Source organism: Rhodanobacter koreensis, assembly GCF_054782855.1.
In genome coordinates, this window is record NZ_BAAGRR010000002.1 from 562353 (window position 1) to 1023725 (window position 461373).

At 63.4% G+C, this 461373-nt stretch carries 391 protein-coding genes, 9 tRNA genes, 2 other RNA genes and 2 riboswitches (2 of these 404 running past the window's edge); of the genes, 178 read left to right on the forward strand and 224 right to left on the reverse strand.

Features of this window, described 5'->3' with window-relative positions:
* The 5 genes from ACYVKM_RS08410 to ACYVKM_RS08430 form a co-directional block, all read left to right on the forward strand.
* A protein-coding gene (locus tag ACYVKM_RS08410) for a class I SAM-dependent methyltransferase (RefSeq protein ID WP_460877146.1) crosses the window boundary here: on the forward strand, nucleotides 1-533 show its 3' portion. 172 nt of this gene lie to the left of the window's left edge; only the last 533 of its 705 coding nucleotides appear in the window; the start codon falls outside the window, past its left edge; the stop codon is at nucleotides 531-533.
* Nucleotides 534-557: 24 nt separating this feature from the next.
* Nucleotides 558-2084 (forward strand): B12-binding domain-containing radical SAM protein, encoded by a 1527-nt coding sequence (locus tag ACYVKM_RS08415; protein WP_460877147.1) that lies wholly within the window; start codon nucleotides 558-560, stop codon nucleotides 2082-2084.
* A gap of 2 nt (nucleotides 2085-2086) precedes the next feature.
* Nucleotides 2087-3223, forward strand: coding sequence for a glycosyltransferase family 4 protein (locus tag ACYVKM_RS08420; protein WP_460877148.1), 1137 nt, complete (start codon nucleotides 2087-2089; stop codon nucleotides 3221-3223).
* Nucleotides 3220-4305, forward strand: a complete 1086-nt coding sequence (locus ACYVKM_RS08425; RefSeq protein WP_460877149.1) for a glycosyltransferase family 4 protein — start codon at nucleotides 3220-3222, stop codon at nucleotides 4303-4305. Before ACYVKM_RS08420 ends, ACYVKM_RS08425 begins: the two co-directional genes overlap by 4 nt.
* A 207-nt stretch (nucleotides 4306-4512) precedes the next feature.
* Nucleotides 4513-5661, forward strand: coding sequence for an acyltransferase family protein (locus ACYVKM_RS08430; RefSeq protein ID WP_460877150.1), 1149 nt, complete (start codon nucleotides 4513-4515; stop codon nucleotides 5659-5661).
* A 143-nt stretch (nucleotides 5662-5804) separates the two neighbouring features.
* Here the strand turns inward: ACYVKM_RS08430 and ACYVKM_RS08435 are convergent, their stop codons facing one another.
* The 5 genes from ACYVKM_RS08435 to ACYVKM_RS08455 all read right to left on the reverse strand — a co-directional run bounded on the left by ACYVKM_RS08435 (nucleotide 5805) and on the right by ACYVKM_RS08455 (nucleotide 11235).
* Complete coding sequence (locus ACYVKM_RS08435; protein WP_460877151.1) at nucleotides 5805-6728, reverse strand: flavin reductase; 924 nt, start codon at nucleotides 6726-6728, stop codon at nucleotides 5805-5807.
* Between the two features lies 1 nt (nucleotide 6729).
* Nucleotides 6730-7383 (reverse strand): methyltransferase domain-containing protein, encoded by a 654-nt coding sequence (locus ACYVKM_RS08440; protein ID WP_460877152.1) that lies wholly within the window; start codon nucleotides 7381-7383, stop codon nucleotides 6730-6732.
* A gap of 19 nt (nucleotides 7384-7402) precedes the next feature.
* A complete protein-coding gene (locus tag ACYVKM_RS08445; RefSeq protein ID WP_460877153.1) occupies nucleotides 7403-8353 on the reverse strand; it encodes a methyltransferase domain-containing protein in 951 nt (316 codons plus the stop codon).
* 178 nt (nucleotides 8354-8531) lie between these two features.
* Nucleotides 8532-9749, reverse strand: coding sequence for a nucleotidyltransferase family protein (locus tag ACYVKM_RS08450; protein ID WP_460877154.1), 1218 nt, complete (start codon nucleotides 9747-9749; stop codon nucleotides 8532-8534).
* Nucleotides 9724-11235 carry a B12-binding domain-containing radical SAM protein gene (locus ACYVKM_RS08455; RefSeq protein ID WP_460877155.1) on the reverse strand — a complete coding sequence of 504 codons (1512 nt, stop codon included), beginning with the start codon at nucleotides 11233-11235 and terminating at the stop codon, nucleotides 9724-9726. Before ACYVKM_RS08455 ends, ACYVKM_RS08450 begins: the two co-directional genes overlap by 26 nt.
* A gap of 258 nt (nucleotides 11236-11493) precedes the next feature.
* Between ACYVKM_RS08455 and ACYVKM_RS08460 the strand changes: the two genes are divergently transcribed.
* The 5 genes from ACYVKM_RS08460 to ACYVKM_RS08480 all read left to right on the forward strand — a co-directional run bounded on the left by ACYVKM_RS08460 (nucleotide 11494) and on the right by ACYVKM_RS08480 (nucleotide 18786).
* Nucleotides 11494-12531, forward strand: a complete 1038-nt coding sequence (locus ACYVKM_RS08460; protein WP_460877156.1) for a serine kinase — start codon at nucleotides 11494-11496, stop codon at nucleotides 12529-12531.
* A 319-nt stretch (nucleotides 12532-12850) separates the two neighbouring features.
* A complete protein-coding gene (locus tag ACYVKM_RS08465) occupies nucleotides 12851-13438 on the forward strand; it encodes a peroxiredoxin (protein ID WP_460877157.1) in 588 nt (195 codons plus the stop codon).
* A 235-nt stretch (nucleotides 13439-13673) separates the two neighbouring features.
* On the forward strand, nucleotides 13674-15428 hold the full coding sequence (locus tag ACYVKM_RS08470; protein ID WP_460877158.1) for an ATP-binding cassette domain-containing protein: 1755 nt from the start codon (nucleotides 13674-13676) through the stop codon (nucleotides 15426-15428).
* Between the two features lie 293 nt (nucleotides 15429-15721).
* Nucleotides 15722-16873 (forward strand): helix-turn-helix domain-containing protein, encoded by a 1152-nt coding sequence (locus ACYVKM_RS08475; RefSeq protein ID WP_460877159.1) that lies wholly within the window; start codon nucleotides 15722-15724, stop codon nucleotides 16871-16873.
* A 128-nt stretch (nucleotides 16874-17001) separates the two neighbouring features.
* Nucleotides 17002-18786 carry a CocE/NonD family hydrolase gene (locus ACYVKM_RS08480; RefSeq protein WP_460877160.1) on the forward strand — a complete coding sequence of 595 codons (1785 nt, stop codon included), beginning with the start codon at nucleotides 17002-17004 and terminating at the stop codon, nucleotides 18784-18786.
* A 144-nt stretch (nucleotides 18787-18930) separates the two neighbouring features.
* On the opposite strand, the gene ACYVKM_RS08485 is transcribed toward ACYVKM_RS08480, so the two are convergent.
* Nucleotides 18931-19491, reverse strand: coding sequence for a lipocalin-like domain-containing protein (locus ACYVKM_RS08485; RefSeq protein ID WP_460877161.1), 561 nt, complete (start codon nucleotides 19489-19491; stop codon nucleotides 18931-18933).
* A gap of 139 nt (nucleotides 19492-19630) precedes the next feature.
* Between ACYVKM_RS08485 and ACYVKM_RS08490 the strand changes: the two genes are divergently transcribed.
* Both ACYVKM_RS08490 and ACYVKM_RS08495 read left to right on the forward strand, forming a co-directional pair.
* Entirely contained in the window at nucleotides 19631-20554 is a 924-nt protein-coding gene (locus ACYVKM_RS08490) for a LysR family transcriptional regulator (RefSeq protein WP_460877162.1), read from the forward strand.
* A 183-nt stretch (nucleotides 20555-20737) separates the two neighbouring features.
* Entirely contained in the window at nucleotides 20738-22003 is a 1266-nt protein-coding gene (locus tag ACYVKM_RS08495; protein WP_460877163.1) for a patatin-like phospholipase family protein, read from the forward strand.
* 24 nt (nucleotides 22004-22027) lie between these two features.
* On the opposite strand, the gene ACYVKM_RS08500 is transcribed toward ACYVKM_RS08495, so the two are convergent.
* A complete protein-coding gene (locus ACYVKM_RS08500) occupies nucleotides 22028-22963 on the reverse strand; it encodes a LysR family transcriptional regulator (RefSeq protein WP_460877164.1) in 936 nt (311 codons plus the stop codon).
* Between the two features lie 187 nt (nucleotides 22964-23150).
* Between ACYVKM_RS08500 and ACYVKM_RS08505 the strand changes: the two genes are divergently transcribed.
* From ACYVKM_RS08505 to ACYVKM_RS08520, 4 genes are all read left to right on the forward strand, one after another.
* Nucleotides 23151-23543: a DoxX family protein gene (locus ACYVKM_RS08505; protein ID WP_460877165.1), complete on the forward strand. Its 393-nt coding sequence runs from the start codon at nucleotides 23151-23153 to the stop codon at nucleotides 23541-23543.
* Nucleotides 23503-24186, forward strand: a complete 684-nt coding sequence (locus tag ACYVKM_RS08510; RefSeq protein WP_460877166.1) for an NADPH-dependent F420 reductase — start codon at nucleotides 23503-23505, stop codon at nucleotides 24184-24186. The genes ACYVKM_RS08505 and ACYVKM_RS08510 overlap by 41 nt, the downstream gene beginning before the upstream one ends.
* Nucleotides 24187-24189: 3 nt before the next feature.
* Nucleotides 24190-24933 carry an SDR family NAD(P)-dependent oxidoreductase gene (locus tag ACYVKM_RS08515; RefSeq protein WP_460877167.1) on the forward strand — a complete coding sequence of 248 codons (744 nt, stop codon included), beginning with the start codon at nucleotides 24190-24192 and terminating at the stop codon, nucleotides 24931-24933.
* A gap of 240 nt (nucleotides 24934-25173) precedes the next feature.
* Nucleotides 25174-26925: an aspartyl protease family protein gene (locus ACYVKM_RS08520; protein WP_460877168.1), complete on the forward strand. Its 1752-nt coding sequence runs from the start codon at nucleotides 25174-25176 to the stop codon at nucleotides 26923-26925.
* 107 nt (nucleotides 26926-27032) lie between these two features.
* Here ACYVKM_RS08520 and ACYVKM_RS08525 read toward each other — a convergent pair whose 3' ends face one another.
* The 5 genes from ACYVKM_RS08525 to ACYVKM_RS08545 all read right to left on the reverse strand — a co-directional run bounded on the left by ACYVKM_RS08525 (nucleotide 27033) and on the right by ACYVKM_RS08545 (nucleotide 33007).
* The gene (locus ACYVKM_RS08525) at nucleotides 27033-28238 is read right to left on the reverse strand and encodes a DUF2252 family protein (RefSeq protein ID WP_460877169.1); all 1206 of its coding nucleotides are present in this window, start codon (nucleotides 28236-28238) and stop codon (nucleotides 27033-27035) included.
* A gap of 182 nt (nucleotides 28239-28420) precedes the next feature.
* On the reverse strand, nucleotides 28421-28807 hold the full coding sequence (locus tag ACYVKM_RS08530; protein WP_460877170.1) for a response regulator: 387 nt from the start codon (nucleotides 28805-28807) through the stop codon (nucleotides 28421-28423).
* An 82-nt stretch (nucleotides 28808-28889) separates the two neighbouring features.
* Entirely contained in the window at nucleotides 28890-30176 is a 1287-nt protein-coding gene (locus tag ACYVKM_RS08535; RefSeq protein WP_460877171.1) for an NRAMP family divalent metal transporter, read from the reverse strand.
* A gap of 147 nt (nucleotides 30177-30323) precedes the next feature.
* Entirely contained in the window at nucleotides 30324-31523 is a 1200-nt protein-coding gene (locus ACYVKM_RS08540) for a cation:proton antiporter (RefSeq protein WP_460877172.1), read from the reverse strand.
* An 83-nt stretch (nucleotides 31524-31606) separates the two neighbouring features.
* The gene (locus ACYVKM_RS08545; RefSeq protein WP_460877173.1) at nucleotides 31607-33007 is read right to left on the reverse strand and encodes an MFS transporter; all 1401 of its coding nucleotides are present in this window, start codon (nucleotides 33005-33007) and stop codon (nucleotides 31607-31609) included.
* Between the two features lie 260 nt (nucleotides 33008-33267).
* On the opposite strand from ACYVKM_RS08545, the gene rnk reads away from it, so the two are divergent.
* A complete protein-coding gene (gene rnk, locus ACYVKM_RS08550; RefSeq protein ID WP_460877174.1) occupies nucleotides 33268-33678 on the forward strand; it encodes a nucleoside diphosphate kinase regulator in 411 nt (136 codons plus the stop codon).
* Between the two features lie 18 nt (nucleotides 33679-33696).
* On the opposite strand, the gene ACYVKM_RS08555 is transcribed toward rnk, so the two are convergent.
* Nucleotides 33697-34323 (reverse strand): phosphatase PAP2 family protein, encoded by a 627-nt coding sequence (locus ACYVKM_RS08555; RefSeq protein WP_460877175.1) that lies wholly within the window; start codon nucleotides 34321-34323, stop codon nucleotides 33697-33699.
* Between the two features lie 144 nt (nucleotides 34324-34467).
* Between ACYVKM_RS08555 and ligA the strand changes: the two genes are divergently transcribed.
* Both ligA and epmA read left to right on the forward strand, forming a co-directional pair.
* Nucleotides 34468-36882, forward strand: coding sequence for an NAD-dependent DNA ligase LigA (ligA, locus tag ACYVKM_RS08560; RefSeq protein WP_460877176.1), 2415 nt, complete (start codon nucleotides 34468-34470; stop codon nucleotides 36880-36882).
* 8 nt (nucleotides 36883-36890) lie between these two features.
* Nucleotides 36891-37841, forward strand: coding sequence for an EF-P lysine aminoacylase EpmA (gene epmA / locus ACYVKM_RS08565; protein WP_460877807.1), 951 nt, complete (start codon nucleotides 36891-36893; stop codon nucleotides 37839-37841).
* Between the two features lie 117 nt (nucleotides 37842-37958).
* On the opposite strand, the gene aqpZ is transcribed toward epmA, so the two are convergent.
* The gene (gene aqpZ, locus ACYVKM_RS08570; protein WP_460877177.1) at nucleotides 37959-38690 is read right to left on the reverse strand and encodes an aquaporin Z; all 732 of its coding nucleotides are present in this window, start codon (nucleotides 38688-38690) and stop codon (nucleotides 37959-37961) included.
* Nucleotides 38691-38972: 282 nt separating this feature from the next.
* Here aqpZ and ACYVKM_RS08575 point away from each other — a divergent pair, with 282 nt between their 5' ends.
* A complete protein-coding gene (locus tag ACYVKM_RS08575; protein WP_460877178.1) occupies nucleotides 38973-40307 on the forward strand; it encodes an MFS transporter in 1335 nt (444 codons plus the stop codon).
* Here the strand turns inward: ACYVKM_RS08575 and ACYVKM_RS08580 are convergent.
* Together ACYVKM_RS08580 and sbcB are read right to left on the reverse strand one after the other, a co-directional pair.
* Nucleotides 40304-40990, reverse strand: coding sequence for a DUF2461 domain-containing protein (locus ACYVKM_RS08580; RefSeq protein WP_460877179.1), 687 nt, complete (start codon nucleotides 40988-40990; stop codon nucleotides 40304-40306). The genes ACYVKM_RS08575 and ACYVKM_RS08580 overlap by 4 nt on opposite strands.
* A gap of 42 nt (nucleotides 40991-41032) precedes the next feature.
* Entirely contained in the window at nucleotides 41033-42478 is a 1446-nt protein-coding gene (sbcB, locus tag ACYVKM_RS08585; RefSeq protein WP_460877180.1) for an exodeoxyribonuclease I, read from the reverse strand.
* 82 nt (nucleotides 42479-42560) lie between these two features.
* Between sbcB and orn the strand changes: the two genes are divergently transcribed.
* The 5 genes from orn (at nucleotide 42561) to ACYVKM_RS08610 (ending at nucleotide 47851) form a co-directional block, all read left to right on the forward strand.
* Nucleotides 42561-43127, forward strand: coding sequence for an oligoribonuclease (gene orn / locus ACYVKM_RS08590; RefSeq protein WP_460877181.1), 567 nt, complete (start codon nucleotides 42561-42563; stop codon nucleotides 43125-43127).
* Nucleotides 43128-43168: 41 nt separating this feature from the next.
* The gene (folP, locus tag ACYVKM_RS08595; protein WP_460877182.1) at nucleotides 43169-44083 is read left to right on the forward strand and encodes a dihydropteroate synthase; all 915 of its coding nucleotides are present in this window, start codon (nucleotides 43169-43171) and stop codon (nucleotides 44081-44083) included.
* Between the two features lie 88 nt (nucleotides 44084-44171).
* Complete coding sequence (gene glmM / locus ACYVKM_RS08600; RefSeq protein WP_460877183.1) at nucleotides 44172-45524, forward strand: phosphoglucosamine mutase; 1353 nt, start codon at nucleotides 44172-44174, stop codon at nucleotides 45522-45524.
* Nucleotides 45525-45623: 99 nt separating this feature from the next.
* Nucleotides 45624-46556: an isopenicillin N synthase family dioxygenase gene (locus tag ACYVKM_RS08605; protein WP_460877184.1), complete on the forward strand. Its 933-nt coding sequence runs from the start codon at nucleotides 45624-45626 to the stop codon at nucleotides 46554-46556.
* 143 nt (nucleotides 46557-46699) lie between these two features.
* A complete protein-coding gene (locus tag ACYVKM_RS08610; RefSeq protein ID WP_460877185.1) occupies nucleotides 46700-47851 on the forward strand; it encodes a hypothetical protein in 1152 nt (383 codons plus the stop codon).
* A gap of 72 nt (nucleotides 47852-47923) precedes the next feature.
* On the opposite strand, the gene ACYVKM_RS08615 is transcribed toward ACYVKM_RS08610, so the two are convergent.
* Nucleotides 47924-48736 (reverse strand): SDR family NAD(P)-dependent oxidoreductase, encoded by an 813-nt coding sequence (locus tag ACYVKM_RS08615; RefSeq protein WP_460877186.1) that lies wholly within the window; start codon nucleotides 48734-48736, stop codon nucleotides 47924-47926.
* A gap of 113 nt (nucleotides 48737-48849) precedes the next feature.
* On the opposite strand from ACYVKM_RS08615, the gene tpiA reads away from it, so the two are divergent.
* The 5 genes from tpiA (at nucleotide 48850) to ACYVKM_RS08640 (ending at nucleotide 51536) form a co-directional block, all read left to right on the forward strand.
* Nucleotides 48850-49617: a triose-phosphate isomerase gene (gene tpiA, locus ACYVKM_RS08620; protein ID WP_460877187.1), complete on the forward strand. Its 768-nt coding sequence runs from the start codon at nucleotides 48850-48852 to the stop codon at nucleotides 49615-49617.
* A gap of 6 nt (nucleotides 49618-49623) precedes the next feature.
* Nucleotides 49624-50076 carry a preprotein translocase subunit SecG gene (secG, locus tag ACYVKM_RS08625; RefSeq protein WP_460877188.1) on the forward strand — a complete coding sequence of 151 codons (453 nt, stop codon included), beginning with the start codon at nucleotides 49624-49626 and terminating at the stop codon, nucleotides 50074-50076.
* Nucleotides 50077-50087: 11 nt separating this feature from the next.
* A tRNA-Leu gene (locus ACYVKM_RS08630) sits at nucleotides 50088-50172 on the forward strand.
* 311 nt (nucleotides 50173-50483) lie between these two features.
* Nucleotides 50484-50729, forward strand: coding sequence for a hypothetical protein (locus ACYVKM_RS08635; protein ID WP_460877189.1), 246 nt, complete (start codon nucleotides 50484-50486; stop codon nucleotides 50727-50729).
* Nucleotides 50730-50882: 153 nt separating this feature from the next.
* Complete coding sequence (locus ACYVKM_RS08640; RefSeq protein WP_460877190.1) at nucleotides 50883-51536, forward strand: response regulator; 654 nt, start codon at nucleotides 50883-50885, stop codon at nucleotides 51534-51536.
* A gap of 104 nt (nucleotides 51537-51640) precedes the next feature.
* On the opposite strand, the gene ACYVKM_RS08645 is transcribed toward ACYVKM_RS08640, so the two are convergent.
* Nucleotides 51641-54661, reverse strand: coding sequence for an Rne/Rng family ribonuclease (locus ACYVKM_RS08645; RefSeq protein ID WP_460877191.1), 3021 nt, complete (start codon nucleotides 54659-54661; stop codon nucleotides 51641-51643).
* Nucleotides 54662-54993: 332 nt separating this feature from the next.
* On the opposite strand from ACYVKM_RS08645, the gene ACYVKM_RS08650 reads away from it, so the two are divergent.
* Complete coding sequence (locus tag ACYVKM_RS08650; RefSeq protein WP_460877192.1) at nucleotides 54994-55992, forward strand: RluA family pseudouridine synthase; 999 nt, start codon at nucleotides 54994-54996, stop codon at nucleotides 55990-55992.
* Here the strand turns inward: ACYVKM_RS08650 and ACYVKM_RS08655 are convergent, their stop codons facing one another.
* Nucleotides 55993-56334 (reverse strand): 4a-hydroxytetrahydrobiopterin dehydratase, encoded by a 342-nt coding sequence (locus ACYVKM_RS08655; RefSeq protein WP_460877193.1) that lies wholly within the window; start codon nucleotides 56332-56334, stop codon nucleotides 55993-55995.
* 154 nt (nucleotides 56335-56488) lie between these two features.
* Here ACYVKM_RS08655 and ACYVKM_RS08660 point away from each other — a divergent pair, with 154 nt between their 5' ends.
* Complete coding sequence (locus tag ACYVKM_RS08660; protein ID WP_460877194.1) at nucleotides 56489-57097, forward strand: NfuA family Fe-S biogenesis protein; 609 nt, start codon at nucleotides 56489-56491, stop codon at nucleotides 57095-57097.
* Nucleotides 57098-57170: 73 nt separating this feature from the next.
* Here ACYVKM_RS08660 and ACYVKM_RS08665 read toward each other — a convergent pair whose 3' ends face one another.
* From ACYVKM_RS08665 to smpB, 4 genes are all read right to left on the reverse strand, one after another.
* Entirely contained in the window at nucleotides 57171-57524 is a 354-nt protein-coding gene (locus ACYVKM_RS08665) for a c-type cytochrome (protein WP_460877195.1), read from the reverse strand.
* A 17-nt stretch (nucleotides 57525-57541) separates the two neighbouring features.
* The gene (locus tag ACYVKM_RS08670; RefSeq protein WP_460877196.1) at nucleotides 57542-57865 is read right to left on the reverse strand and encodes a c-type cytochrome; all 324 of its coding nucleotides are present in this window, start codon (nucleotides 57863-57865) and stop codon (nucleotides 57542-57544) included.
* A gap of 175 nt (nucleotides 57866-58040) precedes the next feature.
* Nucleotides 58041-58395: a transfer-messenger RNA gene (gene ssrA, locus ACYVKM_RS08675) on the reverse strand.
* Nucleotides 58396-58468: 73 nt separating this feature from the next.
* Nucleotides 58469-58960, reverse strand: coding sequence for an SsrA-binding protein SmpB (smpB, locus tag ACYVKM_RS08680; protein ID WP_460877197.1), 492 nt, complete (start codon nucleotides 58958-58960; stop codon nucleotides 58469-58471).
* Between the two features lie 144 nt (nucleotides 58961-59104).
* Between smpB and ACYVKM_RS08685 the strand changes: the two genes are divergently transcribed.
* Entirely contained in the window at nucleotides 59105-59536 is a 432-nt protein-coding gene (locus ACYVKM_RS08685; RefSeq protein WP_460877198.1) for a type II toxin-antitoxin system RatA family toxin, read from the forward strand.
* Entirely contained in the window at nucleotides 59529-59807 is a 279-nt protein-coding gene (locus ACYVKM_RS08690; RefSeq protein WP_460877199.1) for an RnfH family protein, read from the forward strand. Before ACYVKM_RS08685 ends, ACYVKM_RS08690 begins: the two co-directional genes overlap by 8 nt.
* Nucleotides 59808-59846: 39 nt before the next feature.
* On the opposite strand, the gene ACYVKM_RS08695 is transcribed toward ACYVKM_RS08690, so the two are convergent.
* Nucleotides 59847-60329 (reverse strand): outer membrane protein assembly factor BamE, encoded by a 483-nt coding sequence (locus ACYVKM_RS08695; RefSeq protein ID WP_460877200.1) that lies wholly within the window; start codon nucleotides 60327-60329, stop codon nucleotides 59847-59849.
* A 74-nt stretch (nucleotides 60330-60403) separates the two neighbouring features.
* Between ACYVKM_RS08695 and fur the strand changes: the two genes are divergently transcribed.
* Nucleotides 60404-60826, forward strand: coding sequence for a ferric iron uptake transcriptional regulator (gene fur, locus ACYVKM_RS08700; protein WP_460877201.1), 423 nt, complete (start codon nucleotides 60404-60406; stop codon nucleotides 60824-60826).
* 313 nt (nucleotides 60827-61139) lie between these two features.
* Here fur and ACYVKM_RS08705 read toward each other — a convergent pair whose 3' ends face one another.
* The gene (locus ACYVKM_RS08705) at nucleotides 61140-62738 is read right to left on the reverse strand and encodes an MASE1 domain-containing sensor histidine kinase (RefSeq protein ID WP_460877202.1); all 1599 of its coding nucleotides are present in this window, start codon (nucleotides 62736-62738) and stop codon (nucleotides 61140-61142) included.
* A 79-nt stretch (nucleotides 62739-62817) separates the two neighbouring features.
* Here ACYVKM_RS08705 and ACYVKM_RS08710 point away from each other — a divergent pair, with 79 nt between their 5' ends.
* Complete coding sequence (locus tag ACYVKM_RS08710) at nucleotides 62818-63453, forward strand: response regulator (protein WP_460877203.1); 636 nt, start codon at nucleotides 62818-62820, stop codon at nucleotides 63451-63453.
* Between the two features lie 25 nt (nucleotides 63454-63478).
* On the opposite strand, the gene recN is transcribed toward ACYVKM_RS08710, so the two are convergent.
* A complete protein-coding gene (gene recN, locus ACYVKM_RS08715) occupies nucleotides 63479-65152 on the reverse strand; it encodes a DNA repair protein RecN (protein WP_460877204.1) in 1674 nt (557 codons plus the stop codon).
* A gap of 137 nt (nucleotides 65153-65289) precedes the next feature.
* On the opposite strand from recN, the gene hrcA reads away from it, so the two are divergent.
* The 6 genes from hrcA (at nucleotide 65290) to ACYVKM_RS08745 (ending at nucleotide 72433) form a co-directional block, all read left to right on the forward strand.
* A complete protein-coding gene (gene hrcA / locus ACYVKM_RS08720) occupies nucleotides 65290-66351 on the forward strand; it encodes a heat-inducible transcriptional repressor HrcA (protein WP_460877205.1) in 1062 nt (353 codons plus the stop codon).
* 82 nt (nucleotides 66352-66433) lie between these two features.
* On the forward strand, nucleotides 66434-66955 hold the full coding sequence (gene grpE, locus ACYVKM_RS08725) for a nucleotide exchange factor GrpE (RefSeq protein ID WP_460877206.1): 522 nt from the start codon (nucleotides 66434-66436) through the stop codon (nucleotides 66953-66955).
* A gap of 157 nt (nucleotides 66956-67112) precedes the next feature.
* Nucleotides 67113-69029 (forward strand): molecular chaperone DnaK, encoded by a 1917-nt coding sequence (gene dnaK, locus ACYVKM_RS08730; RefSeq protein WP_460877207.1) that lies wholly within the window; start codon nucleotides 67113-67115, stop codon nucleotides 69027-69029.
* 136 nt (nucleotides 69030-69165) lie between these two features.
* Nucleotides 69166-70290, forward strand: coding sequence for a molecular chaperone DnaJ (gene dnaJ / locus ACYVKM_RS08735; RefSeq protein ID WP_460877208.1), 1125 nt, complete (start codon nucleotides 69166-69168; stop codon nucleotides 70288-70290).
* A gap of 52 nt (nucleotides 70291-70342) precedes the next feature.
* A complete protein-coding gene (dapB, locus tag ACYVKM_RS08740) occupies nucleotides 70343-71143 on the forward strand; it encodes a 4-hydroxy-tetrahydrodipicolinate reductase (protein ID WP_460877209.1) in 801 nt (266 codons plus the stop codon).
* 59 nt (nucleotides 71144-71202) lie between these two features.
* Nucleotides 71203-71332: riboswitch (yybP-ykoY riboswitch) on the forward strand.
* 93 nt (nucleotides 71333-71425) lie between these two features.
* Nucleotides 71426-72433, forward strand: coding sequence for a sodium:calcium antiporter (locus ACYVKM_RS08745; protein ID WP_460877210.1), 1008 nt, complete (start codon nucleotides 71426-71428; stop codon nucleotides 72431-72433).
* A 12-nt stretch (nucleotides 72434-72445) separates the two neighbouring features.
* Here the strand turns inward: ACYVKM_RS08745 and ACYVKM_RS08750 are convergent, their stop codons facing one another.
* Nucleotides 72446-73141: a 2OG-Fe(II) oxygenase gene (locus ACYVKM_RS08750; RefSeq protein WP_460877211.1), complete on the reverse strand. Its 696-nt coding sequence runs from the start codon at nucleotides 73139-73141 to the stop codon at nucleotides 72446-72448.
* A gap of 212 nt (nucleotides 73142-73353) precedes the next feature.
* Here ACYVKM_RS08750 and carA point away from each other — a divergent pair, with 212 nt between their 5' ends.
* From carA to ACYVKM_RS08775, 5 genes are all read left to right on the forward strand, one after another.
* On the forward strand, nucleotides 73354-74481 hold the full coding sequence (gene carA / locus ACYVKM_RS08755; RefSeq protein ID WP_460877212.1) for a glutamine-hydrolyzing carbamoyl-phosphate synthase small subunit: 1128 nt from the start codon (nucleotides 73354-73356) through the stop codon (nucleotides 74479-74481).
* Between the two features lies 1 nt (nucleotide 74482).
* Entirely contained in the window at nucleotides 74483-77710 is a 3228-nt protein-coding gene (gene carB, locus ACYVKM_RS08760) for a carbamoyl-phosphate synthase large subunit (RefSeq protein WP_460877213.1), read from the forward strand.
* Nucleotides 77707-78183, forward strand: coding sequence for a transcription elongation factor GreA (gene greA, locus ACYVKM_RS08765; RefSeq protein ID WP_460877214.1), 477 nt, complete (start codon nucleotides 77707-77709; stop codon nucleotides 78181-78183). The genes carB and greA overlap by 4 nt, the downstream gene beginning before the upstream one ends.
* A 113-nt stretch (nucleotides 78184-78296) precedes the next feature.
* Entirely contained in the window at nucleotides 78297-79460 is a 1164-nt protein-coding gene (locus ACYVKM_RS08770; RefSeq protein ID WP_460877215.1) for an MGDG synthase family glycosyltransferase, read from the forward strand.
* Between the two features lie 53 nt (nucleotides 79461-79513).
* A complete protein-coding gene (locus tag ACYVKM_RS08775) occupies nucleotides 79514-79990 on the forward strand; it encodes a hypothetical protein (protein ID WP_460877216.1) in 477 nt (158 codons plus the stop codon).
* Nucleotides 79991-80068: 78 nt separating this feature from the next.
* Here ACYVKM_RS08775 and ykgO read toward each other — a convergent pair whose 3' ends face one another.
* From ykgO to ACYVKM_RS08795, 4 genes are all read right to left on the reverse strand, one after another.
* The gene (ykgO, locus tag ACYVKM_RS08780) at nucleotides 80069-80194 is read right to left on the reverse strand and encodes a type B 50S ribosomal protein L36 (protein ID WP_007080705.1); all 126 of its coding nucleotides are present in this window, start codon (nucleotides 80192-80194) and stop codon (nucleotides 80069-80071) included.
* A gap of 61 nt (nucleotides 80195-80255) precedes the next feature.
* On the reverse strand, nucleotides 80256-81167 hold the full coding sequence (locus ACYVKM_RS08785; protein ID WP_460877217.1) for a LysR substrate-binding domain-containing protein: 912 nt from the start codon (nucleotides 81165-81167) through the stop codon (nucleotides 80256-80258).
* A gap of 267 nt (nucleotides 81168-81434) precedes the next feature.
* The gene (locus tag ACYVKM_RS08790) at nucleotides 81435-83453 is read right to left on the reverse strand and encodes an oxidoreductase (RefSeq protein ID WP_460877218.1); all 2019 of its coding nucleotides are present in this window, start codon (nucleotides 83451-83453) and stop codon (nucleotides 81435-81437) included.
* Nucleotides 83454-83553: 100 nt separating this feature from the next.
* On the reverse strand, nucleotides 83554-83811 hold the full coding sequence (locus ACYVKM_RS08795; RefSeq protein ID WP_460877219.1) for an acyl-CoA-binding protein: 258 nt from the start codon (nucleotides 83809-83811) through the stop codon (nucleotides 83554-83556).
* Between the two features lie 115 nt (nucleotides 83812-83926).
* On the opposite strand from ACYVKM_RS08795, the gene cmk reads away from it, so the two are divergent.
* The 11 genes from cmk (at nucleotide 83927) to ACYVKM_RS08850 (ending at nucleotide 94425) form a co-directional block, all read left to right on the forward strand.
* Nucleotides 83927-84607: a (d)CMP kinase gene (gene cmk / locus ACYVKM_RS08800; RefSeq protein ID WP_460877220.1), complete on the forward strand. Its 681-nt coding sequence runs from the start codon at nucleotides 83927-83929 to the stop codon at nucleotides 84605-84607.
* Between the two features lie 177 nt (nucleotides 84608-84784).
* Entirely contained in the window at nucleotides 84785-86458 is a 1674-nt protein-coding gene (rpsA, locus tag ACYVKM_RS08805) for a 30S ribosomal protein S1 (protein ID WP_460877221.1), read from the forward strand.
* A 71-nt stretch (nucleotides 86459-86529) separates the two neighbouring features.
* Nucleotides 86530-86829 carry an integration host factor subunit beta gene (locus ACYVKM_RS08810; RefSeq protein ID WP_460877222.1) on the forward strand — a complete coding sequence of 100 codons (300 nt, stop codon included), beginning with the start codon at nucleotides 86530-86532 and terminating at the stop codon, nucleotides 86827-86829.
* A gap of 171 nt (nucleotides 86830-87000) precedes the next feature.
* Nucleotides 87001-87258: a LapA family protein gene (locus ACYVKM_RS08815; RefSeq protein WP_460877223.1), complete on the forward strand. Its 258-nt coding sequence runs from the start codon at nucleotides 87001-87003 to the stop codon at nucleotides 87256-87258.
* The gene (gene lapB / locus ACYVKM_RS08820) at nucleotides 87255-88427 is read left to right on the forward strand and encodes a lipopolysaccharide assembly protein LapB (RefSeq protein WP_460877224.1); all 1173 of its coding nucleotides are present in this window, start codon (nucleotides 87255-87257) and stop codon (nucleotides 88425-88427) included. Before ACYVKM_RS08815 ends, lapB begins: the two co-directional genes overlap by 4 nt.
* Before the next feature lie 13 nt (nucleotides 88428-88440).
* Nucleotides 88441-89457, forward strand: a complete 1017-nt coding sequence (locus ACYVKM_RS08825) for an MraY family glycosyltransferase (RefSeq protein ID WP_460877225.1) — start codon at nucleotides 88441-88443, stop codon at nucleotides 89455-89457.
* Nucleotides 89444-91339 (forward strand): polysaccharide biosynthesis protein, encoded by a 1896-nt coding sequence (locus ACYVKM_RS08830; protein WP_460877226.1) that lies wholly within the window; start codon nucleotides 89444-89446, stop codon nucleotides 91337-91339. The genes ACYVKM_RS08825 and ACYVKM_RS08830 overlap by 14 nt, the downstream gene beginning before the upstream one ends.
* Nucleotides 91340-92215: a UTP--glucose-1-phosphate uridylyltransferase GalU gene (galU, locus tag ACYVKM_RS08835; RefSeq protein ID WP_460877227.1), complete on the forward strand. Its 876-nt coding sequence runs from the start codon at nucleotides 91340-91342 to the stop codon at nucleotides 92213-92215.
* Between the two features lie 125 nt (nucleotides 92216-92340).
* On the forward strand, nucleotides 92341-93630 hold the full coding sequence (locus tag ACYVKM_RS08840; RefSeq protein ID WP_460877228.1) for an NAD(P)/FAD-dependent oxidoreductase: 1290 nt from the start codon (nucleotides 92341-92343) through the stop codon (nucleotides 93628-93630).
* Complete coding sequence (locus tag ACYVKM_RS08845; RefSeq protein WP_460877229.1) at nucleotides 93627-93971, forward strand: tRNA-binding protein; 345 nt, start codon at nucleotides 93627-93629, stop codon at nucleotides 93969-93971. Before ACYVKM_RS08840 ends, ACYVKM_RS08845 begins: the two co-directional genes overlap by 4 nt.
* 1 nt (nucleotide 93972) lies before the next feature.
* Nucleotides 93973-94425: a GNAT family N-acetyltransferase gene (locus tag ACYVKM_RS08850; RefSeq protein ID WP_460877230.1), complete on the forward strand. Its 453-nt coding sequence runs from the start codon at nucleotides 93973-93975 to the stop codon at nucleotides 94423-94425.
* Nucleotides 94426-94452: 27 nt separating this feature from the next.
* Here the strand turns inward: ACYVKM_RS08850 and ACYVKM_RS08855 are convergent, their stop codons facing one another.
* The 9 genes from ACYVKM_RS08855 to ACYVKM_RS08895 form a co-directional block, all read right to left on the reverse strand.
* Nucleotides 94453-96063: a tryptophan halogenase family protein gene (locus ACYVKM_RS08855; protein ID WP_460877231.1), complete on the reverse strand. Its 1611-nt coding sequence runs from the start codon at nucleotides 96061-96063 to the stop codon at nucleotides 94453-94455.
* Between the two features lie 135 nt (nucleotides 96064-96198).
* Nucleotides 96199-97128, reverse strand: coding sequence for an MBL fold metallo-hydrolase (locus ACYVKM_RS08860; RefSeq protein ID WP_460877232.1), 930 nt, complete (start codon nucleotides 97126-97128; stop codon nucleotides 96199-96201).
* 91 nt (nucleotides 97129-97219) lie between these two features.
* Nucleotides 97220-97876 carry a DNA oxidative demethylase AlkB gene (alkB, locus tag ACYVKM_RS08865; RefSeq protein ID WP_460877233.1) on the reverse strand — a complete coding sequence of 219 codons (657 nt, stop codon included), beginning with the start codon at nucleotides 97874-97876 and terminating at the stop codon, nucleotides 97220-97222.
* Nucleotides 97873-98619 (reverse strand): 2OG-Fe(II) oxygenase, encoded by a 747-nt coding sequence (locus ACYVKM_RS08870; RefSeq protein ID WP_460877234.1) that lies wholly within the window; start codon nucleotides 98617-98619, stop codon nucleotides 97873-97875. Before ACYVKM_RS08870 ends, alkB begins: the two co-directional genes overlap by 4 nt.
* Entirely contained in the window at nucleotides 98616-99695 is a 1080-nt protein-coding gene (ada, locus tag ACYVKM_RS08875) for a bifunctional DNA-binding transcriptional regulator/O6-methylguanine-DNA methyltransferase Ada (RefSeq protein WP_460877235.1), read from the reverse strand. The genes ACYVKM_RS08870 and ada overlap by 4 nt, the downstream gene beginning before the upstream one ends.
* A 114-nt stretch (nucleotides 99696-99809) precedes the next feature.
* The gene (locus ACYVKM_RS08880; RefSeq protein WP_460877808.1) at nucleotides 99810-100811 is read right to left on the reverse strand and encodes an NAD(P)H-quinone oxidoreductase; all 1002 of its coding nucleotides are present in this window, start codon (nucleotides 100809-100811) and stop codon (nucleotides 99810-99812) included.
* Between the two features lie 130 nt (nucleotides 100812-100941).
* Nucleotides 100942-102438, reverse strand: coding sequence for a DHA2 family efflux MFS transporter permease subunit (locus ACYVKM_RS08885; protein ID WP_460877236.1), 1497 nt, complete (start codon nucleotides 102436-102438; stop codon nucleotides 100942-100944).
* Nucleotides 102435-103244, reverse strand: coding sequence for a DUF899 domain-containing protein (locus ACYVKM_RS08890; RefSeq protein ID WP_460877237.1), 810 nt, complete (start codon nucleotides 103242-103244; stop codon nucleotides 102435-102437). The genes ACYVKM_RS08885 and ACYVKM_RS08890 overlap by 4 nt, the downstream gene beginning before the upstream one ends.
* A 114-nt stretch (nucleotides 103245-103358) precedes the next feature.
* Nucleotides 103359-104060 (reverse strand): pirin family protein, encoded by a 702-nt coding sequence (locus tag ACYVKM_RS08895; protein ID WP_460877238.1) that lies wholly within the window; start codon nucleotides 104058-104060, stop codon nucleotides 103359-103361.
* Nucleotides 104061-104380: 320 nt separating this feature from the next.
* On the opposite strand from ACYVKM_RS08895, the gene ACYVKM_RS08900 reads away from it, so the two are divergent.
* Both ACYVKM_RS08900 and ACYVKM_RS08905 read left to right on the forward strand, forming a co-directional pair.
* Nucleotides 104381-105451: a hypothetical protein gene (locus tag ACYVKM_RS08900; RefSeq protein WP_460877239.1), complete on the forward strand. Its 1071-nt coding sequence runs from the start codon at nucleotides 104381-104383 to the stop codon at nucleotides 105449-105451.
* Nucleotides 105452-105614: 163 nt separating this feature from the next.
* Complete coding sequence (locus ACYVKM_RS08905) at nucleotides 105615-107273, forward strand: M20/M25/M40 family metallo-hydrolase (RefSeq protein ID WP_460877240.1); 1659 nt, start codon at nucleotides 105615-105617, stop codon at nucleotides 107271-107273.
* Between the two features lie 34 nt (nucleotides 107274-107307).
* Here ACYVKM_RS08905 and ACYVKM_RS08910 read toward each other — a convergent pair whose 3' ends face one another.
* Together ACYVKM_RS08910 and ACYVKM_RS08915 are read right to left on the reverse strand one after the other, a co-directional pair.
* Nucleotides 107308-108894: an SDR family NAD(P)-dependent oxidoreductase gene (locus ACYVKM_RS08910; protein ID WP_460877241.1), complete on the reverse strand. Its 1587-nt coding sequence runs from the start codon at nucleotides 108892-108894 to the stop codon at nucleotides 107308-107310.
* Between the two features lie 169 nt (nucleotides 108895-109063).
* Nucleotides 109064-110491 carry an MDR family MFS transporter gene (locus ACYVKM_RS08915; RefSeq protein ID WP_460877809.1) on the reverse strand — a complete coding sequence of 476 codons (1428 nt, stop codon included), beginning with the start codon at nucleotides 110489-110491 and terminating at the stop codon, nucleotides 109064-109066.
* 274 nt (nucleotides 110492-110765) lie between these two features.
* Between ACYVKM_RS08915 and ACYVKM_RS08920 the strand changes: the two genes are divergently transcribed.
* Nucleotides 110766-111584 (forward strand): ABC transporter ATP-binding protein, encoded by an 819-nt coding sequence (locus ACYVKM_RS08920; RefSeq protein ID WP_460877242.1) that lies wholly within the window; start codon nucleotides 110766-110768, stop codon nucleotides 111582-111584.
* A 109-nt stretch (nucleotides 111585-111693) separates the two neighbouring features.
* Nucleotides 111694-112962, forward strand: a complete 1269-nt coding sequence (locus ACYVKM_RS08925; protein ID WP_460877243.1) for an NAD(P)/FAD-dependent oxidoreductase — start codon at nucleotides 111694-111696, stop codon at nucleotides 112960-112962.
* 63 nt (nucleotides 112963-113025) lie between these two features.
* Here the strand turns inward: ACYVKM_RS08925 and ACYVKM_RS08930 are convergent, their stop codons facing one another.
* Complete coding sequence (locus tag ACYVKM_RS08930; protein WP_460877244.1) at nucleotides 113026-113721, reverse strand: alpha/beta hydrolase; 696 nt, start codon at nucleotides 113719-113721, stop codon at nucleotides 113026-113028.
* A 256-nt stretch (nucleotides 113722-113977) separates the two neighbouring features.
* On the opposite strand from ACYVKM_RS08930, the gene ACYVKM_RS08935 reads away from it, so the two are divergent.
* Complete coding sequence (locus ACYVKM_RS08935) at nucleotides 113978-114592, forward strand: hypothetical protein (protein WP_460877245.1); 615 nt, start codon at nucleotides 113978-113980, stop codon at nucleotides 114590-114592.
* A gap of 54 nt (nucleotides 114593-114646) precedes the next feature.
* Nucleotides 114647-116215, forward strand: coding sequence for a DUF6119 family protein (locus ACYVKM_RS08940; RefSeq protein ID WP_460877246.1), 1569 nt, complete (start codon nucleotides 114647-114649; stop codon nucleotides 116213-116215).
* Between the two features lie 136 nt (nucleotides 116216-116351).
* On the opposite strand, the gene ACYVKM_RS08945 is transcribed toward ACYVKM_RS08940, so the two are convergent.
* From ACYVKM_RS08945 to ACYVKM_RS08955, 3 genes are all read right to left on the reverse strand, one after another.
* Complete coding sequence (locus ACYVKM_RS08945; RefSeq protein ID WP_460877247.1) at nucleotides 116352-117557, reverse strand: acetyl-CoA C-acyltransferase; 1206 nt, start codon at nucleotides 117555-117557, stop codon at nucleotides 116352-116354.
* A 138-nt stretch (nucleotides 117558-117695) separates the two neighbouring features.
* On the reverse strand, nucleotides 117696-120083 hold the full coding sequence (locus tag ACYVKM_RS08950; protein WP_460877248.1) for a 3-hydroxyacyl-CoA dehydrogenase/enoyl-CoA hydratase family protein: 2388 nt from the start codon (nucleotides 120081-120083) through the stop codon (nucleotides 117696-117698).
* A 76-nt stretch (nucleotides 120084-120159) separates the two neighbouring features.
* The gene (locus ACYVKM_RS08955) at nucleotides 120160-120786 is read right to left on the reverse strand and encodes a TetR/AcrR family transcriptional regulator (protein ID WP_460877249.1); all 627 of its coding nucleotides are present in this window, start codon (nucleotides 120784-120786) and stop codon (nucleotides 120160-120162) included.
* Nucleotides 120787-121009: 223 nt separating this feature from the next.
* Between ACYVKM_RS08955 and ndk the strand changes: the two genes are divergently transcribed.
* The 8 genes from ndk to moeB all read left to right on the forward strand — a co-directional run bounded on the left by ndk (nucleotide 121010) and on the right by moeB (nucleotide 129053).
* Nucleotides 121010-121435: a nucleoside-diphosphate kinase gene (ndk, locus tag ACYVKM_RS08960; RefSeq protein ID WP_460877250.1), complete on the forward strand. Its 426-nt coding sequence runs from the start codon at nucleotides 121010-121012 to the stop codon at nucleotides 121433-121435.
* Between the two features lie 27 nt (nucleotides 121436-121462).
* Entirely contained in the window at nucleotides 121463-122596 is a 1134-nt protein-coding gene (rlmN, locus tag ACYVKM_RS08965; RefSeq protein WP_460877251.1) for a dual-specificity RNA methyltransferase RlmN, read from the forward strand.
* The gene (gene pilW / locus ACYVKM_RS08970; RefSeq protein WP_460877252.1) at nucleotides 122586-123377 is read left to right on the forward strand and encodes a type IV pilus biogenesis/stability protein PilW; all 792 of its coding nucleotides are present in this window, start codon (nucleotides 122586-122588) and stop codon (nucleotides 123375-123377) included. The genes rlmN and pilW overlap by 11 nt, the downstream gene beginning before the upstream one ends.
* Nucleotides 123374-124390, forward strand: a complete 1017-nt coding sequence (locus ACYVKM_RS08975) for a helix-turn-helix domain-containing protein (protein ID WP_460877253.1) — start codon at nucleotides 123374-123376, stop codon at nucleotides 124388-124390. Before pilW ends, ACYVKM_RS08975 begins: the two co-directional genes overlap by 4 nt.
* 149 nt (nucleotides 124391-124539) lie before the next feature.
* Entirely contained in the window at nucleotides 124540-125190 is a 651-nt protein-coding gene (locus ACYVKM_RS08980; RefSeq protein ID WP_460877254.1) for a YfgM family protein, read from the forward strand.
* Nucleotides 125187-126398, forward strand: coding sequence for an outer membrane protein assembly factor BamB (bamB, locus tag ACYVKM_RS08985; protein ID WP_460877255.1), 1212 nt, complete (start codon nucleotides 125187-125189; stop codon nucleotides 126396-126398). Before ACYVKM_RS08980 ends, bamB begins: the two co-directional genes overlap by 4 nt.
* Before the next feature lie 34 nt (nucleotides 126399-126432).
* On the forward strand, nucleotides 126433-127836 hold the full coding sequence (der, locus tag ACYVKM_RS08990) for a ribosome biogenesis GTPase Der (RefSeq protein WP_460877256.1): 1404 nt from the start codon (nucleotides 126433-126435) through the stop codon (nucleotides 127834-127836).
* A 47-nt stretch (nucleotides 127837-127883) separates the two neighbouring features.
* Nucleotides 127884-129053: a molybdopterin-synthase adenylyltransferase MoeB gene (gene moeB, locus ACYVKM_RS08995; protein WP_460877257.1), complete on the forward strand. Its 1170-nt coding sequence runs from the start codon at nucleotides 127884-127886 to the stop codon at nucleotides 129051-129053.
* Here moeB and ACYVKM_RS09000 read toward each other — a convergent pair.
* On the reverse strand, nucleotides 129014-129619 hold the full coding sequence (locus tag ACYVKM_RS09000; RefSeq protein WP_460877258.1) for a GNAT family N-acetyltransferase: 606 nt from the start codon (nucleotides 129617-129619) through the stop codon (nucleotides 129014-129016). The two genes, moeB and ACYVKM_RS09000, sit on opposite strands and share 40 nt — an antisense overlap.
* A gap of 70 nt (nucleotides 129620-129689) precedes the next feature.
* On the opposite strand from ACYVKM_RS09000, the gene folD reads away from it, so the two are divergent.
* The 4 genes from folD to tadA all read left to right on the forward strand — a co-directional run bounded on the left by folD (nucleotide 129690) and on the right by tadA (nucleotide 134388).
* On the forward strand, nucleotides 129690-130559 hold the full coding sequence (gene folD, locus ACYVKM_RS09005) for a bifunctional methylenetetrahydrofolate dehydrogenase/methenyltetrahydrofolate cyclohydrolase FolD (protein WP_460877259.1): 870 nt from the start codon (nucleotides 129690-129692) through the stop codon (nucleotides 130557-130559).
* An 82-nt stretch (nucleotides 130560-130641) separates the two neighbouring features.
* Complete coding sequence (gene guaB, locus ACYVKM_RS09010; RefSeq protein ID WP_077441528.1) at nucleotides 130642-132099, forward strand: IMP dehydrogenase; 1458 nt, start codon at nucleotides 130642-130644, stop codon at nucleotides 132097-132099.
* A 144-nt stretch (nucleotides 132100-132243) separates the two neighbouring features.
* Complete coding sequence (gene guaA, locus ACYVKM_RS09015) at nucleotides 132244-133821, forward strand: glutamine-hydrolyzing GMP synthase (RefSeq protein WP_460877260.1); 1578 nt, start codon at nucleotides 132244-132246, stop codon at nucleotides 133819-133821.
* Nucleotides 133822-133899: 78 nt separating this feature from the next.
* Nucleotides 133900-134388, forward strand: a complete 489-nt coding sequence (gene tadA / locus ACYVKM_RS09020) for a tRNA adenosine(34) deaminase TadA (protein WP_460877261.1) — start codon at nucleotides 133900-133902, stop codon at nucleotides 134386-134388.
* 9 nt (nucleotides 134389-134397) lie between these two features.
* Here tadA and ACYVKM_RS09025 read toward each other — a convergent pair whose 3' ends face one another.
* Together ACYVKM_RS09025 and ACYVKM_RS09030 are read right to left on the reverse strand one after the other, a co-directional pair.
* On the reverse strand, nucleotides 134398-135237 hold the full coding sequence (locus tag ACYVKM_RS09025) for an NAD-dependent protein deacetylase (RefSeq protein WP_460877262.1): 840 nt from the start codon (nucleotides 135235-135237) through the stop codon (nucleotides 134398-134400).
* Nucleotides 135238-135280: 43 nt separating this feature from the next.
* Entirely contained in the window at nucleotides 135281-135820 is a 540-nt protein-coding gene (locus ACYVKM_RS09030) for a VOC family protein (RefSeq protein WP_460877263.1), read from the reverse strand.
* 289 nt (nucleotides 135821-136109) lie between these two features.
* Here ACYVKM_RS09030 and ACYVKM_RS09035 point away from each other — a divergent pair, with 289 nt between their 5' ends.
* The gene (locus ACYVKM_RS09035; protein ID WP_460877264.1) at nucleotides 136110-136295 is read left to right on the forward strand and encodes a hypothetical protein; all 186 of its coding nucleotides are present in this window, start codon (nucleotides 136110-136112) and stop codon (nucleotides 136293-136295) included.
* 26 nt (nucleotides 136296-136321) lie between these two features.
* Here ACYVKM_RS09035 and ACYVKM_RS09040 read toward each other — a convergent pair whose 3' ends face one another.
* The 13 genes from ACYVKM_RS09040 to ACYVKM_RS09100 form a co-directional block, all read right to left on the reverse strand.
* Nucleotides 136322-136870, reverse strand: coding sequence for a lipocalin family protein (locus ACYVKM_RS09040; RefSeq protein WP_460877265.1), 549 nt, complete (start codon nucleotides 136868-136870; stop codon nucleotides 136322-136324).
* Between the two features lie 46 nt (nucleotides 136871-136916).
* Nucleotides 136917-137999 carry an SAM-dependent methyltransferase gene (locus ACYVKM_RS09045; RefSeq protein WP_460877266.1) on the reverse strand — a complete coding sequence of 361 codons (1083 nt, stop codon included), beginning with the start codon at nucleotides 137997-137999 and terminating at the stop codon, nucleotides 136917-136919.
* Complete coding sequence (locus ACYVKM_RS09050) at nucleotides 137996-138778, reverse strand: DUF1295 domain-containing protein (protein WP_460877267.1); 783 nt, start codon at nucleotides 138776-138778, stop codon at nucleotides 137996-137998. The genes ACYVKM_RS09045 and ACYVKM_RS09050 overlap by 4 nt, the downstream gene beginning before the upstream one ends.
* Nucleotides 138775-139329 carry a DUF2878 domain-containing protein gene (locus ACYVKM_RS09055; RefSeq protein WP_460877268.1) on the reverse strand — a complete coding sequence of 185 codons (555 nt, stop codon included), beginning with the start codon at nucleotides 139327-139329 and terminating at the stop codon, nucleotides 138775-138777. The genes ACYVKM_RS09050 and ACYVKM_RS09055 overlap by 4 nt, the downstream gene beginning before the upstream one ends.
* Nucleotides 139326-140618: a class I SAM-dependent methyltransferase gene (locus ACYVKM_RS09060; protein WP_460877269.1), complete on the reverse strand. Its 1293-nt coding sequence runs from the start codon at nucleotides 140616-140618 to the stop codon at nucleotides 139326-139328. The genes ACYVKM_RS09055 and ACYVKM_RS09060 overlap by 4 nt, the downstream gene beginning before the upstream one ends.
* Nucleotides 140619-140625: 7 nt before the next feature.
* Nucleotides 140626-141411, reverse strand: coding sequence for a DUF1365 domain-containing protein (locus ACYVKM_RS09065; protein ID WP_460877270.1), 786 nt, complete (start codon nucleotides 141409-141411; stop codon nucleotides 140626-140628).
* Entirely contained in the window at nucleotides 141408-142706 is a 1299-nt protein-coding gene (locus ACYVKM_RS09070) for an NAD(P)/FAD-dependent oxidoreductase (protein WP_460877271.1), read from the reverse strand. Before ACYVKM_RS09070 ends, ACYVKM_RS09065 begins: the two co-directional genes overlap by 4 nt.
* Before the next feature lie 3 nt (nucleotides 142707-142709).
* A complete protein-coding gene (locus ACYVKM_RS09075) occupies nucleotides 142710-143714 on the reverse strand; it encodes an acyl-CoA desaturase (RefSeq protein WP_460877272.1) in 1005 nt (334 codons plus the stop codon).
* 212 nt (nucleotides 143715-143926) lie between these two features.
* Complete coding sequence (locus ACYVKM_RS09080) at nucleotides 143927-144709, reverse strand: anti-sigma factor (protein WP_460877273.1); 783 nt, start codon at nucleotides 144707-144709, stop codon at nucleotides 143927-143929.
* A complete protein-coding gene (locus tag ACYVKM_RS09085; protein ID WP_460877274.1) occupies nucleotides 144706-145266 on the reverse strand; it encodes a sigma-70 family RNA polymerase sigma factor in 561 nt (186 codons plus the stop codon). The genes ACYVKM_RS09080 and ACYVKM_RS09085 overlap by 4 nt, the downstream gene beginning before the upstream one ends.
* 343 nt (nucleotides 145267-145609) lie before the next feature.
* Entirely contained in the window at nucleotides 145610-146965 is a 1356-nt protein-coding gene (locus ACYVKM_RS09090; protein WP_460877275.1) for a c-type cytochrome, read from the reverse strand.
* Nucleotides 146962-148731, reverse strand: a complete 1770-nt coding sequence (locus tag ACYVKM_RS09095) for a GMC family oxidoreductase (RefSeq protein ID WP_460877276.1) — start codon at nucleotides 148729-148731, stop codon at nucleotides 146962-146964. Before ACYVKM_RS09095 ends, ACYVKM_RS09090 begins: the two co-directional genes overlap by 4 nt.
* Before the next feature lie 2 nt (nucleotides 148732-148733).
* Nucleotides 148734-149504, reverse strand: a complete 771-nt coding sequence (locus tag ACYVKM_RS09100; protein WP_460877277.1) for a gluconate 2-dehydrogenase subunit 3 family protein — start codon at nucleotides 149502-149504, stop codon at nucleotides 148734-148736.
* A 772-nt stretch (nucleotides 149505-150276) separates the two neighbouring features.
* On the opposite strand from ACYVKM_RS09100, the gene ACYVKM_RS09105 reads away from it, so the two are divergent.
* Nucleotides 150277-151875 (forward strand): MASE1 domain-containing protein, encoded by a 1599-nt coding sequence (locus ACYVKM_RS09105; protein WP_460877278.1) that lies wholly within the window; start codon nucleotides 150277-150279, stop codon nucleotides 151873-151875.
* A gap of 24 nt (nucleotides 151876-151899) precedes the next feature.
* Here the strand turns inward: ACYVKM_RS09105 and ACYVKM_RS09110 are convergent, their stop codons facing one another.
* The 7 genes from ACYVKM_RS09110 to ACYVKM_RS09140 all read right to left on the reverse strand — a co-directional run bounded on the left by ACYVKM_RS09110 (nucleotide 151900) and on the right by ACYVKM_RS09140 (nucleotide 160192).
* The gene (locus tag ACYVKM_RS09110) at nucleotides 151900-152355 is read right to left on the reverse strand and encodes a hypothetical protein (RefSeq protein WP_460877279.1); all 456 of its coding nucleotides are present in this window, start codon (nucleotides 152353-152355) and stop codon (nucleotides 151900-151902) included.
* 759 nt (nucleotides 152356-153114) lie between these two features.
* On the reverse strand, nucleotides 153115-154014 hold the full coding sequence (locus tag ACYVKM_RS09115) for a polyprenyl synthetase family protein (protein WP_460877280.1): 900 nt from the start codon (nucleotides 154012-154014) through the stop codon (nucleotides 153115-153117).
* Between the two features lie 114 nt (nucleotides 154015-154128).
* Nucleotides 154129-155784, reverse strand: a complete 1656-nt coding sequence (locus tag ACYVKM_RS09120) for a copper resistance D family protein (protein WP_460877281.1) — start codon at nucleotides 155782-155784, stop codon at nucleotides 154129-154131.
* A gap of 92 nt (nucleotides 155785-155876) precedes the next feature.
* Complete coding sequence (locus ACYVKM_RS09125; protein WP_460877282.1) at nucleotides 155877-156215, reverse strand: copper resistance CopC family protein; 339 nt, start codon at nucleotides 156213-156215, stop codon at nucleotides 155877-155879.
* Nucleotides 156216-156363: 148 nt separating this feature from the next.
* Nucleotides 156364-157101, reverse strand: a complete 738-nt coding sequence (locus ACYVKM_RS09130; RefSeq protein WP_460877283.1) for a phosphorylase family protein — start codon at nucleotides 157099-157101, stop codon at nucleotides 156364-156366.
* Nucleotides 157098-159074, reverse strand: a complete 1977-nt coding sequence (gene shc / locus ACYVKM_RS09135; RefSeq protein ID WP_460877284.1) for a squalene--hopene cyclase — start codon at nucleotides 159072-159074, stop codon at nucleotides 157098-157100. The genes ACYVKM_RS09130 and shc overlap by 4 nt, the downstream gene beginning before the upstream one ends.
* Nucleotides 159071-160192: a phytoene/squalene synthase family protein gene (locus ACYVKM_RS09140; RefSeq protein WP_460877285.1), complete on the reverse strand. Its 1122-nt coding sequence runs from the start codon at nucleotides 160190-160192 to the stop codon at nucleotides 159071-159073. Before ACYVKM_RS09140 ends, shc begins: the two co-directional genes overlap by 4 nt.
* A gap of 353 nt (nucleotides 160193-160545) precedes the next feature.
* On the opposite strand from ACYVKM_RS09140, the gene hpnA reads away from it, so the two are divergent.
* Nucleotides 160546-161529 carry a hopanoid-associated sugar epimerase gene (hpnA, locus tag ACYVKM_RS09145; RefSeq protein ID WP_460877286.1) on the forward strand — a complete coding sequence of 328 codons (984 nt, stop codon included), beginning with the start codon at nucleotides 160546-160548 and terminating at the stop codon, nucleotides 161527-161529.
* Here hpnA and ACYVKM_RS09150 read toward each other — a convergent pair whose 3' ends face one another.
* The 5 genes from ACYVKM_RS09150 to hpnI form a co-directional block, all read right to left on the reverse strand.
* Complete coding sequence (locus tag ACYVKM_RS09150; RefSeq protein WP_460877287.1) at nucleotides 161530-162426, reverse strand: ferritin-like domain-containing protein; 897 nt, start codon at nucleotides 162424-162426, stop codon at nucleotides 161530-161532.
* A gap of 39 nt (nucleotides 162427-162465) precedes the next feature.
* Complete coding sequence (locus ACYVKM_RS09155) at nucleotides 162466-163497, reverse strand: flippase-like domain-containing protein (protein ID WP_460877288.1); 1032 nt, start codon at nucleotides 163495-163497, stop codon at nucleotides 162466-162468.
* A complete protein-coding gene (hpnK, locus tag ACYVKM_RS09160; RefSeq protein ID WP_460877289.1) occupies nucleotides 163494-164333 on the reverse strand; it encodes a hopanoid biosynthesis-associated protein HpnK in 840 nt (279 codons plus the stop codon). Before hpnK ends, ACYVKM_RS09155 begins: the two co-directional genes overlap by 4 nt.
* A 77-nt stretch (nucleotides 164334-164410) precedes the next feature.
* Nucleotides 164411-165838 (reverse strand): hopanoid biosynthesis associated radical SAM protein HpnJ, encoded by a 1428-nt coding sequence (hpnJ, locus tag ACYVKM_RS09165; RefSeq protein WP_460877290.1) that lies wholly within the window; start codon nucleotides 165836-165838, stop codon nucleotides 164411-164413.
* Between the two features lie 55 nt (nucleotides 165839-165893).
* The gene (gene hpnI, locus ACYVKM_RS09170) at nucleotides 165894-167057 is read right to left on the reverse strand and encodes a bacteriohopanetetrol glucosamine biosynthesis glycosyltransferase HpnI (protein WP_460877291.1); all 1164 of its coding nucleotides are present in this window, start codon (nucleotides 167055-167057) and stop codon (nucleotides 165894-165896) included.
* 187 nt (nucleotides 167058-167244) lie between these two features.
* On the opposite strand from hpnI, the gene mvaD reads away from it, so the two are divergent.
* The 6 genes from mvaD to ACYVKM_RS09200 all read left to right on the forward strand — a co-directional run bounded on the left by mvaD (nucleotide 167245) and on the right by ACYVKM_RS09200 (nucleotide 174746).
* On the forward strand, nucleotides 167245-168273 hold the full coding sequence (gene mvaD, locus ACYVKM_RS09175) for a diphosphomevalonate decarboxylase (RefSeq protein ID WP_460877292.1): 1029 nt from the start codon (nucleotides 167245-167247) through the stop codon (nucleotides 168271-168273).
* Complete coding sequence (locus ACYVKM_RS09180; protein WP_460877293.1) at nucleotides 168270-169346, forward strand: mevalonate kinase family protein; 1077 nt, start codon at nucleotides 168270-168272, stop codon at nucleotides 169344-169346. Before mvaD ends, ACYVKM_RS09180 begins: the two co-directional genes overlap by 4 nt.
* 123 nt (nucleotides 169347-169469) lie before the next feature.
* A complete protein-coding gene (locus ACYVKM_RS09185) occupies nucleotides 169470-171758 on the forward strand; it encodes a hydroxymethylglutaryl-CoA reductase, degradative (RefSeq protein WP_460877294.1) in 2289 nt (762 codons plus the stop codon).
* The gene (idi, locus tag ACYVKM_RS09190) at nucleotides 171721-172353 is read left to right on the forward strand and encodes an isopentenyl-diphosphate Delta-isomerase (RefSeq protein WP_460877295.1); all 633 of its coding nucleotides are present in this window, start codon (nucleotides 171721-171723) and stop codon (nucleotides 172351-172353) included. The genes ACYVKM_RS09185 and idi overlap by 38 nt, the downstream gene beginning before the upstream one ends.
* A 120-nt stretch (nucleotides 172354-172473) precedes the next feature.
* Nucleotides 172474-173616: an adenosyl-hopene transferase HpnH gene (gene hpnH / locus ACYVKM_RS09195; RefSeq protein ID WP_460877296.1), complete on the forward strand. Its 1143-nt coding sequence runs from the start codon at nucleotides 172474-172476 to the stop codon at nucleotides 173614-173616.
* Nucleotides 173617-173633: 17 nt separating this feature from the next.
* Nucleotides 173634-174746, forward strand: coding sequence for a glycosyltransferase (locus tag ACYVKM_RS09200; protein ID WP_460877297.1), 1113 nt, complete (start codon nucleotides 173634-173636; stop codon nucleotides 174744-174746).
* 204 nt (nucleotides 174747-174950) lie between these two features.
* Here the strand turns inward: ACYVKM_RS09200 and ACYVKM_RS09205 are convergent, their stop codons facing one another.
* Entirely contained in the window at nucleotides 174951-175508 is a 558-nt protein-coding gene (locus ACYVKM_RS09205) for a carboxymuconolactone decarboxylase family protein (RefSeq protein WP_460877298.1), read from the reverse strand.
* A gap of 534 nt (nucleotides 175509-176042) precedes the next feature.
* Between ACYVKM_RS09205 and ACYVKM_RS09210 the strand changes: the two genes are divergently transcribed.
* The 7 genes from ACYVKM_RS09210 (at nucleotide 176043) to ACYVKM_RS09240 (ending at nucleotide 186235) form a co-directional block, all read left to right on the forward strand.
* Nucleotides 176043-177050 carry a sensor histidine kinase gene (locus ACYVKM_RS09210; RefSeq protein ID WP_460877299.1) on the forward strand — a complete coding sequence of 336 codons (1008 nt, stop codon included), beginning with the start codon at nucleotides 176043-176045 and terminating at the stop codon, nucleotides 177048-177050.
* The gene (locus tag ACYVKM_RS09215) at nucleotides 177047-177835 is read left to right on the forward strand and encodes a LytR/AlgR family response regulator transcription factor (RefSeq protein WP_460877300.1); all 789 of its coding nucleotides are present in this window, start codon (nucleotides 177047-177049) and stop codon (nucleotides 177833-177835) included. The genes ACYVKM_RS09210 and ACYVKM_RS09215 overlap by 4 nt, the downstream gene beginning before the upstream one ends.
* Before the next feature lie 118 nt (nucleotides 177836-177953).
* Complete coding sequence (locus tag ACYVKM_RS09220; RefSeq protein WP_460877301.1) at nucleotides 177954-178466, forward strand: Cif family virulence factor; 513 nt, start codon at nucleotides 177954-177956, stop codon at nucleotides 178464-178466.
* Nucleotides 178467-178537: 71 nt separating this feature from the next.
* Nucleotides 178538-178720 carry a hypothetical protein gene (locus tag ACYVKM_RS09225; RefSeq protein ID WP_460877302.1) on the forward strand — a complete coding sequence of 61 codons (183 nt, stop codon included), beginning with the start codon at nucleotides 178538-178540 and terminating at the stop codon, nucleotides 178718-178720.
* Between the two features lie 287 nt (nucleotides 178721-179007).
* Nucleotides 179008-179820, forward strand: a complete 813-nt coding sequence (locus tag ACYVKM_RS09230) for a sulfotransferase family protein (RefSeq protein WP_460877303.1) — start codon at nucleotides 179008-179010, stop codon at nucleotides 179818-179820.
* A 133-nt stretch (nucleotides 179821-179953) separates the two neighbouring features.
* Nucleotides 179954-185986, forward strand: coding sequence for an ESPR-type extended signal peptide-containing protein (locus ACYVKM_RS09235; RefSeq protein WP_460877304.1), 6033 nt, complete (start codon nucleotides 179954-179956; stop codon nucleotides 185984-185986).
* Nucleotides 185987-186019: 33 nt separating this feature from the next.
* A complete protein-coding gene (locus ACYVKM_RS09240; RefSeq protein ID WP_460877305.1) occupies nucleotides 186020-186235 on the forward strand; it encodes a hypothetical protein in 216 nt (71 codons plus the stop codon).
* A gap of 63 nt (nucleotides 186236-186298) precedes the next feature.
* Here the strand turns inward: ACYVKM_RS09240 and ACYVKM_RS09245 are convergent, their stop codons facing one another.
* The 4 genes from ACYVKM_RS09245 to ACYVKM_RS09260 form a co-directional block, all read right to left on the reverse strand.
* Nucleotides 186299-187702 (reverse strand): nitrilase-related carbon-nitrogen hydrolase, encoded by a 1404-nt coding sequence (locus tag ACYVKM_RS09245; protein WP_460877306.1) that lies wholly within the window; start codon nucleotides 187700-187702, stop codon nucleotides 186299-186301.
* Nucleotides 187699-188277 carry a TetR/AcrR family transcriptional regulator gene (locus tag ACYVKM_RS09250; protein WP_460877307.1) on the reverse strand — a complete coding sequence of 193 codons (579 nt, stop codon included), beginning with the start codon at nucleotides 188275-188277 and terminating at the stop codon, nucleotides 187699-187701. The genes ACYVKM_RS09245 and ACYVKM_RS09250 overlap by 4 nt, the downstream gene beginning before the upstream one ends.
* Nucleotides 188278-188371: 94 nt before the next feature.
* The gene (locus ACYVKM_RS09255; RefSeq protein WP_460877308.1) at nucleotides 188372-188842 is read right to left on the reverse strand and encodes a hypothetical protein; all 471 of its coding nucleotides are present in this window, start codon (nucleotides 188840-188842) and stop codon (nucleotides 188372-188374) included.
* A gap of 798 nt (nucleotides 188843-189640) precedes the next feature.
* A complete protein-coding gene (locus tag ACYVKM_RS09260; protein ID WP_460877309.1) occupies nucleotides 189641-190630 on the reverse strand; it encodes a helix-turn-helix domain-containing protein in 990 nt (329 codons plus the stop codon).
* 653 nt (nucleotides 190631-191283) lie between these two features.
* Here ACYVKM_RS09260 and ACYVKM_RS09265 point away from each other — a divergent pair.
* Together ACYVKM_RS09265 and ACYVKM_RS09270 are read left to right on the forward strand one after the other, a co-directional pair.
* Nucleotides 191284-194472, forward strand: coding sequence for an efflux RND transporter permease subunit (locus tag ACYVKM_RS09265; RefSeq protein WP_460877310.1), 3189 nt, complete (start codon nucleotides 191284-191286; stop codon nucleotides 194470-194472).
* 11 nt (nucleotides 194473-194483) lie between these two features.
* Nucleotides 194484-195650 (forward strand): efflux RND transporter periplasmic adaptor subunit, encoded by a 1167-nt coding sequence (locus ACYVKM_RS09270; RefSeq protein WP_460877311.1) that lies wholly within the window; start codon nucleotides 194484-194486, stop codon nucleotides 195648-195650.
* 128 nt (nucleotides 195651-195778) lie between these two features.
* Here the strand turns inward: ACYVKM_RS09270 and ACYVKM_RS09275 are convergent, their stop codons facing one another.
* The 14 genes from ACYVKM_RS09275 to ACYVKM_RS09340 form a co-directional block, all read right to left on the reverse strand.
* A complete protein-coding gene (locus tag ACYVKM_RS09275) occupies nucleotides 195779-196132 on the reverse strand; it encodes a hypothetical protein (protein WP_460877312.1) in 354 nt (117 codons plus the stop codon).
* 194 nt (nucleotides 196133-196326) lie between these two features.
* Entirely contained in the window at nucleotides 196327-197343 is a 1017-nt protein-coding gene (gene zipA, locus ACYVKM_RS09280; protein WP_460877313.1) for a cell division protein ZipA, read from the reverse strand.
* Between the two features lie 10 nt (nucleotides 197344-197353).
* Complete coding sequence (smc, locus tag ACYVKM_RS09285) at nucleotides 197354-200863, reverse strand: chromosome segregation protein SMC (RefSeq protein WP_460877314.1); 3510 nt, start codon at nucleotides 200861-200863, stop codon at nucleotides 197354-197356.
* 108 nt (nucleotides 200864-200971) lie between these two features.
* Entirely contained in the window at nucleotides 200972-202411 is a 1440-nt protein-coding gene (locus tag ACYVKM_RS09290) for a hypothetical protein (protein ID WP_460877315.1), read from the reverse strand.
* Between the two features lie 92 nt (nucleotides 202412-202503).
* Nucleotides 202504-202764 (reverse strand): BolA family protein, encoded by a 261-nt coding sequence (locus ACYVKM_RS09295; protein ID WP_460877316.1) that lies wholly within the window; start codon nucleotides 202762-202764, stop codon nucleotides 202504-202506.
* A 13-nt stretch (nucleotides 202765-202777) separates the two neighbouring features.
* Entirely contained in the window at nucleotides 202778-203077 is a 300-nt protein-coding gene (locus tag ACYVKM_RS09300) for a YciI family protein (RefSeq protein ID WP_460877317.1), read from the reverse strand.
* A 3-nt stretch (nucleotides 203078-203080) separates the two neighbouring features.
* Nucleotides 203081-204613 (reverse strand): lysine--tRNA ligase, encoded by a 1533-nt coding sequence (gene lysS / locus ACYVKM_RS09305; RefSeq protein ID WP_460877318.1) that lies wholly within the window; start codon nucleotides 204611-204613, stop codon nucleotides 203081-203083.
* Nucleotides 204614-204716: 103 nt separating this feature from the next.
* Nucleotides 204717-205034, reverse strand: coding sequence for a hypothetical protein (locus ACYVKM_RS09310; RefSeq protein ID WP_460877319.1), 318 nt, complete (start codon nucleotides 205032-205034; stop codon nucleotides 204717-204719).
* A 46-nt stretch (nucleotides 205035-205080) separates the two neighbouring features.
* Nucleotides 205081-206206 (reverse strand): peptide chain release factor 2 gene (gene prfB, locus ACYVKM_RS09315; RefSeq protein WP_460877320.1). Its coding sequence is split into 2 segments (ribosomal slippage): nucleotides 205081-206130 and nucleotides 206132-206206, totalling 1125 coding nucleotides; the frame shifts between segments, so codons are not numbered across the junction.
* Between the two features lie 68 nt (nucleotides 206207-206274).
* Nucleotides 206275-207957: an asparagine synthase B gene (asnB, locus tag ACYVKM_RS09320; RefSeq protein ID WP_460877321.1), complete on the reverse strand. Its 1683-nt coding sequence runs from the start codon at nucleotides 207955-207957 to the stop codon at nucleotides 206275-206277.
* Between the two features lie 329 nt (nucleotides 207958-208286).
* The gene (locus ACYVKM_RS09325; protein WP_460877322.1) at nucleotides 208287-208658 is read right to left on the reverse strand and encodes a SpoIIAA family protein; all 372 of its coding nucleotides are present in this window, start codon (nucleotides 208656-208658) and stop codon (nucleotides 208287-208289) included.
* Nucleotides 208659-208725: 67 nt separating this feature from the next.
* The gene (gene recJ, locus ACYVKM_RS09330; RefSeq protein WP_460877323.1) at nucleotides 208726-210477 is read right to left on the reverse strand and encodes a single-stranded-DNA-specific exonuclease RecJ; all 1752 of its coding nucleotides are present in this window, start codon (nucleotides 210475-210477) and stop codon (nucleotides 208726-208728) included.
* On the reverse strand, nucleotides 210438-211361 hold the full coding sequence (locus tag ACYVKM_RS09335; protein ID WP_460877324.1) for a phosphoglycerate mutase: 924 nt from the start codon (nucleotides 211359-211361) through the stop codon (nucleotides 210438-210440). Before ACYVKM_RS09335 ends, recJ begins: the two co-directional genes overlap by 40 nt.
* 2 nt (nucleotides 211362-211363) lie before the next feature.
* A complete protein-coding gene (locus ACYVKM_RS09340; protein ID WP_460877325.1) occupies nucleotides 211364-213286 on the reverse strand; it encodes an ABC-F family ATP-binding cassette domain-containing protein in 1923 nt (640 codons plus the stop codon).
* Nucleotides 213287-213521: 235 nt separating this feature from the next.
* On the opposite strand from ACYVKM_RS09340, the gene ACYVKM_RS09345 reads away from it, so the two are divergent.
* Together ACYVKM_RS09345 and ACYVKM_RS09350 are read left to right on the forward strand one after the other, a co-directional pair.
* Entirely contained in the window at nucleotides 213522-213878 is a 357-nt protein-coding gene (locus tag ACYVKM_RS09345) for a hypothetical protein (protein ID WP_460877326.1), read from the forward strand.
* 129 nt (nucleotides 213879-214007) lie between these two features.
* Entirely contained in the window at nucleotides 214008-215042 is a 1035-nt protein-coding gene (locus tag ACYVKM_RS09350; protein ID WP_460877327.1) for an agmatine deiminase family protein, read from the forward strand.
* A 9-nt stretch (nucleotides 215043-215051) separates the two neighbouring features.
* Here ACYVKM_RS09350 and ACYVKM_RS09355 read toward each other — a convergent pair whose 3' ends face one another.
* Complete coding sequence (locus ACYVKM_RS09355; protein WP_460877328.1) at nucleotides 215052-216875, reverse strand: chloride channel protein; 1824 nt, start codon at nucleotides 216873-216875, stop codon at nucleotides 215052-215054.
* Nucleotides 216876-217101: 226 nt separating this feature from the next.
* On the opposite strand from ACYVKM_RS09355, the gene ACYVKM_RS09360 reads away from it, so the two are divergent.
* From ACYVKM_RS09360 to ACYVKM_RS09370, 3 genes are all read left to right on the forward strand, one after another.
* Complete coding sequence (locus ACYVKM_RS09360) at nucleotides 217102-217992, forward strand: carbon-nitrogen hydrolase (protein ID WP_460877329.1); 891 nt, start codon at nucleotides 217102-217104, stop codon at nucleotides 217990-217992.
* A 172-nt stretch (nucleotides 217993-218164) separates the two neighbouring features.
* Nucleotides 218165-219397, forward strand: coding sequence for a TraB/GumN family protein (locus tag ACYVKM_RS09365; protein WP_460877330.1), 1233 nt, complete (start codon nucleotides 218165-218167; stop codon nucleotides 219395-219397).
* An 85-nt stretch (nucleotides 219398-219482) separates the two neighbouring features.
* A tRNA-Leu gene (locus ACYVKM_RS09370) sits at nucleotides 219483-219569 on the forward strand.
* Nucleotides 219570-219641: 72 nt separating this feature from the next.
* On the opposite strand, the gene ACYVKM_RS09375 is transcribed toward ACYVKM_RS09370, so the two are convergent.
* Nucleotides 219642-220271 (reverse strand): TMEM175 family protein, encoded by a 630-nt coding sequence (locus tag ACYVKM_RS09375; RefSeq protein WP_460877331.1) that lies wholly within the window; start codon nucleotides 220269-220271, stop codon nucleotides 219642-219644.
* Between the two features lie 264 nt (nucleotides 220272-220535).
* On the opposite strand from ACYVKM_RS09375, the gene ACYVKM_RS09380 reads away from it, so the two are divergent.
* Nucleotides 220536-220751, forward strand: coding sequence for a hypothetical protein (locus ACYVKM_RS09380; protein ID WP_460877332.1), 216 nt, complete (start codon nucleotides 220536-220538; stop codon nucleotides 220749-220751).
* A 57-nt stretch (nucleotides 220752-220808) separates the two neighbouring features.
* Here ACYVKM_RS09380 and ACYVKM_RS09385 read toward each other — a convergent pair whose 3' ends face one another.
* Nucleotides 220809-222734, reverse strand: a complete 1926-nt coding sequence (locus ACYVKM_RS09385) for an AI-2E family transporter (RefSeq protein ID WP_460877333.1) — start codon at nucleotides 222732-222734, stop codon at nucleotides 220809-220811.
* Nucleotides 222735-222928: 194 nt separating this feature from the next.
* A complete protein-coding gene (locus ACYVKM_RS09390; RefSeq protein ID WP_460877334.1) occupies nucleotides 222929-223948 on the reverse strand; it encodes an Lnb N-terminal periplasmic domain-containing protein in 1020 nt (339 codons plus the stop codon).
* A gap of 180 nt (nucleotides 223949-224128) precedes the next feature.
* Here ACYVKM_RS09390 and ACYVKM_RS09395 point away from each other — a divergent pair, with 180 nt between their 5' ends.
* Nucleotides 224129-226024, forward strand: a complete 1896-nt coding sequence (locus ACYVKM_RS09395; protein WP_460877335.1) for an esterase/lipase family protein — start codon at nucleotides 224129-224131, stop codon at nucleotides 226022-226024.
* Nucleotides 226025-226311: 287 nt separating this feature from the next.
* Here the strand turns inward: ACYVKM_RS09395 and ACYVKM_RS09400 are convergent.
* The 10 genes from ACYVKM_RS09400 to ACYVKM_RS09445 form a co-directional block, all read right to left on the reverse strand.
* Nucleotides 226312-226385, reverse strand: a tRNA-Cys gene (locus tag ACYVKM_RS09400).
* Nucleotides 226386-226469: 84 nt separating this feature from the next.
* Nucleotides 226470-226545 (reverse strand) — tRNA-Gly (locus tag ACYVKM_RS09405).
* A gap of 150 nt (nucleotides 226546-226695) precedes the next feature.
* Nucleotides 226696-226771 (reverse strand) — tRNA-Gly (locus tag ACYVKM_RS09410).
* Nucleotides 226772-226825: 54 nt separating this feature from the next.
* A complete protein-coding gene (gene pgsA / locus ACYVKM_RS09415; RefSeq protein WP_460877336.1) occupies nucleotides 226826-227422 on the reverse strand; it encodes a CDP-diacylglycerol--glycerol-3-phosphate 3-phosphatidyltransferase in 597 nt (198 codons plus the stop codon).
* A gap of 71 nt (nucleotides 227423-227493) precedes the next feature.
* A complete protein-coding gene (gene uvrC / locus ACYVKM_RS09420) occupies nucleotides 227494-229335 on the reverse strand; it encodes an excinuclease ABC subunit UvrC (protein WP_460877337.1) in 1842 nt (613 codons plus the stop codon).
* A gap of 62 nt (nucleotides 229336-229397) precedes the next feature.
* Nucleotides 229398-230177 carry a 3-deoxy-manno-octulosonate cytidylyltransferase gene (gene kdsB, locus ACYVKM_RS09425; protein ID WP_460877338.1) on the reverse strand — a complete coding sequence of 260 codons (780 nt, stop codon included), beginning with the start codon at nucleotides 230175-230177 and terminating at the stop codon, nucleotides 229398-229400.
* Nucleotides 230178-230237: 60 nt separating this feature from the next.
* The gene (gene aroA, locus ACYVKM_RS09430; RefSeq protein ID WP_460877339.1) at nucleotides 230238-231545 is read right to left on the reverse strand and encodes a 3-phosphoshikimate 1-carboxyvinyltransferase; all 1308 of its coding nucleotides are present in this window, start codon (nucleotides 231543-231545) and stop codon (nucleotides 230238-230240) included.
* Between the two features lie 30 nt (nucleotides 231546-231575).
* A complete protein-coding gene (gene pheA, locus ACYVKM_RS09435) occupies nucleotides 231576-232664 on the reverse strand; it encodes a prephenate dehydratase (protein WP_460877340.1) in 1089 nt (362 codons plus the stop codon).
* A gap of 88 nt (nucleotides 232665-232752) precedes the next feature.
* Complete coding sequence (serC, locus tag ACYVKM_RS09440) at nucleotides 232753-233838, reverse strand: 3-phosphoserine/phosphohydroxythreonine transaminase (protein ID WP_460877341.1); 1086 nt, start codon at nucleotides 233836-233838, stop codon at nucleotides 232753-232755.
* 79 nt (nucleotides 233839-233917) lie between these two features.
* A complete protein-coding gene (locus tag ACYVKM_RS09445) occupies nucleotides 233918-234685 on the reverse strand; it encodes an FHA domain-containing protein (RefSeq protein WP_460877342.1) in 768 nt (255 codons plus the stop codon).
* A 371-nt stretch (nucleotides 234686-235056) separates the two neighbouring features.
* On the opposite strand from ACYVKM_RS09445, the gene ACYVKM_RS09450 reads away from it, so the two are divergent.
* Together ACYVKM_RS09450 and infA are read left to right on the forward strand one after the other, a co-directional pair.
* Nucleotides 235057-235332, forward strand: coding sequence for a polyhydroxyalkanoic acid system family protein (locus tag ACYVKM_RS09450; protein WP_460877343.1), 276 nt, complete (start codon nucleotides 235057-235059; stop codon nucleotides 235330-235332).
* Nucleotides 235333-235440: 108 nt separating this feature from the next.
* Nucleotides 235441-235659, forward strand: a complete 219-nt coding sequence (infA, locus tag ACYVKM_RS09455; protein WP_007508585.1) for a translation initiation factor IF-1 — start codon at nucleotides 235441-235443, stop codon at nucleotides 235657-235659.
* Between the two features lie 113 nt (nucleotides 235660-235772).
* Here infA and clpA read toward each other — a convergent pair whose 3' ends face one another.
* Both clpA and clpS read right to left on the reverse strand, forming a co-directional pair.
* Complete coding sequence (gene clpA, locus ACYVKM_RS09460; RefSeq protein ID WP_460877344.1) at nucleotides 235773-238052, reverse strand: ATP-dependent Clp protease ATP-binding subunit ClpA; 2280 nt, start codon at nucleotides 238050-238052, stop codon at nucleotides 235773-235775.
* 134 nt (nucleotides 238053-238186) lie between these two features.
* A complete protein-coding gene (gene clpS, locus ACYVKM_RS09465; protein ID WP_007808959.1) occupies nucleotides 238187-238513 on the reverse strand; it encodes an ATP-dependent Clp protease adapter ClpS in 327 nt (108 codons plus the stop codon).
* A gap of 119 nt (nucleotides 238514-238632) precedes the next feature.
* On the opposite strand from clpS, the gene ACYVKM_RS09470 reads away from it, so the two are divergent.
* The 8 genes from ACYVKM_RS09470 to ACYVKM_RS09505 all read left to right on the forward strand — a co-directional run bounded on the left by ACYVKM_RS09470 (nucleotide 238633) and on the right by ACYVKM_RS09505 (nucleotide 249286).
* Nucleotides 238633-239118, forward strand: a complete 486-nt coding sequence (locus ACYVKM_RS09470; protein ID WP_460877345.1) for an NUDIX hydrolase — start codon at nucleotides 238633-238635, stop codon at nucleotides 239116-239118.
* Complete coding sequence (gene mnmA / locus ACYVKM_RS09475; protein WP_460877810.1) at nucleotides 239115-240263, forward strand: tRNA 2-thiouridine(34) synthase MnmA; 1149 nt, start codon at nucleotides 239115-239117, stop codon at nucleotides 240261-240263. The genes ACYVKM_RS09470 and mnmA overlap by 4 nt, the downstream gene beginning before the upstream one ends.
* 10 nt (nucleotides 240264-240273) lie before the next feature.
* Nucleotides 240274-240897, forward strand: a complete 624-nt coding sequence (gene hflD / locus ACYVKM_RS09480) for a high frequency lysogenization protein HflD (RefSeq protein WP_460877346.1) — start codon at nucleotides 240274-240276, stop codon at nucleotides 240895-240897.
* A gap of 81 nt (nucleotides 240898-240978) precedes the next feature.
* The gene (locus ACYVKM_RS09485) at nucleotides 240979-241644 is read left to right on the forward strand and encodes a response regulator (RefSeq protein ID WP_460877347.1); all 666 of its coding nucleotides are present in this window, start codon (nucleotides 240979-240981) and stop codon (nucleotides 241642-241644) included.
* Nucleotides 241645-241668: 24 nt separating this feature from the next.
* A complete protein-coding gene (locus tag ACYVKM_RS09490) occupies nucleotides 241669-243060 on the forward strand; it encodes a sensor histidine kinase (protein ID WP_460877348.1) in 1392 nt (463 codons plus the stop codon).
* Between the two features lie 287 nt (nucleotides 243061-243347).
* Nucleotides 243348-246584, forward strand: coding sequence for an efflux RND transporter permease subunit (locus tag ACYVKM_RS09495; RefSeq protein ID WP_460877349.1), 3237 nt, complete (start codon nucleotides 243348-243350; stop codon nucleotides 246582-246584).
* Entirely contained in the window at nucleotides 246574-247782 is a 1209-nt protein-coding gene (locus ACYVKM_RS09500; protein WP_460877350.1) for an efflux RND transporter periplasmic adaptor subunit, read from the forward strand. Before ACYVKM_RS09495 ends, ACYVKM_RS09500 begins: the two co-directional genes overlap by 11 nt.
* A gap of 4 nt (nucleotides 247783-247786) precedes the next feature.
* Nucleotides 247787-249286, forward strand: coding sequence for an efflux transporter outer membrane subunit (locus tag ACYVKM_RS09505; RefSeq protein ID WP_460877351.1), 1500 nt, complete (start codon nucleotides 247787-247789; stop codon nucleotides 249284-249286).
* A 183-nt stretch (nucleotides 249287-249469) separates the two neighbouring features.
* Here ACYVKM_RS09505 and ACYVKM_RS09510 read toward each other — a convergent pair whose 3' ends face one another.
* On the reverse strand, nucleotides 249470-250816 hold the full coding sequence (locus ACYVKM_RS09510; RefSeq protein ID WP_460877352.1) for a hypothetical protein: 1347 nt from the start codon (nucleotides 250814-250816) through the stop codon (nucleotides 249470-249472).
* Between the two features lie 369 nt (nucleotides 250817-251185).
* Between ACYVKM_RS09510 and rnt the strand changes: the two genes are divergently transcribed.
* From rnt to phoU, 6 genes are all read left to right on the forward strand, one after another.
* The gene (gene rnt, locus ACYVKM_RS09515) at nucleotides 251186-251845 is read left to right on the forward strand and encodes a ribonuclease T (RefSeq protein WP_460877353.1); all 660 of its coding nucleotides are present in this window, start codon (nucleotides 251186-251188) and stop codon (nucleotides 251843-251845) included.
* A 168-nt stretch (nucleotides 251846-252013) separates the two neighbouring features.
* Nucleotides 252014-253048, forward strand: a complete 1035-nt coding sequence (gene pstS, locus ACYVKM_RS09520; protein WP_460877354.1) for a phosphate ABC transporter substrate-binding protein PstS — start codon at nucleotides 252014-252016, stop codon at nucleotides 253046-253048.
* Between the two features lie 87 nt (nucleotides 253049-253135).
* Nucleotides 253136-254155: a phosphate ABC transporter permease subunit PstC gene (pstC, locus tag ACYVKM_RS09525; RefSeq protein WP_460877355.1), complete on the forward strand. Its 1020-nt coding sequence runs from the start codon at nucleotides 253136-253138 to the stop codon at nucleotides 254153-254155.
* Nucleotides 254155-255021, forward strand: coding sequence for a phosphate ABC transporter permease PstA (pstA, locus tag ACYVKM_RS09530; protein WP_460877356.1), 867 nt, complete (start codon nucleotides 254155-254157; stop codon nucleotides 255019-255021). The genes pstC and pstA overlap by 1 nt, the downstream gene beginning before the upstream one ends.
* On the forward strand, nucleotides 255014-255823 hold the full coding sequence (gene pstB, locus ACYVKM_RS09535; RefSeq protein ID WP_460877357.1) for a phosphate ABC transporter ATP-binding protein PstB: 810 nt from the start codon (nucleotides 255014-255016) through the stop codon (nucleotides 255821-255823). The genes pstA and pstB overlap by 8 nt, the downstream gene beginning before the upstream one ends.
* A gap of 17 nt (nucleotides 255824-255840) precedes the next feature.
* On the forward strand, nucleotides 255841-256566 hold the full coding sequence (gene phoU, locus ACYVKM_RS09540; protein ID WP_460877358.1) for a phosphate signaling complex protein PhoU: 726 nt from the start codon (nucleotides 255841-255843) through the stop codon (nucleotides 256564-256566).
* Nucleotides 256567-256583: 17 nt separating this feature from the next.
* On the opposite strand, the gene ACYVKM_RS09545 is transcribed toward phoU, so the two are convergent.
* Genes ACYVKM_RS09545 through rnr form a run of 3 tightly spaced genes read right to left on the reverse strand, consistent with a single transcriptional unit; the run spans nucleotide 256584 to nucleotide 260163 of the window.
* Complete coding sequence (locus ACYVKM_RS09545; RefSeq protein WP_460877359.1) at nucleotides 256584-256856, reverse strand: CBU_0592 family membrane protein; 273 nt, start codon at nucleotides 256854-256856, stop codon at nucleotides 256584-256586.
* Nucleotides 256853-257599, reverse strand: a complete 747-nt coding sequence (gene rlmB / locus ACYVKM_RS09550; RefSeq protein ID WP_460877360.1) for a 23S rRNA (guanosine(2251)-2'-O)-methyltransferase RlmB — start codon at nucleotides 257597-257599, stop codon at nucleotides 256853-256855. Before rlmB ends, ACYVKM_RS09545 begins: the two co-directional genes overlap by 4 nt.
* Nucleotides 257596-260163 carry a ribonuclease R gene (gene rnr / locus ACYVKM_RS09555; RefSeq protein ID WP_460877811.1) on the reverse strand — a complete coding sequence of 856 codons (2568 nt, stop codon included), beginning with the start codon at nucleotides 260161-260163 and terminating at the stop codon, nucleotides 257596-257598. The genes rlmB and rnr overlap by 4 nt, the downstream gene beginning before the upstream one ends.
* Nucleotides 260164-260448: 285 nt before the next feature.
* On the opposite strand from rnr, the gene ACYVKM_RS09560 reads away from it, so the two are divergent.
* A tRNA-Leu gene (locus ACYVKM_RS09560) sits at nucleotides 260449-260535 on the forward strand.
* Nucleotides 260536-260638: 103 nt separating this feature from the next.
* Here the strand turns inward: ACYVKM_RS09560 and ACYVKM_RS09565 are convergent.
* A complete protein-coding gene (locus ACYVKM_RS09565) occupies nucleotides 260639-261400 on the reverse strand; it encodes a DUF6597 domain-containing transcriptional factor (protein ID WP_460877361.1) in 762 nt (253 codons plus the stop codon).
* Between the two features lie 221 nt (nucleotides 261401-261621).
* Here ACYVKM_RS09565 and ACYVKM_RS09570 point away from each other — a divergent pair, with 221 nt between their 5' ends.
* Nucleotides 261622-262065 (forward strand): nuclear transport factor 2 family protein, encoded by a 444-nt coding sequence (locus tag ACYVKM_RS09570; RefSeq protein ID WP_460877362.1) that lies wholly within the window; start codon nucleotides 261622-261624, stop codon nucleotides 262063-262065.
* Between the two features lie 91 nt (nucleotides 262066-262156).
* Here ACYVKM_RS09570 and ACYVKM_RS09575 read toward each other — a convergent pair whose 3' ends face one another.
* Nucleotides 262157-262564 (reverse strand): VOC family protein, encoded by a 408-nt coding sequence (locus ACYVKM_RS09575; protein WP_460877363.1) that lies wholly within the window; start codon nucleotides 262562-262564, stop codon nucleotides 262157-262159.
* A 243-nt stretch (nucleotides 262565-262807) separates the two neighbouring features.
* Nucleotides 262808-262905, forward strand: a riboswitch (glycine riboswitch).
* A gap of 68 nt (nucleotides 262906-262973) precedes the next feature.
* Here ACYVKM_RS09575 and gcvP point away from each other — a divergent pair.
* Entirely contained in the window at nucleotides 262974-265895 is a 2922-nt protein-coding gene (gene gcvP / locus ACYVKM_RS09580) for an aminomethyl-transferring glycine dehydrogenase (protein ID WP_460877812.1), read from the forward strand.
* Nucleotides 265896-265987: 92 nt separating this feature from the next.
* Here gcvP and ACYVKM_RS09585 read toward each other — a convergent pair whose 3' ends face one another.
* Both ACYVKM_RS09585 and ACYVKM_RS09590 read right to left on the reverse strand, forming a co-directional pair.
* Complete coding sequence (locus ACYVKM_RS09585; RefSeq protein ID WP_460877364.1) at nucleotides 265988-266281, reverse strand: hypothetical protein; 294 nt, start codon at nucleotides 266279-266281, stop codon at nucleotides 265988-265990.
* A gap of 134 nt (nucleotides 266282-266415) precedes the next feature.
* Entirely contained in the window at nucleotides 266416-268248 is a 1833-nt protein-coding gene (locus ACYVKM_RS09590) for an aspartyl protease family protein (RefSeq protein ID WP_460877365.1), read from the reverse strand.
* A gap of 106 nt (nucleotides 268249-268354) precedes the next feature.
* Between ACYVKM_RS09590 and ACYVKM_RS09595 the strand changes: the two genes are divergently transcribed.
* Entirely contained in the window at nucleotides 268355-269074 is a 720-nt protein-coding gene (locus ACYVKM_RS09595; protein WP_460877366.1) for a helix-turn-helix domain-containing protein, read from the forward strand.
* 19 nt (nucleotides 269075-269093) lie between these two features.
* On the opposite strand, the gene ACYVKM_RS09600 is transcribed toward ACYVKM_RS09595, so the two are convergent.
* Both ACYVKM_RS09600 and ACYVKM_RS09605 read right to left on the reverse strand, forming a co-directional pair.
* Nucleotides 269094-270014, reverse strand: coding sequence for a GGDEF domain-containing protein (locus tag ACYVKM_RS09600; protein WP_460877367.1), 921 nt, complete (start codon nucleotides 270012-270014; stop codon nucleotides 269094-269096).
* Nucleotides 270015-270227: 213 nt separating this feature from the next.
* Complete coding sequence (locus tag ACYVKM_RS09605; RefSeq protein WP_460877368.1) at nucleotides 270228-270965, reverse strand: hypothetical protein; 738 nt, start codon at nucleotides 270963-270965, stop codon at nucleotides 270228-270230.
* Nucleotides 270966-271159: 194 nt separating this feature from the next.
* On the opposite strand from ACYVKM_RS09605, the gene ACYVKM_RS09610 reads away from it, so the two are divergent.
* The gene (locus ACYVKM_RS09610; protein WP_460877369.1) at nucleotides 271160-272200 is read left to right on the forward strand and encodes an alpha/beta hydrolase family protein; all 1041 of its coding nucleotides are present in this window, start codon (nucleotides 271160-271162) and stop codon (nucleotides 272198-272200) included.
* A 100-nt stretch (nucleotides 272201-272300) separates the two neighbouring features.
* Here the strand turns inward: ACYVKM_RS09610 and ACYVKM_RS09615 are convergent, their stop codons facing one another.
* Together ACYVKM_RS09615 and ACYVKM_RS09620 are read right to left on the reverse strand one after the other, a co-directional pair.
* On the reverse strand, nucleotides 272301-273158 hold the full coding sequence (locus tag ACYVKM_RS09615) for a helix-turn-helix domain-containing protein (protein ID WP_460877370.1): 858 nt from the start codon (nucleotides 273156-273158) through the stop codon (nucleotides 272301-272303).
* A 170-nt stretch (nucleotides 273159-273328) separates the two neighbouring features.
* Nucleotides 273329-273808, reverse strand: a complete 480-nt coding sequence (locus tag ACYVKM_RS09620; protein ID WP_460877371.1) for an Lrp/AsnC family transcriptional regulator — start codon at nucleotides 273806-273808, stop codon at nucleotides 273329-273331.
* A 121-nt stretch (nucleotides 273809-273929) separates the two neighbouring features.
* On the opposite strand from ACYVKM_RS09620, the gene ACYVKM_RS09625 reads away from it, so the two are divergent.
* From ACYVKM_RS09625 to ACYVKM_RS09635, 3 genes are read left to right on the forward strand one after another with little or no spacing between them, the layout of a single operon-like run.
* Nucleotides 273930-274883: a threonine ammonia-lyase gene (locus ACYVKM_RS09625; RefSeq protein WP_460877372.1), complete on the forward strand. Its 954-nt coding sequence runs from the start codon at nucleotides 273930-273932 to the stop codon at nucleotides 274881-274883.
* On the forward strand, nucleotides 274880-275554 hold the full coding sequence (locus ACYVKM_RS09630) for a glutathione S-transferase family protein (RefSeq protein WP_460877373.1): 675 nt from the start codon (nucleotides 274880-274882) through the stop codon (nucleotides 275552-275554). Before ACYVKM_RS09625 ends, ACYVKM_RS09630 begins: the two co-directional genes overlap by 4 nt.
* 41 nt (nucleotides 275555-275595) lie before the next feature.
* Entirely contained in the window at nucleotides 275596-275787 is a 192-nt protein-coding gene (locus ACYVKM_RS09635; protein WP_460877374.1) for a hypothetical protein, read from the forward strand.
* 139 nt (nucleotides 275788-275926) lie between these two features.
* Here the strand turns inward: ACYVKM_RS09635 and ACYVKM_RS09640 are convergent, their stop codons facing one another.
* From ACYVKM_RS09640 to miaA, 8 genes are all read right to left on the reverse strand, one after another.
* A complete protein-coding gene (locus ACYVKM_RS09640) occupies nucleotides 275927-276193 on the reverse strand; it encodes a hypothetical protein (RefSeq protein WP_460877375.1) in 267 nt (88 codons plus the stop codon).
* 180 nt (nucleotides 276194-276373) lie between these two features.
* Nucleotides 276374-277666 (reverse strand): adenylosuccinate synthase, encoded by a 1293-nt coding sequence (locus ACYVKM_RS09645; RefSeq protein ID WP_460877376.1) that lies wholly within the window; start codon nucleotides 277664-277666, stop codon nucleotides 276374-276376.
* A gap of 81 nt (nucleotides 277667-277747) precedes the next feature.
* Nucleotides 277748-277930 carry a DUF2065 domain-containing protein gene (locus ACYVKM_RS09650; protein WP_460877377.1) on the reverse strand — a complete coding sequence of 61 codons (183 nt, stop codon included), beginning with the start codon at nucleotides 277928-277930 and terminating at the stop codon, nucleotides 277748-277750.
* Between the two features lie 11 nt (nucleotides 277931-277941).
* The gene (gene hflC / locus ACYVKM_RS09655; protein WP_460877378.1) at nucleotides 277942-278814 is read right to left on the reverse strand and encodes a protease modulator HflC; all 873 of its coding nucleotides are present in this window, start codon (nucleotides 278812-278814) and stop codon (nucleotides 277942-277944) included.
* Nucleotides 278811-279884, reverse strand: a complete 1074-nt coding sequence (hflK, locus tag ACYVKM_RS09660; RefSeq protein WP_460877379.1) for an FtsH protease activity modulator HflK — start codon at nucleotides 279882-279884, stop codon at nucleotides 278811-278813. Before hflK ends, hflC begins: the two co-directional genes overlap by 4 nt.
* 192 nt (nucleotides 279885-280076) lie before the next feature.
* Nucleotides 280077-281378, reverse strand: a complete 1302-nt coding sequence (hflX, locus tag ACYVKM_RS09665; RefSeq protein ID WP_460877380.1) for a ribosome rescue GTPase HflX — start codon at nucleotides 281376-281378, stop codon at nucleotides 280077-280079.
* 57 nt (nucleotides 281379-281435) lie between these two features.
* Nucleotides 281436-281723 (reverse strand): RNA chaperone Hfq, encoded by a 288-nt coding sequence (gene hfq, locus ACYVKM_RS09670; RefSeq protein ID WP_460877381.1) that lies wholly within the window; start codon nucleotides 281721-281723, stop codon nucleotides 281436-281438.
* Nucleotides 281724-281855: 132 nt separating this feature from the next.
* Entirely contained in the window at nucleotides 281856-282836 is a 981-nt protein-coding gene (gene miaA, locus ACYVKM_RS09675) for a tRNA (adenosine(37)-N6)-dimethylallyltransferase MiaA (protein WP_460877382.1), read from the reverse strand.
* Nucleotides 282837-282983: 147 nt separating this feature from the next.
* Between miaA and ACYVKM_RS09680 the strand changes: the two genes are divergently transcribed.
* The 4 genes from ACYVKM_RS09680 (at nucleotide 282984) to kbl (ending at nucleotide 290088) form a co-directional block, all read left to right on the forward strand.
* Complete coding sequence (locus tag ACYVKM_RS09680) at nucleotides 282984-283709, forward strand: hypothetical protein (RefSeq protein ID WP_460877383.1); 726 nt, start codon at nucleotides 282984-282986, stop codon at nucleotides 283707-283709.
* 176 nt (nucleotides 283710-283885) lie between these two features.
* Nucleotides 283886-284908, forward strand: coding sequence for an L-threonine 3-dehydrogenase (gene tdh / locus ACYVKM_RS09685; protein ID WP_460877813.1), 1023 nt, complete (start codon nucleotides 283886-283888; stop codon nucleotides 284906-284908).
* 179 nt (nucleotides 284909-285087) lie between these two features.
* On the forward strand, nucleotides 285088-288735 hold the full coding sequence (locus ACYVKM_RS09690) for a DUF748 domain-containing protein (RefSeq protein WP_460877384.1): 3648 nt from the start codon (nucleotides 285088-285090) through the stop codon (nucleotides 288733-288735).
* Between the two features lie 153 nt (nucleotides 288736-288888).
* Entirely contained in the window at nucleotides 288889-290088 is a 1200-nt protein-coding gene (kbl, locus tag ACYVKM_RS09695) for a glycine C-acetyltransferase (protein ID WP_460877385.1), read from the forward strand.
* A 34-nt stretch (nucleotides 290089-290122) separates the two neighbouring features.
* Here the strand turns inward: kbl and ACYVKM_RS09700 are convergent, their stop codons facing one another.
* From ACYVKM_RS09700 to ACYVKM_RS09710, 3 genes are all read right to left on the reverse strand, one after another.
* Entirely contained in the window at nucleotides 290123-290902 is a 780-nt protein-coding gene (locus ACYVKM_RS09700; protein WP_460877386.1) for a pseudouridine synthase, read from the reverse strand.
* Between the two features lie 154 nt (nucleotides 290903-291056).
* Complete coding sequence (locus ACYVKM_RS09705) at nucleotides 291057-292208, reverse strand: OmpA family protein (RefSeq protein ID WP_460877387.1); 1152 nt, start codon at nucleotides 292206-292208, stop codon at nucleotides 291057-291059.
* 379 nt (nucleotides 292209-292587) lie between these two features.
* Nucleotides 292588-294039, reverse strand: coding sequence for a bifunctional 2-methylcitrate dehydratase/aconitate hydratase (locus ACYVKM_RS09710; RefSeq protein ID WP_460877388.1), 1452 nt, complete (start codon nucleotides 294037-294039; stop codon nucleotides 292588-292590).
* Between the two features lie 285 nt (nucleotides 294040-294324).
* Here ACYVKM_RS09710 and ACYVKM_RS09715 point away from each other — a divergent pair, with 285 nt between their 5' ends.
* Nucleotides 294325-295011 (forward strand): TerC family protein, encoded by a 687-nt coding sequence (locus tag ACYVKM_RS09715; protein ID WP_460877389.1) that lies wholly within the window; start codon nucleotides 294325-294327, stop codon nucleotides 295009-295011.
* 177 nt (nucleotides 295012-295188) lie between these two features.
* Here ACYVKM_RS09715 and ACYVKM_RS09720 read toward each other — a convergent pair whose 3' ends face one another.
* The 7 genes from ACYVKM_RS09720 to prpB all read right to left on the reverse strand — a co-directional run bounded on the left by ACYVKM_RS09720 (nucleotide 295189) and on the right by prpB (nucleotide 302144).
* Entirely contained in the window at nucleotides 295189-296583 is a 1395-nt protein-coding gene (locus tag ACYVKM_RS09720) for an acetate kinase (protein ID WP_460877390.1), read from the reverse strand.
* An 84-nt stretch (nucleotides 296584-296667) separates the two neighbouring features.
* The gene (locus ACYVKM_RS09725; protein WP_460877391.1) at nucleotides 296668-297096 is read right to left on the reverse strand and encodes a hypothetical protein; all 429 of its coding nucleotides are present in this window, start codon (nucleotides 297094-297096) and stop codon (nucleotides 296668-296670) included.
* A gap of 154 nt (nucleotides 297097-297250) precedes the next feature.
* Complete coding sequence (locus tag ACYVKM_RS09730) at nucleotides 297251-297937, reverse strand: C39 family peptidase (RefSeq protein WP_460877392.1); 687 nt, start codon at nucleotides 297935-297937, stop codon at nucleotides 297251-297253.
* A gap of 8 nt (nucleotides 297938-297945) precedes the next feature.
* On the reverse strand, nucleotides 297946-298275 hold the full coding sequence (locus ACYVKM_RS09735) for a hypothetical protein (protein ID WP_460877393.1): 330 nt from the start codon (nucleotides 298273-298275) through the stop codon (nucleotides 297946-297948).
* 219 nt (nucleotides 298276-298494) lie between these two features.
* On the reverse strand, nucleotides 298495-299451 hold the full coding sequence (locus ACYVKM_RS09740; protein WP_460877394.1) for a hypothetical protein: 957 nt from the start codon (nucleotides 299449-299451) through the stop codon (nucleotides 298495-298497).
* A gap of 429 nt (nucleotides 299452-299880) precedes the next feature.
* A complete protein-coding gene (prpC, locus tag ACYVKM_RS09745) occupies nucleotides 299881-301026 on the reverse strand; it encodes a bifunctional 2-methylcitrate synthase/citrate synthase (RefSeq protein WP_460877395.1) in 1146 nt (381 codons plus the stop codon).
* 230 nt (nucleotides 301027-301256) lie between these two features.
* On the reverse strand, nucleotides 301257-302144 hold the full coding sequence (gene prpB / locus ACYVKM_RS09750) for a methylisocitrate lyase (RefSeq protein WP_460877396.1): 888 nt from the start codon (nucleotides 302142-302144) through the stop codon (nucleotides 301257-301259).
* A gap of 226 nt (nucleotides 302145-302370) precedes the next feature.
* On the opposite strand from prpB, the gene ahpC reads away from it, so the two are divergent.
* Complete coding sequence (ahpC, locus tag ACYVKM_RS09755) at nucleotides 302371-302934, forward strand: alkyl hydroperoxide reductase subunit C (RefSeq protein ID WP_460877397.1); 564 nt, start codon at nucleotides 302371-302373, stop codon at nucleotides 302932-302934.
* 142 nt (nucleotides 302935-303076) lie between these two features.
* On the forward strand, nucleotides 303077-304669 hold the full coding sequence (gene ahpF / locus ACYVKM_RS09760) for an alkyl hydroperoxide reductase subunit F (protein ID WP_460877398.1): 1593 nt from the start codon (nucleotides 303077-303079) through the stop codon (nucleotides 304667-304669).
* An 81-nt stretch (nucleotides 304670-304750) separates the two neighbouring features.
* Here ahpF and ACYVKM_RS09765 read toward each other — a convergent pair whose 3' ends face one another.
* Entirely contained in the window at nucleotides 304751-305737 is a 987-nt protein-coding gene (locus ACYVKM_RS09765) for a malate dehydrogenase (RefSeq protein WP_460877399.1), read from the reverse strand.
* An 81-nt stretch (nucleotides 305738-305818) separates the two neighbouring features.
* On the reverse strand, nucleotides 305819-307018 hold the full coding sequence (locus tag ACYVKM_RS09770) for an aminotransferase class I/II-fold pyridoxal phosphate-dependent enzyme (protein ID WP_460877400.1): 1200 nt from the start codon (nucleotides 307016-307018) through the stop codon (nucleotides 305819-305821).
* A 212-nt stretch (nucleotides 307019-307230) separates the two neighbouring features.
* Between ACYVKM_RS09770 and ACYVKM_RS09775 the strand changes: the two genes are divergently transcribed.
* Nucleotides 307231-307497 carry a GlsB/YeaQ/YmgE family stress response membrane protein gene (locus tag ACYVKM_RS09775; protein WP_460877401.1) on the forward strand — a complete coding sequence of 89 codons (267 nt, stop codon included), beginning with the start codon at nucleotides 307231-307233 and terminating at the stop codon, nucleotides 307495-307497.
* 106 nt (nucleotides 307498-307603) lie between these two features.
* On the opposite strand, the gene ACYVKM_RS09780 is transcribed toward ACYVKM_RS09775, so the two are convergent.
* From ACYVKM_RS09780 to ACYVKM_RS09790, 3 genes are all read right to left on the reverse strand, one after another.
* Nucleotides 307604-308032, reverse strand: a complete 429-nt coding sequence (locus tag ACYVKM_RS09780; protein ID WP_460877402.1) for a YidB family protein — start codon at nucleotides 308030-308032, stop codon at nucleotides 307604-307606.
* A 145-nt stretch (nucleotides 308033-308177) separates the two neighbouring features.
* Nucleotides 308178-308687 (reverse strand): peptidylprolyl isomerase, encoded by a 510-nt coding sequence (locus ACYVKM_RS09785; protein ID WP_460877403.1) that lies wholly within the window; start codon nucleotides 308685-308687, stop codon nucleotides 308178-308180.
* A gap of 105 nt (nucleotides 308688-308792) precedes the next feature.
* Nucleotides 308793-310541: a 3-hydroxybutyrate oligomer hydrolase family protein gene (locus tag ACYVKM_RS09790; protein ID WP_460877404.1), complete on the reverse strand. Its 1749-nt coding sequence runs from the start codon at nucleotides 310539-310541 to the stop codon at nucleotides 308793-308795.
* A gap of 197 nt (nucleotides 310542-310738) precedes the next feature.
* Here ACYVKM_RS09790 and ACYVKM_RS09795 point away from each other — a divergent pair, with 197 nt between their 5' ends.
* Nucleotides 310739-311398: a response regulator transcription factor gene (locus ACYVKM_RS09795; protein ID WP_460877405.1), complete on the forward strand. Its 660-nt coding sequence runs from the start codon at nucleotides 310739-310741 to the stop codon at nucleotides 311396-311398.
* A gap of 101 nt (nucleotides 311399-311499) precedes the next feature.
* Nucleotides 311500-312060: a hypothetical protein gene (locus tag ACYVKM_RS09800; protein ID WP_460877406.1), complete on the forward strand. Its 561-nt coding sequence runs from the start codon at nucleotides 311500-311502 to the stop codon at nucleotides 312058-312060.
* A gap of 136 nt (nucleotides 312061-312196) precedes the next feature.
* On the opposite strand, the gene ACYVKM_RS09805 is transcribed toward ACYVKM_RS09800, so the two are convergent.
* The 3 genes from ACYVKM_RS09805 to ACYVKM_RS09815 all read right to left on the reverse strand — a co-directional run bounded on the left by ACYVKM_RS09805 (nucleotide 312197) and on the right by ACYVKM_RS09815 (nucleotide 319000).
* Nucleotides 312197-315505, reverse strand: coding sequence for a PAS-domain containing protein (locus ACYVKM_RS09805; protein WP_460877407.1), 3309 nt, complete (start codon nucleotides 315503-315505; stop codon nucleotides 312197-312199).
* Between the two features lie 136 nt (nucleotides 315506-315641).
* Nucleotides 315642-316679: an extracellular catalytic domain type 2 short-chain-length polyhydroxyalkanoate depolymerase gene (locus ACYVKM_RS09810; protein ID WP_460877408.1), complete on the reverse strand. Its 1038-nt coding sequence runs from the start codon at nucleotides 316677-316679 to the stop codon at nucleotides 315642-315644.
* A gap of 89 nt (nucleotides 316680-316768) precedes the next feature.
* Nucleotides 316769-319000, reverse strand: coding sequence for a TonB-dependent receptor (locus tag ACYVKM_RS09815; RefSeq protein ID WP_460877409.1), 2232 nt, complete (start codon nucleotides 318998-319000; stop codon nucleotides 316769-316771).
* 202 nt (nucleotides 319001-319202) lie between these two features.
* On the opposite strand from ACYVKM_RS09815, the gene ACYVKM_RS09820 reads away from it, so the two are divergent.
* Both ACYVKM_RS09820 and typA read left to right on the forward strand, forming a co-directional pair.
* The gene (locus ACYVKM_RS09820; RefSeq protein ID WP_460877410.1) at nucleotides 319203-320600 is read left to right on the forward strand and encodes a GntP family permease; all 1398 of its coding nucleotides are present in this window, start codon (nucleotides 319203-319205) and stop codon (nucleotides 320598-320600) included.
* 174 nt (nucleotides 320601-320774) lie between these two features.
* The gene (typA, locus tag ACYVKM_RS09825) at nucleotides 320775-322601 is read left to right on the forward strand and encodes a translational GTPase TypA (protein WP_460877411.1); all 1827 of its coding nucleotides are present in this window, start codon (nucleotides 320775-320777) and stop codon (nucleotides 322599-322601) included.
* Between the two features lie 52 nt (nucleotides 322602-322653).
* On the opposite strand, the gene ACYVKM_RS09830 is transcribed toward typA, so the two are convergent.
* Complete coding sequence (locus ACYVKM_RS09830; RefSeq protein WP_460877412.1) at nucleotides 322654-323604, reverse strand: LysR family transcriptional regulator; 951 nt, start codon at nucleotides 323602-323604, stop codon at nucleotides 322654-322656.
* Between the two features lie 242 nt (nucleotides 323605-323846).
* On the opposite strand from ACYVKM_RS09830, the gene acnA reads away from it, so the two are divergent.
* Nucleotides 323847-326597 (forward strand): aconitate hydratase AcnA, encoded by a 2751-nt coding sequence (acnA, locus tag ACYVKM_RS09835; protein WP_460877413.1) that lies wholly within the window; start codon nucleotides 323847-323849, stop codon nucleotides 326595-326597.
* Between the two features lie 70 nt (nucleotides 326598-326667).
* Here acnA and ACYVKM_RS09840 read toward each other — a convergent pair whose 3' ends face one another.
* Nucleotides 326668-327114, reverse strand: coding sequence for a hypothetical protein (locus ACYVKM_RS09840; protein ID WP_460877414.1), 447 nt, complete (start codon nucleotides 327112-327114; stop codon nucleotides 326668-326670).
* Between the two features lie 143 nt (nucleotides 327115-327257).
* On the opposite strand from ACYVKM_RS09840, the gene ACYVKM_RS09845 reads away from it, so the two are divergent.
* On the forward strand, nucleotides 327258-328937 hold the full coding sequence (locus ACYVKM_RS09845) for an AMP-binding protein (RefSeq protein WP_460877415.1): 1680 nt from the start codon (nucleotides 327258-327260) through the stop codon (nucleotides 328935-328937).
* A gap of 69 nt (nucleotides 328938-329006) precedes the next feature.
* On the opposite strand, the gene ACYVKM_RS09850 is transcribed toward ACYVKM_RS09845, so the two are convergent.
* Nucleotides 329007-329375: a PilZ domain-containing protein gene (locus tag ACYVKM_RS09850; RefSeq protein WP_460877416.1), complete on the reverse strand. Its 369-nt coding sequence runs from the start codon at nucleotides 329373-329375 to the stop codon at nucleotides 329007-329009.
* 937 nt (nucleotides 329376-330312) lie between these two features.
* On the opposite strand from ACYVKM_RS09850, the gene ACYVKM_RS09855 reads away from it, so the two are divergent.
* Genes ACYVKM_RS09855 through arsC form a run of 4 tightly spaced genes read left to right on the forward strand, consistent with a single transcriptional unit; the run spans nucleotide 330313 to nucleotide 334058 of the window.
* On the forward strand, nucleotides 330313-331245 hold the full coding sequence (locus ACYVKM_RS09855; protein ID WP_460877417.1) for a segregation and condensation protein A: 933 nt from the start codon (nucleotides 330313-330315) through the stop codon (nucleotides 331243-331245).
* A 35-nt stretch (nucleotides 331246-331280) separates the two neighbouring features.
* Nucleotides 331281-332138 carry an SMC-Scp complex subunit ScpB gene (gene scpB / locus ACYVKM_RS09860; protein ID WP_460877418.1) on the forward strand — a complete coding sequence of 286 codons (858 nt, stop codon included), beginning with the start codon at nucleotides 331281-331283 and terminating at the stop codon, nucleotides 332136-332138.
* A complete protein-coding gene (locus tag ACYVKM_RS09865) occupies nucleotides 332135-333676 on the forward strand; it encodes a pseudouridine synthase (RefSeq protein WP_460877419.1) in 1542 nt (513 codons plus the stop codon). The genes scpB and ACYVKM_RS09865 overlap by 4 nt, the downstream gene beginning before the upstream one ends.
* Nucleotides 333677-333713: 37 nt before the next feature.
* A complete protein-coding gene (arsC, locus tag ACYVKM_RS09870) occupies nucleotides 333714-334058 on the forward strand; it encodes an arsenate reductase (glutaredoxin) (protein WP_460877420.1) in 345 nt (114 codons plus the stop codon).
* A 175-nt stretch (nucleotides 334059-334233) separates the two neighbouring features.
* Here arsC and ACYVKM_RS09875 read toward each other — a convergent pair whose 3' ends face one another.
* Nucleotides 334234-335409 carry a peptidoglycan-binding protein gene (locus tag ACYVKM_RS09875; protein WP_460877421.1) on the reverse strand — a complete coding sequence of 392 codons (1176 nt, stop codon included), beginning with the start codon at nucleotides 335407-335409 and terminating at the stop codon, nucleotides 334234-334236.
* 248 nt (nucleotides 335410-335657) lie between these two features.
* Between ACYVKM_RS09875 and ACYVKM_RS09880 the strand changes: the two genes are divergently transcribed.
* Both ACYVKM_RS09880 and ACYVKM_RS09885 read left to right on the forward strand, forming a co-directional pair.
* Nucleotides 335658-335858, forward strand: a complete 201-nt coding sequence (locus ACYVKM_RS09880) for a hypothetical protein (RefSeq protein ID WP_460877422.1) — start codon at nucleotides 335658-335660, stop codon at nucleotides 335856-335858.
* A complete protein-coding gene (locus ACYVKM_RS09885) occupies nucleotides 335859-336137 on the forward strand; it encodes an ArsC/Spx/MgsR family protein (protein WP_460877814.1) in 279 nt (92 codons plus the stop codon).
* Here ACYVKM_RS09885 and ACYVKM_RS09890 read toward each other — a convergent pair.
* The 3 genes from ACYVKM_RS09890 to ACYVKM_RS09900 form a co-directional block, all read right to left on the reverse strand.
* Complete coding sequence (locus ACYVKM_RS09890; protein WP_460877815.1) at nucleotides 336049-336849, reverse strand: amidohydrolase; 801 nt, start codon at nucleotides 336847-336849, stop codon at nucleotides 336049-336051. The genes ACYVKM_RS09885 and ACYVKM_RS09890 overlap by 89 nt on opposite strands.
* Nucleotides 336850-336866: 17 nt before the next feature.
* The gene (locus ACYVKM_RS09895; RefSeq protein ID WP_460877816.1) at nucleotides 336867-338009 is read right to left on the reverse strand and encodes a pyridoxal phosphate-dependent aminotransferase; all 1143 of its coding nucleotides are present in this window, start codon (nucleotides 338007-338009) and stop codon (nucleotides 336867-336869) included.
* A gap of 81 nt (nucleotides 338010-338090) precedes the next feature.
* Complete coding sequence (locus tag ACYVKM_RS09900) at nucleotides 338091-339065, reverse strand: LysR substrate-binding domain-containing protein (RefSeq protein ID WP_460877423.1); 975 nt, start codon at nucleotides 339063-339065, stop codon at nucleotides 338091-338093.
* Between the two features lie 112 nt (nucleotides 339066-339177).
* Here ACYVKM_RS09900 and ACYVKM_RS09905 point away from each other — a divergent pair, with 112 nt between their 5' ends.
* The 6 genes from ACYVKM_RS09905 to ACYVKM_RS09930 all read left to right on the forward strand — a co-directional run bounded on the left by ACYVKM_RS09905 (nucleotide 339178) and on the right by ACYVKM_RS09930 (nucleotide 343423).
* Complete coding sequence (locus ACYVKM_RS09905; RefSeq protein WP_460877424.1) at nucleotides 339178-339768, forward strand: FMN-dependent NADH-azoreductase; 591 nt, start codon at nucleotides 339178-339180, stop codon at nucleotides 339766-339768.
* Between the two features lie 346 nt (nucleotides 339769-340114).
* Nucleotides 340115-340456, forward strand: a complete 342-nt coding sequence (locus ACYVKM_RS09910) for a hypothetical protein (RefSeq protein WP_460877425.1) — start codon at nucleotides 340115-340117, stop codon at nucleotides 340454-340456.
* A gap of 3 nt (nucleotides 340457-340459) precedes the next feature.
* Nucleotides 340460-340855, forward strand: a complete 396-nt coding sequence (locus ACYVKM_RS09915; protein WP_460877426.1) for a GntR family transcriptional regulator — start codon at nucleotides 340460-340462, stop codon at nucleotides 340853-340855.
* Nucleotides 340852-341709, forward strand: coding sequence for an ABC transporter ATP-binding protein (locus tag ACYVKM_RS09920; protein WP_460877427.1), 858 nt, complete (start codon nucleotides 340852-340854; stop codon nucleotides 341707-341709). The genes ACYVKM_RS09915 and ACYVKM_RS09920 overlap by 4 nt, the downstream gene beginning before the upstream one ends.
* Entirely contained in the window at nucleotides 341706-342689 is a 984-nt protein-coding gene (locus ACYVKM_RS09925) for a hypothetical protein (RefSeq protein ID WP_460877428.1), read from the forward strand. Before ACYVKM_RS09920 ends, ACYVKM_RS09925 begins: the two co-directional genes overlap by 4 nt.
* A 32-nt stretch (nucleotides 342690-342721) precedes the next feature.
* Nucleotides 342722-343423 (forward strand): hypothetical protein, encoded by a 702-nt coding sequence (locus ACYVKM_RS09930; RefSeq protein WP_460877429.1) that lies wholly within the window; start codon nucleotides 342722-342724, stop codon nucleotides 343421-343423.
* 51 nt (nucleotides 343424-343474) lie between these two features.
* Here ACYVKM_RS09930 and ACYVKM_RS09935 read toward each other — a convergent pair whose 3' ends face one another.
* A complete protein-coding gene (locus ACYVKM_RS09935; protein WP_460877430.1) occupies nucleotides 343475-344869 on the reverse strand; it encodes a class II fumarate hydratase in 1395 nt (464 codons plus the stop codon).
* 100 nt (nucleotides 344870-344969) lie between these two features.
* On the opposite strand from ACYVKM_RS09935, the gene purB reads away from it, so the two are divergent.
* Nucleotides 344970-346337, forward strand: a complete 1368-nt coding sequence (gene purB, locus ACYVKM_RS09940; RefSeq protein ID WP_460877431.1) for an adenylosuccinate lyase — start codon at nucleotides 344970-344972, stop codon at nucleotides 346335-346337.
* A 40-nt stretch (nucleotides 346338-346377) separates the two neighbouring features.
* Here purB and cysK read toward each other — a convergent pair whose 3' ends face one another.
* Together cysK and cysG are read right to left on the reverse strand one after the other, a co-directional pair.
* Nucleotides 346378-347319, reverse strand: coding sequence for a cysteine synthase A (cysK, locus tag ACYVKM_RS09945; protein WP_460877432.1), 942 nt, complete (start codon nucleotides 347317-347319; stop codon nucleotides 346378-346380).
* 68 nt (nucleotides 347320-347387) lie between these two features.
* On the reverse strand, nucleotides 347388-348875 hold the full coding sequence (gene cysG / locus ACYVKM_RS09950) for a siroheme synthase CysG (protein WP_460877433.1): 1488 nt from the start codon (nucleotides 348873-348875) through the stop codon (nucleotides 347388-347390).
* Between the two features lie 317 nt (nucleotides 348876-349192).
* Here cysG and ACYVKM_RS09955 point away from each other — a divergent pair, with 317 nt between their 5' ends.
* On the forward strand, nucleotides 349193-350185 hold the full coding sequence (locus ACYVKM_RS09955; RefSeq protein ID WP_460877434.1) for a LysR substrate-binding domain-containing protein: 993 nt from the start codon (nucleotides 349193-349195) through the stop codon (nucleotides 350183-350185).
* Between the two features lie 75 nt (nucleotides 350186-350260).
* Here the strand turns inward: ACYVKM_RS09955 and ACYVKM_RS09960 are convergent, their stop codons facing one another.
* Nucleotides 350261-351595 (reverse strand): MFS transporter, encoded by a 1335-nt coding sequence (locus tag ACYVKM_RS09960; protein WP_460877435.1) that lies wholly within the window; start codon nucleotides 351593-351595, stop codon nucleotides 350261-350263.
* Nucleotides 351596-351738: 143 nt separating this feature from the next.
* Here ACYVKM_RS09960 and cyoA point away from each other — a divergent pair, with 143 nt between their 5' ends.
* The 5 genes from cyoA to ACYVKM_RS09985 all read left to right on the forward strand — a co-directional run bounded on the left by cyoA (nucleotide 351739) and on the right by ACYVKM_RS09985 (nucleotide 356653).
* Entirely contained in the window at nucleotides 351739-352737 is a 999-nt protein-coding gene (gene cyoA, locus ACYVKM_RS09965) for a ubiquinol oxidase subunit II (RefSeq protein ID WP_460877436.1), read from the forward strand.
* A 78-nt stretch (nucleotides 352738-352815) separates the two neighbouring features.
* Complete coding sequence (cyoB, locus tag ACYVKM_RS09970; RefSeq protein WP_460877817.1) at nucleotides 352816-354789, forward strand: cytochrome o ubiquinol oxidase subunit I; 1974 nt, start codon at nucleotides 352816-352818, stop codon at nucleotides 354787-354789.
* Nucleotides 354782-355414 (forward strand): cytochrome o ubiquinol oxidase subunit III, encoded by a 633-nt coding sequence (gene cyoC, locus ACYVKM_RS09975; RefSeq protein WP_460877437.1) that lies wholly within the window; start codon nucleotides 354782-354784, stop codon nucleotides 355412-355414. Before cyoB ends, cyoC begins: the two co-directional genes overlap by 8 nt.
* Complete coding sequence (gene cyoD / locus ACYVKM_RS09980; RefSeq protein WP_460877438.1) at nucleotides 355411-355791, forward strand: cytochrome o ubiquinol oxidase subunit IV; 381 nt, start codon at nucleotides 355411-355413, stop codon at nucleotides 355789-355791. Before cyoC ends, cyoD begins: the two co-directional genes overlap by 4 nt.
* A 34-nt stretch (nucleotides 355792-355825) precedes the next feature.
* Complete coding sequence (locus ACYVKM_RS09985) at nucleotides 355826-356653, forward strand: SURF1 family protein (protein ID WP_460877439.1); 828 nt, start codon at nucleotides 355826-355828, stop codon at nucleotides 356651-356653.
* Between the two features lie 61 nt (nucleotides 356654-356714).
* Here the strand turns inward: ACYVKM_RS09985 and ACYVKM_RS09990 are convergent, their stop codons facing one another.
* From ACYVKM_RS09990 to ACYVKM_RS10000, 3 genes are all read right to left on the reverse strand, one after another.
* Nucleotides 356715-357428 (reverse strand): phosphoadenylyl-sulfate reductase, encoded by a 714-nt coding sequence (locus ACYVKM_RS09990; protein ID WP_460877440.1) that lies wholly within the window; start codon nucleotides 357426-357428, stop codon nucleotides 356715-356717.
* 17 nt (nucleotides 357429-357445) lie between these two features.
* The gene (cysI, locus tag ACYVKM_RS09995; protein ID WP_460877441.1) at nucleotides 357446-359155 is read right to left on the reverse strand and encodes an assimilatory sulfite reductase (NADPH) hemoprotein subunit; all 1710 of its coding nucleotides are present in this window, start codon (nucleotides 359153-359155) and stop codon (nucleotides 357446-357448) included.
* Between the two features lie 80 nt (nucleotides 359156-359235).
* Nucleotides 359236-361017 (reverse strand): assimilatory sulfite reductase (NADPH) flavoprotein subunit, encoded by a 1782-nt coding sequence (locus ACYVKM_RS10000; RefSeq protein ID WP_460877818.1) that lies wholly within the window; start codon nucleotides 361015-361017, stop codon nucleotides 359236-359238.
* Between the two features lie 193 nt (nucleotides 361018-361210).
* Between ACYVKM_RS10000 and ACYVKM_RS10005 the strand changes: the two genes are divergently transcribed.
* The 9 genes from ACYVKM_RS10005 to ACYVKM_RS10045 all read left to right on the forward strand — a co-directional run bounded on the left by ACYVKM_RS10005 (nucleotide 361211) and on the right by ACYVKM_RS10045 (nucleotide 372355).
* The gene (locus ACYVKM_RS10005) at nucleotides 361211-361960 is read left to right on the forward strand and encodes a sulfite exporter TauE/SafE family protein (RefSeq protein WP_460877442.1); all 750 of its coding nucleotides are present in this window, start codon (nucleotides 361211-361213) and stop codon (nucleotides 361958-361960) included.
* A 99-nt stretch (nucleotides 361961-362059) separates the two neighbouring features.
* The gene (locus tag ACYVKM_RS10010) at nucleotides 362060-363193 is read left to right on the forward strand and encodes a JmjC domain-containing protein (protein WP_460877443.1); all 1134 of its coding nucleotides are present in this window, start codon (nucleotides 362060-362062) and stop codon (nucleotides 363191-363193) included.
* Nucleotides 363190-364140 (forward strand): GNAT family N-acetyltransferase, encoded by a 951-nt coding sequence (locus ACYVKM_RS10015; RefSeq protein ID WP_460877444.1) that lies wholly within the window; start codon nucleotides 363190-363192, stop codon nucleotides 364138-364140. The genes ACYVKM_RS10010 and ACYVKM_RS10015 overlap by 4 nt, the downstream gene beginning before the upstream one ends.
* Before the next feature lie 311 nt (nucleotides 364141-364451).
* Nucleotides 364452-367292 (forward strand): 2-oxoglutarate dehydrogenase E1 component, encoded by a 2841-nt coding sequence (locus tag ACYVKM_RS10020; protein ID WP_460877445.1) that lies wholly within the window; start codon nucleotides 364452-364454, stop codon nucleotides 367290-367292.
* A 17-nt stretch (nucleotides 367293-367309) separates the two neighbouring features.
* Nucleotides 367310-368506: a 2-oxoglutarate dehydrogenase complex dihydrolipoyllysine-residue succinyltransferase gene (odhB, locus tag ACYVKM_RS10025; RefSeq protein ID WP_460877446.1), complete on the forward strand. Its 1197-nt coding sequence runs from the start codon at nucleotides 367310-367312 to the stop codon at nucleotides 368504-368506.
* Between the two features lie 144 nt (nucleotides 368507-368650).
* The gene (lpdA, locus tag ACYVKM_RS10030) at nucleotides 368651-370075 is read left to right on the forward strand and encodes a dihydrolipoyl dehydrogenase (protein ID WP_460877447.1); all 1425 of its coding nucleotides are present in this window, start codon (nucleotides 368651-368653) and stop codon (nucleotides 370073-370075) included.
* A 234-nt stretch (nucleotides 370076-370309) separates the two neighbouring features.
* Nucleotides 370310-370906, forward strand: a complete 597-nt coding sequence (locus ACYVKM_RS10035; RefSeq protein ID WP_460877448.1) for an LOG family protein — start codon at nucleotides 370310-370312, stop codon at nucleotides 370904-370906.
* A 15-nt stretch (nucleotides 370907-370921) separates the two neighbouring features.
* On the forward strand, nucleotides 370922-371920 hold the full coding sequence (locus ACYVKM_RS10040; protein WP_460877449.1) for a YhdH/YhfP family quinone oxidoreductase: 999 nt from the start codon (nucleotides 370922-370924) through the stop codon (nucleotides 371918-371920).
* Between the two features lie 69 nt (nucleotides 371921-371989).
* Nucleotides 371990-372355, forward strand: coding sequence for a response regulator (locus tag ACYVKM_RS10045; protein WP_077441820.1), 366 nt, complete (start codon nucleotides 371990-371992; stop codon nucleotides 372353-372355).
* Between the two features lie 79 nt (nucleotides 372356-372434).
* Here ACYVKM_RS10045 and ACYVKM_RS10050 read toward each other — a convergent pair whose 3' ends face one another.
* Nucleotides 372435-373337 (reverse strand): DnaJ C-terminal domain-containing protein, encoded by a 903-nt coding sequence (locus ACYVKM_RS10050; RefSeq protein WP_460877450.1) that lies wholly within the window; start codon nucleotides 373335-373337, stop codon nucleotides 372435-372437.
* 169 nt (nucleotides 373338-373506) lie between these two features.
* Between ACYVKM_RS10050 and ACYVKM_RS10055 the strand changes: the two genes are divergently transcribed.
* Nucleotides 373507-373992 carry a redoxin family protein gene (locus tag ACYVKM_RS10055; RefSeq protein ID WP_460877451.1) on the forward strand — a complete coding sequence of 162 codons (486 nt, stop codon included), beginning with the start codon at nucleotides 373507-373509 and terminating at the stop codon, nucleotides 373990-373992.
* Between the two features lie 212 nt (nucleotides 373993-374204).
* A complete protein-coding gene (locus tag ACYVKM_RS10060) occupies nucleotides 374205-376991 on the forward strand; it encodes a glycoside hydrolase family 31 protein (protein ID WP_460877452.1) in 2787 nt (928 codons plus the stop codon).
* 124 nt (nucleotides 376992-377115) lie between these two features.
* On the opposite strand, the gene gyrA is transcribed toward ACYVKM_RS10060, so the two are convergent.
* The 46 genes from gyrA to ACYVKM_RS10290 all read right to left on the reverse strand — a co-directional run bounded on the left by gyrA (nucleotide 377116) and on the right by ACYVKM_RS10290 (nucleotide 428377).
* The gene (gyrA, locus tag ACYVKM_RS10065; protein ID WP_460877453.1) at nucleotides 377116-379728 is read right to left on the reverse strand and encodes a DNA gyrase subunit A; all 2613 of its coding nucleotides are present in this window, start codon (nucleotides 379726-379728) and stop codon (nucleotides 377116-377118) included.
* Nucleotides 379729-379865: 137 nt separating this feature from the next.
* Nucleotides 379866-380276 (reverse strand): GtrA family protein, encoded by a 411-nt coding sequence (locus tag ACYVKM_RS10070; protein WP_460877454.1) that lies wholly within the window; start codon nucleotides 380274-380276, stop codon nucleotides 379866-379868.
* Entirely contained in the window at nucleotides 380276-381286 is a 1011-nt protein-coding gene (gene mtnA / locus ACYVKM_RS10075; protein WP_460877455.1) for an S-methyl-5-thioribose-1-phosphate isomerase, read from the reverse strand. Before mtnA ends, ACYVKM_RS10070 begins: the two co-directional genes overlap by 1 nt.
* A 60-nt stretch (nucleotides 381287-381346) precedes the next feature.
* Complete coding sequence (locus tag ACYVKM_RS10080) at nucleotides 381347-381532, reverse strand: PspC domain-containing protein (protein WP_460877456.1); 186 nt, start codon at nucleotides 381530-381532, stop codon at nucleotides 381347-381349.
* Nucleotides 381533-381556: 24 nt separating this feature from the next.
* Entirely contained in the window at nucleotides 381557-382624 is a 1068-nt protein-coding gene (gene phaC, locus ACYVKM_RS10085) for a class III poly(R)-hydroxyalkanoic acid synthase subunit PhaC (RefSeq protein ID WP_460877457.1), read from the reverse strand.
* Between the two features lie 12 nt (nucleotides 382625-382636).
* Nucleotides 382637-383731, reverse strand: a complete 1095-nt coding sequence (locus tag ACYVKM_RS10090; RefSeq protein WP_460877458.1) for a poly(R)-hydroxyalkanoic acid synthase subunit PhaE — start codon at nucleotides 383729-383731, stop codon at nucleotides 382637-382639.
* 99 nt (nucleotides 383732-383830) lie between these two features.
* Complete coding sequence (locus ACYVKM_RS10095; RefSeq protein WP_460877459.1) at nucleotides 383831-384886, reverse strand: 2-oxoacid:ferredoxin oxidoreductase subunit beta; 1056 nt, start codon at nucleotides 384884-384886, stop codon at nucleotides 383831-383833.
* A 1-nt stretch (nucleotide 384887) separates the two neighbouring features.
* Complete coding sequence (locus ACYVKM_RS10100) at nucleotides 384888-386726, reverse strand: 2-oxoacid:acceptor oxidoreductase subunit alpha (protein ID WP_460877460.1); 1839 nt, start codon at nucleotides 386724-386726, stop codon at nucleotides 384888-384890.
* A gap of 9 nt (nucleotides 386727-386735) precedes the next feature.
* A complete protein-coding gene (locus ACYVKM_RS10105) occupies nucleotides 386736-388565 on the reverse strand; it encodes an FAD-dependent oxidoreductase (RefSeq protein ID WP_460877461.1) in 1830 nt (609 codons plus the stop codon).
* Nucleotides 388566-388807: 242 nt separating this feature from the next.
* A complete protein-coding gene (pnp, locus tag ACYVKM_RS10110; protein WP_460877462.1) occupies nucleotides 388808-390925 on the reverse strand; it encodes a polyribonucleotide nucleotidyltransferase in 2118 nt (705 codons plus the stop codon).
* 98 nt (nucleotides 390926-391023) lie between these two features.
* Nucleotides 391024-391293: a 30S ribosomal protein S15 gene (gene rpsO, locus ACYVKM_RS10115; RefSeq protein ID WP_007513234.1), complete on the reverse strand. Its 270-nt coding sequence runs from the start codon at nucleotides 391291-391293 to the stop codon at nucleotides 391024-391026.
* 167 nt (nucleotides 391294-391460) lie between these two features.
* Nucleotides 391461-392387: a tRNA pseudouridine(55) synthase TruB gene (gene truB / locus ACYVKM_RS10120; protein WP_460877463.1), complete on the reverse strand. Its 927-nt coding sequence runs from the start codon at nucleotides 392385-392387 to the stop codon at nucleotides 391461-391463.
* 27 nt (nucleotides 392388-392414) lie between these two features.
* Nucleotides 392415-392798, reverse strand: a complete 384-nt coding sequence (rbfA, locus tag ACYVKM_RS10125) for a 30S ribosome-binding factor RbfA (RefSeq protein ID WP_460877464.1) — start codon at nucleotides 392796-392798, stop codon at nucleotides 392415-392417.
* 89 nt (nucleotides 392799-392887) lie between these two features.
* On the reverse strand, nucleotides 392888-395704 hold the full coding sequence (gene infB / locus ACYVKM_RS10130) for a translation initiation factor IF-2 (protein ID WP_460877465.1): 2817 nt from the start codon (nucleotides 395702-395704) through the stop codon (nucleotides 392888-392890).
* Nucleotides 395705-395833: 129 nt separating this feature from the next.
* Entirely contained in the window at nucleotides 395834-397339 is a 1506-nt protein-coding gene (gene nusA, locus ACYVKM_RS10135) for a transcription termination factor NusA (protein ID WP_460877466.1), read from the reverse strand.
* Between the two features lie 107 nt (nucleotides 397340-397446).
* Complete coding sequence (locus tag ACYVKM_RS10140; protein WP_460877467.1) at nucleotides 397447-397995, reverse strand: ribosome maturation factor RimP; 549 nt, start codon at nucleotides 397993-397995, stop codon at nucleotides 397447-397449.
* Nucleotides 397996-398194: 199 nt separating this feature from the next.
* Nucleotides 398195-398271, reverse strand: a tRNA-Met gene (locus tag ACYVKM_RS10145).
* 116 nt (nucleotides 398272-398387) lie between these two features.
* The gene (gene nuoN / locus ACYVKM_RS10150) at nucleotides 398388-399842 is read right to left on the reverse strand and encodes an NADH-quinone oxidoreductase subunit NuoN (RefSeq protein ID WP_460877468.1); all 1455 of its coding nucleotides are present in this window, start codon (nucleotides 399840-399842) and stop codon (nucleotides 398388-398390) included.
* Between the two features lie 12 nt (nucleotides 399843-399854).
* Nucleotides 399855-401363 carry an NADH-quinone oxidoreductase subunit M gene (locus ACYVKM_RS10155; protein ID WP_460877469.1) on the reverse strand — a complete coding sequence of 503 codons (1509 nt, stop codon included), beginning with the start codon at nucleotides 401361-401363 and terminating at the stop codon, nucleotides 399855-399857.
* 15 nt (nucleotides 401364-401378) lie between these two features.
* On the reverse strand, nucleotides 401379-403451 hold the full coding sequence (nuoL, locus tag ACYVKM_RS10160; RefSeq protein WP_460877470.1) for an NADH-quinone oxidoreductase subunit L: 2073 nt from the start codon (nucleotides 403449-403451) through the stop codon (nucleotides 401379-401381).
* A 4-nt stretch (nucleotides 403452-403455) separates the two neighbouring features.
* Complete coding sequence (nuoK, locus tag ACYVKM_RS10165; RefSeq protein ID WP_460877471.1) at nucleotides 403456-403761, reverse strand: NADH-quinone oxidoreductase subunit NuoK; 306 nt, start codon at nucleotides 403759-403761, stop codon at nucleotides 403456-403458.
* Nucleotides 403758-404408 (reverse strand): NADH-quinone oxidoreductase subunit J, encoded by a 651-nt coding sequence (locus ACYVKM_RS10170; RefSeq protein WP_460877472.1) that lies wholly within the window; start codon nucleotides 404406-404408, stop codon nucleotides 403758-403760. The genes nuoK and ACYVKM_RS10170 overlap by 4 nt, the downstream gene beginning before the upstream one ends.
* A gap of 8 nt (nucleotides 404409-404416) precedes the next feature.
* Nucleotides 404417-404908, reverse strand: coding sequence for an NADH-quinone oxidoreductase subunit NuoI (nuoI, locus tag ACYVKM_RS10175; protein WP_460877473.1), 492 nt, complete (start codon nucleotides 404906-404908; stop codon nucleotides 404417-404419).
* 8 nt (nucleotides 404909-404916) lie between these two features.
* Entirely contained in the window at nucleotides 404917-405945 is a 1029-nt protein-coding gene (gene nuoH / locus ACYVKM_RS10180; RefSeq protein ID WP_460877474.1) for an NADH-quinone oxidoreductase subunit NuoH, read from the reverse strand.
* 5 nt (nucleotides 405946-405950) lie between these two features.
* Nucleotides 405951-408278 (reverse strand): NADH-quinone oxidoreductase subunit NuoG, encoded by a 2328-nt coding sequence (gene nuoG / locus ACYVKM_RS10185; protein ID WP_460877475.1) that lies wholly within the window; start codon nucleotides 408276-408278, stop codon nucleotides 405951-405953.
* Nucleotides 408275-409612 carry an NADH-quinone oxidoreductase subunit NuoF gene (nuoF, locus tag ACYVKM_RS10190; RefSeq protein WP_460877476.1) on the reverse strand — a complete coding sequence of 446 codons (1338 nt, stop codon included), beginning with the start codon at nucleotides 409610-409612 and terminating at the stop codon, nucleotides 408275-408277. The genes nuoG and nuoF overlap by 4 nt, the downstream gene beginning before the upstream one ends.
* Nucleotides 409612-410139 carry an NADH-quinone oxidoreductase subunit NuoE gene (gene nuoE / locus ACYVKM_RS10195; protein ID WP_460877477.1) on the reverse strand — a complete coding sequence of 176 codons (528 nt, stop codon included), beginning with the start codon at nucleotides 410137-410139 and terminating at the stop codon, nucleotides 409612-409614. Before nuoE ends, nuoF begins: the two co-directional genes overlap by 1 nt.
* 21 nt (nucleotides 410140-410160) lie before the next feature.
* Nucleotides 410161-411414 carry an NADH-quinone oxidoreductase subunit D gene (locus tag ACYVKM_RS10200; RefSeq protein ID WP_460877478.1) on the reverse strand — a complete coding sequence of 418 codons (1254 nt, stop codon included), beginning with the start codon at nucleotides 411412-411414 and terminating at the stop codon, nucleotides 410161-410163.
* 2 nt (nucleotides 411415-411416) lie between these two features.
* A complete protein-coding gene (locus ACYVKM_RS10205; protein WP_460877479.1) occupies nucleotides 411417-412145 on the reverse strand; it encodes an NADH-quinone oxidoreductase subunit C in 729 nt (242 codons plus the stop codon).
* A 9-nt stretch (nucleotides 412146-412154) separates the two neighbouring features.
* On the reverse strand, nucleotides 412155-412712 hold the full coding sequence (locus ACYVKM_RS10210; RefSeq protein WP_077555618.1) for a NuoB/complex I 20 kDa subunit family protein: 558 nt from the start codon (nucleotides 412710-412712) through the stop codon (nucleotides 412155-412157).
* Nucleotides 412703-413059, reverse strand: coding sequence for an NADH-quinone oxidoreductase subunit A (gene ndhC / locus ACYVKM_RS10215; protein WP_460877480.1), 357 nt, complete (start codon nucleotides 413057-413059; stop codon nucleotides 412703-412705). The genes ACYVKM_RS10210 and ndhC overlap by 10 nt, the downstream gene beginning before the upstream one ends.
* A gap of 275 nt (nucleotides 413060-413334) precedes the next feature.
* Entirely contained in the window at nucleotides 413335-413688 is a 354-nt protein-coding gene (locus ACYVKM_RS10220; protein WP_460877481.1) for a PilZ domain-containing protein, read from the reverse strand.
* Nucleotides 413689-413804: 116 nt separating this feature from the next.
* Nucleotides 413805-416684 (reverse strand): sensor domain-containing phosphodiesterase, encoded by a 2880-nt coding sequence (locus ACYVKM_RS10225; protein ID WP_460877482.1) that lies wholly within the window; start codon nucleotides 416682-416684, stop codon nucleotides 413805-413807.
* 208 nt (nucleotides 416685-416892) lie between these two features.
* The gene (locus ACYVKM_RS10230) at nucleotides 416893-417804 is read right to left on the reverse strand and encodes a PIG-L deacetylase family protein (protein ID WP_460877483.1); all 912 of its coding nucleotides are present in this window, start codon (nucleotides 417802-417804) and stop codon (nucleotides 416893-416895) included.
* Between the two features lie 59 nt (nucleotides 417805-417863).
* Nucleotides 417864-418799: a DNA polymerase III subunit delta' gene (gene holB, locus ACYVKM_RS10235; protein ID WP_460877484.1), complete on the reverse strand. Its 936-nt coding sequence runs from the start codon at nucleotides 418797-418799 to the stop codon at nucleotides 417864-417866.
* Nucleotides 418796-419449 (reverse strand): dTMP kinase, encoded by a 654-nt coding sequence (tmk, locus tag ACYVKM_RS10240; protein ID WP_460877485.1) that lies wholly within the window; start codon nucleotides 419447-419449, stop codon nucleotides 418796-418798. The genes holB and tmk overlap by 4 nt, the downstream gene beginning before the upstream one ends.
* On the reverse strand, nucleotides 419446-420483 hold the full coding sequence (gene mltG / locus ACYVKM_RS10245) for an endolytic transglycosylase MltG (RefSeq protein WP_460877486.1): 1038 nt from the start codon (nucleotides 420481-420483) through the stop codon (nucleotides 419446-419448). The genes tmk and mltG overlap by 4 nt, the downstream gene beginning before the upstream one ends.
* A complete protein-coding gene (gene pabC, locus ACYVKM_RS10250; RefSeq protein ID WP_460877487.1) occupies nucleotides 420480-421307 on the reverse strand; it encodes an aminodeoxychorismate lyase in 828 nt (275 codons plus the stop codon). The genes mltG and pabC overlap by 4 nt, the downstream gene beginning before the upstream one ends.
* Nucleotides 421307-422653, reverse strand: a complete 1347-nt coding sequence (locus ACYVKM_RS10255) for an aminodeoxychorismate synthase component I (RefSeq protein WP_460877488.1) — start codon at nucleotides 422651-422653, stop codon at nucleotides 421307-421309. Before ACYVKM_RS10255 ends, pabC begins: the two co-directional genes overlap by 1 nt.
* Before the next feature lie 2 nt (nucleotides 422654-422655).
* Nucleotides 422656-423894, reverse strand: a complete 1239-nt coding sequence (gene fabF, locus ACYVKM_RS10260; protein ID WP_460877489.1) for a beta-ketoacyl-ACP synthase II — start codon at nucleotides 423892-423894, stop codon at nucleotides 422656-422658.
* Between the two features lie 238 nt (nucleotides 423895-424132).
* Entirely contained in the window at nucleotides 424133-424372 is a 240-nt protein-coding gene (gene acpP, locus ACYVKM_RS10265; protein ID WP_007805185.1) for an acyl carrier protein, read from the reverse strand.
* Nucleotides 424373-424570: 198 nt separating this feature from the next.
* Entirely contained in the window at nucleotides 424571-425314 is a 744-nt protein-coding gene (gene fabG / locus ACYVKM_RS10270) for a 3-oxoacyl-ACP reductase FabG (protein WP_460877490.1), read from the reverse strand.
* Between the two features lie 70 nt (nucleotides 425315-425384).
* Nucleotides 425385-426332 (reverse strand): ACP S-malonyltransferase, encoded by a 948-nt coding sequence (gene fabD / locus ACYVKM_RS10275; RefSeq protein WP_460877491.1) that lies wholly within the window; start codon nucleotides 426330-426332, stop codon nucleotides 425385-425387.
* A 143-nt stretch (nucleotides 426333-426475) separates the two neighbouring features.
* The gene (locus tag ACYVKM_RS10280) at nucleotides 426476-427450 is read right to left on the reverse strand and encodes a beta-ketoacyl-ACP synthase III (protein WP_460877492.1); all 975 of its coding nucleotides are present in this window, start codon (nucleotides 427448-427450) and stop codon (nucleotides 426476-426478) included.
* 155 nt (nucleotides 427451-427605) lie between these two features.
* Nucleotides 427606-427800, reverse strand: a complete 195-nt coding sequence (rpmF, locus tag ACYVKM_RS10285; RefSeq protein ID WP_077441856.1) for a 50S ribosomal protein L32 — start codon at nucleotides 427798-427800, stop codon at nucleotides 427606-427608.
* Nucleotides 427801-427897: 97 nt separating this feature from the next.
* Nucleotides 427898-428377, reverse strand: coding sequence for a YceD family protein (locus ACYVKM_RS10290; protein WP_460877819.1), 480 nt, complete (start codon nucleotides 428375-428377; stop codon nucleotides 427898-427900).
* Nucleotides 428378-428560: 183 nt separating this feature from the next.
* On the opposite strand from ACYVKM_RS10290, the gene ACYVKM_RS10295 reads away from it, so the two are divergent.
* From ACYVKM_RS10295 to ACYVKM_RS10320, 6 genes are all read left to right on the forward strand, one after another.
* On the forward strand, nucleotides 428561-429016 hold the full coding sequence (locus tag ACYVKM_RS10295) for a hypothetical protein (RefSeq protein WP_460877493.1): 456 nt from the start codon (nucleotides 428561-428563) through the stop codon (nucleotides 429014-429016).
* Entirely contained in the window at nucleotides 429013-429612 is a 600-nt protein-coding gene (locus ACYVKM_RS10300) for a Maf family protein (protein ID WP_460877494.1), read from the forward strand. Before ACYVKM_RS10295 ends, ACYVKM_RS10300 begins: the two co-directional genes overlap by 4 nt.
* Nucleotides 429613-429678: 66 nt before the next feature.
* Nucleotides 429679-430620 carry an AAA family ATPase gene (locus ACYVKM_RS10305; protein WP_460877495.1) on the forward strand — a complete coding sequence of 314 codons (942 nt, stop codon included), beginning with the start codon at nucleotides 429679-429681 and terminating at the stop codon, nucleotides 430618-430620.
* Nucleotides 430620-431573, forward strand: a complete 954-nt coding sequence (locus ACYVKM_RS10310) for a DUF58 domain-containing protein (protein ID WP_460877496.1) — start codon at nucleotides 430620-430622, stop codon at nucleotides 431571-431573. Before ACYVKM_RS10305 ends, ACYVKM_RS10310 begins: the two co-directional genes overlap by 1 nt.
* Nucleotides 431570-433543, forward strand: a complete 1974-nt coding sequence (locus tag ACYVKM_RS10315; protein WP_460877497.1) for a transglutaminase TgpA family protein — start codon at nucleotides 431570-431572, stop codon at nucleotides 433541-433543. The genes ACYVKM_RS10310 and ACYVKM_RS10315 overlap by 4 nt, the downstream gene beginning before the upstream one ends.
* 46 nt (nucleotides 433544-433589) lie before the next feature.
* On the forward strand, nucleotides 433590-434183 hold the full coding sequence (locus ACYVKM_RS10320) for a Slp family lipoprotein (RefSeq protein WP_460877498.1): 594 nt from the start codon (nucleotides 433590-433592) through the stop codon (nucleotides 434181-434183).
* A gap of 70 nt (nucleotides 434184-434253) precedes the next feature.
* Here ACYVKM_RS10320 and ACYVKM_RS10325 read toward each other — a convergent pair whose 3' ends face one another.
* The 8 genes from ACYVKM_RS10325 to ACYVKM_RS10360 form a co-directional block, all read right to left on the reverse strand.
* Nucleotides 434254-434598: a histidine triad nucleotide-binding protein gene (locus ACYVKM_RS10325; protein WP_460877499.1), complete on the reverse strand. Its 345-nt coding sequence runs from the start codon at nucleotides 434596-434598 to the stop codon at nucleotides 434254-434256.
* 19 nt (nucleotides 434599-434617) lie between these two features.
* Nucleotides 434618-435220, reverse strand: coding sequence for a recombination mediator RecR (gene recR / locus ACYVKM_RS10330; protein ID WP_460877500.1), 603 nt, complete (start codon nucleotides 435218-435220; stop codon nucleotides 434618-434620).
* A gap of 6 nt (nucleotides 435221-435226) precedes the next feature.
* Nucleotides 435227-435550, reverse strand: coding sequence for a YbaB/EbfC family nucleoid-associated protein (locus ACYVKM_RS10335; RefSeq protein WP_027485554.1), 324 nt, complete (start codon nucleotides 435548-435550; stop codon nucleotides 435227-435229).
* Between the two features lie 29 nt (nucleotides 435551-435579).
* Nucleotides 435580-437274: a DNA polymerase III subunit gamma/tau gene (dnaX, locus tag ACYVKM_RS10340; RefSeq protein ID WP_460877501.1), complete on the reverse strand. Its 1695-nt coding sequence runs from the start codon at nucleotides 437272-437274 to the stop codon at nucleotides 435580-435582.
* Nucleotides 437275-437370: 96 nt separating this feature from the next.
* Nucleotides 437371-437467, reverse strand: an RNA gene (gene ffs / locus ACYVKM_RS10345) — signal recognition particle sRNA small type.
* A gap of 105 nt (nucleotides 437468-437572) precedes the next feature.
* A tRNA-Ser gene (locus ACYVKM_RS10350) sits at nucleotides 437573-437662 on the reverse strand.
* Nucleotides 437663-437759: 97 nt separating this feature from the next.
* Nucleotides 437760-438521, reverse strand: coding sequence for an MBL fold metallo-hydrolase (locus ACYVKM_RS10355; RefSeq protein ID WP_460877502.1), 762 nt, complete (start codon nucleotides 438519-438521; stop codon nucleotides 437760-437762).
* Entirely contained in the window at nucleotides 438518-439249 is a 732-nt protein-coding gene (locus tag ACYVKM_RS10360) for a 3-deoxy-D-manno-octulosonic acid kinase (RefSeq protein WP_460877820.1), read from the reverse strand. The genes ACYVKM_RS10355 and ACYVKM_RS10360 overlap by 4 nt, the downstream gene beginning before the upstream one ends.
* A gap of 68 nt (nucleotides 439250-439317) precedes the next feature.
* On the opposite strand from ACYVKM_RS10360, the gene ACYVKM_RS10365 reads away from it, so the two are divergent.
* Nucleotides 439318-440361 (forward strand): glycosyltransferase family 9 protein, encoded by a 1044-nt coding sequence (locus ACYVKM_RS10365; RefSeq protein WP_460877503.1) that lies wholly within the window; start codon nucleotides 439318-439320, stop codon nucleotides 440359-440361.
* Between the two features lie 10 nt (nucleotides 440362-440371).
* Here ACYVKM_RS10365 and ACYVKM_RS10370 read toward each other — a convergent pair whose 3' ends face one another.
* From ACYVKM_RS10370 to hisS, 3 genes are read right to left on the reverse strand one after another with little or no spacing between them, the layout of a single operon-like run.
* Nucleotides 440372-440770, reverse strand: a complete 399-nt coding sequence (locus ACYVKM_RS10370) for a DUF6165 family protein (RefSeq protein ID WP_460877504.1) — start codon at nucleotides 440768-440770, stop codon at nucleotides 440372-440374.
* Between the two features lie 27 nt (nucleotides 440771-440797).
* Complete coding sequence (locus tag ACYVKM_RS10375) at nucleotides 440798-442699, reverse strand: HAL/PAL/TAL family ammonia-lyase (RefSeq protein WP_460877505.1); 1902 nt, start codon at nucleotides 442697-442699, stop codon at nucleotides 440798-440800.
* 57 nt (nucleotides 442700-442756) lie between these two features.
* Nucleotides 442757-444142 (reverse strand): histidine--tRNA ligase, encoded by a 1386-nt coding sequence (hisS, locus tag ACYVKM_RS10380; protein ID WP_460877506.1) that lies wholly within the window; start codon nucleotides 444140-444142, stop codon nucleotides 442757-442759.
* Between the two features lie 167 nt (nucleotides 444143-444309).
* Between hisS and ACYVKM_RS10385 the strand changes: the two genes are divergently transcribed.
* Together ACYVKM_RS10385 and tssA are read left to right on the forward strand one after the other, a co-directional pair.
* A tRNA-Pro gene (locus ACYVKM_RS10385) sits at nucleotides 444310-444386 on the forward strand.
* Between the two features lie 149 nt (nucleotides 444387-444535).
* The gene (tssA, locus tag ACYVKM_RS10390) at nucleotides 444536-445582 is read left to right on the forward strand and encodes a type VI secretion system protein TssA (RefSeq protein WP_460877507.1); all 1047 of its coding nucleotides are present in this window, start codon (nucleotides 444536-444538) and stop codon (nucleotides 445580-445582) included.
* A 22-nt stretch (nucleotides 445583-445604) separates the two neighbouring features.
* Here tssA and ACYVKM_RS10395 read toward each other — a convergent pair whose 3' ends face one another.
* The 5 genes from ACYVKM_RS10395 to ACYVKM_RS10415 form a co-directional block, all read right to left on the reverse strand.
* Nucleotides 445605-446723, reverse strand: a complete 1119-nt coding sequence (locus ACYVKM_RS10395; protein WP_460877508.1) for a hypothetical protein — start codon at nucleotides 446721-446723, stop codon at nucleotides 445605-445607.
* 79 nt (nucleotides 446724-446802) lie between these two features.
* The gene (locus ACYVKM_RS10400) at nucleotides 446803-455349 is read right to left on the reverse strand and encodes a two-partner secretion domain-containing protein (RefSeq protein ID WP_460877509.1); all 8547 of its coding nucleotides are present in this window, start codon (nucleotides 455347-455349) and stop codon (nucleotides 446803-446805) included.
* Between the two features lie 12 nt (nucleotides 455350-455361).
* A complete protein-coding gene (locus ACYVKM_RS10405) occupies nucleotides 455362-457416 on the reverse strand; it encodes a ShlB/FhaC/HecB family hemolysin secretion/activation protein (RefSeq protein ID WP_460877821.1) in 2055 nt (684 codons plus the stop codon).
* Between the two features lie 264 nt (nucleotides 457417-457680).
* Nucleotides 457681-458022 (reverse strand): hypothetical protein, encoded by a 342-nt coding sequence (locus tag ACYVKM_RS10410; protein ID WP_460877510.1) that lies wholly within the window; start codon nucleotides 458020-458022, stop codon nucleotides 457681-457683.
* Nucleotides 458019-461373: the 3' portion of a bifunctional serine/threonine-protein kinase/formylglycine-generating enzyme family protein gene (locus ACYVKM_RS10415; RefSeq protein WP_460877511.1), read on the reverse strand. It continues 341 nt past the right edge of the window; the window shows 3355 of its 3696 coding nt (coding positions 342-3696); its start codon lies beyond the right edge, outside the window; it ends in the stop codon at nucleotides 458019-458021. The genes ACYVKM_RS10410 and ACYVKM_RS10415 overlap by 4 nt, the downstream gene beginning before the upstream one ends.

Consider the following 461373-nt stretch of genomic DNA (forward strand, 5'->3'; position numbering starts at 1 on the left):
GCTACATGCTGCACGCATTGCAGCGTGGCGCGGCTCGCGTGACCGGCGTGGATCTCTCGCCCGAGATGCTGCAACGTGCCGCCGCGGAGCTGGACACGTTGCAACCCGGCGCCGGTGCCGAGATCGAGCTGGTGCAGGGAAGCCTGGCGACTTTACCGGTGCAGGATGCGCTGGCGGATCTGACCGTCTGCGGCCTGGTCGTCGGGCATCTCGAGAACCTGCAACAGACGCTGGCCGAACTGCGTCGCGTGACCCGCCCCGGCGGCATGCTGTTGTGCAGCGACGTGCATCCGATCGGGCATGCGCTCGGCTGGCTACGCGATTTCAAATCCGGCAACCAGCGTTACGCCGTGCGGCATACGCAGCACCTGTACAGCGACTGGCATGCCGCCTGCGCGACGCTTGGGCTGCGGATCGAACAGGTGCTGGAACCGATGCTCGATCCGGCCGACATTCCCGCCGGCGCGCGCTTCGACCGCATGGCGCTGGAAGTGCCGGTGGCGCTGGTGTTCCAGCTGCGGCGCGTGGCCTGATCAACGAATACCTGAAGACGCCCCATGACTTATCGCCCCATGCCTCATCGTCCCTGCACGCTGCTGGTCAACCCGACCGTCACCACGAACCCGCGCTTTCCGCTGGCGCTGCTGAACCTGGCGGCGGCACTGGATCGCTTCGGCGACAGCCATATCGTGGATGGCAACATCGATCGGGATCTGGTGAGCGCGACCCTGGCCGCCGCCGAGAAGCAGCACTTCGACAGCCTCGGTATCGGCATCATGGGCGGGCCGCAGGTAGCGCCGGCGATTGCCGTGTCCAAGGCGATGCGCGAGCGTTATCCGTCGATGCCGATCATCTGGGGCGGCTACTTTCCCACGCTGTATACCGACACCACGCTGGCTGCGCCCTATGTGGACTACGCAGTGCGCGGGCAGGGTGACGAAAGCCTGGTCGAGCTGGTTTCGGCGCTGGCCCGCGGTGGCGGTCATGATGCATTGGCCAGGATCGGTGGTTTGTCCTGGCGCCGCGATGGCGAGATCGTGCACAACCCCAATCGCAGCTTCCATCGCGGCGATTCCGCGCTGGTGCTGCCTTATGAAAAAGTGGGCGACCCGGACAAGTATCTTGGCAGCACCTTTCTCGGGCGCCGTACGGCTGTGCACCAGGCGTCGATCGGTTGTCGCTTCCGCTGCACGTTCTGCGGCGTGGCGGCCATGTTTGGCGGGGCCACGTCGCTGCCGCCGACCGAACGCCTGGAGCGCGAGCTGAGCTATCTGAAGTACGAGCTCGGTGCCGATTCCATTCTTTTCTACGATCACAACTTCTTTGACCGCGAGCAGGACATGATCCCGATGCTCGAGGTCATGGCCAGGCTCGAAATGCCCTGGTGGTGCTTTGCGCGTGCGGACGCCCTGCTCAAGCTTTCCGAAAGCACCTGGAAACTGGTGCGCAAGAGCAAGCTGCGCATGGCGTACATCGGCGCCGAGTCACCGAGTGGCGCGATGCTCAAGGAAATCCGCAAGGGCACGCGCCCGGATCAGACCCTGGCCGTGGCCGAGCTGTGTCAGCGCCATGGGGTCATCCCCGAGTTCTCCTTCATGCTGGCGCCACCGGTCAATACCGAACAGGAAACCGAGCTGACGTTCGAGTTCATCCGCGAATTGAAACGCATCAATCCCGCCTCGGAAATCATCACCTACATCTACACGCCCTTGCCGGAGGGCAGCAAGCACGAAAAGGATCGAGGCAAGCGTGAATCGATGCCGTTGCTCGACGTGAATGGTGAGCCGGTGGTGTTTCCCTCGACACCGGACGAATGGACGGAGCGTCGTTGGGTGGACTATGCCTGCCACGCCGATGCTCCCTGGCTCACCGACAAACTGCGTCGGCGCATCTACGATTTCGTTACCGTGCTGCGCTGCCGCTTTCCCACCGTGCAAGACCAGCGCGCGCCGCATTGGGCCAAGCGCGGCATGAGTGCCATGGCATCGTGGCGCTATCGCCATCGGCGCTACAACCATCCATGGGAACTCAATATCGCCAATCGTTTCGTGCAGCTGCGCAAGCCGCAAATCACGGGCGCGTAGCGATGGCGGCCTTGCACGTGGCGCAGATCAACTTCCTGCCTGCGCCCGCAGGCCTCGCGCATGACGAGGTTCTCGAGCGATGGCCTTCGCTGGTGGATATCGCCGAAGTGGCTGCCAGTGGCGGAACCCGGGTTACGGTGGTCCAGGCGGCGGCACGCGACGGTAGGTTGACCCGCAATGGCATCGACTACCACTTCGTCGACACCACAGGGCTGCCCGGGGTGACAGGCCGCGGCCGTCGTTTCGCCCGTCTGCTCGCCGACATCAAGGCCGATGTCATGCATGCAAACGGCCTGGGCTTTGCCGGGGATGCATTTGCCGTGTCGGAATGTCTGCCGCTGCTGCCGATCCTTGTTCAGGACCACGCCGATCGGCTGCCGCGCTGGTGGCGGCGGCCGCAGTGGCGGCGCTGGTATGCGGCCGTTTCGGGTGTTGTCTTCACGGCGCTCGAACAGGCGCAGCGGTTCAGTGCCGCCGATTTGTTCGGACCGCAGGTACGGCTGTTCGCCATCCCGGAATCCAGTAGCCGTTTCACTCCTGGCAGCCGCGTCGATGCCCGCGCCGAGACCCGACTTCATGGCGATCCCTGCGTGCTGTGGGTAGGGCACCTGAGCCCCGGCAAGGACCCGCTGACCGTGCTCGATGGCGTGGCCCGGGCCGCGTCTCGGCTGCCCGGCCTGCAGCTTTGGTGCGCCTTCGGCAGCGCGCCGCTGCTCGACGTGGTGCAACATCGCATTCAACACGATCCGCAGCTCGGCGGGCGTGTGCACCTGCTGGGCAAGGTGACGCACGCGCAGGTTGAAGTGTTGATGCGAGCCGCGGATCTGTTCGTTTCGGGCAGTCACTCCGAGGGTTCCGGCTATGCGCTGATGGAGGCTTTGGCCTGCGGTGCGGTGCCGGTAGTCACGGACATTCCCTCGTTTCGCGCGCTGACCGGCAACGGCCGTGTCGGCAAGCTATGGCCCTGCGGCGATGTGGCACGACTGGCCGAGGCACTGGTCAGCATCGCGGCAAATCGACCATCGCCGGAGCAGGTGCGCGCCCACTTCGACGCCACGCTGTCGTTCACGGCCGTGGGCCGCCAATGGGCGGACGCTTATGCGCAAGTGCTCGACGACCGGCGACGGAGGGCAGGGTGAAGCTCGCCCTGGTGGTTCCAGGTGGTGTGGATCGCACCGGCGAGTTCCGTGTGATCCCGGTGCTGCTAGCTTTGATCGAGCGGTTGGCGCAAACGCACGAAGTACATGTCTTCGCGCTGCGGCAGGAAGCGAAAGCGGGTCGCTGGGAGCTCGCAGGCGCCACCATCCACAACATCGGCGACGGCTGGACCCGGCTGCGCGCGATTGCAGCGATCCGCACCGAACATCGCCGCGCACCGTTCGATCTGGTCCATGCGATCTTCTCCGGTTCCTGCAGCCTGGTCGCCGTCGCCGCGGCAAAGCTGCTGCGGCTGCCGAGCCTGGTGCATGTCGCGGGTGGCGAACTCGTCGCCTTGCATGAGATCGACTACGGCGGGCGACGGAAATGGAAAGGGCGGCTGCGCGAAGCGTGGGTGCTGCGCGGCGCCGACGTCATCACGGCGGCCAGTGTGCCGATCATCGAATCGCTGCAGGCGCTTGGCCTCGAGGCGCAGCGCGTGCCGCTCGGTGTCGACCTACGGGCATGGCCGCCGCTCGCGCCGCATGAGCGCCAAGCGAAGCAGGCGCAACTGATCCACGTCGCCAGCCTCAATCGCGTCAAGGATCAGCCGACCCTGCTGCGGGCGCTGGCAGCCTTGGCCGAGAAAGGGCTGGAATTCGAGATCGATATCGTTGGCGTGGACACGTTGCAGGGCGAGATGCAGCAGCTGGCTCGCCAGCTTGGACTGGAACACCGTGTGCGGTTTCATGGATTCAAGACGCAGCGCGAATTGCGCCCGATGATGGAGTCCGCCGATCTGCTGGTGATGTCTTCGTTGCATGAGGCAGGCCCGCTGGTCCTGCTGGAAGCCGCGGTGGCAGGCGTGCCGGCGGTCGGTACAGCGGTCGGGCATTTCGTCGAGTGGTCACCTTCGGCGGCTTTGGCGGTGCCCGTCGGAGACGCGCCGGCACTCGCCAATGCCATCCATCGAATGCTTGCCGACGAGGAATTGCGGCTCCGAATGGCCAGGGAAGCACAGCACCGCGCGATGCTGGAAGACGCCGATTACACCGTTCGAATGTTCCAGACTTTGTATCCGTAGAAACCTTGAATAACCTCGAACGTCGTCATTCGTCGTCAATCCAGCGAAAGCTGGAATCCAGTGCCCGACTGTTCATGTGCTTGGAGTCGCTGGATGACCAGCTTCGCTGTTGAAAAGCACCTCCAGCTTTCGCTGGGATGACGGGCAAAAGCCAGGTCATCCGAGGTTCTCCGCAGCATTCCTCTTTCGTGGCACGGTGAAGCAAGCATGTCGAACTCGACGGGCAGGCGCATTCCGTCACTGGACGGATTCCGGGCGATCTCGATCCTGATGGTGATCTACGGACACCTCTGTGGCACACGGCACTTTCCCGTCTCGATCCAGGAATACGGTCGCTGGTGCGGCGATGTCGCCCATCTCGGCGTGCTGGTGTTCTTCGTGATCTCCGGCTTCCTCATCACCTCGCTGCTGATGAGCGAGCGCGAGATGACAGGGGCCATCTCGCTGAAGCGGTTCTACCTGCGCCGGATAGTGCGGATCTTCCCCGCGTTCTATGCGTTCATTCTGGTGATGGCCATCGCGACACTGCTGGGTGCGGTACAACTGACGGGTCGGGATTTTGCCTACGCCCTCACTTACACGGTGAATTTCGAGCCAAACCGCTCTTTGCCGATCGGGCATCTCTGGTCGTTGTCGGTCGAGGAGCAGTTTTATCTGCTGTGGCCGCTGACGCTGCTGGTTTTGCATGAGCGTCGCGCCTTGTTCGCCGCCGTCGTGGCGATCTTCACCGGTCCGTTGGTGCGCGTGGCCATCCTCGAATGGATGTTCCATGTCGATTCCCATTCGCTCAATGGCATGTTGACGAGCTTCCCCGCCATGTTTGATTACCTGGCCGCGGGTTGTGCCCTGGCCCTGCTGCGGCCATGGCTGCTGACCCGGACGTGGTACCTGCGCCTCACCGCCAGTCCCTGGCTGGCGCTGGCGGTGCCTCTGGTGCTTCTGATCAATCGCATGGGCAGCGATCCCGTGGCAGTCCTGCTTGGGTCACCGGTGATGAACGTGTGCATCGCGTTGCTGATCGAGTCGGGCACGCGTCATGCGGGTTCGTTGGCCGGACGTTTCCTGAACTGGAAACCCGTCGTCTTTCTCGGCGTGCTGAGCTATTCGCTGTATCTGTGGCAATCGCCTTTCTTTGATCACCGGTCCGACGCATGGATGAATGCATTTCCGCAGAACCTGATGTTCGTTTTTCTCGCGGCGCTGGCATCCTATTTTCTTATCGAGCATCCATTCGTTCGCTTGCGCAGAAGGTTGCGGCGCGACACTGGATTGCCTACACGCGTGCAAGGCATGGCAAGAAGGGAGTGGACGGTACAGGAAGAGGCGGTGCCGGCGGCGAGCCGCAGGCACAGGTGAATGGTGGGCAGATCATCCGTGCGTCGGGATCACGTACTTCGCGCCGGACTGGAGCAGGTCGAGGACTGCGCACACGGCGCGCACTCGACGATGGTGTCGCCGGTCAGGTGAAAATCCCTATTGCTCCTGCCGCTCCAGGCAGGTCAGACCTCCGAAAACGGCCTGCCCTTTCGGTGACGATAAGCTTGATGAAAGCCTGCCGTGTGATGCAGCTGAGTGCCTTCCGCGAGATCCTCGTGTGAAACGATACGGCCAAGGAACAACGTGTGCGAGCCGACCTCCTGGCGATGCACGATGGACAGCTCCTGAATACGCAGGGCCGCAGCAACGACGGGAATGCCGAATTCCCGCGACAGTCGAGCAGGAAACGGCAGCGCATTCCAGTCTTGGAACGGGTGCTTGTGATACTCGGCGAGCTTGTAAACGGCTGCCTTCATCGTCGCGGGAATGCCGGACAGGGCAACCTGGCGCACGTCGCGCATGACGGGTACGGAAACATTGGTGCTGCGCAGCGCGAGCGAAAAAAGCCCGCTCCGCTCCAACGGGCCGATCAGATCCATCGGGAAGATATTCCGGTGCCCGGGCGTATCGACCGAAACAAGGATGACTGGCCGCGGACACAGATAGGCGATCATCAGCTGCTGTACCGCGGCAGGTTCCGGAGAGAAGTGCTGCGGCGAGCGATTCTTCAGCATGAGGCGGTTCTGAAGCCGCGTGTTCCACGAGCGCAGCGGCCAGCCGAGACAGCAGTGTTCGCCAGCTGTGACGTAGTAGAGGCTGAGCGATGTCTCTGCCGCAGCGATTGAGGCCGAGCGCGTCAGGTGCAAAACGCCAAGAAGCTTTCCCGTGGCGCGATCACGGTACTCGAGTTCAGGACGCTGGCCGGCATCGAGACTGGTCGCGATCATCAGTGGCACGAGCGAAGCCACGGTGTGGTCCGCCGTGACATCTGCCGACTGACCGTCCCAGTGCAAGGTGGCGGTGACCATCTGCTGCGGAGGGGTGACGGCAACCGTCGACCATTGCGGCAATGGACGCACATACGGCCTTATCCAGTCCTTCCACATCTCAGACTCTCCGAAACAGCAAGAACACGTAGGGATCGGTGGCCAGTCCGAAGCCACGTGGGTTGAGCTGTTCCATTCGGAAATACGGTGCCGCTGCCCGCGCCACGACACGCGGTGCAAAACGATGGATGCGGCTTTCGCTGGTGATGGCGTAATGGCCATGCCGCACAAGATTCATGACGTTCGACCGCCACCAGCCGTAACGCGCATCACCGAGGTAATAGGGATTGAGCATGCTGGCCAGGACAAAGCCGCCTTGCTGGACCACGTGCGACAACTCTTCGAAAAGCAAGGCGTGGTCCGCGAAATGGTTGAGCACCGCAAAGTTCGCCATGACTGCCTGCACCTTGCAGGCGAGCGGCGACGCAACCGCGATAATGGTTTTGCCGGCGATTTCCTCGCGGCAGAACTGCGCCAGGTACTCGCGCATCGCTGCCGACGGCTCATGCACGAAAGTCGGGTGTCCTTCAGCGGCATACACCTTGGCATCAAGGCCGGTGCCAGCACCGAAATCAAGCACGGCGGCTCCCGCGGGCAGCAGATCCAGCGCCAGCTTCTGAAACCTGTCGCGCACCCGTCGGTCGCGCTGCGAGGCCAGCATGAATGTGTGGTATTGCTCTCCGGTATGCACGTCGTCGACTACCCTGCTGACCAACTCGTTGTCTTCGTCACGATCAAGCGCCTTTGCGGGCTACGTAAAGGCGAAATTTCGAAGGTTCCCTCCTGCCACGAAGTCTCGCCACGAGAGGGCGCATGGCCCAACGCAGGCCATACCACGGACGATGCACGTCCCAGTGGATCGACAGCGCGGTTTCCATCCTGCGCAGGCGCTCGTCGGTAAGGTAGGCAAGGGCGGCGATGGAATCGGCAGCTATGCCATGACTCTGCAGAAAGGCCGCGCGACGCTCGGCGAGCATCTGCCTGCCGCTTTCCTCCCGGGTGTACCACGGCGTATCGCTGATGATCACCATGCCACCCGTTCTCACGCAGCGCATCGTCTCGCGCAGGCTGGCCTCGTAATCTTCGGCGTAGTGAAACGAGGCGTTGAACACGGCAGCGTCGAACTGTTCGTCCGCAAACGGAAGACGACGTATATCGGCCTGGAAACGTGAAAAGAGTTTCGGCAGGCGCGTCCGGTAATGCCGGGCGGCTCCCAGTCCGTCGTGTTCGTTGGTGAGCAGGTCCACCGCGCAAGGTCGATACCCTGCGAGTGCCAGGCGATAGCTCATCCAGCAGTTGCCCGCACCGAGGTCCAGAATCCTGCCGCCACATTCGATGCCATCGAGCAGATACCGGACGAGGTAATCGTAGCTGCGAGCCCTCATCTGCCACTGTCCGCGGTTCCTGCCCGACGTATCCCGGTAGGGAAGGGCGAGGTAGAAGTCTGCGCTTTCGCTGCCGCGACCTTCCGACTCCCGTATCCGCTCGTAATCCCCCATGAAGCGGGCATGGTGCGCGATCGACTCCGGTGGCAGCGCATGCGCGAGGCCGTCGTCGATCACGATGGCAAACCCGCACGCAGGGCATTCCAATGCATCGATACCGGTTCCGCACCGGGGGCATCGCAAGCGGATGCCTGACAGCGATGGATCCTCGGTGGCTGGGCAAGCGTGCTGCGTGCTCATCGCCCCTCTCTCTCCCGATTGCGTCCGGATTGTTTGCGGACAGGTCTATGGAAGCCTCGACATCCGTCATTCCAGCGAAAGCTGGAATCCAGTGCCTTGGCTGTTCAAGGACTTGAAGTCGCTGGATTCCAGCTTTCGCTGGAATGACGAGCAAAAACCGAGTTATTCGAGGTTCCCCCTAAGTCACGGAAGCCGGAATTTCCAATGCCGCGCGCACCACGTACAGCGTGTCCATTCGCGGTACCTGTCGGGTGAGCAGGGTCAGGATGCGCCGCCCCTGTTTCTGCCTGACCCAGCTTTGTCCCTGCAGCCACAACTGTGTCCGTACCATGTCGGCACGCTCCTTGACGGCTTCCTGCGGAGGCCTGACACGATTCCTGACGTAGTGCCCCACTTCGTGGAGGGAGCGGGCCCATTCGATGCCGGCGAGCGCGTGCAGCCAAAGTTCCGAACACGAAACCTGGGTCAACGTCTGATGACGCGAGATGGTCCGCAGCAGAGGGTGGCAGTCGCGCTCAAGCTGGGCGAACACGGCGTCGGGAATCGCACTCGGGTAGTAGCGCGCGAGCAGGCGCAACGGCGGCAACGCCCACCAGGGAGCATCGGCGGCATGCTCATCCCACAGGACGTTCCAGTCGCCTGCGGTCATGCGCGTGGCCAGCAGCGCGATGTCGTTCAAATGCAACAGGCGCAGGCTGCGGCCACAGATGTTGCCTGCCGCATGCAGCAGCAGATGGTTCATCAAGGCGCCGTTCGACGGATATGGATTCAGGCCGGGCAAAGGCTCACGAGGATAGATCCGCTCGGTGATGTCGATCGCCGATACCGGCAGACGTTCCTGGATGCGCGTGTGCAACTCGATATTGACCGGGGTGTCGCGGTGTTCGCCCAGCCCCATGGGAGGCCTGCCAGTCGCAGGCTTGAACACCCTATGCTTCCACGCGACGAACGACTCCACGTAGCCCAGGTCCTTCAGCAACCGGATCACCGGCCCGGCATCTTCCTCGCGGACCAGCAGGTCGATGTCGGCCATCGGGCGCTCGCCCGGCACGTAGATTCCCATCGCGTGCAACGCGGAACCCTTCAGGGCAACGATGGCCAGCCCGGTGGCGCTTGCGCAGGTGTCGATGCGCTCCAGCAATGACGCGATGCGTCGATGGCGAAGCTCGACATGTTCGCGCTGGCTCTCCAGAAACTGCCGCCATTCCGGGTTTTGCCAGAGGGAAGACTTGCACAGCAGTGGTGACACGCCGTGGGCGGCGGCGGCAGCCGCGGCCAGCCGCCACTCGAGAGCGCTCCACTCTGGCGTTGCGCTGCCCGGCTGCACCAGCTCGATGGCAAGTGCTTCAGTGGCGCGGCGCAAGCCGTCCCTAACGGTTTTGAGCGGTGGCAGCATGGCGCAGCGCCTGGGGATTGTCTTGTTCCGTGCCGAGCGGTGCCGTGGCGTCTTCGTTACGATGCGCCTGCTCACAGGCGATCAGCGCATGCCATCGCGCATCGAGCGCAGCACATTCGTGGCGATGGCGCTCCGGTTCCGTGGTGGCCTTCGATTGCTGCAGGGTGACTTGCTCATGCAGCAGGTCGCGCACACGGCGATAGAAATCCGAGTCGTAGGCGCCACGAAACATCATGGCCAGGTCACCGCTGTCCTGCCAGTTCGTCTTTGCGCCAAGTTGGGCCTTGACCCGCTCGTAGAATTTCGTGCCGGGCAGCGGATAGGAAACACTGACGCCGATGTCGTCCGGCGCAGCCTGTGTGACCAGTTCGCGGGTGGCCAGCAGATCGGCCAGATGCTCGCCCAGATAGCCGAGCTGGATGAAGAAGCCCACGCGGATGCCGTGCTCGCCCAGTCGCATGCGGGCAGCGATCAGATCGGCGACCTTGGTGCCCTTGGTCATTGCATCCAGTACGCGCTGGCTGCCGCTCTCCGCACCGATCCAGGCCTCCGCGCACCCGGCTTGCTCGAGCGCGCTGGCCATGCGCTCGCTGATCAGGTCGGCGCGGGTCTGGATGGTGAATGGCACCGAACCGTCGGCAGCGCGCAGGTGCCCGGCAAACTCCGTGACCCAGTCGACGTGGAAGCCGAAGATGTCGTCGGCCAGCCAGATGTGATCGGGCCGGAACGTCTGTTTCAGATAGGTCATCTCCGCCGCGATGTCCTGCGGGCCGCGCTGCTTGTAGTGGTTGCCCCAGATCGGCTTGGCGCACCAGTTGCAGCGAAAAGGGCAGCCGCGCGACGCCGCCATGTTGAGGCTGAAGTAGCCATGCCGTTCCAGCCACATCGCCCGATAGCGTTCGATGTCGACCAGGTCCCAGGCGGGTCGGCCGGTCAGTCGCGGATCCGGCGGCTGTGCGCCCAGGCGCATCAGCTGTATCCGTCCATCCACCAGCGTCGCGATGCCGGCGATGCCGGAGGTCCAGTCCCGGGTATCGATTTCCGGGTCACGGTCCAGCCGTTCGATCAATTCGACCAGGGCTGCAATGCCTTCGCCGATCAGCACGACATCGGCGCCCACCGCGAGAAAGGCATCCGGATGGTCGGACGCATCGGAGCCCGCAACGATCACCCGGGCGCCGTGGGTACGTGCCTCGGCGATCATCTGGCAGGCCGCGTCGCGCATGCGGCCGAGGCACATCTTGGTCAGGTAGTTGAAGTTGTCCTCGTAGAGGACGACCACATCCGGCCGTGCGGTGTGCAGGGACGCCTGATAGTCCTCGACGCCGTCGGCCAGCATCGCGTCGAACAGGCTGGTGGCGTGTCCCATTTCCCTCAGCAGGGCGGCAATCTGGATCGTGGCGAGCGGTGGATAGGGCTTGCCGCGTTCCCACTGCTTCCGGTCGTAACTAAGGAAGTAGGAGTGGCCAACCTGGATATTCAGCATCGCGAAGGGTCTCGTAAGCCGTAGGGCAAGCTTCGACAGCGCATCGGCGCCGGGCCGGCGCGCCGGCTCCAACGATCAACGTTGACTGGACGTGAGTGCCCCGGTGGCCGGCTTCGGTTGCCTCGTGCGAAAAATAGTCGGATGCCGTGCGCCGCAAACGGCCATCGACGCAACCTTTTCCTGCCGATGCGGCACCTACGGGCCAATCCCCTTCGTATCCGCGCAGTACGGTACCCGGCAATCAGACGGCTGAAACTTTTGATCGACGACGATGGCCTTGGCTTCCGCGCCGGCGTTGCAGACGCCGGTGCGGATCCTTTTTGCGAGTGGCCGGCCGGCCGCCGCTATTCGGTGTGCCGGCAGATCCTGGGCGGATGTTTCCGCTTCGAAAGCACCAGCGAAGCGCTGCTGGATCTGGTCGAGGACGCCTATGCAGGCCTGCCGTCGCACCATCTGCCGATGGACGCACCGGAGTTCCGTATCGAGCTGCGTCTGCTGCCGTGGCAGGTTTTGCCGAATACCGTCGAGCCGCCACCGGTGCGGGTGCAATCCGGTGCGGGCCTGCTCTGCGGCGTGATGGATGCGTCGAACTATGTGGTCCTGGCGCCCGAACAGCGCCGCGCCCTGGTGGTGGCCTCGGAGGACACGCTCAGCCATCCTTACCATCTGCGCTACGAACTCATCGAATTTGCCGTCTTCACCCTGGCGACGCGCGGACTGGGCCTGGTCCCCCTGCATGGCGCCTGCGTCGGCCGGCAGGGGCGCGGCATCCTGTTGCTGGGGGCCAGCGGCTCGGGCAAATCGACCCTGGTCTTGCACAGCTTGTTGCAGGGCCTGGATTTTCTCGCCGAAGACGCGGTCTTCGTGCAGCCGGAGAGCCTGCTCGCCACCGGCGTCGCCAATTACCTGCACGTGCAGGCCGATGCGTTGCGCTTCATCGACGACGACAAGGCCACGCGCTGGATCAGCCAGGCGCCCGTCATCCGCCGCCGCAGCGGAGTCGAGAAGTTCGAGGCCGACTTGCGGCTAGGCCATGGCCAGCTTGCGGCGGCTCCGCTGGAGCTGGTCGGCGCGGTGTTCGTTTCCAGCCAATCGGCCGACGATCCGGATGTCTTGTTGAGTCCTGTTCCTCGTGATGAAGTCGCCGCACGGCTACGCGCCGATCAGTCGTATGCTTCCGGACAGCCAGGCTGGCATCGCTTCGAACAGCGACTGCTGGAAGTGGGTGTCCACCAGCTGCGCCGCGGGCGTCACCCACGGGATTCCGTCGACGCGCTGCACCGGCTTCTCGACTGATGTCGCTGCTCGCCGCGTCCTGTGCCACATTGGAGAAAGAGGCCGTCTGCAATGAGGCATTGTTGGCCGCAAACGATTCAGGCAGTTGCACCGCATCCGGCAGGTAACGATGGGCATGCCAGCGGCGAAGAACTTCGGAGTATCGGAGCAGGTGGCATAGTCGCCGTGGGCGTCTCACACTCTCGCGTGTCGGGACCTCGGAAGAATCCGGGGTAGTTCAACGTCAAACGGGCAGCGGACCGAGGCACGGAGGTGTTCCATGCCGGGTCGATGCTCCTCCATGAGGGTCACAGCAATGAAAAAGCGTTTTGCAGGATCGATGGCACTGGGTGCGCTGGTGGCGCTGGCTTCGGCACTGCCGGCTTTTGCCGCACTCGAGCCGGGTGTCATGGCACCGACATTCACGGCCCAGGCCAGCCAGGCGGGCAAGGTTTTCACTTTCTCCCTTGCCGACGCCCTCAAGAAGGGACCGGTAGTGGTGTACTTCTATCCGTCGGCCTATACGGGAGGCTGCGATCTCGAAGCGCATACCTTTGCGGCCAACCGGGACAAGTTCGACGCGGCCGGTGCGACCATCATCGGCGTGTCGGCCGACAACATCGAGCGCCTCAACGCCTTCTCGGCGGACCCGAAGTACTGCGCCGGCAAGTTTCCGGTCGCCTCCGATGCTGACGTCAAGGTCGCGCTTTCCTATGACCTGAAGGCTGTCGCGGCGCAGCCGGGCATGAACGATGTGCGCGGCGTGGCGATCGATCATGCGTTCATCCCCCGCACGACCTTCGTCATCGCCCGCGACGGCAAGATCGTCGCCACGCTTTCCTCGGAGACGGATCATCTCCGGCCGGACGAGCATGTGAAACGGTCGCTGGCCATCGTGCAGCACCTGCAGGCAGGCAAGACGCCGTAAGCAGGTTCGATCCCGGAGGAGCGACGGTCGACGGTGAGACGCCGGATGGAAGCGCCACGTCACTGCTCGACCGTTGCCACCGATCGCCAGGGACGGCGGCGCGCAACCTTTTCTTCTGCCGGCCGCACTTACCGACATGGGAAATCCGGCCCGGGAGCAACGCCGTTCTGAATCGCCATGAAGTGCCATCGAAGCCGCGGCCGATGCTGCCGGCCAGCGGCGCGAGTTCGTAAAGATGCCGGGCGAGCCGTCGCCAGCACCTGACCGAGCCCACGATCTGCTGCGTTCGCTGGCGCGCACGCTTACGGGCGTCGAGCTGGCGGAAACGGCGGCGTATGTCGTGCTGTCGTTGGGTGCGGCGTTTGTCGGCAGCCTTGCGGCGGTATTGCTGGTACCGCTGGTCCAGCCGGGGCACACGCTGCCGTTCGGCAGCGTGCTGTTCGACGCAGGTCGCAGCGTCGACATGCAGGCGGCCATCTTCGCCGCCGCGATGGTGGCCTTCGCCTTGTTGCGTTGGCAGGCAGCGCGCCTGGGAGCGCGCCTGGTAGGTCGTTACGGCATGAGCCTGCGCCGCCGTGTTCATGCGCGCCTGATCGAGGCTCCCTTGACGTCGCTGGCGGATTCGACGTCCGCGGAAATCGCCAACGTCCTCACCCACAACGTCGAGCTCATCGTCCAGGGTTTCAGCGCCCTGCAGCAATTGCTGATCGCCGGCCTCACCGCTGCTGTCAGTCTCGGGTTCGCGTTCTGGGTATCGCCGCCACTGATGCTGGCGGCACCGCTGCTCGCGGGTTTGGGGCTGATCGCGTCGCGTGCCTATGGCCGCGAGCAATCGCTGGTCGGCCGTCAGTACGTCGTGGACATGACACGACTGTTCTGGCACAGCGAGGATTTTCCACGACGCCTGCGCCACGTCCGCTCGTTCGAGAAGGAAGATGCGGAGAAAGCCAGTTACGGCGCCATTTCCGCCCGGCTGTGTCACGGTTACCGACGTCAGCTGGAGCTGGTGGCCTCCGGGCGGCTGGTGCTCGAGCTGCTGGCGGCGATCGGGATCGCGGCACTCTTCGTGCTCGCCCATCGCTGGCACGGGATCGATCAGTCCTCGCTTATCGCGGTGTGCCTGCTGCTCGGGCGCTTGCTACCTTATCTGGTGTCAACCCGGCAGAGTTTTCAGCAGCTGCGCTCGGCCGCTCCGGCATTCGAACTGTGGCGGCGGTACATGACTCTGGCGTCGGCTCAGCCATCCGTGGCGTCCTCACGCACGGCGACCTCCGGCGGTGCGCTGCATATCGAACGGATGCGGCTGATACCGCCAGCCAACGGACTCGATGTCGGCGACCTGGTTCTGGCGCCCGGCGACCTGACCTTGATTTCCGGTGACTCCGGCATCGGCAAAAGCAGTCTGATCGACGTCCTGGCGGGCATGATGACGCCTGAGACTTTTGCGGCACGCGTGGGTGAACGACCTATCGGTTTTGACGAGTACCGCCAGCTTGTGCGGCATGGCGCCTATGTCAGCCAGAATGTCCGACCCTGGCAGCATTCTGTACGTGAGTGCCTGTTGTGGGCGGCGCCTGAAGCCACGGACGAGATGTTGCGGAGTGCGCTGATCGACGTCGGCCTCGACAGTCGGCTGGCGAAGTCGCAGCACGGACTCGACACCGCCTTGCACAGCTCGTCGAGCCGGCTTTCCGGAGGCGAGTTGCAGCGGCTGCTGCTGGCCCAGGTCATCCTGCGACAGCCTTTCCTCGCCTTGCTCGACGAGGCCACGAGCGCGCTCGACACCACCTCCGAGATCGAAGTTCTTTCAGCGCTGAAACGCCGCCTGCCGCACACGATCCTGATCGTCGTGTCGCACAGGCCGGGCGTGGCAGCGATTGCGGACCAATGCCTGAACATCGGAAATAACCTGGCCACGACGGTTGCCTGGAAAGCCGACCCGCGGCGCGTGGCGCCTTTGCTCAGTTCGTCGGATCGCTTCAAGTCTTAGGCCGATTCAAATGAGGTAGTCGCCCAGCGGCTGTTTCTCCGTGCGGCGCTCTTCGTAGTGAACGGTGTGATAGTGAAAAGGTGTCAGGGACAATTTTTAGTTATTCCGTTGAAACTGTCCGTGGCACCATTCTTCATGGTCAACGCGATGGCGATGATGGGCAGCAGGTCATGATCAGCTTGACCGGCGAAGCTTGACAGTTGCTGTAGCGAAGGTGGCAGGCGCTTGCAGACATGGCATAGCCATGCTGAATCGTGGACACTGGACGCCGAACTTGGCCAGGTAGTGCGCCCGTGACTTCGCCGGACTTGCTGGATTTTGCGTGTTCTGCCGTGACGCTGGGACTGACTGCGCTGGCAGTGGCACTCGCCTTCGGCTCCACGCATATGAGAGTGTCGCTGCATCTCGCTGCCTACTTCGCTTGCCTGGCGGTCGACAGCGTGATTGGCATGGCTCTTGGCGGCTGGCGTGACGTCCTGTCTGTCGAAACCGTCAGGTGGCTGCATGCGGTCAATGTGCCGCTTGGCTACCTGCTCGGTCCGCTGCTCTATGGCTACGCGGTTGCGCTGACCTCTCTCCCGTCCAGCCGTCACGGGAGGGGACTTTGGCATCTGGTGCCCTTTGCCTTGGTGCTTCTCGTTTCGGCAGGCAACGCGGTGGTCGCTTTCGATCGATGGCCGACGGGCCTGCTGCTGGTCCGGTTCGTCTATAGCGCCTGGGTGTTGCAGGGGATGATCTATCTCGGTCTTGCCGTGCATCGCACCTATCAGGCGCGTCCGTTGCTCGAGCAGGCTAATGCCGATGAGGTGGCCCTGCGCCTGACCTGGTTGCGCCGCCTGCTTGCCCTGGTCGGCATCATCTGGGCTCTGGTTGCCATCGACCGGATTCCCACTGTTACCGGCATGGAAGAAAACGCATGGTTTGGCCCCATGCTCGGTTGCGCGACGACGGTGACGCTGTGTGTGCTTGCATGGTTCGGGCTGCGCCAGCGTGTCCTGCTATCGCCCGGCTTGACGGAGCTGACGGTCGCCGACCCGGAGAGCCCTGCCACGGCATATGCCCGTTCCGGGGTAGACCCCGTCCAGTGCGCGCAGATTGCCGGGGAGTTGCAGCAACTGATGCGTTGCGAGCATCTGTATGCGGACAACCACTTTGACTTGCAGGCATTGAGCGAACGCAGTGGATGGTCCCCGAACTATATTTCCCAGGCCCTCAATCAGGGTCTGGGCCAGAACTTCTTCGAGTTCGTCAACGGGTTCCGCGTTGCAGCGGCAGAATGCTGCCTTGCCGACCCCACCGACAAACGGACGATTCTGGAGGTGGCACTGGCCTGCGGTTTCGGCAGCAAGTCCACCTTCAATACCGTTTTCAAGCGGATGACGGATCGCACGCCCAGCCAGTATCGCCGCAGCCATCTCGTCTTTTCGAACGAATCGCCTGCCTAGACGTCCGATCCGGCACGTTCGGACGAAAACCGGTCCGGACCTTGTTGAAGTATGTGCAGCTTTCGGGGGCGTTCGTGGGGACGTCGCCCGTTCCCTCCATTTCTTCTTACCCAACAAGGAGTGCAGACATGTCTGTACGCAGCGTTGTCCTGTTGTCGGTGTTGCTGCTTTCATCTCCGGTGCATGCCGCCGTATCGGCCAGTACCCACGGCGATCCGATCGACTTTCACTGGGGCGAGAAAATTCCCCTTCGCGATGGCATCAAGCTCAATGCGACGCTCTATCAGCCTCACGACCAACGCACCCCGCTGCCCTGCGTCTTCACTCTCACACCGTATGTTTCGCAGCTGTATCACGAGCGCGGTGCCTATTTTGCAGCACATGGCTACGTCTTCCTGACCATCGATGTGCGAGGACGCGGCAACTCCGAAGGCGCGTTCACACCGCTCCTGCAAGAGGCCAAGGACGGCTTTGATATTGTCGAGTGGCTGGCCAGACAACCCTATTGCAATGGAAAAGTTGCCATGTGGGGCGGTTCGTATGCCGGCTACGATCAATGGGCCACGGCCAAGGAATTCCCACCGCATCTGGCCTCGCTCGTGCCGGTGGCGTCTCCTCGCCCGAGCATCGATTTCCCATTCCTGCAGAACATCTACTACTCGTACGACATGCAGTGGATAACGCTGACCAGCGGGCGTACCGCGCAAGACGCCATCTTCGACGACAGCGCTTTCTGGTCGTCCATGTTTGGCGAGATGCACGCGAACATGCGTCCTTTCCGCGAACTCGACGCCATCGTCGGCAACCCCTCGCCGACATTCCAGACCTGGCTCAGGCATCCGGAACCCGATGCCTACTGGGACAGCTACAGTCCCACGCCGCGACAGTTTGCAAAAATCGATCTGCCGATCCTGACCATCACCGGCCAGTACGACGACGACCAGCCAGGAGCGTTGTCGTTTTACCGCGACCACTTCCGTTACGGCTCAGTATCGGCCAAGGACAAGCATTACCTGATCATCGGCCCATGGGATCACGCGGGCACGCGCACCCCTACAGCAGAATATGCCGGCGTCAAGTTTGGCCCGGCAAGCCTCGTCGATCTGAACCGGTTGCATCTGGGCTGGTATGACTGGACGCTCAAGGGCGGCGCCAAGCCGGCCTTCCTCAAGGACAAGGTCGCCTACTACATGCTGGGCGACGACAGCGGAGAATGGCGCTACGCGGACTCGCTGGATGCCATCACATCCACGTTCCACCCGATGTACCTGACGTCGCGGGGCAACGGCAGCAACGGTGTATTCGCCTCGGGAGAGCTGATGGACACGGCGCCCGGTGCTGTGGCGAAACCCGACCAGTATGTCGATGACCCGCGGGATACGACTTTTGCAGCCTGGGACAGGTCTGAAACCAGCGATCCCGACATGACCGATCAGAGCGGCTTGATTGCCGCCTCCGGAAAAGTCTTGGTCTATCACACACCGCCCTTTGCCAAGGCTGAGGGATTCGCAGGTTTTCCGAAACTGAGCCTGTGGCTGGCACTGGATCAACCCGATACCGACATTGCCGCCTACCTTTACGAAATTCGGCCCGATGGCAGCAGCATCGAACTGGATTCGGAAATACTCCGAGCGCGCTACCGCGAAGATCTCCGCAAGCCCATGCCAGTCAAGCCGGGAGTGGTCGAACGCTACGACTTCGATCGTTTCCACTTCATTGCACGACGTATCGGCAAGGGCAGCAGGCTGCGACTTGCCATCGGCCCGGTGAATTCGAAGTTCTTCGAGAAGAACTACAACAGTGGCGGCGTCGTAGCTGAAGAGTCGGGTAAGGATGCACGTACCGCAACCATCACGCTGTACCACGACGCCAAGCATCCAAGTGCGTTGTACATGCCCGTGGGCGCTCGCTGAGAGGGGAGGTGCAGTACGCCCGATGGGACAGCCACCGCGATCCTCTTGGGAACCTCTGATTTTGCTCGTCATCCCAGCGAAAGCTGGGATGACGGGTTATTCAGACCATCCCTGGTGTCCCGTCATCATCCTTTGGCTCAGCCACTACGACCGAACGCGCCGCCACACCACCTCACCATGCGCCCCCTCGGCCGCACCGCTCGACGGCTTGGCCACGCGATAGGTCAGTTCATCGTTGACGATGGTGTAATTCGTGTCACCGCTCTTGCCGTCCCAGTTCGGGAACGAGGCGTGCAGGATCTGGCTGTGCATGACCTTGGCGTCGGCACTGACGTGGCCGAAGTGGGCATTGCTGTCCATCGAGGCGGCACGGTACTCGTCCGGGGTTCCCCTGGATTTGTCGTTCGCTGCGAATGGCATCCGCTTCGCCCGCACGATCTGCAGCATGTAGTCGCCCTGTGCATCGATAAGCCACATGCCCTCCGGGTGGGGACCGTACAGCTCGACGCGGTGACCATCCGGGTAGACATTGTCGCAGCGGACGAGGGTCCAGGCGCCGATCAGTGCCTTGGGCACCATCGCGTGATCGCCGGCACTTTCACTGTGTTTCATCGCCGTGTCCTGGGTGGCCGCGGCGGCCGGGATCGGCGATGCGATCAGAGGGGTGAGGAGGGTGGCGAGCAGCAGGAGTTTTATGCGTGACATGGCGATACCTCGGGTGTGGGGGTGAGTGGCATCGTCTCCCTTGCTTCCCATTTTGATAATAGGCTTCGATTTTTATTGATCTTCAAATTTTATTTGAAGATGATCGCGCCTGTACCTCCTGCGCCTGGGATCTGACCCCATGAACCGCCTCAACGATATGCAGCTCCTCGTCGATGCGGCCGATCTCAGCAGCCTGTCGGCTGCCGGGCGCCGGGCAGGGCTCTCGCCTGCCGCCGCCAGTGCCTGTCTGCAACGGGTCGAGGCCATGCTCGGCGCGCGGCTCTTCGAACGCACGAGTCGTCAATTGCGCCTGACCGACGAGGGGCGCATCTACATCGCGTCCTGTCGGGTCGCCATCGAAACCATGAGGGAGGCCGAGCGCGCGGTTCACAGCGGTACCGATGGCGTAAGCGGGACGCTGCGCGTGTCGGCGCCTTCCGATCTGGGGCGCAACCTGCTGGTCGACATCCTCGACAGTTTCATGGGTCTCTACCCGGAGGTGCGCATGGTCCTGACGCTATCGGATTCGCTCTCGCGTTTCGTGCCGGATGATATCGACGTAGCCATCCGCGTCGGTCCACTGGAGGACAGCGATCTCGTCGCGCGTCATCTTGCGGATAGCTGGCGCGTGGTCTGTGCTTCGCCAACATGTATCGCAACGTATGGAATGCCGAAGCACCCCGAGGACCTCGTCGAATTGCCGACGCTGGTACTGACCACGAATGCCGGGCCACGCAATGAGTGGCGTCTTGGGGAAGCCGTCGTGAGGGTTCGGCGATATCACGAGTGCACCGACAGCGAAGTCATACGCAAGTGGGCCGTTCTCGGTCGCGGGTTCGCCTACCGGCAGCTTTGGGCGGTGGCGGTGGATGTACGCGAAGGTCGGTTGATGCTCGTCAACGCACCCGCATGGTCTACCCCCGCACCCATCCACGCGATGTACCACCCGAACGTCTTTCAGCCGCCACGTGTACGCCGCTTCGTCGACTTTCTGCACGCTGAGTTGGCGAGGCGGCTTCCGTCAAGTGCCGACGATGCAACGGCGTTTTCATCGGCAAGATGATCGCGCCGGTAGCTGCGAAGTCGGCTTCCTTAAGAATTTCAAACTATCCGCATCAGAGTTGCCTGACTGACGCGATTCTTTGGGATGAAAAGGCGGCGACGGTGCACTAGGCTGTTCGCTGTGAAATGGATGTACTAACAAGGCGTGCTCGCAAGGCAGCGTTGCAAGTTCGAGGAACATCCCATGCATATCGCCAAGTCGCTTCTTTCCCTGGTATGCCTGATTTCCCTGGTCGGTTGTGTCACTCAAAGCCGCAAACCGCCGCCCCCTACACTCATCTCGAACGCCGCGCCTATCGGCTTCGATGCCGGCATACGTATCGTCACGACGGATCGGCACCGCTTCGCCACCATTTCGCCGCGCATTATTCAGGGATTGCGTCAGGCTGCGCACGGCGGCCCGGTAAATATTCTCGCGCTGTCGGGAGGCGGATCCGGAGGTGCGTTTGGTGCTGGTGCCCTTGCCGGCATGACGCGAGGGCACCAGCGGCCGGATTTCCAGCTGGTTACCGGAGTGAGTGCCGGAGCGCTGATCGCTCCGTTTGCGTTTCTGGGTTCCTCGTGGGACCCCGCATTGCAGGATGCCTTCGGAGGTGAACGGAGCTACTTGATACATTCACCGAAGTCGAGCTTTCTGGCGCGACTTCTTTTTCCCTCCGGCATTAAAAAGAACGGGCGGCTTTATGAGCTCGTGGATCACTTCGTTACACCGCAGATGATCACTGCCGTGGCAGCCGAAACCTCGAAGGGACGAAAGTTGATCGTCGCCACGACCGATCTCGACAAGCAGGAAACAGTGCTCTGGGATATGGGCGCCATTGCGGCGCATGGCGGCCTTGCGGCCAGGCAGCTATTTCGCGATGTGCTCATCGCATCCGCGAGCGTGCCAGGCATGTTTCCGCCAGTGATCATCCACGTCAGCGATGGGGTTCACCTTTACGACGAACTGCATGTGGATGGAAGCGTGACTACGCCCTTTTTCATCACTCCGCTGGTCGCTGATGTCGTATCGACGAGTCTCGATCAACTGAACGGATCGAACGTTTATGTGATCGTCAACAGCCAACTGGCAAGCCCACCTCATGAATCGTCGCTCGAGACCTTCGAACTTCTCGGCAGGAGCTTTTCTGCGCAACTGATGTACAAGACGAAGGAAACGATTGCCCTTGTCGACAGCGTGACCAGAGAGCATCACATGCAGCTCCGGGTTGCCGTGATACCCGCAGACTATCCGGGCCACAGTTTCGCCGATTTCCGTCCGCAGAGCTTGCAGCGGCTTTTCGATTATGGCGCCGACTGCGCCGCTCGCGGATTGTTGTGGGCAGCGGTAGAACAAGGTATCCGGAGAGACCAGGCTGCCATTACCGGTAGCCTGCATGCTGTCGCGTCTTGTCCGGGCTCGACTGCTACGTCATCCGGGCCTGATGACGCTACGCAGCTGGCAAGGTAATCCTTCTTTCCAGCGTTCAAGCCTTTATGACGAGGACTTCGGCCGTCGCTTAACCCCGTGATGCCGGGCAGTCATCCAACGGTCCCACGGCGGATCACCGGCGAACTCCTGTTGCAGGAATTCCGTGAACGTGTGGACCTTCGCGGACACGAATCGGCGAGTCGGATAGATGATCAGGGCGTCGGTATGCGGCGGTCGCCATTTCGGTAGCAGCGGCACCAGGTCGCCACGCGCGAGATCTTCGCCGACGATGAAGGTGGGCAGCATGATGATCCCTTGGGCTGCAAGTGCGGCACTGCGAAGCAGGTCGCCGCTGTCGGCACGAAAGTCCCCGCGAACGCGAACGGTAACGACGCCGTCCGCGCCTTCGAGCGGCCAGCGGCCCTCGAACCCTCCGCTCGGCAGCGTCAGGCAGTTGTGTTCTGCCAGGTCCTGCGGCGTGCGTGGCGTACCGTGGCGCTTGAGATAGTCAGGAGCTGCGCAAACCACCAGCCGCACCACGGTCAGCGGACGTGCCACATAGGTGGGAGGAATCTCCAGCGACAGGCGCAGGGCAAGATCGAAGCCTTCCTCGATCAGGTCGACGCGCCGATCCGTGGCATGCACTTCGAGTTCCACCTCGGGGTACTTCATGCGGTAGCGGGGAAACAGATCGGCCAGGTGGCGAACGCCAAACGAGAGCGGCACGCTGATGCGCAGCCGCCCTCGCGGTGTCGTCGTTGCCGAACCGACTTCGGCCTCCGCTTCCTGCAGATCGGTCAGCAATTGCGTCGCGCGTTCGATGAAGCGGTGGCCCGCGTCCGTCAGATGAAGCCGGCGCGTCGTTCGCTGCAGCAGACGTGTGCCGAGATGCTCTTCGAGCTCGGCGATCAGCCGTGACACCGAGGTGGTCGACATGCCGAGCTTCTCGGCGCCGCGCACGAAGCTGCCGGCCTCGACCACTTTCGAGAACGCCTGCATCGAGAGAAATCGGTCCATAAGATTATCCCGTTTTGTAGGATAAATAATGCCATGAAAGGCTATTTATCCACCAATTCGGGATTCTTAGTATGTCTCCACCGTTTCACCCAACCCACTGGAGATTGCCATGAACGCTTCGACTGTTGCTTCCACGAAAACCGGTTCCACGAAAATCAGCGCGGACACCATGTCTTCCAGCACCATGCTTCGCGATGCTGCGGAACTCGGCGGCCGCGTCCTTCTGTCATCGTTGTTCGTGCTCTCTGGCCTGAGCAAGATCGGTGCCTATGCCGCCACCATGGCCTACATGTCCGCCATGGGCGTTCCCGCCGTCTTGCTACCGGCGGTGATTGCCACCGAACTTCTCGGCGGCCTGGCCGTCGCCTTCGGCTGGAAGACGCGCGTAGCGGCGTTCCTGCTCGCGGGTTTTACCTTGTTGACGGCACTCACGTTCCATACCCACCTGGCCGATCAGACCCAGATGATCATGTTCATGAAGAACGTGTCGATCACCGGCGCCTTCCTGCTGCTGACGGTCAATGGCGCAGGCCGGTTCAGCCTCGACGGCAAGTCGCGTTGATCCCTCGCATCCATCCTATCCCTGGTCCATCAGGAGACCTCTCATGAGCTACGCCATCATCGGGTCGGGCGCCATTGGGGGCGCCCTCGCCAAACAATTTGCCCGCAGCAAGATCAAGGCCGTCATGGCCAATCGGCGCGGACCAGCCTCGCTGGAGGATGCACTGCAAGCCTTCGCTCCTGCCGTAAGCGCCGCTGAAACCACCGACGCACTGGATGCGGACGTGATCATCCTCGCCGTCCCGTTCGGGGCGGCGGGAGAAATCGCCAAGTTGCGCAGTGACTGGGCCGGCAAGATCGTGGTGGATGCCACCAACGCGATCGAGTTTCCCGCCTTCAAGCCGCTGGATCTGGGCGGCCGTCCCTCCAGTCAGGTCGTGGCGGCGCAGTTCACGGACGCCAAGGTCGTCAAGGCGTTCAACACGCTACCGGCAGCGGTGCTCGCGGATGAGCCGCGTCGGAGCGAGGGCCATCGCACGATCTTCGTCTCGGGCGACCACGCCGATGCCAACGAGAAGGTCGCCTCGCTCGCCACCTTGCTGGGCTTCAGTCCGATCATCCTTGGTCGTCTTGCAGAAGGCGGTTTGCTGCAACAGTTCGGCGGTCCGCTGACGATGCACAGCCTGATCCATCAGCAGGCCTGAGTCATGAACAGCTCGACACAAACCCACGAAGGACGAACCGCACTGGTGACCGGTGCGGGGCAGGGCATCGGTCAGGCGATCGCCGTGGCTTTGGCAAAACGAGGGGCGCGGGTGATCGCGACCGATCTCACGCCCCCCAACGAAACCGTCAGCAAGATCGGTTCGAACGCATTCGCGCTGCAACTCGATGTGACGCAGGAAGAGGACTGGCGTTCGGTGTTCCTGCAGAGCCGAGAGATCGGCGACGTCGATATCGTCGTGAACAACGCAGGTTATTTCCCCAATCGGCTGATCGACGAGCTGGATCTGCCGACGTGGCGCAGGACGATGGCCACGAACCTGGACTCGCACTTCCTGAGCGTGAAGTATTTCCTGCCCGCGATGAGGAAGAGGAAGTGGGGTCGCTTTGTCGGTATCTCGTCGAACATGGTGGGTCTAGCCATACCCGGCATGAGTCACTACATCGCGTCGAAAATGGCGATTGTCGGATTCATGCGGGGGTTGGCCAACGATGTCGCTAGTGATGGCATTACCGCGAACGCATTATTGCCCGGGCTGATCAATACCCTGGCGACCGCACCGCAATCGGAAGAGCAAAAGCGCTCGACCTGGGAACAGCAGGCGATCAAGCGCTTGGGCGAACCCGAAGACATCACCGGAGCGGTGCTGTTCCTGACCGGCGACGATGCGGCCTTCATGACCGGGCAGGCCATGGTCGTGGATGGTGGTCAGTATCGCGTCGGTTGATCGCCGGGTAAGAAAATAGTGTCGGAGACAATTTCTGAAAGATGCTGCGGATGGATCGGTTGCGCTCGTGGGTCGAAACCAGGGCCGGCTGTTTCGCCCCATCCGTCCTTCACTGCCAATCACTCCTTGAGCGTTTCTGGAGTTTTCGCCACTATGCCTGGAGCGCCCATGCAAACCGGCGCTCGACGGCCACGCCTGCATTCCGCGGCCATGGCATCCAAGGGGGCAATGGTGATGAGGATGTTGCGTTTGGGTTGTCTGGGCATCGGTGCCTTGCTCGCAAGCCAGGCTTGGGCCGACGGCTGCAAGCTGAAGGACTACGGCACGTTGCCGGTCGAAATGGTCGGCGGGCGGGCCACGACCATGGTGAAGATCAACGGGAACGACACGCGCTTCATCATCGACACGGGGGCCTTCTTCGACACCATGTCGCGTGCCAATGCGCTGGCGCTGGGGCTCAAGCTGCGGCCGGCGCCGTTTGGTTATCGCATCAGCGGTATCGGAGGCACGGCGGCCGTCGAGTTCGCCCAGGTCGAGGAATTCGGCATCCTCGGTGCGACGCTCAAACATATCGGCTTCATCGTCGGCGGCACGGATACAGGGCATGGATTGCTCGGCGCCAACCTGCTCGATCTGGCCGATCTGGAAATCGATCTGGCCCATGGCAAGTTGACCCTGTTTAGTGCGGAACACTGCGACAAACTGGCGCTGGCGTATTGGTCCAAGGATGGTTACAACGTCGCCGATATCGTGCCGGCCGTGAACCCGAATGATCGGCGCACTTTTCTCAAAGTGATGATAAACGGCAAGAAGGTGAGGGCGGTGCTCGATTCAGGGGCGGATGCCACCTTGCTCACCCGTCGCGCTGCCGAGCGGGTGGGCATCGACCTGAGTGGGTCCGAGGTCGGGGCTGGCAACGGCTTCGGTATTGGCGCCAGGACGGTCAAGACATGGACAGCACCCATTGATTCATTCTCGGTCGGCACGGAAACCATCCAGCACAGCCAGATGCAGGTCATTGACGGAGACATTGGCGGCGGCGAAACCGACATGCTGCTCGGCGTGGATTTTCTTCTTGCCCACCACATGTTCATCGCCAACAGCCAGAAGAAGGTCTATTTCACCTACAACGGTGGGCGCGTGTTTTCCTTGGCCCAGGCGCCGAGCGACAAACCCGATGCCGGCGCTGCTGCGGACAACAACGGCGAGGCACCCAAGACCGCGGCCGATTACGCCCTGCGTGGCGAAGCACACCTGTCCCGCGGCGAACCGAAGGCAGCCGTGGCCGACCTGGACGAAGCAATCCACATGGCACCCGATCAGGCGACTTACTATGCGGCCCGTGCGCGAGCCCACTTGGCAGACAAACAGCCCGATGCGGCGCTGGCCGATCTGGACAAATCGCTGGGCCTGGATCCGAAGAATCTCGATGCCCTGCTGCTGCGTGCGGAACTTCGCTTCGCGCACAAGGACCGCGTAGGTGCGACGACCGACGCGACGGCAGCGGGCGCCTTGGCGCCTGCCGGATCGACGCAGGCAAACGCAATTGCCAACCTGTATGTCCGGCTCGGTCGACCTGCCGCGGCGTTACCCATCCTCGACGACTGGATCCGTTTGCATCCCGACGACGCCACGCTTGGCCTGACACTCAACGAACGCTGTTGGGCGCGTGGCCTGAGCAACCAGATGCTCGACGATGCTTTGAAGGATTGCCGCAAGGCGATCAAGCGCGACGGGGGGGATCCGGCCTACCTCGACAGCCTCGGCCTGGTCCAGTTGCGGCTGGGGCATTATCCCGAATCGATCAAGGCCTACGAACAGACCCTTGCGAAAAATCCGCATTCCGCTTGGTCGCGCTATGGCCTCGGTCTGGCAAAAATCCGCAGTGGTCAGACGGACGCGGGCCATGCCGACTTGGTCGCCGCGCACGCACTCGATCCGGAAATCGAGGCACGTGCCGCCAGGTATGGCTTGACCGCGGCTGGGCCATAGATCGGATGGGAAATATTCTGAGTGTCGTCCGGATTTGAGCCACTTGCTCGATGATGAGGCGTCAGTTCGCTGGGCAAAGATGACTAGGCAGCCAGAGCGAATTCAGGTCAGGTGGGGAGGTTTGCAAACTGGCGGCAATGTTCGAGGTAGCCGCCTTCGTGGGCTTTCACGAGCTCCACGACGCTCCGCCACAACCAGGACGGCGTATCAATGGTTTTGGGCCGATTGCGGCTCAGCTCCTGCAACCATCGTTCTCGATCTTCGTTCTCCATCTGGTGAGCATGCGCTCGACCTACGACATTCCCGAGGTATGCGGCTACCTCCATCGCCTGATCCTGGTTCAGATGATCGAGGTCGATTTTCAGATCCTGCGGCAGCAACTCCCGCAGAAAGACAGCCTTGCCTTGAATGCGGCCGGCAAGCATTCGTTCGCCGAGGTTGGGCGCAAGATGGAGTGCTCCCTGGATGATCCGCGATGCGTTGTCCTTGGGCATCCGGGCGCTTTTGGCCCTTGGAGCTGCGGAGCGGACGGCTTCCTTGACGTCGATGAGGCAAAGACTGCTCTCCGGGTCCTTTGACTCACCCACCCTGAGCAGGACGGCATACCGCAGAAGGCCCAGCGAACTGCAGCCCTTGACCCAGTAAGCCGCATCCAGCATCTCCACTTGATCCCTTGCGTGGCGATGGATCAGGGAAGTGGCGAGTACCCGAACCTCCTCGGTCGACATGAGCGCCTTCAGTTCGGTCCGCTCGGATTCCGAAATCGGCCAGTATTTTTTCGACAAGGGGATATTGGGCTCAAGACCCTCGATGCGCTCGGCGGCCAGATGCCGCCACTTGCGCCGCATCGCACGCTTCATGACGAGCCGGATCGTGTCCGGTCGTTTCCGCATCGTCTTGCGACTGCCCGGCCCGGCGCTCAGCGCCACTTCGTAACCGACGATGAGCTGTTCCATCATCTTCGCAGTGACGACGCCTGGCAGATCGGATCCACGCGCAGCCATCGCCAGTGAAACCCCAAGCCGGATGATGTCGTGTGCGGGGTTGCCAATGACGGTCTGGTCCAGGTCGCGTATCTGAACATTGATGTTGCCGTCCGCATCCGCGATCGGCCCGATGTTGCTGACGTGGCAATCGCCACAAATCCACACAGGAGGACCATGGGGAAGCACGCGGTCCGACGCCTCGAGCCATTCATAGAATTGGACCGTATTGCCGCGTACGTAAGCGTGCGCGGACTTCGCCATTTTCAGCTTGCGCAACCCGGTCAGCCGTTCGTCGCGGTGCGCAGGAGCCGGGTGCTTCTTGCCCATGTCTGATTGCCCTGAAGGTTTTCGATGGGGCCAGGGAACGTCGGAATTTTCGTTGCGCGGGTGCCTGGTCAGCGAGGGAGTATTTCCCGGGTGACGTGAAAAGGGCATGCCCACGCGCTCGCAGGTGATTTCTCGATGCCTGGCGCGGAATCATTCACGCCCCTTGCAACCTGATCCAGGCCTTACGCCGAATTCCCGCCCACACGCCCCAATGCTTCCTCAATCGCCGTCAGCAACTGTTCTCCACCAAACGGCTTGCGCAGGAAGACGCCGCGCGCCGGGATGTCCGCGCAATGCACTTCCTGGTCGGCGGTGATCACGACCACGGCGATGGCGGGGTAATGCTCGATGGCTTTCCGGCTGATGTCGATGCCGGTCAGGCTGCCGGCCAGGACGACGTCGGCCACGATGACGTCGATCTTCCGTGCATTCAGCAGATGGCTGGCGGCGCCCGCCGAGCCCAGGGCGCGGATGGTCTGAAAGCCGCCGGTTGCGGATAGATGCAGGTCGATCGATTCCAGCACCAGGGCATCGTCATCGACGATGAGTACGGTTTTCTTTGTATCCACCTATAGCCCCTCAAGCCCATTCCAGCGTAGCCCAGCATATTCCGAGTTCGCCGCCAAAAGAACGTGGACCCGTGCTGGTTCTTCAGTCTCCCCAGGTAACGAACATCACCACCGCCGCTGCCGCCATCGCGGCTGTGGCGAGCCAGCCGAACAGCTTCAATGGCCATGGCATGGTGAACTTGCCCATTACCTTGCGACTGGAACCCATCAGCATCATCACGATCATCAGCGGTACGGCCGCCACGCCATTGATGACGGCGCTCCAGTACAGCGCCTTGATCGGGTCGAGCGGGGTCAGGTTCAGCGCGATGCCGGCAAGGCTGGCGACGATCAGCACGCCGTAGAAGAACCTGGCGTTCTGCGGCTTGTGCTCCAGTCCGCTGCGCTGGCCGAACGCACCGGACGCGGCATAGGCGGTGGCACCGGCCAGTACCGGCACGGCCAGCAGGCCGGTGCCGATGATGCCGGCGGCGAACAGCGCGAAGGCCAGCTTGCCGGCCAGTGGCCGCAGCGCTTCGGCGGCCTGGGACGACGACTGGATGTCGGTCTTGCCGTGGGCATGCAGCACCACGGCGGCGGTGAGGATGATGAAGAAGGCGATCAGGTTGGAGAAGATCATCCCGATCGCGGTGTCGATGCCGATGCGGCGCAACGCGCTCGGTGCCTGCAGCGGTGCCTTCTTCAGCGACTTTCGCCGCTTGTTCGATCGGATCTCTTCGACTTCCTGCGACGCCTGCCAGCAGAACAGGTAGGGGCTGATCGTGGTACCGAGCAGGGCGACCAGGCCGACGGCGTATTTGGCATTCCAGGTGATCGGCGGCACCACGATGCTCTTCAGCACAGTCGGCCATGGCACATGGATCACCAGCACGGTTGCCACGTAGGCGAACAGGCTCAACGTGAGCAGCTTGAGAATCGGCGAATAGCGCGTGAAAGGAATGAAGATCTGCAGCACCAGCGACAGCACGGCAAAGACTGCCGCGTAGATCATCGCCGGGCCACCGATCAGCAGCTTCAGCGCGGCACCCATGGCGCCGATGTCCGCCGCCAGATTGATCACGTTCGCCACGACGATGGAGACGACCAGCCCGTATACCAGTGTCCTGGGGTAGTGCGCGCGGATGCCCTTCATCAGGCCGTTGCCGGTGACTCGTCCGATGCCTGCACTGATGGCCTGGATCGCGATCATCAGCGGCATGGTCAGCAGGATGCACCACAGCATGCCGTAGCCGAACGCCGCACCCACCTGCGAGTAGGTGGCGATGCCGCTGGGGTCGTCGTCGGCCGCGCCGGTAATCAGGCCGGCACCCAGGTTCGCCCACGGCGGTGTTTCCAGTCCGCCATCTTCGGTGTTTCTGCGACTGACCATGACGATGTTCCCGATGCGCAAGGTACCGGGCCGAAGGTGGCGCACGGGACGATTAGCCTTTCCAAGGCTGCAGCATCGGCGCGTCGATGGGGTGACGGCGTGAATATCGGAGTGCCATGCGAGCAGCAGGCGTACTGACGCACTCCGTCAGGTGCGTGGCTGATCGATGGTTTCGCCACTGCCACTGCGCTTCAGCAGCCATGCCAGCACCGGCGGCGTCACCATCGCGGTGAGCAGCGACATCGCCACGATGATTGCGTAGATACGGTTGTTGAAGACGCCGGCAGCGAGGCCGAGGCTGGCGATCACCACGCCGACTTCGCCGCGCGGCACCATGCCGAAGCCGATGATGGTGGCGCTGCGCTTGCCCAGCGACAGCGAACCGAGCCAGCCGCCGGCGAGTTTGGAGACGATCGCGATCGCGGTGACTGCGGCGAGCATCAGCAGGGCATCGGTGTTGGCCAGCTCATGCAGGTCGATCTTGCTGCCGGTGACCACGAAGAAGAACGGCGTGAGCAGCGCGAGCAGCGGCATGGTCTGCTTTTCCAGCGTGTGCTGCTGGCGCGTTTCCGAGGCGATCATGCCGGCGAGGAAGGCGCCGATGATCGCCGCCAGTCCGAACAGCGTGGACAGGTAGGCCAGCCCGAGGCACAGCGCCAGCACGATCATCAGCGGCGAATGCGGGGCCAGCGGTTTTTCCAGCCAGCCGGAGTTCCAGCGCATCACGCGAGCGCCACCCAGGCCGACCACGGCGATGAAGCCGATCGCGCCGGCCAGCACCAGCAGCAGGTGCGAGAGATTGAAACCATCGCCACCCTGCAGCGACACCACCACGCCGAGCAGCAGCATGGCGAGGATGTCGTCGATCACCGCGGCGCCGAGGATCACCTTGCTCTCGGTGCGCTGCAGCGCATTCAGCTCCTGCAGCACGCGTGCGGTGATGCCGGCCGAGGTGGCGACGAAGGCGGCGGCCACGAACAGCGACTTGTCCCAGTCGAAGCCGCTGCCGTGCGCCCACAGGCTGCCCATGCCGAACGGCACCAGCACACCGAGCACGCCGACCAGGAAGGCCACCTTGCCGACTTTCTTGAGGTCCTCCAGTCGTGTTTCCAGGCCCACCGAGAACAGCAGCAGCACCACGCCGATCTCGGCCAGCACGTCCAGCGGCGTACCCGTGGCGATCTGCTCGGGCGTGATCCAGCCAAGCAGCGAAGGGCCGATCACGCAGCCGGCGGCGATCTCGCCGACCACGCCGGGCAGTTTCAGCCGCTGCGCGATCTCGCCGCCGATCTGCGCGGCGACGAACACGATGAACAGGGTGAACAGGATGTCGCTGGCGTGATGCATGCAGCGCACTCAGGCTGTCGGCGGAGCCTGCATGCTACATGCAGGCTGCGGCGACGTGTCACCGGCGCTGGCGCGGCAAAGCCTTATTCGGCCGCGGCAGCCGCACCCAGCGGACGGTCGCGGCGCAGGCGCCCGAACACCCGGCTGGCCACGGCCGTGATCACGCCCAGCAGGACCACGGTCCAGCGGAAAGCCACCACATAGTCTTCATGGGCGTGGCCCTGCAGCATCCCTTCCATCAGCAAGGTGGACAGCGCAATGCCGAAACTCATCGCCAGGTACTGCACGGTCGAGGCCATCGACGAGGCCATCGAGGCGTGCTTGATGTCCAGGTCGTTGTAGATCAGCGTGTTCATCGTGGTGTACTGCAGGCCGGTGAAACTGCCATAGCAGAAGGTCAGCGAGGCGATCACCCAGACCGGCGTGCCCGGCCCGAGCAGGGCAAAGCTGGCCAGCAGGACGGCCACGATCAGCGTGTTGCCGAGCAGCAGCCGGCGATAGCCGAAGTGGACCAGGGCGCGGTTGATCACCCATTTGGCGGCGATCGAGCCCATCGCCTGCGGCACCATCATCAGGCCGGCCATCAGCGGCGACCAGCCGCAGCCCACCTGCAGGAACAGCACCAGCAGCAGGAACATGCCGGAGATGCCGAGACGCGTGAACAGTCCGCCGGCCAGCGCCACCCACACGCTGCGCACGCGCAGCAGGGTGAGGTCCGCTACCGGATGCGCCGTACGTCGGCTGTGCCATACGTAGATCGTGCCCAGCAGCACGGCGATCACGCTGCACGCCCCGATCTGCTCCCACGGCACCGGCTTGCTGCCGGACAGCTCCGACGCGGTGAGCAGCAAGGCCGAGGCCGCGGCAAACAGCAGGAAGCCGAACAGGTCGAAGCGGTTCGCGTGATCGAGCCGGTACTCGGGCATGTCGCGCCGGTTCATCCACACGCCGGCGATCGCCACCGGCACATTGATCAGGAAGATCAGCCGCCACGAAGTGAACTCGACCAGGGTGCCGCCGAGCAGGGGGCCCAGCACCGAGCCGAGCAGGCCGAACGTGGCCACCGTGCTCATCGCGCGCACGAATTCGCGCTTGGCGATGCTGCGGACCAGCACGTAGCGCCCCACCGGCATCAGCGAGGCGCCTCCGATGCCCTGCAGCACGCGCGCCGCGACAAGTTGCGGCAAGGTCTGCGCAAGGCCGCACAGCAGCGAGCCGACGCCGAACACCACGATCGCGGCGCCGAATACGCGACGCGTGCCGAAGCGGTCGCACAGCCACGGACTCGCGGGAATCAGGATCGCCAGGGTCAGCACGTAACTGGTCAGCGCGGTGCGCATGCCCAGCGGTGTGACATGCAGGGCCGCGGCCATCGCCGGTACCGCGGTGTTGACCACGGTGGAATCCAGCGACTGCATGAAGAAGGCGGCGGCGACCAGCCACAGCAGCCCGCGGAAACGTTCGCGCGTGGAAACCTCAGGCAAGGCTGCCGCAACCGTTGCTGGTTTGGGGACAGCAGAGGCGGCAGCGTGGGGATCTGCGGCAGCGTGGGGAGACATGTCGTGGCATGATACCTGCTGTGACAGCTTGATTTTCGTCGCAGGCTTGCGCAGAGTCAGGCTGGTTTCATCTGCGGGCCATGACCACGAGGTCATGGCAACGATACAACGACCACACGCGCCGGGGCGGTTTCGTTCCGGCGTGTGCTTTTGTGCGGCAGGAGCCGCCAGCATCAGGAAGAGCCATGAGCAGCAAGCCACCGATCACTGTTTCCCGCATCGACCTCGAACGCATCGAGGCACTGCTGGAGCGTCTGCCCGCTGCCGAGGCGGCACATTTCGATGCGTTGCGCGCCGAGCTCGACCGCGCCGAGATGGTCGAGCCGGCGGCGATGCCGGATCACATCGTGACGATGAACTCGACGGTCACGTTCGAGGACGAAGGCAACGGCGAGCGGTTGACCCTGACCCTGGTCTACCCGGCAGCTGCCGGAACGCCCGGCACCGTATCGATCCTGGCGCCGGTGGGCAGCGCCTTGCTCGGCCTGTCCCGCGGCCAGCAGATCGACTGGCCGACGCCGGACGGCCGTCAACGCCGCCTGCGCGTACTGGAGATCAGCTATCAGCCGGAAGCAGCGGGACACTACCACCGCTGAGCCTCGCCGCCGGCGGTTTCAGGGTTTGAAGTGATGCACGAAACCGACCTGGAAACCGCCCGGCAGCCAGCCGATGATCAAGGGGGACTGGCGATGGGCGGCCCACAGGCCCACTCCGGTGCCCAACGCTGCGCCCACCAGCACGTCGCTCTGCCAGTGCCCACGGGTTTTCACCCGTGCCACGGCGTCATACGCCGGCAACAGGGCCAGCGCGTAAACAGCGGGATGATCGTCACCGTAGGCAGCCATGAACGGCGTCACGGCGGCGGCGATCGCGGTCACCTCGCCGCTGGGAAAGCTCTGCGAGTGGATGCCCTTGAAGAACTCGTCCGGGTTGCTGGTCTGCGAAGGCCGCTCACGCTGGAACGTGTATTTCATGGCCTGCGCTCCGATGCTGCTGATCACCATCGCGTCGACCGAACGCCAGAACGTGTCACCGAGCTTGTCCTGATCGCCGAAGGCAAACGCGCCACCCGCCACGGTAAGAATCGTGCCGTACATCAGCACGTTCTGGTTGCTGCGCTTCCAGATGCCACTGTTGTCGTAATGCAGGCGGTGGTCGATGCCTAGCGGGCCGCCGCCGGCCATGGCGGTGCTGGACATGAGGATGGCAGCCAGGACTGCCAGATATCGAGATATGCGCATGATCTTGCCCTCCCGGAACGGTTGAACGCGGCATGCACCGAGCAGGCTATGCCTCGCAGCTTTCGATTTGCTTACGGCTTGCTTGCCGCAGGCGATGGAAGCGCGTGGTTGTCGCTAAACTGCACGGTGAGGAAGGAGACATGCATGACCGAACGTCCAGTCCCCGCGGAGATCGTCGCCCGTGCTGCCGCATTGCGGGCGCAGATCGAGCAGGCCAATTACCGTTATCACGTGCTCGACGATCCGGAGATCACCGACGCCGACTACGACCGTCTGATGCGAGAGCTGGAAGCACTTGAAGCCGAACATCCGGCACTGGCCTCGGGCGATTCGCCGACGCGCAAGGTCGGCGCGCGGGCACACGGCGGTTTTGCCGAGGTGCGCCATGCGATTCCGATGCTGTCGCTGGGCAATGCGTTCGAGCAGGAGGGTGACACCGAACGCGAGCGCTTTCGCGAGGTCGCAGAATTCGAACGTCGCATCGAGCAGACGCTGGATCGACGCGAACCGGTTTTTTCGGTGGAGCCGAAACTGGATGGCCTGGCGATCAGCCTGCGCTACGAGCAGGGTGTATTCGTGCAGGGTGCTACGCGCGGTGACGGCGAAACCGGCGAGGATGTGACCGCGAATCTGCGTACGGTGCGCGCGATCCCGTTGAAGCTGCGCGGCGACGGCTGGCCCGATGTGCTGGAAGTGCGTGGCGAAGTGATCATGCTGCGCAGGGATTTCGAGGCATTCAATGCCCATGCCCGCGCACATGACGAGAAGCCGCTGGCGAACCCGCGCAACGGTGCCGCCGGTTCGCTGCGCCAGCTCGATCCGGCGATCACCGCGAAGCGGCGGCTGAGCTTCTTCGCTTATGCGATTGGTGTGGTCGAAGGCGGCACGCTGCCGGCGACGCATTCGCAGACGCTGCAGCAGCTGCGCGAGTGGGGATTTCCGGTGTCGCCGGAAGTGGACGTCGCGCGTGGCTTCGAAGGATTGATCGCGTATTACCAGCGTATCGGCACCAAGCGCGACAGCCTGCCGTACGACATCGACGGCGTGGTCTACAAGCTGGACGACTATGCCGGCCAGCGCGAGATGGGTTTCGTCTCGCGCGCGCCGCGCTGGGCGATTGCACACAAGTTTCCGGCGCAGGAGCAGACCACCCGCCTGCTCGACATCGAGATCCAGATCGGTCGCACCGGCGCCGCCACGCCACGCGCGCGGATGGAGCCGGTGCAGGTGGCCGGCGTCACGGTGACCTACGCCACACTGCACAACGCCGACCAGATCGCGCGGCTGGACGTGCGCGTGGGCGATACCGTGATCGTGCGCCGCGCCGGCGACGTGATCCCGGAGGTGGTGCGGGTGATCGAGGATCAGCGTCCGGCCGGTACCGTGCCATGGACGATGCCGACGCACTGTCCGATCTGCGACTCTGCCTTGATCCGCGAGGAGGGCGCCGCGGCCTGGCGTTGTTCCGGCGGGCTGATCTGTGCTGCGCAACGCAAGGAGGCACTGATCCATTTCGCCTCGCGCCGTGCGATGGATATAGAGGGTCTCGGCGAGCGTTTCGCCGATGCGCTGGTGGAACTGGACATCGTGCATACGCCGGCCGATCTTTATGCGCTAACAGTCGAACGCTTTGTGGCGATGAAGCAGGCGATCGACGAGCGTAAGCCTGCCCCGGCGGAGGCCGGGGGCACCACGCCGGAGACGGTGAAGGCTGGCAAGGTGGCGACCAAGTGGGCCGAGAATCTGGTGGCGGGTATCGAGGCCAGCAAGCACACCACGCTGGCGCGCTTCCTGTTCGCGCTCGGCATCATGCATATCGGCGAAAGCACGGCCAAGACCCTGGCGGCATGGCTGGGTCGGCTCGAGTTCGTGCGCAGCATGCCGGCACCGGTATTGCGCGTATTGCCGGATATCGGTGACGAAGTGGCCACGTCCATCGCCGGATTCTTTGCGCAGGAAGGCAACCAGCAAGTGGTCGATGCGTTGCTCGCGGCCGGCATCGTGTTCAGTGATGAGGCCGCACCGTCACCCCTGCTGCGCGAGCGCCTGAATCTGGGCGCACTGCTCGACATGGCGAAGATCAGCAAGCTCGGCTCCAAGAGCTGCAAGCTGCTGGCGCAGCATTTTCCCACGCTCGACAAACTGCAGGCAGGCGGGGCGGCACATTGGATCACTGCCGGTGTGCCGCAGGCGGCGGCGACCGGCCTTGAGCTTTTTCTGGCCGATCCGGCTGCCCTGGCCGAGCTGCGCGGAACCGAAGCGGCGATGCGACGCCTGCTCGATGCCATTCCTGCCACGGCGGCCGTGACGCAGGCACCGCTGGCTGACCAGACCATCGTGCTCACCGGCACGCTCACTTCGCTCAGCCGCGACGAGGCGAAGGAGCGGCTGGAAGCACTGGGGGCGAAGGTATCGGGCTCGGTATCGAAGAAGACCAGCTACGTGGTCGCTGGCGAAGCGGCCGGCTCCAAGCTCGACAAGGCCCGGGAGCTGGGCGTGACGGTATGGGATGAGGCGCAGTTGCTGGCGTTGCTGGCCAAGCACGAGAGCACGACTTGATGCGTGAAATGCCATCGGTGGCATCCCTGCAGCTGCGTGCACGGCTGTATGCGCTGATCCGTGCGTTCTTCGCCGAGCGCCATGTGCTGGAAGTTGAAACGCCGATCCTTTCAGCCGCCGGCAACACCGATCCGAACATCGAGAGTTTCAGCACGCATTTCAGCGGGCATGTCGATGCAGGCGCGCGGGAGCGCTGGCTGCGCACGTCCCCCGAGTTTCCGCTGAAACGTCTGCTTGCTGCCGGTCTCGGCGACTGCTACGAACTGGGCCGGGTATTCCGCAACGGCGAGGCCGGTGGTCGGCACAATCCCGAATTCACCATGCTGGAGTGGTATCGCAGCGGCTGGGACCACCGCCGCCTGATGGAGGAAACCATTGCGCTGGTCGAGGCTGCACTGGCGATGGTCGGGCGACGCGCCGAAGTGCTGATCGAGAGTTACCGGCAACTGTTCCTGGATGAGCTCGGCATCGATCCCTTGCATGCGCCGGTCGACGAATTGCGTGAAGCGCTGGCCGAATTCAACATTCATCCGGACGGCCTGTGCCGGGACGACTGGCTCGACCTGTTGATCACGCACAAGCTGCAGCCGTCATTCCCGCGTGACCGCATCACGCTGATCCACGATTACCCGGCGACACAATGCGCACTCGCCAGGATCCGTCCGGGCGATCCGCCGCTGGCCGAACGTTTCGAGCTGTACCTGGGATGCCATGAACTGGCCAATGGTTATCACGAGTTGAACGACGCGGCGGAACAGCGTGGGCGTTTCGAACGCGATAACGCGGTGCGTCGCAGCCGCGGTCTGCGCGAAATCCCCATTGACGAGGCGTTGCTCGACGTGCTCGACGCGATGCCCGATTGCGCCGGTGTGGCGCTCGGCGTGGAACGCCTGCTGATGTGTCTGGCCGGCACCGATGCGATCTCCAACGTGCTGGCGTTCCCGTTCAACCGGGCCTGAAGGCCCGTGAAAAATCACCACCTGCCGCGAACGCTGCTGGACGTCCGTGCTGGCGCCGCCGCAGGCAAATCCAGGTCGTGCGTTCACCAACCCCTGGATTTGCCCGCAACGTGCAACTCAGGGTTTATCGCCCTTGATGTCCGGTAACGCGGCCTGTTCGCTCCACAGATAACGGTAGATCAGGCCGCCGATGATGCCGCCGATGATCGGCATCACCCAGAAGAACCACAACTGCTGCAATGCCCAACCGCCCTGGAACAGGGCCACGCCGGTCGAGCGCGCCGGATTCACCGAGGTGTTGGTGACCGGGATGCTGATCAGGTGGATCAGGGTCAGCGCGAGGCCGATCGCGATACCGGCGAAACCTACCGGCGCACTCTTGTGCGTCGCACCCATGATGATGAAGATGAAGAAGCCGGTCATCACCAGCTCGCACAGCGCCGCGGCGCCCATCGAGTAACCGTCCGGCGAATGCGCGCCGTAGCCGTTCGAGGCAAAGCCGCTGGCGGCAGCGTCGAAACCGGGCTTGCCCGAGGCGATCGTGTACAGCACCAGCCCGGCGACGATGCCACCGATGACCTGCGCGATGATGTACGGGATCACTTCCTTCAACGGAAACCGGCCGCCGGCAGCGAGACCGCAGGTCACCGCCGGATTGATGTGACAGCCGGAAATGTGGCCGATGGCGTAGCACATGGTCAGAAGGGTCAGGCCGAACGCCAGCGCCACGCCGGCGAAGCCGATGCCCAGTTGCGGAAATGCCGCGGCCAGCACGGCACTGCCGCAGCCACCCAGAACCAGCCAGAACGTGCCGAAGAATTCGGCGGCCAAACGCTTGCTCATGCTCATCAGGAAACTCCTTGTCGGTTGAATGCAGGCGCACGCGGCATCACCGTGTGCGCGACTCGTCACAACATGCGAAGACGTTTTCCCCAGAACCGCGGTGGGTTGCAGCAACGCAGGCCGGTGGGCGCGCGTGCCGCATCCCGACTTCACCCGGAATCCCTGCCGGACGCGCGCAGCATAAGCGATGCCCGTGTCTGGTACGAGCCTCGTATCGGAGCCATCCATATCGCGTGGCGATGCGCTATGTTGCGCGGATCGTTGCCTGAACGACCCGTGGAGCCGCCGATGACCGATGCCGCCGTTTCGCCCCTGTCGAATGTTCCAGCGACTGCGCGCGCACTCGATCGACGCGATCTGCGCACCCTGGGCCTTTCCGCCCTCGGCGGTGCGCTGGAGTTCTACGATTTCGTGGTGTTCGTGTTCTTTGCAATTCCGCTGAGCCATCTGTTCTTTCCGAAGGACACTGCGGCGTGGCTGGCCCAACTGCAGGTGTATGGCATCTTTGCCGCGGGCTATCTGGCGCGCCCGCTGGGCGGCATCGTGATGGCGCATTACGGCGACAAGCTGGGGCGCAAGAAGATGTTCACGCTCAGCGTGTTCCTGATGGCGCTGCCGACACTGGGCATCGGTTTGCTGCCGGTCTATGCGCAGATCGGCCCGCTGGCACCGCTGCTGCTCTTGCTGCTACGCGTGGTGCAGGGCATCGCGGTGGGTGGCGAGGTGCCCGGCGCGTGGGTGTTCGTGTCCGAGCATGTGCCGCCGCAGCGGATCGGCTTTGCCTGTGCCAGCCTTACTTCGGGGCTTACCGTCGGCATCCTGATCGGATCGCTGGTGGCGGCGACGATCAACAATCACATGACGCCGGCTGCGGTGCTCGACTGGGGCTGGCGGCTGCCGTTCCTGGTCGGCGGCGTGTTCGGCTTCTTCGCGGTATGGCTGCGGCAATGGCTCAGCGAGACGCCGGTGTTCGAGGCGATGCATGCGCGTCGCGAGCTGGCGGAAGGGTTGCCGCTGCAGCAGGTGCTCGAGCGGCATCTGCCGAGCGTGCTGGTGTCGATGCTGGTGACCTGGATGCTCACGGCCGCGATCGTGGTGATGATCCTGATGACGCCTTCGTTGGTGCAGTCGGTCTTCCACATCGAACCGGCGCGTGCCTTCCTCGGCAACAACGCGGCCTCGTTCGCGCTGGCGCTGGGCTGCCTGTGCTATGGCTGGCTGGCCGATCGCATCGGTTATCCGCGTGCACTGCTGCTTGGGGCGATCGGCTTGCTGGTTTGCAGCTACGCGCTATATCTGGATTTGCAGGGCGGTGGTGCACATTTCATTGCACTGTACGCGCTGGCCGGTTTCAGCGTCGGCGTGGTCGGCGTGGTGCCGGCGCTGATGGTGGTGGCGTTTCCACCGGCGGTGCGTTTCTCCGGGCTGTCGTTCTCGTACAACATCGCCTATGCACTGTTCGGCGGGCTCACGCCACCGCTGATCGGCTTGCTGGTGAAGCGCTTCGGCGTGCTGGCGCCGGCGCACTACGTGGCGTTTGCCGCACTGATCGGGGTCGCCGTGGCGGTCTGGTCGATCACGCTACGGCGTGCCAGATACAGCGCGGTGCGTGCCGCGGGCTAGAACTCCAGTTCCTGCGCCGCGCACAGGTAATCGATCATTGGCGCGACGCGCTTGAACGTCGCCACGATCCACGGCAGCAGCTCGGCGGAACAGGCAAGCGCCTCGTCGAAACCTTCACCGACTGCGAAGTCCTTGCGCTTGAGATCCTCGATCAGCTCGTGTGCGGCATCGTAGCCGCGCGGTGGCCGGCTCAGCGATTCGCCCCAGAACGCGAGGTGTTCACGGAACGGCTTGCTCTGCGTGGCACGTTTCCATGCGGCCGGGTTGTCGACGATGAAGTCACGGATGTGCTTCAACGCATCCGGTTCGGGATGCCACATGCCTCCACCGGCAAAGCAGTCGCCCGGCTGTATGTGCACATAGAACGACGGCGCAGGGATTTCGTGCCGGCGTTCGTGGAAGAAGCGCGAGCCCTGCCACGGCTTGTACGGCAGCTTGTTGTTGGAGAAACGGGTGTCGCGAAAGATGCGGAACAGCGAGCCACCGTTCTTGCGCGGGTCGGCGCGGAAGTGCGGACTGATCTTGGCCAGCGGCGTCTGCATGTCGGTGATCAGCTGCAGGAACGGTTCGCGTACATGACGCTCGTAGTCGTCCTTGTGCTCGGCGAACCAGTCGCGACTGTTGTTGCGGTCGAGCGCGCGCAGGAAACGGAAGGTAGCGGGTGTGAAATAGGTCTGGGACATGGCGGCTCGACGGGCTGCGGTGATGGGGTCAAGGTGATGGGATCAAACGGGGCCGATGCCGGCGGCGAGCTGCTCGCCCCAGGCCTGCAACTGATCGAGCAGGGCCTGCTTGCCCTGGATCTGCGGATCATTGCGCAGCTCGGCCACGCGGGCGAAATAATCCTCCAGCGTGAGGCCGGTCAGCGCCGTATGCCGGGTCAATCGTGATTGGCGGAAGTTGTCCCAGCGTGCATGTTCGTCCGGATTCAGCGTTTCCGGCCAGTTGCGTGCCCGGTAGCGGAACAGCAGCTCCGGATAGCGCTTGTCGCGGAATGGAAACGCGCGCGTACCCAGTTCCGCCGGTGGCGTGGCACGTACCTGGGCCAGCAGCTTCTTGTCGGCATCGGGCAGAAAACCACCACCATACAGTGCCAGTTCGGGGTCTTCTGGTGGCGGGAGTTCGGCGGCGCGCTGGAACACGCGCCGCAGTTTTTCCGTCAGTCCTTCCGCCGCGCGCAATGTGTCACGGTGAACCATGCAACGGTCTAGATCCAGTTGCAGGCGCGACGGATCCACCCCTTGCAACACGGACAACGGCGCCAGCGCGGGCGCGTGATTCGCGCGCACGGTGCGCAGCGGGATGCGCTCGATGCCTTCGGGCAGGTCGGCACGTGCTGTGAAGATGCGGTCAGCGATCTCGTCCTCATCCAATGCCAGCCATGTGGCCGGATCGGTGGCGAGGTCGTACACGATCACTTCGCCGGTGCGGCTCGGGTGCGGCGCCAGTGGTGCGATCACGGCAAGACAGTGCCGGCTGGCCGGATAGCGCGAGGACACATGCACCACCGGCGTCATGTTCACCACGTCGAGCAGCTCGAACACCTTCTGCTTGCGCCGCAGCCCGTAATACCAATCCCACAATCGCGGCTGGCGCACCCGGAGCAGCCGGGCCAGGTCGATCAGCGCGTAAACGTCGGACAGCGCGTCGTGTGCACGCTCCTGCCGGAGCTGGTTGGCACTGGCCAGCTGCTCCAGCTTGAAGCTGGGGGTGCCATCCTCGCGCGTCGGCCAGACGATGCCTTCGGGTCGCAGCGCCTGACACATGCGCACCAGGTCGATCAGGTCCCAGCGCGAGTTGCCGTTCTCCCACTCGCGTCCGTACGGCTCGTAGAAGTTGCGGTACAGCATCTGCCGGGTGAATTCGTCGTCGAAGCGCAACGAGTTGTAGCCGACCCCGCAGGTGCCTGGCGCGGCCAGTTGTTCGTGCACACGGGCGGCGAATTCGGCCTCGTTGACGCCTTCGCGTTCGGCCTGTTGCGGCGTGATCCCGGTGATCAGGCAGGCGTCGGGATGCGGTGGCATCTCCAGCGACGGCTTGCCGTAGAACATCACCGGCTCGCCGATGATTTCCAGCTCCGGCGTGGTGCGGATGCCGGCGAACTGCAGTGGCCGGTCGCGTCGCGGGTCGGCGCCGGAGGTCTCGTAGTCGTGCCAGAAGAAGGTCTGCATCACCCGATCATCGCATGGCCCAAAGCACACTGGCATGGTGCAGCCGGCAAGACTGATAAACTCGCTCATACAAGGAGAGCTCATGAGCCACGCCCACGAAGACAACCTGATCTGGATCGATCTGGAAATGACCGGTCTCGACACCGACAACGACTCGATCCTGGAGATTGCCACGGTCGTCACGGACAAGCATCTGAACGTGCTGGCCGAGGGCCCCGTATTCGCGATCCGCCACGAGATCGACCGGCTGGAGTCGATGGACAGCTGGAACAGCAACCAGCACCACAAGTCGGGATTGTGGCGGCAGGTATTGATTTCGGAAACCGACCATGCAATGGCCGAGCAGGCCACGGTCGATTTCCTGCGCGCGTGGGTGCCACCGGGCAAGTCGCCGATGTGCGGCAATTCGATCTGCCAGGACCGGCGCTTCATGCATCGACAGATGCCGCGGCTGGAACGCTACTTCCATTACCGCAATCTGGATGTTTCCACGATCAAGGAACTGGCCCGGCGCTGGGCGCCGAACGTCGCCAAGAGTTTCGGCAAGGAGTCGGCGCATACCGCGCTGTCAGATATCCGCGATTCCATTGCGGAGCTGCGTCATTACCGCGGCTACATGGGCGAGCTGGGCGGTTTGACCGAGGTCTGAACCTGTCGCGGTACGGGTATGTCGTATCGGATCAACGAGGAATGAGCATGTCGATCGATCTGTTTGCGCCGGTACTGGATTGTGCCGGACGCCTGTTGCGGCTCGATCGCCCGCGGGTGGTCGGCATCCTCAATCTCACACCGGACTCGTTCTCCGACGGCGGTACGCACGACAGTGTGGAGGCTGCCGTGGCGCATGGTCTGCGCATGGCGGAAGAGGGTGCCGACATGCTGGATGTCGGTGGCGAGTCCACCCGTCCTGGTGCTGCCGATGTATCGGTCGATGAAGAGCTGCGCCGTGTATTGCCCGTGATCGAGCAACTGGTCGCGCGTACCGCACTGCCGATTGCGATCGACACCTCCAAGCCGGAAGTGATGCGTGCTGCGGTGGCGGCTGGCGCCGGCATGATCAACGACGTGTATGCGTTGCGCCGTGATGGTGCGATGGATGCCGTCGCCGAGCTTGGTGTGCCGGTATGTCTCATGCACATGCAGGGCGAGCCGCGCAGCATGCAGACCGAGCCGCATTACGATGACGTGGTGGGCGAGGTACACCGCTTCCTGACCGACCGGCTGTTCGCCTGCGAGCTGGCCGGGATCGACCGGCGCAAGGTGATGGTCGATGTAGGCTTTGGTTTCGGCAAGACGCTGGAACACAACCTGGCCTTGCTGTGCACACTGGAGCGCTTCGCCAACCTGGGTAGCGGCGTATACGCCGGGCTGTCGCGCAAGTCGATGATCGGCACGCTGACCGGCCGCGCTGATCCGGTCGATCGCGCGGCCGGCTCGGCGGCGGCGGCGCTGATTGCCGTTCAGCGTGGCGCACGCATGGTTCGTGTACATGATGTGGCGGCCACCGTGGATGCACTGGCCGTGTGGCAGGCAGTCCATGCAATCGATGCGGTGCCGCGGCGCGATGAGAAAACCGCCGCACCGCGCTGGCCGGACGACGATTGAACGCTTGCAGGACGATTTACCAGGGACGGCGGTGCGGCATCATGCATCGCGGTCGGGACAGGGAAACCCTTTGGAACGGCAGCACACGATGAATCAACGCAAATATTTCGGCACGGACGGTATTCGCGGCATGGTCGGGCAATGGCCGATCAGCGCGGACTTCATGTTGCGGCTGGGCCGCGCCGTCGGCAGCGTGCTGGCCCGCGACGGCAAGGATAGGCCGAAGGTGCTGATCGGCAAGGACACCCGTGTCTCCGGCTACATGTTCGAGGCGGCGCTGGAAGCGGGCCTGGTCGCCGCCGGTGCCGACGTGGGGCTGCTCGGACCGATGCCGACCCCGGCCGTGGCCTTCCTGACCCGTTCGATGCGCGCCAGCGCGGGTATCGTGATCAGCGCCTCGCACAACCCGCATCACGACAACGGCATCAAGTTCTTCTCCGCCAATGGCGAGAAGCTGTCCGACGCGGTCGAGCTGGCGATCGAACAGGAGGTCGATGCGGATTTCGTCACGGTGGCCTCCGAGCGCTTAGGCAAGGCTACCCGTGTCGCTGACGCGGTGGCGCGCTATGCCGAGTTCTGCAAGGCGACCGTGGCCGAGGATTTCAGCCTGCGCGGACTGAAACTGGTACTGGACTGCGCCCATGGTGCGACCTATCAGGTGGCGCCGAAAGTGTTTGCCGAACTCGGCGCGGAAGTCATCGCGATCGGCGACAGGCCGGACGGCTTCAACATCAATCGCGATGTGGGTTCCACCCATCCGCAGGCACTGCAGCAGGCAGTGCTGGCACATGGTGCCGACATCGGCATCGCGTTCGATGGTGATGGCGACCGCGTGCAACTGGTCGACCGGCACGGCGTGCTGGCTGATGGCGACGACATCCTCTATGTGCTGGCGCAAAGCTGGCGCGCCAGCGGCCTGCTCAAGGGGCCCGTGGTGGGCACCTTGATGAGCAATTACGGCCTGCAGCTGGCACTGGCTCAACTCGATGTACCGCTGATCCGGGCCAATGTGGGCGATCGCTACGTGATGCAGCAGCTCAAGCAGCATGACGGCATCCTCGGTGGCGAGACTTCCGGCCACATCCTGTGCCTTGACCGCGCCACCACCGGCGATGGCATCGTGGCTGCGCTGGCGGTGCTGGAGGCGCTGGCCTTGTCCGGCCAGGATCTGGCCACTGCTCGTCAGGGTCTGAAGAAATTGCCGCAGGTCATGCTCAATGTGCGTGCTGCCGGCGCACGCGAGGCGTTGGCCAGCAGGGAAGTGCAGCTTGCATTGGTCGAAGTGGAGCAGATCCTGCACGGTCGCGGCCGGGTAGTGCTGCGTGCTTCGGGTACCGAGCCCCTGGCACGCGTCACCATCGAGGCGGCGGATGCGGCGGAAGTGCAGCAGTTGGCGGAAAAGCTGGCAGGGATTGTAAAATCCGTAGCCGAACGCTCGTGAACCTGTAGTTGTACTGGGTCGCCATGGATAGGCCCGACGTGCACCGCCCCTGCGGTGGCGGATGAATCGACCGCACGCCCAACCTAGTGGACTACAGCCATGAAAAATGTTCCTACCCTTGATATCCGCCGCTATGACACCGACCGCGATGCCTTCGTCGCCGAGCTGGGTGCCGCCTATCGCGAATTCGGTTTCTGCTGCATCAGCGGCCACGGCATTCCGCGCGAGCTGATCGACGGTTCGTACGACGTATTCCAGCGTTTCTTCGCGCTGCCCACCGAAACCAAGATGAAGTACCACATCGCCGGCAGTGGCGGTGCGCGCGGCTACACGCCGTTCAAGGTGGAGACCGCCAAGGACAGCCAGTACGCGGATCTGAAGGAGTTCTGGCATGTCGGCCGCGAGATCCCGCGCGACTCGAAGTTCGCCGACGTGATGCCGCCGAATCTCTGGCCTGCCGAGGTGCCGGATTTCAAGCGGTATGGCTACGGCCTGTACGAGGCGCTGGACCAGCTCGGCACGCGCGTACTGCGCGCACTGGCGTTGCATATCCATCAGCCGGAAAACTTCTTCGAGGACAAGACCGACTTCGGCAACTCGATCCTGCGGCCGATCCACTATCCGCCCATTACCCAGGACAACATTCCCAACGTGCGCGCCGGTGCGCACGAGGACATCAACTTCATCACCCTGCTGGTCGGCGCCAGCGCCGAGGGGCTGGAAGTGCTGAGCGATGGCGAGTGGCTGCCGATCACCACCGAGGGCGACGCGATCGTGGTGAACATCGGCGACATGCTGCAGCGACTGAGCAACCACGTATACCCGTCCACCTCGCATCGGGTGGTCAACCCGCAGAACGAGAACGCGCGCAAGCCGCGCTATTCGGTGCCGTTCTTCCTGCACCCGAATCCGGACGTCGTGCTCGATCCGCTCGATTCGTGCATCACGCCGGACAATCCGCGCCGTTACGACACCTCGATCAACTCGCACGAATACCTGCTGCAGCGCTTGCGCGAGATCAAGCTGATCTGACGGCGGGCGCCGGCGGGAGCACGGCCATCCCGTACCGCTGGCGCGTGCCTCGGGTATTCCCCGGAGCTGGCCGATATTTGCCTTGCCGGCATGGCAGTATCCCGGCCATCGCAGCGAATGCGCAGCAACCGAGGGGGAATGCCATGAAATCACCCATGCAGTGGATGAGCGCGACGGTGCTGTGGTTCGCGTTGATCCTGTCCTGTCGGGCCCAGGAGGCGCAGGGGCTTCGCATCTATCTTGGCGCGCCGCCACCACAGCCCATGGCGCTCGTACCCGGGCTGTATACGAATGCCGGGCAAGGTGCCATGACGGGACAGCAGGAGCCAAGGGCCTTCGTGACAAGGATCACCCATGTGGACGGGAATCAGTTCAGCGGCGAGCTGGAGGTCATTCGTCTCGACGGGCAAGGGGGACTGGTCCGCCTGGATTCAAAGCTGACCGGGACGATCGGCAGCGCCGGCATTACCCGTACGCCGGGCAAGATCGTCATCAATCCCACGGCTCCACTGGTCATCGAGTTGCAGGACGAGCCCTTGCGCTCGTCGATGGTCGACGTGACCGGAAACATGCGGGCCGACGGGTTCCGGCTGTCGTGGCAAACACCTGACAGGCAGATGGGTGCCGACAAGATCGGCACAAATGCGGACTTCGTCGTCACCAGTGAAGACGAGCATGCCCAGATGCTCGAGCGCTATCAGGAGATGGCGGCCAACAAGGCGCAACTGATGGCATTCCAGGCCGCCTCGGCCGATTTCCTCAAGGATCAGTTCAAGGCCTACATGCAGGAGACCGACCAGCTCCTCAAGGCCCCGCTGCAGGGTGGCCAGGACAAGGTCGTCGCCATGGCTGCCGCGTTGTACAAAAAGGAAAAGGCGCTGCTTGAAGGTCATGCGCCAAGCGATCAAGAAGGCACGCACAGGGAGGCCGAGCTGATGGCGATGCAGATCGATGCCTACTGGTCGCAAGTGGCCTATATCAACGAGCGGCAAAGTGAAGTGTCGCGCTATTGGCTGGGCCGGGGAGCGTCGGTCGCTCAACTTGTGTGGTATTCCCCTTGCGTGTCAGGCACGTCGCCGAGTTCGTTGAGCTATGCAGCCTCGCCGGCATGCGATGGCCTGGCCACTGCTTACGACACCGTGCAAAAGCGCATGCGTGCCGTCACGAGTGCGCTGGGCAACACCATGCAACCGGAGACGTCGATGGAGTGCATCTGGCACGCAGCGCACCAGGCCCTGAGACCCGCGGTTCTGAAGATTCCGGACTATTGCGAGAAGAGCCTTGCTTCCTTCTGAGCCCGGCGATGCCAGACAAACTGCTTTTCGGAGGCGATAAACCCGCTCTCGACGAGCATCCGGTGCTTGCGTTCAGGTCGTTTCCTGCGAGCGATACCGCCGGGATTGCCTGGCCGACATGTTCATGGCCAGGCGGTCCGGCATCAGCTTGAACACACCCTTGATGAAACGGTTCACCCGGCCGGTGACGTAAACGGCCTCGCCACGCTCCACGGCGTCGATCCCTTGCAGCACCACTTCCTCCGCGGTCTGCCACATGAAACCGGGCAGCTTGTTCATCAGCGTGCGCGTGCCGGTGACGTCATGGAATTCCGAGCGGGTGAAACCCGGGCACAGTGCGCATACGTGCACGCCGTGATCGCGATTCTCCAGTGCCAGCGACTGCGAGAACTTGATCAGGTAGGCCTTGCTCGCCGCATACAGCGTGTGTCCCGCGGTGCCTGGCACATGTCCGGCCAGCGAGGCCACATTGATGACGCGACCGTATCCGCGTTGACGCATGCCCGGCAGCAGTCGCCAGGCCAGTTCGGTAGGCGCGGTCAGCAATACCTGCAGAAAGTCCGCGTGGGTTTTCCAGCCGTTCGCCAGGAAGGAACCGGGCACACCATAGCCGGCGTTGTTGATGAGCCAGTCCACCTGCAGGTCACGTTGCTGCAATGCATCGCACAGCGCCTGCGGTGCGCCAGGATCAGCGAGGTCATTCGGCAGCACGGTCACGGAAGCTGCATGCTTTTCACGCAGCTCGCCGGCAAGGGCTTCCAGCCGGTCGACCCGTCGCGCGGTGAGTACCAGATCGTGGCCCAGCGCGGCCAGCTGGCGGGCGAAGGCGGCGCCGATGCCGGCAGAGGCTCCGGTGATCAGGCTGAGTGGGCGGCTCGGTGACATGGGTTATTCCGGGTGGCGAAGGATAATTCTCGATCGGGCAGGCAGGTGCCACATGTTTGCCGATACTCCGACCCCTCGGTAAGCTTGCGGTTTGATCGCAGCGGAAGCAGACCATGCGCAAGAAATTTGTTGCCGGCAACTGGAAAATGCACGGCAGCCGTTCGATGGCTACAAGCCTGGTGAATGACATCGTTGCAGCCAAACCGGCATCGATCGACGTCGCCGTGTTTCCGCCGTTTCCCTACCTTGCCGAGCTGGCCCGGCAGCATGCCGATTCGGGCCTGGGGGTCGGTGCGCAGGACGTCAGCGAGCACGGGGGGCAGGGCGCCTACACCGGTGAGGTTTCTGCCGCCATGTTGGCGGATATCGGTGTGCGGTGGGTGCTCGTCGGTCATTCCGAGCGCCGACAGTATCACGCCGAGAGCGACGAGCTGGTCGCGCGCAAGTTCACCGCCGCATGTGCCGGCGGCCTCACGCCGATTCTCTGTGTTGGTGAAACGCTGGAGCAGCGTGAAGCCGGCCAGACCGAGGCGGTCATTGCCCGCCAGTTGCAGGCCGTATTGGACGGCAACGGCATCGCCAGCTTCGATACGGCGGTGATCGCCTATGAGCCGGTCTGGGCCATCGGTACCGGCCGTACCGCCACGCCGGAAATGGCGCAGCAGGTCCATGCCTTCATTCGTAGCCAATTGGAAAAAGAAGATGTTACAATTTCCCGTCTGACCCGACTGCTTTACGGCGGTAGCGTCAAGGCGGCCAATGCCGCGGAATTATTCGCGCAGCTGGACGTGGACGGAGGACTGATCGGTGGTGCCTCTCTGGCTGCATCCGATTTCCTTGGAATCTGCGCCGCGGCGCATCAGGCGCTACAGGCTCAATAAATAATCATGTTCGTCATTTTCAGCGTGTTTTACATCCTGATCGCTGCGGCGATGATCGTGCTGATTCTGTTGCAGAACGGCGCGGGCGCCGATGCGGGCTCCGGTTTCGGCAGTGGTGCGTCGGCCACGGTGTTCGGTGCGCGTGGCTCCGCCACGTTCCTGACCCGTGCTACCAGCGTGCTGGCTTCACTGTTCTTCCTGCTCAGCCTCAGCATGGGTATCTACCTGCATGTCAACGGCGCGCCGCACAGCAAGGCCGATGACCTTGGCGTGATGGCCGGAGTTACCAGCAAGCCGGCAGCAGCCCAGCCGGCAACGCCAACAGCGCCAGCGGGCTCGGAAGTGCCGGCAGCCGTTCCTGCCGCAACCGGCAATGCCGTACCGACTGCACAACCTGCAACAACCCCCGCTCCAGCCAAGGGCGAGGTACCGGCCACGGAGCCGGCCAAGAAGCACTGAGCAACACACCTGCCCAGGTGGCGGAACTGGTAGACGCACTACCTTGAGGTGGTAGCGACGTAAGTCGTAGGGGTTCGAGTCCCCTCTTGGGCACCAATGATGGATTCCAGTGGTTCACTGGAGTCATGAAGAAACAGAAAAACCGCCGAAGGGCGGTTTTTCTGTTTCTGGATGCCTGTCATGTAGGTTCGAGTGTCAAGAGGGAACCTGTACCTCTGTAACGCACATTTGCCTTTGCAGGCAGGTTGCAGGGTGCGGCGCACGGTGATTACCGTACGCTGCTTGTAGGCGTCGGCTGACATATCGGTCGTTTTGAGCGTGGCACATTGCGTTCTTATGGCGTAGACATGGGTCGGCGTAGCCCGCGGTCTCGCGCTGGATTTCCTCATGGGGATGGGGTGGATGCCATGGTGACCATTTCGCTCAAGCCTTCCGAGACCGGCAGCTGGAAAGTCTGCCGTGCCCATATCGCGCTGTTCAGCGATCTTCAACTGGGGGCAGCGATCAAACTGGCTCGGGAGCTGGCACGTGATGAACACCAGCGCACAAGCCGCCCCCTTTGCGTGGAGATGCCTGGCCCGATCTCGGTGATTGTGCTGGCTCGTTATATAGGCAGCGCCGAGGTGAGTGACGACGACGTACTCGCGGCCTGATTGCTGCGGGGAAAAGTTGCCCTTGCCGCAGTACCATGGGGCGCAGCCTGTAAGTGGAACACTGGACAAATCGTGTACTTGAAGGGAGTGCCGATCAGTTTGCCGCGGAGCAGCTTGCAGTCTGATACGGCCGAATCTAGGGAGGGACGTGAAGTGATCAATGTGGTCCTGGTGGACGATCACGAGCTGGTACGTACCGGCTTCCGGATGATCCTGCAGCAGCAGGTCGATATCTGTGTCAGTGGCGAAGCGGGAAGTGCCGAAGAAGGTCTCCGGCTGATCCGCACGCTGTCACCTGACATTGCCCTGGTCGATGTGCACATGCCCGGCATGAGCGGCATCGAACTCACCGAACGCGTGTGCCGGTCGAAGATGTCCACCCATATCGTGGTCGTGACCGTGGTCGACGATGCGCGTTTTCCCAAGCGACTGCTCGATGCCGGCGCGCTCGGTTATCTGACCAAGGGCTGCAGTGCCGAGGAGCTGGTATCCGCGGTGCGACAGGTGGCCGGCGGTCGGCGTTACCTCGCACCCGCCGTTGCGCAGCAGCTGGCGCTGGCTACCCTGGATGGGAGCACCTCGCCGTTCGACGTGTTGTCCAGTCGCGAGCTGGAGGTGGCAATGATGCTGGTGCGCGGCAAGCCGTTGACCATCATCGGCGAGCAACTCAACTTGAGTCCGAAAACCGTATCCACCTACAAGCAGCGTCTGATGGAAAAGCTGCATGTGGATCATGTACTCAGTCTGGCGCATCTGATGACGGTGCATGGTCTGATCGATACTCCCAATCGCCAGGTCGGCAGCTGATCCCGGCCCACCGGGAATAGCCATCCGAAGAGATGGGCTTGCAGCAACAAAAAAAACCGGACGTGAAGTCCGGTTTTTTTGTCATTGGAGCCAGGCGCTGGCGATCAACCGTGTGATGAATCGCTCTTGTGTTCCTCATCCCCTGCGGGTTTGGCTGCCTCGTCGTGCGACGGGGAGGGCTGAGCCAGCAGATCGCCCTGCTTCGGCAACGGGACAATGGCAGGTTCATGGGCGCTGGCTGGCTGGATGGCCGGAACTGCCGCAACTACCGGCTGAACCTGGGGCGCCAATATGACGGCAGAAGCTGGCGAGGTGATTGTCGCCGCTGGCTGGGCTGCAGGCGCGATATCGTTCATGGAGGCAGCCGAAGTGCTTGGCTGCGGTGGGCGGCTGACGGGCTGTGTCGGCACTGGCGCGGCCTGCACTGTGACCTTGGCGGCATCACTTGTTTCAGCCATGCCGACTTCCGGCTTTGCCTGCTCGGGAATCGGCGGCAGGGTGGGCAGGTTGAACGCTGTGGCAGTCGGCGCAATGACCGGTTTCTGTGGCTGACTGTCCGCCGTAGTGTCGGTGACGGCGGCGACTTTCTCCGCCTGTGTCGTGCTCTCTACGGCTGCCGGGGCCGTAGCGACCACTTTGTGAGCGTCGGCAGGTGCAATTGTCGCTGATGTCTGGATCGACGCGGTGTTGTTCGCGGAGCCGGGGCTCGTCACAACACTGGCCGCCACGGCAGTAGCAGCGGACGGTTGCTCACCGCGGTTGACTTCGGGAGCACGGGCAACCTCATCGCGATCCTCGTCGTCAAGCGCCTGCACGGCATCCAGATTCGTGCTGTTCGGTGCTGCGTCGTCGTGACGCTTCCGGCGACGGCCACCGCGGCGTCCACGACGGCGACGCGACTGACTGCCGTCAGTGTCGAGGTCGCTATTGGCGGAATCCGGCGCAGTCGAGCCGACCAGTGGTGCGTTGAGCAGCTCGACTTCCTTGGCTGTATCGCTCGGCGAGGTCGCGGCGGGGCGCTCGCTGGCGACGGGGCGCGGCGCGCGCTCGGCCTTCACTGGCTGCGGCGGATTGGATTTGCGCTCGGTTCGTGCCGGGTTGTTCCCATTCACGGCCGGCTTGGGCTGGCGTTCGGCCTTGGCAGCCTGGGCCTGTTGTTGCTGCGGCTGGCGCTGCGGCTGCTCGTTGTTGCGCTGGCGCGGGTTCCTGGGCTGTTGCGCGGCGTTCGATTTCGGCGCGTTCTGGGTGGATTGTTCGCGTCGTGGCGGCCGCTGCGCCGAACCGCTCTGGGCATTGTTGCGGCCCATGCGTTCGTCCCGGCGATCGCGAGTGTTGTCACTGCCATCGGTGCGCTTGGCAGCCGCTGCCGGTGCCGCTGTCTCGGCGCTGCGGAACCAGCCAAGCAGGCGCGAGATGACGCCGCCGGACGGAGCCGGGCGTGATGAAGCCTGTACGGCGACGGGCTGGCGACGCGCGACGGGTTGTGCCGCGGGAACGGGAACAGCGACTTCCTCGCGCAGCGGCGCAGGGCCGACCGGCACGATGCCGCTGACGGCTGGTTGTTCGCTGCTGCCCAGGGCCTGGCCCATCTTCGGCAGCTCGGCAGCTTCCACCGTGGTCAGCCGTTCGTAGCTGGGCTTGCTGTGCTCGCCCATGTCGACTTCGCGGATGCGCTGAATCTCGATATGCGGCGTTTCCAGCTTCTGGTCGGCCACGATCATCACGTGCACCTTGTTGCGCAGTTCGATCTCGACCACGCTGGCACGTTTTTCGTTGAGCAGGAAGTTGGCCACGCTGGTAGGCGCCTGCACCAGCACCTGGCCGGTGTTGTCCTTCATCGCGTGTTCTTCGATCAGGCGCAGGGTCGACAGCGACAGCGATTCGACGCCGCGGATGTGGCCATGGCCCTCGCAACGCGGGCAGACGATCTGGGTGGCTTCGCCCAGCGACGGACGCAGGCGCTGGCGCGACATTTCCAGCAGGCCGAAGCGCGAGATGCGGCCGATCTGCACGCGGGCACGATCCAGCTTCAACGCTTCCTTGAGGCGATCTTCCACTTCGCGCTGGTGCTTGGGGCTGTCCATGTCGATGAAGTCGATCACGATCAGGCCGCCGGCATCGCGGATGCGGCACTGCCGGGCGATTTCCACCGCAGCTTCGCAGTTGGTGTTGAACGCGGTCTCCTCGATGTCGCTGCCCTTGGTGGCCTTGGAGGAGTTGATGTCGATCGCGGTCAGCGCTTCGGTCTGGTCGATCACGATCGAGCCGCCTGACGGCAGGCGTACCTGGCGGTCGAACGCGCTCTCGATCTGAGTCTCGATCTGGTAGCGCGTGAACAGCGGGGTGTCGTCCTTGTACAGCTTGAGCTTGCGCAGCGCGTTCGGCATCACCTGCTGCATGAAGTCGCGCGCGTCGTTGTACAGCGATTCCTCGTCGATCAGGATCTCGCCGATGTCGCTGCGCAGGTAGTCGCGCAGGGCGCGGATGAACAGCTTCGATTCCTGGTAGATCAGGAACGGTGCCTTCTGCTTGTTGGCTGCCTCGGAAATCGATTTCCACAGCTGCAGCAGATAGTCGAGATCCCACTGCAGCTCTTCGGCATCACGGCCGAGACCGGCAGTGCGCACGATCAGGCCGACATCGTCGGGCACCGTGACGTGTTCCAAGGCTTCTTTGAGCGCCTGCCGGTCCTCACCCTCGATCCGCCGCGAGACACCGCCGGCCTTCGGGTTGTTCGGCATCAGCACCATGTAGCGGCCGGCCAGGCTGATGAAGGTGGTCAGGGCAGCACCCTTGTTGCCGCGCTCCTCCTTTTCGACCTGAACGACGACTTCCTGGCCTTCCTTGAGCAGTTCGCGGATGCCGGCCTTGTGATGATCCACACCCGGCACGAAATACTCGCGGGAGATCTCCTTCAGAGGCAGGAAGCCGTGGCGTTCGGCGCCGTATTCGACAAAGCAGGCTTCAAGTGAAGCCTCAACTCTGGTGATGCGGCCTTTGTAAATATTGGACTTTTTCTGTTCCCGTGAAGGAATTTCGATGTCCAGGTCGTACAGGTTCTGGCCATCGACAATGGCCACACGCAACTCTTCACGCTGAGTCGCGTTGATCAACATACGTTTCATGCTAGTAATCCTCGGCTTGCCGCGCGTCGCGCGCCTCGGTGGCGCCACAATGGCGGCCTGCCGGGGATCGCGCCGCTGCGGTAAAGCGGCAAAAAAACGGCACCGTTGCCGGTGTCGGGATGATTCGGTCAGCTGCGCCTGCCGCCCCGATACCTCAATGGCATCGGACAAACGGCAGCCCGAACCGTTACGATGAAAGGGAGCCGCGACCGGCCGCCAAGGCAACCGGCGCAATCCTCGCCGACGTTACGGGCGGGCACTCGACCCGATCCAGACATCGATGGGCAGAATGTAGCGCCCGCCGAGTATCCTATTTCAGCAGGTTTTTTTCAATGCAGACGGTAACTTCCCACGACGCACCTCACGGTGTACGTCAAGTCGAGATCGGCCCCGAGCGAGACGGGCAGCGCATCGACAACGCCCTGATGACCATGCTCAAAGGAGTGCCGAAGAGCATGATCTACCGGCTGCTGCGCACCGGTCAGGTGCGCGTCAACGGCAAGCGGGCGAAGCCGGATACGCGTCTCACAGCCGGTGATATGCTGCGTATTCCACCAGTACGGGTCGCTGAACGGCCCGAAGGCAACGCACCTGCCACCGGTTTGGTGGCTTCGGTGGCCGATGCGGTCATTTTCGAAGACAAGCACTTCCTGGTCATCGACAAGCCCTCCGGCGTAGCCAGTCACGGTGGCAGCGGGGTCAGTCACGGCGCGATCGAGCTGTTGCGCGCTGCGCGGCCGCAGGAGCATCTGGAACTGGTGCATCGCCTTGATCGTGATACCAGCGGTGTACTGGTATTTGCCAGGACCCGGACCGGATTGACCGGGCTGCAGGCGGCGATCCGCGCTGGTGAAGTCACCAAACAATACCTGTGCCTGATGTTAGGTCATCCATCCAAGGCCAAGTTCGACGTCAATGCGCCGCTGCTGAAGTCCATCCTGCAGGGTGGTGAACGGATGGTGCGCGTGGCCGACAACGGCAAGCCGTCGCTGACGTTCTTCCGCGAAATGGAGCAGTACCCCAGCGCGCGTCTGATGCAGGCCACGCTGGGTACCGGGCGTACCCATCAGATCCGCGTGCATGCCGCACACATCGGGCATCCGCTGGCGGGCGATCCGAAATACGGCGATCGCGAGATGAACAAGCGCTACCGTGAGATGGGCCTGAGCCGGATGTTCCTGCACGCCTCGCACATGAGTTTCGAGCTGGACGGGCGTGCCTACAGCTTTTCCACGCCGCTGCCGGATGACCTGAAGGATTTCCTCGATGTGCTCGCCGTCAAGGGCAAACGGCTGATCTATACGCGCGAGAAATCGCGTACCGACTTCTGATCAACGCGCCAATAGGGCCTCGACCCGAGCGGCGCAAATGAAGTCGTTCAGCGACAGGCCACCCACGTCATGGGTCGACCACACCAGCTGGCAGTGGCCGTAGCCAGCCTCGATATCCGGGTGATGGTCTTCGTGATTGGCCATGAAGCCGACTGCGTTGATGAAACCCAGCGTGCGATGGAAGTCGGTGAACCTGAAATCCTTGACGATGGCATGGCCGTCGGCGTGCAGCCGCCAGCCTGGCAGTTGCGGCAGCAGGCTCGATACCTGCTCGGCATCCAGTGCATGCTCCTTGCCCTTGCGTGGTTGGCAGTGCTGGGTGGCCAGATCGTTGGCGTTCATGCGTATCTCCGTATGAGCTGAAGGTTTCCGGATGCGAAGCGTCGAAGTTGCGCGCGCAAAAGTCAAAGCGCGCATCAGGCTTGAAACAGGACTAAAATGGTGCTGATTTGCCGGCAAGGTTCGCTGGCATCCGTTTGGTGACCCCGGAGCAGGCATGATCGATATTTCCGAACGCGCGCAGCAACATTTTCTGCGGCTTCTCTCGCAACAAGGTATCGACGGCCTGGGCATCCGGCTGCGGGTGACTGCTCCGGGTACTCCGGCGGCCAATTGCGAGCTCGAGTTCTGCGAACCGGTCGACCTCGCCGGTGGCGAGTGGACGATCGAGTGCACCGGTTTCCTGTTCCACATTGATGGTGACAGCGCCAGTTGGCTGGACAACGCCACCATCGATTACGAACCCAACGCCACGGGTGGTCAGCTAAACATCCGCGCACCCCGGATCAAGGGCGAAGTGCCGGGGGTGGAAGCCGGCGTGATCGAACGCGTGCGCTATGTGCTGGAGTCCGAGATCAATCCCCGGCTGGCCTCGCATGGTGGCAGGGTCACGCTGCTGGAGATCGATGCCGCGGGTGCGGTGCTGTTGCAGTTCGGCGGCGGTTGCCATGGCTGCGGCATGGTCGATGTGACGTTGAAGCAGGGCGTGGAAAAGACCCTGCGCGAACGGGTGCCGGAAATCACTGCGGTGCGTGATGCGACCGATCATGCATCCGGCGAGAAGCCTTATTACAACAGGGTCGAAGGCAAATCCGCGATTGCCTGAGTCGCAGTCCGTATCGTGCAAAAGCAAAGGCCCGCCGGAGCGGGCCTTTCCATGCATGCAGCAGGCATTGGGCTTACTTGTCGCCGCTGATGTGACCCTGCAGGGTGTCGAGCTTGGTTGGCAGGCTGGAGAAGTAAGCAGCGACGTCCTCGATGTCCTGGTCGGAAAGCGTGGCTACCATGCCCTTCATGATCGGGTTGTCGCGCTGACCGTCCTTGTACTCGTGCAGTACATGCTGCAGGTAAGTGTTGTACTGGCCAGCCAGGCGCGGGTATTGCGGATCGACCGCATTGCCATCGGTGCCGTGGCAGGCAAAGCAGGTGGCGGCCTTCTGCTTGCCGTTTTCGGCGTTGCCATTGGCCAGCAACTGGGTGGAAGCGAACGCCAGCGCGGCGCCGAATGAAAGCAGGGTAAGCGCACGTTTCATGCGAGAGTCCTTGGCAACTACTTGGCGAGGCTGGAGAGATAGGCGGCGATGTTCTGAATGTCCGTATCGGACAGACTCTGCGCCTGGGCACCCATGGTCGGGTGCTTGCGATCGCCGCTCTGGTAACCATGCAGCGCGTTGACGATGTACTGCTCGTTCTGTCCGGCGATCTTCGGTACCGGATACTGCGGGTAGGCGTTGGTGTAGCCAGGCACGCCGTGGCAGCCTGCACAGGTATAGATCAGTTTGCGTCCGGCAGCCTTGTCACCTTCAGCGTGCGCACTGGTGGCGGCGAAGATGGCTGTGGCCGCGGCCAGGCCAAGCAATTGCAGTCGAGTCATCGAGGTCATTCCCACGAGTGCGGCGGGTACAGGGTGATATAAGTCGCCAAGTATAGACGTTGCGTTCACGCGCGAACAACACTCGGCTTGCATGCGATCGATGGTTGCGCGGTGCATGTCCGGGTATCGCACGACAAAAAAGCCCTTGATGGTCATCAAGGGCTTTTTTGCTTGTTGGTGGAGGTGGCGGGAGTCGAACCCGCGTCCGAGGACGTTCAATGCCCGGATCTACATGCTTAGCTCACCGTTCGATCTCGTTCCGCGACAAGCACGATGGGCAAGGCGCACCGCGGAACCAGCCTGATTGATTTGACCTAGTACCGCCAGGCGGCAGTCTTTGGCGATCTCGTGATAATGACCCTACACCGACAAGCACGAGCACAAGTGGGTTCGGGGCTTACGCCTTAAGCGGCGAGAGCGTAGTTGTCGTCGTTGGCAACTATGAGTTTGCTGCTGGATTAACGAGGAAAGCTGCCCCCTCGGCATGCACCAAGTCATCTCACTACCCCCGTCGAAGCCAGTACACCCCCGGGGAAAACGATACGACCCAGCGAGTATATGGGGGCGATGCTCATCGCATCAATGACATTCGTTGCGGCGAACTCAGGCGCTGCGGTTGTGCGAACGCATGGTGCGCTGTTTTTCGATCTGCCAGTCGCGCTGTTTTTCGGTGTCGCGCTTGTCGTGTTCCTGCTTGCCGCGGGCGAGGCCGATCTCGACCTTGACCCGACCGCTCTTCCAGTACATCGCGGTGGGCACCAGGGTGTAACCCTTGCGCTCGACGGCGCCGATCAGCTGATCGATCTCCTTGCGATGCAGCAGCAGCTTTCGCGTGCGGCGATCCTCGGCGACGACATGGGTGGAGGCGCTGATCAGGGGTGGAATCGAGGCGCCGACCAGGAAGATCTCGTTTTGCAGGACGATCGCGTAACCATCACCAAAGTTGATCCGACCCGCGCGGAGTGCCTTCAACTCCCAGCCCTGCAGGGCGATACCCGCTTCGTAGCGCTGGTCGATGTGATATTCGAAACGCGCACGCTTGTTGAGCGCGATGGTGCTGCTGCCCTTGTTGTCCTTGTCCTTTGCCTTGGCCATGTCCGTTAAACTCGGGCCTCTGGGCGGCCGTGCTGCCCGCGCGCCCTGGGGCCGCGCTTTTAATTTAAGAGTGCATCCATGGATGGATGCCCATTTGATCTTCGCATTCATGGACGAATGCAGTGACTACCCCAAGAGGCTGCCGTGATCGAAATCCGCCGCAGCGCCCTGGTGAAGTATTCGCCGGCGCAGATGTTCGACCTGGTCAATGAGGTCGAAGCATACCCAAAGCGTTTCCCTTGGTGTGCCGGAGCCGAGATTCTCGAGCGTCAGGGGGATGTGCTGGTGGCACGGCTGGATCTCAAGTTCGCCGGACTGCGCCAGAGTTTCACCACGCGCAATACGATCGAGCCGCCCCGGCGTTTGCAGATGAGTCTGGTCGATGGCCCGTTCCGCAGCCTCGAGGGCGTGTGGGATTTCATTGCCCTGGGTGAGGCTGGCTGCAAGGTCGCCTTTGCGCTGGATTTCGACTATGCCGGCCGGCTTGGTGGTGGCGCCCTGAAGCTCGGTTTTCAAGGATTGGCCGGGCGCATGGTCGACGACTTCTGTGCCGAGGCCGGGCGTGTGTATGGTTGAGCCCAAAATCACGGTGGAAGTGGTTTACGCCGGTGCTGTGGAGCAGCTCCTGCGACGGGTCGAACTGCCAGCCGGCAGCACCGTCCTGCAGGCGATCGATGCTTCGGGGATTGTCGGCATGCTTCCGGACGGTGTGCTGGATCTCCACCGTCTGGGCATCTTCGCGCGGAAAGTCACGCCGGATCTGGAGGTGCACGACGGTGACCGGATCGAGATCTACCGGTCGCTGCTGCTCGATCCCATGGAAGCGCGCCGGCGGCGAGCACGCTGAGCCTGACCGGCGGCGCACCTGCCGACCAGGCCAGATTGCTCAATGGCTGTTGTTGTCGCCATTGTTGCTGCCATTGTTGTCGCCGGTGCCAAAGCCGCCGTTGTTCTTGTTGTCATCCGGCCCCTTGCTCTTGTCGCCCTCGGTCTCATTGACCGGATAGCTGGCGTGGTACTTCTTGCTGTCCTTCACCAGTTGCTGGGCATCCTGTGCAAAGAAGTCGCCTTCGGTGCGCACCAGAGTGTCGTTGTTGAACGTCAGCGTGAATGTGCGCACCTTGATCGGGCCGCCGCGGTGCGACTGGGTGGACACGTAATCCCAGCGGCTCTGGTCAAACGGCGTGCTGACCGATGGCGTACCCATCAACACCAGCACCTGACGCTTGGTCATGCCGGGCTTCAGCTGATCCACGGTTTTCTTGTCGAGCAGGTTGCCTTGCTGCACGTCGGGCGTATAGACGATGTGGCAGCCGGCGATGGAAAGCGCCAGCACGGCGAAAACCAGCAGGGTGATCAGCTTTTGCATGCGTGTTGCGTCCGGATCGTAAAGGTGTCGGATGATACACTACCGGTCTGGTTACACCGTGTGTGGAGTGCGCTATGGAACAGGAAACCAAAGAACTGCGCCGGGTTGGGCTGAAGGTGACCCATCCGCGCATGCGGATCCTGCAGATCTTCGACGAGGAAGGCGTGCAGCACCTCACCGCCGAAGATGTCTACAAGAACCTGCTTGCCCACCAGGAGGATATCGGCCTGGCGACGGTATACCGCGTGCTGACCCAGTTCGAGGCTGCCGGCATCATCGTCAAGCACAATTTCGAGGGCGGCCAGGCCGTCTACGAGCTCGACCGCGGCAAACATCATGATCACATGATTGATGTGGACAGCGGAAAAGTGATTGAGTTCGTCAGCGAAGAAATCGAGCGGCTGCAGCACGAAATCGCCGCGCGGCATGGTTATGTGATCGAGGACCATAGCCTGGTGTTGTATGTGCGGCCGAAGCAGCGCGCACGAAAATCCTGAGCTGGCCTGGAGTCCGCAGGGCAGGGTTGCCGCCCGGGTCGAGTGAAGAGCTGGACGACGGGCATAAAAAAAGCCGCAAGGAGGACTCCTGTCCGCCTGCGGCTGCTCCTCTACCTGGCCTGCAAACCGGGCAACAGCGAAAGGTTCGCGATTGCCACAGTGTCGCCAGGTAGCGGCGAAACGGCATCCTGCCGTTGTTCCAGAGCCGCCGTCCCCACGACAACTCTGGATCCACCATCTTGCGATGGTGGCTCCCCCACATCGATGGAATGATCCTAACGATGTCTTCACGTTAGGGGTATCGGAAAAATTCCTAGTTTTGCCGTCCCAGATCGACCGGGGGGTTGTTGCTGCGCAACAAGATGCGCAAGTGAACCCCGACATGATCGGCACGCAGGCGGAACTGGCCGCCCAGCGAGGTGACCCGGTCGCGCATTCCCTGAAGGCCACGGCCGCCGCGCGGCAATCGGCTGGGCAGGCCGGTACCGTTGTCGCGCAGGTCCAGCAACGCAAGCGCGATGCCTTGGCGCTCGCCGATGCGCAGGCGCAGGCGGAATTCGCTGGCATGGGCGTGCTTGACGGCATTGGTCGCGCTTTCCTGGACCAGCCGGTAGATCGCGGTGCGGGTATCGTCGTCGAGCAGGCGCGGGTCGCCGTGCAGCTCGGTGTGATAGGCCATGCCTGCAGTGTTCAGCAGATCACGGATCGGGCCTTCATCGAGCGCGCGCAGCAGGCCGAATTCGTCGAGCACCGCCGGACGCAGGTCGTCCAGCAGGCGGTGCAGCGCGCGCCGCATGTGGGCCAGGATGGTATTGATCGAGGTGCTGATGTCTTCCATGCCGGCTTGGTGCAGGCGCGCCTGGGCCAGTTTCACATGGGTTTGGATCGCCGTGATGTTCTGCCCCAGTTCGTCGTGCAGTTCGGCGGCCAGATGCCGGCGCTGGTTCTCGTCGGTCTGCAGGTTGCCGCGGGCGGCACTGCGCAGTTGATGGGCCAGTTGATCGAGTCGCCGGTTTACCGCGCCCAGATAGATGTTCTGCTCGGCCACCCGCTCACTGCTGTGACGCAGGGCATCGGTGGCCGAGCCAAGCATCAGCGCGCCCGTACCGGCCACGGCCAGGAACAGGTAGGCGGCAGCGGACGACGGTGCATGCCCCAGGTGCTGGTCGACCAGGGTCATGCCCAGGCTGGAGACGATCATCGCCAGGCTGGCACCGCGCCAGCCATGGCGGAACGCAAAGAACAGCACGGGTGCCAGCGACAGCACACGGGCGAACTGCGGCTGTGGCGCCGCCTGCTCGGACAGCAGCAACAGGATCGCCATCGAGGGCAGCATCACCAGCAGGCCATCCCGCAACAGGCCGGCCAGCACCCGGTCGGCAAGACGGGTACGCAACAGCATGATCATCAACGGCACGATCAACAGGATGCCCAGATAATGGCTGAGCAATGCCTCGCCGAGCACGCTCAGCATCAGGTCGGGCGAGCCCGGTGTCTTGAGCAGTCCGAGCAGGGCCGCGTCCACAGCCGTGGTGGCGGTCACGATCAGCACCACGGAAAGCATCAGCTGGGTCACTTCCTGCGGACTGTTCAGGCTGGCGTGCAGGTTGAATCGCCGCAGCAGCCACAGACTGAAAGCCATCACCAGTGGCTCAGGCAGTTCATCGATGGCAAAGCCGATCCAGCCCAGGGGCATTCCGTGGGCCATGCTGATGCCGGTGGTGGCAACCAGCTCGGCGCCGAGCAGCCAGCCCCAGTAGCGCACAGGCGTGAGCAGCAGGGCGCCGAAGCGCAGCCCGTATGGCAGCATCCAGTAAGGTTGCACGGTTGGCCACAACAGCAGCCACAACAACAGGTAGCCAGCGCCGAGCAGCGGGCCGGAGTCGGGCAGGCGAAGTGGTTTAAGGCGCATGGGCAGGATGGTACATGCGCTCCCACGGATGCTGCGACGCGACCTGCCATGGCAGCGTGTCCCTGTGTACAGTAGCGGGATGTACAGCATTGTCCTGGTTGATGACCACGCCATCGTTCGCGAAGGCTTCAAGCGATTGATCGAGATGGAACCGGATCTTGACGTGGTGGCCGAATGCCGCAACGCCGATGATGCGGTGGAAGCTGTCGGCCAGTGGCGCCCCGACCTGGTGGCGCTGGATCTATCGTTGCCGGATGGCAGTGGCCTGCCGCTTATCGAGCATCTGCTCAGTGTGTCCGACGAGACTCGCATCGTGGTGCTGAGCATGCACGACGGCGAACCGTATGTGTCCGAGGCCCTGCGTCGCGGTGCCAGTGGTTACGTCACCAAGGGCGTGGCGCCGGAAGAACTGGTGGCCGGCCTGCGCGCGGTGATGCACGGCGAATGCTTCCTGAGTTCGGATCTGCGTCAGCGCCGGGCTGACCGGCCGAATGCCGCGCTGGATCCGATCAACCGGTTGACGACGCGCGAGCGCGAGGTGTTCCTGCTGCTGGCTAGTGGCCGTGCGCCGAAGCAGGTGGCGGCACAACTGGGTATCGGCCAGAAGACCGTCTACATCCATCGCGCCAGCCTGATGGGCAAGCTGGCTGCCGGCTCGGAACTGGACCTGTACCGGATGGCCAGCGAGCGCGGGCTATTGTCGCCCGGTAGTTGAGCCGGTCACGGGACGCCGCCACGGGTCAGGCGGTCTGCGCTCGTTCCAGCATCTGTTTCGCGTGGGCACGGGTCTCGCGGGTGATCTCGACGCCGCCGAGCATGCGCGCCAGTTCGTCGCGGCGACCACCGGCATCGAGCCGGTCGATACGCGTGCGGGTGGAGTCCCCGTCGCTATGCTTGCTTACCAGCAGATGGGCATGCCCCTGCGCGGCCACCTGCGGTAGATGGGTGACGCACAGCACCTGCCGCTGTTCACCCAGTGCACGGAGCTTCTGTCCGACCACTTCAGCCACGGCACCACCGATGCCGCTGTCGACTTCGTCGAAGATCATGCTGCCGACAGTGTCCTTGCCCAGGGTGGCGACCTCGATGGCGAGGCTGATGCGTGCCAACTCGCCTCCGGAAGCGACCTTGCGCAGCGGGCGTGGTGGCTGGCCAGGATTCGCGCTGACCAGCAGCTCGCAGCGTTCACGGCCCTGGCCGTCGGGTTCGTCGCCCTCGCTGGCCTCAAGTTCGACCTTCAGCAGGCCGCCAGCCATGCCGAGTTCGCCCATCAGCACGCTGACCTCGCCGCCCAGGCGTTGCGCGGCCGCGTGACGAGCCTTGCTCAGGGCAGTCGCAGCCTTGGTGTAATCGCTGCGCAGGTGCTCACGCTGCGCGGTCATCTGTTCCAGGGCGTCGCCGGCGCCTTCCAGTTCGGCCAGCTCCGTCTGCAGGGCGGCGAACTTGTCGTGCAGTTCGGCGACAGGCAAACGATGGCGACGCGACAGCTCATGCAGGTGGGTGAGATGGGTATCGACTTCGGCGTAGCGTTCCGGATCGAGATCGACATCCTGCGCATAATGGCCGAGGCCGTCGGCTGCCTCGCCGAGCTGGATGCTGGCGTTGTCGAGCAATTCGAGCAGCGGATTGAGCCGGGCATCCAGCGCAGCAAGCTTGCCCAGTTCCGCATGGGCGCGGCCGAGCGCGCGGCGCATCGCAAACTCGCTGTCGCCATCGAGCAGTTCGACCACTCCGGCGGCGCCTTCGGCGAGCCGACCGGCATTGGCGAGAAGCTTGTGGCTGGCCTCCAGTTCGCCTAGTGCGGTTGCCGGGAGTGCCCATTTTTCCAGTTCGTCCAGCTCATGGCGCAACAGCTCGATGCGATGCTCGCGATCTTCGCCGCCGCTCAGCTTGCGAATGCGCAGGCCGAGTTCACGCCACTGCGCGGCCAGCTCGCGTACCTGCCCGGCCAGCTCGTCGTTGCCGGCATAGGCATCGAGCAGGACAAGCTGGTGCGTGCGCGACAGCAGTGCCTGGTGTTCGTGCTGGCCGTGGATTTCGACCAGCAGCGAAGCCAGTTCGCCGAGTTGGCGGGTGTTCGCAGGGCGCCCGTTAATCCATGCCTTGGAACTTCCCTCGGCGCGGATCACCCGGCGCAGCTGGCAGTTGCCGTCTTCGTCCAGCTCTTCGCGCTGCAGCCACTCGCGGGCCTCGGGCAGGGCGGTCAGATCGAATTCGGCGGCCAGTTCGGCGCGGTCGCTGCCGGCACGTACCATGCCGCTGTCGGCACGGGCGCCGGCCAGCAGCATCAGGGCATCGACCAGCAGCGACTTGCCAGCGCCGGTTTCGCCGCTGACCACGGTCAGGCCTGGGTCAAAAGCCACTTCGGCGGCTTCGACGACGGCAAATTGACGGACGTAGAGCGAAGTGAGCATGGGCAGGAAACTGGTGAGGTCGACGGATTGTAGCGGCAGCCTGATGGCACAAGACACCGCTTCCACTTGCAAGCAAAGCGCGCAGACCTTATTTCTGTCGGGTCTCAAGGACTGCTACACATGGATCACCGCAGCTCATGATCAATCCCCATGGCCACGATCTAGATGCACGCGCGCGCCGGCTGTTGCGCACGCTGATCGCCCAGTATCTGGTCGACGGCGAGCCGGTGGGTTCACGGACGCTGTCGCGTTCGTCGGGGCTGGACGTGAGCCCGGCGACGATCCGCAACATCATGGCCGATCTCGAGGACGCCGGCCTGGTCGCCTCACCGCATACCTCGGCTGGCCGCGTACCGACGCCGCGCGGCTTGCGCCTGTTCGTCGACAGTCTGATCGAACTGCAGCCGGTGCCCCAGGACGAGATGGCGCGCCTGCAACGCGAACTGCCGCCGGGACCGACCACGGCCCGCGATCTGCTCGGCAATGCCTCGATCCTGCTGTCGGCGATGACCCGTTTTGCCGGTGTGGTCACGGTGCCGCGCCAGGTGGACTTTCCGCTGCGGCATATCGATTTCGTACCGCTGCCCGATGCGCGCGTGCTGGTGATCCTGGTGTTCACCGACAACCAGGTGCAGAACCGCATCGTGCAGCTGGCCACGCCACTGCACGGCCATGAACTGGAACAGGCCGCGAACTATCTCAACAGTCAGTTTGCCGGTTTTCGGGTGGACGATATCCGTGCGCACCTGCTTGCCGAACTGCGCGAGGCAGGCAGTGAACTCAATCGCCTGCTTGCCAGCACGGTGGAACTGGCTACGGCCTCGTTCGCGCCGCAGGTTGGCGGCAATGAGGTGCTGGTCAGTGGGCAGACCAATCTGATGGCGTATTCGGAGCTGGCCGACCTGCAGCGGTTACGCGAGCTGTTCGATGCGTTCCAGCAGAAGAACGAATTGCTGCAGCTGATGGAAGTGTGTGCCCGCGCCCCGGGCGTGCGGCTGTTCATCGGCGAGGAGTCCGGCTTCACTGCGCTTGATGGCTGCAGTGTGGTCACTGCCAGCTATGGCGTGCAGGGGCGTGTCTTGGGTGCGGTTGGCGTGATCGGGCCGACCCGGATGGCTTACGAGCGGGTGATTCCGGTGGTGCAGGCGACAGCCGGATTGCTCAGTGACGCCTTGAATCGCGCCGCAACGACCCTATAACCGCCCCGGGAGACGGGATTTCCGCAAAATATCAGGGTGGCCGGCATGCGTGCGGGCCATGACAATCGTTTTGGAGTGATGCATGCAAAACAACGACCCCCAGTCGCATGAGCAGGCGCAGCCTGCGGATGCGTCGGCAAGCGAGATCGACAGCCTGTACGCTCGGCTGACCGAACTGGAAGCGGCCAATGCCGAATTGCGCGAGACGGTGCTGCGCGAAAAGGCCGAGATCGAGAACCAACGCCGCCGCCTGCACCGCGATGTGGAACAGGCGCGCCGCTTCGCCAACGAGAAGTTGCTCAATGAGCTGCTGCCGGTTTACGACGGACTGGAAAGCGGCCTGACGGTGGAGGGCGGCGACGTCGCCTCGATGCGCGAGGGGATCAGCCTCACCCTGAAGTCGCTGTTGAAGGTGGCCGAGAACAACGGCATGTCGCAGATCGATCCGCTTGGCCAGCCGCTCGATCCGGAGCGCCATCACGCGGTGAGCATGGTCGACGCACCGGGCAAGGCGCCCGGCACCGTGGTCAGCGTGTTGCAGAAGGGCTATGTGCTGAACGATCGGCTGCTGCGCCCGGCGTTGGTCGCCGTGGCGAAGGACTGAGTCGTTTTCTGGCTGGCGCCCGCCTGAATGGCGTGCCGGTCATCGTGCAAGAAATCGCATCCGGGGCCTTGCCGGCATTGAATCGCCAGGCCAGAACCCCATCTGACGTTCATTAATTGGCGGCCGCGGGGGCCGCAAAAAGATTCGGAGCATACACATGGGCAAGATCATCGGTATCGATTTGGGCACCACCAACTCTTGCGTGGCCGTGATGGACGGCAGCACGACCAAGGTCATCGAGAACTCGGAAGGCGACCGCACCACACCATCCATCGTTGCCTTCAACAAGGACGGCGAAGTACTGGTGGGTGCCTCGGCTAAGCGCCAGAGCGTGACCAACCCGAAGAACACCTTCTACGCGGTGAAGCGCCTGATCGGCCGCAAGTTCACCGACGCCGAGGTGCAGAAAGATCTGCACATCGTGCCCTACGGCATTGTCGCTCATGACAACGGCGACGCCTGGGTGCAGACCTCCGACGGCAAGAAGATGGCGCCGCAGGAGATCGCTGCCAAGGTGCTGATGAAGATGAAGAAGACCGCCGAGGATTATCTCGGCGAGACGATTACCGAAGCCGTGATCACGGTGCCGGCGTACTTCAACGACAGCCAGCGCCAGGCGACCAAGGACGCCGGCAAGATTGCCGGACTCGATGTCAAGCGCATCATCAACGAGCCGACCGCGGCCGCGCTGGCCTATGGTCTGGACAAGAAGGGTGGCGACCGCAAGATCGCGGTATACGATCTGGGTGGCGGCACCTTCGACGTCTCGATCATCGAGATCGCCGAGGTCGACGGCGAGAAGCAGTTCGAAGTGCTGGCGACGAATGGCGACACCTTCCTGGGTGGCGAAGACTTCGACATGCGCGTCATCGACTATCTGGTCGAGGAATTCCAGAAGGAGCAGGGCATCGATCTGCGCAAGGATCCGCTGGCCTTGCAGCGCCTGAAGGATGCCGCCGAGCGCGCCAAGATCGAGCTGTCGTCCAGTCACCAGACCGACGTCAACCTGCCGTACGTGACGGCGGACGCCTCCGGTCCGAAGCACCTGAACATCAAGCTGACCCGCGCCAAGCTGGAGTCGCTGGTGGAAGATCTGGTCAAGCGCACGATCGAGCCGTGCCGCACCGCGTTGAATGACGCCGGGCTGCGCGTGTCCGACATCACCGAGGTGATCCTCGTCGGTGGCCAGACCCGCATGCCGAAGGTGCAGGAATCGGTGAAGGACTTCTTCGGCAAGGAGCCGCGCAAGGACGTCAACCCGGACGAAGCTGTCGCCGTCGGCGCGGCGATCCAGGGCGGCGTGCTGGGCGGTACCGTCAAGGACGTGCTGCTGCTCGACGTTACCCCGCTGTCGCTCGGCATCGAGACGATGGGCGGCGTGATGACCAAGCTGATCGAGAAGAACACCACGGTGCCGACCAAGGCGGCACAGACGTTCTCCACTGCCGACGACAACCAGACCGCGGTGACCGTGCACGTGCTGCAGGGCGAGCGCGAGCGCGCCAGCGCGAACAAGTCGCTGGGCAAGTTCGATCTGTCCGGCATTGATGCCGCACCGCGTGGCATGCCGCAGATCGAGGTGACCTTCGACATCGACGCCAACGGCATCCTGCACGTGTCGGCCAAGGACAAGAAGACCGGCAAGGAACAGAAGATCGAGATCAAGGCCGGTTCGGGCCTGTCCGAGGACGAGATCGCACGCATGGTCGCCGATGCCGAGGCGAACAAGGAAGAAGACAAGAAGTTCCACGAACTGGTCGCCACCCGCAACAAGGCGGACCAGCTGGTGCACGCCACCCGCAGCGCGCTGAAGGAGCACGGTGGCAAGGTGCCACCTGATCAGCTGAGCAGCATCGAGGGTGCGTTGTCCGATCTGGAAAAGGTCAAGGACGGTGAGGACAAGGCGGCGATCGAGGCCAAGGTCGAGAAGCTGGAGCAGACCGCGCAGGCGCTGTATGCAGCGGCCCAGGGCGGCCCGTCCGACGCTGGTGCACAATCCGCGCCGGGTGGTTCGGCCCAGCCGGATGACGTGGTCGATGCCGAGTTCACCGAAGTGAAAGACGACAAGAAGTAACCGGTAGCCGGTATAGCGGCACGGTCGAGATCAGCAGCCCGCGCCGGGGATTATCCTGGCGCGGGCTGTCTGCTGAATGCGGGACATGGAACCTGTGGTTCCCCCTGGGGCGTGACAAAGCAGTGTGGATGCATGAATGAGCAAGCGTGATTACTACGAAATACTGGGTGTCGAGCGCACCGTCACCGACGTCGAGCTGAAGAAATCCTTCCGTCGATTGGCGATGAAGTACCACCCCGACCGCTGCCCGGACGATCCGCATGCGCAGGAGAAATTCAAGGAGGCCAAGGAGGCCTATGAGGTGTTGTCGGACACGCAGAAGCGCGCGATGTACGACCAGCATGGACACGCCGCCTTCGAGCATGGCATGGGCGGTCGCGGTGGTGCCGGTTTCGGCGACGTGGGCGACATCTTCGGTGACATCTTTGGCGACATCTTCGGCAGGAGCGGTGGACGTGGGCGGCCGCGGCGCGGTTCCGATCTGCGCTACATCATGGAGCTGGACCTGGAAGAGGCCGTGTTCGGCGTCAGTCGACAGATCGAAGTGCCGACCCAGGTCAACTGCCATCACTGCAACGGCAGCGGTTCGGAAGACGGCAAGACCAGCAAGTGCAAGACCTGCCACGGCCACGGCCAGGTGCGCATGCAGAATGGCATTTTCTCGATCCAGCAGGCTTGCCCGCATTGCGGTGGTACCGGCCAGGCGATCGAGAAGCCGTGCAGGAAATGCCATGGCGAGGGCCGCATCGAGGAGACTCGCACGCTGTCGGTGCAGATCCCCGAGGGCGTCGACAATGGTGATCGCATCCGCCTGAGCGGGCAGGGCGAGGCCGGTCCGTCAGGTGCACCGGCCGGTGACCTGTACGTGGAAGTGCATGTGCGCGAGCACGCGATCTTCCAGCGCGAGGGCAATGACTTGTATTGCGAGCTGCCGATCCGGTTCTCGCAGGCTGCGCTGGGTGCCGAACTGCCGGTGCCGACGCTGGAAGGCGAGGTGCCGGTCAGCATTCCACCGGAGACTCAGACCGGCACGCAGTTCCGCCTGCGCGGCCGTGGCGTCAAGTCCGTGCGCAGCAGTCGTCATGGAGACCTGATCTGCCGAGTGGTGGTGGAAACGCCGGTGCGGCTCACCAAGCAGCAGCGTGAGTTGCTTGAATCACTGGAAGCCACGTTCGGCGGCAGTGATGCAGACAAGCACACACCGCGCGCGAAGGGTTGGGTTGATGGGGTAAAGCAGTTCTGGTCGAGAGTCACCGCGTAAAGCCCGCCACGCACGCGCTAGCATGTACTGACCGACTCACTGGAGTGTGCCGATGACCCGCCCCCTTCGTCTCGCCATCAATGGCGCCTCCGGCCGCATGGGCAGTGCCCTGCTGGGTCTGCTGGGCAGCGATGCGCGTTTCGAACTGGTGCACGCGGTGGTGTCGCCTGATTCGCCGCACGATGGTTTGCCGGTATTTGCCGGTCGCGCCGATGCATTGCGTTTTGCGCATGACTGGGCGCTGGCGCCGGCGCTCGATGCCGTCATCGACTTCAGCAGCCCGATCGCCATGGCCGCCGCACTCGATCATTGTCTGGCGCATGGTACGCCGCTGGTGAGTGGCACCACCGGTCTCGATGTTGCGATGGAGACACGGCTGGCTGATGCAGGCAAACGTATCGCCATCCTGCGCGCGGCGAATTTCAGTCTCGGTGTGGCCGTGCTGACCAGGCTGCTGCGCGAGGCTGCCGCAGCGTTGCCGAACTGGGATCTGGAGATCGTGGAGGCACATCACGGCCGCAAGCAGGACGCACCGTCCGGTACGGCACTGGCGCTCGGTCAAGCAGCAGCAGTGGCACGCCAGACCACGCTGGATGCTACCGCGGTATACAGCCGCGAAGGTCAGACAGGCGAGCGTGCCAAGGGCAGTATCGGCTTTGCCGTGGTGCGCGGTGGCGATATCGTCGGCGAGCACTCCGCGATGCTGATCGGGCAGGGCGAGCGACTGGAGCTGGGGCATCGCGCCACCGATCGCACGATCTTTGCGCGGGGCGCGCTGCAGGCTGTGCATTGGCTGAGCGGCCGCAGCGCCGGCCATTGGCAGCTGGATGATGTGATCGCCGCGCCGCGCTGACCGATCGGGGCGTTGTCGTGTCGCGACCGCTTGTGTCGCATGCCAGCTGCCACTAGCATCCACTGTGTTGTCATTGGGGAGTAGCCAGCCTCGTTTCCCCTGAGGCGTTCGCATCAACAGACTTGGTTGCCGGTGTTTCCGGCGCCATGGTGCGAACAGCAACCACTGCCGTAAGGCGGCGGTTCGCCCGGCGAGACCTTTGGCCATCGACATGCTCACCCAGCCGGGCGAGCGGTGTCGTTGAGCCATCGGTTACCCGCTCGCCCGGCTTGTGTGTATTCCATGTTGCTTACCTTCTGTCTGTTCTTCGGCTCCGCCGGCGTGATCTATTTCGCCTGCGAATATTTCGTCAACGGCGTCGAATGGTTCGGGCGCAAGCTCGATCTGGGCGCGACCGCGACCGGCACGGTGCTGGCAGCCTTTGGTACCGCGTTGCCGGAAAGCGCCGTGACCTTCGTCGCAGTCATGTTCGGCAAGACACCGGAGGCACGTGATATCGGCGTCGGTGCGGCACTCGGCGGCCCGCTGGTGCTGGCCACGATCGCCTATGCGGTGGTTGGTGCAGCACTCTGGTTCAATGCCAGGCGGCTCAAGCGCCCGGATCACCTCATCCGGGTCGACCACCGGCGGCTGGCACGCGACCAGTCGTGGTTCCTGGCGATCTTTGTGGTCAAGGTCGGATTGGGACTGGTCGCCTTTGCGATCAAGCCCTGGCTGGGCGTGCTGTTTCTGGCTGCCTATGCGATGTATGTGTGGCGCGAGATACGCAGCAGCGACAGCGTGCCGGAAGAGGAAATCCTCGAACCGCTGAAGCTGCGTCCGCAGCAGGTCGATCCGGCCTTGCGCTGGGTGGTGACGCAGACGGTGGCGGCGCTGGTGGTGATTGCTGCCGCGTCACGGCTGTTCGTGAGCCAGCTCGAGGCGATCGGGATCGCGTTCGCGTTGCCGCCGCATCTGGTCGCGCTGCTGCTGAGTCCGGTGGCGACCGAATTGCCCGAAACCATCAACGCGCTGATCTGGGTGCGCCAGGGCAAGGAGCGCCTCGCGCTGGCCAACATTTCCGGCGCCATGATGATCCAGGCGACGATCCCCAGTTCGCTGGCGTTGTTCGCCACGCCATGGATGTTCGATGCGCCGCTGATCGTGGCTGGTGTACTGACGGCCATCGCCATCGTGTACCTGTGGCGGCTGTTCCACCGTGGCCGGGTGGATGCGCGCTGGCTGCTGCCCGTTGGCCTGTTGTACGGCGTGTTTGCCGCATTTGTGGCATGGCACTTTGCCGGCGGCTGAGTCCGTGCCGGTTCAGTTGCGATGCGACGCGTTGCGATCGCGCCCGGCGCCCAGCCTGGTATCCAGTTTGCCGAACAGCTTCTTGAAGGCCCGCGAGAATTTGCCGCGTTTCGTCTTGCGCAACTTTTCCTCTTCGCTGGTAAGCCACGCGACCTGGATCACCCGGCGTTCGCCCTCGTAGGGCAGATGGCCATGGAAGGAGTTTTCACAGCGCTTGAACACGGCGAACTCGCCGTACAACGGGGCCAGTTCCGGTGTGGCGATGCTGTCGATGTCATCGATCTTGTGCAGGAAACGCAGGCAGCCGTCGCTGGTATCCGGCCATTGCGTGTTCAGATAGATCAGTGCCGTGGCCACCTTGGATTTGCTGTCGGTATGGATGGTGCCATGGCGCTTGTTGAGAAGGCGGCACAAGGTCACCAGGGTCGGGTACTGACCGAGATTGTCGATGCCCAGGCGCTGACCGATCGCACTGGCAAAGGCGGGCGACGTCATGTCCGCGATCAGCGTATTGATCGACGGGCCGCAGTCGCTCGGGTCATACGGGAAGAAACCGGCGCTGGAGTAGTTCGGGAAATCGCGATCCAGCTCGCTGCGTACCTCGTCCGGCAGCTGGCCGTGGGCCACCATGAACGGGAAGGGTTGCTGCTGCACCGTGGTATCCGGGCGATCGAGCCGGGCGGGATCGAGCAGGACAGCAGCACTCATGGGACATTCAACTCCGTTTAAATGGAGCCTAGTGTAACGCCGGCAGATCGGTGGTGCCGACAGAAAAACGCATGATTCATGCTCTGTAAGGTGGACAGAAACGGCGTCGCCGCCTATCATTTCCACCCGCCCTGATCCTTTCCTTCCCAAGCGCCACAAGCCAGCAATAGTGCGGCTTGCGGACTTTGCTGCATCCAAAAGGCGGTTACCGTATGCCCATTCCCGCTCTGCTGGCCCTCGAAGACGGCAGCGTGTTTCACGGCCATGCCGTGGGCGCGACTGGTGAAACCGTTGGTGAGGTTGTCTTCAACACGGCGATGACGGGCTATCAGGAGATCCTCACGGATCCCTCCTATTCGCGCCAGATCGTCACCCTGACTTATCCGCATATCGGCAATACCGGCATCAATGCCGAGGACGCCGAGTCCACCGTCGTGCATGCCGCCGGCCTGATCGTGCGCGATGTGCCGCGCCGGGCCAGCAACTGGCGCAGCAGCGAGAGCCTGCCCGATTACCTCAGGCGTCACGGCACCGTGGCGATTGCCGGCATCGACACCCGTCGGCTCACCCGCATCCTGCGCGACAAGGGTGCCTTGGCCGGCTGCATCGTTGCCGGCGAGCAGGTGGATGCCGAGGACGCGCTGGCCAAGGCGCGCGCGTTCCCTGGCCTCAACGGTATGGATCTGGCCAAGGTGGTCAGCGTCAGCAAGTCGTACGAGTGGAGCGAGGGCACCTACGACCTCGATCGCACTGCGTTCAACCAGCCGGCCAAGAAATTCAAGGTTATCGCCTACGATTTCGGTACCAAGCACAACATCTTGCGCCTGCTCGCCGGGCAGGGCTGCGCGATCACCGTGGTGCCGGCACAGACACCGGCCGCCGAGGTACTGGCGATGAAGCCTGATGGCGTGTTCCTGTCTAACGGCCCGGGCGACCCGGCCGCATGCGGCTACGCGATCGAGGCGACGAAGCAGTTTCTCGATGCGAGAGTTCCGCTGTTCGGCATCTGCCTGGGTCACCAGATCATGGGTCTGGCGCTGGGCGCCAAGACGCTGAAGATGAAGTTCGGTCATCACGGCGCGAACCATCCGGTGAAGGATCTCGATGAGGGTCGCGTGCTGATCACCTCGCAGAACCACGGCTTTGCGGTGGACCCGGCCACGCTGCCTGCGAATGTGCGGGTGACTCACAACTCGCTGTTCGACGGTTCGCTGCAGGGCTTCGCGCTTACCGACCGCCCGGCGTTCTGCTTCCAGGGTCATCCGGAAGCCTCGCCAGGCCCCCACGACATCGGTTACCTGTTTGACCGGTTTGCCAAGCTGATGCAGGAGGCCCGCTGAGATGGCCAAGCGTACCGATATCAAGAGCATCCTCATCATCGGCGCTGGCCCGATCGTGATCGGCCAGGCCTGCGAGTTCGACTACTCCGGCGCGCAGGCCTGCAAGGCGCTGAAGGAGGAGGGCTACCGGGTGATCCTGGTGAACTCCAACCCTGCCACGATCATGACCGACCCGGAGACCGCCGACGCGGTCTACATCGAGCCGATCAACTGGCAGACGGTGGAACGCATCATCGCCAAGGAGCGCCCGGATGCGGTGCTGCCGACGATGGGTGGCCAGACCGGCCTGAACTGCGCGCTGGATCTGGCCGATCACGGCGTGCTGGAGAAATACAACGTCGAGCTGATCGGCGCATCGCGCGAAGCGATCCGCATGGCCGAGGACCGTGAGCTGTTCCGCGTGGCGATGGCGGAGATCGGGCTGGATTGTCCGAAGGCCGAGGTCGTGCGCACGTTCGAGCAGGCGCTGCTGACGCAGGCCAAGGTGGGTTTCCCGACCGTCATCCGCCCCAGCTTCACGCTCGGTGGTTCCGGTGGCGGCATCGCTTACAACAAGGAAGAGTTCGAAGAGATCGTCAAACGCGGTCTGGAACTCTCGCCGGTGGGCGAGGTGCTGGTCGAGGAGTCCGTGCTCGGCTGGAAGGAGTTCGAGATGGAAGTGGTCCGCGATACCGCGGACAACTGCATCATCGTCTGCTCGATCGAGAACCTCGATCCGATGGGCGTGCATACCGGCGACTCGATCACCGTGGCGCCGGCGCAGACGCTGACCGACAAGGAATACCAGCGCCTGCGCGATGCCTCGATCGCGGTGCTGCGCAAGATCGGCGTGGATACCGGTGGTTCCAATGTGCAGTTCGGCATCAATGCAGAGAATGGCCGTGTCGTCGTCATCGAGATGAACCCGCGCGTGTCGCGTTCGTCGGCGCTGGCGTCGAAGGCCACCGGTTTCCCGATCGCCAAGATCGCCGCGAAGCTGGCGGTGGGTTACACGCTGGACGAGCTGAAGAACGACATCACGGGCGGCCTGACGCCGGCCTCGTTCGAGCCATCGATCGACTACGTCGTCACCAAGATTCCGCGTTTCGCGTTCGAGAAATTCCCGGCCGCCGATGCACGCCTCACCACGCAGATGAAGTCGGTGGGCGAGGTGATGGCGATGGGCCGCACCTTCCACGAATCGCTGCAGAAAGCGCTGCGCGGATTGGAGATCGGCAAGACCGGCCTCAATCCGACCGGCCTGGACATCAGTACCGAGGATGGTCTGGCTTTGCTCAAGCGCGAACTGCGCGAACCGCGCCCGGACCGCGTATTCCACCTGGCCGACGCGTTCCGTGCGGGTCTGTCGTTGGAAGAAGTGCACAGCCTGAGCCGGGTTGATCCATGGTTCCTCGCCGCGTTCGAGGACATCGTGCTGACCGAGGCCGAGGTTGTTGCGCAGGGCATTACCGCGCTCGATCAGCCGCGCATGCGCGAACTCAAGCGACTCGGTTTCGCCGATGCCCGGGTGGCCGAGCTGCTCAACACGGACGAGGCGGCGGTGCGTCATCTGCGTCACACGCTCGGCGTGCGCCCGGTGTACAAGCGGGTCGATTCCTGCGCGGCCGAATTTGCCACCAGCACGGCCTACATGTATTCGACCTACGAGGAAGAATGCGAGGCGAATCCGACCGACCGCGACAAGATCATCGTGCTCGGTGGCGGTCCGAACCGCATCGGCCAGGGCATCGAGTTCGACTACTGCTGCGTGCATGCCTCGTTGGCGCTGCGCGACGATGGTTATGAAACCATCATGGTCAACTGCAATCCGGAAACCGTCTCGACCGATTACGACACCTCAGACCGTCTCTATTTCGAGCCACTGACGCTGGAGGACGTGCTGGAAATCGTTCACTTGGAAAAGCCGAAAGGCGTGATCGTGCAGTACGGTGGCCAGACCCCGCTGAAGCTGGCACGTGCGCTGGAAGCGGCTGGTGTGCCGATCATCGGTACCAGCCCGGACAGCATCGATCTGGCTGAAGATCGCGAGCGCTTCCAGCAGATGATCGAGAAAATCGGCCTGAAGCAGCCACCGAACCGCACCGCACGCAATGCCGACGAGGCGTTGGCGCTGGCGCGCGAGATCGGCTATCCGCTGGTGGTGCGCCCGAGCTATGTGCTCGGTGGGCGCGCAATGGAAGTGGTGCATGACGACGCCGACCTCTCGCGCTATATCCGCGATGCGGTGAAAGTCTCCAACGATTCGCCGGTGCTGCTGGATCGCTTCCTCGATCATGCGGTCGAGGTGGACGTGGACGTGATCGCGGACGCCGAAGGTCATGTGCTGATCGGTGGCATCATGGAGCATATCGAGGAGGCCGGTGTGCATTCGGGCGACTCGTCCTGCTCATTGCCACCGTATTCACTGACCGCGCAAATCCAGGACGAGATGCGCCGCCAGGTCACCGCCATGGCAAAGGAATTGAAAGTTATCGGCCTGATGAACACGCAGTTCGCGATCCAGGGCGATACCGTCTACATCCTGGAAGTGAACCCGCGTGCTTCGCGCACGGTGCCGTTCGTTTCCAAGGCGACCGGCGTGCCGCTGGCCAAGATCGCTGCCCGCGTGATGGCAGGCCGTTCGTTGGCGAGTCTGGGGGCGACACGCGAAGTGATTCCTGCGTACTACTCGGTGAAGGAAGCGATCTTCCCGTTCCTGAAGTTCCAGAACGTCGATCCGATCCTCGGCCCCGAGATGCGTTCGACTGGCGAGGTGATGGGCGTGGGCCGCAGCTTCGGCGCAGCCTTCGCGCGCGGTCACGAGGCGGCTGGAATCAGGCCGCCAACCGTGGGCAAGGTATTCCTGTCAGTGCGTGACAGCGACAAGGACCGCCTGTTGCCGGTGGCGCAGGACGTGATCTTGCGCGGCTTCACCCTGGTGGCCACCGAGGGAACCGCCCGTTATCTTGCCGAGCACGGCGTCGGTTGCGAACGCATCAACAAGGTGCTCGAGGGCCGCCCGCACATCGTCGATCTGATCAAGAACGGCGAGATCGTCTATATCGTCAACACCACCGAGGGCAAGCAGGCGATCGCCGACTCGTTCTCGATCCGGCGCGAGGCCCTGCAGCATCGCGTCACGTATTCCACCACCGTGGCAGGCGCTCGTGCGCTCGTGCATTCGCTGGATTTTCACAGCGATGGCGAGGTACACAGCCTGCAGGAACTGCACAAGGAGCTGAGCGCATGAGTCGCGCCCCCATCACCAAGGCTGGTTCGGAACGCCTGCGCGCCGAGCTGGAGCGGCTGAAGTCAGGCGATCGGCCGCGCATCATCGCAGCGATTGCCGAGGCGCGCGCGCATGGCGATCTCAAGGAAAATGCGGAGTACCACGCGGCACGCGAGCAGCAGAGTTTCATCGAGGGCCGTATCGGCCAGCTGGAAGCGTTGCTGTCGACGGCTGAAGTGATCGATGTCACCCAACTCAATCCCGGCAACCGCGTGGTGTTCGGCGCGATTGTCGATCTGGAAGACGAGGATAGCGGCACAGCCGTGACTTACCAGATCGTTGGCGACCTGGAAGCGGACATCAAGCAGCGGCTGATTGCGGTGTCTTCACCGATTGCGCGTGCGCTGATCGGCAAGAGCGTGGGTGACAGCTTCGAGTTCACCGCGCCGAATGGTGTCAAGCATTACGAAATCACCGGTGTGCGTTATTCCTGAGAGTGGCGTGTTGAAGGTATGTGCGGAACGGTCGGCCGCTGATGCGTTCGGCCTGGTAAGCAGCCGGCGGCGTGTCCGCCTCTGTCGATGGGCATCTGACAACGGACCGCGACATGCCGCAGCAGAAGATCCTGTTCCTCAGCGTTTCGGCCGGTGCCGGCCACATGCGTGCCGCGGAAGCGCTGCGCCTCACCGCCGAGGCAAGCCTGCCTGATGTCGAGACCCGGCATCTGGATGCGATGGACTACGTGCCATCCACATTCCGCAAGTTGTACACCGATTTCTACATCACGCTGATAAGCAGCTACCCGACACTGTGGGGCATGCTGTACCAACGCAGTTCCGAGGCCGATCCGGACGGCCCGATGCAGAAGCTGCGACGCGCCATCGAGCGACTTGGTACGGGCGATCTGCGCAAGGCGATCAATGCGTTTGCGCCAGACGCCATTGTCTGCACCCACTTCCTGCCCGCCGAAATGCTGATGCACGAGATCCGACGCGAACGGTTTGCGGTGCCGGTGTGGGTTCAGGTCACCGATTTCGACCTGCATGGCATGTGGGTGATTCCATGCATGACGGGTTTCTTCGCCGCCAGCGATGAAATTGCCTTCCGCATGAAGGCGAACCGCATCGAGGCAGGACGCGTCCATGCCACCGGTATCCCGGTGATGCCGGAGTTCACCCAGCCGCAGGATCGCCGAGTCTGCGCCGAGTGTTTCGGCCTCGATCCGACCAGGCAGACCATCATGCTGATGGGCGGCGGCGCCGGCGTCGGCAAGCTCGATGAGGTGGCAGCTGCGCTGATGCGGCTCGAACACGACTTCCAGCTGATCGTGCTGGCCGGGCGCAACGAGGCAGCACTGGCCAAGCTGAAGACTCATGCGGCGGAACATCCTGGGCGGCTGTTTCCGTTTGGTTTCACCAACGAAGTGGCACGGCTGATGGCCTGCTCCGACCTGGTGATCACCAAGCCCGGCGGGCTGACCACCTCCGAGTGCCTGGCGATGGGCGTGCCGATGGTGGTGTATGCGCCAGTCCCCGGCCAGGAAGAGCGCAACGCGGACTATGTGTTGGAGCAGGGGGCGGCGCTCAAGGCGATCGACCTGATCTCGCTTGAATACCGGGTGCGTCAATTGCTGGCCGACCCACAACGATTGGCGCGGATGCGTGAATGCGCGCGTCGTCTGGGTCAGCCACAGGCGGCGCAGCGTGTACTGGAGATCGTGCAGGCCCAGCTTCAAGGCCGGCAGTCAGCAGCTACGCTGGTGGGTCATTGAGCGTGCGTCAGCTGGACCAACGACTCCTGCCTGCACGAGAAACGCCAGTCTCCATGCGTCCCCTGGTGCTGTTGCTGACGCTTGGCTGGACCGTCCTGCTGGCCTTTTTCTTCGCCAATGTGGAGATCCAGATCGAGGGTGCTGCCGGTTGGGCAGCGAATTTGCCGACCTGGCGCATCGAGCATCACTGGCTGCTGGATATTTTCTGGGGTGGTCGGCCGATGACCGGCTATCACGCGTGGCTTTTCCCGTGCATGGGATTGTTTTTCCATTTCCCGCTGATCTTCACCGGTCGCTGGAGCTGGCGTGCCGAGGCGCGCGTGTTCGCCTGCATCATGCTGTTCTGGATCACCGAGGACTTTCTGTGGTTCGTGTTGAACCCGGCGTATGGCCTGGCGCATTTCGCACCACGCTATATCCCGTGGCATATCCACTGGTGGGGTCCGGCACCCAGCGACTACTGGGTTTCCCTGTCCGTGTCCGGGGTGCTGTTCTGGTTGTCGTGCCGCCCGATGCCATTGCGCCACTAAGCACCCCAAGCCAGGCCGAATGCCGGGCACAAAAAAGGTCGCACATGTGCGGCCTTTTCATGGCTCATTACGCTGGGATCAGCGCTGACGAGCCTTGAAACGGGGATTGCTCTTGCAGATCACGAACACCTTGCCGCGACGACGCACAATCTTGCAATCGCGGTGCCGCGCCTTGGCGGACTTCAAAGAGTTAAGCACCTTCACGGCCAGCTCCTGACACTAAACGAAAATGTAAGCGGGCAAGTGTAACTGCTTGTCTGCCTTGTCACAAGCTTGGGATGACGGCCGATTCAGCCACGATGGACAGGAACTGCTGCAGCACCGGTGAATGATCGTCGCTGCGACTGGCCACGGCCAGCAGCAGATAGGCATCGGCGTCTTCCAGCGGCACGTAACTGACCCCGGCAAGGTGCACGGTACGCATGCTGGCCGGCACCAGTGCCAGTCCCAAGCCCGCGGCAACCAGGGCCAGCAGGCCATTGATCTGCTGCGCGTGCTGGATAATCGACGGCTGGAAACCTGCCCTGGTCGCCAGTTTTACCAGCCGGTCGTACAGCGTGGCGGCCAGTTCGCGTGGCTGCGAAACAAAGGCGTCACCGGCCACTTCCGTGAGGCGCAGGCTGCTGCGCCCTGACAGGGGATGGCCGGAGGGCAGGGCAAGCAGCAGGGGTTCGCGATCGATGACGCTCAAGCGCAGATTGTGCGAGTCCTGTGCGTGGATCGGTTCGTCGCGGACAAAGCCGACATCGATCTGGCCGGCCAATAGCGCGGCGAACTGTGGCTCGGTGTACATCTCGCTGAGATGCATGCGCACATTCGGCGCGATCTGGCCGTAGCGCAGCAAGGTCTGTGGCAGCGAGGGATGAAACGAGACCGAAACGGTGTAGGCCAGCCGCAACTGGCCGCTGTAGCCGGCCGCGGCAGCTACAACGTGGCTGCGGGCCTCATCGGCCTTGGCCAGGATCTGTCGGGCCTGCTCCAGAAAGATGCGGCCGGGCTCGGTCAGCGCCACGTTGCGCTTGTTGCGTTCGAGCAGCCTTACGCCCAGGTCCTGTTCCAGCGACTGGATCTGCTGGGACAGGGGCGGCTGCGACAGATGCAGCCGGAGTGCCGCTCGGGTGAAGCTCAGTTCCTCGGCGACGGCGATGAAATAGCGCAGCTGGCGAAAATCAAACATATAGTGAAATCGTATAAATAAGGCACTAAATATATATTTGATACTTTATCGTGTCGATCATAAACTCTCTTCCGTCCCGCCACTTCCCCTCCCCCCCTAGTGGCGGCGGCCCTCGCCCCGCAGCGACGCTAAATACGATATCTGGTTCAACTCCCCCCTGAACCCATATCGATGCGTCTCACCTGCGGGGCGCTTTCTTTTGCACTTTCGACGCCGCTGCCCTCAACGCAGCGGCGTCGGTGTTTCTGAACGCGCTGGATGCCGGGTTCAGATCTGGCTGGCCAGCCGGGTGCCTTGGGCGATCGCGCGCTTGGCGTCGAGTTCGGCGGCGACATCGGCACCGCCAATGACGTGCACCTTCTGGCCTGCCGCGACCAATTCGTCGGCCAGCCGCCGGTTCGGCTCCTGACCGGCGCAGACCACGACATGGTCGACCGGCAGGATCTGTGCGGTGCCATCGACCGTGATGTGCAGGCCCTGATCGTCGAACTGCTGATAACTGACCTTGCCCAGCATGCTTACGTGCTTGGCCTTTAGCGTGGCCCGATGCACCCAGCCGGTGGTCTTGTTGAGTCGCGCGCCGGGGCGTCCCTCACTGCGTTGCAGCAACCAGACCTGTCGGGATGGCGCTTCCGGTTGTGGTTTCTGCAGGCCGCCGCGCTGCGCCAGCTGCATGTCCACCCCCCATTCGCGAGTCCAGCGTGCAACATCGGTGGTGGGTGAGGGCGCGTGTTCGATCAGAAATTCGGCCACGTCAAAGCCGATGCCACCGGCGCCGATGATCGCCACCCTTGCACCGACCGGCCGATGATGGGCCAGTACATCCAGATAGCTCAGCACACGCGGATCATCGCTGCCCGGGAAGTTCACCTTGCGCGGCGTGATGCCGGTGGCGATCACCACTTCGTCATAGCCATCGGCCTGCAGTGACGCTGCATCCGCGCTCCGGCCCAGTTGTACGTTGACGCCGGTGTCGCCGAGTCGATGGCGGAAATAGCGCAGCGTCTCGTGAAATTCTTCCTTGCCCGGAATCTGCTTGGCGTAGTTGAACTGGCCGCCGATCTCGCTGGCCTGGTCGATCAGCGTCACCGCATGGCCGCGCTCACCCAGCGTGCTGGCGCATGCCATGCCGGCCGGCCCGGCGCCAATGACAGCGACGCGCTTGCGCACGCTGGCCGGTTCGATCCTGAGCTCGGTTTCGTGACAGGCGCGCGGATTGACCAGACAGCTGGCGCGCTTGTTCTGGAACACATGATCGAGGCAGGCCTGGTTGCAGGCGATGCAGGTATTGATGCGCTCGCTGCGGCCGGTCCTGGCCTTGTTCGCCCAGTCCGGGTCGGCCAGCAGCGGGCGCGCCATCGAGACCATGTCGGCTTCGCCGTCGGCCAGGATGCGTTCGGCCACTTCGGGCATGTTGATGCGGTTGGTGGTGATCAGCGGAATCGCCACTTCGCCCTTGAGCTTCTTCGTGACCCAGGCAAAGCCGGCGCGCGGCACGCTGGTGACGATGGTCGGTACACGCGCCTCGTGCCAGCCGATGCCGGTATTGATGATCGAGGCACCGACCGCTTCGATTGCCTTGGCCAGGGTCACGATCTCGTTCCAGTCCTGGCCGCCCTCGACCAGGTCGAGCATCGACAGGCGGTAGATGATGATGAAGTCGTGCCCCACTGCTGCGCGCGTGCGTCGCACGATCTCGATCGCGAAACGCATGCGACGGGTCGCATCACCGCCCCATGCGTCGCTGCGCTGATTGGTGCGTGCGGCAATGAACTGGTTGATCAGATAGCCTTCCGATCCCATCACCTCGACACCGTCATAACCGGCGTCCTGCGCCAGCCTGGCGCACTGGACGAAGTCACTGATGGTGCGTTCCACGCCGCGCGCAGACAGCGCCTGCGGTGTGAAGGGCGTGATCGGTGACTTGATCTTCGACGGTGCCACCGACAGCGGGTGATAACCGTAGCGTCCGGCGTGCAGGATCTGCAGGCAGATCCTGCCACCTTCGACGTGCACGGCACGGGTGAGTTTGCGGTGTCGCGGCTTGTGCCACGGCATCGTGAGCCTGCCGCCGAACGGTTTCAGCCAGCCCTGGATGCTCGGCGCGATGCCGCCGGTGACCATAAGCCCCACGCCGCCACGCGCGCGTGCCGCGAAATAAGCGGCCAGCTTGTCGTAGTCGCTGGCCTTGTCCTCCAGCCCGGTGTGCATCGACCCCATCAGGATGCGATTGGGCAGGGTGACATGGCCCAGATCGAGCGGGGTGAACAGCTTCGGATAATTCATGCGACCGGGACCGGATCAAACGATCGTATGAATGTGCCGGTGTTGGGTGCAGAAAAGCAAGCGCCGCAGATGTGCGGTGGCTGGATTCAGGCCTGCAGGCTCATGCCAGCAACTGGTGCACCAGCGCGATATAGCGGCGCATGGCTTCCTCTTCGGGTACGCCGTTCAACTGCGCCCAGGCCGCGTGCTTGGCGGTACCGACAAAGTCGAAAAAGCCTGGTTGGGTTCTGCACAGGTCGCCCTCCGAGCCTTGCTTGTACAGGGCATAGAGCTTCAGCAAGGTGTCGTTGTCGGGGCGTGTACCCAATCGCTGGATATCCTCGGCGGCTTGTTCGAACTCGCGGCGAAGATCGGTCATAGGGCGGATCGGGCTGGTTTGCAGGCGAAGGAGACCGGCTAGATAGCACGCGTTCCGGACGGGGTCAACGCGTTAAACTTCCGCTTTCCATCGCCCAGCCCAGCCAGGAATCACCATGAGCCACGCTCCGTCCGCACCCGTACTCACCATCGACGGGCCGTCGGGATCGGGCAAGGGCACCATCAGTGCGCTGGTCGCCGAGCATCTGGGCTGGCGCCTGCTGGATTCGGGTGCGTTGTACCGGGCGGTGGGCTATGCCGCCGGCATGGCGGGACTGGATCTGTCCGATGTGGAGGCGATGACCCGCTGCGCGCAGGGCACGAAGATCCAGTTTCGTGCCGGCAGCAACGGCAGTGCGACGCGGGTGATCGTGAACGGCCACGACGCCACCGACGAGCTGCGCACCGAAACGGCCGGGGCGGCGGCCTCGGCGATCGCCTCGATGCCCTCGGTGCGCGAGGCCCTGGTGGCGCTGCAGCTGGGCTTTCGCAAGGCCCCCGGGCTGGTGGCCGACGGGCGCGACATGGGCACGGTGATCTTCCCGGATGCCGCGTTCAAGGTCTTCCTCACCGCGAGTGCCGCCGAGCGCGCGAAAAGGCGCTATAAGCAGTTGAAGGAAAAGGGACTCAGCGTTACACTTGGCGGCCTTCAACGCGAAATTGAGGCGCGTGACAGCCGCGATGCATCGCGCGCGGTCGCGCCGCTCAGGCCTGCCGAGGATGCCGTGCTGGTGGATACCACCGGCATGGGCATCGACGAGGTCGTCGCGAGAGTACTTGCCGTCGTGCAGCCTTAGATCGGGTTGCACGATGGTTTCTGCGCTCCTGCTGCGGCAGGGGATTTTGACCCACGGTGACGACGGTCGGTTCCGAGGAACCACCCGAAGACACCCTCAACCGGTGGATCGTGAAGTTCGTGCGCAACATGTCAAGTAGCGCAACGGACAACGGTCTTTTCCCACTATGGAATCAACATGACTGAAAGTTTTGCCGAACTGTTTGAACAGAGCCAACAGGCTATCTCCAAGCTGAAGCCCGGCGCCATCGTCACCGGCATCGTTGTGGAAATCCGCAATGACGTCGTCGTGATCAATGCTGGCCTGAAGAGCGAAGGCATCGTCCCGATCGAGCAGTTCAAGAGCGAGGCCGGTGTGCTGGAGGTGCAGGTAGGCGACGAGGTGAAGGTTGCCCTCGAAGCCTTGGAAGACGGTTTCGGCGAAACCAAGCTGTCGCGCGAGAAGGCCAAGCGCTCGATGGTGTGGGACGACCTCGAGCACGCGTTCGACAAGGAAGAGACCATCGTTGGTCTCATCTCCGGCAAGGTCAAGGGCGGTTTCACGGTCGACATCAAGGACGTCCGTGCGTTCCTGCCGGGCTCGCTGGTCGACGTGCGTCCGGTGCGCGACCCGGTTTTCCTCGAGGGCAAGGAACTCGAGTTCAAGATCATCAAGCTGGACCGCAAGCGCAACAACGTGGTGGTCAGCCGCCGTGCCGTCGTCGAGACCGAGTTCTCCGCCGAGCGCGAGCAGCTGCTTGAGCGCCTGACTGAGGGCGCCGTGGTCAAGGGCACCGTCAAGAACCTCACCGACTACGGCGCGTTCGTGGATCTGGGCGGTATCGACGGCCTGCTGCACATCACCGACATGGCGTGGAAGCGTGTGCGTCACCCGTCCGAAGTGGTCAACGTCGGCGACGAGCTGGACGTGCGCGTGCTGAAGTACGACAAGGAGCGCAACCGCGTTTCGCTGGGCCTGAAGCAGCTGGGCGACGACCCGTGGGTCGCGATCGCCCGCCGCTACCCGGTCGGCAGCCGCCTGTTCGGCAAGGTCTCCAACGTCACCGATTACGGCTGCTTCGTCGAGATCGAGCCGGGCGTGGAAGGCCTGGTGCACGTGTCCGAGATGGACTGGACCAACAAGAACGTCAACCCGGCCAAGGTGGTTCAGGTCGGCGACGAGACCGAAGTCACCGTGCTGGACGTGGACGAGGAGCGTCGCCGCATCTCGCTGGGTATCAAGCAGACCCGCTCGAACCCGTGGGAAGCCTTCGCAGCGATGCACAAGAAGGGCGACAAGGTCTCCGGCCAGATCAAGTCGATCACCGATTTCGGCGTGTTCATCGGCCTGGACGGCGGCATCGACGGTCTGGTGCACCTGTCCGACATCTCCTGGCAGATGTCCGGCGAAGATCTGGTTCGCAACTTCAAGAAGGGCGACGAGATCGAGGCCGTGGTGCTGGCAGTCGATCCGGAGCGTGAGCGTATCTCGCTCGGCATCAAGCAGATGGAGCAGGATCCGTTCGGCCAGTTCATGGCGGCGAATCCGCGCGGCAGCATCGTCAACGGCACCGTCAAGGAAGTCGACGCGAAGGGTGCCGTGATCGATCTGGGCGAGGGCGTCGAGGGTTACCTGCGCGCCAACGACATCGCCAAGGAGCGCATCGAGGATGCTACCTTGCATCTGAAGGTGGGCGACAAGGTCGAGGCCAAGTTCACCGGCATGGATCGCAAGGGTCGCCAGCTGGCACTCTCGATCCGCGCGAAGGACGAGGAAGATGTGCAGGAGGCCATTGCCGACTACGCATCCGCGTCCACCGGCACCACCAAGCTGGGCGCGTTGCTGAAGGAACAGTTCGACAAGGCCGATTGATCGCGCCTTGAAGCCTGATGCGGGGCGGCACTCGCCGCCCCGCTGTTCCATGTCACGGACATTGGGGTCCCATGACCAAATCCGAATTGATCGAGGCGCTGGCCAGGCGTCAGACCCATCTTGCGTTTGCCGATGTCGAGATGGCCGTCAAGAGCGTCATCGAGCAGATGAGCCACGCTCTGGCCCAGGGCGAGCGCATCGAAGTGCGTGGTTTTGGCAGCTTTGCGCTGCATTACCGCCCACCGCGCATGGGCCGCAACCCGAAAACGGGTGATGCCGTGGCATTGCCCGGCAAGCACGTGCCGCATTTCAAACCAGGCAAGGAGCTGCGTGAGCGGGTCAACATGGACCTGGACCAGCAAGCCGGCTGAGCCGGCAACTTGCAGATTTACCGAAGGCAGGCGGCGCGAGTCGGCCTGCCTTCCTTTTTTGCTGGCCACGGTCATGCGGATCGGTCGCAACCGGAAGCTGTTTCGAACCCCCGCTGCATGGATGGCAAGCACTGCCTGTGCCAGTCGCGGTCAATCGGGTAAAGTCTCGGCATGCGACTGCTCGCCATACTCATCCTTGTGATCTTCATCGCGGCCGGCGTGGTGCTGGGTGCGCTCAATGCCGATCTGGTCGGTTACGACCTCGCGTTTGCCCAGGTACGACTGCCCAAGGGGGCTGCCTTGCTGGGCGCCCTGGTGATCGGCTGGCTGCTTGGCGGCCTTACCGCATGGCTGGGTGTGAGTATGGGACAGCGCCGCCTGCGCCGCCGGCAATTGCGCGCCGACAAGACGCTGCCGCCCAAACCATGAATCTCATGTCCGTGCTGGTTCCCCTGGTGCCAGCTGCCTTCGTCCTGGGCTGGTGGGCCTCCCGTCGGGTAGGGGCGCGTCGTTCCGGTGCCGAAGTCAGCGAGCTTTCCTCGGATTATTTCCGCGGCCTGAACTACCTGCTCAACGAGGAGCAGGACAAGGCGATCGAGGTCTTCCTCAAACTGGCCGAATACAACCGTGACACGGTGGAAACGCACCTGGCGCTGGGCAACCTGTTTCGACGGCGTGGTGAGGTGGATCGGGCGATCCGCCTGCACCAGCATCTGGTATCGCGGCCGGGCCTGTCTGATGCGATGAAGACAGTGGCCTTGCTGGAACTGGGCGAAGACTACATGCGCGCCGGCCTGCTGGATCGCGCCGAGGCACTGTTTTCCGACCTGGTGGCGATGGACGCGCATGCACCCTCGGCGTTGCGTCACCTGATCGCGATCTACCAGCACGAGCGCGATTGGAACAAGGCCATCGAGCATGCGCGCCGGCTGGAAGTGATGACCGGCGAGGACGAGTCGCCGATGATTGCCCAGTTCTATTGCGAGCTGGCCGAGCGCTCGCGCCAGCACGGTGCGCGTGCCGAGGCGCGTGATTATCTGCGCCAGGCGTTCAAGTGCCAGGCCGATTGCGTGCGTGCCTTCATGCTGACCGGTCGGCTCCACGCCGAAGACGACCAGCATGTCGAGGCGGTGACCGCCTATGAGGCGGCAATCCAGGCCGACATCGCATTCACCCCGGAGATCCTGCCGCCGTTGCTCAACAGCTATGCGCGTTCGCAGCAGATGGAGCGCGCCGAGGCTTTCCTGCGCGAGATGCTGGGTCGCTATCACGGTGTCTCGCCGGTACTGGCGCTGACCCAGTTGTACCGGCAACGCGACGGCGAACGGGCATCGATCGACTTCCTCACCTCGCAGCTGCGCCTGCGTCCATCCGTGCGCGGCCTGATGGCGCTGATCGACGCGACCATGGACAAGATCGAGGGCGAGGCGCGCGAGAATTTCCTGATCCTGCGTGACCTGACGAGAAAGCTGCTGGAAGGCCAGGCCATGTACCGCTGCAGCCGTTGCGGCTTCGGTGCCAAGGCACATCACTGGCAATGCCCCAGCTGCAAGAGCTGGAGCACGATCCGGCCGATCCACGGCGTCGCCAGCGAATGACATGAGGATTGCGATGGCCAATGGATGGTTGCTCGCCGCTTTTCTGATCACCCTGCTGCTGGTGCGCGGTGCGATCGATTATGCGCACCGGCGTGGCATGCTCGATCAGCCGGGACAACGCCGTTCGCATCGGCTGCCCACGCCACGCGGTGGTGGCATCGGCATCGTGCTGGCGATGCTGATCTGCCTGTCCGGCGTCTGGTGGAGCTTCCCGTTGGCATGGCCGTCCAGCGTGATCGTCGGGCTGCTTGGTGCACTGATCCTGGTGGCGCTGGCGGGCTGGTGGGATGATCACCGTTCACTACCGGTGCTGCCACGATTGGCGATGCAGCTGCTGGCGGTGCTCGGGTTTTCCGTTGCCGTGCTGGCGACGGGGCTGTCGTTTTGGTGGTTGCCATTGCTGCTGGCGGGTGGTGCCTGGAGCATCAACCTGCACAACTTCATGGACGGTATCGATGGCCTGCTGGCGCAACAGGTCGTCTTCGTGGCCTGTGGCCTGGCGGGGCTTGCGTGGGCCGCGGCGCAGCCGATGCTGGCCCTGGCGGCAGCGACGCTGGCAGCGGCGACATTGGGATTCTGGTGCTACAACCGCCCGCCGGCGCGGATTTTCATGGGCGATGTCGGCAGCGGCAGCGTCGGCCTGCTGATCTTTGCGTTCAGCGCCATGCTGTGGCGGATCGAGCATGATTTGCTGTGGCCGGTGTTGCTGCTGTCGTCGGCGTTCGTGGTGGACGCCAGCATGACCCTGCTCACGCGCATGTGGCGTGGGCGCCGCTGGTACACTGCGCATCGCGAGCATCTGTATCAGTGGCTGGTGCGCCGCAACGGGACGCATGCGGGTGCGGATGCGGGGTATCTGGCCTGGAATCTGCTGATCGCGGCACCGTTGACCTGGTTGGCCTGGAGTCATCTGCGGCTGGCGCTGCCGATTACCATGGCTGTTTATCTTGCGGCAGCAGCCCTGTGGCTTTCGTTGAAACGTCGCTGTTTGCGCCACCCTTCCTTCAAGGCCCGCCATGCCACTGCGTAAACTTGTCGGTTTCATTCATCCGCGCATTGCAGTCGTGTTGCACGACCTGGCGATGGCGGCGCTGGCGTGGTGGATCGCCAAGCTGTTGCGCTATGCGCTGAAGCCCGACGAGATCGTCGGTTATCGACTGCTCGAATTCCCGATCGTGTTGCTGGTGCAGGGGCTGATTTTCCGCTGGACCGGGTTGTACAAGAGCGTCTGGCGCTTTGCCAGCCTGCCGGATCTGTGGAACATCCTGCGCGCGGTGGTGATGGGCGGGGTGGCGATCTACCTGGCGCTGTTCCTGTACAACCGGCTCGATGGCGTGCCGCGTTCGGTGCTGCTGCTTTACCCGATCCTGCTGGCGGTGCTGCTCGGTGGCCCTAGGCTGATCTATCGCTACTGGAAGGACAGCCGTAACGATCTGCTGCACAACCAGGTTGTGAAGCGGGTTCTGATCGTGGGCGCGGATGGGGCAGGCGAGGCGCTGTCGCGCGATCTGCGTCGTGACAATCGCTACGCCGTGGTCGGTTTCGTCGATGACAAGACCAGCCTGCGTGGCGCCAGCATCAACGGCCATCCGGTGCTGGGTCGTCTCGATCAGTTGCCCGAGGTGGCACGCTCGACGGCCGTCGACATGTTGCTGATTGCCTTGCCGGGAGCCTCCACCACCGAAATGCGCCGGGTGGTATCGCTGTGCGATGCGACCGATCTGCCATACCGGACAGTCCCGCGGCTGGAGGATGTGGTGGCCGGCCGGGCACAGTTCAACCAGATCAAGGAAGTGGCGATCGAGGATCTGCTCGGCCGCGATGCGGTAGAGCTGGACTGGACTGCCATCCGCGAGACCCTGACCCTGCGCCGTGTACTGATAACCGGCGGCGGTGGTTCGATCGGCTCGGAACTGTGCCGCCAGGTGGCCCGGCTCGGCGCGCAATCGCTGGTCGTGGTCGAGCAGAGCGAATACAACCTCTACCGCATTACCCAGGAGCTGCGCGCGGATTTCCCGGAGCTGATTCTCGAGGGCATCCTGGCCAACTGTGGCGACCAGGCCGCCATGCGCAAGGTGTTCACCGAAACCCGGCCGCAGGTGGTGTTCCATGCGGCCGCCTACAAGCATGTCCCGATGCTGCAGGGACAGCTGCGCGCGGCGTTCCGCAACAATGTGCTGGGCACATGCACGGTGGCCGATGCGGCGCGCGAGGTCGGGGTCGAATGCTTTGTCCTGATCTCGACCGACAAGGCAGTCAACCCGACCAGCGTGATGGGCGCCTGCAAGCGCGTTGCCGAGATCTATTGCCAGAACCTCAACGCGCACGCCAGCACCCGTTTCATGACCGTACGCTTCGGCAATGTGCTGGATTCGGCCGGATCGGTGGTGCCGCTGTTCCGGGAACAGATCCGCGCAGGTGGCCCGATCACCGTTACCCATCCGGAGATCTCGCGCTATTTCATGACGATCCCCGAGGCCTGCCAGCTGATTCTGCAGTCGGCAAGCATCGGCAATGGCGGCGAGATCTTCGCGCTCGACATGGGCGAGCCGGTGAGGATCCGCGATCTGGCCGAGCAGATGATCCGTCTCGCCGGCAAGAAGCCCGGCAGCGAGATTCCGATTGTCTACACCGGACTGCGTGCCGGCGAAAAACTGTTCGAGGAATTGTTCCATCCGCTGGAAAACTACAGCGCGACCGCACATGCCAAGATCTTCCTCGCGCAGTACCGCGAAGTATCGTGGGAGTTGCTGGAGGCGCTGCTGCACAAGGCAGCCGACGCGGTCGACATATTCGATGAAGAAGAGCTTCGACGCTGCGTGTCCAGCTTGCTGCCCTCGTTTCGCTGGAGCGAATCGGCGCAACCGGACAATGTGGTGTCGATCCGCCGTAACGAAACTGGAGAGCAGTAAGTGAGCAAGCCTCTGCGCAAGGTCGTGTTTCCCGTGGCAGGCCTCGGCACGCGTTTTCTGCCGGCAACCAAGGTGGTCGCCAAGGAAATGCTGCCGGTACTCGACAAGCCACTGATCCAGTATGCCGTCGATGAGGCGGTGGATGCCGGCGCCGACACCCTGATCTTCGTCACCAACCGCTACAAGCACGCGATCGCCGACTACTTCGACAAGGCTTACGAGCTGGAAGCGAAGCTGCATGAGAAGGGCAAGGACGAGTTGCTGGCCTTGGTGCAGGGCACCTTGCCGCGACACGTGCGTGCGATTTTCGTGACCCAGCCCGAGGCGCTGGGCCTGGGCCATGCCGTGCTGTGCGCCAAGCCCGTGGTGGGCCACGAACCGTTCGGTGTGGTGTTGCCGGACGACCTGATCTGGAACGGTGCCGGCAAGGGTGCATTGCGCCAGATGGCCGAGATCTGCGAGCACGAGCACGCGGGTGTCATCGCGGTGGAGGAAGTGCCGCACAACGAGACCGACAAGTACGGCATCGTCGATGCCGTGCCGGTGGACGAACGCAGCGCGCGAATCCGTCACATGGTGGAGAAGCCCAAGCCTGCCGATGCGCCGTCGAACCTGGCGGTGGTCGGCCGTTATGTGCTGCCCGGCCGCATCTTCCAGTTGCTGGAACAGACCACGCCGGGTGCCGGCGGCGAAATCCAGCTCACCGATGCGATCGAGGCGTTGTTGAAGGAGCAGGGCAAGGTGCTCGCCTACCGCTTTGAAGGCATCCGTTTCGACTGCGGCAACAAGGCGGGCCTGGTGCGCGCCACCATGCACATGGCGATGCAGGATCCCAAGCTTGCACCGACGGTGCGAGCCTTCCTCGATCAGCTCTGAATCATTGCGGGATCAGCCATGATGCGCGCGGTCACGCAGCGTGCGCATCCATGCGGCTGTTGATCGGTTCGGCGGTTGGCTATGCTTGATCGGCAACAGGTACGGGCGGGAGTCACAGCAGCTGCATGAAACCATCTCCGGTCAGCTCCTATTACCGCGCCACGGCTACGCCGTACAAGCCCTTCGCGCCATTGCAGGGCCGCGCGCATGCACGCGTGGCGATCATCGGCGGCGGCTATGCGGGATTGAACACGGCGCTGGGATTGGCCGAACGCGGCGTGCGCGATGTCGTGCTGCTGGAGCGTGAGCAGGTCGGCTTCGGTGCTTCCGGCCGCAACGGCGGTTTCGTCTTCGCCGGTTACTCGCTTGGCGAGCAGTCGCTGCTCGAGCAATTGGGCCCGGTGCGTGCGCAGGCGCTGTTCAAGCTCACCACCGAGGCAGTGCAGCGCATCCGCCAGCGCATCGCCGACTACGCGATTGCCTGCGATGCGGTCGATCAGGGCGTGATCTGGGCCAACTGGTTTCGCGATCCCGGCGTGCTACGCCAGCGCCAGCAGTTGCTGGCCGAGCAGTATGGTGTGCAGTGGCAATGGCTGCCGCAGGATGAGTTGCGTGGGCTCATCCGCAGCGAGCGTTATCACGATGGCCTGTACGAACGTGATGCATTGCATCTGCATCCGCTGAATTACGCGATCGGTCTTGCCGTGGCCGCAGCCGGGCAGGGCGTACGCATTCATGAAGACAGCGGCGTGCGCAGCTTGAGCCGCGAAGGCTTGCAATGGCGCCTGCGCACCGCCCAGGGTGAGTTGCTGGCCGATCAGGTCGTGCTGGCCTGTGGCGGTTATCTGGCCGGTCTGCAGCGATCGATCGATCGCGCGATCCTGCCGATCGCCACCTACGTGATGGTGACCGAACCGCTGCGTGATCGACTGGACGAATGCCTGCATACCCATGCCGCGATTTACGACAGTCGCTTTGCCTTCGATTACTACCGCGCGCTGCCGGATACGCGGTTGCTGTGGGGTGGACGCATCTCGATCCGCAATCGTTCGCCGAATGCGGTACAGCGGGTATTGACGAAGGACTTGCTGCGAGTGTTTCCGCAGCTGAAAGGGGTGAAGATCGACTATGCGTGGTCAGGCCTGATGAGCTATGCACGCCACCAGATGCCACAGATTGGCGGCAGTGGGGACGGGCTATGGTGGGGACAGGCATTCGGTGGACACGGCCTGGCGCCGACGTGCGCGGCCGGTGAACTGCTGGCGGCGGCAGTCGCCGAAGGTGATGATGGCTGGAAGCAGTTTGCCGACTACGGGTTGAGCCGTACGCATCGGCCGTTGGGCTATCTTGGCGCGCAGGCGAATTACTGGTGGCAACAAGGCCACGATTGGCTGAAGACGAGGCTGGAAGGATGAGTGAGCAGGTAGGTGAAATCAGCTGGGGCGATTTCGAGAAAGTGCTGGTCGTCGCCGGTACGGTGATCCGGGTGGAATCATTTCCGGAAGCGCGCAAGCCGGCGTGGAAGGTATGGGTGGATTTCGGTCCCTACGGCGAGAAGAAGACCAGCGCACAGATTGCCGCGCTGTACAGCGCCGAGCAGTTGCTCGGCCGGCAGGTCGTCGGCGTGATCAATTTCCCGGAGAAACAGATCGGCCCATTCCGCTCGCAATTCCTGCTGACCGGATTCCCGACCGATGATGGCGTGGTGCTCACGGCGATCGAGCGCGCGGTGCCGAACGGCACCCGGTTGGCCTGACATGCCGGATGCGCCCCGTTTGCGGCGTGCCCGTGTCGAGGATGCTGCGGAAATCGCACGACTGGCCGGCGAGCTTGGCTATCCGGCCGAGGCGCAGACCATGGTCGCCCGGCTCGCCGCATTGCTGCCGCAACCGCAACAGCATGTGATGGTTGCCCAAGCTGCCGACGGCACCTTGCTCGGCTGGATTGCCGTCGAGCGCCGGCTCACGCTGGAGTCCGGCGAACGCATCGAGATCGTCGGCCTGGTGGTGGATGCCGCAGCCAGGGGCGGCGGTATCGGGCATGTGCTGGTAAGCGATGCCGAACACTGGGCGCGCCAGCAGGGATTCGACGCCATTTCGGTGCGCTCCAATGTGACACGGCTTCAGTCGCATCCGTTCTACCAGCGCCTGGGCTATGTCCATCGAAAAACCCAGCACGCCTATACCAAGTCGCTTGATGCGGCGGGTTAGCGCTGCACATTCTCCGGAACCGATTGCCTACCAGAGATAGACCTGCAGCGATGGCTCCCTCGACTTGAGCGGAATCCGCTGCAGCAGCTCGCGCTGGTCGGGGTAATTCATCGCGCTGCGCTCCAGCAGGTTGTCGATCTGGGCGAGGTCATGCTGTGCCTCTTCGGGCGTGGGCGGCCGCATGTGCTGCAGATCCGGGAACAGTCCCACGCCGGCAAGCAGGCTGTACCAGGACATGGTCGGATAGCCCTGGCCGAAGACACCTTTTTTCAGTCCCGGGATGATCGGTTTGCTGGACAGCCAGGTCGTCAGCAAATGCTTGAGCGGGTTCGACAAGTGGGTGTTGGCTGCGTTGGCGCGCCAGTAGTCGGTGTCGGTGCGTGTGTTGGTCTTGTAGTGGGTGACGATGTAATCGCGGGTACCCTCGAACTGGACGTTGATCGTCTGGTTGAAGCTCGCTCGCGCCTCGGCACCGAGGTCGCCCTTTTCCAGCGCCGCGACGAACATGTACGCGGTCCTCTGGACGAACAGCAGGGTGGTGGCCTCCAGCGGCTCGATGAACCCCTGCGCCAGGCCTACCGCGAGGCAGTTGCGGTTCCAGCTTTCGGCGACACGGCCGACACGCATCTTCAGGTGGCGCGCAGGCACGTCGGCATCCAGCACGCCGAGATGCGCGCGCAGTTCCGTCTCGGCCTGCTCGGGTGAGCAATAGTCGGTGCTGTAGACGTAGCCGTTGCCGTAACGGTTGGTCAGCGGAATCTTCCAGGCCCAGCCGTTCTTGAGTGCGGTGGAGATGGTCTGCGACATGATCGGCCCGTCGATGGGCGTCGCCAGCGCAACCGCCGCATTGTTGAACAGGTTCTCCGCATAGGGCACGAACGGGGTCTTCAGTGCCTTGCCGATCAGCAGCGAGGCAAAGCCGGTGCAGTCGATGAAGAAGTCGGCATCCAGTGTCTCGCCGCCTTCGAGGCGCAGCGAACCGATATCCCCATTGTCCTTCAGGATCACCTCGTTCACGTGGCGCGCGATATGGCGCACGCCGCGCTCCTGCGCCTTCCTGAGCAGGAAGGCGCCAAGCAGGGTGGCGTCGAAGTGGTAGCCATGCCAGATGTCGAACGGGAAGCTGTGCGCCGGTTTGGGTGCCCGGCAGTCGCGTGCCAGCCGGCTGGCGATGAAGAATCGGTCAGGATGTGCGTGCACGTCGGCATGGTTCAGGCGCGAATGCACGTTGTTGATGAACTGCGTCATGGTCAGGTTGTCGAGCATCGACGCAAACGCGTGGAAGTAGCTCTCGAAACCGGGCCGTGTCGACCACTTGTCGAAGGTGATGCCGTTCTTGTAGGTCGCGTTGCAGGCGGGCATCCATTCGGCTTCCTCGATGTCGAGGTCCTCGAAGAAGCGGCGCAGGAACGGTGTCGAACCTTCGCCCACGCCGATCGTGGCGACCTGCGGCGACTCGATCACGGTGACCTCAAGCCTGGACCCATAGGCCGAGTTGGCCAGGGTCAGCGCCGTCATCCAGCCTGCGGTGCCCCCGCCGACCACGACGATCCGGCGCACCGGCGGATCGGTTTCGATCCGCGTGCCAGCGTGATGCGCAGCAACAGGCTCGTTGAATGGGGCGGCGGTGTCTGGCATGGCACAGGTCACTGGCTTGTCAAGGCGACGCCCAAGAGGAATCCATTTCGGGGTTGCGGTCAATAGCCGGTGCCGGTGCTCCGCGATCAGGTACTGGCTGCGATGAGCTGGCGTTTTCGTGGCCGGTGCGGCGATTCAGCGAGCGGTGCGATCCAGCCATACTTCCAGCCCCTGTGCATTCAGCTCGATGTCCATGTGCAGCAGTTGCTCCAGCGCCGCACGCCCCTGGGTCCAGCCGTGCGCATTGGCACGCGCGGCATACAACTCGGCGAGGCCATCGACCAGTCTGGCGTGTCTGTTTGGATCGGCGGCCGCCTCCAGCGCAAGCGCCACCATGGCGTCGATCTGCAGATGCAGGTCGTCTGCCAGTCGGGCGACGCCTTCGATGCGGCCGAAGTGGGTGAGATACATCGCATCAGGCTGCAAGGCGATCAGGCGATCGATCGAGTCGTGCAGCTCGTCCGGGTCGAATTGCACCGGTGAGGTGGTGGGCAGGATGAATGGCCCGTTCGTGGTATCGAATTCGCGATACGAGAGGCCAAAGACATCGCCGGTGAAGCACACCTTTGCGCGCGCGTCGAACACGGTGAGGTGATGCTTGGCGTGACCGGGCGTGTCGATACAGCGCAATGGCCGTCCCGCGAGATCGACCACGTGACCGTCGGCTGCCTGGACGACCCGTTCGGCCGGAACCGGTCGCAGACGCCCGTAGGTCTGCTCCATCACCGCGTCGCCATATACCGCACTGGCACCGGCCCACAACACCGACGGATCGATCATGTGCGGTGCGCCACGCGGGTGCACGACCAGCCGCGCGTTCGGCAATCGCGCGATCAGCTCGCCCGCGCCACCCGCATGATCCAGGTGCACGTGGGTGAGGATCAGCCAGTCCACTTCCGCAGCGGTGATCCCGGCGTCCGTCAGCGCGGCCAGCATGCGCGGCACGGAATGGTTGGTGCCGCAGTCGATGAAGGCACCACGGCCGCTCTCGACAATCAGATATGCAGCATCGAACCGTGGCCGCACGAAACCGGTGTCGATGGTGTGAATGCCGTGGGTAGCCATGCCTGTCTCGTGATGGGCCGATTCACCGAGGGTAGCAAGTCGTGCCGAGGACGGCACTTGCACCTTGGTCGAGCCGGATGGCATTCCGGCCCTAACCGGCCTTGCGAAACGTCAGGTTGATGCGGATTCCGCCGAGTGCTTCGTGATGCCCCGGCTTGAGCGGCATCACGCCGTGGTAGCTCAGCCGCGCCGGGCCACCCCAGACCACCACGTCGCCATGTGCCAGTGGCACACGGATCGGTCGATCCGCACGTTGCGCACCGCCGAACAGGAACACTGCCGGCATGCCCAGCGAAACCGACACGATCGGTTGCCCGAGATCGTGCTCGTCGCGATCCTGATGCAGGCTCAGCCGTGTACCCGGTTCGTAGCGGTTGATCAGGCAGGCATCCGGTACGAAGCCGGCAAAGCCGGCATGTGCGGCGGCGGCAGTGGCCAGCCGCAGGAATGCTTCCGGCAACCCGGGCCAGGGTTTGCCGCTGAGCGGATCGATCGGGTCGTAGCGATAGCCACGATGATCGCTGACCCAGCCCAGCAGCCCGGCATTGGTCATGCCCACCGACATGCGGAACCCGCCGGGCGTGACCAGATGCCGGAACGGTGCATGCGTGACCACCGTGTCGAGCGCCTGCAGCAGCGCGGCCTCATCCGCCAGCGCAAATCCGCGCAGCACCATCGCGCCATCGCATAGTGGCTCGTCCCGGCGTGCAGGGCTGGTCACGTTGCCGAACAGGTCCGCCGTGGTCATGTGGCGTCGTGAAAGATGATGCCGAGGGTATGCCGGTGACCGGCGCGCACGCGACTCACGCCATGGCGCAGGTTCACCCGATAGCTGCCACGTACACCCTGTACCGGACGGTGATGCACGGCGAAGATCACGGCGTCGCCCTGGCGCAGCGGCACGATTTCCGGCCGCGACTGCATGCGCGGACGCTGCTCGGTCAGCACGAACTCCCCGCCGCTGAAATCGCGCCCTGGCTCGGACAGCAGGATAGCCAGCTGCAACGGAAACACATGCTCGCCGTACAAGTCCTGATGCAGGCAGTTGTAGTCGCCCGCGCCGTACTGCAGCAGCAGCGGAGTGGGACGCGTCTGGCCGGCCTCATGGCAGCGCTCGATGAATTCGGCATGCGTGGCCGGGTACTGCACGGCGATGCCCATCGCCGCATTCCAGCGGTTCGCGACGGGTACCAGGCGCGGATAGATCGCGGTGCGCAGGCTGGCGACGAGTGCCGGCAACGGATAGCTGAAATATTTGTACTCGCCGCGCCCGAAACCGTGTCGCTCCATCACGACACGGCTTCGGAACGGCGACTCATCGGCATACAGGTCGGCGAAGGCCCGGCACTCCTGCGGCGACAGCAGCGATTCGAGCATCGCGCAGCCCTGCGCGTCCAGTTCGTCGGCGATGCGGGTCCAGTCGAGCACGTGCAGCCTCGCATGCGTGTCATCGGCTGCGGCGGCATTCGTGCCACGCAGCTGGGCATTCACCGCGAGGCCTCGCGTTCCAGCAAGGCGCGCTTGCGCTGCACGCCCCAGCGATAGCCGGACAGACCTCCATCGTTGCGCACTACACGATGGCAAGGGATGGCCACCGCCAGCGTATTCGCCGCGCAGGCCTGGGCGACTGCACGCACTGCCTTGGGCGAGCCGATGCGCTGGGCAATCTCGCTGTAACTTGCAGTGCTGCCGGCTGGAATCGCGCGCAGTGCCTGCCAGACGCGCTGCTGGAACACGGTGCCGCGCACGTCCAGCGGCAGGTCCAGACCGATCGCGGGGGCCTCGACGAAGCCGACCACCCGCGCCACCAGCTGTTCGAACGCACGGTCGCCACCCATCAGGTTCGCCTTCGGAAAGCGATCCTGCAGGTCGCGGGCCAGCGCATCCGGATCGTCGCCGAGCAGGATCGCGCAGACGCCGCGCTGGCTCTGCGCGACCAGGATCGCACCGAGCGAGCACTCGCCGATGGCGAAGCGGATGTCGTTGTCGATGCCACCGGCACGGTAGCTGGACGGTGTCATGCCGAGCACCTGGCTGGCAGTTTCGTAGAAACGACTGTTGGAGTTGTAGCCGGCGTCGTAGATCGCCGAGGTCACCGTATCGCTGCGGTCCAGTTCGTTGCGCACGCGATGGGCGCGATGTGCCGTGGCGTACTGCTTGGGTGTCACGCCGGTCACCGCCTTGAACACGCGATGGAAGTGGAACGGGCTCAGGCCGGCCTGTTTCGCCAGCTGCTCCAGCGCCGGTGCCGTCTCGGCACTTTCGATCCGGCGACAGGCTTCAGTGACCTTGGCTGCGTGCTGCTCGGACAGCGACGGTTGATCGGGTTTGCAGCGCTTGCATGGACGGAAGCCGGCGCGTTCGGCCTCGGCCGCCGTGGCATGGAACGCCACGTTTTCCGGCCGCGCCGGGCGGGCCGCACAGGAGGGGCGGCAATACACGCCGGTCGTCCTGACCGAATAGAAGAATGTGCCATCGGCACGCGCATCGCGGCTCTGCACGGCGGCCCAGCGTGGATCGTTGTGGATGGCGGTGGCCAGTTCGGCATTTTTCACGGAGGCTTTCATGGGTACTCCTTCCAGCGGTTTATCTCGTGCTGCCCAATCTACGCATCGCTGGCGCGGGAAACACTCCGACTCTTGCGCTCGAATTCGTGAATCCCGAAAACATGCGGCTCCGGTTCACCATTGCAGCACGAGCTTGCCGATATGCGCACTGCTTTCCATCAGGACGTGTGCACTCGCGGCTTCGGTGGCGGGAAACACCTGATGAATTATCGGGCGCAACTTGCCCGCTTCAAGCAGTGGCCAGACCTTTTCGTGCAGCTTGCGGGCCAGTGCGGCCTTGAACGCGATGGGGCGTACCCGCAGGGTCGATCCGGTCAGGGTTAGCCGCCGCCGCATGATCGCTCCTGCATCGATGGCGGCCTTGCCGCCGCCGAGCGTGGCGATGAAAACCAGCCGACCGCCGTCGGCCAGCGCGTCGATCTCGCGCGGGATGTAGTCCCCGGCGACCATATCGAGAATCACGTCCACACCGCGACCTGCGGTGGCCTGTTTCAACACCTCGACGAAATCCTGCTCGCGATAATTGATGGCGCGTTCTGCACCCAGCTTTTCGCATGCCGCGCATTTTTCCGCGTTGCCGGCGGTGGCGAACACACGATGGCCCAATGCGTGTGCCAGCTGGATCGCGGTGACGCCGATACCGCTGGAACCACCTTGTACCAGCAGGGTTTCATGTGCGCCGCGTTCGCCATGGCCGAGTTCCCCGCGATCGAACACGTTGCTCCACACGGTGAAGAAGTTCTCCGGCAGTGCGGCCGCCTCGACCAGTGAGAATCCGACGGGAACCGGCAGGCATTGCGCCAGCGGTGCAACCGCGTATTCGGCATAGCCGCCGCCGGTGAGCAGGGCGCATACGGCATCGCCGTGCTTGAGGCCGAACGGGTTGTCACCGACCAGATCGCCCTCGACCACGATGCCTGCCACCTCCAGCCCGGGCAGGTCCGACGCGCCCGGTGGCGGCGCGTAGTTGCCCTGGCGCTGGAACACGTCCGGCCGGTTGACCCCGGCGGCAGCCACCTTGATCAGCACCTCGCCCGGACCCGGCTGCGGAATCGGCCGCTGCGTCAATTGCAGTACGTCCGGGGCGCCGGGCCGGACGATCTCGATGGCTTGCATGGTGGACATGGTGCGGTTTCTTGCAGGAGACCCCATCACACTGGCGGCGATGGGTCACGACATCAAGAGCCGGCGCCCATGCCTGGCTGCGCTCAGGGCGGCAGCATCGGCTTGAAGCCCTCGACACGGTTCATGCATCCTCCGCGCCCTGGGGTGAAAGCAGGTCTTGCGGCAATGCGGCTTCAGCGTGTGTTGCTGCGCCCGTCCCTGGGCGCAGCAGGCCGGCGCCGAGCAGGGCGGCCAGTGCCGCGAACAGTGCGCCGACCAGGAAGGCAGACTGGTAGCCGCCAGCCAGCGCGGCCGGGTACCCCGCGCCCATGACCAGCAGGCGGTCGCTACGTGCGGCGGCCAGGCTGGCGAGCACGGCCAGGCCCAGCGCGCCACCCATCATGAAGGCGGTGTTGACGATGCCGGAAGCCAGCCCCGATTCGCTGGGTGCCACGTCGCTCATGGCTGCCAGCAGTACCGGGTTGAACGCGATGCCGGCACCGAGGCCGAGCAGCAGCATGCCGGGCAACACGTCCATCACGAAGTGGCCGTCCACCGGTGCCCGCGAGAACAGCGCCAGGCCTAGCGCCGCAAGCAGCAGACCCGCCGCCAGCGGCAGACGAATGCCGAAGCGCATCACCATCTTCGCCGACAGGCCGAGCGAGAACGCGGCCATGATCAGGTTCGCCGGCAGGAAGGCCAGCCCCACCTGCAGCGGGCTATAGCCCAGCACCAGCTGCAAGTACAGCGCGGACAGGAAGAACCAGGCGAACATCGCCGCCGCCCACAGCACGCCGACCACGTTGGCCACGGCGATATTGCGCAGCCGGAACAACCCCAGCGGGATCAGCGGCGCGCGCACTCGCGCCTCCACCACGAGAAAGATCGCCAGCAGCACCAACGCCACGCCGAGCAGGCCAAGCGTGCGCAGCGAGGTCCAGCCAGCCGCATTGCCGTTGACCACCGCGTACACGGCCAGCAGCAGCGCGGCGGTGATACTCATCGCGCCGGCCACGTCCAGATGCCGGTGGGCCATGGCGCCACGTACCTTCGGCAGCAATCGCTGCGAGAGCAGCAGCACCGCCACGCCGATCGGCAGGTTGATCAGGAACACCCAATGCCAGCTCATCGCGCTGGTCAGTGCGCCGCCGAGCAGCGCACCGAGACTACCGCCACCGGAGCAGACGAAACCGTACACGCCCATCGCCTTGGCGCGGTCGGCGGGTGCGGTGAAAAGGTTCATGATCAGCGACAGCGCCACTGCAGTAACCACGGCACCACCCAGCCCCTGCACGCCGCGCGCGGCCACCAGCAGGCCCTGCGTGTCGGACAGCCCGCAGGCCAGCGAAGCCAGGGTGAACAACGTGATGCCGAGCAGGAACAGCCGGCGATGACCGTACAGGTCGCCCAGCCGCCCACCCAGCAGCAGGAAACCGCCGAAGGTGAGCATGTAGGCATTCACCACCCATGCCAGATTGGCCTCGGAGAAGCCGAGGTCGGCACGGATCGACGGCAGCGCCACGTTCACCACCGTGGTGTCCAGCACGATCATCAGCACGCCCAGGCACAACAAGGTAAGCGCCAGCCAGCGGCCGTCGTGTGGCGTTGTTGTCGAGGCATCGGTGGGATATGTACTCAAGACGTTTCTCCGCAGCAGCTATCGGCGGTTCGGCCCGGCAGGTCGATGGACACCGTGTGTTCCTGCCCATCCTCGTAGCGGTCGTGCAGCCGGGTCCAGTCCATGCCCTTGCCATCCAGGTCCGGCATGCCGCCCCAGCCCTCGCCACGACCAAACGGTGTGAGGTCGAGATAGTTGTAGGTGGTGAGCAGCAGGTCCAGCCCACGGCCGTAGCTGGAATAGCTGTGGTAGACACGTGTGCCATCGCGCAGGAACACGCTGAGGCCGGGCTGCTCGCCTTCCAGATGATAATTGTGACCGCGTGCGATCAGCTCGGACTTGTCGCGATAGTTGTACTCGATCGGCGCCACCGCTTCGTCCTGCGTGACGTGGAAGTCGTGGTTGAAATCGCTGCCCCACGACGAATACCACGGCAGCTGCCAGCCCATGCGCTCCTTGAAGCGCTGCAGTTCTGCCAGCGGCGCGCGCGAGATCAGGGCCAAGGTGGTGCCGCGTGCATTCAGGTGCGCGAGATGACCGATGTTGTCCACCAGGTACGAGCAGCCGTGGCAACCCTCGCCGCGGTCGCGGTGAAACATGAAGTGGTACACGATCAGCTGGCGTCGCCCCTCGAACAAGCCAAGCAGGTTTGCCGCACCCTCGGGCGTGTCGAACACGTAGTCCTTGTCGATTGCGACCATTGGCAGCGCGCGCCGCTGCGCGTTCAGCGCATCACGTGCGCGGGTGGCTGTCTTCTCGGCTTCGAGCAATCGCCTGCGGGCGGCCAGCCAGGTTTCCCTCGACACGAGCGGGGGCAGGGTCGTCATCGTTCGTCTCCATGTTCGCAGCGGGGTTCATGGATATGACGAGCGGGATGCGACGAAATCGACACGCCGGCATCGATGCCGGAAATCGAGGAGCCTGGGTGCAGGCGGGAGGTGTCAGGCCGCGACGTCGACCAGCACCAGTTCGGCGTCTTCCAGCGCAGTCACCCGCAGCACGGCTTCGTCACGAATCGCCGCGCCATCGCGGGTATCGAGCCTTACGCCGTTGAGTTCGACCGCCCCCTTCGCCGGCACCAGATAACCGTAGCGATCAGGGGACATCGCATACTCCGTGGTTTCGCCAGCCTTGAGCGTGACGCCGAGGACGCGCGCGTCGGTGCGCAGGGGCAGGGCATCGGTGTCTTCCTCGAAGCCGCTGGCCAGCGCCACGAAGCGACCGGAACGGTCGCCCACCGGGAATGACCTTTCACCCCAGGATGGCGGCTGGCCCTGCTGATCCGGAATGATCCAGATCTGGAAGATGCGCGTGGTATCCGGTTCCAGGTTGAACTCGCTGTGGGTGATGCCGCTGCCCGCGCTCATCACCTGCACGTCGCCGGCGACGGTGCGACCCGCGTTGCCCAGGCTGTCGCGATGACTGATCGCGCCCTCGCGGACATAGGTGATGATCTCCATGTCCGAGTGCGGATGCGGCGGAAAGCCGCTCTGCGCGGCAATCGTGTCGTCGTTCCACACGCGCAGCGCACCCCAGCCCATGCGTTTCGAATCGCGATAGCCGGAGAAGGAGAAATGATGTTTCGCGTCGAGCCAGCCGTGGTTGGCTCCGCCCAGGCTGTTGAAAGGTCTGCGTTCGATCATGGTGAGGGTTCCCGCAACTGTGGCTGCAGCCGCCAAGATAGATCCGATGGGCGCGCAAACACAGGCAACAAGGATGGAACGGACTGTTGCCGAATTGTGCCATGCACCTATTTCGCCAAAACCGTCATCCCGCCGGGGCCAGCTTCGGATACTGCAACCGGGTTCACACTTTCAGGCCGCCGGGAATGCCAAGGTGGCGCCGAAGCCGTCCGGAATGGATGGTCACGACGTGTGCTTCAGCGGCACGTGGCGCTTGCGGAGACGGGCGTTGCGGTCGCATCGGCGAAAAAGGTTGCAGTGTGCGAGCAGTGGCAGTTGATGTGAGTGTGCAAGCGGCCGCATCGGCCCAATCTCCCGTTTTTTCGAGCGCCACCATCGACGCGATGCTGGCTGACCTGCCTACCGCACACCGGGCTCCACCCATCGGGCGTCGGGGTACCCAGTCGGGTCTCGGACAGTCCGGCAAGACGGCACGCCCGCCCCGGTTGCGGTTTGTCTATTTCTCTGCTGTTGACGACAACGAGCGGCATGCGACCTATCACCAGCACCTGGTCACCGCCGAAGTCCTGTTCGGGCGCGTACTGGCGGCCCGTGCTGCCGGGCTGCGCCCGATCGCGCCGGCACTCGATTATGCCGCCGAGGCACGCGCCTCGGTGCGGCCACCGCGCTCGCTCTTTCATGCGACCACGCTGGAATACCGCCGCTGGTATGACCGTGACGGATCGGCACGGCCGGAACCACTGACACGGGAAGCCCTCACGGCACAGCTGGTGGCCGATGGCCTGTCGATGGAGGATGCACGCCATCGCGCCGCCCATCGTTCCCATGCGCTGGCTGCAGTGGATCAGGCATGGCTGATCGACCGGCGCAAGACGCCGCTGGATCATCGCCCGCTCAACCAGGCGGAGTTCCATACCCTGGTCGACGCCATCGAAGGCGCGTACCAGGTACCGACCGGTGCTTCACCCGTGGAGCAGGCGAATGGCCGGATCGCACTGCGCGTTGCTGCCATGCTGGGTAGCCTGCTGGACGAATTCGCCGCGTCTCCTTTCAGGATCGCGGCCCTGAGCCAGGCCTTCAGCGAGATCCATCTTGCCCATCTGCGCCGCGGCATCGAGAGCTCGCGTCAGGCGGAATCCGACTCGGGTGTGCTGCTGGCCGGTCCCAAGGCCTGGTTCGCCGCGAAGGCGGCAAGAATGCGCGCCGAGCACCAGATCGGCCTTGCCATGTCGCCCGGTACCTTCCCGGCCATCCGGCTGTCTGCGTATCCGGTGGTTGCCGTCGTCGGCGGCAAGTTGCGTACGTTCGTGGACGGCTGGCGTCGCGGCCGCTCCCGCACCGCAGATGTTGCGCCGGCATTTGCCATACCGACATTTGCAGCCATCGGTTGAGCGGGACTCCATTGATCTGGCAATGAAGCGGGGCGTTGCCCCGGGTTCCGCTGCAAGGCGATGAAGCCCTGTCAGGTCGCAAGATTCCGCGCTTTTTCATGCCTGTTGCGGCCGCCGGAGACACTTGAGTACATTCGCTCCCTCGCCTCCGGGGGAAGCGTCTGTGCATCGCTTGTGGTTGACCGCTGCCATCAGCCTGTTTCTGGCTGCCTGCCATCATCATTCGGCCGACGGCAGGAACGCTGACCAGTCCTATGCGACGTTCTCGCCGGGCATTACCGAGGCGGATGTAGCCGAGCACGTGAAGGTGCTGGCCTCCGATGCGTTCGAGGGCCGCGCGCCCGGCAGCCTGGGCGAGCAGCGCACCACCGATTACCTGATCCGGCAGTTCCAGCGCATCGGCTTGCAACCTGGCAACCATGGCAGCTGGCTGCAGGCGGTGCCGTATGTGCAGGCCACGCTGCAGCATGCCACCCAGGCCAGGCTCGTCATCGACGGCAGCAAGGACAAATCCGTGCTGGCCTTCGGCAGCGACATGGTGGTCGGCTCGCCGGCGAACCTGCCGCATGCTGAAATCAAGGGTTCGCCGATCGTCTTCGTCGGCTACGGTGCCGATGTGCCCGATCGGCAATGGAACGATTACGCGGGCCTGGATCTCAAGGGCAAGACCGTCGTGATGCTGGTCAACGATCCGGGCTGGAGCAGCCAGGATCCGATGCTGTTCAAGGGCCGCGAACTGACCTGGTACGACCATTGGGCAAGCAAGTTCGAGGCGGCCGCGCGTCGTGGCGCCGCCGCTGCCTTCATCGTGCATGACACGGAGGCGGCGGGTTATCCGTGGAACGTGGTGCAGACCGGCTGGAGCGGTCCCCAGTTCAGTTTGCCGACCAGCGAGGACGCGACGCCACGATTGCCGGTCGCCGGCTGGCTGACCACCGCCGCGGCGAGAAAGCTGTTCGCCGATGCCGGTGCCGATTTCGATGCATTGAAGAAAAGTGCCGACACGCGCGGCTTCAAGGCCGTCGAGCTTGATGCAAAGGCCAGCATCGCGATCGACAGCGCGATCAGCCACGGCCAGTCGAACAACGTGATCGGCGAACTGCCAGGCACCACACGCCCCTACCAGGCGATCATCTATTCCGCCCATTGGGACCATCTGGGCCGGGATGGCGACCGGATCTACCACGGTGCCGTGGATAACGCCTCGGGCGTGGCCGGCCTGCTGAAGATCGCCGAGGCGTTCGCGCATCGCCGACCCAAGCCGGCACGCACGGTCCTGTTCCTGGCACTGACGATGGAGGAGTCGGGCCTGCTCGGTTCGCACTACTACGTCGATCATCCGCTGATTCCGCTGGACCTCACCCTGGCCGACATCGACATGGATGCGCTGACGGTCATCGGACCCAGCCACGACATCGCGGTGATCGGCTATGGCCAGTCGCAGCTGGACAACTACCTGGTCGAGGCGGCCCGGACCCAAGGACGCGCCGTGACGCCGGACCCGCCGCCGACGCAGGGTTTCTTCGCGCGATCCGGCCAGTTCAACTTCGCCAAGGCTGGCGTGCCGGTGCTGTATGCGCGCTCGGGCCTCGACCTGCTTGATGGTGGTGTAGCTGCAGGCCGCAAGGCCTACGACGACTACATTGCGCACCGTTACCACCAGCCCGGCGATGCCTTCGATCCGAACTGGGATCTGCGCGGCATGGTGCAGGATCTGCGGCTGCTCTACATGGTCGGCAGCAAGCTCGCCAAGATGGATACGCCGGTCCCGCAGTGGAATCCCGGCAGCGATTTCAGGCGCCCGAGCGTGGAAGCGAAGTGACCTTGCCGCTGGATTGCGGCGGCGGTGCACAGGGTTACCAGTCCGTGGGTCGATAATCCTTCAGGAACTGCCCCCACACGTGCTCGCCGGTGTTGATGCCGCCGATGATCGGGTCGACGATGCGTGCGGCGCCGTCGACGATGTCGAGTGGCGGATGGAAGCGTTCCTCCAGCACCTTCTTCGCGGCGAGCTCCGCTGGATCCTCATCGGTCACCCAGCCGGTGTCGACGCTGTTCATGTGGATGCCGTCGTTGTGGTAATCCGTCGCCGAGGTACGCGTCATCATGTTGAGCGCGGCCTTCGCCATGTTCGTGTGCGGATGCCGCGTGGTCTTGAAATTGCGGTAGAACTGCCCTTCCATCGCCGACACGTTGACGATGTGCTTGTCGCGCTCGGGCGTGCGCAGCATCAGCGGCTTCAGCCGCGCATTGATGATGAACGGCGCGATTGCGTTGACCAGCTGTACTTCCAGCAACTCCACCGATGGCACCTCGGCCATCAGCAGCCGCCATGAATTGCGCTGGCGCAGATCGATCTGCTGCAGGTCCTGGTCGAGGCGACCTTCGGGGAACAGGTGACTCTGCGCCAGCAATTCCTCCGGCAGCAGCGGTACCTGCGACAGTTCGGCGGCGCGGGTCAGGCCAGGCAGTTCCGATGCGCGGCCGGCCAGCAGGTTCGCCGACGCGCCTGCCTCGGGCAGGATGTTCGAGCCGCGCAGGCCCTCGTAGTGACCGACCAGCTTGCGTACATGCTCGGGCATGTCGTGCAGCGCGGCCGTCTCGCCGTCCATCATGTGCGCGTAGAAATCCGGCGGGCGACGCACGGTCTGGCAGGCGTTGTTGATGATGAAATCCAGTCGCGGGCGCGTGGCGACCAGTTCCTGGCAGAACGCCTCCACGCTCGGCGTATGGCGCAGGTCGAGTCCGTAGACCTGCAGGCGGTGGCCCCATTCGGCGAAGTCCGGTTCCTCGGCATAGCGTGCGGCCGAGTCGCGCGGGAAGCGCGTGGTGACGATCAGTTCCGCACCTGCACGCAGCAATTTCAGGCCTGCCTGATAACCGATCTTCACGCGGCCGCCGGTCAGCAGCGCGACACGTCCGCGCAGATCCACCAGTTCGGTGCGCTTGGCGTAGTTGAACGCAGCGCAGGCGGGGCACAGCTGATCGTAGAAGAAATGGATCGTCGAATACTTCTGCTTGCACACATAGCAGTGTTTCGGTTCGATCGATTCGCGCGGCTGCGCGGCGTCGGCCTCGGGATGGATGTCGTGCGGCTCGAAGCCGAGCGGCGCATGCACGTTCGGTGTGGTGAACACCGGCCGGCGGCGCAGCTCACGGATGCCGGTCTGGTTGAGCATCGCATCCTCGGCCTGGATCTTCGACGCATGCCGCGCCTTCTCGGCCGCCTTCAGCTTGATCCGGCGCGCGCCCGGATCGGGGTGATAGACCTGCGCCACCGCCTGGTGCAGGCGCTGGCGGTCATCCGCCGGCAGCCGGTCCAGCAGTTGCCGGTCGGCTGCGACCGATTCGAGCAGCTCCGCCGCGGCGCGCAGGCGCTCCAGCAGCATGGTGTCTGCGTCATCGGGCAATGGCGTGGTGGCCGTGGTGGTCAAGAGTGTCATCCGTAGTCGAGTAGGGCGGTGCGATGCGAGATGCCGACAGCAGGTCATCGCGCATGGCTAGCCGCGTATTTTGCCTGTTATGGCCATGCCGCGGGGAATCTTGCCGTGAAAGCGGGGCGTCGGCAGGGGGAACGGGTGGAGCCGCGAGGCGCTTCATGGATGCCCAGGACTACCTTTTTCGGTGCCCGCTCAACTCGTGCCCCGCGTCGTGCGCAAACCCGAAATGCCAGTACGTCGAACTCAGCGAAATCACGGTGACGATCACGAAGGCGAGCGAGAAATCGTGCAACTGCGGTTCGGCGTGCCGGCCCGCGGCCATGCTGAGCTTGAGGATCAGCGCGCCACTGCACACACCCACCGAAAGCATCAGCTGCTGCAGGGTGGTGTAGAAACCGTTGGCGGAACTCATGCGCGCCGCCGGCACGGCCTCGTACGCCACGGTGTTGTAGGCGGCAAACTGGAACGACATGAAGGCGCCGCAGCACATCAACAGGCCGAACATCACGGCAAACGGCCAGTCCGGCCGGAACAGCGCACAGACCGCATAGCCCAGGCTGGCCAAGATGCCGTTGAACAGCATGCCGCGGCGAAAGCCGACCCGGCGCAGGATGCGCGGCGTCACGCTGCGTGTCAGCACAGCACCCAGCGACGTAGCCAGGATCAGCTGGCCGCTGCGCACCGCAGACAGGCCGAAACCGATCTGGAACATCAGCGGCAGCAGAAGGGGCTGGGCGCCCTGGGTCACCCGCATCAGCGAGCCCGAGATCACCGACAGCCGGAACGAGTCGATCTTCAGCAGGGACAGATCCAGCAGCGGAGCCGCGCGATGCTTCGCATGCCACAGATAGCCCAGGCAGGCGGCGCTGCCCACGGCCAGCAAGGTCAATGCGTGGCCCAGGTCGCCGTTCTGCCCGATCTGCTCGAAGCCGAACAGCAGGCAACCCAGGCCGACCCCGCACAGCGCAAAGCCGTGCAGGTCGAAACGCGCCGGCTGCGCCGCCCGCGGGATTTCCGGAATGAACCGGCGCACCAGCCAGAAGCCGAGCAGGCCGATCGGCACGTTGATGTAGAAGATCCAGCGCCAGTCCAGGTAGGTGACGATGAAGCCGCCCAGCGGCGGCCCGATCATCGGGCCGAGGAAGGCCGGCACCAGGCTCCACGACATCGCCGAAACCAGGTTGCGCCGTTCCACCGTGCTGAGCAGGATCAAGCGCCCGATCGGCGCCATCATCGCGCCGCCCACGCCCTGCAGCAGGCGCGCGGCCACCAGCATCGGCAGGCTGTGGGTCAGCGAGCACAGGATCGAGCCGAGCACGAACACGCCGATCGCAGCGCCGTACACCCGCTTGCTGCCGTAGCGGTCGGCCACCGCGCCACTGACCGGGATAAGGATCGCCAGCGCCAGCAGGTAGATGGTCATCGCGATGCTCATCGCCGGCGCGGTGACATGGAAATCGCGTGCCATGGCAGGCAGCGCAGTCGCCAGCACGGTGGCGTCGAGCTGCTCCATGAAGATGGCGCAGGCCACGATCAGGGAGGTCACGCGGTAGTCGGGAAATGCCGGCTGGAGCGTGGCTGGCTGGGGGAGGGCCGCCACGTCCGCCTTTTCCTCGATGTTCGACAAGCTCACGCAGCAGTTTCCTGGAACAGGCGCTTCCCGCCGACACGGCACCAGCGAGTCGGAATACGGGCGCTTCAGGCAATGATGCACGGGATTGTGCATCGCAGCATGTGAATTATTCGCCTCTCGTCCGTGGACAGCAAGGGCAGGAGGTCACGCTTGCGCTGCTCCGCCGTTTGCGCTGTGCCGGCGAATGGTCGTGTTGCCGTTCGTAGCGACTGCAGGCAAGGTTGAGGTCATGTATACCGACATGACGTCTCATTCTCCCGCCCCTGACGTTGCCTTGCTGGAGATCGACCAGGCCAGCGTCATGCAGGGCGATCGGCTGGTGCTTGACGAGTTGAGCCTGCACATTGCCGCGCGCCAGCACACGGCCATCCTCGGACCCAACGGTTCGGGCAAGTCCACCCTGGTGAAGCTGATCGCGCGCCAGCTCTATCCACTGGCTCGCAGCGACGGCAGCGGCGCGGTGCACATCTTCGGTCGCGAACGCTGGCCGGTGTCGGAGCTGCGCCGCCTGCTCGGCATCGTGTCGCCGGCCGTGCAACTGGACTACACCAGCGACACGCCGGTGGAAGTCTTCGATGCCGTGGTGTCGGGATTCTTTGCCGCCCGTGGCGTGGCGCGAAACCATCACGTCACGGACGCCATGCGCGAACGCGCACGCGAGGCGCTGGCCCACGTCGATGCGACGCATCTGGTGGGCCGACCCATGGCCAGCCTGTCCACCGGCGAGGCGCGGCGCGTGCTGATTGCACGCGCACTGGTGCATCGTCCGCGCGCGCTGCTGCTGGACGAGCCTTGCGCGGGCCTGGACATGGCCAGTCGCCGCCACTTCCTGGAAAGCCTGCGCGAACTGGCGCGCACCGGCACCACGCTGCTGCTGGTCACCCACCACGTCGAGGAAATCCTGCCGGAGATCGACCACGTGGTGCTGCTGCGCGATGGCCGGATGCTGCGGCAGGGCAGCAAGGCCGATACCCTCACCGATGCCGCGTTGTCCGCCACCTTCGGCATGCCGGTGCAGGTCAGCCGGCATGGCGATTACTACGCGGCGACGCTGGGCTGAGTGCCGGCGCGGGCGCCTGCCGTGTTGTACCGGGCAGATGGCTTGCACGGTTGTCACGGGATCGATGCCTGATGCGTCCCATCATCAGTGCGGTGAAGACGAGGCAATGATGAGTACATCGCAAGCGATACCGCATGTGGTGATCCTCGGCGGCGGCTTCGGCGGCCTGTGGGCGACGCGTGCGCTGCGTTCGGCACCGGTGCGCGTCACCCTGGTGGATCGCACCAACCATCACCTGTTCCAGCCCTTGCTGTACCAGGTGGCCACCGCCGGGCTGTCCGGGCCGGATATCGCAGCACCGCTGCGCCATATCCTGCGCAAGCAGCGCAATGTCACCGTGCGCATGGACGAGGCGCGCGGCATCGATGTGCAGGCGCGGCGGGTGACGCTGGCCGGCGGCGTGCTGGACTACGACTACCTGCTGGTGGCGACCGGTTCGAGCCACGCCTATTTCGGCCATGACGAGTGGGAGCGCCACGCGCCCGGCATGAAGACCATGGACGATGCGCTGGCGATCCGCCGGCATATCCTCGACGCATTCGAGTCCGCCGAGCGCGAGCCTGATCCCGTGCGGCGCGCGGCATGGCTCAGCTTCGTGGTGATCGGCGCCGGCCCCACCGGCGTCGAACTGGCCGGCACGCTTGCGGAGATCGCGCATCACACCTTGCCCAGCGAGTTTCGCGTAGCCGACCCGCGCACGGCGCAGATCCATCTGGTCGAAGCCGGCGCACGCGTGCTGTCCTCGATGCCGCCGGCGCTGTCCGCAAAAGCGCAACGCCAGCTCGAACGCATGGGCGTGCATGTGCACCTGAACGCGGCGGTCACGGCGGTCAGCGACACCGGCGTGCAAATGGGCGACCAGCACATCGAGGCACGCACCTTGCTATGGGCCGCCGGTGTCGCCGCTTCGTCGCTGGGCACACAACTGGGTGCACCGTGTGATCGCGCCGGACGCGTGCTGGTCTCACCCGATCTGTCGCTTCCGCAGCATCCCGAAGTGTTCGTGATCGGCGACCTGGCGCACGTGGAGCAGGGCGGCAAGTCGGTGCCGGGTCTCGCGCCGGCCGCCAAGCAGATGGGTGCATACGCCGCGCGGGTAATCCGTGATCGTCTGGCTGGACGCACCACACCCGCTTTCCACTACAGCGACTACGGCACGCTCGCCAGCATCGGCCGCGGTGCCGCCGTGGTCGATCTACGCGGTATCCACCTGTCCGGCGTCATCGCCTGGTGGTTCTGGCTGATGACGCACATCCTGTTCCTGATCGGCTTCCGCAACCGGCTTGTGGTGATGCTCGATTGGGCTTGGTCGTACTGCACCTGGCAACGCAGTGCGCGCATCATCGTCGGCGGCGACAAGGATGAAGTCAGGCGGTAAGTGGCTCTGACCCGGCTATTGGGGTGCTCCAGCCGCGCGGAAGCGCCCCGGCATCATCATGATCTAGACGCTGGTCGCCGTGGCTGCTTCGTCGATCAGTGCAGCCACGTCGCGCGGCATGGAGGCCAAGGAGGCATGGCTGGCCTTGAGCGTAACGACTTTTCGGGCCTTGAGCCGGTCAGCCATCCACTGCTCGTTTTCCGGGGCGATCATCCGGTCCTCGCTGGAAATCTGGTACCAGCAAGGCTTGTGCTTCCAGGCCGGTTCGCTGATCTCGTTGCCGAACGTGCTGGCCAGTGGTGCCTTCTGGGTTACCGCCATGACCAGGCCTTCATCGGCGCTGAGATCCTGGCAAAAGCTTTCATGGAACTTGTCCTGCTTGACCCAGAGATAACCATCGTCATCCGGCGCGAGATTCGGAAAGGCCTGCGGAGGATGTTTCGCACTGATGGCACCGGGGCTTTCGCCGGCATCGGGCGCAAACGCGGCGATATAGACCAACCCGACCACATTGGGCTGATTGCCAGCCTCTGTGATCACCGCGCCACCGTAGGAGTGGCCAACCAGCAGCACCGGCCCCTTCCGCGCCGCAATCATCTTGCGCGTGCGCTCCGCATCGTCGGCCAGTGAAGTCAGCGGATTCTCGACCGCGTACAAGTCGCCATACCCCTTGCGGGTCAGCTCGACGATGACCTTGCTCCAGTGTGCCGCTCCGCCCCAGAAACCGTGAACGAGAATGATGGCTGGCTTGTTCGACATGGCATGACCCTCTGGTTGGACCACAAAGGCTCGTGGCTGATGGACGATGAAGCGGCATCAGCGTCCGGGCAGATCTGTCGCAGTGCCTGACAGGCACAGGCAGAACCGGAACCTTAGGCTCGGTGCGGTTTGATTGGCGTTAACGAGCGGCGCTGGGCATTGCATGCATCCGAAAGCGCACCGGTACTCGGTAGAGCCTGCTTGCGCCGCCACGTGCCCGCTGCGTTATGCTCGCAGGGACTTTCGGGGGAAAGGGATGCCCATGCCACGCTGGCTAATTGCCGCTGCCGTCATTTGCGTCGCCGCTACAGACTGTAGCGAGGCGCCGGGCGGGAACACGGTACAAACCGCGCGCCAGCCGCAACAGGCTGGCCCGACAAATCCAGTCATTACTGCCGGCCATATTGCCGGTGTCGAAGTCGCAGGTCTGACCGGCGATCAACACGCCATGCAGGCTCATATCGAAGCAATGCACAAGGACATGATGCGTTCCACGCATCTGGCCGACCCGTCGCGCCGCATCGATCACGAAGCCGCCCGTGCAGCCGTGCGCCCGTTGCCAGGCGTGCAATCCGCTGTGTGGATCGACAACGCCAACCTTCTGGTGATGGTGGGCGGTGGCCAGTACCGCAGCATGGCCACCATCGACAACGTCTGCCTCGCGCTGGAACCGCTGGGCGACACGTTGAGCGTGGTCGTCAACGTGCAGGACGTGATGGCAACGACGTCGGAAGGCGCGGATACGTTGTCGCGGAATTGCCAGCTCGGGGCAGGGGAGCGGGCGATGTTTCAGCAGAAGCGGCAGGTGGATGTGCTGGATCCGGAGGTGAGGCGAGTGTTTCGGGCGCAGCAGGCCCAAGGACTTCGCTAAGCTTTTCGAATCGCGCCTTTTTGCAATGGAAAAGTCACATACAGGGATCCAAATATGGGCAAGCTGACGATAAGCGTCTTTCTTCTGTCGCAGTCTATTTCAGAGCCAACAGAGGCTGTTGACGTCAGTGGAATGTCCTCCGTGTTAGCCATTCCGCTGGGCGATGGGTCTGATGGCGAGCTTTACTACGGGGTTAATTCCTCAAAGCCTCATTGGTTTGAAGAGCTTTCGACCTTGGCCAAAAGTCAGCAAGCACTCGATGTGCAATCAGCCACAGGTGTTCTAACTGCGAAGATAGGAAGTCGCTGTTTCTTAATTTCTTTTGGTCACGGCTGGCAAAAGATTGACCGTTCAAAGATTGTCCGTAACTTTGGTATAAGGTGCGTGTTGAATCTTAGTCCCGAAAACGCACTTCGTGGAATTCGACGCGATCGTATAGCCACGAAGACGATTCAGGCAATCGAACAAATTCCCGATAACGATGATATTAGTCGTTTTGGTATGGACGTATATAGAGATATTTTGCGTGGCGTACGTGCTCAGGTTGACGATAATCATGGATTCGGAGATTCTGTCTCTGGATCGGATAGCTTTAAAGCGACAGTTGATCTGTCAAAAGAAGGGCTGCATAGTTTTCTCGTAAAGTGTTTAAATGTATATGATCAAGACTCTTACACTAAAAGATTTAAATGGGTTGATAATATATTTCCTATAAAAGACGAAAAAATAATAAAGCGCTTGTACTCAAGTCTATTGAAAGGCCTGGTGCATAACCCATCGGGATATGTTCTTTGCATGCCGACTTTGGTAAATTGGGATGCTTACGATATTGTCTCCTTTGAGCGAAAAAAAAGAGGCGCCAGTCCAGTGGCGTACCAGTTCACAATCGACGCTGCGATGGAATTTCTTTTGTCGCGCAGCACTCCTCTGAAGATGTCAAATATTTATTGCGAGAAAGTCTATTTATATAATTCTGATGGACATAGTGCAGGATCTTGGGGTTTGTATGAATGCGTTCATGGGACGCTGACGTATCGCGACAAGCTATACATTATTCACGGCGGTGAGTGGTTTTGCTTAAATAAAGATTACGTAGATGAAATAGATGGGCGTGTCGCAGACATTGAAAATTCGACTTTAATTTTGCCTGGCGTAAAATTAAGGGAGATCGAAAAGGATTATAACGAAAGAGCTGCCTCAGGATCTGGTAGCGAGATCTTATGTCTGGATAGAAAATTAATTCCTCACGGACACGGCCGAAGTAAAATTGAAGTGTGTGATTTGTTAAGCAAAAATTGTGCGCTGATCTGCGTTAAGCCGTGGGGCGATAGCTCTGGGTCGTTGAGCCACTTATTTCAACAGGCGCTCGTGTCTGCAAAGCTCATTGTCAGAGATTTAGATTTTAGGAAAAAGGTTGCAGATGTTTTGGATGGCGACTTTCTTCTTTCATGGAATATGGCTTGTAATGAGAACGGCTATGAGGTGGCTCTTGTCGTTTTGCGAGGACCAACCAAGGATAAGTTACCATTCTTCGCCAAACTGGCATTTGTATCTTGTGCAGATGCGTTGCGAGAAATGAGGTTTAAGCCTACTTATTTAGCAATAAGAGAGGATCTAAGCTGAACTTAGGTGTCTGGTAACGCATGGTCCCAAAGATATAAGCACCTGCCAAAGCGCACCTTGATATTTGACCTGGTGGGCGAACGCAAAACGGCGCCGTTTCACTACGGCGCCGTTTCTAGTTTGTCCTAGGTGACGATCAAAGCGCTTCGAAAATCCCCGCCGCGCCCATACCCGTGCCAATACACATCGTCACCATGCCGTACTTCTGCTTCCTGCGGCGCAGGCCATGCACCAACGTGGCGATACGGACGGCGCCAGTGGCCCCAAGCGGGTGGCCCAGCGCGATGGCGCCGCCGAGCGGGTTCACCTTGCTCGGGTCGAGCTTGAGGTCGCCCATCACGGCCAGCGCCTGGGCGGCGAAGGCTTCGTTGAGTTCGATCCAGTCCAGCTGATCCTGGGTGATGCCGGTCTGCCTGAGGGCCTTGGGGATCGCTTCCTTCGGGCCGATGCCCATGATCTCCGGGCGTACGCCGGCGACGGAGAAGCCGACGAAGCGGGCCAGCGGCTGCAGGTTGTATTCCTTGATCGCCTTTTCGCTGGCGAGCAGCACGGCGCCGGCGCCGTCGGACATCTGCGAGGAGTTGCCGGCGGTGACGGTGCCGCCGAACTGGCCGTTGCGGAACACGGTCTTGAGCTTGCTCAGCACCTCGAGCGTGGTGCCGGCGCGCGGGCCTTCGTCGGTGCCGATGCTGCGGCTGTCGGTGACGATGCCGCGGGTAGCGAGGTTGGGGTAATGGTCGTCCAGCGCGAACGGGCTGATCTCGTCGTTGAACTCGCCGGCGGCCTGGGCGGCCAGCGCGCGGCGGTGGCTTTCCACCGCGAACGTGTCCTGCTGTTCGCGACTGACCTTCCACTGCTTGGCCACGTTCTCGGCGGTGATGCCCATGCCGTAGGCGATGCCGATGTGCTCGTTGCTGAAGATCGCGGGGTTCATCGCGATCTTGTGGCCCATCATCGGCACCATGCTCATGCTCTCGGTGCCGCCGGCGAGCATCAGGTCGTCCTCGCCAAGGCGGATGCGATCGGCGGCCATCGCCACGGCCTGCAGGCCGGACGAGCAGAAGCGGTTGATGGTGACGCCGGGCACGGTGTCGGGCAGGCCGGCCAGCAGCACGCCGATGCGTGCCACGTTCATGCCTTGCTCGGCCTCGGGCATGGCGCAGCCGATGATGGCGTCGCCGATGCGGTGCGGGTCGATGCCGGGGTACTGCGCCATCACCGCCTTGATGACGTGGGCGAGCATGTCGTCCGGGCGGGTGTTGCGGAATACGCCGCGCGGCGCCTTGCCGACCGGGGTGCGGGTGGCGGCGACGATGTAGGCGTCTTGCACTTGCTTGGTCATGGGATTTGCTCCGTGGCGTCGCGCGTGAAGCAGCGACGCTTTCAGTTTTTGATCGTCATCCCGGCGTAGGCCGGGATCCAGTGTCGTTGTCGTGGGTCGAAGTCGCTGGACCCCAGCTTGCGCTGGGGTGACGACGTTTCAGTTCCTGAGCGGCTTGCCGGTGGTCATGGTGTGGGCGATGCGGGCCTGGGTTTTCTCGGTCTGCGCCAGTTCCACGAAATGCTTGCGTTCCAGCGCCAGCAGCCATTCCTCGTCGACCGTCGAGCCGCGCTCGATCACGCCGCCGCACAAGGTGTCAGCGATGCGCGTGGCGATGTCCACGTCGTGCTCGGAGGCGAAGTAGCCCGCCTGCAGGTTGGCCAGCGAGGCCTTGAACGTGGCAGTGCCGACGTCGCCGGCAACCGGGATGGCACGGGCCGGCAGCGGTGGACGGTAGCCGCTTTCGGCCAGTGCGTTGGCCACCTGCTTGGCCACGTAGAGCAGCTCGTAGGCGTTGAACACCACCACGTCGCTGTCGCGCAGCAGGCCCAGGTTCTTCGCCTCGAAGGCGCTGGCGGACACCTTGGCCATCGCCACGGTCTCGAACACCTTCTTCAGTTCCTCGAACGGGTCGGCCGGGTTTGCCCTGGCGGCGCGCACGGCCAGCTCATGCAGGCCGCCGCCAGCCGGCAGCAGGCCGACGCCGGCTTCGACCAGGCCGATGTAGCTTTCCAGCGCCGCCACGGTGCGTGCCGAATGCATCTGGAACTCGCAGCCGCCGCCGAAGGCCATGCCGCGCACGGCGGACACCACCGGCACCAGCGAGTACTTGATCGCCATGCTGGTGCGCTGGAAGTTCTCCACCATCTTCTCGAAGTCGGCGATCTTGCCGGCCTGCAGCAGGCCGAGCGCGCCCTTGAGATCCGCGCCGGCGGAGAACGGCTCGCCGGTCTGCCAGATCACCACCGCCTTGAGTTTCTCCTCGGCCAGCTTGATCGCATGCTGCACGCCGTCGAGCACGAAGTCGTTGACGGTGTTCATCTTGGTCTTGAACGAGAGGATGCCGACGCCGTCGTCGCCCAGCGTCCACAGGCGCACGCTGTCGTTCTCCCACACTGTGGTGCCCTGGTCGAACTTCTCGCCGATCAGCGGATCGGGGAACAACTGGCGTTTGTACACGGGATGCTGCGAACGCGGCTTGTCGGCATTCGCACTGGCGGAGTACGAACCGCCCTTGCCATGGACGCCCTTGCGGCCATCGGTGACCCAGGCCGGCAGCGGTGCCTTGCTCATGGCCTTGCCGGCGGCGATGTCCTCGTTGATCCAGTTGGCGATCTGCTGCCAGCCGGCGGCCTGCCAGGTCTCGAACGGGCCGAGCTTCCAGCCGTAGCCCCAGCGGATCGCGAAATCCACGTCGCGTGCGGTGTCGGCGATATCGGCCAGGTGATAGGCGGTGTAGTGGAACAGGTCGCGGAAGCTGGCCCACAGGAACTGTGCCTGCGGGTCGCTGGACGCGCGCAGCTTGCCGAACTTCTCGGCCGGATCCTTGATCGCCAGGATCGCGGCGACTTCGTCGGAGGGCTTCTGCTCCGATGCGCGGTAATCCTTCGCGGCCGGATCGAGCACCACGATGTCCTTGCCGGCCTTCTTGTAGAAGCCGGCGCCGGTCTTCTGGCCGAGCGCGCCCTGGTCGATCAGGCCGCTGAGCCACGCCGGCGCCTTGAAGTACGCGTGCCACGGATCGTCGGGCAGGGTGTCGGCCATGGTCTTGATCACGTGCGCCATGGTGTCCAGGCCGACCACATCCGCCGTGCGATAGGTGGCGCTCTTCGGCCTGCCCAGCGCCGGTCCGGTCAGCGCGTCGACGGTGTCGAAGCCGAGCTTGAACTGATCGGTGTGGTACATCGCCGAGAGCATCGAGAACACGCCGATGCGGTTGCCGATGAAGTTCGGGGTGTCCTTGGCGATCACCACGCCCTTGCCGACGGTGGTGACCAGGAAGGCCTCGAGGCCCTCGATCACGGCCGGATCGGTGAGCTTGGTCGGGATCAGTTCGACCAGGTGCATGTAGCGCGGCGGGTTGAAGAAGTGCACGCCGGTGAAGCGGTGGCGCATTTCTTCCGGCAGCGCTTCGGCGAGGCCGTTGATCGACAGGCCCGAGGTGTTGGAGGCAAGGATCGCGGTCTTCGACAGATATGGAGCGATCTTCTTGTACAGGTCCAGCTTCCAGTCCATCCGCTCGGCGATCGCCTCGATCACCAGGTCGACATCCTTCAGATGCCCCATGTCCTCGTCGTAGTTGGCCGGGATGATCGCGGCGGCGAAGTTCTTGTCGGCCAGCGGCGCCGGGGAAAGTTTGAGGAGATTCGCGATGGCCTTGAGCGCGATGCCACTTTTCGGGCCTTCTTTTGCCGGCAGGTCGAACAGCACGGTCTCGACGCCGGCGTTGGTCAGGTGCGCGGCGATCTGCGCGCCCATGACGCCGGCGCCCAGCACGGCAGCCTTGCGGATGCGTAGTGCCGATGTAGGTGAGGATGCAGCGGTCATTGGCTTCTCCGATGGTGCGAACACGAAACTTGGGGGTAGGGAACCGCACGGCCGTTGCCGGCCGGTGACAAAGGAATCAGGGGTGACTCAGGCCGGCGACGGCGAAACGGATCAGGTGCTGGGCGGTCTGTTCGCGGTGGGCCAGCTCGCTGACGTCATGTTTGCGCTGGATCATGCCGAAGCCGGACATCGCATGGGTCAGTGCGCCAGTGACCAGGTCGATGCGCCAGTACAGCTCCGATTTGCCCAGATGCGGCAGCAGGCGGGCGAACTCGGTGGTGAACTGACGGATCACATGGCCGTAGTTCTCGGACAGGAACTGGCGCAGGGTGTCGTCGTGCTCGGCAAACGCCCGCGCCAGCACGCGCATGAACAGCGCGCCGCTGTCGTCGTGCGACAGATCCAGCGCCGGGCGGATATAGGCGGCCAGCACGTCTTCCAGGGTGGTATCGGCATGGCCGGCGACCTTCGCCAGCGCCTCCAGCCGGCGGGCATTCAGCGCGTCCAGCCGGCGCCGGAACACCTGTTCGACGAGTTTTTCCTTGGAGCCGAAGTGGTAGTTGACCGCGGCCAGGTTGACACCGGCGGCGGCTGTGAGCTGACGCAACGAGGCGCCGTCAAAGCCACGCTGGGCAAACAGGACTTCGGCGGCGCCGAGTATCCGATCCTTGGTCGAGGCGGAGCTGTTTGCGAGCAGGGGCATGCGTCGGTCATCGGGCTGGTTCAAACGATCGTTTGAGCATACGCGGGCCGCGTGACGGCCGTCAAACGATCGTTTGTTGCAAACGGCAAGTTATTTCCGTATGAGTTAGAATCTGTCAAACTTTCATGAGCTAAATCCGCAATCCTTGTCAGGTTTAGCTCAACGCCGGCCGGGGGCCGGCACGATCCCTTTCCCTAAATCCGTTTTCCCGGAGCAGACCCGTATGGCGCTGGAGCGCACCCTTTCCATCATCAAGCCCGACGCCGTTGCCAAGAACGTCATCGGTGAAATCTATGCCCGTTTCGAGAAGGCTGGCCTGAAGGTCATCGCTGCGAAGATGAAGCAGCTGTCGCGCAAGGAAGCCGAAGGTTTCTATGCGGTGCATCGCGAGCGTCCGTTCTTCAGTGCGCTGGTCGAGTTCATGATTTCCGGTCCGGTGATGATCTCGGCGCTGGAAGGCGAGAACGCCGTGCTCGCGCATCGTGACTTGATGGGTGCCACCAATCCGAAGGAAGCCGCGCCGGGCACGATCCGCGCCGACTTCGCCGATTCCATCGACGCCAATGCCGTGCATGGCTCCGATGCGATCGATACGGCCAAGGTGGAGATTGCCTATTTCTTCGCTGCAACGGATGTGCTTTCGCGCTGAGCGATTCAATGTTGTGAGGCATGAGTTGTGAATCAGGTTGCTGTAAATCCACAAGCCAAAGTCAATCTGCTCGACTTCGATCGCCAGGGTCTGCGTGATTTCTTCACGCAGATCGGTGAGAAGCCGTATCGCGCCGAGCAGGTGATGAAGTGGATCTACCACGACCTGGAAGACAACTTCGAAAACATGACCGACGTGGGCAAGGCGCTGCGCGCCAAGCTCACCGAGGTCTGCTACGTCGGGCGGCCAAATACACTGCTGGACAAGGCGGCCAATGACGGTACGCACAAGTGGCTGCTGGGCATGGACAAGGGCAACGCGGTCGAGACCGTGTACATCCCCGAGCCGACCCGGGGCACCTTGTGCGTCTCCTCGCAGATCGGTTGCGCGCTGAACTGCCAGTTCTGCTCGACCGGCGCGCAGGGCTTCAATCGCAACCTGTCCACCGCCGAGATCATCGGCCAGGTGTGGGTGGCGGCGAAGTACCTGGGCAATGTCACCCACCAGAACCGTCGCATCACCAACGTGGTGATGATGGGTATGGGCGAGCCGCTGGCCAACTTCGAGAATGTGGTCAAGGCGATGCGCCTGATGCGCGACGACCTCGGCTTCGGCCTGGCCGCCAAGCGCGTCACGCTGTCCACCGCCGGCATGGTCCCGCTGATCGACCAGCTGTCGGATGCGATCGACGTGTCACTGGCGGTGTCTCTGCACGCTGCGAATGACGATCTGCGCACCGAACTGGTTCCCCTCAACAAGCGCTACCCGATTGCGGACCTGATCGCTGCCTGCCAGCGCTGGGTCGCGCGCAAGCCACGCACCTCGATCACCTTCGAGTACACCTTGATGAAGGGTGTCAACGACCAGCCGGAGCATGCCCGTCAGCTGATCAAGTTGATGCGCAAGCTGCCAACCTGCAAGGTCAACCTGATTCCGTTCAACCCATTCCCCGGCACCCGCTTCGAGCGCTCGGACGCGAGCGACATTCGCGACTTCCAGACACAGCTGCTGAACGCCGGCGTGCTGACCATGCTGCGGCGTACCCGCGGTGACGATATCGATGCCGCCTGCGGCCAGCTGGCCGGGCAGGTGACCGATCGCACCCGTCGCAGCGCCGATATCCGCAAACGGCAGGACGAGGAAGCCATCCATGCGATTTGAGCGTGCACTGATCTTCTCCCTGTTGTTGCCGCTGGCCGGGTGTGTCACCACGCACACCGACAGCAACTCGCTCACCAAGAGCATCCCGAAGACCAGCAAGAGCCAGCAGGCGCTGGATGCGGCACGCGTGCATACCGAACTGGGCCAGCGCTACATGGCCAATGGCGATACGCAGACGGCGCTGGAAAAGCTGACCATGGCGCTGAAGTTCGATCCCAACTATGCCCCGGCGCATACCGTGATCGCGGTGCTGTACGAAAAGATCAACAACCTTCCCGAGGCCGAGGTGCATTACCGCAAGGCGGTCGAGCTGGAGCCGGCCAAGGGTGACCCGAACAACAACCTCGGGGTGTTCCTGTGCCACACCGGCAAGGTTGCCGAAGCCGACCAGTATTTCCGCAAGGCGGTTGCCGACCCGTTCTACCAGACCCCGGATGTGGCGCTGACAAACGAGGGTGTCTGCCAGCTGCGGGCGAGCGATGTTGCCGGGGCCGAAGCGAGTTTTCGTGACGCCATCGCGCGAAATCCGGGCAATGCAGAGGCACTCTTTCAGCTTGCGAACACGCTTTACGTGCACAATGATGCGTTCCGGGCCCGGGCCTTCCTCCAGCGTTTCGACGCGCTGGGCAAGCCGACGGCGGCATCGCTCAAGCTCGGTTACGATGTCGAATCACATTTGGGCAACCTGGACGGTGCCCAGACCTATAACAAGCGGTTGCAGAGCCAGTTCCCGGATTCGGAGCAGGCACATGCACTCAACTCTTCCACTGCCAGCCCATGACTTCGATGCAGCCAACCCCGTCTGAACAGGGTTCGGGTGAGCCCGATCTGTTCGGTATCAATCTGCTCAACATGGATGTGCCAGTCGCAGAGTCCCATGCTGTCAGTTTCGGCAATCGACTGCATGCGGCGCGTGAAGCGCGTGGACTGGATCTGGAAACGTGTGCGCATACCCTGAAGCTGCCGGCCCGGGTGCTGCGCCAGCTCGAGCAGGGCAGTTGCGACGGCATCGATTCGAAGGTCTATCTCGCCAGCTACATCGGCAAGTACGGCAGCTTTCTCGGCATCAACCAGGCGTCGATCCAGGTTGAACTCGATCGCATCAAGCAGGTCGAGTTACCGCTGGTTGCCACCGGCGGTATTTCGCACTCGCGCTTCCTGCTGGATCACTACGCCACGGTGGCTACCTACGTGGTACTCACCCTGGTGATTGCCGTACCGACGATCTGGTTCGGTGTGCGCAGCACGCTGGATCGCGACCTGAGTCATTTTGCACCGCTGGATTCGACGCCGGTGGCCCAGCAGGATGCACCGGGAACGACCGTCAACCCGACGCCTGCTGGCCCGGCCCGCAGTGCCGTGACTGTGGCAGCACCGCCGAAAGCGACCGTTGCAACGACACAGGAGCAGCCACAGCCGCTGATGGCCTCGATGGCGCCGTTTCCGAATCTGGACAGCAACAGCCAGCCGGCCGCCGTGGTTCCTCCACCTGCGCCGGCAGTCGATGCCGGTACCGGTACCGGCAGTCACAGTGTGAGCCTGAACCTGAGCGCGGCCAGCTGGGTCGAAGTGGTCGGTGCTGATGGTTCACGGCTGGAATACGGCCTGCTCCCTGCGGGCAGCAACAAGGTTTATCACAGCGACCAGCCACTGGATGTGCGCATCGGCAATGCCAGTGGCGCACAGGTCAGCATCGATGGCCAGCCGGTCGGGCTTGATGATTTCCGGCGTGCCAACGTGGCGCGTTTCCGCGTGCGGGTACAGGACGGCAAGGCCTCTGCAGCCGGCCTCTGATTGCTGTTTCGTCCGCTGCGGACAATCCATTTCGGTTATGCTTGCCCACTGTCCGTTCGGTTGCCGAACGGACGTGATCGGCTTTTCCCTTTTATCGCGCTGGCCTATGCACGCGCCTGCGGGTGCGCGGCCCTCTGAATGGTGATTGCATGGCGTTTGAAGAATACGACAAGTACGAACAAAGCGAACTGGTTCAGAAGTGGCTGCGCGAGAATGGCCTGTCGATCATTGTCGGTGTCGCCATCGGTCTGGTCGGCATCTTCGGCTGGCAGCACTGGCGCAATCACCAGGCAAACCACCAGGCGCAGGCTGCACAGTTGTATCAGCAGGTGCAGATTGCCATGGCGTCCGGCAAGCAGGACATAGCCGCGCAACTCACCGACAAGTTGATGACGGATTACGCCGAGTCGCCATATGCCGTATTCGCCGTCAGCGACCGCGCCAGGCAGCAGGTACAGGACAAGCAGTTCGACAAGGCGGAGATCTCGCTGGCGTGGGCCGAGGGTCACGCCGGTGCGCCTGCATTGAAGTCATTGACCCAGCTGCGTATTGCGCAGGTGGAACTGGCCAGCGGCAACGGCGCAGCCGCGCTGACCACGCTCGATCGCATACCGGCCAATGATTTTCAGGGCCTGGCACAGGAACTCCGCGGCGATGTGCTGGTCAAGCTTGGGCGTTCAGATGATGCGCGCAAGGCCTATCGGACAGCCTTGTCGGCGCTGAGCGAGGAAGCACCGCAACGCGGTGCCTTGCAGATGAAACTTGATGATTTGGCTGCGGCCGGGAAGCAGGGTGCATGAAACCTGAAATGATGAAGCGCGTCTTGCTGATCTCTCTGACTTCATTGGTGGCGCTTGCCGGTTGCCATTCGTTCAAGAAGGAAAATGTCCAGCCGCCGACCCCGTTGGCGAAGGACTTCAAGCCCACCGTGCAGGTCACCAAGCTGTGGAGCACTCGCATAGGCGATGGTGCCGGCAAGAGCGGCGCCCGCCTGCGCCCGACCGTGGTCGATGGCGTGCTTTACGCTGACAGCACGGATGGCAAGCTGGCAGCCATCGATGCCACCAGTGGCAAGACACTGTGGTCGAAGAGCACGCGCACCCACGGCTGGTTCGGCTGGGGTGACAAGAAGCGCCAGGACGCCATGTATGCCGGCGGCCCCGTGGTTGATGGCGATCTGCTGGCAGTCGGTACGCTTGACGGTCATGTGTATGGCGTGAGTGCCAAAGACGGCAGTCCCCGCTGGGATGCCGAACTGGCTGGCGAAGTGCTGGCATCGCCGGCGATTTCAGGTGACCTTGTGCTGGTTCGCACCGAGGACGGCCGTATCTACGGGCTGGACCGGGCAACTGGCAAGCGGCGCTGGGTGTACGACCAGGGCAATGTGCCGCTGCTCAGCCTGCGCGGCAATGGCGGCCTGCTGACAGCCAATGGCGTGGTGTTCTTCGGCAGCGACGACGGCAAGCTGGTTGCCTTGCGCCAGGATAACGGCGCGAAACTGTGGGAACAGAAGCTGGCCAGCGGCAATGGCCGCACCGACATCGAGCGACTGAATGACGCCGATGGCTCGATCCTGCTCGAAGGCAGCACGCTGTATGCCGCGGCTTATCACGGCAATCTGCTGGCGGTGGACGGTCCCAGCGGCCGGCCATTGTGGGGACATCCGTTCTCCACCTTCGATTCGTTGGCTCTCGGCGGCAATGCGCTGTATGGCGTCAATGAGGATTCGCAGGTGTGGGCGTTCGACAAGAGCAGCGGCGCCGACACCTGGAAGAATGATGACCTGAAGTACCGCTGGCTTACCGGCCCGGCCGTGCAGGGCAACTACGTCGTGGTCGGTGACATGGAAGGCTACGTGCACTGGCTGCAGACCGGCGACGGTGCGCTGGCCGCCCGCGAGCGGTTTTCGAAGAAGGCGATCCGCGCCCAGCCGCTGGTCGTGGGCGATATCGTCTATGTCGAGGACGTGAAGGGCCATATCGGCGCTTACCGTCTCTCGGCTCATTGATCGCTGCGTCGATCGCAAGGAATCATGTTTTCCCATGTTGCCCGTCGTCGCCCTGGTCGGTCGTCCCAATGTCGGTAAATCGACCCTCTTCAACGTACTGACGCGCAGCCGTGACGCCCTGGTGGCCGATATGCCGGGGGTCACCCGCGATCGCCATTACGGTGTCTGTCGCACCGGCGAGCGGCCTTTCGTGGTGGTCGACACCGGCGGTCTGTCCGGCGTCGAGGAGGCAATGGATGTCCTGACCGCGAAGCAGGTGCGCCTGGCGATCGAAGAGGCGCAGGTGCTGGTGTTTGTCGTCGATGCGCGCGATGGCCTGCTGCCGCAAGACTACGTCATCCTCAACGAGCTGCGTCGCAGCGGCAAGACCATCATCGCGGCGGTCAACAAGACCGATGGATTGGAAGAAGAGGCCGTGCTGGCGGAGTTCTCCGCCTTCGGTGTCGGCAAGATCCTGCCGCTATCCGCCGCACACAACCGCGGCACCAGCGACCTGATTGCAATGGTTCTGCCGTTGCTGCCGGCCGACGAGGAAAGCACGACCGAGGCGGACGGTGAGGACGGCAGCATCCGTGTTGCCATCGTCGGACGTCCGAATGCCGGCAAGTCGACCCTGATCAATCGCCTGCTGGGCGAGGAACGGCTGATCGTCTCCGACGTGGCCGGCACCACCCGCGATCCGATCCGTGTTCCGCTGGAGCGCGACGGCAAGCGTTACACGCTGATCGACACCGCTGGCATCAGGCGCAAGGCACGCGTCGAGGAAGCCGTCGAGAAATTCAGTGTCATCAAGACGCTGCAGTCGATTGCCGCTGCCCAGGTCGTGGTGGTGATGATCGATGCCCGCGAAAACCTGGCCGACCAGGATCTCACCCTGATCGGTTACGCGATGGACGAGGGCAGGGCGCTGGTGATCGCCATCAACAAATGGGATGGCCTGGACCAGTATCAGCGCGACGAGTGCATGCGCGCGCTGGATCGTCGCTTGGTATTCGTCGATTGGGCCAAGCAGGTGCACATTTCGGCGCTGCACGGATCGGGCCTGCGCGAGCTGATGCGTGCGGTGGTGCGTGCACACGCCGCTGCAACCAAGGTGCTGGTGTCTTCCGACCTCACCAAGACGCTGGAAAAAGCCTACGAAAGCTACCAGCCGCCGCTGGTGAACGGTCATGCGCCGAAACTGCGCTTCGCGCATCCGGGCGGCAACAACCCGCCGACCATCGTGATCCACGGTACGCGCACCAAGCATATTGCGCCAGCGTATCAACGCTATCTGGAAAACTTCTTCCGCAAGCGCTACCGGCTGGAAGGTACGCCGGTCCGCATTGCCTTCCGCGAAGGTGAAAACCCGTACGCGGGGCGCAAGAAGGTGTTGACCAAGGAGCAGGAGAAAAAGGCGCGACGCCGGGTGAGTGACCTGATCAAGCGCACGCGCTGATTCGCTGATCCACTTCAGGCTACCGCGCTCGTATTAGGCTACGGCGAATGAGCGACTCCTTGAATCGTGACGTCTGGCTGGACGAACTGCGCCGCCGCGTGCCGGAAATTCCACCGACCGAAGCATTGGCTCGGCAAGCCCGTGGCGCCCTGCTGGTCGATGTGCGCGAAGATGCCGAACGCGCCGCCGGCATGCCGGCCAATGCGTTGGGCCTCTCGCGCAGTTTCCTTGAACTGCGTATCGAACAGCTGGAGGCGGACCGCGATCGTCCCATGCTGATGCTGTGCGGCAGCGGTCAGCGCTCGCTGTTCGCCGCCGAGGCGCTACAGCGTCTCGGCTATCGTCAGGTCAGTTCGGTGGCTGGCGGCTTCAACCGCTGGAAGATGGAAGGCTTGCCGATCGCCGTCAGTGCACTCGATGCCGATGCCGTGGAGCGCTATGCCCGCCAACTGCGTCTGCCGCAAGTCGGCGAGGCAGGGCAGGCCCGCCTCGCCGCAGCGAAGGTGGTGCTGCTCGGCGCCGGTGGGCTCGGTGCGCCGGCGGCGCTGTATCTCGCGGCGGCGGGCGTAGGCCAGCTCACCCTGATCGATGACGACAGGGTTGAACGCTCCAACCTGCACCGGCAGATCATTCATGCCGATGCACGTGTCGGCATGGCCAAGACCGAATCGGCGCGGATTGCGCTGCAGGCACTCAATCCGCGCATCCGCATCGAGATTCGTAACGAGCGTCTGCAGGCCGGCAATGTGGAGCGATTGCTTGCCGGCCACGACCTGATCATCGATGGCGCCGACAACTTCCCGGCACGCTATCTGCTGGCGGCCGCCTCGCTGCAACTGAAACTGCCGATGGTGTATGGCGCGGTGGAACGTTTCAACGGGCAGCTCAGCGTGTTCGATCCACGTCGTGACGATTCACCGTGTTACCGCTGCCTGTTTCCCGAGCCACCGGCGGCTGCCGATGCTCCCAACTGCAGCGAAGCCGGCGTACTCGGCGTGTTGCCCGGTATCGTCGGACTGCTGCAGGCGACCGAGGCACTCAAGCTGCTCCTCGGCCTGGGCGAATCGCTGGTTGGCCGGCTGTTGAGCTTCGACGCGCTGAGCATGCATTTCCGCGAAACCCGGTTGTCGCGAGATCTGGCGTGTCCCGGGTGTGGCGCCGCTGCCGTGTTTGGCGGCTACGAGGATGTCGTGCAGATGTGTTCCGCCACTGGTTGAGGCAGATCCGGCGGGATCAGTCCGTACACTGCAGCGTCATGGGCTTGTCCGTTCGCCCACAGGCGCTGGCGCGCGATTGCCTCGAAGCGTGCACCGATCTTCTCTGCCGTGCGCCGGCTTGGGTAGTTGTCGGGCAAGGCCACGATCTCGACCCGGATCAGGCCCAGTTGCTCGAAACCGAAACGTGCTGCGAGCGTGGCCGCTGCCACGGCGATACCTTGCCGCTGGCGCGACTGACGTATCCAGTAGCCCAGGTTGGCACTACGGTGCAGCCGGTTATAGTGGTTCAGGCCGATACCGCCCAGCAGGTCGCCCGAGCCGGCATCGAAGATCGGGAATGCGAAGTGCTCGCCGGTACGCCAACCGGACTGGCAGTGCGCGATCCAGGCGACGGCATCTTCCACACGATAACCGGCATGACACCAGGGCAGCCAGCGGCCCACACTGTCGGTCGACTCGCGTGCGGCGTCGAACAGCGCCTCCGCATCGCATGCTTGCCACGGGCGCAGGCACAACCGGCCGTTGGTCAGTTCCAGCGTGTCTGCAAGTACCTCGTTGGCCGTCATGCGTGCCTGTCGTTTGTGCGCGTGTGGCTGAGGCCGGATAATGACCACCTTTACGGTCAGGCAGCAACCCATGAGCGCACGCATCCTCGACGGCAAACGCATTGCGCAGGAGCTGCTTGAGAGACTGCGTCTGCGCGTCGCCGAACGGGTGTCACGCGGCCTGGCCGAACCGGGACTGGCGGTGGTGCTGGTGGGCGACGACGCTGCTTCCTCGGTCTACGTGCGCAACAAGCGCAAGGCCTGTCACCAGGTCGGTTTCCGTTCGTTCGACTACGATCTGCCGTCCGGCACCACCCAGGATGAACTGTTCGCATTGATCGACCGGTTGAACGCCGACCCGGACGTGCATGGCATCCTGGTGCAGTCGCCGTTGCCTGAGCATATCGACGAGGATGCATTGGTCGACCGCATCGACCCAGACAAGGATGTAGACGGCTTCCAGGCGGTGAACGTCGGGCGTCTCGCGCTGCGTCGTTTCGGCCTGCGCCCATGCACGCCGAAGGGCGTGATGACCCTGCTTGGGCATACCGATCGACCTGTACGCGGCCAGCATGCGGTGGTGGTCGGCGTATCCAATCATGTGGGCCGCCCGTTGGTATTGGAGTTGATGATCGCCGGCTGCACCACCACCTGCTGCCATCGCTTTACCCACGATCTGGAGAGCTTCGTGCGCCAGGCCGATATCCTGGTCGTGGCCGTCGGCAAACCGGGTCTGGTCAAGGGTGAATGGATCAAGCCGGGTGCGGTGGTGATCGACGTGGGCATCAACCGTCTCGACGACGGCCGGCTGGTGGGCGACGTGGATTTCGAGGCCGCGGCGACGCGAGCCAGCTGGATCACGCCCGTCCCCGGCGGCGTCGGCCCGATGACCGTAGCCACCTTGATGGAAAACACGCTGGAAGCCGCTGACGCGCGCTCCGCGCCACACAAAACCACCTGATCCACGGGCAGCGTTCATCCAACATCTGGCGAGCATCATGGCGAGGCGCGTATAATTCCCTCTTTGCAGCGGGACTTTTCGCATGCGCATCATCGCCGAGGCCCTGACCTACGACGACGTCTACCTAGTTCCGGGCCACTCCATCGTGCTGCCGCGCGATGTGGACACCTCCACGCGGTTCACCCGCAACCTGCGCCTGAACATCCCGATCGTCTCCGCTGCCATGGATACGGTCACCGAAGCCCGCCTCGCCATCACCATGGCCCAGAACGGCGGCATCGGCATCATCCACAAGAACATGACGGCCGAGCAGCAGGCGGCGGAAGTGCGGCTGGTGAAGAAGTTCGAAGCAGGCGTGATCCGCAACCCGATCAGCGTGGAACCGAACACCTCGATCCGCGAAGTGCTGCGGCTGACCCATGCGCACAATATTTCCGGCGTACCGGTGGTCGACGGCGGCAAGCTGGTGGGCATCGTCACCAGCCGTGACCTGCGCTTCGAGCGCAAGCACGACGACCCGGTGCGCAACATCATGACCCGCCAGGACAAGCTGGTAACGGTGCGCGAAGGCGCCAGCCAGGACGAGGTGCTGCAGTTGTTGCACAAACACCGCATCGAGAAGGTGCTGGTGGTCAACGACAACTTCGAGCTGCGCGGGCTGATCACCGTCAAGGACATCCAGAAAGCGCGCGATAACCCGCATGCCGCCAAGGATCGCCACGAGGCCTTGCTGGTCGGCGCTGCTGTTGGCGTCGGTGGTGACACCGAGCAGCGCGTCGCCGCGCTGGTCGATGCCGGTGTGGACGTACTGGTGGTGGATACCGCGCACGGTCATTCGCAGGGCGTGATCGAACGTGCAGGTTGGGTCAAGAAACACTACCCGCAGGTGCAGGTGATCGCCGGCAACATCGTTACTGGTGAAGCGGCGCGTGCGCTGCTCGATGTCGGTGTCGATGCGGTCAAGGTCGGCGTGGGTCCCGGTTCGATCTGCACCACGCGCGTGGTCGCCGGCGTCGGCGTGCCGCAGATCACTGCGATCGACATGGTCGCCACCGCGCTGAAGGACGAGATCCCGCTGATCGCCGATGGCGGTATCCGTTATTCCGGTGACATCCCGAAGGCACTCGCTGCCGGCGCATCCACCGTGATGCTCGGCTCGATGTTCGCCGGTACCGAGGAATCACCGGGCGAGGTCGAGCTGTTCCAGGGGCGTTCGTACAAGAGCTACCGCGGCATGGGCTCGATCGGCGCGATGCAGCTCGGTTCGAAGGATCGTTACTTCCAGGACGAGGCCGATGCCGACAAGCTGGTGCCGGAAGGCATCGAAGGTCGCGTGCCGTACCGCGGTCCGCTGCGCAACATCATCCACCAGCTGATCGGCGGCCTGCGCGCCTCGATGGGTTATCTGGGTGCAGCCACCATCGATGACGTGCGTCACAAGGCGCAGTTCGTCAAGGTGACTTCCGCCGGCGTGACCGAAGCGCATCCACACGATATCCAGATCACCAAGGAAGCGCCGAATTACCGGCTCAACTCGTGATTGACGCGCCGGCCTGATGGCCGGCGCCTTGTTTTACAGGTAGCGACGCCGGTATGGCTGGCGTTGCGTTGTTCCTTCAAGATCAAAGGCACCGATGTGGTCGAGTGGCCACGCGGCAAAGACTGACCGGATCGGACCGGACCGATGACCAACATCCATAGCGACAAGATCCTGATCCTCGATTTCGGCGCGCAGTACACGCAGCTGATCGCACGCCGCATCCGCGAGCTTGGCGTGTATTGCGAGATCTGGGCCTGGGATCACGAGCCGGCCGAGATCGCCGCGTTCGGCGCGAAGGGCATCATCCTGTCGGGCGGCCCGGAATCGACCACGCTCGAAGGTGCGCCGAAAGCACCACAGCAGGTGTTCGACTACGGCGTGCCGATCCTCGGCATCTGCTACGGCATGCAGACGATGGCCGCCCAGCTCGGTGGCGCCACCGAGGCGGCCGATGCGCGCGAGTTCGGTCATGCCGAAGTCGACGTCGTGGCGACGAGCCGTCTGTTTGATGGCCTCAGCGATCATGCCGGCACGCACAAGCTCGATGTCTGGATGAGCCATGGCGATCACGTTGCCAAGGCGCCGCCAGGTTTCGCGATCACCGGCACCACCGACCGCATCCCGGTCGCGGTGATGGAGAACGAGGCGAAGCGCTGGTACGGCGTGCAGTTCCATCCGGAAGTCACGCACACCAAGCAGGGCGGGGCGCTGCTGAAGCGCTTCATCGCCGAGATCTGCGGCTGCGCCACGTTGTGGACCGCTGCCAACATCATCGACGACCAGATCGCCCGCGTGCGCGAACAGGTCGGCGACGACCATGTCTTGCTCGGTCTTTCGGGCGGCGTCGATTCCTCGGTGGTCGCCGCACTGCTGCACAAGGCGATCGGTGACCGGTTGACCTGCGTGTTCGTCGATACCGGCCTGCTGCGCTGGCAGGAAGGCGATCAGGTGATGGCCACGATGGCTGAGCACATGGGCGTCAAGGTCATCCGCGTCAACGCCGCAGACCGCTACTTCAAGGCACTTAAAGGCGTGGCCGATCCGGAAGCCAAGCGCAAGATCATCGGCGGCCTGTTCGTGGAGATCTTCGACGAGGAGTCGGGCAAGATCGCCGCCGACGGCAGCAAGGTGAAGTGGCTGGCGCAGGGCACCATCTACCCCGACGTGATCGAGTCCGCCGGCAGCAAGACCGGCAAGGCCCACGTGATCAAGAGCCACCACAATGTCGGTGGCCTGCCGGCGCACATGAAGCTCAAGCTGGTCGAGCCGTTGCGCGAACTGTTCAAGGACGAGGTGCGCCGTATCGGTGTCGAACTCGGCCTGCCGCGTGCGATGGTCTACCGCCACCCGTTCCCGGGTCCGGGTCTGGGTGTGCGCATCCTGGGCGAGGTGAGGCGTGAGTATGCCGAGCTGCTGGCGCAGGCCGATGCGATCTTCATCGACGAACTGCGCAAGGCCGACCTGTATGACAAGACCAGCCAGGCATTCGCCGTCTTCCTGCCGGTGAAGTCTGTCGGCGTGGTTGGCGATGCGCGAGCCTACGAATGGGTGATCGCGCTGCGTGCGGTGGAGACGATCGACTTCATGACTGCACACTGGGCACACTTGCCGTACGAGTTTCTCGGCAAGGTTTCTAATAGAATTATCAATGAATTACGTGGTATATCTCGTGTCGTTTATGATATCAGTGGCAAGCCACCTGCCACGATCGAGTGGGAATAACAGAATCAGTGAGTTGCGCATACCAGGGAAAGCCGGCAACTTGCCGGCTTTCTCATGTAAAGAAATTAGTACATTGAAATGACTGACGAAATTTCCGAAACTTCGAGTGAATTCTCAACTGCCGACATGCAGTACATGGGGCGAGCGCTGCAGCTCGCCGCACATGCGCGCGACGCCGAGAACGAGGTACCCGTGGGCGCCGTACTGGTCCTGGATGGCGAGATCGTCGGTCTGGGCTGGAACCGCAACATCACCTTGCACGACCCAACCGCCCATGCCGAGATCATGGCCATGCGTGCAGCCGGGGAAAGGCTGGCCAACCACCGCCTGTCTGGAGCCACGCTCTATGTCACGCTGGAACCTTGCACGATGTGTGCAATGGCAATGATCCATGCCCGCCTCGGCCGCGTGGTCTATGCAGCACCTGACCCCAAGACCGGTGCCGCCGGCAGCGTGTTCAATACCCTGATCGACGAGCGCCACAACCACCGCATCCAGGTGGCTGGCGGCCTGCTTGCCGAGGAGTCGGCCGGCCTGCTGCGCGAGTTCTTCCGCGCCCGGCGCTGAGCCGGGGTCTCACACAAAGGCCAGCACCTGCGCGCAGGGTTGCTCGATCTTGAGGCTCAACAGCGGATCGGCCCGGGTATGGCCCATGTTCACTGCGGCGATGGGTTTGCCCGCACGCGCCGCCGCATGGACGAAGCGGTAGCCGGAATACACCATCAACGAGGAGCCGACGACCAGCATGGCGTCCGCGCCATGCAGCGCCTGCATGCCGGCATCCACCCGTTCACGCGGTACGTTTTCCCCGAAGAACACTACGTCCGGCTTCAGCAACCCGGCGCAATGCGGGCACGGTGGTATCTGGAAAAGGGAGAAATCCTGCCCGTCCAGATCGGCGTCGCCGTCCGGGGCATCGGCCGCATCGAGATCCGCCCAGGCCGGATTCAGGCGCAGCAGTTCGGCCTGGAAATCAGTCCGGGCAAGGCGTTGTTCGCAGGCCAGGCAACGCACCCGATCCAGTCGCCCGTGCAGATCGACCACGTTTTCGCTGCCGGCAGCCTGATGCAGTCGGTCGACATTCTGAGTCAGCAGCAGGGCAAGTTTCCCCTGCCGTTCCAGCCGTGCAAGCGCGTGATGGGTCGCATTCGGCCGTGCGTGCCCGAATCGCTGCCAACCGATGAGGCTGCGCGCCCAGTAGCGCTGGCGCGTTATCAGTTCGCCGACGAATGCCTGATAAGTCACTGGCTGCGGGCGCTTCCAGCCGCCGCTGGCATCCCGGTAATCGGGAATGCCCGAATCCGTGCTGCAGCCAGCTCCGGTCAACACGAACAGGCGCCGATGCTTCGCCACGAACTCGGGCAATGCTGTGGCACCCACCTGGGTTTCGACCGTCTGATGTGCTTGAGGTGACATGCCTGTTCTTATGGCATTCCGCTGCACGGATTGCCAGCAGCGGTCACGGTGCCGTGGCGAGCTGGCTTCGGTTCCAGCCGACCAGTTGCAGCTGCAGTCCCCATGGCGTGACGAAATTCACCAACGTCTGACCGGCATGCGAGCCGGTCGTCAAGGTGACCGGCGCGCCGATCACCTTGACACCTTCGCGTCGCAGCCATTGATCGGCATGTGCCACATCGTCGGCAGAAAACTGGATCGGCTCGTTGCCGTGATCCGTTGCATGTCGCGCAGGAGCAGGGGAATGCAGTGCGTGATTATCAAACAACTCCACGACGGTACCGGCATCACAGAGCAGCAGCGTGGATGGAGGCATGTCACTGCGAGTGACGTGATCGGCGCCCCCGGGTTCATTTGCGGCGATCGGGTTGATCGGCTCGCAATCCAGGATGTTGCGGAAGAATGTCGTGGCCTGTTGCAGATCGGGTACACCGATGGTCACGTAGCCGCTGTCATGAACACCTGCGGCGTGGCTGCTGACCGGCACGCCGGCCATGACGAGCAGCAACCCGGCAGCCAGTGTTGAAAGAAAGGTTTTGCGCATGACACAGCACCAGTAACCGTACTGGTGGCCTATATGGGCGCGGCGAGTTCCAGCTGAAGTCCCGCTGGGTGGTCACCGTGTTTCCGTACATGAACAATCATGGGGAGCGTCAACCCGAATAGTGGGTACTCCGTTGATCGTTCATTAACGGAAACGGAGCAATCGCTTGATGACACTTTAACGGTGTCATCGCCAACCCCAGTTTTACCGACGCAAGCAGACCGGCAAGCATTGCCCCATTCAGGCGGTTGATCCGGTCATCCCATATCGTTACTCAAGGATTGCCGGAATGAAACGTCATCTCAATGCACTGCTGCAACGCAAGCACACCGAATTTGAAAGTTCCAGGGAAGCACATCGCTCACCACGATCCGTCGACCCTGACGAAGCAACCGCCACCGGGATCAAGGATGGTTACGACTGGTTGGCCCTTATCAGGGTAAATCGGGCGGTTCAGGTATCTGCGCACGGCTGACCACAGGGCGGTTCCAGGTACCCGCATCACTGACTGGTCACCGGCCATGCCTGTGGCACTTTGCGGATGCTGGACACGGGGTAGCCCAGCGCCTTCACTCGCGCAATCAGCGCGTCATAATCCGCCTGTGAAACGGTTGGCTTGCGCGCCATGATCCAGGTGTAGTCGCGGGCATCGCGGGCGACGATCGTCTGGCTGTAGTCGTCCTTCAGGTACGCCACGATGTATTGCGCCTTGAGCGGCCAGAACACCTGGACGCCCCAGACGGCGTTGCCACTGTCCGGCCTGACGAAGCCGGTGGAATGGATGGCCTTGATCGGCGCGTCGAACGAACCATTGCGGAAGTGGAACTGGGTGTAGACGTTGCCATCGGGCTGCAGCGTATACGTCTCGACGGCGTTGAAGGCATCCTTCTCGAAACGTGTCGGGATGGTGGCGATCACATACCACGTGCCCATGAAGCGTGGCAGGTCGACATGCGCGACCGGCTTGATCGGTGGCAGATTGCTGGCGTAGAGGCCGGTACTGGCCATGACGAGGCTGCAGGCAAGCAGAAGTGCTCTTGGCAGATTCATGCAGTAGCTCCTGGGTGTTGATGGGTGAGCGTGCGCATGTACATGCTCAGGGGCGCACGAACCGGTAGTGCGCCACCAGCCATTCCTGGCCACCGGCGTAGCCGAACAGCTCCGCGCAGGACATCCAGAACATGCGCCAGCGCTGGAACCATAGCGGCGCCGCCTTGGTGCCGTAGGCCTCGATCAGTGTGGCCATCACCCGATCCTTGCGCGCGTCCTGATTGGCGAGCCAGTGATTGGCGCTGCGCTGGTAATGCGTGCCGTCGACATGCCAGCGTTGCTCGATCTGCAGGTCGCGCTGGAACCAGAGCAGGGTGTCGGAGGCTGGCATCAGTCCGCCGGTGAAGAAATGCCGGCCCATCCAGTTGTCTTCGCCCGCAGTCTCGAACGGATACATCAGGGTCTTGTGCGCGAAGATGTGCACGAACAGCTTGCCGCCGGGCCGGAGCCAGCTGGCAATACGGCCCATCAGGATCTCGTAGTTGCGCATGTGCTCGAACATCTCGACCGACACGCAGCGGTCGAACTGGGCGGCTTCGAGCTCGAGCTGGTTGACGTCCTGGGTGATCACGCACACGTTGAACAGGCCGCGCTGGCGGCACTGCGCTTCGATGTGTTCGCGTTGCTGGCTCGAGTTGGAAACGGCGACGATCTTCGCGTTCGGATAGCATTCGGCCATCCACAGCGTGAGCGAGCCCCAGCCGCAGCCGAGTTCGAGAATCTTCTGGCCGTCCGCCAGTTCTGCACGCACGCCATACAGCTTGAGCATGGCCTCTTCGGCCTGTTCCAGCGACTCGTCACCACGCGGGTAATAGCAGCCCGAATACTTCAGACGCTTGCCGAGGCACAGCTCGAAGAAGGCTGGCGGCAATTCGTAGTGCTGTGCATTGGCAGCGTCGGTATGGATGGCCACCGGACTGTGCCGCAGCATGTCGATGCGCTCGGCAAAGCGGGCAGCCTGCCGATCCAGTCCACCGGTCATTTCCTCGCGCAGGCGCTGCGCGCACATGCGGCGGATGCCTTGCCGCAAGAGGGCGTCAGGCAAGTGGCCTCGTTCGGCGAGACCCAACAGCCCGCTGGCGGGGTGCTCTTGCGGAAGTTCGTCGCTGACAGCGGCATCGGCATTCATGGTTCGATCCTCTTCGGAAACCAGGGAAACAGCATCGATGTGCTGCGTTGATAGGCGCGGTAGTCCTCGCCGCGGCTGCGCAGTGCCTGCGTCTCGGTATACGGGATGCCGCTGATCCAGCGCAGGAACACATACATCACCACCGGCCCCGACCAGGCCAGCCATGCGATGGGCGAGCCAAGCGCAAGGCAGACGTAGGCGAACCAGTGGGTCCATTCGAAGAAATAATTGGGATGGCGCGAGTAACGCCACAGGCCGTCGCGACAGGTGTGTCCGTGATTGGTGGGATTTGTCCGAAAGCGCGCGAGTTGACGGTCGGCGATCGATTCACCGATCACGCTGATCAGCCAGATCACGATCGCTGCCAGAGTCCACGAACCAAAACCGCCGGGATTGCGCGCCACCGCAAGGAATGGCAGTGCGAACAGCACGATCAGGCATGCCTGGAACTGGAAGAACAGGAAAAACTTGAACTGATCTCCATGCCAATGCGCGCGCAGGTTCTGATAACGACCATCCTCCGGTTCGCCACGAACCCGTGTCCACAAATGCGCAGCGAGCCGCGCACCCCACAGGCCACCGAGTACGGCCAGGATCACACGTGGCCACGTGGCGCCATCGCCCATGAGGGCAAGAAATACCGCACCACCACCCAAACCACTTGCCCACAGCACATCGACGATGCCCGCGTTGGCGTGGGAGCGCTGCCACAGCCAGCCCAGGCTCATCATCAAGGCCGCCAGCGCCCACAGGCAGGCCAGCTGGATCCATGGATTCATGGTGCGTGACCTTGCAGGGAGATGGATGCCGAAGTCGTCGTGGCCGACCCGCGCCTGGCCAGCCATGCCAGTGCCGGCGTGGCCAGTCCCCAACCGATTCCCAGGCACAGCAAGCCACGCCAGCCAGGGTCGGCAAAGGTCACTACATGCCAGCCGCGTGCCGCACTCAGATAAGCCAGCGGACCGCCGATGGCTCCGAGCAATACCGCCAGCCAGAGGCGCGTCTGCAGATAGGCCAACGACTGCGTGAAGGTCAGTGAGAAGGTGGCCCACATCGCAAGAATCCATGCCGGCGCCATGGCTGCGGACGGCCACGAAGCCGCATAGCTGGCCAGTCCGACACGGATCAATCCGCCATCGAGCAGAAACCCCATCACGATGGCGGTCGCCATCAGTGACAGATCGGCCCTGTAGTGGCGCACGACACACAGCTGACATGCCGCATACACCAGCATGCCGACAACCCCCGGCCACGCCAGCCCATGTTCGGCGCCAATCACGGCGCTGAACCAGACCAGCTGATAGCCGATGAGGCTGATCCAGAATTTCATGCAGGGACCCCGATCTCAGGCAGCAGGGCAGGTCGGCGGTTGCCGGGCTTGGCCAGCAGCAGATGCGCCACCCCGATCGAGCGTTCGCGGAAACCGCCTTCGCAATACGCCAGGTAGAACTCCCACATGCGGATGAAGTGTTCGTCAAAACCCTGCGCACGTACCTGCGACAGGCGCGCCATGAAACGTTCGCACCAGGCCTGCAAGGTGCGCGCGTAGGACTCGCCAAAGTCCTCCATCTGGACCAGCGCCAGGTCGCTGCTGCGCGTCTTGGCGGTGAGCAGGGCGCTGATCGACGGAATGAAGCTGCCGGGAAACACGTGGCGCTTGATGAAGTCGACCGACTTCAAGGCCTGTGCGTAGCGATGGTCTTCGATCGTGATCGCCTGCAGCAGCGCGAGTCCGCCGGGTTTCAGCAACTGACCCAGCTGGCCGAAATACGCATCGAGGTAAGGCGCGCCAATCGCCTCGACCATCTCGATCGATACCAGCTTGTCGTATTGCCCATCCAGGTCACGATAGTCTTTCAGCAGCAAGGTGACGCGATCGCTGATGCCGGCGGCGGTGACGCGTTCACTGGCCAGCGCATGCTGCTCGCGTGAGATCGTGGTGGTGGTGACGTGGCAGCCGTAATGCTGTGCCGCGTAGAGCGCGAAGCCGCCCCAGCCGGTACCGATCTCGATCACGCGATCGGTCGGTTTCAGATCAAGCTTGCGGCAGATGCGCTCCAGCTTGCGCGTGGAGGCAGCCTCCAGCGTGTCGTCGGCGCCGGCCCATATCGCCGAGGAATACATCAGGTCCGGTGACAGGAACAGTTCGAAGAAATCGTTGCCCAGATCGTAATGCGCGGCGATGTTGCGACGACTGCCAGTACGCGTATTGCGCTGCAAGACATGCCAGGCGCGCATCGCCATGCCGCCGAGCCGGGCCAAGCCGGTCTCCATGCCGTCGAGCAGGTCGCGATTGCGCACCAGCAACTGGATCAGGCCGACCAGATGGCTGCAACGCCACTGCCCATCCATGTAGGACTCGCCGGCACCGACGCTGCCATTGGCGGCAACAGCCCGATAGAACGCGGGGTCGAGCACCTCGATATGCACGGTGAGATCCGGGTGCTGCGTCGTAGGCATGCCCAACTCGACGGTACCCAGCGCATCCTGGAGCACCAGCCGGCCATGCTGCAGACCGGCCATCTGCGCGAGCAGGTGCTGGCGCAGGAAGCGCGCACCTGCAGAGGGTGCCGTGGCATCAGCGGATTCAGTGATACCGGGTTTGACGATGGCGTTCATGCGGACCTCAAAGCGGTTGCGGATGGTCGTGGACGGGGTTGCGTTTCAGCCACAGTCGCAGCGCCTGCCAGTGGATGGCGCCGACGACCTGGGCGGTCATCAGCGGGTAGCGCCACAACACGCGGGCGAGCGAGGCGCCGGTCAAGGCTTGCCGCTGCAGGGTGAGGGTGGCGTCGAACTCGCGTTGGCCGTCGCGCAGCACATCCATGTGCACATGCAGGTCCTCAGCCGGTGCGGTGAAGCGCCAGCCGTACTCGCGCGCCATCGGCATGAACGGTGATACGTGGAAGGTCTTGGGGAAGGTCCAGTGCATGGCACGCCCGTGCATCTGTGCGGTCTCGACCGGCAGCACATAGGCATGGCGTTCGTGCCATGGCATGTTGGTGATCTCCGCCACGATACAGACCAGGGTCACACCGTCCTCGGCAAAGCAGTAGTAGAAGCTGACCGGGTTGAACACGTAGCCGAAGTAACGCAGGTGAGTCAGCAGGCGGATCGGCCCAACCGGCCGATGACCGGTGGCCTGTTCGACACGCTGGCGCACAGCTTCGGCCAGCGACAGCTCCACCGGGCCGAGGTAATCCTTGCGACGAAACTGCGCGACGTTGCCGTGCTCGCTGGACCACAGCCAGCGCTGCTTGAACACGCGATCGACTTCATCCAGATCCAGATAAAGCTGGGCCATCCTGTAATCGAAGACATGCGGGTGTGGCACGAGGCGACGATGGCGCACTACACCTTCGTAGACGGCGCTCGCCAGCGGCGCAGTCGCATGGGCCTCTTCGGCGTTCACGCTGCCATCTCCTGCCCACGTGGCTTCACCAGATGGAGGGATGCCGTGCCCACCGGCCAGCGCACGCCGAGTGCTTCAGCGACTTCGACCGCGCTGCGCATGCCGTCCTCGTGGAAGCCCCAGCCCCAATACGCACCGGCAAACCAGGTGCGTCGTTGCCCCTGGATCTCGGCCTTGCGCATCTGCGCGGCCACCGAAGCGTGGCTGTAAACCGGATGGTGATACTGCATGCGTGCCAGCACCTTGTCCGGATCGATCGCCGCCGTGCGGTTGAGCGTGACCACGAAGGGCTCAGGCGATTCGACGCCCTGCAACAGGTTCATGCAGTAGCTGACAGTGCAGGCTTCGCTGGGGTCGCGAGGCAGCCACGCATTCCATGCGGCCCACGCCTTGCGGCGCACCGGCAGCACGCTGGCGTCGGTATGCAGTACGGTGTCGTTCGCCTGGTAAGGCATCGCACCGAGAATGGCGTGTTCGCGCTCGTTCGCGTCGCTCAGCAGCGCCAGCGCCTGGTCGCTGTGGCAGGCCAGCACCAGCTGGTCGAAGTGCTCGACGCCCGCAGCACTCTCCACCACGGCGCCATCGGCATGGCGGCGGATCGAACGTACCACGCAATCAAGGCGCTCTCGTACCGGCCAATGCGCACGCAACGCCTGCACGTAGCTCGACGAACCACCGCGTACCACCCGCCATTGCGGACGGTCGCTGACCTGCAGCATCTGGTGGTTGGCCATGAACTGCACCAGGTAGCGGGCGGGGAAGCCGAGGATCTGGGTGGCCGGCGAGGACCACAGCGCCGAAGCCATCGGCACCAGATGCTCGTCGCGAAACGCGGCACCGTATCCGTGCTCGGCGAGATAATCGCCCAGGGCGGGGCCTTCCCCGGGCGAATCCAGCAACGCCGGTGCCTCACGATAGAAACGCGTCAGGTCGCGCACCATGCCGATGAATCGCGGTGAGCACAGGTTGCGACGCTGGCAGAACAGCGTATCCAGCGTGGCTGCGTTGTATTCCAGCCCGTTGGCTTCGTTGTGCACAGAGAAGCTCATCGTGGTGGGTTGCGATTCCACACCCAGCTGATCAAACATCCGGGTCAGCAACGGGTAATGACTCGGGTTGTGCACGATGAAGCCGCTGTCGATCCGATAGTTGCGACCGTGCTGCACCACGTCATGGGTATGCGTGTGGCCGCCGAAATAGCTGTTGGCCTCGAACAGCGTCACATCGTGCCGGCGCGACAGCAGCCATGCCGATGCCAGCCCCGCGATACCTGATCCCACCACGGCGATGCGCATGTCTCAGCTCCTCGCCTTGGTCAGTACCCAGGCGGGCACCGGCTTCAGCCCACGCACCAGGCCGACTGCAGACATCAATTTCAGCCCGTACCAGGTCAGGTCGACTTCCCACCAGTGAAAGCCTTGCCGGCTCGAACCCGGGAAGAAATGATGATTGTTGTGCCAGCCTTCACCGAAGGTGAGCAGCGCCAGCCATACGTTGTTGCGACTGTCGTCCCTGGTGTCGAAGCGACGCTTGCCGAAGCGATGTGCCAGCGAGTTGATCGTGACGGTGGCGTGGAACAGCACGATGGTCGAGACGAAGAATCCCCAGATCAGTATCTGCCCACCCGTGGCGCCCAGCTGCGGCGCGGCATGGTGCAGCAGTACGCCCAGCGCATACAGGCAGACTGCAAGCACGACCGGGATGGCGATGTCGTAACGGTCCAGCCAGCGCAGTTCCGGATATTTCGCCAGATCCGGCACTCGTGACAGGTCGGTGCGGAAGTTGCGCGGGGTGAGGAACCAGCCGACATGACTCCACAGGAAACCCCACACGCCCGGCGAATGCGGGTCGCGCGTAGTGTCGGCATGCCGATGATGGTTGCGGTGATGCGCTGCCCACCACAGCGGTCCGCGCTGTACGCAGGAGGCACCGATCAGCGCGAACACGAACTGCACGGCGCGCGAGGTCTGGAATGTGCGGTGTGAAAAGTAGCGGTGATAGAACCCGGTCAGCGCAAACATGCGCACTACGTAGAGCGTTCCCGCCACGATCAGCGCGATTGGTGACACGCCGACCCAGAACACACCCAGGCAAGCCAGATGCATCGCGACGAATGGAGCGGCCCGTAACCAGTCGATGCGATCGGCGGTTGCCTCGTCGAGTTCGCCACTGGGGGCGGTATCGACCCAGCGGCGTACGCTCCGCCCCAGCCATGATCCCCGTGCGTCCGGAGTTTCTGCGGCGAGCGTCGATGACTCTGCCTCGTGAGGGGGCGGCATCAGGATCGGTTTGGAGAGTGCCATGAGGGTGTGCCTATCAGCGTGTCATTGATAGGTACGGGGCGAATGGGAATACGGATGCATGCATGCCGGTATCGGCTGGCAATCCGGTAAATCAGGCACCCGCTGCCTAATGGCGTGTGGCAGGCTTTGTTAGTTGCAGGTAGACGCATAAAAAGATCGCGCCGGAACAATGCCGGCGCGAGGGTCATGCAGTGGAATGCGTCATATCTCGATCAGGTTGATGTGCTTCCGGTGGCCTGAACGTAGATCGCTACCACCTTGCTCCCACTATCAGGTGCGCCAGTGATAGCCCCTTTGGCGATGACTGCGCCCGTGGGTTGACCGGTCGGTGAGCCGCCCAGCGGCTCCACTGAGACAGCAAGTGCAGCAGTCGGCCCGAGTCGCGCCAGCAAGGCGGGGTCGAGAGCCAGCGTGGTGGGCTTGTCGCGCGCGATCATGCCCACGGATATTGGCTTTCCGCCGGCTGGAATCAGCCACAGTTCTGGTGCGCGGCCCTGTGCAAAGGCCATCGGCGTCGCCGGTACCACGACCATTCGCGCGTGCTGCAGATCCATGGTGGCCGTCCAGCCGGTGGATCCGTTGTCCTGCTGGATCGTCGAGGCCATGTAAGCGGCGTTGACCACGGGTGGTGCGGGCGCCAGGCGGGGCAGGGATACCACGACAATCAGGGCGGCAGCCACGATGCTGGCGCCGATGCCGAGCCAGTGCCACAGCTGCAGGTTGTCCCACAGCCCCTTGCGGGGTATCACACTGGCGGGTGCATCCAGTTGCAGTGCGTCGTGAATCCGCGCCCACACGTACGGCGCCGGGGTGACGTCGACGATCGTGTCGGTCAACGGCATAAGGCGACGCTGCCACAAGGCCACAGCGATGGCGGCTTCGTCCGAGATAAGCACTTCGTGCGCCACTTCGGCACGCATATCGGCGTCGAGCACGCCGAGTACGTACTCGGCGTAACGCAGATGGTTGTTGCCGTCTTCGATGGGCGTATTCATTGATCGAGGCACGTGCGAAGTTGCATGAGGCTGCGACGGATCCAGCTTTTCATGGTTCCGAGCGGCACCTTGCAGCGTGTCGCCAATTCGTTATACGTAGCTCCGGTGAAAAAGGCTTCACGCACCGAGGAGCGCTGCTGCGGCTCCAGTTCATCGAGGCAGCGCTCCAGACGACGATACTCCTGGCTGGTCTCGGCATCGGCTGCTGGCGTGGGCTGTTCGTCGATGGTTTCTTCCAGCCGGGATGGGTCATCCAGCAATTCCTCGCGATGCTGGCGCAGGCGGTCGATCGCCTTGTTGCGTGACAGCGTGACCAGCCAGGTGATCGCGCTGGCCTTTGCCGCATCGAACCCAGCGGCCCGGCGCCATACCGTGGCATAGGTTTCCTGTAGCACTTCCTCGGCTTCGCCGCGATCACGCAGCATGCGCAGGCACACACCAAAAAGCTTGGACGAAGTGCGCTTGTAGAGTTCGGCAAAGGCCTTCTGGTCATCGCGACCCGTTTGCATCAACAGCCGGTTCAGCTCGTCACGTTCGGTGGGGCTGGTGACACTCATGAGAAAGCCATCCTGTGATCATGAAAAGTGCTGGCTCCGCAGACATGAAGCACGGCGCGCCCGCCAAGGTATCGCTCCTAGCATGAAGGCGGTGTCGCATAGTGGCAAGTGAATGGGAATCCCGCTGCACGGTGCCATAGGGGCGTTGGAGACGATGCCGGCACGCTTGATCCGGTATGGCCGTGCGCCCACGACGCCGTTTGTGTTGATCGAAAATGGCACGCGCCGAACAGCGGGTTGTCACCGGAGTAGTGGAGGATCTGGCTGCAACTTCCCAGACGCACGCGTCGGGGGTGAAGGACAAATGCTGTGGTACCTGTGCCAGGCAGTCACGTCAACCGGCTCAATCGTGATCGCCGGAATTGTCGGTGAGGTGCAGGGCCTGAAGGTCAAGTTTCTTCCGCAGCTCCCGCACTTGCGACGAGCTGACCGGATTCGCCTGGTTTCCCCAGCTGTTGCGCAGATACGTCGTCACGTCGGCGACCTCCTGGTCCGTCAGCTTCCATGCGAAGCTCGGCATCGACAGCGGCGAAGGGCGGTTGGCACCGGGGCCGATGCGCACGCCAGCCAGGATCAGATGGATCACCCCGGTCGGGTCGTTCTGTTGCACCACCGCGTTCTTTCCCAGCGGTGGGAACAGCCTGGGCTGGCCCACGCCGTTCTCCAGGTGGCAACCGGTGCAGGCGTCCGAATAGACCGCAGCACCGCGTTTCATGGCGACCGCGTCAGGCGATGACGGCGTTTCGTTGGCGCTGGCCGGCAGGCTTTTCAGATAGGTCGCGATGGCGTGGCGATCCGTATCGGTCATGAGCGATGTCGAATAGGTGATGACTTCGGCCATCGGGCCACCCGCGCCGGCGCGCGCATTGCGGCCGGTGTGGAGATATTCGGTGATGTCATCCAGGCTCCATGCGCCCAGCCCGGTGCGCGGATTGCCGGTCAGATCCGGTGCCACGAAGTCCTCCAGCACGCCACCTTCGAAAGCGTGGCCGCTCTTGTCCGCACCGAGCATGTTCCTGGCGGTATGGCAGGCGCTGCAGTGGCCCAGGCCATTGACGATGTAAGCCCCCCGATTCCACTCTGCGGACTGACTGGGGTCCTCCTTGAATTCGCTTTTCCTGAAGAACAGCAGGTTCCAGCCACCCACCATGGCGCGGATGTCGAGCGGGAAGGGCAGATGATTGGCGGGTGGCGTGTAATGCACCGCCGGCGTTGTCTTCAGGTAAGCCAGGATGGCATCGTCGTCGGCACGGCTGACGTGGTTGAACCACGGATAGGGAAAGGCCGGGTAGAGTTTCTGCCCATGCGCATTCGTTCCATCATGCATGGCGCGGTAGAACTGGTCGGTGGTCCACGCACCGATACCCGTCTCGGTATCGGAAGTGATGTTGGATGAATAGATCACGCCGAACGGCGTGTTCAACCCCAGCCCACCCGCGAATGGTTCACCACCAGCGCGCAGATGGCAGGACATGCAATCGCCCACTGCCACCAGATATTGCCCCCGCCGCACCTGCTCGGCTTGCGGCGTCGCGTCCGGGATGGGTTGGCTGAGCAAGGCTGCGGCGGCAATCGACTTTACCGGCTGCGCCGGCTGCGTGGCGATTTCGCTCAGGTTCCAGCCAATCAGGACCGCCAACACGACGATCGCGCCAAGCACGATCCACAACGCGCGGCCAACCACTCGTTTCGTGCTCATGACTGCACCAGCGGGCCGGGTTTTTTGAGGTATTGCGTAATGATCGCGTTGGCGGAGTGATAGGCGAGGGCAGCGACCGTGCCGGTCGGGTTGTAGCCCGCGTTCTGCGGAAATGCACCGGCACCCATCGAGAACACGTTCGACACGTCCCACGACTGCAGGTACTTGTTGACCACGCTGGTCTTCGGATCATCACCCATGATGGCGCCGCCGGTATTGTGCGTGGTCTGGTAGGGCGTGACGCTCCACGAACCGGTGCGGCGGTTGAGCTTGATCTCGCGCGGGTTCATCGCTCTGGCCACGTCGGCGGCGCGATCGGTGATGTAGTCCGACATCTTGTGTTCGTTGTCGGTGAAGTCGAACGTCATGCGCAACATCGGCCGACCGTAGACATCGTGGTAGGTCGGGTCCAGATCCAGGTAGTTGCCGCGATGGCTCATGCACGAGCCATGCACGCTCAGAGAGAACGACCGCAGATAGTTCTTCGCAGCCGCGTGCTTCCACTCAAGCCCCCAGGCTGGCGTTCCTTGCGGGGTGTAGATCATCTCGATCGGTCGCCCACCTGTGACCATGCCGGCAACGTAGGCACCGCCGATGAAACCGAGCCCCGAGTGGTCGAAGTTGTCGCCGTTGAAATCATCGATGACTGTCGCCAGCGCGCCGGCACCGATGAATGGATTGATCAGCTTGTCATCGAAGAATACGTTCACCGACGACATGGTCTGGTAAGCGTAATTCTTGCCGACCACGCCTTCGCCGGTCTGCGGGTTGTAGGGCCGGCCGATGCCGGACAGCAACAGCAGGCGCACGTTCTGCAAAATATAGGCGGACAGAATCACGATACCCGCTGGCTGGAAGAACTCTTCACCCGCGCTGTTGACGTAGGTGACGCCGGTGGCGCGCTTCTTGTCCGGTGTCAGATCCACCCGCAGGACCTCGCACTCGGTCTTGAGCGTGAAGTTGGGTTTGGCCATCAGGTAGGGCAGGACGGTGGTCTGCGGACTGGCCTTGGAATAGTTGCCGCAGCCGAATTTTTCGCAGAAACCGCAATACGTGCACTTGCCCAGCTGGGCACCGAGCGGATTGACGTAGGCCTGCGACATGTTGCCGGTCGGGTGCGGAAACGGATGATAGCCAAGCTCCGCGGCGGCCTTGCCGAACAGGGTGGGGCCGTAGGTCTGGGCCATCGGTGGCGTCGGGTATTCGTTCGCCCGGGCGCCCTCGAACGGATTGCCACCCGGCTGAATCTGCCCCTTCAGATTGCCGGCCTTGCCGCTGGTGCCACAGAGCTTGTCGAACTGGTCGTAGAACGGTTCGAGCTCGTCATAGGTCACGCCCCAGTCCTGGACGCTGAGATCGTAATCGGTGACCGACTTCGCCCCGTATCGCTCCTGGTTGTGCGACTTCGCCTGGAAGTCGCTGGGCAGGAAGCGCCATATCTGTCCATTCCAGTGCACGCCGCCGCTGCCCACACCCGTACCGAGCAGGAAGGAACCGAGATGGCGCATCGGCAACGCATCCTGGCTGGTGTTGTTGCGAATGGTCAGGGTGTCGTCGCTGACGTTCTGGAACAGGTGGTGGCGCCACATGTAGCGCAATTCGTCCTGCGCAAAACCGGTAGCGAAATCCGTTGATGTGTCGCGCCATGGGCCGCGTTCCAGCGCCAACACCTCGAGTCCGGCATCACAAAGCTGCTGGCCCATGATGGCGCCAGTCCAGCCGAATCCCACAATCACTGCATCGACAGGCTTGAGTGTCGTGACCATGCTCAGGCCTCCTTCCAGCCGGGCCGGCCCTTGAAACCAACCGTGGGGAAGGGGACCTTCTCGCCATGACGGGTCACCCACTCGCTGTAGTCGTAATGGGCGCCGGGAAATCCGATCATTTTCCAGGCAGCCATGTCCCTGTTGCCGCCGTAAATCGGGTCGGAAAAATAACCTTCCTTGGTGTTCTGCAGCAGCATTGCGAAAAAGGCCTTGCTGTCGACGCCACCATCGAGCCGGATTTTTCCGCTTTCCAGATCCTTGAGCACGGCATCGCGGTCGGCTTCCGGGAGCTTGGCGAAGGTCGCACCTTTGAAGCTGCCCGTGACGTGGCGATCTACCGCGGCAATGGCGGCGCGATACAGTTGGGCTGGACTGAACCGGCTCTGATAACCCTGCTCGGGTGCGCCCTTTTTCCAGGGCCCCCCAAGAAAATAGTGATCGCCGCGACCGAATGGTCCGGCCAACTGGCGATCGAGGAAAAACGGCACGCCGGCTTCGACCGCGCCGGGTCCCACCGGATCGCTGGGGATCAACCTGTCCACTGCTGCCTCGACGAAAGCGCGCTCGGCCGCCGTAAAAAACTTGAAATCAGTACCGCTGACGCCGGGGGGCGAATCGGCGGTTCCCTCGACCCAGGGCATGCCGCCCTTGATCGTTTGCGGCGGCGCGCCCAGCTCACCGTCGTGAACGGCAGCCGCCTTGGCAATGATGGCTGTTCCGGCGACCGCAACACCCAGCAGAAACTCGCGCCGCCCCACGATTCGCTCAGCCATATCAGCTCTCCAGCGTTCTGCACGGATCGCCATAGTCGAGGCTTACGCAGATGAAGGTGACGTCAAAATCCGGCAAGACGGTGCCATTGGCTCTCAGGCAATCGCAAAAGCACGCATAGCTATTCGAATCCACCCTATGCAGGTGCCATATGGGACGCCCCGGGTGAGGCTATCTCTTCGTTACTCCATGCCAGCGACAGCGACGGAATTGCATTCCCCGGATATGGACTGGCTTTGGGGCTGAAACACAGCGGCGGGTCGGCAGGGCCTTGGCTATCGACAGCTGCCACATGGAGGCCGTCCAATCATGGGCGGAAAGTACTTGCGTGAATTACTTGCGATTCGGGCAGTCCATGGAGCGGGGCCATGGCGACAAGAAGGCGGTGGGGGCAAGCCCTCAAGCCCCTGTATCGCCCCGAGAACCAGTTTTCCTCAGCACATTGGGGTCGGCGTGGTCGTGCTGGGGCGGTCGCAAACTTACGTCAGTACGGCGGGAGTGGGGCGCTGAGCGGCTCCATGCTGCAGCGGGCCCGCAGCGGGCGCCACGGACTTCCCGGCAGCTCTAGTTATCGCATGACTCTCGCGTGAAATCGTCTTCACGACCCGCCACACACTTTGCATGGCTGAATCCCGGGCAGCACTGCGCTACGCTAGACTGGACCAGTGAAAGAACCATGCGCAGGTCTCCTTGGGGGTCACCCGCATAACGGTGCGACCAGGCGGTTTTAGCCGGCTGTCAGGCGTCAGGAATTTCCATTTAAGGGGTGGAACGATGCAAGGTGGATTTTGGTCGAATGCCTGGACTCGAAACCTCGCGATCGCCGTTGCCTACTGCACCGCGCTGATTCTGTTTCGTCAGTTGTCGATCCCACACTGGATCATCCTCACCGGCTTTCACCTCAGCGTTCTCCTGCTGACCAAATACAAATATTGGCCTGCGCTGATGGTGGGTGATGCAGGGCGCCTGGCATACGTGAGCATCAGTTGCTACCACCAGTTTGGACTGCTGTGGTCTGTCGTAAACCTCGTACCTTCGATCTGCTACTTCATCCCGATTGTCTGGCTGTTCCGCGAACGATGGCGGCTATTCCCCCATCGGCTCTCCGTCAACATGGGCGCCTTGGTACTCTGCTCCTTGCTGGTGGCTTGCACCGCAACGGCAATCACCATGGGCCAAATCCTGATCACGCCCTTCGCGCCGGGCTACGTGCTTCATTATGGACAAATCCTCGCGCAGCTGATTTTGGGCAACTTCCTGGGCATCCTCACCATCACGCCCATCACGTTGGTGTTCTACCAGCTCTTTGTGGAAGCAAACGGCAGCTGGCGTCGAGTGATTCATGGCATCGGTGAAAACCGGCTGTTGTTCGATGCCGTTTTCTTTGCGGTGCCCATGCTGGCGTTCTTGGTCTGGATGGGGGCTGACAATCCACACGCTCAGCAGCTTTCACAGATGGCTATGTTTTTGCCAGTCATCTGGCTTGCGCTTCGGCACGGATGGAAAGGTGCAGCCGTCGGCGGCACACTGGCGAGCGTCGGCATCATGATAATGATGCCAGCCCGCAACGATCATTCGACGCTTCAAGCTGAAACACTGGTCGCCATGGCGATCTCAACCATGCTGCTGGTGGGGGCACGCATCGCCGTCCTTGATCGCCGCGCGCAACAAGAGCGGGCGGACATGCGCCATGCGTTGGCACTGGCGCAACGCAATGTGAACTTGGGTGAAGCCCAACTGAGGAATACGGCTCTGGCATTGGATCAGATCCGGGATTCTGTCCATTTGGTCCTGGTCTTGATGGCGAGCCGGTTACACCGCTTGCAACCTGCCATTGATGATGAGGATGGCTATCAGCGTCAGGCACTGGTTGCCCAAGATCAGTTGTATCGACTGGCCGATGGTTTGTATCCCGCTCAGATCCGCCAACGCGGGCTGCCCAGTGCATTGCGTGAAGGGCAGTTGGCCAGGATGCTGGACGAGGCGGGGATGGCCTACTGGTGCGAACTACGCGGGCAGCTCAGCACGTTCCCGCATGCGATCCACTTGGCGGTGTATCGCATCATTGGTGAAGCCGTGGCGGATGCGTGCTCTGGCAAGGACGTGTCAGATATCCACGTGCTCATTCGATGCGGGCAGCATCACCGGCGCTGGGTGGTGATTCAAATCGACATGCGCGCCAATCCCGTTCGGCTGCCACACATTCGTTGGGATGTGCTGCTTCCGCGACTGCAACGCGCCACCAGCGGGGTGGGGCACACGGCCATCGTGGACCGTGCGGCCACGTTTGAAGGGAAGGCACGGGTTCGGGCTCTGGCAAGTGGAAAGCGGGTCAGCGTGCTGCTGCTCGATCCCATCCAACCCGGCGACTGATGTCGCCGGGACAGATGCAGGCGTTTACTGCACTTTGATGTTGCAATCCACCGGGTCACATTGCGTTTGCGCCGCTGCCGCGTTGAGACGGAGCGTGCCGTCGCTCATTGGCGTGGCAGTAATGGTCGTAGTGCCATCGTTGTAAACCGATGCGGGCGCAGCCGCGGGCGTTGCATTCGTGGTCGTGGCCGGCTGTTGAGGAGTCGCGACCTGCTGAGCGAACCGGCCGATGGGCAACGTGATGTATTGACCGTTGGCCGTTCCGACACTTCCCAGGATGTTCCCGTAAAAATCGTTCACCTGGATGTAGCGGATTCCCGCCAGCATGAAAACAAATACATGGTAGTTCGGGCTTGTGGAAACGTCTTTCGTGTTGGGCCACGATTGGCCAAGGCCGGCGGTAGTGGCTTGTGCAAAGACAGTGCCCGACAAGCACATGGTCAGCAAAGCGAGAACGGCAAGAACAGACTTCTTTTGCATGGTGTTCCCCTATGGTGTGAAGTGATGGTTTGATGGCAGTCCATTGCGTCGTTCAATCTAGCATCCAGTCCTAGGGGGAAGCGGTGATTGCGCCACGTTCGGAGAGTGGTTGCCCGATTTCGGAATCGGCCACTAGTATAACATCAATAAAAACAGCAACTTATAAAATCATAAGTATGCCATTGTGGTTGACGTGGCTGGCATAAATCCGTATCCCCTTCTGCGGGTCCAACCGGGCATGGCTCATGGTCGAAGCCGGTCCGCAGTTCAATCCACTGAGGATCACGGACGCCGAGTTCCGGCGATCGAATGTGTTCGTGGCATGGTCTGGAAAAGCGGAGCAGCGGGTCCGGCTCATAGGTCCAACCCAGTATGACGCTTGGTTATTGACCGAGTTCGACCGGGACGTCGCATGGTTTTGTGGGCGGCTGCCCATCACGTCGAATTGATGCCCCTGAAGGGCAGGCGGCGTCCCCTCGATTTCTGGGCGCGCCGACGTTCCAGCATCCATGTAACTGTGATGTACCGGTGTTGGTCAGTCATTGACTGACAAAATCGAACGGCTGACTCAAAGATTTTTCGATCCATCGTTTGGCGCGTATACGCTATCCAGTAACCGCAATAGAGTTATTGGACACGCCACCCATGAAAATATCTTGTCAGACATCTATGGACGCGATATCGCCACAGAGCGCTTGGGCCGCTATTTGCATCGCGGCATCCGCTTCCCTTTTTGCGCACAAGACTATGAACAAGCTCTCAGTGATCACGTTGCTGGATATAGTCCGTGAGCCATAGCAAAGGCCCGGGATCGTTGGAAATTCTGTGGGCAGCGGCGCGCGCTTCATTGAACAATGTTGCGGCACGGTGCTGTGCCTGTGCCAGGCCGAGCAGGGATGGGAAAGTTGATTTGTGCTGGACCTGGTCCTTGCCAGCGGTCTTGCCCAAGGTTGCGGTATCGGCTATCTGATCCAGCACATCGTCTTGGATCTGGAAAGCCAGACCAAGAAATTTTCCGTAACAGTCAAGCGCCTGCCTCGCGGAGTCAGGCGCTCGGACAGCGATCCCGGCAAGCTGGCAGGCGGCACGAATGAGCGCCCCCGTCTTGCGGCCATGCAGCGATTCCAATTGCTCGATGCTCAGTATGCTGCCTTCCGAGGCCATGTCTACGGCTTGGCCACCGGCCATGCCGAGCGAGCCGGAAGCGAGCGTCAGGCAGCTGATCATTCGGACTTTCTGTTCTGCGTCGAGCGTATCCGCACTTGCCAGCACTTCGAAAGCAAGCGTCTGCAGGGCGTCACCGACCAGGATCGCGATCGCCTCGTCGAAAGCTTTGTGCACCGTCGGATGTCCGCGTCGCAGGTCGTCGTTATCCATGCCGGGCAGATCGTCGTGCACCAGCGAATACGCGTGGATGAATTCGACGGCACAAGCTGGCGGGTCGAGCCGTTCGGGCTCGACGCCCAATGCTTCGCCGCAGGCATAGACCAGCAGCGCGCGCAGGTGCTTGCCGCCGTTGCAGGCATAACGCATCGCCTGATGGAGCCGATCTGGATCGGTGTCAACTGACGGCAGGCAGGCATCCATGGCGTGCTCCAGCCGATGCAGATGGGCGGGCACGCGAGTGTCGAAAGCGGAAACCTCGGAAATCAGGTTCATGGGGTACTCGAGATAGGCGTCGAGGTGATGGGCATCACGGCATGAATCACGATGGGAAGTGCCAGGTTAGACGACCGTCGTACGACTTTATCATTGCAGGCCTGGCTTTGATCTTCATGCTTCGCGATACCAGAGCAGGATGACGCCGACAAACAAAAAGCACACCGGCCATACCCAGCCGGCGATCTGTCCCCCGCGTCCCGGCAGGCGCAGCTCCAGCCAGCGAGCCCAACCTGCCGCCACGCCCGACAGAGCCAGCGGCGTATGCGTCAGTTCGATCAGCAGTTGATCCTTGACGTTGGAGATCTGGTGAGTGTGTGTCAACAGCATCGCGCCACCCACGGAAACCAGCAGCGGAAACACCAGGGCTGCTTTGGGGTTGTGCAGTCGTCCGGTACGTACCGCCCATTCGAACATGCCGAACAGCAGGATCAGCAGCACGAAGAACCGATGCTGCGCGACTTCCACATCGCGCCATGCCGCCCAGAATCCCTCATTGCCCAGCGGCCATACCTCGGGATCCGAACGCACCAGCAGAAAGGCGGCCAAAGCGAGGAACAGCAGTGGCCAGTGCTTTGCCCATCCGACTCCGGCGCGATTGAGCAGGGCCAGCAAGCCGATGAGCAGGACGAAAATGCCGGCCCAGTGATGGTTGTATTCCGACCAGGCGATATCCTGCGCATTGCGCGGTGGCAGGATGCCGGAACCCGGCACGATGGCGAGTGCGGCGGCTCGGTGGGAGTGAGCCGCCTCACTGTCCAATTGCGCCTGCAATTGCGAAACCGCCAGCTGGTCGTGGTCGGGCGAGCTGAGCCGCGGCCACGCTGGCGCGTTGCGTACGGCGATCTCGTGCAGGCTGACGCGATCGGTGGTGAGATCGACGGCCGGCGGCACGGAGGTCAGCGACGCCGCGGCGAAAAAGATCGTGAAGCCGATGCCGATCTCGATCTCGGCGAAGCGGCGCAGGCGCATCACTGGTGCGTCCTGCTTCTTGCGCAGCCGTTCGGTGACCAGGAAGTTGCTCAAGCCCAGAGCGAGCAGGGCGAGGAACATGGCGATCTTGGCGCCCACCATCACGCCGTAGGCGGTGCCATAGAAGCCCTGCAGGCTGCCGATGTAGAACACGCTCATGGTGGCGCCGGAGGCCACGATGCAGCCCACGCCGATCATCGACATGCGCGAAAAGCGCGCACCGACCAGGCGCCAGCCGTCGGCGTCGTGCAGCCGGCCGAGCACGAGGACGAAGCACGGAATACCGCCGATCCATATGGCTGCGCCGAACTGATGCAACCACTCGACGGCCAACAGCAGCGTGTTGTTGTTCAAGCGCGCATAGGCATGTGTGGTGAACGTGGCGGCAGTCAGCTCTACGGCGCATATCAGCAGCGCAAGCGGTGTAGATGCGCGGGAGGTTGAAAAGCGCGTGCTTAGACAGGGGATCAGCAGTAACGCGCAGAGAATCTTGACGCCGCCGGCGATGGCGAAGGACGCCTGGATCACGTTCGTAAACGGCAGCTCCACCGTGGCCATCAGTACCGCGATCTGCAGTGCATTGCCGGCAAGCTCGGCAAGAACCAATCCCGCCGCGCTGAACATGGTCAGGCGTGCTACGCGTCGTTGCAACTCATGGCTTTGCGATATGAGGCCAGCGAAGGGGCGCAGCAGAAAGGCCAGGAACAACACGCCGCCAAGCGTCATCGATTGGGCCACGATGACCAGGCCGTGCAGGATGATGCTGAGGTAACCGAAGATATCGACGAGAAGGGTCACGAGCGATCGCCTTGGCTAAGGATTTCCTGGTACGCCGGATTTCATTCGAGGACATGAAGCCTGGGGAGCGTTATCTCCGCGACAATGCCCGATCAATGCTTGGCAATCACAGTGAAGGGCACATCGCCGCGAGTGATGTGCCCATCCAGCGCCAGTGCCTGCCAGCGCACCACATAGGCGCCCGGCGCAAGTTCGGTGCTGCTGTCCAGTTCGTTGAGCTTGCTGTCAGGTGCTATGGGCAAGACCGTTTCGCTATGGTCGGGTCGTATCAGCGTCAATCGCGAACGACTCTGGTCGATCTTGCTGTTGTACTTGAAGATCAGCACCACATGGCCTGCGGTCAACGTACCGTTCGGTTTCGGTGAGCTGTCGACCAGGATGGCGTGCGCGGACACGGACGTGCTGGTGAAGGCGCAAGCCGCGATGAACATGAGAGTTCCGAACCGATGACGCATGGACATGAGGCTGTTCTCCGCTGAAGCATGGCTGCAAAGGGTGGCGATGCAAAACGGTTAGTCAGTATAGGCGTTGAAAGTCGAGCCCTGCGTGTTCATGTTGAGTGTGGTGCGACGGCAATGGTCATTTATCCCAGCCCAAGGTGGGTGATGTGGCTTCGGCTACAGCACGCAATGTTCGTAGGGCTTGTGACATGCGTCCGTGCAGGTCAGGCAATTGGATGAGTAGCGACGGATGACGGCTCAAGGCCGCGATCAAGCCGAGCGGCAGTGGGCGTCCCCACGCATCGACGCTCGCATGCAGCGCGGCGGGAACCGTGTCGTGCAGTTCGTCGATGATGGCGCGCAACGCCACAAATGGCAGGCCGTAATCTCTGGCGATTTCGGCGACGGCCGCGCTTTCCATATCTACCGCAATCGCTGCATGGCGGTCGCGCATCGCCGTTTTCACCGTGGGTGTCAGCAACGGCGTAGGCATGCTGAGCAAGGTGCCAGTCTCCGGTGCGGGCAGGGCCGCCTTGGCTAATTGCAGCAACAGACGTGTACGCCAGATGGGATCCGGCAGGAAATCGGCGCCTTTGTCGTCGACGATCCGCTCAGGACAAACCAGCGTGCCGCTGCGCAAGTCGGTCTGCAGCGCACCGGCGACACCGAATATGGCCAAGGCCGTTGCGCCGGCATCGACGAGCGCTTGCGCTGCGCGGCGCGCGGCAATCGGCCCCATGCCACTGAGCCACAGGCCGGCACCGTCGGCGAGTGGGGTAATGCAATCGGGATGCACTGCGTGCGGTGTCAACGCGCGGGCCTCCGCCGCGAGCGCTATGACGATGCCTACCGAGCGAATGACTGTCGCCTCGTTCAAGGCTCAGCCAGCCGCAATAGTTGTCGATAGCGAGCCAGCGCCCATAGCGGGAAATACGCCGCGTAGCCGTGGTACTTGAGGTAGTACACGCGCGGAAACCCCGGTGCGTTGTGCGATGGATGCGACCACAGGCCATTGGCTTGCTGATCCGCGAGCAGGAAGGCGATGCCGCGCCGCACCGAGCCGGAATGCACCTCGCCCATGGTGAGTTGGGCCAGTACCGCCCATGCGGTGGAATGAGGCGTGCTGACATTCTGGTTGGTGCCGCGCAAGGCCGGATCGATGTAGCTGTCGTTGGTCTCGCCCCAGCCGCCGTCGGCGTGCTGTCGCGAGCGCAGCCAATCGATCGCTTTGCGGATATACGGTTGTTGCGGATCTTCGCCGGCCAGAGCCAGGCCGCCGAGTACGCTCCACGTACCATAGATGTAGTTGCTGCCCCAGCGGCCCCACCAGCATCCGTCGGCGTGCTGGCTCGCGCGCAGATAGGCGATGCAGCGGCGTACGCTGTCGCGATCCTGCGCGCGAGCCAGCACGCCCAGGCAGGCCAGCACGCGGCCGGAGACATCCTCGGTGGGCGGATCGAGCAGCGCACCGTGATCGGCGAACGGAATGGCGTTGAGGTAGTAGTGGGTATTGTCGGCGTCGAAGGCGGCAAAGCCGCCGTTTTTCGACTGCAGCGCGATCATCCAATCGGCAGCGCGATCGATGTTGACGCGGTGGCGACTGGGTTCTGCGTGATGACGATCCTGTATATGCAGCAGCGCGGCGATCACGGCGGTGTCGTCGATGTCCGGGTAAAATGCATTGGCGTACTGGAAGGCCCAGCCACCGGGTGCCACGTCAGGCACGCGTGCGGCCCAGTCACCTTTGTGTTGCAGTTCCTGTCGGGCGGTCAACCAGTCGCAGGCCCGGGTGATGGCCGTCTGTGTCGAAGCGTTGTCGCTGGCGTGCATCAGGGCCAGCGCGCACCAGCCGGTGTCCCATACCGGCGAAACGCAAGGCTGGCAATAGGCTGAACCGTCGTCGCGATGGACGACCAGTTTCTGCAGAGCGCGCAAACAGGTCTGTCGCGCTGGGTGATCCTTGGGATAGCCGAGCAGCGCCATGGCTTCGTAGCAGTTGACCATCGGCGGGAAAATCGCGCCGATGCCGTCCTCGCCGTTCATGCGCGGCAGGAACCAGGCTTCGGCCTTGCGGATCGCGCGCTGTCGCAGTTTTTTCGGCACCCAACGATCTAGCGCGCGGCCGACGCTATCGAGTACCAGAAACATGCGATTCAATGCGCCACCATGGAGGAAATAATGGCGCTCCTGTTCCGGCGGCGTGACGAACAATTCGCGTACACCGACTTTGTTCGGATTGCTCGCCTTCGCCTTGAGCGTGCAAAGAATCGTCAGCGGCACGACGGTCGTGCGCGCCCAGTAGGAAATCTTCTCGATATGAAAAGGCGCCCAACGTGGAAACAGCATGATTTCGACCGGCACATAGGGCACGGCGCGCCAAGGCACCTGCTCGAACAAGGCTAGTAGAATCCGCGTGAACACATTGCACCTGGCTGCACCGCCATGTGCCAGTACGGCTTCGCGTGCACGTCGCATGTGTTCCGCGGCAGGATTTTCGCCGGCGGCCTTGAGGGCGTAGTAGGCTTTCACCGTGCACGACACGTCGATCGCGCCACCGTGATACTGCGACCAGCCGCCGTGGGTATCCGTCGCCTGGATGGCATGCAGATAACGCACCATTTTTTCCTGCAGTGGATGGTCGATTTCGCCCATGTAATGCATCAACAGGATGTATTCGGCGGTGATCGTGCCATCGGATTCGAGCTCGAAGCACCAGTGTCCGTCATCGCGTTGTTGCGCCAGTAAAGCGACGCGCGCCCGTTCAATGGCCTGATGCAGGCTGCCCGCTTCAGTTTCATGAAAGAAGCCGACGCCGGCAGCTGAAGAAACGGCGGGTGAAGACGGATTCATCGCTGGCGTGCGTCTTTGACGTTCTCTTGTTTATACCAGTCGGTGTCGACGAGATAAGGAATGCCGCTTTTTGGCCACGCCAGACCGGAACCTGCAGGTTCGCTCCACGGCGCCGCCAGTGGTGTCAGCGGTAGTTGGCGCGCGGCCATCGTAAACATCCAGCGCAGGCTCGAATTGTATTTGGTGGCCAATCTGGTAAGCACGATGGTGCCGGCCACGGCGTTGTGCGAAACCTTTATCTGGGTGCCGGAGGAAAAGTCGGTATTGTCATGAAGGTTGCGCAGCGTGAGTACGGCCAGGCCCACGGACCACAGACAGAAACGGCGCACTCCAGCATGCCGGGCCGGGATGAGCAGGGTGTATTCGAGCGCACGGCGCAGATGTGCATGTGCTACGCCAATCAGTTCGGTCAACGCGTCGGCGTAGTTCGCGCCTTGCTGACCGGGGTGCAGTTCTGCCAGGCGTACGCCACGCCTGGCGAATACATCCTGTGGCAGCCAGCAGGCACCGTGGCTGCGATCCTCCCACTGGTCCTTGAGGATGTTGGTCATTTGCAGACCCTGACCGAAGGAAACCGCCAACCGCATCATGCTGTCGCGGTGCACCGTCAAGCCCGGCTCGAAATCGATGAACAGTTCCGTCAGCATTTCGCCCACGACACCGGCAACGCAGTAACAATAGCGATCCATGTCGCCCAACGTTTCCAAGCCTTGCAGACTAACGCCGCGCTGGAAATCCCACATGCCCTGGGACATCACCCGCAAGCAGTTGACGATGGCCGCCTGTTGCACGGGCTTCAAGGTCCGGGTCACCTGGAGTACCAACGGCAGCCCATTCACCAGATCGTGTTCGGCTTCCAGCGTCTGTGCCGACAGCAGAGGGCTCAATTCGGCGGCGAAGCGCTGCGGGTCGATCTGGCCGGTTACCGCATCGACAAACGCATCCTCGTGACGCTGTTTTTCTTCCGCCGACAGCGTGGGCTCGTCCTCGATGGTATCGGCGACGCGGCATAGCAGATAGGCATTGGTTACCGCGACGCGCAATGCCGGCGGCAATTGCGGAATGGTCAATGCGAAGGTTCGGGACACCTTCGGCAGGATGGCGTCTTGATAGGCCAAGGCGTCGCTTTGCACTGCCGCGAAGGCACGGTGGGGTCCGGTCATGGGTGTGCCTCGACCTGCCTGTTCGACTCATACCGAAGAATAGCGAAGGGAAAACGTTTGCACACGGAACGCGTTTGCGGTGCACGCACCGCCACGTGGATGGGCACGAAGCGGGCAGGTGATAACGAGTATGGTTGCCGTGCTTCAGTAGCGACGATAACTTCGTTCATCGTTAAATGTATCGTTGTCTAATACATGCTGCATTATGGCGACTTATTCGAATACAGGGCCAGTGCTGAATGGTGGCTTATTCGAATACGTAGCCTTGCTCACACACGTTAAGGGACTACCGATCAGATGAAGTTGTCGTGAAAGCGCTGGTCACCGGCGCCACCGGTTTTGTCGGCTCGGCGGTAGCGCGCCGTCTACTGCGTGACGGCCATCATGTCCGTGCGTTGGTGCGCGCGACATCGGACCGCCGTAACTTGCAGGGTCTCGATGTAGAGGTGATCGAGGGTGATCTCACCGGCGCCGGTTCGTTGCTGCCGGCGTGTGATGGCTGCGATGCATTGTTCCATGTGGCGGCCGATTATCGGCTGTGGGCACCGGCGCCGGAGGAACTTTACCGCACCAATGTCGACGGTACGCGCGCCATTCTTGAAGCCGCCAGACGCGTTGGCATACCGCGTGTTGTCTATACCAGCAGCGTGGCCACCCTTGGCATCCCCAAGGACGGCAGCCCCGGCGCCGAGAACACGACCGTGGCGTTGAGCGACATGATCGGGCACTACAAGCGTTCGAAATTTCTCGCCGAAGAAGTGGCTAGAGCGTTTGCCGTCGAGGGCCTGCCGATCGTGATCGTCAATCCCTCGACCCCACTCGGTCCGCGTGACATCAAGCCCACGCCTACCGGGCGAATCGTGCGCGATGCCATCGCCGGGCGCCTGCCGGCGTATGTCGATACCGGCCTCAACATCGTGCATGTGGATGATGTGGCCGAAGGCCACTGGCTGGCGTTCCGTCATGGGACAGTGGGCGAGCGCTATATCCTTGGCGGATTCAACCTCAGCTTGCGCGAAGTGCTGATCGAGATCGCGCATATCGCTGGGCGTTCGCCACCGAAGTGGCGCTTGCCGCATGCAGCCGTGATGCCAGTGGCGTATATGGCCGAGACATGGGCCCGCCTGACCGGGACGAATCCGATAGCGACGGTCGAGGAAGTGCGCATGTCGAAAAAGCACATGTTCTTCTCCAGTGCCAAGGCCACGCATGAACTCGGCTATGCGCCCCGTCCCGCGCGCCTTGCACTGGAAGACGCCGTGCAATGGTTCAAAGCCGCAGCGGGCAAGTGATTAGCGTACAAAGAAGCGCGCCAAGCGTGCCATCCGCGGCACGAACGCCGGACGCAGCAGGCGTGGGTCGTAACCATTCATGCGGCGCCGGTCTTCCGTTAGACACATATCCAGCAGTTCGCCGAGCTTGAGGTCCAGGCCGATCTGCTGATGACCGGTAATGGCGAAATTCGCGTCCTGCATCTCGCCGTTGCTGTCCAGGCCCTTGGCAATACCGATGCGTTCCCAGATCAGGAAGGCCCATACCCGCAGGACCTTGAGCGAGTACAGCGGACGCCGCCACCAGGGCAATTGCCGGCGATACCACGCCGTCCAGTTGGCGAAGAACAGGATATGGCGCGCCTCTTCCTGGATCACGGGCTCGAAAGTTTCCACGAGTTCCGCCGGAAAATAGCCGGTGCGCTTGGCCGATTCGAACAGGCCGAAGGCAAAGAAACTGTCGATGCATTCGCTGTAGCCGGTGACCATCCAGCCCCATTCGGGATCCTTGGGCACTTCATAGGACGGTTCTGGCTCCAGCGCGATCCCGTAGGCTTCGACCAGTTTGCCGAGCACGACCTTGTGACGCGCTTCTTCGCCGCCGTCCATGACGAGCGCTTCGTACAGCAATGGGTCGGCGGTTACCGTTTTGGCATAGGTTTCGACGCGCAGCATGGCACGCCCCTCGGTCTGTACGGCGATATCCCAGATCGGCAGCGAGGTGATGCGCTGCAGGGTCTCCGGACTCAGCTTGGGCCACACCAGAACCGCCGGTTTGTAGGGGTTGTGCGTATCCAGCAGCATGCGGCAGAACAGCCGTTTGTGCGCATCCGAACCGATCTTGATCCGACCGGGTTCGGCACCCAGCCAGTTGCGCATGGAGTAGTCCGCGGCAGCCACGGCGTCGTGGTTCGACATCGGAAACCTCGTCTCTTCAATGCATGGCTATGCATGGCGTCATACGTCGCGGGTATTGGACAGCTCGGACGACGTTCCGTTTCGCCAGCCGCTCCGCAGTCTGCGCGCCTCGGCCCACTGCCATGTGATCAGGGCGGGCACACCGAACGCCACCTCGCGCATGCGTTTGACCAACGATAGCGCGACACTGGCTTCGGCCGGCAAACCGATCATGTGGCCGAACAGGATCAGGCCACCTTCCTGCACACCCAGCCCAGCCGGTACCACAAAGATGATGTGGCGCAGCGCCTGGGTCACCGCCTCGATGGCGATGGCATCCCACACGCTGATCGGATAGCCAAGCAACCGCAGTGCCAGCCAGCTTTCGAAGCTGCCAACCAGGAAGCCGAGGAACTGCCAGGCGCCGGCCGCAAGCAGGCGCCATGGCAGGGCATAGAGCGCGCGGACTTCCAGGTCCAGCCGCGAGCCGTCGATCAACTCGGTCAGCCGCGAGCGGCCGCCGAGCAGTTTTTCCGCAAGGGATTCCAGCCGCGTGAACACCTTGCCGTGGCGCAGCAGCACGATCAGGAAGATGGGCAGCGGCAAGCTGGCGATCAGCGCGGTCAGGACCGAACTCAGGGTGCCGATGTTCTCCGTCAGCTCGATCAGCAGCACGATGCCCAGCGCAGTGAACAAGTACTGATTGATCAGGGTCAGCAGGACCTCGATGATCACGCTCGCAGCGGCGGCGGCACCGTTGATGCCACGCCACTTGACCAGGCGGATGCCGATGATCTCGCCGCCGATATTGGCCACCGGCAGCAGGCGATTGCTCGCTTCGCGTATCGCTGCGATCCAGAACAGCACCGGGATGGTGGCTTGCCGGTCCGGATCGCGCGGTGCCAGCAGCACACGCCAGCCGATCACGTCCAGCAGTAATGGCAGCGCATGAAAGGGCAGCAGCCACAGCAAGGCCCAGCCCGCGTGATCGATCGTGCTGCAGATCGTGGACCAGCCTTCGTGCACCACCAGCGCAATGGCGGCAGCCAGGCCGAGCAGACCGGCGAGGTAACTGAGCCGCTTCATATTCATGCGGGGGCTGCCGCTGGATCGGCGAAGCCACGACAGAGCAGGTAGCGCTCGGCAATCGTGTCGCGTACACGCGGCGACAGCAGGGCGGCCAGTTCGTCGGCGTGCCGGTAACCGGCCATGCTGGCGACCAGTCCCCCGTGCGCCGCCGGGTGCAGATACAACTCCGAAAGGCCGTTCGGCAGATCGCGCAAAATGTCGAGCAACGCGGCTTCGTCCATGCCACCGGTATGCCGGATGCCAAAGACGTGATCGTTGTAGACGATGCCGGCCTTATCCATGCGTCGGCGCATCAGCGCCAGCCAGGGGCGCAGCGACGGCCCCATGCCGGGCTCGGCCGGCAGCCGTATGGCGCGCAGGCCGAATTCCCGGCCGATCGAAAGCATCAGCGACAGGATGGTGGGATGCAGGTGGAAATGTTTGTGCGCATTGACGTGGTCCAGGCGCAGGCCGGTCGCGGCGAACGCTTCGAACTGGGCGCGGATTTCGGCGGCCAGCTGACGCCGCACGTGGGGCAGGAAGAAGTAGCGGAAGCCGTTGCGCACCATTGCCTGGTCGAACATGCCTCGTGCATCGACCAGATCGGGAATGCGTGCGGGCGGCAGTATCGCCTGGCCGTCGGCCAGCACCAGATGCAGACCGACGGCCAAGCCGGAAAGTCGTCGGGCCCGTTCGACGGCATCGGCCACTGCAGGCGCCGCAACCATCAGGCTGGCCGCGCGCAGTACACCCTCGCGATAGCCGCGCTCGACTGCTTCGTTGACGGCTTCGTGCAGCCCGTAGTCGTCCGCGGTGACGATCAGGCGCGGGCGGACCGTCGTGGCTCGCCGGGACGGCATGGTCGTCTACCCCCGCAGGACGAACAGCGGGTCGGATGCTGAACTCATCTGCGCCGGTCTCATGTGCACCGGTCCGCTCAAGCCTCGTGCGCACGCAGGAAGTGGAAGAATTCCACGCCCTCGCGCAAGCGGCGCTTCATCATGTCCCAGCTTGCCAGCATTTCCTTGACGATCTCCCAGATCTTCGACGGGCGGAAGTAGAAGCTCCTGTAGAACTTCTCCACGCCGTGGTAGATGTCTTCCTTGGACAGGTGCGGATAGCTGATCAGCGCGAGCTGCACGCCCTTGTCGTTGACCAGATGCACCGCTTCGTTCTCCTGCAGCCAGCCGTTCTCGATCGCCTGCTTGTACAGCGTGGTGCCGGGGTAGGGTGCAGCCAGCGACACCTGGATCGTGTGCGGATTGATTTCCTTGGCGAACTGGATTGTCTTGTCGATCGTTTCCCTGGTCTCGCCGGGCAGGCCGAGGATGAAGGTGCCGTGGATGGTGATGCCGAGCTTGCGGCAGTCCTCGGTGAAACGGCGCGCGATATCGGTGCGCAGGCCCTTCTTGATGTTGTGCAGGATCTGGTCGTCGCCCGATTCATAGCCCACCAGCAGCAGGCGCAGGCCGTTGTCCTTCATGATCTTCAGCGACTCGTACGGCACGTTGGCCTTGGCATTGCAGGACCATGTCATGCCGAGCTTGCTGAGGCCGCGCGCGATCTCGTGCACGCGCTCCATGTTGGAGCTGTCGGTGAAGGTGTCGTCGTCGAACATGATCTCCTTGACCTCGGGCATGTTCTCCTTGATCCACTTAACCTCGGCGATGACGTTCTGCGCCGAACGCACGCGGTAGCGATGGCCGCCCACGGTCTGCGGCCACAGGCAGAAGGTGCATTTCGAACGGCAGCCGCGCCCGGTGTAGATCGACACGTACGGATGCTTGAGATAACCGATGAAGTAGTTGTCGATCTTCAGGTCGCGCTTGTAGATCGGTGCCACGAAGGGCAGGTCGTCCATGTTCTCGATCATCGCGCGCGACGGGTTGTGCTGCACGCTGCCATCGAGGAGCTTGTAGCTCAGGCCGTTGATGTCCTTGAGCGGACGGCCTTCGGCGACTTCCTTGCAGGTGTAATCGAATTCCTCGCGGGCGACGAAGTCGATCGCCGCCGAAGCGGTCAGCGATTCGGTCGGATTCACCGCCACCTTGGCGCCGACCATGCCGACCAGGATGCCCGGTTTGCGGGCCTTCAGCAGCTCGGCAAATTTCGCATCGGTAGGGAAGGATGGCGTGCTGGTGTGGATGATCACCAGCTCGTAGCCCTCGGCGATGCGTAGGCTTTCTTCGACCGTGAGCTCGTCTGCGGGCGCATCGAGCACACGCGAATCCGGTACCAGTGCGGCTGGCTGGGCCAGCCAGGTGGGATACCAGAAACTCTTGATCTCACGCTTGGCCTGATAGCGCGAACCGGCGCCACCGTCAAAGCCGTCGAAGGAAGGGGCCTGCAGAAAAAGCGTTTTCATAGGAATGGAAGCTCCTGCGGAAACACGGACCGATACCCAATCTACAGCGGATCACTCAGGAAGACGGCGCGGGACCGTCGCCCCGCGCATGCAGCACCTGACCATGCCATCTTACGCGCCAACCAGTCAGGGCTACAGCCCACTCCAGCAACGATAGACCATCGCGCAGGGGAATCAGCAGAAACTCATGCCATGGCAAGGTTGCATGACTGGATCGTCGTTGCGAAATATTCAGCAAGATCCTGGCGCAGCCACCCAACACGGCAAGGCCTGCGGTCAATGCGCCGGGTGCCAGAACCAGACCCAGCAAAAGCAGCGGCGACGTAAAGCAGACAAAGCTCATGGCAAACCCCAGCGGGGCGATCGCCCGTATCGTGCGCAGCCAGCGCAACTCGTGCGTCCACAGCGTGGACAGACGCGTTTCGCTGACGTCGGTGCCGACCACCACATCCGAGAGCACCGTGCGCAATCGGCGTTGCCGGGTCAGTTCGCCCAGCCAGAAATCGTCCGCCAGCGTATCCCGCAGCGCTTCGAAGCCACCGATGGCCTGCAAGGTATCGCGGCGCAAAGCGATGGTCGAACCGAAGGCGAAACGCGTCGAACCGAAGGCGTGCGCAAGCCGGACCGAAGGAGCGAACCAGTCGTCGATGAACAGACGGCCAAGACTTGCCCAGACCCCATGCTGCGCGATGCCACGGTAAAGGCAGGTGACAATACCTACACTTGGATCCGCGAGAGGGGCGGTTACACGCACCAGATAATCCGCCGGCACGCTGATGTCGCTGTCGGCGAGCACCAGCCAGTCGTGCCTGGCGTGCGGCAGCATGTTGATGAGGTTGCTTACTTTCAGGTTGGCGCCGTATATGCGCGGATCGACCACAAGGGTGATGACGAGCCGCGGGAATTCCGCGCACAACTGTTGCACGACAGCGATGGCCGGGTCTTCCTGCTCGCGCACGCCGAATACCAATTCGTAATCGGGGTGCGCCTGCAGGCAGAAATCGCGCAGGTTTTCGTACAGTCGCGGCTCGGCTCCATGCAGCGGTTTGAGCACGCTCACCGGCAACAGATGGCGAATGCCGTTGTCACCTGACGATGAAGACGGAGCACGGCGGTTTTTCAGTACGGCGCACAGAGCCGCGCAGACGTAACCGGCTGCGGCCGTACTCAGTCCGGTACCGAGCCAGTAAATACCATCCATAAGTACGCTTGTCGTCATACCCGCTTATGGTATAGCCGAAATTTTTGGCTTAAAGTCGACCGGTGAGCCAAGCGAAAGCCCAGCCTGGGCATCGTGTAACCGGTTGGTTGCGACGTTGCCGGAGCAGCGCCCGATGCGTCCGCCTCGTGTGGGCAACGCTTGGTCGGCGCAGCGCATGTCACCGACTCTTGCTGCAGCCATGCCCATGAATCCCAAACCTCGTGTGGCCGTGCTCGGTGAATTCCATGCCGCAGCGCAGGCTCAGCCCAATATTGCTCTGGTCAAATATTGGGGCAAGCGCGATGTCGGACTGAATTTGCCGGTTGTCGGTTCCATGTCCATCACGCTGGACAGCTTGTGGACGCGCACCGAAGTGCGTTTCGTGCCGGGGGCGGCGCAGGATCGGGGCAGTCTCAATGGTCGCAGCGATGAGGCCGTGACGAAGCGGATGGTTGCCTGCCTCGATCTGCTGCGTGAGCGCGCACGTGTCGACTGGGGCGCGGTGGTCGACAGCCGCAACAATTTTCCCACGGCGGCGGGTCTGGCTTCCTCCGCTTCCGGTTTCGCCGCCTTGGTATGCGCTGGCGCTCAAGCCCTTGGCCTGAATCTGAGCGACACGGATAAGTCACTGTTGGCGCGCCGCTGTTCCGGTTCCGCAGCGCGTTCCGTGTTTGGTGGTTACGTCGAATGGGCACGCGGCGAGCTGGCAGATGGCAGCGATTCGGTTGCGCGCCCGTTGTTGCCGGCGGCCGCATGGCCCTTGCGTGTCGCGGTGGCGATAACCTCCACAGCGAACAAGGAGATCGGTTCCAGCGAAGGCATGCGCCGTACGGCGCAAAGCTCGCCGTTTCAGGCTTCCTGGATTGCCACCCAGGAAGCCGATCTGACGATGGCGCGCAATGCGATACTGGCGCGCGATTTCGACACCCTTGCGCTTGTCTCCGAACATAGTTGTCTGAAGATGCATGCGCTGGCCCTGGCGACCCAGCCGGGACTGCTGTACTGGAACGGTGCCACGGTGGAATGCATGCATCGCGTGCGCGCGTTGCGTCGAGAGGGTGTGCCGGTGTTCTTTACCGTCGACGCCGGACCGCAATTGAAAGCGGTGTGCACAGCGCAGGCGATCGAGCAGGTGAAAGCCGTTTTGCGAGAAGTTCCCGGGGTGCTCGATGTGCTCGATTCAGGCCTCGGTGCTGGTGCCCGCAGCATTTCCGCCGAGGAGCTGATGGCATGATGGAACTGATGGCCAGTGCTCCCGGCAAGCTCGTGTTACTGGGCGAATATGCTGTACTGGAAGGCGCTCCCGCGCTGGCGGTGGCGGTGGATCGCCGCGCCACGGTGCGCATCAAGCCGCGTAGCGACGGCGTTTGTGTCGTAAGTGCACCGGATATTGGCGTATTCAATGTTCCGATGCCTGTCGACGTCGACGGCAGGCTGCATTGGCACTGTGCCGAAGCCGACACGACCAAGCTGCGGCTGGTCGACCATGTATGGAGTGCGCTTTCGCGTGAAGGATTGGCGCCACCACCGGGCGATGGGTTTTGCATCGAGTTGGACACTGCGGGATTCTTTGAAACCAGCAGCTCGGGCCAGGCCAAGCTGGGGCTCGGTTCCAGTGCGGCATTGACGGTGGCGCTGGCCTCGGCGCTGGCGGTGTACGCCGGTCATGCTGAAGCGATAGCCGATCGCGCACAGTGGCTGCATCGATTATTCCGCATGCATTCCTCCTGGCAGGAAGGGCGCGGCAGCGGCGTCGATCTGGCAGCCAGCGTCGCCGGTGGCTTGATCGCCTATCGGTTGTCGGGACAGGATCCAGGGCCTTCCTTCACCTCACTGGACTGGCCGGTGGCCGGTGTGCGCTGCCTGTTCGTCTGGTCCGGCCAATCCGTATCAACGGCAGATTTTTTGCGCCAGTTGGCACAATGGCGGCTCGGTCATCACGCCGAATATGCGGCACATATGCGTAACCTCGGCGAACTGGCCGAGGTTGCGGCCGTTGCGTTGCAGGAAGGTCGTGGCGCGGCTTTTGTGGCAATCGTGGCGGCATACGCAACTGCACTGGAAAGCTTCGGTGCGGCCTGTGGTCTGGAAATTTTCTCCGCCACGCAAAAGCGGCTTGCGGAACTGGCTGCACGTACAGGTGTCAGCTACAAACCATGTGGCGCCGGTGGTGACTTCGGCGTGGTCTTCGTCCAGGATGCGGATCGTCTGGCACGGATCGAGCGAAGCATTCTCGTTGAGGGCTTGCACTGCGTGCCCTTGGCGGTTGATTCTCAGGGAGCTTACTGCACCAGGTTCGCCGCTTGACGCAGTTCGTCAAGCCGAGAAATGGTTCATGCTTGAATGCAGGAAAAAGTTGAGCGCGGTTGTTGGCAAGCTTTAGGTGATGGGCGCCCATGCGGCGGACAAACCATGCTGAGGAGCCACGATATGAGCGTTGAACAATCAAGTGCTGAGCGGTCGCGGTTTCCGGCGTTCTACAAATTGTCGGTATCCGATCGCGTGCGGATCATTCACGAGCGTGGCTGGTTGTCCGCCGAGGATTACCAGACGCTGGTTTCCGGCGAACATACGCTGAAGGTCCACAAAGCCGACAAGATGATCGAGAACGTCGTCGGCGTGATGGGCTTGCCGGTCGGTCTCGGCCTGAACTTCCTGGTCAACGGACGCGATTACATCGTCCCGCTGGTGGTTGAAGAACCTTCGATCGTGGCCGCGCTGTCGTCCGCGGCCAAAGTGGTACGGGGCGCAGGTGGCTTCACGGTGGAGAGCACCGAGCCGGTGCTGATCGGCCAGGTCCAGGTGGTGGACGTGCCACATCCGGCGCAAGCCAAGGCAGTCTTGCTGCAACGCAAGGACGAATTGCTCAATCTCGCGAACAGCCTGCATCCGCAGATGGTGGCGCGTGGCGGTGGCGCACGGGATGTCGAGGTGCACCTGCATGCGCGTGCCGAAGGCAGCGACATGCTGGTGGTGCATCTGCTGGTCGATACACGCGATGCGATGGGGGCCAATCTGGTCAATACCATGTGCGAGGGGATCGCCTCGCTGGTGGAATCCATGACCGGCGGCCGCGTGTTTCTACGCATTCTGTCGAACCTCGCCGATCGCGCGATGGTGCGCGCGCGTTGCATCATCCCGATAGAAGATCTCACCACCAAGGGGCATCCTGGCGAGGAAGTACGCGATGGTGTGGTACTTGCCAATGAATTCGCCTGCATCGATCCCTATCGCGCTGCCACGCATAACAAGGGCATCATGAACGGCGTCGATGCAGTCGCACTGGCTACCGGCAACGACTGGCGTGCCATCGAGGCCGCCGCGCATGCCTACGCCGCACGTGGTGGCCGCTACACCTCGCTGACGCGCTGGTACAAGGGCGAGCAGGGTGAACTGGTGGGCGAGCTGGACATGCCGATGAAAGTGGGCATCGTCGGCGGGTCGTTGCAATCCAACGCCACGGTGGCGCTGGATCTACGCCTTCTCGGGGTGAAATCGGCATGCGAATTGGCGGAGGTGATGGGCGCGGTCGGACTGGCGCAGAACTTCTCGGCACTGCGCGCCTTGGTCACCGATGGCATCCAGCAAGGCCATATGACATTGCATGCCCGGAGTGTCGCCATTACTGCTGGTGCCACCGCGGAAATTTTTGACACCGTGGTCGAGCGGCTGGTGGAGAGCGGTGAAATCAAGATATGGAAAGCACAGGAAATCGTGCTTCAGGTGCGCAAGGAGGCGCGCGGCGCGGCGGTCAACTCGAAGGCATCCGATCAGCAGGCGCCCGATCCGCGCGCTTGTGGCCACGGCAAGATCATCCTGCTCGGCGAACATGCGGTCGTCTACGGTAGCCACGCGATTGCAGCGCCGTTACCGCTGGCCGTGCGCGCCACCGTGCAGAACACTTCTTCTGGAAGTGTCGACATGCTTATCCCACGCTGGGGCGTGGAGTACCGGCTGCACCGTGATCCGGCGCATCGCGATTCGTTCCAGCGCTCGCTCGGGATCATTTTCGATACCTTGGGGTTGACCGAAGGTTCGATACGCATCGAAGCCTTCCCGAACGTACCGAGAGCGATGGGCCTGGGCGGCTCGGCGGCGATGGCGGTGGCGGTGATCCGCGCGCTCGATCAGCATTTTCGGTTGGGTCTGAGCGATGCGCAGGTCAACGCATTGGCTTATCGCTGTGAAGAAGTGGCGCACGGTGCACCGTCTGGCGTGGACAATACGGTAGCGACCTACGGGAAGCTCGTTCTGTACAAGCGCAGCCAGCAGCCGGAAGACATGCCGACCATGCGCGAGTTGGTGGTACCCAAGCCGATACCACTCGTGATCGGTATCAGTGGCAAGGAAAGCCTCACTGCCAGGACCGTCGGCAACGTTCGCAGTGCCTGGCAGCGTAACCCGGTACTTTACGAAGGCATCTTCCAGCAGATCGACCAGCTCACCTTGCAAGGCATGCAGGCGATGCGACAGCTTGATCTGGAGCGCCTGGGTGATCTGATGAATATCGCCCATGGACTGCTTAACGCTTTGCGCGTGTCCAGCAGGGAGCTGGAAGAATTGGTGCAGATCGCGCGCGAGCACGGTGCGCTCGGCGCCAAGCTCACCGGTGGTGGCGGCGGTGGTTCGATCATCGCCTTGTGTCCACAAAATCGCGACATGGTAATTGCTGCCATGCGTGATGCCGGCTATCAAGCGATGGAGGTTGACATTGGATAACCGTGAACCGAACAGTCAAGAGTGGCGGGATTCCAGGGATGTGGTTTCCTTCGATGACGAACCCTTGATACTCGTTGACGAACTCGATCGCGAGATCGGCTTTATCGATAAGGCCTCTGCGCACGTGGGGCAGGGTGTATTGCATCGAGCGTTTTCGTTGTTCGTTTTCAATCCGCAGGGTGAGTTGTTGCTGCAGCAGCGTGCGCCGGGCAAGCGTTTATGGCCGGGTTTCTGGTCCAATACCTGTTGCAGCCATCCACGCCGCGGCGAAACCTTGGACAAGGCGATACACCGGCGCCTGGACGAAGAACTGGGCTTGCAGTGCCCGTTGCAGTTCCTGTTCAAATTCGAGTACCAGGCGCAGTTCGATGCCGAAGGTGCCGAGCACGAACTGTGTTGGGTTTATGCCGGGCGCAGTGCTGCCATTCCCACCGTCAATCTCAACGAGATTTCGGCGCTGCGCTACATTTCGCCGGACGCGCTCGACGCGGAGATGGCGACACGGCCACAGACCTTTACGCCGTGGTTCAAGATCGAGTGGGAGCGCTTGCGTCGCGAGCACTCGCAGGTGTTCGCGCCTGTCAGCGCAGCGTGAAAATGGCCAAGGTCAAGCAAATGGCTTATATTTTTAAATCACGCAATGATGTTCTACGCCCATCAAGCGAGTGCATGGCGACTCGTTTGCTCAGGGCTTACTGATATCCGGGAGGGTCCATTGGGCATTCCACTTATCCAACAGACCACGATCGCGCGCTACATTCTTGGCAAGAAGCTCAACGGTCAGAAGCGCTATCCATTGGCGATGATGCTGGAGCCCCTGTTCCAGTGTAATCTGGCTTGCGCCGGCTGCGGCAAGATCGACCATCCCAAGGATATCCTGCAGAAACGCATGAGCGTCGAGGACGCCCTGCATGCAGTGGACGAATGCGACGCGCCGGTGGTTTCCATTCCTGGCGGCGAACCATTGATCCACAAGGAACTGCCGCAGATCGTGCAAGGCATCATCGCGCGCAAGAAGTTCGTCTACCTGTGCACCAATGCGATTTTGTTGCCCAAGCACATCGACGAATACGAGCCCTCGCCATACTTCACCTGGTCGATCCATCTGGACGGTCTGGAAAAGCGCCACGACGCGTCGGTGTGCATGGACGGCATCTTCGAGAAGGCCATCACCGCGATCAAGCTGGCGCTTTCGCGCGGTTATCGTGTCACGGTCAATTGCACCTTGTTCAACCAGGAGCCGCCAGCGGAGGTCGCCGAGTTCTTCGACTACGCGATGAGCCTGGGTGTCGAAGGCATCACCGTGTCGCCGGGTTACAGCTACCAGCATGCGCCGCGCCAGGATGTATTCCTCGGGCGCAGCCAGAGCAAGCAGCTGTTCCGCGACGTGTTCAGGCTGGGCAAGGAGCGCAAGAGCAAGTGGGTGTTCAACCAGTCGTCGATGTTCCTCGATTTCATTGCCGGCAACCAGGCATACCAGTGCACCCCGTGGGCCAATCCGACCTACAACATCTTCGGCTGGCAGAAACCCTGCTACCTGCTGGTCGATGAAGGGTATGCGCCAACCTACAAGGCATTGATGGAAGAAACCGAGTGGGACAAGTACGGCGTCGGCATCAATCCGAAATGCGACAACTGCATGGCCCACTGCGGCTTCGAAGGCACTGCCGTCAACGACACCTTTGCGCATCCGCTGAAGGCCTTGCGCGTGGCGCTGCTCGGCCCACGCACCGAAGGTGCGATGGCCCCGGACCTGCCGGTGCTGTATGGCGATCGCGTCGCCGCTACCGCCGTGCATATCCCGATCAGTGCAATCCAGCGCCGTAACAGCAATACGGGTGCAGATGCTGGCCACTGATCCGGATGTCCGCTGACTTGGACGCCCTAAGTTGGGTGGTTGCATCGATTCCAGCGTTGATGTGGGTTGGCCTGCTGCTGGTGCCCTGGCGGCCATGGAGCACGCGCGAGCACCTCGAAGCCGATCCGCAGGTCGTGCCGGCAGCCGCCCTTGGCGAGATCACCGTGCTAATCCCGGCGCGCAACGAAGCCGAAGTGATCGGCGCCACCCTGGCCGGCCTGCAGGCCCAAGGGGCTGGCCTGCAAGTGATCGTGATTGACGATCAATCGAGCGATGCCACGGCGCAGATCGCTGCTGCATATCCGAATGCGCGGATAGTCAGCGGCCAACCGTTGCCGGATGGCTGGGCTGGCAAACTGTGGGCGCTGGAGCAGGGCATGGTCCACGTGCGCACGACACTGACGCTGTTGCTCGATGCCGATATCCAATTGCAACCGGGTCTGCTCGGGGCCCTGTTGGCGCACAAGCAACGTGGGGGGTGGCATCTTGTCTCGCTGATGGCGGACCTGCGCCGCACCAGTTTCTGGGACCGGCTGCTGCTGCCGGTATTCGTGTACTACTTCAAATTGCTGTACCCGTTTTCCTTGTCGAATTCGCGCAGCCACCATATCGCTGCAGCCGCGGGTGGTTGCGTTCTGGTGGATACGGAGGCGCTGCGGAATGTCGGCGCCTTCGCCAGCCTGCGCAATGCATTGATCGACGACTGCACGCTGGCACGCCAGATGAAACAAGCCGGTTACCGCATCTGGCTGGGCCTGAGCCGTGGCGTGGTGAGTCTGCGACCCTACGGAACGTTACGCTCCATCCACGACATGGTGGCGCGTTCGGCTTTCACCCAGCTTGGTTACTCCACGTCGTTGCTGTTGGCAGTGACCGCCGTGTTCGTCCTTGCCTATGGGGCGCCGTTTGCACTGCTTGACTCGGCGCATGCGTGGCCGTTGGGGGTAACTGCCTGGGCGGCCATGACACTGAGCTATCTGCCGGTGTTGCGCTATTACCGGATGTCGCCGTTATGGGCGCTACTCCTGCCGCTCAGCGCAGTGCTGTATCTAGGCATGACCTGGGGTTCGGCGCTGCGCTATTGGCGTGGGGTACGCTCATGCTGGAAGGGGCGCACTTATGGCACCTGATATGGATGCGCGGAGACTCCCAGCCCAAGACACTTGTCTGCCGCCGAGCGTCATGAATTTGTAAGCGATTGATTCAATTGCTACGGCTCGGCGAGTTGAGCTGCGAAACTGCGCGAACCCCAGTCGAGAAAATCGATGAAAGATCCAACGCTATGGTGCAGTGCGGTGACTCGCACTGCACCATGATCATTGGCTTTCGACGAATCAATAAGCCGTCCAGGCATGGGGTTGGAAATCAGATTCCAGGGGTGGCAGCGTGACACTTCCGGTGTAATTGGTGACGGTCGATGCGGCCACGATCGCCACGACTTCGAGGAGCTGATCGGGACCAAAGCCAGCTTGCAGGAACACTTTCTTGTCATGCTCGTTGAGGCGCCCGCGCTTCTCGATCAATGTCTTGGCAAGCCTGGACAGTGCCGATAGCTTGGCGTCCCGCGGGAGATCGCCATCGCGGATGGCCTGCACCTCGGACGGCGCCACACCCTTCTTGAGCGCCAGGAAGGTGTGAAAGGCGACCGCCCACGTGCATCCATTCGTCACGGCGTCGGTGAGGAGCACCGTTTCGATTTGCGGTTCAGAAAAACTCTTGCCATCGCCATGAACCTGGTGGAAGAGAGCGACAAGGCTGTTGATCAGAACCGGCGACGTCGACATCGCACCAGCAATGTTGGGAATGAACCCAAACGCGGACTGGAGACCTTCCAGCGCGGGTTTGGAGGCTTCAGGGGCGGTTTTCAATGTGTGAACGGGGAAGTTGGACATGGCTTGAATCTCGCAAATGGTAGGGGGCTCGAGGCGTGTTCCCGAGTGGTCACCACTATGCGAAATGGGCTGCATCGGCTCAATTACCTCGGAGGTAATGAGGGAGCTTGGCGTTGATTTCTGCCGAAAATTGAGGCGGATTTGGAGTGCGTGCCCGTATGTGGATCAGCTTACCGGGGGTCTGAAACAGTGGTGGTTTCTTTTCTTTCGATCGGCAGCGTGATGCGGGACGCAGTAGCTGTCGCCGAATGCAATCTGCTTCTTTCCACTCCATCTGTGCACTCGCGTAGCGGAACGCAGGCCGATGAGGTCTAAGTTGTTAATGGGCTACTCAAGCAGCTATTTTGCGGGCTATCCGAAGAGGCCGTACGCGCCGCGCCAATGAAAGACATCATGACTTCGCTTCGCGCCGACACACGGTTGGTGATCGCACGTTCCGTGTCACGCCAGCGTCCTTGTCCATCCGCGGCGTCGACACTGCTGTTGGGATGGGGGCCTTGCGCATTGGCGTGCGCCATCGGTGCATTGACCGTGATGAGCGACCAGCCTGGTTTGATGCGATATGACGCACTCCTCTTCGTGTTCTATTCATTCGCGGCACTCCCGGTCACCGCGCTTTTGCACGCACTGTGGCGGAGTGGGACGGCTTTGCGTACCGTTTCCTGGCTGCTTCTGGTGACTACCTTCGCGGCGGCGTGGGGTGCTACTGCACTCCTGTTCAAACTGTCCTTATCCATCCATCTGCTATCGGGCGATTTTCACTGGAGCGCGATCCTGCTGCGTATGCAGACCATCTGGTTCCTGCTGATGGCCTACTGCGCGATGTACATCGGCATGGGTTACCAACTGGTGGCGATGGAGGAGCAGCGGCGGGCGCTTGCGGCAACGGCCCTGGCCAAGGAGGCGGAACTTAAGGCGTTGCGCTACCAGGTGCATCCTCATTTCCTTTTCAACACCCTGAACGCGATTTCCACGCTTGTGATTGATGAGCGCCCTGGCGATGCGACGCGCATGCTTGCACAGCTCGCCGACTTTTTACGCGTGACGCTGGCCAAACAGACATCGCATGAAGTGACTGTCGCGGAGGAATTGGCGTTCACTGAGCACTATCTGGATATCGAAAAGGTCCGACTAGGAGAGCGGCTAGCTGTGAATCTCACGGTCGGCTCAAGTGCGTTGAGCGCAGCGGTGCCGTATCTGTTATTGCAACCGTTGGTGGAGAACGCCATCCGCCATGGCATTGCACGGCGCCCCGAGGGCGGCCTATTGCGCATTGAGATCGACGTGGTGACCGAGAGGCTCCACGTCGAGGTATGGAACGAGGGCATTGCCGAGCAGGACTTCGGATCGCCCTCAGGTGAGGAAGACGGTGGGGCCATCGGGTTGCAAAACGTGCGCGACCGGTTGAACTACCTTTACGCTTCAGACTATCGTTTTGTGATGAGTGTTGCCGAGGACGGCAGTTGCCTGGTGACGGCGGACTTGCCTTATCGTCCCTTGGCAGACAGTCAAACATCGTCGGATGGTGCGATAACGCCATGATGCGCGTGTTGGTGGTCGACGATGAGCCCTTGGCGCGACGCGGTGTGATCAAGCGTCTATCGCTGCACGGTGACGTGGAATTTGTCGGGGAGGCGGCCAATGGCCGCGCCGCCTTGCAAGGCATCCAGGAGCTTCGTCCTGACATAGTCTTCATGGACATTCAAATGCCGGGCACCAATGGGCTTGATGTCGTCCGTGCGATGAAACCCGCCGAGCGGCCGCTGATTATTTTCCTCAGCGCTTACGACCGCTTTGCGCTCAACGCCTTTGAGGTCCATGCGATCGACTATTTGCTGAAACCGATTCATGAGGAGCGATTTGCCGAAGCCTTGCAACGCGCGCGGGATGTGCTGGCCTTGCGTCGGGAAGGAGGGTGGGATGTCCGCCAACGGGACAAAGAACAACCGGAGTGGCTCAAACGCTTCACAGTAAGGGCAGGGCGGAAGGACCTTGTCGTTGCCGCCGAAGACATCGAGTGGGTGGAAGCTGCGGGCGATTACGCTGGTCTTCATGTGCAGGGCAAGGTCTACCTGCTGCGCGAGCGCGTACATCGCTTGATAGAGCAACTCGATCCGCACCAGTTTGTACGCATTCATCGCTCCACTGTCGTGAGGATCAATCGCATTGCAGAAATCCAGGCACTGACCAATAGGGATTCATTGCTAAAGCTCCTGGATGGCACTGTGCTTCGCGTCAGCCGCACATACAGCGAATCACTGCGGCACGCACTTTTTGAGCGCGGTACAGGCAATAGCGGCAATGAAGCTCCAACCATCGCTCGCTAATCACCTATCACCGGTTCGTCGCACGAAGCTCACGGTTCAACGCATACTCGCGTTCCCACCGCTCTGTCATGCGAGAAAGGCGATCTAATGATTGCTCCTGACCATGGGAGTTATCTCGATGAAACGCCTCTCGATATGCCTTTCCGCTGCGTTGATGGTTTTGCCTTTGGGAGCGATCGCGCAGTCGTCCACACCGCCACCAGATCGTCTCAGCCAGGATACGGTGGACGTGCAGCACGTCATGGCCGCCTATCATGAAGCGGTCGTGACGCACGATGGCCCTCGGCTGGCGAGCCTTTTCATTCCTCAGGGAAGTGCCTGGCTCAATGTCCTTTCGGACCAGGCGTTCGCGCACTTGCGCGCATCCAAGCCCGGCATCACCAAGATCAAGGTGGGTAACTACCAGGACTTCGCCAAGATAGTCTCGCAATCGACAAAGCACATGGACCCCGAGCACCAGCATGTTCGTATCCAAAGCGATGGCACGATTGCCTCGGTCTATTTTGATTACGTCTTCATGATCGACGGAAAACCCGAAAACAGGGGGGCTGAAACCTGGCAACTGGTGAAGGGCGAGAACGGGTGGCGCATTGCCACGATCATCTACTCGTCGAACCCGGCAGGCGCCTGACGCCTGAGGGTCTGTCGGTCACGCCTCGGAGCAAAGCTGCCGAGGCTTCCCGCTATCGCAGGAAGGTACGCGTGAACGCATTCGAAGGTAGTCATGAATCTCATGACTCGGAAGTGGCGCGAATTACGATCGGACTACTGATCGGTTTGCTGGTTATGGCATCGGTCATCCTGAGCATTGCGAAACTGGGTGAAGCAACGATCTCGACTTCTGGCCAGTCAGGTATCTCCGCGCTCGTCCATGGCAGCCGCTGATTAGGGGCTGTTATCGGGTCTAGAGCAGGGCCGCTTTCGACCCATGGCGGGCACCAGTTACTTAAGAACGGAACTGTGTCAAAAGGGTTTTGCTCGAGGACATGAGGTGCAGGCGCTGCGATTGGTCACATGTCGCGCCGGGTCACAAGATGACTCGAAGAGTGCTCTCGGTCGATAGTAATTACTTGCGATCCCACTGAGCCGCCATATGCGCCGTAGTTCTCATTTTTTATTGACGGTGGCATGGTCATTGCTGCACTCCGCTACTACATGTCTTTGGGATGCATGTGCGATCTGTTCACTTTATTTCAGGCCTTCCCAGGTCAGGGTCTACGCTGCTGTCAGCGATCTTGAGCCAGAACCCGCGATTCCATGCGGGGATGAGCGGCCCACTCGGGGGCGCCTTCAACACCATGCTGGGCGAGCTCAGCGACCGTAACGAATATTCGGTCTTCATCTCTGATGAGCAGCGCCGCCGGATGCTCAAGGGTCTGTTCGACAACTACTACGGCCCCGAATATGGCGCCGAGGTAGTGTTCGACACCAACCGTGCCTGGTGCACCAAGATGCGCCACCTGAAAGAGCTGTTTCCGCACGGCAAGGTCATCGCCTGCGTGCGGCACGTGTCGTGGATCATCGACAGCATCGAACAGCTGGTGCGCAAGAACGCCTTCCAGCCTTCGTCCATCTTCAATTATGGGCCTGGCGGCACCGTGTATTCGCGCGCCGAAGGGTTGGCCAATGGCGAAGGCATGGTTGGCTACGCGTACAACGGTTTGAAGGAGGCATTCTACGGCGATGAGACCTCCAACCTGATGTTGCTGCGCTACGAAACGCTGACGAGCGATCCGGCGCGCGCGCTTGCCGCGGTCTATGACTTCATCGGCGAGTCCGCCTACAAGCACGATTTCGACAACATCAGCTATCACGCCGATGAGTTCGACCTGCGTGCCGGCACGCCGGGATTGCATACCGTGCGCAAAAAAATCGCTGTGTGCGAGCGCACCAGCGTGTTGCCGCCGGATATGTTCCGTCGTTTCGAAAGCGATGCCTTCTGGCTCGATCCCGCGCTGAACCCGCGCCAGGTGCGGGTGGTTTGAGTCCTGCACGTACGTGCAGTTGACACCTTTTTTCAGATCGATGGCCGCTTGCCCGCTGCACAGGGATGCACAAGGCAAGCGGCTAACCAAAATGCACAAATCAAACGAATAAAAAATCAACAGGGGACACATCGTGAATCGCATTTATCGCCTAGTTTTTAATCGCACACTCGGCGTCATGCAAGTTGCGTCGGAGTTGGCGAACGCACCGCAAGGCGGCGTGGTCAACGGTGCGAGCGTGCCCTCGAAACCGGAGCTGAAGTCGCGCCTGTTGGCGATCGCGATGAGTGCGGCCTTGGTGGCGATCATGACGCCGGCGATGGCGCAGACGTGCGTGCCCAGCGCGATCGCGATTTGCGGCGTGAATGGCGGGGACGGTGGTGCCGGTACTGCCAGCGGTCAACCAGGTATAGGCGGTACCGGGGCTGTCACATCGGGCGCCTACGCCAATAGTGGCGGCACGGGTGGTTCGGGCGGTAGCGGGGGTTCAGCGGGCCAGGGGGCCAACAACACCGGCGGGGCCGGTAGCTTAGGGCCCGGGGGTGCAGGTGTTGGTGGCGGATTGGGCACGCTCGGCAACGGTGGCGGCGGTGGCGGTGGCGGCGACCTTGCTGGTCCAACTTACGGCGGTGGCGGTGGCGGCGGTGGCGGCGGCGCGGGCCAGTCCGTCAGCGGTACGTCCTTCACCAATCCGGGCAGCATCGTGGGCGGCAGGGGTGGTAATGGCGGTAACGGCGGCCTCTCTGGCTCGTCGGGCTATGGCGGTGGCGGTGGCGGTGGTGGCGCGGGCGTGTATGCCAGCGCGGGCAGTACGGTCACCAATGGTGCCGGCACAACGATCACCGGCGGCGCCGGCGGCAGCAGCGCCAGTGGCAGCAGCACGGGCGGAATCGCTGGCGGGGGTGGTGTTGGCGTAGCGATCGTCGGTTCAACACTGACCAATAGCGGCAGCATCGTCGGTGGCAATGGTGGCGCAGCCGGTAACAACTATCTGGGCGGCGCGGGTGGTGTCGGTGTTGTGGCGACGGACGGTTCCACCATCATCAACCGTGGCAGCATCGCCGGTGGCGTTGGTTTTTCCGGCACGCAGATCGACGCGATCGATCTGAGCGGTGGCGGCAACACGCTGGTGCTGGAATCGGGTTCGAGCATTATCGGCAACGTGGTCAGCAGCAGCGGCACCACCAACGGTGGCGACACGCTCGATTTGGACGGCAGCGCCAACGCGACGCTCTCTGGTTCGATCGGCGATTACGGTAGCAGCGCGCAATACCAGGGTTTCAACCAGTACGAAAAAACCGGCTCGGGAACCTGGACGCTCGATAGTGTCGGGAATACCACCGCCGTCGGGGCGTGGTCGGTTCAGGGCGGCGAACTGGATCTGGACGGCTTTGGTAGCACCTTTACGGGAGGCTTCCAAATGTCCTCCGGTACCGTTTTGACAGTCGGTGCGGGCTACGGTGGCGTCTTCGTGGCCGGGACCTCGGGCGCCAACGGCTCGCACGGCAGCAATGGCACGTACAGCGGTTTCAGCGGCGCGTCCGGTCAGTTTGGTGTGTCCGGTGCGGCGGCGGTCAGCGGTTATAGCTTCACGCTGACCAACAACAGCAGCTCGATCCTCGGCGGTGCGGGTGGCATCGGCGGCTCTGGCGGCAGTGGGGCCAATGGCGGCTCTGGCGGCTATACGAATTATCACGGCGGCGCCGGCGGCGAGGGCGGTGCCGGCGGTGCGGGTGGATATGCCGTGTCAGGCACCGGCTTCACGCTCACCAATCAGGGCCGTTTGTCCGGCGGTGCCGGCAGCCTGGGCGGTGCCGGCGGGAGTGCTGGCAACGGGGGTACCGACTTGATCGGAAATGGCGGCGACACCTACGCCGGAGCGCTTGGTGGCCAGGGCGGTGTCGGTGGCGCCGCGGTATCCGGTAGCCAATTCACGTTGACCAACAGCAACAACGCGAGGATCTACGGCGGCTACGGCGGCTTCGGCGGCGCTGGCGGTGTGGGCGGAAATGGCGGCTACGGCGGCAATCACGGCGGCGCCGGCAGTGCCGGTGGCACGGGTGGCGTGGGCGGCTATGGCGCCTCGGGCGTGCAGGGTGGTGACTTCACCGTTACCAACTCCGCGTTCATCCAGGGTGGCACCGGCGGGAATGGTGGCATCGGCGGCAACGGTGGATTCGGCGGATCGTCATCCAGCGGCGACACGTCCATGCTGGGTTCCACCGGGCCCGGTGGCGCAGGCGGTGCCGGCGGTGGCGGCGGTTCGGCGATCAGTGGCTACGCCTCCACGCTGACCAACAGTGCCGGAGGAATACTCCAGGGCGGCGGCGGCGGCTCAGGTGGCATGGGTGGCACCGGGAATTTTGGTGGCACGGCGAGCACCGGGGCCGTGGGTGTCAGCGGCAGCTACGGCGGTGCCGGCGGCAGCGGCGGTAATGGCGGCGCAGCCGTCATCGGCAGCACGATTTCGATTATCAACCAGGGCAACGTCACCGGCGGCTGGGGTGGCTACGGCGGCGGCGGCGGCGTCGGTGGAATGGGGTCGGAGTCCACCAACGGGGGGACGGCGGCCGCCGGAACTGGCGGCGCCGGCGGCGCGGCCGGTGCGGGTGGCAACGGTGGTGCGGCGGTCGTGGGCGGGGGCCTGACCGTAACCAACAGCGGAGCTCTGCAGGGTGGCCTGGGTGGCCAAGGCGGGATGGGCGGCACCGGCGGCGCGGGTGGTTATTCGCATCAGCAGGCCGGCGGCAATGGCGGCGCCGGAGGTGCCGGCGGCGCGGGTGGTGCGGGTGGTGCGGGCGTCGTCCTCATCGGCGCAAGCTCGTTCACTGACACTGGTCCCGGCACTACCGTCACAGGCGGCAACGGCGGGACCGGTGGCAACGGTGGTGCGGGCGGCGGTGGCGGCTATTCCTTCAGCGCGTCCAATGGCTTGGCTGGAGCGCAAGGTGTTGGCGGCACAGGCGGAGCAGGCGGCACCGGCATCAGCGCCGGAACGGGCGACACGATTACCAACAATGCCGACGCCTCGATTCTTGGCGGCAATGGCGGTATTGGCGGCACGGGCGCCATCGCCGGCAATGGCGGCAACGGTGGCGCAGGCGTGTCCGGCACCGGCTTCACGTTGACCAATGCCGGTTCAGTGCAAGGCGGCAATGGCGGAGGCGCAGGTGCGTACGGCGGCGTGGGCGTCGTCTCGACCGGCGGCTCGACCATCATCAACAGCGGCCATATCGCAGGCGGCGTTGGATCCACCGGCGCGCAGGCCGACGCGATCGATCTCTCTGGCGGCAACAACGTGCTGGTACTGGAAACTGGCTCAGGCATTGTCGGCAACGTCATCAGCACCAGTGGCACCGGCACGGGCGGCGATACTTTCATACTGGGCGGCAGCACCAACGGCACGGTCAACGCGAGCTTTGGCGAGCTGGGCAGCGGTGCGCAGTTCGAGGGCTTCGCCACGTACGAAAAGACCGGCAGCAGCACATGGACGCTGAACGGTTCGTCCATCCTCAACGAAGTGTGGCAAGTTCAAGGTGGCGAGCTGGATGTGACCGGCACGACATTCGTCGGCGGTTTCGACATGTCCTCGGGTACGACGCTGGGCGTGGGTACGAGTCAAACGAACGTTCAGGTCACCGGTGTTGCGGGTGCCGCCGGGTACGCTGGCACCTCAAGCACGTCCGGTGGTGCCGGTAGTGCTGGCGGCGACGCGGTCAGCGGCACGGGCTTTACGCTGAACAATCAGAACCGGATCAATGGCGGCGCGGGTGGGCGTGGTGGCAACGGCGTTGCCGGCGGAGCAAATGGCGGCGCTGGCGGAAATGGTGGCAACGGCGGCGTGGGCGTCAGCGGCTCGGGCTTTACGCTCGTCAACACCGGGACGATCACCGGCGGCAACGGCGGCACCGCGGGCAGCAATGGCATCGGTGGTGCAGGTGGCGCGGGCGTGGTCGCAACCGGCGGAGCCACCATCACCAACGCGGGCACCATTGCCGGCGGGTTGAGCGCAAGCGGCGCTCAAGCGGATGCGGTGGATCTCAGCGGCGGTGGCAATACGCTGATCGTGGAAGCGGGCCATGTGTTCACCGGCAATGTGGTGAGCACGGGCGGCACCACGAATGGCGGCGATGTCTTCGTGCTCGGCGGTAGCGTCAACGCAACCTTCAATCTGGGTGCAATGGGGGTGGTAGGCAGCGGCGCAGCGATTCAGGGCTTCACGAATCTGGGCAAGAGCGGCACCAGCACGTGGACGTTGAGCGGCACCGGCAACGCGAACCAGTCGTGGACGATCACCAACGGCACGCTGGTTGGTAACACCACCAGCATCGTCGGCAACGTGACACTCTCGCCGGTAAGTGGCGGTAACGCCAACCTCACGCTCGACCAGGCGACCAACGGCATCTACAACGGTGTGATCAGCGGTAGTGGTTCGTTGACCAAGGATGGCAGCGGGACAGTCACCTTGACGGGCGACAATACCTACACCGGTACCACTACCGTCATCGGCGGCATGCTGCAGATCGCCAACGATGGCACCTCCGGCATGTTGAGCGGCAACGTCACGAACAACGGCATGATGGCATTCGATCGCACGGATACCATGACCTACGGTGCCGTGATCAGCGGCTCGGGCAGCCTCGCGCAAATCGGCAGCGGCACGCTGATTCTTGATGGCACGAACACTTACACCGGCGGCACGACCGTACAAGCAGGTACGTTGGAAGTGGGCGACAGTGAGCACAGCGGCGCATCCATTGCAAGCAGCGTGACGGTAGATGCAGGCGGTACGCTGCGTGGTCACGGCGCGATCGATGGCAATGTCACGAGCGACGGCACGGTATGGCCGGGTGGTTCGGTGGGTGTGTTGACCATCAACGGCAACTACGCGCAGAACGGCGATGCAACGATGCAGATCGATCTCACGCCGACGCAGGCCTCCGAGTTGGTGGTGAACGGTAACGCCATGCTTGCCGGCACGCTGAGCCTGATTTACGCGCCAGGTACCTACACCAATACGGTGTACACGCTGTTGCGGGCCAATGCGGTGAGCGGAACGTTCGCGACGACAAACTCGACGGGCTCGGTGCCAACGGGTCTTGATGCAAAGGTGGCGTACGGCGCAACGGCGGTCGCTCTGACGTTGGCGGCACCGGGAACACCGATAGCGCCGCCGACCGTTGTCCAACCGCGCGACGGCGACGTTTACGCGAACCTGATGCGTAGCGTCGATCTGGTCGAACAGCAATCGTTGGTCACCGTGATGGGTGCAACGTTGCGTCCGGCCGACACCTCATGCGGCATGGCAAACGCGGCGCACACCAACACCGTCACCTCCTCGTGCAACAGTGGTCTGTGGATGCAATACAGCGGTGGCACCGAATCGCTCTCGGGCAGCAACGGTCTGAATAGCACAACGTTCGGTCTGCAGGGTGGTTGGGATCACGCCGTGGCTGACGTGGTGCATGTCGGTGTGGAAGCGGGCTATGACCGCATCAATGGCAATGATCACGACGGTGGCAACGGCAGCATCGACAACGTGCATGGCGGCTTGTACGTGTTCGGCGATGCAGGCCCCGTCGTGTTGTCGGGCATGCTCGACGCAGCGCACAGCAGCTATAGAGTGAATCGCGCAACAGGTATCGGTCACGCGATTGCCGATCCGGATGGCAACATCACATCTGCTGCACTGCAGGCCGCATGGCCGCTGACGGCCGCGCAGTGGCAAGTCACGCCGGCCGTGGGTGCGCTTTATCAGCACCAGACCATGAATGCCTTTGGTGAAACCGTGCCGAGCAACAACCCGCTCGCTTACGTGTTCGCAGTCAATGGTGCACGCACCACGTACAACACCATGCAGCCGTATGCGCAGGTCTCCTTCACGGATGCATTCGTCGCACAAGGTACCAGCTACGTGCCGCAGCTCGACGTCGGCTATCGCTACGACACACGCAGCCGCAATACGCCGGTGGTGCAGGAAGCCTCGCAAGACGGCACCGTGTTCGCAGTGCCCGCCGATAACCTGGGCCGCGGCATGGTCACGGTGGGTGCACGCATCACCGCGAAGGCGGGTGCATCGTGGGGTCTGTACCTGGATTACCAGGGGCAGTTCTCCAATCACCTTAGCGACAACGCGTTGAGTGTTGGCTTCACCAAGCAATTCTAAGCAATACGCGGGACATCGACACAAGGAGGTGCCATGTATATGCAGACAGGCGCAGCGATAACAATAGATTCTGTTATTTGCAAAATGCTCGAAGAAACGAATTACCTGCAGGCCGCCCGGAAGTTTGCCGATAGATATCACGACGTGCGTCCAGATGCCGCGACGCAAAGACAGTTTGAAGTACTAAATCAGTTGATGCAGAGTGACCCCTCTGGCGCTCTGTCCGCTGCGGGTAAGCGGCAGGCTTGACAAATATTAGCTCGCAACAGCCGTCGTTGTATGCCGTTCAAGAACTTTGTTGATTAGATGGGGTTATCGAGGGTAGACGCTTCTCAACCGCCGCCAGGCCGGCAGCCCTGCGCCAAGTGCGAGAGCGAAGATTCCGCAGAGCCACGGGAAGGCGTTACCGATCCGCGTATAGAGCGTTGGCCCGGATCCCAGCGGCAGGTCGGCGACAATCATGGTCAGGCCCGTGGGCGCATCCTGCTTGAGGGCGACCAGACGCCCTTGCGCGTCGCTGGCGAACACCAGGCCGTCATGGGCAGCCCGCACGATCGAAAATCCGCCTTCGACGCCGCGCATCACGGACATGATTCCGTGCTGCCAGCCATCGATGCCCATGTCGCCCGCGGGCACGCCCATCAGGCGGACGCTCTTGGCGGCATCGGAACGAATGGTGTCGGGGAAATCCATGTCCTTGCAGATCTCCTCGGCACGGCCATAGCCCAACCAGCCCGAGACATGACCCGGCGTGAAATCGTCCTCGAGGCCCGGCACCGGATGGCGCTTGTCGTAACGCTGGATCCTGCCATCGGGCGTGATCGCAAGCGCGAAGTCGGCGGCCGGCGTCTCGGAGTGGAAGCCGGCAATGATCTGCACACCCGTATCCCTGGCGGCGGCGACGAGCGGCGCAACGATCGTGCCCTGTCCGGCAGGGGTCGATGCCATGCCGCCTTCCGGCGTAACCACGAATCTGGCGCCTTCCCGGGCGGCTGCACGGATCTCGCGCGCATAGGTTTCGGCCACCGCGAGATCGGCCGACACGGTCTTCGCCCGCCAGGAATCCGCTACGGCCGTCTCATCGACGATTCCCGCCACCCTCACCACGTCGGGCTGCGGACGCGCAAGTCGCACGATACCGAACACCACATTGGCCGCACAGATCGTCAGCCCGAGGCCGACTGCGGCCGTGTTTCGTTTGAGCCGTAGCGCCATGGCGAGGGTATTCGCAAAGAGGCAGATCAGGAACGTAACGACGTACATCCCCAAGAGCGATGCGCTCTGGATCAGGACGGGCGCTGACATCGTGCTGTAGGCGAGCGATCCGTAGGTGCCGTTCGGGGACCGCAGCTCAATCAGGAACTCGAAGGCTGTCCAGCAAGCCGGAAACGCAAACAGCGTGAGGAGCGGTGACGCCCGGCGCTGCACAAAGCGCGCAAACCATACCGCGACGCAAAACAACCCGACATCGACCACCAGAGCCGACGTGAGGACGAGCGGCGGTATGAGGTGCAGGTAGGGGGATTGCAGGATATAGCCTGCCCCGCCGAGGAGCGCGATGGCACCCGCTCCGATCACTTGCCACGTGCGCGCCTTGCCATAGGCGAGCCACAACAGCGGCACGGGTGCGAGCCAGATCAAGGCCCAGACGTGGTCGTATCCCTGTGAGAGATAAAACATGATGCCGCTCAGCACGGCGGCCAGCAGGGTGATCATTCGCTTTTCCCGGATGGTTTGAGGGAATCAAGGAACTGACGCTGTGCCGCGCGGTACAGCGCCTTGAATTGTTGGTCGCTCGCGAAACGCCTGGCGCGCTGCATCGACACGAATCCCTGTCCGTAGGCCGCGAGCGCGATGGCGATCCCGAGTGTCGGCTCGTCGCGGAACCGACCATCAGCCTTCGCCTGATCGATGCGAGCCATCGCGAGCACAATCGCGGGCGAGCGGCCCGCGGCGAAATCATCGGGGAACTGGCGCGCCGCGGGCGCAGGCAGGAAGAACGCTGCGTCGAACCGGTGCGGCTGCTTAAGCGCGAAATCGAGATAGGCCTCCATGAGCGCCTCCAGCCATTCCACCGGGTTTTGGGCGCGGATGCCGCGGACGATCGCCTCCCACGCGGAGATGCCGTCCTGCATGAGGGCGTTGAGCAGCTCGTCCTTGTTCTTGAAATGGCGATAGAGCGCCATAGGCGAGAGATCCGCTCGCTGGGCGACTCTGCGGATGGTCAGCCCCTCGAAGCCTGCGGATTTGAGCACCGCTTTCGCAGCCGAGAGTATGCGGTTTTTTGTCATGCGTACACTGTACACAAACGAGTACTAAGTACACAAGGAAACTTCGCGGCCACAGCCCCGGGCACCCGAGGTGCTCAGGTTCATGATGCAGTGCTCAAGTCTGTGGGTAGGACGATGGTGCCGGATAGGCCCCGAAGCTGCGAATGGCTGGCGTGACCAAGCCCAAGAGCGCAACGATGCCGATGGCTGTGCCGGACACCGTCAGCAGCAACGTCAGAGAGTAATGGGCTACGACAAATCCGGCAGCTGTCATGGATAGTGGGGCAAGCCCGAGTACCGCAAACATCACGATGCCAAGGATACGGCCGATCAGCGACGATGGAACGCGTCCTTGTATCCAGCTGAGCCCCAGTACGCCGCCGTAGCTAGCCGCCAGGCCGATCAGTGCGAGCGCAGGCGCGGCGCTGGCGAAGCGTTCGGCGTGCGCCAGCCAGCCGATGGAGAGCCCGGCCACCAGGTCGGCGCTGAACATCACCAGCCCAAGGCGTCTTGCGTCCGGCTTGGGCAGCATCCCGCCAAGGGCGAAGCCGAGCATCGAGCCGAGGCCATTCACCGCGTACAACATGCCATAGGACAGCTTGATCCCCAGCAGCGTTTTGCGCTCAACGTGCTCGTTGAAGCCATCTTGTCCACGGCCACCGATTCTCCACTACCTGGCGACGCGGGGGCACACCGTTGCACACAAGATTTAGTCCGCGCCATCAATTGGGATCTGGGGCCGCCAGGGGCTCCCGGGGGCAGTTCGCCACTTGAATCATTGATGCAATTGGTCCAGGCCGATTTGCGCACCTCGGCTCCTGTGCACACATCGGCTCGGGTCGTCTCCAGCTATGCGGTGATTTCAGACGAGGAGCCGGGACTGCGGATTCAGAGGATGCTTGAGTTCTATCGGCGTAGGTACGCGCAGGCAACGGCGGCAGCTGAGGGAAATTCCTTAGAAGTCAGTACTGGGCGCGATCTTTGAGAAGAGGACAACAACTAAAGAGTTCGACTGTTATAAAGCAAATTTAAGGTATTACCTTATATTTGACATAATATACATTATGCGAAATTGTACATTGGTGGTTATCCTCGCCCTCGCGTGTCGTCGTCCCCTTAACCATGTCACCTGACCACTTAACCACGTCACCCCACATCACATTGCTTTGCTTCCTGTCTGGCGCGATCGACCTCTTGGTGGGCTCGATCTTCTGTCGCCTGAGCTGTCTAAGTTCTTCAGCTTGTACGGGTGCGCCACCGTGCCATTCTCTTCCAGCAAATCTCAGACAATTTGATGGCGTCGATAACGTTTGCGGCGTGACGCCCGCTGGGAAGTTCCTCATTGGGGGAGCGCGCGGCGGGAACCGCGACACCAGCCGCTCTCCTAATCCTCATCCGTTTGCGGCGAATTGCCGAGGCTCAGCTCGGACCGGTCCAACTTAAACTCCTCCTCGATGCCGAGCTTCTTGAGGATGGCAGGCAACACCTGATGGATGACACGCATGCCGACTAGCAGCTCGTTCATATAGATATCGGGGTGAATGCGCCCTGCGTTGAAGCCGAGACTCTCTGCTTCCGCCTCATCGCTCAACTCGTCACTGGAGTCGTACACCAGATTCATCAACTCGGCCCTCAGGGGCACCCCTGCCTGGAACGCCTTGTCTTTGACTATGCCGATCCACTTCTCGTAATTGGCGCGAATTTTGGCGCGGAACGCGCCGAAACCGGGCGCAAAGTCGTCGTCGATATCCACTTTCGTCGCCGCCAATTCGACAAGGCAGGGTTCGATGTTCTCGGCGGCAGTCTCCATGAGACCGAGCTCCTCGCGGTCGAAAAGTTCGGACAAGTACGCCGCGTAGAAACCATACACGTCATTGAGCGCCCTAAAGATAGCTAGGATGGTGTTCGAGTACGGGTTGCCCTCAATAGCGCCGATAAGTGCTTCGTCGCTGGCCTCATCCCCCCAGGCTGTAGCAAAATCCAAATCGATGTCGCAAGGAAACAGAGGCGGGATCGGTGCACCAATTTCCTTCAGGATGCGGACGGTCGTTCCGGTCAGTAGGTCGAGTTCGTCTTGCAGAGGAATGGTGTTGTAGCCCGTTTCAGCGCCTTCGCGTGCGAAGTCAGCCAAGAATGCAATGAGTTGCCGCCACTTCATTGCCGCCTCCAGCGAGCCGGCCGAAACCACGACGTCGGGATCCAAGTCGCCGATCCTGGCCAGTTCGCGGAGTCGCCTCTCCATCTCGAAGGAGATGTACTCCCCCTTCTTCCATTTGCTCACCTGGGTCGGGGATACGCCGAGCTTCAGGCTGAGCTCCTTCTGGGTGTAGCCGGTGGCGGCTAGGGCTAGTTGTACCAAGGTGTCACTGCTCATGGGCCGCTCCGGAATGATGTGCACTAAATTTAACGAAGGCTAAAGTGCACGTTATTCTGAGCGAGATGAGCACCCATGTCAATAAATTTAGTAAATTCGATTGCGACATCATCTTCCCGGCTGGATCTAAGCGGGCGTCAGCTACAGGGCTTCACAACATTTCCGGCGATCGCAACGGTGACTCACGCACGCGGCCTCCCGACTCGTCCCCCTCGCCTGCTCTGCAGCCAGCAGCCACTGGCCAGATGCGCAGGCGCCGGCTGTCTAAGCCATGAAAGTCGCCTATGAGCCACCCTCGCTCGCCATCATCGAACGCAGCTGAGTGAGAGCGCGCGCGCGAATCCCTGGCTGGACAGAGCGCTCATCTCGGACCCTTAACTGTGGCCCACTAGCCCGGTCGCGTTTGAACACAGCTAATTACCAATATCAATCGCTCTCAGACACAAACCATTGATTTCGCAGCTTTCCGAGCGTTGGATCAATGGATGACATAGTTAAAAGGACTACGACACGTCAACCATGTCCTCGCACGTGCGTTCACTGTGTGAATGGCGCCATTCGGCGCGATGCCCTTTCCCCCAAGCACATCAAGAGCCTGACCATATCCGACGGATCTATCCGTCCGTAGGCATGGTTGATGGAAGTCAACGGATATGTGGATTGTAAAAATCGCCCTTGAGCGGCCGCTGACTTTCATCGTTCTGGCGCTGTTGCTGTTGATACTCGGGCCGATGGCGATCCTGCGCACGCCGACCGACATCTTTCCGAACATTGATATCCCGGTCGTTTCGGTGGTGTGGCAGTACACCGGTCTGCCTGCTGATGACATGAACAACCGTATCGTGACCGGTTTCGAGCGCGCGGTCACCACCACGGTCAATGACGTCGAGCACACCGAGACGCAGTCGTTGAACGGCGTCGGCCTGGTCAAGGTGTTCTTCCAGCCAAACGTCAATATCGATATGGCGGTCGCGCAGATCACCTCGATTTCGCAGACCGTAGTCAAGTCGATGCCGCCCGGCACGACGCCGCCGCTGGTGATCGTCTACAACGCGTCGAGCGTGCCGATCCTGCAGTTTGCGCTGTCGTCGAAGGACTTGTCCGAGACGACCATCTTCGACGACGCCAACCAGACCGTGCGCCCCTTCATTACCGCCGTCCGCGGTGCGGCCACGCCCTACCCCTACGGCGGTAAGCAGCGCCAGATCGAGGTCGATCTGAATCCGCAGGCGTTGCTGGCACACGGCCTGTCGCCCAGCGACGTGGTCGCCGCGATCGGTGCGCAGAATCTGATCCTGCCGGCGGGCACCGAAAAGGTCGGCGACATCGAATACAGCGTCCGTTTGAATGGCAGCCCGCAGCAGATTTCCGAACTCAACGACGCACCGATCCGCACCGTCAACGGCATCACGACCTATATCCGTGACGTGGCACATGTGCACGATGGTTCACCACCGCAAACCAATGTGGTGCGCGTGAATGGTCAACGTGCGGTACTGATGTCGATCCTGAAGATCGGCAATGCATCGACGCTGGACATCGTCGACAGCCTGCACCGGATGTTGCCGCGGATTCGGGCAGCCATTCCGAAAAATCTGCAGGTCGAGGCGATATCCGACCAGTCGCTGTTCGTGCGCGCTGCGGTCTCGGGTGTGATCCGCGAAGGCGTGATCGCCGCGGCGCTCACCGGGCTGATGATCCTGCTGTTCCTGGGCTCATGGCGTTCCACATTGATCATCGCCATCTCGATCCCGCTGTCGATCCTGGCCTCGATCATCGCGCTGTCCGCGCTGGGCGAGACGATCAACATCATGACCCTGGGCGGCCTGGCCCTGGCGGTCGGCATCCTTGTCGACGACGCCACGGTGACCATCGAGAACATCAACTCGCACCTGGAACAGGGCAAGGACGTCTACGAGGCGATCATGGAAGGTGCGCACCAGATCGCCGTACCGGCGCTGGTCTCGACACTGTCGATCTGCATCGTGTTCGTGCCGATCTTCTTCCTGGGCGGTGTGGCCAAGTACCTGTTCGCACCGTTGGCCGAGGCCGTCGTGTTTGCCATGCTGGCCTCGTACGTGCTGTCGCGGACGCTGGTACCCACACTGTCCCTGTATTGGCTGAAGAAGCACGTGCATGGTGAGCAGCCCAAGGGGCCACTGGGGCGTTTTCAGGCAGGTTTCGAGAAGCGCTTCGAGAGCATTCGTGACAGCTACCGCGATGCGCTGGAAACAGCGGAGGAACACCGTGGCCTGTTCGCCGTGCTGTTCTTCGCCAGCTGCGCGCTGTCGGTCGCGCTGCTGGTGCCGTGGCTGGGCCGCGACTTCTTCCCGTATGTCGATGGCGGTCAGATCAAGCTGCATTTCCGTGCCGAGACCGGTCTGCGCATCGAGGAAACGGCACGCCTGGCCGACGGCATCGAAGACGTGATCCGCCGGACCATTCCGAAGAATGAGCTGGACAGCATCGTCGACACGCTCGGCCTCCCGTACAGCGGCATCAATCTGTCCTACAGCAATACCGGTGTGGTCGGCACGTCCGATGGTGATGTCTTTGTCACCTTGAAGGACGGTCACCACCCGACCATCGATTACGTCCGCTCGCTGCGGCGGCAGCTGGCGCAGAAGTATCCGGGAGTGATCTTTTCGTTCCTGCCCGCCGACATGGTCGGCCAGATCCTCAACTTCGGCTCGCCCGCACCGATCGACGTGCAGGTGAGCGGGCATGACCCCAAGGCCATCGCCAAGGTGGCGGATGATCTCTATGGCAAGCTGGCGCGCGTGCCAGGCCTGGTCGATCTGCGTGTGCAACAGGCACTCAATCTGCCGCAGCTCAATGTCAATGTGGATCGCACGCGTGCCAGTCTGGTCGGTCTCACCACGCAGGATGTGGCGAGCAACCTGCTGACTGCCCTCGCCGGCTCTTCGCAGGTCAGCCCGACGTTCTGGGTCGATCCGAAGACTGGCATCAGCTACACCATCGCGACGCAGGCGCCGCAGTATCGAATCGATACCCTGCAGGACCTGAAAACATTGCCGATTACCAGCACGACCGGAGCAACAGCGGTCAGCAGCAGCCTCAATGCCAGTGGAGCAGCCAGCCAGATTCTCGAGAACCTGGCCACCTTCTCGCGCAGTGTCGGGCCGGCCATCGTCACCCACTACAGCACCCGACCGACCATGGATCTGTATGCCGCCGTCGACCAGACCGACCTGGGCAGCGTCGCGGCCAATGTGCAGCGTATCGTCGACGACTATTCGAAGCAGCTGCCGCGTGACGTGGACATCGACGTGCGCGGACAGGTGCAGACCATGGCGGCGTCCTATCGCGGCCTGATCGGAGGTCTCGCCTTCGCCATCGTGCTGGTGTATCTGCTGATCGTGGTCAACTTCCAGAGCTGGCTGGATCCGCTGATCATCATCGCGGCCTTGCCTGCCGCGCTCGCCGGACTGGTGTGGATGCTTTTCCTGACCGGCACGCCGCTGTCGGTGCCGGCCCTGATGGGCGCGATCATGTGCATGGGTGTTGCTACCGCCAACTCGATCCTGGTGATCAGCTTCGCGCGCGAGCAGTTGGACCGGCATGGCGACCCGGTGAAGGCCGCCATCGAAGCCGGCTTCGCCCGTTTCCGCCCGGTGCTGATGACCGCTTTTGCGATGATCATCGGCATGGTGCCGATGGCACTGGGGCTGGGTGAAGGCGGCGAGCAGAATGCGCCACTCGGCCGCGCGGTGATCGGCGGCCTGCTGCTGGCCACCGCGGCCACGTTGTTCTTCGTACCGACGTTCTTCAGTCTGTTGCACCGGCGTCGCCAGGCACGCCTTGATGCTGCCGCCGCTTGAGACCTAAGATCATGCCCACCCCGAACACTCCTGTTCCGCGCCAGTCCACCAAGCCATCGCATCGCGCGCGGCTCGTGCTCATCGTGCTTGGCATCGCGCTGGTCGCGCTCGGCGTGTTCGGCATACTGCAGCGCGTGCATGCACGCCACGAGTTGAGCAAGGACACCGACCGTCAGGCCGTGCCGATCGTGGCCACCCTGATACCAAAGGCAGCCCCCGAAGATCAGTCGCTGACCTTGCCCGGCACCGTCAACTCGTGGCAGGACGCCCAGATCTACGCACGCACCACGGGCTACGTGGCCAGGTGGTATGTGGACATCGGCACCCGGGTCAAGAAGGGCCAGCGCCTCGCGGATCTGGATACTCCCGATGTCGACAACGAGCTCCTGCAGGGCCAGGCGCAGATGCGGACCGACCAGGCGAACGAGAAGCTGGCCAAGGTCACCGCCGACCGCTACGAAGTACTGGTCAAGCAGGGACTGGTGGCACTGCAGACGGGTGATCAGTACGTGGCCCAGTTGAACGCCGACATCGCCACGGTGGAGGCGGACCACGCCAATGTCGCCAAGCTGGAAAACATGGAACAGTTCAAGCACATCCTGGCGCCATTCGATGGCGTGATCACCCAGCGCAACCTGGATGTGGGCGCGCTGGTCGATGCCGGCTCGACCGGCAGCAACCTGTTCGTCATCGCCGATACCACCAGGCTGCGCGTGTTCGTCGATGTGCCCGAAAGCTACGCCGGCAGTGTACACATCGGCATGCCGGTGACCGTCACTCTGAGCAGCTATGGTGCCCGGCCGTTTACCGGTACCGTTGCCCGAACCGCGGACGCGCTCGATCCGAACTCCCGTACTCTGCGCACCGAGATCGACGTGGACAACGCCGGTCAGGCACTGGTCCCTGGCGTATACGCCAACGTCAAGCTGGCGCTTTCAACCGCGACGCACGATTTCATCGTGCCGGCCAACACCTTGCTGTTCCGCAGCGAGGGGCTGCGGATCGCGCTGGTCGACGCGCAGCAACGCGTTCATCTGCAACCGGTCACCCTGGGGCGCGATTTCGGCAACACCATCGAGGTGACCGGCGGTCTGGATGCCAATGTCCGCATCATCCTCAACCCGGCTGATTCGCTGTACGAAGGCGAGCAGGTCCGCATCGCCGGAAACGACCGCTGATCATCGATTCCGTGATGCTGGCGGGACGGCCGGAAGGCCTGCCCGTGATTCCTATGATCGCATGCGGGCCGCGATACCTCGCCGCATCTGCGCCGGGATATCCGGACTGATGCGGCGCATTCGACAAATCAGCGAAGAGGTTCGGTAGCTGTCTGCCCGGTGCACGGGATCGGCTGCCCGTCGGAGTCGGTTGCCTGCGAGTAGCTCGAACCGCGTGCGGCAATGACCACCCCGCCGACACATTTTTGATCCGGGCCAAGCATGAAACGCTGCTGCTGCAGTGCCGCTTCCTGCTGCTGCCTTTTCAGGCGCATGGCCTGCTCCACCTGATATTGCCGGGCCTGTTCGCTCACCTGCTGGTTCGTGTTGTACCGGTCTTCCTGCTGCTGATTCAGACTTGCCGCCACTTGCGCATGGAATTGCCGGGCCTGCTCCTCTGCCTGCTGGGCATTTTGCGCCGCAGTGCGCGCGAGGTTCTGCATGATCTCGTCTGCCTGACGCTGTGCCTGATATCTGCTCAGGGCATTCCATGCAAAGCCGGCCATGATCATGCCGGCCACCGCAGCACCTATCTTCCACGACAAAGGCAACGTGTTCACACCCCACCCCTGGATCATAGTTCGCAAAGTCTAGCGTAGCCGGGCCTTGAAACCGGTCCAGCGAGATGACGACCGGTTCACCGCCCGAAGATGATTTCCTTGCCTTCGTGGTCGCGGTCCCAGCCGCGCAGCTGGTCGCGGATGTGGGCGATGCGCTGGCGGCCAAGTGCGTTGCGTTCCTCGTCGAGCACGAGACCATCGAGCAACTCGGCCAGGCGCTGCGCGGTGGGAAGCATCGCGTCCCAGGCGTCAAGCGCCGGCAACGGTGCCGGCAACGTCATGAAGAAGCTCACGCCGGGCGTGCGCAAGCTATCCAGCCGGCCCAGATCGAAGCTGCCAGGCTTGAGCATGTTGGCCACGCTGAAGATCGGTCCGAGCTCGCGCTTGCCATCGACTAGGCGGTGGTAGATGCCCATGTCGCCGAACTCGAGGCCGGCCTTTTCGGCAGCCACGACCAGGTCCGGGCCGTTGAAGTGCTCGCCTTCGCGCGCCACCACGAACAGCGTGACGATGCGCTCCACCGGCAGCTGAGCCGGTCGACGGCCGAGATCCGAGCGCGGCGGCACTTTCGCGGCAACGGGTGCTACAGGGACTGTCGGCGTAGCCGCAGTCGGTGTGGCCTTGGCGACCGCAGGTGCTGATTCGTCGGTGCTGGGTGCCCGCAAGGCATCCACGATGGAGGCGGCATGACCTGCCAGCGGGGGCCTGTTCGACGGGGGCTGATCCGATGCGGCCTGTTTTGGCTGGGTTCCATGGCGTTCGCCCGAGAGCGTCGCGCCCAGCCGTTCGAGTTCCTCGCGCAGACCGACTTCCAGCTCGCCCTGCTCCGGCTGCGACATTTCCGCATGCTGGCCGGCGTGTGCGGATCGATCGAGTGCGCTGAAAACCGGATCGTCGGCCAGGCTGGTTTCGTCGCCCAGGGTCGGCTCACGGCGTTCGCCCGCGTGTTCGCTCTGAACGGGGCGTCGCTTGCCCTGCTCCTTCTTCGGCTGCCCGAACAGCCAGATCAGCGCCAGCACGATCAGGCCGACGATCAGCAGCGGAATGCCGACAGCAGGGTTCCAGGCGAAGGCGAGCACGGGTTGCAGCGTCATCATGGGGTCCTCAGGCAGCTCCTGCCAGTTTAGCCGCTTCTGCCAGATCCACCTGCACCAGTCGCGACACACCCGGCTCACGCATGGTCACACCACACAGCTGGGTAGCTGCTTCCATGGTGGCCTTGTTGTGGCTGATGAAGATGAACTGCACCTTCTCGCTCATCTCGCGCACCATGCTGGAGAAGCGCCCGACGTTCGCTTCGTCCAGCGGCGCATCGACCTCGTCGAGCAGGCAGAACGGTGCCGGATTGAGACTGAAGATCGCGAACACCAGCGACACCGCCGTGAGTGCCTTCTCGCCGCCGGACAACAGGGTGATGTTGGAGACGCGCTTGCCTGGCGGACGCGCCATGATCGACACGCCGGTATTGAGCAGGTCGTCGCCGGTCAGTTCGAGGTAGGCGTGGCCACCGCCGAACAGGCGCGGGAACAGCTCCTGCACGCCGGCGTTGACCTTGTCGAAGGTTTCCTTGAAGCGTTGGCGGGTCTCGCGATCGATCTTCTTGATCGCACCTTCCAGCGTTTCCATCGCGCTGACCAGGTCGGCGAGCTGGTTGTCCAGATAGGTCTTGCGCTCGCTCTGCTCGGCGTGTTCCTGGATCGCGGCAAGGTTGACCGGCTCGAGTCGGGCAATCTTCTGTCCGATGTCGCCGAGCTGCGACCGCCACTGGCTGGCATCGATGTCTTCGGCCAGCTCGGCCAGCAACGTCTCCAGTTCCAGGCCTGACGCAGTGATCGCTTCGGCCAGCTGTTCGGCGCGCAGATGCAGTGCCTGTGCAGCGAGGCGTTTCTCGGACAGGCTCTCGCGCAGTGTGGCCAGGCCCTGCTCTGCCAGATGGCGTTGCTGTTCCAGCTTGCGGAAGGTGATGTCGCAGTCTTCCAGCGCGCGACGCGCTTCCACCAGCTGCTTGTCGACCAGCAGGCGCTGGTCCAGGTAGGTCTGCCTCTCGCCCTCGAGTTCCGCGATCGGATCGGAGCCGGCGGCGAGCTGTTCGGCGATTTCGCCGCGACGCGATTCGATCTGGCGCAACTGAGCGTCCATGCGACCCAGCGCCTGCTCCAGTGAAGCCAGCGAGGAGCGTTTGGATTCCAGCGCCAGTGCCAGCGAATGCGACTGGTCGGCAGCTTCGCGTGCATTCATGCGCGCTTCCTCGCGTGCTTCCAGCAGGGCGCGGCGTTCGTTTTCCAGTTCGCGGCGCTGGTCTTCCAGGTCGCCCATCAGGCCGACGGATTCATCCAGGCGGGCCCGTGCCTCGCGGGTCTGGCTCTGCAGCTCGTCGAGCTGGCTGGCCAGGTCGTTCAACTCGCCGTTGACCTTCTCGGCGCGGGCACGGGCGGTTTCCAGCTTGCCACGATGGCTCTGCAACTGGCCGGCCAGCTCGGACTGGCGGCGATGTGCGTTGTACAGCTCGCGCTGGGCATCGTCGCGGGCACGCTCGGCCTCGAACTTGGTGGTACGCAGCGTGTCGAGCCGTTCGCTGGCTTCCTCCAGTTGCGCTTCCAGCGTGGCGATCTGTTCGGCCAGCAGGCGGATCTCGCGCTCGCGCGCCAGCACGCCGACCTGGCTGCCCTGCGCCCGACGCACGCGCGCCCAGCCTGGGCCCAGCCATTCACCACTTCGGGTGATGACCGACTGGTACGGCGCCAGGGCGGACAGCGACGCCACGCGCTGATGAGCTTCGTCAAGCGATTCGGCAGTGAGCACATGGCCGAGGATCGCCATCGCGGCGGCCGGGCCGCGCACATGCGCGGCCAGCGTGCCGGCGGTGTTGGCGCCACCGTCGACGGCATCCAGCAGTGCCACATCGGCGTTTTCGAGTGCTTTGAATTCGGCGGCGAGCACATGCGAACCGTCCACCAGCACACTATCGAGGAAACCGCTCAACGCGGTCTCCACCGCCGTTTCCCAGCCGGCCTCGACCTGCAGCGATTCACCGAGGCGGCGCGACCTGTCCAGCCCGAGGCGACTCAGCCAGCCACTGGCCGCGCTTTCCTCCTGGCCCAGCGCGGCGTGCTGCAGCGCTTCCAGGGAGGCATGCCGACCGCGGGCTGCCTGCAACTGCTGACGTGCTTCGTTAAGCGCCGACTGCACCTGGCGCTCCTCGTCCTGCACCTTCTCGTGGCTGGATTTGTGCTGGTCGAGCAGGCTGCCCAGCGTTTCGACGCGCTCGCGCTGGGTGTCGTGCTCGCTGTGCAGCTGTTCGCCGGCGGCGTCCAGCGCGGCCACGTCAGTGGCTTTCTGTTCCGTTTCCAGCGTTTCGCGGCGCCTGGACAGGTCAATTGCCTGGCGGTCGAGGTAATTGAGCTTGGTACGCTCCACTTCGGCTGCGCGATTGGACTCGCCGGCATTGCGGGTGTGCGTGTCCCAGCGCTGCTGCCAGTCGGCCAGTTTGGTCTCGGTGCTGCGCTGAGCTTCGGCGGTATCGTCCTGCATCTGCTGCAGGGCTTCGAGTTTCGGTTCGCCTTCGGCCAGCGCCATGCGCAGCGTCTCGACTTGTTCGCGATCGGTGGCGATGTGCGCCGCCAGCTCGGCATGCTCGCGTTCGGCGTCGCCATGAGCGCGCGAAAGGCGATCGGCATTCTCGCGGTTGTGGCGAACCTGCTGTTCGACGCGGGCGATCTCGGCACCAACCTTGTACACCTCGGCCTGCACGGCATTCAGGTGCTCGCTGGCGTCGGTGTGACGTTCGCGCACGCTTTCCAGCTGTGCCTCGATCTCGCGCTGTCCGGCCAGCTGCTTCTCGATCTCGATCTCGGCAGCGGACAGGTCTGCGCCTTCCCCGTCGTGCTGGCTTTTCAGGCCACGGTATTCCAGGGCACGCAGTTCGGCTTCCTTGCGCGTCTGCTCCTCCTTCAGCGCCTTCCAGCGTTCGGCGGCACGCGCCTGGCGATTGAGGTGTTCGAGCTGCTTGTCGACCTCGTCGCGCACGTCGCGCACACGGTCGAGATTCTCGCGGGTAGCCTTGATGCGGCTCTCGGTTTCCTTGCGGCGCTCCTTGTACTTGGAGATACCGGCAGCCTCTTCCAGATGAGTGCGCAACTCTTCCGGGTGCGCCTCGATGATCTGGCTGATCATGCCCTGCTCGATGATCGAGTAGCTGCGCGGACCCAGGCCGGTGCCGAGGAACAGGTCGGTGATGTCGCGGCGGCGGCAGCGCGCGCCATTGAGGAAATACGCGGACTGGCCGTCGCGGGTGACCTGGCGCTTCACCGAGATCTCGGCGTACTGGCCGTACTCGCCTTGGATGGAACCGTCGGCGTTGTCGAAGATCAGCTCCACCGTAGCCTGCCCCACCGGCTTGCGTGAATTCGAGCCGGAGAAGATCACGTCGGTCAGCGAATCGCCGCGCAGGCGGCTGGCCGCGCTCTCGCCCATCACCCAGCGAATCGCGTCGATGATGTTGGATTTGCCGCAGCCATTCGGACCGACCACGCCGATCATGTTGCTCGGCAGATGCAGGGTGGTCGGGTCCACGAAGGACTTGAAACCGGCGAGTTTGATGGTGCTCAGACGCATTGGATGCCTGTAGGTGGGTCGGACACAACTCTGTAGCAATTAACAGCGGCTCAGTTTATCGAACCGGGAGCGGCGCGGCGAACCCTCAGGGGGTACCGCATGACGGGGTTACCGGGCATGCTCGACATGACCGTCCTGTAGCACCTTATAGCGCGGGCTGACCGCGTCATCAAAACGAACGTTTGGCACAAATAGCGGGAGCAACGCCCGTGTATCGGGTGTGAATCTGAGAAACGTAAGATATCCCGGTAGTTTGTCGTTCTCGAATACCGGCGCACGCTCCGTTATATCTGCCAGGTCTCCCCGCAGATGGGCGAGATAGATATGCGAATGGTCCAGAGCCCATTGCCAGCTTAATAATTGGTGGCGGCTCATTCGCAAATTCAGCGAATTAAACCCTGTGTAGATGATCACCAGGCAGAAACCGGCCAGCCAGAGCACCTTTCGACCTTGCTCCGAGATCGGTACAACGGCAACGCGAGCGAACCATATGCCGACAAACAGGACCACCAGCTGCAGCTCCTCGTAGCCGAACCGGTACTGATGTGCAATGCCAAGATCGAACAATACGATGCGATTCGACATGGTAATTGGCAGGTAGTCCAGAAACGTTATCAGCAGCATGGCCAGCAGTACTTTCCAACTGCCATCTCCGCGCCAGATGCTCCAAACAAGCATGACTGATCCGAGCAACAGTACGCCGATCAAACGCAGATTCATTCCATGAATCGGAACATCATGGAATGATTCCATGGCAAATCCGGAAGCCGCAGCGAATAACACCTTGACGAATTCAAGGTCGGCCCGGATGGCCTGCGGCAACGCCGTTTGCACACTGTTCGGATGCAAGAGTAGATAGAACAGGACGTAGGCCGCCGATCCCAGTGCAAGCAGCGCAGGAGGCCAGATATTTTTGCGTAGATTCGGGCGAAACCGCAGCTCGTCACTCAGGTAGCCGATGACCAGCATGTGCAACGGGATCAGGACGGCCTTTTCGTAAAAGCCGAATGCCAGCACAAATGCCAACGCGGCAATCCACAAATGGACACGACGCCTGCTTCTGAGCCACGCCAGGTAGTGGTAGATCGCGCACATATCCAGAAATACATACGGTACGCGATGCTCGGCATGCGCCCACCAGCCTAGCCCGAATACGATCAGACTCGATGCAGCGTAACCACACACAAGCAGACCGCTTGCCTGCCCCACCCTCAGCAAGCGCAGGCTGCAGGCCAGATAGATCAGCGTGCCTATGTGGAAAATCATCAGGACGGCAAGCGCAACCGAAAATCTCATCGGCGCGATGTGGTACACCAACCAGGTGAGCAGCCTGTGCATAGGCACGTAATGCACATCGGTTGGCGTAAGCACGAACTGCCAGAACCCCGTGTGTTGCATGAACACGAAGTTGTCCAGATCGTCGTTGTTGAAGTCGCTGTGCCTGAGCAGATACCAGCCTGTATAAGCGACGAGGAGTACGGCCGTCACAGTGGCAACCCGCCAGGTCAGACGTCCCCAAGCGTTTTCTGCAGCCTGGTTACCTTGCATGTATGCCTCCGAGCAGCCAAGCCTGCACGCTTCCTATCCGAAAGCAGCCCCCTGCGTCAGCGCCATGCCATGCAACCTTCTCGGCCATGCGTTTACTCTGTCTTCGCATCGATCGACAGGGCATGAATACCATGGTTCATCAGCCCGTCGAGCGCGGCATAGACCATCCGATGGCGCTTGATCGGCAACTGGCCGGCGAACGCGGCGCTGACGATCCGTACATGGAAGTGGCCCTTGCCCTCACCCGCATGGCCGGCGTGCTTGTGGCCTTCGTCCAGCACTTCCAGCTCACTCGGCGCGAACGCGGCCTGCAGGCGTTCGCGGATCTGCTCAATGACGGGTTGCTCGGTCATCACGGTGCCCGCTTCAGGGCAGCACCTTGCGGAACGGCTTGACTACGGTTTCGCGATAAACGCCAGCGGCGATATAGGGATCCGCCGCAGCCCAGCTTTCCGCTTCGGCCAGCGAGGCGAACTCGGCCACGATCAGGCTGCCACTGAAACCGGCCGGGCCCGGGTCTTCCGCATCGATCGCGGGAAACGGACCGGCCAGTAACATGCGGCCCTCGTCCTGCAACTGCTGCAGGCGGGCCAGATGTGCCGGCCGCGCGGACTTGCGTGCTTCCAGCGAATTCGCGTTGTCGGTGCCGATGATCGCGTACCACATGGTTCAAGCCTCCGGACGCATATAGGGGAACAGCAGCACATCGCGGATCGACGCCGAATCGGTCAGCAGCATCACCAGCCGGTCGATGCCGATGCCGAGACCGCCGGTCGGCGGCAGACCCACTTCCAGCGCGCGGATGTAGTCGGCATCGAAGTGCATCGCCTCGTCGTCACCGGCATCCTTGGCGTCGACCTGGGCCTGGAAACGTGCGGCCTGATCTTCCGGGTCGTTCAACTCGGAGAAGCCATTGGCGATCTCCTTGCCGTTGACGAACAGCTCGAAGCGATCGGTGATGCCCGCATCGGTATCGCTCTCGCGCGCCAGCGGCGACACCTCGACCGGATGCTGAGTGATGAAGGTCGGCTGGACCAGGGTGTGCTCGACCGTCTTTTCGAAGATTTCCAGCAGCAGCTTGCCCCAACCATAACCCGGCTTGACCTGTGCACCGAGCCGCTTGGCATGGGCCGCCATCGCCTCGCGATCGCGCAATTCTTCGCGGCGAATCTCCGGATTCAGCTCCAGCACCGCGTCTTCCATGCTCCAGCGACGGAACGCCGGGCCGACATCGATATCCGCACCATCCCAATGCAGTTGGGTGCTACCGATCACTGCCTTCGCCGTATCGCGGATCACGCCCTCGGTGAGATCCATGATCTCGGTGTAGGTAGCGTAAGCCTGATACAGCTCCAGCATGGTGAACTCGGGGTTGTGCCGGGTCGACACACCCTCGTTGCGGAAGTTGCGGTTGATCTCGTAGACGCGGTCGAAGCCGCCGACCACGAGGCGCTTGAGGTAAAGCTCGGGCGCCACGCGCAGATAGAGGTCGAGATCCAGCGCATTGTGGTGGGTGATGAACGGCTTGGCCGTGGCGCCGCCGGGGATGATGTGCATCATCGGCGTCTCCACCTCCATGAAGCGGCGGCTCGGCGCTTCCAGCCACTGGCGCATGAAGCCGATGATCTTGGAGCGCTGCATGAAGGTGCGGCGCGCTTCCTCGGTGACGATCAGGTCGACGTAGCGCTGCCGGTAGCGCTGCTCTACGTCGGCCAGGCCGTGGAACTTGTCCGGCAGCGGACGCAGGCTCTTGGTCAGCAGGCGCAGGCCGTCGACGCGCACCGACAACTCGCCGGTCTTGGTGCGCATCAGCACGCCTTCGGCGCCCACGATGTCGCCCACATCCCAGCCCTTGAACGCCTCGTAGGTTTCGCCCAGCGTGCCCTGATGGATGAACAGCTGGATGCGTCCGCTGAAGTCCTGCAATTGCACGAAGCTGACCTTGCCCTGCACGCGCTTGAGCACGATGCGGCCGGCCATCTTCACGCGACGTGCCACCGCATCGATCACCTCGGCCGTCTGCACGTCCTTGTCCGCGAACTCGGCTTGCAGGTCGCCGGCGAAGCTGTCCACCTTGAAGTCGTTCGGGAATGCGATGCCCTGCCCGCGCAGCGCCGTCAGTTTCTCGCGACGCTCGGCGACAAGTCGATTGACGTCTGGCTTGCTCTCGTCGATGGGCAGGGTGTCGACCGGTTCACTCATGGGGATTCCGTTACAGCCGGCGCTCGTAGAGGCGCGGACATTTCTCAGTTTATGGTTGGGTTGCAAATAACACGGCGGGTTCTCTTCGGAACAGCACCGCCCGTCAATCGTCCTTGTGAAACACGTGCTTGACCGCATGCTTGGTCGCATTCCAGCCATCGCGCGCGCCGTGGCCGACGGCGATACCGGCCTTCTTTGCGCCGTGCCCGATGCCGAGGCCGGCATCCTTCCCGGCATGCCCGACCTTGACGGCGACGTGCTTGGTCGCGTGGCCGACATCGCGAGCACCGTTGGCGACGCCGTGGCCGACCGCCTTGGCGTCCTGCTTGACACCCGAGCTCTCCTGCGCGCCAGCCATGCCGTTGAACGCCGCAAGTGCGGCGAATGCGATCAGGATTCCGCAGATCTTCTTGCTGTTCATGCTGTGGCTCCTTGCAGGTGATCGAACCGATTCAACGGATCAGCACTCACGCATCGACGCGCTTGGCGCCCGCTTCCAGGCCGGATTTCAGGCTGGCCTCGATGAACTCGTCCAGGTCACCGTCCAGCACCTTCTGCGTGTCGGTGCGCTCGATGCCGGTGCGCAGATCCTTGATGCGGCTCTGGTCGAGTACATAGTTGCGGATCTGGCTGCCCCAGCCGATATCGGACTTGGTCGCTTCCAGCGCATCCTTCTCGGCGTTGCGCTTCTGCAGCTCAAGCTCGTACAACTTGGCAGCAAGCATCTTCATCGCCGTGTCACGGTTCTGGTGCTGGCTGCGGCCAGTCTGGCACGCCACCACGGTATTGGTGGGGATGTGCGTGATGCGCACCGCCGACTCGGTCTTGTTGACGTGCTGGCCACCGGCGCCGGACGAACGATAGACGTCTGTTCGCAGGTCCGCCGGGTTGATCTCGATGTCGATATCGTCGTCGACTTCCGGCGACACGAACACCGAGGTGAAGCTGGTGTGCCGGCGGTTGTCCGAATCGAACGGGCTCTTGCGCACCAGCCGGTGCACGCCGATTTCGGTCTTCAGCCAGCCGTAGGCATAGTCGCCCTCGACCCGGAACGTGGCGGACTTGATGCCGGCCACGTCACCGCCGCTGACTTCCATCAGCTCGGTCTTCCAGCCACGCGACTCGCACCAGCGCAAATACATGCGCAGCAGCATCTCGGCCCAGTCCTGCGCTTCGGTGCCGCCAGCGCCGGCCTGGATGTCGACGAACGCGTTGGTGGCGTCCATCTTGCCGGAGAACATGCGCTGGAACTCCAGCTTGCTCACCTGTGCTTCGAGCCTGGCCAGGTCGTCGATCACCGATTGCGCCGTCTCGTCGTCACTATCGGCGATCGCCATTTCCAGCAATTCGCTGGCGTCGGTAAGACTGGCGGTCAGCGTGTCGATGCCATTGACGATGGTATGCAGGCGGGCGCGCTCACGACCCAGTTCCTGCGCGCGCGCCGGATCGTCCCAGACGTTCGGGTTTTCCAGTTCGCGGCTTACTTCTTCCAGACGTTCGCTTTTTGTAGCGTAGTCAAAGATACCCCCTAAGCGACTCGACGCGGCCCCTGAGGTCCGCGATCTGCGCGAGGATCGGATTGGTTTCGATCATGGTTCGGCCAATAAGGTTGCTGGCGCCGCAAGACGACGCCGATAAAGCGCTACAGGATAGCAAACACGTCAAGCCAGTGCCTGACTGTGCACACCACGCACCGCCCGTCCCGAGGGATCGGCCGCGCCGGCGAAAGCCGGATCCCAGGCCAGCGCCGCCGGCGACGAGCAGGCAATCGACTTGCCGCCCGGTACCGTGAGCGCGTAGGCCTCGCCGGGGAAGTGCTGTTCGAAGATGCGTCGGTAGAAATACGCCTCTTTGGTCGCTGGCGTGTTGAACGGGTAGCGCGCCGCAGCCGCGGCGAATTCACGATCGCTGACGGCCTGCCCGGCATGCGATTTCAGGCCATCGATCCAGCCGTAGCCAACACCGTCGCTGAACTGCTCCTTCTGGCGCCACAGGATCGAATCCGGCAGTGCACCCTCGAATGCCTCACGCAGCACAGCCTTCTCGATCCGTCCCTGCCCTGCCATCTTGTGCTTCGCATCCAGACCCATCGCCACGTCGATGAACTCCAGGTCGAGGAACGGCACGCGCGCCTCCACACCCCACGCCATCATCGCCTTGTTCGCGCGCAGGCAGTCGTAGCTGTGCAATGCATCGAGCTTGCGCACGGTTTCCTCGTGGAACGCCTCAGCCGATGGTGCCTTGTGAAAGTACAGGTAGCCGCCGAACAGTTCGTCCGAACCCTCGCCCGACAGCACCATCTTCACGCCCATCGCCTTGATCCGTCGCGCCAGCAGATACATCGGCGTGGCGGCCCGGATGGTGGTGACATCGTAGGTCTCGATATGCCGGATCACCTCGGGCAGCGCGTCCAGCCCTTCCCAGAAGCTGTAGACGAAGCCGTGATGCACCGTGCCCAGCGCATCGGCGGCAATCTGGGCTGCGGCCAGATCCGGCGAACCGTCCAGCCCGATCGCGAACGAGTGCAGTCGTGGCCACCATGCTTCGGTGCGATCGCCTTCTTCGATGCGATGACGAGCGAATTGCGCGGCACACGCAGCCACCAGCGAGGAATCCAACCCACCAGAAAGCAGCACGCCGTAAGGGACGTCCGTCATCAGCTGACGATGCACGGCCTGCTCGAAGGCCTGACGCAAGACCGGCGCCGCGACATCGTGGCCTTGCGTATGCGCGTAATCGCGCCACGGCTTGTGATAGTAGCGACACAATTCACCGTCAGCGCTATCGTAGACATGACCTGGCGGAAACGACGCAACGTCGGCGCATATGCCCACGAGTGCCTTCATTTCCGAGGCCACACACAAGCGGCCCTGGGCATCATGCCCCCAGTACAACGGGCAGACCCCGATCGGATCGCGGGCGATCACGTGACGCTGAGTCTCACCGTCCCACAAGGCAAACGCGAAGATGCCATTGAGCTTGCCGACTAGATCAGTGAGTGAGCCAGCTGCGCCCTGTTCGCGATACAGCGCATTGATCACCTCGCAATCCGAGCCAGTGGTGAAGTCATAGGTGCTGGCTCCACGAAGCTGCTGGTGGTTATAGATCTCGCCGTTCACTGCCAGCGCCAGTGCGCCGTCGCGCGAACGCAGCGGCTGCGCTCCGCTGGCCGGATCGACGATGGCCAGCCGCTCGTGTACCAGGATCACCCCGGCGTCGACGTACACCCCGCTCCAGTCGGGTCCGCGATGGCGCTGGCGCTGCGACAGTTCCAGCGCCTGCCGGCGCAACGCGGCCAAGTCATCGCCTGGCTGAAGATCGAACATTCCGAAGATCGAACACATGGTTACTTTCCTTTCGGTTGGTATCGGCTTTGTTGAAAAGTGCGGCCATGGATGGCCGGTTTTGCATTTCGCGAACGGATTCGCGTGAAACAAAAAGCAGAAGGCCCGCACTGGGCGGGCCTTCGTCGCGTATGTTTCTGGAAACCTGAAGCTACGCGAGAGCCCGCCAACGGTTGGCGTTATTGTTCGCGCGATTATTGTTGTTGCCAGCCAGCACGAAGCCTCGCGCGGAAGGCGCGGTGGGAGTCTTTGAGCGGGCAATCATCGGATGCATGGGTCGACTAGAACAGATTGGCCGTCCATACGCAAGCTATCACGGGAATCATTCCTCAGCCCGCTGGCTCGGTAATCCAGCGTTGCGCCTCGTCCAGTTCGTTCAGATGGAACAGTCGGATCTCGGCAGGAACCATGAAGCTCATCGCCGACGTGGTCGTGCGCAGCCACTGCACATCGCTCACCAGCGCCACGCGATCCCAGCCGCTGAAGTGGCGCATGCCCATCTTGACGTCGTCCCACATCGCACCGGGGTCGAAGCCAGTGAAATCCTCGGCGGTAACGTACAGCACGCGCAGCTTGCGGTTGAGCGCAAACGCGGCCTCGACATCCGGCACGATGATGTTTTCGTAATCGGCTGCCGTAACCTGACCATGGGCCCGAAATCCCAGCGTGCCGGCAGGCAATCCTTCGATCTGTGCGATCACGGGTGTTCTCCGTCGACGGTCCGGTCGCCACCATGCGCCAGGCCACGTGAAAAACGTGCGATCAGCGTCAGGTGGCAGGCTCGATGTGCCGCAACAGCAGACGTGGCGTTTCCCGCCCCTGCCAGTCGTTGATGACCAGTTCGTAGACCGCACGCAGCGGCGACGGCGGTGGCTGGCCGTGATACGCGTTGAACATCACGGCGTCATGCAGGCTGCCGTCGCGCGGGTCGCGCAGCTGCAGGCGCAGATGCCGTTCGCCCATCACTTTCCAGCTGGTGCATGCGAACAGGTTCTCGAACAGCGGTTCAGGGAAGGCCTGTCCCCACGGACCGGCTTGGCGCAGTTGCCGAGCCAGCTCCAGCGAGAACGCACCTGCTGGCAGCTCGCCATCGGTGTAGAGCACCGCCTGCAGCCGCTCGGCGTCGATCAGTTCGCGTGCGATCGCGTCGAACGCCGCTGCGAAACGCGGGTAGTCGCAGGTCTTGAGACTCAGTCCTGCCGCCATCGCATGGCCGCCAAAGCGTTCGATCAGCCCCGGCTGACGTGCGTCGATCGCGGCTAGCGCATCGCGGATGTGAAATCCGCTGATCGAGCGCGCCGAGCCACGCAGGTTGTCGATATCGTCCTCGCTGGCCGGTGCGAACGCGATCACCGGGCGATGCAGGCGTTCCTTCAGCTTCGAGGCGACCAGACCCACCACGCCGGCGTGCCAGCTCGGCTCGTACAGGGCCACGCCGACCGCATCGATGTCGGTCATGCCTGCCACCATCTGCTCGGCCTCAGCCACCATCGACGCCTGCAGGTCGCGGCGCTCCAGGTTGATCGCGTTGAGTTGCTCGGCATGGCAGCGTGCCTGCGCCACCTCGTCAGTGAGCAGGCATTCGACGCCGAGGCGCATATCCTCCAACCGTCCCGCCGCGTTCAGGCGCGGGCCGACGACGAAGCCGAGGTCGCTGGAGCACAGCGTGGCCAAGCTGCGCTTGCCGGACTCGACCAGCGCGCTGATGCCGGCACAAGCGTGGCCGCTGCGAATGCGTTGCAACCCTGCCTCGACCAGCACCCGATTGTTGAAATCCAGCGGTACCAGGTCGGCCACGGTGCCCAGTGCAACCAGGTCGAGCAGGCCTGACAGATCCGGCTCTGTACTACCGAACGCGCCTTGCTCGCGCAAATGGGCACGCAGCGCCAGCAGCAGATAGAACATCACACCGACGCCGGCCAGCGCCTTGCTGGGAAAGGCGTCACCAGCAAGATTCGGATTGACCATCGCATCGCAGGCCGGCAACTGTTCGCCTGGCAGATGATGGTCGGTGACGATGACGCGGATACCGCGCGCCTTGGCCGCCGCCACGCCAGCCACACTGGCCACGCCGTTGTCGACGGTGACGATCAGTTGCGGGGTTGGCTGGAGTGATTCGACCAGCGCAGGACTCAGCCCATAGCCGTGGATGAAACGATTGGGGATGGCGTAGCTGACCCGCTTCGCGCCAAGCATTCGCAGGCCACGCACGGCCACCGCAGTGCCAGTGGCACCGTCACAGTCGTAATCGCCCGCGACCAGGATGGTCCAGTCATCACGAATGGCCTCGACCAGCAGGTCGACAGCCTGCGCCATGCCGCCCAGCGTCTGCGGCGACAACATCCGGGCCAGCCGATGTTCGGCCTGGCTGGGATCCAGCACGCCACGGGCGGCGTAGATCTGCTGCAAAACCGGATGCACTGAAGCTGGCCAGCCACCGGGCAAGCCCTTGCTCTCACGTCGGCGCAACTGCAGCGCGCTCAACGCCCTGCCCCGCGCCAGATGCGCCAGCGATGCCATGGTTTGCGCTGCCAGCGCTCGGCGCTGGCGAAATGCAGGACGACCGGCTGCCGATCGAGCAGCGGCTGCAACACCGGCCACCAGCGCGCTGCAATCTCGCCAGCCGGCAGATCCTGCAGGTCAATCAACCAGCCGGTGCTGGCGGCGGCCACGATTTCGGCCGTGCGCGGCTGATGCGCGACACCGGCGTGTGCGGCCAGCGCACGCAACAGCAGGTCGTCGCTGATCACGCCACGCAGATCACTGTACAGGGGGCCCGGCAAGCTGCCACCGCCCCACAGCCACAGACTGTTGACCGGTGCCAGGCCACGTGCACGCCGCTGCGCATTCAGCGGATGCTGGTGCAGCACCACCTGGATTTCGTTGAGTAGCACGCGCCAGCGGCGCCCTTCTGCGCCCGCCGGCAAATGCTGCGAAAGATCCTCGCCCAGCGCCTGCTCGGGTGCGGCAAAGGCAGGCAGCGACGTACCAGGCGGCAGCTTCAGATGCCAGCGATCCGGGGTGGAAATATCCAGCTGCAGGCCGGCCTCGTCGAATACCGGTAGCAACGCGGCAGCCAGCGCCTGGGCCTCGGCCATGTCCAGTTGCAGCTGACCGCAGGCCAGCAGCCGCACGCCGTTCATGTCGGGCTGTACCCAGGCGGGGTCGGCCGCCAGCCAGGTGGCATCACCCGCATCGCCGGCAAGCCATTCGCGGGTCAGCGCCGCCGCCGGCAGTGCCGCATCCACACCCTGGAAATGCTCACCGAGACCACCGAGATAGCCAGCCGTACCCTCGGCCAGGCGATCGGCGCGCGCCAGCAGCTCGCGCAGCGGATGGCCCGGCTCGACATGCGTCAACGCGGGCAGCCATAACGACAGCGATGGCTTCGCGCCAGCGGGCATGCTCAGGCTTCCAGTCGCTCGTACAGCTCCAGCCACTCCGCATCCAGCGCTTCCTTCTCGCGGCGCAGCTCGGTCTGGCGTTGTCCCAGCCGCATCATTTCCTGGGTAGGGCCGTTGTACGTGGCTGGATCAGCCAGCCGGGTTTCCAGCGCGGCCAGTTCGGTTTCGATGGTGGCCGTGCGGGTCTCGATCCGCTTCACCCGCTGGCGTGAGTTCTTCTCGTTCTCGCGCTGGGTGGCCGCGTTGCGGCGACGTTCTTCAGGCGTTTCCTCCGGCACGATCTTGACCACCGGCTTGGTGGCGGTCGAACCTGCCTTTGCGGCCTTCTTGTTAGCAGCGCCGCGCGTTTTCAGCCACTTGGCGTAATCGTCCAGATCGCCGTCGAAGCTTTCCACCACGCCATCGGCGACGCGCCAGAAGCTGTCGCAAACCATGCCGAGCAGATGGCGGTCATGCGAAACCAGCACCAGCGCGCCGTCGAAGTCGGCCAGCGCATCGGCCAGTGCTTCGCGCATGTCCAGGTCGAGATGGTTGGTCGGCTCATCGAGCAGTAGCAGATTGGGTTTTTCCCATGCGATCAGCGCCAGTGCCAGGCGCGCGCGCTCGCCGCCAGAGAACCCGTCGACCGATTCGAACGCCCGATCGCCGGCAAAATTCCAGGTGCCGAGGAAGTCGCGCATGACCTGGGTGGCCACGCCCGGCGCCTTGTCCATCAGGTGATCGAGCGGGCTGGCACCTTCGCGCAGGCTCTCCACCGTGTGCTGGGCGAAATAGCCGATCTTCAGATCCTTGTGCACCTTGCGCTCGCCGCTGAACGGATCGAGCTCGCCGACCAGGGTCTTCACCAGGGTGGATTTGCCGGCGCCGTTGGGGCCTAGCAGGCCGATTCGCTCGCCCGCTTCCAGACTGAAGCCAACATCGCGCAGGACAATGTTGATGCCATCGCCGTCCCGATTCGGGTAGCCGGCCGTGATGTCCTCCAGTTGCAACATCGAATCGGGCAACCGCCCCGGCACCGGAAACTGGAAACTGAAGGGACGCTCGGCACGCACCGCCTCGGTACCAGCCAGCTTCTCCAGCCGCTTCATGCGCGATTGCGCCTGCTTGGCCTTGCTGGCCTTGGCCTTGAAGCGGTCGACGAAGGACTGCAGATGCGCCCGCTCGGCCTGTTCGCGCTCATGCGAGATCTGCTGCTGACGCAACTGCTCGGCACGCAGGCGCTCGAACGCGCTGTAGTTGCCGGTGTACAGCTTTGCCTTGCCGTCGTTGAGGTGCAGCGTGTGGGTGATCACGCCATCGAGGAACTCGCGATCATGCGAGATGATCAGCAAGGTGCCCTGGTAACGGCGCAGCCACTCCTCCAGCCACAGCACGGCGTCGAGATCGAGATGGTTGGTCGGTTCGTCAAGCAGCAGCAGATCGGACGGACACATCAGGGCACGGGCCAGATTCAAGCGTCCGCGCCAGCCGCCGGAAAACTCCTTGACCGCGCGCTCATGCGTTTCCGGCGGAAAGCCCAGGCCATGCAGCAGGCGGCCGGCACGTGCGCGGCCGTCGTAGCCGTTCAGCTCCTCGATGCGGTGGTGCGCCTTCGCCATCGCCTCCATGTCGCCGCGGTCGCCGGCCTCCGCCTCTTCGCGCATTGCATCGGCCAGTTCCTCGTCGCCGCCCAGCACATAGTCGATCGCCGCGTCCGGCAGCGCCGGGGTTTCCTGCGCCACCGAGGCCAACCGCAGCTTGCCTGGCATGTCCAGCTCGCCAGCATCGCTCTCCAGCTTGCCCTGCAGGGCAGCGAACAGGCTGGACTTGCCGCAGCCATTGCGGCCAATCACGCCCAGACGCCAGCCACTCTGGATCACCAGGTCAATATCGGAAAGCAGCAGGCGAGTGCCGCGGCGCAAGGCAAAGTGTCGAAAGGCAATCATGGAAAACAGTATCCAAACCGGGCGGGCAGTCGCTCGCAGCCGCCCATGATAGCGGTGATGGCGCTATTCTCGACGAACCGGCCGGTTATGCCCGCGCGATGGCCGAATGCCCAACCCGTCGCAATCGGCACCCGTCGGCATGGCACAGTCGACATTATGTTTGCCACAACGTAGCGTCATCTGGGTAGTTCTGTTACAACGACGCCGCATACAGCCTTGTCTGGAGAGGGGAGCCATGGTCAAGTTCACGTACAGTTTGCCGGTCTTTGTCATGTTGATCGCTGCCGCCGGTTTTGCCGCGCCGCAGATAGTCCGTGCAGCCCCTAACGGCGACAGCCTGCTGATCCATCGCGTGCAGGAAGAAAAGGGCATGAACCTGCCCAGCCGCGGCATGAGCATGGCCCAGGTCGAGAAAACCTGGGGTGCGCCGCAGCGCAAGCTGTCGCCACGCGGTGGCGACAGCCAGAAGCATCCGCAGATCAATCGCTGGGAATACTCGAACTTCATCGTGTATTTCGAGCATGAACACGTGATCCATTCCGTGCTCAACACCCCTGCCGGCAACAATACCAACCCGACCGCCGCCAACTGACCCTGCTTCCGACGACGCGGCCCGTGGCGACACGGGTCGCTTTTTTGTGTGTGCGACCCTGACCTCGTCGTACAATCCGCAGTCCGACGCCGGCCCCGGCGCTTCCCCCGACTGCTCGAGACACCCCGCATGACCGACCCCTCCTTGCGCCTGCCGGCGGAATGGGAACCGCAGGCCGCGGTACTGATTGCCTGGCCGCATGCCGATACCGACTGGGCCGAGCGCCTGGCCTCGGTGGAAACCACCTACGTGGCGCTGGCCGCAGCGGTCACCCGCTTCCAGTCGCTGATCATCGTGGTGGCTGATGCTGGCCTGCAGGCCCACGTCGAAACCCTGCTGCGTGACGCCAAGGTCGAGCCTGCGCGGATCCGTTTCGTCCAGCTCCCGTACGACGACACCTGGTTGCGCGATTCCGGCCCGATTACGTTGAAAGCCGGCGATGCAGGCTTCCAGCTCACCGACTTCCGTTTCACCGGCTGGGGCGGCAAGTTCGGCGCCGAGCAGGATGACGCGCTGATCGCCGGGCTGATCGACGCCGGTGTCTTCGGTCATGCCGCGCACAAGCGCATCGACTGGGCGCTGGAAGGCGGTGGCATCGAGAGCGATGGCGCGGGCACCGTGCTCACCACCTGGCGTTGCCTGGTACAGCGCCACCCTGAGCAATCGCGCGAGGAGATGAGTGCGATCCTGCGTGACAGCCTGCATGCCGCACGTGTGCTGTGGCTGGATTACGGCTACCTCGAAGGCGACGATACCGATGCGCACATCGACACCCTCGCCCGCTTCGCGCCCGGCGGACGCATCGTGTTCCAGGCCTGCGACGATCCCGGCGATCCGCATCACGACGAACTGCAGCGCATGGGCGCAGAACTGGCCGCGCTGCGTACCGGCGATGACCAGCCGTACCAGCTTTATCCGTTGCCATGGGCACAACCCATCCTCGACGAAGGGCGCCGGCTTGCCGCCTCCTACGCGAACTACCTGATCGTCAACCGCGCCGTGCTGGTGCCGGCCTATGGCGACAAGGCGGACGATGAAGCGGCGCGCATCATCGGCACTGCCCACCCGGGCCGCGAAATCGTGCAGGTACCCTGCCGCCCGCTGATCTGGCAGAACGGCAGCCTGCACTGCATCACCATGCAGCTGCCGGCCGGGCTGCTCTGAGCGATCCGTTCAGGCTCCGTTGCTGCTTTCCGCAGGCGGCTTGCCGTTGCGGAAGAAGCGTTCGCGCACCTTCTCCTCGTTGTGATGGTGCGTGTACGGCTTGAGCAGGTCGTAGCGGGTAACCATGCCCAGCAGCGTGCGGTGGTCCGGGCCGACCACCGGGATGCGGTCGAGTTTCTCCACCGCCGCGCGCACTGCCACGCTCTGGCAGCTTTCGTCGGGCAGCGCGATCACCGGCTCCTTGCCCACCACATCGGCCAGCCGACTGGCACCGTTCGGATCATCTTTCAGCCACTGCACCACGTCTTGCCGATTGACGACGTTGAGCAGGCAGCCGTTATCGTCGATGACGGGGAAAGCACGGTATTTCTGGTCCGCACCGAAGTAGCGATCGGCCAGCTCGCGTACCGTAAGGTCGCTGGGCACGGTCACCATGTCCGTCGTCATCACTTCCTTCACCGCCATGTGTTCGAGACGGTCCACCGAATATTCGCGAAAGATGTCGAATCCGCGCCGTGCGATCTTTTCAGTCAGGATCGAGCGCTTCATCAGGAAAACACTGACCCCGTACGCCATCGTGCAGGCAATCAGCAAGGCTGGCAGCGCGCTGGCGTTGTGGGTGAGTTCAAGCGCGAACAGGATCGCGGTGAACGGCAGCCGCATCACCCCGGCCAGCATCGCTCCCATGCTCAGCAACGGCCACAGCAACGGGTCCGGGCCCGGGAACAGCATCGACTCCAGGCCGCCCAGTCCAGCGCCCAGCGACAGTAACGGCGCCAGTACGCCGCCGGACGTACCCGATCCCAGGTAGATCACCCACATTACCGATTTCACCAGCATGAACACCAGGATCGCCGTGCCGACCATCTGTCCGGTAAGAAGCTGATCGATCACGGTATAGCCCACACCCAGCGCCTGCGGTTCGATGAGGCCACCCACACTCACCGCGATCGCACCGATCAACGGCCACCACATCCAGTGCACCGGCAGCTTGTGGAAGACGTCCTCGGTGCGATAGACCATCGCCGTCAGCAAGGTGGCCAGCAGGCCCGCCAGGAAACCGCACACTGCAGCCATGCCAAACACCGGCAGATTCAGCGCGAATTGCGCGGCGAGCGGAAACAGCGCCGCGGAACCCAGCAGCCACATGCGCAGCACATCGGCCACGAAGCAGGCGATCGCCACCGGAATGGTGCTGCGCGGACGCAGCTCGAACAGCAGCAGTTCCACCGCCAGCAGGGTTGCGGCGATCGGCGTGCCAAACGTGGCCGCCATGCCGGCACAGGCACCGGCCACCAGCAAGGTGCGCCGTTCCATCGAGGTCAGGTAGAACATCTGTCCGAACAGCGAGCCGACTGCGCCACCGGTCATGATGATCGGCCCCTCTGCGCCGAACGGGCCACCGGTGCCGATCGCAATCGCCGATGACAGCGGCTTCAGGATCGCCACCTTCAGCATCATCTTGCTCTTGCGGAACAGGATCGCCTCCAGCGCTTCGGGAATGCCATGACCGCGGATGCGTTCGGTGCCGTAGCGAGCCATCAAGCCCACCAGCAATCCGCCGACCAGCGGTGCCAGCACGATTGCCCAGGTCGAGGCATGCAGTCCTGGCGCCACGAAGGCGAACGAGAGTTGCTGCCGGAACGAGAAGTTGGTGACGAAGCTGATCGCCTTGTACAGCGCAAATGCGACGAATGCGGCCGCGACACCGATGAACACAGCCATCAGGGACAATTTGAGGATGCTGACGGTGGGCCGGAAATCGCTCTGTCTGAGAGTGTCCTGCTTCCAGCGTTCGTAGATGCGCCGGAGAAAGTGTCCAATCCTGCTCATGCTGAACTGATCCCGTGGTTCAAGCCGATGGTGTCAAGCCACGCCGACGCATCCGATGCCTGTTGCCGCCACTCGCCGCCCCGTCGAGTCCGACGTCGCACGATGGTCAGGTTAGCCGAATGGCGTCTGGTTATCAGGTCATTTCGGCGGGGTGCCAGCCTACGCGGTCCGCCTACATGCTCTTCGCTACACTATGTCGCTACACCACTGACGTTCGAACCCCGCCATGACTCGCAAAACCCTCAAGGTTGCCCTGCTGCAGGAAACCGATCGCGGTAGCCGCAACGCCAATCTCGACGCGATCGAGGCCGGCCTGCGTGAAGCCGCGGCGGCCGGCGTCGAGCTGGTGTTGCTGCAGGAGCTGCACAACGGTCCGTATTTCTGCCAGCACGAATCGGTCGATATCTTCGATCAGGCCGAGACGATTCCCGGCCCGGGCACCGCGCGCATCGGCAAGCTGGCCGAGGAACTGAAACTGGTGGTAGTTGCCTCGCTGTTCGAGAAACGCGCCACCGGGCTGTATCACAACACCGCGGTGGTGTTCGATCGCTCGACCGCGATCGCCGGCACCTACCGCAAGATGCACATCCCGGACGATCCGGCGTTCTACGAGAAGTTCTACTTCACGCCCGGCGACCTCGGTTTCGAGCCGATCGACACCTCGGTCGGCCGGCTAGGCGTGCTGGTGTGCTGGGACCAGTGGTATCCGGAAGCAGCACGCCTGATGGCGCTGGCCGGCGCCGAACTGCTGCTCTATCCCACCGCAATCGGCTGGGACCCGAATGACGCGCAGGCCGAAAAGGATCGCCAGCGCGACGCATGGATCACCGTGCAGCGCGGCCACGCGGTCGCCAACGGCCTGCCCCTGCTCTCGTGCAACCGCACCGCCTACGAGGCTGATCCCTCCGGTGTCGGCGCCGGCATCCAGTTCTGGGGTTCCAGTTTCGTTGCCGGCCCGCAGGGCGAGTTCCTGGCCCAGGCCGGCACCGACCAGCGCGAACTGCTACTGGCCGAAGTCGATCTGGCGCGCAGCGAGCACGTGCGACGGATCTGGCCGTTCCTGCGTGATCGGCGCATCGACGCGTACGCCGATCTGCTCAGGCGTTTTCGTGACTGAAGGGAATCTCGAAATCTTCACAAGGACGTCATTACGGCTTGCGCAGGAATGATGACAAAAATGGGTTGTTCAAGATCCCTTGACGCCGAGTCAATGCGTTTCCGTCCAGCTTGTTCCGTGTGGCTGCCACCCCCATGATTTGTGTTCCCCCCGAGACCGGCCTGCTGATCGCATGAGTGTTCCCGAAACCGACCTTGCCCTGTTGCCTGCCCTGCAGGGCCAGCCGATCGAACGCGTGCAGCGCGATGGCGTGGAATATGTCGTGCTGGGCACCGCACATGTTTCACGCAGCAGCGTGGAAGCAGTCGATGCGCTGCTGGAACACGAACACTTCGACGCGGTAGCGGTGGAGCTGTGCGACAGCCGCGCGCAGAGCATGCGCGATCCGGAAGCGTTCAAGCAGATGGACCTGTTCAAGGTGATCCGCCAGGGCAAGGCTGGCATGGTCGCCGCCAGCCTGGTGCTGTCGACCTTCCAGAAACGCCTCGCCGACCAGTCCGGCATCCAGCCTGGTGCCGAGATGAAGGCCGCGATGGATGGCGCCGATCAGCGTGGCCTGCCGTTGTGGCTGGTCGACCGTGAAGTCGGCACCACGCTGAAGCGTGCCTGGCACAGCGTCGGCTTCTGGCAGCGTTTCGGCCTGCTCGGTGGCCTGCTGGCCAGCGTGTTCGAGCGTGAAGAGATCGAACAGGGCGAGATCGAGAAACTGAAGCAAGGCGATCTGCTGGAAAGCGCGTTCAGCGAATTCGCCAGCGAATCGAAACCGCTCTTCCAGAGCCTGATCAGCGAGCGCGACGCCTTCATGGCTGCACGCCTGCGCGAAGAAGCCGCGAGATCGGCGACCGGCGAACCGCGCCGCGTGCTGGTGGTGATCGGTGCCGGTCACCTCAAGGGACTGTCCACCCTGTTGCGCGAACAGCAGAATGACCCCGCCAGCAAGGTGGCCGAACTGGCCGCCGCGCCACCCAAGGCCCGCTGGCCGAAATGGCTGGCGGTAGGCCTGGTGCTGCTGGTGTTCGGAGCAATTGCCTGGGCGTTCCACCGCAATGCCGCACTGGGCACGCAAGCCCTCACCGCCTGGGTACTGTTTACAGGCGGCTTCGCCGCACTCGGCGCGGTGGCTGCAGGCGGTCATCCACTCAGCATCCTTGCGGCTTTCATCGCCGCACCGATCAAACCGTTCCGCCCCGGCATTCCCGCCGGCGGCATCAGCGCGATGGCCGAAGCCTGGGTGCGTCGCCCGCGCGTGGTCGACTTCGACACCTTGCGCGACGACATCGTGCACTGGAGCGGCTGGTGGAAAAACCGCGTCGCACGCACCCTGCTCAACTTCTTCCTGGTCAGCGTCGGCACGATCATCGGCGAGTACAGCGCCGGCATCCACATCTTCAAGAGCCTGTTCTGACCCGCATGACGCGCTGAGCCGAAAGCGGTCGCATGTTACGATGCGCGCCGCCTGCAGCTTGCCGTGCGGCGCGCTCGAACATCCGGCCCGGATGGCGAAACTGGTATACGCAAGGGACTTAAAATCCCTCGGCCGCAAGGCCATGCGGGTTCGACCCCCGCTCCGGGCACCAAAAGACTGTTTCACACCATCGCAGGCCATCCATTGTCGTGATCATGGATGGACTGACCGGTCGCTCTCTTGATTACTGTTGGCTGCTGTTCCGCTTGCGTGAATATTCCATTCTCGCCTTGACCAGCCAGAGCGTCACTGCAGCCAACGTCAGGATCAGCGCCACCGATCTGACATGCAACTGATAGAGCGCCATGGCGCCGATGATGAGTGGTGCCGCAATCATCTCCAGCAGCCAGATTCTGGCCAATCCGGGATCGAGATCCGGGGCCAGGTCTGCGATGAATGCCACATGGACCCACAAGATCGCCATGCAGCTGAACGTGGCAGTGACCGCCAGGGCATAGACCACGAATGCCTCATCCTGACTCGAATCGGTGAGGGCAAAGCGAACTACCACCGGCATCAACGCCACCAGGCTGAGCAGCACGAAGTTGATCCCGGTACCGATGCCATCGATATCCCGTAAATGAGCCACGATGCGTCGATGATTGATCCAGATCACCCCGATCAGGATGAAGCTCAGGAAATAGACGGCCAATGGCACCGACCATGCCTGCCATAGCGATTGGTCGGGCTTGAGATCGGGGCGGATCTCAATCGCGGATAACGTGATCGCAATGGCGAAAATGCCATCGGACAACATGATCAGTCGATCAAGGTGACGCTGGCCTACATGCCGCTCCTCGACCGGTTCATCCACACGGCTGTTCATGCAGTGCTGTCTCCATGGCGAAAGTGATCTGGAAGGCATCATGCCGCAGCTTCAATCACGATGCCTACCCGACGCGGGACGCGTCTGGCCTTCCCCACGATCGATGAATCGTGCGGAGCCAGTCTGGATACTTTGGCAACGCGGCTCGGGTTTGCCACCTCTCCCAGTGGGCATGCGCCAGGCACCTGTATTCACCTTGTAATAACGAAAGTCGCATCATGCTTCTTCCATCCAAACAGCGAGGAGACCGTCATGGGAATTCTGGATACCCTGGGTGAGGTTGCAGGTGCAGTGGCCGCGGTCGAAGGTGCGGAAAAGCTCGATCCGAATGCGGGCCTGCTGACGAAAGGCATCGCCGCTGTTGCCGGCTTCAAGGGCGCTGGTGCGCTCGAATCGCTCGTCGGCAAGAAGGAAGGCGAGGCCGAATCGACCGAAGTCGATCCGCAGGCCACCGACTCGCAAGCCTGACGCCACGAATCGATCATTCCCGGGCCAGCCGCCTGCCAGCGGCTGGCCCTTTTGTTTTCAGGTGGATCGTCGGGCGCCCGGGTTGTCACCGGGAAACCGGGCAATGGCATGCTGCGCAGCTTCTTCGAACGAGCTCGCCACCAGATTGACCTCGGGGCTGACCGCGACGGGTTCCGAAGCTGCCAGCAATTCCGGCAGAACCACGGCGACGAGGCATGCTTCGGGGAATCGACGGCGCATTTCCATCGCCACCGAATCGCCACGCTCCCGTTCCTTGCTCGCGGCAGCACTGACGATGTAGAGCATGGAGACCCCGTTCGGTGTCGCGTCCGGCGGTGGTTCGGCCTCGAAGGCCTCGATATCCTCGATCGACAGATGGCGTCCATCGATACTCAGATCGCGCAGGACGCGGGCGAGGATTTCGGTGGCCAGGTCATCGCTGTTTGACCCAAGGCCCACGCAAAGCACCACGGATCCCGGAGCTACCGCCAGCGGGCCTTGCCAGCGCCCGCTGACTGCCTCGCGCTGTTGGCGCAGGAGACGGCCGAGATTCGGGTCGTCGAGCACGGAAGCATGCCGATGCCAGCGGGATCGCTGGTGTGCCTCTCCGCTGAGCGCTTCGAGGACTCGCACGATCGCGCCGCGCGCCTTGACTTGCTGCTCCGGACTGATGGCGCCCTGCGCCAGATCGATGCGCGCGAGCTGCAAGGCCGGCAGCAGAACCGCATCGCAATAGGCGGCGAACGATTTGCGCTTCAGGAAAATGCGTGCGCCCGCAATGATCTCGTCGGAATCGCCGGAGAGCGCGCGCTGGTAGAGCCGTTGCGGCATCGTCAGCGCCGGCGTGTCGCCCAGCAGGATGTCGAGCAGGTTCAACGCCTTGACGTGACGCCCGGCGACCACCAGGCACAGGGTCAATGGCGTCGACACGATCAGCCCGACCGGTCCCCACAGCCAGCTCCAGAAGATCGCTGCAACGACCACCGCCAGCGGCGACAGTCCGGTGGTGTGTCCATACAACTGCGGCTCCACCAGCTGTGAAGTGATGGTTTCCACGACGGCATACAGGCCGAGGGTCATCAGCATGAGTGACCAGCCGGGGCCGACCGCCGCTGCGAGCAGCGTGGCCAGCATGGCCGCCAGCCAGACGCCCACATAGGGCACAAACCGCAGCACGGCCGTGAGGGCGCCCCAGAGCGGGGCATCGGGAACACCGATGATCGCCAGCCCCGCCCAGATCACCACGCCTACGCCGAAGTTGACCGAGAACTGCGAGACGAAGAACCGTGACAGGCGCTCCCCGGCATCATTGATCGCCGTCGTCGTTGCACGCAGGTCCGTGCCACCCGCCAGACGAATAAAGCGATCCCGCAAGGACTCGTGTTCAAGCAGGACGAAAACGAGGACGACCAGCACGATACCGGTCGTCTGCAGTGGTACCCAGATCGAGGAAAGGATACGGGTGATCACCGCCATCGGCTCGGCGGATGATGCATGCACCTCCGCCGGAGTCGCACTTGTCGGGGAAGCCACGCCTCGCTGAGGGTTGGCAGGTGCCGCGGGCACGCCGGTATCGCGATCCTCGAGCTGGCGCATCACCCGGCCGGCCTCGCCCTGCATCGCTTCCATGCGACCGACCGTCATGGCCCGCACTGTCTGGACCTTGGAGTGGATCGTCGCCTCGTACTGTGGGAGGCTCCCACCCAGGTGCACCACCTGCGAGCCGATCACGGTGGCCAGTCCGACCAGAAACAGGGCAAGCGCAAGGACCGCGATCAGCACGGACGGTGCGTGACCCAGCCCGATCCGCCGCAACCCGCGTATCAATGGAGCCATCAACAGGCTCAGGATGAATGCGAGGGTGATCGGAATCAGTACTTCCCTGCCGAAATACAGCAGCGCCAGCACGGTGGCACTGGCCATGATGGTGATTGCACGATGGCTTGCCGAGGTGACCGGCAACGGATCGGGCCCCGAAGACATGGAACAATCCCTCGTCTGTGTGGTTTGTGCTGCCGGAATCTTCAAGTGGCCGACATGCGATGCGCGCCACCGCACCCCATGCACGGGATCAATATACCCCGGCAAGGTTCATATCCTAGCTGCATGCATTGGGCAGCAGACGGCTGACCATCCGGTTACCTCTGCACCCCGGAGCGCGAAGCTGCATGAATTATCTAGCGGGAAGACGCGCTGCCCGCACCGATGCGTATCGCCCTGGAGAAATCATCATCGGGCTTGCTGTCCCTTGCCCGCTCGGTGATGCGGCCACGTTGTCGTAGTTCGTCGACCGGCACGCTTCGATCCAGCGCACCCACCTTGTACAGGTATTCCGGCAGATAGCCGGTCAGCAGCAGACGGATGTCCCGTGGCAAGCCAGGATCGATCTGCCGGGCCATGCGGTAGACGATGGTTGTGCAGTTCGAGGTGATCGTGTTGTAGAACGCCGGCGTGACGGCCAGCCTGTTCGCGGCCTGCACGTAGGAGACGAACAGCGCACGCATGGCAGGCTTGTCCATGCGCAGCGGATACAGGTAGTCGTCTTCGCCACGTACATTGGTGCGGACGCGGATGATGTCACGCTCGTCGGCGGCGATCAGGATCGTTTCGAACTGCTTGAAGAAGCCGCCGATCGCGGAATACTGCTGCCCTCGCTTCTTGCGGATTTCCACCGAGAAGACCACGTGACTGCCGTCTTCGAAGCCGAAGGAGATCATCGCGTGCGCGATGGCCGCACTGCCCCAGTAGGACAACACGGCATCGGCCGAGGCCAGCTGATCCAGATCGTAGTGGCGGGTCTCCCAGCGCGGGTCGTAGTCGTCGTCTGTGCGCCAGGTGAAATCGCGCACGTTGCTCAGAGTGACCTGGTTGCCTGCCACCGTACCGGTGAGCAGGCGGGACGTGTCGTCCGCCCAGATCCGGTTGTTCGAAGGTGCGATGCTCGCCCACCAGAACAGCAGCAAGGCATAGATGACCGCATAGACAGCAAGCGGAAGCCAGCTGCGCCGGGTGATCGCTAGCGTGACGAGGACGATCACCACGATCACCCAGGCCGCACTGCCGATCGTCCGGCTGATCAGGTTGCCCGGCAACTGGTACCAGAGTGCAAGAGCGCCCCACACGCCCGAGCAGAACGTGACCAACGTCATCACGACGATGAGGGCGATCCTGCCGATCATCCAGAGCTTGTTCGTCATTTCGTTTCCGACAGGCCGGCCAATGCTCCAAGCGTGCCGCTTTGGACGGGTGAAGACAACGATGGCCGCTGCATGCGCTGCCCGGAAACTCAGAATCAAGCACCGGGAGATTCGATCCCATGAACTCCCCTGCCATGGCTACAATCCCGTAATCACCCGGCTGAGTGAACCAGGCGCAGCATGAAACGTGGAACGCACACCCGGGCTTTGCGATGTGCTGCCATTGTCGTGCTGCTCTGCCTGCATGGCTGCGCGATGGTCGACATGAGTCGCGTCAAGCCGCACGACTACGTCAATGAGCGGCGCGCCGATGTGATCGGTGCCGACCGGCTGAGCGATCGCACGGTGCAGACACTCAACGTCGTGGCGCTGACCGTCGACAGCTGTCAACGCGAATTCGTCATCTGCACGGATACCGTTGCGAGCTCGCCGGGGTTGAATGACGAACAGCGGTTGTCCGCACTCGCCGAACTATGGCTGGGCAAGGCGATCAGGACCGATCGCGCCAAGTCCAGCAGCTTGATGGAGGATCAGACCCTCGATGCGTTCCTGCAGTCCGCGCGTTATGCCTACGCCTACCTGTTCTACACCGCGCGGGCACCAGCGGAACGCGCTTTCGCGCTGCGTCAGGTACAGGTGATCGGTTTTTACAATTTTGCCGTGCAGCGCGCGGTAAGCCGCTTCTTCCAGGAGCTGCCGCAGCTGGGGACGCAGTGGACGCAGACCACGCTGGCCGGCTGGACCGTCATGCGTCCGCAGACGGACCTGCGGCTGGCGGACAACGCACGCGTACCGGTGGAACTCCTTCCCGCCGCCGATCTGCGTTTCAAGGGATTGCGCAATATCTATCAGCGCGACGGTTTCGGCTCGGACTTTGTCGCCGTGGCGCCACAGGATACGCAGGTCGATGACGTGCTGTGGCGCGAACCCGACTACGCCTCGATGACCGGCGCTCTGGTCTTCGACGGCAGCACGCTGGACGAGGTGCTGGCGACGAAGCAGGTCCGGCTGCTGGCGCGTGATCCCTATCGCGACGACACCATCACGATCGGCGGCCACACCGTGCCGCTGGGTGCCAACTTCACCGCCGCCTATGGTGTCTGGCTGGCCCGCTCGGGCTTCGCCAGCCAGTCGATCCGCTCCCTGCTGGGCCGCGAAGGCGGCATCACGACACCACGCGTGCTCATGATGCAGCCCTATGACCCCAACCGTCTGACCGTAGTGATGCTGCACGGGCTGGGCAGCAGCCCCGAGGCATGGATCAACGTGGCGAACGAAGTCATGGGGGACGAGGAGCTGCGCCGCAACTTCCAGGTGTGGGAGATCTACTACCCCACCAACGCGCCGGTCGCGGTCAACCTGGCGAATATCCGCAAGGCGCTGGATGCCACGCTGCGGCACTTCGACCCGTCCGGCCATGCGCGCGCGTCGCAGAACATGGTGCTGATCGGCCACAGCATGGGTGGACTGATCGCACGGCTGCTGGTGTCGTCAAGCGATGACCGGTTGTGGAACGTCGTTCCTGCGCGTACGGACCTGTCGCCGGCAAAACGGGCCCGGCTGCACGCACGTCTTGCGCCCTATCTGCAGTTCACCCCGATGCCGCAGGTGACCCGCGCCGTCTTCCTGGCCGCACCGCATCGCGGCACGCCCTACGCGAAGCATCGACTGGCACGCCTGATCGGCAACCTGATCCGTCTGCCTGGCAGCGTACTGAAAGAAGTGGCTGGACTTTCCGACTTGCTGAAGGACGATACCAACAAGGGCTCGCCGCTGCGCATACCCAACGGTATCGATAACCTCAGCGATACCGATCCGTTCATCGTCGCCGCCGCGGACCTGCCGATCTCGCCACGTGTGCACTATCACACGATCGTCGGCGTCTACAAATCGAAAGGGCCGCTGCAGGACAGCAGCGACGGCCTGGTTCCCTACAGGAGTGCGCACCTGGACGGTGCCGATTCCGAACTCGCCATCCCCTCGTGGCACAGCGTGCAGGAGACCCCTGCCGCAATCCTGGAACTGCGCCGGATTCTCCGGCTGCACATCGCGGCGTTGCAGGAAGCCCGGCGATAACCGACGCGTGCGTTTTGCAGGCCATGGGCAAATCCGGTGGACGCCTGTCGGCCCTGCCACTGAACTTGCGCAATCCCGGATCAATGCGGACGCGGTGGGCCAGGACGGCAAAACTCCCTGATCGCGCTCGACCACGGTACCCCTCGAACGACGTAGGGGTATTCCCCAGATGCAACTGATGGCGGCCGTCCGGACGTAGCCAGGTGTGGTTCGCCGCATTCCCATGGTGCAGGCAACAAAAAACCCGCCAGTGGCGGGTTTCGAGGGCTGTGACAGCCTTTGCGCAATGGAGGCCTAGGTCGGAATCGAACCGGCGTACGCGGCTTTGCAGGCCGCTGCATGACCACTCTGCCACCAGGCCATTGCTTGGTGCGCCGCGACCATGATGATCGTGGCTTGCCTCTAAAAAACAAAACCCCGGTGAGCCGAGGCTGTTGCTTGAAACTGGAGCGGGAAACGAGACTCGAACTCGCGACCCCGACCTTGGCAAGGTCGTGCTCTACCAACTGAGCTATTCCCGCATCGGAGCCGTGAATGATAGCAGAACGATAACCGTTGTGAATAGCCGCGATCGCGTCTTGTCGATCCGATTTTGCCGGATTCCACCGATCGGTCCGGTGCATCGCCTGAAACAGCAAAGCCCCGAACTGGTCGGGGCTTTGCTTGAAAACTGGAGCGGGAAACGAGACTCGAACTCGCGACCCCGACCTTGGCAAGGTCGTGCTCTACCAACTGAGCTATTCCCGCATCGGAGCCGCGCATTCTAATACGTGAATGCGGATCGTCAAGCCCACCCGGTGATCAGTGATCGCCCTTCGGCGTATCGCCACGCAGGCTCGGCCATGCGGCACGCAGGTAGTACAGGCCGGACCAGATCGTCAGCACGCCGGCGAATACCAGCAGGAACTCGCCGATGTGATACAGCCGCAGCGCGGTGGCATCCTTTTCGTGCTGCACGATCAGCACCACCAGGGCGACCATCTGCATCACGGTCTTGAGCTTGCCGACGAAGGCGACCTTGACCGTGGCGCTCATGCCGACCTCGGCCATCCACTCGCGCAGTGCCGACACACTGATCTCGCGCCCGACAATCACCGCTGCAGTCACCGCCATCAGGATGCCGGACCAGCCGCTGCTGGGATGCGACTGCACCAGCAGAAACAGGGTCACAGCGACCATCAGCTTGTCGGCTACCGGGTCGAGAAACGCACCGAAGGCCGAAGTCAGGTTCAAGCGGCGCGCCAGGTAGCCATCCAGCCAGTCGGTGACTGCCGCCAGCACGAACACAATGGCCGCCGTGATGTTGTGACCGCGAAACGGCGCATAGAAGGCCACTACCATGACCGGCAGCAGTGCAACGCGAAACAGGGTCAGCCAGGTCGGCAGGTTGATGCGCATGATTCGTTCCGGATATTTGCGACAGTGTCGCACGCCCCTGCGCCGTCAACGAGTGAAAGCGAGCACAGTGTTCAGCCATGCAGGCTGGCATAGATGCGTTCGGCCAGGCCGCGATCGATGCCCTTGACCTGCATCAGTTCTTCGACGCCGGCGCTCTCGACGCCGGCAAGGCCACCAAAGGCCTTGAGCAGGGCCGAACGCCGCCGCGCACCGATGCCCGGCACGTCCTCCAGCACGCTGCGCTCGCGTGCCTTCTCGCGACGCTTGCGATGGCCGCTGATGGCGAAGCGATGGGCCTCGTCGCGCACGGCAGCGACCAGGTGCAGCGCAGGCGATGACGAACCGGGATGCAGCTCGCGGCCCGGGTTTCCCGATTCCACCCGGGCCAGCACCAACGTTTCCTCGCCAGCGCGCCGCCCCGGCCCCTTTGCCACACCCACGACTTCGATACCCGTGACGCCGAGTTCCTTCAGCACATCCAGCGCCTGCGCCACCTGCCCGCTGCCGCCGTCGATCAGCAGGATGTCCGGGCTTGCGCCCTCGCCTTCGGCGACCTTGCGAAAGCGACGGGTCAACGCCTGGTGCATCGCGGCGTAATCGTCGCCGGGCGTAATGCCGGTGATATTGAAGCGCCGGTAATGCGACTTTTCCGGTCCTTCCGGCCCGAACACCACGCACGAGGCCACGGTCGCCTCGCCCATCGTATGGCTGATGTCGAAGCACTCGATGCGACGCGGAGCGACCGCCAGTCCCAGCACCTTCTGCAGGTCGTCGAAGCGTGTACCCAGCGTCTGCCGGCTGGCCAACCGCGCGGTCAGCGAGGCCTGCGCGTTGCGCTCGGCCATCTGCAGGAATTGCGCGCGATCGCCACGCACGCTCGACTTCAGTTCGACGGCATGGCCGGACTGCTGTGCCAGCAGTTCCGCCAGGATCTCCTGGTCGGCAATCGTCTCGCCGAGGATCAGTTCGCGCGGCACCGGCCGGTCGAGGTAGTACTGCGCGATGAACTGCGTCAGCACGTCGGCCGGCTCGGCATCCAGTGGCAGGCGCGGAAAGAAGTCGCGCGTGCCGAGGCTGATGCCGTTGCGGAAGAACAGCACGCTGACGCAGGCCATCCCCGCCTCGATGCGGCAGGCAATGACGTCCATGTCGGCACTGGCGCCGTGCACATGGTGTTGCGCCTGCAACTGGCGCAACGCAGCCACCTGGTCGCGCAGCACAGCTGCACGTTCGAAATTCAGCGCCTTGCTGGCCTGCTCCATCGCCTCGGCCAGTTCATCGATCACGGCGTTGCTGCGCCCTTCGAGGAACATCTCGGCATGGCGCACGTCGTTGCGGTAATCCGGCACGCTGATCAGCTGCACACAGGGCGCCGTGCAGCGGCCGATCTGGTGCTGCAGGCACGGCCGCGAACGGTTGCGGAAATAGCTGTCCTCGCACTGGCGCACCTTGAACAGCTTCTGCATCAGGCTGAGGCTTTCGCGCACCGCGTAAGTGCTCGGATACGGTCCGAAATAACGTCCCGGCAGGTTGCGCGCACCGCGATGGAAAGCCAGCCGCGGATAGTCCTCGCCGCCTGAGAGGTAGATGTATGGGTAACTCTTGTCGTCGCGAAGCAGGATGTTGTAGCGCGGCTTGAGCGACTTGATCAGCTGGGATTCCAGCAGCAACGCCTCGCCCTCGGTGCGCGTCACGGTGATCTCGACGCGCGCGATCTGCGCCACCATCGCCGCAATGCGCGGTTCCATCCGCGGCTTCAGGAAATAGCTGCCGACCCGCTTCCTGAGATTGCCGGCCTTGCCGACATACAGCAGCTCGCCGTCCGCGTCGAAATGACGATAGACCCCGGGCGAGGTAGTGAGCGTGCGGACGAAAGCCTTGCCGTCGAAGGGTGGCGGTTGCGCGGACTGCATGTGGTCATTCTAGCGGGAGGGAAGTCACCGGATGGGCCGGTATTCCCACCCGATGTGGTGGCTCAATGATGCGTGCGCAACCACTGCTCGGCGCGTTCGAGATCAACCTCGGTATCGATGCCTGGCGGGAACGGTTCCGGGGTCAGGCGCACCGCAATCGCATGGCCGTGTTCGAGCACACGCAACTGTTCCAGCGATTCGGTCTGCTCCAGCGGCGTGCGCGGCAGTCGGGTATAGCTGGCGAGAAAGCCGGCCCGGTACGCATAGATGCCGATATGCCGCAGAAACGGCGAACCGGATGGCAAGGCATGCCGGTTCGCGGCAAACGCATCACGCGCCCAAGGCAACGGTGCACGACTGAAATACAGCGCACGCCCGTTCGCCGTACGCACCAGTTTCACCACGTTCGGATCGAACAGCTCCTCGGCATCGATGATCGGCGTCGCCAAGGTCGCCATCGGCGCATGATCATCGGCCAGTGCCTTGGCTACCGCGCGGATGCCGGCAGCCGGTGCGAATGGCTCATCACCCTGCAGGTTCACCACGATGTTGTCGTCGGCCCAGCCATAGTGCACGGCACACTCGGCCAGCCGGTCGCTGCCCGAGGCATGGTCGCTGCGCGTCATGCAGATCTGCACTCCCTCCTGCCCGGCCAGCGCGTCGGCAATGCGTTGGTCGTCGACGGCCACCACCACCTGGCTGGCGCCAGCCTGCAGCGCACGCTGCGCCACCCGCACCACCATCGGCACGCCACCGATCTCGCGCAAGGGCTTGGCCGGCAGGCGGGTCGAGCCGTAGCGGGCAGGAATGGCGACGATGAACGGCGGGACCGCGTTGGACATGGGCAAGACCTTTGACCGGACGACTAGCTGCCAACAACAATACATGCACCCGGGTGCAGTTCAGTCGATCTTCTGCAAGGCGAAGCCGCAGCCGTTGGCCAGCTCCAGAAAACCGGGGAAGGAGGTGGCGACATGACTGCAGTCGTTGATCCGCACTGACCCCGTCGCGACCAACCCGGCAACGGCAAAACTCATCGCGATGCGATGGTCGAGATGACTCTCCACGGTGCCGGCGCCAAGTGGGCCGCCGTGGATGATCGCGCCATCCGGGGTTTCCTCGATCGTCGTGCCGAGCGTGCGCAGGCCGGCCGCCATCGTCGCGATGCGGTCGGACTCCTTCACGCGCAGTTCGGCGGCGCCACGGATGACCGTGCGACCGCTGGCCGAGGCAGCCGCGATGAACAACACCGGAAACTCGTCGATCATGTCCGGCACCAGCGCCTCGGGCAGTTCGATCCCGTGCAGCGGCGCATGGCGCACGACCAGATCGCCGACCGGCTCGCCGCCGGCTTCACGTTCCTGCTCGACTGTGATGTCCGCGCCCATCAGGCGCAAGGCATGCAGCAGCCCGGTACGGCGTGGATTGAGGCCGACCGCCGGCAGGCGAAACTCGGAACCCGGCACGATGCTGGCGGCGACGAGGAAGAAGGCCGCCGAGGAGAAGTCGGCCGGCACGTCGACACCGGTGGCGCGCAAGGTATGACCACCCGCCAGTCGGGCGCGTCCCGGCACGAAGGTGATCGGCCAGCCGAACGCGGCCAGCATGCGCTCGGTGTAGTCGCGGGTCGGGTGCGGCTCGATGATCTCGGTTTCGCCGGCTGCATACAGGCCAGCCAGCAACAGTGCGGACTTCACCTGCGCGCTGGCCACCGGCAGTTCATATTCGATGCCGTGCAGTGGCTGGCCACCGCGCACGTGCAACGGTGGGAGGCCCTCCTGCGTGTCGATGCGTGCGCCCATCGCGGCCAACGGCTCGGTAACCCGGCGCATCGGCCGCTTCGACAACGAGGCATCACCAATCAAGGTGCTGTCGAACGCCTGCCCCGCCAGCAGGCCGGTCAGCAGGCGCATGCCGGTACCGGCATTGCCGCAGTCCAGCGCTTGCGTCGTACCGCGCAGACCATGCAGGCCAACACCATGCACCACGCGTTCACCCGCCGACGGCGTCTCGATGCGTACGCCGAGCTGCGACAGCACGGCGGCGGTGGCGCGGGTGTCCTCGCCTTCGAGAAAACCGTGGATATGCGACCGCCCCTCGGCAATCGCGGCCAGCATCAGCGCGCGATGCGATACCGACTTGTCGCCGGGCACGCGCACGCTGCCATGCAGAGAGCGGCCCGGTTGGCTGCTCCAGTCAAGACGATTCAAGCGGGTTTTCTCCATGCACATCCGCGCCGATCAGGGCAAGGCCACCGGGTAGGAACCCAGCACGCGTATCGTGGCCGCCGACTCGCCGATCTCCTGCACCGCCGCCTGCAAGGTGGCATCGTCGATATGGCCGGAGACGTCGATGAAGAATGCGTACTGCCACTTGCCGGTGTGCGCCGGCCGCGACTCGATCCGGTTCAGGCTGACGCCATGCTTGGCGAACGGGCTGAGCACGTCGTACAGCGCACCGGGCTTGTCGTTCACGGTGATCAGCAGCGAGGTGCGATCGTTGCCGGAGGGCGGGAAGAGCGAGCGGCCGATCACCAGGAAGCGTGTGGTGTTGTCGGCACGATCCTCGATGCCTTTCGCCACAGTCTTCAGGCCATAAACCTTGCCCGCGGTTTCACCGGCAATCGCCGCCGCATCGTCGGCGTGGCGGGCCAGCCGCGCGGCCTCGGCGTTGCTGCTCACCGCGATGCACTCGACGCCCGGCAGGTTGATGCGCAGCCAGGTCTTGCACTGCTGCAGCGACTGCGCATGCGCATAGATGCGCTTGACGTCCTCCAGCTTGCCGGCCTGCGAATGCAGGCACTGGTGCACGCGCAGTTCCACTTCGCCACAGATGGTGGCTTCGGACGTGAGGAACATGTCCAGCGTGACCTGGATCATGCCCTGCCCGGAGTTTTCCACCGGCACCACGCCGAAATCGGCATGACCGGCGGCGACCTCCTGGAACACCTCCTCGATGCTGCCCAGCGGCAGGCCGTAGGCGGCATGGCCGAAATGCTTGCGCACGGCCTGCTCGCTGAACGTGCCTTCCGGCCCGAGGAAGCCGATCTTCAGCGGATCTTCCTGCGCCAGGCACGATGACATGATCTCGCGGAACAGGCGGACCATCTCGGCATCGGACAGCGGGCCGTCGTTGCGGTCCACCACCATGCGCAGCACATGGGCCTCGCGCTCGGGGCGGTAATAGTCGATCGCCGAGAGCCCCTCGCCCTTCACCTTCGCCACCGTCTGCGCATGGTTGGCGCGCTCGGAAATCAGCTGCTGGATCTGCCGGTCGATGCTGTCGATGCGCTCGCGCATTTCGCTCAGCGGGGTCTTTTTATCGGTCATGCTTTTAGCCGGATGGATGGATAGAAGTCCAAATCGTGTTAAGGCATCATGCCTGAAAAATACAAACCATGAACAGCCTTCCGACGAATCAGCCATGCCTCTTCGCGAAGTCATGCATGAACTCCGTCAGCGCCTGCACGGCTTCCAGCGGCACCGCGTTGTACAGCGAAGCACGCATGCCACCCACCGCCTTGTGCCCTTTCAGCGCGAGCAGACCGGCCGCTTCCGACTCTTTCAGGAATGCTGCATCCAGCGCGGCGTCATGCAGGGTGAACGGCACGTTCATGCGTGAACGCGCCGGCGGATCGACCAGATTGCGGTAGTAGCCATCCGAACCGTCGATGGTCTGGTACAGCAGCTCGGCCTTGGCGCGATTGCGTTCGCCGATCCCGGCGACGCCACCCTGCTCCTTCAGCCACTGGAACGTCAGCCCCGCCAGATACCAGCCCCAGGTATTCGGCGTGTTGAGCATCGAATCGTTCGCCGCGTGCTCGGCGTAGCGGAAGATCTTCGCCATCGGTCGGCCGGCCCGCTGCAGCAGGTCGCGGCGGATGATCATCAGCACCAGTCCGGACGGACCGATGTTCTTCTGGGCACCGGCATAGACCAGCCCGAAGCGGGAGACATCCAGCGGTTCCGAAAGGATGTTCGACGACAGGTCCGCCACCAGTGGCACCGTGCCGACGTCCGGCACGTCGTGGAATTCCACGCCGTGGATCGTCTCGTTCGGCGTGTAGTGCACGTAGGCAGCCTGCGGGTCGAGCTGCCAGCTTTCGCGTGACGGCAACTTCAGATAGCGGTCGGCCTCGCCGCTGGCAGCCACGTTCACCTGCAGGTACGGCGCAGCCTCGCTGGCGGCTTTTGCACTCCAGTGGCCGCTGACGATGTAGTCGGCGCGGTCACCGGCGCCGGCCAGGTTCATCGGAATCTGCGCGAAATGCTGGGTGGCGCCGCCCTGCAGGAACAGCACGGCGTAGTCGGCCGGAATCGCCAGCAGCGCGCGCAGGTCGGCTTCGGCCTGTGCGGCCATCTCGATGAAACGTTTGCCGCGATGGGATTGCTCCATCACCGAGGCGCCGCTGCCGTTCCAGTCCAACATCTCGCGCTGGGCGCGTTCAAGTACCGCCAGTGGCAGCGCCGCCGGACCGGCGCTGAAATTCCAGACTCTGCTCACGTGCGGTTGCATCCCGTGGTGGTGTTCCACGCATTATGGCGCGGCGCAGCATGGCGCGGTCAACTGCAATACGACAGATTCAGAAGCGGATCAGCAGCACCAGCGCGATGCCAAGCGCGAGCACGGCGGCAGTGACGATCAGCCACCACACCTCGCCCGACGGACCTGCGGCCTCTTCCGGGAGGTGTTCCGGTAGCGGTTCGGGCATCACGATCTCCGGCTCCGGCTCCATCCCCGGCCCATCGACCACGAAGCGGTGCATCGCCAGGCCAATCTGGTCGCCCGGCTGCAGTGCCAGGCTCTGCGCATTGACGCCGTTGACCCGCAGCGGATGGCGTACGGATGGTTGGACCGCCTCCAGCAGCAGTTGGCCGTCCTGCCACGCAATGCGCAAAGTAACGACTTCACCCTGCGGCAGTTCCAGCGGACAACACCCCTGCGAACCCAGCTCCAGGCTGTTCTGCAACGGCAATACCCTGCCGGACAGCGGACCGGCTACGGCACGCAAGGCTACGGTGCAACGCTCCTGCTCCGGGACCGTGAGCGGCACACGCAAGGCCGGATCCTCATCCGCGCGCAGCAGCATGCGGCAATCGCCGACGCTGACCACATCGCCGGGACGCAGCAATGCACGCTCGCGCACCGGTCGCGCGTTCACGTAAATGCGGTCGGCCGACGGCACGACCTGCAGCACCCAGCCACGGCGATCCTGCTGGATCCGCAGGTGCTGGGGAGCGGCTTGGCTGGACGCCAGCACGAGGTCATTGTCGGCGGCGCTGCCGATGCGCAATTGCGCCTGCGTCCAGTGGAAATCCTCACGGGCCGCATTGGGAAATTCGATACGCATGGATCAACCGCCGGAAAGACCACGAAACTCTAGCATGCAGCCGCATGCCGTTAAGGATGCTCTGATCCATTCTACGTAGTCGTCACCGTGACTGTCTGTTTGCAGGCCACAGGGCCGTCGGCGAAGGCAGACTGGCCGTCTGTCGAGACGGCGGACCGAAGGCATGCGGACAGACAGTCACGGCCCCAACGCATTGGGTTCAAAGTGAAGGGGTGATGTCCAGAAGGCGCGCAGGCTGCGCCGCGCGTCTTGGCAAGACGGCCAGTCTTCCCGGCGCCGCGCAACACACCCTGCGCGCCTTCTGGACATCATGCCGACTACGTAGAATGGATCAGAGCATCCTTAAGATGCGTGTTTACCCGGAGCCCGTCATGCCCAGTATCGATATCCGTCGCCCGCATCAACTGTCGATTGCCGAGGCGCGTGCCGTGGTCGACAAGGTAGCTGAACGGATGCGTGAAAAACTCGGCGTCGAGGGGCAGTGGCAGGGTGACACGCTGCGCTTCTCGCGACCCGGCGTCAGCGGCACGATCGCGGTCGGCAGCGACGCGATCCAGGTCAAGGCCGAGCTGGGCCTGATGATGTCGCCGCTGAAGGGCATGGTCGAGCAGGAGATCCGGCGCAAGCTGGACGAGCATTTCGCCTGATCAGTGGGGGTTGTCACGATACGTTGATGATTCTTTAACCAGACCCACTTCCATGGCATAATCGTCGGCTTACGCAGCCATGACGGCTGTGCGTGAACCCCGGAACACATGGCCAAAGACGACGTCATCGAAATGGAAGGCACGGTCCAGGAGACCCTGCCCAACACCATGTTTCGTGTGCAACTTGAGAATGGGCACGTGATCATCGCCCACATCTCCGGCCGCATGCGCAAGCACTACATCCGCATCCTCACCGGCGACAAGGTCAAGATCGAGATGACCCCGTACGACCTCAGCAAGGGTCGCATCACGTACCGCATGAAGTAATCGATCCCGGGCCTTGCGCGAATGCGCGGCGGGATCCGATACGGTCGTGAGTGCCGGAAACGAAAGGCGGCGCAATGCGCCGCCTTTGCTTTGCCTGTGATTTGACGAAACGATCAGCCTGGTTCAACTACTGCAGGCAGCTTCTCGACCGCCTCGCAGTCCACTCGCAACTCGCCGTCGCGCACGCTCAGGCGTACCTTGCCGCCCTCGGCCAGCTTGCCGAACAGCAACTCGTCGGCCAGCGCGCGCTTCACCTTCTCCTGGATCACCCGTGCCATCGGCCGCGCACCCATCTGCGGGTCGAAGCCGTGCTCGGCCAGCCAGCGGCGGGCCTCGGCGTCCACGTCCAGGCTCACCTGCTTCTCGCTCAACTGGCTTTCCAGCTCGATCAGGAACTTGTCGACCACGCGCAGGATGTGCTCGAAATCGAGCGCGCTGAACTGGATGATCGCGTCCAGCCGGTTGCGGAACTCCGGCGTGAAGATGCGGCGGATCACTTCCATCGCGTCCGACTCGTGCTTCTGCTCGACGAAACCGATGCTGCGTCGTGAGGCCAGTGCCGCGCCCGCGTTGGTGGTCATCACCACCACCACGTTCTTGAAGTTCGCCTCGCGGCCGTTGGTATCGGTCAGCACGCCGCGATCCATCACCTGCAGCAGGATGTTGAACACATCCGGGTGCGCCTTCTCGATCTCATCCAGCAGCAGCACCGCGTGCGGATGCTTGGTCACTGCCTCGGTCAGCAGGCCGCCCTGGTCGAAACCGACATAGCCCGGAGGCGCGCCGACCAGCCGCGACACCGAATGTCCTTCCATGTATTCGGACATGTCGAAACGGATCATCTCGATGCCGAGCTGCATCGCCAGCTGCTTGGTCACCTCGGTCTTGCCCACACCTGTCGGACCGGCAAGCAGGAAGCAGCCGATTGGTTTGGACGGATCGGCCAGGCCGGAACGGGCCATCTTGATCGACGCAGCGAGCGCCTCGATCGCCGGATCCTGGCCGAACACCACCATCTTGAGGTTGCGTTCCAGGTTGCGCAGCACGTCACGATCCGACGCCGATACCTGCTTGGCCGGGATGCGCGCCATCTTGGCGATGATGTACTCGACTTCAGTGACATCGACCTTGCCGCTGCGCTGATCCTCCGGCAGCAGGCGCTGGCGTGCGCCGGCCTCGTCGATCACGTCGATCGCCTTGTCCGGCAGCAGGCGGTCGGGGATGTGCTTGACCGACAGATCCACCGCGGCCTTCAACGCCTCGTTGGTATAGGCGACGTGGTGGTGTTCTTCGAAGCGCGAGCGCAGCCCCTTGAGTATCTCGATGCTGTCGGCCACGGTGGGCTCGACCACGTCGATCTTCTGGAAGCGGCGGGCCAGCGCGCGGTCCTTCTCGAACACGCCACGGTATTCCTGGAACGTGGTGGAACCGATGCAGCGCAGTTCGCCCGACGCCAGCATCGGCTTGATCAGGTTGCTGGCGTCCATCGTGCCACCCGACGCTGAACCGGCACCGATGATGGTGTGGATCTCGTCGATGAACAGGATGGCGCCCGGCTGCTTTTTCAGCTGGGCGATCACACCCTTCAGGCGTTTCTCGAAATCACCGCGGTACTTGGTGCCGGCGACCAGCGCACCAAGATCCAGCGACCAGATCGTGGCGCTTTCCAGCACCTCCGGCACTTCGCCATCGACGATGCGCTTGGCCAGACCTTCGGCCAACGCCGTCTTGCCCACGCCGGCCTCGCCGACATACAACGGATTGTTCTTGCGCCGGCGGCACAGCACCTGGATCGTGCGCTCGATCTCGTCGGCGCGACCGATCAGCGGGTCGATCTTGCCTTCCAGTGCCAGTTCGTTGAGATTGCTGGCGAACTCGTGCAGCGGATTGCCCTTCGGCTCACCGCCCTCCTCGCCTTCACGCTCGCTGCCACCGGACGAGCCGGCTGCCGGCTCGTCGCCGATCTTGGCGATGCCGTGCGAGATGTAATTGACCACGTCCAGACGGGTGATCTCCTGCTGGTGCATGAAATACACCGCATGCGAATCCTTTTCACCGAAGATCGCCACCAGCACATTGGCGCCAGTCACTTCCTTCCGGCCCGAGGACTGCACGTGATACACCGCGCGCTGCAGCACTCGCTGGAAACCCAGCGTCGGCTGTGTATCACGCTCGTCGCCATGCGGCAGCACCGGCACGGTCTCGGCGATGATGCGTTCGAGTTCGGTCGACAGCCGCGGCAGATCCACGCCGCAGGCGCGCAGGGCACCCACCGCCGACTGGTTTTCGGTCAGCGCCAGCAGCAGGTGCTCCACCGTCATGAACTCATGGCGCTGTTCGCGGGCCTGCTTGTAGCAATGGCCGATGGTGACTTCCAGATCCTTGCTGAACATTCGGATCGTCTCCGCTTATATGTTGAGCGGCCCGTAGTGCCGCGATGAGCACGAAATGGGGTCTGCTGTGCTATTTCCATAGTGCCGCCAAGGCGGCCTGTGGAGCTTTTCCACAGTGCCCGCCAAGGCGATCACTAGAGCTTTTCCATAGTGCACAACAACGGGTGCTGATGGGAGCGTGAATACTCGTTGACGTGGGTTACCTTGGTTTCAGCCACCTCGCGGGTAAACACGCCGCACACGCCCCGTCCGCGGGTATGCACGTGCAACATCACCTGTACCGCCTGCTCCTGGTCCAGATTGAAAAAACTGCGCAGCACCTCGACCACGAAATCCATTGGAGTGAAATCGTCGTTCAGCAACAGCACCTGAAACAGCGGTGGCCGCGCCACTTCGGGCTTGGCGGTTTCCAGCGCCAGTCCGCGGCCGCTGTCGTGCTCATGTTCGGGTTCGTGGGCCATGGGTTCCGGTGTATTCGATCTCTGGTTTGAAGTATACGCCGCAGCGGACAAGTGGCCGCAGCGGTGCACCGGCAGAGGTAATGGCACAATGGCCGCTTTTCCAGTGCCTTGCTGCTTCCATGCCCGATTCCGTTGTTTCCCTTGAGGTCTGGCGCCCCCACGTCACCGTGGCCTGTGTGGTGGCTGCCGGTGACCGCTATCTGATGGTCGAGGAGGAAGTGAACGGACGCCTCGCCTACAACCAGCCGGCAGGCCATCTGGACGAGGGCGAAAGCCTGGCCGCGGCCGCCATGCGCGAGACGCTGGAGGAAACCGGCTGGACGGTGGAACTGCAGCACCTGATCGGTGTGCACCAATGGCGCAGCACCGAACATGGCGACGCCGTGATCCGCTTCAGCTTCGCCGCCCGCGCCGTCAGCCACGACCCGGACCGTCCGCTGGATACCGATATCCGACGTGCGTTGTGGCTCACCCGGGCCGAGATCGCCGCGCTAGGAGAGCGCTTGCGCAGCCCGATGGTCCTGCTGAGCGTCGACGCGTGGCTGGCCGGGCAGCGGTTGCCGCTGGAAACACTGGCATGGCTGCCGGAAGGTGGCGCGACATGAAGGTGATGCTCGGCATCTCCGGCGGCGTCGACTCCTCGGTCGCCGCACTGCTGCTGCAACAAGCCGGCCACCATGTCGAGGGCCTGTTCATGCAGAACTGGGAAGAGGACGACCGTACCGGCCCATGCACCACCGATGCCGATCGCAAGGACGCGGTGGCGGTATGTGGGCGGCTCGGCATTCCGTTCCATGCGCGCAATTTCGCCGCCGCCTATTGGGACGGCGTGTTCGAGCATTTCCTCGCCGAATACCGCGCCGGGCGCACGCCGAACCCCGACGTGCTGTGCAACCGCGAGATCAAGTTCAAGACCTTCCTGGACGAGGCGCATGCGCTCGGCGCCGAGAAGATCGCCACCGGGCATTACGCCCGCGTCGACTTCCACGACGGCCGTTATCGCCTGCTGCGCGCGGTCGATGCGGCCAAGGACCAGAGCTACTTCCTGCATGCGCTGGGCCAGCAGCAGCTGGCGGCCACGCTGTTCCCGCTGGGCGAGATCGAGAAACCCCGCGTGCGCGAGCTGGCCCGCGAGGCGGCGCTGCCCACCCACGCCAAGAAGGATTCCACCGGCATCTGCTTCATCGGCGAACGCGATTTCCGCAGCTTCCTGGCGCAATACATTCCGGCCCGCTCCGGTGAGATGCACACGCCCGACGGTGAACTGATCGGCAAGCACCAGGGCGTGATGTATTACACCCTGGGGCAGCGCAATGGGCTCGGTATCGGCGGCCGCCACGGTGCCGCCGGCGCGGCGTGGTATGTGGTCGGCAAGGACGTGACCACGAACGTGCTCTATGTCGCCCAGGGCGGCGAGAATCAATGGCTGTACTCGCAACGCCTGCTGACAGAAACCCCCAACTGGGTCGCCGGCAATGCGCCAGCCCCCCATTTTCGCTGCACGGCCAAGACCCGCTATCGTCAGTCCGACCAGGCCTGCAGTGTCAGCGTGCTGCCCGACGGGCTGGAAGTCCGCTTCGACGAGCCCCAGCGCGCTGTCACGCCGGGGCAATCCGTGGTCTTCTACGATGGCGAAACCTGTCTCGGCGGCGCCGTGATCGCCGCTACCGATGCACCTTACGGCGGCCTGCTTCCGGCCTTCATCCCCTCCCCCACGCCCACCGCAAGAGAATCGCAACCCCGTGTTTGAAACTTTTTCCATGAATGAAGAGCGCGTGCTTGCCCTTGCCGGCCTGTTCCAGGCTTGCGCACTGGCGCAGCAGCTGGCCAACGAAGGGCGCTGCGACGAAGGCGCGATGGAAGCCAGCGTGGCAAGCGTGTTCCGTATCGACGCACCGTCGGTGGTCGGCGTGTACGGCAACATCTCCAACGTGCGGATCGGCCTGCGCAACCTGATCGCACAGCTTGACGAGAGCGACCGCGACATGGCGGTAACCCGCATGGTGGTGACCGTGATGCGGCTGGAACGCAGCCTGTCAGGCCGACCGGAGCTGCTCGGCAAACTGCAGCAGGGCATCGTCGCCGCGCAGCGACAGGTCGAACATTTCGGCCAGGATTCGAGCCAGGTCACCAGTCGACTGGCCGAACTGTACGCATCCACCCTGTCCACGTTGAGGCCACGCGTGATGGTCAGCGGCAATCCGCAGCAGTTGCAACTGCCAGCCGTGGTGGAAAAGGTGCGCAGCAACCTGCTGGCTGCGGTGCGTTCGGCGGTGCTGTGGCGACAGGTCGGCGGCCGTCAGTGGCAGTTGCTGCTGTATCGGCGTCAGTGCAGCATGCTGGCACGCGGCCTGCTGACCGGAGCGACGCTGGACAACCGCTGACTTAAAGGTAGCGACAAGCTTGGTTGTCCAGAATGCGCCGGAATGGCTCGCTGACCGGGTCGTGGCTCACAGGTAACCGACGTGCACATACTGCTTGTGGAAGACGACAACCAGCTGGGCGAGGCGATCCGGCATGCGCTGGTGCAGCAGTCCTATGCCGTGACCTGGCTGCATGACGGCAAGGAAGCCGCGCGGGCGCTGCGCGACCCTACCGCCGACCTCGTGCTGCTCGATCTCGGCCTGCCCGGGATGGACGGCATGGACGTATTGCTCGAGGCCCGCCGGGATGGCGTGAAGACACCGATCCTCGTCATGACCGCGAGGGACGCGCTGGAAACGCGCATCCGCGGCCTGGATATCGGTGCCGACGACTACCTGGTCAAACCCTTCCATGTCGGCGAACTGGTGGCACGTATCCGTTCGCTCACGCGCCGCGTGCGTGGTCTCGCCGAGAATCTGATCGAGGCCGGCGGCATGCGGTTGAACCTGGCCACGGCCGAGGTGGAATTTCGCGGCGATCAGATCAGCCTGACCCGTCGCGAATTCGCCCTGCTGCAGGCACTGATGGAACATGCCGGCCACATCGTCCGCCGCGAGGCGCTGGAGAACTCGGTCTACGGGCTGGACACCGTGGTGGAACGCAATGCGATCGAGGTGCAGGTGCACTGGCTGCGTCGCAAGCTGTGCCCCGAGGCGATCCGTACCGTGCGCGGCATCGGCTACATGGTTCCACGCGAGCCCAAATGAACGAGTCCGAATGAAGCTGTCCGAATGAAAGCTGCAAGCCTGCGCACCCGGCTCACCTGGCTGATCATCGCCGTGCAGGTTGGCGTGCTGATTCCGCTGGGCGTGCTGAGCTACCAGCGCGAATTGCGCGAGATGGGCTACCTGCTCGACGGACGGCTGGCACAGGCCGGCCGCACGGTGGGATCGCTGCTCGAACACCTGCCGTCCTCCACCATGCCCGGCTCGCCGGATATCGCGCTGAGCGCGGAGAATCTGCACAGCGCCGTCATGGTGCGCGTGCACAAGCGCAACTACGAACCCGAGGTGGGCTTCCAGGCCTACAGCGCCAGCGGCAAGCTGCTGGCCGCCACATCCAATTTCGCCGACCTGCCGGCGCCGGCGACCGATGAGCGCGGCTTCCGCGACCTTCATCTGGACGATCGGGCATGGCGCACCTTCACGCTGAAGAACCAGTCAGGGCTGGTCATACGCATCGGCGAACGCTATGACAACCGCAACGAAATCACCCGTGCGCTGGTGATGGAGCACAGTCTTCCGCTGCTCATCGGCCTGCCGCTGCTGGCGCTGCTGGCAGGCCTCGCGGTCAAGCGCGGCCTGCGCCCGCTGGCCCTGCTCACGGAACAGCTGGCGGCGCGCACGCCGGGAAGCCGCCAGCCGGTCGCGGTCGACCACACACCACGCGAGATCACGCCACTCGTCGTGACGCTGAACCAGCAACTGGAGCGACTGGAAGACACGATCGAGCGCGAACACCGGTTTGCCAGCGACGTGGCACACGAGCTGCGCACACCGCTGACCGCCTCGATGATTCACCTCGAAAACGCCTTGATTGCCAACGACCCTGGCGAGATCGAATTCACGCTGCAAAGCGCACAACTGAGCCTGACCCGGTTGGCGCGAAGAATCGAGCAGATCCTGGCACTCGCACGACTGGAAGCCGGTGCCGCCTCGCAGCAACGAACGCGCCTGGATCTGATCGCACTGGCAACCGAGGTGATCGAAGAGCTGGCGCCCGTCATCGCCGAGAAGGACATCGCGTTCAGTCTCGATCACGACGTCGACGTGCTGTGGGTGCAAGGCCACGAAGCGGCACTGACCGCCATGTTCCGCAACCTGATCGAGAACGCCCTGCGTTACACCGGTCAGGAAGGCCGTGTCGAGGTGTCAATCGAGCTGGTGAACAACGAGGCGGTCATCTGCATTTGCGATGACGGTCCTGGCATTCCCGCCGAACGCAGGGGCGCGGTTTTCGAGCGCTTCCATCGCGCCGCCGAGGGGGATTCCCGCGGCTACGGCCTGGGACTCAGCATCGTCCAGCGCGCCATCGAGCTGCATGACGCCCGCATCGAACTGCTCGCCTCGCCTTTCGGCCACGGGCTCCAGGTGCGCATCCGCATGGGTGCCGTGCCGGCATAACCGCACTGCCCCGCAGCACCCGGGTCGAACGGCGGATGACCCGACCGGCGTTCAGAAAGCCTGCAAAAGGTTTCCACAAGACTGGCTTGCGATCATGCGCAGCATCGGCTTGATCCCCACGGCACCTTCCCCGGTCATGCGCATGAAACCAGTATCCCGACAGAATATGCCCGGCCCACCCTGATCCGGCGCTCCATCCCTCCACATCGCTGCCCGCGACGGAATGACGCCTGGCGCTTTCGTCACGCACGCATGTCTGTCACACCGAAGCTTCCGGAAACCCTCCCATGCTTGGTCTAGTTCGCCTGGCGCTGTCACGCCCCTACACCTTCGTCGTGCTGGCGCTGCTCATCCTGATTGCCGGGCCACTGGCGGCACTGCGCACCCCCACCGATATCTTCCCGAACATCGGCATCCCGGTGATCAGCGTGGTGTGGACCTACAAGGGCATGCCGCCGGATCAGATGTCCGGCCGCATCATCTACTACTACGAGCGCACACTGACCACCTCGGTCAACAACATCGAACATATCGAGTCGCAGTCGCTGCCCGGTGCCGGCGTGGTGAAGATCTTCTTCCAGCCGGGCACCGACATCCGTACCGCGACCGCCCAGGTCACCTCGATCTCGCAGACGGTGGTGAAGCAGATGCCGCCAGGCATCACACCGCCGCTGATCCTCAACTACAACGCCTCGACCGTGCCCGTGCTGCAGATGGCACTGTCGAGCAAGACACTGTCCGAATCGAAGATCCGTGACATCGCGCAGAACGACGTGCGCACCACGCTGACCTCGGTGGACGGCGTGGCGATCCCGACGCCCTACGGCGGCAAGCAGCGCCAGATCACGCTCGACCTCGACCCGCAGGCGCTCGACGCCAAGGGCCTGTCGGCGCAAGACGTGGCCAATGCACTGGCGTCGCAGAACCAGATCATCCCGGTCGGCACCGCCAAGATCGGCACCTACGAATACAACGTCAAGCTCAACAACAGTCCCGAGGCGTTTGCTGCGCTGAACAACCTGCCGATCAAGACGGTCAACGGCGCCACCATCACCATCGGCCAGGTCGCCCACGTGCGCGACGGCTCGCCGCCGCAGAACAACGTGGTGCGCGTGGACGGCAAGCGCGCCGTGCTGATGCCGATCCTGAAGACCGGCGACGCATCGACGCTGGGCGTGGTCGCCGGCGTCAAGAAGCTGATGCCGCTGATCGATGAGACGATGCCGCCGTCGCTGAAGATCTCGATGCTCAACGATCAGTCGGTATTCGTGAAATCGGCGATCGCCTCGGTGGCGCGCGAGGGCATCATCGCTGCGCTCCTTACGTCGGTGATGATCCTGATCTTCCTCGGCAGCTGGCGTTCCACCATCATCATCGCGGTATCGATTCCGCTGGCGATCCTGTCTTCGATCGCCCTGCTGTCGCTGACCGGTCAGACGCTCAACATCATGACGCTCGGTGGCCTGGCGCTGGCGGTGGGCATCCTGGTCGACGATGCGACCGTGACCATCGAGAACATCAACTGGCATCTCGAACAGGGCAAGGACGTGCATTCGGCGATCATGGATGGCGCCAGGCAGATCGTCACACCCGCCTTCGTCTCGTTGCTGTGCATCTGCATCGTGTTCGTGCCGATGTTCATGCTCGATGGCATCGCCGGCTTCCTGTTCAGGCCGATGGCGCTGGCGGTGATCTTCGCGATGGCCTCGTCCTTCGTGCTGTCGCGCACACTGGTACCCACCATGGCGATGTACCTGCTGCAACCGCACGTCACCGAGAAGGGAACGGGCGACCATCCGGAAGACAGCTACATCAACCATCACGAAGGTGACCAGCACCACGCCAGCCGCCATGTGTTCGTGCGCAAGGCGATCGCCTTCCAGCTGAGGTTCGAGCATCACTTCACCCGGATTCGAGATGCTTACTACGCCACGCTCGGCGTGGCGTTGACCCATCGCCGGAACTTCATCCTAGGTTTCCTCGGTTTTGTGCTGATCTCGTTCGCCCTGGTACCGACCCTCGGGCGCGATTTCTTCCCTGACGTGGATTCCGGCTCGATCGCGCTGCATGTGCGCGCGCCGATGGGCACCCGCGTAGAGGAAACCGCCGCGGAATTCGATCGCATCGAAGCGGCAATCCGCCGGATCATCCCGGCCGACCAGCTTGATTCGGTGATCGACAACATTGGCCTGCCGCTGAGCAGCGTCAACCTGGTCTACAGCAACACCGGCACCATCGGTCCGCAAGACGGTGACATCCAGATCGCGCTGAAGGATGGTCATCAGCCTGGCGCGGATTTCATCAAGAAGCTCCGCGTGCAATTGCCGCGGGAGTTTCCTGGCACCGAGTTCTCCTTTCTGCCAGCCGACATGACCAGCGAGATCCTGAACTTCGGCGCGCCTGCACCGCTGGATGTGTCGATCACCGGGCGCAACAGCGAAGAGAACGAGGCGTATGCAACGCAGATCATGAAACGCCTGCGCGCCGTTCCCGGCATCGCCGACGTGCGCCTGCAACAGAGCACCAGCTATCCGCAGTTCAATGTGTCGGTGAACCGTACCCGCGCCGACGCGCTGGGCATTACCGAAGGCGATGTCACCAACAGCATGGTTGCCTCACTGGCCGGCAGCGGCCAGGTGGCGCCGGCATTCTGGCTGAATCCGAAGAACGGCGTCTCCTACGCTATCGTCGCCGCGACTCCGCAATACAAGATGGATTCGATGGCCGACCTGGCACGGCTGCCGGTGACCTCGTCCAAGGACAAGGGCAGCCAGATGCTGGGTGGCATCGCCAGCTTCACACGTGAGCCCAGTGCCGCAGTGGTCACGCACTACAACATCCTGCCCTCGTTCGACATCTACGCCTCGGTGCAGGATCGCGATCTCGGCGCGGTGGCCAACGACGTGAACAAGGTGCTGGCGCAGTTCGCCAGCACCCGGCCCAAGGGCACCATGGTCACCCTGCGCGGACAGGTAGGCACCATGAACGAGGCCTTCAGCGGCCTGCTGTTCGGCCTGCTCGGCGCGGTGGTGCTGATCTACCTGCTGATCGTGGTCAATTTCCAGTCATGGCTGGACCCGTTCGTGATCATCACCGCACTGCCCGCCGCGCTGGCCGGCATCGTGTGGATGCTGTTCGTCAGCCACACGACCCTGTCGGTACCCGCCCTCACCGGCGCCATCATGTGCATGGGTGTGGCCACTGCCAACTCGATCCTGGTGGTGAGCTTCGCCCGCGAACGCCTCGCCGAGCATGGTGACGCGATGAAGGCTGCGCTGGAAGCCGGCTTCACCCGCTTCCGACCGGTCTGCATGACCGCGCTGGCGATGATCATCGGCATGCTGCCGATGGCCATGAGCCATGAACAGAACTCACCACTCGGCATTGCCGTGATCGGCGGCCTGCTGTTCGCCACCTTTGCCACCCTGTTGTTCGTGCCAGTGATCTTCAGCCTCGTCCACGCCAAAGAACCACGCGTCGTTTCCACCGCTCCCCTGTTTGGAGAAGACCCCCATGTCGCATAACGTCGCGCCACATAACGTAGGCGAGCCAGCAAAGCAGCCGCCACGCATCAGGACTGCCATCGTCGCCTCGCTGGCCGTAGCGGTGCTGGCGACGGTGATCGGACTGGCCGTGCGCGCCCACGACTACCACCAGCTGGTGACCTGGACCGATGCACAGGAGCTGCCCACGGTTCAGTTGGTGGCGCCGCTGGCTTCGGCGGGCGCGCATCACATGACGCTGCCCGGTCACATCGAGGCATGGATCAGCGCACCGATCCACGCGCGCGTCAGCGGCTACCTGAAAAGCTGGAGCAAGGACATCGGCAGCGCGGTGAATGCCGGCGACACGCTCGGCGTCATCGACACACCGGAACTGGACCAGCAATACGAGCAGGCCAAGGCCGTGCTGGTGCGTGCCAAGGCTGACGAACACCTGGCACAGGTCACCAGCCAACGCTGGCAGCACCTGCTCACGTCCAACTCCGTCTCCAAGCAGGAGGCCGACGAGAAGAGCGGCGAAGCCGCGGTGGCCGCCGCCAACGTGCTGTCGGCGCAAGCGGATCTGGACCGCCTGGCCGCGCTGGAATCCTTCAAGAAGATCACCGCCCCCTTCGGGGGTACCGTAACCAGCCGCAACACCGACATCGGCGACCTGATCTCGGCGACCAGCGAAAGCAGCCCTGCACTCTTCACCGTAGCCGATACCAGCAAGATGCGCCTGTACGTGCGCATTCCGCAGAGCTACGCGTCCTCGATCAAGCCGGGCATGACGGTTGACCTCAGCGTGCTGGAGCACCCCGGCAAAGTCTACAAAGCCACCTTGATCGGCTCATCGGCTTCGGTCAATCAAGCTTCCGGTGCCTTGCTTGCACAGTTCGAGGCGCCCAATCCGAATGGCGAGCTGCTGCCCGGCGACTATGCCGAGGTGAACCTGCCGGTATCGGTCAACACGCGCCTGATTACCGTGCCGGCGACGGTGCTGATCTTCCGTGCCGCCGGCCCGCAGATCGCCGTACTGGGTGCGGATGACCGTGTGCAGTTGCGCGATGTCCATGTCGGCATGGACCTGGGCGATACGCTGGAAATCGATCACGGCCTGCTACCGGGCGACCGCATCATCGATCATCCACCGGATTCGCTGTCGCAGGGCGACCAGGTGCGTCTTGCGAAGACGACATCACCAGAGAACGACGCACATGCACAGCCCAGGCAAGGTTGATTCCATGTCTGTCCGTTTTGAAAACACCAATCGCCCCTCACGCTGGCAGACGCCCGCCCGCCGTGTCCTGGCCTGCTGCCTGATCGCCGCACTGGCGGGCTGCTCGCTGGCACCGGCTTATCAGCGTCCGACGATCGCCGTTCCCGCGAACTACAAGGAGGGCACCGGGTTGTGGACCCGGGCCGAACCGGCCGACACAGTGGCGCGCGGCGACTGGTGGCAGATCTTCAACGACACCACACTGGATAAGCTGGAGCAGCGCCTCGATGCGGGCAATCCGTCGCTGTCGGTGGCCCTGGCACGCTACGACATGGCGCATGCATACGTGGGCGAGATCGGTTCGCAACTGTTCCCGCACCTGGACGTCGGAGCCAGCCCGACCAACAATCGCCAGTCGAACAACCGCCCGCTCCGGGGCAGCAACCAGCCCAACGAGTACGACGCCAACACCGCCCAGTTTTCTGCGGACTACGAGTTCGATTTCTGGGGTCGTGTGCGCAACGAGGTCGCTGCCGGCAAAGCGCAGGCACAGGCTGCGGATGCCGATCTGGCATCGGCGAAACTCAGCCTGCAATCGCAACTTGCCGATCTGTACATCCTGCTGCGTGGCTATGACATCCAGGCGCACATTCTCAACGGCTCGCTGGATGCCTATCGCAAGGGTTTGACGATGACCGAGAACCGCATGGCCGGCGGCATCGCCTCCGGGCTGTCGGTAGCGCGCGCCAAGAACCAGCTGTCGGATGCGATGGCGCAGGCCGCCGAAGTAACTGCACAGCGCGCCCTCACCGAACATGCCATCGCCACCCTGGTCGGCGTACCGGCATCACGCTTTTCGCTACCGGCTTCGGATATCCAGATCGGGCTGCCGACGATTCCCGCTGGCATTCCGTCAACCCTGCTGGAACGGCGCCCCGATATCGCCGCTGCCGAGCGACGTACCTTCGCCGCCAATGCCGATATCGGCGTCGCGCGTGCCGCGTTCTATCCCAGCTTCAGTCTGTCAGCCCTGTTCGGATGGCAGAACACCGCCAATGGCAGCCTGCTGAGCGCCGGCAACCGGATGTGGGCGCTTGGTCCGGTGGCTGCGCTGAGCATCTTCGATGGCGGCTTGCGTCATGCCAAGGAGCGCGAGGCAAAAGCCGCTTTCGATGCAGCAGCCGGGCAATACCGCGTCACGGTGCTGAATGCGTTCCAGCAGGTGGAGGACAACCTCTCGCTGCTGACCAATCTCAGCAATGAAGCGCACGACGAAGATGATGCTGCCGCTTCCGCCAAGGACGCCGCGCAGATCGCCACCAACCGCTACAGCGAAGGGGTGGTCAATTACCTGGACGTGGTCACTGCACAGACGAGCTACCTGCAGGCCAAGCGCAATGCCGAACAAGTGCGTACACGTCGACTGCAGGCCAGCGTGGACCTGATCCGGGCACTGGGTGGCGGCTGGAGCAACGCGCAGATGGAAAGGCCATCAGCGGATGAACCGGTGGCACAGGCGCATTGAGCGCGCCACTCCCTGCTCATGCGTGATCCCGGAAAAGCAAACGGCGGGCCATGCCCGCCGTTTTCCATCCCTGGGTCTTACTCCGTTGCGATAACTCTTGATCAGTCCGATCCCGATAAGTTCAGCTTGCCATGCCGCTGTGACAGTTTGTGATCAGCGGCATGACAGGCAGGTCACCGTCGATCAGAACTTGTAGGTCAGCATCACACGGTTGTAGGTGAACGGCTTGTTGCCCGGATTCAGGTTGTTGATGCCGCCCGAGGATTTTTCCCAGCGATCGCGGATCTGGAAGCCTTTGAGGAAGCCGCTGAAGTTGTAGATGATGTCGAAGTAGGTATCGTGGAAGTTGCCGTTCAGATCCGTGGTGTACTTGGCGTAAGCACCCACCAGCTGCAGGCTGTTGTCGAAGAAGCCGTAGGTCATCTTGGCCTTCCACGCATGACCCGGGCCCGCTTCCACCAGACCACGGATCATCGAGGTGGTGTACAGCGGGTCGGTGGCATAGCTGGCGGTGAACGGCGAGATGATCGAACCGCCGCCAATGGCCCCACCGGTCTGCTGATCGAGCTTGTTGTAGAACAGGTCGAAACGGCCGTTCGGGATCACCACGCCGAGATTGGCGCCCCACGCGCTGCTGTCCACCTTGGTGCCGGCAACGCCGTTGATCTTGAGCTTGTTCGCCACCAGCACGTTGTCGGCGCCGCTGCCGCTTTCGGTCAACGCCTGGAAACCAATGACCGGGTCGAAACCGGTACCGGTCTTGAACACGTAGCTGCCGTCGGCGTAGCCCAGGCGGGCAAAATCGAGGAAGTCGTAGTACCAGCCCTGGGCCTTCAGGCCGCCGCTTACATAGGTGGTGCCCAGCGCCCAGGTACCGCTGGTCTGCTTCGCCGTCAGCGGCAGGCCCTGGTTGCCACCGTAAAGCGTGTCGCCCTGGTAGGCGGTAGCGTAGTAGTTGTTGTCATTGAAGTAATCGCTGGAGGTGCGGCTCTTGTAGCTGAGCTCACGGATGCCGATGATGTCCCAGCCCTTGACGGGCGTGAAATCGACGGTCAGCGCCTCGTACGAATTGGGCAGCAGGCGCCCATCGCTGTTGCCCATCCATGGCGTATTCAAATACTGATAACCGGCACGTGCCATGACCCAGTCGTTCTTGTACTGCAGATAGGCCTGGCTCAGCGCCGTCAGCGAATCGCTGGCACCCATCAGCGTGGTATCGACCCGCTTCGGATTGTCGGCCAGCGAACCCAGCGCATTGGCACTCACCAGCGACGCGCCGGCACTGAAGCCATCCAGCGAGGCGGTCTGTGCATTGAGCAGGATCGAGCCGCCAAAGGCGCGGGCACTCGGCTTCGCCGCCACACTGTAGTCATAGGTGCGGTTGAAGTCGTACATACGCAGCTCACCATCGACATGACCTTGCTTGAAGAGGTCACTGAGGGTGTTGACATCATTATCATCAGCGTGGGCGCTGACACTGAGTGTGCCGAGCACGGCAGCGATGGCTACGGCGACGAGTTTGTTGCGCATGATGGAAGGCTCCGCGTCTGGGACAAGAATGTCGTTCTAAGGCGCCTCACCTGTGGCTGTTATGAGCCATCAGACGAACCAGCTGCGCCGTACTTGTATTAAGTTTGTGTGATGAATGTGACATTCACATTCATCGCAAATGACAATCAGGTTACGGTGCCATATGGCGCACGACGCTCGAAAATTCCTGCACCGATGATCTACGCCCCACTAAATGGGCTTGCCGCTGATTTTTCTGGGGCAATAACCCAGAGATCTGATGCGGGGAGGGCTCTGCCCAGGAAGCAGGCACTGGCCTGCTCCGCACCACGTCTTTAGATACAGCGCACAAGCTAATGAGGCTGCACAAGCTGCTGTTATGCTTGTTTGATGCCAGATCATTCCTACCCTGCCCCCGTGCGCATGGCCGACCGCTTCCGTGGCTTTCTGCCCGTGGTCGTCGATGTCGAGACCGGCGGCTTCGATGCCGAGCACGATGCCTTGCTCGAAATTGCCGCCGTACCGCTGACGATGGATGCTGGCGGTTATCTGCAGCTGCAACCGACGGTATCGACGCATGTCGAGCCCTTCCCCGGCGCAAACCTTGACCCACGCTCGCTGGAGATCACCGGGATCGATCCCGACAACCCATTGCGTGGTGCGCTGGCCGAGCGGCAGGCACTGGATCACATCTTCAAGGTGGTGCGCGAAGCCGTTGGTGCGGCCGGCTGCCAACGCGCGATCCTGGTCGGCCACAACGCGGCATTCGATCTCGGTTTTCTCAATCAGGCCGTGCGCCGCTGCGCGCACAAGCGCAATCCGTTCCATCCGTTCAGCTGTTTTGACACCGTGAGCTTCGGCGGTCTTGCCTATGGTCAGACAGTATTGAGCAAAGCCGTGCTGGCCGCCGGCCTGTCCTTCGACAGTCGCGAAGCGCATTCGGCGGTCTATGACGCCGAACGCACCGCCGAATTGTTCTGCAGCGTAGTCAACCGCTGGCGTCAGCTTGAATTGCTCGAACAGGCCCAGCCGGGACTGGATGCGGCCTGAAACCCGCCTACGGACCGGGTTTACGGACCGCGAAGGCGCGAATTCCTGCGGTAGCGATGACAGTCCATGGCAGACTGTCATCTGTCTGAAACATTCATTTCATCCAATGGCAATACGAAAAGCCTGAAATGGCGAGGTCGCATCCTCTCGTCCCTCCAAGGAGCTACCGTGTTGACCTTCAGCAAATCCCCCATTCGATTCGCCGCTGTCGCAGCGCTCGCCGTGGCTTCGAGCTTCGGCATGACCGCGCAGGCTACCGACATCACCGGTGCCGGTTCCAGCTTCGTCTACCCGGTCATGTCCAAGTGGTCGGCGGCCTACGCCGAGAAGACCGGCAACCACCTCAACTACCAGTCGGTCGGCTCCGGCGCCGGCATTGCCCAGATCAAGGAAGGCACCATCGACTTCGGTGCTTCCGATGCGCCGATGAAGGCGGAAGACCTGGAGAAGTACGGCCTCGGCCAGTTCCCGATCGTGGTCGGCGGCATCGTGCCGGTGGTCCACATCGCCGGCATCAAGGCTGACCAGATCAAGCTGGATGGCGCCACCCTGGCCGACATCTTCCTTGGCAAGATCAACAACTGGAACGACCCGAAGATCGCCGCGCTGAATGCCGGCCTGAAGCTGCCCGCCGGCAAGATCACCGTGGTGCATCGCTCGGACGGTTCGGGCACCTCGTTCAACTTCACCAACTTCCTGTCCAAGGTCAGCCCCGAGTGGGCCAGCAAGGTGAAGTTCGGCACGGCCGTGGAATGGCCGGCTGGCGTCGGCGGCAAGGGCAATGAAGGTGTATCGCAGTACGTGAACCAGATTCCGGGTGCGATCGGCTACGTGGAATACGCCTACGCCGTCAAGAACAAGATCGCCTGGATCGACATGAAGAATGCCGCCGGCAACTTCATCAAGCCGAGCGCGGATGCCTTCGCCGCTGCCGCCGCCACCGCGGATTGGGCCAGCGCCAAGGACTTCAACCTGATCATGACCAATGCACCGGGTGCCCAGGCGTGGCCGATCACCGCCACCACCTGGATGATCATGTACAAGACGCCGAAGAACGCGGTGAACAGCAAGGTAGCGTTCGACTTCTTCAAGTTCTCGCTTGAACACGGTCAGCAGGACGCCGCCGCGCTCGATTACGTACCGCTGCCGAATGCACTGGTCAGCAAGATCGAGGCGTACTGGGCCTCCGAGTTCAAGCACTGAACCTGATCGTCCATCACGCGTAGCATCCGGCCTTCTCCCCCGCCTGCGGGGGAGAAGGTTTTCAGTCAAACGGAACCCTGGATCACCATGCCGGCAACCGATACCGTCGCATCATCCATCGACGTTCAGGAGCGGCGAAGCCGTCGTGATGCTCGTGATGAGCGGTTGTTCCGCTGGGTGCTGAAAGCTTGTGCGCTGCTGGTGCTGGCTTCCCTACTCGGTGCCGCCGGTGCCACGCTGTGGGGCGGACGCAGCGCATTCTCCACGTTCGGCTGGCATTTCCTGGTCAGCACTGCATGGGATCCCGGCAATGATGTCTACGGTGCCCTGGTACCGGTCTACGGCACCATCGCCACTTCGCTCATCGCCCTGCTGATCGCGGTGCCGGTGAGTTTCGGTATTGCCCTGTATCTGTCCGAAGTCGCGCCAGCCTGGCTGCGCACTCCGGTGGCGTCAGCCATCGAGCTGCTGGCCGGCATCCCTTCGATCATCTACGGCATGTGGGGCCTCTTCATCTTCGCTCCGTTCTTCGCCAACCATATCAAGCCCTGGCTGACCAACAACCTCGGCAATCAGCCCGATGACGGCAAGCTGTCGTGGGTAGCCCAGCATGTGCCCTTCGTCGGCAAGCTGTTCGGCAGCAACTATCCGTTCGGCGCGAGCATCCTGGTCGCCGGCATCGTGCTGGCGATCATGATCATCCCGTTCATCTCCTCGGTGATGCGCGAGGTGTTCCAGACCGTGCCGACCCGGTTGAAGGAATCGGCCTATGCACTCGGCTCCAGCACCTGGGAAGTGTCATGGGACATCGTGCTGCCGTACACCCGTTCGGCGGTGATCGGCGGCATCTTCCTGGGCCTCGGCCGTGCGCTGGGCGAGACGATGGCGGTGACCTTCGTACTCGGCAACGCGATGCAGCTGTCGGCATCGTTGCTCGATCCGGGCACCTCGATCGCCTCGACCATCGCCAATCAGTTCAGCGAGGCCTCCGGTCTGCAGAAATCCTCGCTGATGGCGCTGGCGTTCCTGCTGTTCGTGGTCACCTTCATCGTGCTGCTGATCGCACGCATGATGCTGCGCCAGCTGGCCAGAAAGGAAGGCCGCTGATGAACACCCTGTATCTGCGCCGTCGCATTACCAACTGGGTTGCCATGGGGCTGAGCATGTTCGCCACCCTGGTCGGCCTGGCGTTCCTGGCCTGGATCCTGTGGGAAACCCTGCGTCAGGGTATCGGTGCGCTGGATCTGAAGCTGTTCACCAAGATCACCGCCTACGGCGCCGATGGCGGCCTTGCCAATGCGATGGTCGGCAGCCTCATCATCAATTTCATCGGCATCGCGATCGCCACCCCGATCGGGGTGCTGGCCGGCACCTGGCTGGCCGAATACGCCAGCGGCACCAAGCTGGGCGAATCGATCCGCTTCCTCAACGACATCCTGCTGTCGGCGCCATCGATCGTGATGGGCCTGTTCGTCTATACCATCATCGTGCTGCCGAGCACGGTGCTCACCCACGGCTCGACCAGCTTCTCCGGCTTCGCCGGTGGCGTGGCACTTGCGCTGATTGCCCTGCCGGTGATCGTGCGTACCACCGACGAGATGCTGCGACTGGTGCCTTCCACCTTGCGCGAAGCGGCACTGTCGCTCGGTGTGCCGCAGTGGAAGCTGACCCTGCAGATCCTGATCCGCGCGGCGCGCTCGGGCATCATCACCGGCGTGCTGTTGGCGCTGGCACGGATCAGCGGCGAGACTGCGCCGCTGCTGTTCACCGCGTTCGGCAACAACTACATGGCGATCAACCCGATCGACAAGATGGCCAGCCTGCCGCAGATCATCTACCAGTACGCCAACGACCCGGGCGAAGACATGCACGCACTGGCCTGGGCCGGTGCGTTTGTGGTCACCATGTTCGTGCTGCTGCTCAGCCTCGCCTCCCGTATGGTCCTTTCCCGCACCAAGGTGTCCCATGACTGATTCCACCCTCGCCATGAACCCGGCGCCGGTGGCGGCCGCCGCAGCTGTCGCACCCAAGCTCACCGTGCGCGACCTGCACTTCTACTACAACGGCTTCCATGCGCTGAAAGGCATCAACATGGATATCCCGGAGAAGAAGGTCACCTCGATCATCGGGCCCTCCGGCTGCGGCAAATCCACCCTGTTGCGCATCTTCAACCGCATCTATGCGATCTACCCGAAGCTGGAGGCGAAGGGCGAGATCACGCTGGATGGCGAGAACATCCTCGATCCGGGCTATTCGATGAATCGCCTGCGCGGCAAGATTGGCATGGTGTTCCAGAAGCCGGTGCCGTTCCCGATGACGATCTTCGAGAACGTCGCCTATGGCATCCGCCACCATGAGAAACTGTCGAAGTCCGACATGACGATCCGCGTCGAACAGGCGCTGCGCAGCGCGGCGCTGTGGGACGAGGTGAAGGACAAGCTGAAGCAGAACGCGCTCGGGCTCTCCGGCGGCCAGCAGCAGCGCCTGTGCATCGCCCGTGCGATCGCGCTGAAGCCCGAGGTACTGTTGCTGGATGAACCCACCTCGGCACTCGACCCGATCGCCACCGGCCGCATCGAGCAACTGGTGGAAGAGCTGAAAAGCCAGTTCACCATCGTCATCGTCACCCACAACATGCAACAGGCAGCGCGCTGCTCCGACCTCACTGCGTTCATGTACCTTGGCGAACTGATCGAGTTCGACGGTACCGAGAAGATCTTCACCAAGCCGGGCAAGAAGCAGACCGAGGATTACATCACCGGTCGATTCGGTTGATCACACAGGACATCACCATGAGCGGCAGCAGCAAAGAACACATCATCAAGAGCTACGACGACGAGCTCACCCGGCTTACCGGCGAGATCGTGCGCATGGGCGAACTGTCGGTCATACAGCTGGAAGCGGCGATCGACGTGGTCGAGCGTCGCGACGAGCGGGCCGCACAGCACGTGGTCAGCAACGACGACGCCATCGACCAGCTGGAGCAGGACATCAGTCACGACGTGGTGCGCCTGCTGGCACTGCGCGCGCCGATGGCCGGTGACCTTCGCAACGTGTTCGCCGCGCTGCGCATCGCTGCCGACATCGAACGCATCGGCGACTATGCCGCCAATGTGGCCAAACGTTCGATTCCGTTGTCGATGGTGGCGCCGGTAGGCCCCGTCGGAGGCCTGGGTCATCTGGCCGAGCTGGCTGCTGCCGAAGTTCGCGAGGTGCTGCTGGCCTATCGCGACCGCGACGCCGAGCGGGCCTACCAGGTATGGAAAGACGATGTGGTGCTTGACGAAGCCTATACCGGCTACTTCCGCGAGCTGCTGACCTACATGATGGAAGATCCGCGCAACATCACGCCATGCACGCACCTGCTGTTCATGGCCAAGAACATCGAGCGGATCGGCGACCACGCCACCAACATCGCCGAGAACGTGTGGTTCCAGGTCACCGGCGAACCGCTGACCAAGCAGCGCAGCAAGGGCGATCTCACTTCCAATCCGGAAATCACCAAGCTGGGTGGCTGAACCATCCGAGACGCCGGTCAGGGCTCCCGCGAGCGAGCCTCGCGGCGCAGCTGCGCACCGCGCACCACGCCATAGATGCCGATGGCAGCCCAGGCTACTTCCATCACGAAGGCCGAGGCGTTGAAGCTGCCAAAGACCAGCGACAGCATCACGCCAAGCGCACCGAAGATGTTCATCAGCTGGTAGGTGAGGCCGTTACCGTGCAGCTTGTGCGCCTGCAGCAGCAGGAACGCCAGCAGCACCAGCAGCACGCCGACATAGCCGGCCCAGTCATGCCATTGCAGGTTCATCGTTTTGCACTCCGCTGTCGCAAGGCCTCGAACAGCACCACACCGGTGGCGACGGAGACGTTGAGACTCTCCATCGTGCCCGGCATCGGAATCTTCGCCACGAAATCGCACAGTTCGCGTGTCAGCCGGCGGATGCCCTCGCCTTCGCCGCCCAGCACGAGTGCCACCGGGCCCTTGAAGTCCACGCCATAGATCGAGGTGTCGGTATCACCGGCCAGGCCGGTGATCCACACGCCAGCATCCTTCAGCTCGCGCAGCGTGCGCGCCAGGTTGGTCACCGCGATCAGCGGCACCCGATCGGCACCGCCGGCCGAGGCGCGACGCACGACAGGCGTCAGACCCACAGCGCGATCCTTCGGCACGATCACCGCAGTGACTTTCGCCGCCGCGGCACTGCGCAGGCAGGCGCCGAGATTGTGCGGATCGGTAACGCCATCCAGCACCAGCACCAGCGTGTCGCTGCCGTCACGCTCCATCAGTGCGGCAAGATCATTTTCATGCGCCATCGGTGGCGGTTCGTACAACGCCGCCACGCCCTGATGACGCGCCTCGCCGGCGAGCTTGTCGAGCTGCTCGCGCGGGCGATGGTTCACGGTGATCTTCAGCGCCTTCGCACGCTCGATCAGCTCATGCACGCGCGGGTTGCGCTGGCCGTTCTCGACGACAAGCTCACGTACACGCTCGGCGTCGTTGCTCAGCGCACCTTCGACGGGATTGATGCCGACGATCCAGCTCTCACTCATGGCTTGCCTTTCGGTTTCGGTTTGCGTCCGCTGCGCTTCTTGCCGCTGCTCGCGGGTGTCGATGTGGATGCCGTCTTCGCAGCGTGGCCTTGGCCTTGCCGCTTGCCACGACTCGGCTGACCATGTGCCGACTTGGCCGGTGCCGATGCACGACGCGGGCGATTGCCACCATCGTCATGCGATGTGGTGGCGCGCGAACGCGGCGGCGGATTATCGCTCAGTGTCTGCGTTTCCGGCACCACGGCATCGCGGCGACCGAAGGCGCGGCCGATCGCCTTCGCTGCCCGGCCAAACATGCCGGGTGCCTTGACCGACCCAGCGGCCTTTTTCGGCAACGAGTAACGCTCGCCGCTGGCCGCATAGTCGTAAGCCTTGCCAGTGGCTGCCGGCGGCGTGGCCGACGCGCGCGGCGACACCAGCCGGAAGTCGATCTTGCGATCCTCCAGGCTGGCGCGAAGCACCTGGATGCGCACGTGGTCACCCAAGCGGAACTGCGCGCCGGTGCGCTCACCCTTCAGCAGCTTGCGGGTCGCGTCGAAGTGGTAGTAATCGTTGGCGAGCTGGCTGATATGCACCAGGCCGGACACCTTCGATTCGTCCAGTTCCACGAACAGGCCGAACGAGGTGACGCCGGTGACCACGCCCTCGAACTCGCTGCCGATGTGTTTTTCCATCCACGCGCACTTGAAGCGCTCGTCCACGTCGCGCTCGGCCTCTTCCGCGCGGCGCTCGCGCTGCGAACAATGGATCGCCATCGCCGACATCTCGGCAGGGCTGTAGGTGTAGTCGGCCGGCTTGCCGTTGGTCAGCGCGTAGCGGATCGCGCGATGCACCAGCAGGTCCGGATAACGACGGATCGGTGAAGTGAAATGCGCATACGCCTGCAGCGCCAGACCGAAGTGGCCACGGTTGTCCGGCTGATAGGCCGCCATGCTCTGCGAACGCAGCAGCACGCTCTGGATCAGCTCGCGCTCGGGGCGGTCGTGCACCATGCGCAGGATTTCGGAGAAATCGGCGGGCGTGACCTCTTCCACCGGCGGCATGCGCAGCTTGAACTCGCGCAGGAACTGCTGCAGGTCTTCGTATTTCTCGGCCGGCGGCGGCTCATGCGCACGGAACAGTGCGGGAATTTTCTTCTTCTCCAGGAACAACGCCGCCTGCACGTTGGCGGCGATCATGCATTCCTCGATCAGCTTGTGTGCGTCATTGCGCTCGGTGGCGCCCATGGACTCGACGTTGCCGGTCTGGTCAAGGCGAAACTTCACTTCGGGCGTCTCGAAATCGATCGCGCCACGACGCTTGCGCTGCTGCGCCATCGCCTTGTACAGCGCGTGCAGGTTCTCCAGCTGCGGCAGCACGTCGGCGACTTCGTGGCGCGCATCGGCCTCCTTCAGCCCCACCGCCTGCCACACCTTGTCGTAAGTGAGCCGCGCATGCGACAGCATCACCGCGTCGTAGAACTTCGACTTGGTGACGTTGCCTTCGGCATCGACCACCATGTCGCAGACCATGCACATCCGCTCGACCTTCGGCATCAGCGAGCAGATGCCGTTGGACAGCGTCTCCGGCAACATCGGCACCACGAAACCGGGGAAATAGGTCGAGGTACTGCGCTCGTAGGCTTCGCGATCCAGCGCATTGCCGACCTGCACGTAATGCGAGACGTCGGCAATCGCCACGATGAGGCGCCAGCCACCACCACGCTTCGGCTCGGCATATACCGCATCATCGAAGTCACGCGCGTCGGCGCCGTCGATCGTCACCAGCGGCAGCTGGCGGATATCGGTGCGACCTTCGCGCTCGGCGGCGGTCACCACGGATTCCACCTGCGCTGCATCGCGCAGCACTTCCGGTGGCCACTCGTGCGGCAGGTCGTGGCTGGCAATCGCCATCTCCACCACCAGCGACGGTTGCAGGCGTTCGCCCAGCACTGCGCAAATTTCGCCCATCGGGCCGCGATGCAGTGTCGGCGGATCGGTGATCTCGACCACCACGATCTGGCCGGAGCTAGCACCCTGCTCCTGCCCCGGCTTGATCATCACATCCTGGTTCAGGCGACGATCGTCCGGCGCCACCATGGTCACACCGTTCTCGATCACCACCCGGCCGACCAGCCGCGAAGAACGCCGTTCCAGCACTTCGGCAATCGCGCCCTGCTTGCGGCCACGACGGTCGATGCCGACCACGCTGGCCAGCACGCGATCGCCGTGCATCACCGCGCGCATCTGCTGCGGCGACAGGTACAGATCGTCGCCACCTTCGTCCGGGCGCAGGAAGCCGTAGCCTTCGGCGTTGGCCAGCACGCGACCGGCAATCAGGTCGAGCTTCTGCGTCGGCGCATAACCGCCGCGCCGGCCCAGCAACAGCTGGCCGTCGCGCACCATCGCCGCCAGCCGCTTGCGCAATGCGTCGAGGTCGCTTTCGTCACTGATGTCCAGCGCCTCGGCAATGCGTGCCTCGGTCAACAGTTCGCCGCGCTCTTCAAGCAGGGTGAGGATCGCCTCGCGGCTGGGGATCGGGCGCGCATAACGCTGCGCCTCGCGATCGGCATGGGGGTCGCGCACGGCGCCTGCGGCAGCCTTGTTGCGTCGTGGTCCGGTGGATGCGCCGGCTCGCTGTTTCGGGCCAGCGGATTTCACCGGGCCCTTGCCTGCAGATGGGTCCTGGCTCTTGCCGGACCGGGGGGGAGTTTTTCTGGTCACTAATTATCCTTGTGGTATCCGCGGCGCGGAGAATGACACGACGCGATGATTGGGTGTGAAAGATCGGAATGTGAAAAAGAGTTGACAAGCCACCGGCAGATGCCTAAATTACGCGGCTCACGCAGCTCGCAGAGCGGTGTGACACCTGCCCAGGTGGCGGAATTGGTAGACGCACTAGCTTCAGGTGCTAGCGGGGGCAACTCCGTGGAGGTTCGAGTCCTCTCCTGGGCACCAATTGTAGACGAAGGCCGCCTTAATGGCGGCCTTCGTCTTTTCAGGGGTTCGGTCAGCCGCCTGGTCTACACGGGCTCTCGGGCGTGCCGCGCTTGGATCTGCGTCATATCTTGACGTATTCGCTCGGCGATCGACCGACGAGTTTTCTGAAGTCATTGATGAAGTGCGCTTGATCGTAGTAGCCCAAATCCTGGGCCAGGATGGCCCATGCCGATGGCTTCCCGGCAACCAGCTGCTCGAGCGCCTCATAGATCCGATACCGCTTGACCACCCAACTTGCGCTGGCTCCGACGTAACGGTGGAACAGCCGCTGCAATGTCCGCTCCTGGATACCGCAGCGAGCGACGATATCCTCGACCCGGATCAAACTGCGATCATCGACGACTTCTTTCACGACGCGACAGACGGTTTCGACATTCGGATCGTGCGGCGGCAGATGCGTGACAAGAAACCGCGACGCCGCTTCCACCATGCTGCGTTCGTCACGACAGGCGGCTATTTCATCCTCTGCATCCTGCGCGCCGCTGAAAAGTTGTTGCGCCGGAATGGCAGCGTTCGAGATCGAGCAAACCGGCTCCTTCAGAAACGGGTAGAACGCACCCGGACGAAATTTCGCGCCAAGGATCCGCTCGTTGCCGCTGAGCTGCCGAACGAAGCGCCTCAGCTGCACACCGTATATGCGTGAACGACCACGCGCGAAAACGAGATGGACACAGGGGTGCGGCAGCACCTCACGCGTTTGCGGCACGCATTCACGAAGGTCCCAGCTCTCGAGCCAGAAATACTCCAGCCAGTCGGCAAGTATGGCTGGCGGCGCATACCGTACATGCCGGTAACTGCCCGGTGACGCGGCATGCCGCAACACGCCACAACCTTGTCCGCTTGCTGCCTCCGGGCACGGTTCGCTTCGATCCACGCCGCCTGCGTCACGATGTCGGTTTTTTCCAATCATTCGAGCGCGTCTTTCATTGCAATCAAGACCATCAGCGCCGCGACTGGCGAAGAACTCACCCGGCCCTGTACGAATGCAGATCTGAACCACCAGGACACTTTACTCCCGCGCAGGCGACAGGAGGACTTACCGACATGAAAACAACCGCGATGATCACCCTTGTGTGTTTGGCATACGGCACGACGAGCACGCCGGGATTCACTGCTTCGTACCAGGGTGTCGATCCCGTCAAGACGGTCCGGCAGAAGTTCGAAGCCTTCAACCGGCATGACGCCGCCGCGATCGAGGGCATCTACGCGACCGATGCGGTCCTGCATAGTCCCGACTATCCCGAGCTGGCTGGCAACTCGCGGATTGCCGACACCTACCGGGGCCTGTTTGATGCCCTCCCCGACGCCAACGACAGCGTCGATAACATCGACCGTTCAGGAGACAGGGTATACGCACAATTTGTGCTGTCGGGGCATCTCAAAGGTACGGGAGGCAAATTCGTCAAGGTTCCGATCATCTCGGTCTACACCGTCAGGGACGGTCATATCGTCGCTGACTCGACTTACTACGACAGGAAAACGCCATAGTTGCATGAACAATTGAGGCAACACGCTCATCGGCCGACGCCTGAGCGAGGTAATGCGTGCTTGCCTGGTGGCAAGAACCCGTTCGAGGCGATCAGGCGGCAGGTGGCCCTTTCAACTCGACCATGTTGCCCTGCGGATCGTACAGGTACATCGACGGGCCTTCGCCCTGTGCGCCATAGCGCGAACCCAGTTCGCCGACGCGTACGCCGTGCGCCTTGAGGTGCGCGAGGATCGCTGCCTCGTCGTAACCCTCCACGCGCAGGCACAAATGATCCATATTGTGGCCTTCGCTGCCCGGCGCGGCACCGCCGTGGCGGCCAAGCTTGCCGTCAATGCTGACCAGATCGATCAGCGAGCTGCCCGCGCGCAGTTGCACAAGGCCGATCTCGTCCTGCCGACGCTCCATACGGCAACCCAACACATCGCAGTAAAAGCGCTGCATAGCGGCCATGTCGATGGCACGCAACACCACGTGGTCGATTTCGCCGATGCGGATCATGGTTGCTCTCGAGGATCGGGAAGAGTGTTCAAGCATAGCGCGGCGGCCCCGGGCGGCCCTGGGCGATTGCGGATGCCCGGGCAATGCTGTCTGAATACTGCGATGCGTAAACCCGCAACACGTCCACGGCACCTGTATAATCGCCGCGGTAAACGCTTGGTGGGAGAAGCGGGCGGCCCTGACAGGGCACGACCGCTGCCGAAGACGCAACGCCCGTAATCGCTCAGGCCCCACACCATCAGGCGTAAACACTCTGGAGAGACCGGTTGAATCCGGCGCCGAAGGGGCACGAAGCGCACCCACGCTTCCAAACTCTCAGGCAAAAGGACAGAGGGGCGCCCCACGTGCGGCACGCACGTCCGGCCTTTGTCGGCCATTTTCGGACGCCCTCGCCATGAGCCCTGCCCCTATGAGTACGCCTGCCAAGCCCTCCCTGCGTGACCTCGAGCACCATCACGCCTTCATCGAGCGCCACATCGGCCCGAACGATGCCGAGATCGCCCAGATGCTGCATGTCATCGGCCACGATTCGCTGGAATCGATGACCGACGCGATCGTGCCGGGCAAGATCAAGTCGGCCGCGCCGCTGGCGCTGCCGAAGGCGATCACCGAGGTCGAGGCGCTGGCCAAGATCCGCACCATCGCGGACAAGAACCGGGTGCTCAAGAGTTTCATCGGCCAGGGCTATTACGGCACCCATACACCGAACGTCATCCTGCGCAACATCCTGGAGAACCCGGCCTGGTACACGGCATACACGCCGTATCAGGCGGAGATTTCGCAGGGTCGCATGGAGGCGCTGATCAACTTCCAGACGATGTGCGCGGATCTCACCGGCATGGAGATCGCCAACGCCTCGCTGCTGGACGAAGCCACCGCCGCGGCCGAAGCGATGACGCTGGCCAAGCGCTCCTGCAAGTCCAAGAGCAACACGTTCTTCGTGTCGAACGGCGTGCATCCGCAGACGCTGGAAGTGATCCGCACCCGTGCCGAACCGCTGGGCATCGAGCTGGTGATCGGCAACGACGCCGATGCGCTGAACACCGACGCCTTCGGCGTCATGCTGCAGTATCCGAACACCTTCGGCACCGTCAACGACTACCAGGCGATTGCCGCTGCCGTGCATGCACGCGGCGGTCTGGTCGCCGTCGCTACCGACCTGCTCGCGCTGACCTTGATTGCCGCGCCGGGTGAATGGGGCGCGGACATCGTGGTCGGCAACTCGCAGCGCTTCGGCGTGCCGTTCGGCAACGGTGGCCCGCACGCTGCCTTCATGGCCTGCCGCGACGCGTACAAGCGCTCGATGCCGGGCCGCCTGATCGGCGTCTCGGTGGATGCCGAGGGCAAGCACGCCTACCGCCTTACCCTGCAGACCCGCGAGCAACACATCCGCCGCGAGAAGGCCACCTCCAACATCTGTACCGCGCAGGTACTGCTGGCGGTGATGGCCAGCATGTATGCCGTGTATCACGGCCCGGAAGGCCTGGCCCGTATTGCGCGTCGCACGCACCGCCTCGCGTCGATCCTGGCATCAGCGCTGCGTCAGGCCGGCCACACCGTAGGTCCTGATTTCTTCGACACCTTGCATGTGGTGAACGTCGACGCCGATGCCCTGCTCGCCAAGGCCGAGGCTGCCGGCATCAACCTGCGCCAGATCCATGGCGAGAGCGTCGGCATCAGCCTCGACGAAACCACCACGCGTGCCGACGTCATCGCACTCGCCGAACTGTTCGGAGCATGTATCGACGACATCGACGAACTGGACGCCAACACCGCCGATGCGCTACCCGTCAGCCTGCTGCGCAAGAGCGCGTTCCTGCAGCATCCGGTGTTCAACACGCACCACAGCGAGCACGAACTGCTGCGCTACATGCGTGCGCTGGCCGACAAGGATCTGGCGATGGATCGCACCATGATCCCGCTGGGCAGCTGCACCATGAAGCTCAATGCTACCGCCGAGATGATCCCGGTGACCTGGCCCGAGTTCGGCAACATCCATCCGCTGGCACCGGTGTCGCAGACGCAGGGCTACAAGGAGCTGATCGACGGCCTCGAAGCGATGCTGGTCGAATGTACCGGCTACGACGCGGTGAGCCTGCAGCCGAACTCCGGCGCGCAGGGTGAATACGCCGGCCTGCTGGCGATCCGCGCTTATCACCGTTCGCGCAATGAAGATCATCGCGACATCTGCCTGATCCCCGAATCCGCCCACGGCACCAACCCGGCCTCCGCGCAGATGTGCGGCATGACCGTGGTGGTGACCAAGTGCGACGCGAACGGCAACGTCGACGTGGAAGACATCCGCCGCGCCGCCGAAAAGTACAGCGACCGCCTCGCCGCACTGATGATCACCTACCCATCCACGCATGGCGTGTTCGAGGAGGACATCGTCGCGATCTGCGAGATCGTGCACGCGCATGGCGGTCAGGTGTACACCGACGGCGCCAACATGAACGCGCTGGTCGGCGTGGCCAAGCCCGGCAAGTGGGGCTCGGACGTGTCGCATCTGAACCTGCACAAGACCTTCTGCATTCCGCACGGCGGCGGTGGCCCGGGCGTCGGCCCGTGTGCAGTGAAGTCGCATCTCGCACCGTTCCTGCCGCGCACGAAGCCCAGGGATGGGCGAGTGCTGCGTGCGCAGGATGCGCAGGAGCAGCCGCTCAGCGGTGAAGGATCGGTCGGCATGGTCAGCGCCGCCAGTTACGGTTCGGCCTCGATCCTGCCGATCAGCTGGATGTACATCACCCTGATGGGCCAGCAAGGCCTGCGCAAGGCCACCCAGGTCGCCCTGCTCAACGCCAACTACATCGCCAAGCGACTGGCACCACACTACCCCACCCTGTACACCGGTCGTAACGGTCTGGTCGCGCACGAGTGCATCCTCGACCTGCGCCCGCTCAAGGACGCCACCGGCATCGGTGCCGAGGACGTGGCCAAGCGCCTGATCGACTTCGGCTTCCACGCCCCGACCTTGAGCTTCCCGGTTGCAGGCACCTTGATGGTCGAGCCGACCGAAAGCGAATCGCAGTACGAACTGGACCGCTTCATCGACGCGATGATCCAGATCCGCGACGAGATCCGCGCCATCGAAGACGGCAAGCTCGACCGCGAGGACAACCCGCTGAAGAACGCCCCGCACACCGCCACGATGGTCAGCGGCAGCGAGTGGACCCACGCCTACCCGCGTGAACTGGCTGCCTTCCCGCTGCCCAGCCTGAAGCTGCAGAAGTACTGGTCGCCGGTGGCGCGCGTCGACAACGTCTACGGCGACAAGAACATCATGTGTGCGTGCATCCCGGTGGATGCGTACAAGGAAGAAGTGGAGGCGTAAGTCCCCCGCTTTCACCACACGATCTGCCGCATGATGAGAAAAGGCCTCGCGATGGATGCGGGGCCTTTTCTTTGCAGCCTCCTGAACCTTCGCTACAGGTCGAGGAAATAGACCGGAGCAAGCGCCGCGAGGAATGCGCCTGCCTGAAGTGCGAGTACCCGCCACGCAGCTCGTGGTTCCCGCGGTAGCCACCTGATCGCGAAAAACGCCACAACAGGAAATTGCCCGGCGATGAGAAGTTGCCAGAGATGGGCAGCAGCCCCTTCATCGGCTTCACGGGCAACACCGAACATCGCAACATCCCCAAGCACCACGATCAGGGCCGCGATCGACATCGCCACCGGAAGAAACGCGCTCGGCCGCTTCATCACAGCTGAAAGAGTCATTGATCGCCTCCGGTCAAGTTATCGCTCTGGACAAGCAGCCTTGCAAGTCGCGGCGACTGTTGTCCCGGTCCCGACCCACGAATTCGCCGTGACTGCCATCGAAGCATCCAGCCGCTGGCACCTCCAATTTACCGCTAGTGGGCCAGCGCAGGCGCATGCGGCGGAATGAGGTCACGCAGCACCAGATCCACCTTGCGTGATGTCGTGCCACGGCGAACGGTCACCGCCACATGTGCGCCGGCAGGTGCAACGCGAAGCAGCCGGCGTGCGTCGGCAAGTGGCAACTCGCGTGGACCTCGACCATCGAGACCGGTGATCACGTCGCCTACCGCCAAGCCGGCCTTTGCCGCGGGGCCGCCAGACGCAACATCCATCACGGTATAGCCATCACTGCCGAGATTGATCCACATGCCCGAGCGGTCGAAGGTGCCGGTATCCATCCCCGGTTGCATCAGCGGCTTCAGATACATCACCTGATGCCCGTAATCGAACGTCACCACGAAACGCTTGAGATAGCCACTGCCGACATTGCCGTCGAAGTTGGCATCGGAAAACACACCCTTGGTTTGCGTATTGAGGCCGGCAATGATGTCGGGCACGGTGATGCCACCCAGCTCGAGCGACGATATGCGCGCCACCTGCGAGCGCGAAGGACCGCCGACGCCCCAGCCGTCGGTGGCAAGAATGCTTTGCGGGAGCCGTTCACGCAGACGATTCGCCTCCACGTACGGATGCGTCAGTGTCACTTCAGAGCGCGAACCGGTATCGATATTGAAACGCGCGGGAATACCCGCAACATGCCCTGTCACCTGCGGCATGTGATCGTAGAAATGAAACGGAACAGGCGTGCCTGCGTCCCGCGGATCGAAGCGTTTCGGATCGATCAGGGTCAGCGTGTTCGTGCCGTAGTCGATGCGCACCACGAAACGCTGCAGCATCTCGAAGCCGACCATGCCGCCCGGCTGGAAACCCTCCACCGGAATCGGGCTCATGTCCAGGATCAGCACGGTCTGGTCCGACATCGTGGCCGCACCCATCGCAAGCGAACGCACTTTCGTATAGCCGGATGTCTGTGTCTTCTCGCCGGCACCGCCGGAGATCGTCGCGCCTATCGGCTTGAGGCCGAGCGCATCGGCGGTCGATGGCGTCAGGATGTCGTGGCCGCCAGTGTCCACGAAAAACGGAAACGGCCCTTTGCCGTTGACCATCACGTCGATGAAGATGTGGTTGTTGAGCAGCCGGAACGGCAGCACCACCTCGCCTGCAGCCGCGGCACTGCCACCGATCGACCAGTCGTGCGGTTTTTCGCGCGGCATGGCGAAATCACTCGCCGGACGCTCGGGCCCCATCGTTACATCGACCAGGGTCAACGTCTGCTCACCGGCCGCACCGCTGCCGTCGTCAATGACCGTGGTACGCGGCGCCGTCACCCCAGCCATCTTCTCGAAATGGCTGTAATGCTCATCGATGGTCTGGAACCCCTGCGCCTCGCGCAGGTGCACCAGTTGATGCGAAGCGGGATCGAACCATGCATCGAACGGCTTGCCGCCTTGCGGGGTCACACGCAGGTGATCGCCATCCCTGTCGCGACCCAACGACTCGATGCGCGCACCGCCCCGGTCGGAACGCCACCAGAGATTGGCGTAGCGGTAGGCCTCGTTGATCGCCAGCGCCGGATGGTCGCCACCTTGCTGTTGTGTGGATGCACCAGAAATATCCGTCATCCACGGTGTGCTGCCGTCGAAACCCGAGGCACCATGCACCGGCGGAGTGTCGTAGCGGTCGATATGGCGTCCCGTCGCCAGGTCGAACATTTCGTCAGTCGTGCCGGTGAGGCCCTGCCCGGCATAGCTGTAATGGCGCGTCATCGTGCCGGTGGGCGCATTGCCGCCAACAGCATCACGGTTGGCGGCGAGGATCGAGGCCACCACGTCGCCATGCGCCTCGGCGACGGCCAGGATCGGCATGGCGAGCGACGCGAAACCGCATGCAAGGAGAGCAAGAAGGGAGTGACGCATAATCGGTCCTGATCATGAGGGATGCGTAGTCTTGCAAGCCGAAGCGACCCACGTCTTGAACGAACTTCACACCACCCGCACAGCGGGGCACCAGGTGCCATGCACCGAATGCCTGCGCATTGCCGCAACGGGGCGCCAGCAACACGCGCATGGCGAAGTACTCGCACGCCATCGACATGCGCAGGCCTTTGCGGCCGTCGTGCTTGCTGGCAGCTATGAAGAAGCTGGCGACAGCGGCCTGCATCGTGTGCAAGCCGGCGACGTGCTGTTCCACTGCGCGCACGAACGCCACCTCGACCGCATGCACGCCACAGGTGCCGAGGTGCTGGTCCTGCCGCTGCCGGACGACTGGAGTGGCGCGGCGCACGCGCGGGTACACGATGCGGACGCCATCGCGCAGTTGGCCGAACATGACGTGCCTGCAGCCGTGACCCGGCTGCTCGACGATGCCCTGCCCTTCACCCATCCGCCGGGTGACTGGCCCGAACAACTCGCTGTCGCGATGCTGGCCGATCCCAACCTCTCGATCGCCCAGTGGGCACGCAGCCACGGCCTGCATCCCGGCAGCGTGAGTCGCGGTTTCCAGCAGGTGTTCGCAGTCAGCCCCAGGGCATTCCGGTTGCAGGCCCGTACGCATGCCGCGTTGAAGTTGTATCGCGGCACATCGCTCGCCGCTTCCGCCATCGCCCAGGTCTGCGGTTTCGCCGACCAGGCCCATCTCAGTCGCTCGGTCACGGCGCTGACCGGGGCGACGGCATCGCATCTGCGCAGATAGACATCGGCCAGGGCGCAGCTCAGCTCGCTGCGACGATGGTGTTCCTTCCCCGTTGCTTGGCCTGGTACAGCCGCTTGTCCACCGTCTCGACAAACGGCAGCAGCTCGTCGCCGTGCGCGGGAATCATGGTACCCACGCCCATGCTGACCGTCAGCACGGCACCTATCCCGGATCGCAGGTGCGCGATCTGCTCGTTCGCGATCAGCTCGCGACAACGTTCGGCCAGTTTCATGGCGGCATTCTCGTCCGTTTCGGGCAGTACCAGCACGAACTCCTCGCCACCGAAGCGGGCGACGAAATCGCGTGCGCGCGTGGCCGCCATTCCCAGGGTACGGGCCACCTGTTTCAGGCACTGGTCCCCTTCGAGATGGCCGTAGTGGTCGTTGTACTGCTTGAAATAGTCGATATCGAGCATGACCAGCGACAACGGCTGCTTGTTGCGCCGCGCATTGGCCCATTCCAGCTCCATGATGGCGTCGAAGCGGCGCCGGTTGGCCACGCCGGTCAGGCCGTCCTTGAACGACAGCTCTTCCAGTTCCTTCTGCATGTCGATCAGCTTCTGCTCGGTACGCTTGCGCTCGCTGATGTCGAACATGAAGCCGATCAGCGAGTCGACCGAACCGTCCGGATTGCGTACCACATGCACCACGTCGCGAATCCATACGTACTCGCCGTTCCTGCAAAGGGCACGGTAATCGGCCTCGTGATCGACGCCTGCCTTCGACTGCGCGACGCAGAAATCCACCGCCCAGGCCCGGTCCTCCGGATGCATGCGATCGGCCCAGTCCTGCACGCTCATCCAGCTGGAGGGCTCCCAGCCCAGCAAATCCTCGATCTGCGGCCCGATATAGGCAAACGCCATCGAGGTCCAGTCGATCTTCCAGGGGATTGCCCGGGTCGACTCCAGCAGGGTCCTGTAGACGTCGCCGTCGGGTTCCATTCGTTTCTCGGTATCAACCATTGCTTCCGTTTCCGCTCGTGTATGGGACAGCACTCCGGGCGTCAGCCCTCTGGCTGCATGACGTCACTTCCGGCCCGTGCCGGGCAATGAAAAAGGGCAAGGCAGCGCCTTTCCGCCAGGTCGTCCCGATACAAGCAATGGTTGTGCCCAGCCCGCACACGACAGGAACGTTGAAGAATGGCGTGACGCGCCTCAGCCCCCCGGGTGCTGCGCTGCCGCTGTTGGCTGGCGTACTTGCTGCAACGCGCCTACCGTCACGTGTCCCGCCCAGCCGTCGAACACGTTCGCGGCGGCCGTATCGAGCGCCTTGGTCATCGCCGGGATCGGCGGGCATTGCGCCGGGTCTCCTGCCACACTCGGATCGGCCGGCGTCGTGATGCCTTCCATGCAGTAATGGCCGTTACCGGAACTCAGGCGTTCAAGCATGGCCATGCCCTGCGCATAGCGCTTTTCGGCGCGCACTGCGGCCGTGGCATCGGCATAGGTCGGGCGCATGTCCGCCAGCAGTTTTTCGGCCGCTTGCCGCTCGGCCGGCGTGGCGCCGGCATACGCCGAGGTGTAAGCCGCCTTGAAAGGCGACTGTGGGCGCTCCGCCGCCAGCGTCAGCCACGCCAGCGCCAGCGGACGGTTCACCGGTTGGTGATCACCATTGAGCGCCATGATGCCGAGTACGTACTGCGCCTGCTTGCTGGCCCAGCTGGCTGCCGTCGCGAAGAATTTCTGCGCCCGGTCGAAGTGCTGCTGACCGTAGCTCTGCGTGGCCAGGCAATAGTAGTAATCCGCCGGCAGGAATTTCTCCTCGCCGATCGCACACGATGTGTTGGCCAGATCGGCATCGCTTGGCGCCGCCTTTGCAGCCTGCGGTGACGTCGCCCCGGGGGTCGCTGCAGTGGTTGCCCATGGCACGCCGAGAGCGCATACAAGCAACATGGACAGCCCCGGTGTACGCACAGTCTTCCAGCACAATCCGTACATGCGCATCTCCCTTGATCGATGTGATGGTGCAGCTGATCCAGCCGACATGTTAACGGGGATGCCCCCGGCCGGGATGACAGACGCAAGGTCGCCTGACACTATCCGTATCGAATCGGCATGCGCCATATCGCCAGTGCTACCGTCAGCCCATGATCCCCTGCTACCTGCTGCTCGCCGCCCTTTCGATGCCATTGCCGGTGGCTGCCGGGCAGGCAGCCGCTGCACCTGTGGGCGAGCAGCACAACGTGGTGTTCACCGAATATTCGCCGCTTTCACGCAGTACCGAACTGGTGCGGCGCCTGCTGAGTCCGTTGAATGCGTGGCGGGTGAACCAGGCAGCAATGCGCCCGGGCCACGCCCTGCGCGAGCAACCGCTCGATCTCGCGCATGAGCAATTCGCCGTCCACGTACCCGCCCGCGAACCGCCGGGCGGTTACGCACTGCTGGTATTCGTGCCGCCGTGGCCGGAAGCGACCGTGCCGTCGGCATGGACGGCGATACTGGATCGCCACGGCATGATCTACGTCAGCGCGGCGAACTCCGGCAATGATGCCGATGTACTCGATCGCCGCGTGCCGCTGGCTCTGCTGGCCGCGCAGAACATCATGCAGCGCTACCCGGTCGATCCCCGGCGCGTCTACATCGGCGGCTTCTCCGGTGGCTCGCGAGTGGCCGAACATATCGCCCTGGGCTATCCGGACCTGTTCCACGGCGCGCTGCTGATGGCCGGCAGCGATCCGATCGGCACCGCACAGCTGCCGATACCGCCGGCCGACCTGTTCCGGCAATTCCAGGACACCACGCGGCTGATTTACCTCACCGGCCAGAACGATGCCTTCCATCTCGACATGGACAGCCACAGCCAGCAGTCACTGCGCGACTGGTGCGTCTTCCATGTGAACACGGTGGCGGCGCCCTGGACCGGCCATGAACTGCCCGATCCGGCGCCGCTGGGCCGCGCACTGGATCTGCTGGACAAGCCCGTGCAACCCGATGCAGACAAACTCGCGCATTGCCGCGCAGGCATCGACAAGACCTTGAACGCCCAACTGCAGCAGGCAGAAAACCTGTTGACCGATGGCAAGCCCGATGCCGCGCAGACACTGCTGGACAGGATCGACGCGCATGACGGCGGCCTGGCAGCGCCACGCAGCACCGGACTATTGGAAAAGATCACAGCGAAACACTGATCGCCAGCGCCAACGCACCCGCTGCAGGGTCACTGTCCGACATCAGAAACTCCACGGCGCGGGGTTTCTTGATTGTTGCCCATCCAGCAACACCGCGCCATCAATGGCGGCCCGGCCGCACATCGTCAGCGTTTGCCATCAGCGCTCGGTGATACACCTCGGTCGCGTCATCCATCGGAAACATGCATTCCATGCGCAACTCCTGTGCCGCTACGGTCTGCGGCGTGCCGACGGTGCTGACTATCGAGAAATAATGCAGCGTGCGACCGTCCTTCAAAAAGCTCAGGGGGATCATCGGCAGGCTCGGTTCGGGTGCGACGGTGTCGGTCACGTTCAACGTGCCGCCGACGCCGGGATAGGCCATCAACGCCGCCAGCAGCTCCCTGGTTTGCTCGTCGATCACCTGGCCCACGGCTTCGCGGTGAACGCGCCGAATCAGGCTTTTGGCGACGCTGTCCCAGTTCGCAATGAATGGACGCATGCCTGCCGGGTCAAACATCAGATGCAGCAGGTTGCGTGGTACGGGCTGCGCAGCCAGGTCGACAAAGCTGCCGAAAAAGCGGGGCGACGCGTCGTTGTTCATGATGACGTTCCAGTAACGATCCATCACTACCGCAGGAAACGGCTCATGCTGTTTCAACATGCGCTGCAATGCCGTCGTGATGCTGCGCATCACCGGCGCGTTCCAGGCATCCTCCGCATAGATCGGTGCAAACCCGCCAGCGAGCAGCAGCCGGTTGCGGTCGCCCAGCGGCACATCGAGGCCCTGCGCAATGTTCAACAGCGTCTGCCGGCTCGGTGCACTGCGTCCGCTTTCAATGAAACTGAGGTGACGTTGTGACACCCCGATATCGAGCGATAGCGCGAACTGGCTCTTGCCGCGCAGATCGCGCCAGCCGCGCAGCAGTCGACCCAGCTCGTGATTGGGCGCATCAAATTCTGAGGTGTGCAGGGCCATGGCTTGAGACCTGTTTCGTTTCAGCAGGAAGCATCAAATCGGTGCCCGGCATCCTACGGCAACGATTATGGAGTCACTATCCTCATCCACGCGCAGCCCGGCAATTACGCGGGAGGTAATCAACGCGCGATTCGAGCTGAACGTGCTGCACGGGAACCCGGCGCCACGCCTCAAACTGGCGAAACGTCCACCGGCACGGCCAGGCTGCGCTTGAGCGTGTCCAGCACCACACGCGTGCGGAAACGCTTTACGTTGGCATTGGCGGCGACCAGCCGCTGCATCAGTGCGTCGTAGTCGTCAACGTCGCGCGCCGTCACCACCAGCACGTAGTCGCCGTCGCCGGTTACGTACCACGCCTGCTGGATAGCCGGCTCCGCAGCGATCCACTGGCGCAGGCTGGCCAGCAGCTCGGGCCGTTCGCGCTCGACCTCCAGATCGGTGATCACGGTGAGCCGCCGGTCTACGCAGCGCGGATCGATCAGCGCCACCTCCGCCACGATCACGCCCTCCTCGCGCAGTCGCGCCATGCGTCGCTGTACGGCCGATGCCGACAGGCCGATGTCCGTACCGATCAACTCGGCGGAGCGTCGCGCATCACGTTGCACGATCGCGAGGATCCGGCGGTCGAATTTGTCGAGTTCGGCAGGCATCGGGCGAAAAAACCTCATAGACGGGGAGAAAACCTGTTTTGCCGGCGAACAACGCCACTTCGCCGCGCCGCGGAAACCTAGCATAGGTCGTCGCCTCCCACGTCACAGCGAGACCTCGCCCGTGCCCATAACGACCCGCCTCGACCGGATCCTCGCCGCATCGCGCCACATCGATCCGGTGTTCCTGGATTCGCCGACGCTCACCAGCGACGCCTTCGACGCAGCACTGCGCTGCCAGCTGATCGCCAAGGATGAAACCGCCAACCCGATCGGCTCGTTCAAGGGCCGCGGCACCGAGCTGTTCGCCGCGCTGGCGCTGCAGCCCGGCGAACCGGTGGTCTGTGCGTCCGCCGGCAATTTCGGCCAGGGCCTGGCCCGTGCGGCGATCCGGCGCGGCCATGCCTGCACGGTGTTCGCCGCGGAAACCGCCAACCCGGTGAAGGTGGCCGCGATGCGCCGGCTGGGTGCCGAGGTCCGTTTGGCCGGCGCCGACTTCGACGCGGCCAAGGATGCCGCCCGCCACCATGCGGCTGCCGGCGGCCTGCGTTTCGTCGAGGACGGCATCGAAGCCGAACTCGCCGAAGGCGCCGGTACCCTCGCGCTCGAACTCGCCGCAGCAACGCTGTTCGACGCCATCGTGGTGCAGGTCGGCAACGGTTCGCTGCTGGCCGGCGTCGGCACGGCGATCCGGCATGTGGCGCCGCAGCCGGAAATCATTGCGACGGTGGCCGCCGGCGCTCCCGCGATGAAGCTGTCGATCGATGCCGGTCGGGTCATCGAAACCGCCCACGCCGACACCATCGCCGACGGCATCGCGGTACGCGCGCCGATCGCCGCCACGCTGGCGCACCTGCGTGCGTGCTGCGACGACGTCGTTGCCGTGGCCGACACGCGGATCTTCGAGGCGATGCGCCTCATCCATCACCACCTGGGTATCGCCGTGGAACCCTCCGGCGCGGTCGGCGTTGCAGCCATCCTCGACGACCCGGAACGCTTCGCCGGTCGCCGCGTGGCAACGATCCTCTGCGGCGGCAACCTGTCGTCCACGATGCGCGAGCGCCTGATCGCGGCATGAGCGCCGAGTCCGCATTCCCTCTTTCCGGAGCACGCACCCCGATGAAACTTCTCTACCAGACGCACTCGCCCTACGCGCGCAAGGTGCTCGTCGCCGCCCACGAACTGGGCCTGCAACACCGCCTTGAAGTGATCCACCACGACACCAGCCCTACCCGCCGCAACGACGAGGTGTTCGCGCTCAATCCACTCGGCAAGGTGCCGGTGCTGGTCGTCGACGACGGTATGGCGCTGTTCGATTCCAGCGTGATCTGCGAGTACCTCGACGGACTGCATACCGGAGCACGGCTGATTCCCTGCGAACCCCGTACACGCCTTCTCGCGCTGCGCAAACAGGCACTCGCCACGGGCATGGCGGACGCCGGCATCGCCGCCCGATGGGAAGCCGAACGACGACCCGAATCGCTGCGCTGGCCAACGATGCTGCACGGGCAACTGGAAAAAATCGCGGCGGCATGCGATGTCCTGGAACGGGAGTCCGGTGACGAGCCATCGACCACGGATGTTCCAGACATCGGCGACATCGCACTGGCCACCACGCTGAGCTGGATCGCCTTCCGCAACGTCTACCCCTTCGCGACGAGGCGACCCCGGTTGTCATCGTGGTACGAACGCTTCAGCACTCGGCCGTCGATGCAGGCCACCACGCTCGCGGGCGATACCCGCGACTGAGCGCACCGCTCCATTCCATTCCCTCTACTTTACGGATGCCCATGAGTTCCCTCTGGACCGAACTGCTGATCCTGCACGGCCACATCGCCGATGCGCGCCTGGTGCGCCGATTGGCGTTGCCGAAGAAACGACCTGCTCCACCGCCGGCTGTTACTCACGTGGCAAAGTCTCCGACACGCTGGATGTGGCGGCTTTGCCTGGGTATCGGCGACGGGATTCTTCGTCGGCAGTGAACTACCGAACCGGGCTGATGAATCGGTTGGGAGACCGCCAACGACGAGAGGCGCGACACCAGTGTCAGCGCCACTGAGCGGGTCTACGCAAAGAAGCCCCGAATCCGGGGCTTCTTTCTCGCGGGATCCGCCCATCAGGCTATTCCTCCGGCGGCGGCTGCATCTTCTCCAGCACATCCTCGAATTCGGCGATGGTCTTCTCCAACGCATCGTGTAGTTCGTTCTGCCGATCCATCAGGTTCGCCAGCCGGTCCGCCTGCTTCAGCTTGGACAACTCGCCGTCATACAGCAGCCACGCTGCCGTCAGCGTTTCCACGTTGTTCTTCGAGTAGTGCCGCATCTCCTTGAGTTGCGCCACTGTATCGCCGATATGGTCGGCGGGGGTCTTGGCATGTTCGTCGGACATGGGCGGTTCCTCTTGGCAAAACGTGACTGTCATGCAGTGGCGCCCAGCAATGCTGGCCGCCACCATTCAAGTCGACCGTAACGCCAAAGATGCGAAGTCGAAGTCAACACCCTTCGACGGCTGGAAACGAAGAGGCCCCGCAATGCGGGGCCTCTTCGCATGAACTGCCGGGTGAAACAATCAGGCAAACGGATCATCCAGCACGATTGTATCGTCACGATCCGCGCCGGTGGCAACCAGCGCCAGCTTGCAGCCGGAGAGTTCTTCCACCGCGCGCAGGTAGGCGCGGGCGGCGGGCGGCAGCTGGTTCCAGTCGCGGATGCCGGCGGTGGATTCCTGCCAGCCGGGGAATTCCAGGTAGACCGGCTTGCACTCGTCCCAGCCGTCGGCGTCGAGCGGAGCCAGTTCGCGGCGCTTGCCGCGGTATTCGTAGGCGATGCAGACCTTGACCGTTTCCAGGCCGTCGAGCACGTCGAGCTTGGTGATGGCCAGGCCGTTGATGCCGTTGATCTGGGTGGCGCGCTTGAGCGCGACCAGGTCGATCCAGCCGCAACGGCGCGGGCGGCCGGTACTGGCGCCGAACTCGTTGCCGACCTTGCGCAGACGTTCGCCCATTTCATCGTGCAGCTCGGTGGGGAACGGACCGCTGCCCACGCGCGTTGCATAGGCCTTGCAGATGCCCAGCACGTAGTCGATGTCGCCCGCGCCCACGCCGGTGCCGGCGAGCGCGCCGCCGATGGTGGTGTTGCTGGAGGTGACGTAGGGATAGGTGCCGTGGTCGATGTCGAGCAGTGCGCCTTGCGCACCCTCGTACATGATGTTGCCGCCTTCCCTGCGGATGTCGTGCAGGATGGTGGCGACGTCGTCGACCATCGGGCGGATGTATTCGCCCCAGGCCAGCGCGTCGTCAAGCACTTTCTGGTAATCGACCGGCTCGACCTTCAGCCACTGGGTAAGGATGAAGTTGTGGTAGTCGACGGCGGTCTTGATCAGCGCCGGCAACTCGTGCGGATACATGAGATCGGCCACGCGCACGCTGCGACGGGCGACCTTGTCCTCGTATGCCGGGCCGATGCCGCGACCGGTGGTGCCGATGGCCTTGCCGCCGGCAGCGATCTCGCGCGCCTTATCCACGGCGATGTGGTACGGCATGATCAGCGGCGTGGCCGGGCTGATCTTGAGGCGCGAGCGCACTTCGACGCCATTGGCCTCGAGCTCGGCGATTTCCTGGATCAGCGCTTCGGGCGACAGCACCACGCCGTTGCCGATCAGGCACAGCGCGTCGTCGCGCAGGATGCCCGAGGGGATCAGGTGCAACACGGTCTTCTTGCCCTTGATCACCAGCGTGTGGCCGGCGTTGTGGCCACCCTGGAAACGTGCCACCGCGCCGACCCGTTCGGTCAGCAGGTCGACTATCTTGCCCTTGCCCTCGTCGCCCCACTGCGCGCCCAGAATTACGACTGACTTACCCATGATCTTCTCGCTCACTTTGCGTTGGCTCCGCGCGGGAGCCGGGGAAACATCATGCGCCGCGGCATCGGGCCGCTGCGCGTATCAATGAAACAGTTGCAACAGCACCAGCCCGATCACCATCACGCCGGCACCGTACACGCGCAGGGTACGCGGCGGAAGTTTCAGCGCTTCGCGCACCATCGCCTGCCAGCCTTGCGGTACCGCGAACAGCAGCAGACCCTCGATCACCATCATCAGGCACAGCGCTGCAGTCAGCTGGTGCATCCGGGTACTGCTCAGCGCTTCGACGGCGCAGGCTGGCTGAAGTAGCGCATGAACTCCGAATCGGGTTTCAGGATCAACATGCCCTTGCCGTTCTCGAACGATGTCTTGTACGCCTGCAGGCTGCGGTAGAACGCGAAGAACTCCGGATCCTGGCTGTAGGCCTGGGCGTAGATCTGCGCCGCCTGCGCATCGCCGTCACCACGCACCTTGGCCGCATCGCGCTGGGCATCGGCACGCAGCACCTGGCCCTGGCGGTCGGCATCTGCCTGGATCGTCTCGGCCGATTCCTGGCCGGTGAAGCGCAATTCATTGGCCAGTTGCAGGCGCTCGGCGCGCATGCGCTTGTAGACCGATTCGCTGACCTCGTTGGGCAGGTCGATGCGCTTGATGCGCACGTCGACCACGGCGATACCGAGGTTCTTGCGCGCGGCGATATCGGTCTGTGCACGGACCCGCTCGGTGATGTCCTTGCGACCGCCGGAGATCAGGTCAGGCAAGGTGCGCGCGTTGAACTCGAAGCGTAGCCCATCCTTGACGATCGGGGTCAGGCGCTGCGCCGCGATGGTCTGGTCGCCGCCGGTAGCGCGGTAATAGGCCGCGTTGTCGGCGACGCGCCATTTCACGTAGAAGTCGACGTTGACGCTCTTCTTCTCGGAGGTGAAATAGCGCTCGGGCGGCGCATCCAGCGACAGGATGCGCTTGTCGAAATGCATCACCTGCTGGATCAGCGGCAGCTTGAAGTGCAGCCCCGGCTGATAATCGGTATGCACGATGCGGCCGAACTGCAGCAGCAGCGCGCTCTGCCCTTCGCTGACCACGAACATGCTGTTGAGGCCGAGCAGGACGATCACGGCGGCGATGATGGCGGAGGTGAGCTTCATCATGGCTGCGTCTCCTTGTCAGCCGCATTGCTGCTGGCCGGTGCCGGCGCGATCGCCCCGGCGGTCACCGTGCCGGTGATCGTCGCTGCCGCGGCGCCCTGCGGGCTCGGCAGGTTGATGATGGCGCGACCGTCGGAGCCATCGATCACCTTGGGATTGTCGGCCATCACCTGTTCCATGGTTTCCAGCCACAGGCGCTTGCGCGTCACTTCGGGCGCGGCCTTGTACTGGGTCAGCAGCAGGTCGAAGCGTGCAGCGTCGCCCTGCGCACGGGCAATCCGCTCGGCCTTGTAGCCAGCGGCCTCGGCCGCGATGCGTGCGGCGTCGCCACGTGCCACCGGCACCACCTTGCTGGCATAGGCCAGGGCGCCGTTCTCGATGCTCTGCTTGTCTTCGCGGGCGTTGTTGACGTCGTCGAAGGCGTCCTTCACCTCGTTCGGCGGGGCCACGTTCTGGAAGCTGATCTCGGTGACGCGCAAGCCGGAGTCGTAGCCGTCCAGGGTCTTCTGCAGGGTCGTCTGGGCCTCGCTGACCAGGCTGGCACCGGCGGCGGACAGGATCTGGTCCATGTCGCTGCTGCCGATCACCGAGCGCACCGCCGCCTCGGCTGCGGCGCCGATGGTGCCGTCCGGGTCGTTCAGCGAGAACAGGTATTTGCGCGAATCGTCCACCTGGTACTGCACGGTGAAGTCGATCGTGATGATGTTTTCGTCCTTGGTCAGCATCGCCACCTTGTCGGTGACGGAACGAATCCGCGTGGCTTCGACCTTGGTGACCGATTCGATCGGCTGCGGCAGCTTCAGGTGGAAGCCCGGCGCCAGCGTGCGCGAGTACTCGCCGAAACGCAGCACCACGCCGGTCTGCCGCGCACCGATGATGGTGTAGCAGCTGAGCAGCAGGCCGATCGCCAGGACCAGCAGCAGGATCGCGAAGATGCCGCCCGGGCCCTGCTTGAGCTTGGCCGTGGCGCCCTTCACGGTGGCGAGCAGTTCGTCCAGCGGCGATTTGCCGGATGGGCGCTTCCTGTTCCACGGATCGTTCTGCCCGTTCTTGCCGGGTTCATTCCATGCCACTGTCAGTCTCCTTGAGGCCGTCGGGAGGCCGGCAACTACGGCCGGAACACGCGTTGAACGGAGTAACCCATGAGATAGCCCATGAGAGATGGGACCAAAGCTTGCCGATGCACCGTGCGACCCCGAGCGGCGGCCGCACAAACGCTGCGTATTCTAGCAGAGCCGGATGACATCGTCCGCTGTGCAATGCGGCTATTCCGCCGGTGCCAGCAACTCACGCAACAGCTGGGTTTCGGCCGCATTGCCGCCGCTGAGCGGTGCAATCACGCTGCGCGGCGCATCGATGTGCAGCTGCCAGCCATGCTCGTCCACGGATTCACCGCTGATCGCGCCGGCCGCCTTCAGCCGCGCATGCAGCCGGCCGGCCGACAGCGGCAGTTGCAGCGCCGACTGCACCCGTTCGCCGCCGAGCAGTTCGCCCAGCGCCTGGCGCAGCAGGTCGAGGCCGGCACCGGTAGCCGCGGACAGCCAGACGCGCACGGGTTTCCCGGCGGCATCGCGGTCGATGCGTGGCTCGGCACCAGCCAGGTCGATCTTGTTCATGATGTGCAGCTGCGGCACGTCGCCGGCGTCGATCTCTTCCAGCACGTTGTCGACCACGCGATGCAGGCGATCGCGCTCCTCGTCGGCCGCATCGCTGACATGCAGCAGCAGGTCGGCGTCGCGCGCCTCGGCCAGGGTGGCGCGGAAGGCCGCGACCAGGTCATGCGGCAACTCGCGGATGAAACCGACGGTATCGGCCAGCACGGCCGGCCCGCAGCTCAGGTCCTCCAGCTTACGCACCGTGGGATCGAGCGTGGCGAACAGCAGGTCGGCGGCAAACACTTCGCCGGTGGTCAGCGCATTGAACAGGGTCGACTTGCCGGCATTGGTATAGCCGACCAGGGCAACGCGCGGCACGGTGTTGCGCAGGCGTGCACGCCGCTGCTGGCCGCGCTGGGTCTGCACCTTTTCCAGCCGCTTGGTCAGCATCTTGACCCGCTCGGCGAGCAGGCGACGGTCGGTTTCCAGCTGGGTTTCGCCGGGACCGCGGTTGCCGATGGCACCGCCGCGCTGGGTGTCCAGATGGGTCCAGCCGCGCACCAGCCGGGTGGCCAGGTGCTTGAGCTGGGCCAGCTCCACTTCCAGCTTGCCTTCGTGCGAACGGGCACGCTGGGCGAAGATGTCCAGGATCAGTCCGGCTCGATCGACCACGCGGATGCCGAGATGCTTCTCGAGGTTGCGCTCCTGCACCGGGGTGAGCACGTGGTCGACCAGCACCAGGTCGGCGTCCAGCGCACGCGCCGCCTCGGCGACCTCGTTGGCCTTGCCGCTGCCGATGTAATAACGCGGATTGGGATCCTCGACACGGGCGCTGATGACACCCAGCACCTCGGCACCGGCGGACTTCACCAGCTCGGCGAACTCCGCGGCGCGGCGCGCCGTATCGCCTTCGCCGCGGGAATGCGGCAGAACCAATACGGCACGGTCGCCTTTCTTTTGTCTATCGAACACGAGTGGGCATGATCCTTCAGGAGCAGACCTACTTCATGCGGGCTGACACCCCGTCAATCAAGCGTCTGCGTCATTCGAGGCCGGCGTCGGGTCGACGTGGCCTTCATGGCCATCGTGACCGTCATGGCCATTGCCGATACGCACATTGCGACTGGGCACCACGGTGGAGATGGCGTGCTTGTAGACCATCTGGCTGACCTGGTTGCGCAGCAGCACCACGAACTGGTCGAACGATTCGACGGTTCCCTGCAGCTTGATGCCATTGACCAGATAGATGGCCACCGGCACACGTTCGCGCCGCAACGCATTCAGAAACGGATCTTGCAACGATTGTCCCTTGGACATTTCTTGTTCTCCCCTTGCCACGGACAGGCCGGAGAAAAAACGCCAATGGCGCCCCGGCCCAACATGTCAGGGATGTTAGCCGTTTTCAAATGATTGATGAAAGGGGATTTTTGATGCTGGCGGCGTACTGGATCACGCTGGCGGCGGTCCGGCCCGTCCCGGGCCGCCGGATCTGCCCAGGAACAGCTGCACGGCATCGGCGGCACGGGCCGGCAGATCGGGGCGATCCGGCTCGAACAGGCGTGCGCCAAGGTCGCTGCGCAGCCAGGTGATCTGCCGCTTGGCCAACTGGCGGGTGGCGAAGATGCCGCGGTCGCGGAACTCGGCCACCGTCGAATCGCCGTCCAGGTGCTCCCACGCCTGCCGGTAGCCCACCGCGCGAATCGCCGGCAATTCGGCATGCAGGTCGCCGCGGGCACGCAGGGCATGCACTTCATCGAGAAAACCGGCCGCCAGCATCGCGTCGAAGCGCTGCGCGATGCGCTCGTGCAGCAGGCGCCGATCCGTCGGCAACAGGGCCAGCTTGAGCACGCGCCATGGGAAATGCGTGCGGTCACCGCCGCGCTGCAGTTCGGACAGCTGGTGGCCGGTCAGCTCGATCACTTCCAGTGCACGCTGCAGGCGCTGTGCGTCGTTGCAGCCGATCCGCTGTGCGGCGGCCGGGTCGCGCCGGGCCAGGCGAGCGTGCATGGCGGGCCAGCCCAACCGCTCGGCCTCGCTGGAAAGCCGGGCACGGATGGCTGGATCGGCTTCCGGCAGATCGGAAAGCCCCTGCTGCAGGGCACGGAAATACAACCCGGTGCCGCCGACCAGCAACGGCACCCTGCCCCGCGCGCTGATCTGGGTCATCGCCGGCAACGCCTCGGCGCGGAAATCCGCCGCCGAATACGGCTGCGACGGATCGCGGATATCCACCAGCGCATGCGGATAACGCGCCAGCGTCGCCGCATCGGGCTTGGCGGTGCCGATATCCATGCCGCGATAGACCAGCGCCGAATCCACGCTGACCAAATCCAGCGGAAAGCGCTCGCTCAACGCGCACGCCAGTGCGGTCTTGCCCGAAGCAGTCGGACCCATCAGGAAAATGGCGAGGGGGCGCTGGTCGGCTGGCATCGGCCCATTGTAACGGGCACATCGGCGTCAACCACGGCCGCGTGAGGTGCGTTTCAGTGAGGTCGCATGCGTGCATGCGCCCATGAAACGGCGACGCGAAGTTCGATGACGGTCACGCCCTCTTATTCACCCTCGGAAGCCTCCCTCATGACGTCCACGAAATCGCTCGGTCTGCTGCGGGTACTTCTGCTCGCCATGCCCTCGTTGGCAGTTGCCGGGGTAGCCCACGCAGCCAGTTCCGGCCTGCCTGACTACAGCGGGATATGGCGGCTTGACGAGCAGCACAGCGACAGCCCGTCCGATATCGATGCGCGTCTACGCCTGGAGAGGAAGCGCGAAGAACCCGTGCAGCAGCCTGCCAGCGCCTCTTCGACCAGCACACCATCGGCAAGCCAGCCATCCGGCCAGCATGGTGGCCATGGCGGTGGCCATGGCATGGGTGGCGGCGGGATGGGTGGCGGCATGGGCGGCCATGGTGGTCATGGCGGCGGCCGCGGTCAGTCCAAGGCCTCGACTGCCGACCATGGGGCGCCACCTCCTGACACGCCGCCACCGCTGCTCGCCGATGATTCGCTGCTGAACGTGCAACAGGATGCCAAGGGCATCCGCGTGGTCCTGGGTGACACGGACCAGCTGGACAGCCGGCTCGACGGCTTTGCCCGGCAATCGCTCAACGGCAGCGCGATGGTGCAGAGCCACCTGACCGCCACGGGCCTGCAGATCACCATGCAGTTCGATGGCGATGTCCGCCTCCGGCAGGACTGGGTGCAGTCACCCGATGGCCACCATCTGACCGTCACCGAAACGTGGACCACACCAGCCGTGCAGCAGCCGATCGTGTTCAGGCGCAGCTATGACCGGCTCGATATCTGAACAACGCGGACAGCAAAGCCGCCGATGACTGCCCTGCATGACTTCAGGCGACGACTCGGCCGGTACGGCCCGCGTGTCGCGCCCGGGATTTTCCGGAGCACCATCCGATCCTTCTATAATCGCTGTTTCCCCGCCCGCCCCGCGGGCCAGCCAATGGATTCCCCATGTCGCAGACGATGAAAGCCCTGGTCAAGCGCAAGCCCGAACAGGGCATCTGGATGGAAGAGGTGCCGATGCCGGTGGTCGGCCCGAACGAAGTGCTGATCAAGATGGAAAAGACCGCGATCTGCGGCACCGATCTGCACATTTACAAGTGGGACGAATGGAGCCAGCGCACGATCAAGCCGGGCCTCACCATCGGTCATGAATTCGTCGGCCGCATCGTCGAGATCGGTCCTGGCGTGACCGGATACAAGGTCGGCGACCGCGTCTCGGCCGAGGGCCACATCGTCTGCGGCCACTGCCGCAACTGCCGCGCCGGCCGCCAACACCTGTGCCCGAACACGATCGGCATCGGCGTGAACCGCAACGGCGCGTTCGCCGAATACATGACGATGCCGGCCTCGAACCTGTGGCCGATCCCGGACCAGATCCCGTCCGAGCTCGCCGCGTTCTTCGACCCCTACGGCAATGCCGCGCACTGCGCGCTGGAATTCGACCTGATCGGCGAGGACGTGCTGATCACCGGTGCCGGCCCGATCGGCATCATCGCCGCCGGCATCTGCAAGCACGTGGGTGCACGCAATGTCGTCGTCACCGACATCAACGACTACCGCCTGAAGCTGGCTGCCGACATGGGTGCCACCCGTGTGGTGAACGTATCCAAGCAGTCGCTGAAGGACACCGTGAAGGATCTGCACATCGAGGGATTCGACGTCGGCCTGGAGATGAGCGGCAACCCGCGCGCGTTCAGCGACATGCTCGAATGCATGTACCACGGCGGCAAGATCGCCATGCTCGGCATCATGCCGCGTGGCGCCGGCATCGACTGGGACAAGGTGATCTTCAAGGGTCTCACCCTGCAGGGCATCTACGGCCGGCGCATGTACGAGACCTGGTACAAGATGACCCAGATGGTGCTGACCGGCTTCCCGCTGCAGAAGGTGCTGACCCACCAGATCGCGATCGACGACTTCCAGAAGGGCTTCGACCTGATGGATGCCGGCACGTGCGGCAAGGTGGTCTGCTCCTGGAACTGAGCACGAGGTATCACTCTTGCTTGCACCGTGCTGAATAACCGGCGCGATGCGGGGAACATGACAGTCGGCTGCACGCTACACTGCACTGCAGGCGGACCGAGCAAGCAATCTGGGGCAAGGGAGTGTCCGGCTGACCCAGCCGGGCTCCGTCGGTTCGCATGTCACCGGAGCGTAATGACATGGCTGAGCAAAGTCCTTCGCATCATGAGCTGATCGCGCGGGGTCGTGATCGCGCACAAGCCCTGTACCACTCCCGTCGCGTGCGCAAGAGTGTGTTGATTCTTGCCCTGTTGCTGCTGATCTTCGGCCTGCTCGGCTTCTTCGCTGCGCCACCGCTGATCAAGAGCCAGCTGCAGAGCCGCCTGGGCAGCATGCTCGATCGCCCGGTCACGCTGGGAGCGGTGCACCTCAATCCATACACGCTGAAGCTGGGCATTGATCAGCTTCATATCGGTGATCGCGACGGCCATTCGCCGTTTGTCGACATCGACCAGCTTACCGTCGGCGCCTCATGGAGTTCGCTGTTCCGCATGGCGCCGGTACTGAATGTGCTGACCTTGCAGCACCCGCAACTGCACATCACGCGCACGGGCGAACAGCAATTCAATTTCACTGACCTGATCGACCGCTTCGCAGGCAAGCCCGCCGACCCCAATGCACCACCGACACGCTTCGCACTCTCCAACATCAGCGTGCACGACGGCGACATCGCGTTTGACGACAAGGTACTCAATACCAGTCATCGGATCGATCACCTCGAACTGGGCATTCCGTTCATCGCCAACCTCCCGCACGATACCGACGTGTTCGTGCAGCCGTTGCTGGCCATGCAGGTGGATGGCAGCCCGATACATATCGGCGGGCAGACCAAGCCGTTTTCCGACAGCCATGAATCGGCGATCGACTTCCACCTCGATCACCTGGACCTGCCCCGCTACCTGAGTTATGTGCCGACGCCCTTGCCGGTGGCGATTCCCGCCGGCCAGCTGTCCGCCCAGCTCAAGCTGGATTTCATCGACAGGAATGCCAGCCAGCAGCTGAAGCTGACCGGCAACGTGCAACTGGACAATTTCACCCTCGACACTCGCGAGGGCGCGCCGATCGTGGAGCTGGGTCATGCCGGCGCGGCATTGGCCGATGTCCAGCCGCTGGTATCGCGCTATCACTTCGACACCATCGCTCTTGATCGCACCACCTTGCATTACACGAGCCTCGCCGGCGGCCGCAGCAACCTGGACGCGTTGATCGGTACCGGGAAAGCGCCGGCCAAACCGGCCTCCCCTCCCACCGATGCGCGTATCGCCACGCTGACCCTGCAGGGAAGCCAGATCGACTATGCCGATCTGAGCGGACCCAGTCCGAGGAAGCTGTCGCTCGACAATGTGCACGGCACGATCCGCGGGTTTGCGACCCTGGCGGCACCGCCAACCAGTATCGATCTGAATTCGGGCCTTGCCGGCGGCACGCTGCATATCAACGGCGCGCTGCACATGAGCGACAGCCGCTTCGTCGGCCAGGCGGTGCTGAACAGCGTGGGCCTGCCACCGCTCGTCGCGATGGCGCCACCGATGCTGAATGCGCAGGTCAGTCACGGCAACCTGGACGCCAGCGGACAACTGGTGGCCGACTGGAGCAAGACCTTCAACCTGCAGCTCGATGCAAGCAAGCTCGCGGTGAATGACTTCGCGCTGCAGCAGAAGAACCGCACGCCGGTGGCCTGGAAAGCACTGAATGCCGACATCACGCATCTGGATCTGGCCGGCAGCCAGGCAAGCCTGGGCAGCCTCAGCCTGCATGGGTTGAAGATCGACGCCCAGCGCTATCGCAACGGTCGCATTGATCTCACCGACCTGGTCAAGTCATCCCCGCATCATGCTGCCGGCAAGCAGCCGGCAGCACCAGCATGGCACTGGAGCATTGCGCATGTCGGCATCGACGGCAGCGTCTTTGCGTATCGGGATGTGGCGGTTCCGGGCAAGGCCGGGCATATCACGGTCAATGCCGACAAGTTCAGCATCGATGGCCTGTCCGACAACATGCGCCAATCGCTGAAACTGGACCTGGCCGGTGGCATCGACAAGGGCAAGTATCGTGTCACCGGCTCCGTGCGGCCGGAGCCGCTCCATGCCGACCTGCATGTCACGGCGACCCGGCTGAACGTGGCGCCGCTGCAATCGATGGTCAAGGTACCGCTCAACGTGCACGTCGACAGCGCGCTGTTGAGCCTGAACGGGCACGTGCGCTACAGCGACCACAAGCCGGAACCCCTGCTGAGCTATCAGGGCCGGCTCACGCTCGGTCGCGTGACGGTGCTGGACAACGTCACCAACGACGATTTCCTGCGCTGGAATTCGCTGGCAGCCACCGGCCTCAACGTGCGCGCTGGCGAAGGTGCCCCGCAGGTATCGGTCGACGGCCTGGCGCTGGACAATTTCTATGCACGCGTCATCGTCAACAGCAACGGCCGCCTGAACCTGCAGGATGTGATCGCCTCACCACAGACCGCACCGGTTTCGGTGACGCAGGCGAATAACGGCGCGGCTGCACCTGCCGCGCCGGCAACCGCACCGGTCCCTGCCGCTACCAGCCCAACGACCACGGCTGCTCCCGTCGCGGCGGCAAGCAGCGCCGCACCGCCACCGGTCATCCATATCGGCCAGATCATTCTTGCGCGCGGCAATCTCAACTACACCGACAATTTCATCAAACCGAACTACACCGCCAACATCACGCAGCTGGCCGGCAAGATCGGAGCCTTCGGCACCGCAAGCGGCGGTGCACCGGCGGATCTCACCCTGCAGGGCCAGCTCGACGACAACACCCCGATCAATATCGACGGCACGATCAATCCGCTGACGCCGGTAGCGTTCCTCGACATCAAGGGCAAAGCCGATGGCGTGGAGCTGACACACCTGACGCCCTATTCGAGCAAGTACACCGGCTACCCGATCATCAAGGGTCGCCTCACCATGGACGTGCATTACGCGCTCGACCAGGGCAAGTTGAATGCGGACAACCATATTTTCCTGAGCCAGCTGACCTTCGGCGATCGTGTCGAAGGCAAGGGCATCAGCCATCTGCCGGTGAAACTGGCGGTGGCCCTGCTCAAGGACTCCCAAGGCAATATCGACGTCGATGTGCCGGTAACCGGCTCACTGAGCGATCCGCATTTCAGTTTTGGCAGTTTGATCTGGCACGCGTTCGTCAATCTGATCGGCCGCGCCGTTACCTCGCCATTCCGCCTGCTCGCTTCAGGCATGGGAGGCAATCACCAGGATCTCGGCTACGTGGAGTTTGCACCGGGTTCGAATGTGCTCGATGCCCAGGCGCAGGATCGGCTGACCCAGATCACCAAGATCCTCACCGAGAAACCCTCGCTCAACCTGGACATCATTGGCCGGGTGGATCCCCAGTTCGACGAGAACGGATTGCGCAAGGTCATGATGCAGGAGCAGGTCGCGCACGAGATGGCCAAGGATCGCGGTGGCGACGAGAACGATGTCGCTGCCCTGTCCAAGCTCAGTCCCGATGACTACAACAAATACCTCACCAAGGCCTACAAGCATGCCAAGTTCTCCAAGCCGCGCGACCTGATCGGCCTGACCAAGTCGCAGCCACCGGACGTGATGGAGAAACTGCTGCAAACCAATGTGCAGGTCGACCAGGACGCGTTGCGCCACCTTGCCGAACGCCGCGCCGATGCGGTTCGCCAATGGTTCCGCGGCAAGCTGGACGACAAGCGCGTCTTCGTGTCGGCGCCCAAGCTCGACGCCAAGGGCATCGATGACAAGGGCAAGACCACACGCGTCGACTTCGGCATGCACTGAATGAATCGAGGCAAGAGTGTTTGGGAGTGAGAAACGAGAGCACTTGGCAGGCTCTGACTTTTCTCACTTCTGAACACTCATTTTTCGCCATGGTTTTCCGTGGCCGGCGAAAGGCTCACAATGGACGCTTTCCCCGACAGCGGACCCTTCTCCATGAGCTACCCCGGCCAGGCGCGTTACGCCAGCGAACTCGAATCCATCCGCGAACAGGGCCTGTTCAAGGCCGAGCGCATCATCACCTCGCCGCAGTCCGCCGAGATCGAGCTGGAAGGCGGTCGCAAGGTACTGAACTTCTGCGCGAACAACTACCTCGGCCTGGCTGACCATCCGGACGTGATCCAGGCGGCGAAGGATGCGCTCGACACGCACGGTTTCGGCATGGCGAGCGTGCGTTTCATCTGCGGCACGCAGGATCTGCACAAGCAACTGGAAAAGAAGATCGCCGAATTCTTCGGCACCGAGGACACCATTCTCTACGCGGCCTGCTTCGACGCCAACGGCGGTCTGTACGAACCGCTGCTGGGCGAAGAGGACGCGGTGATCTCCGATGCACTCAACCATGCCTCCATCATCGACGGTATCCGCCTGTGCAAGGCCAAGCGTTTCCGTTATGCCAACAACGACATGGCGGATCTGGAAAGGCAGCTGCAGGCCGCAGACGCCGCTGGCGCGCGCACCAAGCTGATCAGCTCCGACGGTGCGTTCTCGATGGACGGCTTCATCGCCAAGCTCGATCAGGTCACCGCGCTGGCCGCGAAGTACAACGCGCTGGTGCACATCGACGAGTGCCATTGCACCGGCTTCCTCGGCGACACCGGCCGCGGCTCGGCCGAGGTCAATGGCGTGATGGACAAGATCGACCTTTTCACCGGCACGCTGGGCAAGGCACTCGGTGGCGCACTCGGCGGTTTCACCACCGGCCGTGCCGAAATGATCGAGATGTTGCGCCAGCGCTCACGCCCGTACCTGTTTTCCAACTCGCTCCCACCGCACGTGGTGGCTGCTGCGATCAAGGTGTTCGACATGTTGGCCTCGGCCGGTGATCTGCGTGATCGTGTCAAGGAGAACACCGCCTATTTCCGCGAACAGATGACTGCGGCCGGTTTCGACATCAAGCCCGGCGTGCATCCTATCGTGCCGGTGATGATCTACGACGCGAAAAAAGCCCAGGCGATGGCGTCCGCGCTCCTCGACGAAGGCATCTATGTCACCGGTTTCTTCTATCCGGTGGTGCCGCAGGGCCAGGCGCGCATTCGCACGCAGATGAGCGCGGCACACACCCGCGAGCATCTGGACCACGCCATCGCCGCGTTCACCAAGGTGGGTCGACAGCTGGGCGTGATCGGCGCGTAACGTTTGCGGGGGCGACTTCAGTCGCCCCCGCAAATCAGGTTTTGTTCTTGCGGGTGTCGAGTGCCCGGACCTCATCCGCACTCAGTCGACGCCACTGCCCTTTCGCCAGATCGCCCAGTTCCAGCGCACCGATCGCCACCCGGATCAGGCGCAACACATCGAAACCCAGCGCCGCCAGCAGGCGGCGGATGTGCCGGTTGCGGCCTTCATCCAGCACGACTTCAAGCCAGGCATTCTTCTCGCCGGCGCGCAACAAGGTGGCCCGCCGCGCCTTCAGCAGCTCGCCACCCTCGCGAACACCAGCCTGCATCGCCGCCAACACCGATGCATCCGGCTGGCCGGCCACCTGCACGTGATAGGTCTTGTCCAGGTGGGTGGCCGGATCGGTGATGCCGGCTGCCCATGTTGTGTCGTTGCTGAGCAGCAGCAAGCCTTCACTGGCCTTGTCCAGACGGCCAACCGGCCCCAGCCAGGGTAGTCCGGCAGAGGCCAGAGCCGTGTAGACCGTAGCGCGCCCGTGCTCGTCGGCGGCACTGACGAGCAGACCGCGTGGTTTGTTGAACATCACATGGAAGGCTTCGGCGAATTTCACCGGTCGGCCATCGACAGCCACCTGCTGTCGATCCAGCAGTGTCGGATGATATGGATCACGCACGACGCGACCGTCGAGGCTCACGCGACCCTCGCGTATCCATTGCTCGGCCTGGCTGCGTGAACATGCCCCCAGTTTGGACAACACCCTGGCCAATCCATGCCGGGATGCCTGAATTGCCGGCGCGACAGGGCCAGTGGAACGGAAAGATGCGCGTGACATCCGGCTAGCGTATAGGGCGCCGCCACCGGGCGACAAGGTTCTGTGATTGCCATCGACATGCACCGTTGAATGTCCTGGCTGCCGCGTCGGATATGGCGGGCAAAAAAAACCCGGCCGAAGCCGGGTTTTTTCATACTGCATGACTCAGGTTCGATTACTGCTGAACCTGCAGCTCCGTGCGACGGTTCTGGGCACGACCGGCATCCGTGGCGTTGTCGCCAATCGGATCGTTCTTGCCGTGACCGATCGGGCCTTCCAGGCGGCTGGCGTCGATACCATGGCTGGTCAGGTAGTTGTACACGATCTGTGCACGACGCTCCGACAGGCTCTGGTTGTACGCATCCGTACCCTTCGAGTCGGTGTAACCGGCCACCGTCACGTGCACCTGCGGGTAACGCTGCAAGGTGTCAACAGCCTGGTCCAGAACCGACAGCGAGTCCTTGGTCGGCTCAGCCAGCGACTTCTCGATGTTCGTCTCGCCCTTCTTCGGACGGTCGAACTTGAAGTTCACGCCGCGCAGGTCGATCACGACCTTCTGCGGGCAGCCATCCGGGCCCACGACCGTGCCTTCCGGCAGGTTCGGGCACTTGTTGTCGCAGAGGTTCACGCCATTGACGACGGTCTTGGAGCAGTCAGGCGCGGCCGGAGGCGGAGCAACCGGAGCCGGAGCAGCAGCCGGGGAACCGAAGCGCGAAACGATGCTCAGACCCAGGAACCAGTCACCGTAGCCGCTCTTGGACGACATGGTCTTGTCGTCCCAGTCGTAACGGTAGCCGGCTTCCACACGAAAATCCGTGCTGTCCGTGACCGTCTTCGACACACCGCCGCCCAGTTCGGCAGCCGGCGACCAACCGCTGGCAAACGTGCTCTGGTGATGGCTACCCATCACGCCAACCAGCGCGTATGGACGCCATGCATTCCAGTCGCCCGCATAGAAACGAGCCGCGACGCCAACATTGGTGCTGGCCCACGAATCCTGGCTATGACCGCTTGTTCCGGGAGTCAGGACAGCGTTGTCGATTTTCCGCTTGGTGCGGTCAACAAACGCATCGATCGACATGTTCGGCGTGAAGAAGCGACCGAAGCCCAGACCGTAATAGAACTGGCGGCTGTTGGTATCACGCTTGTGGTCGTTGTAGTAGCCACCGATGGTCGGTGCGATATACCAGCGGTCGTCGTAGCTCGACGTGGCCGTCTGGGTAGACGCGGAATCGGCGGGTGCCGGAGCCGCGGTGTCCTGCGCATGAACGGCACCCACGCCGCCCAGGGCCAGCGCGATCAGAAAGTACAAGCCCTTACGTTTCATCAGGTGTCTCCTCATTTATTAGATTTTTCGCGTCCGCCCAACCCCAACCGGAAATCGCGCGTCAGAACTGAACTACGTCATTCAGGGCTTTTAAAGCCCCTGCTTGGCGTTCATGCGACAAGCGGCGGGGAGTGTAGCAAAATCGTTAAGCCGTTGGCACCTTAACGCATTTACAACCAAACTTCGGTGAGCCTTCGTTCAGGAAAGTTCATTGTCGATCGGCAATACGCAGTTTTCAACTTTAGCGGAAGCTTATTGGATATGGACTACGGAGTTACGGTTTTCATGGATTTTACGGGAAGAGGCAGCAGAGCCCGTCATTAAAGTGGAGCGCCAGCTGCCTTGCCTGCCTTGTCTTAATCTTGCACTCACACCGTCTTTACAATGTGAAGAGACCCAGGAATTCCTGTACCGGCATGGCATCGAGCCGGCTCGGATCCTGTGTCGCCACCATGATGGCCTTGACCTGATGGGCTGGCAGATGGCCCTGCATGGCCGCTTCGAACTTCTTCAACAACACCGGAATGCCCTCGGCGCGACGCTTGCGGTGGCCGATCGGATAATCGATCGAGACTTTTTCCGTACTTGTGCCGTCCTTGAAATGGACCTGCACCGAATTGCCGATGTAACGTTTGGCCGGGTCGAAATAGTCCTTGGTGAACTGCGGATTCTCGACCACGCTCATCTTGTCGCGCAATGCGTCGATGCGCGGATCGGCGGCGATATCATCGTTATAGTCGCTGGCCACGAGGCGGCCGAAGATCAGCGGCACGGCGACCATGTACTGGATGCAGTGGTCGCGGTCGGCGTAGTTGGCCAGCGGACCGGTCTTGTCGATGATGCGGCAGCCAGCTTCCTGCGTTTCGATGACGATCCTTTCGATCTGATCGAGCTTGCCGGCCACCTGGGCATGCAGCTGCATGGCGCACTCCACGGCGGTCTGTGCATGGAACTCGGCCGGGAAGCTGATCTTGAAGAGGACATTTTCCATCACATAGCTTCCGAACGGACGCTCGAATTCGAACGACTTGCCCTTGAACGCAACGTCGTAGAAACCCCAGGTCTTCGCACTCAGTGCGGACGGATAACCGACCACGCCGCGATAGACCGCATTGATTGCGTGGGTGACTGCGCGACGGCAGGCGTCACCAGCGGCCCAGCTCTTGCGAGGGCCGGTATTCGGCGCATGGCGGTAGGTGCGCAGCGCGCCGTTGTCGATCCAGCTGTGTGACACGGCTGTGGTGATCTGCTCCTTGTTGCCACCAAGCATCGCGGTAGCAACCGCGGTGGACGCCAGACGCACCAGGATCACATGATCCTGGCCAACCCGGTTGAAGCTGTTCAGCAGCGCATAGCAGCCCTGGATCTCGTGTGCCTTGATCGCATAGGTGAGCACGTCACGCACGGTCAACGGCTGGCCGCCCTCGCGCTCGGCCTTGCGGCTGAGGTAGTCAGCCACGGCAAGGATGCTGCCCAGGTTGTCCGATGGGTGGCCCCACTCGGCCGCCAGCCAGGTGTCGTTGAAGTCCAGCCAGCGGATCTGCGTGCCGATCGCAAACGCCGCCTGTACCGGGTCCAGCTCATGACTGGTGCCCGGCACGCGCGCACCGCCCGGCAGGGTCGCCCCCGGGACCAGCGGACCGAGGTGCTTCACGCATTCCGGAAACTTCATCGCCAGCATCGATGTGCCCAGCGAGTCGAGCAGCATGTAGCGCGCGGTGTCGTAGGCCTCCTTCGAGTCGATCTGGTAATCGGCGACGTAGTCGGCGATGTCGACCAGCGGCTGGTCGGGATCGGGGCGAACAGCAGAACGGATGTCGTGCGCACTCATGACAGATCTCGTAGCAGGGAAAACCGCCATTTTAGCTGACCTGCACATCCGGCAGCAGCCCTTTATAGCTTGACCAGGCCGGTGCCGACACCGACAATCCATCACTCATCCCAGAAGGGAGTAGTTCCCGACGCAGGTTCTCCTGCCTCGGTGCGGTGATCGTCAACACGGGCGACGTTTCGCCCCGGTCACCTCGGCAGTCATGCTGCGAACAAGACTTTTGTGGTGGACACGGGCAGCGCGCGCCCGTGTTCACTGCATTGTCTGACGCGCATGGACTCCCGCATGGACATCTTCACCACCGGTTTTCTCTCTGGCCTGCTGGCGATCATCCTGCTCGACCTGGTACTGGCCGGTGACAACGCCATCGTCATCGCCATGGCAGCCAGCCGCCTGCCCGCGACGCTGCAGAAGAAAGCCGTGTTCTGGGGTACGTTTGGTGCCGTCGCCGTCCGCTTTGCGCTGACCGCGGTCGTCGTCTACCTGCTCAAGCTGCCGGGGCTCATGCTGATCGGTGGCCTGCTGCTGTTGCCGATCGCCTTGAAGCTGCTGCGTCATGATGACAGCGCTGATCCCGCAGTCAGCGCCCGCGATACCTTCTGGAGTGCGTTGCGCACGATCATCATCGCCGATGCCTTGATGGGCATGGACAATGTGCTGGCCATCGCCGGCGCATCGAGTGGCCATCTCGGACTGGTCATCCTGGGCCTCCTGATCAGCATCCCTTTGGTGGTCTGGGGCTCCACCCTCATCTTGAAACTGATTGGCCGCTTCCCGATCATCATGTACGTCGGTGCCGGCGCGATTGCTTTCACCGCCGGCCGGATGATCACGCACGATCCATGGCTGGGCAGCTGGCTCGATATGCCAGGATGGGCGAAATACAGCGTAGATGCCGTACTGGTAATCGGTATTTGCGGTGGTGGCTGGTTGATGCAGCAACGCAGGCTACCGAGACCGGCAGGCCGCTGACGCCCTGCTCCAGTCACGCGACTGAATCATTCAGCACGATGACCAGCATCCGTCGGCAAACGGATTCACGCGCGTCGATCGCTACACGAAGACCAACCGCGTCGACCCACCAAGCCTTCACTCAACCTGATGGATCGACCTGTGCGACATGCTCATGTACAAACACGCCCCAAGCCACTAGTACATCGTCGGCAGCCTGACCGCCAGATTGACATCCGGGGTATCGCGGGTCGCGCCAACGCCCAGCGTGACATTCAATGTGCGTTTGTCATTGAGTCGGTACGCGCCACCGATCAGGAACGTTCCAAGCACCGTCTTGGCCGAGCCGGCCACGGTCTGATTGTTCTGCTTGGTGATGCCGACGAAACTCTGGTCATAACCGAAGCTGATCGAAGCCTTGTCATTCAGTGCCAGCCCCACACCGATACTGGCATCGACAATATCGCCGACTGAAACCTTGCCCAGGTATTCCTTGCCGGCCAGCAGCACATTTCGACTGACTCCATAGCGCGGGAAGTTGTGCAGGTAGCTTACGTTGCCGAAAATCACGACCGGATCAGACGGGAGCAACCAGGTAAGGCCGGGCTGCAACGAATAGAACCCGGAACCGGTAGGCTGTTGAAGCGGCAAGCCCGTGCCTGTCGCATTCTGCACACACCGCGTCACGCAATCGGTAACGACTTCGAACGGGTCCGTGCCGGTGCGCGACTTGAAGCGCAGCCAGCCCACGTAGTAGGTGCTGTCGGCACCACCGTCATTGAACTGATAACGCGCCGTCGCCTCGATGTCACCGAGGCCATGGCCGCTGGTCGTGAATACATTGTCCTCGGCGCTGCCGGTGAATATCTCGCGGCTGGTCGTCTCGCTGCCCGCGTAGACATAGGGTACGCGAAGCTCCACTTCCAGCCGGTTCGTCAATCCGTAGCGCATGGTCATCGTGGCGGTCTGCGTGGTCGTTCTGACCTGACGGGCATCGATCAGGCCGATCAGGATCGCCGGGATGACGGTGTAACCGATAAGGTCGACACGGTCGACCGACGAATAGCTGAACTGGTAGGACGGTTCCAGCACAAACTTGCCTTTGGGTGTCAGTACACCAGGCTGGTCGGAGATCGGCGCCACTGCCGGCGGTCGGTCATCCTGCGTCGGGGCCGGGGCCTGGCCCACGGGTTTGACATCCGTCTGTCCGCTGGCGGCAACGCTGTCGGCAGCAGGCATCGGGAGTGCAGATGCTCCGGGACCTGCCGCATTGATGTTGCCGGCACGCTGGCGATCGAGCACGTCCATCCCGACCGCATGGCGCAGCGCCCGATAGTCGGCTTCCTGGGCAACCAATTTGCGCTTCATCGCGTCGAGTTGCGCGGTATAGGCATCGATCTGGCTGCGCATCGCATCCAGCTGCTCGCCCTGCTCGGCCAGTTTCTTGCTGACATCCGCTGGCACCTGGCTCGATCCGGCGGGCGTCGGTGCCTGCTGCGGTACCGCCGTTTCCTGCCCGCTCGCCACACTGCCCAGCAGGACCAGGCCTGTATAGCCAACCGAGCACATGCGTCGCCACGATTTCGGTTCCATCACGTTTCCTCGCGAGCCGGGTGCCGATCAGACGGAATGGCATGACTGCAGCAGGAGCATGGGCTTGCGCTCATACCGCAACATTCAATGCCCCAGTGAATTGATCAATGCCGTCTGCAGGGTGCTCTGCAGGTTGAGACTCTTGAGCATGTTGAGCGTGTTGACCGTGGTATTGAGCGTCGTCAGGGTCTGGATGTTCTGGTTGTTCAAGCTGTTCTGAACCACCGTACCGGCCGTTGTCTGGGCCAGCGCAGCGGGATCGAAGGCATTGCGCGGACCGTTCTGAACCACGCTGATGGTGCTGGTCGCGGCCGCAAGGGCGCCGGCCTGTTCCGCACTCATCTGCCCGATGTCGGGGATGTACAAGCTGGTACTGGTGGCCAGGTTGCCGTTGACGTAGACGGCACGTTCGATGCCGAACGAAACCAGCAGGCCCGAGCCTGCATCAAAGCCGCCACGTACGCTGTCGAGGTGCTTGTTGCTGGCGGCCGTGCCCCAACCGGCTGCTCCCATCGCGCTTCGCTGCGCTGCAATCACACCCGATGGCGCGGAATTTCTGGCATGTGCAGCACCTGTCCATCCGCATGCCATACCCATCAAGGCGCAAAGCCAGATGAAACCGGGCCATGCCATGTTGAAGATCAAGGGTTTCATCACAGTCATCCGCTCACAGGTTGAGGTCGTCCGGGCCATCCTTGGGCAAGGTGAGCGTGCCCAGACCGGAACGGTCGATACCCAGGCCCAGTGGTGCAATCGGTGCGACACGCCAATCGGCCGGGTTGTTGAAAACGGCCAGTGAACGTCGGTTGTGGATCACGAAGACGAGATGGTTTTTCCACAACGCGTCGAACTGCGAAAGCGGCATGGTGCGCGTGCCGCGAGCAGGATCGCCGATCAGAACGCGTCCGTCGCGCAGCCCCTTGATCACCACGAAATGGTGGTAGCCCTTCTCGTCGATCAGCACGATGGCCGGCAGATGCTCCTGCTGAAGCTTCTCCAGCGGCACCTGGAAGCCATCCGCATCGAATCCGCTCGCCTGCAGGTATTCCTTGATATCCAGCAGCGAGAAACCTTCCTTGCTGATCTTCTGCCGATCGCCGTGCGCGTACATCTGCTCGAACGCTGTCTGTTCGTTCACCGGATAACCGTACTGGTAGGTCAGCAACGTGGCCACCGCCGCCGAGCCGCAACTGAAATCGTATTTCTGACGGATCGTGTTCCTGAAACGGGCTTCCTTCAGGCTGGTGATGTGGAAGCCGTAGCTGTTGCCCTGTATGCCGGGTATCGCCACGGTTGCTGCCATCAGTGAGCCGACCGGCAGTAGCGCGGTGGATACAGCCGTCAGGAGCAGCACGCCATATTTCATGGCTGGAACTGCACATTGACGATGGTGGCGTTCTGGATCAGCACGTTGTTGCCGGTGTTCTGGATCACCATCGGCAAGCCCGCAGCACCGCTGAACGAACCGCTGCTGATCGCGTTGGAACCGGTCACTACGTGATCGGCGCTGTTGTTGCTCACGGTGCCGTTGAGCGTCATTTTTTCGGAGATTTCGGTACCGCCGCTGAGCGTCGCCAGCGTCGTGGAATCCACGCTGCGCCCCAGCCCGTCCACATCGCGCGACGCGGCAGCAACCGCTTTCGGATGCTGTCCGGATGCTGGCGAAGCAGGGACTGCTGGTGCAAGAGGCATGGCTGATGCTGCAACGGCCATGTTCCATGTAGCTGCTCCGAGCAGCAGCATGGCAAGCCGGGACATGGGTCTGACAATTCGCATCATGGTTGCATCTCCCATGACAGCGGCACGCAACGGAAACACCTGCACCTGTCGATCAGGTGCCGATGGACAACAAGCGCACGGCCGTCAGAAAACACCATGGAGCGCCCAGCGCTCCATGGTGTGAGGTTCCACTCAGTGACCGACGTTCAGATTGGCCTGAACATTCACGCTTTGCTGGATCAGCGATCCAATGCCGCTGTTCTGCGCCATTACGGTGACACCCGCTGCCGCTGCCGCTGCACCCGACATGTTGTTGGACATGTCGAACGAGCCGGCATCCACCGAGTTCGATCCACCCGCACCACCGGTGCCACCCGCACCGGCAGTAGCCGAGCCACCCGTACCGGATGCACCGCTGCCACCCGCACCACCCATGCCTCCGGTGCTGTCGGCGGCGCCACTGGTTCCACCACTGGACATCGACGAGCCGCTGCTGGCAGTGGCTGCACCACTCGTGCCGGCACCACCGGCCCAGCTACCTGCGCCGCTCGTTGCGGTCCCGGAACCTGCACCGCGTTGATGATTGCGCGCGTTGCCGGTGTTACCACTGCTATCGCCACCAGCTGCTGCGCTCAGAGCGCCGGCATCGCCACTGGAGCTGCCCGATCCGCCTGCATGGCCACTGCGGGCATGGGCGCTTCCACCGTCACCGCCCGAGCCACCGTCACCACCGGCAGCGAAACCGCCGAGGGCGCCACCGCCCGCACCACCCTTGCCACCACTGGCATTACCCGAATTCGTCGCCACGTTGCCGATGTCGTGAACGCGGATGTTGGTCACTGTGCCATCAAGGCTGCTTACCGCGACCGCGTTGCTGGTATTGAAGGAGTCACTGACTGCCGAGGTCGCCGTTGCGCCGTTATTGGCCGCTGATGTGCCCAGCCCATTGGAGTTGACATCGCCACTGTTGCTCCGGTCATTACCGCTGTTCGTCTTGGTGACCGTCTTGCTGTGGGTGCTCGAATTGGTGTGCGTACTCGAATTGGTGTAGGTGAGCGTGTTTCCGTTGTTGAAGTTGTGATCTGCCATGGCCGGGAGAGCGAATCCCAAGCCAAGCAGCACTGCGGTTGCGAGAAGAGTCTTGCGCATGATCGTTCTCCTGGAGCAATACGGGTGGACCCCCTGTTTGTCTTGCGTTTGCAGCTCTCAGGTGAAGCAACATGCACGCCAGCGTGACGGTCTCGCAGACGCCAGAATTCATCCCTTGTAAATCAATGAATTACGCAAACACCACACAGATGCATGCATGTGTGAGCCGAATTGAAAAACAAGGCAATGCTCCAATCCCGTTACAGGTCGAACCCTGCATGCACCTGCGATACCGTTGTGGCACAAGGGAATTTTCCGGTCCGACGGATCACTGTTACACCTGTATCAGAAGTGTTACAGCGACAAGCCTCTTGTCGCCCGAACGCCGGGCATTCCACCGGCTGAGGCAACACATCGGGCCAGACGTCCCTCCCTCAAATGAGAGAGGGAGCCTTGCGGCTCCCTCTCCTACCTGCACGAGATCAGGACTCAGCGCTTGTCGATCGACACATAGGCCTGGTCTTCCGGGCCGGTGTAGTTGGCGCTCGGGCGGATGATCTTGCCGTCCTCGCGCTGCTCGATCACGTGCGCGCTCCAGCCGGAGGTGCGCGCGATCACGAACAGCGGCGTGAACATCGCGGTCGGCACGCCCATCATGTGATAGGCGCTGGCGGAGAACCAGTCGAGGTTCGGGAACATCTTCTTGACCTCGCCCATCACCTTCTCGATCCGCTCGGACACCTCGAACAGGGTCGGGTTGCCGCCATCGGTGCACAGCTTGCGCGAGATCTCCTTGATGATCTCGTTGCGCGGATCGGACACGGTGTACACCGGATGGCCGAAACCGATGATGATTTCCTTGCGTTCGACGCGGGCGCGGATATCAGCCTCCGCATCATTGGCATTGCGATAGCGCGCGATGATTTCCATCGCCACTTCGTTGGCGCCGCCATGCTTCGGGCCGCGCAGCGCGCCGATCGCGCCGGTGATCGCCGAATACATGTCCGAACCGGTGCCGGCAATTACACGCGCAGCAAAGGTCGAGGCGTTGAATTCGTGTTCGGCGTACAGCACCAGCGACTTGTCCAGCGCCTGTGCGTGCAGGTCGCTCGGCTTTTTGCCGTGCAGCAGGTGCAGGAAATGGGCGGCGATCGAGTCGTCGTCGGTCTGCGTCTCGATGCGCTTGCCGTTGTGGCTGAAGTGGTACCAGTACAGCAGCATCGAACCGAAGCTGGCCATCAGGCGGTCGGCGATCTCGCGCGCGCCGGTGACGTTATGGTCGTCCTTCTCCGGCAGCACGGTACCGAGTACAGAACAACCCGTGCGCATCACGTCCATCGGGTGCGTCGCGGCCGGAAGCAGTTCGAGCGCGCTCTTCACCGGTGCCGGCAAGCCGCGCAGGCGCTTCAGGCGCGCACGGTAATTGTTGAGTTCGGTCCAGTTCGGCAGCACGCCGTGCACCAGCAGGTAGGCCACTTCCTCGAAGCAACCCTTGGCAGCTAGGTCGTGGATGTCGTAGCCGCGGTAATGCAGGTCGTTGCCGCTGCGGCCGACCGTGCACAGCGCGGTGTTGCCTGCAGCCACACCGGACAGTGCGACGGACTTCTTGGCCTTGGGAAGGACTTGCTCGTTCATCGGGTGCTTCTCCTCAATAGCTCTGGAATCGGTCGGCGACAAGGCACCGACACGGACCTGCGAATGCCGGTCGGCAACTTTGGGAGGGTCTGAATAACTCGTCATCCCAGCGAAAGCTGGGATCCAGCGCCGTTGCAAGTCACTGAAGACGCTGGGTTCCAGCTTTCGCTGGAATTACGGGCAAAAGCTTATTCAGAACATCCTGAAAGTGTCGACCCATGGAATGGATTTCAGTCTTTCTTGCCGGCGAACAGCGCGTCGAGCTTGTCCTCGTAGGCGTGATAGCCGAGGTAGTCGTACAGCTCCTCGCGCGTCTGCAGGGTGTCGATGATGTTCTTCTGCGTGCCTTCGCGGCGCACGGTTTCGTAGAAATGGAGTGCCGCCTTGTTCATCGCGCGATAGGCACCACAGCAATACAGCGCGATATCCACGCCTGCGTCACGCAATTCGTCGGTGGTGAAGAAGGGTGTGGAGCCGAACTCGGTCAGGTTGGCGAGGATGGGCACCTTCACCGCGGCCTTGAACTTGCGATAGTCCTCCAGCGTCTTCATCGCCTCGGGGAAGATCATGTCGGCACCGGCCTCGACATAGGCGCAGGCGCGTTCGATGGCTGAATCGATGCCCTCGACGGCAGCTGCATCCGTGCGCGCCATCACCACGAAATCCGGATCGGTACGGGCATCCATCGCGGCCTTGATGCGATCGACCATCTCGCCCTTCGGCACCACTTCCTTGCCCGGACGGTGGCCGCAGCGCTTCTGGCCGACCTGATCCTCCATATGCACCGCGGCCACGCCGACGTTGACGAAGGAGCGGATCGTGCGCCCGATGTTGAACGCGCCGCCCCAGCCCGTATCGATATCGACCAGCAACGGCAGTTGCGTGGCATCCACGATGCGCCGCGCGTCGGTGAGCACGTCTTCCATCGTGCTGATGCCGAGATCAGGTACGCCCAGCGAATTGGCGGCCACGCCACCACCGGAAAGGTACAGCGCCTTGTAGCCGACGCGTTTGGCCATGAGACCGGCATAGGCCGTGATCGCACCCATCACCTGCAGCGGCCGCTCTTCAGCCAGTGCAGCGCGGAAACGCGCGCCCGGGGATGCCATCGTCGTCATGGATTGCTCCGCGTCAAAACGTGCATTTTAGCGCACTGCGCCACGCGAATCCCTGCCCTAGCAATTCGCCTTGAACCGATCGCCCACTTCGCGGAACTGCAGTCTGTCTGCACGGCTTGCATACGATAGCTTCAACAAATCGAATCAATCTGAACAATCAATTAGAGTAATCACGTGAGACCCCCTATTCTCACGCTTCACTTTCAACCAACACGGAAAACCAACGATGTCGCTGATCAACACCGAAATCAAACCGTTCAAGGCACAGGCGCTCAAGAACGGTCAGTTCATTGAAGTTTCCGACGCCGAGCTGAAGGGCAAGTGGTCCGTCGTGTTCTTCTACCCGGCCGACTTCACCTTTGTCTGCCCGACCGAGCTCGAGGACCTGGCTGACAACTACGCCGAATTCCAGAAGCTGGGCGTCGAGATCTACTCGGTTTCCACCGACACCCATTTTGCCCACAAGGCCTGGCACGACACCTCGGACGCGGTGAAGAAGATCAACTACACCATGGTTGGCGATCCGACCCACCAGATCTCGAAGAACTTCGAGGTGCTGATCGAGGACGCCGGCATCGCCGATCGCGGTACCTTCGTGATCGATCCGTCGGGCAAGATCCAGATCGTCGAGATCACTGCCGGCGGCATCGGCCGTGACGCCAAGGAACTGCTGCGCAAGGTCAAGGCTGCCCAGTACGTCGCCGCTCATCCGGGCGAAGTCTGCCCGGCCAAGTGGAAGGAAGGCGAGAAGACCCTCGCACCGTCGCTGGACCTGGTCGGCAAGATCTAAGCAACACCGCGCGTCATGCGCCACGGACCCGGAGTTCTTCCGGGTCCGGATTACCGGAACACAGTGCCAATGACGACACCCGGGTCCACCCGGGTGCTCGTCACGTACACCCTGAAGAAACCCATCGACGGAGAGCTCGCCCATGTTGGATGCCAATCTCACGGCCCAGTTGAAGGCCTATCTGGAAAAGGTCACGCAGCCGATCGAGATCGTTGCGTCCCTGGACGACAGTGCCAAGTCCCTTGAGCTGAACCAGCTGCTCGAGGAGATCACCGCGCTGTCTGACCGGATCAGCCTGGTGCGCCGCGACGACAACGAGCGCAAACCCTCGTTCGCGATCAATCGTGTCGGCAGTGATATCGGCGTGCGCTTTGCCGGCATCCCGATGGGCCATGAATTTACCTCGCTCGTGCTCGCCCTGCTGCAGGTCGGCGGACATCCGTCCAAGACTGCTGCGGACGTGATCGAGCAGGTGCGGAACCTCGATGGTGACTATCGTTTCGAAACGTATTTTTCGCTGTCCTGCCAGAACTGCCCCGACGTGGTGCAGGCGCTGAACCTGATGAGCGTGCTGAATCCGAAGATCCAGCATGTCGCCATCGACGGTGCGCTGTACCAGGACGAAGTCGATGCACGCCAGGTGATGTCGGTGCCAACCGTCTACCTCAACGGCGAAGTGTTCGACCAGGGCCGCATGAGCCTGGAACAGATCCTGGCCAAGCTCGATACCGGCGCCGCAAAGCGCGAAGCCGAAAAGCTCAAGACCAAGGATGCATTCGACGTACTCGTTGTCGGCGGCGGTCCGGCCGGTTCGGCAGCAGCGATCTATGCCGCACGCAAGGGCATCCGCACCGGCGTGGCGGCCGAGCGTTTCGGCGGCCAGGTGCTGGACACCATGGCGATCGAGAACTTCGTCTCCGTCTCGTACACCGAAGGTCCGAAGCTGGCCACGGCGCTGGAGCAACACGTCAAGGATTACGACGTCGACGTCATGAACCTGCAGCGTGCGGCAAAGTTGCTGCCGGCAACCGAGACTGGGGGCCTGATCGAAGTGCGCCTGGCCAACGGTGCCACGCTGAAATCGAAGACCGTCATCCTCTCCACCGGCGCCCGCTGGCGGCAGATGAACGTGCCCGGTGAAGACGAGTACCGCAACAAGGGCGTCGCCTACTGCCCGCACTGCGACGGCCCGCTGTTCAAGGGCAAGCGCGTGGCGGTGATCGGTGGTGGCAACTCCGGCGTCGAGGCAGCGATCGACCTGGCCGGCATCACCAGCCATGTCACCCTGGTCGAGTTCGACAACAAGCTGCGCGCGGACGAAGTCCTGCAACGCAAGCTGCGCAGCCTGCCAAACGTCGACATCATCGTCAGCGCGCAGAGCACCGAAGTGCTGGGCGATGGCCAGAAGGTCAGCGGGCTGGTCTACAAGGATCGCGTCAACGACGACATGCACACGATCGAGCTGGAAGGCATCTTCGTGCAGATCGGCCTGCTGCCGAACACCGAGTGGTTGAAAGGTACGCTGGAACTGTCGCCACGCGGCGAGATCGTCATCGACGAACGCGGCCAGACCTCGCTGCCCGGCGTATTCGCTGCCGGCGATGCCACCACCGTGCCCTACAAGCAGATCGTCATCGCCATGGGTGCTGGCTCCACCGCCGCACTCAGCGCGTTCGACCACCTGATTCGCAGCCCGATAGTGGCGAACGTCGAAAAGGAAGCGGTCGCCGCTTGATCGGAACGAAACGGATGGATCGTCAAATCAAGAGGGCGGCACAGTGGCCGCCCTCTTTCATCCGCCATGAGATGGTGACGCTTACTTTTTCGCGAACAGGTGCTCGACGCCGGCGCGCTCTTCGCGCAGTTCCTTGTCGGTGGCGTCCATGCGGGCACGCGAGAAATCGTTGATCGACAGCCCCTGAACGATCTCGTACTTGCCGTTCTTCACCGTCACCGGATAGCCGTAGATCACGCCCGGCGCGATGCCGTACGAACCGTCGGATGGGATGCCCATCGAGACCCAGTCACCTTCGGCCGTGCCCAGCGCCCACGAGCGCATGTGATCGACCGCAGCCGACGCAGCCGACGCAGCCGAAGATGCGCCACGCGCCTTGATGATCGCCGCGCCGCGCTGCTGCACGGTCGGGATGAAGTCGCTCTCGTACCAGGCCTGGTCGACCAGCGACAGCGCGGCCTTGCCGTCCACGGTGGCGTGGTGCAGATCCGGGTACTGGGTGGAGCTGTGGTTGCCCCAGATCGTCATCTTCTTGATGTCGGTGTTGTGCTTGCCGGTTTTCTCGGCGAGCTGGCTCAGCGCGCGGTTGTGGTCCAGACGGACCATCGCGGTGAAGCACTTCGGATCGAGGTCCGGCGCGTTCTGCTGGGCGATCAGCGAGTTGGTGTTGGCCGGGTTGCCGACCACCAGCACGCGCACGTCGCGCTTGGCGTGATCGTTCAGCGCCTTGCCCTGCGGGCCGAAGATGGCGCCGTTGGCTTCCAGCAGATCCTTGCGCTCCATGCCCGGGCCACGCGGACGTGCACCGACCAGCAGCGCGTAGTCGACATCCTTGAACGCGACGTTGAGGTCGTCGGTGGCGACGACGCCGGCCAGGGTCGGGAACGCGCAATCGTTGAGCTCCATCACCACGCCCTGCAGCGCGGGCAGCGCCGGGGTGATCTCCAGCAGATGCAGGATCACCGGCTGATCCGGGCCCAGCATGTCGCCAGCGGCGATGCGGAACAGCAACGCATAGCCGATCTGGCCAGCGGCACCGGTAACGGCAACTCGAACGGGGGCTTTCATCGTGGCAACTCCTTGGGGTGCATAAAACTTGAGGTGCATAAGACAAGGCCCGCACCTTGCGATGCGGGCCGGAACAATCGATCAGCTCAGTTCGGCGAAGAACTCGGCGATGCGCGCGAGACCCGGCGCCAGCTGTGTCGTGGGACAGGTGTAGGAAATGCGCATGGCGCGCGGCTCGCCGAATGCCGAACCCGGCACGCAGGCCACGCCCTTGGCTTCCAGCAGCGCGGCGCAGAACTCCACGTCACTGTTGATCTTGGTGCCGTTGTGGCTCTTGCCGAATGCCACGGAGATATCCGGGAACGCATAGAACGCACCCCGCGGCCGCGGGCAGACCACGCCGGGGATCGCGCCGAGCGCAGCGACGACGATGTCGCGCTTGCCGGCAAACTCCGCGCACTTCGCCTGCGGGATGTCCTGCGGACCGGAGAACGCCGCCACCGCCGCTGCCGTGATCACTTCCGGAATGCTGGTGATGTGGTTGGAATTGAGCGTGGTGACCGCCTTGGCCACCGACTCGGGACCTGCGATCAGACCCACGCGCCAGCCCGGCATGCCGTAGGTCTTGGAGACCGAGTCGACGAAGACCAGCCGCTCGCGCAGTTCGGGTTTGGCGAACACGAAGTTGTGGTAACCGATGCCGTCGAACACCATCGAGTTGTAGATGTCGTCGGTGACGATCCAGGTGTCCGGATGCTTCACCAGCACCTCGGCCAGCGCGGCGATTTCCTCGCGCGTATAGACCATGCCGGTGGGGTTGGAGGGGTTGTTGAACAGGAACACCCTCGGCTTGCGCGCCAGCGCCGCGTCGAGCTGGACGGGCGTGAGCTTGTAGTTCTGCGCCGCACCGCAATGCAGCACGTTGACCTTGGCACCGACGATATCGGCGATGTCGTGATAGGTGGTCCAGTACGGTGCCGCGAAGCAGATCTCGTCACCTTCGTCGAGCAGTGCCTCGGCCAGGTTGTACAGCACCTGCTTGGCACCGATGCCGATCGAGAGGTTCATGCGGCTGTAGCCACTGAAACCAAGCGCCTCGATGTGCTTCAGGAACGCATCCAGCAGCGGCTCGGCGCCGCGGTTGCTGCCGTACTGGCCGGAGTCGTGCGACAGCGCCTCGCGCGCCGCGGCGTACACATGCTCGCCGGGCAGGAAGTTCGGCACACCGATCGAGAAGCTGATGATGTCGCGGCCGGCAGCCTTGAGCTGCTTGGCCTTCTCGGCTATCACCATGATCGCGCTGGGTTTGGCGCGGCCGACACGCTGGGCAAGCTGGGGCATGGGTTCCTCGACGTCAGGGGATGAGGTCAGCAAACCCGTGAATTTTAGCATGCGGCGCTGCGGCATCCAGCAGAATCGCAAAAGCTTGCGCGATCTTTTCCTATGGTGTTATCCAGCCGACTCGTTGCATGATGCGGACGCCGCCGCACCATGTGCACACGGTCGCTGGTGGAATTGGTCGACTCAACAGCAACCCAGGGAGGTAGGTGTCCATGTTTCACCTGATATGGTCCATCATCGTTGGTTTCTTCGTTGGCCTGATCGGCAAGTTCGTCCTCGATCACGTTTTCGGCGCAAACATACACCTCGGCTTCTGGCTGACAGCCATCGTCGGCATCGTGGGTTCAGTGATCGGTGGCCTGATCGGCAAGGCGATCAGTGCACCGGCACCCGACTCCAAGTTCCATACCGCCGGCTTCCTGATGTCGATCGTCGGCGCGATCATCCTGTTGCTGGTTGTGCAGTTCGTCTTCAAGTAATCGCCACCACCGGCCGAAGCATCAGCGTCGGTCCCTGGCAGGCAGCACAAATGAAATCGGCGGGTAAATCCCGCCGATTTCATTTTATGGGGTCACACGGCAATGATCAGGCCGCGCCGCCCATCAGCTTGCCGGCAAGCCCTTCGAGCATGCCGAGATTGAAGCCGCTGCCCTGCCCTGCGGCTGGCACCTGGCCATCAGGCGTCAGATGATCGACCGCGTGCGGCAAGACCTGCGAAAGACCGTTAAGCACCACGCTGGGGTCGACGCCAAGCTTGCTGGCAGCCTCCTGTACCACCGAACCCATGCCTCCGTTCTGGAGCGCCTGGCCGAGCTGATCGCCCGACACCGGCTGGTTTGCGCCCGTACCAACCCACGACTGCACGGCACCGCCCAACCCATGTTGCTGCAGCATGCTGGTCAAACCCTGCACGCCACCGGCCTGCTGCAGCAGCTGGCCCGCCACACCGATCAGCGAACCCGTACCACCAGCCTGCTGTCCCTGCCCTCCAAGCAAACTATCGAGGAATGACATGGTCGTTCTCCTTAATGAGTGAATAGGTGTGTAGCCCGCCGATCATAGGCGCGCAAAACCGCGTTTGTCATGACATTCGCGCACAAAAAGAAACCGCCGGTCACAGCCGGCGGTTTCTTTTTTGAATCCACTAACTAACGAAAACTCAACCGCGCTGGTCGAGAACCGCGTTCCAGTCCTTCACGCGATCGGCCTGTGCGGTCAGCAACGCGTCGACATCGCCTTCCACGGTAACCTTCTCGATCACGTCACCCTGCTGGATTGCATTGACCACGGCCATGTCGGCCGCATCCAGCACTTCGCCGAACACGCTGTGCTTGCCGTCCAGCCACGGCGTGGCGCCATGGGTGATGAAGAACTGGCTGCCATTGGTGCGCGGACCGGCATTCGCCATCGACAGCACACCGGGCTTGTCGTGACGCAGCGAAGCGTTGAACTCATCCTCGAACTTGTAACCCGGGCCGCCACGGCCACTGCCCTCGGGGCAACCGCCCTGGATCATGAAGTCGGCGATCACACGATGGAACGACAGCCCATCGTAATAGCCGCGCCTGGCCAGGTTGACGAAATTGGCGACCGTGACCGGAGCCTTGTCCTCATGCAGACGCAGGTGGATCGGGCCGCGGTTGGTGGTGAAGGTGACATTGATGGTCATCGAGAATCCTTGGGTTCGGAAGCTGCATCGCGCCACGGCTCGGGCGCGAGGGCTGCCAAGAATACTCCAGTGCCGCCGGTGTGGCAGCGCTATGACCGCCTGGAACTAAGGCAGGCCAAGCGTGTTGCGCTCCAGCACCCCTGCACCGCGTGGCTGTGCCGCCGGCGTCGGTACCCCGGCTGGCCATGCCGCCCCTTCGTACAGGTGCGCCCACAGCCGATCCAGCGCCGCATAGCCATACGGCAATAACGGTACATGCTTGTCGCCGAAGCCGGACAACACGAGGAACGCATCGAAGTGCTGCGCGTACGGCACCTTCCAGTAGACCGGCGTGCGTCCCTGGTCGCGCAGCCAGGCCACATAAGGTTCGGAGCTGAAGGCGGTCGGCAACAATCCGTCGCTGGCCCCGTGCACCACCCACAGCGGCAGGTCCTTGCGCGGCAACCGGGCCACGGTGGCGGCAATCGAAGCATGCAGCGCCTGCGATTCGTGATCGTCGCCGGTCCACAGTGCGCGCAGGCACTCGCTGCCGACCAGGGTGGGATCCGTCGAGACACTGGTACCGCCAAACAGGCCGATGCCGTTGCCCGGCGGAATGCCCGAACCATCCGCCCACCACGTCGCCCGCGTGGCCGGGTCGGCCACACCCGGCTGCCCTTTGGCATCGAGCGCGGCGTAATGGAAACCGCACGGCATGTCGGTGGCGCCGCGGCGCAGGTAGGACGAGGCATAGCCAGCGGCAATCACCCGCCACAGATCGAACGCGGTGGTGCTGGCGGCCGTGCTCATCGCCTCGTCCGTCCAGCCGCGGGCATGCAGATACTGCCGTGCCTGCTCCGCCTGTTCGGCCACCGTGTTGCCACTCAGCTTGCCCTGCGCGCGCAGGCTGGCGCAGCGCACCGGCCATGCCGGCAGCGGCACGCCCCGCGGGCCGCGCGCCAATGGCACGCTGGCGAAATGCTCGGCGCTCAACGCACACGGCAGCCAGACCGCCGCCTCGGTGGCGTAGTCGTACATCGCACGACCGTGGCCCAGCACGTGGACGTTCGGTTCCAGCGCCACCACGCCGGCGAAGAAATGTTCCTTGTCGAGACCTGCAGCCTGCAGCACCGCACCGCCACCGTTGGACAGGCCGGTGGCGATGATCTTCGTGTTCTGCGGGGTGAACGGCGCATCGGCGGGAAACGCACGATCGAGCATGGCCAGCCCGAACTGCGCCGCCTGGATCACATGTTGGCCCCAGTCGGCTTCCGGATTGTCGCCGGAGTTCATCTGCTTCACCGCGATGCCCGCCGTCGGCGGCGCCGGCGTGGGCTGGAACTCCAGCTCGGCCTCGCCACGTTTGGCGCGACGGCCATCCAGCCCGACGCCGCTGTTGTCGGCGTAATCGAAGTAGCCGGCACCCGTGCCCTTGTCGGTATAGGCCACCGCGCAACCATGCGGCAGACCCCAGGCACCCGCCAGCGCGATCGCGCCGTAGATGCCGCGCGAACCCGACGAGGCAGTCACTACCAGGCAGCGTTTCTGCCGGTCGAAATGATCGGGTACCTGCAGCAGCACGCGATGCGGTGCGCGTGCACCGGGGATGCGCGCAAACGCCTGGTATTCGCGACCGGGTACATCCGGCACGCCGCCATAGACCGTGCCGTAACCACCCAACGGACCAAGATCGGCAATGCCTTTCCAGCTGGTCTGGATTGCGCGTCGGCGCAGCTCTTCCGCCGTAGGATTCAGTGGATCGGCAAACGGCAGCGGCACGCTGGCCAGACCCGCCAGCCCCAACCCGGCACTCAGCAAATCATCGCCACCGCGATGATCGGTCATCCGCACTTCGCCGTACTCGACATCACGCATCACGGGTTCCTTGGGCACAGGGCCGCCAGCACAAGCCGACAGCATGAGCAGGACCAACAGAGGGATTACGCGGGCGGAGTTTTTCATCCCGCCACCATAACAAGCATGCACGCGACCGCCATCGTACGAAAGTCCAGCATGACAGCAGTGACCTCCGGACCTCGACGGCAGTGCCCCAGCCCGCTAACGTCCACGGCATGACGAGCCTGCTCATCGCCGACGACCACCCGCTATTCCGCGCCGCGCTGCGTCTGGCCGCCAGCGAAAGCCTGCCCGACTGCCGCGTGCGCGAAGCCGCCGACCTGTCCGGCGTACTCGCCGCACTGGCCGCCGAACCGGACACCGACCTGGTCTTGCTCGACCTGCACATGCCCGGCAGCCAGGGCCTGTCCGGTCTCGCCACGCTGCGCGGCCAGCATCCCGGCGTCGCCGTGCTGGTGGTCTCCGCGCACGATGAGCCGCGCATCGTGCGCCGCGTGCTCGATCACGGCGCCGCCGGCTTCATCCCCAAGAGCGCCAGTCCGGCCGAAATCGGCGAAGCGATCCGCCACGTACTCGACTGCGGCAACTGGCTACCACCCGATCTTGCCGCCGCCGTTGCGGCATTGCCCGCCGATCCAGCCGACACCGACCTCGCCAGCCGCCTCGCCCGCCTTACGGAACAGCAGTCCCGCGTCCTCGCCCTGCTCGCCGAGGGCTTGCTCAACAAGCAGATCGCCGACCGGCTGGCGATACAAGAACGTACGGTGAAAGCGCATGTGACGGCGATCTTCGAGAAGCTCAAGGTGAGGAATCGGACGCAAGCGGGGATGTTGCTGCGGTCGTTGGATTTGGGAGAACCGGCGCGGGTGATATGAGAGAGACTTTGTGCACAGTGACGGATACCGAAGATGGTTCGTAAGAGCCGTTTTCGACCCGAAGCGGACCATCAAAGCCATGGCACTCTTGGGCGAACGCGATGGATAAGACCGAAGTACTTAACGTGTGGATCCCGTACCGGCTTCAGGCAATCGACACGATGCTTTGGGCCTACAACAAACTGTATGACCTGTCTTCACCCAGGATCATGGAGGTCGTTGTCAATGGAGAAGTTATCTTGCGGGGTGACGCCAGTGCGATCCTGAATCCCATGATTGAAGTGGGGTTTGTTCATGCACGTTCACTGCTGGAGTTTTTAGGTCTGGCGGCCAAGCAGGGAAAACTCGTGGCGAAGGGGAATCGGCTTCCAGATGACATTGCGATTGAGCACTACAGCGTCAATGGGGTGACCCTGGAAATGGTGGCGCCGTCGTCGGCATTAGATGACTACAAGGGCGGAAAGCGTGAACGCGGCGAGCGTGCCTTGTTGGCGATCTTTGAGCTCACCAACAAGGGACTTGCACATCTATCCAGTGAATTTCCCGATGGGTACACGAGCGTTGATCTTGAAATCGCCTGCAAAGGTATTCGGGCGCTGATCGGGAACCACCTTTACGCGAAGTTGGGCATGCAGATGCCTGGACCACCTACTTCGGCTTGAATCTTGGCGAGTAGCATTGCTGACAGGGGAATGTCTGCTTGCGACCCAAGGCGGACATTGCACCACAGACAACCTGCCAGCTTGCTGTTGATGACCGCTTTCAGCGGCACAGCGTGAACTAAGCTCGATACCAGCGTTAGGCGCGCCCGGCTCCGACTGTCACCCGCTGCAAGACCTGCCGCAACGCCAACGGTTTTAGCGGCTTGTACAAGACCCCGACGCCCGCATCGAGCAAGCGCTGACGCAGTTCGCCATCGCGATCGGCGGTGAGCATCACGGTTGGCACACTGGAGTGCCGTTCGCGTAGCTGATGCCACACATCCCAACCGGTGTGACCGCCGTCGAGGTGGAAATCAAGGATATGCAGGTCCGCTCGCCACGGCACAGCCAAGGCTTGTTCGGCGTTGCGCGCGGCATGTACGTGCCAACCCCAGCTGGTCAGTAGACTGCTGAGTGCGGCGAGTGCGGCTGGCTCGTTGTCCAACACCAGCGCACGACCGGCCGGCAACGACTGCTGCGCATAGGCAACAGGTGGTAGTCGCATGGCAGCTCGCGCAATCGGCATGCTCAGATCGAACACGCTGCCGCGGCCCAGCCACGAGCGCAGCCCGAGTGGATGCCCGAGCAGACCGGCCATGCGTTGCGCGATCGACAAGCCCAGTCCGAGTCCCTGGCCGCCCGCAGCACTGCCGCGCCGGAACTCCTGGAAGATCAGTTGCTGCTCGCCCGGAGCGATGCCAGGGCCGGTATCCCACACTTCCACCCGCAACTGATCGCCACGCCGACGCACACCGAGCAATACGCGGCCATGTTCCGCATAACGCAACGCATTCGACAGGAAGTTCTGCAGCACGCGGCGCAATAGCTGCGGATCGGAGCGCACCCATGCGCGCGTACCGGCCACGTCGAACCGCACGCCGCGGTCGAGCGCGATGGCGCGGAATTCCGCAGCCAGCGGATCGAGCACCTCGGCCAGCGGAAACGCGCGCGGCTGCGGATGCAGGCGGCCGCCTTCGAGCCGTGCGATGTCTAGCAGGCCGGCGAGCAGGCCTTCGGTGGCGGCCAGCGCGCCATTGAGGTGATGCGCGGTGGTGGCATCGGCACCGCGCTCGGTGAGCGAGTGGGCGAACAACTGTGCCGCGTGCAGCGGCTGCATCAGGTCGTGCGTGACTGCAGTAAGGAAACGGCTCTTCGCCTCGTTCGCGCCCTGCGCTTCCGCCGACGCTGCGGCCAATGCGCGGGTGCGCTCCTCCACCCGCAGTTCGAGTGTCTCGTTGACACGCTTGAGCGAGCCTTCGGCCTGACGGAACGCGGTGACGTCGGTGAAGGTGGCGACGAACCCGCCGCCGGGCATCGGGTTGCCGCGGATCTCGACGATGGTGCCGTCGGGGAAGCGCCGCTCGGACAGGTGCCGGGTGCCGGCGCGCATGTGGGTGAGTCGCTGTTGCACGCGCTGTTCGACTTCACCGGGGCCGAGCATGCCGGCATCGATGTTGTAGCGGGTCAGCTCGGCGACCGAGCGGCCCACCTGCAGCAGTTCGGACGGATAGTTGAACAGGCGTGCATACGGACTGTTCCAGGCCACCAGCTGCAATTCGGCGTCAACCACGCAGATGCCCTGGCTCATGTTCTCCAGTGCTGCTTCCAGCACGCGCTGGTTGAAGCGCAGGTCCTGTGCCGCCTCGCCGACGATGGCGACGACGGTGTCCAGATCGTCGCGTCCCTGCCGATGCACTACTTCCAGCAGCAACCGCGCCGAGGCGGCGCCAATCACTGCGGCCAGTTCGTGCTCGACCTCGGCCACGCGCACAGCGCCGGCCGATCCGCTGGCAGGCGCGTTGGCGAACAAGTGCTCGACCCGCTCCGGTGGCAGGAAACGCGCCGCCAGCGCATGCAATTCAGCCACGCCGACATGACCCACGCTGACCACTAGCGTGGCCCGACCATAACGCGAGCCGGCCACCGCCAGCATCACCGCGCCATTCGCCGCCAGACTCACCACCACCGCACGACCCAGCCGGTTCCAGTCGCCGAGTCCAAGCAGATCGTCCGGTGCCAGCCAGTGCAGGCCGAACGGGCCCACGTGCAGCCAAGGCAAGGCAGACGGCAGCAGCGACGGCAGCACCGCGTATATCCACACTAGCGTGCCGGCCGCTAGCCCGGCCATCACCGCGCGCGAGCCCAGCTGCGGGCGGTATACCGCGGCCAACAGCGCCGGCGTGAGTCCGGCCAGTGCGGAGAACGAGATCGCACCGATATCGGCCAGCGCCTCATTGCGCGCCAGCACGCGGCTGTACGCCCACGCCAGCAGGATCACCACCAGGATCGCCACGCGTCGGTGGTTCAGCAGCTCGCCACGCAGATCGCCATGTTCGTCGCGGCCCCAGCCGGCCTTCACCCGCAGCGGCGCTATGAAGTGATTGACCACCATCAGGCTCAAGGTGAGCGTGGCGATCACTACCATGCTGGTGGCGGCACTGAGGCCACCGAGGAAGGCGATCAGCGCCAGGCCGTGTTCACCGCGCGCCAGCGGCAGCGCCAGCACGTACATGTCCGACGACACCCCGCTCGGCCCCAGCAACGCATCGCCCAGCCGCGCCAGCGGCAGGATCGGCAGCGAGATCAGCAGTAGGTACAGCGGGAACAGCCAGCGCGCACTGCGCAGATGCCCGTCGTTACGGCATTCCACAATGCCCGCATAGAACTGGTGTGGCATGGTGAACATCGCCAGTGCACCGAGCAGGATCAGCGCCGGGAAACCGCTGCTGTCCGGTGGTGACGGCACGTTGAGCGGCAAGCCCGCCGGCAACGCGACGAACAGCAACGTACCCAGCGCCAGCATCGCACCAAGCTTGAACAGCGACTCGAACGCCATCGCCAGCACCAGCCCGCGGTTGTGCGCCATGGTCGAGGCGCGCCGCGTGCCGAACAGCATCGCGAACAGCGCCATCAGCAGCGCGACATACAGCGCACTGTCCTGCCACGGCTCCGACTCGGACAGTTGTCCTTGACTGAGGATGCCGTAGCTCATCGCCACCGCCTTCAGCTGCAGCGCGATGTACGGCACGATGCCGATCAGCACCACCACGGTGACCAGCGCGGCCAGCCCCGAGTGCCGTCCCAGCCGCACCGCGATCAGGTCGGCCAGCGAGCCGGCGTTGTACTCGCGCACCAGCTGCACCATCCGGCGCAGGAATTTCAGTGCGAACAAGTACATCAGGATCGCCCCGACAAATGTCGGTGGCAGCCACCAGCCGGAGCGACTGGCCTGGGTCACCGTGCCGTAGAACGTCCACGAGGTGCAGTGGATCGCCAGCGACAAGGCGTACACGATCGCCCAGCGCTTCTCGAGCAGCTGCGGGCGGCGTTCGCCAAGCAGTGCCACGCCGAACAGGAGGCCCAGCCAGCACAGCGCGGCAACGGCGATCAGGCCAGCGCTCAGCATGGAAGGTTCCACAAGGCGGGCTCCCTCCCCTGCTTGCAGGGGAGGGCTGGGGAGGGGTGCTTTTGATCTTGTTGCAAGCTCGGACAACCCCCTCCCAACCTCCCCCTGCGCGCAGGGGGAGGAGCAGAAACTAGCATCAATGCGTCGTCGGCAATCCCAGCACGTGTACCGCGTTCACCAGCCAGCGCAGCTGCACGCCATGACGGTTGTCGTAGTCGGCTCCGGAATATCCCCACCAGTCCCAGCATGCTTGCGGATTCAAGGGCGCGAAACTTGCGCGAGTCTGAGGATATAGCACGGCCACATCATAGACATCGGCCCAGCGGTTGAAGCCGGCATCTTTCACGAACGCCTCGCCCACCGCATCGGCGTTCTGCTTGCAGCCATGGAACGCGACCACCAGGCCGCACGGTTTGCCGGCGAGGCAGTCCGGTGGCAGATAGACGTAGCCGGTCTTGGCCAGCAAGGCATCGGCGCCATCGGGACGCAGCGCATCCTGGTCGAACGTGCGCAATTCACCGCGTGCCGGCGCCGCCACGTGGGCCGGCTTGCCGAACATCTGCGCGAAGATCTCACCGGCGGCATCGAAGCCGCAGTGGCCAAGGTACGGCGACGCCGATTTGTCGCAGTCGTCACCGCTGGCGGCCACCGGCAGGTTGTGTGCGAACGCGCGCTGGCCATCGTCGTGTACCTGCATGCCGCTCAGGCCAGGCGTGCTGTCACGCAGCTGCTCGTAGAAGTGCGCCCCGGCCTCGGCCACCGCCGGTGCCACCAGCGCATCGGCGCTGCCGTGCAGCAGGTAGACATGCGCATGGGCGAGATCCTTCAAGGGTCCAATCTCGCCGGTAGCCGCACGCTTCGTGGCGTTTGCCACCAAAGCCCCGACATCCGGTGCAGGCACACCTTTCATGCAGCTGCCAAGGGCAACGTCCAGCTTGCCGCCAGCACAACCGTAAGGGCCACCAGCGACCAGCGCCGCATTCGGGAACAGCTCCGGATAGGCGAGCTGCGCCTGGGTTGCCATGTAAGCACCAGACGAAAGTCCGACCACCGCGACCCGCGACGGGTCAAGTTTCAGTTTCGGCAAGGTACCTGTCGGTTGGGCCGCGCAGGCACTCCCGCTGCCGAGCAACAGCGACAAACCGCACAAGCGGATCCAGACTTTCAATGACATGGACGATCTCCGTGATTCGACAACTGCAACCGGCTCATGCGTAACCATGGTGGCTGCGCATGAACCGGTTGTCATCCGAACGTCCCGGCTCAGAACGTGTAGCGTGCGGTCAACGTCACCATCCGCGGCGCGCCGTAGAAGCCGGTGACGATGCCTAGTGCGGCGATGTTGTAGCCGGTGGTGCGATACGACCTGTTGGCGAGGTTGGAGCCTTGCAGGCTCAGCGTCCACGGCTGGTTGATCTGCCAGATCAGGCCGGCGTTCCACAATCCGTAGGCCGGCTGTTCGATGAGCGGCGACAAGGTCGTCTCCGGGAAGACGCTGGTCTGGTAGGTGTAGTTGACGCGGCCGGTGATGCTGCCGCCATTGGACAGCGGGAAGCTGCGCTCGAGGTTCAACGCACCGGACCACCTCGGTGCATTGGTGAAGCTCTGCGTGTCGGCGATGTTCACGCCACTGCTCATGAACTGCGTGTACTTGGTATGCAGGTAGGCGAAGTTGCCGCTGAAGGTCCAGTTCTCGGCCGGCTTCCAGGCAAACTCTTCTTCCAGTCCGTCGATATGGCCCTTGCCGGCGTTGGTGAAATCGCCGAAGAAGCCCTGGCTGCCGTTCGGCAGCGTGTACGAGGTGAACACCGACAGCTGGATGTTGGAATAGATGTTGTGGAACAGCGCCGTGTTCATCATCAGGCTGTCGTCGAAGAAGGTCATCTTGCTGCCCAGTTCGAACGACTGCACCTTCTCGTCCTGGATCGGGCGGCACGACTCGGGAATCGCCGAGCAGTTCGCGCGGATGTTGTAGCCACCGGAGTGGAAGCCCTCGCTGTAGCTGGCGTAGAGCTTGACCTGATCGGTTGCGGAGTAGTCCAGCGACACCTTCGGCGAAACGTTGTGCGTCGTGTGTGCACCGGTGAAGTTGGCCAGTGTCGAGGTCGGATCGGTGAAGCTGGCGTTCGCGTAACCGTAGTTCTGGATCAGCGCGGTCTTCTTCTCGTCGGTCAGGCGCACGCCGACATCCAGGCTCCAGACCGGGCTGATGTCCCAGGTGAAGTCGCCGTAACCGGCGTAGCTCTTGGTACCGATGGTGCCGCCGGTGCTGCCGTACTGCGAATAGCCCAGCGTGCTGTAAGGCGGCGAGCCGAGGAAGATGTTGCGGATCTGCCCGCTCGCGGTGCCGTTGAAGTAGTACAGGCCGAACACGCCATGCACGGAACCGCCGGAATCGTAATTGGCCTGGAATTCCTGGGTGAACTGGTGATCCTTGTAGACGGCCGCGACATCCGCGATCTGCTCCGGCAACGTGTCGAAGTCGATGTTGGTACCGGTCGACGAACCACGTACGGCGGTGATCGATTTCAGCGACCAGTCCTGGCTGGCGATCCAGTTCATCGTGAGCGCGGCACCATAGAGCTTGGTGTGGTTGACCTGCGCCATGCCGCTGCGCGTGTCGTAGTCACTCGACAAGGGTGCATAGCCCGGGTCGAACGAATTGGCGATGAGCATCTTGGCGCCGCGCGGATTGGAGTTGTCGCGCACGCCATCCATCGTCAACTGCGCGTTGAAGGTGCTCGACGGAAAGAAACCCAGCGTGGCGCGCGCGGCATTGGTGTTCTTGTTGCCGTTGCGGCTGCCGCTGAGCAGGTCGGTGCCGAAGCCGTCGTTGTGTTCGCTGGCATAGGCAATGCGTCCGCGCCACACGCCGTCGGCGCTGGCGCCACCGACGCTGGCCTTGACGTCCTTTTCGCCGTGGGTACCGATGGTCGTCTCCACCGCGCCTTCGGTCTTGGTCGGCAGCGGTGCGGACACGTACTTGATCGCGCCGCCAATGGTGTTCTTGCCGTACAGGCTGCCCTGCGGACCGCGCAATACCTCGATGCGACTGACATCGAACACGTCGAGCATGGTGCCCTGCGGACGCGCCATGTACACGTCGTCGAGATAGATGCCGACCGCCGGATCGAAGCCCCAGGTCGGATCGGCCTGGCCGACGCCGCGGATATAGGCGGTAAGTGTGGTGTTGGAGCCACGCGCGGCATAGATCTGCAGCGACGGCACCTTGCCCTGCAGGTCGGCGAGGTTCTGCACGTTCTGATTGAACAGCGACTCCGCAGTGAAGGCGCTTACCGCGATCGGCACGTCCTGCAGGGTTTCCTCGCGCTTGCGTGCGGTCACCGTGACCTGCCCGAGCTGCTTGGCGTTGGCCGGCTTGGCCTGGTCAACCGGAGCTGTGCTGGTACTGCTTTGCTGCGCATACAGCGGTGCGCCAAACAGCAGGCCAGTCGTCGCCAGACCAATCGCCAGACTCAGATACGTGCGCTTCATGACTTCCCCTTTCGACTTGGCGCATCCATCGCTGAAGGATGCAGGCAGTGACGCAGCCATCGACGATGGATGCTGATGCGACGAAGAGTAGGCAGCCGGCACTGACACGACACTTGTACCTTCGTACAGTGCCCGCGCGGCTGGCACGCGCCGATACTCGGCCCTCGTCGATTCCGACGTTGTCTCCCGAGGATCCGCAAGGATGGCTTTCCTGATCGTGCTGGCTGCGCTGTGTTTCCTGATGTTCGCGGCGTATCGCGGCTACAGCGTGATCCTGTTTGCGCCGATCGCTGCGCTGGGGGCTGTGCTGCTGACCGAGCCGTCGCTGGTCGCACCGATGTTCACCGGCCTGTTCATGGACAAGATGGTCGGCTTCCTCAAGCTGTACTTTCCGGTGTTCATGCTCGGCGCGGTATTCGGCAAGCTGATCGAGCTGTCCGGTTTCTCGAAGGCGATCGTCGCCGCCACCATCGGCCTGGTCGGGCGCAGCCGCGCGGTCCTGTCGATCGTGCTGGTATGCGCATTGCTGACCTACGGCGGGGTGTCGCTGTTCGTGGTGGTGTTCGCGGTGTATCCATTCGCGGCCGAGCTGTTCCGCGCCAGCAACATCCCGAAGCGGTTGATCCCCGGCACCATCGCGCTTGGCGCGTTCACCTTCACCATGGATTCGTTGCCGGGTACGCCGCAGATCCAGAACATCATCCCCACCGCGTTCTTCGGCACCAACGCATGGGCGGCGCCGTGGCTGGGCACGATCGGCGCCGTGTTCATCCTGATCGTGGGCCTGGCGTATCTGGAATCACGCCGGCGCAAGGCTGCCGCCGCGGGTGAAGGTTATGGTGACAACCTGCTCAACGAACCGGTGCCATTCGATTACGGCAAGCTCGCCCACCCGCTGATCGCGCTGTTGCCGCTGGTGCTGGTCGGCGTCTGCAACAAGCTGTTCACCGACCTGATCCCCCGTGTCTACGGCGAGACCCAATCATTCCTGCCCAGCGTGGTCGGCGAAGCCAAGCCGGTGGTGCAGGAAGTGGCCAAGATCGCTGCGATCTGGGCGGTGGAAGGTGCGCTGCTGGTCGGCATCCTGTGCGTGCTGGCGTTTGCCTGGCGACCCGTGACGCGCCAGTTTGCCGATGGCAGCAAGGCCGCGGTCGGTGGCGCACTGCTGGCCTCGATGAATACCGCCTCGGAATACGGCTTCGGCGCAGTGATCGCGGCCCTGCCCGGCTTCAAGCTGGTGGCCGATGCGCTGCACACGATTCCGAACCCGCTGCTGAACGAGGCGGTCACCGTGACCGCGCTGGCCGGCATCACCGGCTCGGCCTCCGGCGGCATGGGCATCGCGCTGGCGGCAATGGCCGATACCTTCATCGCCAATGCGCATGCGGCCGGCATTCCGCTGGAGGTGATGCACCGGGTCGCCGCGATGGCCTCCGGCGGCATGGACACGCTGCCGCACAATGGTGCCGTGATCACCCTGCTGGCGGTCACCGGACTGACCCACCGGCAGTCCTACAAGGACATCTTCGCGATCACCGTGATCAAGACGCTGGCCGTGCTGGTGGTGATTGCCGCGTACTATTTCACCGGCATGGTCTAGACCGACGCCGCTCCGTGGCCAGCCGTGCGCCGATGGGGCCATGACGGCAGCCATCGCCCCCTGAACAGGGCTCGCGCACGAATACGGGCAAGTTGTCACATAAATCCGTATAATTCTCGGGTTAACCCTCTGATAACCCACGTGGTGGCTCCAAGCGCCACCCGAGTCGATCCCATGTCCATTGAAAATCTGCGCAATATCGCCATCGTCGCCCACGTCGATCACGGCAAGACCACGCTCGTCGACCAGCTGCTGAAACAGTCCGGCACGCTCAACGAGCGCACCGTGCTGGCCGAGCGCGTGATGGACAGCAACGATCAGGAAAAGGAGCGTGGCATCACGATCCTGGCCAAGAACACGGCCATCACCTGGCAGGGCAACCGCATCAACATCGTCGACACCCCCGGCCATGCCGACTTCGGCGGCGAGGTGGAGCGCGTGCTGTCGATGGTCGATACCGTGCTGATCCTGGTCGACGCGATGGACGGCCCGATGCCGCAGACCCGCTTCGTGACGCAGAAGGCGTTCGCCATGGGTTTCAAGCCGATCGTGGTGATCAACAAGGTCGACCGCCCGGGCGCACGTCCGCAGTGGGTCGTCGACCAGGTGTGGGATCTGTTCGACCGCCTCGGCGCCACTTCCGAACAGATGGATTTCCCGATCGTGTACGCCTCGGCGCTGAACGGCTACGCCAGCCTCGACGACTCCGTCCGCGAAGGCGACATGACCCCGCTGTACCAGGCCATCATGGACCACGCCCCCAAGCCGGAAGTGGATCCGAACGGTGCGTTCCAGATGCGCATCAGTCAGCTGGACTACAACAACTTCGTCGGTGTCATCGGCATCGGACGCATCCAGCGCGGCGCGCTGAAGAAGAACATGCCGGTCGCCATCATCGACCGCAACGGCAAGAAGCGCCAGGGCAAGATCCTGCAGGTGCTCGGCTTCCTCGGCCTCGAGCGCATCGAGCAGGACAGCGCCGAGGCGGGCGACATCGTCGCCATCTCCGGCATCCAGGAACTGACCATTTCCGACACCATCTGCGCGCTGGACACTCCGGAAGCGTTGCCACCCCTGACCGTCGACGAGCCGATGATCAGCATGACCTTCCAGGTCAACAACTCGCCGTTCGCCGGCAACAAGGATCTCTCGGGCGGCAAGTTCCTGACCAGCCGCCAGATCCGCGACCGTCTCGAACGCGAGCAGGTGCACAACGTCGCCCTGCGCGTCGAGGATGGCTCCGATGCCGACAAGTTCCTTGTCTCGGGCCGTGGCGAACTGCATTTGTCGGTGCTGATCGAAAACATGCGCCGCGAAGGCTACGAGCTGGCCGTGTCGCGTCCGGAAGTGATCATCAAGGAGATCGACGGCCAGAAGATGGAGCCGATCGAGCAGCTGGTGGTCGATCTCGAGGAAACCCACCAGGGTCCGGTGATGGAGCGCCTCGGCGTCCGCAAGGGCCAGCTGAAGAACATGGAGCCGGACGGCAAGGGCCGCGTGCGCCTCGAGTACCTCATCCCGGCGCGCGGCCTGATCGGTTTCCAGAACCAGTTCAAGACCCTCACCCAGGGCTCGGGCCTGCTGTTCCACGTGTTCGATCACTACGGTCCGAAGGAAGAAGGCCAGATCGCCAAGCGCCTCAATGGCGTGATGATTGCGAACGGTGGCGGCACCACGCCCGCCTATTCGCTGGGGCCGCTGCAGGATCGCGGCAAGCTGTTCGCGGCGGAGGGCGACTCGGTCTACGAGGGTCAGCTGGTCGGCATCCACGCCAAGGACAACGATCTCACCGTCAACGCGATCAAGCCGAAGCCGCTGACCAACATGCGCGCCTCGGGCAAGGACGATGCGATCCAGCTGACCCCGGCAATCAAGTTCTCGCTGGAGCAGGCGCTGGATTTCATCGACGACGACGAGCTGGTCGAGATCACCCCGAAGGAGATCCGCCTGCGCAAGAAGCACCTCACCGAGAACGACCGCAAGCGCGCCTCGCGCGGCTGAGTTGTCGTCTCACCGATGGATCGGAAGGCCGCCGCAAGGCGGCCTTCTGCTGTCAGAGCGACGCCGTCTTCGTCTTTGCACCCGTCACGCGCAACCCAGGCCGCTGGCGCGCCAGCTTGCGCAGCAGTTCGGCAAATGTTTGCAGATCGTCGTGCCATGGCGAAGCGTCGCGCCAGTACAACGCGATCTCGCGGCCCGAGGCTGGCCCTTTCAGTCTGGCCAGCACGATGTTCGGCATCGAGGTCAGTCGCTCGTGCGCCAGCGCCGGCGCCAGCGCATAGCCGCCACGCAGGCTGACCAGTGCAGCGAGGCTTTCCAGACTCACATCCTGTACGTGGCCATGCTCGCCACCCTCGCCGTCGAGACCATCCGCATGGCTCTCGGCCATCAGGATCGCCTCGGCCGGATCAAGCTGGTCCAGTGCGATGCTGTTCTCGCCCGCCAATGGATGGTCGGTGCGCAACATCAGTTCCCACGGCTCGACAAACAGCGGTCGCATCGCGATGCCGCTGACCGCCGGTACCGGCGGCGCCAGCACGGCATCGAGCTCGCCCTCATGCAAGCGTCGCAACAGGCCACGCGGTTTGCCTTCGGAGATGCCCAGCCGCGCGCCCGGGTAATGCTGGGGGAATGGTGCGATCAGATGCGGCAACAGATATGGCCCCAGTGAAGCCGGCACGCCAAGCCGCAGTTCGCCGCCAAACGCCACCGCGCCGGCGCGGGCAACCTGCTGCAGGTGCTCGCCTGCGGCAAGCACGGCGTCGATCTGCTGCAACAGACGCTGGCCGCCGGCAGTCGGCACGATGCGTCGACCACCACGCTCGAACAATGGCGCCCCCAGCGCCTGCTCCACCTTCTGTACCTGATGCGACAGCCCGGACGGGCTGATGTGCATGGCGCGCGCCGCGCTGTTGAAACTGCCATGGCGATGCACCGCCTGCACCAGCGCAAGATCGCGCAGCGAGACGGCGGCCAGGCCCATCGAAATCATCGAATGCTGCATGTCATCAAATACGTTTGTGCATAAACAACCGTGAGCCCATGCTATGCGGCGAACCAGCAGCGCAACCGCCTTGCCAGTGGCGCAGTCTACCTGCCGCCACAAGGCCCGTGCATGAAGCCGGAGCCGGCTGGCCGGTTAGCGACTGCTCCGTGTTTGCGCGATAATTGCGCTCTTTGCCGGTCTGGCAAGCACGCAACGTTGCCTCCCCATCCCAGCCGCAGGATTTAGCCAGGAGTTCTCCCATGAAAGATTCATTCTCGGTACGCGACACGCTCGAAGCCAACGGCAAGCACTACAGCTACGCCAGCCTGGCCAAGCTGGGCCAGCGCTTCGACCTGAAGCGCCTGCCTTATTCGATGAAGATCCTGCTGGAAAACCTGCTGCGCCACGAGGACGGCCTCAACGTCACGACGAAGGAAATCGAGGCGGTCGCGAACTGGAACGCCAAGGCCGAGCCGGATACCGAGATCTCCTTCATGCCTGCCCGCGTGGTGCTGCAGGACTTCACCGGCGTGCCGTGCGTGGTCGACTTGGCTGCGATGCGTGACGCGGTGGTGAAGCTGGGCGGCGACGCCAACCAGATCAATCCGCTGGCGCCAGCCGAACTGGTCATCGACCATTCGGTGCAGGTGGATGCCTACGGCTCGGCCAGCGCGCTGGAGCAGAACGTCGAGATCGAGTTCCACCGCAACCAGGAGCGCTACTCGTTCCTGCGCTGGGGCCAGAAGGCGTTCAACAATTTCAAGGTGGTGCCGCCGCGCACCGGCATCGTGCACCAGGTGAACCTGGAGCACCTCGCCCGCGTGGTGTTCACCAATGAAGCCAACGGCGAGAACTGGGCCTACCCGGACACCGTGTTCGGCACCGACTCGCATACCACCATGATCAACGGCATCGGCGTGCTGGGCTGGGGCGTGGGCGGTATCGAGGCCGAGGCGGCAATGCTGGGCCAGCCCTCCTCCATGCTGATTCCGCAAGTGGTCGGCTTCAAGCTGACCGGCAAGCTGCCGGAAGGCGTCACCGCCACCGACCTGGTGCTCACCGTTACCCAGATGCTGCGCAAGCTCGGCGTGGTCGGCAAGTTCGTCGAGTTCTTCGGCGATGGCCTGGCGCACCTGCCGCTGGCCGATCGCGCCACGATCGCCAACATGGCGCCGGAATACGGCGCGACCTGCGGCATCTTCCCGGTCGACCAGGAAGCGCTGAACTACCTGCACCTGTCCGGCCGCGATGCCGCTCAGATCGCACTGGTCGAGGCCTATGCCAAGGCGCAGGGCCTGTGGCACGACGCGAACACCCCGCATGCCGATTTCACCACCACGCTGGAACTGAATCTGGCCGACGTGAAGCCGTCGCTGGCCGGTCCGAAGCGCCCGCAGGATCGCGTGCTGCTGGAAGGCGTGCAGAAGAGCTTCCACGACGCCGTGGGTCCGCTCACCGCCAACCGCCAACCGCGTACGCAGGCCACCGCCGACTTCATCAGCGAAGGTGGTTCGTCCGCCGTCGGCAATCCCGCCAACGCCATCACCAATGGCGGCGTGCGGGTGGAGAAGGACGGCGAGAGCTTCAAGATCGGTGACGGCTCGGTGGTGATCGCCGCGATCACCTCGTGCACCAACACCTCCAACCCGGCAGTGATGCTGGGTGCCGGCCTGCTGGCGAAGAAGGCCGCGGCCAAGGGCCTCAAGGCACAGCCGTGGGTGAAGACCTCGATCGGCCCGGGCTCGCTGGTGGTCAGCGACTACCTCGAAAAAACCGGCCTGCTGAAGGAGCTGGAGAAGATCGGCTTCTACATCGTCGGCTACGGCTGCACCACCTGCATCGGCAACTCCGGCCCGCTGCCGGTCGAGATCAGCAAGGGCATCTCCGAGGGTGATCTCGCGGTTGCCTCGGTGCTCTCCGGCAACCGCAACTTCGAAGGCCGCGTGCATCCGGAAGTGAAGATGAACTACCTGGCGTCGCCGCCGCTGGTGGTCGCCTACGCACTGGCCGGCACGCTGGACATCGACCTGACCAAGGACGCGCTCGGTACCGGCAGCGACGGTCAGCCGGTGTACCTGAAGGACATCTGGCCGAGCAACAAGGAAATCTCCGACACGATTGCTGGTGCGATCAATCCGGCCATGTTCGAGAAGAACTACGCCGACGTGTTCAAGGGCGACAGCCGCTGGAACCAGATCGCCTCGCCGGATGGCGCGCTGTTCAAGTGGGATGACTCCACCTACATCAAGAACCCGCCCTACTTCGACGGCATGAGCAAGGAAGCCGGTACGATCGATGACATCCACGGTGCCAGCGTGCTCGGCCTGTTCGGCGACTCGATCACCACCGACCACATCTCGCCGGCCGGCTCGATCAAGAAGGACAGCCCGGCGGGCCGCTTCCTGATCTCCAAGGGCGTCGAGCCGAAGGACTTCAACTCCTACGGTTCGCGTCGCGGCAACGACGACGTGATGGTGCGCGGCACCTTCGCCAACATCCGCATCAAGAACCTGATGCTGGATGGTGTGGAAGGTGGTTATACGCTGCACGTGCCGAGTGGCGAACAACTGGCGATCTACGACGCGGCGATGAAGTACAAGGCGGCCAAGACCCCGCTGGTGGTGCTGGCCGGCAAGGAATACGGCACCGGATCGTCGCGTGACTGGGCTGCCAAGGGCACCCTGCTGCTGGGCGTGAAGGCGGTGATCGCCGAGAGCTTCGAGCGCATCCATCGCTCCAACCTGGTCGGCATGGGCGTACTGCCGTGCACCTTCAAGGATGGTGAGAACGCGCAGTCGCTGGGGCTGACCGGCAAGGAGACCTTCGACATCACCGGACTGGACGACGGCAATTCGAAGGAGGCCACTGTCACCGCCACGGCCACCGACGGCAGCAAGAAGCAGTTCACCGTAAACGTGATGCTGCTCACCCCGAAGGAACGCGAGTTCTTCCGTCACGGCGGCATCCTGCAGTACGTGCTGCGTCAGCTGGCCAGCAAGAAAGCCGCCTGAGTTTCAGCGTGGCCTGGTGACAAACCGAAACCGCCCCGGATCCGGGGCGGTTTTTTTATGGATCGGCCAACTACATCGAATGTTTCCAGCTCGCCGTATAACAGCGCCACTTGCCGCCGTCCTTGCGCCACGCCGATTCGACCTGGTACAGGCCCATCTGGTCGGGCAGCAGATGACTGCCGCTGGTGAGAGTGACCGTGAACGTGGCCACCATCCGCTCGCCGCGATGCTCGATCGTGACCGGCCCCATCGTCACACCGATATGCTCGCCACGCAGAGCGACAAGCCTGACCATGTTCGCCAATGCGCGTCGATCCAGCTCGCCGTTATTGCCGTCGAAATCGTCACTGAGCGGCGCAGTGACATCGCTCGCAGCATTCGTTTCGGCAGCATGGTCAATCGAGGCAATCGCCTCACGCACCTGCGCTTCGTCCGGCGTGCGACGGCACCCCCACAACACTGTCGTGCACAGCACGAGGACGATCCACAGGCAAGCAGCTTTTCTCAATCGGTTCATGGGCGGAAACTCGATGCAATGCGGCTTGCCGCTGTACGCAGGCGTATGCTCCAATGAACAAAGCGTCTGGCGCATGATGGATGCTGCGGTCATCCTGAAGCCATCATCGACCTGCGGTCATCGACAACACAGGGAACCCTAGCATGAGCAACGAACGTCCGTGGCTGGATCACTATCCGACAGGCGTGCCCAGCCAGATTGACGTCAATACCTATGCATCGGTACCCGCCGTCTTCGAGGAAGCGTTCAGCCGTTTTCGTGATCGACCGGCATTCGCGAATTTCGGCCACCGCCTGAGCTACGGCCAGATCGACGAAATGAGCCGCCAGTTCGCCGGCTACCTCACCGGCGAACTCAAGCTCGGCAAGGGCGATCGCATCGCGATCATGATGCCGAACGTGCTGCAGTACCCGATCGCGCTGTTCGGTGCGTTGCGCGCCGGGCTGGTCGTGGTCAATACCAACCCGATGTATACCGCGCGCGAACTCAAGCACCAGCTGGAGGACGCCGGCGCCAAGGCCATCGTGGTGCTGGACAACTTTGCCGCGACCTTGCAGCAGATCGTTGCCGAAACCCCGGTGCAGCACATCATCACCACCGGCATCGGCGACCTGCTGGGCCCGAAGGGCGTGCTGATCAATTTCGCGCTCAAGCATGTCAAGAAGATGGTGCCTGCGTTTGATCTGCCGCAGGCCGTACGTTTTCGCGATGCGCTGACGCGCGGCGCGGCGCATCCGCTGCAACCGGTGACCCTGGGCCACGACGACATCGCCTTCCTGCAGTACACCGGCGGTACCACCGGCGTGGCCAAGGGCGCGATGCTGACCCACGGCAACATGATCGCGAACATGCTGCAGGCCGGCGCCTGGGTCGGTGCGAACGCCAAGCCCGGTGAAGAAGTGATCATCACCGCGCTGCCGCTGTATCACATCTTTTCCCTGTGCGCGAACGGGCTGGTATTCACCCGCCTGGGCGGCCTCAACTGGCTGATCACCAATCCACGCGACATGCCCGGCTTCGTCAAGGAGCTTAAGCAGTCCGGCTTCACCGCGCTGACCGGCGTCAACACGCTGTTCAACGGCCTGCTCAACACGCCCGGATTCGCCGAGCTGGATTTCTCGAAGCTGCATCTGACCCTGGGCGGCGGCATGGCCGTGCAGCGTGCGGTGGCCGACCGCTGGAAGAAGGTCACCGGCTGCACCCTCGCCGAAGCGTACGGACTGACCGAGACCTCGCCGGCGGTGTGCATCAATCCACTGGATATCAAGGAATACAACGCCTCGATCGGCCTGCCGGTACCGTCAACCGACGTGGCGATCTGGTCGGAGGAAGGCCAGCCGCTGCCGACCGGCGAAGTGGGCGAACTGATGGTTCGCGGCCCGCAAGTGATGAAGGGTTACTGGCAACGACCTGACGAGACAGCCAAGGTGCTCGGCACCGACGGCTGGCTGCATACCGGCGACATCGCGAAGATGGACGGGAACGGCTACTTCTACATCGTCGACCGCAAGAAGGACATGATCCTGGTGTCCGGTTTCAACGTGTACCCGAACGAGGTCGAGGACGCCGTGATGGCGCACCCGGGTGTGCTCGAGGTGGCGGCGGTCGGCGTGCCCGACGAGCATTCCGGCGAAGTGGTGAAGCTGTTCGTGGTGCGCAAGGACCCGAACCTGACCGAAGAGGCGCTCAAGCAGTTCTGCCGCGAGAACCTCACCGGCTACAAGCGGCCCAAGTTCATCGAATTCCGCGACGCGCTGCCGAAAAGCAACGTGGGCAAGATCCTTCGCCGCGAGTTGCGCGACGAGAAGAAAGCCAGCGCCTGAAGCCACGCCACCTCAAATCGAAAACGCCCGCATCATGCGGGCGTTTTTCGTGGCGTCGTGCCGTTTCTCTCAACTATCTTTCCAGTACTCCAGGATATCGGCGTAACCACCCAGCAGGTTCCACAGCGGGACCTGCTTGTCCTCCGGAATGCGGCTGTAGGAAAAGCCGATGTGATGATCGGAAATGCGCGCGACTGCCGCCTCCAGATGGATGTGCAGGTTGTGCCCGAAGATCATGTCGAGCACCCAGCTCTGCCCCACTTCGCCCGCCCAGCCAAGCGGGCGTCGCAGCAGCGCGCCGGTAGCCGAGATGTCGACCAGCTCGGTCGGATGCGACTCGCCGTTGCGGCTCATCAGCACCGTCGTGGCGATCTGCATGCGTGCCGGACGCAACTGTTCCGGCGCGTTGCCACCCTGTCCATTCTTGTCGGTCGTCATCGTCATCCCGTTACTACCTTAATACGCTTGCAACCGCCGCCGGCAAAAGCTCCGTTCCGCACATCCTTGAAGCCATCGAGATGCGTTGCCTGACATTCAACGGACTTCAAAGTGTGATTGTGTCCGTTGCCGGTATGTAAGCAACTAATATGCCATGCGTCGAACCCGATGCCTGCCCATCTCCTTCACCTGCCGTCCCGCTTGTACATCTCAGATGTGGCCGGCTACCTGCAGCAATCCATTGTCCAAGCGTGCCGAACCGGTGACATGAATCCGCATGCTACGTAGCAGACCGACGCATTAGGTCACTTGCCGCCCCACATCGACGATATGCATGGATCGAACGACACCCCGGATCATGAAATCGGGCCGATTGACCGCGTATTGTGCCCGCCTCCGGCCACAGCATGAAGCCCGGATGTGTACAGCATCGGCCGCCACGGATGGGTACTGGCCATCGGGTGGAAATCCATGCCGTCCAGCCATGGCTGGACTTGTCACCGGGTAGTCGCTACTCTTTGTCCACGCGTGGCTCCATGGAAAGTGCTCGCCGGTCACTGCCGACGGCCGATGGGGTTTCACCCGACAGCTCTCAAACCGACCGATGATGAACAGTCAGTGGCGTCGTTTTCGCCATCTGTGACTTGCACCTTTGCCGTGGCTGACAACCCGGAACCGGTGCACAGTGATCGCCCACGGCCTGCCTGACCGAACCACCAAGAGCGTGGCTTCATCATGCCCGTCGCGACGATGGCGCCCGAGGCGCCTCGGCGGAAGTTTGTGAAAGACCGCAGTATCCCTAGCCGCACCTTGGAAACGCCGCCTCACCGCCGCATTCCGAACATGGGCTTTCCATGGGTCATGCCAGCGCATGGAATGGTTCCGAACGTGTTGAACGCACTGCCAGCCGCTGAAGGCGGCCAGACGACATGCATTGATGAGCACTGAGCCAGTCGAGCCCGAGAGCCTGGTCACCGCACCGCAGGGTGCGTTTGCGTCGGTACCGCAACAGCAGGAAATGCCGCTGGCCATCGTGCGTGGCCAGCCGATGCTGCAGATGCCGCAGGATCTGTACATTCCGCCGGATGCGCTCGAGGTGATCCTGGAGTCGTTCGAGGGGCCGCTGGACCTGCTGCTGTACCTGATCCGCCGGCAGAATCTGGACATCCTGGACATTCCGGTCGCCGAGATCACCCGGCAGTACATGACCTACATCGAGTTGATGCGCGACGTGATGCGGCTGGAGCTGGCCGCCGAATACCTGCTGATGGCTGCGATCCTGGCCGAGATCAAGTCGCGGCTGCTGCTGCCGCGGCCACCTGCCGAAGAAGGGCTGGAAGACGATCCACGGGCCGAACTGGTACGGCGCCTGCAGGAGTACGAGCGGTTCAAGCGGGCGGCGGAAGATATCGAGGCGCTGCCGCGGCTGGAACGCGACACCGCGGTGGTGCATGCCGAGGTGGGCGAACGCAACGTGATCAAGTTGCCGCCGCCGCTGGATCTGACCGAGCTGCTGCTGGCCCTGAAGGATGTGATGCACCGGGCCGAGTTGTTTGGTCACCACGCGATCAAGCGCGAGACACTCAGTGTGCGCCAGCGCATGGGCGAATTGCTGAGCCGGCTGGACGACAACAGCTTCCATCGTTTCGAAAGCCTGTTCGACGCCAACGAAGGCCGCCTCGGCGTGGTGGTGACCTTCCTCGCGATGCTGGAACTGGCCAAGGAAATGCTGGTGGAAATCGTCCAGGAGGAACCGCTGGCGCCGATCTATGTGAAGGCCAAGGCACATCACGCCGAGGCATTTGCCGACACGGCAGCGGACGACGAACAACCGGGCGAGTCGGCACTGATCGAGTCGTCCAACGAATGAACCACACCTACTGAATCGGCATCCGACCCAAGGCCATGCAGATCGAGCAACTCAAACCCATCATCGAGGCCGCCCTGCTGGCCTCCAGCCAGCCGATGACGGTTCATCAGCTGGGCGACCTGTTCAGCGAGGCCGACGAGGTCAGCCACGCGCAGATCGCCAAGGCACTCGAAGCGCTGGCCGGCGACTGTGACGGCCGCGGCATCGAGCTGAAGGAAGTGGCCTCCGGTTTCCGCTACCAGGTGCGCCAGGAGGTCCATCCATGGATCTCGCGGATGTGGACCGAGAAGCCCAGCCGCTATTCGCGCGCGCTGCTGGAAACCCTGTCGTTGATCGCCTATCGGCAACCAATCACACGCCCCGAAATCGAGCAGATCCGCGGCGTGGTGGTGTCCTCCAACATCATCAAGACGCTGGAAGAACGCGAGTGGATCCGCGTGGTCGGTTACCGCGACGTGCCCGGCAAGCCGGCGCTGTTCGGCACCACCCGCATGTTTCTCGACTACTTCAACCTGAAATCGCTGGATCAGCTGCCGCCGCTGTCGGAAATCCGCGACATGGAAGACCCACAGCTGCGCTTCGAACAGGAACCCCTGCCCGCCCGCATCGTGCGCGACCTGCCGATCGATCCGGACGAGGAAGTCGGGAATCCGGCGGCCGATGACATCGAAACACATGACCAGACACCGGCGGACGCCGCCGATGCCGATGACGCCCAGCCCATCACGGCCGACGCTCACGCGACGGCCACTTCACCCGAGTCCGACGGACATGGCTCCGACCTGAGTCCATCCGCCGAGATCCCGACCAGCACTGCCGACGAGGCAGCGACCCCCGCCGCGGACGCCGAAACCGGCGCCGACGAGCAAGATACCGAGGAGTACCGCGCATGACTGCGCCGCAGAAATCCGTTCTATCCCTGAAGCGCGAACCGCGCGCCGACGACGCAACTGCCCAGATCGAGGAACGCCTGCACAAGGTGCTGGCCAATGCAGGCCTCGGCTCGCGCCGCATGCTCGAGCAGCGCATCCAGTCCGGTGAAGTCGAGTTGAATGGCAGCCCGGCCGGTATCGGCGCCAGCGTGCACGCCGGCGACCGCGTGGTGCTGGATGGCAAGCAGTTCGTCGTCGCCACCGACAACCGTGACGACACCGAGGTGCTGATCTATCACAAGCCCGAGGGCATGCTGACCACCCGCGACGATCCCGAAGGTCGCCCCACCGTGTTCGAACAGCTGCCGCGCCTGAAGGGTGCGCGCTGGGTCGCCGTGGGTCGCCTCGACATCAACACCACCGGCCTGCTGCTGCTCACCACCGACGGTGAACTCGCCAACGCGTTGATGCATCCCAGGAGCGGGCTCGAGCGCGAGTATCTGTGCCGCGTGCATGGCGAGGTGCCCGACGAGATCATCGAAAGGCTCAAGGCCGGCGTGGAACTGGACGACGGCCCTGCCCGCTTCGACGAGATCGCGGTGATCAGCCGCGGCGGCAGCCACAGCTGGTTCCGTGTGGTGATCCGCGAGGGCCGCAACCGCGAAGTGCGTCGCCTGTGGGATTCGCAAGGCTTTCTGGTCAGCCGTCTCAAGCGCATCCGCTACGGCAAGATCGAGCTGCCGCGCAACCTGCGCCGCGGCGAATGCGAAGCGCTCGATGCCGAAGCGGTAAAACAATTGCGCCAGACCACCGGCCTCGGTGCGCCGCAGCCGGTGCTGACGCTGAGTCCGGTGCTGCACCAGCGCCGCGCCAACCGCAATGTTACCGAATACCGCCCCGAGCGTGGTGCCAGCAGCGCCTGGACCGGCGGCCAGGACGAGGCCCGCGAACTGCGCGCCTACGACCGCATCCGCGAAGAACCCGTGCGCGGCCGCAAGCCGCCACGCCGCGATGGCAGGGAAGTCAACGGCAACCTCGCACGCCCCGAACGTGGTCCCGGTGGCGGCAGTCGTGGTGGCAAGGGTCGGCGCGTGGCGCCGGGCCAGGAGCTGCCGTCGGTGCGTACCTGGTTCGCCGGCGAAAGTCGTGATGGTGGTGGCCGCCCCGGCGGCTCAGCCGCGGGTGCTCCCGGCAATCGCCGCCCTGCCGGCGGCAAGCCGTTTGGTGCACGTGCCGGTGGCGAGAGCCGCGGCACCGGCGGCCCCTACAGCGGTTTCGGCGGTGAGCCGCGCGGCACCGGCGGCAATCGCACACACGGTAGCCGCCCGCAAGGTCAGGGCAGTCATGCTCACGGCAATTCGCCCTACGGCAACCAGGCGCATGGCAATGGCCGACCACAAGGCAGCGGCCGACCACAGGGTCCTGGTGGCAATCGCCCACAAGGTCAAGGCCGCGGCGGCAACCGCCCGCAAGGTGGTGGCGCACGCCCTCAGGGTCACGGCGGCGCGCCGGGCGGACGGCCACATGGTCGCGGTGGCAATCGTTCGGGCAACCGCTGAGCCTCGGCTCAGTTTGACCACGCGAAGCAGCTGATCGATGGTACGCATCTATCACAACAGCCGCTGCTCCAAGTCGCGCGCCACGCTGGCGTTGCTGGAGCAGCATGTCGGCGCGTGCGAGGTGATCCATTACCTCGACACGCCGCCCAGCACCACCGAGCTGACCGTGCTGCTGGAGCAACTCGGCATGAGCGCGCGCGAACTGTTGCGCAGCGGCGAAGCGGAGTACCAGTCGCTCGGGCTGGATGACCCTGCTCTCGACGAGGCCGCACTGATCGCCGCAATGGTGACGCACCCGAAACTGATCGAACGGCCGATCGTGGTGGCCAACGGCAAGGCAGCCATCGGACGTCCACCGGAAGCGGTACTGGCGATACTCTGAGGGCCACCCACCCAACCCCGTCGACACCCAAACAAAAGCCGCCTGATGGCGGCTTTTGTTTTCTGCGGGGATGATCAGCACATCGCAATAATGAGTCCGGTCGATGGCCGCAAGGTGACTGTAGGCATGCAAGCATGCCGGAACCGGTCATTCATCCAAATGCGCAAGAATCACTTCACTGGCTCAGTGCACCAATCGTCGCCTCGTCCAGCTGACCAGTCATGGGCAATCCACGAATTTTTTGAAACTTGCTGATCGCCGCCGACGTGCCTGGCCCGGAGCGACCGTCGACCTTGCTGGTGTACAAACCCAGACCGGCAAGCTTGCGCTGCGCGTCAGCCACGGAAAAGCTGTCGCTGGGTTTGCTTGCGCCATCTACAGCGAGCGTACCGCCGGTACCCAGGCCGCCTGCAACGTGCTGCGGTGCATATTCGCGTACTGCACGCACCAACTGGTTGTAGGAGTCGAGGAAAGCACCCGCAATGACTTTGCCCTGCGGCGTTTTGCTGTATGCGCCCATGGCGCCGCCACCTCCCGCACCGATACCGAGCGCACCGAAACCGAAATCGGTGTTGCGCGCATTACCCTCTGCCGCAGCCACCTGCACGCCGGAACGCGTATCGACAAGCATCAGGGTCGTGGACGCTTCGCTTGTTTTCATGGAGCCAGCCACGGCGCCGATGATCGCGCCATAGCCGCCGGCGAGACCCGCCAGGGCACCGACGCCACCGCCACCCGTGCCCTGCGAAAACTGGATGTTGGGCGTAACCACGTAATCGGCGGCAACCATCTGTCCCTTGCCCATGTTGCTGCTGTTTCGGAGCTCACCCGATGCACCCAGATCACGTTCCTGCATCATCGAGCCCAACGCGCGACCACGATCCACCACGACAAAGCAATTACTCTGCTGGATCATCAAACGAATCAGCGGTGTCGTCGCCGGCAGGTGATATTGGGTGGTGAGGATCAGATACCACGATTGGCCGGTATCTTCTTCAACTGCGATCGTGCCGAGCGGGCGCGCGCAATGTTCAAGCGTTGTGGCGGCATTGGTGCTCGTGGAGCCTCCCGCCGACCCGCTGACCGGGTTCTTGCTGCCACCGACAGCCATGTCGGAGCAACCGAAAAGCAACAACGATGAACTCACCGCGAGGGCCAGCAGGACTGGCCGCATAGAATCAATTTTCATAACAACTCCGTGTTGAAGGATTAGGCAGCGTGAGCTGACTTGGGCTTCTTTCCCCTTGTCGTAACAGGCAGACAAGCACTGACGAATACGCACCCACCAGCGCTGGCGTGCGTCGTATCGATAAACCTGGAAACCTAATGAATGGACGGCTGTTTGAGGCAACCAGTCCGTCCAGCGTCGACGGTCACGGCAGCCGCGCCGTGCCGGAGTCGGGATCTGAGAATGAGGACGAGAAACATGGCACTCGTGGAAACAAAAAAGCTTCCCGATGCCTCAACGCGTGAGTATCCGAAACCTTGGATCTCGCCGGAGTAGCGAGCATCGCATCTGTCTGCGCATCCCTGAACGACATGAGTTCACTCCCTGTAGTGTCCCAGTTCTTTCCTTGAACATTGCTGACGTCATACGCCGTGAGCCAGCAACGACATGTTGTTAAGGCTAAGTTGCCCGAGGCGCTTAAATCAAGAGCGATAACTGACATGGATTTGGGAATTTTCCCAGATGCAAACACGGGAATATCCCTACTGATTGAGCAGGCGATCGATGCTATAAACGCGCCTTCACCCTGGCAACCCGGCATGAGTGCGCGCGAGTTGCTGCGCATCGGCTGACTGGAATACCGGTCACTCGGGCTGGATGACCCTGCTCTCGACGACGTCGCACTGATTGCCGCGATAGTGGCGTATCCGAAACTGATCGAGCGACCGATCGCGGGCGCTGGCCATACTTTGATTCACCACGAATCGACAACAAGAAGCCGCCTCAAGGGCGGCTTCTTGTTGTCGCACAGAGAAGGTTGGATCAACCCGGATCGAGTGAAAACGCATCGGCATCCATCCATGCGGGAAACCGTTCGCGATGCGCGAGCAGCGGCGCCGGATCGAGCGTAACTGTCACCACCTGCTCCTGCACACCCAGTTCGACCAGCGGCTCGCCGACCGGATCGATCACCGCACTATCACCTGCGTAAGGCAGGTCGTTGCCGTCCACGCCGACCCGGTTCACGCCGATCACGTAGCTGAGGTTCTCGATGGCGCGTGCGCGCAACAGCGTACGCCATGGGCCACGGCGCGGCGCCGGCCAGTTCGCGACAAACAGCGCGAGATCGTAGTCCATGCCGCCGCTGGCAGAGGCCAGTCGGCGGTTGCGCAGCCAGACTGGAAAGCGCAGGTCGTAGCAGACCTGCGGCAGGATCCGCCAACCCCTCAACTCCACGATCAACCGTTCGTTGCCGCCACCGTAGCGGGTGTGCTCGCCGGCCATGCGGAACAGGTGGCGCTTGTCGTATTGCGCGAAGCTGCCGTCGGGCCTTACCCACAGCAGACGGTTGTAGACGGTGCCGTTTTCGCGAATCGCCAGGCTGCCGCAGATCACCGCACCCGCCTCGATCGCCAGCGCACGCAGCCAGGCCACGCCCTCGCCGTCCATCGTTCCGGCGCTGGCCTGGGTGTCGTTGCTGAAGCCGGACAGGAAGGTCTCCGGCAATACGATCAGGTCGCTGCCTTGCGCCTGTCGCACCAGCGCGCCGTAGTAATCGCGATTGGCCGGTGCGTCGTGCCAGCGGGTGGCACCCTGTACCAGCGAGACTTTCAGTGCATGCATATCTGAAGCTGGCATGTTCATAGCCGGCACAACCGCTCCGCCGCTGCATCCATCGTGGCATCGCTCTTGGCGAAGCACAGCCGCAGCAGGCGCGTGCCCGGCGCAGTTTCGTAGAACGGCGTGAGCGGGATCGCCGCCACCCCGCCCTGCTCGACCAGCCACTTGCTGAAGGCCAGATCGTTCTCATCGCGGATCGCCGAATAATCGACCAGCTGGAAATAACCGCCCGGCACGTCCAGCAGCTTGAAGCGCGACGGTGTCAGCAGCGCACGGAAGCGGTCGCGCTTTGCCTGGTAGAACGCCGGCAGTTCCAGATAATGCTGCGGCGTGCTGGCCATGAATTCGGCAAACGCCACCTGCGCCGGATGAAAGGTGCAGAACGTGAGGTACTGGTGCACCTTGCGGAACTCGGCCGACAAGGCGGCCGGCGCCACCGCATAGCCGACCTTCCAGCCGGTGCAGTGATAGGTCTTGCCGAACGAGGAGACCACGATGCTGCGTTCGGCCAGTTCCGGGTGACGCAGCACGCTCTCATGCTGCACGCCGTCGTACACAATGTGCTCGTACACCTCGTCGGAGAGCACCACGATCTTCGTGTCGCGCACGATCGCCGCCAGTTCCTCCAGGTCGGCCGACGACAGCACCGCGCCGGACGGATTGTGCGGACTGTTGATCAGGATCATGCGGGTCTTCGGGGTCACCGCGTCGCGCACGCGCTGCCAGTCGATCGCGAACGCCGGAACGGTCAGCGGAATATGCACCGCACGCGCACCCTGCAGATCGATGGCCGGCTCGTAGCAGTCGTAGGCCGGATCGAACACGATCACTTCCTCGCCAGCACGCACCACCGCGGCGATCGCGGCAAAGATGGCTTCGGTGGCACCGGACGTGACGGTGATGTCGCTGTCCACGTTGAGCTTGCGCCCGTACAGGCGCTCGGTCTTCAACGCGACCTGTTTGCGCAGGGCCGCCGTGCCGTGCATCGGCGCGTACTGGTTGCGCCCCTCGTTCATGGCGCGGCTGAGCGCGTCCCGCAATGCCTGTGGCGGCTCGAAGTCGGGAAAACCCTGACCCAGGTTGACCGCCTTGTGCTCCAGCGCGAGCTGACTCATCACGCTGAAGATGGTGGTGCCGACTTTCGGGAGTTTGGTGTCGATCATCATTCGGCCGTATGGATGTCCATAAAGATGGAAGCGTAGCGCATGCGGGGTGTTACGCACATCATGCCTCGTGGATCACCATCAAGGCTTGGGCAGAGCTTCCAGCGGGCGCACCTTGCATTGCTCGTGCTTCAGCAGCGTCGTGGCCGGAAGCCGCTCGGCCAGGAAATCGACCAGCGCACGCACACCAGGCAACATGCCGCGCCGGCTGGGATAGACGAAGTGCATGGTGCCCTCGGGCACGCTCCAGTCCGGCAGCACCACTTCGAGCTCGCCGCGGGTGATCGCCGGTGCACAGACAAACTCCGGCAGCAGCGCAACACCCAGACCACGACGGGCGGCTTCGAGCAGCACGGCGAAGTCACCGGTGATCAGGCGCGCCTGCACTTCCACGTTCACCTGTTCACCGTTCCCGCCGATCAGTTCCCACACCTGCGCGCCCTCGTGCTCGCGCATCGACAGTGCCGGCAACTTCGCCAGTTCATCGGGACTGGTCGGGCGTCCTTGCGCGTTCAGCAGTTTGGGACTGGCCACCAGTTTGGTGCGCGACTGACCGAAGCTGCGCATCACGAGGTTCGCATCGCTGTCCAGCTTGCTGCGTACCCGGATTGCCAGATCGTAGCCCTCGCCGATCACGTCGACCCGGCGGTCACTGGAAAGCATGCGCACCTGCATCTTCGGGTACTGCGCGAGGAAGTCCGGCAGCAGGTAGGCCAGTACGGTCTGCGCCAGCGAAACCGGGCAACTCAGGCGTACCAGGCCGCGAGGTTCGGCGCGCAATTCATCCACCGCATCCTGTGCTGCCTGTGCCTCTTCCAGCACGGCACGGCAATGTGCGTAGAAGCGCTCGCCGACCTCGGTCACCATGAAGCGCCGCGTGGTTCGCTGCAGCAGGCGCACGCCAAGCCGTTCCTCCAGTTGGGCTACGCGCTTGCTCAGGCGCGATTTCGGCACACCCAGTGCCCGCCCGGCTGCAGAAAAGCCGCCATGCTCGACCACTGCGGCAAAGAAATACAGATCGTTGAGATCCTGCAGGGCTCCGCTCAATACCGTCATGATTGTTTCCAAAAGAGAACTATACGTCCGAAAACACCCATCTTATCGCCGCATTGTTCTAAATATAACCTGATTGCATCGCCGATCCGTCGGCCCGATCAGGAACCTCACCATGAAACTGTTGCATATCGATTCCAGCGCACTAGGTACCTATTCGGTATCGCGCCAGCTGACCGCCGACATCGTAGCCGAGTTGAAGCGTCAGGCAGCCGGCATCGAGACCCACTACCACGATCTCACCGCCGAACCGTTGCCGCACTGGGCGCCGGTGGCCGACGCCAGCGATCCCGCCGTCGCGCTGGGCAACCAGGTGCTGGAAGATTTCCTGGCCGCCGACATCGTGGTGATCGGTGCACCGATGTACAACTTCGGCATCCCGAGCCAGCTCAAGGCATGGATCGACCGCATCCTGGTCGCCGGCAAGACCTTCCGCTACACCGAGAACGGCCCCGAAGGGCTGGCTGGCGGCAAGCGGCTGATCATCGCCTCCAGCCGTGGCGGCATGTATGCCAGCGCCCAGCATGCAGCCATGGACTTCCAGGAAACCTATCTGCGCGCGGCATTCGGCTTCATCGGCATCACCGATGTGGAGTTCGTGCGCGCCGAGGGGCTGGCCATGGGTGACGAACCGAAGGCTCAGGCATTGCAGTCGGCGCAGAAAGCAATCGGCACGTTGAGCGCTCCAACGGCCAGGGTCGCCTGATCCCGAACACCTCACCTGGTTGTATGCAGCGGCCCCGCAATGCGGGGCCGCTTGCGTTTCGGGAGCGCAAACAAGGCTGACCATGGGTGCGATGTAGCAACACCCCGGCTGCGATCCACCCGAAGTTTCGTCTGATTGCCGTACTCGCAACGGTTGACTGCAGCTGCCGTGCTGCGTTGGCAGGTGCCGCGCGAGCATCACCAGGCCGCAAGCAAGCCCCGACAGGCCAACTCTGGCATAGGCCATCAGTCATGTTGCGAAATCGCATCCTGGCTGTTGACAGTTCAAAACATGGTGTTATAGTTCACTACAACACCAGCCAACGAGCTCACTAAGGAGGCCCGTCATGAAAGCGCAAAAACTGATCGCCAGCGTCGCCGCCGTCCTGTTCACCACCGCCACTCTCGGCGTCCTGAACTACAACGTGGCCAGCCAGCCGGCAGCAAGCACCGAAATCAACGGCATCAAGGTCATCAACCTGGCACCGGTCAATGTTCGCCCCAGCGCCGAGGAGCAGCGCGCTGCAGCCCTGCTGGCCGACATCGGCGCAGCCGGCCTCGCCGTGATCCCTAGCATCAGCCGCCTGGGCGGTGCTGGCGGCACGGAACAGTTCAGCCTGGTCAGGTCCCAGCTGGCCATGCCCTACTATTCGTTTGGCAACAAGTTCGGCCGTATCACCAAGGAATAAAACATGACCATCACCTGGAACGACAGCGTCCCGATCTATCGCCAACTGCACCAGCGTGTAGTGGCGATGATCCTGGACGGCGCCTTGAACGAGGGCGACCCGCTGCCGTCGGTACGCCAGGTGGCCGCGGATTTTCAGATCAATCCGCTGACCGTATCCAAGGCGTACCAGGAACTGGTCGACGAACAACTGGTTGAAAAACGGAGGGGTTTGGGCATGTTCGTCATCGAAGGCGCCCGCGAGGCGCTGCTGAAATCCGAACGCGAGCGGTTTCTGCGCGAAGAATGGCCGACGCTGTTTGCACGATTGCAACGACTGGGGCTGGATCTCAAGACGCTGCTGCGCGAGGCCGGCACCGACATGCGCGAAGGCAGCATCGACAAGGAGGAGAAGCCATGAGCGCGGTGATCACGGCCAGCGGCCTGAGCAAGCGATACAAGAATGCGCTGGCACTGGACAACACCAGCTTCCAGATCGCGCCTGGCCGCATCGTTGGCCTGATCGGGCCCAACGGCGCCGGCAAGACCACCGCGCTGAAGGCCATCCTCGGCCTTACCGACTTCACCGGCCAGCTCAACGTGCTCGGTTTCGACCCGCGCAAGCAGCGCGACAAGCTGATGGGCGAAGTCTGCTTCATCGCCGACGTGGCGGTGCTGCCGCGCTGGATCCGGGTGCACGAGGTGGTCGATTTCGTCGCCAACGTGCATCCGCGTTTCGATCGCGCCAAGTGCGAGGCGTTCCTAGCACGCACCAAGCTTACGTCCAACCAGCGCGTGCGACAGATGTCCAAGGGCATGATCGTGCAGTTGCACCTGGCATTGGTCATGGCGATCGACGCCAAGCTGCTGATCCTGGACGAACCGACGCTGGGCCTGGACATCCTCTACCGCAAGCAGTTCTACCAGAGCCTGCTCGAGGACTACTTCGACGAGAACAAGACGATCATCGTCACCACCCACCAGGTCGAGGAAGTCGAACACATCCTCACCGACCTGATGTTCATCCGCGACGGCAAGATCGTGCTGGATGCCGACATGGATGCGATCGGCGAGCGCTTCATCGAGGTGATGGTGAACGCCGACAATGCCGCCACGGCCCGTGCGCTGAAGCCGCTCGATGAGCGCCAGGTGTTCGGCAAGAGCATCTTCCTGTTCGACGGCGTCGAACGCGCGCAGTTGGAAGCGCTGGGCGAAGTCCGCCGGCCTTCCGTCAGCGACCTGTTCGTCGCCACCATGAAAGGGACATACGCATGAAAACCTTCTACTGGCTGGTCAAGCGCGAGTTCTGGGAGCATCGCGGAAGCTTCGTATGGGCACCGATCATCACCGGCGGCGTCGTCCTCTTGCTGACCCTCATGAGCATCATCACCGGTGAGGTGTTCCGTGCGCGCGGCGGAGTGCATGTCAACGGCATCGACTTCAACACGATCACCGCGCACATGGGCGCCGATGCCCTGGATACGATCGGCAAGGCACTCGACATCAGCATCCTGACACCGGTGGTGCTGATCGGCATCGTGCTGTTCGTGGTGGTTTTCTTCTACAGCCTGAATTCGCTCTACGACGATCGCCGCGACCGCAGCATCCTGTTCTGGAAATCGCTGCCGATCTCCGATCGCGACACCGTGCTGTCCAAGGTAGCCTGCGCCACGGTGCTGGCACCGGCGATCGCGATCGTCACCAGCGTCGTGACCGGACTGCTGGTCCTGGTCATGCTGGCGATCACCGCATCATTCCACGGCGCGAATCTGTGGCAGATGCTGTGGACATTGCCGCATCCGTTCCGCATCGCCACCGTCATGCTCAGCAACATCCCGCTGTATGTGGTGTGGGCGCTGCCCACGGTGGGCTGGCTGATGCTGTGCTCGGCCTGGGCACGCGGCAAGCCGTTCCTGTGGGCGCTGATCATTCCGGTAGGCACCGGCATCGTGGTCAGCTGGTTCAACCTGATGGGCTTGTTCAATCTCAGTGACAAGTGGTTCTGGGGCAATGTGGTCGGACGTGCCCTGCTCAGCGTATTTCCCGGTGGCTGGATTCCGGGGCAAGTGTCCCACGACATCGCCTCGAAATTCGGTCAGGACGCCACCGACAACCATCAGATTCTCGCGAACATGCTCGACCTGACCCACAACTACGCCGTGCTGGTCACTCCGGAGTTCCTGATCGGTGCCGTGGCAGGTGTGGCCATGCTCATCGGAGCGATCTGGTTCCGCCGCTGGCGCGACGACAGCTGACATCCGACCGGACTCGAACGGGGAGAACATCGATGAAAACCAACGTGATCGCCATCAGCATCCTTGCATCCGCGCTGCTGCTGCCGCTGGCTGCCTGCAGCCAGTCAGGGCAGGATAACAACCCATCAGGCGCCGCCAGCGACATGGCGCAGGCAGCGAAGGAGGCCCGGGAACAGACCTCCTCGTCGATGATTGCCGCCGAGGTCCGCAAGGGGATCGAGCAGGCCAAGCGGGAGCTGGTCACCCAGGACATCAGCGTGAGTGACGTCCACATCGGCAACGACCAGCACCACCATGGCGATACCCGCTCCAAGGCGGTAATCACCCCACAAGGCGAGCTGGTGATCGCCGGCAAGCCGGTGCAGGCCACACCGGAACAGCACACCATGCTGGTGGATTACCGCCAGCAGATCATCGGTATCGCCGAGGCTGGCATGGACATCGGCGCCAGCGGCGCGGATATCGGCGTCAGTGCGGCCAAGCAGGCGATCTGGGGGGCGCTCAGCGGCAAGAGCGACAAGGAGATCGAAGCGAGCATCAAGCCTCAAACCGACAAGATCGAGGCTGCCGCCGCCAAGTTGTGCCAACGGTTGCCCGACCTGCTGTCCATGCAGCAGAAACTGGCCGCGGCGATGCCCGAATTCAGGCCCTATGCAACCATGCAGCAGAAGGACATCGACGATTGCGGCAAGGACATGGCCGACAAGAAAGGTTTTGCCGTGTCCTCCGATTGATCCGGGTGCTCACAGCCCTCATGCACGATGCATCGAGGGCTGTGGGTGTCTTCAACCGCCACCGTTTCCACCGTGGATGCCGCCCCTGGTCAACGTCAGCGGATCGAGCAGCTTCTTCAGCTCGTCCTTCGACAGGCCGGTGGTTTCCAATGCCACGTCCATGATCGGCCGATGTTCCTTGTAGGCCTGCTTGGCGGTGGCTGCACCCTTCTCGTAACCGATCACCGGATTCAGCGCAGTGACCAGGATCGGATTCATTGCCAGTGCCTGATTGACCCGCGCGGTATTGACCTTGAAACCGGCGATCGACTTGTCGGCCAGCAACACACTGACCTTGCTCAATATCCCGATCGACTGCAGCAGATTGTGCGCGATCAGCGGCAGCATCACGTTGAGCTGGAAGTTGCCGGACTGGCCGGCGATGGTGATGCTGGCATCGTTGCCGATCACCTGCGCCGCCACCATCGCGGTCGCCTCGGGAATCACCGGATTGACCTTGCCCGGCATGATCGACGAACCCGGCTGCAATGCGGGCAATTCGATCTCGCCCAAGCCGGCCAGCGGACCTGAATTCATCCAGCGCAGGTCGTTGGCGATCTTCATCAGCGCCACTGCCAACGCCTTCAGCTGGCCGGACAGTTCCACCGCCGCATCCTGCGAGGCCATGCCCTCGAAATAATTTTCCGCCGACTCGAACTTCACGCTGGTGAGCTTCTTCAGCTGCACCGCCATCGCCGGGCCGAATTTAGGATCGGCATTGATGCCGGTTCCCACGGCGGTGCCGCCCTGCGGCAGCCGGCGCATGCGCTTCAACGCATCCTCGATACGCTCGATCGACGAACCGATCTGCGCCGACCAGCCGGACAACTCCTGGCCGAAGGTGATCGGCATCGCATCCATCAGATGGGTGCGGCCGGTCTTCGGCGTGTTCCGCAATTCGCGCGCGCGCTTGTCGATGGTCTTCTTCAGATGCTTGAGCGCCGGCAGCAGCTGTTCACTGGTGGTGAGCGTGGCGCTGACGTGGATCGCCGTAGGAATCACGTCATTCGAGCTCTGCCCGTAATTGACGTGATCGTTCGGATGCACCTTGGCACCGCCCTTCACCGCCAGGTGCGCGATCACCTCGTTCGCATTCATGTTGGTACTGGTGCCCGAACCGGTCTGGAAGATGTCGATCGGGAACTGCGCGTCGTACTGGCCATCCGCCACTGCCAGCGCCGCCTTGCGGATCGCCGCAGCCTGGTTCTTCTTCAGGTGGCCCATAGCCAGGTTGACCTCGGCTGCCGCTGCCTTGATCAGGCCCAGTGCGCGAATGAACTCGCGCGGCAGATGCAGGCCGGAAATCGGAAAATTGTCGATCGCGCGCTGGGTCTGCGCGCCATACAGGGCGTCGACGGGGACTTTCAGCTCGCCCATGCTGTCGTGTTCGATACGGAAACCGCTCATGACCGGATCCTTGCTCAAGAAGACCTGCCGACTATAGGCGGTCAGGCATGAAGCCGCCGGCAATGTAAAATAGCCGTTTCCCCATACCGGAATACCCGCGATGTCCACCCACGCCCTGACCGCCCTGTCGCCACTGGACGGCCGCTATGCCGGCAAGGTCGAAACGCTGCGCCCGATTTTCAGCGAGTTCGGCCTGATGCATCGCCGCGTGCGGGTGGAGATCGAATGGCTGCTCGCGCTCGCTGCGGATCCGCGCATCGTCGAACTGCCCGCGTTCGACGCCGGCCAGATCGATACGCTGAAGGCGATCGCCACCCACTTCAGCGTGGCCGACGGCGAGCGGATCAAGGCGATCGAGGCAACCACCAACCACGACGTCAAAGCGGTCGAGTACTTCATCAAGGAAAAGATCGGTGCCGACGCCGGCCTGGCCCAGGCGAAGGAGTTCGTGCATTTCGCCTGCACCAGCGAGGACATCAACAACCTGTCCTACGCGCTGATGCTGCGCGACGCCCGCAGCCAGGTGCTGCTGCCGCAACTCGACGCCGTGATCAGCCAACTGCGCGAAATCGCGCACATCAACGCCGCGCTTCCGCTGCTCTCGCGTACCCACGGCCAGACCGCCTCGCCCAGCACGCTCGGCAAGGAAATCGCCAATGTGGTGGCGCGGCTGGAGCGCCAGCGCAAGCAACTGGCGGCAGTCGAAGTGTCCGGCAAGATCAACGGCGCGGTGGGCAACTACAACGCTCACGTCATCACCTACCCGGAAGTGGACTGGCAGGCATTCTCGCAGCGCTTCGTGGAAAGCCTCGGTCTCGACTACAACGCCTACACCACCCAGATCGAGCCGCACGACAACGTCGCCGAATACTGCGACGCCGTGCGCCGCGCCAACATCATCCTGATCGACCTGGCCCGCGACATCTGGGGCTACATTTCGCTCGGCTACTTCAAGCAGACGTTGAAGGCTGGTGAAGTCGGCTCATCGACCATGCCGCACAAGGTCAACCCGATCGACTTCGAGAATGCCGAAGGCAACTTCGGTCTGGCCAACGCCCTGCTCGGCCATTTCGCCGAAAAGCTGCCGATCAGCCGCTGGCAGCGCGACCTCACCGATTCCACCGTGCTGCGCGCACTTGGCACTGCGTTCGGCCACACGCTGGTCGCACTCGAATCGCTGAAGAAGGGCCTCGGCAAACTCACCGTCAATGCCGACCACCTTGGCGCCGACCTCGACGCCAGCTGGGAAGTACTGGCCGAAGCCGTGCAGACCGTGATGCGCCGCCATGGCCTGCCCGAGCCGTACGAACAGCTCAAGGCCCTGACCCGTGGTCAGGGCATTACCCGCGACTCGATGCGCGCGTTCATCACCGGCCTCGACTTGCCGGCCGACGCAAAGCAGCGCCTGCTGGAACTGACGCCCGGCGGCTATATCGGCCTTGCCGAAACGCTGGCGAAGAACGTCTGAGCCACCCGGCAAGAGGCCCGCAGATGCGGGCCTCTTGCTGTCACTCGATCTCGTCCGACCCCTCGTTGACACCCTCGAACAGGAAGGTCGACAGATAACGCTCGCCGGTGTCAGGCAGCATCGCCAGCAGCACCGAGCCTTGCGGCGCATCCGCCGCTACCTGCAGTGCCGCGGCCAGCGTGGCGCCGGACGATATCCCGACGAAGATGCCCTCCTGCTGCGCCAGCGCGCGGGATGTATCGCGGGCCAGCACATCATCCACCGGCACGATACTGTCAGCGACGCCGCGATTGAGCACAGCCGGCACGAAATCGGGGGTCCAGCCCTGGATCTTGTGCGGCTGCCATTCCTTGCCCGACAGCAATGCCGCGCCGACCGGCTCGCTGGCAATGATCTTCACTTCCGGTCGAGCCACCTTCAATACCTCCCCCACGCCGGTCAGCGTGCCGCCGGTGCCCCAGCCGGTAACGAAATAATCCAGCCGGCGACCCGCGAAGTCGCGCAGGATCTCCGGTGCCGTCGTCTGGCGGTGATAGGCCGGGTTGGCAGGATTCTCGAACTGACTGGCGAGGAACCAGCCATGTTTCTGCGCCAGCTCCGCCGCCTTCTGCACCATGCCGGTGCCGCGTGCCGCCGCCGGCGTCAGCAGCACCTTGCCGCCGTAGGCGCGGATCAGCTTGCGCCGCTCGATCGAGAAGGTCTCGGTCATCACGGCCACGAACGGATAGCCGCGCGCCGCGCACACCGCCGCCAGTGCCACGCCGGTATTGCCCGAGGTCGCCTCGACCACCGTCTGGCCGGGCTTGAGCGTGCCGCGCTGCTCGGCATCGAGGATGATCGCCAGCGCGAGGCGATCCTTCACCGAACCGGCCGGATTGAACGCCTCCACCTTCACGTAGAGTTCGACGTGCTTGGGCGCCAGGCGGTGGAGCCGGATGATCGGGGTATTGCCGATGGTGTCGAGGATGCTGTTGTAGATCATGGGTCACTCCATGGAATCGGCCAGAAAACAGCGTCGGCGATGATGCGCCCACACAGGTAAAACTATCGTCAGCCGCGATGGATCGCGGTCAACAGGTCAGTGCGTACCGGTGGCGGGGTGATATTGCGCCTGCCCGTCGCGACCTGGCGAATGTCGTGCACCGTGGCACCCAGTGGCAGCTGGCCGAACCAGGCCAGCGACTGGGCCAGCGCGGCTACCTCGCCGAGGATCAACAATGCAGGCGAACTCACGGCATGGGCGGATGCACGCTCGTGCAGGTTCGCCAGGGTACCGGTGACCACCCGCTGTTCCGCACGCGAGCCGTTCTCGATCAACGCAAACGGAGTCGTCGCCGCGCGACCGTGGGCGATCAGCTGCGCCTGCAGCGCCGCCAGCTCGCCCACGCCCATGTACACGGCCAGCGTCTGCCGCTCCTGCGCCAGGGCAGCCCAGTCCAGGGTGTCGAGCGAGCTGCGGCAGTGCGCGGTGACGAAGCGCACCGACTGGGCGTGATCGCGATGCGTCAACGGTATGCCGGCATAGGCCGCACAGGCCACTGCGGCAGTGATGCCCGGCACCACCTCGTAGGGAATTGCATGGGCGCGCAGGAATTCCAGTTCCTCGCCGCCACGACCGAACACGAACGGATCGCCACCCTTCAGCCGCACCACCCGCCGGCCTGCGCTTGCATGTTCCAGCAGCAGAGCATGGATGCCATCCTGGGTAGTGTGATGGTTGGCCGCCTGCTTGCCGACCTCGATACGCTCGGCATCGCGTCGCGCCAGCTCCAGCACCTCGGCACTGACCAGCCGATCATGCAGGATCACGTCCGCCTCGTTCAGGGCACGCAGCGCACGCAAAGTCAGCAGACCCGGATCACCAGGGCCAGCGCCCACCAACACTACCGATCCCGAGTGCCCCGTTGACGCCAGAGCGAGCGCCTGTTCGGCTGCATGGAGTGCCTCCTTAGGCCGGCCCTGGCGCAGCAGCTTCGCGACCTGGCCGGCAAACAGGGTCTCGTAGAACTGCCGCCGCGCCGCCATGTCCGTAAGCCGCGCCCGGATGCGGCCACGCAGCTGCACTGCGAGGCTTGCCAATGTACCCAGTGAATGATCGAGCAACGCCTCCAGTCGCTCACGCAGCAGCCGCGCCAGCATTGGTGCCTCGCCGCCACTGGAGATCGCGATCATCAGCGGTGCACGGTCAACCACGGCCGGTACGTGGAAACTCGATAGCGTTGCGTCGTCGACCACATTGACGAAGATCCGCCGCAACCCTGCCAGCGTGGCCACCAAGGCATTCGTCTCACGGTCGGAAGTGGCCGCCACCACCAGCCAGACCCGGTCCAGCCAGCCTTCCTGGAAGGCATCGGCACGATGCGCTATGCGCCCTTCGCTGACCCAGCGCTGCAGTTGCAGCGTCAGCACCGGCGCGTTCACCGTCACCTGTGCCTGCGCGCCGAGCAGCGCCGCGATCTTGCGTTCGGCTACCGAACCGCCGCCCACCACCAGTACGGCGCGGCGGGACAGGTCGACGAATAGCGGATAGAGCTTCATGATGCGACGAACCTGTCTTGCGCGTATGGATACAGGTCCACGCTACGAAGGTGGCACCTGCCCGGCAAATGATTTGTTCCGGCGCGCATATGCCATCGGGTTATGGCCATCCATAAAAATGGTTGACTTATTTGTTAAATGGCCGTATAGACGTCTAACCATGATCGGCATAATCAATAATCTAGAAAGTATCCACAGCGACCCTGGCGTCGTCGCCATCACCATGCCATCCACTATGCCGGCCTGCTCCATGCGATGTATCTGTACTCCGCTCGAGCCTCAATCCATCGACCACGACCGCCTACGGATCTACCGCCATGACGCTTACCCAGTTGCGCTACCTCATCGCCATCGCCGACTCCAGCCTCAACATCACGCTGGCCGCCGAACGCGTGCATGCCACCCAACCCGGATTGAGCAAGCAGCTGCGGCAACTTGAGGACGAGCTCGGATTCCAGCTGTTCGTGCGCAAGGGCAAAAGCCTCGACGCGGTGACTCCCGCCGGTGCGCAGGTGCTTGAACGCGCACGCACGATCCTTGCCGAGGCCGGCAACATCCGCTCGATCGCCGCCAACCTGCGCAACGAAGCGCAAGGTGAACTGCGCATCGCCACCACCCATACCCAGGCGCGCTTTGCCCTGCCCGCTGCCATCGGCGCGCTCAATGCCGACTACCCCCAGGTCAGCGTGCATCTGCAGCCGGTACGTGATGCCGAAGTACTGGCGCAACTGGAAGCCGGCCGTGTCGACCTGGCCGTGGTCAGCAGCACCGGCGCACCACCGGCAAGCGGCATTGCCTTGCCGGCCTACCACTGGCAGCGGGTAATCGTCGCGCCACGCGACCATCCGCTGGCCAAGAACAAGCAGCCCGTATCGCTGGCACAGTTGGCGGAACTGCCGTTGATCAGCTACGACTCTTCACAGAAGGCGGAGTCGTCGCTGCGCCGTGCCTTCGATGCCGCCGACCTGACACCGCAGATCGCGATGACCGCCAGCGATGCCGACCTGATCAAGACCTATGTGCGCGCCGGACTGGGCATCGGCGTGCTGGCCGAGATGGCCATGCTGCCCACGGACACCGATCTGCAAGTGTTGTCGGCCGATCATCTGTTCCCGTCCTGCACGACCTGGATCGTGCTGCGTCGCGAACGTGTGCTGCGCGCTTATGTGCTGGAGTTCATCAGCCTGTTCGCACCGCACCTGCATCGCCGCGAGGTGGCACGTGTGCTGGCTGCCGATGCGGCAGGCGACTGGCCTGCCGTACCGTACTGGCGGGAGCGATCACGGTCAGCGTTGCCCGACGCAGCCTGATGATGACTGCCGGGGGCTCGCCCCGGCAGCAGGGCCCGCATCAGCCACCGTGCTGCTGCCACTGGCAAACCAAGCTCAGTCGCGAATTTCCAGCGAGCGGTTGACGCGCAAGGCCACCAGGGTGCAGGCGACGCCTGAGAGCAGATACAGGCTGACGGCACCCAAACCGAAGCGGTACGACAGGCTCAATGCCACCAGTGGCGCGAACGCCGCGCCGATCAGCCAGGCCAGGTCGGAGGTCAGCGCCGCGCCGGTGTAGCGGAAACGCGCCTCGAAATTGGCGGTGACGCTACCGGCGGCCTGGCCATAGGACAGGCCCAGCAAGGCGAACCCGACCAGGATGAAGGCATCCTGCGCCGGGCGGCTGCCACCAAGCAGCCACGGCGCGAACAGGCTGAAGATACCGATCAGCACGGCCAGCAGGCCCAGCGTGCGACGCCGGCCGATCCTGTCGGCGATGAAACCGGAGGCGATCGTGGCCAGGATGCCGACCGCCGCGCCGATGATCTGCACGACCAGCACGCTGTTGATCGACTGGGTCTTGCCCAGCACGATCCATGAGAGCGGGAACACCGTGACAAGGTGGAACAAGGCATAGCTGGCCAGCGCGGCGAAGGCCCCGAGGAAGAGGTTGTAGCCTTGCGTCCGCACCAGCTTGACCACACCGACCGGCTCCAGGTCCCGCTCTTCCATCGCCTTCGTGTATTCGTGCGTCACGACCAGGCGCAGCCGCGCGAACAGCGCGACCACGTTGATGGCGAAGGCGACGAAGAACGGGTAGCGCCAGCCCCAGTCGATGAAATCCTCATGCGACAGGTTGGCGTGCAGGAACAGGAACAGTCCACTGGCGATCAGGAAGCCTATCGGCGCGCCCAGTTGTCCGATCATCGCGTACCAGCCACGCCGTTCCGGTGGGGTGTTCATCGCCAGCAGCGACGGCAGGCCATCCCACGATCCACCCAGCGCGATACCCTGCAGAAAGCGGAAGAACGTCAGCAACCCGATCGCCCAGCCACCGATCGAACCGTAGTCTGGCAGGAACGCCATGCCTACCGTGGCCGTGCCGAGCAGGAACAATGCCGCGGTGAGTTTGGTGCCGCGGCTCCAGCGCCGCTGCATCGTCATGAACAGCCCGGTGCCCATGGGACGCGCGACAAACGCCAGCGCGAAGAGCGCGAATGACAGCAGCATGCCATCCAGCTGGCTTGCAAACGGGAAAAACACCGACGGGAACACCAGCACGCAAGCGATCCCGAACACGAAGAAATCAAAGTATTCGGAAGCACGCCCGATCACCACGCCGATGGCGATCTCGCTCGGAGCGAGCCTGGCCTGACCGTGCAGGCGGCTGACGCGGCGCGCCAGCGCATCGGTCGTGGGCTGTGGGGAGGACTGGAACGTGCTCGACATCGTGCTGGCTCGGGGTCGCGTGGGCATCAGGCAATAGGATCGCACCGGTGCGTCGCGGCCGCCATGGGACAAAATGCCTCATTCCTCAAATCGGCCGATCCGCGTAAAATTCCAAGGTTCCCCGCCCCACTACATCGATAGTCATGTCCCTGAAGGCTCTCCGCGGATTGCTGCTGCCTGTCGCCTTGCTGTTGACGGGCTGTCATACCGTGCTCATGTCGCCGTCCGGTGACGTCGCACTGCAGCAGCGCGACCTGATCATCACGTCACTGCTGCTGATGCTGATCATCATCGTGCCGGTGATCGTGCTGACCTTGCTGTTTGCGTGGCGTTACCGCGCATCGCACAAGCGCGACGATTACGACCCGGACTGGAACCACTCCACCATGCTGGAGTTGCTGATCTGGTCTGCGCCCCTGCTGATCATCATTGCGCTCGGTGCGGTGACCTGGGTCAGCACGCACAAGCTCGACCCCTTCCGCCCGCTGGAACGCGTGTCCGAGGGCCGGCCCCTGCCTGCCGGCTCCAAACCGCTGGAAGTCGATGTGGTGGCGCTGGACTGGAAATGGCTGTTCATCTATCCGGAACAGGGCATTGCGACGGTGAACGAGGTGGCAGCGCCGGTGGACCGGCCGATCGAGTTCCACATCACCGCATCGACCGTGATGAACTCGTTCTTCGTGCCTGCGCTGGCCGGCCAGATCTACGCCATGCCGGGGATGCAGACCACCCTGCACGCGGTGATCAACAAGCCCGGCGATTTCGAGGGCTTCTCCGCCAACTACAGCGGTGCCGGCTTCTCCGGCATGCACTTCATGTTCCATGGCATGAGCGAGGCGCAGTTCGGACAGTGGATCGCCCAGGCGAAAACGGGCCAGGTACTCAGTCGCGACGCCTATCTGCAGCTGGTCAAGCCCAGCGAGAACGACCCGGTGAGTCGCTACGCCAGCGTGGAGCCCTCCCTGTTCGAGGCCATCGTCAACCAGTGCGTGACGCCGGGGCCATCCTGCATGAGCGGCATGAAGGGCCCGAACCTGCCTGCGCCCGAACATGCCCACGACAGCATGACCCATGACAGCACCGCTCATGACAACGCGGCCGATGACAGCATGCACGACATGCCGATGGCCCAGCCGCAGTGATCCATCCCGTCATCCTTTCGCGCAGCACCGACTTTCCCGGTAACCACGATGTCTGATTCCCCCGACCTTGCCAAACTGATCTTCGGTCGCCTGACCTGGGACGCGATTCCGTTTCACGAGCCGATCCTGCTGTGGACCTTCGTCGCCGTGGCGACCGGCGGCGCCCTGCTGCTGGGCGCGCTGACTTACTTCCGCCTGTGGGGCTATCTCTGGCGCGAGTGGTTCACCAGCATCGATCACAAGAAGATCGGCGTGATGTACATGGTGCTCGGCCTGGTGATGCTGCTGCGCGGTTTCTCCGACGCGATCATGATGCGCATGCAGCAGGCCATCTCGTATGGCCATGCCCAGGGCTTCCTGCCGCCGCACCACTACGACCAGATTTTCACCGCGCACGGCGTGATCATGATCTTCTTCGTGGCGATGCCGCTGGTCACCGGCCTGATGAACTTCGTGGTGCCGCTGCAGATCGGCGCGCGCGACGTGTCGTTTCCGTTCCTCAACAACTTCAGCTTCTGGATGACCACCGCCGGCGCGGCGCTGATCATGATGTCGCTGTTCGTCGGCGAGTTCGCGCGCACCGGCTGGCTGGCCTATCCACCGCTTTCGGGCATCGCGCAAAGCCCGGATGTGGGTGTCGACTACTACATCTGGGGCTTGCAGATCGCCGGTGTCGGCACCCTGCTGTCGGGCATCAACCTGCTGGTCACCATCATCAAGATGCGTGCACCCGGCATGACCATGATGCGCATGCCGATCTTCACCTGGACCGCGCTGTGCACCAACGTGCTGATCGTGGCCGCATTCCCCGTACTGACCGCGGTGCTGGCACTGCTGGCGCTGGATCGCTACGTCGGCACCAACTTCTTCACCACGACCCTTGGCGGCGACGCCATGATGTACGTGAACCTGATCTGGATCTGGGGCCATCCCGAGGTCTACATCCTGATCCTGCCCGCATTCGGCATCTACTCCGAAGTGGTAGCCACCTTCAGCCGCAAGCGCCTGTTCGGCTATACCTCGATGGTCTACGCCAGCGTGGTGATCACCGTGCTGGCCTACCTGGTCTGGCTGCACCACTTCTTCACGATGGGCTCGGGTGCCAGCGTCAACTCGTTCTTCGGCATCACCACGATGATCATCTCGATCCCCACCGGGGCGAAGATCTTCAACTGGCTGTTCACCATGTATCGGGGCCGGATCACCTTCGAGGTGCCGATGCTGTGGACGGTCGCGTTCATGGTCACCTTCACCATCGGCGGCATGACCGGCGTGATGCTGGCGGTGCCGCCGGCGGACTTCGCCCTGCACAACAGCCTGTTCCTGGTGGCGCACTTCCACAACGTGATCATCGGCGGTGTGCTGTTCGGCCTGTTCGCCGGCATCAACTACTGGTTCCCGAAGGCGTTCGGCTTCCGCCTCGATCCGTTCTGGGGCAAGGTCTCGTTCTGGTTCTGGGTGGTCGGCTTCTACTTTGCCTTCATGCCGCTGTACGTGCTCGGCCTGATGGGCGTGACGCGCCGGTTGAACCATTTCGAGGATCCCTCGCTGCAGATCTGGTTCCAGGTCGCCGCCTTCGGCGCGCTGCTGATCGCGCTGGGCATCGGAGCCATGCTGATCCAGTTCTACGTGAGCTTCCGCAACCGCGAAGCGCTGCGCGACCATACGGGCGACCCCTGGGGCGGCCGTACGCTGGAATGGTCGACCTCGTCGCCGCCACCGGCCTACAACTTCGCGTTCACCCCGCGCGTGCACAACCGGGACGCCTGGTGGCAGATGAAACAACACGACTACCAGCGACCGACGGCCGACTTCATCGCGGTCCACATGCCGAAGAACACCGGTGCCGGCGTGATCCTCGCCGGCATCAGCACCGTGCTCGGCTTCGCCATGATCTGGCACATGTGGCCGCTGGCCGCCTTGTCGTTCATCGCGCTGCTGGTGGTCGCGATCGGTCATACCTTCAACTACCAGCGCGACTACCACATCCCGGCCGATGAAGTGGCCCGTGTCGAGGCGGCCCGCTCGGAGCTGTTAGCCAACCATGTCTGATATCCAAGCCATCCCCCTGCCCGGCCAGCCGAGCACGCTGAGTTTCCACCTCAGCGAAGAACACCACCCGCAGAATGGCACCCTGCTGGGCTTCTGGCTGTATCTGATGAGCGACTGCCTGGTCTTCGCCTGTCTGTTCGCGGTGTACGGCGTGCTCGGGCGCAACTACGCCGGTGGTCCGACCGGCGCGCAAATCTTCGAGCTGCCGGTGGTGGCGCTGAACACGGCCTTCCTGCTGCTGTCGTCGATCACCTATGGTTTTGCCGTGCTGGAGATGCAGCGCAACGGCAAGCGCGCGATGCTGGGCTGGCTGGCCATCACCGGCCTGCTCGGTGCGGGCTTCCTGTTCCTCGAACTGCGCGAGTTCAGCCATCTGATCGCGATCGGTGCCGGCCCGCAGCGCAGCGCCTTCCTGTCCTCGTTCTTCACCCTGGTCGGCACCCACGGCCTGCACGTCACCTTCGGCATCGTCTGGCTGGTCACCCTGATGGTGCAGGTCGGCAAGAAGGGGTTGATCGCCGAGAACAAGCGCCGGCTGATGTGCCTGTCGATGTTCTGGCATTTCCTCGATGTGGTCTGGATCGGCGTGTTCAGCTTTGTCTACCTGATGGGAGTGCTGCCATGAGCGCGCACATCGAACACCATGACGACGCCCACGGCCACGACGACGGCGCCAGTCACAGCACGCTGAAAGGTTATATGACCGGCTTCGTGCTGGCGGCGATCCTCACCGCCATTCCGTTCTGGCTGGTGATGACCAGCCAGTTCGACAAATCCAGCACCACGGCTGCGGTGGTGCTGGGTTTCGCAGCCGTGCAGATGATCGTGCACATAATCTATTTTCTGCATATGGACGCGAAGTCTCAGGGCGGCTGGAACATGCTGGCGCTGATCTTCACCCTGGTGCTGGTGGTGATCACGCTGAGCGGCTCGATCTGGGTGATGTACCATCTCGACCACAACATGATGCCGTCGATGATGGACACGAAGAACCTGCCATGAAGCGGGGCAAGCTCTTCGCATGCCTCGCCGGATCATGTCCCGGCTAGACAACCCTGCATCGGAGGACGCCAGCCGCGGCCCACGCGGTCCGCTGGCCCTCGCTGCGCTGGCCGTGCTGGCGCTGGTGTTTTTCTTCGGCTTCATCGCCCTGGGCACCTGGCAGGTGCATCGGCTTGGCTGGAAGCGCGATCTGATCGCCCGCGTCGACCAGCGCGTACATGCGCCTGCCGTCGACGCACCGAGCCCGGCACAGTGGGCGCATATCACCGCCGATGCCGACGAGTACCGCCATGTGCGACTGAGCGGCGTGTTCCTGCGCAAGCGCCAGACCCTGGTCTGGGCCAGCACCGAGCTGGGCAACGGTTACTGGGTGATGACGCCGTTACGCCTCGCCGATGGCAGCGTAGTGTTGATCAATCGCGGCTTCGTGCCGACCGCAGAGTGCGACCCCAATGCCCCCTGCGTGATGCCTCCTGACGGTACGACGGCTGTCACCGGCCTGCTGCGCATGAGCCAGACCCGTGCGTTCCTGCGCCATAACGACCCTACCCATGAGCGTTGGTATACGCGCGATGTCCAGGCGATCGCCGAGGCCCGTGGACTGACGGATGTCGCGCCGTATTTCGTGGATGCCGATGCCGCTCCTGCCGGCGGCAAAAACCGATGGCCTCAAGGTGGCCTCACGGTGATCACGTTTCCCAACAACCATCTCGCCTATCTGATCACCTGGTATTTGCTCGCCCTGATGGTGGCCGCTGCCGCGGTGTACGTCGGTCGCGAGGAACATCGCCTGCGCCGCATCGCCCGCACGAGGTTGCCCGGTCCGGGGAATTCAACGGACAGGCCTGTCGCCGGCGCCTGAGGCCATCCAGCCCGAACGATGGCATGGAAGTCATCGCCATCGCGAGATGCCTGGTGCAGGATCAGCCCGGACCGTGCAGCCCGCACTCGCGCTTCAGCCCGAAGAAGCGGGTGTCTTCCGCATCCATGCCGGGCTCCCAGCGACGGGTGGTATGGGTATCGCCGATCGAGACATAGCCCTGCTCCCACAGCGGGTGATAAGGCAGGCCATGGCGTTGCAGGTACATGCCCACATCACGATCGCTCCAGTCGGCGATCGGATGGAATTTCCAGCGGTCACGGCTCCACTCGACGAACGGAATGTCCTGGCGGCTCCTTGACTGGCTGCGCCGCAGGCCGGCAAACCAGCTCTGCACGCCCAGCTCGGTCAACGCGCGCTGCATCGGCTCGACCTTGCGGATGTTGTTGTAACGGTCGATGCCGTCGACACCCTGCTCCCATAGTCGTCCATAGCGAGCCTCGGCCCAGGCTCGACCGATCGCCGGGCGATACACCCGAAGATTCAGCTCGAGGCGTTCGGTCAGCGTGTCGACGAATTGATACGTCTCGGGAAACAGGTAGCCGGTATCGATCAGGATCACCGGGATATCCGGTTGCTGGCGGGTGAGCAGATGCAGCGAGACCGCCGCCTGCGCACCGAAGCTCGACGACAGCGCGTGATGGCCCGGTGTGTGCTGCAGCGCCCATGCCACGCGCTGCTCGGCGGTCTGGCCGGCCAGCCAGGCATTCAACCCGTCCAGCGCACCGGGACCACGCGGGTTGCGGGGCAACTCCATGTCATTGCATGACCCGCTCATGCGACGACCTTGAGCGGAATCTGTCGCGGCTGGCCGAGTATCCCGGTACGCAACAGGAAATCACCGAAGTGTTCACCGACAGCTCGTTCACCGGCATAGCGGGCAAGCAGTTGTCCAAGCACATCGAGCAGGACTGCCTCGTCGACGTTCTCCCGATAGACCTGATTCAGGCGCTGTCCACTGAAATCGGCACCGAGGCGCAGGTCGTAACGGCCGGGAGCGCGTCCGATCAGGGCGATCTCGCCCAGGTACGGGCGCGAGCAGCCGTTCGGGCAGCCCGACAGACGCAGCAGGATGGGTGCGTCGATCAATCCGTGCCGGTCGAGCAATGCCTCGAGCTTCGGCAGCAGTTGCGGCAGGTAACGCTCGCTTTCGGCCATCGCCAGGCCGCAGGTAGGCAGCGCCACGCAGGCGACTGCATGTCGCCGGATCGCGCTGTGCTTCCGGTAGCCATCCATGCCGTGACGGGCGACGATCGTGTCGATCCGCTCGCGATCCGCGGCGGCCACGTTGGCGATGATCAGGTTCTGGTTGCAGGTGAGCCGGATGTCGCCGGTATGCACCGACGCCAGCTCGCGCATGCCACCGAGCCAGGTGTGCGCCTCGGTATCGAGCAGACGGCCGGCCTCGACCTGCAGGGTCAGATGCCAATGGCCGGCATGGCCTTCGACCCAGCCGTAACGATCGCCGTTGTGGTCGAAGCGGAATGCACGGGCCGGCTGCAGGGCAAAACCGAGGCGCTGTTCCAGCTCGGTCTTGAAGGCCTCGAGGCCGTTGCGGTCGATGGTGTATTTCAGCCGCGCATGCTTGCGTTCCTCACGGTCGCCCCAGTCGCGTTGCACCGCAATCACGGTTTCGGCCAGCGCCAGCAATTGCTCAGGCGGCACGAAGCCGATCACGTCGGCCAGCCGCGGATAAGTTGATGGGTCGCCATGGCTGGCACCCATGCCGCCGCCGATCGCCGCATTGAAACCAGCCAGCCGGCCATGCTCGATGATCGCGATCAGGCCCAGGTCCTGGGCGAACACGTCGACGTCGTTGAGCGGCGGGATCGCCAGCCCGATCTTGAACTTGCGCGGCAGGTAGGTCGGGCCATACAGCGGCTCCCGCTCCTCATCGAGCGGCTCTTCATCATCGAGCTGTTTCTCGCCCACCAGCTTTTCGCCGTCCAGCCACAGCTCGTGATAGGCACGCGTCTTCGGTTTGAGATGTTCGGACAGGCGCACCGACCATGCATACGCCTCCTCGTGCGCCTGCGACTCGACCGGATTGGTGTTGCACACCACGTTGCGGTTGACGTCGCCGCAGGCCGCGATGGTGCTGGCCAAGGCTGCATTGATCGCAGCGATGGTCGGCTTCAGGTCACGCTTGATGATGCCGTGCCACTGGAAGGTCTGGCGGGTGGTGATGCGCAGTCCGCTGCTGGCGTAATCGGTGGCGATACGGTCGAACGCCAGCCACTGAGCCGTCGTCATCACGCCACCAGGCAGGCGTGCACGCACCATGAAGGCATACGCCGGCTCCAGCTTCTGGCGGCGGCGTTCATCGCGGATGTCGCGGTCATCCTGCTGGTAGCTGCCATGGAACTTGAGCAGCTTGTTGTCGTCCTCGCTGATCGCCCCGGTGACGGGGTCGGCCAGGCCGGCGGCAATGCCACCACGCAGGAATCGGCTGTCGATCTTGATTTGTTCGAGATGGGAAGGCATCGGGATGTTGTCTCGAAAAGTGCGGCCATGGATGGCCGCTTCTTGACTCTCGCGTTCACGGATGAACGCAGAAATAAATATCAATAGACGTCGCGGGCATAGCGCCCCTGTTGCAGCAATTCGGCCAGCCACGCCCGGGCATCCTCGGCGGACAGGCCGCCATGCGTGGCGATGATGTCCAGCAGGGCCTCGTTGACATCCCTGGCCATGTGCGCGGAATCGCCGCAGACATAGAGGTGCGCACCTTCGCGCAGCCATGCGTACAGCTCGCGGCCGTTTTCGCGCAGGCGCTGCTGCACGTAGACCTTGCTGGCGCCATCCCGCGAGAACGCCAGGTCGAGGCGATGCAGCGCACCGTCGTGCAGGGCCTCCTGCCACTCCAGCTGGTAGAGAAAGTCCTGCGCGAAATGGCGATTCCCGAAAAACAGCCAGTTGCGCCCGCCAGCCGCCGTCGCCTGACGTTCCTGCACGAAGGCACGGAACGGCGCGATACCGGTACCGGGGCCCATCATGATCACGTCACGGCTGCCATCGGCAGGCAGCCGGAAACGCTCGTTCGACTCGATGAAGACCGGCACCCGTGCGTCATCGCCCGCACCGGCGAGAAAAGCCGACGCAGCGCCGTAGTGAGTGCTCTGATGCGCGAAGTACTCCACCACACCCACGGTCAGATGTACTTCATCGGGCCCCACGACCCTGGCGCTGGACGCGATCGAGTACAGCCGCGGCGTCAACGGGCGCAACGTGGCAACCAGCGTGGCGGCATCCCACGCCACCGGAAACCGGCGTAGCAGGTCGATCGGCTGATGACTTTCCAGCAGGGCCGCGAAGGCAGCCTGCTGGCCGGGCTCAAGCACACGTTGCAGTTCGCCATGCCTGGTGGCTGCGGCCTGCGCTGCCACCAGCGGCCGGGTCAACCGTGTAAGTTCGCGCTCATGACTCAACCAGCGCGCCAGCGGCTGGCGGCGGCCGTCGTGCTCGACCTCGATCGCACCATCGAGCTTCAACGCCGACAGCCATTGCTCGACCAGCACCGTCGGGTTCCGTGGCCACACGCCGATGGCGTCGCCCGGCTCGTAATGCAACCCGGAGCCTTCCAGCGACAACTCGATATGGCGCACATCGCGGTCGCTGTCGCGCGACACGATGCGCTGGTTTTCCAGCACCGTGGCAGGGAACGGGTTGTCACGTGAATATCGTGACGGTGCACTGACTGCATGCAGCGGGCTGGCATGACGCGCCGTAGCAGTCGACGGGCCCAGCGCCTCACAGGCCGTTTCCAGCACACCGGCCGACCACTCGGCAGCCGTGGCATCGAAATCCACGTCCGCCTCGCCGAGCATGGCGAAGCGGCTGGCGCCGAGCTCGATCAACCGGGCATCCAGTTCGCGGCTGACCGCACAGAACTTCGGATAGCTGGAATCGCCCAGTCCCAGCACGGCGAATTTCAACAACGGCAGCTTCGGCGCACGCTTGCCTGCAATGAATTCGATGAAGCCGATCGCATCGTCCGGCGGGTCGCCGTCGCCCTGGCTGCTGATCACCACGACCAGATGGCGCTCCTGTGCCAGCTCGCGCACCGGATAGGCGCCGGCACGCAGCAGGCGCACCGCCAGACCGGCAGCTTCCGCCCTGCCCGCCAGCTGTTCGGCCACGCGTCGCGAGTTACCGGTCTGGCTGCCGTAGACGATGCTCAATCGCTCGGCCACCTGCCCCGCTGGCTCGCTGACCACGGCCAGTCCGGCACGTTCCGGCAGTCGTGCCGCCAGGGCTGCACTGTATGCTGCAATCCAGTAGAGGTCTGCCGATGACAATCCATTCGTCAGCGTGGCAAGCTGCGCCAGGCGGTCCGCGCCCAGCATGGGATCTGGCAAAGGCAATTTCAGTGCAGCATTCACGTGTTGTTCCTTTGGACGTCTTTACGTCTCGACGTCCATATTAATGAGTGGCAAGTGATGCCTGAAAGCATATGTTGGAATGTCGTTATGCCAGCCATTCATTTCTATGCACTCCCGCACAAGGCTGATACTCTCCCGCAGCACCCCATCGACAGACATGCCGGACTTGATCGAACTGCTCACCTTCGTCGCCGTCGGCGCCTTTGCCCAGCTGATTGACGGCGCACTGGGCATGGCCTACGGCGTAACCTCGGCTGGACTGCTGATGGGGCTGGGCATGCCGCCGGTCGCGGCCAGCGCCAGCGTGCATTACGCCGAGACCTTCACCTGCGGCGCCTCGGGCATCAGCCATCTCATCGCCGGCAACGTGCGGCGCCCGCTGTTTCTTGCGTTGGCCATACCCGGCGTACTGGGTGCCCTGCTCGGCGTGCTGGTGGCGGTCAACGTGCCATCGCAATGGATGCGCATCGCGCTGACGCCGTACCTGCTGGGCATGGGCCTGTTCCTGCTGCTCCGCCGCAGCCGGGAACCCGGACAACGCACCGATGTACCGCGCGGTACCGCGCCGATGGGGCTGGGTGCTGGTTTCGTGGATGCAATCGGCGGCGGCGGCTGGAGCGCGCTGACCGTTACCATTTTGCTCGCGCGCGGCCTGCCGCCACGCGTGGTGATCGGCAGCGTGCACCTGGCCAAGTGCATGGTGAGCATCGCGGCCAGCATCAGCTTCCTGCTCACGATCGGCACCAGCCATGGCACCGCCGTGATCGGCCTGATCATCGGTGGCGTACTCGCCGCCCCGTTCGGCGCCCTGTTCATCCGTCGCATTCCGGCGCGGGCAGCCACCCTGCTGGCTGGTTTCGCCGTGCTCGCGCTGGGCATCAACAATGCCTTCCGCATGTTCGGCTGAGGCCAAGCCAAAGCCGGCCGCCGTCACTACAATGGGCGGATGAGCCCAATCAAGCACCTCCCCATCGAAGTTCGCGGCAGCGCCGCCCGCCCGCTAGGCATGAGTCCCGCCCAATTCCTGCGCGACTACTGGCAGAAACGGCCATTGCTGATCCGCCGCGCTTTCGCAGACTTCCGGCCGCCATTGCAACCGGACGACTTGGCCGGTCTGGCCTGCGAGGAGGGCGCACTGGCCCGGTTGATCATGCACGACGAGAAGCGCGATCGCTGGCACGTCAATCCGGGCCCGTTGAGCGAAGCCGATTTCGCCAATACGCCCGATAGCAACTGGACCCTGCTGGTGCAGGATGTGGACAAGTGGGATGCGGATGTCGCCGAACTGCTGCAGCACTTCAGTTTCCTGCCGAGCTGGCGCCTGGACGACATCATGGTTTCCTATGCCGAGCCGGGTGGCGGTGTCGGTGCGCATGTCGACCAGTACGACGTATTCCTGCTGCAGGGCCTGGGCCAGCGCCACTGGGCGATCAGTGACGATCCGATGGCACCGAAGGAATTCCGCCACGACGTGGAACTGAAGCAGCTCGCCCAGTTCGAGCCCACCCACGAATGGCTGCTGGAACCGGGCGACATGCTGTACCTGCCGCCAGGCGTGCCGCACGATGGCGTGGCCTTCGGCGGTCCGTGCATGACGTTCTCGATCGGCATGCGCGCACCCTCGCAGGCCGAACTGACCGGTGATCTGGCCGACCATATCGCCGAGCACCTGCCGGAAGAGCTGCGCTATGCCGACCCGGACCTGAAACCGGCCAAGGCCACCGGCGAGATCGATCGTGCCGCGATCGAGCGGCTGAAGATGGCGCTGCCGTTTGCCGCCGTGCTGCACGACGACATGCTGCGCGACTGGTTCGGCCGCTTCATCACCCGCTACCGCAACGCCCAGGTACCAGCCCCACTGGAAAAGCCGCTGAGTGCAGACGCGCTGGCCAAGCAACTCGATGCCGGCGCACAACTGCTGCGTCACCCGTGGTCGCGACTGGCCTGGAGCCAGGGCAAATCCGGCTGCATGCTGTATGTCAGCGGCCACGCCTACCCGGCCACACCCGCACTGGCACAGCAATTGTGCGAGCAGCGGACAATCGGTCCGACCGCCAAACTCGGCACCATCGAACGCTCCCTGCTGCTTGCACTGGTCAATGACGGCCATCTGTTGCCGAGAAAATCCCGCCGCCGATGAAGCTGCAGAACTTCCACATCGAGGTCGCCGACTGGTCGAATGAGGGTCAACGCAAGGACCTGCTCGACTTGCGCTACACGGTATTCGTGCAGGAACAAGGCGTGCCCGAAACACGCGAACGGGATGGCCTCGATGGAGATTGCTGGCACGTGCTGGCACGTGACGACACCGGCCACGCGATCGGCTGCGGCCGACTCACACCTGCCCACAAGATCGGTCGCATGGCCGTGCAACAGGCATGGCGGGGCCATGGCGTCGGCATGGCGCTGCTGCGCGAACTGATCGGGCGCGCACGCAGCGAGGGCTGGCCGGAAGTGGCGCTGGATGCACAGATCAGCGCGCTCGGGTTCTATGAGCGCGAGGGCTTCATTCCCTACGGCGAGGCATTCGAGGATGCCGGCCTGCCACACCGGGCCATGCGCCTGGCACTGCCGAAGGACGCCGTCGACACCGCACCTCTGCATGACATTGGCGCACTGCCAGCCACCACGCGCAGCGAGACTGCCGCCACGCGTGTGCAACTGCTGGGTGAGGCACGGCACCGACTGGCCATTTATCTGCCCGTGCTGGGCAATGACAGTTACGCCAGCGCGGAAGAACTGGCCGAACTGCGGCGCATCGCCATCTCCGGCCGTGGTGCGCAGATCCGCATCCTGCTGCACGACCCGGCCACCGCCCTGCGCAACGACTACCGCCTGATCGCACTGGCGCAGCGCCTGCCAAGCACCATGCAGGTCCGCGTGCCGGTGGAGGAGGCCGACCTGGCCTATGTCTCGGCCTATCTGCTCAACGATGCCGGCGGCTACCTGTTCCTGCCCGAGGCGCACCGCCCACAGGGCCGCGCCGCCCTTCACGACCGCGCGAGCCAGGCGCCGCTGCAGCAGCATTTCGATGAAGTGTGGGATCGCGCGGAACGTGCCAGCGTCCTGCAGGCACTGGATATCTGACCGACGCGGTGGAACCGGCTGAACACCAGCTGGCCCGGGGATTTCCTTTGCCGATCGTCGACGGCACCGACAAAGCGCATGAAACCGCTGCCCGTGGCGAAAATACGTTAGACCATCGTCTCGAATGCGTGCCGGCTGCCGGTTTCGAACACCTTGTGGGTTGCCGCGTCGCAGCAGCCAAAGGCTATAATTGTCGGGATTCTCCCCAGTCATCCGTCTGAGCGGCCTGTCGGGCTTGAAAACCGACGCAAGACCGCGATTTCCTTGGTCACACGGATGGCTGCAAGCATCCCTTCCCTGCCGGTGGTGACGTGAGTACAAACCTGATCCGCGAGTTCTTCGAATCTTCCCAACTCGCTGGCGGCAACGCCGACTACGTCGAATCGCTCTACGACGCCTGGTTGGCCGACACCTCGTCGGTACCCGCCGAGTGGAGCAAGTACTTCGAGACCTTCAAGGGCCGCGAGTCGGGAGACGTCTCCCATACCGCCGCCATTGCACGTATCGAGGCTGCGCAAAAGCAGCGCTACAACGGTACGGCCGCCGCTCCCGTGAGCGACGAGCATGCGCGCAAACAGGCCGGCGTGCTGCGCCTGCTCACCGCCTACCGTTCGCGTGGCCATCTGGCCGCCGATCTCGATCCGCTCGGCCTGACCGAGAAGATGCCGGCGCCGGATCTCGGACTGGCCTTCCATGGTCTCTCCGATGCCGATCTGGATACCGAGTTCGATACCGGCAACTACGCCGGTGGCGGCCAGCGCCTGAAACTGCGTGAACTGCTCGGACGCCTGCAGAAGACCTACGCCAGCACGATCGGCACCGAGTTCATGCATATCAGCAACCACGAGCAGCGCCACTGGATCTACAGCCGCCTCGAGCAGGCCGCCGGCCAGAGCCCGCTGGACAAGGCCGGCAAGCAGCGCGTGCTGGACGGCCTGACCGCCGCCGAAGGCCTGGAGCGCTACCTCCACACGAAGTATGTGGGCCAGAAGCGTTTCTCGCTGGAAGGTGGCGACAGCCTGATCCCGATGATCGACGACGTGGTGCGCGCCGCCGGCGACAACGGCATCAAGGAGCTGGTGATCGGCATGGCCCACCGCGGCCGCCTCAACGTGCTGGTCAACATCCTCGGCAAGCCGCCGAAGACCCTGTTCGACGAGTTCGAGGGTCTCTTCGAGCACCCGGACGATCCCGCGCATTCGGGTGACGTGAAGTACCACATGGGCTTCTCCGCCGACGTCAAGACACCCAAGGGTGGCACGCACGTCGCGCTGGCGTTCAACCCGTCGCATCTGGAAATCGTCAACCCGGTGGTGACCGGTTCGGTGCACGCGCGCCAGATCCGCCGCCGCGACACCTTGCACACGCAGTCGATGGCCGTGGTCATTCACGGCGACGCGGCCTTTGCCGGCCAGGGCGTGAACATGGAACTGCTGAACATGTCGCAGGCCCGCGGTTTCAAGATCGGCGGCAGCCTGCACATCGTCATCAACAACCAGGTTGGCTTCACCACCTCCAATCCGCAGGACGCGCGCTCCACCATGTACTGCACCGACCTGGCCAAGATGGTCAATGCGCCGGTGTGGCACGTGAATGGGGACGACCCGGAAGCGGTGATTGCCGTCACTCGCCTCGCCTATGACTTCCGCAAGCAGTTCCGCAAGGATGTAGTGATCGACCTGGTCTGCTATCGCCGCCACGGTCACAACGAGGCCGACGAGCCGGCCGCCACGCAGCCGGTGATGTACCAGATCATCCGCAAGCGTCCGACCACGCGCGACCTGTACCAGCAACAGCTGGTGAAGGAAGGCGTGCTCGCCGAGGGCGACGCGCAGAAGCAGTTCGACGCCTACCGCGACCGACTCGAAGCCGGCGCGCCGATGACCGAGCTCGACCCTTCGCCTGTGCGCGACGGCCACGTCGATTGGGCGCGTTACATCGGCGGCAAGCTGTCGACACCGACCGACACCAGCGTGCCGAAGCAGAAGCTGCAGGAACTCTCCGGCACGATCCTCACCTTGCCCGCCGACATCACGCTGCAGGCGCGCGTGGCGAAGATCTACGACGACCGTCGCAAGATGGCGGCCGGCGAACTGCCGGCCGACTGGGGCTTCGCCGAAAACCTGGCCTACGCCACCCTGATCGATGCCGGTCACGACCTGCGTCTGGTCGGCCAGGACTCCGGTCGAGGCACATTTTTCCATCGCCATGCCGTGTTGCATGATCAGAAGGATGGTCACACCTACATGCCACTGGCCACCGTGCGTGCCGGCGCCGATGTGGAAGTGATTGATTCGCTGCTCAGCGAAGAGGCGGTGATGGCGTTCGAGTACGGCCATTCCACCACTGATCCGGACACGCTCAACATCTGGGAGGGCCAGTTCGGCGATTTCGCGAACGGCGCGCAGGTGGTGATCGACCAGTTCATCAGCTCCGGCGAAGCGAAGTGGAACCGCCTGTGCGGCCTGGCATTGTTCCTGCCGCATGGCTATGAGGGCCAGGGTCCGGAGCACTCCTCCGCACGCCTGGAGCGCTTCCTGCAGCTGTGCGCGTTCGACAACATGCAGGTCTGCGTGCCGACCACGCCGGCGCAGGATTTCCACATGATCCGCCGGCAGATGCTGCGCCCGGTGCGCAAGCCGCTGATCGTGATGACACCGAAGTCGCTGCTGCGCCACAAGCTGGCCGTGTCGACGCTGGACGAGCTGGCCAACGGCAGCTTCCAGCTGGTGATCGGCGAGCACCGCGAATTGCCGGCGAAGAAGGTCAAGCGTGTCGTGCTTTGCTCGGGCAAGGTCTACTACGACCTGCTGGAAGACGCCGAGAAGCGCGACCAGAAAGATGTGGCGATCGTGCGCGTCGAACAGCTGTATCCGTTCCCGCGTACCGAAGTCACGGCCGAACTGGACAAATATCCTTCCGCCAAGGAAGTGATCTGGTGTCAGGAAGAGCCGATGAACCAGGGTGCCTGGTTCCAGATCCGCCACCACCTGCAGGCCTGCATCGGCAGCAAGCACAGCCTGTCCTATGCAGGCCGTGCACGCTCGCCGGCACCGGCCGCCGGCCACCTCAATACCCATGTTGCCGAACAGGCGGCACTCGTCGAACAGGCGCTGGTTGCGCCGGTCGGCACCGACCACTCCGCAGAATAAAGACCCAAGGATCACGTATGTCCATCGAAGTCAAAGTCCCCGTTCTGCCCGAGTCCGTCTCCGACGCGACCATCGCCACCTGGCACAAGAAAGCTGGTGATGCGGTCAAGCGCGACGAGAACCTGGTCGATCTCGAAACCGACAAGGTGGTGCTGGAAGTGCCCTCGCCGGTCGACGGCGTGCTGAAGGAAATCCGCCAGCAGGCCGGCGATACGGTGAACAGCCAGCAGGTCATCGCGATCATCGAGGAAGGCGCGGTTGCCGCTGCTCCGGTTCCTGCCGCCGCGGCCACGCCGCCCCCCGCTCCGGCCCAGGCTGCCGCTGCCGCACCGAAGGCTGCTGCCGAGCTCTCGCCCGCCGCACAGCGCGTCGCCACCGAAAACAAGGTCGACACCTCCGTCATTGCCGGCACCGGTCGCGATGGCCGCATCATCAAGGAAGACGTGATCAACGCCGGCTCGCGTCCGGCCGCTGCTTCCGTCACTGCGCCAGTAGCGAAGCCGACGCCGGGCTCGCGTCCGGAAGAGCGCGTGCCGATGACCCGCATGCGCCTGCGCATTGCCGAACGCCTGATGCAGTCGAAGAACTCGATCGCCATGCTTACCTCGTTCAATGAAGTGAACCTTGCCGAGGTGACGAAGATGCGCAAGTCGCTGGGCGAAGCGTTCCTGAAGGAACACGGCGTCAAGCTCGGCTTCATGAGCTTCTTCGTCAAGGCCGCGGCCGAAGCGCTGAAGCGGTATCCGTTCGTCAACGCCTCGGTCGACGGCAACGATGTGATCTACCACGGCTACCAGGACATCTCGATCGCCGTGTCCACCGACAAGGGTCTGGTCACCCCGGTGCTGCGCGACGTGCAGGACATGAGCTTCGCCGACGTCGAGAAAGGCATTGCCGACTACGCCGTCAAGGCGCGCGCGAACAAGCTGTCGCTGGATGACCTGCAGGGCGGCACGTTCACCATCACCAATGGCGGCACCTTCGGCTCGCTGCTGTCCACCCCGATCGTCAACCCGCCGCAGAGCGCGATCCTCGGTATGCACACGATCAAGGACCGCGCCATCGTCGAGAACGGCCAGATCATCGCTGCGCCGATGATGTACATCGCGCTGTCGTATGACCATCGCATCATCGACGGCAAGGACGCGGTGCTGTTCCTGGTCGACATCAAGAACCAGCTGGAGAATCCGCAGCGCATGCTTCTTGGTCTTTGATCGCCGTCTCGGCGATCAAAAATAGGTAACGTGGCTCTGGTGCTGGAAGATGATTAAAGCAACGATTTTCGAATTGCTTTTTCAGCCACCAGAGCCCATATCCGCTCCATCTGCGAGCACTGACTCGCTAGCAAAGGAATACTCATGAGCGACAAATTCGACGTCATCGTCATCGGCGCCGGCCCCGCCGGCTATGTGGCCGCGATCCGCGCTGCACAGCTCGGCCTGAAGACGGCCTGCGTCGACGCGTTCGCCGGCAAGGACGGCAAGCAGGCACTCGGCGGCACCTGCCTCAACGTGGGCTGCATCCCGTCCAAGGCGCTGCTCGATTCCTCGCGCCAGTTCCACAACCTCACGCACAACTTCGACGTGCATGGCATCAGCGCCGACAACGCGCGCATCGACGTGCCTACCTTCATCGGTCGCAAGGACAAGATCGTCAAGCAGTTCACCGGCGGCGTGGCGCAGCTGTTCAAGGCGAACAAGATCACGCCGTACTTCGGTACCGGCAAGCTGCTCAAGGGCAATCAGGTCGAGATTACCGGTGCCGACGGTGCCAAGCAGACGATCGGCGCGACCAACGTGATCCTCGCCTCCGGCTCGGTGCCAATCGAGCTGCCGTTCGCGAAGTTCGACAACAAGATGATCCTCGACAACGCCGGCGCACTCGACCTCGCCGAAGTGCCGAAGCGCCTGGGCGTGATCGGCGCCGGCGTGATCGGCCTGGAACTGGGTAGTGTGTGGAAGCGTCTCGGCGCCGACGTCACCATTCTCGAGGCGCTGCCGGACTTCCTCTCCGTCGCCGACGCCGACGTCGCCAAGGTCGCCGCCCGCGAGTTCGCCAAGCAGGGGCTGACGATCAAGCTCGGCGCCAAGCTGACCAAGGCCGAGATCAAGAAGAAAGAGGTTGCCCTCACCTACGAGGACAAGGACGGTGCGCACGAACTCGTCGTCGACAAGCTGCTGGTCGCCGTAGGCCGCCGCGCCTACACCGCCGGCCTGCTGGCCGACGACACCGGCGTGAAGCTGGACGAGCGCGGCCGCATCGTGGTCGACGAGCACAACCACACCGGCGTCGATGGCGTGTGGGCCATCGGTGACGCCGTGCGTGGCCCGATGCTGGCGCACAAGGGTTCCGAGGAAGGCGTGGCGGTGGCCGAGTGGATCGCCGGCAAGGCCGGTCACGTCAACTACGACACGATTCCATGGGTGATCTACACCGAGCCGGAAATCGCCTGGGCGGGCAAGACCGAGAAGGAACTGAAGGACGCCGGCATCCCGTACAAGGTCGGCAGCTTCCCGTTCGCCGCGATCGGCCGCGCCGTTGCGATGAACGAAGCCGTGGGCCAGGTGAAGATGCTTGCCCATGCCGAGACCGATCGCATCCTCGGCGTGCACATGGTCGGCCCGGGCGTCTCCGAGCTGATCGCCGAGTGCGTCGTCGCGATGGAATTCAAGGGCTCGTCCGAAGACCTGGCGCGCATCGTCCACGCGCACCCGACGCTGTCGGAAGCCGTGCACGAAGCAGCGCTGTCGGTCGACAAGCGCGCGATCCACAAGGGCAACTGATCGCAGGATGCGATCATCCCGGACAGCACATGGATGTGCGTCGATCCGGGATCCACGGCCCACTCGTGGCGACATGAGTGGGCCGTCTGTTTTTGTGGCATACCCAGCCACAACATCTGGCGTCATTCCAGCGAAAGCTGGAATCCAGCGACTTTAGCGTCTAAGGCCGAAGGCACTGGATTCCAGCTTTCGCTGGAATGACGAACACTTTCTTCAACGCACCACGACATCCCTATGCCTCAGCCAACTTCCCTCTGCGTCTACTGCGGCTCCAGCCCCGGCAATCATCCCGGCTACACCGAACAAGCCCGCGCCTTCGGCGCCGAAATGGCCCATCGCGGCATCGCCCTGGTCTATGGCGGTGGCAAGGTCGGCCTGATGGGCACCGTGGCCGACGCCGTGCTGGCTGCCGGTGGCAAGGTGATCGGGGTGATCCCGCGCCAGTTGGTGGAGCTGGAAGTGGCCCATCCGGGCCTGAGCGAGCTGCAGGTGGTCGAGACCATGCATCAGCGCAAGACGCGCATGTATGAACTGTCCGATGCGTTCGTCGCCCTGCCCGGTGGCTTCGGCACGATGGACGAGATGTTCGAGATGCTGACCTGGGCGCAACTCGGCCTGCATCGCTACCCCTGCGCGTTTCTCGATGTGCGCGGCTATTACAGCCAGCTGCGCGCGATGATGGATCACATGGTGAACGAGGGCTTCGTGCGATCCGGCCAGCGCGACAGTGTCTGGTTCGGGGACTCGATGGCCGCGCTGTTCGACTGGATGGGAAACTACGACGGCGGCAGCGCGTCTCGTGTAATCAGTCCGTCCAGCATCAAGGCCTGAAACCGGAGATACGCCATGACCAGCTTCCGCGCCTTCCGCATCCACAACGATGACACTGGCCATCGCGCCGGCATCGAAACCATCGATGCCGATGCCCTCTCGCCTGGCGAGGTGCTGATCAGGACCGCGTATTCCTCGGTGAACTACAAGGACGCGCTGGCCGGCACCGGCAAAGGCAAGATCCTGCGCCAGTTCCCGCTCAACGGCGGCATCGACGTGGCTGGCCACGTGGTCGCGTCCACCGATCCGGCGTTCAGGGAAGGCGATGCGGTGTTGTGCACCGGCAGCGGACTTTCGGAGACCCGCGACGGCGGCTACAGCGAGTACGCACGGCTGGATGCGCGCTGGACGATCCGGTTGCCGCACGGCCTGAGCCTGCGCGAAAGCATGATCATAGGCACCGCCGGCTTCACTGCCGCGCTGGCGCTGCTGCGCATGCAGGACAACCGGCAGTCGCCGGCGCTTGGCCCGATCGCGGTGACCGGGGCCAGCGGTGGCGTCGGCCAGCTGGCGATCGACATCTTCAGCCGTGCCGGCTACGCGGTGCACGCGATCAGCGGCAAGGTCGATCACTTCGACTTCCTGCGCAGTCTGGGCGCAGCGGACTGCATCGATCGTCACGCTCTCGCGTTCAGCGGCAAGCCGATGGATTCGGTCCGTTTCGGCGGTGCGCTGGACAATGTCGGCGGCGCCATGCTGGCTGGCCTGCTGCCGCTGGTAGCGCCCTATGGCAACGTGGCGATCTGCGGCAATGCCGGCGGCATCGCCTTCGACAGCACGGTGATGCCGTTCATCATCCGTGGCGCCTCCCTGCTCGGCATCGCTTCGGCCGGCACTGCACGCGACATCCGCGACGCGGTCTGGCAGCATCTGTCCAGCGACTGGAAGCCGCGGCAACTGGAACGCATCGCCACGCGTGAAATCACCCTCGACGAACTGCCCGGCGTGTTTGCGCACATGCTCGCCGGCGACTCGTTCGGCCGCACCCTGGTACGCGTCGGCAACACGGTTTGACGAGAGCACGCTTGGAAGTCGCTTCGCCACGGCTTAGAATCAACGAAACTCGCTGGGGACTATCACCTTATGGCACGTATCCTGATCGTCGACGATTCTCCGTCCCAGTTGCTGGGCATCAAGCGGATCGTCGAAAAACTCGGGCATGAGACGCTTTCTGCCGAAGACGGTGCTGCCGGCGTCGAAGTGGCCAAGGCCGAAAAGCCCGACCTGATCCTGATGGACGTGGTGATGCCCAACCTCAACGGGTTTCAGGCCACCCGCACGATCAGCAAGAATGCCGACACCGCGCATATCCCGATCATCCTGGTGACCACCAAGGACCAGGAAACCGACAAGGTCTGGGGCATGCGCCAGGGTGCCAAGGCCTATGTGACCAAGCCGATCAAGGAAGAAGAACTGGTCAAGGCTCTGAACGAGTTTCTGCCGCACTGATCCGATCCGGCAACTCGCCAGCCTCATGCAAACGGCGCCTTTCGGCGCCGTTTTTCATTGATCCACCACAGGCACGAACTCAGCGGCGTGGGTCGTAATCCTTGAACTGTTCATGCAGTGCGGTATAGGCCGCGCGCTGGGCATCGTTATCCGCCAGCGGTATGCGGATCGACAATTCCACCAGCTGGTCACCCGGATGCGCACCCGGCATGCCGCGCCCCTTCAGGCGCAGCTTGCGTCCGGACTGTGAGCCCGCCGGAATGCGCAGATCCACCGTGCCGGCCAGGGTCGGCACCGGCACCGTGGCACCAAGAGCGGCCTCCCAGGGCGTGATCGGCAGTACATGCACCACGTTGCGGCCGTCCAGACGGAAGCGTGCATCGTCGTGAATGCCTACTTCCAGCAACAAGTCTCCATTGGGCCCACCGGCCATGCCACTTTGGCCCTGCCCGGAAAGGCGGATCACCTGGCCAGGGTTGATGCCGGCCGGAATCTTCACTTCCAGTACGCGCTCGCCACCGGCCGGGTCATGCATGGCCAACCGTGTGCGGCCGCCGTCGAATGCCGTCTGCAGGTCGATCCGGACCGATGCCTGCACATCCTGGCCACGACGTGGGCGCGGCTGCCCACGCTGGCCACCGCCAGCCGCACCGCGACCAAACAGGCTCTCGAAGAAATCGCTGAAGTCACCATCGCCGCCATCGCCGAAACCCTGGCTCTGCCCCTGCCAGCCTGGCGGCGGCCGGAACTGCTCGCCCTGCCGGTAGCCGCCGGCACGCAACTGGTCGTAGGAACGCCGCTTCTCGGCATCCCTGAGTACTTCGTTGGCCTCGTTGATCGCCTTGAATTTCTCCTCGGCGCCGGCCTCCTTGTTCTTGTCCGGATGGTATTTGCGTGCCAGCTTGCGATAGGCCGCCTTGATCTCGGCCTCGCTTGCCTCCGGCTTCACGCCAAGAATCTCGTAATAATCTTTGAATTCCACCGTCACTCCCCGGCCGTGGCCATCATGCGGGGCATGATCCGCCACAGCCATTTCACCCACAAGCATTGCGCCTTGAGATAAGTGCGGAACTCACGCGATTCAAGGCGACAGCCGGCATGACACGGGCGTAGCATCAGCCGCTCCGACACTTCCCGGCAGGCTCCATCCCATGACCATCCAGATCGGCCAGATCCTTCCTGACATCGGCATCACCGTCGTCGACGGCACCGCTGCGCAACAACACACGACGAGGGAACTGTTCGCCGGTCGCAAGGTGGTGATGTTCGCCGTACCCGGTGCCTTCACTCCGACTTGCTCGAACAAGCACCTGCCCGGCTATGTGCGGCACGTCGGTGACTTCAGCGAGCGCGGCATCAGCCTGATGTGCATGGCTGTCAACGACAGCCATGTGATGCGCGCCTGGGCCGAATCGCAACACGTACCGCCCGGCCTGCTGATGCTGGCCGATGGCAATGCCAGCTTCACCCGGGCACTCGGTCTGGAACTGGATGGCACGGCCTACGGCATGGGTCTGCGCGCCCGCCGCTTTGCGCTGTATGCCGAGGATGGTGTGGTGCGTCAGTTGCATGTCGAGGCGCCGGGCGAGTTCCGTGTTTCCAGCGCCGAAGCGATGCTGGAGGCCATCAGCCACTGAGTAACCGTGCTGACCAGTGGCATCAGTGGCGATATCCACCGACGGCAAGAGATGTTTGATCGAATGTCCCGTTTCGGCCCGCTGCAGCCATTCGCGCAGCCGCAGGGAATGTCGAGCAGCGATGCCGCCACGCGACCTGACACCGCTGGCCAACCAGTATCCACGGACAAGGCGAAATGACACCCACCCGGTCCACGGGAAGGAGGCATGCAATGAGCTTTCATCGGATCCTCGGCGTCGCCATGAAATGGCTGCTTGTCGGACTTGTTCCGGCGTTCCTGATGTCCTGTGCCCATACGCAAAGCAAGCCCACCATCGCCGCGGGGGATGCCCGATTCGAATTCCTGACCCCCACGCTGGTGCGGATGGAGTACTCGTCTTCCGGGACGTTTGTCGATGCGCCCACCGCGGTCGTGCAGAAAAGGGATTGGCCAGCGGTTCACGTCAAGTCGACGGAGAAGGATGGCTGGCTGATCGCCACTACCGACGCGATGACATTGCGCTATCGGCTGCACTCCGGTGCGTTTACCGCAGCCAACCTCAAGGTGACCTGGAGCAATCCGGCCGGCAGCGTACACGAATGGCGCCCAGGTGACATGGACTCGTTGAACCTGGGCGGACTGACCTATTCCCTGGACAACATCAGCAAACCCAACCTGCCCGAAGGACAGATGGATCTCGAGAGTCCGGTCAACGACATCATTCCGGGGATCGACGTGCTGCTCGCCAAGGCCAAGCCCGGATTGTTGAGCCGCAATGGCTATGCGTTCATCGACGACAGCCAGACCCCGGTGTGGAATGCGCGGAAGACGTGGATAGAACCGCGCCCGCAAACGAACGGCCAGGACTGGTATCTCTTCACGTACAACCGCGATTACCGAAAGGTGTTCAACGAGTACGCGCAGCTATGCGGCCCCATCCCGATGATTCCGAGATACACCCTCGGCCCCTGGATCACGGATTTCAATTTCGAATATTTCCCGGATACGGCAGAGTCCAGGCAACCTGCGTTCAAACGGTACAACCAGCAGCACCTGGAGGACGAGGTATCACGGCTCCGCGAAAACCACATTCCTTTTGACACACTCGTGCTGGATTTCGCCTGGCACAACTACGGCTGGCAGGGCGGCTATGACTGGAGTCCGCTCATACCGCACCCCGATCAGCTCCTGAACTGGCTGCACAGCCAGGGTGTCAAGGTGAGCCTCAACGATCACCCGGGGTATGCCAACACCGATGAAAGCATCCTGTCGTTCAGCGACAGCCACGCACCGGAAGTGCTGCACGCGCTTGGGCGGCCGCTGCCTGCAAAACCTTCGCTCGACATGGATATCTCGAAACACTGGAAGTTTTCCACCGACCCGCACGATCAGGGGTTGCGCAATCACTGGTTCGCGAAGGATCACGACGATGCACACTGGAAGCCGATCCATACCGGCATGCCCTGGCAGGATCAGGGCTACCGGTCCTACAGGGGCATTGCGTGGTACCGAACATCGGTGCGATTGCCGGCGGTGCTTCCCGATGCCTTGTATGTGTACCTGGGCGAGGTCGGCCAGACCTACCGGATATTCGTCAACGGAAAAGAAGTACCGCACAGCCAGATCCAATGGCCGCGGCGGCTGACCTATGCCGACATTGCTTCATACGTCAAAGCCGGACAGCAAAATGAAATCGCACTGCGTGTGGTGCCCGGTCAGAACGGTGGCGGCATCCTCCGCGGCCCGGTCGCCATAAGGAACGTCGAACCACCGAAACGCATCTATTTCGATCTGTCCAACCAGGAGCAGGCCGACATCTTCATGCGCGAGCTGCACAAGCCGCTGATGCAGCAAGGCGTGGATGTCTGGTGGGTTGATGGCGGTGGCGGTGCCGTCGACATGCCCGGCCTGAACAGGCAGCTGTGGACCAACAAGGTTTTCTACGACTACACGCAGCAGGAAACCGGCCAGCGCGGCTTCATCCTCAGCCGCTATGGCGATTGGGGCAGCGAACGGTATCCAGCCTTCTTTACCGGCGACACGTATTCGCAGTGGCCGGTGCTCGCCTATGAAGTCGCCTTCACTGCCCGCGGCGGCAATGTGCTGGTGCCGTACATCAGCCATGACATCGGCGGATTCCACGGCGCCAGAATCGATTTCGACCTGTATGCGCGCTGGATCGAGTTCGGCACCTTCAGCCCGATCCTGCGCATGCATAGCGCCCACGCCAACCCGCGCGAGGGCAATGTGCGAATGCCCTGGGTCTACGGTGACCAGGGCATTGCATTGATGAAGAAATACTTCACCCTGCGCACCCAGCTCATCCCCTACACATATACGTATACGTGGTTGGCGCACACGCAATCCATGCCGATCCTGCGACCGCTCTACCTGCAGTACCCGGATCTGGAGGAAGCCTACCGGCACTCCCACGAGTACTTCTTCGGCGAGGAAATGCTGGTCGCTCCGGTACTCGACGATAGTGGCAATCGGACCGTCTACCTTCCGCCCGGCCAGTGGATCGATTTCTTTACCGGCAAGCACTACGAAGGCGGCACCACATTTACCGCACACTATGCCGTGGATGAAATGCCGGTGTTCGTTCGCGAAGGGTCGATCATTCCCGAGCAGAGCGTAAGCGACTACTCGAATGCCCAACCGCTGGACCATGTGATCCTCAACGTCTATGGATCAGGCAAGGGCAGCTTCGAGCTGTACGAAGATGATGGCATTTCGCTCGCCTACAGCCAGGGCCAGTACGCGCTTACGCCGATGACCTATGCCACGAGCAGCGATGGCTCCCATCAGCTCGTCATCGAACCGACCAAGGGCTCGTTTGCCGGCCAGGTACAGGCGCGCTCATACGAACTGCGCATCCACGCGGCGAACAAGCCGCTGTCGATATCGGTCAACGGTAGCAATGTCAGTCAGTGGACCTGGAATGCGAAGGAAGCGACGGCGACTGTCATGCTGCCCAAACAGGCTATCCAGAACAGGATTAGCGTGAAATGGCTGTAAGCAGACGTTGGCCGTACCTCATCTAGCCGCAGCTGACCGACACAGCCATCCGGCAATGCGGCCAACCCCGGCAAAGAAAAACCCCGGCATGACCGGGGTTTTCTCGTATGGGACAACCTCAGGCTCATTCCTCGGTCGGCGACAAATCGACCGCATCCGGGCTATCACCTGAAGGCATGTTGATGTCGATGACTTCGGCAGCCTCACCGTTGTCCTCGTCCGCATCCAGCCGCATCACGCTGACCAGGGTCTCGTCGGCCGGCAGGCGGATCAGGGTGACGCCCTGGGTGTTGCGCCCGAGCTGCGAGACTTCCGCCACGCGGGTACGCACCAACGTGCCCTGGTTGGAGATCAGCATCAACTCGTGCGCCTCGGTGACCTGCACGGCACCGACCAGCGCACCGTTGCGTTCCGAGCACTGGATGCCGATGACGCCCTGGGTGCCGCGTCCCTTCTTGGTGAACTCGACGAGCTGGGTACGCTTGCCGTAACCGCGTTCGGTGGCAGTGAGGATGTCACCTTCGGCCGCCACGATCAGCGAAACGACCTGCGCGCCCTCGGCCAGCCGCATGCCGCGCACACCGGTGGCGGTGCGGCCCATCGAGCGCACGGTATTCTCGTCGAAACGGTTGACCTTGCCGTTCGAGGCAAACAGCAGGATGTCGCTGTTGCCGTCGGTGAGCTCGACATTGACCAGCGCGTCGCCCTCGTCCAGCTTGATCGCGATCTTGCCCTTCTGCAGCTGGAACGCGAACTCGGACAACGGCGTCTTCTTCACCGTGCCGTGTCTGGTGGCGAAGAACACGAAACGGTCGTCACCGTATTCGCGCACCGGCAACACCGCCTGCACCTTCTCTTCCGGACCCAGCGGCAGCAGGTTGATGATCGGCTTGCCACGGGCATTCGGGCCCGCATCCGGCATTTGATAGACCTTGAGCCAGTACACGCGGCCGGTGCTGGTGAAGGTGAGCAGGGTATCGTGCGTGTTGACCACCCACAGCTGCTCGACGAAATCCTCGTCCTTCAGCGCCGACGCCGATCGGCCCTTGCCACCGCGCTTCTGCGCACGGTAGGTGCTGGCCGGCTGGCGTTTGATGTAGCCGGTATGCGACAGCGTGACGACCACGTCTTCCGGTGCGATCAGGTCGAGGACGTTGAGATCTTCCTGCGAATGCTGGATCTCGGTGCGGCGCGCGTCACCGAACTCGGCCTTGACCGCTTCCAGTTCGCCGCGGATCACTTCGAGCAGGCGCTCCGGATTTTCCAGGATCTCGATCAGGCCACGGATGGTTTCCAGGATCTGCCGGTACTCGTCCGACAGCTTTTCCTGCTCCAGGCCAGTCAGGCGATGCAGACGCATCGCCAGGATTTCCTGCGCCTGCACGTCGGAGAGCTGGTAGCCATCGGCCTTCAGGCCATCACGCGGGTCCATGTCTTCCGGACGCGACGCGCCGGCGCCGGTGGCCGACAGCAGCGCGCCGACCATGCCCGGCTGCCACTTGCGCGCCAGCATGCGCTCGCGCGCTTCGGCCGGTGAGGCAGAGGTCTTGATCAGCTCGATCATCTCGTCGATGTTGGCCAGCGCGACGGTCAGGCCTTCGAGGATGTGCGCGCGGGCACGTGCCTTGCGCAGCTCGAAGATGGTGCGGCGGGTAACCACCTCGCGGCGATGGCGGATGAACGCCTCGAGGATGTCCTTGAGGTTGAGCAGTTTCGGCTGGCCATCGAGCAGCGCCACCATGTTGATGCCGAACGTCACCTGCAACTGGGTCTGCTGGAACAGGTTGTTCAACACCACGTCGCCCATCGCATCCTTGCGGATCTCGATGACGACGCGCATGCCGTCCTTGTCGGACTCGTCGCGCAGCTCGCTGATGCCCTCGAGCTTCTTTTCCTTGACCAGCTCGGCGATCTTCTCGATCAACCGCGCCTTGTTCACCTGGTAAGGCAGCTCGTGGACGATGATCGTCTCGCGGCCGTTCGATTCGGTCTCGATCTCCGCCCTGGCGCGGACCAGGATGCGGCCGCGGCCGGTGCGGTACGCCTCGATGATGCCGGACGAGCCGTTGATGATGCCGTAAGTCGGAAAATCCGGCCCCGGGATGTAATGCATCAGGTCGTCGATGCCGAGCGATGGTTCATCGATCAGTGCGATCGTCGCCGCGATCACCTCGTTGAGGTTGTGCGGCGGGATGTTGGTGGCCATGCCGACGGCGATGCCGGCCGAACCGTTGACCAGCAGGTTCGGCACGCGCGCCGGCAGCACCAGTGGCTCGTGTTCGCTTTCGTCGTAGTTCGGGCCGAAGTCGACGGTTTCCTTGTCGATGTCGGCCAGCAGCTCATGCGTGAGTCGCGACATGCGCACTTCGGTGTAACGCATCGCAGCGGGATTGTCGCCGTCGACCGAACCGAAGTTGCCCTGACCGTCGACCAGCATGTAGCGCAGCGAGAACGGCTGTGCCATGCGCACGATCGCGTCGTAGACCGACGCATCGCCATGCGGATGGTATTTACCGATCACGTCACCGACCACGCGGGCCGATTTCTTGTACGGCTTGTTCCAGGCATTGCCCAGGTCGTTCATCGCGAACAGCACACGGCGATGGACGGGTTTCAGACCATCGCGGACGTCCGGGAGGGCGCGGCCCACGATCACGCTCATGGCGTAATCGAGATAGCTCTGACGCATTTCGTCTTCGATGTTGACGCGAATGATTTCTTTGGCGAGTTCTGCCATGAATCGGCTTTCCTGAGTGCATAAAAGGGCGCTGGCACCGCGCCTCCAGCGCATGCGCAAGCGGCCCGAAATCAACCTGTGAAGTGTAACACGAACGCCATCAAAACGACAGGATTTAGTCGTTATTAATCAATGACTTAAGATGACGTCCTGGAGGACTTGAAAAGCATCCCGCGCGCTGTCGAAAAATTGACCAGCGCGGCTGCGGCCGAACCCGCTGCTGCGGCCACGGCCGGCCACCGGTGCAGCGCCGGAAAGCTCATCAAAAGCAGTGCATAAACCCCGTAATTGATCAGCGCGCCGAAGCTCATCAGGCCCAGCCAATGCAGCCATTCGGTGTGTGGAGAGCGGTCACTGCGGCGCGCAACGAAGGTGTAGCGGCGGTTCCACCACCAGGTCACCGTTGCCGCCACCAGAAACGACAGCACGCGGGCGAAATACGGATTCCAGCCTTCCCAGCCGACCAGCGCCTGCACGATCGAGGCATCGACCAGCAGACCCAGCACGCCACCGACCGCGAACAGCGTGATCTCGCGTGACAGCTTCATCACCCGAACATCGCCTGCATTGCCAGGCTGTTCGGCCGCTCGATCACGCCGCGCTCGGTGACGATCGCATCGATCAGTTCGGCTGGCGCCACGTCGAACACCGGATTCCATGCCTGTGCGCCTTCGACCACAGTGCGCGACCCGGCCGTGCTCAGCAACTCGGCCGGGTCGCGCAGCTCGATCTCGATTTCCTCGCCGGTGCCGGTGGCCATGTCGACGGTGGATGACGGTGCCACCACCATGAACTTCACGCCGTGATATTTCGCGGCGATCGCCAGCTGGTAGGTGCCGATCTTGTTCGCGGTGTCGCCGTTCGCGGCAATGCGGTCGGCGCCCACGATCACCCACTGCACAGCGCCGGATTTCATCAAGTGCGCCGCGGCAGAATCGGCTATCAGCTGTGCCGGGATGCCGTCGCGTACCAGCTCCCACATGGTCAGTCGTGCACCCTGCTGCCAGGGTCGGGTTTCACCGGCATAGACCCGGTTGATCCGCCCAGCCGCGACGCCGGCGCGGATGACGCCCAGCGCCGTACCGTAACCGGCGGTAGCCAGCGAACCGGTATTGCAATGGGTCAGCACGCCCGAGCCGGCAGCGATCAGCGCAGCACCCAGTTCGCCCATGTGCCGGTTGGCGGCCAGGTCCTCGTCCTGGATCGCCTGCGCCTCGCGTACCAGAACGTCCGCATCGGCACCGGCAGCAATGCGCCGCTTCATCCGGTCCAGCGCCCACATCAGGTTCACTGCAGTCGGCCGCGCTGCGCGCAGCATCGCCAGCACGTCATCCAGCACCGCATGCTGCTGCGCAGCCATCGCCACGCCCCACGCGGCGGCAATACCGATCGCCGGGGCACCGCGCACCGCCAGATCCCTGATCGCCTGGGTTACCTGCGCGGCATCGCGGCAATCGATCCAGATTTCCTCATGTGGCAGTCGGCGCTGATCCAGCAGGCGCAGGTGGTCACCGCGCCATTGCACGGCACGGATGCGGTCGTATCGGTCGTAATCCATCGGAATGATCTTTTACTCGAACAGGAACGGTGCCAGCGGATGGCCCGAGGCCCTTGTGCATCAGGGCGCCTCGGGCATCACCAGCCACAGGATCAGATACAGCAGGATGCCGGATCCACCCAATAGTGTAAGGATGATCCAGCCGACGCGCACCAGGGTCGGATCCCAGCCGTAATACTCGGCAATCCCCGCGCAGACACCGGCCAGTTTCCTGTCGGTGCGTGAACGATATAAACGTTTCTCCATACCAACGACCTCCGTGGAAAAGTGTCAGTCTCGCGCACGCAACCACTGGTGGATAGCTGGCGGAACTTCACGCTGCGCGCGGCCGGATACGTAGATGCCGATGTGGCCGCCCTTGAACGCCAGCTGGGTGTAATCGGTGGTGCCGACATGCTTGCCCATCGCACGCGAGGCATCCGGTGGCACCAGGTGATCCTGCTCGGCGAAGATGTTCAGTACCGGCTGCGTCACCATGCCCAGATCCACCGGCTGGCCGCCGATCTCCAGCGTGCCCTTGACCAGCTTGTTGCCCTGGTAGAAATCCTTGATGAACTGGCGGAACGCCTCACCGGCCTGATCCGGCGAATCGAAGATCCAGCGCTCCATGCGCAGGAAGTTCTCCAGCTCGGTCGGGTTGTCGAGAATGTCGACCATGCCGATGTATTTCTGCTGGTTCAACCGCACCGGTTTCAGGGTGAGGTAGACGTAGTTCATCAGGCCGGCCGGGATATTCCCCATCGTGTCGACGAACTGGTCCACGTCCAGATTGCGGCACCAGTGCGAAAGCATGTTGTCCGGCGTGTGGAAATCCACCGGCGTGACCATGGTGATCAGGTTCTTCACCTTGTCCGCGTGCAATGCGGTATAGCACAGCGAGAACGCGCCACCCTGGCAGATGCCGAGCAGATTGATCGCATCCAGCTCATGCCGCTGGCGCACTGCATCGACGCAACGATCAAGATAGCCGTTGATGTAGTCGTCCAGTGTCAGCCAGCGATCGGCGCCGTCGGGATAGCCCCAGTCGATCAGGTAGACGTCCTCGCCCTGCTCCAGCAAGTTGCGCACCATCGAGCGGTCGGCCTGCAGGTCGGTCATCCACACCGTATTGACCAGCGCATAGACGATCAGCAATGGCGTCTTCGCGGTCGGCCTGCCGCGCCCCTCGAAATGCCATACCTTCAGCTTGTCCTCGCTGTAGACCAGCTTGCGTGGCGTATTCGCGTACTCAGGCTCGCGCATGTCGCGCAGGTGGCCCATGCCGGCCGCGAGCTTGCGCTGGAACGTGGCGATGTCGCCAATAGCCTTGGTTGGATCGATATGCAATGGCGTGTACATGGCGGCGTCTCCTTACTTGCGCTTGCGTGGATTGGCGCGGCCGGTCGCCGGGGCACGGACCTTGCCCGTTGCCGCAGCCTTCTTTGCAGCCACTTTGCGCGGTGGTGACGCGGATGCAGCCTTCCTCCTTGCCGCTGAAACCTTAGGCTTGGCCGTCGACTTCGCTGCAGGCGCAGCGGCCGGTCGGTTGCCACCGGCCGCCAGCTGGCGCTTGAGCGTATTCAGCTCACGGCGCAGTTCCGCGATCTGATCGGCCTGTGCATCAGCCGGCTTCGACTGATTGGCACGCAGCTCTCGACGCAGTTGCTGCAGGCGTGCGCCCAGGCTCGATACTTCACTGCGGGTGGGCACACCCAGTTGCTGGCACATCTGCTCGGTCTGCCTCTGCTGCAGCTGGCGTACGCGCATCTGCGTATTGACCATCTCGCCGTAGGCTTCGCGAAACTCGTCGGACAGCGCGATCTCGGCATAAGCCTCCTCGGCAGCATCCACCCACAAGTCATACAGTGCCTTGAGCGAATCGATCTGGCGACCGGGCTGGTCATGTTGCGCGAGCCTGTCCTGCAGCTTTTCCATCCCCTGCGCATTGGCGCGCTGGATCAACGCCTGATAGCGCGCGGAAGCCTGCAGCGACTCGAACACGGTAGCGGCCAGGGCCTGCTGCTGCATCTGCTGCTCGCGATTCAGCCCAAACGCAGGCATCGGCCCCTGCGCACCCGCCAGATCGCCGAAGCCTCCGTGCCGTGCCGCCTGCAACCAGGACTGCCATTGCCGGGCAAAACCCTCGGCCCCGCTACCGTCGATACCGCCAAACGCCTGCGCAAACGGCTGGCTGGCGCCACCGAACATCTGCTGCAGCTGCTGGCGCCAGTCACCAGGAGCCCCGGTTCCACTGGACGCTGCGGCTCCCTGCATCAAATCGAAATATCCCTTCAAACCGGCCAGCGTACGCTCCAGCGTGTCATTGCCGGAAGCAGGAGCCGCCGGTGGTGTAAAAAACGGATTCGCACCAGGCTGCTGCTGTTGCAACTGGCGCGTCCAGGCTTCCCAGGATTGCTGCGCCAGCGCCTGATAGTTCTTCAGAAAATCGCTTGCCTGCTCGGCCATGCCCGGTTCCTCATCCGTCGGTCCCCAACATCCTAGCAGCGCATGTCGGACGGTGGTGTGTCGATCCGTGCAGCCATGCATCCGCAAGAAGCTGGCCGTTCAGCGCAGGCTGGCGTTGATCCTGGCCAATGTCGCCGGGCCTGGACACAGCTCGGCTTCGCCGAGCCGGTTGAACGCCACCGGTGCGGTATCCAGGTGGGCATGCAGATCCGGTGCATCGGCTTCGACGTAGAACAGGCCGGTGACCACTTCACCGCGCGCCTGACACTCGTGCAGGTAATTCATCGCCGCGAGGCGATCGCTGGAATCGTGGCTCTGCGGCAGCTTGCGCAGGCGCAGGATACTGCCGTCGTGCTGCGGCACATCGACCGTATCGCCCGGTGCATAGTCGGTGGTGATCGCCGCGCAGGCCGGGATGAAGTCCAGCCGGTTCAGGGCATGATTGTGCTCGCGCACGTATTCGTAGCTCTTGGTGCTGCCGGCGTGGTTGTTGAACGCCACGCAGGGGCTGATCACGTCGATGAACGCGGCGCCGCGATGCGCCATCGCCGCCTTCAGCAACGGCACCAGCTGTGCCTTGTCACCGGAAAATCCGCGCGCCACGAAACTGGCGCCCAGCTGCAGCGCGAGCCCGACCAGGTCGATCGGGCTGTCGCTGTTGACCGCGCCGCGCTTGGAGCGGGATCCCTGGTCCGCGGTCGCCGAGAATTGCCCCTTGGTCAGACCGTATACGCCGTTGTTCTCGACGATGTAGACCATGTTCACACCGCGACGGATCGCGTGCACGAACTGGCCGATGCCGATCGAGGCGGAATCGCCGTCACCGGAAACGCCCAGATACAGCAGTTCGCGGTTGGCCAGGTTCGCACCGGTCAGCACCGAGGGCATGCGTCCGTGCACGGTATTGAAGCCGTGCGACTGGCCCAGGAAATAGGTTGGTGTCTTCGAGCTGCAACCGATGCCGGACAACTTGGCCACGCGATGCGGTTCGATGTCCATCTCCCAGCACGCCTGGATGATCGCCGCCGAGATCGAGTCGTGCCCGCAGCCGGCACACAGGGTGGATACCGCACCCTCGTATTCGCGGCGCGTGTAACCGACGCGGTTGCGCTGCAGCGACGGGTGATGAAGCGCGGGTTTGGCGAGGTAGGTCATGTCATGCCATCTGGTCGTCACGCAACGGGAGCACGCTTGCCGCCTGCAGCCGCTCGCCGATCGCATCGGCGATGAAACGCGCGGTGATCGGCGTGCCGTCATAATGCAGCACCGGAATCAATTGCATCGGATCGACTTCGAACTGTTCGATCAGCAGCGTACGCAACTGCGCATCACGATTCTGCTCGACCACCAGTACGGCCTCGTGGGCGGCGATGAATTCCATGACCGCGTCCGCAAACGGATAGCCGCGCACGCGCAGGGTGTCGAGGTACCGGCCACCCTGTTCCAGGATCGCTACCGCTTCAGCCATCGCCGGTGAGGTCGAACCGAAATAGATGACGCCGTAGCGCGCCGGCTGCGCCGTCCGACCCAGGATCGGCTGCGGCAACAGCGTTTTCGCCGTGGTGAATTTTTTCTGCAGCCGCTGCATGTTGCTGACGTAGTCCTCACCCTTTTCCGAATAACGCGCGTCGGCGTTCTTGCTGGTGCCGCGGGTGAAGAAACTGCCACGTGTCGGATGCGTACCCGGCAGCGTGCGATACGGAATACCATCGCCGTCGACATCACGGTAGCGGCCGAACGGCACACCCGCCTCCAGTTGCTCGGCACTGAGCAGCTTGCCGCGATCGTAACGGCGTGCCTCGTCCCAGGCGAACGGCGCACACAGGCGGTGATTCATGCCGATGTCGAGGTCGCTCAACAGGAACACCGGCGTCTGCAGACGATCAGCCAGATCGAGCGCCGCTGCCGCGAATTCGAAGCACTCATGCGGATCCTCCGGAAACAGCAGCACGTGGCTGGTGTCGCCATGCGAGGCGTGCGCACAGGCAAGCACGTCTGACTGCTGGGTGCGCGTGGGCATGCCGGTCGAGGGACCACCACGCTGCACGTCGATGATGGTCACCGGGATCTCGGCGAAATAGGCCAGCCCGATGAATTCGTTCATCAGCGAGATGCCCGGGCCGGAGGTACTGGTGAACGCACGCGCGCCGTTCCAGCCGGCGCCGACCACCATGCCGATCGAGGCGATTTCGTCCTCGGCCTGCACGATCGCGTAGTGGTGCTTGCCGGTTGCGGGATCGACGCGAAACTTGGCGCAGTATTTCTCGAACGCCTCGGCCAGCGAGGACGATGGCGTGATCGGATACCACGCGCACACCGTCGCACCGCCATAGACCATGCCCAGCGCCGCGGCGGCATTGCCCTCGACGAAGATGCGATCGCCAATCGCGTCGCGGCGTTCCACGCGCAGCCCGAGCGGTTCGAGATGCTGCGTCGCATGGTCGCGACCGAGATCCAGTGCCTGGAAATTCGCCGCGAGCAGTTTCTCCTTGCCCGCGTACTGCTCGCCGATCAGCGTCGCGATCACCTCGCGTTCGATACCCAGCAGTACTGACAACGCACCGACGTACATGACGTTCTTGAACAACTGGCGCTGGCGTGGATCCTTGAAGTTGGCGCTGCATATCTCGGTCAACGGCATGCCGATCGTGCGCACATCGTCGCGGAACTTCGACTTCGGCAACGGCTTGCTGCTGTCGTAGAACAGGTAACCGCCGGGCCCGATCTCGGCGACATCGGCGTCCCACGTCTGCGGATTCATCGCCACCATCAGATCCACGCCGCCGCGCCGCCCCAGCCAGCCGCGCTCGTTGATGCGCACCTCGTACCAGGTCGGCAGACCCTGGATGTTGGACGGGAAGATGTTGCGTGGACTGACTGGCACGCCCATGCGCAGGATGGATTTCGCGAACAATTCGTTGGCCGACGCCGAGCCGGAGCCATTGACGTTGGCGAACTTGACGACGAAGTCGTTGCAGGCGCTGAGTGGGGTCACGTCGTCTCCTCAATGTTCACCGCAACTGCCGCCATCTGCGCCGGCATGGGTCTGCTGCAACAGAAACTTGCGCATGTCCCAGGCTCCGGTCGGGCAACGCTCCGCGCACAGGCCGCAGTGCAGGCAGACATCCTCATCCTTGACCATGACCCGGGACGTCTTGAGCGATCCGGATACATACAGGTCCTGCGCCGGATTCGGGGCCGGTGCGTTCAGCCGTGTACGCAGGTCGGCTTCGTCGCCGTTGGCGGTGAACGTGATGCAATCCATCGGGCAGATGTCGACGCAGGCGTCGCACTCAATGCAGACGTCTTCGGTGAACACGGTCTGCACGTCGCAATTCAGGCAGCGCTGGGCCTCCTTCCACGCGGTTTCCGCATCGAAGCCCAGCTCGACTTCCTGATGGATGCTCGTCAGCGTCTTTTCCTTCGCAGCCCAGGGCACCTTGAAACGCTCGTCGCCAGAGACCGCGTTGTCATAGCTCCACTCGTGGATGCCCATCTTCTGCGAGACCAGATTCACCAACGGCGATGGGCGCGCATGCACGTCCTCGCCCTGCAGCAGCCGATGGATCGAAATCGCACTCTGATGACCGTACTCGACCGCCCAGATGATGTTCTTCGGCCCGAACGCGGCATCGCCGCCGAAGAACACCCGGGGTAATGTCGATTGCAGCGTGGTCCTGTCGAGCTTCGGCATACCCCATTCGTCGAAGGCGATGCCGAGGTCGCGTTCGATCCACGGAAACGCATTCTGCTGGCCTACCGCGATCAGTACCTCGTCGCAGTCGAAGGTCTGATCCGGCTCGCCGGTGGGAACAAGCGTGCGCTTGCCGTATGCGTCGTATTCCGCGCGCATCTTCTCGAACACGACGCCGGTGAGCCTGCCGTCTTCATGCAGGAATGCCTTGGGGTTGAGCCACCCCAGGATCTCGACGCCCTCGTGCAGTGCATCCTCCTTTTCCCACGGCGAGGCTTTCATCTCCTCCAGGCCGGAGCGCACGATCACCTTGACGTCCGCACCGCCAAGACGCAGCGCCGAACGGCAACAATCCATCGCGGTATTGCCGCCACCAAGCACGATCACGCGCCTGTCGACCTTGTCGACATGGCCGAAATACACCGAAGCCAGCCAGTCGATGCCGATATGGATCTTGGCCGCAGCGTCGAGGCGTCCGGGCAGATCCAGATCACGTCCGCGCGGCGCACCGCAACCGACGAACACCGCGTCGTAATCTTCATCGAGCAACGTGCGCAGCGAATCGATGCGCCGGCCACCCACAAACTCGATGCCGAGATCGAGGATGTAGCCGACTTCCTCGTCGATCACGCTTTCGGGCAAGCGGAATCGCGGCACCTGCGTGCGCATGAAGCCGCCAGCCTTTGCATCGGCTTCGAATATCGTGATGCGATAACCCAGGGGGACCAGATCGCGCGCGACGGTGAGTGAGGCGGGACCAGCGCCGATGCAGGCGATCCGGAAATGCTCGGTGCCGGACAGGCGTGCAGGCAATCGAGCGCGCAGGTGATGCGCAATGTCGGCGCTCTTGTGGTCGGCAGCGACGCGCTTCAAGCGGCAGATCGCCACCGGTTCCGGCTTTTCGCCGTTGCTTTCCTCGACGCGCCCGCGCCGGCAAGCCGGTTCGCAGGGGCGGTCGCAGGTACGGCCGAGGATGCCAGGGAAGACATTGGAATCCCAGTTGACCAGAAAGGCCTCGTCGTAACGCCCCGCCGCGATCAGGCGGATGTACTCCGGCACCGGCGTATGGGCCGGACACGCCCACTGGCAGTCGACGACCTTGTGGAAGTAACCCGGATTGCGGATATCGGTGGGCTTCACGGCATCCCTCCAGAACCGGCGGTAATCCGAGTCTAGCCGCTTTGCGGCAGAACGAAAGACATGGTTATGGCCGGCAACGGCGGCCGTGCGGGTTGCCCGGCCCGTGCGTCGATGCATGACTCTCCCCGATGCCGGGTGAGCAGAGCGTTTTCGCCTCCGGGCAGGTCCGTCCTGCCGGGTACACCCAACAAAAAACGGGCCTTGCGGCCCGTTCTTGTATCACTCGAACACGCTTCGGGCGCTTACGCCGCAGGCGTCCCGGCAGCGGCCTCGTCTTCGGTCACGGCCTTCATCGACAGGCGGATGCGGCCCTGCTTGTCCACTTCCAGCACCTTGACCTTGACGATGTCGCCTTCCTTGAGCTTGTCGGAAACCTTCTCGACGCGCTCGCTGGAGATCTGCGACACGTGTACCAGACCATCCTTGCCCGGCATGATCGTGACGAACGCGCCGAAGTCCATCAGCTTGGCGACCTTGCCCTCGTAGATGCGGCCCGGCTCGACGTCGGAGACGATCTGCTCGATGCGCTTGCGCGCGGCTTCACCGGCCTCGCGGTTGACCGAACCGACGATGATGGTGCCGTCGTCGCTGATGTCGATCGTGGTACCGGTCTCCTCGGTGATCGAACGGATCGTGGCGCCACCCTTGCCGATCACTTCACGGATCTTGTCCGGGTGGATCTTGATGGTGATCAGGCGCGGGGCATACTCGCTCATCTCCGCACGAGCGGTGGTGATGACCTTGGCCATCTCGCCGAGGATATGCAGACGACCACGCTTGGCCTGGGCCAGCGCCACCTTCATGATCTCTTCGGTGATGCCGTCGATCTTGATGTCCATCTGCAGCGCGGAGATGCCATCGGCGCTACCGGCCACCTTGAAGTCCATGTCGCCGAGGTGATCCTCGTCGCCCAGGATGTCGGACAGCACGACGAAGTCGTTGCCTTCCTTGACCAGGCCCATCGCGATACCGGCCACCGGCGCCTTCAACGGCACGCCTGCGTCCATCATCGCCAGCGAGGAACCGCACACCGAAGCCATCGACGAGGAACCGTTGGACTCGGTGATTTCCGAGACCACGCGCACCACGTACGGGAATTCCTCGATGGTCGGCTTGACCGCCTGCACGCCGCGCTTGGCAAGGCGGCCGTGGCCGATCTCGCGACGCTTCGGCGCACCGAAGCGGCCAGCCTCACCCACCGAGAACGGCGGGAAGTTGTAATGGAACAGGAACGGATCCTTCGACTCGCCTTCCGGCGCGTCGATGATCTGCGCGTCACGCGTGGTGCCCAGCGTGGCGACGACCAGTGCCTGCGTCTCGCCGCGGGTGAACAGGGCCGAACCGTGGGTACGCGGCAGCACGCCGACGCGCACGGTGATCGCACGCACGTCGTCGAGCTGACGACCGTCGATGCGCACCTTGGTCTTCAGCACGCTGTCGCGCATGGTGTGGTATTCGAGCTCGCCGAATTCCTTCGACAGCTCGCCTGCGGCCCAACCCTTCTCTTCGGCCTCGGCCTTGAGCGAGCCCAGCACGTCGGACTTGATCGCGGAGATCGCGTCACGGCGCTGCAGCTTGTCGCGCACCTGGAAAGCTTCTTCCAGCTTGCTGCCGACGGCGCCCTTGAGCGCAGCGACCAGCGATTCGTTGCGGGCCGGCGCCTGCCAGTCCCACGACGGCTTGGCGGCTTCGGCGGCCAGCTCGGCGATCGCGCGGATCGCGACCTGCATCTGCTGGTGACCGAACATCACCGCGCCGAGCATCACGTCCTCGGACAGCAGCTTCGCCTCGGATTCCACCATCAGCACCGCACCGGACGTACCGGCAACGACCAGATCCAGCTCGGAGGTCTTCAGCTCGGTGTGCGACGGGTTCAGCAGGTACTTGCCGTTGGCGTAGCCGACGCGCGCGGCGCCGATCGGGCCCTTGAACGGGATACCGGCCAGGCTCAGCGCGGCGGAAGCGCCGAGCAGGGCCACGATGTCGCCGTCAACCTCGGGGTTGAGCGAGACGACCTGCGCGATGACCTGCACTTCGTTCTTGAAGTCCTCCGGGAACAGCGGGCGCACCGGACGATCGATCAGACGCGAGGTCAGCGTCTCCTTCTCGGTCGGACGGCCTTCGCGCTTGAAGAAACCGCCCGGAATGCGGCCGGCGGAGTAGAACTTCTCGACGTAGTCGACGGTGAGCGGGAAGAAATCCTGCCCTTCCTTCTGCTTGGTGGCCGCCACTGCGGTGACCAGCACCACGGTGCCGCCCATGCTGGCCATGACCGCGCCGGACGCCTGGCGGGCAATTTCGCCCGTCTCCAGCGTGACTTCGTGACTACCGTACTGGAATGACTTGGTTACTTTTGCCACGTGGGAATTCCTGAGTTCTATTTGAGAGTGCGGCCAGGGATGGCCGCTTCTTGATCTCGGCGTTCACGGACGAACGCACAAGCCACTCACGCACGAAATTACCGACGCAGGCCGAGGCGTTCGATCAGGGTCTGGTAGCGCGCAAGATCGCGATCCTTCAGATAGCTGAGCAGACGCTTGCGCTGGTTGACCAGCTTCAGCAGGCCACGGCGGGAATGGTGATCCTGCTTGTGTTCCTTGAAGTGGCCGGTGAGATGGTCGATGCGGGCGGACAGCAGGGCCACCTGGACTTCGGTCGAACCGGTGTCGTTCGGCACGCGGCCGAAATCAGCAATGATCTTGCCGGTCTGTTCTGCAGTAAGGGACATGGGTATGTGTTTCCTTGGAAAGGCGATGCGAAGCTTGTGCATGCATCATCGTGATGACGCGTGCACAAGCTTCGCCTAGTTGAATGAAAGCGTTGAATTAACTTGTCTATTCTACTGATGGGAGTGGTGTTACAACAAGTGCGCAGCCGCTTATAGGCGCAATTTCTTCAGCCTGACGGCAGGTTGAAGCCACGCAGGATGCGCGCCCGGCCCTCTTCGTCCGGTTCCAGCACGGCCAGCAGCGCACCATCACTGGCGAACGCGGCACAACGGCCGACGGCCTGCAGGCCTGGCAGGACGATTTGCTGGCCGCGTGAAATGGCCATGCCTTGTGCCTCATCGAGCTGCAAGGCCGGCAAATCTGACAATCCAGCCGCGACAGGCAATAACCATCTCAACAGGGCTTCGTCGCCCTGCCCGGCCGCTTGCTGCAGTTCGTCCAGGGTCACCATTTGCGGCTCGCGAAACGGTTCCACCCATAGTCGGCGCAAGGTGGTCAGATGCGCGCCGCAGCCCAGATCCTCACCCAGGTCCACCGCCAGCGAACGCACATAGGTACCGGACCCGCATTCCACATGCAGCGTCAGCGTGTCATCCGTGCGCTCCAGCAGTTCGAGCCGGTGGATCTCCACCTCGCGCGGCGGCACCTCGACAATCTCGCCGCGGCGGGCCTTGGCATACAGCCGCTCGCCGTCCTGCTTGAGCGCCGAATACATCGGCGGTACCTGCAGGATACGCCCGCGCAATTTTGCCAGCGCCGCTTCGATGATCGCTGCGTCGAGCGCCGGTATCGGACGCTGTCGCACGGTCTCGCCTTCGCGATCCGCCGTATCGGTAGTGATGCCGAGCCGGCACTCGGCCACATAGGCCTTGCGCGCGCCCAGCAGGGTACCGGCCAGCTTGGTCGCCTCGCCGAAGCACAGCGGCAACAGGCCGGTGGCCAGTGGATCGAGCGCGCCGGTATGGCCGCCTTTGGCCGCACGCAGCAGCCGGCGCACGGATTGCAGCGCCTGGTTGGAACTCAGGCCCAGCGGCTTGTCGAGCAGGACGATGCCGTGCAGGTCACGGAACTGGATACGCGCAGAACGGCTCATCGATTCAGCAGTGCCCCGACCTTCGACTCAGTCCTGCTTGTCATCAACGGGAGGCGCCAGATCGCGCGCCTGGTCGCGCAACAGCGACTCGATGCGCTCGCCCTTGTCGACGGAGTCGTCATACTTGAATTTCAGCTCCGGCACCCGGCGCATGCGCATGCCGCTGTGCGCCAGTGAATGACGGATTTCGTGGCCCATCGCATTCAGTGCCTTCACGGTCGGCAACCCCTGCTCGGGCAGCATGGCCGTCACCCACACGGTGGCCCAATCCAGGTCACGGGTGATTTCCACGTCCGATACACTGACCGACGGCAGCCCGTGATCGCGCACGGCCGCATGCACCAGCAAACCCAGTTCGCGGCGCAGCTCGGCACCGATGCGGTCGGTACGTTTGAAATCACGGGATGGCATGAGTATCTCCAAATCAGATCGAGATCCGTCGCCGTATTACGGCGACGGATCTCGCCCTTTCCCCTTTGCAGGGGAAAGGCGGCAGTTCATTACAGGGTACGCGCCACTTCCGTGCGCTCGAAGCATTCGATCTGGTCACCCGGCTTCACGTCGTTGTACTGCTTGACCGCGATGCCGCACTCCATGCCGTTGCGCACTTCGTCGACCAGATCCTTGAAGCGACGCAGCGATTCCAGCTCGCCCTCGAAGATCACCACGTTGTCACGCAACACGCGGATCGGCTTGCTGCGCTTGACCGAGCCTTCGGTGACCATGCAACCGGCCACGGCGCCGAACTTGGAGCTGCGGAACACGTCGCGGACCTCGGCGGTGCCGATGATGTCCTCGCGCACTTCCATGCCGAGCAGGCCGGTCGCCGCCTGGGTCACCTGATCGATCACGTCATAGATGATCGAGAAGTAGCGCACGTCCAGGCCAGCCGTCTCGATCACCTTGCGCGCCGAGGCATCGGCACGCACGTTGAAGCCGATGACCAGCGCCTTCGAGGCCGCCGCCAGGGTGGCGTCGGATTCGTTGATGCCACCGACACCGGACGAAACCACGTTGACCCTGACCCGATCGTTGCCGATCTGGGTCAGCGACTCGCGCAACGCTTCGACCGAACCCTGCACGTCGCCCTTGACCAGGATGTTGAGCGTCTGCTGCTCCACGCCCTGGCCCATCTTCGCGATGATGTCCTCGAGCCGGTTGCTCTTGCTGACCATGCGCGTTTCGCGACGCTTGAGCTCACGCTCCTGCGCCACTTCACGGGCCAGACGCTCGTCCTCGACGCAGACGAAGTCGTCACCGGTTTCCGGCACACCGGACAGGCCGAGCACCTGCACCGGAATCGACGGACCGGCTTCCTGTACCTGCTGGCCGGTTTCGTCGATCAACGCGCGCATGCGGCCGTACTCGATGCCGCAAACAACAAAGTCGCCCTTCTTCAGCGTGCCCTGCTGCACCAGTACCGTCGCGACCGGGCCGCGGCCACGGTCCAGACGGGACTCGATCACCACGCCGGAAGCGCGGCCATCGGCAACAGCCTTGAGTTCCATCACTTCAGCCTGCACCGAGATCGCATTGAGCAGATCCTCGACACCGTCGCCGGTCTTGGCCGATACCGGCACGAACTGGACGTCACCGCCCCAGTCTTCCGGCACCACTTCGTACTGCACCAGACCCTGCTTGACGTTGTCGGGGTTTGCACCGTCCTTGTCCATCTTGTTCACCGCGACGATCAGCGGCACCTTGGCGGCGCGTGCATGCTTCACCGCTTCCACCGTCTGCGGCATCACACCGTCGTCGGCAGCCACCACCAGCACCACGATATCGGTCGACTGTGCGCCGCGGGCGCGCATCGAGGTGAACGCGGCGTGTCCCGGCGTGTCGAGGAACGTGATCACGCCCTTCGACGTTTCCACGTGATACGCACCGATGTGCTGGGTGATGCCGCCGGCTTCGCCGGCAGCCACCTTGGTGCGACGGATGTAGTCGAGCAGCGAGGTCTTGCCGTGATCGACATGGCCCATGATGGTCACCACCGGCGGGCGCGTGATTTTCTCGCCCTCCAGCTCGACGTTCTGGGTATGTGCCGCCAGGGTTTCCTCGGCATTGTTCTGACTGTCGGCCACCGGTGTATGACCGAGTTCCTCGACCACCAGTACCGCGGTATCGTGATCGATGGTCTGGTTGATGGTCGCCATCACGCCCATCTTGAACAGAGCCTTCACCACCTCGGAGCCCTTGACCGCCATCTTCTGGGCCAGCTCGGCGACGACGTTGGTGTCACCCACCATCACTTCGCGCACCACCGGGGCGGTGGGACGCGAGAAACCATGCGGACCGGACGGCGCATTGCTGCTGCCGCGCGACAGCTCACGGACGTTGCCGCGGCCGGGCTTGCCGCGCTTGTTGCTGGAGGAGGAACGGCGCGCGCGGTCGGCATCGCTCAGGTGCATCTGGCCGCCAGCGAAACGCTTGCTGCCATCGCGCTCTTCCTTGCTCCCGATGGCCTCGTCGCGTTCGCGGGCATGCCGCGGGGACTTGCCGCGACCGGCGTCACCGGATGCCGCTGGTGCTGCCGCGTTGCCGGCCACACCGGGGCGGACTGCCGGTGCCGCCGGAGCAGCTGCCACCGGCGCCGGAGCGGGTGCTGGCTTGACCAGCTTTTCGCGTTTGCGCGGCTCGTGGATGCGCGGCAGGATCATGCCCAGATCGCGCTGGTCGATGCGCTGCACGCTCGCAGCCTCGTCTTCGGTCTTGTCCGTCGATACGGCCTCGGCAACCGGAACCTGGACCGGCTCCGCTGCGGCAGCAGCCCCATCTGTCTCGATTGCGACGCTGGCCTCGGCCTGGCGCCGTGCCTGCTCCTGCTGCTCGTCAAGGGCGCGCTGCTGCGCCTCCTCCAGACGACGCTGCTCACCCTCAAGCCGCTCGCGCTCTTCCTGCTCGCGCTGCTGCTGGGATTCCTGCAGCTTGCGCACAGCCTCCTCGCGCTCGCCATCGGCACCGGATTCCTCGGCGATCACGCTGCGCTTGACGTAAGTCCGCTTGGCGCGCACTTCGACATTGACCGTCTTGGCCGCGCCGGCCGCACCGCGACCACCTGGCGTGGCTACCTTCAGCTCACCGACCGTGCGGCGCTTGAGCGTGATCTGACGTGGCGCGCTGTCCTCGACCTCGGCGGCGGCTTCGTTCTTGCCATGCGTGCGGCGCAGGAACCCCAGCAGCTTCACCTTTTCGGTGCTGCTGATGATCTGCTCCTGATCGGAGAATTTCATGCCTGCCTCGCCAAGCTGGGTCAGCAGCTTGTCGACCGGCATGCCCAGTACCTGGGCGAGTTGTTTGATCGTGACGTCCGACATCGTGTTCTTTGCTCCGCCGTTCCCGCGCTTATCGTCAGTGCGACATTATCCATGCCGCCACCTCCATCCTTGGTGAAAGGCCTGTAAAGCCTTTCTCGGCACACCCGTCCAGGGCATTGCCGTCCGCGGTTAGCCGCCTTTCTCCAGCCGCGCGATCATCGGCGCACGTGCCGCCATGATCAGCGCTGCAGCGCGCTCCTCATTCATCCCGTCGATATCGATCAGGTCATCTACCGCCAGATCCGCCAGATCATCGACCGTACTCACTTCACGAGCGGCCAGTGCATAGGCCGTCGTCTCATCCATGCCGTCCAGTGCCAGCAGCTCGGCGGACGGCTGGTGTTCGTCGACACCTTCCTCCACCGCCAGAGCCTCGGTCAGCAGCGCATCACGGGCGCGGGCACGCAGTTCCTCGACGATATCCTCGTCGAAGCCCTCCACCGCCAGCAGCTCGGCGCTGGGCACGTAGGCAATTTCCTCGACACTCGAGAAGCCTTCCTGCACCAGGATGACCGCGATCTCCTGATCCACTTCGAGCTTGTCCATGAACAGCTGGCGCGCGGCCTCCTGCTCGGACTCGCTCTTGGCGGTGACCTGGTCCTGGGTCATCACGTTGAGCTGCCAGCCGGTAAGCTTGCTGGCCAGCCGCACGTTCTGGCCACCGCGGCCGATCGCCTGGGACAGCTTGTCCTCGGCCACCGCGATGTCCATCGAGTGCTTTTCCTCGTCCATGATGATGGACTGCACTTCCGCCGGCGCCATCGCATTGATGACGAACTGCGCCTGGTTCTCGTGCCACAGGATGATGTCGACGCGCTCGCCGTTGAGGTCGTTGGAGACCGCCTGCACGCGCGAACCGCGCATGCCGATGCAGGCACCGATCGGATCGGTGCGGCTGTCATGAGCCAGTACGGCGATCTTGGCGCGGTCGCCCGGATCGCGGGCGCAGCCCTTGATCTCGACGAGGCCCTGGCCGACTTCCGGTACTTCCAGCTTGAACAGTTCGATCATGAATTCCGGCGCCGCGCGCGACACGAACAGCTGCGGACCACGCGCTTCCGAACGCACTTCGTACAGGTAGCCGCGCACGCGGTCACCGACGCGGGCCGACTCGCGAGGAATCGTCTTGTCTCGCGGAATGAACGCCTCGGCATTGCTGCCCAGGTCGAGATAGATGTTGCCGCGTTCGACGCGCTTGACGATGCCGGTGACCAGCTCGCCCACGCGGTCGGCAAACGCATCGACCACCTGCTGACGTTCGGCCTCGCGCACGCGCTGCACGATGACCTGCTTGGCAGCCTGCGCGGCGATGCGGCCGAATTCGGCATTCTCGACCTGCTGTTCGATGTACTCGCCCACTTCGGCGTCGGCGCGCTCGTCCAGCGCGTCCATCAGGCGCAGCTGGTAGGACGGCGACTCCATCTCGCCGTCGTCGGCAATGACTTCCCAGCGGCGGAACGTCTGGTACTCGCCAGTGCTGTGGTTGATCGACACGCGGATATCGGGCTCCTCATCCGGATAACGCTTCTTCGCCGCGGAAGCCAGTGCAGCCTCCATCGCCTCGAAAATCACTTCCAGCGGCACGCCCTTTTCATTGGCTACCGCGTCGACGACCAGCAAAAGTTCTTTGCTCATTGCAACAACTCCATAGGCGCCCAGCGGCGTCCAATCGTTAACTTTTGCGTTCATCACTGAACGCGAGGATCAAAAAGCGACCATCCATGGTCGCACTCTTCAGTCAATTAACCGCCAGCCTTCTTCTTGCCGGGCATCTTGTTGCCGGGCTTGGGTTGCGGCGCATAGCCAAGCGCCACCCAGTCCGGCACCACACGCGCACTTTCCACCAGCGCGTGCTCGAATTCGAATGTCTTGCCTTCGGCTTCCAGCACGATATGTTCACCTTCCACCGACAGCAGCTTGCCGCGCAGGCGACGACGTCCTTCCAGCGGCGCCTTCAGCAGCAACTTCACTTCCTGCCCGCTGACTTTCGCAAATTGTGCGGCAGTAAACAGCGGCCGATCGATGCCCGGCGAGGAAACTTCCAGCACGTAGTGGCCAGGAACCGGATCCTCGACATCCAGCAGCGCGGACAATTCGCGACTGGCGGTTTCGCAATCCTCGATGCCGACTTCGCGACGCTCGCCTTCGTCCGCGCTGTCTTTATCGATCAGATCCAGATAAACGCGCAGCGTACTCTGCCCGTGCGACGGGGTGAACTCCACGCCAAGACATTCCAGGCCCAGATCGGCCAGTACCTCGGTGAAGCGTTGCGCCAATGCCTGTGTATCCATGGGTTCGCCTTCCCGGATCGCTCTCTTCAAGAACAGCAGAAACAAAAAATGGGCTCCAACGGCCCATTTCCTTATCTCGCCGATGTCCCTCTCTGACAGCTCTTTCCGACACCGAGCCGCCAACCGCAGCCCGATATGACGCATCCTTGCGCCCAACAAAAAAGCCTCACGAGGAGGCTTTCTTGCATCAAGAAAGATCTGGTAGCGGGGGTAGGATTCGAACCTACGACCTTCGGGTTATGAGCCCGACGAGCTGCCAGACTGCTCCACCCCGCATCAGAGTCCGAAGAGTTTAGCGGGGTGGCCAGTTTCTTGCAAGCCTCAACTCGATAAATCCGCCGCCATGCATTGGATCATCGTGCCATGACACGATGATTTCCATGAATCGTCGATCAGAGTCCGAACGCGGATCGGCACCAGCCAAGCAACGGTCCCCAGTACAGGCCAAGCACCAGCAGCGACAACGCATTCAGTGACAGCACCACGCGCAAGGGCTTGTCCTGCTGCACCGTGAGCACGCTGCCCTCGACCGGCTTGTCGAAGTACATCACCTTGATCACGTACAGGTAGTAGTACAGGCCGACGATCGCGAACACGATGCCGACGATGGCCAGCCACAGCATGTTCGCGTGGATCGCCGCTTCCAGCACCAGCACCTTGGCCCAGAAGCCGAACAGCGGCGGCACGCCGGCCAGCGAGAACATCGCCAACAGCATCAGGAAGGCCATCCACGGCGATTTCTGGTTGAGCCCCTTCAGGTCGGCGATTTCCTCGCATTCGAAACCGGCACGGGTCAGCGCCAGCATCACGCCGAACGCGGCCACGCCCATCAGGGCATAGCAGATCGCGTAGAACATCGCCGCGGCATAGCCTTCCGGTCCGGCAGCGGCCAGGCCGAGCAGCAGGTAACCCATGTGCGAGATGGTGGAGTACGCCAGCATGCGCTTTAGGTTGGTCTGCACGATCGCGACCAGGTTGCCGATTGCCAGCGATATCACCGCCAGCACCGCCAGCATCAGATGCCAATGCTGCGACAGGTCGCCCATGCCCGAACTCAGCAGGCGAAAGGCCATGCCGAAGGCAGCCAGCTTGGAGCCGGAGGCAATGAACGTGGTGATCGGAGTCGGTGCTCCCTGATAGACGTCCGGGATCCACATGTGGAACGGCGCTGCACCGAGCTTGAAGCCGATGCCGACGACCATGAAAATCAGGCCGAACAGCAGCAGATTCGGTGCAGTGGTATAGGACATCACGTTGTGCAGCTGGGCCAGATCCAGGCTCGGCGCACCGCCCATGCCGGAGGCACCGTAGACCATCGACATGCCGTACAGCAGCATGCCCGAAGCCAGTGCGCCCAGCACGAAGTACTTGATCGCCGCCTCGGATGGCAGCCTGGCGTCGCGGTTCAATGCCACCAGCGCATACGACGACAGCGAGAGCAGTTCCAGTCCGAGATAGACGGTCAGCAGGTTGCCGGCCGACACCAGCAGCATGATGCCGAGCACCGCAAAGATCATCAGCGTGTAGAACTCGCCGATCAGCAGCTTGCGGTCGATCAGATAGGGTCGCGCATAGACGAACACCAAGGTCGTGGTGCCCAGCGTGAAGACCTTGAGTATCTCGGCCACGTCATCGCGCACGAACATGCCACCGAACGCGGTTGCAGCCTGCTCCGGCTGACCGGCAATCACCAGGTAGATCGCCACCAGCAAGACGAAGATCGAAATCCAGTGCAGATGCGGTCGCTGCTCGGGCTTCATGAACGCGTCTGTCAGCAACAGTACGCATGCCGCGGCCACCAGATAGAACTCCGGCAGCATGATCAGAATGTCATTGAAAGTCGGCATGTTCGATTCCGATCAAATCTTGTGAATGGCGAGCTGGTGCACCAGCTGCGATACCGAGCTGTCCATCAGATGGATCAGCGGCTGCGGCCAGATGCCCAGCGCCAGCACCGCGGCGGCAAAGGAGACCAGCACGAAGGTTTCGCGGCCATTGATTTCCTTCATCTCGGCCACATGCGAATTGGTGATGTCACCCCACAACACGCGCTTGACCAGCCACAGCGTGTACGCCGCGCCGATGATCAGGGTGAACGCGGCAAACAGCGCGATCCACGGATTCGCTGCGAAGCTGGCCAGGATCACCATGAACTCGCCGACGAAACCGCTGGTACCCGGCAGGCCGCAATTCGCCATCGCAAACAACACGTAGAAGAACCCGAACCACGGCATCACGTTGATCACACCGCCGTAGTCCTTGATCTGGCGCGTATGCATGCGGTCGTACATCACGCCGATGCAGGTGAACATCGCGCCGGAGACGAAGCCATGCGAGATCATCTGCACCATCGCGCCCTGCATGCCGAGCAGCGCCATGTCGGCATGGCTCGACTCGCGCACCAGCAGGAACGCGATGAAGATGCCCAGCGTGACGAAGCCCATGTGGGCCACCGAGGAATACGCCACCAGCTTCTTCATGTCCTCCTGCACCAGCGCGACATAGCCGATGTAGACGATCGCGATCAGGCTCAGCACGATGATCAGCCAGGCGTAGTGCGCACCCGCATCCGGCACGATCGGCAGGATGAAGCGCAGCATTCCGTAGGTACCGACCTTCAGCATCACCGCCGCCAGCACCACCGAGCCACCGGTCGGCGCCTCCACGTGGGCATCCGGCAACCAGGTGTGCACCGGCACCATCGGCACCTTGATCGCGAACGCGATCAGGAACGCGAAGAAGATCCAGGTCTGCTCCTGCATCGTCAGCGGCAAGGCCGCCAGCGTGGCCAGGTCGAACGTGTGCGCCTTCTGGTACAGGTACAGCAGCGCGATCAGCATGAAGACCGAGCCGAAGAACGTGTAGATGAAGAACTTCAGCGTCGCGTAAACACGGCGTGGCCCACCCCAGATGCCGATCAGGATGAACATCGGGATCAGGATCGCCTCGAACAACGCGTAGAACAGCAGCGCGTCGGTGGCACAGAACACGCCGATCAGCAGGCCTTCCAGCATCAGCATGGCGGCCATGTACTGGTGCGGCTTGTCCTGGATGACTTCCCACGCGCCGGCGATCACCAGGATGCCGACAAAGGTGGTCATCAGGATCAGCGCCACCGAGATGCCGTCAACCGCCAGGCCGTAATGGACGCCCCACGAGGCGATCCACAGATAGCTTTCGGTCAGCTGCATGCCACCGGCATCGGGGTGGTACTGCACCAGCAGGAACAGGCTGAGCACGAAGGTCAGCACGGCCACCGGCAGCGACAGCCAGCGCGCCAGGTTGGGACGGGCGGTGCCGGCAAGCAGGACCGGAATCGCACCGGCGACGGGGAGCCAGATCAGCAGGCTGAGCAAGTGATTGAACATGTGTGCTTGCTTCCCTTATTGCCCGGCCAGTCCGGAACCGATCAGCCCAGAACCAAAGAACCAGTACCCGCCAAGCAGCAGGATCAGGCCAAGAATCATCGCGAAGGCGTAGTGATAGAGATAACCCGACTGCAGACGGCGCGTCGTGGCAGCGATACGGTGGATCATGCTCACCGAGCCGTTGACCATGGTGTCGTCGATCACCGCCGTGTCACCCGCCTTCCAGAACAGGCGACCCAGCTTGACACCACCACGGGCGAACACCGCGAAGTACACATCGTCGACCCAGTACTTGCGGTCGAGCACGGTCCACAGCGGCTTCAATGCACTCTTGATCTTGCCGGTCATCGCCGGGTTGAACAGGTAGACGTAGGTGGTGACAGCGAACGCCAGCGCCACCAGGCCAAACGGCAGGCTCCAGAAACCATGCAGGGCCATATCGGCAGAGCCATGGAATTCGCGGCCGAGTTCGCCCAGCACGTTATTGGCTTCGTCCACGTGGATCGCCTGACCAAACCAGCCGCCGAACAGCACCGGACCCACGGTAAAGAAACCGACCAGCAGCGACGGGATCGCCAGCAGCACCAGCGGCAGCGTCACCACCCACGGCGATTCCTTCGGTGCATGCTCCAGCACGCCCGGTTCATGATGACCGTGATCGTCGTGATGATCGCCATGCGCGTCGTGGTGACCGTGAGCATGATGATCGACGACCGTGAAGCGTTCCTTGCCGTGGAACGTCAGATACATCTGGCGGAAGGTGTACAGCCCGGTGACGAAGGCGCCGGCCATCACGCAGAAATAGGCGTAGCCCGATCCCCAGCGGTGTGACTCGCCCACCGCCTCGATGATCGCGTCCTTCGAGTAGAAGCCGGAGGTGAACGGAATCGCCACCAGCGCCAGCGAACCGATCCACATGGTGATCCAGGTGATCGGCATGTACTTGCGCAGGCCGCCCATGTAGCGCATGTCCTGCTCGTGATGCATCGCGATGATCACCGAACCGGCGCCAAGGAACAGCAGCGCCTTGAAGAAGGCGTGGGTCATCAGGTGGAACACCGCGCCGCTGTAGGCCGACACGCCCAGCGCGACCGTCATGTAGCCCAGCTGCGACAGCGTCGAATACGCCACCACGCGCTTGATGTCGTTCTGCACGATACCGATCAAGCCGGTGAACAGCGCGGTAGTGGCACCGATCACCAGCACGAAGCTGAGCGCGCTCTGCGACAGCTCGAACAGCGGCGACATGCGCGCCACCATGAAGATGCCGGCGGTGACCATCGTCGCCGCATGGATCAGCGCGGAGATCGGGGTCGGGCCTTCCATCGAGTCGGGCAGCCACACGTGCAGCGGCACCTGGGCCGACTTGCCCATTGCGCCGATGAACAGGCAGATGCAGATCACCGTGGCGGCATCCCACTGCGTATTCGCCGTGATCTGCAGGGTCTTGCCGATCAGCGACGACGCCGAGCCGAACGCTGTGGCGTAATCCAGCGTGCCGAGGAAATACAGCACCGCCGCGATGCCGAGCAGGAAACCGAAGTCGCCCACGCGGTTGACCAGAAACGCCTTCAGGTTCGCGAAGATCGCGGTTGGCCGCTTGTACCAGAAGCCGATCAGCAGGTACGACACCAGGCCCACCGCTTCCCAGCCGAAGAACAGCTGCATGAAGTTGTTGCTCATCACCAGCATGAACATCGAGAAGGTGAACAGCGAGATGTAGCTGAAGAAGCGCTTGTAGCCGTCGTCATCAGCCATGTAGCCGATGGTGTACACGTGCACCAGCAGCGACACAAAACTCACCACCACCAGCATCATCGCGGTCAGTCGGTCGACCAGAAAGCCGACGCTGGCGTTGAAGTGGCCGATCTGGAACCAGGTGTAGATGTTCTGGTTGTACGTCTCGGCGCCGCCCAGAGTGAGCTGGTACAGCACATAGAACGACAGCACGCACGAGATCGCCACGCCGAGGATGGTGACGCTGTGCGAACCGGCGCGGCCGAGGAACTTGCCCAGGAAGCCGGCCAGCACGCAACCGATCAGCGGAGCCAGCGCGATCGTCAGCAGAATGGTTGTTGATAGCTGCATCGGATCAACCCTTCATGCTGTCGATATCGGCGATATTGATCGTGCTGCGATTGCGGAACAGCAGCACCAGGATCGCCAGGCCGATGGCAGCTTCCGCCGCGGCCACGGTAAGAATGAAGAACACGAACACCTGCCCCGACACGTCGCCGAGGAAGCGCGAGAACGCGATGAAATTCGTGTTCACTGCAAGCAGCATCAGCTCGATCGACATCAGCAGCACGATCACGTTCTTGCGGTTGATGAACAGGCCGGCGACGGCGATACAGAACAGCACGGCGCCGAGCACGATGTAGTGCGAGAGCGTGATCATGATTTGGACTCCTGCGACGGGACCGGCGTTTCGTCGACGGGACGCTCGGCCGCCATCTTCACGATGCGGACGCGGTCACGCGGGTTGACCTTGACCTGCTGGCTGGCCGACTCATGCCGCGCATCACCGCGCTGGCGCAGGGTCAGCACCACCGCCGCCACCACACCCACGGTGAGGATCAGGGCAGCAACCTCGAACGGCAGCAGATATTGCGTGTACAGCGCATGGCCGAGCCATGCCGTATTGGAAGTACCCGCCACGGCAGCCGGATCGGGTCCCATGACTTGCGTATGCATCGCGCGTACACCGATCAGGCCAAGCATCTCCACCAGCATCGCCGCAGCCACGATCAGGCCGACCGGCAGGAATTTGACGAAACCCTCGCGCATCTTTTCCTGGTCGAGGTCGAGCATCATCACCACGAACAGGAACAGCACCATCACCGCGCCGACATAGACCACGATCAGCGCCAGCGCCAGGAATTCGGCATCAATCAGCATCCACAGGCAGGCCGCGCTGAAGAAGGTCAGTACCAGCGCCAGCACCGCGTGCACCGTGTTGCGCAACGTGATCACCGACAGCGCGGCAGCCACGGTGACGAAACCGAAGGCGTAGAAACAGATGAGTTGGAACAGTTGGGGATTCATCGTTGGCCTCAGCGGTACGCCGCGTCTTGCGCGCGATCGGCGGCAATCTGCTGCTCGAAGCGGTCGCCGATGGCCAGCAACTGCTGCTTGGTCACCACGTTCTCGCCGCGATGCTCGAAGTGATACTCGTGGATGCTGGTCTCGACGATCGAGTCGACCGGGCAGCTCTCCTCGCAGAAGCCGCAGAAGATGCACTTGAACAGATCGATGTCGTAGCGCGTGGTACGGCGCTGGCCGTCGCTCTCGCGCGGTGCCGAATCGATCGTGATCGCCAGCGCCGGACATACCGCTTCGCACAGCTTGCACGCGATGCAGCGCTCCTCGCCGTTCGCATAGCGGCGCAGCGCATGCAGGCCGCGGAAGCGGTTCGACTTCGGGATGTGCTCCATCGGATAGCGCACGGTGTACTTCGGCTTGAACATGTAACGCATGGTCAGGCCCATGCCCTGGAACAGCTCGACCAGCAGCAGGCTCTTGAAATAATGGGTGATGCGGGACATGGCTTTCTTCAGACCCCCGTGCCGATGCTGACCAGGCCGTAGTACTTCATGCAGCCGGCCACGAGAACCCACACGATGGCGATGGGAATGAACACCTTCCAGCCCAGCCGCATGATCTGGTCATAGCGGTAGCGCGGAAAGGTGGCGCGGAACCACAGGAACATGAAGGCGAACACGAAGGCCTTGATGAACAACCAGATGAAACCGCCCTGCCCGATGAAGCCCCAGGTGTCAGGGAATGGCGACAGCCAGCCGCCCCAGAACAGAACCGCGGCCAGGAAGCTGACCAGGATCATGTTGGCGTATTCGGCCAGGAAGAAGATCGCGAAGGCCGAACCGGAATATTCCACGTGGAAGCCGGCGACGATCTCCGACTCGCCCTCGGCCACGTCGAACGGTGCGCGGTTGGTCTCGGCCACGCCGGAGATGAAATAGATCACGAACACCGGCAGCAGCGGCAGCCAGAACCAGTCGAACAGGCCCTTGTGGCCAGCCTGCGCGTTGACGATATCGGTGAGGTTCAGCGAGCCGGCCAGTACCAGCACGCAGACCAGGCACAGACCCATCGCCAGTTCATACGAGATCACCTGCGCCGCCGAACGCATCGCGCCGAGCAGCGCGTAGCGTGAGTTGGATGCCCAGCCGGCCAGAATGATGCCGTACACGCCCATCGAGGTCATCGCCAGCAGGTACAGCACGCCGGCATTCGCGTTGGACAACACCATCTTGCTGCTGAACGGAATCACCGCCCATGCCGCCAATGCCGGAATCAATGCCAGCAGCGGCGCCAGGTAATACAGCGCCCGGTTGGCGTTAGTCGGCAGGATCACTTCCTTGATCAGCAGCTTGACCACATCGGCGAACGCCTGCAGCAAGCCGAACGGGCCGACCTTGTTCGGCCCCATGCGGACATGCATCCAGCCGATGACCTTGCGCTCCCAGTACACGAACATCGCCACCGCGATGATCAACGGCACCGTGATGCACAGGATGTAGATGATCGGCCACAAGAGCTGGTTGATAAGTTGATCAGCCATGATGCTTATGCCTTGCTCAAGGTGATGGCCGCGCCATACGGCGGCAGCGTGGCGGTGAGATCCTGGGCAGCCTCGATCCACGCCGCGCCATCCGGCACGGCCACATCGACAACCAGCGGCAGCAGCACGTCGCCGATGCGCACCTGCGCACCTGCGGCCAGACCGAGTCGCTGTGCCTCAGCCGCATTCAGACGCACCGCCGGGGCACGATTAAGCGGATGTGCATTCAACGCAGTGGCACGACGCAACACCGCATCGCCACGATAGATCGGCCAGGTGGCGAGACGGGTCAGGCCAGCGGCAGCCGTGCGTGCGGCCAGACCGCTGCGCGGTGCCACGGCACGTTCGCTGATGCCGTCACGCAGGCCGGCCAAGTCGTCGAACTCGAAACCGGCCAACTTCAGCGCGCCGCCCAGCGCACGCAACACCTTCCAGCCCGGACGGCCCTGACCGGGTGCCTTGGCACCGGCGCTGACACCTTGTGCCAGACCATCGACATTGACCAGGGTCGCGTCGATTTCCGGTAGCAGCGCGATCGGCAGGATCACGTCGGCCACTTCGCGCAACGCAGCGCTGGCGTAGGCGCTGAACGCCACCACCTGCTCCGCACTGCGCAACGCCTTCAGGGCTGCCGCGCCATCGGCGAAATCATGCGGCGGCTCGACGCCATACAGCACGTAGCTCTTGCGCGGCTGGGCCAGCATCGCCTGCGCGTCGAGCCCGCCGTTGCCCGGCAGCACGCCGAGCCTGGCCAGACCGATGGCATTCGCGCCCACCGGCAGTTCGTTGTAACCGGCACCGGTGGCGTTGGCGATGAAGCGAGCCAGCGCGCGCAGCCACGAAGCCTGCGGATGCGTGACCGCGGCTTCGCCGAGAATCACTACTGCCCTGCCCGACTTCATCGCAGCGATCGCATCGCTGTCGCCCTGATCGCTGGTCGCAGCGTCGATCGCATCGGCCAGCGCTGCCGGCGCATTTGCGCCAGCGGCCACGGCCGCCTTGGCCAGTGCCAGCAGCGCATCGACCAGCGCATGCGGCGCGACGATCGACTCGCCGGCAAGGCTGTAATTGAAATCGAAGCTGGCCGGATTGACCGTATAGACCTTGGCGCCCTTCTTCACCGCCTGATGCAGACGATGGTTGAGCAGCGGCATCTCGTGACGCAGATCGGAGCCGACCAGCAAGGCAGCCTTCACCTGCGCGACGTCGGTAACCGGCAGTGCGAAACTGCTGGCTAGGGCGTTGTCGGCAAAGTCGAGTTGGCGCAGTCGATGATCGACGTGTGCGCTGCCCAGACCACGGGCCAGACGCATCAACAGATCGCCCTCCTCGTTCGAACTGGCTGGATGCACCAGGATGCCCAGCTCGCTGCCCGGCGCCTTCTTAAGCACCTCACCGGCAAACTGCAACGCATCTTCCCAGGTGGTCGTCTGCCACTGGCCGTTGCGCTTCACTTCCGGCGCATGGAGTCGGTCGGTCGCGTACAGGCCCTGGTGGCTGTAGCGGTCGCGATCGGACAGCCAGCATTCGTTGATCGATTCGTTGTCGCGCGGCACCGTACGCAGCACTTCGCCGCGGCGCGTATGCAGCCACAGGTTGGAGCCGAGCGCATCGTGATAGCCGATCGACGGCTTCGCGATCAGCTCCCAGGCACGAGCCTGGAACTGGAACGGCTTGTTGGTGAGCGCGCCGACCGGGCAGACATCGATGATGTTGCCCGACAGCTCCGTTTCTACCGTTTTTCCGATATACGTGCCGATCTGCAGGTTCTCGCCGCGATTCATGCCGCCCAGCTCATAGGTGCCGGCAATCTCGCTGGTGAAGCGGACGCAACGCGTGCACTGGATGCAGCGGGTCATCTCGGTGGCGACCAGCGGCCCGATGTTCTCGTCGGCGATGGTGCGCTTGCGCTCGGTGTAGCGCGACACGCTGCGACCGTAGCCGAGCGCCACATCCTGCAGCTCGCACTCGCCGCCCTGATCGCAGATCGGGCAGTCGAGCGGATGGTTGATCAGCAGGAACTCCATCACGTCTTTCTGGAACTTCAGCGCCTTGTCCGAGCGCGTCGTCACCTTCATGCCTTCCGCTACTGGAGTAGCACACGCCGGCTGCGGCTTGGGCATCAGCTTGCCGCCCATCTCCACGTCGACCAGGCACATGCGGCAGTTCGCGGCGATCGGCAGCTTGCGGTGATAGCAGAAGCGCGGGATCGCGACACCGATCGCGTCGGCCGCCTCGATGATCATCGCGCCCTTGCGGATCTGCGTGGGCTTGCCGTCGACCTCGATATTGATCAGGTCGGGCGCGGTGTTATTGGTTGGCTGCGCACTCATGCAGCAACTCCACGCTGATTTGCAGGGTTGGCTTCGGCCAGCTTGTCATCGACCATCGAACGGCCGTGCTGCACGAAGTATTCGAATTCGTTCCAGAAACGCGCGAGGAAACCCTGTACCGGCCACGCCGCGGCTTCGCCGAACGCGCAGATGGTGTGACCCTCGATCTGGCCGGCAATCGCCTTGAGGCGGTGCAGGTCGTCCTGGGTGCCCTTGCCCTCGACGATGCGCGAGAGCACGCGGTACATCCAGCCGGTACCTTCGCGGCACGGCGTGCACTGCCCGCAGGACTCGGCCATGTAGAAACGCGAGATGCGCTGGCAGACCCTGACCATGCAGGTGGTGTCGTCCATCACGATCACCGCGCCGGAGCCGAGGCCCGAACCGGCCTTCTGCAGGCAGTCGTAGTCCATCGTGCTTTCCAGCATCACGTCGGCCGGCAGCACCTTCATCGAGGAGCCGCCCGGGATCACCGCCTTCAGCTGGTTGCCGTTGCGCACACCGCCGGCCAGCGCCAGCAGATCCTTGAACGAGGTGCCGAGACGGATCTCGAAGTTGCCCGGGTTGTTGACGTGACCGGAGACCGAGAAGATCTTCGGCCCGCCATTGTTCGGCTTGCCCAGGTTGAGAAACCAGTCGGCGCCGTTGCGCAGGATCGCCGGCACCGAGGCATAGGTCTCGGTGTTGTTGATCGTGGTCGGCTTGCCGTACAGGCCGAAGTTGGCCGGGAACGGCGGCTTGAAGCGCGGCTGGCCCTTCTTGCCTTCCAGCGACTCCATCAGCGCGGTTTCCTCGCCACAGATGTAGGCGCCCGCACCGAGTGCGTTGTGGATGTCCACGTCCAGCCCGGTGCCCTGGATGTTCTTGCCGAGCAGGCCGGCCGCGTAGGCTTCCTTCAGTGCCGCTTCGAGATGCTCGAACGGCTCGTGATGGAATTCGCCGCGCAGGTAGTTGTAGGCCACGGTCGAACCGGTGCAGTAGCACGCGATCGCCAGGCCTTCGATCACCGCGTGCGGGTTGTAGCGCAGGATGTCGCGATCCTTCGCCGTGCCCGGCTCGGATTCGTCCGAGTTGCACAGGATGTACTTCTGCATCGTGCCTTTCGGCATGAACGACCACTTCAGCCCGGTCGGGAAACCCGCGCCGCCGCGACCGCGCAGGCTGCTCTTCTTGATTTCCTCGATCAGCGCAGCCGGATCGGGCTTCTCGGCGAGGATCTTCTTCCACGCCTTGTAGCCATCGACCTGCAGATAGCTGTCCATCGACCACGGCGTGTCGAAATGCAGCGTCGTGTAGACGACCTGGTGTTCCTGCGGGGCGGGTCCGACGGCCATTATTTCAACCCATCCAGAATTTCGTCGAGCTTCTCGGTGGTGAGCCGCTCGTGGTAATGCCCATTCACCGTCATCGCCGGCGCGTACACGCAGGCGGCGATGCATTCCTCTTCCTGCTTCAGATAGACGCGGCCGTCCGGCGTGCTCTCGCCGGTCTTGATGCCGAGCTTCTTCTCGCAGTGGCGCACCAGACCTTCCGCGCCGTTGAGCCAGCACGAGATGTTGGTGCAGATCGCCACATTGTTGCGGCCGACCGGCTTGGTCTCGAGCATCGAGTAGAAGCTGGAAACCTCGTAGGCCCACACCGCCGGCAGGTCGAGGTACTTCGCGACCGCGGTGATCAGTTCGTCGGTGAGGAAGCCCTGGTTCTGCTCCTGCGCGGCAAACAGCGCCTGGATCAGCGCCGAGCGCTTGCGATCCGGCGGGAACTTGGCCACCCACTCATCGATGTGATGGCGGGTATGGTCGTTGAGTACGACGAGCGGATCGACGTTCCTGACCTGCTCGAAATGTCCGGTGGCTTTCATGCGTTTCTCCGTCGTGCCGGCTCAGCGGTCCACTTCGCCGAACACGAGGTCATAGGTACCGATCATGGCCACCACGTCGGCGAGCATGTGGCCGCGCACGATGGTGTCCATGGATGACAGGTGGGCAAAGCCCGGTGCGCGCAGGTGCACGCGGAACGGCTTGTTGGCGCCATCGGAAACCAGATAGCAGCCGAACTCGCCCTTCGGCGCCTCGACCGCGGCGTAGGTCTCGCCGGCCGGCACGCAATAGCCTTCGGTGAACAATTTGAAGTGATGGATCATGGCTTCCATGTCCTCCTTCATCTCGACCCGCGACGGTGGCGCGACCTTGAAGTTCTCGACCATCACCGGGCCGGGATTCGCCTTCAGCCACTTCACGCACTGCTGGATGATCCGGTTCGACTGGCGCATCTCTTCGACGCGGCACAGGTAACGGTCGTAGCAGTCGCCGCCGACGCCGACCGGGATGTCGAAATCCATCTCGGCGTACTTCGCGTACGGCTGCTTCTTGCGCAGGTCCCAGGCCACGCCCGAACCGCGCAACATCACGCCGGTCATGCCCCACTGCTGGGCCAGCTCCGGACTGATCACGCCGATGCCGACGGTGCGCTGCTTCCAGATGCGGTTGTTCGTCAGCAGGTCTTCGTACTCGTCCACCTTCGACGGGAAGTCGGCGGTGAACGCCTCGAGGTAGTCCAGCATCGAACCTTCGCGCCAGCTGTTGATGCGCTTGAGGTCGTTGCCCTTGTGCCACGGCGACTCGCGGTACTGCGACATCTGCGCCGGCAGGTCACGGTAGACGCCGCCGGGACGGTAGTAGGTCGCGTGCATGCGCGCGCCCGACACCGCCTCGTACACGTCCATCAGCTCCTCGCGCTCACGGAACGCGTAGAGGAACACAGCCATCGCACCGAGATCGAGCGCGTTCGAGCCGATCCACATCAGGTGGTTCAGGATGCGGGTGATCTCGTCGAACATGGTGCGGATGTACTGCGCACGTTCCGGCGCCTCGATCCCCAGCAGGTTCTCGATCGCCTTCACATAAGCGTGCTCGTTGCACATCATCGAGACGTAGTCGAGCCGGTCCATGTAACCGATCGACTGGTTGAACGGCTTGGACTCGGCCAGCTTCTCGGTGCCACGATGCAGCAGGCCCACGTGCGGATCGGCACGGACGATGGTCTCGCCGTCCATCTCCATCACCAGGCGCAGCACGCCGTGTGCGGCCGGATGCTGCGGGCCGAAGTTCATCGTGTAGTTGCGGATTTCCTGCATGCTCAATTCTCCCGCCAGTGGTCGGCGGCTTCGGCCTTGGCCTGCATCAGGTCGGCGTCGTTGCGGATGGTGCGCGGTACCAGCACACGCGGCTCGATCGACACCGGCTCGTAGATCACCCGCTTCTGCTCGGGGTCGTAGCGCACTTCGACATTGCCGATCAGCGGGAAGTCCTTGCGGAACGGATGGCCGACGAAACCGTAGTCGGTGAGGATGCGGCGCAGGTCCGGATGGCCATCGAAGATGATGCCGTACAGGTCGAACGCCTCGCGCTCGAACCAGTTCACGCCCGGCCACACCAGGGTCAGCGACGGCACCACCGGCATGCTGTCGTCCGCGCAGAACACGCGCAGGCGCAGGCGCCGATTGTGTTCGATCGACAGCAGATGGACCACCGAGGCAAAGCGGCGCGGCTCGTTATTGCCGCGCGGACGTCCGGCCCAGTCGAAACGACCCATCGCCTGGCCTTCCACGCCACGCGAGAAACCGTCGCCACCGGCGGTATCGGTTTCCCATTCGGTCTGGCCGTAGCCGAGGTAGTCGACGCCGCACAGGTCGACCAGTTCGGTGAAGCGGAAGTCCGGCTCGTCGCGCAATGCGATGGCCACCGCGATCAGGTCGGCAGCGGCCAGCTCGGCGGTGATTTCGTTGCGCTGCGTACTGATGGTCAGCGTGTCGCCGAATCGCGCAGCCAGGCGTTCGGCCAGCGAGGTCGCAGGTGTGTCGGACATATCAGGGCCTCACGAACGCGCGATGGTGCTGGTGCGGCGGATCTTCTTCTGCAACTGCAGGATGCCGTGGATCAAGGCTTCGGCCGTGGGCGGGCAGCCCGGCACGTAGATGTCCACCGGCACGATGCGGTCGCAACCGCGCACCACCGAATAGGAATAGTGGTAGTAGCCGCCGCCATTGGCGCAGCTACCCATCGAGATCACCCACTTCGGCTCGGGCATCTGGTCGTAGACCTTGCGCAGCGCCGGGGCCATCTTGTTGACCAGGGTACCGGCCACGATCATCACGTCGGACTGGCGCGGGCTGGGACGGAAGATCACGCCATAGCGATCCAGATCCAGTCGCGCGGCGCCGGCATGCATCATCTCGACCGCGCAGCAGGCCAGGCCGAACGTCATCGGCCACATCGAACCGGTACGTGCCCAGTTCATCAGCGCGTCGACGCTGGTGGTGGCGAAGCCGCGCTGCACCACCGGGTTGTCGCCGGCCGGCCGCAGGATATCGTCGACAAGGTTCAGTGGCTGCGGGTTATGCATCACCTTGTCGATGGAGGAGATCACTCCCATTCCAGTGCTCCCTTCTTCCACACGTAGGCAAAACCGATGACCAGCAGCAGCAGGAACAGCGCCATCTCGATCAGCGCGATGATGCCGATCTGCTGGAACACCACCGCCCACGGAAACAGGAAGGCGATTTCCAGATCGAAAATGATGAACAGGATGGCGAGCAGGTAGTAGCGCACGTCGAAGCGCATGCGCGCGTCCTCGAATGCCTCGAAGCCGCACTCGTAGGGCGCAAGTTTTTCCGCCTCGGGACGACTCGGGCCAGCCAGCAGGCCGACGGCCAGCAATACCAGGCCGAGGCCGGTGGCAACGCCGATGAACAACAGAACGGGCCAGTATTCGGCAAGCACGATGCAACTTACCTCCGCGCCATCAGGCGCATCAGTGACCGTGGGGACTTGAATCCAGCAACTCACGGTCCGGCGACTTCGATTCGGCAGGCCGATACGGCCATGAGCTGCTCAGCCACGCTTGCAGGTCTTGAAGCCGCAAGCGTCCGATGTTCCGCGAGATGAGTTCGCGAATCCCGCCATTGTATCAGCGCGCATGGGTACAACGACAAGCCTTGACGGCCAGCACCACGCGGACTATCGCCATGCGCTGCCGCCATGGCGTGATGATGTCGTCACATGGTGTGGGTGGCGCGCTCGGAGTTCAGCGTGCCGGCAAGGATGTTCTCGATGCGACTGCGCGCGGCTTCAGCATCGCTCGACTCGTTGAAATGGATGCCGATGCCGGCGGTACGATTGCCTTGAGCACCCAATGGGCTGATCCAGACCACCTTGCCGACCACCGACAACCGCTCGGTTTCTTCGGCCAGGGTGACCAGCAGCACCACTTCATCGCCCAGTGAATAGGCCTGCGCGGTCGGCGCGAACAGGCCGCCATGCTTGAGGAACGGCATGTACGCGTTGTACAGCGAGGCCGCATCCTTGATTTTCAGTGAAATGATGCCCTGACGGGCGCCCATGGGTTTCATGCTGAGCTCCTGCCGAGCGATCCCGCCGCCCGATCGATGGCGTTGATCTTAGACGCTGCGATCCGCCGGCACCACTGTCGTGGTATCGCTGCGGACACAGTTGCCTTGGGGCGACATCACGTGTTGTCCGGCTGGCCGGTCAGCAGCGACTGCCGCTCGTTCACCAGCCGTCCCCACGAAGCCGGCGGGACCCAGCCGGCGACCCACGTCGGCACCGCTTCGGCGGCCAACGGCCGGGAGATCGAGAAACCCTGCAACTGATGGCAACCCAGCGAAGCCAGCAGATCGCCCTGCTCCGCCGTCTCGACCCCTTCGGCAATCACCGTTTTGGCCAGCATGCGCGCGGTGGTGATGACACCTGCGGCAATCGCCATGTTGCGCTCGTCGCTGAGAATGTTCCGCACGAAGCTCTGGTCGAGCTTGATGTGTTCGATATCCAGTTGCTGGATATGGCTCAGCGACGCACTGCCCGTACCGAAATCGTCCAGGCCGACGCGGATGCCGCGACGCCGGCACTCCTCGATCACGGTTTTTGCGTGGGCATGATCCATCGAGGGGCCGGTCTCGGTTACCTCGATGCCGAAGCCCACATCCATCACGTCCGGGTAGGCCTCGAGCGCGGCATCGATATCGCTGAAGAATGCCGGATGCAGCAGGTGCCGGGTACTGATGTTGACAGACACCGGGATCGAGATGCCCTCGTGCATCCAGGCCTGGCATCGCCGCAGCGCCTCGTCCAGTACGTAGCGGCCAATCGGTCGCGCCAGTTGCGGATCGTCCAGCACGTGCATGAAATTGGCGGGCTCGATCAGCTCCTGCCCGGTGTCATCCAGGCGCAACAGCGCCTCCATCCCTGCCACCCCGTGCAGGCCGGGCAGGCCGTCGATGAACACGATTGGCTGGAACATCAGCTGGAGGTGCGACTGTTGCAGCGCCTGTGCAATCCGCTCACGCATCGCCTGCAGCCGCAATTGCTCCAGCTCCATCACGGGTTCGTACAGTGCGCCCCGATCCTTGCCCGCCTCCTTGGCTGCATACATCGCCAGATCGGCGTGGCGCACCAGTCCCTCGGCATCGGAGCGGTCGAGTGGAAACAGGGTCCAGCCAATGCTGGCAGACAGGTAGAGCTGTTCGCCCATCAGGTTGAACGGCGCCCGCAGCGCCTGCAGGATACAGCGGCTGATCACGTCGAGCTGCTCCCGGCTGTCGAGACCGGAGATCACCAGCGCAAACTCGTCGCCACCGAAACGCGCCAGCACATCGGCTTCGCGCAACATACCCAGGATTCGCGCCGCAGCCTCGGCTAGGACACGGTCACCGCCGCCATGTCCGATCGTGTCGTTGACGCTCTTGAAACGGTCAAGATCGAGCACGCCGACGGCCAGCTGGGATTGCTGCCTGCCGGCCCGTGCCAGCGTCTGCTCCAGCATTTCGAACAGCAGACGCCGATTCGGTAGCCCGGTGACCACATCGTAGAAGGCCAGCTGCTCGACCCGGGCTTCGTGCATCTTCTGCTCAGTGATGTCGCGTTGCTGCCACAGGCGTCCCTGCGCCACACCATCAATCCTGATCGGCACGAAATCGCGCAGAAAGGTGCGACCGCTCTGCATCGAAATTTCCTCGCCCTCGACCGGTTCGCCACGGGCCAGGATCTGCTGGATCCTGGCCCACTCGCGCTCGGGATCCTCGTAAGCCGGCTTCAGGCGCGCATACATCGCGGCTGCCGGCTGGCCTTCCAGTTCGGCCGGTGTCTCGGACAAGCCGAACAGCGTGCAGAAGGCCTCGTTGGCGAATTTCACGCGATTGTCTTCGGAAACCACCAGGATGCCCGTGTACTGGTTCGACAGGATGGTGCGGAAGTGCTGCAGGTTGAGCCGCAGATTCTGCTCTGCCGCAACGCGGGCCGAGCGTGCGCGCTGCATCTGGATGCCGAGGCCAAGCTCGACCGTCATCTCCGAGAAGACCTGGACCTCGACGGCGGTGAAGGCATCCGCTCCGGCCGCGCCGATCACGAATACGCCGATGATCGCTCCGTCCACCCGCAGCGGCAGTGCCAGCACCGCGTGCAACCCCGCCATGCCGGCCACGAACGGCCAGTCCACACGACCCGATGACAACCGGTGACTGATCCGGGCCTGTCCCGTCGCCATGGCGATCACGGCCGCATCGTCGACATGCCGGAGATCGGCCAGATCGAGCCGGGCATCCGTACCGATACCGCTGGCCACGCCGTCATGGGCACGCAACTGCAGGATGGTGCCGGCGCCATCCTGCAGCAAGCCGATCCAGGCCGCCTGATAGCCGCCGGTACGCCTTGCGACACGACAGGCCTCGGCCAGCAGGACCGACTCGTCCACGCTGTGTGTGGCGAGCTTGATCATCTCGCTGAGCAGTCGCAGCGCGCAGCGCTGGCGCGCCTCGTCCTGCACTGACTGCAACAGCCGCATCCGCTGCCCATGCGCTTCCAGCCCCAGGCCGATGCTTGCTGCAACCTGCTGCAGCAGTTCGATCATCTGCGGGGAAAAGAAGCTGGCGTGCGTTGAACGTATCGCCAGCGCGGCACACACCTCCCCGAACTTCAGCACCGGCACCGCAATCACGGCGGCGACCCCGTGTCGTATGTACGCAGCGCGGAGCATCTCCAGACCCGATACGTGCCGGACATCGGTTTCCACCTGCGGCGCACCCTGCCAAAACACCGGCCGCGCGACGGCGAACGACATGCTTTCAGGATAGATATCTTCCGTACCGGGAACCAGCCGCGCCGGCGCAATCCGACGGAACCGGCTGCTTTCGCGATCCAGCTCACCCACCATCACGAAGCGTGCGCCGATCCGGCGCTCGAGCACCTCGATCACGGCCTCGTAAAGCACCGGCGGATCGAGCGAACGGACCAGCAACTGGCCGATCTCGGACAGTGCCGCATAGAAGCTTTCGCTGGATGCAACAGCGGCTTCCGCACCGACCTGCGTCGATTTCTGATCCCGATTGTGCATACGCGTGACCAGCCAGTGGATGGAATCGGCCGCTACTGCCTCGATCTGACCCTTGTGTGATCGATGGGATTCATTGCCGGCTTTGATGACGACCCAGGCATCGAGGGCAACTACGCTGCCGTGCCGCGATGTTCGGCCATCACTCCGCTGCCCCTGATTCCCCTTCCCGCCAAGCTAGCCCTGTCAATCGACCTATGCAAGGCCGTCATCATGACGGTGACGGGTTGCCCTGCAGTTCGCACCAGCCCCAGTGATCGAAGATCCACACCGAAGGCAGGGTCGATGCCAGCCTGGCAAATTGCGGCTGGCCGGCCATGTCGTGCGATGGCGATACCCGATAATCGCCACGAGAGTCACGCCACAGCGGCGCGTCATGCCAGCACCAGCTCCGTGTGCCCGTCGCGCTGACCAGGCTCAAGCGCAACCATGGCCGCAGCCATAAGGGTGGCTGCCACGGCAGGACCGGCGATGATGGTGCCGGTGCGGCATAACGCTCGGGGCGCGCCGCCAGACGACGCATGCGGCGACCGCTCAAGGCCATCTGGCTGCCATGCGCTGCCAAGGCCATCTGCTTGATTGCTGCCTGCCCGGGCGGACTGCCGAGCTCGACGAATCCGGTGTCCCGGACTTGACCGTGCACCAGATAAGTCAGCAGTTGCGGCGGATCGGACTGTCCCGCCAACGCCAGCCGGACCAGCACATGCGCGGCACCATGATCCGGATGACGATCGTGGATCGAGGGCAACGCGATCAGGCTGGGTCGGAACCGGCTGATTGCCGCAGTCAGCAATGACACTGCCGTACCGTCTGACTGCAGCAGACAGCCGGTGAGGCCCATGTCCGGCCAGCCCATGCTTTCCAGCGCCGACGCCGGCAGGCCGAGCCTCTGCAGCGCCTGCTGCATTTCCGCATGGCGGCGCTGTCCCCAGCGCCGCCGGTCGACATCGCCGATCCGCACACGCCGCTCCAGCCAGCGTTGCGGCCAGGGATTGTTGTCGCCGCCGGTCAGCAACAGGATCCGGACCTCACCACCGGCCGCACGCACCTGCTGGATCAGCAGGCCGGTGGCGATGGTCTCGTCGTCAGGGTGTGGCGCCACCACCAGCAGGCGAGTCTGCATGGAAAAACCCGGCAGTTCGGGCGTTGCCGTGGCCGGTAATGCGTGTACGACGGTTCCGGTCAACGCCACTGCGCCAGTAGTTCCAGCAACAGCAGGTCGCCGCGCAACGGGCCGCGCAGACTCTCGCGGGCGCGATTCACGGCGTTGTACCAGTGACCCAGCGCCTCGACATCCATCGCACTGGCCAGCGGCCCGGTACCTTGGGTCGCCCGTGCCTTGATCTCGTCGGCCGTAGCCTGCGCGGCAAACCACAGCCGTTGTGCCGGCTCGCTGTCCAGCCAGCGCTTGACCATTTCCGTGGGCTGGCCGCGGCCGGCCGCCAGCGCAGCCAGATCCTTGCGCACCTCGAGCCGCCGCTCCAGCGCACCTTGCTGCGCCCAGGCCCGCGCCAAGCCGGGGTTGCCGCCTGCGGCGGCGAGCGCCGCTGCAGCATCACGTACGCCTTCGGCCTGCAACCATGCCAATGTCTGCGTGGTGGCCGGTAGTTGAAATTCGACCCGCTGGCAGCGGCTGCGGATGGTCTGCGGCAATCGCCACGGCGTATCGGCGAGCAGGATCAGCATGGTCTGTGCGGAGGGCTCCTCCAGCGTCTTCAGCAACGCGTTGGCGGCGGCCGTATTCATCGCGTCGGCCGGGTCGATCGTCGCCACCTGCCAGCCACCAAACTGGCTGCGCATGGCCAGCCGCGCCGACAGCTCGCGGATCTGCTCGACCACGATCTCGCTACGCTGCACACCATCCTTGCGCAGGCCGAAACTCAGCCCGATCACGTCCGGATGCGTGCCCGCCACGACCAGCAGGCAGCTGCGGCAATCGCCGCAGGCCTCGCCGTCGACTGGCCGCTCGCACAGCAGGCCCTGCACGAAACGCTGGGCGAACGCGCGCTTGCCGAGACCGGCCGGCCCGCAAAACAGCAGCGCATGCGGCAGCGCGTCGCGCTGGCGGCGCGTCTGCAACCGCGTCCAGTGTTCCGCATGCCATGGCATGACGTTCATGCGGCTGCCTCGAACAGATGGGTCATGGCGGCCAGCGCCACCTGCAGCACCGCCGCGGGCGACTGGCTGGCGTCGATCGTGCGGAAACGCTCCGGCTCGGCAGCCGCGCGCTCGCGGTAGGCTGCCCGCACGCGCTCGAAGAAACTGTCGGCTTCGACTTCGATGCGGTCGGCATCGCCACGGCCAGCCGCACGCGCGCGCCCGGTCGCCACCGGCAGATCGAGCAACAGGGTCAAATCGGGTCGGATGCCATCGCAAGCCCAGCGCTCCAGCTCGGCAATGCGCGATGTCGGCTGACCGCGGCCACCACCCTGGTAGGCATAGCTGGCATCGGCAAAGCGATCGCACAACACCCATTGACCGGCGCGCAGTGCCGGCTCGATCACTTCGCGAACCAGTTGCGCGCGCGAGGCAAACATCAGCAGCAACTCGGTCTCTGCAGCGAGGTCGCGATGCGCCTGATCGAGCACGATCGCGCGCACCGCCTCGCCCGCCCGCGTGCCACCGGGCTCGCGTGTCTGCACCAGCGCGATACCGTGCTGTTCGATGGCTTCGCGCAATCCGGTCAGCAAGGTGCTCTTGCCGGCTCCCTCGCCGCCTTCGAGGCTGATGAATTTCCCGCGTGCACAACTGGTTTGCGATGCACTCATTGGCAATGCTTCCGCTGATAGCAGTCGACGTTGCGATTGTGTTCTTCCAGCGTACTGGCGAACACATGCCCGCCATCGCCGCGGGCGACGAAATAGAGCTCGGTACCGGCTGCCGGATGCAGTGCTGCCACCAGCGCCGGCTTGCCTGGCAACGCGATCGGCGTCGGCGGCAGGCCCGGACGGGTGTAGGTGTTGTAGGGCGTGTCGGTGGTGAGGTCGCTCTTGTGGATGTTGCCGGCATAGCTGGCACCCATGCCGTAGATCACGCTGGGGTCGGTCTGCAGCAGCATGTGACTCTCGAGGCGCCGCACGAACACACCGGCAATCCGCGCACGCTCATCGGCCCGGCCGGTTTCCTTTTCCACGATCGAGGCCAGGATCAGCGCGTCATAGGGCGTGGCCAGCGGCAGATCCTTGTCGCGTCCCGCCCACAGCGCCGTGAGCGTCTTGACCATGTCGGCATGCGCGCGCTTGAGGATGTCCAGGTCACTGTCGCCCTTCACATAGGCGTAGGTCTCCGGCAGGAATCGGCCCTCCGGCGCCTCGCCGGGAGCGCCGATCCTCTGCATGATCGTCGCATCGTCCAGGTTGGCGCTGTCGTGATTGAGCTTGTCGGCCTTCGCCAGCGCCTGGCGCAGCTCGCTGAAGGTCCAGCCGTCAACAATGGTGAAGTTGCGTTGCAGCACCTTGCCCGCAGCCATGTTGGCAAGCAGCTGGCGCGGGGTGATGCCGGCTTCCAGCGCGTACTCGCCGGCATGCAGTCTGCCAGCCACATGCATCTGCTCGGCCAGCAATCGCCAGTACAACGGGTTGGCCGTGCTCAGTTTTCGCTGCTGCAGTTCGCCGACGATGTTCCTGAAGCTGGTACCGCGACCGATATCGATGCTCTCGCCCGGCGCGGTGACATGCAGCGGGCTGCCGCTGAAACGGTTGAAATCGTTCCAGCCATAGATCAGCGCGCCGGCCAGCGCCAGCAGCGCGACCAGTACCAGCATCCCTGACCGTGCGCGTCCACGCATCGATTGATGACTCATCCGCCCTGCTCCATCGGAAACCCGAGATTGTGCCAATGTTGTTGCAGGCGACGGGCGATCGGGCCCGGCGCATATATCCGTTCAACCAGCGAACATACCGGCAGGATGCCGCGTACGCTCGAACTGAGAAAGACCTCGCTGGCGCCGGACAGGGTATCCAGCGTCAGCTCGCCAACCCGCACCTGCGGGTACGTCGCCAGCACTTCGGCACGGGCCACGCCAGCGACACCGCAGCGATCCAGCGCCGGCGTCAGCAGCACGCCGTCGACGACGGCAAACAGGTTGGCCATGGTCGTCGAAACAACACAACCGTGGCTGTCGCACAGCACGCCATCGGCGATCGACGGATCGTCCCATTCGGCGCGAGCCAGCACCTGTTCCAGCCGGTTCAGGTGTTTCATGCCGGCCAGCAGCGGTTGCTCCGCCAGCCGGGTCGCACAGACGCGCAGGTGCACACCATGCGCGTAGGCCTCGCTTGCAACGGGCGGGGGTACAAAGGCAGCCACCACGCGCATCGGCTGCGGTGGTACCGGCAAAGCGTAACCGCGCTCGCCGATACCGCGCGTCACGGTGATACGCACCACCGACTGCGGCATGCCGTGGCTGACTGTCGCCGCCTCGCTCCGCAATTGCTCAGTGTCGGGCGCCGGTATCCGCAAACGTTCGCAGCTTTCGGTGAGACGCTGCATATGCCGTGTCCACAAGGGTGCCACACCGGCAACGAAACGGATGCTTTCGAACAGGCCATCGCCATAGGCCAGGCCCCGATCCAGCGCCGGAACCTTGTCAGCCGGTGCGCCGTTGATCAGCATCCGCGTGCTCATCAGTCGGGCACTCCGAGTGCGCGCAACAGACCACGGGCCTTGGCACGGGTTTCATCCAGCTCAAGCTCCGCCACCGAATCGGCGACGATACCCGCGCCCGCACGCAGGCTCACTTCGTCGCCGGCCAGGGTCAGGGTGCGGATCAGGATGTTCAAGTCGAGATCACCGTTGCGGTCGAGATAACCCAGCGCACCGGTATAGGCGCCACGCGGCGCGTCCTCCAGCGCGGCAATGATTTCCATGCAGCGCACCTTGGGACAACCGGTGATGGTGCCACCGGGAAACGTGGCGGCAATGACTTCACCAGGAGTCACCTCGGCGCTCAGACGGCCTCGTACATTGGAGACAATGTGGTGAACGTGGGCGTAACTCTCCACCACCATCAGTTCGTCGACCTCGACCGTACCCGGCACGCAGACACGACCAAGGTCGTTGCGCTCCAGGTCGATCAGCATCACATGCTCGGCGCGTTCCTTCGGATGCGCGCTCAATTCACGGATACGCGCCAGCTCGTTGTCACCCTGCAGCCGTGGTCGCGTACCGGCGATCGGTCGTGTCTGTGCTACACCGCGGCGCACTTCGACCAGGCGTTCGGGCGAGGAACTCGCCACCGCCCATGCCGGCTGTTGCAGCAGACCGGCGAACGGTGCCGGGTTGGCCTCGCGCAGCACCGCATACAGCGACGCCGGTGCCGGTGACTGCGCATAACGTGCACGCCAGGCCCGCGACAGGTTCACCTGGAAGATGTCGCCGGCATGCAGGTGTTCGTGGATGCGCTCCACACCGTCGAGGAAGCGTTGCGGCGAGTCCTCTTCCCAGGCGATGGGCTCAGGCAAGGACGCAATCAGCGGTGCCGCCGTGAGATCGGACTCCAGTGCATCGAGCAGATCCTCGTGACCGTCCTCGGCAAGCACGATCGTGCAATTCCGGGCATGGTCGACGATCACCGCGGCCGGGCAGCGCACGGCCAATGCCAACGGCAATGACGGCGGCGGTCGCAGCTTCAGTTTCGGCTCGATCTCCCCGGCCAGTTCGTATGCCAGCAGCAGGACCCAGCCACCGTGAAACGGCAACTCATCGTCCTCGTGCGGCAACCGCTCGGCCTGCCAGGCGGCATCCAGCGCATCGAGAAAACGCCCTGCATGCATCTCCCCCGCGTCATCGCACAGACGACCGTCGGCGTGCAGCGTGAGCCGCTCGTGCGGAAACGCAAACAGGATGTCGTAGCGCGATTGCGCGGTACCCCGCACGACACTTTCCAGCAGGCACGGATAGCGATCCGGAAAGGCAGCGGCCGGCGCGAGCAGGTCGCGCCGGCCGCCGAGAACTCGACGATGGCAGGTCACGCTCAGACGCGGCGAAAGGCCAACGTGCCGTTGGTGCCGCCGAAACCGAACGAGTTGGAGATCACCGCGTCGACCTTCGCTTCGCGTGCGGTATGCGGCACGAAGTCCAGATCGCAGCCTTCGCCCGGTTCGTCCAGATTGATCGTGGGCGGTAGCACCTGGTCGCGCAGCGCCAGGATGCTGAAGATCGCCTCGACGCCACCGGCTGCACCGAGCAAATGTCCGGTGGTCGACTTGGTCGAGCTCATCGCTAGTTTGTAAGCGTGGTCGCCGAAGACCTTCTTCGCCGCCATCACCTCGCCCAGATCACCCAGCGGCGTGGACGTGCCATGCGCATTGACGTACTGCACATCGGCCGGGTTGAGGCCTGCATCGTTCAACGCGGTCTGCATGCAGCGTGCCGCACCTTCGCCGCCCTCGCTCGGCGCAGTCATGTGGAACGCATCGCCGCTCATGCCGAAGCCGACCAGCTCGGCATAGATCCTCGCGCCGCGCGCCTTGGCGTGCTCGTATTCTTCCAGCATCAGCACGCCCGCACCGTCGGACAGCACGAAACCGTCACGATCCTTGTCCCACGGGCGACTCGCCCTGGTCGGCTCATCGTTGCGGGTGGACATCGCCTTGGCCGAGCAGAAGCCGGCCATCGCCGTGCCGGTGGTGGCGAACTCGGCGCCGCCGGCGATCATCGCATCCGCGTCCCCGTACTGGATCATTCGCGCAGCCAGGCCGATGTTGTGCGCGCCGGTGGTGCAGGCGGTGACACAGGCAATGTTCGGCCCCTTCAGGCCAAACATGATCGACAGCTGGCCCGACACCATGTTGATGATCGAGCTGGGCACGTAGAACGGCGAGACACGACGCGGGCCCTTCGCCTCCAGCTCCAGCGTGGTCGCTTCGATCGTGTACAGACCGCCGATGCCGGCGCCGACCGCGACACCGATGCGTGGCGCATTCGCCTCGGTCACTTCCAGCCCGGAATCACGCAACGCCTGGGTACCTGCCGCCACGCCGTAGTGGATGAACGGGTCCATTTTCTTGACGTCTTTCAGCGGCATCCATTGCGACGGATCGAAGCCGCTGACCTGGCCGGCGATGCGCGTGGAATATGCGGAGGTATCGAAATGGGTAACCGGGCCGATCCCGCTGACGCCCTTGAGGACACGCTCCCAGGCGGTGGCGAGTTCGTTGCCGACCGGCGAGATGATGCCCATGCCGGTCACTACCACACGTCGCTTGCTCATGCTGATCTTCCTTCGTGATTCCGTAAACCCGCCGCAGGCCGATGCCTTGCAGCACGGATCGTAGATACGTCACCCGCCTCGACGGGGATGCATTCTGCGCACCATACGGGGTCGGACGTTACAAAATGCAGAAACGAAAACTGCGCCAAGAAGGCGCAGCATTCGGTATCGCTGTATGGATCGACTGGCTCGCAGAGTGCAGGCCAGTCAGGCGCACAGCGATCAATGGCTTACCAAATCAATCCTTGGAGTGGGCCTTGATGTAATCAACGGCCTGCTGCACGGTGGTGATCTTCTCGGCATCTTCGTCGGGAATCTCGGTCTCGAACTCTTCCTCGAGCGCCATCACCAGTTCCACCGTGTCCAGCGAATCTGCGCCCAGATCGTCCACGAACGAAGCGTTCGCCGTGACTTCATCTTCCTTCACGCCCAACTGCTCGATGACGATTTTCTTGACGCGCTCTTCGATGGTGCTCATGTTGCCCATACCTCTCAAGGAGTAAATGTTTGTCTGTGCCGGCGCAATGCCTGCAAAAGGCCGGCGGCATTGTAGTGGCTAAACCGCCTGGCCGCCACGATCCGCCGGTGATACCAGGGCGCAGCCCCCGCTAAGCCAGCGCGAAAGCGCGATTGTCGCCTAAAACGAGTCCGCTGGCGACAATTACCTCCGCAGGCCTTACGGCATATACATGCCGCCGTTGACGTGCAAGGTCTCGCCCGTGATGTAGGCCGCTGCCGGCGAGGCCAGAAACCCGACCGCCTTGGCGATATCCGCCACTTCGCCGAGCCGACCCAGCGCGATCTGACCGAGCAGTGCCTGCTTCGATTCTTCGGGCAGGGCGCGCGTCATGTCGGTGTCGATGAAGCCCGGCGCCACCACGTTGACGGTGATGCCACGGGTGCCGATCTCGCGCGCCAGCGACTTGGAGAACGCGATGATGCCGGCCTTCGCCGCCGCATAATTCGCCTGACCCGGATTGCCCGTGAGCCCGATCACCGAGGCGATCGAGATGATGCGGCCCTTGCGCGCCTTCATCATGCCGCGCATCACCGCCTTGGAAGTGCGGTAGACCGAGCTGAGATTGGTATCGAGGATGACGTTCCAGTCTTCCTCGCGCATGCGCATCAGCAGCTGGTCACGCGTGATGCCGGCGTTGTTCACGAGAATCGAGACTGCGCCGAATTCCTTCGCGATGGCGTCGACCAACGCATCGACTGCCGCACTGTCGGTGACGTTCAGCACGCGGCCATGACCGCCATGTACCGACAGCCGGTCGCCGATCGCGGCTGCACCGCTCTCGCTGGTCGCCGTGCCGATTACGGTGGCGCCCATCGACGCCAGTTCGTCGGCAATGGCCGCGCCGATACCGCGACTGGCGCCGGTGACGAGGGCAATTTCACCTTGCAGTGGGTTGCTCATCTGTGGGTTCCTTGGGGAAATCAGGATGGCTCGAGCCCGCGGACCCGGCCATGAAAAATCACGAGTGTACTTACACCCACTCGACGCGTGCGGCATCCAGTTCAGCCGGCGCACCGATCGCGCGGGCTTCGATGGTCTTGTCGATGCGCTTGATCAGGCCGGTCAGCACCTTGCCCGGACCGCATTCGGCGATACGCGCGGCACCACCAGCAGCCAGCGCCTGCACGCATTCGGTCCAACGCACCGGCAGGTACAGCTGGCGCTGCAGGGCGCCGCGGATTTCATCCACCGTGCCGTAACTGCGCGCCTCGGCGTTCTGCACCACTGGGATCGACGGCAGCTGCCAACTGATCGAGCCCATGCGTTCACCCAGCTTGTCGGCAGCATCGCGCATCAATGCACAATGCGATGGCACCGAGACAGCCAGCTTGATCGCCTTCTTCACGCCCAGCTCGGCAAGCCGTGCCAGCGCACGGTCCACCGCCTCGGCATTGCCGGCGATCACCAGCTGGCCAGGCGAATTGAAGTTGGCCGGCGACACCACCTGCCCCCGCGCCACCTCTTCACACACCGCGGCAATCTGCGCGTCGTCGCCCCCGAGGATCGCCGCCATCGCACCGACGCCTGCCGGCACCGCTGCCTGCATCAGTCGACCACGCTCGGCCACCAGCGCCGCCGCATCATGCAGCGACAGTGCATCGGCACAGACCAGCGCGCTGTACTCGCCAAGGCTGTGGCCGGACAACCGGGCCGGCAGCGCACCGCCCAGCTTCTGCCACACCCGCCATGTCGCCACGCTGGCAGCGAGCAGCGCAGGTTGGGTGTTCTCGGTACGGTTGAGCTGGTCCTCGGGTCCCTGCTCGCTCAGCTCCCACAGATCGAGGCCAGCCCCTTGCGAAGCCTCGTCGAAAGTCGAGCGCACCTCGGCATGCGCAGCAGCAAGCTCAGCCAGCATGCCGACCGACTGCGAGCCCTGCCCAGGGAAAACGAAAGCGAGCGAAGTAGAAGCTGAACTCATGGATGCGTGAATTCCATCAACGAAAACCGCCATGGTGCCAGCATCAGCAGCCATACGCAGCTGTATTCATGACTCGCGCCGACTGCCAAAACACGATGCCGCCCAGCAGGCGGCATCGAACCATCAGTCGGACAGCGCCTGCCTCAGTAGCGCAGCAGCGCCGATGCCCAGGTAAAGCCGCCGCCAAACGCTTCCAGCAGCAGGTTCTGGCCGCGCTGCACCTTGCCCGAGCGCACCGCATAGTCGAGCGCCAGCGGTACCGAACCGGACGAGGTATTGGCATGCTTGTCGACCGTGACGATGACCCGGTCCATCGACATCTTCAGCCGCTTGGCGGTCGCTTCGATGATCCGCAGATTCGCTTGATGCGGAATCAGCCAGTCGATATCCGACTCGACCATACCGGCAGCCTGCAGGGTTTCATCGACCAGCGAATCGAGCGTCTTCACGGCAACCTTGAATACTTCGCGGCCGGACATCTTGATGCGCACGCCGTGGTTGGGCTCATCCTTGAAACCGACCGAGACACCCACCGGGTTGTAAAGCAAATGCTTGAAGCCGCCGTCGGCATGCAGGCAGGTGGCATAGATGCCCGGCTCGCTGGAAGCCTCCAGCACCACGGCGCCGGCACCATCACCGAACAGCACGCAGCTTTCGCGCTCGGTCCAGTCGACCATCCGGGTCAGCGTCTCGGCGCCGATCACCAGCACCTTCTTCGACTGTCCGCTCCTGATGAACTTGTCGGCGATGCCCAGCGCATAGACGAAGCCGGAGCAAGCTGCGTTGACGTCGAATGCTGCACAACCGTTGGCGCCGAGCCGGTGCTGAACCAGGCAAGCGGTGGACGGGAAGATGATGTCCGGCGTGGTGGTGCCGAGCACGATCAGATCAAGTTCGGACGCCTTGACACCGGCTGCTTCGAGCGCACGCTGCGCGGCAAGGAAGGCCAGATCACCCGTGGTCTCGCCGTCGGCAGCGATATGGCGCTGGCGGATACCCGTACGGGTATGGATCCACTCGTCGCTGGTGTCGACGATCTTTTCCAGATCGGCGTTGGTGACCACACGTTCGGGCAGTGCGCTGCCAGTGGCGATGATGCGGGTGTAGATCTGGGACATTCAGCTATCCATCGACGAAATCAGAGGATCGAACGCCGTAGTCGGCGGCACAACACCGCCACGTTACGTTCCGGCGTACATAAACGCAAAACGGCGCGTCGCCGCGCCGCTTGCATGATCGTATCGCGGGAATCCGGGGGATTCCGCGGAACCGATCAATCCTCGACCGACACCGCGCCCTTGGTTTCGATCACTTTCTTGCCGCGGTAGTAACCATCCTTGGTGACGTGGTGGCGCAGATGCACTTCGCCACTGGTCGGATCGGTGGACAGCTGCACGGTCTTCAGCGCGTCGTGCGAACGACGCATGCCGCGGGTGGACGGGGTACGGCGGCTCTTGGCAACTGCCATGGTAGTTCTCCAGCTGAAACTTGATGATTGAGACTAGATGTTCTTAAGTCGACATGATCCGGATCGATTGAGCCGGATCTACTTTTACTTCAGGCGTTTACTTCTTCAGTTCGCGCAACACCGCGAACGGATTTTCGGAGCGCCCTTCACCGGTGGAATCCTGTTCCGGCTCATGGCCTGTCACTTCGTCGGGCAGGCTGCTGTCCGGATTGACCGGAATCAGCGGCAGCGCCAACAGCAATTCGTCTTCGATGACATCCGCCGGATTCAACCGGCCATCCTCGGCCACCAGCAGCGGTTCGCAGTCAGGCGGCAAGCCAGCCTCATCGCGCTCCAGTTTGATCAAGCCAAGCCGGGTGTTCACCACCACCGGCAGTACAAACGGTTCCAGCGTGCGTTGACAGACCAGCGTGAGCGAAGCCTGCGCGCGAACGTCGAGATAGTCCGTGCCCATGCTGTCGCGCCCGAAATCCAGCTCGAACTGCGCCACCCCATTGGCATCTGCCAGTGCATCGCACAGGCGTGACATGGCTGCAATGGGCAGCGTTCCCTCGAACGAACGCCGCGCCGAGACCATGCGCCAAGCGTCCACGGACTCTGGCAGTGTCACGGACATAATCGCGAAATATTAGGTTTGAAGCCGCCCCAAGTCAACTGGTACCGCCTCCCCAGGCCATGAAACAGCCGCTGGAAGGGCTTATTTTGCCTGATCCGGCCCCGATGCGGCAGACTGAATCCCTTCATTGCCTGAGCTGACATTGTGAATGCCTATTCGACGCTCGGCTTCGCCGTGCTGCTGTTGCTGCTGCTTGCCGGCGCCGTCTGGGCCCTGCTCATGCGTCGACGCCAGGCGCGGCGCAGCCACAGCCTGCAGAACCTGCTGGATCTGGCCGACCGGCTGGAGACGGATCTCAAGACCTGCCGATCCGGCCTGCAGCAGGCACATGCGGTGATGTCGCTCAACCCCGACCTGCCCGCTGCCAGCGAACAGGATGCCCGGCATGCCATCGACGGTGGCCTGCGTGCCCTGCTGCAGCAACGCCTGTGGATTCGCGACCGCTCCCCGCAGGCCAGCCAGCACGAACTGGATGAGGCTGTCACCTCCATGCGCAGCACGCGTGATCGCCTGCAACCGCTGTTGCAGGCACTCACCCAGGCCCAGAGCGACCTGAACAGCGCCATGCGCGAACATATACGACGTGAATCCGATACATGACCCTGCCAGCATCGACGACACCCCGGCTGGTACTGGGCTCCACTTCGCGCTACCGCGCCGAACTCATGCGCCGGCTGACAGCGGATTTCGAGCAGCGCGCACCCGGCACCGATGAAACCGCGCTGGTTGGCGAGACCCCGGCCGCACGCGCATTGCGGTTGGCGATCGCCAAGGCTGAAGCCGCCGCCAGCGGGCTGCATGACGCCCTGGTGATCGGCTCCGACCAGGTTGCCGAACTCGATGGCCGGATCCTCGACAAGCCCGGAACCGCCGAACGCGCCCATGCCCAGCTCACGGCAAGCTCCGGTCGCGAGGTGCACTTCCACACCGCGCTATGCCTGCTCGACACCCGCGATGGCCGCCGGCATACGCATGTCGACCACACCCGTGTATGTTTTCGTGAATTGAACCCGGCAGAAATCACGCGTTATATCGAGCACGAACAACCGCTCGACTGCGCCGGCAGTTTCAAGTGCGAGAGCCTCGGCATCAGTCTGTTCGAATCGATCGACAATCGCGATCCCAGCGCACTGATCGGCTTGCCGCTGATTGCGCTGGCACGACTGCTGCGTGAGGCAGGGGTCACGTTGCCATAGGCTCGTCCACGCCTGACAGTCGCTACACTGCCTCAAGCTCTCAACCTGCCTTGCCCCGAAGGAATCATGGCCGCCATCACCCCGCTACGCGATGAAGGTTTGCAGCAACGTCTGGACGCCGCAATGGCCCAGGTCAACCAGGTTCTGCTGGGCAAGCCGCGCCAGGTGAAACTGGCATTCACCTGCCTGATTGCCGGCGGCCATCTGCTGCTGGAAGACGTGCCGGGCGTGGGCAAGACCACGCTCGCCCATGCGCTGGCAGCCAGCTTCGCACTCGATTTCCAGCGTGTGCAGTTCACCAGCGATCTGCTGCCGTCGGACATCATCGGGGTCAGCGTGTACGAACGCGAAACCGGCCAGTTCCGTTTCCATCCCGGCCCGATCTTCACCGGCCTGCTGCTGGCCGACGAGATCAATCGTGCCAGTCCGAAAACACAGAGTGCCCTGCTGGAGGCGATGGCCGAACACCAGGTGACGGTGGACGGCCAGACACACGCGCTGGCACAGCCATTCTTCGTCGTCGCCACGCAGAATCCGCTCGATCTCAATGGCACCTTCCCGCTGCCCGACTCGCAGCTCGACCGCTTCATGCTGCGACTGTCGCTGGACTATCCCGACGCGACGGCCGAGCGGGCCCTGCTCACCGGCAGCGACCGGCGCGACCTGCTGGCCCAGCTGATGCCGCAACTCGATGGCGCCGCCCTGCTCGCACTGCACCGGCAGGCGCAGGCGATCACCGCCAGCACCGCCCTGCTCGATTATCTGCAGGCTCTGCTTGCCGCCAGCCGCCGGCATCCCGAAATCCGCGTGGGCCTGTCGCCGCGTGCCGGACTCGCCTTGCTGAGCGCGGCGCGTGCATGGGCCCTGCTCAGCAACCGCACGCATGTCCTGCCGGAAGACATCCAGGCGTTGTTCGTGCCACTGGCCGCCCATCGCCTGCTGTCGGCGCGCGGTGCCAGCGGCGATACGCTGGCGCGGCAACTGCTGGCCGAGGTGGCGGTGGATTGATGCGCGACATTCTGCAGCGCGTGCAGACCTGGGCCGAACGCCGACTGCCTGCGCTCACCCGCTATCGACGCCTCGAAAGCCTGCCCATCGAACTGCACCGGCGGCGCATCTATATCGTGCCGACCGGTTTCGGGATCGGCTTTTCGGTGCTGCTGCTGGTGATGATGATCGGCGCGCTGAACTATTCCAACAATGCCGCGTTGCTGCTCACCTGCCTGCTCGGTGCAGCCAGTGCGGCCAGCATGCTGGTGGCGTTCCGCAGCCTCGACGGCCTGCGACTGAGTCACGTTCGTGCAGGCCATGCGATGGCCGGCCAGCCGATGGAGCTCACCCTGAGCTTCGACTCGCAGCGCAGCCGCAATGCGATCCGTGCCGACCTGGGGCACAGTTCCACGGCTTTCGCCATCGATGAAAGCGGGTCGGCCAAGGTGAAGTTGACCCTGCCAACGCTTAAGCGCGGCTGGCAACCGCTGCCGCGACTGCGGTTGTGGAGCACGTGGCCACTGGGTCTGTTCCGCGCATGGAGCTGGCTGCATCCCGAGCAATCGGTGCTGGTATGGCCGCGACCGGAAACCGGTGGCCCGCCACCACACGCTACCGCAGATGACTCACGTCACATGCGTTTGCACCGGGGCGACGAACTCGCCGCGCTGCGCGATTATCGTGCCGGCGACCCGCAGCGGCACATCGCCTGGAAAGCCAGCGCACGCCACATCAACTTGCTGGTGAAGGATTTCGAGCAACCGCAAAGCCGCCCGCAATGGCAGCTGGACTGGCGCCAGCTGGCCGGGCTGGACAATGAAACCCGCATTTCCCGACTGGCCCGCTGGCTGGGCGAGGCGCAGGCCAAGCGGCGCCACTACAGTCTGTGGCTGCCGGGCAACGAGATCGCCAGCGGCAGCGGTCCGCTGCACTATGCGCGCTGCATGAGCGCCCTGGCGCAACTGCCATGACGTCGGCAACCCCGCACCGTACTCGCGCCGAATCATCCATCGACACTCGTACATTCGATCTGCTGAGCCTGACCATGGCCTTCGTGCTGGGCCTGCACGCCGCGCACCTGCCATGGTGGCTGGATGTTGCCCTGGCCCTGACGCTGGGCTGGCGCTGGTGGCAGCGGCGCCAGCACATCCACCGTGTACCGCGCTGGCTCAAGCTGCCACTGCTGGTACTGCTGACGCTGGCGGTGATCGCCCAGTACGGCAACATCTTCGGCCGCGAGCCGGGAGCGGCGCTTGCCGTCGGCCTGTTGATCCTGAAACTGCTGGAAACCGAGTCCACCCGCGATGTCCGCGTCGGCATCAGCTTCGCCTGCTTTGCACTGATGACCGCACTGCTGTTCGACCAGGGCATGGTCGCCACCGTAGTCGTGGCGCTCGGTCTGCTGCCGGCCTTGGCAACGTTGCGGACACTGGAACCGGCGCAGGCACCCACTACGCTGCGCGGGTCCTTGCTGCCGGGCCTGGGCCTGCTGATGGCGGCATTGCCGCTGGCGCTGCTGGCGTTCCTGCTGGTGCCACGACTGAGTTCGCCCTTGTGGGGTGCACCTTCGTCCGGAGAGGCCCGTACCGGGCTGAGCGACAGCATGTCGCCGGGCGATTTCACCAATCTGCTGACCGACGACCACCCCGCGATGCGGGTGGGTTTCGATGGCGCACCGCCGCCGCCGGACCTGCGCTATTTTCGTGCCTATGTGATGTGGATTTACGACGGTTCCCGCTGGACTTACGTCGATATCGCCCACCGTGCGCCGGCCGAACTGCAGGTTATCCGCGGCACCGGATACCAGATCAGCATGGAGCCGACGCACCGGCATGTGCTGCCGATGCTGGATGTACCGATCGATGCACCGACCGGTGCAAGCATGCGCCAGGACCGCGTGGTCATGGCCGACAAGCCGGTCAACGATCCGCTCACCTATGCGGCAAGCTCAGCCGTTCAATACCGTTTGCAGCCGGAACTCGACCAGCGGGAGCGCAGCCTCGGCCTGTCCCTGCCTGCCCGTTTCAACCCGCGCACCCTCGCGCTTGGGCGCGAGTGGCGCCAGCGTTACGGCAGCGACGATGCCGCGATCGTGCAAGTCGCACTGGGGCTGTTTCACGACGGCGGCTTCCGCTACACCTTGTCACCGGCACCGCTCGGCCGCGACGCGATGGACGATTTCCTGTTCGACACCCATGAAGGCTTCTGCGAACAGTATTCCTCGGCGTTCACGGTCCTGATGCGCGCCGCCGGCATTCCGGCACGGGTAGTCACCGGTTATCAGGGCGGCTACTGGAACAAGCTGGGCGGTTACTTGCTGGTGCGTTATTCCGACGCCCATGCCTGGAGCGAGGTGTGGCTGGCCGGCCGCGGCTGGATCCGTATCGACCCCACCGGCGCCGTACGGCCACAGCGCGTGAGTCTGGGTGCGGCGGCCGCAGCGGATGGGCAGTTGCCGTGGTACGACAACGGCTGGCTGCGATCGCTGCGCAATCATTGGGACGTCGTCAACCGCTGGTGGGGGCAAGGCGTTATCGGTTTTGATGCCCTGCGCCAGCGCGGCCTGCTGACTCCGTTCGGTATTCATGATGCCGACACGAAAGCGCTGGGTGCGCTGCTTGCCATCTGCAGCATGCTGTTCATGGCGATCGGCCTGGGATGGGCGTTGCTGCGGCGGCAGGTGCGCGATCCGTTGCGCGTCGCGCTGCGCGAGCTGGAGCGAAAGCTGGCACGCAAGGGTGTCGTGCGCCGGCCCAGCGAAGGCCCGCGGCATTATCTGAGCCGTGCTGCCCGCGCATTACCGGGGCAGCGCGGTGAACTCGACCTGTTGATGAGGTATTACCTGGAACTGCGTTATGCCCATGACGAACCGCCTCCTGAATTGTTGCGTGAATTTCGACACGCGGTTCGGGATTTTCGGGTCGCCGGCGTGGTCAAATGAAAGTCGACACGGTGGCGCACGCCACCGTCCCTATGGAGAAGCTGCCATGTCCCTCTACCGTCCCCTCACCCTCGCCGCAGCCATCGCCGTGCTGGGCGGCTGCGCAACGATCCCTCAACCGCTTCAGGGCAACTATGCGAATGTCTCCACTGCAAGTGCGCAGCAAGGTGGCGCTGGCGGTACCCGTGTGCGCTGGGGTGGCGAGATCATCAAGACCGAACCGGGTCAGCAGGAAACCTGCTTCTACCTGCTGTCGCGTACGCTGGACAGTCAGGCGCGCCCGGAAGGAGGCAACGCCGGCGAGAACCAGGGACGCTTCGTCGCCTGCCGCGCCGGCTTCTATGATCCCGAGGTCTTCACCCGGGGACGCGAGCTGACCGTGACCGGCACGCTGCACGGTGCGGTGTCGCAGAAGGTGGGTGATTACGACTACGCCTATCCGCGCGTCGAAGCCGATGTGGTCTATCTGTGGCCGAAACGTCCTGTCTATGCAGCCTATCCGCCGGGTTACTACGACCCGTTCTGGGGACCGGGCTTCGGCCCGTACTGGGGCGGACCGTGGGGCTGGGGTGGCCCGGGATACTACGGTGGTCCGCGGGTGATCGTGGTGCGGCCGCCACCGCCGCCGCCAGGCAAGTAAGCGCAGACAGGAACGCCGGCATCAAGCCGGCGTTCTCTTGTTCGCTATCCGCACATCGTGGCGATTGTGCTCAACCTGGCGGCCAGTGCAGGCGACGCCCGGCCAGCAGATGCACATGCAGGTGGAACACGGTCTGCCCACCGTCCTCGTTGCAGTTGATCACCGTGCGGTAGCCCTTCTCGGCAAAGCCTTCCTGCTTTGCATAGTCGGCGCAAGCCAGCAACAGTCCGCTCAGCAGTCCAGCGTCGCTGACAGTCGCGTCATTGAGCGTCGCCAGCGGTCGCTTGGGAATAAACAGCACATGCACCGGCGCTTGCGGATTCAGATCGCGAAACGCCAGCACTTCGTCGTTTTCGTAGACGATGTCGGCCGGTATCTCGCGGCGGATGATCTTGCTGAAGATGGTGTCGCTCATGCCCGCTTGCTCCGTATGGTCAGTCCAGCAGCTGCCGCCCGCCGAACGCATGTGCCAGTGTGCTGCGGTCGACGTATTCCAGCTCGCCGCCCAACGGTACGCCATGCGCCAGTCGGGTCGGTCGCACGCCGCCGGCACGCGCCAGCTGCGCCAGATAATGCGCCGTGGCCTCTCCCTCGACCGTGGGATTGGTGGCGATGATCAGCTCCTCGATTTCGCCCTCGCCCAGTCGCTGGGCGAGCTGCGCCAGCCCCAGTTCCTCCGGCCCCAGTCCATCCAGCGGCGACAGGCGCCCCATCAGCACGAAGTACTGGCCGCGATAGCCGGTGGCCTGCTCGATCGCCGCCAGGTCGGTCGGCGATTCCACCACGCACAGCACCTGCCGGTCGCGACTGCTGCTGGCGCAGAGTGCGCACAGCGGATCCTCGCTGAAGTTGCGGCACTGGCTGCAGTGGCCGATGCGCTGCATCGCCTGCTCCAGCACAGCCGCCAGTTTCAAACCACGCTCGCGCTCGCGCTCCAGCAGATGGAAGGCCATCCGCTGCGCACTCTTGCCGCCCACGCCGGGCAGGCAGCGCAGGGCTTCGATCAAATCAGCGAGGAGGTTGGACCCGTTGCTCACGATCAATCAGAACGGCATCTTGAAGCCGGCCGGCAAGTTCATCCCGGCGGTGACGCCGCCGAGCTTGTTCTTGCTGACCTCGGCCACCTTGTTCACCGCATCGTTGATAGCGGCGGCGACCAGGTCCTCGGCCATTTCCGGATCATCCGCAAACGTCTGCCGGTCGATCTGCACCCGACGTACTTCATGTGCGCCCGTCATCACCACGCTGACCAGACCGCCGCCGGCGCTGCCGGTGACTTCCAGCTTGGCGATTTCTTCCTGCGCACGCTTCATGTCTTCCTGCATGCGCTGGGCCTGCTGCATCAGCTGACCGATCTGTCCTCTCATCACACTGCTCCGAATTCAACTACAAAAGTTCAACGTTCCACGGGCTTGATGGATTGCGGCACCACGCGCGCCCCGAATTCGCGCTTCAGCGATTGCACCAGCGGATCACCCTCGATCGCCTGCTCGGCGGCTACCTGAGCCGCATCGCGCGCCTGGGCGGCACGCGCCGCCGGTGTCTGTGTGGCCGTCGCATCCTTGCTGTTGCTGACAAAGCGCAGACGGATGCGTTCGCCCAACACCTGCCCGATGCGTTCCTCCATCTGGCTGACCATCGGCTCCACCGCCAGGGTCATGTGGGCGGGCTGCAGCGCCAGCACCAGGGTCTGACCATCGCGTTCGCGCAATACCGCGTTCTGAGCCAGCAGGCCGAACGGGCCACGCAAACCGGCCCGCTCGATCAAGGCCTCCCAGTTCGGCAGGCCATTGGCATCCCTCGCCATCGGAGCCGTCACGGCAGTCGCCGCCGGTTCCGGGCGTGCTGCCGGCTCCACACGTGGCGGTGGCGGGGAATCCTGCCGGCTCTCGGCCACGGCGGCAGGGCGCGCAGGCGCTGCCGCACTCGATCGTGGTGATGTTGCCGGTGGCATCGGGGTGCTGGCGACGGCAGGCCTTTCGGCACGAACTGCCGGCGCACCATCCCCCGGCCGAAACGCCAGCATGCGCAACAACGCCATTTCGAAACCGGTACGCGCATCCGGTGCCAGCACCAGATCACGCCGTCCGGAGGTGGCGATCTGGTAGTAGAGCTGCACGTCTTCCGGCGTCATCCGCTCGGCCAGGCCAACCAGCGCGTTGTCGTCGTCGCTGCCTTCCTCCGGCTGGTAGCCCGGGATCAGCTGAATCAATTGCAGGCGATGCAGCACGCTTGCAAGGTCATCCAGTACGCCGCCGAAATCCGGCGAATACGAAGCGATCTGCGTGCACTCGGCCAGCAGCCGCTCGCCGTCGCCGGCGGCCAGCGCATCGAGTACGCCCAGCACCTGACCACGCGCGACACTGCCGAGCATGGTGCGCACATCGTCAGCATGCAATGTGCCGCCGCCGTAGGCGATCGCCTGGTCGAGCAGCGACAGGCCGTCGCGCAGCGAACCATCCGCCGCACGCGCCAGCTCGCCGATGGCGCTGTCCTCGTAGGCGATGTTCTCCGCGCCGAGGATGTGTCGCATCTGGCCGGAGATCTGCTCCGGCAGCAAGCGCTTCAGGTTGAACTTCAAACAGCGCGACAACACCGTCACCGGCAGCTTCTGCGGATCGGTAGTGGCGAGCAGGAACTTCACGTGCGGCGGCGGTTCTTCCAATGTCTTCAGCAACGCGTTGAACGCGTTCTTCGACAGCATGTGCACCTCATCGACCAGGTACACCTTGAAGCGGCCACGCGAAGGAGCGTACTGCGCGTTCTCGATCACCTCGCGCACGTCGTCCACGCCGGTATTGCTGGCCGCATCGATCTCCAGCAGGTCGACGAAACGACCCTCGTCCACTGCCGTGCACACCGAGCACTCGCCACAGGGATCGGCCGACTGTCCGCGCTCGCAGTTCAGCGATTTGGCGAAGATGCGCGCAATCGTGGTCTTGCCGACACCGCGAGTGCCGGTGAACAGGTAGGCATGATGCATGCGCCCGGTCTCGAGCGCATTGGTGAGCGCGCGTACCACATGCTCCTGCCCAACCAGTTCGGCGAACTTGCGCGGGCGCCACTTGCGGGCGAGTACCTGATAAGACATGCCTGACTACCTTGGGGCGAACGTCGATTGTGCCAAGTAGCGGAAGCTAAGTCAGTAAAGCGGGCGTGGAATGTTCGTGGCCCGGAAAGGCGGCGGCCCCGCCAGCCACACCCCGGCACCCGAATCATTCGCTACCGTTGCTTCCTTCCGGACCTGGCGGAGTTTGCGAACTATCGTCGCGGGGGGACCGACGGGGCCACCATAGACGTGGGCTGCTAGCCCTGCCACGACAGCGCGGATAGCTGTCGCAGCATTTCATGTAGCGAGAACTCGAAGGCACTCGCACGGTTTCACTCACTGGCGGAGAGAGCGGGATTCGAACCCGCGATACGTTTTACCGTATACACACTTTCCAGGCGTGCTCCTTCAACCACTCGGACACCTCTCCGCATGGGTGAAACCGCCTTTGTCAGGCTATCAAGGCCCGGCAAAGAAGCGGAAGGATAACGTCAGGCCCGGTTACAGGCAAGCAGATGCAGCCGGATTCAGCCCGCATCGGCCCGTGGTGCAGACGGTTCACCCACGGCAATCCGGTCACCCATGGCCGCGATGCGATAGCCGAGCGAAGCCAGTGCGGTGCCATCGGCCACACTGCCGTAGTGGTACAGCAGCAGTCGCGAGCGCATTGCTTCGCCCGGATATTCACGCTCGATATCGTCGATGCCCGTGTGCGACGGATTGCCGACCAGGCTGCAATCGTGCGCAATCACTTCGTTGCCGTCAGCGTAACGCGCAAGGGCTTCCGGGATCGGACGGGTGTCGCCCGTATAGACAAAACTGCCGTCCAGCGCGAGTCCGTACGACGTGCCCGGTACGTGATGCCGGGTGGCGAACACGTCGAACCACAACCCGTCGAGCCAGAAGCCACGCGTGCACGGCACCAGCCGAAACGCTTCCCAGAAGTTGACGCCGCCTTCGGCAAGCGCGCCGGGATAATCCGCCACGCGTGCCTGCAGCCAGGGAATCAGCCCGGCATGGGCAAACAACCGGGTGGTACCGCGCAGGTGCGGATCGAACCACAGCCGGAAGAACAACCGCTCCAACCCGGCCACGTGATCCATGTGGGTGTGCGTGATGTACAGCGCCGGCGGCAACGCGTCGTAGGCGGCCACGTAGCGATCCAGCGTGTCAGGGCCGCAGTCGATCAGCAGCTGCGGCACGCCGGCACGCTCCAGCACCACGGCCGAGGAGCCGAGTTCCACCGCATGCGCGGCGCCCACACCGAGAAAATGCAGATGCCAGTTCATGGAGTCAGGGTACGCCCGTATCGGTAAAGTAGCGGTTGCCAGATGGCTTTCTCGAAGGCCGCCTCGTCTTGGTCGGCGGCACCGAGTTTGAGCAGCGAACGGTGCAGCCGCTGCAGGTTGGCCTGCTGCCAGGCGACGGCCGGGGCACGCAAGCGACCGCGGTCGAAGTCGATCAGGTACAACTCGTCCGGCGTCACCAGCACATTGTGCGCATTCAGATCGGCGTGCCAGATGCCGGCGCGATGAAAGCGTGCCACCAGCGCGCCGACTTCTTCAGCCAGCTCGCTATCCAGCCGTCCTTCCGCCAGGCGTTCGGCCAGTGTCCGCGCATTGACGATGCGACGGGTGATCAGGTCGGCGCTGTAGAACAGGCCATGCCGGACATAGCGCGCGGCCACCACCGCCGGCCCGGGCAGGCCGAGCCGGGCAATTTCGCCGAGCAACCTGAATTCTTCAAACGGACGCGTGCGCTCGGCCCCGGCCCACAGATAGCGATCCCCCATCAGGGCAGCGACCAGGCCACCGCGACGATAATGCCGCAACACGCATTCACCCACCGGCGTCGCGATGATCGCCACGCCACCACGGCCGCCTGCCTGCGTGCGCAAGGCGTTGCGCTCGCGCCAGTAGTCCGGCGCAAACCACTCGTGTCCGACTTGTGGCGACACCGCGGCATCGAACAGAATCGAGCCGACCGCGTCTTTGTATGTGCGTTCCTGCATCATCAGTGCTGCTGCACTCCGCTCACCGCTCACTCTCAGGCAATTCTAGCCCAAGCCCCATGACACCGAACCCGATGACTGCCGCTGCCTCGATCTGCCTGCTGCGCACCTCCGCCATCGGCGATGTCACCCATGTGGTGCCGCTCGTACGCACCCTGCAACAGGCATGGCCGGACACCGCACTGACCTGGATCGTCGGCAAGCTGGAACGCAAGCTTGTCGGTGATCTGCCCGGGGTGGGGTTCGTCACGTTCGACAAGGCGGCAGGCTGGGCCGGCATGCGTGCGGTGCGTGATGCATTGCGCGGACGACGTTTCGATGCCTTGCTGCAGATGCAGGTCGCCATGCGCTCGAATCTGCTGAGCCTGGGCATCAAGGCCGAGCGCCGTGTCGGCTACGACCACGCACGCGCGAAGGACCTGCATGGCCTGGTCATCAACGAGCGCATCCCGGCGCGCAGTGGCGAACATGTGCTGGATGCGATCGGCAGCTTCTGCGAACCGTTGGGATTGAAGCAGACATCGATACGCTGGGACATTCCGATTCCCGACGAAGCACATGCATGGGCCGCCGAACAGCTACCCGGCGATACGCCAATCCTGCTGGTCAGCCCTACCTCCAGCCATGCGTTGCGCAACTGGCGACCCGAGCGCTATGCCGCGGTGATGGATCATGCCGCTGCCCGCGGCTGGCGCGTGGCGCTGATCGGCGGCCCTTCCGCGATGGAACGCACGATGGCCGATGCCGTGCTGGCCGCGTGCCAGCGCACGCCGCTCGATCTCACCGGCAAGGACACGCTGAAGAAGCTGATGGCCATGCTCGGCCGCGCGCAGCTGCTGCTGACGCCCGACTCCGGCCCGATGCACATGGCCAATGCGGTCGGCACCAAGGTGCTTGGGCTGCACGCGGCGAGCAACCCGGATCGTTCCGGCCCCTACTCCGATCGCCGCTGGTGCGTGAACAAGTACGACGAAGCCGCGCGCAAGTATCTTGGCAAGCCGGCCGGCGAGATTGCGTGGGGCAGCAAGATCGAGAAGCCTGGCGTGATGGACCTGATCGGTGTCGATGAGGTGATCGAGCGCTACGATGCCGCAGCGCGCGAACTTGGCCTGGGTTGAAACCGGCGATTCAGACGGCCCGGTAATCCTGGTACGACTTTTCCTCGACCAGCTGCGAGCCGAGCTTGAGGTTGATCTCGCGCTTGAACGCCGCGCGCTCGTCGTTGCGGAAATACACCGCACGCGCCAGCTCGATGAACTCCTGGTCGAACGCCTGGGCGCGTTCCTTCAGACGGATCTTGTCCTCGATATCCCACAGCAGTTCGTTGACTGCGAACAGACGCGACCGCTCGTCGACTATATCGATCTGCGAGGCCGCGTGGTTGGCCCAGGTCGCGTTGAGCAGGTCCAGCTCGTTGCGCACGTTGGCCAGCTTGGTTGCATCGGTAATCCGTCGCGACTTGATCTCGAGGATGGTGATCTTGTCGATCAGCTCGCCGTAGGACACTGGAGTTTGGATCAGGCTCATGGACTTTCTTCCATTAAAGATGATGGTTCATACCGCAGAACGAAACGCACCCTGCTGCACCAGCGTACAGACCGTACGCACCTCGCCATCCAGCGCGCGGTCGCGATGCATGAAGCCGATGTGCTGGCGCAAGATCGCATGGGCATCACGCACGCTGGCTCCGGCATGGAAGTCGCCGGCGTTGGCCAGTGCGGCGGTGAGTTGCTGCACCTCGGTGACGAACTGCGCGTAGTGCGGCTGATCCTCGCGTGGCGCGTTGCTGATCTTGGCGGCCAGCGCCTGCCAGCCACCTCGGCTGGCCAGCCGGCGCGCGGCATTCAGCATCGCCTGGCGGTAGTCCAGCGCCTGCGCTGCTGTATACAGCTCCAGCGCCAGCACATGGCTGAGATCCTCGGTCATCTCCAGCACGTGGCGCGCCTCGTTGGCGCCCATCGACACGTGATCCTCGGCATTCGCGCTGGTCGGCACCGAATACACGCTGGCCGGATGCGCACGGGTGGCCAGGTCATTGACCAAGGCTGCGGCGGTGTACTGCACGATCATGAAGCCGGAATCGGTACCGTCCTCGTTGCCGGTGAGGAACGCCGGCAGGCCATCGTTGGTGGCCGAATCGACCAGTTTGTTGAGTCGACGCTCGGAGATCGAGGCCAGCACGGGAATCGCCGCCTTCACGTAGCTCATCGCCAGCGCCAGCGGCATGCCGTGGAAGTGGCCGGCGGAGATCACCTGTTCCTCGATGAACTGCGCGTCCTCGTTGTCCGGGAAGATCAGCGGATTGTCGGTGACCGAATTCAGTTCGATATCGAACACCCGGCACGCCTGCGCCCAGGCATCGCGCACCGCACCGTGCACCTGCGGCATGCAGCGCAGGCTGTAGGCATCTTGTGGCTGATGCTTCTTGCCGCCCTTGAATGGCAGGAAGCGGCTGTAGAACGCCTCGCGACCATGCCGCTGGTTGGCCGGCACCCAGTCCCAGCCGATGTCGAAACTGAGCGCCTGATCGTCCGGCTCGCTCCACGCTTCGGCACTCCACGACTTGAAGCGCGGCACCAGGTGATACGGAATATCGACCAGGGTGGAACCGGCCAGCAGCTCGCGCACATGCGCAGCAGTCTCGACCTGGCCCGGATGCGGACGCAGTGCATGCACTTCGGGGCGCAAGGCACCGCTGCGGCCGGCGAACGCATCCAGCGTCATCGACGCGGCGAGATCAGCCGTATCCAGCAATTGCTCCAGCGTGTCCAGCGCCAACACGCCCGTCGCCAGCATCTGCGCCGTGCCGTTGTTGAGCGCCAACCCTTCCTTGAACGACAACCGGATCGGCGTGAGGCCGGCGCGCTTCAGCGCTTCCGCACCCGACACGCGCTCGCCCTGATAGAACGCTTCGCCACCACCGAGCAGCACGATCGCCAGATGCGACAGCGGCGCCAGGTCGCCACTGGCGCCGACCGAGCCCTTCTCCGGCACCACCGGCACCACGCCGGCATTGAGCATCGCGGTCAGCGCCTCGAGCGTGCTGACACGGATACCCGAGTGACCGCGCATCAGCGTATTGATGCGGATCAGCAGCATCGCCCGCACCACGTCCTCGCCAAACGGCTTGCCCACGCACACCGCATGGGTGGTGATCAGGTTGTGCTGCAATTCTTCCAGCAGCGTGCCTTCGGGCTTGTGTGGATCCCCACCAGGCAATTCATCGCGTAACCGATGCGCACCGAGCAGCTTGTCGGCATTGCTCCCGAAACCGGTAGTGACGCCATAGGTCGGCTCGCCACAGCTGACTTTCTCGGCGAGGAAATCCGCGGCGCGCTGCACGCGCTTGAGTCCCGCCGGGTCCAGTGAAACCTTGTTGCCATGGCGTGCCACAGCCACCAGCTGGGCACGGGTAAGGCTGTTGCCGTCGAGAACGATGGTGTCGAATTTGCTCACTGCTGCCTCACTGATGAATTGCGTCGCCCGTTTCCTGATCACCTGACCGCAGGGCGTTCAGCCCATCGCGGCGGCCTGCTCCAGCTCCACCCGCAAGGTCTTGATCAGTTCACTGCGCGCGACCTCGAATTGATCCTCGCGACGCAGATCCTTCACCGTGACGACGCCCTTGGTGATCTCTTCCTCACCCAGCACGATCACGAAGCGGATGCCGGCGCGGTCGGCGTACTTGAACTGCTTGCCGAGCTTGCCACCCTCCAGCACCACCTCGGTGGCGATGCCGGCGCCACGCAGCTCGCCGGCCAGTGCGAGATAGGCCGGCAGTTGCGCCGCGTCCATCTGGGTCACCAGCACGTCGACCGTGCTGGTCGCGGTGCTGATCAAACCGGCATCACGCAATTGCCAGTACAACCGGGTCAGGCCGATCGAGATGCCGACACCCGGCAGCTGCGACTTGGTGTACTGGCTGGCCAGGTTCTCGTAGCGGCCACCCGAGCAGATCGAGCCGATCTGCGGGTGGTCATTCAAGGTGGTCTCGTAGACCGTGCCGGTGTAGTAGTCGAGGCCGCGGGCAATCGACAGGTTCAGCACGACATGCGTTTCCGGCACGCCGAACGCGTGGATCAGGCCCAGCACTTCCTTCAACTCGTTGCGGCCCTGCTCCATCGCTTCCGGGCCGGCGCCCAGCGCATCGAGCTTGTCGTACGCATCCTGCAGCGAGGTCGAACGCACCTGCACGAAGGCGAGGATCTTCTGCGCCACCTCGGCACTCAAGCCGAACGTCTCGCCGGTCAGCGTGTCGCGCACGTAATCGGCGCCACGCTTGTCCAGCTTGTCCACCTCGCGCAGCACCAGCATCTGCTGCTCGCCGTCGACGATGCCGAGACTCTCGAAATAGCCCCGCATCAGCTTGCGGTTGTTGAGCTGGATGGTGAACGCGCCGATGTTCAGTTCGCGGAATACGCTGTAGATCACCGCCGGAATCTCGGCGTCGTAACGCACCGACAGCGCATCCTTGCCGATCACATCGATATCGCACTGGTAGAACTCGCGGAAGCGACCACGCTGGGCGCGCTCGCCGCGATACACCTTCTGCATCTGGTAACGACGGAACGGGAAGCTCAGGTCACGCTCATGCTCGGCGACATAGCGCGCCAGCGGCACGGTGAGATCGAAGCGCAACGCCAGCTCGGGCATGCCCTCGTCGGCCTTGGCAGCGCTCAATGCACCGGTCGACTGCACGAAATACACCTGCCGCTCGGTCTCGCCGCCGCTCTTGGTCAGCAGCACGTCGGAGTATTCGATCACCGGCGTCTCGATCGGCAGGAAGCCGAAGCGCTCGTAATTGCGACGGATCACGTCGAGCATGCGCTGGAACGCAATCTGGTCGAGCGGCAGCAGCTCGAGCACGCCGGGCATGGTGCGGGCCGGGGTAAGCGCCATGGAATCCTCTACTGACGATGGGGAACATTCCGTCTGACCGCAGACCGCGCGACGGCAGCCGTCAAGATTAGCAGAACGCCATGCGCCCTCCGCAGCTGCCTCGGTAGCAGAATGTGTCGAACCTGTTGCCAAGCTCCTGCCCGGCGATTAAGATACGCGGCTTCCCACGGGGTGTAGCTCAGCCTGGTAGAGCGCTACGTTCGGGACGTAGAAGTCGCAGGTTCGAATCCTGTCACCCCGACCAAGAAAACAGACGACTTGGGCCACTCTCATCGAGTGGCCTTTTTCGTGGCGACAACCATGGCCGGATTGACGAAAACCGGCCGCGCTTTCGTTATATGCATTCGCAATTGCAGTATTATCCGGGTCTCATCCGGAGAGTCGTGTATTCCCATGACAAACTTTGCGCTGGATCCACTTCTCGCATCACTTGCGGAAACATCGCCGACGGGTGAAAACCTGGAATACGATACGGATTTCATGGCGCTTGAACGTGCCGCCGTGCCCAAGGCCGAGCGTGCCATCGGCGACAACGTCAAGGCCGCCGAGGAACCGGACTGGGACAAGGTAATTGCACTGGCCGAGGCCTTGCTGGGGCGTTCCAAGGATCTGCGTGTGGCGGTGCACCTGGCTACGGCCTGGATGCGCACGTCAGGCCTGCCCGGCTGGGCCGCGGGACTGCGCCTGATCCGCGGCCTGCTTGAGCAGTACTGGGACGGCGTGCATCCGCAACTGGATGCCGAGGACGACAACGACCCCACCGCCCGCGTCAATGCGATCGTGCCGATCGGCGACCTGCAGGGCGTGCTCGGCTATTTCCGCACCACCGCCTTCGTGCAATCGCCGCGGCTCGGCCGCTTTTCGCTGCGCGATCTGCGTATCGCCAATGGCACGCTGAAAATCGCCACGGCCGACGGCGATGCGGCCGGATTGCCGGCATTGAACGAAATCGAAGCCTGTTGCATGGACTGCCCGGAAGATCAATTGATTGATGCGGTCGCCGCGATCAACGAAGCGCTCGATCACGTCAAGGCGATCGACAACACCTTCAATGAGTACGTAGGCACGGCCGGACCGGATCTGAAAATCCTGCTCGGCGATATTCACGAACTGAAGAAGTTCCTGGATCCGCAGCTGGCTCGACGGCTGCCGCAGGCCGCCGGCGCCGACGATGCAGCCGGCGCCGAAGCGGGTGGCGCGACCACGCCGGGCGGCACGACCGCAGCCAGTGGCCGCATCGAGGGCCCCCAGGATGTGATACGTCGGCTCGACGAGCTGTGCGAGTATTACGCAAAACGCGAACCCTCCAGCCCGGTGCCGCTGCTGCTGCGCCGCGCCCAGCGGTTGATCGGCATGAACTTCGTGGATCTGCTGAAGGATCTCGCGCCTACGGGCATCAACGAACTGCAGGTGATCTCCGGTTCGACCGGAGACAACTGAGGCATCGCGCTGTGCGCGCCGGTCAGTAAACGCCTTTGCAACGGTTGGCGCCGGCGCGCACGAACAGCGTGTGCATGCCCGGATCCCAGCTCACCGACAGCCCGCCCGGCAACCCCGCCGTGATCGCGGCGTCGGCGCTCTGCACGATCGGTCCCGCCGTGGCGCTGCTGCCGTCCTCGTAGGCGGCCTTGGCCGTGATCGCGTAACTGACCGGGTCGGCGCAGGCCGATGTATCGATCGGCTGCGACACCGTGGCGCCATGCGCGGTGATGTCGGGCATCGCCCCCGTACCCAGCGACATGCTCCGCTCACCATTGGCCGCATGACAGACCGCCGTCAACGTATAGCTGACCGTGATGCGCAGCGGCGGCACGACCTGCACCGCCGCGGCAGCCTCCGGTTGCGCCGAACAGCCGAGCAGGAACACCTTGCGCTTGGGCAGCACATGCAACACGTAGCTGCCCGGTTCGAGCGCGGTCCCCGTCGGCCATTTCAATTCGATGCGCGCAGGTGACACACCGGTCACCACGGGCTGCGCGTCAAGCGATTTGCCACCGGCATCGGTCACCGTGATCTGCGGATCGGCGCACTGCGGGTCGGACAGGTTTGCACCGACCAGGGCAAACGCCACCGGCTTGGGCTCCGGACGGATCGCGAACAGCGGTCGATGGTCCATCGTCTCGACGGCATCGATCACCGGCGGCGCGGCTTTCGACGCATGCTCGACGGCCAACTGGTCGACGCTGACGGCCAGCGCCTCGATCAGCGCCTTCGCGTCGCCGCCAAGGCAGCCGTCAGAGGCATCGAGATACGCCTGTGTGCGCTGGGCCGCCGCATCGGCGCGCAGCAGCGCGGCCTGCGACGAACCGTCGAGCGCGGTGGCCGGCTTGTCCATGTTGCCGGCCAGCACCTTGCGCAATGTCGCGACCATCTGTTCGAGCCGCTGACTGGTCGCATCGAGACGTGCGTCGTGCAATTTGGCGGCGCGCGCCGCCAGCGCATGCCCGGTCGCATCGAGCCGCGTCGTCACGGCATCGCCGGTCAGCCGTGGCGGCAGCTGCGCCAAGGTCGGTACGCCGAATCCGAGCGCGACCAGGCCATACAGCAGGTGCGTAGCAACCCGTGCAGTATTCACCAGCATGCCCCGCTGGCGATCCGCGCGTCATGAGGCCGTGGCGCCACGCTGCGCCACGCCTTCGCCGAACCGGTGCGTAACTGGCTCATTCGTCCGGGCAGTCCGGATTCGCCGGCTGGCCGGGCTGGCACGCCTGCTGATCCGGCGGCAGCAGGATGCCGGACGGCACGATGCCGAACGAGCGGTAGTTCGCCGAGATCACGCTCGAGTCGATGTAATTGTCCCCGTGGTTGTTGGTGTTCTGCGCGCGGCTGGTCAGCACCGAGGTGGGAATGTTCACGCTCGGCTCGCCGGTCAGCGGCAGGAAATTGCCCTGCCGGTCCACCGCATAGAAATACGCCGGTGGCTGACCCACTGCGGCGACCAGTTGATCGCTCACGCCGGTGACGTAGATCGGGTTGATCGCGGTGCCGATCCGGCCGGTGGACGACCATGTACCGCTGCCGTCGTACAGCCAGGTGGTGCCGCTCTGCAGCAGATCGCCGTTGGTCACCGCCAGATACAGCGCCGACGTGCCCGCATTCACCGTGTACGCGCTACCGCCCACCGAGGCGAGGGTCAGCGTCTGGCCATTGGTGAGGCTGAAGCCGGCAGGCGAGGAAAATCCGCCGAGGATGCCGACATGGTTGTCGCGATATCCGCTCGCGCTGCCCAGCACGGACGGCCCGCTGGCGCTGCCAGTCAGCGTGGCCGCCGTGATGCTTCCGCCGCCGGCTTCGTCAATCGCGCCGGCCGAGGTCAGCGTGGTCGTGTTGCCGCTCACCGCGCCGTTGATCGACAGGTCGCCGCTGGTGGTGGTCAGCGTGGTGCTGACACCGCCGTTGACCGGGCCAGTCACCGTCAACGCCTGGCCATTGAGCAGGTTGAAGCCGTTCGCCGTGAAGCTGCCCAGCGTGCCGATGTAATTGACCGGATCGAGCACGGTGCTGCCCACCGAACTGCCGGTGAGCGTACCCGCCGTGACGCTGCCATTCGCGCCCTCGCTGATCGCCCCAGCGGAGACCAGCGTGGTCGTCCCGCCATTTACCGCTCCATTGATCGACAGACCGCCACTGGTGGTCTTCAGCGTGGTGCTGGCACCGCCATTGAGCGGGCCGGCTACCGTCAATGCCTGCGCGTTGCTCAGACTGAAGCCGCTCGCGCTGAAGCTGCCCAGTGTGCCGACCTTGTTTGCGCCATTGAGCGTGGCCGCACCAACCGCGCGACCGGTGAGCGTGGTCGCGGCGAGGCTGCCGCCGCTGCCTTCGTTGAGCGCCCCGGCCGAGGTGAGCGTGGTCGTCGCACCACTCACCGCGCCGTTGATCGTCAGGTCACCGCTGGTGGTGGTCAGCGTGGTGCTGGTGCCGCCGTTGAGCGAACCGGCCACCGTCAGCGCCTGGCCATCGATCAGGCTGAAGTTCGTCGCGCTGAACCCGCCCAGCGTGCCGATGCGATTGCCACCGCCATTGAGCGTGGTGTCGCCCGCCGAACTGCCGGCGAGCGTGCCGGCCGTAACGCTGCCGCCCGCACCTTCGCTGATCGCGCCAGCGGACACCAGCGTGGTCGTACCGCCGCTCACCGCGCCGTCGAGCGTCAGGTTGCCGCTGGTGGTCTTGAGCGCGGTGCTGCTGCCGCCGTTGAGCGTGCCGGCTACCGTCAACGCCTGCGCGTTGCTGAGGCTGAAGCCGCTCGCGTTGAAATTGCCCAGCGAAGCGACCTTGTTCGCGCCGTTCAACGCCACCGCACCCGTCGCGTTGCCCGTCAGCGTGGCGGCGATGATGCTGCCGCCGCTGCCTTCGCCGATCCCGCCGGCCGAGGTCAGCGTGGTCGTGCTGCCGCTCGCCGCGCCGTTGATCGTCAGGTCGCCGCTCGTGGTGGTCAGCGTGGTGCTGGCGCCACCGTTGAGCGGACCTGCCACCGTCAACGCCTGGCCGTCGATCAGGCTGAAGTTCGTCGCGCTGAAACCACCCAGCGTGCCGATGCGGTTGCCGCTGCCGTTGAGCGTGGTGTCACCCGCCGAACTGCCGGCAAGCGTACCTGCGACGAGACTGCCACCCGCGCCTTCGCTGATCGCGTCGGCCGAAGTGAGCGTAGTCGTCGCACCGCTCACCGCGCCATTGATCGTCAGGCCGCCGCTGGTCGTGGCCAACGTGGTGCTGCTGCCACCGTTGAGCGGACCGGCCACCGTCAGCGCCTGCGCGTTGCTCAGGCTGAAACCGTTCGCACTGAAGCTGCCCAGTGCGCCGACCAGGTTGGCGCCGTTCAAGCTGACGCTTCCGGCCGCACTACCCGTCAGCGTATTCGCCTTGATGACGCCGGTGGTCTGTGCAAGATTGCGCCCTGCCTTCAGCGTCACCGTGTTGCCGGTGAGACCGCTCGCCAGCACGAGATCGGAGCTGGCGCCGGTAGTGGTCAGCGTGATGTTGCCCGCACCGCCATTCGCGGAGGGCGCCGTGTTGACCGTGAGACTTTGGGCGTCGTTGAACGCGAAATCGCCGCCCGTGGTGAATACGCCCAGGTTCGTGATCGCGTTCGCACCGCCGAGCGTGGTGCTGCCGCTCGAGCTGCCGGTCAGCGTGGCCGCGGTGATGACACCGCCGGCACCTTCGCTGATCGCGCCGCCCGAGGTCAGCGTGGTCGTGCCGCTGCCGCTGTCGACGCCCGCATTGATCGCCAGACCGCCCGTGCCAGCCAGTGTCACCGCCGTGCCGCTGACGTTGCCGTTCACCGTCAGCGCGCCGGCCGTGGTGCTGATCGTGCTCGCGCCCGTACCGCCATTCACCACGCCGGCCACCGTCAACGCCTGCGCGTTGCTCAGGCTGAAACCGTTCGCGCTGAACGCGCCCAGGTTCGTGATCGCGTTCGCGCCACCGAGCGTGGTGCTGCCGCTCGAGCTGCCGGTCAGCGTGGCCGCAGTGATGACGCCGGTGGTCTGTGCAAGATTGCGCCCTGCCTTCAGCGTCACCGTGTTGCCGGTGAGACCGCTCGCCAACACGAGATCGGAGCTGGCGCCGGTAGTGGTCAGCGTGATGTTGCCCGCACCGCCATTCGCGGAGGGCGCCGTGTTGACCGTGAGACTTTGGGCGTCGTTGAACGCGAAATCGCCACCCGTGGTGAATGCGCCCAGCGCGTCTACCTTGTTCGCGCCCAGCAGGCTGATGCTGCCGGTCGAACTACCCGTCAGCGTGCCGGCCGTGATCACGCCCGTGGCTGCCGCCTGCGTGATCGCACCGGTCGCATTCAATGTCGCCGTGCCGGTGCCCGCATTCAACGCACCGTCCAGCGTGAACACGCCGCCATTCAAGGTCAGCGCACCGTTGTTGCTGTTCACGCTGCTGCCCGCCACCGCGTCGAGCGTGCCGCCCGAGCTCAGCGTCACGCCGGTGCCGGCAACACTGCCGGTGGCCGCCAGCGTGAGGTTGTCGCCCGCGCCTGTCGTGAGCGTGCTCGCTCCCGTGCCGCCCGTGACTGCGCCGGTCACCGTCAGCGCCGCGGCGTTCGTCAGGCTGAAGCCGTTCGTCGCGTTGAACGCACTCAACGTGCCGATCTTGTTCGCACCCAGCAGGCTGGTGCTGCCGGTCGAACTGCCCGTCAGCGTGCCGGCCGTGATCACGCCCGTCGCTGCCGCCTGCGTGATCGCACCGGTCGCATTCAGCGTCGCCGTGCCGGTGCCCGCATTCAACGCACCGTCCAGCGTGAACACGCCGCCATTCAAGGTCAGTGCACCGTTGTTGCTGTTCACGCTGCTGCCCGCCACCGCGTCGAGCGTGCCGCCCGAGCTCAGCGTCACGCCGGTGCCGGCAACACTGCCGGTGGCCGCCAGCGTGAGGTTGTCGCCCGCGCCTGTCGTGAGCGTGCTCGCTCCCGTGCCGCCCGTGACTGCGCCGGTCACCGTCAGCGCCGCGGCGTTCGTCAGGCTGAAACCGTTCGCGTTGAACGCGCCCAGGTTCGCGATTGCGTTGCTGCCGTCAAGCGTGGCGCTGTCCTTCGAATTGCCGGTCAGCGTGCCAGCCGCCAGCGTTCCAAGCGACTGGGTGATCGATCCGTTGCCGCTGTAGAGACCCAGCGTGCCAGTCGTCGTGACATTGTTCTGCAAGATGAGACCGTTGGTGCCGGTCAGGGATACATTGGCACCGCTGAGGGTGCCTGACGTCGTCAGCGTGTTGCCGGCGGACAGCGTCAGATCGCTGGTGCCGGTGTCGATATTGCCGCCGGGCAAGGCCAGCGAACCGCCGGCAATCAGGCTCACGGCGCCATTCGTGCCATCGGTCAGCGAGGCGATTGTCAGGTCGCCTGCGGCAGTGATCGCCACACCTGTGCCGGTGGCCGTCACTGCGCCACCGAAACTGTTGTTGTTGGCCAGACTGATCGCATGGCTGGCGGCATTGAAGGTTGATGCCCCCGTCACTGCGAACACACCGGTGCCCTGGGTGATGTCGCCTGCGGTGGTCGTCACCGAGAGGCCGCCACTGCCGATATTCAGCGCATTCGCGTTGAACGTGCCGCTGCTGGTGGTCAGGCCGGCAAGCGCACCATTGGCACCGCCGCCCACGGCGCCGGTGAACGTTACCGCGCCGCTGCCGGCATTCACGGCCAGTGCTTCCGCCGTGGCACCCGCGTTGCCCACCGTGCCGTCGAAGCTCACGTTGCTGTTGGTGGTCGTCAGCGTGGTGCCGCTGCCCAGCAGTACCGCGCTGTGATACGTCTGCGAACCGCCCGTGGCCACATTGCCGTTGAGCGTGATGCCGGCACCGCCGGCGGTCACGTCCAGGTTGCCGCCGATGGACGGCCACGACGCCAACGCGAGTGCCGCGTTGGTGTAATCAAGCGTGAGGTTGCCCGCCACGCTGGCAGGCAGCGTCAGTGGACCCGGTGTCGCCGCGGTGTTTTCCAGCGAAAGGTTGTTGATCCCCGCGCCTGAACCGACCGCGAAGGTCACCCCTTGCTGGAAGTCATTGGCCTGTGTGCCGAGAAGGATGTCCGCGCCCGTGCCGTTCTGTGTGAACGTCGCGTTGCCCGTCACCGTCAGCGCACCGGACTCGCTCATCGTGCCGCTGCTGGTGGCGTTCAGGTCACCCGTCACCGTGCCCTGCCCGAGGTTCAAGGTGCCTCCGCTGGTTACGGTCAGCGCACCGGTGTTCAACGTGCCCAGCGTCAGCGGATTTGTCACCGAGGCGATCTGCGTGGTGCCGCCGGTGAGGTTCACCGCACCGCCAAAGTTGTTGATGGGGGCGCCAGCGGTCAGCGTGATCGCGCCGCTGCCGGCGTTCACGGTGGTGGTGCCATTGACCGTCAACGCCCCAGCCACCTGGGTGATCGCCGCATTCGCACTGCCCAGCTGCAATGTGCTCGCCGTCACGTTGCTGTTCAACGTAAGGCCGCCACTACCAGTCAGCGACACGGCGCCGCCGCTCAGCGCACCGCTCGTCGTCAGCGAGCCACCATTGGACGCCAGCGTGAGCGCGCCCGAGCCGGCGTTGATCACGCTGCCCGGCAGCGTCAGCGTGCCACCGGCGGTCAGGCTTACCGCGCCATTGCCGCTGTCGGTCACGCCGGCGATGTCGAGGTTGTTCTTGTCGGTTATCGACACACCCGTGCCGGTCGCCGTCACCGCACCGGTGAAGTCGTTGTTGCCGTTGTTCAGCGCGAGCGCGCCGCCGCCGGCGCTGAAGGTCGACGTGCCGGTGACGGTGAAGGCACCACCCTGCCCGATGCCGCCGCCGGTCGTCGTCACCGACAGGCCACCCAGGCCGATATTCAGCGCGTTCGCATTGAACGTCTTGCTGCTGGTGGTCAGGCCCGACAGCGCGCCGTTGCTGCCACCACCTACCGCGCCGCTGAACGATGCGAGGCCGTTGGCGGCATTCACGGTCAGCGCTTCCTGCGTGGCGCCCGCGTTGTCCACCGTGCCGTTGAAACCCACCCCGGCATTGTTGGAGGTAAGCGCGATGCTGTTGCCCAGCGTTACCGCACCGTTGTAGCTCTGTGCACCGCTGGTAGTCACGTTGCCGTCCAGTGTGACCGCGCCGCTACCGGCGCTGCTCAAGCCGGTCAGCGTCGTCGTGCCACCCACTGCGCCGCCAAAGCTGGTCACGCCACTGGTGCTCGCCGTCAGGGCATATGCACCATCCACCGTCGAGCCGAAGTCGATCGTACCGCTGCCGGTGCTCGCCAGCGTGGCATTGCTGCCCAACGTCACCGCGCCGTTGTAGGTCTGCCCCCCGGCCGTGGTGATGTCCCCATTGAGCGTGGTCGCGCCGGTGTTCGTGGCCAGACTCGCCGCCTTCACCGCACCCAGACTCGTCGCACCGGTTCCATTCAAGGTCAAGGCGCCAATCGCACCGTTGGTGCCCGCGCCTACGGCACCGGTAAATGTCACCGCGCCGCTGCCGGCGCTCACCGTGAGTGTTTCCGGCGTGCCGCTCGCCGCGTTGTCCACCGTGTTGCCAAAGCTTACGTTGCTGTTGGTCGTCTGCAACGTGATGCCACTGCCCAGCAGTACCGCGCCCGCATAATTCTGCAGGCCGGTCGTCGTCACGTTGCCACCCAGTGTGACCGCGCCGCTGCCGGTGCTGCCCAGGCTGGTCAGCGCTGTCGTGCCGCCCACTACGCCACCGAACGTGGTCGCACCGCTGGTGTTCACCGTCAGCGCATGCGCACCGTCCACCGTCGAGCCGAAACCGATCGCACCGCTGCCGGTGCTCGCCAGTGTCGCGTCCGCGCCCAAGGTCACTGCACCGCTGTAGGTCTGCGCGCCGCTGGTAGTCACGTTGCCGCCTAGCGTGACCGCGCCGCTGCCGGTGCTGCCCAGGCTGGTCAGCGCTGTCGTGCCGCCCACTACGCCACCAAACGTGGTCGCACCGCTGGTATTCACTGTCAGCGCGTGCGCGCCGTCCACCGTCGAGCCGAAACCGATTGTGCCGCTGCCGGTGCTCGCCAGCGTCGCGTCCGCGCCCAAGGTCACCGGGCCGTTGTAGGTCTGGCTGCCGCCGGTGGTGATGTTGCTGTTGATGTTGATGGCGCCGCCCGCCACAGCGGTGTCCGTGCCGTTGGCAGTGGCCGAGTTCAGCACCAGCGCCGATGTTCCGCTGCCCGTGAGCGCGGAGTTGACGTTGACGTTGTTGGCCGCAGTGAGGGTAAGCGTGTTGGCGCTCCAGCTCACCGCATCATTCACATTGATGTTGCCGCTGCCGGCGGTGGCGCCGCTGCTGGACAGGATCGTGACATTGCCGCTGCCGAGATTGCTGCCGAGCGTGGCGCCGGTGATGTCGCCACCGCTGGCGGCGATGGTGAAGTCCTGCGGATCGATCAGCCAGTCGCCGCTTTGTCCGCCGGGGGCCAGCGTGTTGACGTGAGCGCTGTCGGCGATATTCACATGCCCCGCCGATGTCTCGATGGCACCGCCGTTGCCACCTTGCGCACCACCGCGGGCACTGAGGTTGCCGGCGATGTCGGCGTTCTGGTTGCCCCACACCACCACGGAGCCGCCGTTGCCGGACCGCGTGGCATCGGCATCCAGCGTGGCACCCGCACCGAGCGTGCTGCTGGCTGCCGTGAGCAGGCCTTCGCCGCCGCGCTGGCCGCCACCCACGCGGATGCTGCCGCCGCCCAGCGTGCCGGAGGCGTTCACGTTACCGCTTACATTGACGCTCTGATCGGACAGCAACTGCGCGCTGCCGCCGTGCACGCCCGAGACATCGATGCTGCCACTGTTGACGGTGTCGCCACCGTTGCCGATCAGACGCACCACGCCGCCATCGGTGCTGATGCCGTGTGCGTCGATCACGCCACTGTTGTTGACCAGGTTGGTGAACAGGCTCTTCGCGGCCGAGGCCTGCAGCACCACGGTGCCGCTGTCGGCCTGCAGTGTGCCCTTGTTGGTGACGGCGGCCTCGTCGACATTGAGCCGCTGCTGCAGTGCGCCGGTGATCTGCACGTTGATCAGGCCATCGCCGTCGAAGTCCAGCACGGCCTTGTCGGCACCGTCGAGGTTGATGCGGCCGTAGTTGGCCACGATCAGGCCGTCGTTCTGCACCTGGCCACCGACCAGGCTCACCGAGCCGCCACTGGCTGCCTGGATGGTGCCGTGGTTGACGATGCCGGCGCTGCCGCCGTGTGCGTCGAGGTTGAAATGACTGGCAAGGAAATCGCCGGGCGTGAGGTCGAGCGTGCTGGCCATCAGGCCGCCCACGTTCAACTGCGCGCTGGCACCGAAGATGATGCCGTGCGTGTTGATCAGGAACACCTGGCCGTTGGAGTTGATGTGGCCGAAGATCTGGCTGGGGTTCTGGTCGAGGATGCGGTTGAGCGCCACCGCGTTGAACGAGGGCTGGTTGAACAGCACGGAGGCGTCCTTGCCCACGTTGAACGTCTGCCAGTTCAGCGCGAGCAGGTGCGACTGCTGGTTGACGACGGTATTCGCACCGTTCTGCAGGATCGCGCCGGCACCGCCCACGATCACGCCGCCGGTGGGCGAGGTGTTGGGCGCGATGCCCGGCACGCCGGCCAGCGCCACGCCACAGAACGCGAACGAGCCGGCGACTATCAGGCCCAGCATCGAAAGGCTGGCGGGCAGCAGCTTGCGCCGCGGCATGGCGTGCGCGCCGGTCGGCTGACGGGAGATGCGATGCGTCGTGTCGATGAGCTTGTTCATGGTCGTCATCCGTCAAAACGTGAAGCCGAATCGCGCGTATACGTGATAGCCATGTCGATCCGAGGCGTCCTGGCTGCCCAGCGGCACGGCACCGTCCAGATGAAATTCGAAATGATGGAAACGCGGCAGGCGGAAGATGAAACCTGCGCCCGCTCCGCTGTAGCTCAACGGCTTCGCGTTGTTGCCCAGGTTCGCACCGGCCGGGAAGCCGCGCGCGTAATCCACGAACGTCTCGAATTCGAGCAGCTCGCGCCACGGCCGCCCGTAGAACGGCGACACCTTGTCGCCGAAGCCCGGCGCGTCGACGTGGTATTCCAGCGAGCTGTAATAGCCGCGATCCAACAGCGCGTCGGCGATCGGATACGCGCGTACGCTGTCCGGGCCGCCGATGGCGAGCTGCTCCAGCGGCGCCAGTGCGTCGCGCGTGTACTGGCCGGAGAGCTTGAAATACAGCCGTTGCGACTTGCTGAGAAACTGCAGGCGCGTGTACGCCAGGCGGGTGACCAGGAAGCTGTGCGCGTGGTCGGGGCTGACCAGGTCCGGCTCGCGCGAGTCATCGCTGATCGATTTGCGGATGCCGACGGTGAAGATGTCGACGCCCTGGAAGCGGCGGTCGGTGTGGTCCAGCCCGAAACCGAGTTCGGCCACATTGAAGCGCTCGTCGGACAGCGGAAAGCCCAGACTGCTGAGCTTGGACTCCTCGTGGATCACGTGCAGCGAGCCAAGCATCTTCAGGTCTTCGTCGTTGACGAACTTCCAGTCCGCGCCGCCGAAATACGAGGAACTCGGCCCCTTCACGTCGAGCGCGGCGAACTCGCCGGAGTTGATCTGCAGCTCGCTGCGGGTCGCGCCGACCACGCCGCTTAGCCCCGGCACCACGACCGTCGGCGCGCGATACACCAGCGAGCCATACACGTTCTGGTTCGGGTCGAGCGCGTAGTCCACGTTGGCGGCGAGGCTGTCGCCGATGCCCAGCGGGCTGTTCCAGGTGATGCCGGCCTGCGCGCGGTAGCGACCGGTGAGATCGGTGCCGTAATTGTTCGCGCCCGTGGTGAAGGTGAATGGCAGCGGCGCCTCGCGCGCGACCATGATGAGGTCGGTCTCGCCGGTGTGCTCGCCCGGCTGGAAGGTGGACGCTACCGACACGCCCGGCAGGTCGCGGTCGTACAGCAGAGCGGTGTCGATGTTGTGTTTCTGCAGCGGCTCGCCCTTGAGCCTCTCGGCCGGTGCCGCGATCACCCCCGGGTAATACCGCTTGGTGCCCTTCACGATGATGCGGCCGATCCTGCCTTCGAGCACCTGGATATGGATGCGCTGGTCGGCACCCACGGTCTGCGCCGGCAGGAAGGCGGTGGCGACGATGAAGCCGGCCTTGCGGTAGCGCTCGGTGATCGCGTCGGCCACGCCCTGCAACTGGACGAAGGTGAGCTGCGCCGACTGGCCGTCCTTGCCACCCAGCCGCTGGTACTGCGCGTCGGCCAGCGCCTGGACGGTGGCTGGCGTGATGCCGGCGTCGGCATGCTTGCCCACGCCGTCCACCACGAAGCCGCTCACCGCGATCTGTTGGGCCTGGGCGGCATCGGTGTCGCGGTCCTTCAATGGCGGCACCACGTTCGCCGCGAGTGCCGGCGGCGCGGCCGGCGATGCGGGCGGTGCAACGGCTGCAGCCTGCGCGACGGCGGGCGTCGCCGCGGCGGCAGGCGCCACCGGTGCGCTTATGTCATGCGCCTGGAAGGCGACCACCTGATCCGCGAGATAGGCGTGCGCATCGGCGTGACCAGCCTGCTTCAGCGCCGCAGTGATCCGCTCCGCCACGGCTTGCAGATGCGGGCGGTCAAGCGCCGCAGGGTGACCTGCCGCCGCCATCGCACGCTGGTATTCGGTGTCGACGATCTGCTGGACACCGGGCGTGTCGGCCGCCACCCCGCTCACCAGAATTTCCTGCGACGGCGCGGTCGCCGCGGCCGGTCTGCCGGGCGCCGGACCGGGTTGGGCGGGCGACAGGCCCTGCGCCCAAGCCTCGCCGCCGGTCAAGGCCAACGCCAAAGCTGCTGCCAGACAAGCAATCCGCACGACACTCTCCCCTCGGGCCTGTGGCCGCTCGATACCGCACGATGTTCTGGTGACCGCCCCAGGCAGCCCCGGATTCCAGGTGCACACACCGGACGGCACCGTGATCCGGCTCCATCCGACGGCAATCATTGTTTGTGATGTGGCGCACACATTGCCCTGCTCACTTAGGTATTGCGCAAGACGACTACGGATTTGGTCACCCGCTCTGTGTCCGTTCAAACTCCACTCATGTTCGCCCTCGCCAGGCCGGCGTCGCCGTCAGCCGACCCGCAGCAGGCCATACAACAACAGCGCGCACAGCACGGCGCCTCCCCCGAACAGCAACAGTTGTCTCCACGCCACTGCGGAGCGCGACGGGAACAACGTGGGCAGCATCTCCTCCGAGGCGCCGTGATGGACACGCTTCGAGCCGCCAACGTCTGGCGCGGGGTTCGACGTGGGCACGATCGCGTTGCGCGCGGTGACGCCGTGGCTGTCGCACAACGTGCCCAGCACGTAGCGGCGGCGCGCGCGGTATTCCTCGCGGGTGATCCGACCCAGCCGATGCGCCTCGTCCAGGCTGTGCAGGTTGTGATTGGCCTGACGTTCGCGCTCGGTCATTTCAGCTCCCTCAGGATGCGGAAGCCCACGTCCTTCTGCGGTGCCCCGCTGTCGCTGCGCTGGCTGGCCACGGTGCAGTCGGACCAATAGCTGTTGTAGCTGCCGCCACGCACCGCCACGGCGCCGCCGCTGGTTACCCACTCCCACACGTTGCCGGACATGTTCACCAGCCCCCACGGATTCGGCTCGCGCCCCAGTGCCGAGATCGGCGCGCCCGTATTGTCGTCGCCGCTGGACGAGGGCGGAATGCAATTACTGTCCGGCGACTGCTTCCAGCCGCTGCCGGCCTGCGCCGCATGCAGCCATTCGGCGTCGCTGGGCAGGCGATAGGTATAGCCGCTGGCCTGGCTCAACCAGCCGGCATAGGCGCGAGCCTGCGCCAGGCTGATGTCGCTGATCGGCAGGCCGCCGGCTTCGCGGTCCGCCACCGGCTTCAGCGCGCACTGCCTGGTGGTGCTGCAATAGCGATTGAACTCGCTGACCGTGATCTCGGCGCGCGACAGTGCATAGGGCTTGCCACCGCCCAGACCCGGCACCACCACCAGCGCCGGCCCGCGATGATTGCCGTCCAGCGTGTCGAAGCAGGCACGGCCCTTGCCGACCAGGTCGGGGCGGTCGCAGGGATCGGCGCCCGCCGCGCCGGCCACCGCGGCAGCCACCGTGCCAGCACCGGTCTTTGCCGTCGGCGCGACCGTGGTACCGGGTTTTGCGGCGGCCACGCCCGGCTTCGACGGCGCCCCTGCCGCAGGCACGCCGGCCACGGGCGGTGCCGGGGTCGCCGGCGCATTCGCTTCCGGCGTGGTGGGTGCGGTGGTGGCGAGCACGCTCGACTTCAAGCTTTCGAGCAGGTCCGCCAGCGTGCCTTCGAGCTGGCCGTGCAGCTTCATGTCCGCTTCGAGCTGGCCCAGGCCATCGGCATCTGCCTTTCGCAGATCGTCCAGCTGCCTCTGCATGCGCGTGAAGTCGGCGCTCGCCAGTGGCTTGCCGCGCGCCTTCATCAACGCGGCGACCAGCGTATAGCGTGCATGCGCGTTGCGCAGGTCCGGACGGTCGCCCAGTGCTTTGAGGCCCTTGGCCAGCGTGTCCACAGCGCCCTGATACTTGCCTTGCTGGAACGTGCTCTGCGCCTGGCCCAGATAGGCATTGGCGAGCAGTTGCGGACCGTCCTTGGCAAGGAACGGGTTGTCCGGCTGCAGGGTCCGGATGCGCTCCAGCGATTCCTGCGCCTTGGCGATGTCGTCGGCCGCCGCCGCGCGCTTGAGCGATTCGATGCGCGAGGCCACCTCGGCCGTGGCGCTCTCCTGCGCGAGTTGCGCCTGTTGCTGCTGCTGCATCGCGCCCAGTCGCGTGCGCTGGGCGAGCAACTTCGGTGATTGCGGTGCGTACTGCAGGCCGAGCGCGACCAGACTGTCGGCCTGCTGCAGCTGCAGCGGTGCGGTCTGCTGGCTGGCCTGGGTGGCGATGACGTCGGCCAGCGCATCGGTCAGCCGCTGGGTTTCCGGCGCGTGGTCGTTGCGCAGCACGCCCATGGCGCCGCTTACCGCGGCCTGCCATTCGGGCGTCATCGCCGGCTGGGCGATCAGTGCGGCCAGCTCCTTGCGCGCCTCGGGCACGCTCTGCACCGGCGGCCCGGCCTGCGGCTGCGCCGCCGGCACGCTCTGGCTGAGCGCAGCCAGCTGCGCCACGCGCTGCTTCAATCGCAAGGAATCGGGAAACAACCGGGTGGCGAGCGCGAGTTGCGTCTTCGCCTCGTCCACATGATGCGTGCCGAGCGACTGACCGATCGCGATGTCGTACTTCAGCTCCAGCTCGGCGTTCTTCAGCAGGTCGCTGTGCGGATCGATCGCGCGGATCGTCGCCAGCGTGGCCACCGCGTTGTCCGGCTGGTTCTCGAAGATCGTGCCCGCATCGATGCGCTGGGTGAGCTGGGTGTCGAGCGTGTTGAGCAGGTCGTTCTTCTGCTGCTCGATCGCGCCGCGCTTCATGTCCAGCTGCGGCGAGTACAACTTGAGCTGGTCGCGCAGTTGCAGCACGTGCTGCGCGCCGGCGTAGTTGTAGCGGCCCTTGCCCGGATTCCAGTACGCGTCGATGCGGGCGAGCAGAAAGCCCTGGATCGCGTCGCCCTGGTCGAGCACGAGCCGCTTGCGCTCGTCGTCGCCGAGGCTGCCCAGCGCCTTCAGCGCCTGATCCTCGTTTGAGTAATGGTGGGGGTTGGCGAGCGCGAACTGCGCAATCACCTGTGCCACATGCCGGCTATGCAGGTACTGCGACAGTCCCCAGCCACCCGCCGCGAGCACCACCACCGCACCGATGCCGTACGCCAGGTGCCGGCCATAGCGTTCGTGCAGGTGCACGTCGCGCAGGCCATCCACCAGTTCGGCGGCGGTCTTCAGGCGCTGCTCGCCGTGGAAGGCCACCGCATCGCACAGCGTCTTGTACTGGCGCCGTGTGAGGCCCGGCACCGGCGGCGGCTTGCGTCCTTCCTTCAGCGCCACCTCGGCGCTGACCTTGTCGAACGGATGCTTGCCGGTGAGCAGTTCGAACGCCACGCAGCCGAGCGCGTAGATGTCGTCACCGGGCGACGGTTCGGCGCCGCGGATCATCTCCAGGCTGGCGTAGGCCGGAGTCAGCGCGCCGAGCGTGCCGGCGTCGAACACGGTCTGCTCGCCGACCGCATCGCCCAGGTGCTTGCCGGCGCGGGCGATGCCGAAATCGAACACCTTCGGCACGCCGTCGCGGGTCACCATCACGTTGCCGGGCTTGAAGTCCGAGTGCACCACGCCCGCGGCGTGCGCTCGCTTGAGCGCCCACGCCATGCCCTCGATCAGCGGTCGTGCCTCGGCCAGCGGCAGGCCGTTGTAGGCACGCTCGCGTATCAGCGCCTTCAGGTCGGAGCCGTCGATGTACTCCATCGTCATGAAGACGATGGTGCCGTCCTTGTCGAAGTCGTAGACGCGAACGATGTTGTCGTGCGCCAGCTGCTGCGAGCGGCGCGATTCGCGCTGCAGCGCGATCAGCGAGTCGGGGTGGCGGCGGAACTCGTCGTTCAGCACCTTCACCGCGACATAGGGATCGCGATCACGCGCCTCGACCTTGCGTTCGTCGCGCGCGAGGAAAACCACACCCATGCCACCGCGGCCGATCTCGCGTTCCAGATGGAAGCGCCCCTTCAGCAGCATGCCCACGGTGGCGTAGTCGCCGCCTTCCGCAGTGGCCACGCGCTGCCAGCTGTCGCGGTTGAAGCTGCTGCTGGAACTGGTGCCCTGGGTGCCGGTGACGCCGGTGGTCTGGCCGTCCGCGGGCGAAGGTCGCGACGCCGGCTTGACGATGGTGGCCTCGTCGCGTGGCGGC

What these genes read in the sequence shown, in the direction of transcription:
- ACYVKM_RS09830 (WP_460877412.1), bottom strand. Translation starts at nt 323,604, where the DNA reads ATGCAGCATTCGATGATTTCGATGGGCCTGGCCGCCGTCTCGCTGCGC.
- smc (WP_460877314.1), bottom strand. Translation starts at nt 200,863, where the DNA reads ATGCGTCTGAGCACCATCAAACTCGCCGGTTTCAAGTCCTTCGTGGAC.
- ACYVKM_RS08880 (WP_460877808.1), bottom strand. Translation starts at nt 100,811, where the DNA reads ATGCAAGCCATCGAGATCGTCCGGCCCGGCGCCCCGGACGTACTGCAA.
- lpdA (WP_460877447.1), top strand. Translation starts at nt 368,651, where the DNA reads ATGAGCGACAAATTCGACGTCATCGTCATCGGCGCCGGCCCCGCCGGC.
- ACYVKM_RS08450 (WP_460877154.1), bottom strand. Translation starts at nt 9,749, where the DNA reads ATGCTGCCACCGCTCAAAACCGTTAGGGACGGCTTGCGCCGCGCCACT.
- ACYVKM_RS09890 (WP_460877815.1), bottom strand. Translation starts at nt 336,849, where the DNA reads ATGCATGCACTGAAAGTCTCGCTGGTACAGGGTGCCACCCGCTGGCAC.
- ACYVKM_RS10015 (WP_460877444.1), top strand. Translation starts at nt 363,190, where the DNA reads ATGAAGCTGCAGAACTTCCACATCGAGGTCGCCGACTGGTCGAATGAG.
- ACYVKM_RS09700 (WP_460877386.1), bottom strand. Translation starts at nt 290,902, where the DNA reads ATGTCACGCGCATCTTTCCGTTCCACTGGCCCTGTCGCGCCGGCAATT.
- mtnA (WP_460877455.1), bottom strand. Translation starts at nt 381,286, where the DNA reads ATGGATTACGACCGATACGACCGCATCCGTGCCGTGCAATGGCGCGGT.
- ACYVKM_RS09265 (WP_460877310.1), top strand. Translation starts at nt 191,284, where the DNA reads ATGTGGATTGTAAAAATCGCCCTTGAGCGGCCGCTGACTTTCATCGTT.
- nuoL (WP_460877470.1), bottom strand. Translation starts at nt 403,451, where the DNA reads ATGCAGCTATCAACAACCATTCTGCTGACGATCGCGCTGGCTCCGCTG.
- ACYVKM_RS09930 (WP_460877429.1), top strand. Translation starts at nt 342,722, where the DNA reads ATGAAAACCAACGTGATCGCCATCAGCATCCTTGCATCCGCGCTGCTG.
- ACYVKM_RS10290 (WP_460877819.1), bottom strand. Translation starts at nt 428,377, where the DNA reads ATGGTCTCGGCGCGGCGTTCGTTCGAGGGAACGCTGCCCATTGCAGCC.
- ACYVKM_RS09275 (WP_460877312.1), bottom strand. Translation starts at nt 196,132, where the DNA reads ATGCAGAACCTCGCGCGCACTGCGGCGCAAAATGCCCAGCAGGCAGAG.
- ACYVKM_RS10080 (WP_460877456.1), bottom strand. Translation starts at nt 381,532, where the DNA reads ATGGAGAAACGTTTATATCGTTCACGCACCGACAGGAAACTGGCCGGT.
- ACYVKM_RS08480 (WP_460877160.1), top strand. Translation starts at nt 17,002, where the DNA reads ATGTCTGTACGCAGCGTTGTCCTGTTGTCGGTGTTGCTGCTTTCATCT.
- ACYVKM_RS09715 (WP_460877389.1), top strand. Translation starts at nt 294,325, where the DNA reads ATGGACATCTTCACCACCGGTTTTCTCTCTGGCCTGCTGGCGATCATC.
- ACYVKM_RS10010 (WP_460877443.1), top strand. Translation starts at nt 362,060, where the DNA reads ATGAGTCCCGCCCAATTCCTGCGCGACTACTGGCAGAAACGGCCATTG.
- ACYVKM_RS10040 (WP_460877449.1), top strand. Translation starts at nt 370,922, where the DNA reads ATGACCAGCTTCCGCGCCTTCCGCATCCACAACGATGACACTGGCCAT.
- ACYVKM_RS10210 (WP_077555618.1), bottom strand. Translation starts at nt 412,712, where the DNA reads ATGGGAGTGATCTCCTCCATCGACAAGGTGATGCATAACCCGCAGCCA.
- mnmA (WP_460877810.1), top strand. Translation starts at nt 239,115, where the DNA reads ATGAAGGTGATGCTCGGCATCTCCGGCGGCGTCGACTCCTCGGTCGCC.
- ACYVKM_RS08930 (WP_460877244.1), bottom strand. Translation starts at nt 113,721, where the DNA reads ATGTCGAACAAGCCAGCCATCATTCTCGTTCACGGTTTCTGGGGCGGA.
- fabG (WP_460877490.1), bottom strand. Translation starts at nt 425,314, where the DNA reads ATGAGCAACCCACTGCAAGGTGAAATTGCCCTCGTCACCGGCGCCAGT.
- ACYVKM_RS08795 (WP_460877219.1), bottom strand. Translation starts at nt 83,811, where the DNA reads ATGACCGATCTTCGCCGCGAGTTCGAACAAGCCGCCGAGGATATCCAG.
- ACYVKM_RS10315 (WP_460877497.1), top strand. Translation starts at nt 431,570, where the DNA reads ATGACGTCGGCAACCCCGCACCGTACTCGCGCCGAATCATCCATCGAC.
- ACYVKM_RS09310 (WP_460877319.1), bottom strand. Translation starts at nt 205,034, where the DNA reads ATGAACAGCAAGAAGATCTGCGGAATCCTGATCGCATTCGCCGCACTT.
- hflD (WP_460877346.1), top strand. Translation starts at nt 240,274, where the DNA reads ATGAATGAAGAGCGCGTGCTTGCCCTTGCCGGCCTGTTCCAGGCTTGC.
- tdh (WP_460877813.1), top strand. Translation starts at nt 283,886, where the DNA reads ATGAAAGCCCTGGTCAAGCGCAAGCCCGAACAGGGCATCTGGATGGAA.
- ACYVKM_RS09270 (WP_460877311.1), top strand. Translation starts at nt 194,484, where the DNA reads ATGCCCACCCCGAACACTCCTGTTCCGCGCCAGTCCACCAAGCCATCG.
- ACYVKM_RS08670 (WP_460877196.1), bottom strand. Translation starts at nt 57,865, where the DNA reads ATGACTCGACTGCAATTGCTTGGCCTGGCCGCGGCCACAGCCATCTTC.
- ACYVKM_RS09510 (WP_460877352.1), bottom strand. Translation starts at nt 250,816, where the DNA reads ATGCGCAACAAACTCGTCGCCGTAGCCATCGCTGCCGTGCTCGGCACA.
- prpB (WP_460877396.1), bottom strand. Translation starts at nt 302,144, where the DNA reads ATGACGACGATGGCATCCCCGGGCGCGCGTTTCCGCGCTGCACTGGCT.
- ACYVKM_RS10000 (WP_460877818.1), bottom strand. Translation starts at nt 361,017, where the DNA reads ATGCTGGGCGCGGACCGCCTGGCGCAGCTTGCCACGCTGACGAATGGA.
- ACYVKM_RS08910 (WP_460877241.1), bottom strand. Translation starts at nt 108,894, where the DNA reads ATGACACTCTTGACCACCACGGCCACCACGCCATTGCCCGATGACGCA.
- ACYVKM_RS09690 (WP_460877384.1), top strand. Translation starts at nt 285,088, where the DNA reads ATGGCTGAGCAAAGTCCTTCGCATCATGAGCTGATCGCGCGGGGTCGT.
- infA (WP_007508585.1), top strand. Translation starts at nt 235,441, where the DNA reads ATGGCCAAAGACGACGTCATCGAAATGGAAGGCACGGTCCAGGAGACC.
- ACYVKM_RS08890 (WP_460877237.1), bottom strand. Translation starts at nt 103,244, where the DNA reads ATGACGACCCTGCCCCCGCTCGTGTCGAGGGAAACCTGGCTGGCCGCC.
- ACYVKM_RS09720 (WP_460877390.1), bottom strand. Translation starts at nt 296,583, where the DNA reads ATGGAACCGAAATCGTGGCGACGCATGTGCTCGGTTGGCTATACAGGC.
- ACYVKM_RS09905 (WP_460877424.1), top strand. Translation starts at nt 339,178, where the DNA reads ATGAAACTGTTGCATATCGATTCCAGCGCACTAGGTACCTATTCGGTA.
- scpB (WP_460877418.1), top strand. Translation starts at nt 331,281, where the DNA reads ATGCAGATCGAGCAACTCAAACCCATCATCGAGGCCGCCCTGCTGGCC.
- ACYVKM_RS09820 (WP_460877410.1), top strand. Translation starts at nt 319,203, where the DNA reads ATGGCTTTCCTGATCGTGCTGGCTGCGCTGTGTTTCCTGATGTTCGCG.
- ACYVKM_RS10060 (WP_460877452.1), top strand. Translation starts at nt 374,205, where the DNA reads ATGAGCTTTCATCGGATCCTCGGCGTCGCCATGAAATGGCTGCTTGTC.
- ACYVKM_RS08940 (WP_460877246.1), top strand. Translation starts at nt 114,647, where the DNA reads ATGGGCAAGCTGACGATAAGCGTCTTTCTTCTGTCGCAGTCTATTTCA.
- ACYVKM_RS08430 (WP_460877150.1), top strand. Translation starts at nt 4,513, where the DNA reads ATGTCGAACTCGACGGGCAGGCGCATTCCGTCACTGGACGGATTCCGG.
- uvrC (WP_460877337.1), bottom strand. Translation starts at nt 229,335, where the DNA reads ATGCAGTCCGCGCAACCGCCACCCTTCGACGGCAAGGCTTTCGTCCGC.
- infB (WP_460877465.1), bottom strand. Translation starts at nt 395,704, where the DNA reads ATGTCGGACGTCACGATCAAACAACTCGCCCAGGTACTGGGCATGCCG.
- ACYVKM_RS08665 (WP_460877195.1), bottom strand. Translation starts at nt 57,524, where the DNA reads ATGAAACGTGCGCTTACCCTGCTTTCATTCGGCGCCGCGCTGGCGTTC.
- purB (WP_460877431.1), top strand. Translation starts at nt 344,970, where the DNA reads ATGTCCACCCACGCCCTGACCGCCCTGTCGCCACTGGACGGCCGCTAT.
- ACYVKM_RS09640 (WP_460877375.1), bottom strand. Translation starts at nt 276,193, where the DNA reads ATGTCCGACGAACATGCCAAGACCCCCGCCGACCATATCGGCGATACA.
- ACYVKM_RS08950 (WP_460877248.1), bottom strand. Translation starts at nt 120,083, where the DNA reads ATGACCGCTGCATCCTCACCTACATCGGCACTACGCATCCGCAAGGCT.
- ACYVKM_RS08495 (WP_460877163.1), top strand. Translation starts at nt 20,738, where the DNA reads ATGCATATCGCCAAGTCGCTTCTTTCCCTGGTATGCCTGATTTCCCTG.
- ACYVKM_RS10005 (WP_460877442.1), top strand. Translation starts at nt 361,211, where the DNA reads ATGCCGGACTTGATCGAACTGCTCACCTTCGTCGCCGTCGGCGCCTTT.
- recN (WP_460877204.1), bottom strand. Translation starts at nt 65,152, where the DNA reads ATGCTCACTTCGCTCTACGTCCGTCAATTTGCCGTCGTCGAAGCCGCC.
- ACYVKM_RS09985 (WP_460877439.1), top strand. Translation starts at nt 355,826, where the DNA reads ATGTCCCGGCTAGACAACCCTGCATCGGAGGACGCCAGCCGCGGCCCA.
- ACYVKM_RS10200 (WP_460877478.1), bottom strand. Translation starts at nt 411,414, where the DNA reads ATGCAGGAAATCCGCAACTACACGATGAACTTCGGCCCGCAGCATCCG.
- fur (WP_460877201.1), top strand. Translation starts at nt 60,404, where the DNA reads ATGGAACAGGAAACCAAAGAACTGCGCCGGGTTGGGCTGAAGGTGACC.
- ACYVKM_RS08830 (WP_460877226.1), top strand. Translation starts at nt 89,444, where the DNA reads ATGCCACTGCGTAAACTTGTCGGTTTCATTCATCCGCGCATTGCAGTC.
- mltG (WP_460877486.1), bottom strand. Translation starts at nt 420,483, where the DNA reads ATGAGTCATCAATCGATGCGTGGACGCGCACGGTCAGGGATGCTGGTA.
- dnaX (WP_460877501.1), bottom strand. Translation starts at nt 437,274, where the DNA reads ATGTCTTATCAGGTACTCGCCCGCAAGTGGCGCCCGCGCAAGTTCGCC.
- ACYVKM_RS09735 (WP_460877393.1), bottom strand. Translation starts at nt 298,275, where the DNA reads ATGCCTCTTGCACCAGCAGTCCCTGCTTCGCCAGCATCCGGACAGCAT.
- kdsB (WP_460877338.1), bottom strand. Translation starts at nt 230,177, where the DNA reads ATGTCCAACGCGGTCCCGCCGTTCATCGTCGCCATTCCTGCCCGCTAC.
- ACYVKM_RS09785 (WP_460877403.1), bottom strand. Translation starts at nt 308,687, where the DNA reads ATGACCATCAATGTCACCTTCACCACCAACCGCGGCCCGATCCACCTG.
- ACYVKM_RS09610 (WP_460877369.1), top strand. Translation starts at nt 271,160, where the DNA reads ATGATCCCCTGCTACCTGCTGCTCGCCGCCCTTTCGATGCCATTGCCG.
- acpP (WP_007805185.1), bottom strand. Translation starts at nt 424,372, where the DNA reads ATGAGCACCATCGAAGAGCGCGTCAAGAAAATCGTCATCGAGCAGTTG.
- ACYVKM_RS09210 (WP_460877299.1), top strand. Translation starts at nt 176,043, where the DNA reads ATGAGCGACCAGCCTGGTTTGATGCGATATGACGCACTCCTCTTCGTG.
- ACYVKM_RS08695 (WP_460877200.1), bottom strand. Translation starts at nt 60,329, where the DNA reads ATGCAAAAGCTGATCACCCTGCTGGTTTTCGCCGTGCTGGCGCTTTCC.
- ACYVKM_RS09775 (WP_460877401.1), top strand. Translation starts at nt 307,231, where the DNA reads ATGTTTCACCTGATATGGTCCATCATCGTTGGTTTCTTCGTTGGCCTG.
- rnk (WP_460877174.1), top strand. Translation starts at nt 33,268, where the DNA reads ATGAGCAGCAAGCCACCGATCACTGTTTCCCGCATCGACCTCGAACGC.
- ACYVKM_RS09805 (WP_460877407.1), bottom strand. Translation starts at nt 315,505, where the DNA reads ATGCTGAGCGCTGGCCTGATCGCCGTTGCCGCGCTGTGCTGGCTGGGC.
- ACYVKM_RS10325 (WP_460877499.1), bottom strand. Translation starts at nt 434,598, where the DNA reads ATGAGCGACACCATCTTCAGCAAGATCATCCGCCGCGAGATACCGGCC.
- nuoE (WP_460877477.1), bottom strand. Translation starts at nt 410,139, where the DNA reads ATGAAAGCCACCGGACATTTCGAGCAGGTCAGGAACGTCGATCCGCTC.
- ACYVKM_RS09495 (WP_460877349.1), top strand. Translation starts at nt 243,348, where the DNA reads ATGCTTGGTCTAGTTCGCCTGGCGCTGTCACGCCCCTACACCTTCGTC.
- hflC (WP_460877378.1), bottom strand. Translation starts at nt 278,814, where the DNA reads ATGATGAAGCTCACCTCCGCCATCATCGCCGCCGTGATCGTCCTGCTC.
- ACYVKM_RS08955 (WP_460877249.1), bottom strand. Translation starts at nt 120,786, where the DNA reads ATGCCCCTGCTCGCAAACAGCTCCGCCTCGACCAAGGATCGGATACTC.
- rpsA (WP_460877221.1), top strand. Translation starts at nt 84,785, where the DNA reads ATGACTGAAAGTTTTGCCGAACTGTTTGAACAGAGCCAACAGGCTATC.
- ACYVKM_RS09585 (WP_460877364.1), bottom strand. Translation starts at nt 266,281, where the DNA reads ATGACTCTTTCAGCTGTGATGAAGCGGCCGAGCGCGTTTCTTCCGGTG.
- ACYVKM_RS08420 (WP_460877148.1), top strand. Translation starts at nt 2,087, where the DNA reads ATGGCGGCCTTGCACGTGGCGCAGATCAACTTCCTGCCTGCGCCCGCA.
- rpmF (WP_077441856.1), bottom strand. Translation starts at nt 427,800, where the DNA reads ATGGCAGTTGCCAAGAGCCGCCGTACCCCGTCCACCCGCGGCATGCGT.
- ACYVKM_RS08650 (WP_460877192.1), top strand. Translation starts at nt 54,994, where the DNA reads ATGCAGACGGTAACTTCCCACGACGCACCTCACGGTGTACGTCAAGTC.
- ACYVKM_RS08445 (WP_460877153.1), bottom strand. Translation starts at nt 8,353, where the DNA reads ATGAGCACGCAGCACGCTTGCCCAGCCACCGAGGATCCATCGCTGTCA.
- alkB (WP_460877233.1), bottom strand. Translation starts at nt 97,876, where the DNA reads ATGACCACGGCGGACCTGTTCGGCAACGTGACCAGCCCTGCACGCCGG.
- pgsA (WP_460877336.1), bottom strand. Translation starts at nt 227,422, where the DNA reads ATGCGCATCAACCTGCCGACCTGGCTGACCCTGTTTCGCGTTGCACTG.
- guaB (WP_077441528.1), top strand. Translation starts at nt 130,642, where the DNA reads ATGCGCATCATCGCCGAGGCCCTGACCTACGACGACGTCTACCTAGTT.
- ACYVKM_RS09205 (WP_460877298.1), bottom strand. Translation starts at nt 175,508, where the DNA reads ATGTCCAACTTCCCCGTTCACACATTGAAAACCGCCCCTGAAGCCTCC.
- ACYVKM_RS08455 (WP_460877155.1), bottom strand. Translation starts at nt 11,235, where the DNA reads ATGCTGAATATCCAGGTTGGCCACTCCTACTTCCTTAGTTACGACCGG.
- ACYVKM_RS08770 (WP_460877215.1), top strand. Translation starts at nt 78,297, where the DNA reads ATGCCGCAGCAGAAGATCCTGTTCCTCAGCGTTTCGGCCGGTGCCGGC.
- ACYVKM_RS09080 (WP_460877273.1), bottom strand. Translation starts at nt 144,709, where the DNA reads ATGAATACGCCCATCGAAGACGGCAACAACCATCTGCGTTACGCCGAG.
- ACYVKM_RS09920 (WP_460877427.1), top strand. Translation starts at nt 340,852, where the DNA reads ATGAGCGCGGTGATCACGGCCAGCGGCCTGAGCAAGCGATACAAGAAT.
- ACYVKM_RS10310 (WP_460877496.1), top strand. Translation starts at nt 430,620, where the DNA reads ATGCGCGACATTCTGCAGCGCGTGCAGACCTGGGCCGAACGCCGACTG.
- ACYVKM_RS10400 (WP_460877509.1), bottom strand. Translation starts at nt 455,349, where the DNA reads ATGAACAAGCTCATCGACACGACGCATCGCATCTCCCGTCAGCCGACC.
- ACYVKM_RS08895 (WP_460877238.1), bottom strand. Translation starts at nt 104,060, where the DNA reads ATGATCGAACGCAGACCTTTCAACAGCCTGGGCGGAGCCAACCACGGC.
- ACYVKM_RS09365 (WP_460877330.1), top strand. Translation starts at nt 218,165, where the DNA reads ATGAGTGTTCCCGAAACCGACCTTGCCCTGTTGCCTGCCCTGCAGGGC.
- ACYVKM_RS09790 (WP_460877404.1), bottom strand. Translation starts at nt 310,541, where the DNA reads ATGCGTGATGTCGAGTACGGCGAAGTGCGGATGACCGATCATCGCGGT.
- ACYVKM_RS09705 (WP_460877387.1), bottom strand. Translation starts at nt 292,208, where the DNA reads ATGAAACGTAAGGGCTTGTACTTTCTGATCGCGCTGGCCCTGGGCGGC.
- tssA (WP_460877507.1), top strand. Translation starts at nt 444,536, where the DNA reads ATGACAAACTTTGCGCTGGATCCACTTCTCGCATCACTTGCGGAAACA.
- ACYVKM_RS09300 (WP_460877317.1), bottom strand. Translation starts at nt 203,077, where the DNA reads ATGTGGTACGCGATCATCGGCACCGACAACGCGAATTCGCTGGAAGCA.
- ACYVKM_RS09990 (WP_460877440.1), bottom strand. Translation starts at nt 357,428, where the DNA reads ATGGAGTTGCCCCGCAACCCGCGTGGTCCCGGTGCGCTGGACGGGTTG.
- gyrA (WP_460877453.1), bottom strand. Translation starts at nt 379,728, where the DNA reads ATGGCAGAACTCGCCAAAGAAATCATTCGCGTCAACATCGAAGACGAA.
- ACYVKM_RS09350 (WP_460877327.1), top strand. Translation starts at nt 214,008, where the DNA reads ATGACCGACCCCTCCTTGCGCCTGCCGGCGGAATGGGAACCGCAGGCC.
- ACYVKM_RS09260 (WP_460877309.1), bottom strand. Translation starts at nt 190,630, where the DNA reads ATGAGCAGTGACACCTTGGTACAACTAGCCCTAGCCGCCACCGGCTAC.
- ACYVKM_RS09345 (WP_460877326.1), top strand. Translation starts at nt 213,522, where the DNA reads ATGGTCAAGTTCACGTACAGTTTGCCGGTCTTTGTCATGTTGATCGCT.
- ACYVKM_RS09570 (WP_460877362.1), top strand. Translation starts at nt 261,622, where the DNA reads ATGAAAACAACCGCGATGATCACCCTTGTGTGTTTGGCATACGGCACG.
- pstB (WP_460877357.1), top strand. Translation starts at nt 255,014, where the DNA reads ATGACTGATTCCACCCTCGCCATGAACCCGGCGCCGGTGGCGGCCGCC.
- ACYVKM_RS08525 (WP_460877169.1), bottom strand. Translation starts at nt 28,238, where the DNA reads ATGGGCAAGAAGCACCCGGCTCCTGCGCACCGCGACGAACGGCTGACC.
- truB (WP_460877463.1), bottom strand. Translation starts at nt 392,387, where the DNA reads ATGAGCCGTTCTGCGCGTATCCAGTTCCGTGACCTGCACGGCATCGTC.
- folD (WP_460877259.1), top strand. Translation starts at nt 129,690, where the DNA reads ATGAGCGCACGCATCCTCGACGGCAAACGCATTGCGCAGGAGCTGCTT.
- ACYVKM_RS09845 (WP_460877415.1), top strand. Translation starts at nt 327,258, where the DNA reads ATGAGCAACGAACGTCCGTGGCTGGATCACTATCCGACAGGCGTGCCC.
- ACYVKM_RS09115 (WP_460877280.1), bottom strand. Translation starts at nt 154,014, where the DNA reads ATGAACCTGATTTCCGAGGTTTCCGCTTTCGACACTCGCGTGCCCGCC.
- dapB (WP_460877209.1), top strand. Translation starts at nt 70,343, where the DNA reads ATGACCCGCCCCCTTCGTCTCGCCATCAATGGCGCCTCCGGCCGCATG.
- ACYVKM_RS08485 (WP_460877161.1), bottom strand. Translation starts at nt 19,491, where the DNA reads ATGTCACGCATAAAACTCCTGCTGCTCGCCACCCTCCTCACCCCTCTG.
- ACYVKM_RS10220 (WP_460877481.1), bottom strand. Translation starts at nt 413,688, where the DNA reads ATGAAACCCATGGGCGCCCGTCAGGGCATCATTTCACTGAAAATCAAG.
- dnaK (WP_460877207.1), top strand. Translation starts at nt 67,113, where the DNA reads ATGGGCAAGATCATCGGTATCGATTTGGGCACCACCAACTCTTGCGTG.
- ACYVKM_RS08690 (WP_460877199.1), top strand. Translation starts at nt 59,529, where the DNA reads ATGGTTGAGCCCAAAATCACGGTGGAAGTGGTTTACGCCGGTGCTGTG.
- typA (WP_460877411.1), top strand. Translation starts at nt 320,775, where the DNA reads ATGTCCATTGAAAATCTGCGCAATATCGCCATCGTCGCCCACGTCGAT.
- zipA (WP_460877313.1), bottom strand. Translation starts at nt 197,343, where the DNA reads ATGACGCTGCAACCCGTGCTCGCCTTCGCCTGGAACCCTGCTGTCGGC.
- ACYVKM_RS08920 (WP_460877242.1), top strand. Translation starts at nt 110,766, where the DNA reads ATGACGTCTCATTCTCCCGCCCCTGACGTTGCCTTGCTGGAGATCGAC.
- ACYVKM_RS09125 (WP_460877282.1), bottom strand. Translation starts at nt 156,215, where the DNA reads ATGTTCATCGCGGCTTGCGCCTTCACCAGCACGTCCGTGTCCGCGCAC.
- ACYVKM_RS09290 (WP_460877315.1), bottom strand. Translation starts at nt 202,411, where the DNA reads ATGCAAGGTAACCAGGCTGCAGAAAACGCTTGGGGACGTCTGACCTGG.
- sbcB (WP_460877180.1), bottom strand. Translation starts at nt 42,478, where the DNA reads ATGCAGACCTTCTTCTGGCACGACTACGAGACCTCCGGCGCCGACCCG.
- ACYVKM_RS09935 (WP_460877430.1), bottom strand. Translation starts at nt 344,869, where the DNA reads ATGAGCGGTTTCCGTATCGAACACGACAGCATGGGCGAGCTGAAAGTC.
- ACYVKM_RS08505 (WP_460877165.1), top strand. Translation starts at nt 23,151, where the DNA reads ATGTCTTCCAGCACCATGCTTCGCGATGCTGCGGAACTCGGCGGCCGC.
- ACYVKM_RS09035 (WP_460877264.1), top strand. Translation starts at nt 136,110, where the DNA reads ATGAAACGTCATCTCAATGCACTGCTGCAACGCAAGCACACCGAATTT.
- nuoK (WP_460877471.1), bottom strand. Translation starts at nt 403,761, where the DNA reads ATGATCACGCTCTCGCACTACATCGTGCTCGGCGCCGTGCTGTTCTGT.
- ACYVKM_RS09450 (WP_460877343.1), top strand. Translation starts at nt 235,057, where the DNA reads ATGCCCAGTATCGATATCCGTCGCCCGCATCAACTGTCGATTGCCGAG.
- fabD (WP_460877491.1), bottom strand. Translation starts at nt 426,332, where the DNA reads ATGAGTTCAGCTTCTACTTCGCTCGCTTTCGTTTTCCCTGGGCAGGGC.
- folP (WP_460877182.1), top strand. Translation starts at nt 43,169, where the DNA reads ATGAGCATGTCGATCGATCTGTTTGCGCCGGTACTGGATTGTGCCGGA.
- ACYVKM_RS09245 (WP_460877306.1), bottom strand. Translation starts at nt 187,702, where the DNA reads ATGATCACCCTGCTGGCCGCCGTGCTGAGCGGCATCATGTTTTATCTC.
- clpS (WP_007808959.1), bottom strand. Translation starts at nt 238,513, where the DNA reads ATGGCCCACGAACCCGAACATGAGCACGACAGCGGCCGCGGACTGGCG.
- ACYVKM_RS10055 (WP_460877451.1), top strand. Translation starts at nt 373,507, where the DNA reads ATGACCATCCAGATCGGCCAGATCCTTCCTGACATCGGCATCACCGTC.
- ACYVKM_RS09925 (WP_460877428.1), top strand. Translation starts at nt 341,706, where the DNA reads ATGAAAACCTTCTACTGGCTGGTCAAGCGCGAGTTCTGGGAGCATCGC.
- ACYVKM_RS09600 (WP_460877367.1), bottom strand. Translation starts at nt 270,014, where the DNA reads ATGGAACCCGACGGCGACGTCTACAGGACCCTGCTGGAGTCGACCCGG.
- hrcA (WP_460877205.1), top strand. Translation starts at nt 65,290, where the DNA reads ATGATCAATCCCCATGGCCACGATCTAGATGCACGCGCGCGCCGGCTG.
- pstC (WP_460877355.1), top strand. Translation starts at nt 253,136, where the DNA reads ATGCCGGCAACCGATACCGTCGCATCATCCATCGACGTTCAGGAGCGG.
- ACYVKM_RS08935 (WP_460877245.1), top strand. Translation starts at nt 113,978, where the DNA reads ATGCCCATGCCACGCTGGCTAATTGCCGCTGCCGTCATTTGCGTCGCC.
- ACYVKM_RS10300 (WP_460877494.1), top strand. Translation starts at nt 429,013, where the DNA reads ATGACCCTGCCAGCATCGACGACACCCCGGCTGGTACTGGGCTCCACT.
- ACYVKM_RS09385 (WP_460877333.1), bottom strand. Translation starts at nt 222,734, where the DNA reads ATGTCTTCGGGGCCCGATCCGTTGCCGGTCACCTCGGCAAGCCATCGT.
- cyoA (WP_460877436.1), top strand. Translation starts at nt 351,739, where the DNA reads ATGTCCCTGAAGGCTCTCCGCGGATTGCTGCTGCCTGTCGCCTTGCTG.
- ACYVKM_RS09030 (WP_460877263.1), bottom strand. Translation starts at nt 135,820, where the DNA reads ATGCGCAAAACCTTTCTTTCAACACTGGCTGCCGGGTTGCTGCTCGTC.
- gcvP (WP_460877812.1), top strand. Translation starts at nt 262,974, where the DNA reads ATGAGTACGCCTGCCAAGCCCTCCCTGCGTGACCTCGAGCACCATCAC.
- ACYVKM_RS08515 (WP_460877167.1), top strand. Translation starts at nt 24,190, where the DNA reads ATGAACAGCTCGACACAAACCCACGAAGGACGAACCGCACTGGTGACC.
- cmk (WP_460877220.1), top strand. Translation starts at nt 83,927, where the DNA reads ATGAGCCACGCTCCGTCCGCACCCGTACTCACCATCGACGGGCCGTCG.
- ACYVKM_RS10335 (WP_027485554.1), bottom strand. Translation starts at nt 435,550, where the DNA reads ATGAGAGGACAGATCGGTCAGCTGATGCAGCAGGCCCAGCGCATGCAG.
- grpE (WP_460877206.1), top strand. Translation starts at nt 66,434, where the DNA reads ATGCAAAACAACGACCCCCAGTCGCATGAGCAGGCGCAGCCTGCGGAT.
- nuoI (WP_460877473.1), bottom strand. Translation starts at nt 404,908, where the DNA reads ATGTCCCGCATCACCCATTATTTCAAGAGCCTGCTGCTGGTCGAGCTG.
- nuoF (WP_460877476.1), bottom strand. Translation starts at nt 409,612, where the DNA reads ATGGCCGTCGGACCCGCCCCGCAGGAACACCAGGTCGTCTACACGACG.
- ACYVKM_RS09185 (WP_460877294.1), top strand. Translation starts at nt 169,470, where the DNA reads ATGAGCGTTGAACAATCAAGTGCTGAGCGGTCGCGGTTTCCGGCGTTC.
- moeB (WP_460877257.1), top strand. Translation starts at nt 127,884, where the DNA reads ATGAGCGACTCCTTGAATCGTGACGTCTGGCTGGACGAACTGCGCCGC.
- smpB (WP_460877197.1), bottom strand. Translation starts at nt 58,960, where the DNA reads ATGGCCAAGGCAAAGGACAAGGACAACAAGGGCAGCAGCACCATCGCG.
- fabF (WP_460877489.1), bottom strand. Translation starts at nt 423,894, where the DNA reads ATGAGCAAGCGACGTGTGGTAGTGACCGGCATGGGCATCATCTCGCCG.
- ACYVKM_RS08710 (WP_460877203.1), top strand. Translation starts at nt 62,818, where the DNA reads ATGTACAGCATTGTCCTGGTTGATGACCACGCCATCGTTCGCGAAGGC.
- ACYVKM_RS08980 (WP_460877254.1), top strand. Translation starts at nt 124,540, where the DNA reads ATGGCGTTTGAAGAATACGACAAGTACGAACAAAGCGAACTGGTTCAG.
- rpsO (WP_007513234.1), bottom strand. Translation starts at nt 391,293, where the DNA reads ATGTCCCTTACTGCAGAACAGACCGGCAAGATCATTGCTGATTTCGGC.
- ACYVKM_RS09490 (WP_460877348.1), top strand. Translation starts at nt 241,669, where the DNA reads ATGAAAGCTGCAAGCCTGCGCACCCGGCTCACCTGGCTGATCATCGCC.
- ACYVKM_RS09620 (WP_460877371.1), bottom strand. Translation starts at nt 273,808, where the DNA reads ATGCCTGCCGAACTCGACAAATTCGACCGCCGGATCCTCGCGATCGTG.
- ACYVKM_RS09650 (WP_460877377.1), bottom strand. Translation starts at nt 277,930, where the DNA reads ATGCACCAGCTGACTGCAGCGCTGTGCCTGATGATGGTGATCGAGGGT.
- idi (WP_460877295.1), top strand. Translation starts at nt 171,721, where the DNA reads ATGCCGGCTATCAAGCGATGGAGGTTGACATTGGATAACCGTGAACCG.
- ACYVKM_RS10365 (WP_460877503.1), top strand. Translation starts at nt 439,318, where the DNA reads ATGACTGCCGCTGCCTCGATCTGCCTGCTGCGCACCTCCGCCATCGGC.
- kbl (WP_460877385.1), top strand. Translation starts at nt 288,889, where the DNA reads ATGAGCTACCCCGGCCAGGCGCGTTACGCCAGCGAACTCGAATCCATC.
- secG (WP_460877188.1), top strand. Translation starts at nt 49,624, where the DNA reads ATGTTCGTCATTTTCAGCGTGTTTTACATCCTGATCGCTGCGGCGATG.
- rlmB (WP_460877360.1), bottom strand. Translation starts at nt 257,599, where the DNA reads ATGAGTGAGAGCTGGATCGTCGGCATCAATCCCGTCGAAGGTGCGCTG.
- ACYVKM_RS09085 (WP_460877274.1), bottom strand. Translation starts at nt 145,266, where the DNA reads ATGAGTGTCACCAGCCCCACCGAACGTGACGAGCTGAACCGGCTGTTG.
- nuoN (WP_460877468.1), bottom strand. Translation starts at nt 399,842, where the DNA reads ATGCCGACTTTCAATGACATTCTGATCATGCTGCCGGAGTTCTATCTG.
- ada (WP_460877235.1), bottom strand. Translation starts at nt 99,695, where the DNA reads ATGAAAGCCTCCGTGAAAAATGCCGAACTGGCCACCGCCATCCACAAC.
- ACYVKM_RS09635 (WP_460877374.1), top strand. Translation starts at nt 275,596, where the DNA reads ATGAGTTCCCTCTGGACCGAACTGCTGATCCTGCACGGCCACATCGCC.
- ACYVKM_RS08645 (WP_460877191.1), bottom strand. Translation starts at nt 54,661, where the DNA reads ATGAAACGTATGTTGATCAACGCGACTCAGCGTGAAGAGTTGCGTGTG.
- ACYVKM_RS10095 (WP_460877459.1), bottom strand. Translation starts at nt 384,886, where the DNA reads ATGACCTACCTCGCCAAACCCGCGCTTCATCACCCGTCGCTGCAGCGC.
- ACYVKM_RS09910 (WP_460877425.1), top strand. Translation starts at nt 340,115, where the DNA reads ATGAAAGCGCAAAAACTGATCGCCAGCGTCGCCGCCGTCCTGTTCACC.
- ACYVKM_RS09070 (WP_460877271.1), bottom strand. Translation starts at nt 142,706, where the DNA reads ATGCGCATCGCCGTGGTGGGATCAGGTATCGCGGGGCTGGCATCGGCA.
- ACYVKM_RS09025 (WP_460877262.1), bottom strand. Translation starts at nt 135,237, where the DNA reads ATGTCACCTCAAGCACATCAGACGGTCGAAACCCAGGTGGGTGCCACA.
- ACYVKM_RS08490 (WP_460877162.1), top strand. Translation starts at nt 19,631, where the DNA reads ATGAACCGCCTCAACGATATGCAGCTCCTCGTCGATGCGGCCGATCTC.
- ACYVKM_RS08435 (WP_460877151.1), bottom strand. Translation starts at nt 6,728, where the DNA reads ATGTGGAAGGACTGGATAAGGCCGTATGTGCGTCCATTGCCGCAATGG.
- ACYVKM_RS09800 (WP_460877406.1), top strand. Translation starts at nt 311,500, where the DNA reads ATGGATAAGACCGAAGTACTTAACGTGTGGATCCCGTACCGGCTTCAG.
- miaA (WP_460877382.1), bottom strand. Translation starts at nt 282,836, where the DNA reads ATGCCAGCCGACCAGCGCCCCCTCGCCATTTTCCTGATGGGTCCGACT.
- hpnK (WP_460877289.1), bottom strand. Translation starts at nt 164,333, where the DNA reads ATGCCGTCCCGGCGAGCCACGACGGTCCGCCCGCGCCTGATCGTCACC.
- ACYVKM_RS09295 (WP_460877316.1), bottom strand. Translation starts at nt 202,764, where the DNA reads ATGACCGAGCAACCCGTCATTGAGCAGATCCGCGAACGCCTGCAGGCC.
- ACYVKM_RS09045 (WP_460877266.1), bottom strand. Translation starts at nt 137,999, where the DNA reads ATGAATGCCGATGCCGCTGTCAGCGACGAACTTCCGCAAGAGCACCCC.
- ACYVKM_RS09590 (WP_460877365.1), bottom strand. Translation starts at nt 268,248, where the DNA reads ATGCCGATCCTGGCCGTCGCCGAGGCGCATGGCGACGTGGTGGCCTCG.
- ACYVKM_RS08705 (WP_460877202.1), bottom strand. Translation starts at nt 62,738, where the DNA reads ATGCGCCTTAAACCACTTCGCCTGCCCGACTCCGGCCCGCTGCTCGGC.
- ACYVKM_RS08655 (WP_460877193.1), bottom strand. Translation starts at nt 56,334, where the DNA reads ATGAACGCCAACGATCTGGCCACCCAGCACTGCCAACCACGCAAGGGC.
- hisS (WP_460877506.1), bottom strand. Translation starts at nt 444,142, where the DNA reads ATGGCGCTTACCCCGGCCCGCACCATGCCCGGCGTGCTCGAGCTGCTG.
- clpA (WP_460877344.1), bottom strand. Translation starts at nt 238,052, where the DNA reads ATGTTCAGCAAGGATCTGGAAGTCACCATCGGCCATTGCTACAAGCAG.
- ACYVKM_RS08660 (WP_460877194.1), top strand. Translation starts at nt 56,489, where the DNA reads ATGATCGATATTTCCGAACGCGCGCAGCAACATTTTCTGCGGCTTCTC.
- ACYVKM_RS08615 (WP_460877186.1), bottom strand. Translation starts at nt 48,736, where the DNA reads ATGTCACCGAGCCGCCCACTCAGCCTGATCACCGGAGCCTCTGCCGGC.
- ACYVKM_RS08815 (WP_460877223.1), top strand. Translation starts at nt 87,001, where the DNA reads ATGCGACTGCTCGCCATACTCATCCTTGTGATCTTCATCGCGGCCGGC.
- recJ (WP_460877323.1), bottom strand. Translation starts at nt 210,477, where the DNA reads ATGGCATCGCTGGCGCATCTGGCGCGGGGCAGGGCGTTGAGCGCGCTG.
- ACYVKM_RS09815 (WP_460877409.1), bottom strand. Translation starts at nt 319,000, where the DNA reads ATGAAGCGCACGTATCTGAGTCTGGCGATTGGTCTGGCGACGACTGGC.
- ACYVKM_RS09710 (WP_460877388.1), bottom strand. Translation starts at nt 294,039, where the DNA reads ATGAGTGCGCACGACATCCGTTCTGCTGTTCGCCCCGATCCCGACCAG.
- ACYVKM_RS10205 (WP_460877479.1), bottom strand. Translation starts at nt 412,145, where the DNA reads ATGTCCGACACACCTGCGACCTCGCTGGCCGAACGCCTGGCTGCGCGA.
- shc (WP_460877284.1), bottom strand. Translation starts at nt 159,074, where the DNA reads ATGAATCCGTCTTCACCCGCCGTTTCTTCAGCTGCCGGCGTCGGCTTC.
- ACYVKM_RS09105 (WP_460877278.1), top strand. Translation starts at nt 150,277, where the DNA reads ATGCAAGGTGGATTTTGGTCGAATGCCTGGACTCGAAACCTCGCGATC.
- ACYVKM_RS09575 (WP_460877363.1), bottom strand. Translation starts at nt 262,564, where the DNA reads ATGATCCGCATCGGCGAAATCGACCACGTGGTGTTGCGTGCCATCGAC.
- ACYVKM_RS09355 (WP_460877328.1), bottom strand. Translation starts at nt 216,875, where the DNA reads ATGAGCAGGATTGGACACTTTCTCCGGCGCATCTACGAACGCTGGAAG.
- tmk (WP_460877485.1), bottom strand. Translation starts at nt 419,449, where the DNA reads ATGAGTGCATCGCAAACCAGTTGTGCACGCGGGAAATTCATCAGCCTC.
- carA (WP_460877212.1), top strand. Translation starts at nt 73,354, where the DNA reads ATGCCCATTCCCGCTCTGCTGGCCCTCGAAGACGGCAGCGTGTTTCAC.
- ACYVKM_RS10280 (WP_460877492.1), bottom strand. Translation starts at nt 427,450, where the DNA reads ATGTCCCAGATCTACACCCGCATCATCGCCACTGGCAGCGCACTGCCC.
- ACYVKM_RS09505 (WP_460877351.1), top strand. Translation starts at nt 247,787, where the DNA reads ATGTCTGTCCGTTTTGAAAACACCAATCGCCCCTCACGCTGGCAGACG.
- lysS (WP_460877318.1), bottom strand. Translation starts at nt 204,613, where the DNA reads ATGAGTGAACCGGTCGACACCCTGCCCATCGACGAGAGCAAGCCAGAC.
- ACYVKM_RS10090 (WP_460877458.1), bottom strand. Translation starts at nt 383,731, where the DNA reads ATGGCCGAGCAGGCAAGCGATTTTCTGAAGAACTATCAGGCGCTGGCG.
- tpiA (WP_460877187.1), top strand. Translation starts at nt 48,850, where the DNA reads ATGCGCAAGAAATTTGTTGCCGGCAACTGGAAAATGCACGGCAGCCGT.
- ACYVKM_RS08535 (WP_460877171.1), bottom strand. Translation starts at nt 30,176, where the DNA reads ATGGTCAGTCGCAGAAACACCGAAGATGGCGGACTGGAAACACCGCCG.
- tadA (WP_460877261.1), top strand. Translation starts at nt 133,900, where the DNA reads ATGACTGACGAAATTTCCGAAACTTCGAGTGAATTCTCAACTGCCGAC.
- ACYVKM_RS09180 (WP_460877293.1), top strand. Translation starts at nt 168,270, where the DNA reads ATGATGGAACTGATGGCCAGTGCTCCCGGCAAGCTCGTGTTACTGGGC.
- ligA (WP_460877176.1), top strand. Translation starts at nt 34,468, where the DNA reads ATGACCGAACGTCCAGTCCCCGCGGAGATCGTCGCCCGTGCTGCCGCA.
- cysG (WP_460877433.1), bottom strand. Translation starts at nt 348,875, where the DNA reads ATGAAGCTCTATCCGCTATTCGTCGACCTGTCCCGCCGCGCCGTACTG.
- ACYVKM_RS10230 (WP_460877483.1), bottom strand. Translation starts at nt 417,804, where the DNA reads ATGCAGACTCGCCTGCTGGTGGTGGCGCCACACCCTGACGACGAGACC.
- ACYVKM_RS09900 (WP_460877423.1), bottom strand. Translation starts at nt 339,065, where the DNA reads ATGACGGTATTGAGCGGAGCCCTGCAGGATCTCAACGATCTGTATTTC.
- ACYVKM_RS09615 (WP_460877370.1), bottom strand. Translation starts at nt 273,158, where the DNA reads ATGGCCCTGCACACCTCAGAATTTGATGCGCCCAATCACGAGCTGGGT.
- ACYVKM_RS08775 (WP_460877216.1), top strand. Translation starts at nt 79,514, where the DNA reads ATGCGTCCCCTGGTGCTGTTGCTGACGCTTGGCTGGACCGTCCTGCTG.
- ACYVKM_RS09360 (WP_460877329.1), top strand. Translation starts at nt 217,102, where the DNA reads ATGACTCGCAAAACCCTCAAGGTTGCCCTGCTGCAGGAAACCGATCGC.
- rbfA (WP_460877464.1), bottom strand. Translation starts at nt 392,798, where the DNA reads ATGCCATCCCGTGATTTCAAACGTACCGACCGCATCGGTGCCGAGCTG.
- ACYVKM_RS08540 (WP_460877172.1), bottom strand. Translation starts at nt 31,523, where the DNA reads ATGCATCACGCCAGCGACATCCTGTTCACCCTGTTCATCGTGTTCGTC.
- ACYVKM_RS09770 (WP_460877400.1), bottom strand. Translation starts at nt 307,018, where the DNA reads ATGCCCCAGCTTGCCCAGCGTGTCGGCCGCGCCAAACCCAGCGCGATC.
- nuoG (WP_460877475.1), bottom strand. Translation starts at nt 408,278, where the DNA reads ATGAGTGCGCAGCCAACCAATAACACCGCGCCCGACCTGATCAATATC.
- phaC (WP_460877457.1), bottom strand. Translation starts at nt 382,624, where the DNA reads ATGTACACGCCATTGCATATCGATCCAACCAAGGCTATTGGCGACATC.
- holB (WP_460877484.1), bottom strand. Translation starts at nt 418,799, where the DNA reads ATGAACGTCATGCCATGGCATGCGGAACACTGGACGCGGTTGCAGACG.
- ACYVKM_RS10140 (WP_460877467.1), bottom strand. Translation starts at nt 397,995, where the DNA reads ATGGATACACAGGCATTGGCGCAACGCTTCACCGAGGTACTGGCCGAT.
- arsC (WP_460877420.1), top strand. Translation starts at nt 333,714, where the DNA reads ATGGTACGCATCTATCACAACAGCCGCTGCTCCAAGTCGCGCGCCACG.
- ACYVKM_RS09155 (WP_460877288.1), bottom strand. Translation starts at nt 163,497, where the DNA reads ATGAATATGAAGCGGCTCAGTTACCTCGCCGGTCTGCTCGGCCTGGCT.
- ACYVKM_RS08840 (WP_460877228.1), top strand. Translation starts at nt 92,341, where the DNA reads ATGAAACCATCTCCGGTCAGCTCCTATTACCGCGCCACGGCTACGCCG.
- ACYVKM_RS08465 (WP_460877157.1), top strand. Translation starts at nt 12,851, where the DNA reads ATGGCACTGGGTGCGCTGGTGGCGCTGGCTTCGGCACTGCCGGCTTTT.
- ACYVKM_RS09915 (WP_460877426.1), top strand. Translation starts at nt 340,460, where the DNA reads ATGACCATCACCTGGAACGACAGCGTCCCGATCTATCGCCAACTGCAC.
- ACYVKM_RS09055 (WP_460877268.1), bottom strand. Translation starts at nt 139,329, where the DNA reads ATGAAATTCTGGATCAGCCTCATCGGCTATCAGCTGGTCTGGTTCAGC.
- ndk (WP_460877250.1), top strand. Translation starts at nt 121,010, where the DNA reads ATGGCGCTGGAGCGCACCCTTTCCATCATCAAGCCCGACGCCGTTGCC.
- bamB (WP_460877255.1), top strand. Translation starts at nt 125,187, where the DNA reads ATGAAACCTGAAATGATGAAGCGCGTCTTGCTGATCTCTCTGACTTCA.
- ACYVKM_RS10155 (WP_460877469.1), bottom strand. Translation starts at nt 401,363, where the DNA reads ATGTTCAATCACTTGCTCAGCCTGCTGATCTGGCTCCCCGTCGCCGGT.
- prpC (WP_460877395.1), bottom strand. Translation starts at nt 301,026, where the DNA reads ATGAACGAGCAAGTCCTTCCCAAGGCCAAGAAGTCCGTCGCACTGTCC.
- carB (WP_460877213.1), top strand. Translation starts at nt 74,483, where the DNA reads ATGGCCAAGCGTACCGATATCAAGAGCATCCTCATCATCGGCGCTGGC.
- ACYVKM_RS09865 (WP_460877419.1), top strand. Translation starts at nt 332,135, where the DNA reads ATGACTGCGCCGCAGAAATCCGTTCTATCCCTGAAGCGCGAACCGCGC.
- ACYVKM_RS09220 (WP_460877301.1), top strand. Translation starts at nt 177,954, where the DNA reads ATGAAACGCCTCTCGATATGCCTTTCCGCTGCGTTGATGGTTTTGCCT.
- phoU (WP_460877358.1), top strand. Translation starts at nt 255,841, where the DNA reads ATGAGCGGCAGCAGCAAAGAACACATCATCAAGAGCTACGACGACGAG.
- ahpF (WP_460877398.1), top strand. Translation starts at nt 303,077, where the DNA reads ATGTTGGATGCCAATCTCACGGCCCAGTTGAAGGCCTATCTGGAAAAG.
- ACYVKM_RS08845 (WP_460877229.1), top strand. Translation starts at nt 93,627, where the DNA reads ATGAGTGAGCAGGTAGGTGAAATCAGCTGGGGCGATTTCGAGAAAGTG.
- cyoC (WP_460877437.1), top strand. Translation starts at nt 354,782, where the DNA reads ATGTCTGATATCCAAGCCATCCCCCTGCCCGGCCAGCCGAGCACGCTG.
- cysK (WP_460877432.1), bottom strand. Translation starts at nt 347,319, where the DNA reads ATGATCTACAACAGCATCCTCGACACCATCGGCAATACCCCGATCATC.
- ACYVKM_RS09500 (WP_460877350.1), top strand. Translation starts at nt 246,574, where the DNA reads ATGTCGCATAACGTCGCGCCACATAACGTAGGCGAGCCAGCAAAGCAG.
- ACYVKM_RS09380 (WP_460877332.1), top strand. Translation starts at nt 220,536, where the DNA reads ATGGGAATTCTGGATACCCTGGGTGAGGTTGCAGGTGCAGTGGCCGCG.
- pstA (WP_460877356.1), top strand. Translation starts at nt 254,155, where the DNA reads ATGAACACCCTGTATCTGCGCCGTCGCATTACCAACTGGGTTGCCATG.
- ACYVKM_RS08975 (WP_460877253.1), top strand. Translation starts at nt 123,374, where the DNA reads ATGACTTCGATGCAGCCAACCCCGTCTGAACAGGGTTCGGGTGAGCCC.
- ACYVKM_RS09215 (WP_460877300.1), top strand. Translation starts at nt 177,047, where the DNA reads ATGATGCGCGTGTTGGTGGTCGACGATGAGCCCTTGGCGCGACGCGGT.
- ACYVKM_RS09765 (WP_460877399.1), bottom strand. Translation starts at nt 305,737, where the DNA reads ATGAAAGCCCCCGTTCGAGTTGCCGTTACCGGTGCCGCTGGCCAGATC.
- ACYVKM_RS09895 (WP_460877816.1), bottom strand. Translation starts at nt 338,009, where the DNA reads ATGATCGACACCAAACTCCCGAAAGTCGGCACCACCATCTTCAGCGTG.
- ACYVKM_RS08945 (WP_460877247.1), bottom strand. Translation starts at nt 117,557, where the DNA reads ATGACCAAGCAAGTGCAAGACGCCTACATCGTCGCCGCCACCCGCACC.
- nuoH (WP_460877474.1), bottom strand. Translation starts at nt 405,945, where the DNA reads ATGGCTGATCAACTTATCAACCAGCTCTTGTGGCCGATCATCTACATC.
- ACYVKM_RS09645 (WP_460877376.1), bottom strand. Translation starts at nt 277,666, where the DNA reads ATGGGTAAGTCAGTCGTAATTCTGGGCGCGCAGTGGGGCGACGAGGGC.
- ACYVKM_RS09630 (WP_460877373.1), top strand. Translation starts at nt 274,880, where the DNA reads ATGAGCGCCGAGTCCGCATTCCCTCTTTCCGGAGCACGCACCCCGATG.
- hpnI (WP_460877291.1), bottom strand. Translation starts at nt 167,057, where the DNA reads ATGACGACAAGCGTACTTATGGATGGTATTTACTGGCTCGGTACCGGA.
- ACYVKM_RS09960 (WP_460877435.1), bottom strand. Translation starts at nt 351,595, where the DNA reads ATGTCGAGCACGTTCCAGTCCTCCCCACAGCCCACGACCGATGCGCTG.
- pilW (WP_460877252.1), top strand. Translation starts at nt 122,586, where the DNA reads ATGCGATTTGAGCGTGCACTGATCTTCTCCCTGTTGTTGCCGCTGGCC.
- greA (WP_460877214.1), top strand. Translation starts at nt 77,707, where the DNA reads ATGAGTCGCGCCCCCATCACCAAGGCTGGTTCGGAACGCCTGCGCGCC.
- ACYVKM_RS09340 (WP_460877325.1), bottom strand. Translation starts at nt 213,286, where the DNA reads ATGATTGCCTTTCGACACTTTGCCTTGCGCCGCGGCACTCGCCTGCTG.
- ACYVKM_RS08605 (WP_460877184.1), top strand. Translation starts at nt 45,624, where the DNA reads ATGAAAAATGTTCCTACCCTTGATATCCGCCGCTATGACACCGACCGC.
- ACYVKM_RS09150 (WP_460877287.1), bottom strand. Translation starts at nt 162,426, where the DNA reads ATGTCGAACCACGACGCCGTGGCTGCCGCGGACTACTCCATGCGCAAC.
- hfq (WP_460877381.1), bottom strand. Translation starts at nt 281,723, where the DNA reads ATGTCCAAGGGACAATCGTTGCAAGATCCGTTTCTGAATGCGTTGCGG.
- mvaD (WP_460877292.1), top strand. Translation starts at nt 167,245, where the DNA reads ATGAATCCCAAACCTCGTGTGGCCGTGCTCGGTGAATTCCATGCCGCA.
- ACYVKM_RS08610 (WP_460877185.1), top strand. Translation starts at nt 46,700, where the DNA reads ATGAAATCACCCATGCAGTGGATGAGCGCGACGGTGCTGTGGTTCGCG.
- ACYVKM_RS08745 (WP_460877210.1), top strand. Translation starts at nt 71,426, where the DNA reads ATGTTGCTTACCTTCTGTCTGTTCTTCGGCTCCGCCGGCGTGATCTAT.
- ACYVKM_RS09390 (WP_460877334.1), bottom strand. Translation starts at nt 223,948, where the DNA reads ATGACGAACAAGCTCTGGATGATCGGCAGGATCGCCCTCATCGTCGTG.
- orn (WP_460877181.1), top strand. Translation starts at nt 42,561, where the DNA reads ATGAGCCACGCCCACGAAGACAACCTGATCTGGATCGATCTGGAAATG.
- ACYVKM_RS08415 (WP_460877147.1), top strand. Translation starts at nt 558, where the DNA reads ATGACTTATCGCCCCATGCCTCATCGTCCCTGCACGCTGCTGGTCAAC.
- ACYVKM_RS08575 (WP_460877178.1), top strand. Translation starts at nt 38,973, where the DNA reads ATGACCGATGCCGCCGTTTCGCCCCTGTCGAATGTTCCAGCGACTGCG.
- ACYVKM_RS10070 (WP_460877454.1), bottom strand. Translation starts at nt 380,276, where the DNA reads ATGAAGCTGTCACGCGAGATCACGCTGTTCGCGGTCGGTGGCGTGCTG.
- der (WP_460877256.1), top strand. Translation starts at nt 126,433, where the DNA reads ATGTTGCCCGTCGTCGCCCTGGTCGGTCGTCCCAATGTCGGTAAATCG.
- ACYVKM_RS09740 (WP_460877394.1), bottom strand. Translation starts at nt 299,451, where the DNA reads ATGCGCAAGACTCTTCTCGCAACCGCAGTGCTGCTTGGCTTGGGATTC.
- guaA (WP_460877260.1), top strand. Translation starts at nt 132,244, where the DNA reads ATGACCAACATCCATAGCGACAAGATCCTGATCCTCGATTTCGGCGCG.
- ACYVKM_RS10410 (WP_460877510.1), bottom strand. Translation starts at nt 458,022, where the DNA reads ATGACCGAGCGCGAACGTCAGGCCAATCACAACCTGCACAGCCTGGAC.
- ACYVKM_RS09100 (WP_460877277.1), bottom strand. Translation starts at nt 149,504, where the DNA reads ATGGCTGAGCGAATCGTGGGGCGGCGCGAGTTTCTGCTGGGTGTTGCG.
- ACYVKM_RS09840 (WP_460877414.1), bottom strand. Translation starts at nt 327,114, where the DNA reads ATGAACCGATTGAGAAAAGCTGCTTGCCTGTGGATCGTCCTCGTGCTG.
- ACYVKM_RS08925 (WP_460877243.1), top strand. Translation starts at nt 111,694, where the DNA reads ATGAGTACATCGCAAGCGATACCGCATGTGGTGATCCTCGGCGGCGGC.
- ACYVKM_RS08750 (WP_460877211.1), bottom strand. Translation starts at nt 73,141, where the DNA reads ATGAGTGCTGCTGTCCTGCTCGATCCCGCCCGGCTCGATCGCCCGGAT.
- ACYVKM_RS09850 (WP_460877416.1), bottom strand. Translation starts at nt 329,375, where the DNA reads ATGACGACCGACAAGAATGGACAGGGTGGCAACGCGCCGGAACAGTTG.
- ACYVKM_RS08555 (WP_460877175.1), bottom strand. Translation starts at nt 34,323, where the DNA reads ATGCGCATATCTCGATATCTGGCAGTCCTGGCTGCCATCCTCATGTCC.
- ACYVKM_RS09095 (WP_460877276.1), bottom strand. Translation starts at nt 148,731, where the DNA reads ATGGTCACGACACTCAAGCCTGTCGATGCAGTGATTGTGGGATTCGGC.
- ACYVKM_RS10320 (WP_460877498.1), top strand. Translation starts at nt 433,590, where the DNA reads ATGTCCCTCTACCGTCCCCTCACCCTCGCCGCAGCCATCGCCGTGCTG.
- epmA (WP_460877807.1), top strand. Translation starts at nt 36,891, where the DNA reads ATGCCATCGGTGGCATCCCTGCAGCTGCGTGCACGGCTGTATGCGCTG.
- ACYVKM_RS08470 (WP_460877158.1), top strand. Translation starts at nt 13,674, where the DNA reads ATGCCGGGCGAGCCGTCGCCAGCACCTGACCGAGCCCACGATCTGCTG.
- ACYVKM_RS09605 (WP_460877368.1), bottom strand. Translation starts at nt 270,965, where the DNA reads ATGTTGCTTGTATGCGCTCTCGGCGTGCCATGGGCAACCACTGCAGCG.
- ACYVKM_RS09725 (WP_460877391.1), bottom strand. Translation starts at nt 297,096, where the DNA reads ATGGGAGCAGCCGGTTGGGGCACGGCCGCCAGCAACAAGCACCTCGAC.
- ACYVKM_RS08850 (WP_460877230.1), top strand. Translation starts at nt 93,973, where the DNA reads ATGCCGGATGCGCCCCGTTTGCGGCGTGCCCGTGTCGAGGATGCTGCG.
- ACYVKM_RS10170 (WP_460877472.1), bottom strand. Translation starts at nt 404,408, where the DNA reads ATGAATCCCCAACTGTTCCAACTCATCTGTTTCTACGCCTTCGGTTTC.
- ACYVKM_RS10035 (WP_460877448.1), top strand. Translation starts at nt 370,310, where the DNA reads ATGCCTCAGCCAACTTCCCTCTGCGTCTACTGCGGCTCCAGCCCCGGC.
- ACYVKM_RS09060 (WP_460877269.1), bottom strand. Translation starts at nt 140,618, where the DNA reads ATGAACGCCATCGTCAAACCCGGTATCACTGAATCCGCTGATGCCACG.
- ACYVKM_RS10370 (WP_460877504.1), bottom strand. Translation starts at nt 440,770, where the DNA reads ATGAGCCTGATCCAAACTCCAGTGTCCTACGGCGAGCTGATCGACAAG.
- ACYVKM_RS10045 (WP_077441820.1), top strand. Translation starts at nt 371,990, where the DNA reads ATGGCACGTATCCTGATCGTCGACGATTCTCCGTCCCAGTTGCTGGGC.
- pabC (WP_460877487.1), bottom strand. Translation starts at nt 421,307, where the DNA reads ATGAGCACGCGGATGCTGATCAACGGCGCACCGGCTGACAAGGTTCCG.
- ACYVKM_RS08510 (WP_460877166.1), top strand. Translation starts at nt 23,503, where the DNA reads ATGGCGCAGGCCGGTTCAGCCTCGACGGCAAGTCGCGTTGATCCCTCG.
- ACYVKM_RS09810 (WP_460877408.1), bottom strand. Translation starts at nt 316,679, where the DNA reads ATGTCATTGAAAGTCTGGATCCGCTTGTGCGGTTTGTCGCTGTTGCTC.
- ACYVKM_RS09250 (WP_460877307.1), bottom strand. Translation starts at nt 188,277, where the DNA reads ATGACAAAAAACCGCATACTCTCGGCTGCGAAAGCGGTGCTCAAATCC.
- dnaJ (WP_460877208.1), top strand. Translation starts at nt 69,166, where the DNA reads ATGAGCAAGCGTGATTACTACGAAATACTGGGTGTCGAGCGCACCGTC.
- ACYVKM_RS09780 (WP_460877402.1), bottom strand. Translation starts at nt 308,032, where the DNA reads ATGTCATTCCTCGATAGTTTGCTTGGAGGGCAGGGACAGCAGGCTGGT.
- ACYVKM_RS09955 (WP_460877434.1), top strand. Translation starts at nt 349,193, where the DNA reads ATGACGCTTACCCAGTTGCGCTACCTCATCGCCATCGCCGACTCCAGC.
- asnB (WP_460877321.1), bottom strand. Translation starts at nt 207,957, where the DNA reads ATGTGTTCGATCTTCGGAATGTTCGATCTTCAGCCAGGCGATGACTTG.
- ACYVKM_RS09445 (WP_460877342.1), bottom strand. Translation starts at nt 234,685, where the DNA reads ATGCGTATCGAATTTCCCAATGCGGCCCGTGAGGATTTCCACTGGACG.
- ACYVKM_RS09395 (WP_460877335.1), top strand. Translation starts at nt 224,129, where the DNA reads ATGAAACGTGGAACGCACACCCGGGCTTTGCGATGTGCTGCCATTGTC.
- cyoD (WP_460877438.1), top strand. Translation starts at nt 355,411, where the DNA reads ATGAGCGCGCACATCGAACACCATGACGACGCCCACGGCCACGACGAC.
- ACYVKM_RS10395 (WP_460877508.1), bottom strand. Translation starts at nt 446,723, where the DNA reads ATGCTGGTGAATACTGCACGGGTTGCTACGCACCTGCTGTATGGCCTG.
- ACYVKM_RS08790 (WP_460877218.1), bottom strand. Translation starts at nt 83,453, where the DNA reads ATGAATTATCCGAAGCTGTTCACCCCGCTCGATCTGGGCCATGTCACC.
- ACYVKM_RS09075 (WP_460877272.1), bottom strand. Translation starts at nt 143,714, where the DNA reads ATGGCACTCTCCAAACCGATCCTGATGCCGCCCCCTCACGAGGCAGAG.
- ACYVKM_RS09040 (WP_460877265.1), bottom strand. Translation starts at nt 136,870, where the DNA reads ATGAATCTGCCAAGAGCACTTCTGCTTGCCTGCAGCCTCGTCATGGCC.
- ACYVKM_RS09855 (WP_460877417.1), top strand. Translation starts at nt 330,313, where the DNA reads ATGAGCACTGAGCCAGTCGAGCCCGAGAGCCTGGTCACCGCACCGCAG.
- nusA (WP_460877466.1), bottom strand. Translation starts at nt 397,339, where the DNA reads ATGAGCAAAGAACTTTTGCTGGTCGTCGACGCGGTAGCCAATGAAAAG.
- odhB (WP_460877446.1), top strand. Translation starts at nt 367,310, where the DNA reads ATGTCCATCGAAGTCAAAGTCCCCGTTCTGCCCGAGTCCGTCTCCGAC.
- pheA (WP_460877340.1), bottom strand. Translation starts at nt 232,664, where the DNA reads ATGACCGATAAAAAGACCCCGCTGAGCGAAATGCGCGAGCGCATCGAC.
- ACYVKM_RS09050 (WP_460877267.1), bottom strand. Translation starts at nt 138,778, where the DNA reads ATGAATCCATGGATCCAGCTGGCCTGCCTGTGGGCGCTGGCGGCCTTG.
- cysI (WP_460877441.1), bottom strand. Translation starts at nt 359,155, where the DNA reads ATGCCTTCCCATCTCGAACAAATCAAGATCGACAGCCGATTCCTGCGT.
- ACYVKM_RS08860 (WP_460877232.1), bottom strand. Translation starts at nt 97,128, where the DNA reads ATGGCTACCCACGGCATTCACACCATCGACACCGGTTTCGTGCGGCCA.
- lapB (WP_460877224.1), top strand. Translation starts at nt 87,255, where the DNA reads ATGAATCTCATGTCCGTGCTGGTTCCCCTGGTGCCAGCTGCCTTCGTC.
- ACYVKM_RS08785 (WP_460877217.1), bottom strand. Translation starts at nt 81,167, where the DNA reads ATGTTTGATTTTCGCCAGCTGCGCTATTTCATCGCCGTCGCCGAGGAA.
- ACYVKM_RS09545 (WP_460877359.1), bottom strand. Translation starts at nt 256,856, where the DNA reads ATGAACCTGCAATGGCATGACTGGGCCGGCTATGTCGGCGTGCTGCTG.
- ACYVKM_RS09680 (WP_460877383.1), top strand. Translation starts at nt 282,984, where the DNA reads ATGACGTCCACGAAATCGCTCGGTCTGCTGCGGGTACTTCTGCTCGCC.
- ACYVKM_RS10355 (WP_460877502.1), bottom strand. Translation starts at nt 438,521, where the DNA reads ATGAACTGGCATCTGCATTTTCTCGGTGTGGGCGCCGCGCATGCGGTG.
- ACYVKM_RS08825 (WP_460877225.1), top strand. Translation starts at nt 88,441, where the DNA reads ATGGCCAATGGATGGTTGCTCGCCGCTTTTCTGATCACCCTGCTGCTG.
- ACYVKM_RS08635 (WP_460877189.1), top strand. Translation starts at nt 50,484, where the DNA reads ATGGTGACCATTTCGCTCAAGCCTTCCGAGACCGGCAGCTGGAAAGTC.
- ACYVKM_RS09470 (WP_460877345.1), top strand. Translation starts at nt 238,633, where the DNA reads ATGCCCGATTCCGTTGTTTCCCTTGAGGTCTGGCGCCCCCACGTCACC.
- ACYVKM_RS08855 (WP_460877231.1), bottom strand. Translation starts at nt 96,063, where the DNA reads ATGCCAGACACCGCCGCCCCATTCAACGAGCCTGTTGCTGCGCATCAC.
- rnt (WP_460877353.1), top strand. Translation starts at nt 251,186, where the DNA reads ATGCCAGATCATTCCTACCCTGCCCCCGTGCGCATGGCCGACCGCTTC.
- ACYVKM_RS10225 (WP_460877482.1), bottom strand. Translation starts at nt 416,684, where the DNA reads ATGCACAATCGGGATCAGAAATCGACGCAGGTCGGTGCGGAAGCCGCT.
- acnA (WP_460877413.1), top strand. Translation starts at nt 323,847, where the DNA reads ATGAAAGATTCATTCTCGGTACGCGACACGCTCGAAGCCAACGGCAAG.
- hpnJ (WP_460877290.1), bottom strand. Translation starts at nt 165,838, where the DNA reads ATGAAAACGCTTTTTCTGCAGGCCCCTTCCTTCGACGGCTTTGACGGT.
- ahpC (WP_460877397.1), top strand. Translation starts at nt 302,371, where the DNA reads ATGTCGCTGATCAACACCGAAATCAAACCGTTCAAGGCACAGGCGCTC.
- glmM (WP_460877183.1), top strand. Translation starts at nt 44,172, where the DNA reads ATGAATCAACGCAAATATTTCGGCACGGACGGTATTCGCGGCATGGTC.
- ACYVKM_RS08810 (WP_460877222.1), top strand. Translation starts at nt 86,530, where the DNA reads ATGACCAAATCCGAATTGATCGAGGCGCTGGCCAGGCGTCAGACCCAT.
- ACYVKM_RS09000 (WP_460877258.1), bottom strand. Translation starts at nt 129,619, where the DNA reads ATGACGGCCAACGAGGTACTTGCAGACACGCTGGAACTGACCAACGGC.
- ACYVKM_RS09110 (WP_460877279.1), bottom strand. Translation starts at nt 152,355, where the DNA reads ATGCAAAAGAAGTCTGTTCTTGCCGTTCTCGCTTTGCTGACCATGTGC.
- ACYVKM_RS09090 (WP_460877275.1), bottom strand. Translation starts at nt 146,965, where the DNA reads ATGAGCACGAAACGAGTGGTTGGCCGCGCGTTGTGGATCGTGCTTGGC.
- ACYVKM_RS10305 (WP_460877495.1), top strand. Translation starts at nt 429,679, where the DNA reads ATGGCCGCCATCACCCCGCTACGCGATGAAGGTTTGCAGCAACGTCTG.
- ACYVKM_RS09240 (WP_460877305.1), top strand. Translation starts at nt 186,020, where the DNA reads ATGTATATGCAGACAGGCGCAGCGATAACAATAGATTCTGTTATTTGC.
- ACYVKM_RS08500 (WP_460877164.1), bottom strand. Translation starts at nt 22,963, where the DNA reads ATGCAGGCGTTCTCGAAAGTGGTCGAGGCCGGCAGCTTCGTGCGCGGC.
- ACYVKM_RS09335 (WP_460877324.1), bottom strand. Translation starts at nt 211,361, where the DNA reads ATGCCCGCTGGCGCGAAGCCATCGCTGTCGTTATGGCTGCCCGCGTTG.
- ACYVKM_RS09795 (WP_460877405.1), top strand. Translation starts at nt 310,739, where the DNA reads ATGACGAGCCTGCTCATCGCCGACGACCACCCGCTATTCCGCGCCGCG.
- ACYVKM_RS08520 (WP_460877168.1), top strand. Translation starts at nt 25,174, where the DNA reads ATGTTGCGTTTGGGTTGTCTGGGCATCGGTGCCTTGCTCGCAAGCCAG.
- ACYVKM_RS09255 (WP_460877308.1), bottom strand. Translation starts at nt 188,842, where the DNA reads ATGTTGTACGCGGTGAATGGCCTCGGCTCGATGCTCGGCTTCGCCCTT.
- aqpZ (WP_460877177.1), bottom strand. Translation starts at nt 38,690, where the DNA reads ATGAGCATGAGCAAGCGTTTGGCCGCCGAATTCTTCGGCACGTTCTGG.
- ACYVKM_RS08580 (WP_460877179.1), bottom strand. Translation starts at nt 40,990, where the DNA reads ATGTCCCAGACCTATTTCACACCCGCTACCTTCCGTTTCCTGCGCGCG.